The sequence below is a fragment of the Solibacillus sp. FSL W7-1436 genome, assembly GCF_038007305.1.
Taxonomy (GTDB): Bacteria; Bacillota; Bacilli; order Bacillales_A; family Planococcaceae; genus Solibacillus.
This window is the reverse complement of the sequence record NZ_JBBOWV010000001.1, coordinates 2,352,227-2,813,599: the sequence shown is the minus strand read 5'-3', so window position 1 is coordinate 2,813,599 and position 461,373 is coordinate 2,352,227. Positions and strand designations below refer to the sequence as shown.

The following is a 461,373-nucleotide window of genomic DNA, read 5'->3' as shown; positions in this document are numbered from 1 at the left end:
GATATCGCTCTTCCATGTGCAACTCAAAATGAAATTAACGGTGAACAGGCCCGCACTTTAATTGCAAATGGCGTAAAAGTTGTTGCAGAAGGTGCAAATATGCCATCGAATTTAGATGCCATCAACGAATTTTTAGCAAGTGATGTATTATTTGGTCCTGGTAAAGCAGCAAATGCAGGCGGTGTTGCCGTATCTGCACTTGAAATGGCTCAAAATTCCGGCCGTAACTACTGGTCTTTCCAGGAAGTTGATGAAAAACTTCATGGTATTATGAAATCGATTTACAAAGAAAGCTCAGATGCGGCAAAAAAATATGGCTACGAAGGCAATTTAGTTGTCGGCTCAAACATTGCCGGCTTCATCAAAGTAGCAAACGGTATGCTTGTAGAAGGCGTTTATTAATTAACAAAACCCGCAATTCCCTTCCAATAAGGAGAATTGCGGGTTTACTTTATTAACGTACTACGAGTACATCGCAATTGGCGCTGCGTACTACATTTTCCGAAACTGATCCTAATAAGAAACGTTCGGCACGGTTTAAGCCGGTAGCTCCGATAATAATCAAATCGGCATCTGTCAAACTTGTCAATACCGCTTTTGGCGAGCCTTCTTCAACCACTACTTGTACTTTTTTAACGCCGGCCTGTTCCGCAATTACTTTGTATTCCTTTAACTGATCAAGAGTTTTTTCCTTCAGAGCCTTTGCATACTTCAAATCATATGCTTCCACAGAGCCAAATGAATGTGTATCGATTACACTCACTAAATTCAATGTCGCATCCGTCAATCGAGCAACGTTCATACCGCGCTCAAATGCAATTTTTGCTTTTTCCGAAAAGTCTATTGCTACAACAATATTATTATATGTTTTTAGCATCTAAATCACTCCTTGTCTAAGATTAGTATAACAAATGTTACCATTATACTGGTAACAAAGGGTATACTCTATCAAAGGTTAGACGTCTTTCTTTAAAATACGAACGTTTTTATGTTATTCTTATAAAATCATTCGTGTTATAATAAATTTGAAATTACTTTTGGAGGTATCTCTCATGGAATTAGTGTATACAGGTAAAACAAAAGATGTATTTAAACTTGAAAACGAACTATATCTACTGAAATTCAAAGATGATGTAACGGGAGAAAACGGTGTTTTTGATCCCGGTGCAAATACAGTCGGTTTAACAATTGATGGTGCTGGCCTTGCCGGATTAAAACTAACTTCTTTCTTTTACTCTAAATTAAACGAATTAAATGTACCGACACATTATGTTGAGGCAAATTTTGATGAAGCGACAATGACGGTTAAACCGGCCACTGTTTTCGGTAAAGGTTTGGAAGTTATTTGCCGTTTTAAAGCAGTCGGTTCTTTTTTAAGACGCTACGGTGCATATGCAACAGAAGGTCAGAATTTGGATTCATTCGTAGAAGTGACGATTAAGGATGATGAACGCCTAGATCCTCCTATTTCAGAAGATGCTCTTGCAATGCTTGGTATTTTAACTCATGAAGAATATGCAATTTTAAAACAGCGCACAATCGAAATTTCAAAGTTTGTTGCAGCTGAATTAGAGAAAAAAGGATTAACGCTTTATGATATTAAACTGGAATTTGGCCGTGATGCAAAAACGGGCGAAATTTTACTGATTGATGAAATCTCAGGCGGTAATATGCGTGCATATCAAGGCGATACATATATCGAACCATTACAATTAGAAAAGATTATGCTTGCTGAATAATTTCATATTGCCTTTCAAGCACTAAAGGGATATTCCGGACATTCCGGTATGTCCCTTTTATTTTACCCCCTTCCCTTTTTCTCAATAAAATGCTACACTTACTTTTGTACTTCAACGCGTTGAAGCGCGAAACTATATAGCGAGGTCTAGTCATCATGAATGCAAAACAACATGTAAAACCACATTTTATTGAGGCTCTCATTTTAACTTTATTTATTATTGCACTCATTTCTTACAGCATTATGAAACTCGGCAGTGTACCGCATATTCCGATTTTTATAGCCATTATTGTTCTATTCATGTATGGTGTACTGCGAAAAGTACCTTACCGCATCATGGAACAGAGTATGATCGCTTCTGTTTCAGCAAGTATCGGTGCTGTTTATATTTTTCTGCTAATCGGTGTATTAATTAGCAGCTGGTTAATAAGCGGTACAATTCCTACATTACTGTATATAGGTCTTTCCATTATATCTGCAAGCTTTTTTTATGCGGTTGTCTTCATTATTACAAGCATTATCGGTACAGCGATCGGCAGTTCGCTCACTACCGTTGCAACAATCGGTGTAGCGATGCTGGGGGTTTCGAGTTCTATAGATGCTTCACTTGCGATTACAGCAGGTGCAATTGTTTCCGGAGCATTTTTCGGAGATAAAATGTCCCCATTGTCCGATACGACAAACTTGGCTGCGAGTGTTGCCGGCGTCGACTTGTTTACTCATATTAAAAATATGATGTACACGACAATACCCGCATTTATTATTTCGCTCATTGTCTATGCATGGATTTCTCCAAGCAGCCAGAATATGGACACGGAACTTCTTACAAGCTTTAAAGAAACATTGCTGACAACAAATTTAATTCATTGGTATGCGGTTGTTCCGCTTCTCGTTCTGATTGTCTGCACGATTTTTAAATTGCCGAGTCTTGCTACACTGGCAATCAGTGCGATTTCCGGCATCGTGCTATCATATTTCCACAGTTCGATTCCACTGAACGAACTGTTTGGAATTTTGTATAACGGTTATTCAATGGAGACAGGAGTCGAAGCAATCGATTCATTACTGTCACGTGGCGGAATGAACAGTATGCTGTTTACGATTATTTTAATTGTACTTTCCCTGTCTATGGGTGGATTGCTCTTTACACTTGGCATTATCCAAACATTATTACAGGCCCTCCAAAACCAGTTGAAATCGGTCGGTTCGGTTATTACAGGAACTGCGTTTACCGCAATCGGTATTAACGTAACAATCGGTGAACAGTATTTATCGCTGTTATTAACAGGTGAAGCGTTTAAAGAAAAATTCAAAGCACTGCAGCTACATCCGAAAAATTTGGCCCGTACGATCGAGGATGCTGGTACTGTCATTAACCCGCTCGTACCTTGGAGTGTGTGCGGTCTGTTCATTGCTTCGACATTGAATGTGCCTGTCATTGACTATTTACCATTCGCTTTCTTTTGTCTGTTAAGTCCGGTCATCACAATTTTATTTGGCTGGTTGAATATTACGATTACGAAAATCCACAATAATTAAAAATGTCCGCCTGCTCGGTTTTATAAAGAGCAGGCGGATTTTTTTTCGCGTAGTATAACCACGGTAAAATTATTCGATAATTCTGTTTACATATATATCATAAAGTGATATATTGTTTTTAGATATATATATTATTTTATGATACATAGGAGGTGACATAGTGAAAAACGCTGATCAATTGACCGATTCCATGTTCCATATTATGGCAGCATTAACAACACCTCAACACGGATACGCCATTATGAATTTAATTGAAGAAACATCAAACGGCATTATTTCAATTGGTCCGGCTTCCATGTATACGATTATAAAAAAGCTTTTACAAAACGAATGGATTTATTTATACGACGATTCGGATTCAAGGCGTAAAGTTTACTTACTGACACAAAAAGGCAGGAGTATTTTGGCAGAAGATTTAAAAATTCGAAAGCTGATGATTCAGTTAGCCGAAAAAGGACTGGAGGAAGAAGCATGAGGAAAACGAAGTATATGATTTCTGGCGGATTAGCCTTTTCAGAACAGAAAGATATGGAGAAACTGCGTAAATTATCTTCTGAAGGCTGGCACGTCACCAAATTTTCATTTTTAGGCTATACGCTCGAGCAAGGTGAAAGTGCCGATTATATATACAGTATTGATTATCGTACACTGGAAAATGATGCAGAAGAATACTTTGAGCTTTTTCAGGATGCCGGCTGGTCACTTGTGGATTCCTCAGTCGATATTCATCTGTTCCGTGCCGCACCACATACGAAGCCAATTTATACGGACCTTGATACAACAATTGAAAAATATAAAAACCAAACGAAGCCACTGAATATTACAATGATGACACTTGTTCCAGCTACAATCATTACTTGGGTGATTTCACTAAAATCAACTGGTAACATACACACACTTTTCTTTTGTTTAGCCCTTTTACTGACTGTACTTACAATTCCATTATTATGGACTGCACTGACTTCATATGGAAACCAATGGAAGGCCGAAAATAAAAAGGGGCTTGTTCTACTTACTAAGCTGCTGCCTGTTATTGCAGTTGTTGTCGCGTTTTTTGCTGTAATGGAATCCGGCATAAAATCTTTGCAAATCTTAGCCTCTGCTGTTATTGGTGCAACCGTCTTTGTAACTTTCATTACTGTGTTTACATCTCTATACCACCGGATTAAAGCAAAAAAAGCGTAAGAAAAGATAGGCTCATGAAAATGTGCCTATCTTTTCTAATCTAAATCATTATATTTAAACGACTATTCTCTTACCGAAAATTGCTTTTAACAGAGGCGGTGTCACGATTGTTGTTACGATAATTACGATAATGATCGATGTATAATAATTTCCCGGAAGAAGTCCTCCTTCAAGTCCCATTGCAGCTAATATCAGTGCAACCTCGCCTCGTGAAACCATCCCGGCACCGATGCCCATCGATGATTTCGTATTAAATCCGGCTAATTTCGCACCTAAGCCTGAACCAATAAACTTGGAGACAACCGCAATGATTGAAAATACGATAATAAACCCGATTTGATTTCCAATTCCATCGAATGAAACGGCTAATCCGATACTGACAAAGAAGAACGGAACAAAAATCCCGTAGGCAATCGGCTCAACCTTATGTTCGATTTCATCTTTATATTCGGTTTGTGCTATCGCAATGCCCGCAAAAAAAGCACCGATAATACCTGCGATACCTAAAAATTCCGCAAAATAGGACAAACCGAAACAAATAATTAAGCCAGCACTCAATATTGATTCAGTAACTCTGAATTTCTTGAATAACTTTATAAAGTGTGGGATAAACCATTTTGCAAGTACAATCAGTATAGCGAAGAATAATACTTTCTTACCGATTAATAAACCGATATTCGTATCGGAGCCGGCAAAGAAACTCATTGCAATAGCGATTAAAATTACAACTACAATATCATCCAATACTGCAGCTCCAAGTAATGTTGACCCCTCTTTACTATTCAGCCAGCCAAGCTCCCTTAATGCCTGTACGGAAATACTGACAGATGTAGCGGAAAGTAATAATCCAATAAAAACGGATTCTCCTACAGACAATCCGTAATATTGCGACCCTGCATAACCTAAAATAATCGGCAGGAGAATACCACCTAAGGCAACATAGATTGCCGCTTTTTTGTTTCTGTTCATTTCCTGCAGGTCAGTTTCAAGACCCGCTAAAAACATTAACAGTAAAACACCTATTTGACTGAATACAGTTAAAAGTTCAGTATCATGAATCCAGCCAAGCAGTGCAGGGCCAAGAATAATCCCTACAATTATTTTTCCCAACACAGATGGTTGCCCGATTCTTGCAGCAAAATTCCCTGCGAGTTTTGTAGCTAATAACACTATGACAATTTGTAAAATAAACATAGATGTCCCCTTTCAATGCAAAAAAAGACAAGGCAGGGCCATAGTTGACTATGGCTCCACCTTGTCTTGCACTTATTATTTAATTAGTTGCTTACGACTCTATTCTAATATATTCCCTATAGCACTTGCAAGTTTCCGTATCTAACATTTACGGTTTATCGTATTAATATTTCTCCGTTATTCTCTTTTTTTCTAGTCAATCGAGATTCCTAAAAACGCCTTCAACTCAGACATTTGTTTTTGTGCCTGTTCATAGCCGACCTCATAATTGGCTTTCATTTGATCGACTTTGCTTTCAAAACTTCTGATCGGACGGTCCGGTTTAAAAATAAACGCTTCCTGATCCGTCTCCTTTTGAGCAATATATTGCATTGTTTCATTATACATATCCGCACGATGTCTCATTGCTGCCGCAAGTCTTGGATAGCGTTTCTGAAAAAGCTTCGTTGCCCACTGATTCGTTTTTGAGGCACTTTTTATATACCCTGGTTCCCTCGTCAAAATGAGCAGATGTTTGTTATATCCTTTCTCGATTGCTCGTTTAATCGGAATCGAATCGGATAGCCCCCCGTCATAATATGGAACATTATCAATTTTAATTTCAGGGAACAGTATAGGAATGGCACATGTTGCCTGCAAAATATCACATGTTTTTGTCATAGTATGTGCACTTTTATATTCCACTTTTCCGGTATATGCATTCGTCAGCCCGAACTCCACCTCACCCGGGTAATTGTAATACGCATCCCAATCAAATAAATCCAGCTGATTTGGTACAATATTATAGGCAAAATCCAGTCCGAACAGGCTTTTTTCCTTTAAAAAATTCCGCATTCCCATATAGCGGGGATCATTGCGGTACGTCGTCAATACACGCATCGTACGTTCAGGCTGATTTGACATATAGGATACCGCGTTGATGGCACCTGCTGAAATCGCCGCAATATAGGGCATCTTTATTTGCTCTTCCATTAGGGCATCCAAAACCCCTGCCGTAAAAACTGTTCGAAATGTCCCGCCTTCAAGTATTAGACTACAATCCTTCACTTCTTGCATTTCATCACACTCTTTCCCAATTTCCATCGTTTCTCTATTTTACTATATGTCTTCTAAATAATATTAAAAATATTTATCAACCAAATTTTCACTACTTCCTAAATTTTCAGAAATATGGTATTATTTATTTCGAATATCGTAATATTAGGAGGCTATTTATGTCATTGTTGAATCGTAGTGATGTACCGGTTGAAGAAACTTGGAATTTGGAAGATTTATTTGCTACAGAACAAGCCTACACAGCGGCAATTGAAGAAGTAAGAATACTTGTAGAAGAAACTGCAGCTAAACTTGCAGGGACGATTACAGATGTACAAGGCGCGATTAACGCAATTGAAGCAACAGAAAAAATCCAAGAGAAAATGGTTGTGATCGGTACCTATGCGAGCCTTTCGCACAGTGTTGACCAAACGAGCACTGAAAATCAGATGCGTGCCGCAAGCTTTGGTTCATTTGCCGCAAAACTGGCAACAAAGCTGTCTTTTGTAAAAAGTGATTTACTTGCATTGGATGAAGCTGTTTTAAAAGAAGCACAAAATGCTAAACCGGAATACGCTAATTTTATTAACAAACTGCTTGTACAAAAACCGCATCAATTACATCCAGAAGCGGAAAAAGCGCTGGCAGCATTCGGTGCAACATTTAATGCGCCATACGAACTGTACAATACGACAAAATTGGTAGATATGCAGTTTCCCGACTTTGAAGTAGATGGTGAATCATTCCCGCTTAGCTACAACTTGTTTGAAGGCGATTGGGAGCTTGAAACGGACACGAATAAACGTCGCGCTGCATTTGAAGCCTTTTCAAAAAAACTACGTGACTATCAGCATACGACTGCCAAAACATATAATTCCCACTTGGCGATTGAAAAAACGGAGGCGGACCTTCGAGGCTACGACAATATCTTTGATTCCTTATTAGAATCACAGCAAGTTGACCGCTCAATGTATAACCGTCAAATCGATCTAATTATGAATGAGCTTGCACCACATATGCGTCGCTACGCAAAATTGCTGCAAAAAACACATCAACTGGACAAAATGACGTTTGCGGATCTTAAAATATCGCTTGATCCATCATATGAGCCAACTATTACGGTGGAAGAATCTCGTCAATATATGAAAGACGGATTATCAATTATGGGCGAGCATTATACGAATATGATCGATCGTTCTTTTGATGAGCGATGGATTGATTTTGCACAAAATACCGGAAAATCAACTGGCGCATTCTGTTCAAGCCCATATGGTGTACATCCGTATGTATTGATTTCATGGACGAGCCGAATGAACGAAGTATTTGTTTTAGCCCATGAACTTGGTCATGCAGGTCATTTCTATTTGGCAAATGATGCGCAAAACATCTTCAATGCCAGACCATCACTTTACTTCATTGAAGCGCCATCAACAATGAATGAAATGCTTATGGCAAACCACTTATTAAAAAATTCTACGGATGCGCGCTTTAAACGTTGGGTCATCTCAACGATCATTAGCCGTACGTACTACCATAATTTCGTAACTCATTTACTTGAGGCAGCTTACCAGCGTAAAGTGTACGAAATTATCGATGCAGGCGGAAGTGTCAACGCACCGAAACTGAATGAATTAAAACGTGAAGTGCTTGAGCAATTCTGGGGAGATGCAATTGAAGTAACTGAAGGTGCAGAATTGACTTGGATGCGTCAGCCGCATTATTATATGGGCCTATATCCATATACGTACTCTGCAGGTTTAACTATTTCAACACAAGTTTCACAACGTATTTTAAACGGTGACGAAGCAGCTGTTGAGCAATGGATCGAAGTACTAAAAGCAGGTGGAACGAAAACACCTGTTGAACTTGCGCAAATGGCAGGTGTCGATATTACGACTGAACAGCCATTACGTGATACAATCGCATTTATCGGTGATTTAATTACACAATTGGAACAACTGACTGCAGAGCTTCAAACAGTTTAAGTGACACTACAATCAGCGGGGAGTTTTGATTCCCGCTGATTGGTCGTATTCACTTTTTTAGAGGATGTGCTGAAGTTACCTTCAGGCACATCCTTTTTAAATAGCTAACGAAGTGTTAATTAGATCTACCTGCTGGAACAATTCAGATACCCCTGATTCGATGGCAGCGGATCCTACCGCTTTTGCAACTACACCTGCAACACGTTCATCCATCGAGCTTGGAATAATAAAGTCTTCACTCAGCTCTTCTTCTGATACTAGCGATGCAATAGCTTCAACCGCTGCCAGCTTCATCGATTCATTGATATCTGTCGCTCTTACATCAAGCGCACCACGGAAAATCCCCGGGAAAGCAAGCATATTATTCACTTGGTTTGCATGGTCAGAACGGCCGGTACCGATAATTTTAACGCCCCACTTTTTAGCATTTTCCGGTGTTACTTCAGGATCCGGATTTGCCAAAGCAAAGACTATCGGGTCTATAGCCATCGATTTAATATGCTTTTCAGTTAGAATGTTTGCTGCAGACACCCCGATAAAAACATCTGCTCCTACTAATGCGTCAGCCAAAGTGCCGCGCAATTGATCCGGATTCGATAAATGAGCAACCTGTTCTTTCACCGGATTCATCCCTTCAGGACGCCCTTCATAAATAATGCCTTTCGTGTCACACATGACAACATTCGTGTAGCCCATCTGAATTAGAATACGGAGAATTGCAATACCAGCTGCCCCTGCTCCGTTAATGACTACTTTCATCTTCGTGACATCTTTTTTTACAAGTTTGACCGCATTGATTAAACCTGCCCCAACGACAATCGCCGTTCCATGCTGGTCATCATGAAATACCGGAATTGAACATTCAGCACGCAGTCGGTCTTCAATTTCAAAACAGCGCGGTGCTGAAATATCTTCCAGATTAATGGCCCCATAGGTCGGAGAAATTGCTTTTACAATGTTGACAATTTCATCAACATCTTTAGTGTTCAGGCATACCGGCACTGCATCGACATTTGCAAAGCGCTTTAATAATAATGCCTTCCCTTCCATAACCGGCAATGCTGCTTCAGGACCGATATCCCCTAACCCTAAAACCGCAGTCCCATCTGTAATAACCGCTACTAAATTTCCTTTCATCGTATAGTCATACACTGTGGAAGGATTCTGTTCAATTGCAAGACAAGGGGCAGCAACACCCGGAGAATAAGCTAAACTCAAATCATATTTATCCTGTACCGGAACCTTTGCCCGTATTTCCATTTTCCCACCAAAGTGTTCATGCATTTCAAGCGATTTTTTCATTAGATCCATAATTCCCATCCCCTTCTATTTTTGTATCCCTTTGTAATTACGAATGTTAACCGTTTGTTTTTACTTTGTCAACAATAGCTTTTAAAAAACATCAAAACCACTAAATATACGCCTTAATCGTTGATATAACAATGTTTCCGACGATAAACAAGCACTTGCTTCTTTTGTGATTTTAAACACAATCTATTGTTTTAGAATAATAAATGTAAGGGCTATCATTTTTAAAACCCCGCTTTATCAAGCTAAAGTATGTGATGGAATGCACGAAGTATTTTTAAATTAGTAATATGAAATACTTCACAAACTTCCAAAAAAAAATTTGAACCAGCACTTTTTGTCTCAAATTTTATGTACTTTTGTTACACTTATACATATCGGAGGGAATGCAATGACAGAGAAAACGAATACTGAAGAACTGACAGAAGAAGAATTCTTGGAACTTGTTTTGGAAGAACAGGAAAAGGCGCTTGCAAAAGAGCGAGAGGAACGTTTAAACTCACAGCCGAAAAAAACAAAAAGGCAAAAACCATTTGTTCGAATTGTAGTATGGTTGATGGCATTAACATTAGCTTTTAGTACATTTGCTGTTATTTTCAATGTGTATTCCATTCCTGCCATCGAATTTTTAAAAGTATCGACACAACTATCAAATCAGGAAAATATTCAAACATATAAACAAGCTGTTGTCACGATCAATACCGACTCGGGAAAAGGGACTGGATTTGCAGTATCGGAAAATGGCTACATAATAACAAATGATCATGTAATTGAGGATGCGTTGACGATTACCGTTGTTTTTCCGGATGATACGCTTTATCAAGCTGAGGTTTTGGAATCCTATGAGGAATATGATTTAGCACTGTTGAAAGTGGATACGGAAAACTTGCCGTTTCTGCCACTTGCCCGGGCGAGCGAATTCCGTAAAAACGAGCCCGTCTATTTTATCGGAAATCCGCTTGCATTCAGCGGGATTGCCAATAAAGGTACGATTATCGGCTATACGACTGCCGCTGACATTCAGCCGGATATCATTATGATGGATGCACCTGTTTACCGGGGGAACAGCGGCAGCCCTGTCATTAATGAAAACGGACAGGTAATCGGTGTTGTGTTTGCAACAGGGACTCGTGCAGGGTACGGGAAAGTCGGATTATTTATCCCTGTAGAAAATGTGCATGAGCTGTTTCAGACTTATTTGAAGTAACCCGTGGAAGTATAGAACTCTCCCCTAGTTACTTTGGGCAAGCAGGCAGGGTCAAGTATATTAGAACATTTATGACTGAAATTAGAAGAGTTGAATGCTATTTTAGAACTTTCATATAGTTTATTTGAAGATTGAGCACGCTTATTAGAACAACTGTGCATTTTATTAGAAGATCCACGATATATTAGAACTTTTCACGTTTTATTAGAACTTCCCTGACTTTATTAGAACTTCTCAACTTTTATTAGAAAATCCCACCCCGCCCCATCTCAAACAACAAAAAACGGCTGCTCAATATTAATGATTGAGCGCCGTTTTAATATTAGAAAATAAGGCTAATTAAGAAGTAAAATAATCCGGCCATTAATGCGGAAATCGGCAATGTGATAAACCACGTAACTACAATTTTACGTGCCATTCCCCATTTAACACCTTTCACACGTTGTGCTGCACCAACACCCATAATTGCAGAAGAAATTACATGTGTTGTCGAAACCGGTAATGCGATGACTGTTGCACCAAAAATGATCGATGCAGAAGTTAAGTCAGCCGCTACCCCGTTGACCGGACGGATTTTCATGATTTTACCGCCGACTGTTTTAATGATTTTATATCCGCCTACCGATGTCCCAAGACCCATCGCCAGTGCACAGGCAAAACGTACCCAGTTTTGTACTTCATCAGTTGATTGCAAGTTTGCCGCGATTAGAGCCATTGTAATAATACCCATCGCTTTTTGCGCATCATTCGTACCATGTGTAAACGATTGTAATGCCGCTGTACCGATTTGCGTTAAACGGAATGCTTTCGTTGTTCCGTACAATGGTGAGCGGTGGAAAATAAATTTGAATAATTTCATTACGATAAAACCAAGAGTTAATGCTAAGATCGGCGAAATGATTAACGCCTGCAAAATTTTAAAGAAGCCTTCATAGTTTAAAATATTCATACCTGCAGATGCCACTGCTGCACCAGCAATTGAACCGATTAAAGTATGTGAAGAACTTGATGGAATACCGAAATACCAAGTTAATAAGTTCCATGTGATGGCAGAACATAATGCTGCCAAAATTACGACAGATCCTGTTGTATCCCCTTCAAATGCGTTTAAAGAGAATGGATCCACAATTCCAGATGCTACAGCTTTTGCTACACCTACAAACGTCATTGCACCTATAAAGTTCATAAATGCCGCTAACAGAACAGCTACTCGAGGTTTTAGTGCTCGCGTCGAAACAGATGTTGCGATCGCATTCGCTGTATCATGGAAACCGTTAATAAAATCGAATGCCAGCGCAAAGATGACAACGAGTACGGTAATGATTAATAACGTATCCATAATTTACTCCTTTTTCATTATGCATTTCGCATAATAATTGATTCGATTGTATTCGCTACATTTTGGCAGTAGTCCGCAATTTCTTCTAACTGCTCATATAAATCTTTAAAGATGATTAAGCGAATTGGATCTTTTTCAGTCTGGAATAGTTCAGTAATGGATTTACGGAAAATTTCATCACATTCACGCTCATAATCTTTGATCAGAATTGCATGTTGACGCATTCCGATTAAATCTTTTTTATTCAATAACTCCATTGCTTTTACTGCTTCATCTGATGATTTGGCAATATAATCTACAAAGTCACGCATGTACTGGTTCACTTCTGTAAAAGAGTACATTTCGAAGTGGGCAATTGTATTTTCAATGCCATCCAGAATATCGTCCAGTTTAATAGCCAATGATAAAATATCTTCTCGTTCAATTGGTGTCATAAACGAATCGTTTAATTTCACGATTAATTCATGGATCAGCTTGTCCCCTGCTGTTTCATAGGACTTCATTTTAATTTGAATTTGTTTTAGTTCTGATACAGTAGTAATTGTCGATTCTTTAGCATAGTTGGCACCTTGTTGTACATTTTTTGCAATATTTAATAATCCTTCAAAAAATGGATCCGGTTTTTTAGAGTTAAACATCGAATAAAATCCTCCTAAAATGAAGTTTGTAAATTAAAACCTAGGTAATCATACCACCGATTTTTCAATATCTTCAACATTAATTTATGTTATTTACAAAAGCTTTACAATTGCGAAACATACGTTTATGAACATATCCTATTAATTTTAGCCGATTTCTGATGAAATATTCTGAAAGCAATGGAAATCCGTTAATATTACGTCTTTTTTCAGCATATTCAACGGCATTATCTGCAAAATTCAGCATTTATTCTTACATACCCAATATTAAGCAATGTTAATTGTAAATGTAATGTAAAGTTTAAGTTTCGTAATAGTTATTTTTTCAGCTTCACTATTAACTAAAAAAAGCCTGGTAAGTTTCAACTTACTAGACTTTAAACAGATATTATTTATTTGTCAGGACAGAAGATACGATATGTGCCGCATCCCATTCGCCTAAAGACAGTTTTGTAATCGGATACTTTTTGCTGAAAAGCTGTGCTGTAATCTCATCAGTTGTCAAACCTTCTTCGTTCATCATTTCGATTTTATAGCTCAGTTCCTTCAGATAATTAAGTTTCCGTATTAAAGCGTCTCTGCCGTTTTCGATATATCCCGCATGATTACAATATATTTCAAGGAAATCATACGTTAAAACTTTCTCCAGCGACCGGATAATTTGAGGAATGCTTTCTTCGCGCAAGACGACTTTTGTTTTCGGTGTCACATACAGATCTCCTGTAAAGAGCTGACCGGTCGATTCATTCAAATAGGCTACATGGTCTGCTGTATGCCCTGGCGTTTCAATCACTTTCCATTCAGCTGTTCTTGATGAAAAGGCTTCTCCTGCAGGCTGTGCAAGAAACGGCTGCCTTGACCCCCAGAACAGTTTACGATATAAAGGATACCTTGCCTTTTTTGCACATTCTTCAATGTTGAGCGGATGCATAAATATCGGCAAGTTATATGTTTTCTGTAAAAAATGCGCGCCTCCGGAGTGGTCTTCATGATAATGGGTCAACATAATCCGATCAACGTCCATCTGTTCAAAAAAAGGCTTAAACTGCTTAAGAAGTGAGGCAGAACCGGTATCTATAAGTATACCGTCCACTTCAAAACAATGAACATTTAAATGAACAGCTTGAAATTGGACCGATCCATTGACCATTTTCACTCCATTTTTTTCGCTCAGCTCTGTTTTTTTCTTAAATAACACATTCCTCACTCCTTTTAACGTTATTTTTCAACACTACCACTTTATCATAAAATTTGGAAATCAAGGCTATCTGTCCGCTAATTTTTCCGTACAGCAAAAGACCGTTATGTAAAATCAGGTTACATAACGGCCTTTTCAAAAGTTCCAGCTTATTTATCGACAGAGTGATGATTTACCCAATCACTATACCCTGCCATATAGATTTTTATATTTTCATAGCCTGCTTCTTTTAATACTGTATAGACAGGAGTAGCAGTTACCCCTGAACCGCAATAGACAACTACTTCTTCATCTTTTGGAACCTGCTCGAGCAGTGAAGATGTAATGACGAGTTTTGAGCCATTACGCAGCTGTTCCCAATCATAGTTTTTCGCTGTCGGAATATGTCCTGCCACTTTATCGAACGGCTCCGTTTCACCGCGGTAACGTTCCGGTGCGCGGGCATCAATTAATGTCGCCTTTCGCTTCCCTTCAATAATATGCATAATATCCTGACGTTTTATTAAAATATCATCATTCCACTGTAAATCCAGCTTGCTTTCCTTAAATTCAGGTATTTCTGTCGTAACAGGAAATCCTGCTTCCTTCAGTGCTTCAAAACCGCCATTTACAACATAGGCGTGCTTGAAGCCTGCATAATGAAGTATCCACCAGGCACGAGTTGCGAAAGCGGCTGCACCCTGATCATAAATATAGATGGCATCATTGTAATTTAAACCATACTTTTCAAACAAAGCCTGAAGTTGTTTCTTTTCCGGGAGCGGATGTCTGCCTTCCTCTTTTGTCAAATCCGACAGATCGTTATTTAAATCCCAGTATACTGCCCCATCAATATGGCCCTCTTCATACATCTTTCTGCCTGACTCTAAATTGCTCATATCAAATCTTGTATCGATTAAACGACCTGTTCTTTCCATTCGATTTGCGGTCACAAAAATATTCGTCATTAAAAAGATCCTCCTTACGCTTGTAGTTGCGCGTAAATATCTTTCCAAACAGCTAAGCGACTTTCTTCTTGAAGCAATAGTCGTTCTGTTTCAATCTGCTCGACTGCCTGTTCAAGCATATGCTGGCGCAATCCTTCCGCCTCAATGGCGATATAGCTGCCCGCCCACTCCATGATTTTGGCTTTTTCCGCATCGAGATAGTTTTGTGCATCTGGTTTTGTTAATTGCTCCAATGCGTCACGCAATTGCTCTTTTTCATTCTTTTCGAAGAATGCCTTCACATTTTTAAAGTGGGATTTTACCCCTTCATATGGTGTTGAATCTGTAAACGGACCTGTAAAATCTAAAATTTCCGGCTCTTTTGATTCATAGCTTAAAAATGCAAAGCTTGGGTTCAGTTCTTTTAATTCTCGTGCCTCATCTTTAAACAGTTCCTTCATTTTCTTCTCAACAAATTGCGCTAAACGGAAATTCGTTACACGCAATTCCTGAGCGAAGTCAAAGCTTAACGCCTGCAGCACTTCTTTTAATGCTGTTTTCAATGCTTGCTGTGCAGGCATTTGCGCGAAAGTGGACGGATTATAGCTTTCACGGTAGAAGTCCGGATAGCGGTAGTACACACGTTGCAGTACATAGTATAACAGTTCATCCAGTTCCTGCTTTGCCTCACTTTCAAGCATGGCTGTCTGAGTCGTCTGGAACTTGGAGCGCACAAGCTTTTCCAAATGAGCCAATTCTTCAATTCGCTCATCTTTACGTTTCAGGTTTTCTTCGGTTTGTATAATCAAATCATTCAGACGTGCTTCTGTTTTATCCACTTCTTCCTGAAGTGCCTGTACCGCAATGCCCATCAGTTCATCATTCAGGAAGTGATGGAATGCATCTTCAAATGGTGCTATACCCGACTGATGTTCAAGCTGGTCCTGCTTCTCTTTTAAAGCCAGTAAACTCGACACGCCGTACAGTCTAGGGAAACGGATACCGAAACGTTGAAGCTCTGAACGAACATATCCTTTTACTTCTTCCTCTTCTTCCATTGTAGAAGCCAAGTCTATCGCATTTACGATAAAGAACATTTTATCCAGTTCGAACGCATCTTTTACACGTCCCAGCTGAATCAAGAACTCGCGGTCCGCTTTTGCAAAGGCGTGGTTGTAGTACGTAATGAATAGGATGGCATCAGCATTACGAATATAATCGAACGCTACACCGGTATGACGTGCATTGATCGAATCGGCACCCGGCGTGTCTACTAATGTTACACCCATACGCGTTAGTGGTGAATCGAAGTAGAAATCGATATTGTCCACGAAACATGAACGGTTTTCCTGTGCCACGTACTTCTCAAAATCATGACGGTTAACGCGTAATGTCGTTCCCAGTTTTGTAAGGAATGTTTCATAACCTTCCGAATACGCACGGATAAATGATTTATGAACATTCAGGCGCTCATCAGTTAACGGAACAGCCAGCCCTTCTTCTGCACGATCATACGCTTCTTTCAGTGATGATACTTGAAGGCCGATTGCTGCATATGAACCTTGGATATCTTCAAGCAGTTGCGCTTCAGTCTTCAGATGAACATCGGCTGTTTCATGCGGATGTTCCGGTGTGACAGGACGAATTTTATTGATCGCTGCTGTCGTCGGGTTTGGTGATACCGGTAACACGCGCTCACCCATCAATGCATTCGAAAAACTTGATTTCCCCGCACTGAATGCACCGAATAATGCTATCGTAAAGTCGCGTTTTTGCAGACGTTCCACTTTTTTCGTCAAGAAGCTGGATACTTCTTTGAAACCTTGAACATCTTTAATAATGTGCGCAGTCTTCAATGCTTTTTCAGTTACTTTATCAACATTCAAACCTGAACCCGCTTTTTCCTGCGTTTGTTCAGCAGCAATTTCTGTTTCCTGGTCTTTTAACTGCAGCATCGACTCATCAAAAGGACGAATATCTTTCAATGCCTGCTCATGTTCACGCTTCCAGTTTTCCAAATAGATTTTGGATTCCGCGCGAATTTCATTGGAAACCTGTTTCATCAATGTGCTGCTGAATGACTGGAATTTCTCAATTTGCATAATATGCTGAAGCGCATGCACTTTTTCGGACATTGCATTAATTTTAAGCTTAACCGGTGCCGCAGCTTCACGTGCAACCTGTTCCAATGTATCTTTTTGCTCTAGCTTCCATGCATCTGTCCTTTGAACAAAGTAACGTTTTGTCGCCTCTGATACACGATTTGCAAAGTTTAAAACCGCATCTCCCGTTATTACAGCGCTCTTTTGCACCTGATCTTCAATAATCGAGAACGGGAAATTAAATTCCTTCTTATCAATGCTTGCGGCACGTTCGTCATTCAATGCACCGACATCTTTTAATGCTTGCTTCATCAATGCTTTGATATGACCTGTAATTTGAGATTGGACAACATGGTTGAAGCTTGCATATGCTTCTTCCTGACGTCGCGCTTTCTCTTCTGCTGTTTTCTTTTTCGCAGTAAACAGTCCGCCCACTTTAAAGTCCTCTTGCTGACTTTCTAAATAAGCACGCAGTTTATCACGAACATCCGCCGGCATAATCGCGGCATTTGCAAGCAAGTCTTTACGTTTTTCATCGAACTGCTTATCAAATACATCAAACGAGAATAGTTCTGTCTGACGCGTCAGTTTTTCATATTGCTCTAAAATATCATCACGGTGCTGCCAGTCATCTTCAGAAACGAGTTCAGCATACGTAGTGAAACGATCCTGTTTTTCTTCTTCCAAGTACGCTTCATGCTCATGCTGTAGCTTCGTCAATGTATTTTCTGCAGTTGAAATTAATTGTTCCTGCCAGTCATTCATTGAATCCATTACGATTTTCTTCACTTGTTCAAAATCGTTGTTCGGAAGCTCTTTTTCACGCAGTGATGTGAAGAAAATATTTTTCGGGTAAACACCCCAAGCAGCAAATGAGTTATGAACTGACTGCTTGAAATCTTCAAATGACAGTTCAGCTTCACGGTGCTTGTCTATTTGATTGACGATCAAATACACGTTCGGATTGTATTTCATCAATTGCTTTGTAAATTGGAAATTCAACTCTGATTGCACATGGTTGTAATCCATTGTGTAAAACACCATATCGGCAATATGCAACGCAGATTCCGTACTCATCGCATGCGCATCGTCCGTTGAGTCAACACCTGGAGTATCCATCACAGTTACCCCTTCAGGTAAGCTTGATGTACTATGACCAATTTCAATTTGTGATACCAATTCGCCGTTTTTGCTTAATTCTTTTACTTGTTTAATATCATAGCCCGCTTCAAATTTTACCGGCTTTTCATTGTGTAAATATAGAATCGCAAAATCTTCATCCGATTTATGCACTTTAACAATGTTAGCACTTGTCGGGATTGGACTTGTCGCTAAAATGTTTTCCCCCGACAGTGCATTGATCATACTCGATTTACCTGCAGAAAAGTGACCGGCAAACCCGATAACAAATTCCTTTTGCAAAAGCTTGCGTGCAAATAAATGAAGCTTTTCAATTCGTTCTGTATCTTCATTTTCTTTATAAATTATGTATTGTAATGCCGATTGCTGTAACAATCCCTGAATTTTCTCGTCAAACATCGTCATATAACTTACCCCTTTATATCTTTTTGCCTTAAATTCGTCACATTTCTATAGTACCATGCCCAGTCAAGAAAATCGGCTAGTATTTTTTTAAAATTATTGTTTGCCGTATATTTCCATTAAAGATCAACTTTTTTCTTATGAAATTGCTATTTCGGAATAACCAGGTTATTATGCGCATTTAAAAGCAATTTCATGATTGTAGTTTAAAGTTTTATATAATCTCATCATTACACAACATAATATCAGTATAATGAGAAAATAAAAAGATTGGAGCAGCAAATGGACGATTTATTTAAAAGTTTGAGTAGAAAAAACATAAAATTTACAGAAAGTCTTCACTGGGGTAGATATTTTAAAAAGCGGTGGGAAAACGCATTTGCCCATCATTTATATCAGGAAGAAAAAGAAAGAATTTTTCTAATTGGAGACCGTTATTTTAGCGGGTACTTATGGCATCTGTTCAGTTACAAAATGATACCTCATCTGAGCCAAAATAAAGCCGAAGAAGCATTTAATTCAATTAAGAAAACAGAGTGCTATATTTTTTATGAACATTTGCCTGAAGTATTCTATGTTGAACACGCTGACTCATTAAAAGTAGAAGATTTATTAGAGGAAGAAGATCTTTATATAGTAGATAAAAATTTCACATGGACGTATGTTGTTACTCATGAAGAGAGCTGTGGTCCTTATTTTACAAGTAATGTACTGAAGGAGATGGTGAAGCAATGAGAGGATTATCCTTTGAAATACCGAACCAATATGGCCGTTATTTTTATGACATTTTAGAAGACATCAACATCAATAAGTACTTTTGGAAATCAGGTGACGGAGAGGCATATAATATTGAAAATAACGAGCTAGGAGCAGCAATGTTCCCGCATCCTTATACATATAACGGTGAAGACTTTTACAACCAAATCTCTGCAAAAGACTATTATGTTATATTTGCAGACTTAAAAGCATTTAAAGAAAAAACACAAGTGCAGGCTATTGCCACATATGAAGATTTCCTTATTAGCCAGTGTGAAATCGTCCTTTTAATTGTGGATAGTTCCTATGTAACGATCTATGTAAAAGACCAATATGTAACTGAACGTCTTTATAGAAAAGCGGTTCAGAATGGGTACGAAAATATAGCTTACATTACGGATCATAATGACCCTCGTACAGCATTGACCTTATTTTAAATAAATGCGTGAAGCAATAATTATTGCTTCACCTTTTTTTATTAAATTTAAATTCACTAATAAAAAACTTAACTATGCTCCCCCCTTTTTCCTCAATAATCTATTGAGCTTTTTCGGATGAAACTCGTCAGAGGAATAATTTTAGTAGAATTTCTTAAGTGGCTCATATAAATATCAACTGGATAAATAGTCCCGATCGGACCTATATCCACCACCCTTAATAAATCTGCTTCAATTTCCTCTGAAATCAAACTTTCAGGCAATAGCCCGATACCTAACCCTTCCTTAATCAATTTTATAGCAAAAATAACATCATTTATTTTGTTGAATTTCTTTATATCGTACTCATTATTTAACCATTCAACTAACGGGGTATGTTCATCTAAATAACCTATATAAAGCGGATGCTCATTAAAAAGCGCCTTAAGCTGTAAATCAAGCTCCTTTTCCGCAAGCTGAAATTTTGAAGAATATACTATTCTCAACGGGGAACGGTCAATTCGCTCCGAATGAAATTCTTTAGAAATGAATTTATGTAAACCTAGTGCTACATCTATTCGCTGTTCTTTTATTGCACTCTCTAACTGCATCTGATCTTCCATTTTAATTTCCACGTTGTATTGTTGATGTACTTCAATAAAATTATGTATTCGCTCTAATAGATTCGTATGAAGCAAAGCGGGTGAAACCGAAATTATTAATGGAACAGTCGGATGTAGAGATTCCAGGAGAATTTCTTTCGTACTTGCTTCTATTTCAGCCACAAGTTTTTTGGCCATAGGATAATATTTTTCACCAATTGCAGATACCTTTACCTTTGTATGTTCCCGGTGAAACAATTGAACTTGTAAATGTTCCTCCAATAACTTCATATGTACAGTAATACTGGGCTGGGAAATATACAGTTTTTCTGCCGCCGCTCGAAAGCTCCCTTCTTCAACAACCGCTATAAATGATTTCAACCATTTTATATCCATATTTATCACCTTCTTATTAATATTATTAATCAAATACATTAAAACTCATTAATTCTATTAATTGTAAGTCTATTATACACTGTAAGCAATACATGAAATGAGGTGTTTTAAATGGAACAACTAGTCGCAGTTTTTAGACGTTTTGCCAAACAGGAAGCGAAAAACAATAGCCCACTTTACGAATATTGGTGTGAAAGGATTATAACAAATGAGCAACTATTGCATCTCATTATGCATATTCCGGAGACACAGCCAAAGCCGAATTTATTTTTTGGGTCTGTCCAGTATTTATCAGCCCAAAAAGAAACCCCTCTAAAACGAATATTCGAAAATCCTTATGAAGTAAATCTGGAAGAAAGCTTTCAATTACTCATCGGTTTCTGTACACAACACTCGGATGAACTGTTGCATTTGTTTCAGACAAAATCCGTTCAAACAAATGAAGTCCAACGTGCCAGCTATCTTTACCCGATTTTCTCGGAAATTGCCGAAGAGGCGAAACTACCATTATCATTATTGGAAATCGGTACAAGTGCAGGACTTTTGCTTAATTTGGATGGGTATCGATATGAAATTGAACAAGAACCGCCGATTTCATTTGGCAATGAAAATAGCCCTCTCACTCTTTTTGCGAAAAACTACGGTACGCCTATAACTTCTGTGAAAAGCCTGAACATTGTACACCGATTTGGAATTGATTTAAATATTATTGATCTACAAGATTCTGATGAATATTTATGGCTGAAAAGTTTAATTTGGCCCGAACAAATTATACGGAAAGAAAATTTAGCGAAAGCAATGGTGATTCACCGGCAATATTCAAAGCTTTTACTAACCGGAGATTTTAGAAATCTTATTCCCCCACTATTTGAAAACCATGAACTTCAAAATAGCCAAATTATTATTTTCCACACACATGTAGCAAATCAGTTTTCCGCTACATTAAAGTCAGAATTATTGGTACTGCTTCAGCAACTAAGCTATATTCATAGCATTTATCACATCTACAACAATATGTATGATAAGGATTTACATGTGGATTTCATTGATGCTGGTATAACTAGAACCGTCAAAATACTAGAAAATACTGATGGTCATGGGAAGTATTTTAGGTGGAATTAACTTCTCAAATAGTAATAATTACGATTTGTATTGACAAGCAAGGCACAACTATATAATATTATAAATCGTAACAGTTACTATTTAGGAGGTAAGGTATGAAAAGGAAATTAAATTGTTTAAGTATTTTAGCGTTTAGCATCATGCTGGTTGGTTGTGCTGAAAATTCTAAAGAAGAGGTCAATGCAACTGCGGATGTTGTAACAGAAGAAAAGGCTCATGAGCATGATCATCAACATGAAATTAATGAAAAACAGGAAAAAATTTATAACGGTTATTTTGAAGACGAAGAAGTACAGGACCGGCCATTAAGCGATTGGAGCGGCGACTGGCAATCGGTCTACCCTTATTTGCAGGATGGTACTTTGGATGAAGTTTTTGAACATAAGGCTTCCCATGATGACAGCCAAACATTTGAGGATATTAAATCTTATTATGAAACTGGCTATAAGACTACTACGGACCGTATTGTCATTGAAGATCGTTTTATTACATTTTATGATCATGGTCACGCGCATAAAGGAGAATACACATATGATGGTTATGAAATATTAACCTATGAAAAAGGTAATCGTGGGGTCCGGTTTATTTTCAAACATGTCGGCGAAGAAACAGGCGTCCCGGCTTATATTCAGTTCAGTGACCATATAATCGCACCTCAAAAATCAGGGCATTACCACATCTACTGGGGGGATGATCGTGAAGCTTTATTAAAAGAAATAACGAATTGGCCAACCTATTACCCTTCAAATATGGAGGGCCATGAGATTGCACACGAGATGATAGCACATTAAAAATGTGTACACAAAAACAACCATTTGCTCATTGAGCAAATGGTTGTTTTTCAAAAAGTTTAATATTATTTTTCTAAATAAAGATGAATAGTGCCATCTAGTTCTAATACACTTTCCGGCTCAGGTAACTGCGCTTTTACTGTCTCGCCTTCTCCATGTACTTTAATTTGATAAGGATATTCCAACTCCATAATTTCATTAACAGATACACCTACTAAATCAGGTACGCGCTCCGTCAATTCATCACCCCAGCGATATTGCTTTTCCAATTGGCCTTCTCGATCTTTTTCGATCCCTAAAATAGGTGCAATATCTTCAATAATCTGTCCAACAATCGGCGCTACAATTGTACTGCCGAATACTAATTCGCCTTTAGGACTGTCAACCGCTACATATACGACAACTTCAGGATCATTTGCCGGTGCAAAACCTATAAATGATACGATATAGTCCCCATCTTTATAGCGTCCATTTTCTACTTTTTGAGCAGTACCCGTTTTCCCGCCTATGCGAAGTCCATCCCGGTAAGCAGCCCGCCCCGACCCATTTGCTACTACTGACTCCAGCGCGTCTCTTACTATTTTGGAAGTTTCCTCACTGACCACATTGCGTTTTAAGGTCGGCTTATTTTCTATAACCACTTCTCCACTTTCCGGGTTGTATACTTTTGAAACAACATATGGCGTAAAGAGTTTACCGCCATTTACAGCTGCAGAAACTGCCTGCACTTGTTGAATAGGTGTCACAGATATACCTTGCCCAAAAGAAGTGGTGGCATGTTCAACCGGTCCAAATGCCTCTTCGGAAAATAATATACCTGACGCTTCTCCGGCAATATTAGAACCAGTTGTTTTACCAAACCCAAAATCCTTAATGTACTTCATTAACTTGTCAGCACCTACTCGTTGACCAAGTTCGATAAATCCCGGGTTACAAGAATTTTCCACTACTTGTAAAAACGTTTCCTCTCCATGACCATCACGTTTCCAACAGCGAAGTCTTACACCTTCCACCATCGTATAACCTTTATCAAAAAAAGTATCTTTTTCGAGATCCACTACATTTTCTTCAACAGCAGCACTCAGTGTAATAATTTTAAAGGTTGATCCCGGCTCATATGTCATCCAGACCGGCAAGTTCCGGTTATAAATAGATGATTCTACTTCTTCAAACTTAGAAGGATCGTATGTAGGATATGAAGAAAGAGCTAAAATCTCACCTGTTTTAGGATTCATCGCAATGGCCAGTGCCTGTTCTGCGTTATATTTTGTCATAGCTTGAGACAGTTCTCGTTCAATTACTTTCTGAACTTCCACATCAATTGTTAAGCCTACCGTTGCCCCTTGCTTCCCTTCCCGCCATTCATCATTCACATGGGGTAATGCCTTCCCCTTTGCATCAGTAAACAACTTAATTGCTGCATCTTTAGAAGTCAAAAGTTTATCATATTGATATTCAATTCCTGCAAGACCCTGCGAATCATACCCTGTAAATCCGACTAGTCGTGATAACAAATTCCCGTACGGATAACTCCTGTCATAATCTACACCACTATATAGTCCGTCAATTTTCAATTCTTGAATTTTAACGGCTTGTTCGTATGAAATATTTTTCGCTTCCGGTGCAAGTTTGACTAGATAGCTTTTAGAATTCATTTTTTCGTATAAATTTTTGGCGTCCAACTTAAGCACCTCTGCAATCTGGTTTGCAGCTTCTTCAATATTCTCATTCTGTGTTGGCATGAAATAAAGCGTTGGCGCTAATTCATTCGTAACAATAAGTTTACCGTTTCGATCCGTAATTTCTCCTCGCTCTGAAGTAAACGGAATTTCCCGATCCCAATTCGTTTTTGCAAGTTCCGTCAGTTTATCATGCTGAATAATTTGCACATAAAACAGTCTTATAAAGACAATAACTCCGAAAAGAATAAAAGCAGAAAAGATTAACCTCAATCTTTTCTTGGAAATAGTAGAAATCCACTTCAAAAAATTCACCTCAATATTCACGTTATGAATAAAAGGAAATTTCTATTCAAGCAGCTTCGATTCGAATAGTGACATTACCCCTCTTTCTATTTATATAGTTCTACCTTACAATAGATATAAATTATACAAACAGTACATATAATAGTTTACAACTATAAAAGCGAGGCGTTTTCTATGGAATTACGACAGTTGGAATACTTTTTAATGTTATGTGAGGAGATGCAATTTACGAGAGCGGCGGAACGGCTTAATATTGCACAACCAACTTTAAGCCAGCAAATAAAAGTGCTTGAAAATGAAGTGAATACCCCTTTGTTTAACCGGATTGGTAAGAAAATCACCCTTACGGAAGCTGGTCAAATCCTTTATCGCCAAGCACAAACGATCTTTCAGACATTGCAAACTACAAAAATGCAGATGCAACAACTGACTACACTTGAAAAAGGGGTGCTTCGTGTCGGCGCGTTGCCTGGTGAACTGACCAATATTGTTTCCGATTTAGTATTAAAGTTCATGCACAAATATCCTCATATACAAGTAACGGTTACTTCCGGTGAAGATATTCATACATTACTAAAGAACAATACAATCGATTTCGGTTTTTCGTTTTCACCACTGATTGAAAACTACGATGAGCAGTTTTTGGAGATTCCTTTATATACTGAGAAGTTCTGTTACGTAGAAAGCAAAAACACTACAAGGCATCTTGATGAATCCGTAAATTTGCGCCATATTATAATGGAACCGCTTGTTCTGTTCCCAAATACGCATCTTTGCCGGCGGATATTAAATGCTGCAGCAAAATCGGACAAGTTAACGGTTGAGCCGAAGTTTGAGACTTCAAGCATTCCCGCTATTTTTCAGTTTGTCGAGCAAGGCCTTGGCGGAACGATTGTAGCAAAAACATTGTTTGATTTTCATGCATCGGACAAATTGCAGGCCTATATAATTCAGCATCCTTTACTGGAAAGAGAAACATTGCTGATTTATCAGAAGGAGCGCCAGCAATCACCTGTTTTTAAAGCATTTCTTGAGTTATTGAAGCCAGCGCTGACAAATTATCAGTTGGCTTTATCTGCAAACTCATTATAGGGGCTATCCATTAGTCCCTTTTGTCTATTATTAAGAGTTGATGAACGGTGCCGTCGGGGGATTTTCTAATATAATCGGAAATTATCTAATATAATTTTATTTGTTCTAATAAATTGCCGGTTTTCTAATAAATTCCCCTGTTCTTCTAATAAGTGTGCGGAATGTTCTAATATCACCGATGGATCTTCTAATAACCCTCTGACTTTTTCTAATAAACCGTTAAATTGTTCTAATAAAAATCCAAGCCAAGTACTTCCCCAATAAATCTTCAGTCAAAAGTAGTGTTCGGCACGCATTTTTCGAATATCGCTGTTCAATCTTCTAATACCGACCCGAGTTTTTCTAATAACTCCCTCAACTGTTCTAATAAAAAACCTGTCATGGACTATATTTCTTTTGATTTTCTATTTACCTTGATAACTTTATTAAATAAAATTAAATCACTACTTTAGTGTCGGGTAATATGCACACCCACCCCTATCCAGCCTATCACCCAAATAAAAAACAGCACCTCATGAATCAAGGTGCTGCCTGTAACTTGAAAGTTATTTTTTCTTAATTGTGATTGTCCAAGAAGCTTCGCCTAATTGCTCGTAGTTCGTTACTTCATGGCCGTCTTCTGCTGCCCAGCGTGGAATTGATTCCGTGCCTTGAGTACAATCGAATTGTACTTCCAGCTCATCGCCTGTGTTTAACTCTTTAATCGCTTCTTTTGCTTCGATTAATGGAAACGGACAAACCATACCTAATACTTCTAATGTTTTTTTCATGTCATTTCTCTCCTTAAGCACGCGCTGTTGCACGTTTTTTTGATGGACGCACAAATACAAAGTATGATGCTGTCCATGTACCCAAAATCATGAATAGTAAAGCAACCCATCCTGACCAAGTCATCATAGATGTCATTACAAGACCGTTCCCGATTGAACAGCCGCCTGCAATACTTGCGCCGAATCCCATTAAGATACCGCCGCCTGAGCTGCGTACAACTGTTTTTGTATCTGGTGTACGTAAACGGAATTCACCGCTCATTTTAGCAGCAAAGTAAGAACCGAATAAAATACCCATTACAAGGAATACACCCCAGTTAATGATGTCTAAGTCCCCGGTTACTAAAAACTGCAGAACGTTTGCTGAAGGTGTTGTAATCCCTAAACCGAAAATACGTCCTGATGCCGCACTTAACGGCCAAGCCAATGTTGCGATCAAACCGATTAAAATTGCTGTCACATACGGATTCCAGCGTTTTTCGAATAAAATATGCGCCAAGCCTGTTTTCTTAGGTTTCAAGCCTGGAATCTTCACACGTGGTTTGCGTAATTCACGATAAACGATGAATGCCACCAATGCAACAAACGGAATAACTAAAAACCAGACATTAATGCCGAATGTATCGGCAATTGAATCCGTACCGACTACCGGTGTACGTGCATCAACTGTAAATTGTGCTAATGGACCTGACTTCATAACAGCTGCCATTAACATATAAAATGCCAATGCGATCCAGCTTCCGATTAAGCCTTCACCCGCACGATACCAAGTACCTGTCGCACAGCCACCTGCTAAAATTATCCCGATACCGAAAATAAATGCGCCTGCAATCGTCGCCCATAATGGGAACTGACCTGCTGTATATTCAAACGCCCCTGCCTCAATCAGTAGGAATACACCTACAGCTTGAACTGCAATGGCTACTAGTAAAGCATAAAACATACGATTATCTTTTGCGATGTACATATCACGGAAACCGCCTGTTAAACAGAAACGTCCACGTTGCATCACAAAACCTAAAAGAGCACCACAAAGGATACCCGTAATTGCCATTTGCAACAAAATAATTCCTCCTATTATTAAAACCAAGTTTATCAATAGGGATATAATATAATATTTTGCTACTATAATACAAGTATTTTGATTAACATTAAGATAATCGTATAATTTTAGTTGGTTTTCTCGTTTAAAGGACAAAAATAAATGCTTTTTATTAAAAATCAAAAAAAGAGAATTTCATTTTCAGAAAATACATTTTCCTAATATTGTGAATTGCTATATCATTAACAGTTCATACTAGCCCGTACTTTTCCAGGAATCATAACGACTTCTGTTCTTAAATCGATAGAACCAAAACTTTCATCGATGCATTCCTCCCAGTATTCCAGATGCTTTTTATCAATCCAATGGGTTGAATCATCTACATCCACCCCACCGCTGCCTTGCACCGAATACCAGTATAAATATTCTTCGCCATTCAGATGTTCGTGAAAAATCGTTTCCACATACATCTTCTCTCCCTCAAGTGTTACGAGTACATCTTCCATATGATTATTTAAAAATTCCATCCACTCTGCTACTTTAGAAGTTTTCCCCGATTTCACACGATATCTTGTCAGCTCTACCTTCATTGAAAGACCTCCTACTTTTTCACCCAGTACTCGGAACCATCGTCACTCCGCTCCATAAAGCCGTACTCGATAAGATGACGGCGCAGAGATACAAAATCATCATGGACAGTCTTTAAAATTTCATTTACATCTTTTTCATGATGGTGCTTCCCAGCCTCAAAACGCTTTAATATATGCTGAAGGATAATGAGTTTTTTCTTTTCTTTACTTGGAATCGTTTCAATCCCCGCATCCAACCCATTTTTAAAATAGGTAGTCAGTACTTTTTCACGTTCCTTCTGGTCAATACTGTAACGTTCGTCCACTTGTCTCGCCCCTTTATGTATTTGATAATGTTCAGGGTTTTTCATTAGCTGCATGAGTGCAACAAAAATTTTTGCCTGTTTTTCCTTTTCGCGAAGTTTAAAGCGATGCTGGCGAACTGTGGATACACTCGACATATTGCTGTCATTTACAATTTCCTGATCGGTTTTGCCTTCGAAAAAATGCTGCATCATTTCAATTTGAACATCGGATAACCCGCTCACCTTTTTATCTAATGCAAGCAATGCATGAAATGGAGAAGTATGTGCCAGCTCCATATGCTTTTTAATCATCCCTTCCGCTGTCAGAAAACGATTGTCATATGGAAAGACTTCTTCTAAATGATAGGACTCATTACAATACAAACAGTGATAACAATCCTGTTTCATCTCATATCCTTTTACAAGTGCTTCCGTTGAAACATTTTGAATTTCCAAAAATATCACCTCTATAACATTTATAATATATGTTATATTATTTGTAAACAATTTTATTTTTCGTTTACTAATATAAGTCATGTCCATTTCATATCCTTCTTAACTCGGATTTCATTTTGGAAATGTTCCATGGATAAGAGGGTTGAATTCCCAAACAATCTATGGCATACTACTAGTAATTTACTGGAAAGGAAAATGAATGGCTGATGATTAAATAATTCTATTTTACACGTAAAAATGTATACGCATTTTCACATAAAATAGGATTAGTCTGCCCATTTATGCTCCTTTAGCGAACTTAAAGGCTTATTTACGTATGATTACTAATCCTTCTGACTTTTTCAGAAGGATTTTTTATATACAAATATTCTTTGTGAATGCGTATACTTTCAAATCAAAATTTGGAGGTATGCATATATGCCAATAGAAATGAAAAATATATCATTTAGCTATGACTTACTTGAAGAACCATTATTTAACAACATTAACATAACGATCGATAATACTTGGAAACTTGGTCTGATCGGCCGTAATGGTCGTGGAAAAACGACGCTGCTTCATTTGCTGCAAAACAAATTACCGTATAGCGGAACAGTATCAAGTGATGAAGAGTTTCATTATTTCCCCCTTGCCATTCAGGATCCGAAAGTTAGTACGTATTATGCGATTGATGCAGTAATGCCAGCTGAGTTATGGAAGCTTGAGCGGGAATGTCAGCTTTTGTCGCTCGATCCATCGTTGTTATGGATGCCCTTTGAGCAATTGTCAGGCGGCGAACAAACAAAAGTTATGCTTGCTGCTGTCTTCTGTGAGGAAAATCGTTTTCTTCTGCTCGATGAACCGACGAATCATCTCGATATGAAAGGCCGGTCTATCGTTGCAAACTATTTAAAAAAGAAAAAAGGCTTTATCGTCGTCAGTCATGACCGACAATTTATCGATGAAGTGGTCACGCATATTTTGGCGATTGAAAAAAGCCAGCTTAGCCTATACAAAGGGAACTTCTCAATCTATGAACAGCAGAAGAAGCTGCAGGACGAGTTTGAACTTGAGCAAAATCGCTCTTTAAACACGGAAATCAACCGGCTGCAAAAAACGGCTCGTGAAAAGTCCAACTGGGCGGCGCAACGTGAAAAGCCTTCAGGGAATGAACCGTTCGGGAATGCCATTGCAAAGCGAATGAATAAACGAGCAAAAGCAATTGAAAAACGCACACAGGAAAAAATCGAGGATAAAACGAAGCTGTTGAAAAATATTGAAACGATAAGCGATTTGACGATCAACTGTCAATTTAAGCATCGTAATCCTGTCCTTCGGGTGAAAAACCTTACGTTAAGCTACAATGATCAACCACTGTTCCAACCCATTTCTTTTGAAATTTTTCAAGGGGAACAAGTTGCCATTGTCGGACCGAACGGCAGTGGTAAAACATCACTTGTTCAATATTTACAAGGTACATTTTCCGGTTCGGCAGACGGCGAAATGATGATGCCGCAAGGATTGAGCACAAGTGTCATCCGCCAAAATTATGAGGTTAACCGGGGGATGTTAAAAGATTTTGCCTTTGAACAGCAAATCGACTACACATTATTTTTGAACAATTTACGTATTTTCGGTTTTAACCGTGATGTTTTTCAAGTACCAATCGAAAAAATGAGCATGGGTCAGCAAAAGAAAGTCGAATTTTCTAAGTCGCTCGGACTCGAAGCAGAATTTTATATTTGGGATGAACCGCTGAACTATTTGGATGTATTTAACCAGCAGCAGATTGAAAAAATGATTGCTCAATTTAAACCGACTTTATTATTTGTGGAGCATGACGCAACTTTCGTAAAAAACACGGCAACGAAAATTATTGAACTTCTTCCTTATTGTTAAACTAAAAGGAACATACCTTCACTCTTGCAGGTATGTTCCTTTTTTCTATTAGAGACAAAATAAATCGTATTCCTTTGACAGATGCATCAAAAAATCGATGCCTGCTACACTATTGCCGACCTGATCGATTGCTGGTCCATATATGCCGATTCCAATCGGACCTTTCAATTGTTCTATTTCACCATTTCGGACTACGGCAATGATAGCCCCGGATACACCGCTCTTTGCCGGCAACCCTACAAATGCTGCAAATTTTCCGGATGCATTGTACATTCCGCATGTGAGCATTAAAGCTTTTGCTATATTAATGACCTCTTTATTGCAGCAAGCTTCACTACCCTTTCCATTAGTCGCAAAATAATAGGCCATTTTCGCTAAATCCGACACATCTACTGAAATCGAGCAGAGCTGTAAATAGACTTGAAGCGCTTCCTCTACATCAGATTTCAGGAAACCATTCGCCTGTAAAATATAGGCGATTGCCCGGTTATAATCTGCCGACTGGTACTCGGAAAAATAGATTTCATTATTAATATGCACTTTCTTTCCGATCATCTTTTCTAAATATGCCGTGACAGATTTCACTTTTTCAAACATTGTCTCACCCGGAAGTAACGAAGCAATCGTTATCGCCCCCGCATTAATCATCGGATTGAATGGCTTATTATTATGACCTTCCAAGCGGACGATCGAATTGAAGGAGTCTCCTGTCGGCTCCACATCAACATAATGCATGATCTCCTCAATACCGTGATGATTTGCTGCGACCATAAAACTGATTACTTTCACGACACTTTGAAGCGTAAACGTTTCTGTACAATCACCTAATTCGATTTCCTGTTCTGCACTTAGTAAACTTACCGCAAATAAATCATTATTCGCAGCAGCAAGCGCTGGTATATACGAGGCGACCTGGCCACTTGCTGTCATTTGCTTTGCCTGTTCATAAATTTTTTGTAGTTTGTTCATTGGACACTAGTTGCCGTAACTAGCTGCTCACCTCCTCATTTTACTATCATTTACCCTCCTCTCCAGTTATTATTTCCTTTTTCCCGTGTAAATATATTGTATAATTCTAACATTTAGCATAACCAATGAAAGCGGATGATACGGCATTCTCATCTCCTGTACCGGCATCCGCTCCCGCACAAACATAAAAATCGCATTGCCTAAGGGGCAATGCGATGAATAATTTTCTATATTTCACTTCTAGTTCGCTGTATTTTTTAACACATAGTTTCCAATTGCCAAATAAACGATTACTGTTGCCCCGATAAAAGCATACAACATTTTAAACACCGCCCTATTTAATGATAATAATTATCATTTTCATTATATATGCTCCGAAATTTTCTGTCAATACAGTCTGATTTTAATTTCTTCTATACATACACTAAAGTAACATGTTAATATGAATTAAAAGTCTAGTAAGGAGAAAACATTATTGAGTAATTCGGCGCACATTCAAACTATTTTAAACGGGACAATTCATTCAATAAAAACAATACTGCCTATGATTATAGATGTAAAATCTCCTTCTATCATAAATGAACCGTATGAACAACTTGAGATGGGAGTGCTAATTGGATTAGTTGGTGATATTAAAGGAAGAATTATCATCGATGGCACACCGGAAAGTTTTAGTGCAATCGGCTCCGCGATGTTCGGAATGCCTTTAGAGGGTGCTATGCTCGAGTCCTTTACAGGCGAACTGGGGAATATGATTGCCGGTAATTTATGTACATATACGGTCCAACATGATTTGGAGCTTGATATTACGCCACCTACCGTGATGGTCGGACATACGAAATTATACGGTTTTAAGCAAGCATTTAAAATACCGGCCATATTGGAAGGTATCGGGGATTTAATTATTCTTTATACAATTGATACTGAAGAAGAGTAAATTATTACCTTTTATTGATTATGTCAATGAAAGGTTTTTTTAGTTGAATTATATTAGAACATCACTACGTCTGATCAGAATATCCGACTGCCCAAGCAAATTTAAAACAAAAAACCCGTTCGAAACACTCGAACGGGGTTGAAAACTATTGTGGGTCTACTGCTAAAATATCTGTGAAGTGTGATTTCACGCTTGCTTCTTCAGTATTCAATAAAATGTGAATGTCGCCATGGTCATTCGATGTACGAATTAAACGGCCCATCCCTTGTTGAAGACGAAGCTGCATGAATGGTAACTCCACCTCTTCGAACGGATTTTGGGCAAATGAACGTTTTGCATCAAACAACGGGTCATGCGGCGGGAATGGCAAGTCGAAAATAATGACGCGCGTTAACGCTTCTTCCGGTAAATCCAAGCCTTCCCATAAATGATATGAACATAATGTTTTCACTTCACCGTTTTGGAACTCACGTACAATTGCCGAAAGCTCTCTGTCGCCTTCGAATGCAATATTCAAGCGTTCCATTAAACCTACATCTGATTTAAATTGATTCATTGCCTGTTTTGATTTAAATAAAATTAACGTTTGTTTATCATCTTTCAAAAGCTGCTCTACTTTTGCAGTTTTTTCAGATTGCAAAAGTTCATGTAAATAAATTTTCATTACTTCTTCGTAATCAAACGGTGATGGTACACTGAAGCTTTGATAGCTTTCAATACCTAAGCTTGATGCGATATAGCTGAAGTCCTTATTTACCGAAAGTGTAGCCGATGAGAATACGATTGGCATTTTTTTCGAGAATAATGTTTCGGAAAGTACATCTGTAATAAGGCGTGGCATAATTACGAGCGTCTCTTCTCCATCCGTATCCTCCAGCCAATCAACCGCATCGCCCTGTGCAACAAAAATACGAATTGCCGCAACATAATGTTCTAAAAACTCTTCCGCCATATTCAGTTCATATTCCGGAATCATATAAAGTTCAGATTCGAAAACGAATTCTTCCAGCAGCTGGTCGACATATGCAATTACGCGCTCGCCTAAGTGGATCAGTCGCTCTGATTTCACAATGCGTTTACGGTCTTCTTCAGATTGAACGACATCTTCACGCAACTGGTCAAAAAACAGTTCATGGTGATCTTGTAAATGTTCCATCGCATATAATGTACGTTCACGGACACCATCGACCATTAATCGTTCCAATAACTCAACAATCGTATAAGCCTGAACTTTGTACGTTAATGCTTTTTGGGCTGCATATTCAAGTAAATGTCCTTCATCAAGCACCATCATTGAAACTTCCGGTAATAGCGGTAACTGCCCTTCACGTTCACGTGATTCTTTTGTCGCCAAATGTTCCATTAAAAAGTCTTGCGAACAAATGATCAGGTCCGTCGACTTACGGTAATGTGCACGGTGTAATGTCTGGCCGCAGCGATTACGTAAATCACATACCGCACATTGCATGATTGAATTGTAGTTTACTTTCTCCCAGTCTTCATCCGTCACTAATGGATAATCCGAACGCTCCCCGTAAGGCTGCAAGGCAATCATACTGCCCTGTGCATATACCCCATCCGGAATTGAAAAAGCAATATCATCAATCCACTCGTCTGTTTCTGTTTTTTCCGCTTCTTCAAAACGTTTTAAACATAAATATTGGTCACGTGATTTTGCAAGGCGGACATCAATATCCAGGCCTAATACATCACGAAGTTTATGAATATCGCCGCCCTCTTTTACGAGCTGGTCGATTAAAGTTTCATCTGCACAGGCAATAAGTGCCGGTTTTCCAGTATAACGTGCATAGGATACAGCCGGTAATAAGTAGGCAATCGTTTTTCCTGTTCCTACACCCGCTTCCGCGAATAACACGTTCTTTTCTTTTAAAGCTTGCTCTATTTGGTAAGCCATGAAAATTTGTTCGTCACGACATTCAAATCCTCGTTCAGGCAATTCGTCATACAGGACATCGCCTAACCAATCTCCTAAAGAGTCGAAGAAAGTTTTCTCTCTCGATAATTCAAAAGGTAAAGATTTTCTCAAATGGATGTTCCCCCTCAATATGAGGCGGAAGGGATGATTACAATTCCTTCCGCAAATACTAACAATTTACAATTTATATTAAAAAATTCCGTACTCATCATTATACAATGATTTACATAAAAAAGACTAATAATATGCAACAAAAAGAGCGTTCTCCGGAATGTCTTCTCGGACACGCTCTTCGTTATTAATCTTCGCGCTTAGATTTTTGACCCCAATACTGGTATAGATCTGTGCGGATGAATCCGTTGAATAATTTACGCTTTTTCGTCGCTTTTTTACCATAATGTACTTCAAAGTCTTCCATTGATGACAGCATGTACACTGACCATGTCGGATAATTTTGCATAACTTGACCAAACTGGCGCAGCATTTTCTCGATTTCTTCCACTTCACCGATACGCTCACCATATGGCGGGTTTGTAACAATAACCCCATCTGTCAGCTTCGTTGTGAAATCTGTCGCCTGCATTTGCTTGAATGTCAATAAATCGCCAAAGCCAGCTTCAAGTGCATTTTCTTGCGCGATCGCAACCATTTTATGATCGATATCCGTACCGATGATTGTTAATTCCTGATCATAGTTCGCTAATGAATCCGCCTCATCACGCGCTTTATCCCAAATATCCTGCTTCATCCATGGCCATGATTCCGAAATAAATTCACGGTTATAGCCCGGTGCGATATTCTGGCCAATCATAGCGGCTTCCAGTGCAATCGTTCCTGAACCACAGAAAGGATCTACGAATGGACGGCTTGGTGACCATTTTGAAATTTTCACCAATGCTGCTGCTAATGTTTCTTTTAATGGTGCTTCACCTTGTGTCGTGCGGTATCCGCGTTTATGCAGGCCGACACCCGATGTATCGATTGTTAATGTTGCCATATCTTTCAAAATCGAAATTTCGATTTTAAATGTCGGGCCTGACTCATCTAAAAACCCTAAACGTTTATAAGCAAGTTTCATGCGTTCAACAATTGCTTTTTTCGTGATTGCCTGACAATCAGGTACACTGAATAATGTCGATTTGACCGATTTACCTGATACCGGGAAATTCGCATCCACCGGTAAGTATTTTTCCCATTGAACTGCTTTAACCCCTTCAAATAGCTGGTCAAATGTTTTAGCCGGGAATTGGGCAACGACGATTTTCACACGGTCCGCTACACGCAGCCACAGATTCGTGCGGGCAATCGCCATCTCATCGCCTTCAAAATATACTTTGCCGTTATCGACACGTGTTTCGTATCCTAGATCACGTACTTCTTCTGCTACAATTGCCTCCAGGCCCATCGCAGCTGTTGCAACTAAATTAAATTTTGTCATGCTTTTAAATCCTTCCTTGATGCTCAACTTCCCAAAAATGGATGAAGTCGATTAATTCTTCCATAGGCAAAGGTTTACTGTAGTAATACCCTTGAATATAATCACAGCCCAGCGATTTAAGCAAATCGACTTGTTGGCCAGTTTCCACACCTTCAGCTACTACTTTCATCTGCAGGCGATGCGCCATTTGAATAATCGCATCGACAATTGCCTGCTTATCATCAAGCGAGCAAATATGCTGAATAAAGCTGCGGTCAATTTTCAGTACATCGAGCGGGAATCGCACTAAGTAACTTAATGAAGAATACCCTGTCCCGAAGTCATCGATTGAAAGTTTAAAACCTAATTGCTTCAGTTTTACTAATTTACTTACTGTCTCCTGCGCACTGTTCATCACTGTCCGCTCTGTCACTTCGATTTCAAAACTTTGTGCGGAAGCATTATTCCGCTCCAAAATTTTTTGAACCGAATCCAGGAAGCTTTGCTGCTGGAAATGAATACTCGACACATTTACGGCAATCGGTACATTCGGGTATCCGGCAGAAACAAGCTGATGATAGCCATCACATGCAAGCTCGAAAATCATCTCGCTTAGCGGGATGATTAAACCTGATTCTTCGGCATGCTCGATAAATTCAGCAGGTGATACAAAGCCGAGTTTCTCACTTTTCCAACGTACCAATGCTTCGATTCCGACAATTTCATTGTTTGCAGTACTAACTTTCGGCTGGTAGGCAAGCGTAAATTCCCTGTTTTCAATCGCTTTACGGAGTTCACTATCAAGTGTCAGCACCCGATTCGAATCGGTTTCCAATTCGTCAAAATAGAACGAGTAGCAATTACGCCCATTATCTTTTGAAAATGACATGGCCCGATCGGCACGATTCAATAGTTGTTCTGTAGTCGTGCCATCCTCCGGGTATATACTGATTCCCATACTTGTCGATATATAGACATCCTGATCATGAACTTTCATCGGTGCTTCAAAAACCCGGAGCACCTGTTCAGCAAAGTTTGCAGCTTCTCTTGGATGTTGGATATTTGCCAATGTAATGACAAATTCATCCCCGCCAAAGCGCGCTATAATATCCTTATTTCTCACTAATGTTTTTACACGCTTGGATACTTCCACCAATAACTGGTCACCAATGGCATGGCCGAGCAAATCGTTCACTTGCTTAAAACGGTCTAAATCCATAAAAAGAACGGCATGCTGTATCGGCAGATCCTTTTTCTCCGTCACTTCCAACAGTGCATTCATTCGTTCAATATAGGCAAAACGATTGCACACCTCTGTTAATGAGTCATGAAGAGCTCTTTTTTCAAGTTCATCTTCTACAATCTTACGTTCCGACAAATCTGTAAAAATGCCGCAGTAATTTGTAATCTTACCTGCTTCATCTTTAATAGCCAGTATTGTCAGCCATTCAGGGTATAATTCACCCGTCTTGCGTCTATTCCAAATTTCACCTTGCCACATGCCTGTCTTGCCGATCTGTTTCCACATATTAATATAAAAAGTTCTGTCATGTACACCAGACTGCAAAATAGTTGGTTTTTTTCCTTGTACCTCTTCTAATTTAAAGCCTGTTACAAATTCAAAAGCAACATTAATCGATAAAATTCTTCTATTTCGGTCGGTAATCATAATACCTTCCGCAATATTTTCAAAAACTCTTTCGATTAATTGTTTTGGAAATTGAGACAACGCGAGTTCTTGCATGATGGATTTATTAGACTTCAATTCGCTCAAGACATATCACCCTTATATAAAGAACAGTTTTTATCTATTCACTCCGATGGAAGCAGGTGCAGTTTTATTGATTTAGTTCCCTAATTCCCCATCATGAATCTTTATTTTTATATTTAAAATAATTTTTTCTACTAAGAAAGGCTCTCCACAAAAGAATGGAGAGCCCTTTTATATGTTCAAAAAAGCATCAATAATCAATAAGCCATGTTTTGTTCCTAAGTACTCAAGCAGCTTGCGCCTCGTACGACTAGGTAGTAATCATCTATCTACGGTCAATCTGACCGTCCCTCCATCCGTTCAATTCCTTCAGGAGAGTGCCCCTACCATAATTTGGGTTTCTCACTCATGGGGTTTACCTCGTTCCACCTCATAGTTTTCACTATAAGCTCCGTCACTGTGGCACTTTCAGGAAGTTTCGTCCATATCTAAAAGACTTAGGAGTTCCTTCCGCCGTCAAGAGAAATTCTCTTGCCTTACCTTATTTTTTCAGTAAGCACGAACACTACGGGCATCGCAGCACCGTGTGAGCATGGACTTTCCTCTACGACATTAAAGTCGCAGCGATTACTCGAATATTGATGTATGAATAAAGTATACTGCAATAATAGAAAAAAAACAATATTCCCATGAATAGTTTAACTATTCGTAAAGCTTGCTCCCGAAAACATGTTTTTCCAAGTTTGAAAGTCGCTTTAAAATATCGAAGTTTGTACTATTGGCTGTTGGAGCAGGAGCAACCGCCGATTTGCGGCTTGAATTTGCCAGCTCTTGCTTTAAGCGCTCATTCTCCTCTTCCAAGGAAGCAATCTTTGCAGTAAATGTGTCATAATCTTCACGAATCAGATCCAAAAATTGATCCACTTCATCAATGTTATAACCTTTCATGCTCTTTTTGAATTCTTTTTCCAGTATATGGTCAGCTGTTAATTTAATATCCATTATTCCTCGTCCTTCCATCACGCTACTTCTTTGATTTATTATAGCATAGGTCAGACAAATGGGACGACTACATATCTTCTAGATGTCGAAAAATTTTTGATTATTTGTCGAAAAAAATTTTATTTCTTTTATTGTTCAGACGGCTTAGTCTTTTCTTCCAGTTTTTCCGCTGATTTTGAAGCTGGGTTTCTTTTAGAAATGGTATTTCAGGAAGTAAATTATTCCCTATTTCCGTATAAATATATGCCTGCTCGTAATCCTTTACTTTATGTTCATACAGCATGGCCAGTTGTTCATATGCCTGTAGCTGTTTTCTGACAGGAATGGCAGGAAGCGCTGTTTGGAATGATTGGATCGCTAAATCCGTTTCTCCAATCCGCTTCAATTCATATGCTAAATAAAAATGTGCATAACCGGTATCCTTTGTATCGAAATGTGCTGTCACCGCCTGCAGTATTTCCGTACTTGTCTGACGCTTTTTCAAATCTCCAAACCATTTCCCGATATTCGTATACGTTGTTGCCGATTCCGTTGATATATCATCAAACAATAAATTCGTCGAATGTATATACAATGTAATTAGAGACAGTAAATCCCATTCATTATGCAACAGTACTTTCATCAGTGTTTCCGCATTTCCGCTCTTAACCGCATCAAAGTATATAATCGGAGCTAAATGCCCCGGTATATCCCCGACTCTGTAAAAGCCAAGCTTATCCTGTTCTACTTGTGTTAGCTTCATGCGTGATAAATCATCTTTCCAAAGTCGTTTCGTACTATGCAGCAAATCAATCTGCCGCTGTGATTTCAACGGCGGCAAAAATTGCTGGTTCAATGTCCAGCGCACTTGGAGCTGCGGCCAGTCGAAACTTTTTCCGTTATAGGAAACAATCGTTACATTTCGCTGCCACAGCTTTGATTCGAAAAGAAGGGCCGCTTCATTCGAAGGGTCCGCCAATACATATTGTGTAAGCGTAAATCCTTCATCATCCGCTTCCAAAAAACCGAGTAAAAAAATATGGGTACCCGCGCCTTTTAATCCGGTTGTTTCTGTATCAAAAAACACGATCGTTTCATCATCGCTAATGGCAAAAGGATGATCCTCGGCCTGGGACTTCCAGCGCTTTAAGGATGGAAACAATTCCCCAAGCTTATAGTCACCATGCTGATAATCATATGGATAATGTACTTCCCGTTTAAAAAGCATGCCAAATTCATTTTCTACAAGTTCAAGTCCTGCCTGCTGCCATTGTTCGCTGTATAAAGGCGGATCGGGTTTCATGAATTTTGGTTTTTCTTTTTTTTGCTCCGTTTTTTTGCCCAGCAGTTTTTTCATTTGCAATAGCTTATTTTCATACGACATGTTCTCACATCATTTCGTTAATTAAAATATTTAATACTTTCATAACTTGTTTTTTGTTTTCTCCTAAACTATCCTGCGCACCAATACATGAAGGACACCCTTGCTGACACGGACAATTTTCCACATGCTGTGCTGTTCTTTCAAGCAGCGACAGCAATACATCGTACACCCGTTCACTTAAACCGATACCACCAGGGTAACTGTCATATATAAACAACGTCGGTTTTTCATTATGAACCGCTTTTACTTGAGGGACAACCGACACATCAGACCGGTCACAGTGGATAAATAACGGGATGAAACTTCCCATTGCATAGGCAGCTCCTGTCAGCGCATCGGTCAGTTGTTCTTCCGTCCAGTTATTCGGCAGCTCAAAGCTCATCCATGTCGCGTTTGTATGCATTTCCATTGGTGGAATCGAAATCGGACCGGACCCGATATTATCATGTGTATTAAAACGGATTTTTTTAAAGATGGTCGGAATAGCTAAAATGCTTACATCTCCGTAACTCACTGTCGAGTTTTTAAATGGTGCCGATTTATCTTCACTCAGCACTTTCAGCTCGACAGCCAAATTTGCGTCTGTAAAGTAGTCGACATCCACTTCCCGAACGAATGCCTTTTTCTCTTCCCAATCGAGCTTTTCGACCTGGAACTGAATACCCTGGTGCAAATAGATGGCTTCTTCATGTAAAAGGGTCATTGCACTGTAAGTATCCATTTCGCCGATTACTTTCGTATTGGCTGGTGTAGAAATATCGATGATGACAACATTTTCCTGTGCGGCTGAGCGCAGGGAAATTTCATGAGCCGGGAATCTGTCGCTCATCCAATGCCATTTCGTGCTTGTACGTACAAGCACACCCTCTTCTTCTAAATAGGCTAATAGTTCCTGAACTTCATATTCCCCATACGTATCTTCCATCGAAAATGGCAGTTCGAACGCCGCACATTTTAAATGCTCCATTAAAATCAACAGGTTTTCAGGATTAATACGTGCTTCTTCCGGGGAACTCCCTAATAGATAACTAGGATTTTGGACAACATACTGATCCAATGCCGTCGATTGTGCAACATATACTATGAGCGCATCGTCCTGACGTCTTCCCGCCCTGCCAGCCTGCTGCCAAGCACTCGCGATATTCCCCGGGTAGCCTGTCATAATACATGCCTGCAATTGGCCGATATCGACACCCAATTCAAGTGCATTCGTACTGACGACCATCTGGATCGATCCTGTCCGTAAGCCTTTTTCGATTTCTCGACGTTCACTCGGCAAATAACCGCCACGATACCCTTGAATCGATTCATCCATAATTTTTTTCGATGTCAGCGACTTTAAATACGTCACGAGCATTTCCACACGAACTCTTGATTTCGCAAAAATAATCGTTTGAATGCCCGCTTCAAACAAGCGTTTTGAAATATCGCGGACTTCGAGCACTGCGCTCCGTCTTACACCAAATGTCGGGTGGACGATCGGCGGGTTGTAAAAAATGAATGTCTTTTTCCCAACAGGCGCGCCCGACTGTTCGATCAGCTCATGCTTACTGTTTGTCAGGCTTTCTGCCAGTTCTTTAGGGTTTTTGATTGTAGCACTTGTACAAATAAAAATCGGATTGCTTCCATAAAATTCGCAAATACGCTGAAGTCTTCTTATAACATGGGCGACATGTGAACCGAATACGCCTTTATACGTATGTAACTCATCAATGACGATGTACTTCAAGTTTTCAAATAGGGATACCCATTTCGTATGATGCGGTAAAATGCCTGAATGCAGCATATCCGGATTTGTCATGACGATATGACCGGCTTTCCGGATTTTTTGGCGAATGCCCGGTGCAGTATCTCCATCATATGTGTAACTCAAAATATCCTCATCCATCAGTTCAATCAATTCATTAAGATCAGATTTCTGGTCCTGTGCAAGCGCCTTTGTTGGAAACAGATAAATAGCGCGACTTGAACTGTCTTCTAGAATTTGCTGTAAAACCGGCAGATGGTAGCAATACGATTTTCCCGAAGCAGTCGGTGTAATCGCTGTAAAATTCTTTTGCTGTTGCGCATAGTCGAATGCCTGGCGCTGATGGATATAAAGCTGTTCAATGCCGCGCCCATGCAATGCTTTAATAATTGATGGGTGTAAATTTGAAGGGAAATCAGCATACTGGGCCTGCTTTTCATCAATCGTATGCATGGCGACAATATTCTGTTTCATTTCCTCATCATATTGCCACTCGTCGACCAGCTGCGAAATGGTTCTTTTTTTGCTAAGCATCGTCTTCACCTTCCTCAATCTTTGCTGCGAGTAGCTTCAATGTGTATTGCGCAGACTGGATCGATTGGATAAACCGTTTTTTGCTCGTTCCTTTAAAAAAAGACTGTACAACAAATTGCTCCATCGCATCAGCTGCGTGGTCAATTTGCTGTACGTATAAATTTTTTGGGTGCTGGCTTTTTATCCAATTTGCCGCATGCTGCTGCCATTCGTGAATACGTGTATGAACATTATCGACATATGGCTTGACTTCATTAAAGAAATCCGGCTCCTTGTCTAAACGTCGCATTTCCTGAAAACGGTGTAGACACGCATCACATTCTTCTATTAACTGGTATGTTTCATCTATTAATTGCATAAAGAGCACCTCGAGTAATTTCATCTGTTTAAACTTTGTAGCGTGAATTACCGTATTTCACTACAATAGTTAGTTTTTATTAGTCTTTGCCCATTCAGGCTAAAGTACATTTGTTCTTAAGTGTATCAAATTCTCTTCGTTTGTACTACTTATATGCGAACAGGCATTCTTTACTTGACTCTTTGTTTCTGCTAGGCTAACTTTTTGATAAACAGTGAGTAGATTGGTTAAATGCTCCACTTTCATTCTTAATTGCTCGCGTTCCATTTGCAGTGATAATAATGTTTGTGCCATTTCAACTTGTTCGATTAAGCGTGATAATTTCGACATATAATGCCCCCTTTGCACAATGATTCTTTCTTTTTTTACGGAATCCTTGTCATGTGGCAAAAATAGTGTCCATTCGCTAAAAGAAGTTATATTTTGCATAGCTTTTACAAAATTATTAACGGGTACATTGTTTGTGATACACTATTAAAGTATTATTTCTTCCAGGAAAGAAGGTGACTCCATGGTGATTCGTTATCCAAACGGTAAACTCTATGAAAGTGCGCCAAAGATTGAGAAAAAAAAGGATACCGCCAATTCTCAATCCTCAGCCAAAGAAAAAAATAAAAGAACCGTCAATTACAGTAACCGTGGAAAAAGCTTAGAAGATGACCTAAATGAAACAAATATGTTTTATTTACATAGGAATATGGCAAATATACACAAGAAACCTGTTCCTATACAAATCGTCAAAGTAGATTATCCGGCCAGAAGTGCTGCTGTTATTAAAGAGGCTTATTTCCGCACACCTTCAACGACGGATTATAATGGCGTATGGAATGGATATTACATTGATTTTGAAGCAAAAGAAACGGATAGCAAAACATCCTTTCCATTAAAGAACATTCACCCTCACCAAATGGATCATATGCATTCCGTAACAATTCAACGAGGAGTTGCGTTTTTCATTGTACGATTCAGCATGTTAAACCGAAATTTTGTCATTTCGTACCATGTTGTGGCAAAATGGTTTTCGGCAATGGATGAAGGGGGAAGAAAATCTATACCAATCGCTGTTTTTGAGCAGGATGCCATCGAAATTTCCGAAGGCTATTTACCAAGGCTCGACTATTTGCAGGCGGTAAAAAAGTTAATCGCAAACAATAACGTTTGTGAAAGTGAGGAGAAACATCGTGACGGAAAATAGAAAAACACGCGAACAAATTAAGCGCGAACGTCAACAAAAAAACAAAAAATCCAGAAAACCGAAAACTTCTGCAGGGAAATGGATTAAGCGCATTGTTTTAGCAATCGTTTTAATTGGGGTAATTGGTTTCTTAAGTGGTGCCGCATTATTTGGCTACTATGTAAGCAAAGCACCGGAGCTGGACGAGGATGCATTAAAGGACCCGATCTCATCGGAGTTTTATGATATAAATGGAGAACTTTTTGCAACAATTGGTGCAGAAAAACGGAATTACGTAAAATATGAAGATATTCCACAGCAAATGATTGACGCGATTATCGCAACAGAAGATGCTCGATTCTTCGATCACTTCGGTGTCGACCTGTGGCGTCTTGGCGGTGCCGTACTGGCCAACTTCCGTGACGGATTTGGTGCTCAAGGTGCGAGTACAATAACACAGCAGGTTGTAAAAAACTCATTCTTTACAAATGAGAAAAAGCTGGAGCGTAAAGCGCAGGAAGCTTGGCTCGCAATTAAGCTGGAACGTCAGTACAGTAAAGAAGAAATTTTCGAAATGTACTTTAACAAAATCCTGATGTCAGGCAGAATTCATGGCTTTGGTACAGCAGCTAAAGAATTTTACGGAAAAGAATTAAGTGAATTATCATTGGCTGAATATGCTCAATTGGCAGGGATGCCGCAAAGTCCGAACAATTATAATCCGTATAAAAAGCCGGACCGTGCAAAAAAACGCCGTAATATCGTTTTAGGCTTAATGGTTCAGCACGGGAAAATTACCGAAGCTGAAGCAGAAAAAGCGAAAAAGGAACCTATTACTGGCGGACTTGTTCCTGAAGAAGAGCGTGTAGCAAACAGTACAACGAAATATCCTGCCTTTTTGGATGTTGTTTTAGCAGAACTTGAAAAAAATGGTGATAGCGAACTGACTTCCGAGGGGATTAAGGTTTATACAACGCTAGATCCGAAAGCACAGACAATTGTAGAAGATTTAATGAACAATGACAGCAACTTCCCTACTGAAGAGATGCAGGCAGGTGTTGCGGTCATCGATACACCAACAGGTGAAATTCGTGCGATTGGCGGCGGTCGAAACTATACAGGTGAATTTAACTTTAACTTTGCCTACGATATGACAACTCGTCAGCCTGGTTCGACTTTAAAACCATTGATTGATTACGGGCCAGCATTTGAATATTTAAAATGGTCGACTGGTCAAACTACGGTCGATGAAAAAATGACATATTCCGGAACCGATCAGGTTATCGGTAACTGGGATGGCCGCTATTTAGGTCCAATGACAGTGCGTGAAGCGCTCTATACATCACGGAATATTCCGGCAGTGAAAACTTTCCGTGAAGTCGGTCCAGAACGCGCTAAAGAGTTTTTAGGCAATTTAGGTATTGAATCAAGCGGATTAACAGAATCGGAAGCACTTGGTGGAGGTAACGTCAATATTTCTCCAGTCCAAATGGCCGCTTCCTATGCAGCATTCGGCAATGACGGTACTTATAATAGTCCGCATGCCATTACTAAAATTGTTTTCCGTGACGGAAAGACATCAAAATCATTTAAACCGGAATCCAAAAAAGCGATGAGTGATTATACAGCTTATATGGTAACGGATATTTTACGTGATGTTGTCAGCAACAAACGCAATGCCTCTGCGCCGCGTGCTGCTGTAGCAGGCGTTGATATCGCAGGTAAAACGGGTACAACGAACTATGGATCAGATGAATTTGAAAAGTACAACTTAAAGAGCGGTTCAGTACCGGATACATGGTTTGCCGGCTATACAACAAACTACTCGATCGCTATTTGGGGCGGCTATTCAGAGCGTAAAAACCCTATTACAACATGGGAAGAGCGCTGGTTGCCGCAAAATTTATTCAAATCGATCATGACAGATCTAAACCAGCATAACCCGTCATCATCATTTAAACAGCCTAGCAGTGTCGTATCGGCTTCGATCGTAGTCGGGTCGAATCCATTAAAACTGGCGAATGAATATACGCCAGCTACACAAAAATCAACAGAGCTGTTCGTTAAAGGAACGGAGCCAACTGAGTATACTGAGGAATTTGTTCCACAAAATCTGGATTCACCTACTAGTTTACAAGCTTCATACAATGATGCAGCACAACTGGCGGATGTTTCATGGTCACATTCTTCACTTGACGGTTCCGGTGAAGATACTGAACCAGTTACATTTGAAGTATCGATGAAAGTTGATGGCGGTCCGGCAACGGTCATTTCAACGACAAGCGCAACCGCAATTCAAGTACCTGGCATCGAACGAGGGAAAGAATATACATTTACGGTTACAGCCATTTCGGGTGATTTACGAAGTGATCCGGCAAGCGTTGCATTATTCGTCGATGGAGATGCAACAACAGAGCCTGAAGATCCGAATGACTCCATTGAAGAACCGGATGAAGCAGAACAGCCGGAACAGCCGGCCAACGGAAACAACAATGGCAATAACGGCAATGGCAACAACGGGAACGGCAATAATGGAAACGGTAGTGACAATGGCAACAACGGGAATGGCAACGGTAATACTGTAGAGCCAGACGAGTCCGAACCTGACCCATCAGCACCGACCCAGCCTAGCCCACCGACTTCGGGCGGCGAAACAAGACCTGAAGATTCAGAAGAAGATTAAACTAAAAAACATCAATTTTTCTCACTAGGAGAAAAATTGATGTTTTTTGTTTTCCATTTAAGTCGAGAAACAACGATTGTTCGGTTGTTTTACTTTTTTATTCTCAGCCTTGCACAGCGCTTTTTCGTTTCTTTATAAAGTTCGTCCAATTGACGATAGCATGCATATTGCCCTGGACGTGCTTTTATGAACTGCAGACGTTCCATTCCGTTGATTGGCATAAGTTCATACTCGCTTTGCACTGAAAACGGTGCATCGGTAACAGAACTATCCACAATAAACTGTTCAAAATGTCCGATTCCTTCTATCATGAATTGCTGTGCTGATCCGTCACGTCGTTCATGGGCAGCATGAATCGTTTCACGCAATGTCTCCCATTTACCGTGCCAGGCGTCCACCGCTTCTTTTGAGATTGCTTCTTGTTGAACTGAAATCATCATAATTTTACCAAACCTTTTTTCAAACGTTTTTGCCCTTCCCGACAGTCATCCAATAACGGACATGACCCGCAGCCCGGATTTTGCGCTTTACAATGATAGCGGCCAAAGAAAATAATTTGATGGTGTGCACGGCTCCACCGTTCAATCGGTGTTTTTTTCATGATTGTTTCTTCTACTTCCAGCACACTGTCTTTCCACCGGCAAAGCCCTAATCGCTTCGAGACACGCTCTACATGCGTATCGACAGCCATTGCAGGAATATCGAATGCAACCGACAAGACAACATTTGCTGTTTTACGGCCGACACCTGGTAATGTGACAAGCTCTTCACGAGATGCCGGAACTTCCCCGCCATATTCATTTAGCAGACGTGCACATAATAACTGAATATTTTTCGCTTTGCTTCGGTAAAGGCCAATTGAACGAATATCATTTTGCAGTTCCTCAAGTGAAACATTTAAATAATCCTGAGGTGTTTTATATTTCTGAAATAATTGTTTCGTCACTTTATTGACGAGGACATCCGTACATTGCGCAGATAATAATGTCGCAATCGTCAACTCAAACGGATTGTCATGCACTAATTCACAATGTGCATCCGGATACATACGGTCCATCTCGTCTAAAAAGTGATTCCATTTTGCTTTTGTTAACATAAAAGTTTCAGTGTCCTCCTATTCTCGCTCCTCTAACCAATTATAGAAAGAAACTTTTTCCGTTTTCTGAACTGTTTCTTGCTGATGTACCGGTTGAACCGGTGCGGGCATCGTATTTTTCCGGTATTGCTCACTATGTTTTTCTATTTGAGCGAGTGTCTTTATGTTGCGCTTCTTCCACTCGATCAAAATACGGTCAATGTAGCGTAAGTTCACCTTATCAGCAAGGACCGCTTCTTTTAAGGCGGCTTTTATGATTTCGGGACTATGCTGATCCAAGTCCATCCACATGCCGATTGTCTCTATTTCCATTGGGGAAAGCAGACGTCCCAGCTCTTGTTCAAATAGCTGGAATATTTTCGCTTCATCCAATTTGTTGGCAGTTGAAACCTGTTGTTGCGCTTTTGATTGCAGTAGATCCAGCAGTCTTTCCCATAATGGATAAATCGAATATTTCTCGGCAAGGCGTCCGGACTCATCCGTGCTTTGAGAAATTTCGACAAAACCTTTTTGCATGAGTCGTTGTATTATTTGAGAAATAGCGGTCAATTGAAAATTTGTCCGCTGCACTAGATCATTTGGTGTCGGAAAGTCGATTCCTTCCTGTTCGAACGTTAATAAATGTAGAATGATTAATGCTTCATCATCTTGTATGTTCAGTTCACTATAATGTTTAAAAAATAATTGTGGAATAGTAATTTGTAATTGGTCCGTCCAAACGCGGATTCGATTAAAATTTTTAGACATAGTTGAATCCCCCTTTGTGCGCTCGTAACGACAAAACGCCCGGCAAAATTCCGGACGTTTTCTCGTTGTATAAATTAAAATAAATTATGGATATAAACGGTTTAATAAACGTGGGAATGGGATAGATTCACGGATATGTTCTGTTCCGGAAATCCATGCAACTGTACGCTCCAACCCTAAGCCGAAGCCTGAGTGAGGTACTGCACCTTGTTTACATAAATCTAAATACCATGCATATGCATCCATCGATAAGTTATGTTGTTCTAAACGGGATTTCATTAATTCATAATCATAAATACGTTCAGAACCACCGATAATCTCACCATAACCTTCAGGAGCGATTAAGTCTGCACATAAAACGACATCATCGCGCTCCGGGTGTGGCTGCATGTAGAACGGTTTAATACCGATCGGGTAGCATGTGATGAATACTGGTTTATCATAATGGTTGGCAATTGCTGTTTCGTGTGGTGCACCGAAATCATCACCCCACTGAATATCATCAAAGCCTTGCTCATGTAAAAACTCGATCGCTTCATCATAAGAAATACGCGGGAATGGTGCTTTCACGTTTTCTAGTTTTGATGTATCACGGCCTAGACGCTCTAAATCAAGCTTACAGTTTTTCAGAACAGATTGTACGATATGTGATACGTATTGTTCCTGTACTTCCAAGCTTTCATCATGCTCAACAAATGCCATTTCAGGCTCGATCATCCAGAACTCGATCAAGTGACGACGTGTTTTAGATTTTTCCGCTCGGAATGTAGGACCAAACGAGAATACTTTTCCTAATGCCATTGCAGCAGCTTCCATGTAAAGCTGACCAGATTGAGACAGAAATGCGTCTTCATCGAAATATTTTGTATGGAACAGCTCTGACGTACCTTCAGGTGAAGAACCTGTTAAGATTGGCGGATCCATTTTTGTAAAGCCATTTTCATTGAAAAATTCATATGTTGCACGAATAATTTCATTACGTACTTTCATGATTGCATGTTGTTTACGAGAACGTAACCATAAGTGACGGTTATCCATTAAAAATTCCGTACCATGCTCTTTTGGTGTAATCGGGTAGTCTTTAGCAGGACTGATTACTTCAATACCTGTAACATTTAACTCCGCACCGAAAGAAGAACGCTCGTCCGCTTTCACTTCACCAATAACATACATTGAAGTTTCCTGTGTCATGCCTTTAGCTACTGCGAAAAGTTCTTCGCCTACTTCTGCTTTTACAACTACGCCTTGTGCGAAGCCTGAGCCATCACGTAATTGAAGGAAAGCTAATTTACCGCTAGAACGTTTGTTAGCCAACCACGTACCAATTTTTACTGTTTCGCCAATATGATTTGGCATATCTTTAATCATAATTTTTTTCATAAAGTCCTCCAAAGCTTATGTTGCAAGGACGCTTAATCTTGCCATTTTGTTTTAACAAAGGCATCGATTCGGCGTACTGCTTCTTCTAATAATTCTAAAGATGTCGCATACGATAAACGTATTGTCGCTGGTGCACCAAATCCTGAACCTGGAATGACCGCAACATTTGCTTCTGTTAATAGTGCCGATACAAAATCATCCACTGAAGTATAGCCTGTTTTCTCGGCTGTTTCCGAAACATCCGGCAATAAGTAGAAAGCACCTTGTGGTTTTAATACTTTTACGCCGGGAATTGCTGCAAGTTTCGGGAAAATCGCTTCTAAACGTGATTCAAACGCTTGTCTCATCTTTTCAACTGCTTCCTGGGAACCGTTATATGCTTCAATCGTTGCATATTGTGCTGTCGTAGTTGCATTTGAAGTAGAGTGAGATGCTAAATCCGTCATCGCTTTAATGATTGTCGCGTCACCGGCTGCATAGCCAATGCGCCATCCTGTCATAGAGTGAGATTTTGCAACACCGTTCACAACAATTGTACGTGCTTTCACTGCGTCTGAAACTTCCGCAATTGAATAATGCTCTATTCCATTGTAAACAAGCTTTTCATAAATTTCATCTGAAACGATTAAAATATCCTTTTCTTCTGCCACTTGTGCAAGCTCAGCCAATTCTTCCATCGAATAAATCATACCAGAAGGATTGGACGGCGAGTTAATAATCACTGCTTTTGTTTTCTCTGTAATGGCATTACGTAGTTGCTGTGCTGTAATTTTAAAGTTCTGTTCCTGTGTTCCTTCCACATATACAGGAACACCGCCTGCAAGCTTCACTTGTTCAGGGTAAGATACCCAGTAAGGAATTGGGATAATTACTTCATCGCCCTCATTTAAAATAACTTGGAACAATGTATACAGAACGTGTTTTGCTCCGACACCAACGATTATCTCATTTGCTTTATATGTAAGATTATTGTCACGAGCCAATTTATCGATAATTGCTTTCTTTAAAGCAGGTAAACCTCCAGCCGGCGTATATTTTGTCAGTCCAGCATCCATCGATTGTTTTGCTGCATTTAAAATATTGTCCGGTGTATTAAAGTCCGGCTCCCCTGCCCCTAAACCAATTACATCAATACCTTGCTCCTTTAACTCTTTCGCTTTAGCTGTGATTGCCAAAGTTGAAGATGGTGTTAAAGTCTTTACACGATTTGCCAACAATTGTTTCATGTTGCTCTCTCCTCTACAAATTCAATATGCGTTTCCACCATTGCCCGTCTTCAAATAGAAGATAGACATAATTCAAGCTGCCGGATTCACTTTTATAGGTAATTTCCCATACTGGACCCGGCTCCTCGAATCCTAACTTCATATGAAGAATCTCTTTCGCATCAGTATCTTCCTGAAAAACAGTCAACGCCTGCTCTTCAGTAATGCCATCTGCTAAAAATACTTCCTGCATTGAATTCTCATCTAAACTCATCGGGACGAAGACTGCCTTTTCCTTCCCATACTCATCCACTCCGAAAACAGTGACATAGGGCTTGTTCCCATTGTAAACATAGGAATCATCAACAACAGCAAGTGCTTTCGTATCCAGCGCAAAACTTTCCGCTTTTTGTTCTATTTCACTAAACGGTGCATCGGCCTTCCAAAATACGAACACTGAAATAACAAGCGACAAAGATAAAATAAAGACAACCGAAAAGATAATCCAGTTTTTCATGACTGCACCTTACAATCCGATGTATTTGTATGTTGTTTAAAATTTTGTTTCATTTTTGTCAACCTGCTTTCCTTCCTCATCGTTTTTCATTATACCAATTTCCTAAGCTTTGCACCATACTGTGTAGAGGCAGTTTTTGTATAGAAATCGGCGGTAATGACTCGATAAACTGCTGTCCGTATGATTTCGTTTCAATCCGTCGATCCAAAACGATAAATACCCCTTTATCATGGCTCGAACGGATCAATCGGCCGAATCCTTGCTTGAATCGGATAATGGCGTCCGGCAGGGCGAGTTCTGTAAAGGAATTTCGCCCTTGCTGCGTTATATAATTGGCCCGCGCTTTAAACGCAGGCTCTTCCGGTGAAGAAAACGGCAGCCGCACAACAATGACCGCAGACAGGCCGTCTCCCGGTACATCGACCCCTTCCCAGAAACTGTTCGTTCCGAATAATACGGAATGATTGAACTTTTGGAAAGACTTTAATAATCGCATACGGCTTCCCGATGTCACGCCTTGTGCAAAAATCATATAGTCGCTTAACAATTCACTTTCCTGTATAAGATTGACTGTTTTACGCAGCATGTCCTGCGATGTGAATAAAACAAAACATCTACCATTCGTCATGCGCACCGTATTTGTAACAGCATGTGCGACCTCTTCGATATACTCGGATTGTGAAACGGCCTGAATGTCCGGCATGTCATTGACAATATACAGTTCCGCCCCATCATAATAACTCGGGTCCGCATGCAGCTTTTCAATCGGGATCGATGGATTGATGCCAAGCTGATTCGTAATAAAACGCTCATTGCTTGGTACTGTTAATGTTCCGGAAGTCCAGACAATGCCGCTTTTTTCACGGATCGGGTCAAAAAGCTTCCGGATCGACGAAGTCACTTCAATCGGCTTTTTATAGAGCTGGATACTGCCCGGTACACTGCGCTGGTCCAATTCCAGCCAGCATGAATAATCAGGATCCTGACTTAGAAATACATCATCCCACTCTGCCAGTTTAATCGTAAACTCATTGACGATATACTGCCATTGCTCAATCAAATATTCATGCTCCGGTGCCAGCTCTTCCACACTTGAAGTGAACTTCCGGATAAGCTCGGTCGCCTCATCCACCCATTGCTGCACAGTTAGCGAAACTTTCATTAAAACTTCACGTCCCAATGGTAATTCAGAAACAAAGACTTCGATTTTCTGTTGTTTAGGCTGATGATGCGCATCCTTCACCCCTCGAAGCAATGCCGCCATTGCCGTATCAAATGCATTGACCATTTGAATATAGCGCTTTTCCAGCTGATCCAGTGTTTGATAATTCAGCAGCTGTTTCTTAATCGCAACTCGACGGATCTTATAAAACAGCTGTTCATCTTCCTGTATACCAATTTGTCCAAATAAATATTTCCAATTCATATAAGTGAATATTTTTTCGTGCTGATTGATTGCAGCCTGAATAAACTGATGTGCCTCATCGATTACCCAGCCGCCTAATGAATTGAAAATCTGTTCATTGCGTACGAGATCGCTGAGCAGCATTGCATGGTTTGTCACAATAAGGTCTGCCTGGCGACTATTTTGAATTGCACGTGAATAAAAATCATAAAGCGGCATTGTCGTTTTCGGCAATGCCGTCTTACGGATTTTATCAATGAGCAGCTGCCCGCCGCCCGACACATTCAGTTCACTTAAATCACCCGTCTCTGTTTTCGCAAGCCAGATAAGTGTTTGCAGTACTGTAAATGTCTGATCATAGGAAACGTCCTGCGTCTTAAGCTCTTTCTCGAATTTTTCGATATCGATATAATGATTCATCCCTTTTAACAAAGCCATTTTAATCGGCTGGCCAAGCGCCTGTTCCAATATCGGAATGTCATTTTGCATAAGCTGATCCAGCAAATGGGATGTATACGTACTGATTCCGATTTTCTGATTTGTTTTCTTAGCATAATAAATCGATGGCACTAAATAACCCATCGTTTTTCCGATTCCCGTTGATGCTTCAATGACATGTTCCGCTTTTGCGTTGAATGCATGCCATATGCTGTCCATCATTCGAAACTGCTGCGGGCGCTCTTCAAAATCGGGAATCCCTTTTAATAATAAGGCCATTTTTTCTTCTGTCGTTTGCGGGTAAACAAATGGATTGCCATCACTTTTTGGTGTCGGTGCCATTTTACGAATAGCGATTTTACGGTAAAAGACATGCCCTTCATCCGTTAATGCTTTACTGCGTTTTATGACAAGCGCATCAAAAAACAGCTGGGACAAGTCTGTTCTTAAACGGAAAGAACGTTTATGCAATTGTTCCAAAGTAACGAGCGGCAATGTTAACAGCTCTTCCCAGCAATGTTTCAGCAAATACGCTGTCGCGAGTGCATCATCATCCGCACGGTGTGCACTTTGCAGCTCAATATGAAAATCATTCGCTAAATCCGCTAATTTGTAGCTTAACGACATCGGGAACAAAATTTTTGTCAGTTCAACCGTGTCAATTTTCTTTCCGTGCCATTTTGAAACACCGGCACGATTAAACTCCGCCTGCAAAAAATTCAAGTCAAAATCAGTATTATGGGCTACGAATACAGCCCCTTCCAGCAGCTCATAAATATAATCTGCATACGCTTCAAATGGCAGCGCATCTTTTACATCTTCGTCTGTAATATTAGTTAAATCCTGTATAAATAACGGAATCGGTTTTCCCGGATTAATAAATGTAGAATATTTTTTTACGATTTCCCAGCCTTGCATTATGACAATGGCGATTTGAATCATACGGTCGCCGCCAGCAGGAGAATGGCCTGTTGTTTCAATGTCGACAATCGCATATTTTTGACTTTCCTTCATTTTTCTTCAACTCACAGTTCAAGTAATATAACGGCATTTTATCATACTGAAGGTGATGAGGTCATGTAATTGGATAGTAGGAATAAACGTGGCCTTGGGATGCTGTGTTTACAAATACAGCATCATAGCCGATATATGTACGTTTTTAAAGTTCTAATATATTTTTATTTCATCTAATAAAATCTTATTCGTTCTAATAAAATCCCGATTTTCTAATATACCCGCTCATTGTTCCAATATAAGTCCAATTTGTTCTAATATCCATTTCGGTTTTTCGAATATCCATCGCAAGTTTTCTAATATACTTCCAATTGTTCTAATAAATCGCATCGCACCTTTACTCTATTTGGCGACAAAAAAAACCTAGTGCCGCCTCAAGGACAACACTAGGTTAATATACTATGTATAGGTGTGCAGGGGCTCATCTCCCTGCACAATTCAAAAGCTTCCCAGCAAATCCGTGCTGTTGGTGGAGGCTTTTGTTGTGAAAACTAAATCTTCACCGAGGTTTTGGCACCTAAATCATAGAATACACCAATTTAAGCAATCATTCAACTGGTTTAATCGATTAAATTAGAACGATTCCCGAAAATTCCTTTTAACATTGGTGGTGTAACCAACGTTGTAATAATTATAACGATTACCATTGGTGTATAATCTTCCGCCGGCAGCAATCCGCTAGATAATCCCATTGCCGCAAGAATCAGTGCAACTTCACCACGAGAAACCATCCCTGCACCGATACCTGTTGAAGATTTCCAGCTGAAGCCTGCCAATTTTGCACCAAGACCAGAACCGATAAGCTTCGATAAAATTGCCACAATCGAGAAGATAACTAAGAACCAGATATTTTCTGTAATTCCCGCAAAAGTAACGGACAATCCGATACTAACGAAGAAAAACGGCACGAAAATCCCGTTCGCAATCGGTTCAACTTTATGCTCGACTGTCTCTTTAAACGGAGTGCGTCCGATTGCAATACCAATAAAGAATGCACCGATAATTGTAGCGATACCAAAGTAATGTTCACCTATGTATGCTAACGCAAAACATGCAATAAGCGCACCGCTTAATACTGCTTCCGTAACTTTCAGGCGACTGAAGAGGCGCAAGAACGGTGGAATAACCCATTTCATTACTACAAATAATAGAATAAAGAATAATACTTTACCGCCAATTAACACCGGAATCGATACATTGTCCCCAACTAGGAAACTCATAGCTATTGCAAGTAATACAACAACCATAATGTCATCCAATACTGCAGCCCCTAACAATGTAGAGCCTTCCTTACTTTTCAGCCAGCCAATTTCGCTTAATGTCTGAACCGAAATACTTACTGATGTCGCGGCTAATGTCAGTCCGACAAAAATAGCCTGCCCTTGTGTTAAACCAAATGCCAATGCCAATGGATAACTTAACGCTATCGGTAAAACAACACCGCCGATTGCAACAAAAACGGCCCCTTTCATATTGGCATTCAAGTCTTCCAGATCTGTTTCCAAACCGGCTAAAAACATTAATAAAATTACCCCTATTTGACTGAATGTTTGCATAATATCGTTGTCAGTAATCCAGCCAAGCATTGCAGGACCGATAATGATACCGATCAGGATTTTTCCGAGTACTGAAGGTTGACCTAACCGTACCGTTAAATGCCCTGCTATTTTTGTTGCCAATAAAACGATAACAATTTGAAAAATAAACATAATATCCCCCTTTTACTATACAAAAAGGCATGGTTCCGCCAGTTTGACTGACTCCACCATGCCTGCTACGTATTGGACTATTTTTATTTTAAGTCTAAAAAAATAAAAATGCAATGATATTCTAATATTATCTGAATATTTTTCTTTTAATGCTAGAAAAAGCCCGGCAATACTTCCCGCTGGAAATACTGGTTCTTTCTAAGCCATACATTTAAAATATGGCGATGTGTCAGCAGTTTTCTCCGTGACGCATGCCTTCTTTGCGCTTCCTGCAGACTTTCGAGCAATATACGCGTTTCCGTCAGACATTGTTCAGGCTCGGTGATTACTTTCAAGGCCGGACTGATAAGCCCATGTTCCTGCAGTAATGCGAGCACTTTAGCAAACGCTTGTCCCATCGCAATATAGTTTTCTTCTATATTAAAATCAATACATTGATATAATGTGTTTTCCACTTCTTTTTCTACAAGCTCCATTGACTGATTTTTCATATGTCACCTCATGTTGGAATTGTATACAACAAGTATAGTAGAATTCCTCCCAATAAAAAAGAAATTGGATTGAAAAAAGCTACGGAGCATCTCAACTGCACCGTAGCAACAAGTTATTTTGCATGAATCGCTTTTCCGAAAACAGAACGTGCCGCATCACCAACATGTTCGCTGACTGTCGGATGCGGGAAAATGAGCCTTGCCAAGTCTTTTACTGATCCTCCCAATACTTTTGCCGCGAGCATGGAGTTGATCATTTCCGTCGCGCCGTCTCCAACGACACATGCCCCGTAAATATCGCCTTCAGGACTCGCTACAAACTTCATAAAGCCCTGTGTATTTCCTTCAAGCAGTGCTTTAGGATTCGTAGGTAAATACATCTTCGTTACAATGCTGTCTGCAGGTGCTTCGTGCTCCAGCATGCCGAATGTCGCAATTTCAGGATGTGTATATACACATCGCGGAATTTCCTGCTGATTGATCACTTTCGGATGCTTTCCTAAAATATAGTCGACTGCATGTACACCTTCTGCACTTGCAGAGTGGGCAAGCTGGAAACCGCCTACTAAATCGCCAATCGCAAATATACCGGGAATACTTGTTTCATAATGGTTATCTACTTTGATCAAACGGCCATCCATCTGCATTTCCAGCACTTCCGCTATTTCGGTGTTCGGACGGCGCCCTGTCGCAAACAGTAAATTTTCAAACGGGAAATTCCCGATTGATGTCTGTACATGGTCAGCATGGATTTCTTCGAACGTAAAGTCTGTCACAAGTTCGATTCCCAGCTGATTCATTTTCTCTTTAATAATTGGTCTTGCATCCGGTTCTTCTGTTTGCAGAATATCTTTGCTATGGTTTAATACGGTTACTTTTGTTCCCATTGGCGCTAAAGCAAATGCCATTTCTATTGCAATGACCCCGCCTCCGATGATCGTCAACTGTTTCGGCAGCTCCTGGATCGAAAAAAACGTATCCGTTGTATGATATGATGCGTTTTCAAGTCCTTTAAACGGTGGAACAAACGGACGGCTGCCTGTTGCCAAAATGACATGATCTGCTGTAAATGCTTCTTTCCCTATGATCACTTTTCGTTCTGCGGTTACTGTCGCCTTTCCGCGGAACATTGTAATCTGTGCGTTTTCGATAAATGTTTCAATATTTGATAACAATTCATCAACCACTTGATCTTTTCGCTGCATCAACTTCGGAAAATCAATATTGATCGTCGGGACCGTCACACCCCAATCAGTCCCGCGCCGAATTTCCTGTACAAGTTTACTATGCTCAAGCATAATTTTTGAAGGAATACAGCCGACATTATAGCAGGCACCTCCAACTTTATCTTTTTCGACAAGCGCTACTCTCAACCCGCTTTTTGCTGCATGAATGGCCGCCACGTACCCTCCAGGTCCTGCACCAATAACGGCTAAATCAAATTTATCCATATAGACCACCTCATTTTTCACATTAGCATTACAGATTGGGGAATGCAACAAATCCGGCGTCAATATTCTTTTAATTCCCAATATTCATTCAATAAAAAACGGCGATATGCCAATTGCATTCGCCGTCCGTCTATCTATTATTTTAATACTTTAATTTCTACATTTTTACGTCCCCAATTAAGCGCGGTTTTTTTCGTCTTCATGAAAACGTCAATCCGGTTCCCTCTGATCGAACCGCCTGTATCACCGGCAACCGCAATTCCATACCCTTCTACCCATACTTTCGTTCCAAGCGGAATCACCTTTGGGTCAACCGCAATCAGTTTTATATCCGGATTTTTCTTTAGATTAACTCCGGTAGCCGTCTTTCCGGAACATCCTTTACAGTACGCAGTAAAAGCGCTTGCTTCAACAGTGAGTGTTTTGACAACTTCATAGTCATCAATTGTTTCCTTTTTCTCTTTCTTTTCAACCGGCACTTTCTTGTTTTTAATATGAGCCGGTAATTTCAGTACGAAGCCTTCCGTAACTTCTTCTATGTCGTTAACTTCATTTAATTCAAGCAATGTATATACCGATGTGTCATAACGATCTGCAATTTCATCCAATTCTTCACCTTTCTTCACAGTATGCGTAGCTGCAGTTGCCGCGCTTGCGAAGAATAAGGCAGTGACCAAAAAGAAGGCAAAGCTAAATAATAGTTTGTTTTGAAACATATTAATTATTTCCCCCTGTATCTTTTGTCTTTTTTGTAAAAGCTAAATCCAAGTCTACACATTTTATATTTCAAAAAGATTACAAGGAGATGATATAAAAATTACAATATTATCCTTTATAAACGAAAAATGTAATATAAAAAAGCTGTCATATAGGAATAATCCTTCATGACAGCTTTTTATATTAAATTTACATGATTGTCGCTTCCGGTTCGTAAGCGATTATTTCTTTAATTGTATTGCTTTCCCCCATGATCGCAACAGTCGGAGTATGTTCGGCAACTTCTTTATTATCCACATACACGTATGAAATAATAATGACAATATCGCCTTTTTGAACAAGACGTGCCGCTGCTCCATTTACACAAATGACGCCCGATCCGCGCTCCCCGGCGATAATATACGTCTCAAAGCGTGCTCCGTTATTATTATTGACAATATGGACTTTTTCGTTCGGCAGCATGCCAACCGCATCCAAAATATCTTCATCAATTGTAATTGAACCTACATAATTCAAATCTGCCTGTGTCACTTGTGCACGGTGGATTTTACTGTTCATCATCATTCTAAACATGGACTGCTTCCCCTTTTAATGAAAAAATCAAATTATCGATTAAACGTGTTTTACCAAGATGAACGGCAGCTGCAATTACGATTTCCTCTGTCTGATCATCGACTTCCTGTAAATCCGGATAGGATAAAACCATCAAATAATCGACATGGCCATCCGTATTGTCATGAATTATTTTTTTAGCGAGTGCAATGGCCGATTCCACACTGCCGGATTCCAGCAGCTCTCTTTTCGCCAGTTGGAGCCCTTGCTGAATCGCTGGTGCCTGTGAACGTTCTTCAGCAGTTAAATAAACATTGCGGCTTGATTTTGCCAATCCGTCCTCTTCGCGTACAACCGGCACAACTCGTATTGTCACCGGGAAATTGTAATCGCGTACCATTGTTTGAATGATCGCCACTTGCTGCGCATCCTTTTGCCCGAAATAAGCACGGTCCGGCTGCACTAAATTAAAGAGCTTCGCTACGACTTGCAAAACCCCGTCGAAATGACCAGGTCGGCTAGCCCCGCATAAAATATGCGCCTGCCGTCCTGCACGAATGGAAATCCCTCCATTGTGCGGATACATTTCTTCTACAGACGGCGCAAATATATAATCTACACCTGCCGATTTTGCCAATTCTGTATCACGCGGTAAATCTCTTGGGTATGATTCAAAATCTTCATTCGGGCCAAATTGTGTTGGGTTGACGAATATACTCATGATAACAAGTTCATTTTCCCTGCGAGCGTTTGCAGCCAATGTTAGGTGCCCCTCATGTAAAAAGCCCATTGTCGGGACAAGACCGATTGACTGGCGGTTGTATTTTGCCATTTGAACTACTTCCCGCAACTCGGCTATCGTTGTTAATACGTTCATTATTTTACGCCTCCGTAAAGCTCGATCAGCTCTGTCTCTTTCATTGTGAAACTTTGTTGTAATGTCGGGAATGTACCTGCTTTAACAGCGTTTGTATAATTCGTAATCCCCTTTTCTACCTCGGCGCCGACTTGTGCGAATGCTTCAACAAATTTTGGTATATGATGGTTTCCGTATTGCAGTAAGTCATGGAATACTAGTACTTGCCCATCCGCATTTGCCCCTGCACCAATGCCGATTGTCGGAATCGTCAAGTTATGCGAGACAACTTCCGTCAACTGATGTGGAATACATTCCAGCACGACAGCACATGCGCCTGCCTGTTCAACAAGCAGCGCATCTTTTATCAACTTTTCCGCCTGTTCGGCTGTTTTCCCTTGCACTTTATAACCGCCAAGTACTCCTGCCGATTGTGGCAGCAGTCCTAAATGTGCCACTACCGGGATACCGGCATCGGTTAACTTCTTAATAACAGGTACGATATCATCTGCTCCTTCTACCTTTACAGCATTTGCATTCGTTTCCTGCATCATTTTCACAGCCGTTTTCAATGTTTCGTTCACATCCCCATGATAAGAACCGAATGGCATATCGACGACGATGAATGTATCCGGTGCACCTCGGCGAACCGCTTTGCTATGGTGAATCATATCTTCCACCGTTACACGCATTGTCGATTCATAACCCAGTACGACCATCCCGAGGGAATCCCCGACAAGTATCATATCGACCCCTGCAGCTTCAGAATATTTCGCTGCCGGATAATCATAAGCGGTAATCATGACAATTTTTTCGCCTTGCGCCTTCATTTTTAAAAACTGTGCAGTTGTTTTCATATTCTTCCTCCTTAAGTGGAAAGAAAACAAAAATACCCCTCTATCTAAAATTAGACAGAAGGGTAGTACCATACGTAAATTCAACACATTCCATACTTTATGCCGAATAGAATCGAACTGAAAGTATTAAATGAATTCATTTATGCGCGTTTTCTTCCGTCTCTGTCCTGTAAGATCAAAGCAGATTTTTTTTAATATCGACTAGCAGTTGCAGGTACAGTTCTATTAAGATACTGTCCTAGAGCTACTATAACAAGTTTGGAAGAAAACGTACAGACTAAATAATTAATGTAAAAACTTTTTTTCGAGGCCTTTATTATAAAATTTCAATATCAGCTGAGTATATGGATTTTATTTCTCCGTTCGCTTGACGAATTTCCAGGACTCCGTTCTCAGTGATGCTGACAGCTTCCCCTTCAACCACTTCACGGAGTGTTGTTGCTTTCACCTGTTTTCCGATCGTCCCCGAAGACTGTTCCCATAGCTGTTTGATCTGACCGAAGCCGTTTTTCACGTATTCGTCACTGTATCTCTCCAAAGATTCAAGCACATTGGCGACAAAGTGCACACGTTCAATCGGCTCCCCTTCTTCAATCGCAATCGATGTTGCAATCGATTGCAGCTCTTCAGGAAAATCGCTTTTCTTCTGATTGACATTGATGCCAATTCCAATCAGCAATGCCTGGATGAGGTCAGCCTCAGCTACCATTTCAGTTAAAATACCCGTTGTTTTTTTGCCGTTGATTAAAATATCATTCGGCCATTTTATTTCAGGTGTGAAATTTTTAAAACTCGACTTCATCGCTTCAATAATGGCCACAGCAGTAACTAAAGTAAATTGAGGGGCCTGGTGGGGGGCAACGTCAGGGCGTATGATGACAGTCATCCAAATCCCTTGCCCTTCTGTCGATTCCCATTCACGCATCATGCGTCCCCGCCCTGCAGATTGATGCTCAGCGATGACAACCGTGCCATCCGGTGCACCGGCCCGGACTAGTTCATGCGCAACAAGCTGTGTCGACTCCACCGTTTCATAATAATGGACTTGTCGGCCATAGCGTTCCGTCGTCAAAAATTGCTGCAATTGACCCATATCCACTTTATCCGGTACAGACACCAGTTTATACCCGCGTTTTTTTACTGTTTCAAACTCATAGCCTTCCTGCTTCAATGTTTGCATATGCTTCCATATTGCAGTTCGGGAGACATTGAGCTCATCCGCCAGCACTTGACCGGAAATCGGTTCTCCATCCGCGGTCAAAAACCGCTTCAAAATTTCATCCTTCATCGTGAAATGCATAAAACCATTCCTTTAATCGTTGTTTATCATTTTGTACTTTCCCGTTTAAGACTGCTTCTACTGCTGCATCAAGCGTCTGTTTAATCCAGCTGCCGCGTTTTTTCGGGGACCATTCCAACAGATCTTTTCCTGTAATCGCCAGCTCATGCACATGCTGTATCGGCAATGTGTTTTTTCGTGCCACCAATTCTTCATAGCTCACTTCAAGTTTACGATTCCGCCAAATAGAAAACTGGCAGGCCGTTTTAAGAATAATTGGATCAAAGCGCATCAAATCAACCTGACTCATCCCCCCAAGAAGACTTTCATAAGCATCCAACACCGTTTTCACGAATAGCTTATCTTTATTCGAACAGCGATACTTCGTAAGGAGCGTCAAATCGCTGCCGTTTACTAAGCAGAAATATGCCCAACCAACTTGTCGGTCTTCCGAATAAAATTGCGTCCACTCCGAAGAAGTAAAGTCGCCATACAGAAAATTACTCAATGTCGTTTTTTCCAAGTATTCAATTCCGAATGCTGCATGAGCAGAGATCAGAATCTTTGAAAGTTCTACTTGAATTCGCTCGATTGCAACATATTCAATCGATGCCGCTTTTTGTCTGATTGCTCCGAAAGTGTTTTCCTCGATTGAGAAGTGAAGCTGTGCAGCAAATCGGACAGCCCGCAGCATTCGGAGAGCATCTTCTTCAAAACGCTGATCCGGCTCCCCTACAGCACAGATAACTTTGCTGTCGATATGTTGGCGGCCATTGTAATAATCGATGTATTCTCCCGTTTGACTTAGAGCCATTGCATTCATTGTAAAATCGCGGCGTTTTAAATCCTCTTGTAGATTTCGAACGAACTCGACTGTATCCGGACGACGATGGTCACTGTAAGTAGACTCTGTCCGGTAGGTTGTTACTTCGATTGGTTCTCCACAGTCCAGTACAATGACCGTTCCGTGAGCGATTCCGACATCGATAGTGTGGGAAAAAATCGTTTGAATTTCTTCAGGCAATGCACTTGTTGCGATATCGACATCATTATTTTCTTTTTGCAAATAATAATCCCGCACCGCACCTCCTACAATAAAAGCTTCGAAACCGGCATGTTCAATCTTTTTAATGACTTCCTTTGCCGCTTGCCATTGTTGCGGAATCATTCTTTTTTTCAACCACTCTTTCATATATACGTTCATATTGTTCAACCATTTTTGTTTCATGGAACTGTTCGCGTACAGATTGTAGTGCGGCTTCTTTGAATGCCTGATGTTTTTCAACATCCTGCAGCAGTTCGACCGCATAATCCGCGACAGCCTGTGTATCTCCTAGCGGAACCAAATAGCCGTTCACGCCATGATTGATCACTTCGGGAATCCCGCCGATTGCTGTACCGATGCCGGGTACACCGCATGCCATCGCTTCCAATAATACGAGCCCGAACGATTCCTTTTCTGAAAGCAATAACTTAATATCACTGATTGCAAAAAGTTCTGTAATGTTTTCCTGCTTCCCTAAAAACAGTACATCATCCGTATAAGGTGAATCTTTTACAATATCTGTCACACGGTGCTTTTCCGGTCCATCCCCGACTAATAATAATTTGGCCGGCATACGCTCACGTATTTTCAGGAATGAATCAACCACGTCCGGCAGATTTTTTATTTTACGGAAATTCGAAACATGGATAATTACTTTTTCATGCGGTAAAATACCAAATTGCTCTTTTAAATTGCCGGGATCCACAGGCTTAAATACATCCTCATCAACGAAATTATAAATAGTTTCAATCGGTTTTTTCGTATCGATTAAAGCATATGTCTGCTGTTTTAACGATTCCGAAACAGTCGTTACTGCATCGGAATAGTCAATGCCATACTTGATCGCCTGCGCCAATGTGGAGTCTTCGCCCAAAACGGAAATATCCGTTCCGTGAAGTGTTGTGACAATACCGAACTTCTCGCCGCTCATATGACGGGCCAAAACTGCACAAACCGCATGAGGAATCGCATAATGAACATGCAGTAAATCCAGTTTTTCTTCTTTAATAACATCAGCCATTTTACTTGCTAATGCAATATCGTATGGTGGGTATTGAAATACCGAATAATTATTCACTTCCACCTCGTGGAAAAAAACGTTTGAATAAATTTTATTAAGTCGAAATGGCACACTTGATGTAATAAAGTGAATTTCATGTCCTCGTTCTGCCAACATTTTGCCTAACTCTGTTGCAATTACTCCCGAACCTCCCACTGTCGGGTAACAAGTAATACCAATTTTTAATTTTTTCATTCGGCTCCCCATCCTTTCAACAATACGATTTTAACTTTCTTTAAAAATTATGAAACAAATTTATAAAGTAAAATTGACCGGCATTTATTTTCTGCGTTCCTCTAAAATGCGCCAGTCAACAAAACCTTCCTGAAGCCCTTTTAATAAAATTTCCGCTGTTCCCATATTTGTCGCAAGCGGTATGTGATACAAGTCGCACAACCGTACCAATGCCATGACATCCGGCTCGTGCGGCTGTGCGGTCAATGGATCGCGGAAGAAAAACACCATATCCATATCATTATTAGCGATCATTGCACCGATTTGCTGGTCTCCACCTAACGGACCCGAGCGAAACTTTGTAATCGGAAGTCCCGTTTCGGCTTCAATCATTGTGCCGGTAGTGCCTGTCGCATAAAGATCATGCTCTTTCAAAATATCACGATATGCTATCGCAAACTGAATTAAATTATCTTTTTTCCGGTCATGTGCTATTAATGCGATTTTCATAATTATCAACCCATTTCTAAATGATGTTCTCTAATCCGTAGATTAATGTATTGGTTTTCATTACTTCTTCAATACTAAATGTAACACCGCTCATAAAGCTTCCTCGATTTAATGAATCATGACGGATCGTTAATAATTCACCTGTGCTGCCAAACAGTACTTGCTGATGTGCAACTAAACCTGGAAGTCTTACTGAATGGATATGCATGCCGTCAAAGTCTGCGCCTCTTGCACCAGTATGAGTTTCCTTTTCTTCCGGATGCCCTTGCTTTTTCGCCTTACGGACTTCACTGATCATTTGTGCTGTTTTAATTCCCGTACCAGATGGCGCATCAAGCTTTTGATCATGGTGCATTTCAATAATTTCCACATCCGGGAAATATTTTGCGGCATCTTTGGCAAACTTCATCATTAATATTGCACCAATCGCGAAGTTCGGCGCAATAATACAGCCTAATTGTCTTTCTGTTGCCATTTGCTGCAGTTCTTCAAGTTGTTCATCGGTAAAACCTGTCGTCCCTACAACTGGACGTATGTTATGTAATAATGCCTGTTTTGTTCGTTCATAAACACAAAGCGGATTTGTTAAATCTAAAAGTACGTCCGGTTTTGTCTCACGCACCAGCTCGACAAAATTTGTATAGATCGGAACTTTATAATGGTTTGGAAACTCTTCAAGCAATGCCAGTGATGTACCGACTTCTTTATAATCAAGTGCCGATACAAGCTCCATTCCATCATTATTCATGATAGTATGCACTGCTTCTGTTCCCATTTTGCCTCGTGCGCCGGCAATTGCTACTCTGATTGTCATACTGAAAAAACTCCTTTTTACTGTTAGTTGCTTTTATCCTTGTTAAATAAAATTCGAGTAATATAATGCGGCATTGTTTGGTTCATCCATATTGTTGTCAAATGCGCCAAAATCAAACATAATAAACAATGTAGCTTTTTTTCTGCTCCAGCACATATATTCTTACTCAACCGATTTTAGGAGGTTTACTATGCAAGGAATAAAAATACAGAATATCATCGGAATTCTTATCGGTTCCGCAATATTCAGTTTCGGTTTTGTCCACTTCAATATGCAAAACCAACTGGGTGAAGGTGGATTTAGTGGTATTACACTTATTTTATATTTTACACTAAATTGGGACCCAGCATTAATGAATTTGTTATTAAATATTCCAATGTTTATTCTAGGATGGCGTTTACTCGGTAAAAAAGCATTTATCTATACGATCATCGGTACACTAAGCGTATCGGTATTCTTAAAAATCTTCCAAATTTACGAAGTCAATATGAACTTGCAGGATGATCTATTCCTTGTATCGTTGTTTGCAGGGGTCTTTGTCGGAATCGGCCTAGGGATTGTGTTCCGATTCGGCGGGACAACCGGCGGGGTCGATATTCTGGCCCGACTTGCAAATAAGTATCTTGGTTGGAGTATGGGTAAAACGATGTTCGGCTTTGATTTCTTTGTCATTATCCTTTCCTGGATGACGTTTTTGGATGCCCGTTCGATGATGTATACATTAGTAGCCGTATATGTTGGCGGCCGTGTCATTGATTTGGTGCAGGAAGGCGCCTATTCGGCTAAAGGTGCATTTATTATTTCAATGAAATCCGATGAGATCGCAAACTTAATTACGAATAACATGGACCGTGGCGTAACCGTTTTTGACGGTCATGGTCACTTTACGAAAGAACACCGTGATGTTCTGTACTGTGTCATCGGACGAAACGAACTTGTCCGTCTAAAAAATATCGTCCACGGCGTCGACCCGCACGCATTTGTTTCCATCATGGACGTCCGTGATGTGACTGGAGAAGGTTTCACACTGGATGATAAAAAACAGCCGATAAATTAGTCTTTTGAAGTATATTTATTTGCATTTTTAAATATTGTCCGTTGATTTCCACTGCGGGCGGACGCTTTCCGCGGGCGCGGCTCGAGCCTGTAGTCTCTCCCTCGCGCTTTTCCCGCAGGAGTCTGCCGCCCTCCATTCCAATCAACTCCCGTTTAATCAAAGCGGACACAACTTAATAAGTTAGTAAATGGTTGAATAATATTCAAAAAAAGTCATTTTCCCTAATGGGGAAAATGACCTTTTTTAATTTCTATTAGATATTAATCTTCCGAAGTCATGCCTGTGTAAATCAGGATTAAACGTAATAGTTCCATTATTGCTACAGCTGCTGCTGCCACATATGTCATTGCCGCTGCATTTAAAACTTTGCGTGCTGAGCGTTCTTCTGTATTGTTGATAATACCTAAAGATACGACTTCATTCATCGCACGTTTGGATGCATCGAACTCTACCGGTAATGTTATCACTTGGAACACAACACCCGCTAATAATAAAGCAATACCTACCAACAGTAAACCTGAAGATGAAGCTAAAATACCGATCAATACAAAAATCCAAGACATATTTGATGAAATATTAGCTACCGGCACTAATTTCGAACGTAATGTCAGGAACGAATAAGCCTCCGCATGCTGTATCGCATGTCCTACTTCGTGCGCTGCTACAGATGTACCGGCGATTGAAGAATTGTAGTAGTTGTCCTCAGACAAGGCAACCGTTTTAGTTGCAGGATTATAGTGGTCGGCCAAAAAACCTTGAGTCGGTACTACACGAACATCCGTTAAACCATGTTGATCTAAAATATAACGTGCTACTTGAGCACCTGTCATTCCTTTTTCAGCTGGAACTTTAGCAAACTTTTTGTAAGTGCTCTTTACCTTCATCTGCGCATACAACGGTAAAAGCAAAATGATAATAAAATAAATAATATATAACACTATTATCGAACTCCCTTTCTATCTCTTTCTATGCTTTAATTTTAAAGGCTTTCTAGTCTTGTTGCAAATATTCACGCTTACGGCTTTCAAGAAAAGCAAAGATTATACATGCCATCGAAAGCCAGAAAGTGAAGTATCCGATCTCGCTTGGATACTGGTAAATGACTCTGTAAAATGGCATTTGGCCAAATAAATAGTCGATTATATCGTTATGCAGTGTCCAAACAGCCGCAACCATCACGTGCCACATTTTAAACCGGTAATTCGGTAAATACAGAACAGCCTGTACTGCCATCAAAAAATGTGAAGCAACGAGCATCCATCCGTCCGCTCCCAACTGTCCATTCTCTGCAAATGTCAGCAGATTCATCGCAACTGCCCATAATCCATATTTTATTAACGTGATAAAGGCAAGCACTTCCATTAATCTAAAGTTTCTGCCGATCAGCCACCCAATTATGGCAAAACAGAAAAATAAGCTTGCAGTGGGCGAATCCGGTACAAATATATAGTAAATCGGTTCTGTTACTGCCAACTGCCCCCGATACCAGTAATAACCGTAAACGGTACCAAGCAAGTTAATAATAAGCAGCAATGTTAAAAAGGCACGATGGTTTAATACGTACCATAATTGCATCATATATGCTTTCATTTATTCACCTTTTTCATCCTTATTGTTCATTATTCCGTATTATGTAGTGTGTGCAACTAAACCAAATATTGTACGTCTTTAATTATATATGTTCTTAATTGTTACGCAAGCTTTCGCTAAAAACCAGAAATAAAAGAAAATTAAAAAGAGAGTCAATATTCTGACTCTCCAGTGTAAAAAATTATTCAGCTTCTTTTAATCCTGCGATAAATTCAGCTAAAACTTGAAGTTCTTCCTCTGTACCTGTAAATGTATCAGCCGGCATACCGCCACGACCATTCACAATTACTTCCTGAACTTCTTCGGCTGTTAATTCATTGCCTAGAAGCATCGGGCCGGATACCCCTGCCAAATCTCCACCATGACATCCAATACAAGAAGTCTGAGCCTGGAAAATTTCATAGCCTTCGGAAGTTTCATCTACTTCCACATCCGGAAGTAAACCTAAATGTTTATCCGTAATTTCACCTTGTGCATCAACTGCTTCCCAGTCAGTTGCCTGAACAGATTCCCACGTTGTATAAATTAGTGCTGCTACAGCCAATAACATAAACGCTGTTGGTAAAGGACGTTTAAATGGACGTCGTTCAGGTGTTCTATCTAGAAATGGCACTAATGCTAATGCACCAAATGCAATACCTGGAATTACCATTGCGCCAATGACATTATATGGACCGGATGCATAAGAGTATTTTAATAGCTGGTACATTGATAGGAAGTACCAGTCCGGTAACGGTATATAGGATGCATTTGTTGGATCTGCCGGACCTTCAAGTGGTGAAGGATGTGCGACAGTTAATAATAAATAACCGATTAAGAAAACTGCACCAACCATCCATTCTTTTAATAAGAAGTCAGGCCAGAAAGCTTCTGTTTTCCCTGGATACTCGGAATAATCTTTTGGCACGTTCGGCATACGGTTATTCGCTTTAACACGTGAATCACCTACGAACTTCATACCTTTTCCGCGTTGCATAGTGTCCCCTCCTTAAAAAATAGTACAATTAGTTTCGGATCATAGAGGTCCTGAAATACCTTGGCGGCGGATCATGATAAAGTGAACTGCCAGTAAAGCAAATAATGCTGCCGGTAAGAAGAATACATGAATAGCAAAGAAACGAGTTAAAGTTTGCGCCCCGATAATTGTGGAATCCCCAGCTAATAATATTTTTATCGTTTCACCTAAAAACGGAACAGATGCAGCAATCTCGATACCTACTTTAGTCGCGAATAACGCTTTCATATCCCATGGTAATAAATAACCTGTGAAACCTAAACCTAACATAATGGCAAAGATACCTACACCAACTAACCAGTTTAATTCACGCGGTTTTTTATATGAACCTGTGAAGAATACACGAAGTGTATGTAAGAACATCATAACAATTACTAAAGATGCCCCCCAATGGTGCATACCACGAACGATTTCACCGAATGCTACTTCGTTTTGTAAATAGTAAACTGATTTCCAAGCATTCTCTACATCTGGTACGTAGTACATCGTTAAGAACATACCTGATAGAATTTGAATTACTGTAATAAAGAATGTTAATCCCCCGAAACAGTAAACGAATGCTGAAAAGTGATGGGCAGGGTTAACGTGCTCTGGCACTTCATGGTCGGCAATATCACGCCAAATAGGAGTAATATCTAAACGTTCATCGACCCAATCATAAATTTTATTTAGCACTGTGTCGTACCCCCTAACTTATTTAGTTACTGTGTGTGTTAGCGATTTTTTTTCCAAGCAATAAGAAACCATCATTTTCTGACACTTCATACATATCCAGTGGTCCAAGAGGCGGTGTACCTTTTACGTTTACACCTGTTTTTTCATAACGTCCCGCATGACATGCACAGAAGAATTGATTTGCGTGTTCTGGATTACCTTCCCAGTTTACAGTACACCCTAAATGCTTACATACAGGTGAGATTGCGATGATTTCGTCACCTTCTTTGTAAACCCAAGCAGCATCAGCTACTTCTGATTTGTACCAACCATCCGTCTGTTCATACGAGAAGTCCACTTTTACTGGAACTTCTGTAATTTCGGCAATTTTTTTGCTAGTTTGTACAAAATCACCATCTTCTTTTGACTGAAGAATTGGGTCAATAGCAAAACGTACCATTGGCATTAACATTCCTGCCGCCATAAATCCACCTACACCAGTAATTGTATAAGTTAAAAATTGACGTCTTGTAACTCGATTCCTACTCATCCTTTTCCCCCCTCTTACTAAAAGGTCAGTCCAACGGACATATACTTTTAAAAATAGTAAATAACTAGGACATATCTATGATATATCAACTGAATAAGTTGGTCAATATAGCATTCATTTCCAAAAGTGTAGTTTGTGAACATTTAATGAAACAAATGTCGCACATATATGCTCGTTAAACCCAAATTTTCGTAAAAGTTGGGATGACTTGTTTTAACTGGTCTTCCAAAATTCTCTGTTTTACACCCTGGTCCATAGACTCAAGCGGGATAGCCGGAAGCCAAATAATATTTAAATATTCTTTAAATTCAGTCCATGAATGGTCACAGGTAATAAAGACCACTGCTTTAAAACCTGCTTCCTTCAATTCTTTTTCCATTGTTGCTGGCATATTATCTGACTTGGTTCCCGTTGTATATGAAAAGGGAGGGAATAGTAAAAGGCGACCTTTAAACTGCTGCTCTATGAAATTCGTCAACGTCATTAAATATTCAGAAGCAGAACTGCTCTGCTTTATCCCCTGATCTGAAAAATCCAATTGCACTAGCGGGACAATCGCCGTATCTATAAATTGTTTTTGTGCCTGGAACTGTTCTACATCTTTTACAATAAAGTTCATATTCTTTCCTCCTAGTACCTTTAAACTTCTGAAAATAGGAAAGAAGTAATTTTTTTAATAAAGTCCAAAATTACTTCGTATGCTTCAATGCCTGCAATAAATTAGACAACTCGAAAAAACGCTCTTTATCTCCACTATCCAGCGCTTCATCTATTTCTTTTAACAGCTGCTGTTCCTGGAACTCTAGTACACTATTTTCCAGCAAACGCTCGGCTGCCAGACGGTCCTTTTCACTAATAAAGATATCAGCCGGTACGTAAGGGTTTTCCTCCAGTACCGCCAAATACAGAGGGTCAGGCGGTACACTTGGGAAGTTCAGCTGAAAGTAAATCGCCTCATGTGCATTGATACGTAAATCATGAAATGCTTTTTCAGCGTCGGATGTCATAATATTTTCTTTATAAAATCGGAATGGGATACTCGTTGTCTCAATTGTCGACATTACAATGGAACGCGGGCAATAATGTGCTTCATCAACGAAATGAACGTTTTGCAACAAGTCGTCATTACTTAATAAGTAATTTAAAATCCATACACCTTCACGTCTTTTTAACTGGAAATTTTTCAAAAACCACCTGATAAACAACTTTTTGTCATTCAGTGGTACGGAATATGTCAACATGCAATCCTCCCTTTACTCAAAGCGTTCTAACAAATCAGTCCATTGCTGTTCAGAAGGCTGTAATTGGACAAGGCGCTCGGCAATTTGCTTTGCTTCATCACGCTTGCCGTCCTCAACTAAAAACAGGAAGTATTTCTCTAAAAACTCAACATCATCGTTAAATTCATTATATGCCTCTTTGTAAATTTCGTATGCTTTTTCAAACAGTTCTTCTTCATTATAAGCATTGGCTACAAATGGATATAATGCGACCCATTCGAATTCATTTTGATGCAATTGTTCATATAGTGAAATAATTTCTTCATAGCGTTGTTCCGTATTGTAAACCGACATCAATATTAAAATTGCTTCCATATATTCCGGATCCAATGCAATGGCCTCACTCAAAAAGTCTACCGCTTCCTGTTGCTTGCCATTTTTTATCGCCATTTTCCCTGCAAATAAATAGAGAGATTTATCGTATTCGTCTCGTTTAAGACCTTCTTTAATAACTTTTAAGGCACGCTCATTATCCTCAAGCATTGCATAACTTTCAGCCAGCAGTAAATAGGCTGAGAAATAATCAGGGTCCAACTCTTTTAAATCTTCCAGCTGTTTTATAGCTAGTTCATATTTTTCCGTCTGGAAAGCTGCATAGGCCGAGCCAAACAGCAAGTCTGCTGTAACCTCTTCTTCAAGTGCTTCCATATAATAATCCAGGGCTGTTTCATAACCTGCACCTGCGCGATAAACTTCCGCAAGACGCTGAGCTAAAATTATACCAGCAAACTTTTTATCAATGGCATACAGCTCTTCATAAATTCGAACAGCCTCTGTAAAACGACCTGTTTCAAATAATAATTCTGCTTTGGCAAATTGCAGCAAAGGTTCATGTGGTAAAATTTGCAACGCATCATTAATCCGCTGTTCCGCCACCTCAAATAACCCCTGCATTTGATAATAGTCCGCCAATACTAACAGCGCTTGAGGATATTCCGGTGCATCATCGGCAATTCCCATTAGTAAATCGAGGGCATTATCCTCTTCACCAAGCTCAATCAATACGCTTGCACGATCGATTGAAATTTGCGCTTCCTCAGGAAATAAAAATTGCAGATGCTCAAAAACGCGGTCTGCTTCATTTAAAAATCCGTAATGCATAAGGGCTTCAGCTACTTCATATTGTGCTGCGGGTTCAGCATCCATTAAAAAAGATTCAAGAAGTCGGTTAATCTCCTCTAAATTGCCTTCTTGAATCGCTTGTAGTAATTGTTCCATGTGTATTTCACCTTTTTCTTTTGTTCTCAATATTATGCTACATGACGAAGCAATGCATCACAAGAAAAAGAATTCGGATGTTTTATAAAATTCTTTGGGCAAAGCAAAAAAGAGATGTAAAAAGTAATTTCTTTTTACATCTCCGTAAATCATTATTTTATAATACTATTCACATGTTCAAAAAAAGTCGGGTAGGAAACAGCGATGCAATCCGCATCATCCAATTCCACTTCCCCATCCGCAACAAGAGCAGCGATCGCAGCCATCATTCCAATACGGTGGTCACCATATGTTTTCAAGCTTCCACCATGTAAAGGTGTCGGGCCTTCGATCACCATGCCGTCATCTGTCGCCTCAATATTTGCGCCCAGCTTCTTTAACTCATTGACAACCGCATCGATACGGTTTGTTTCTTTCACTTTAAGTTCTTCCGCATCTTTAATGACTGTTTTACCAGCTGCCTGTGTCGCAAGCAGCGCAATAATCGGAATTTCATCGATTAGGCGAGGAATAATAGCGCCCTCCACTGTCGTTCCGTTTAGGTCGGAAGTTTCAATCGTAATTGCAGCAGTTGGTTCTGCCGCATTCTCGTCATTGACTGAAATGGACATTTTCGCCCCCATATTTTGAAGCACTTCCAGAATGCCGTCACGTGTCTCATTAATTCCCACGTTATTCAGAACAATTTTGCTGTTTTTCGCAATAGCACCAGCAACAAGGAAAAATGCTGCCGATGAAATATCACCTGGTACATTTACATGGGTTCCCGTCAGCGTTTGACCGCCTTGCAGTGATACAACACCATCTTCAACCGTTACTGTTGCCCCGAACTGGCGCAGCATACGTTCTGTATGATCACGCGAAATTTCTTCCTCACGTACAACCGTTGTACCTTCCGCACGAATACCGGCAAGTAGAATAGCTGATTTCACCTGGGCACTTGCAACAGGCATTTTGTAGTCAATCGCTTTTAACGGCCCGCCCTGAATCGCAAGTGGCGTATATTGTCCATTGTCTCGTCCGGCAATTTGCGCACCCATTAAACGTAATGGATCTGCAACACGACGCATCGGACGCTTACCAATTGATGCATCACCTGTCATGATTGTATGTAATTTCGTGCCGGATAGCAGTCCTAGCATTAAACGCGTAGTTGTGCCTGAATTTCCTGTGTAAAGCACTTCTTCCGGTTCTTTCCAACCGTCGATTCCCGGGCTGTTGATCGTTACGTCTGTCCCGTTGACTTCAATGTCTACCCCTAGCTTTTGGAAGCAGTCAATTGTACGCAGACAGTCTTCTCCCAACAAGAAGCCACTGACAGTCGTTTTTCCTTTTGCAATGGAACCGAACATCACCGAGCGATGCGATACCGATTTGTCACCCGGCACCGTAATATCTCCCTGTAATGATGGTTGACTGTATTGCAATGTTGTACTCATATATGAACCCCCTTTAAGAAAATCCCATTGCCCTTTATGAAATATAAGTATCGAACTTTGCCTTGTGTGCAATGCATTGTGCGGCACGTTCACGGTCTTCGTTTGTCTGGAAACTGATGACCAGGATACCGAATACATCGACACGTGTTTCAACGATACGTATATTTGTAATACTTATATTATTTTCTGCCAATAAGCCTGTTACTTCTGAAATGACCCCTGGATAATCCGGGATATCGACATAAAGATCATACGGCATGTACAAGGCACCGTTTGCAACCGGCAAACTGTCCCGGACATCACGCGCTTCACTGAAGTAGTTCTCGATGGCCTTCGCATCGCCTTCAGCCAATAGATCACGGACACGCTGCATTTCTGTAAGCCAATTATCAAGCTGTCCGACTAATTCCTGTTTGTTTTGCATTGTAATATCACGCCATAAAGCAGGGTTTGATGAAGCAATCCGTGTAATATCACGGAAACCGCCGGCAGCTAACGAAGAGGTCATTGGATATGTCTGTTTTTCACTATTTAGCTGATGTACTAAAGACGCCGCGATAATGTGAGGGAAATGGCTGACAACAGCTGTCATATGATCGTGTACCTTTGCATCGACAACGACCATTTTCCCTAGTGTAAATTTCAGCAGATCGTCCAGTGCGGCAAGCTTTTCAAGTTCCTCCCCTTCATGGGGTGTCAGCATATAGTAGGCATTTTCAAGTAAATACGGCTTTGCTGCGGTAATCCCGCTCTTATGGGAACCCGCCATTGGGTGCCCGCCTATAAATGTAATACCCAGTTGTCGCAGCTCCAATGCTTTTTCCATTATTTTCGCTTTTGTACTGCCTGTATCTGTAATAATGACATTGCGTTTTAATTCCCAAGACTTAAGCTGTTCCATAAAGTCGAGTGTGACATTTACCGGTGTACCAAAAATAATTACGTCCGCCTCTTTTGCAAACCCAGCAGGATTTTTTACTACTTCATGAACGACTTGCAGTGTGTCCGCTAATTGTCGCGTTTGTTCATGAGCATCATAGCCGAACACTTTTGTATGTGGTGCCTTCTGCAAAGCCATCGCTACAGATCCACCAATTAACCCTAGTCCGATTACGAAGACATTTCGTGTCATGCAAGAACTCCTTGTTCATTTAAGACCTCTTCAAGAAGTTGTAAAAATCTCGCATTTTGAGCTTCAGTACCGATCGTCACACGAATATAGCCTTCCAATCCTAGTGCTGCCCCGCTTCGGATAATAAATCCGCGCTTCATCATTTCTTCAAACACAACATTACTTGGCGCTTTCACTTCAAACATGACAAAGTTCGTTTGAGAAGGGAAATAATTTAAACCGTGCTGCTCGCAAAATTCTACAAACTGCTTTTTGCCGATTTCGTTCGCTTTACGGCAGCTGGCAATGTATTCCTGGTCCTGTAGTGCAACCTGCGCAACTTGTTGGCTTAAAATCGTATTGTTGAATGGTGCACGCACCGGATCAAGCTTTGCAATAACGTCTGCTTGGGCAATTCCGTAGCCGACACGGAAAGAAGCCAGTCCATACGCTTTTGAGAATGTACGCAATAAAATTAAGTTCGGGTAGTCACGGAAATAATGCAATGTATCTTTATAAGAGGCATCGTTAATGTATTCCACATATGCTTCGTCCAATACAACGAAAACATCCTTAGGCACTTTAGCCAAGAAAGCACTCAATGTCTCATCCGATACGATAGTACCTGTCGGATTGTTCGGATTGCACACCCAGACAACCGATGTATTTTCATCAATTGCATCCAGCATTGCTTCCAAATCATGGACACCATTTTTCAATGGCACTTTACGGACTTCTGCTCCTTCAATCTCTGCATTATGCCAGTATTGAGAAAATGACAAATCTGCCATGACTGTGTTCACACCTGGATATAATAATGCACGGGTAATGATTGCGATTAAATCATCCGATCCATTCCCTAAAATGATTTCATTTTCGGCAACGCCATAGAAATTTGCCAACGATGTACGTAAGCTTTGAGCATAACCGTCCGGATATATTGCATGATTGGATTCATCTTTTTGTAAAAATTGTTTCACTTTTGGTGAGCTGCCGAAGGGATTTTCATTCGATGCGAGCTTCACGACTTCATCTAATCCGAAAAGCTTCTTAACTTCTTCAATTGGTTTCCCCGGTTGGTAAGCTTTCATTCCAAATAACTGTTGTTTCCACTTCATCCTTAACGTCTCCTCTTACTCGCAATTATTTCACTAAGTCTGGTCTTAATTTTACCGCGTCTTCTAAATAAACATGTTGGATTTTGTGCTGTGGCGTATCCGTATTGACGTGTAATAATACGCGGATACATAATGGCAATGCACCAGGCACATCCATTTCATGCATGCACATAATCGGTACAAACTGCCACCCCGGCATCGTACGTACCGACTTTGCAGGAAAGGCGGAATGAATATCCGGAGTTGCAGAAATTGTCACAGAGGCAATATCTTCCGGTTCAATACTATTTTGTTTCGCAACTTCTTTCACTAGTCTTGCCGTTTCTCCCCATACATACTCCGCTTTATCTTCAACAATCGTAATTGCGCCGCGAATTCCACGAATCATTGTTACACCTCCGCTAATAATGCTCTTAGTTGACGATCAATTTCTCGGCATTGTTCAAGTTCAACTTTTTGGACAAATGGTTGTCCGATCGTTTCAAGCAGCACGAACTGCAATTGTCCATAGTCCGCTTTTTTATCTTTTAGTAAATATTCAGTCAGTTGATCGAATGTAAAGTCATGAACAGCTTCAAACGGATAGCCGTTTTCCATTGCAAAATGTAAAAAGCGCTTCGTAAATTGGTGATTGACTTTACCGTATGTTTCACTTAATAAAAGTGAATAAATAAGGCCAATCATCACAGCTTCACCATGTGCCACACGTCCATATCCTGCTGCTGCTTCAATCGCATGCCCGTATGTATGGCCTAAGTTAAGGTACTTTCTGACGGACTGTTCTGTTTCATCCTGTTCGACAATCGTTGCCTTCACTTGAATGCCATGCGCCAAATAATTCGCCAGCAGATCTTCCGGAAGTTCCGTTACATGATCTCCTTCGATCAGCTCTTCCACCCATTGCGCATCGGAAATCAACGCATGCTTAATCACTTCTGCCATTCCTGAGCGCACTTCTTTTTCGGAAAGACTATGTAAAAATTCTGTATCGAAAATGACAGCTTCAGGCTGATAAAAAGCACCGATCATATTTTTTCCTAGTTCATGATTGATGGCCGTCTTTCCGCCAACAGCTGAATCATGCGCCAAAATTGTTGTCGGTACCTGGATGAACGGAATGCCGCGCATATAAGTTGCCGCAACAAAACCGGCCAAATCACCGACTGCTCCACCGCCAAATGCGATAATGAGCGATTTTCTTGTACACTTTTGCTGAAGTAAATAAGTTTGCACGGCGTTATAGTTTTCAAAGCTTTTACACTTTTCCCCTGCAGGCATGACATGTACTTCGAATGTATACGGGAAGTTCGCTTCAAAATAGCTTTGCTGTGCTGTCCAAACATTTTCATCTGTCAATACGATGATTTTATCCGCTTTTGTAAACAAGTCATGCTGTGCTGTCAATGCATCACGTAATATACCTTTCCCAATCGTTACAGCGTACGAGTGTGAAGGAGTTCGAACCGGAATCTCCATATTAATACTCCTTCGTATACTGACGCATTTCATCTAACTGCGCCTTTAATTGTGGTAATTGATCACTATGGAACTGCTCAACAATTGCGTTTGCGATTTCCCAGGCGATTACATGTTCGGCAACGATGGATGCTGCAGGTACTGCACAGCTGTCAGAACGCTCCACACTTGCTTTAAACGGTTCTTTTGTTTCAATATCAACACTTTGCAGTGGCTTATATAATGTAGGGATCGGCTTCATCACACCGCGAACGACAATCGGCATTCCTGTTGTCATACCGCCTTCCAAACCGCCTAGACGATTAGTTGCGCGCGTATAGCCCTTTTCATCATCCCATAAAATTTCATCATGTACTTCCGAACCTTTTTTGCGTGCCATTTCAAAACCGATTCCGAACTCAACGCCTTTAAATGCATTGATGCTCAACATTGCCGATGCCAGTTTCGCATCCAGTTTACGGTCGTAATGCACATATGATCCGATCCCCGCAGGCAAACCTTCCACGATGACCTCTACGACACCGCCGATTGAGTCTCCGGCTTGCTTTGCTTCATCAATGGCTGTCACCATTTTTGCTGAAGCTTCTGGATCGATACAGTAACATGGATCGTTTTCAATGATAGTACGGATTTCATCTGCTGTTTTTCCTTCCAACAAACTGCTGTCTGCTTTAATCCCTACAATTTCAGTAACGTGAGATACAATGGATATCCCAAGCTCGTTCAGCAATGCTTTTGCAACAGATCCAACTGCCACTCGTACTGTCGTTTCACGTGCACTAGAACGCTCCAGTACGTTACGCAGATCACGGTGACCGTATTTCATCCCTCCGACTAAGTCCGCATGTCCTGGACGCGGACGTGAGATTTGTCGTTTAATTTCAGATGGATCGATATCTTCCGGCAACTCTGCCGCGCCCATAATTTTTGTCCAATGCTTCCAGTCATCATTTGTAACGACTAATGCTACTGGTGAGCCTAATGTTTTTCCGTGACGAACTCCTGATACAATTTCCACTGTATCTGTCTCAATCTGCATGCGACGTCCACGGCCGTGACCACCTTGACGACGTTTTAAATCGTAATTTATTTTTTCTGCTGTTACTGGAAGTAAAGAAGGCAACCCCTCTATAATTGTAGTTAATTGTGGTCCGTGTGACTCACCTGCTGTTAAATAACGCATTAAACACTTTCTCCCTTCAACTCGCTAAAGTATGTATTTTTCACTATAACATATTTCAAATTAAATAACAGTACTGTTTCCGCCTTCTGATAAGCTATTTTAGAATATTCTGAACGTTCCAACTAGAAAACGACACATTTATCAGCAAAAAGAAACAAAAATACGCTTTTCGCTCTATTATCCGAAAAGCGCATTCATATATAGCTTTTTAAAGTATATCTCAACTAAAGCTTCTACGTTCTACAGAGCATCTATTATTGTACTATTATTTTTTACGGTAAAAAAATGTATCTTCGACTTCAAAATCATATTTTGCAGGATTAAATATCTGCTCAGTTGATCCTACAAACAAAATGCCGCCTGGACGCAATGCTTTACTGAAGTTTGCATAAATCTGATCTTTCGCTTCTTCGGTAAAATAGATCATGACATTCCGGCAAACAATCAGATCAAAATTCGATTCATAAGGATCCCTAAGTAAATTATGTTTTTTAAAATTAACTGTGCGCTTAATCTCATCTTTTACTTTGTAAAATTGGCCTTCTTGAACGAAGTATTTCGACTGAACCGGTTTTGGTACTTCTGCAAGAGAACGTTCCGGGTAAAGGCCCAGCTTCGCCTTTTGGATAACATTTTCGTCCAAATCGGTTGCCAGTATATTTACTTGAGATAAAGGTAAGTGATGGGACAACACCATTGCTAAACTGTATGGCTCTTCTCCAGTTGAACAAGCCGCACTCCATATTTTCGGGCGTCTGTTAGATTGAAGCAGTAAAGGGAAAATTTTATTTTGCAGTACTTCCCAGCGTTTTCCGTTCCGGTAAAATTCCGACACATTTATCGTCATCCGATCCAGAAACTCATTCATCAGCTCGCGGTCTTTCTCCAATGCACTATAAAAATCCACAAAGTTCCGATATCCCTTTTTTTCATATAATGATGTTAACCGGCGTTTCATTTGCGCTTCTTTATATAGAGCTAGGTCAATGCCCGTTTTGCGCTTAATGCCATCAATAAATTGTACATAATCTGACATTACTCATCTTTCCCCTCATCTAACGTATGCCTATTATAGCTGAAAATTTCAGAACCCGAAACACCTTTTGTCCATAAATGTTAATCATTGTGTCTTTCCAGCAAAAGTTGTTTCGATTGCTCCAGTTCAAGCTTCATTTTTTCCGTTTCGGAATGGTAGCTTTGCAGACGTATCTGTTCAAGTTCGGCCTCTTTTTCCAACATTCTGATTTGCAGCTTCATACTCGATCGTTTATGCGCTGTCAATATAGCGGTTAACGCAATCGTAGCACCCGAGCCAAAAATAATACACAAAATAATAATATCTTCCATACGCTTCATTACGCTCCTCTAATTATTATTTTACTTTGTCAGATCGGTCTGTTAGTTGTGTTTCAAGCAGTAATTGCTTTGTCTGTTCCAATTCAAGCTGCATCTTCGCTGTTTCTTTATCATAAGTTTCAAGTCTTAGTTTTTCCAGCTTAATTTCTTTATCAAGACGCTTTAGTTCGATATTTTTATTTTTCGTGTACGTATCTGTTAAAATCCCTACTACAGCGATTATTGTAATCATTGCCCAGAACATGGATGTCACCCTTTCTACTAATTTAAATCGGTTACTTTTTATACGTATGTATTCCGGAAATAGTTTCATTATTCGGATTTATTATACCATTAATAGGCTCTGTTTTTCCTGTTCCATATAAAAAAAGCTACCACTTAAAAAGTGATAGCTTTCCTGTAAATTCAATTATTCAGCGATTCCTTCTGGGAACCATAAACCGATTTCACGCTCAGCAGAAGCTAAAGAGTCAGAACCGTGGATTACGTTGTGTGATAAAGTTACAGCGTAGTCACCGCGGATTGTACCAGGAGCTGATTCTTCTGGCTTTGTAGCACCCATCATGATACGAGATAATTGGATAACGTTTTCGCCTTCCCAAACCATACCGAATACTGGGCCTGAAGTGATGAAGTCTACTAATTCACCGAAGAAAGGACGCTCAGCGTGCTCTGCATAGTGTTTTTCAGCTAAATCACGAGTTGGTACCATTAATTTTGCTCCGCGCATTACGAAACCGCGACGTTCAAAACGATCAACGATATCTCCGATTACTTGACGTTCTACGCCGTCTGGTTTAACCATTAAAAATGTTTTTTCGATTGCCATTATAAACACTCCTTAAATTTGAGTAAAAGGTTTTACACCTACCGATAAATATTACCAAAATCCTACTCATACTGCAACAAATATTAGATTTGCCCATAAATTGGCTCGTCTCATAACATAGAGTTGATTTCCATTGCGGGTCGGACGCTTTCCGTGCGCACGAGGCCAACACGACGTTGGTCACAAAAGCGTTGCCACAGGACGTGGCGTTCTTAGCTTTTGTTCCTAGTCTCAGGCGTCGTGCTAATCCCGCTGGAAGCTTGCTTGTGACTGTCGCTTACGCTTTCGTCACAGAGAAAATCTTGTAGCGAAAGGCGCTAGCCGTCAGCTAGTGTTTTAACAGTGCGAAAGGTGAAACCGTCAGCACGAACACTCGCCTTTCCTCCATTCCAATCAACTTGCCTTGACATTAAAATATGCCATCCTCATTTTAAGATGGTTCGAATATTGTCAAATTTTTAAGATTTTCTCTTACCCATAAACAGCGCAATATCACGCAATTTTTTCTTCATTGGGTGTTTCGGCAATGCCTCGACCTCTTTTAACGCCTTTTTTAAATACAAATTACTAATATGGGTTGCTTCTTTTATAGCTTCCGAATTCCGGACTAGTGCCAGCATACTCTGGCGTTCTTCTTCCGTTAATCCTGATTCTGCCACTTTCTTCAAATAAGGGGCAAGCTGCGGATCATCTTTCATCAACAATATCGGCAATGTGACATTCCCGTTCATTAAATCACTGCCAGCCGGTTTCCCGAGCTGTTTGTCTGTCGCTGTAAAATCTAATATATCATCTACTATTTGAAAGCTCATTCCTACAAAATAACCGTAGCGCTTTAAATGCCTAGCTGTTTTTTCATCGGCACCACTAACGACTGCTCCAAGTTCGCAACTTGATTCAATCAGTAAAGCTGTTTTACGTTTAATACGTCGGAAGTAATCTTTCAAACTTTGATCTAAACGAAACTTATCCTCAATTTGAATGACTTCACCATTTACGAGCTCGACCATTGTTTTAGCTAATATTTGATGGGCTCTTGGATTTTCAATGCTTGTTACATATTGTAATGCACGTGCAAATATAAAATTACCTGTATACATCGCCACACGGTTGTTCCACTGTGCTTTCACCGTCTCCCGGCCACGGCGCATATCTGAATTGTCAATTACATCATCATGCACCAGTGAACCCATATGAATCAATTCCAAAGGGACGGCAATGTTTTTCATTCGGTCAATATTATAGTCACCAAACTTGGCACTTAGTAACGTAAATACTGGTCGAATACGTTTTCCACCAGCTTGCAGTAAATGGACTGAGGCATCATTCAATAAGTGTGAAGATGAATTCAACGCTTGTTCCAATTCGTTTTCGATGACTTCTATATCTGATTTAATATCGGCATATAGCATTTTGATTTTCATCTTTTCCACGCGTCAAAACCTACTCCCACTTTTATTTCTTCTTAAAACCCATGTGCATAGCTGCTGCCCCACCGCTATATGGTTTGTATGTCACATTCTCATATCCTGCTTCCCGGAACATCTGCGCTAATTTTTTCATACCCGGAAAATCATTCGCGGACTTTTGCAGCCAAGAATACTCTTTGTAGCTTTTCGCAAAAATCTTTCCGAACAGCGGCATAATATGATTAAAGTAAAAACGGAAAAGCTGGCGATATACCGGTATTTCTGATTGAGAAGTTTCCAGACATACAACCATTCCGCCAGGTTTAACGACCCGATTCATTTCACGCAATACTTGCATATAATCCGGTACATTCCGTAAGCCAAAACCGATTGTCACATAATCAAATGTATTATCTTCAAATGGTAGTTCCATTGCATTTCCGTGAATCAGTTCGATATTCGGGATATTCTCGGTTTTCTGCATGCCGACTTTCAGCATATTTTCACTGAAGTCAAGCCCTTTTACTTCACCTTCTTCACCGACCGCCTTCGATAAAGCGATTGTCCAATCCGCTGTACCGCAACATACATCAAGGCATTTCGAACCTTTTTTTACTGCCATACGTTTCATCGTATCTTCACGCCATCCAACATGCATTTGGAAACTAATGACCGAGTTCATTTTATCGTAGCTCTCTGAAATGTTTTCAAACACTTCATGAACATGTTCTTCTTTCGATTTCGCCATTTTATTCAAGACCTTTCTAAAATCACTAAAAAGTGATGTATTGCTCAATGGAATGTTTTAATTCATCTGTTAAATCGATATTCGTCAAGTTTTCTTTCAATTGTCGCTCCATGTCATGTAAATGATCCCGGAAGGCTTCAATAATAGAATCCATCATAGTCAAATCCGCTGAAAATGCCTTATATAAAAAACAAGGCTGCCCTTTTCTCAAGAAATCCAGCTCTTTTTTCAAACGAATATATGTTAGCGTTTGCTGCATCAGTTCTGTATAGGCTGTGAAACCGTATACATCATAATATTGGGCAATCAGTTCGCTTTCAATCGTCATTAAACTCTCAATCCACTGTTCAAGTGACCGTTTTTGTTCCTCGTAAACACGGATTTGATGCTCACAGCGCTTTACGATTCCTTCCGATAACTTTTGAATCAAAAAAATATTTCCCGTTTGTGCGAGTAACTGATAATACCGGCCACTATAGTAATCACCGGAAAGAACAAGCAACTGCTGTTCTTTACTCGTCGCTTCCACTTCCTTCACTTTTTCGTGCTCTGTCAGTGAAGCATGTACAATCCCGACCGTGACCGCACTTATTTGATGGTCATCGGTCATTAGAGCACCATTTAAAAATGGGAGCTGAATAAAAAACAGCTGTTCTTCCTGTAAAGACGGTTGTCCAACATTTTGAAGTAATGCTCTATGATGAACATGCTGAAGAATATTAGATTTTAGCGTCTGAACCGATTGTGTAATAGATGTTGCATTCATAGAAATTACTCCATTTCAATGTTATAAAGCATAATTACGATTTTATATTTATGTGAGAATTACAATATGTTACTTTTTACTTTGTACTATACCGTGTGCAGAGTGAATTTTAGCTTTTCCGCGGATTTTCATGGCAGATGTATGTTCAGTAAACTGGGCGATCATAACTTCACCGGCATCCAGTTTTTCTGAATGGTGAAACTTTGTATCTGTCCCGCGTGTCAAACCAATAACATGTACCCCATCTTCTTCTGCTTCGATAATAATATACTCTGATTGTCCCATTATACAATCTCCCCACGTGTTAATTTCTTTGTCTATAATACCATATTTGTTATTATTATTTCATTTGGATGAATGTATTCACTTCATTGCGCTTTACATCATCCTGTTCATAAATGCCGCGTGCAACAGCTGTAACTGTTTTAGAGCCCGGTTTTTTTAATCCGCGCATCGTCATACACATATGCTCCGCTTCCACGACAACATAAACCCCTTTTGGATTCAGCATTTCCATAATTGTATCCGCTACAGTTGATGTAATACGTTCCTGAAGTTGAGGGCGGCGTGCTACTGATTCGAGGCAGCGCCCAAGTTTGCTTAATCCGGCAACTTTTCCGTCTTTAGGTATGTAGGCGATATGGGCTGTTCCGTAAAAAGGAACCAGGTGATGTTCACACATTGAAAAGAATGGAATATCTTTCACTAATACTAATTCTTCGTGATCCTCATGGAATACCGTGCTGAAATAGTCACGCGGGTCTTCCTGCAGGCCGCTGAACATTTCCGCATACATTTTTGAAACACGTTTTGGTGTATCCAGTAATCCTTCACGCGTCACATCTTCCCCAACTGCTTCCAAAATCATCTTTACTGCTTCTTCTATCTTTTTTAAATCGACATTTGACATGAAACAAATTCCTCCTACAAACCAAAACGTTTATTATGTATAAATCTATATCTAATTAATTTTTTATTCTATATTAAATTTAACGCTAATTGATAATACCTTAGCGAAAAAGGTTAAATGCACTCTTGAATCGTAGCACATTAAGCTCATAAGTTCAAAACAGTTATACTATTTTCAGCATAGTTGGGTAAAAACAACCGAAATGAACAAAAGCGCTAATGCGCCCGTTCAGTTCCGAGCGGGCAAATCGCCACTTCCCTATGGTATAACCCCAATAATGTGAGGAGCCGGAGCTTGAGCCTAGACGTAAAAAAGAGCAGCTCTCAGTTAGACTGAGAGCTGCTCTATGTACCTCGAGAAACTGAATTATTTTACAGCGTCCTTAAGTGCTTTACCTGGCTTGAAAGCAGGTACTTTAGAAGCAGCAATTTCGATTTCCTTACCCGTTTGTGGGTTACGACCTTTACGTGCTGCACGCTCACGAACTTCAAAGTTACCAAAACCGATTAATTGTACTTTGTCACCCTTTGCAAGAGCATCTTGAATTGTATCAAATACAGCTTCAACTGCTTTAGAAGCGTCTTTTTTAGAAAGACCTGCAGCTTCAGCAACAGAGTTTACTAATTCTGTTTTATTCACACCATTCACCTCCTCTCAAAGGGTCATGAATCTAAATCCTGTAAAAAGATTAACATACAGAAAACCGCGACGCAACTGAATTCCCCCATGTTTTGTATATATTTCGTCATTTTTTGAAAAAAAACTAAAATTACAGGACAATTCACCTATAAAAGTGAACGGCCCTGTAATCATAGGTAACTCCTATTCTGTTAGTATGTCAGATAATAAATGTAATTAAACCTCTTTCGCCTTCGTTTATTAATCTTTCCAGCATGAGGCGCATTCTGTTTTTCGCATGTGTCGGAACGCTTTTCATTTTGAAACGGATACTTTCCGTAAGCACTTCATGAAGCGGTGTGCCAAACAATTGCGTTTGCCACAATGCCTGTCGGTCAAATTCATACGCATGCTGCAAGTCTTTCAGCAGGTGCTGACTGTGGAATTCAGATCCGATCAACGGCGAGAATTCCGCTTCCATATCAATTCGGATAATGTGGTAGGAAGGGGCTTTCGCCTTCATACGCACACCATAGAAATTGTTTTGCTCGATCAGCTCCGGCTCGCTCGGATCAAACTCATCCATCGCAGGCAATGTGACACCATAACCGTGTTCCTTTGCCTGTTCAATCGCATCGCGGAATCTTCGCTGTGCCGCTTTTGCCTCTGAAGCTTCCTTAATAAACAGGAGCCACTCTTTCTTTGTATCGACTGGTTTTTCAAGAAACTCGGTGCACGTTTCCTTATAGTAATCGTTGTGAATGTTGACACGTAATGTCGCAATCCCCTGTCCAGCATCAATATTTTCAACGGTGCAACTTTCTACAAAATCGATTTCGCGAAGCAGCTGGCTTGCCGCTTCCACATCACGGATTTTCATTGCATCATCCTGTAATTGCGCCGTCGCAAATGCCAATGTTTCATTTAAATGATGAGTATCATCCAAAACATCCAACCAATCCGGTTTTTCCACTTGAATTTCATTTACATTAAATTCAAATAACGCTTCTTGTAAAATGAGCATGACGTCATTCAACTGCATATGTTGAATGGCTGTCGGAATAACAGGAACATCATATTTCTGTGCAAGAGTATTTTGTAAATGCAGTGTTTCAGCTGAATGCGGTGTCGTACTATTGAGCACAATGACGAAAGGCTTTCCGATCTCTGTAAGCTGCTCGATAATTTGCTGCTCCGCCTTTTCAACTGCCGCTCGTGACATGCCATTTACCGTTCCGTCTGTTGTGACAACAATTCCGATATTGGCATGGTCCCGAATCACTTTGTCGGTACCAATTTTTGCAGCCTCCTGAAACGCTATTGCTTCATTGTGCCAAGGTGTCTGCACAAACTTCGGTCCCGACTCATCCTCATAGCCTTTTGCGCCATCAATCACATAGCCTACGCAATCTACCAATCTGACACGAAACGGTATTGCACTTTCCCCAAAGGCAACCGTAGTTCCCTGTGCTGGGACAAACTTTGGTTCAGCCGTCATAATTGCAGGTCCAGGTGAGCTTTGTGGAAGTTCATCCATCGCCCGCATGCGGTCCTCGGCATTTTCGATATTAGGTAAAATCACGCCTTCCATTACCTTCTTAACAAACGTGGATTTCCCTACCCTAACAGGTCCTACAACGCCGATATAAAGATCACCATTCGTACGTTCTGCCAATTGCTGAAAAATATGCTCGCTAATTGTATTGCCTCCTTTATATACCGTAATCTTCTCCAATTAGAAGTATTCATTATCAAAACACTATATGTGCCGACATTTTTAAATATGAAAAAGGTGTGCAGAAAGATTTAACTTTTTACACACCTTTTTACGTTTAATTTTCTTTTTTGGTCGGATCATACATAATGACAGGCTCATTGTTCTCATCTACTGTATACGGCAGGGAGTAAGCTGGAACAACCGGGAAGTTTTCCACTAGAATCTCTCGGATGTCTTCACCCGGTTCGGCTGTAATATTATTGTCTTTCATGTACGTATATAAATCGATTGAATAATCGACATACAAATCTCCTTCGGCTGATACGACAATCGGCAGCTGATTGTTCGAATAAGGGCTTTGTACGGTGATATCTTCCTTATAGCCGATATTTTCAAAATTCACCGTGTAAACGTGCTCCACCACTTTATCTTTGAATTGCGGATATGTTGTTCCTTTGAAACGGATGTTAATTTCGCGAATACGTTCCGGTGTTCGTAAATCGACAAGCTTTACAGTTGGATTTTCTTCCGGATCCCAAATGATATATTGGAAAATGCCGCCCTTTTCATAGGAATTTGCCGGCGGTGAGCCGATATATTTCGGGACAAGCTTGTCAAAATCGATTAAGTATTTAATGAAGATATCTGTATCCTGGTCACGTGTCTTAATCGGAAGGACCCCTGTATCTTCACGAAATTCATCGACTGCACGCTGTACACCGGCAAGCATATCGACATCCGGTCTTAAGCTGGACTGGTCAAAATTTGTCGGTGAGCCGCAGCCGGTCAGCACTAAAATGACCAGCGACAAAAGAACAAACCATTTAGATGATTTCATATTATGTATTTCCCCCTATATTAGTTCGGCCATGTAAGTACGACAAGAACCATTAATAAAGTGCCGATAAAAAACATGACATATGCTATAAATTTCAATAAAAATGACAAAACCATATTATGTATCCACTTGCGGACTGCTGTAATAATAAGAATTGATACTAACAGTAAACCAATCGAATAAAAAGAAACCCACATAACATCCAAAGCATGCATGCTCGCTAATGGGCCACGTGCAGAATTTAAGAGTAAATTTGATAGTGGATTCATGAGCTGCAAAGTAAGTTGCACTTTTAAAACCGCCTTTCCATTTATTGATGATACCGCTAATAATTATAGCCTTTTCAGGTAAAAAAAAACAGGAGGCATACAAGTATACCTCCTTATTTGTGACAAATTATTAAATTAATTGGAAATCATGCTAAATGTACTACTTCAGCTCATCTCATCAATTTCGCTCTTTTTCGTTCGCAGCATTAATGATTCGACCAATGCTCTCGGCTCCATATTATTAAACAGCACCTCATACAATGCAGAAGTAATCGGCATCGAAACATCATATTTTTTTGAGAGCTGGTATGTAGCCTTAGTTGTACGTACCCCTTCGACTACCATTCCCATCTCGTCCAATACTTGTTCAAGCTTCATTCCTTTGCCGAGCATATTTCCTGCGCGCCAGTTTCGGGAATGGACACTTGTACATGTCACGATCAGATCACCCATACCTGTCAGTCCTGCAAAAGTAAACGGATTGCCTCCCATTTTTACACCAAGACGCGTAATTTCAGCTAAACCGCGTGTAATTAAAGCAGCCTTTGCATTATCGCCAAAGTCAAGACCATCCGTCAGCCCTGCAGCCAGCGCGATGACATTTTTTAGTGCCCCGCCAATTTCAACGCCAATTACATCATCATTTGTATAGACACGAAAATACTGATTCATAAATAAATCCTGCACTTTTTCCGCAGCATCTAAATTTTCGCAAGCAGCTGTTACGGTTGTCGGATGTTTTAATACGACTTCCTCCGCGTGGGAAGGTCCAGATAAAACAACAATATCACTTACCGCATTGTCAGCAAGGCTTTCCTTCATCAGTTCGGAAATACGCATCAATGTATCCGGTTCAATCCCTTTGGAAACATGGACAAATAATGCTTTCTCAGTTAAATAATCCGAAATTTTGCCGCAAACTTCCCGAATCCCTTTTGTCGGTACTGCCATAACAATAGTAGAACCGTGTTTTGCAGCCTCTTCCAGATTTGAAGTCGCCTTTAAATTTGTTGGTAAAATCGTATTCGGCAAATATTTTTTATTTGTATGCTGTTCATTAATTTCAGTTGCCTGGTCTTCGCGATGTGACCAAATTAGCGTATTATGACCGTTTTCCGCTAAAACAATGGCCAGTGCCGTTCCCCAGGAACCTGCTCCTAAAACTACTACATTTTCCATTAAAAAACCCCCAATTCCACTTAAAGTCTGATGAGAATTTATCCTTCAAGTCAAACCCTATTATGAACAAAAACGCTAGTTCATTTGCATAAACTAGCGCCCTTTTATTGATTTAGTCACGAGCACGTGTGATCAGACGTATTGGAGTTCCTTCAAAGTCGAAAGTCTCCCGAATACGGTTTTCTAAAAAGCGCTCGTATGAGAAGTGCATCATTTCCGGTTCATTTACGAATACAACGAATGTCGGCGGTTTAATCGCCACTTGTGTTGCATAGTAAATACGTAAACGACGGCCTTTATCTGTTGGTGCCGGATTACGTGCGATCGAATCTTCAATCACTTCATTTAAAATTGATGATTGGATACGCATCGCATGGTTTTCACTAACACGCTTGATGATCGGTAAAATATTGTGGACACGCTGTTTCGTTTTTGCCGAAACGAAAACGATCGGTGCATAATCTAAAAACAGGAAGTGTTCACGAATTTGCTCAGTAAAGAGATTCATCGTTTTTTCGTCTTTTTCAATGGCATCCCATTTGTTTACAACGATAATAATCGCTTTACCGGCTTCATGTGCATAGCCGGCGATTTTTTTATCCTGCTCCTGAATACCTTCATCCGCATTCAGAACGACTAAAACAACGTCTGAGCGTTCAATCGCGCGCAGTGCACGGAGTACCGAATACTTTTCTGTTGATTCGTATACTTTCCCTTTTTTACGCATACCCGCTGTATCGATGATGACATAATCTTGTCCATCATATGAGTACGGAGAGTCGATTGCATCACGAGTTGTTCCTTGGATTTCACTTACAATAACTCGGTCCTGACCTAAAAAGGCATTCACAAGCGATGATTTCCCGACATTCGGGCGTCCGATTAATGAGAATTTAATCGTGTCATCATCATATTGTTCTTCATCCGGGTTCGGGAAGTGTTTGGCACACTCATCCAATAAATCCCCTAAACCTAAACCGTGTGAACCTGAAATCGGCCAAGGCTCACCAAAGCCCAATGAATAGAAGTCATAAATCATATGACGCATATCCGGGTTATCGATTTTATTAATTGCGAGAACTACCGGTTTTTTAGTTTTATATAAAATTCTTGCTACTTGCTCATCTGCAGCTGTAACACCTTCACGTCCATTAGTCATGAAAATAATAACGTCCGCCTCATCAATAGCGATTTCCGCTTGCTGACGGATCTGTTCTAAAAACGGCTCGTCCCCAATTTCAATACCACCAGTGTCGATAATATTAAATTCATGTGCTAGCCAATCAGCCGAACTATAAATACGGTCCCGTGTTACACCTGGAATATCTTCCACGATCGATACACGTTCTCCAACAATTCGGTTAAAAATTGTCGATTTACCTACGTTCGGACGTCCTACGATGGCGATTACTGGTTTTGTCATCTGTACTTCATCCTTCCAAACTCTTGTCTTTCCGTATTATACACGAATTTGACTATTATATCATTTTTTCACAACATTCAAAATCGATTTCGATTTATCGGTAAGGATTTCCGCTTTTGCTGGTGAATAGTCGCTGTTTGGCAAAATTCATGTCATGATTGGCTAAATTTAACTCGGCGCTGACTAAAAACCCCTGATTATTGACTAAATTCCAATTAACTTTGACTAAATCCCAAACATATTTGACTAAATCCGTCCGATTTACTCCCAAAAAAACCGCCCATATAAGCGATCCTTATATGGGCGGTTTTCATTCTATTATTTTTTGAATCCTTTTAGCTGATCGCCGATAACATCGCTGAATGAGAAGCCTTTATTTTCTTCAGGCAGCTCGTAATCGAAGTCCTCGTCGTTCGCTGAATCTTCCTGCAATGCTTTAATGCTTAATGCAAGGCGTTTTTCTCCTTCATTTACCTCAAGTACTTTTACTTCCACCTCTTGTCCGTCCTTTAAGACTTCATGCGGTGTCGTAATATGCTTGTGGGAAATTTGAGAAATATGGACAAGACCTTCAACGCCAGGGAATACTTCCACAAACGCACCGAATGTAACAAGACGTTTTACAGTACCTGTTAGAATTGCGCCTTTAGAAGCTTTCTCTTCAATGTCTGTCCACGGACCAGGCAGTGTATCTTTGATGGATAATGAAACACGCTCATTCGGAATATCGACTGAAAGCACTTTTACAGTAACGGATTGTCCTTCCTGTAATACCGTTGAAATATCTTCAACATGTTCATGCGCTACTTGTGAAATATGGACTAATCCATCGATGCCGCCCAAATCAATGAACGCACCGAATTTCGCCAAACGCTGAACTGTACCTTCCAGCATATCTCCCTGCTGGATGTTTTGAATCACTTGTTGCTTTTTCGACGCTTTCTCCTCATCGAGTACTGCACGATGAGATAAAATAAGTCGTCCTTTTTCTTTATCTAACTCTGTAATTTTTAAACGTAATGTTTTGCCTTTGTAATCCTCAAAATCTTCGACAAAATAATCTTCAACGAGTGAAGCCGGAACGAAACCGCGTACACCTAAATCGACGACAAGTCCGCCTTTCACAACATCTTTCACTTCTGCTTCGAATACTTCACCAGATTCGAATTTTGCTTTTAATTCATCCCACGCGTGCAGTGCATCTACTTTGCGTTTTGATAATACAAAATTCTCTTCTTCAACTTTCGTAATCATAAGCTCTAGTTGATCGCCAACTGAAACTATATCAGAAGCTTTTTCAATGTGTAAGCTTGAAAGTTCGCTAATAGGTATAATTCCATCGAAAGGTGCCCCCTCGATCGAAACCGTTACTGACTTTTCTTCAACCTGTTCAGCAACACCTTTCACAATATCTCCTTCTTGAAATTTTTGGTTTGACCCTAAATTCATTTCCTCAGACATATGTAGCCCTCCTTCGCGTATTCCACTTTTATTTTATTCGATAAGTTCTACAAAGACAAAAAATAACCCTTTATTTTCAGAAATTTCGTACGTTAGCTTCATTTTTTAATAGCGTCACTGCATTTTCTGCTGCGCTAATTTCAAAATTTCCTGCGCTGCTTCATCAATTGATAAATGCGTCGTATCCAAAAATAAAGCATCTTCTGCTTGGATGAGCGGTGAAGCTTCACGTTCACTATCAAGCTTGTCCCGCAACGCAATTTCCTTCTGTAATGTTTCGATTGTTGAAGGAATGCCGCGGCGTTCATTATCCAGGAAGCGTCGATGTGCACGTTCTTCTACTGTTGCAGACATATAGATTTTAAGCTCTGCATCTTTTAATACATGTGTTGCAATATCACGCCCGTCCATGACAACTCCGCCTTCCGCAGCCAGCTTTTGCTGCATCGCCACGAGGATTTCACGAATATTGGCATGTGCCGCAACTTCTGAAACATTTGCCGTAACTTCATTTGAACGAATCGCCTGTGACACATCTTGTCCATCTACAAAAACGAGTTGTCCCTGCTCCGACGGTTTTAATGTAATCGCCGTTTCCTGAAGCATTTTCTCAATCGCTTCTGCGTCATGTAATTGTATGTTTTCTTTCATCGCTTTATACGTCACTGCCCGATACATTGCACCTGTGTCGATATATGTAAATCGAAGTGCTTCGGCTACAATTTTTGCAATGGTACTTTTCCCTGCACCTGCAGGACCATCAATTGCAATTTGAATTTTTTTCATCATAATTAACACCCTACTTTCCGTTTGCTATTGTATCATAACCGAAAAAAATTTTACCTTCTTTACGCCATATTTTTTTTTAAAGCTGCCCTTTCATCACATTCGTTTCACTTATTTAAAACAGGCTGCTACTTCATGCAAAAATGCCATTTTTCCCGGAGAAAAAATGGCATTTTTTTGCTGTGCGTGAAAATCGATTTCCATTCCGGGACGCTTTCCGCGGGCGTGGCCTGAGCCTGTAGTCTCAGGCGTCACGCTTTTCCCGCTGGAGTCGCCCTGCATTCCAATCAATTTTACAAATTATCCGTTTTTTATTTAAGCGCTTATAATTCATTCATTTCTTTTTTGCGGATCATTACTTGTCGTTCGAAGCAGAATCGGACAATTTGCTGCTTATCATAATCATCCGTATCCGTGAAATTCAGTGATGCCATCTTCATTTCATTACGTTCGAACATGTTTACGACTCTTGCAACTGTTTCGACGTAGCGAATTTCACCGTTTACAAACGGCAGGACGACAAAAGCCTTAACTGTATCGCCTTCAGTAAAATTAACCGGTGACTTAATATGAATCAATGTTCCCCCGGCACTAATGTCTTCAGCCGCAAACTGAAATTTCTGTCCGTCATGTTCAACAGCAATATCTACAGGGGTTTCTACACGAACATATTCGCGGCGCTGAATTTTAATAAATTCTTCAGCAGCTGGACACGCAAGCAGTATCGTCTGAACATTGCCGCCTTTACGTCCTAAAACCTCTGTATTAAAGCAGTAGCTTTCTTTTTTTTCATTAATGAAGGTTGCACGGAATTGTGCACCATCTATTAAAAAAGCGATTTTTTTAGTTGCCGTATTAATTGGATAATCGATAAAAATCATATTGTCCTGTCGATCGACAACACGACATTTAAATTTTTCGATTTTTTCCGTATAGGTTGGCTCCAGCGTTAGTTGCGTTCCAATTTTTAGTTCCATTTGCCTCTCCCCATAAGAAATTATTGATACTTTATTATCTCATGGGAATGTAAATATGGCTATATTTTTACAGTTATTTTTATTGGACCTAGCCCCTTCTACATGGCTTCTACATGGCTCTAGAACACTTTTTCGTTTTTAATTACTTCATGTGTTTCCGCATCGATGACAACACGATAAGTATCCTGTGCCTTGTTGTCGAGCCTTGCTATAACTTCATAGCATTTTCGAAGTTCCAGATTGCCATTGCCCGTATAAATTTTTTGCACTTGTTCTACACCTACATGATCTGCAAAAAATTTATCCCAGTCTATCGGCACTTCGCTTTGCTCTTTAATTTTTTCTTCCTGAATATATTCCATTGCGTTGACACCCAAAATTTCAGCGTTATCCTTCGCAATTTTCACTTGAATACTATCCGGGTAAATTAAAGCCTCATCTTCGCCATACACTCTTGTAAATACAAGATGCCACGCTTCATGGTTTTCACGTGATTCGGATAGCTTCACATCCGTGTATCCGACATCATTCATAAAGGTTTTGGCCGTATTCAGAATTTCTTCATGTGAACGAGCATCCTTTTTAACCGGCCGTTCGAGCAGGAAGGAAAGAAGGTGGCCGCCATTTTCTGTTATGTCGGCGTAGCCGATTTTGGAGCCGTGGATAAATTGAATATGGTAAAACGGATATGGTGCATCATCACTGCTTTTTGTCACCGTCACAATTGAATCGTCAATATTCGGGAAAAATTTCTTGAATTTTTTAATGGCTTCGCTTTTCGTGATTTTTTTATCCTTTAAATGTTGTAATTCCCGCTTTTTTTCATAGTCCGATTCACTCGCCGTTAACGGAAAATCCGTTTCGTTATATGTTTTTAATTGTTTGGATACGTTCATAAATGGCGAGTCTTTAAGATTGGTCGTATGATTCGTTGACCATTTTCTTAAATCTCCATCGTTTTCATAAAATGCGACTGTCGCAACATTCCATTCCTCTGCAAATGCATGTAAATTGGAAGCAACCGTCTTCATTTTATTGCGCCAATTTTCGTAGTCTCCTGTAACGGCCGCTTGTTTGGCATTATCGCCGATTTTTCCTAAATAACGCATCCATTCATTTTGTACTTCAGCCTGAATCGGCAAATTCGCGACCGTTTTTCTTAAATCACTGCTCATCCGCCAGATGGAATCCAATTCATTATTTAAAGCTTTTTCGTCCTGAAATAGCAATGATTGTTCCACCGTTGTATGCAGCATCGACAATTTTTCAGTCGCTGCCGAAAGATCCCTTGATTGGGTAGCATAAACAGCTCGCTCCAAATCCTTATTTTGTGTAAATAGATCAAAGGAAACAAAGGCTAATATGACAACAAATAAACCTAATAAATATGCAAATTTTTTCATGTTTTACCCCCGCTTATAAGCAGAAAATATGCTCACCAATTTGTTTGATTTGAGGTCTAGACCAAATCCATTTACTTGTCGCTGTAACAGGATTAAAGTAATACAAAGCATTCTCGGATGGGTCCCAGCCGTTTATCGCATCCAGCACAGCCTGTTTGGCACGTTCATTTGGAGTAAGCCAAATCTGGCCGTCCGCGACAGCTGTGAAAGCTAACGGTTGGAAAATAATTTCCGAAATCGTATCCGGAAATTCCGGGGACTCCAGACGGTTCAAAATTACGGCAGCAACAGCAACCTGTCCTTCATACGGTTCTCCTCGTGCTTCCCCGTATACGGCATTCGCTAAAATTTGCAAGTCCTGCTCTGTGTAGCCTGGCGGAAGCTGCATGGAGGTTGTAGTATTTGCGCTTTTACCGCCATTCCCGCCTTTTTTCACCTGTTTTTCCAATGCGACTCCGCCATAATACGTGAAGCTGTTGCCTTCATTGATCTGTTTATGAACCCATGCTTTATCGAAATCCGTATTATTCACGAGCTTTTCCTTCGTCGCTCTTCCGGCAATCCCGTCTACAGGAAGCCCGTACTGCTCCTGGAAATTACGAAGCGCCCAATACGTTCCGTAACCAAATTTCCCGTCAATTTCTCCATTATAGAAGCTTAAATATTGTAGTCGTGCCTGTAACTCAATTACATCGTCACCAAATGCACCTCGTTGCACATCCTGACCTGAAAATGCAAATGTATGACTCACAAAACTACTTGATATAATGATTACGAACAAGACGATTTTTTTCACTGACATTTCCACTCCTTTTTCAGTAGGATGGAGATAATTGAAAAGTTTATACATTGTAAAATTGCTTTTTTCTGTACATAGAGAATATTTTCATCACTTATTTTGAGCTTGCTAATTCGTTTTTACATAGAAAAAAGGTTTGCTACAATAATATTTGTAGCAAACCTTTATAAATGATTACTGCGGGATAGATGTTCTATCAGGTGTTCGTGTGCCTGTTTGACTTTGCGTAATGCAAACGTCCATAAAAACAGCATAAACGGAAGCATCACATACAAAAAGTATTCTTCTAGCATTATAATTGAATTATACATAATATGAAGACCTACAGGGGCAAAGAGGGCAAGCGCAATGTATTTCTTCTGTATTTCATCACTTGAAAACTTCCCTTTTCCGTAATAGTAACCCATTACTACACCGAACAGCGCATGACTCGATACCGGTAATAACGCACGCATGAACGCGTGATCAATTCCGAAAGATAATAAATAGAGGACGTTTTCCACCGTTGCAAATCCTAAAGAAACAGCTGCACCATACAAAATACCGTCATAAGGATCGTCAAACTCGATATGACGTAAAATTACGGCCAAAATAATGAGCCATTTTACGAATTCTTCTAATGAACTGGTAAATACTGCATTGATAAAGAAAGGATTCGAAAATGTCTGTTCTTCTTTGATGACAAATTGTATAAATAAAACGGGGAATGTTATAACCCCACCATATATGAAAGAATGCATTAGTGTACGCCGTGGTTCGGTATCCATCTCATTGCGTAAATAAAAGTAGCTTAAAAGGGCTAAACCCGGCGCAATCGCTGCTGATAAAAGTATAAACATCATGCCGGCTCCTTTCGATTCTCGACTCTTAATTAGTATAGCACTATTTTTTTCACAACAGTGCAGCATACCCAATATTTGTCTAGAAAATATAAAAACTCGGCTAATTATCCGCCGAGTTTTTATATTTAATGCATAAATGTTTCAAAATCCGTATTGCCGTTCGCTATCATCAACAGGAGCTTCAGGCGTGCTTTCTTCGGATCAAAGTCCCCGCCCATAATGACACCGGTATCTTTCAAGTAATTCGCGCTGCTGTAATAATCGTATGTCGGGAAAACTCGTCCTTCTTCGGTCGATGTCGTTAATACGACTTTCGTTCCTTTTTGACAAAGCTTTTCAATCGCGCCCATCATTTTCGGGGCAACCTGACCTCGGCCTGCACCGACCAGCACCACACCTTCAACATTTGCTTCGTAGAGAGCATCCAGAATAACGGAACTTGCTCCTAAATAGGCAAACACAATTTCAACTGCAGGATAGCTTTCTTTTATTTCATATACTTCTCTATGTGTCGGCTTCTGGTAAATGATGACCTCATCATTATCGATGAAGCCAAGCATTCCGTAACCAATTGAACCAAAACCGTTAATGCTTGAAGAGTGCATTTTTTTCACGTATTTGGAATGGATGATTTTTTCATTAAAGACAACGCACACCCCGATATTTTTTGCCTCTTCATCGGAAGCGACCAACAAGGAGTTACGCAGATTGGAATATACATCCGTCCCAATATCACCAGGTGATTTTTGCGAACCGGTTACAATAACCGGACGTTCGTCATGTATTGTCAGTTCCAAAAAGTAGGCCGTCTCCTCCAAACTGTCTGTACCATGTGTAATGACAATCCCGCTCACCGTCGGATCTTCAAAGACATTTTTGACCGTTTGATTCAATAAATTTAAATTTTCAAATGTCATATGCATTGAAGGAATCTGATAGAGATCAATCAGTTCGATATCCATCTCATTTTCAAGCTGGCACATCGACAAAATGGCCTGTCCATCCAGCTTGCCGGACTCCAATTTGTTTTTCTTATTTCGTGTACTTGCAATCGTTCCACCCGTTGTAATCAGCACTACTTTTTTCTTCACCATATTCACCCCTTATGTAGTTTGACGAGCAATTTTTTGAGCGATCATATTCCCATGAAAGCGGCCGTTTTCTATAAAGATTTCATTTGCATTATTTCCTGCCGCAATGACACCGGCAATAAATAAGTTTTCTACATTTGTTTCCATTGTATCGGGATCGAATGTCGGTCTTCCTGTTTGTTCATCAATCTCAACACCCATTTCACGGATGAAGCGATGATCAGGGTGATAACCGGTCATTGCAAATACGACATCATTGGCGATTGTTTTTTGTTGACCTTCGATTTCGACAATAACTTCGCTTTCTTTGATTTCTTTTATTTCTGTATTGAAATGCATTGTAATTTCGCCTTCTCTGACAAGACCTAAAAATTCCGGCAATACCCACGGCTTGATGCTCGGAGAATAATCATTGCCCCGATAGATGACCGTCACATGGGCACCTGCTTTATTAAGCTCCAATGCTGCATCGATTGCAGAGTTTTTACCGCCGATTACAAGCACTTTCAAATCGAAGAACGGGTGTCCCTCTTTAAAATAATGATGCACTTTCGGCAGACTTTCCCCTGGTATATTCAAATAGTTCGGATGATCGTAATAGCCTGTTGCAATGACTACATATGGTGTTTCATAGCTGTCTTTATCAGTTTGCACATGAAACAAACCATCCGTTTTTTTAACACTTTTCACTGTTTCAAAACGATTGACTTGAAGGTTTTTTGCCTTCACTACTTCGCGATAATAGACAAGCGCCTGATTGCGTTTCGGTTTTCGTTGTTCAATAATGAATGGCACATCACCGATTGCCAGCTTTTCACTCGTACTAAAAAAAGTCTGATGTGTCGGATAATTGTAAATCGCATTGACAATATTACCTTTTTCGATAATGACCGGCGACAATCCGATATTTTGTAGTTCAATCGCTGCAGCTAATCCACAAGGACCTCCACCAACAATGATCGCTTCTACCTTTTGCATACTAACATCTCCTTATTCCAATTCCTGTAAACCTTATTTCCTCAATTCAATTCACCTTGTTCAAATTTAATTGTAATAAGATGACTTTCCGGCTTGGCGCAGAGTCGCAACGGGACAAGTGTCGTACCATATCCGTTACTGACAAGTTCATAGCGGTTTTTGATTTTTTTAAAATATCCGTGTGGCTGTAATCCAAATTTCCCGAGGCGGATTTGCCCGCCATGTAGATGTGCCCCAATACTGAGCAGCGGCTGAAACTGCCTATGTACTTTGCCGAATAACTCCGGATTATGCGCAATGAAAATTGTATTCTTTTCTTCACATTGCCCGAGTGCACGCTGGATATTCTGTTCTCCCGGACGATATGAAACCGCGCTCACAGACAAATTATTTTTGCTTTTGAGCCTGATCGACCTATTCTCTATAATATGAATTTGATGTTCTTCCAGCAGATTCCGCAGTTTTTGATCCCCAAATTCGATATCATTGTTCCCCCATATAAAATAGGTAGGGCCCAGTTTTTTGAGCATGCGTATATTATGCAGAACTGTTTCTTCGGAAGTCCGACGATCAACAAAATCTCCCCCTATGAGAACAGCCTCTATATTCTGATCAATCGAATCAATCATCGACTCATTAATTTTCCGCGCATGTGTATCCGATATAAAATACAGACGGATTGTTTCATTCTCGCCATTCGCTTTCACTTCATGTGACCGGATATTATTTTCATGTGCTTCTTTGTACATATAGAGAAGCACTGAAATACAGGCGATTCCGATAATACTTATTATGACCATACACGGTCCCCCAATTCAAAAAAGACTAATTATACAATAGCCCGATTAATGTTTTGATAACCATTAATCTAACCTAGTATTTACTAAGTTTCTAAAATAACAAATTTCTTTCATAAAGAAAAAGACGAGAGCCGGAACGGTTCGTCTTTTTACTAGTCGTTATACAAAATAGAAAAAATTATGGAACAATTACCAATACTTGCCCTGTTGCAATACTGTCGGATGATAAATTATTGGCAGCTTTTATTTTATTAACATATTCAGGACCACCATTACCGTAGTACTTTAATGCAATGCGGTATAAATTGTCAGTCGATTGTACAGTATGTGTTTTTTGCTGTGCTTTAGCCGCTTCCTGAGCAGCTTTTTTCTTCGCTTCCTGCTCTTTCGCTTTAGCCGCTGCTATCTTCTGGGCTTCTTCCGCCTTTTTTATTTCCGCAGCTTCTTTTTCCGCTTTTTCTTTGGCGATTCGCGCTTCCGCTTTTTTCGCTTCTTCAGCCGCTAATTTTTCTTTTTCTGCTTTAGCTTTAGCCTCATCCACTTCGGCCGTATTGTCAGCATTTGTTTCTTCTTTTTCTTCGTCTTCGTCAGTAGCAGCTGGTTGTGTTTTCGGATCCTGTTTTTGAATCTCCACTACTAAGTCATCCTTCTTATCCACATTTACGTTTTCACTGGCAGATGTGTTCGGCTCATAGATTAACCATACATAAGCTAGAATAACTAATGGAATAAAAATTAAGACAACTGTTAACACCGTCATAATTGGATTTGTTTGTTTTTTTCCGTTTTTCTTTCGATGTCGGCTAACACGTGACATTTTTGTACCTGACTCGTTATGTAGGTCAATCTCTTGACGATGCTCCTCTACCTTTTCCCGGTAATCTTCTTTTGTCATGGCCTGCACCCCTCCAACTACTAAAAATTATAACTTTATTATGACCAATTTCTACATAAAAGTAAACGGTTCGATAGTAGATTAAGAGTTTATTAACAATATTTTCTTGAGGCGATGTTGCCAATTTGTCATTTTAATCATAGTTTTTGAAGTATCTCTCTCTTCTATTAGTTCAGTCAGTTTGATTCCACAATTGGAACAGCAATTCTCCTTCTGCTTCGTTAACTGCTGACCAAAGTACTGAACGACTTGCTTCCTCATACATTCTGTACCTTCTATAAGCTTTAAAACAAGCTGCACTTCTTCAAATTTCTTAATCTGTAAATTCAGCATCCGGCTCTTTACTTCATCGGCCGATTCGCGTGCCAGCCAATAACTTAACACCCGGAAAACCACCTCCGACATTTCTCCGTTTGCAAGTAATGACTGTGGCTGTGCCCCGGCAGCCATCACTTCCGTGAAGCGGTCCACATGTATGTTTTTCGGCAAATCTTCTGACGAGATAAATTTTGCAAATTGCTCATCACCATCACAATATAGTAAAAAGGCAACTGCTTTTTTGCCATCGCGACCTGCCCGTCCAATTTCCTGCATATAATTCGACAACGTTGCAGGCATTGTTTCATGAATGACTTGTCGGACGTTCTCTTTATGGACACCCATACCAAATGCATTTGTCGCAACAATCCATTCAAGCTGACCTGCCAAAAATTGCTGCTGTATAAATTGGCGGTCCTGTGCTTCCTTCCCGGCATGATAAGCGGCCGCCGAAATATTTTGCTGTAGAAGCTGCAAACTGATTGACTCTGCTTTTGAGCGCGATTGTGTATAAATGATGCCCGGGCCTTCTGTATTTTTAACATGTTCAATTATCCATTCAAGCTTTTCATCACGTTCTGAGAACAGTTTTTTCACTAAATGAATATTTTCCCTGTTTACAGCGTGCATATAGCAAAAAGGTGAATTCATTTTTAAATAGGATTGAATATCCGCCAAAACCGTATCTGTTGCTGTCGCTGATAACGCAAGGATAGGCGGACGCTGCGATTCCGATAATATTTCGCCGATCCGTAAATAGTCCGGACGAAAATCGAATCCCCACTGTGAAATACAATGTGCTTCATCCGCAACAATTAAGGAAAGTTCCATCCCCTGAATTCTCGCCTTTACTTGCGGCTGCAACAGCATTTCCGGTGATACGAAAATAAACCGGTACTCTTCCAAATAGTGAAGGGCATATCTTTTCTGATCTGGGGTTAAAAAGGAATTCAATGCCACAACCCGTTTTTCCCCCATTTGCTTTAACTGATCGACCTGGTCTTGCATGAGCGATAGAAGCGGCGACACAATAAGAACCGGTTTTTGAAATAAATAGCCCGGCAGCTGGTAACAAAGGGATTTCCCCATGCCGGTCGGTAAAATGGCCACAACATCTTTGCCGGCCATAATATTATTAATGATTTCTTCTTGTCCCGGCCGGAATGCATCATAGCCGAAATATTGCTTTAAGGCACTTTGTAGATTCATGTCGGTGTCGCTCCTTTCGCCAATGTTAGCCGAAGTTGGAAATAGCTTAGCTGCGGCATTAGCTCCTTCAATGTTTTTAATCGTTTCGTATCATAGTCTACAACTGCATCCAAAATTTGTCGCTGTTCTTCACTTGTTACAAATGGATCGATGGAAAAGTTCGGTTCATTCATCGCAAGTTCGACAATATGATCTTCAATCGTACTCATTTTTAATCGACGGATATGACTGATTTCTTCCAATGTTCTTCCTGCCCTGTATAACTGTGCGGTTGCGTTTGCCGAAGCAGTCAGCACTACTTCCACACGTATGTTCTGCATAATTTCATTTAATATCGGGTATTTTAATTTTTCACGGTACAATTCGTTCAGCCAAGTATGCAATGCACTTATGTAATGCAGTTGAACATCCATTTCCTGCATATTATAGCCGAATGCCAGCTGCTGCCACGTAAATCCAGGTTCATTATAGCCGGTTAATCGATACATAAGTATATCTTTCATGTTTTCTTCAATTGAAAGTTCAGATAAACTTGCCGTGATTTCGGTGTAAATCGCCTGTTGCAGCAAACCGTTCTGATAATGGTGACGCACTAAAAATTGACGTACCCATTGCTGTGTCTGTTCGTTTTTTTCAATCGGAATAAATGCTTTTTTATGATGGAGGTGATGTGACAGACTTTGAATAATAAGTGAAAGCCTGCCGAAAAACATATGCTCATTGCCACGGTAATGCCAGCCGTCAAAAGATAGAGGCACAGGTTGTGAGGCAAGTTGTTTTCCTTGTTCGGTCATTGTATAAAAACCGTTTTCCTCTATTATAATAATATTCTTGGCAAACAAGAGATCTATTTGCTCATCAAATTTATGACGAGTCAGTTTTGGGAGCAGCCCAAAGTAGGAATATAAATTAAAGAGACCCACATCATGTATTGTCTGCCCTGACCGCTTCCCTTTCAATAAATGATAGGCGGCGGAAACAGTGCGTTCCTGTTGAAAAGTATGTAAAATTTTTAAAAGAATTTGTCGGATTAGCATATCAAATCCCTCATTTTCGTAGTATTAGGTTGAAAAGTGCCGAAAACACCATTAGAATAAGTAAGAGCTTTATGGAAACGAACGGATAAAGGAGAGGTAACAATGCCAAAATATACTATCGTAGATAAAGATACTTGTATCGCATGTGGCGCTTGTGGCGCTGCTGCACCGGATATTTATGATTATGATGATGAAGGAATCGCTTTCGTTATTTTAGATGATAACATGGGTACTGCTGAAGTTCCAGAAGATCTACTAGAAGATATGCAGGATGCATTTGAAGGCTGTCCAACAGACTCTATTAAAGTTGCAGATGAAACATTTGACGGCGACTCATTAAAATTCGAATAGTATACAAAAATACGAAACGATTCCTTTTAAAGGGTCGTTTTTTATTTTGCTCTTTTTTCATTGCGCATCTATAATCGAGATGTTATAGTTAATATTAGTAGTAGGTACTAATATTAACTAATCATTTTAGGGGTGTCGTTATGGATTTATTGCAATTAAAAGGGAAAAATATTGTCGTTATGGGTGTTGCCAATGAGCGCAGTATTGCTTGGGGCATCGCAAAACGACTATTTGATGTTGGAGCAAATGTAATTTTCACATATCGTAAAGAACGTTCAAAAGGAAAAATCGAAAAGCTTTTAACAAATTACGAAGAGCACAATGCAACGGTTATAGAATGTGATGTTAACAGCGATGAAAGCATCGAAAAAGCATTCAATCAAATCGGTGAGCAATTTAAAGTAATCCATGGCATTATCCACTCGGTTGCCTTCGCACATGCCGAAGACCTGCACAACCGATTCGTCGAAACAACACGCGACGGCTATGCCTTTGCACAAGATACAAGTGCCTATTCGCTGATCGCTGTAACAAAAGCGGCAAAACCTTATATGACAGAAGGCGGTTCTATTGTAACGATGTCTTATTTAGGTGCACAGCGCGTTCTTGACGGCTACAATGTAATGGGCGTTGCGAAAGCAGCACTCGAAGCTTCAATGCGTTATTTGGCAGCCGATGTCGGTGCGGATAATATTCGTGTAAATGCCATTTCTGCCGGTGCCATTCGTACATTGGCAGCAAAAGGTGTACCAAGCTTCAATCAGATTCTGCATAAAATTGAAGAAACATCTCCGTTAAAACGCAACACAAATCAGGAAGAAGTAGCTGACATGACAATTGTGATGTTAAGCCACCTATCCCGCGGTGTGACAGGCGAAACGATTTATATCGACAGCGGTTATAATATTATGGGTTAGTCCAAAGCGAATTCACTACCTCCCTTGTGAATTCGCTTTTTTATATGGTAAAATACTGGAAAATACTGTTTATGGAGGTTTTTAAATGAAAAAGTATATTTCAGGTTTATTAATGGGAGCTGTTTTAATAAGCGGTTTCTCGTTTACGGCAATAGAAGCAGAGGCGGCTACAAAAACAAAAGCAGTTGCCTATAAAAATTGTACGGATTTAAATAAAGTCTACAAAGGCGGCGTTGCGAAAGACGCGAAAACAACGAACAAAGGCGGCAAAACAAAATATAAACCTTTCGTTTCAGCCGAGCTTTACAAATTAAATGTGAAAAGCGACCGCGATAAAGACGGGATTGCTTGCGAAAAATAGGAGAAGTGAATGAAATGAAGATTCTCGCTCACCGTGGATACAGTGCCAACTATCCCGAAAATACGATGATCGCTTTTCAGGAAGCCGCAAAGATGGATATTTGGGGAGTTGAATTTGATGTCCATTTAACAAAGGACAACCAGTTAGTCGTTATTCATGATGAATCAATTGACCGTACATCAACAGGTAAAGGCTATGTGAAGGATATGACACTGGAAGAGCTGCGGGCATTCGATTATGGCTCATGGTTCGCACCGGAGTTTGCAGGTCAGAAAATACCGACATTAGCGGAAACTTTGGCTATTTTTAAATCCACCCCTTTCCACATCAATATCGAGATTAAGTCGGATATTTTTGAGTATCCCGGCATTGAAGCGCTCATTGCCAACGAGATTCATGTCTTTAACTTAGAGGACCGTGTCATTATTTCTTCATTCAATCATGAAAGCATTACGCGTTTCCAGCAGATTATGCCAAATGTGAAAACTGCACTGCTATTCTCATCGCTAATTGTAAACCTGGAGGAATATGTAAAGATGCTTGGTGCTGATGCGATCCATATCCCCTATTACTACGGGATGCGCTCCATTGTTCAGCAAGCGATTAGGAACGGAATGACCGTCAGAACTTATACAGTAAATAATACAAGAGTAGCCCGGCAACTCGAATCGCTTGGTATTGATGCCCTATTTTCCGATGTTGTTACCCTATAAGGATGCTAAAAAACTGTTTCAGAAGGACTCTTTTGAAACAGTTTTTTATGTAATATTTAGACAATTATTAGAAAAACGCTTTCAAAGAGCTAAAATCAGTTGAGTTCATTTTATCGTCAAACTTTAAAAATTATGTCCTTTTTCTAACCTATTCCCTTTGAAGTCAGACGTCTGTTTACTGTATATTAAAGGTAACAAAAAACAGATGCGGAGATGAAAATGATGAATACGGAAATTTTATCATATGTAGAAAAAATGGAAGCTGCAGTACTAAACGATTTAGTTACAACAGACTCTTCTGACTTATATGAAATCGCAGTTGAAATGATTGCAGAGCATAAAGATGCGTACAAAAATATTTGCCAAGCTTATGAAGTAGTTAAGCATAACTTAGTCGGCTAAGCCTTTAAAAATAAGCAAAATTAAGAGCAGTTCAAATTTACTCCCCATAAATTTGAACTGCTCTATTTTTTGTCTGAAAATACTCAAAAAAAGAGGGATCCTAATGAAAGGATCCCTCTTATATGGTTACATCATTAAAATTAAAGTTTTACGATGTTTGTAGCTTGTGGTCCACGTTGACCGTCTTCTACTGAAAACTCAACTTTTTGACCTTCTTCAAGAGTTTTGAAACCGTCACCTTGAATAGCTGAGAAGTGAGCGAATACGTCAGAACCGCCTTCAACTTCGATGAAACCGAAACCTTTTTCAGAGTTAAACCATTTTACTGTACCTTGTGTCATAATAAATGACCTCCAATTAATTAAATTTAATAAGATCGCAATTCTTCCAAAAGAAAAAAATTCACATATTACAAAAAGTACCAACTAAACCACGAAATACTTTTTGTAATAGGTGAATTTAATGTCTTGTAACTATCTCATTGACCTTAGTATATAGCAAAAAAATGGATTTGTCTACTATAAACTCAACTTTATCTGCTTTAACAATTATTTATGTGCAGACGTATACTTTCAGCACATTAGATAACTAAAAATCATTTACTTACTTTTTGTAAGCATTTTGTTTGCAATTATATTTTAGCGTTGGTTAATATAGGACATGTATTACATAGAACTAGGAGGATGTTTTCATGGTATTACAAGCAAAAAAATTTCGAACAGCAGAGCACGACATTTCCGAAGTATTTTTAAATCGTTGGTCACCACGTGCTTTTGCAGACACACCTGTTGCCGAAGATGTATTAAACCGTCTATTTGAAGCAGCGCGATGGGCACCTTCAGCAGGCAACAACCAGCCTTGGCGTTTTATTGTAGCAAAAACAGAATCGGATTTGGCAAAGTTCCATCCCGTTTTAATGGAAGGTAACTTAGTATGGGCAAAACGGGCACCTGTTTTAGTATTGGTTGTTTCCGACAATACAAAAGGCTCACATGAGTTTGATGCAGGAACAGCTTGGGGCTTCCTGTCACTTCAGGCAGCTAAAGAAGGTTTGATCACACATCCGATGAGCGGAATTTATAAAGATGTGGCAAAAGAGGCTTTTAACATTCCGGATACGTTTGATGTGCATTTAGCAATCGCAATCGGCTACAAAGGGGACAAAGAAATGCTGTCTCCCGAACTGCAGGCACGTGAAACCCCATCAGGTCGACGTCCGTTAAACGAAATTGTAATTGAAGGTTCATTTGAATAAGATTTAAAATATAATGAAGTAACCGCATGAAGGAGATGTACTTTCGTGCGGTTTTTCTGTGCCTTCATTTCGAAATTGTTTTATCGGATTTAAATTTTCAGAAGCGGCTTTTTGAGCATTTTAAACAGCAGTTCATATTCTTTATCCCCGATCGTGTTCCTTACCATCTTTTCTATTTCAAGCTCCATCTTTTTGCTTTCATTAAAAATAACGATTCCCTTTTCGGTTAAATGAGCCATCTTTTGAACTTTGGAGCCTTTTATTAATTCGGTTGTAATTAACTCTTTTTCTTGCAAGGAAGTCACAAATTTATGAACCCCTTGTTTCGAAATATCCAACTGTTTCACTAATTCAGGTACCGTTACATAGCCTTCATATATGTTTTTCAGAACATACCATTCCGAACTCGTTATATGAAGATCATTATTTTCGTTCCACATAATTTCTGCCTTTTGGCGTAACTGTTTATGTTGGCGATACAATAATTCTATAAAGTCAATCATTGCCTCTCCCCCTTTTTTCTAACATCTTATTCTTAAATAGTCTCAAGCATCATACTAAAGCTAATCTATTAATTCAAGTTCATGATACTAACCGGATATTTAAGTCAACTTAGTTGACTTAAATGATAAATTACCTTATTATTGAATGTATAACTTTTTCCGGAGGCGTATGTATGTATAAAATTGGTGACTTAACGTTCTATAAATCCCATGGTATTTGCCAGATTGAAAGTATTGTAGAACAGAACTTCACAGGTGAACCTATGCTTTACTATGTGATGCAATCAAAAATCAGACCGGGTGTAACGCTATATCATCCAGTAGAGAGCAAAAACTCACAACTCGAAAAAATATTAAGCTATGATGAAGCAGTAGAAATTATGGATTGTTTTTCGAATGAACCAAGTGAATGGAATGACCGCAGTACAAACCGTCAAAGAAATCACGCAGAAATTTTGAGTTCGAATAATCATCTGGAAGCTGCCCAGTTAATGAATACGCTCCTGCGAAAAGATCTGGAATTACAAAAAGATGAGAAAAAAATAACATCACAAGATTCACAAATTTTACAGCAACTCTCAACAATTATTTTTGATGTCTTGGAAATCGCGCTTAAAAAGCCAAAAGAAGCTATTGAAAAAGAAATTTACAAAAGAGTTCAGGGACCTGCTAACTGATTTTTAAAATTAGCTCCATTAACGAGTTGAAGTAAATCCGTTTGCTTCAACACTATTCGTTACTGATTGACTTACCTTTTTATACATAATAATGATATTTAAATTAGGCGCCTGCTATTTTAGCAAGTGTCTTTTTTTTGTTGTCAAAACCGAGCTTTTTACGTTCGCTTATTTCTCCACATCAAATGGTGAATCAAGTTTTTCAATTATGTATGAATTAAAACCATTTTAATGCTCATACTACCGTTGCATGAAATTCACCTAATTTAGAAAGGAAGTGTAATGATGGGAATTTTAACGGGTAACCCAAAAGATGAACCGTTACATTACGGAGAAGTTTTTAATATTTGGACAAGTTTGGCAACAGGTTACAGTATGATTGCCGGGTATCAGACATTTTATAATCATGCCGGTGACCAGGAACTGAAAAAAATTATTGAAGACTTTATACAATTTGCAAGAGATGAAGTTAAACAATTAGAAAAAATTCTTAAATTAAATGGAGTGGGACTTCCCCCTGCACCGCCGGAACGTCCTGAAGCACGGATCGAAAATATCCCGCCAGGGGCTAGATTCAATGACCCTGAAATTAGTGCCGCATTATCTGTAGATGTCGCTGCCGGTTTAGTGGCATGCAGCCAGGCTATGGGTATGACGATCAGAGAAGATATCGGTTTAATGTATGGTCAATTCCATACAGCAAAGGCACAACTTGGGGCAAAGTTATTGCGCCTAAATAAAGCAAAAGGCTGGCTAATCCCTCCACCATTGCATCTGCACCATCCATTGCATTGATGAAATAGTCAAATTCGATTTTACTATACTACATCATCCCCTTATTCATACGTTAAAAACGCCATTTCCTAAAAAAGAATGGCGTTTTTCGCTAGTTTTCTTTATACAACTTCATGATAATAAAGGGCATATAAATCATTCAATGTCACCTTACCGAATGCAAAATCCATTACATTGTTATCCACGAGAAATTCAGTCAGGTCGCTTAACAGTATTGGTTCCGAACTTGGGAGATGCAGCAGTGTCATATCTGTAACGAGTGTTTGCTGCTCAATTAGCGGATATTTTTCCTTCAGCAATGCTTTTACGGACTCCTCCATATTTTTCACCCGTACTGTTTTGATTTTTGCCTGGCTGAATCCTTCGATAATTTCATTCGTATCGACCAGTTTGCCCCCATTGAACAGGAAAATCCTGTCGGCATATTTTTCGAGATTATCGAGCAAGTGCGAAGCGATGATGATCATTTTCCCCTCGGCCTTTTTCTTCATTAAAATCCTCGAAATGACTTCAATATTATTCGGGTCGAGCCCGTTCATGACTTCGTCCATCATCATAATGTCTGTGTTCGCTACAATTTGCATCGCAAAACATAGACGCTGACGCATGCCGAGTGAATAAGTACCGGTTTTTTTATTTACATAATGGCCCATATTCAGCGCTTCAATTGTTTCGTCGATCAGTTTCGGATCGGACTTCCACATCGTTGCAAACATTTTCAAATGGGCACGTCCGCTTAAATGGTTATATAAATCGCTTTGATCCGGCATCATCGACACAAACTCGTGAATTTTCACCTCATTTGATTTACTAGAATAGCTTAGATTACCGTTAAACGATACTTTCCCGCTTGTCGGCTGCAAATAGTTCATTATGACATTCATCAAAGTAGATTTCCCGGTCCCGTTCGGCGCCACCAGCCCGATCATCTCGCCTTGTTCAAACTTGATTGAAATATCGTTCAGCACTTTTTTATCAGCAAACTGAACGGTAATATTTTCAATAGCAATCATTCATTGTCCCCCCCTTTATTTTATAAGTTTGAAACGTTTAATAAGTGAAATGAGCAGCGTAATCACCAATAGAACAACCGCACTTAGCGTCAATAACAGCAGGCCGTATTGATAATCTACATTCTCACTTCCTAAATAGTAGTTCTGATAACTGGACACCACTTTTCCGACATGGATATAAGTTGTCGGTACTTTTTCCACTTCCCAAAAATACCCGATACCGCGGCTCAGATAAAACTTTTCGCCAAAAATGACGAATAGTCCGGCCGCCAAGTTCACCATTTCTTGTCGGAACAGTACACTGCTTAAAACCACAACATTAATGATGACGATGAACCACAAAATCAAGAGTGATAAAGACCGGCCCAAAAACATGCCCAATGTCATCATATTAGCTAAATTCTCCTTCTCCAAAGGTATGAAAGCAAATACATACTCAGGAGATGGCAGTTTTAGATACCCGAAACCTGATTGAGTTCCGATGATTATAAAACCAATAAGTAAAGGAATAAATAAAGTGATACTGCCGATAAAAGCAACACCTGTTTTCACGAGCAGCTTCTTCCAATCGGCAATCGGAAAACCTTTCAGCACAGAAGGGTGACGACGATCCTTCGTCACAATATCGATCGCCAGTAATAAGGAACAAATAATTAATATTAAAGGAAGCGGGCCTTTCAGAAGTCGCTCAAACGTCTGCAATGCCGTACGCTGTTCAAACACACTAATCGACAACTCGTAATTCGCCTCATTAAAAGCACCGTACCGGTAATGCTGATCCATTGCATTTAGAGCACCTTCATTATTCGCAAATTCCCTGTCAGCCACATAATAACGGTCATTAAAGGAAAGGTGCTCATTATAAAAAGTCATATAGCTCATCTCAAAATACCAGAGGCTTGTTACTTCCGCATACTTTTTCAGGTCTTTTGCATCGAGCGCTTCCATTCTTGCCTTATCCATCGGGTTGATAGCAGAAAACTGATGATAGGCATCAACAGTAACCGGATGTACTTGCCACAAATCCCTCTTGTTTAAATCATCAATAAATTCCTGACGGGTTAAATAGCGGGCTTCTATTTCCTCCCGATCGACCTTTTCAATGGGCTCATAGGCAGGTGCGATCTTAAACGCATAAAATAACGCAGCAAATGCCAGCAGAAAATAGATCGCCAAGTTTTTCTTATTCGTAAAAAACTGTTTCAGTTCAAATTTAAAATATCCGTACATCTCTTTCCCCCCTAGGCCCTTTTAATTTTTCCTGTAGAGAAGAATGTTTTAATGACGAATAACATGATTAAAATACAAATACTCATAATCAGCAATCCGATATTCATCGTTACATTCACAGGACGCACTAAATCCAGCGGCATTCCATTTAAAATTTCATTGAAGTTCATAAAATGGAAAGGATTGTACGGGAACACACTTATAATCGAAGGGAAAATAACAGGTAAAAAGAATAAAATAAAATGCACAAACAATGTCAAATACATATTTTTCAGCAGTACATTTAAAATGATCGATAACAGCATGACAAATATCGAGATGACGAGCATGTAGACAATACATAACACAATATATTGCACGCTTGAAATCAATGCCGGCTCCCCTAAATAAACAGCCACTTTTTCGGAACTATCTCCCAACCCGTTGAATAACAACGGCGCCGCGCTGATAAAAATAAGCACAATAAACGCGATGACATACAAAAAGGCAATGATACATTTAGATATCACATAATGGTCAAATCTAACCGGGTAGCCTTTAATCATACTTGAATGCTCAAAATCATCCAGTAAAATCAAACTTGTATAGAAACTTATGAATATGTACCAGCCAACTCCTATTAAACTAAAGAAATACATCAGAAACGGTATGTAATGAGATATGTCACTAATCATATTTTTGCCCGACTCGTACATCGTTCTAAAATATAAGTAATTCATTGAATTTTGAAACTTGGTCGGCAGCAAGTCCTTCACTTTTTCGTACTCATCCATATCAAACGCTTGTTGCCGCAGCTCAGCGATTCTATAGGAAGCCTCATAATACATCGGATAGTTTTCTACAGTTAATGAAGCGATCTGTAAAGCGACGGCACTTTTCTGCTGGGTCAGATTTTTAAATAAATCACTGCCATCCCCGTCCCTTGAGGCATCTTGAACTTGGAACTTGGCTAATACAGCACGAGAACTATAGTAATCGCCCCTTTTTTCATTGAGCTGATCCCCTACTGACTGCGCCTTAATAAAAAACATACATCCGAACACAATGACGATTACTGCGAGTAACGCAACAATATTTTTTCGGTTGGAGCGTTCGATTAGTAATCCAACTTTTAATGCCTGCAACATGGTGAAATCCCCCTCCCCCTTCTATATATCGACATTGAAAACGGTTACAAACTTTAATTTCGATTTATCGGGTACTTTATTAGAATAATCTATCAATTAATAATTTTCAAACTAAAAGGTAAATTTTCAAATTACAGGAAAATAACTCCCTTTACATCAACACCTGTCTTTAACTATTCCTTTTCATAATTGAAGTCAAGTTGAGATAAAATTATTTTTGTATAATGTACCTATTTTTTACAAATTTATGAACTTTTTATTTCTACCACGATTCGACAGGTTATTGTTATTTAATAGGTTACGATGAATAGGCGCTGTTTTGTTAAACTCGAAAATAGTAAAACGGCGTAATACTTCAGAAAGGAATTCAAATTTAGCAATGAGATTTTTATTTTTCAAAAAAATATTTAGGCTAAGATTGAGAATAAGAATTGAATCTAAAAGAAAAGACATGTACAAAAAAGCAAATGACCTCGGATTCACACACCCTGAAGTAGTACATTGCAGCCAAGAATTGGATGATTTACTTAATAAGTATTCGGATACTGCTGCATAAAATAGAGAGAATACATAAATAATGCTGTCCGGGTTCGTAGCATGGACCTGCCATATTTATGTTTTATTTATGTAAAGCGTTGGAGCATACAGCCCCAACGCTTTCTTTTTATCCATTAATTTAATGACACGTCCCCGTAATATGAAAATAGCGCAGGTTTTGTTCCTATATAGTTTGCCACTTATTAAATCCCCTCTGTGTTCATCAATACGATACGCCAGCCGTCGGGGTCAGCAATCGTCACACCTCTATCTTCCCAATACGGGTTTTCCGGAGGCACCTCATGGTATCCCATACTGGCAAGTCGAGACTTTACTGCTTGAATTTGTTCGGCATCCGGCATATAAAACACGAGCAAATTATCTTCCGTTGGTGCCGGACATGGACTTCCGTTAATATGTTCAGTAAATTCCAGATGATACGATGCATCCGGCAAGCCAATCATAATACCAGTATATCCCCGATGCCCTTTAAAGCCGCCAAGCTTTTTAAGACCAACCCCTTCACAATAAAAGCGTTCAATCTGTTCTATTTGATCTGTCGGCCGTGCGATACGAAATTGCGCTATAAGTAATGTTTCTGTCCACTGTTTCAAATACATCCCCTCCTTCTTTCATTTTAGAAGGAAAGGAAGGAAAAAACTGTACAACATTCGGATGAAATAAAGATCACTATATATCGAAAAAAACGTTGGAGCCAACAGCCCCAACGCTTTTCTCTTAGTACATCTTCATATATTGGTCGCGTTCCCACTGGTGTACAGATGTGCGGAACATATCAAACTCCACTTCTTTTGCTTCTTTGAAGTTTGCATAAATATGTTCACCTAACGCATCGATGATTACTTCATCTTTCGCTAAAGTAGCTAATGCTGCATCCAATGAACCTGGTAAACTTGCAATACCGTAAGCTGCACGTTCTTCAGCATTCATCACATAAATGTTACGGTCAACCGGTGCTGGTGGCTCGATTTCATTTTTCACGCCATCCAGTCCTGCTGCCAAAATTACAGCCATTGCTAAGTACGGGTTTGCAGATGGGTCAACCGAACGTAATTCGATACGTGTTGATAGACCACGAGATTCCGGAATACGTACTAATGGTGAACGGTTTTTAGGTGACCACGCCACATAACAAGGTGCTTCATAGCCTGGCACTAAACGTTTGTATGAGTTGATCGTCGGATTTGTCACCGCTGTAAATCCTTGAACGTGTTTTAATACGCCTGCTAAGAAATGTTTTGCCGTTTTTGATAACTGCAAGTCTTCCCCTTCATCCCAGAATGCATTTTTGCTGCCTTGGAATAAAGATAAGTTGAAGTGCATTCCTGAACCGTTCACACCGAATAATGGTTTTGGCATAAATGTCGCATGTAAGCCATGTTTACGCGCAATTGTTTTTACAACTAACTTGAACGTTTGAATATTATCGCACGCTTCTACCGCGTTGGCATATTTGAAGTCAATTTCATGTTGACCCGGCGCTACTTCATGGTGTGACGCTTCAATTTCGAAGCCCATTTCCTCAAGCTCCAATACGATATCGCGACGGCAGTTTTCCCCTAAATCTGTCGGTGCCAAGTCGAAGTAGCCACCATCATCATTTAATTCTAACGTCGGATTGCCTTTTTCATCTAATTTAAATAAGAAGAATTCCGGCTCAGGTCCTAAGTTAAAGCTTGTGAAACCTAAGTCTTCCATTTCTTTCAGCATTCTTTTTAAGTTTGAACGGGGATCCCCTTCAAAAGGAGAGCCATCCGGACGTGCGATGTCACAGATCAATCGGGCAACTTTCCCTTTTTCTGCAGTCCATGGGAAAATCATGAATGTATCTAAATCCGGACGCAGATACATGTCAGATTCTTCAATACGCACGAAACCTTCAATTGAAGAACCGTCAAACATCATTTTGTTATCCAGCGCTTTATCTAACTGACTTACGGGAATTTCAACGTTTTTGATAGTTCCTAAAATATCAGTAAATTGCAGACGAATAAATTTTACATTTTTATCTGCCACAATTTTTTTAATGCTTTCTTTTGTCGCTTTGCTTGTTCCATTCACCATTACATTTGCCATACTTCAACACTCTCCTTTTTAGTTGGTCCTACTCAGTTTTATATTGAAAGAAACGCGATAAATCGCCTTGACGTAGTGACGTCTTTTGCATGCGCTGTGCCTGCAGCATTTCTTCACGCAATATCGTCCGCAATTCTGTATCTGTCACGCGTACTACGTCAGGTTTCTTTACATACTCTTTCGATCTCATTGCAAATACCTTTTTCACACCCGCCATATTAATGCCCTGGTCGAGTAACTCCCTTATTTCCAGCAATGCATCAATATCATCAAGAGAAAACATTCTTCGATTCCCTTCTGATCTGGCAGGGACGATTAATTCATGTTCTTCATAATAACGAATTTGTCTGGCCGTTAATTCAGTCAATTGCATTACCATGCTAATGGGTAGTAACGGCATCGCTCTTCGAAATTCTCGACTCATTATCTCGCCTCCCTCTTCTTACCATTTACTTTAAACCAATGTAACATCCACTGTCAATCTAATGTTATAAAAACTAACATATGATTTTTAGAACGATTTAATCGCATAATTCGAACATTTCCTTAAATGGTTTTTTTAACCGATGTTATCTTTCTGGACATATCTCATAATAAGATGACGTAAAATTTTACTACCAGAAATTACTACATGATTTAATTTCATTTTTTCTGCAAAAAAATTGGTTAATTTACTCGTTGAAAAGTCACCCGGCCCAAATTGATGTATAATTATTACCATGCAAGTTTAGGGGGAATTTTTTATGGCGAAGCAAAACATCGCAAAGTCAATCGGACAAAAAATCATCGTTATTATCGGAGGTTTAATCGCCGCTTACGGATTAGAAGCTGTATTAATACCTAATAACGTATCGGATGGCGGAATCACGGGGATCAGTATCGTTATTTCTCAAATAACGCCACTATCATTAGGCATGCTGATCGCCTTATTGAACATCCCGTTTATTTATTTAGGATATAAACAAATCGGAAAAACCTTCGCAATCAATTCAGTTATCGGAATTGCTTCATTAGCAATCGGTACTTCACTTATGCACCATGTACCAACTATTATTTCTGGCGATGCATTGCTTATTACAGTTGTTGGGGGGATCATCTTAGGTGTCGGTATGGGGTTAGCCCTTCGTAATGGTGGGGCTCTTGATGGAATAGACATGCTTGCCGTATTACTATCGAGAAAATTACCTTTTGGTACAAGTGATCTCATTCTATTTTTAAACTTTTTCGTTTTCATCATTGTATCGTTTGTATTCGGCTTCAAAGGGGCTCTTCTATCAGCGATCGCTTATTATATCGCATCAAAAGTTATTATAATTGTTGAAGAAGGACTTAGTGGTTCCAAAACTTATAAAATTATTACAAAAGATCCGCTTACAATGGTCGAAACCATCCGGGACCGTCTGGGACGTAGCGCAACTTTCAGTACTGTACACGGTGCTTATTCCCATCAGGAATTCCAGGAAATCACATGTGTAATTAACCGGATGGAAGAAAGCAAAATTAAAGGTATTATTCGGGAAATCGATCCGAATGCCTTTGTGACAGTATATGAAGTAGTTGAGGTTAAAGGTGGAAGCTTCAAAAAGCAGAATATCCACTAAAACAGAAAAATGGTTGTGTGAAAGGAAATTTTTCCTTTCACACAACCATTTTTTTAATTCGTATTTACCTCACTGCTGTGATGCGGTATACATAATCCGATAACCGCTCCTACTACCGCCGGAACAATCCAGCCTAGACCAATGGAGTATAGCGGTAAGTAATCGGCGTAAAACGTAGAAATAGAAGACAGCATACCCACTTCAAATGCCGGTACACTTCCGATCAACGCATTATACCCATCAATTATACTAATAAAGAATACGAGTAAAATTGCCCCCGCAAATACAGGCTTTTTGTAGTTAAATAGCGGTCCTGCAAGCGCCAGTATAATTAACACAATTGCCAGCGGGTAAAGGAACATCAATACTGGAATTGCATATGTAATAATATTCGTTAACCCAAAGTTCGCAATGATAAACGATACAACACATAGCGCCACTACAAATGTTTTATAACTGACTTTCGGAAACACTTCATGGAAAAATTCACTGCATGAAGTGATGAGCCCGATACTCGTTTTCAAACAGGCAAGGACAATAATAATCGCCAACAAAATTGCGCCGTATGAACCGAAGTAATGATCAGCTACTGCAGCAAAAATTTGTCCTCCATTATCAAATGTTCCTATTGCCGTTACACTTGATGCCCCCATATAAGCAATCAGCCCGTATATCAGCATCATCAGTGCCATTGCAAAAATACCTGATTTCCAAGTCGCTTTTGCAATTTCCTTCTTATCTGTAATCCCCGTCCGCTTTATCGCATTGATGACAACAATACCGAACGCAAGAGAAGCAAGCGCATCCATCGTATTATAGCCTTCTTTAAAACCTGTCATAAACGACTCGCTAATATAGGTTCCGGCAGGTTCAACGAATTTCCCCATCGGAGAAAACAGACTAATTCCGATTAATACAAATAAAAAGATTAAAAATGCCGGCGTTAGGTACTTGCCGATAATGTCCATTATTTTCGCCGGATTTAACGAAAAGTAAAAAACAACCGCGAAGAATATAAAACTGAACACCGCAAGCCACAATGTCGTCTGCGAAGGATCGATAAACGGTTCAAATCCAACAACAAACGGTACTGTTGCTGTACGCGGGATTGCAAAAAATGGTCCGATCGTCAAGTAAAGCGCCAATGCAAAAAACAAACCAAACATTGGATGTACTTTACTTGCCAAATCACGCAATCCATTACTACCCGACAATCCGATTGCCAGAATTCCTAAAAACGGCAAACCAATTGCCGTAACTAAAAAGCCAATTAGCGCAAACCAATAGTTCGTCCCTGCCAATTGCCCCATCTGAATCGGAAATATTAAATTTCCTGCTCCAAAAAACATCCCAAACAGCATCGTTCCGATCACTGCATAGGTTGAAAATGGTATTTTCTTGTCCATCATATTCTCTCCTAAGATGTCATTTCATGGTGTTATAATGAAACGTCCAAATTTTCTTAACAATGTACAATATCATATCAGCACTATAACAGAATGACAATAGTAATAGTAAATATAAAAGGAGCGATGTCATAAAGTTATCACTTTTATGACATCGCTCCATCATTTATTATTTAATTTAAGCGGAATATTGTCTGCGCTGATTTTCAATCCAAACACGCATTGTACGGTAAAGCATCGTCACAACAACAAACATCATAATCCCTTTAACAATATTAAACGGTAAAATACCCAACACGATCGTTTCGTACATATTATATTCGAAGCCTAGTAAATACGTGTACAGCGGTAAGAACGCCACGTAGTTTAATGCCGCCATTCCAAGTGACATTACAACTGTTGATACAACCAAGCCTGTCATTAACCCTTTTGCAGAAGGGAATTTTCTATAAATATAGTAAGCCGGTAAAATGAATAATACACCTGTAGCGAAGTTAGCCATATGTCCTACCGGAATTCCTTCAGGAGCCCCTGTGTAAATCCAGTCAAGCACATTTTTAACCAATTCAACCAGGATACCCGCAACAGGTCCCATCGTAATTGCCGCAATCAATGCTGGCACATCACTGAAATCAATTTGTAAAAATACCGGGAACCATGGTAGTGGGAAGTTTAACAACATCAGTACAAATGAAACCCCACTCAGCATTGCGATCGTTACGAATGTTCGTAACTTCAAACTTCTTTTTTGCATATAAATCTCTCCTCTTTGCTGATTCCATCTCGCAAGAAGAAAGGACGTATCAAATCATTTCATGAAAAAACCCCTATGCTAAAATAGAGCATAAGGGAGAAATAGGCACACTTAAATAAAGGGTCTATCTGTGCATTTGCAGCTATTCCTGATTTTTGTAACCGAAAGATATTCCGTTAACAAATAAGGAATTTCAAAATAAGTACTGCAAAGCACGGCATTTTCAAAAAATGACGACCGTACCTTCACCTTCTCCCATCCAGACTATACTGTCGGCTTTGGAATCGCACCAAATCCTGCACACAAAAAGTGGCTCGCGGGCTCGAAAAGTTCGACATAACATCCTCCAAGTAAATGGTCAGAAGTTATAACTTTAATTACCGCCGGTCGGGAGTTACACCCTGCCCCGAAGATGAATCAATATGAAATTATGTAGCAATTACCTTGCTATAACTATTATTATATATAAAAAAAAGGAATTGTAAAGCCCATTGCTTACAATTCCTAGTAAAATTATTTGAATTATTGAAATTCATAGTGGATCCGGTTTGCCGCAACCGGCTTCTCTACTGGTTTAGTGAAGTCAAAACCGCCCCATTGTTCCTGAACAATATTTTCAAATTGAACCTGTTTTTCGAAACTTGCCGCTGTCATTATCAGCCCTTCAATCATTCGCATTGCTTGGGCAGGTTCATAATCCTCCAAGTTTAAAGGTTCTTCAAATGTAATCGTAACGATCGACTCAGCGTCTTCAACTTTTAAATAGACACCCGGCAATATAACTGTTCTGTATATATCATTCGCTTCCACCGTCATATTTTTGACTGCTTCCTGCACATCTTTAAAGCTCATTCGGAAATTCGGACTTAAATAGACCGCCCCATCCCGCATCTGATACATAAAATAATTATATTGCGCGTTCTCATCGTTTAAGAGAAACGGTTCATCCACATCGCCGACATGGTCAAAGTAAATCGGCTTTCCGGCCTTGTTTTCAATTTGCACGTCCATATATGCATCGCTGAAAGTATCGACAAGGGAACCGAGGTAATTTGATAAGGAAGCTGTTCCCGCATCATACTGGTGATCCTCCGGCAGTGTATGAACAAGCCTGTTCCCTTCCTCATGCAATTCACCTTTGTAAGGATGATATTCATTAAATCCGAGAGACTGTTCGTCAAGCAGCGGACTGAATGTGTTATAAAGTTCCAGCTTCGTCGGATTTTCTGTACCCGTTTTTTCGGCAACAATTTCATTTGGAATCAATATGCTTACAGGTACACTTTCCGCATCATCCCCTGCAAGGCCAATCGCAAATAATGTGTTGTCCTCCAGCTCGCTTTCATAAACCAATGTTTGCTCCGGCTGTGCTTCCGTCGAGAAACTATTGATCATGGAGCGTTCATTTTGCGCTGAAGCATCTTCTTTCGCACTCATCGTCATATTCTCTTCCGATTCCGGAGTGGCAAGATCAAATGTTTCATTCTGCATTGTGACCGATTCATTATTCCCTATGAACTGCGCACTGATTAAAACAATAATAAATATTGATGCGATCGAAACGAATAATGGTGCCCAGCGTATGCCTTTTTGACTGTTTTGCTGTATTTGAGGCGGATCTTCATTAAAAGTTCCTTCATCCATTAATCGATTGAATACTTCATCTTTCGAACGATGATCGGTTACTTTCGGTGCTTTTTTCAGAAAAAGTTCAATCTCTTTTTCATCCCATTGCTCCTTTTTCATAATGGATTCGCCTCCCTTCCTTCTTGCGCTTCCAATAGCAGCCGCAGATTCTTTAAAGCACGGTGCTGTGTCGTTTTCACTTTTCCGGTCGTCCATCCTAATATCTCCGCTGTTTCCTGAATTGAAAGTTCCTGAATAAACCGCATAATAATGACCATTTTCTGATCACCCGAACACTCTTCCAACGCAACGAGCAATTGATGGAGCTGATCATTTAATTCGGTAAATTGTTCCGGTGAAGGGACTGGGCTTACGAGTTGCTCTGTCTCCCAGTCAAATGCTGTAAATGCATGTTTATCCCGAACCTGTTTTTTTCTGAAATAGTCGATCGCCACATTTTTCGCTATAGAGAACAGCCAAGTTTTTTCAGAACTTTTCCCTTCGAACCGGTCGTATGATTTTAATACACGAACGTACACTTCGTGGGCAAGATCCTCGGCTGCGGTACGATTTTTCACTAAGTAAAATAAGAAATTAAAAACATCCTGATGATACGTATCGTATAATCGATGGAAAATGGATTGCTGCACCCATCCCACCTCCATTCACGTAATTTGTCGTTTTCGAAACAAAAAAGTTACACTAATCATCCGTTACGAACGAACTGGTTCATTAAAAAGAAAAGTTTATCACTTTGAACGATTCAAAATGATAAACTTTTTTCAAACTTCATAATTCCATTACCCCAATATAATTAAGAGAATGGCAAGTAAAAAGTAAAGATTGTTCCTTGCTGTTCGACACTATCAACAGAGATTCTGCCGTTATGTGCTTCCACAATGTTTTTCGTAATGGCCAAACCTAAGCCTGTTCCGCCTTTCGATCGTGTACGGGCTTTATCTGCTTTGTAGAATCGTTCAAATACATACGGCAAATCATCTTGCGGAATGCCCTGCCCTGTATCCTTGATTTGAATTTTCGCATAGTTTTGCTCATTAACCATTGAAACCGTTACTGATCCATCCGCAGGTGTATGGCGAATCGCATTGTCGATCAAGTTCGTTAATACTTGTTCGATGCGGTCCTCATCAATCGAAATAAGCGTTTTATCCGAAAAGTCCGTTTCAATCCGCAGGTGCACATGCTTTTCTTTCGCTGTCTGGTCAAACTTATGGGTCATTCGTTCAATTACCGCAACCAATGGCACATCTTCCTTATACAGACTCATATGTCCCGATTCCATCCGCGCCAGGTCAAGCAGATCCGTTACGAGACGGCTCATACGCTGTGATTCATCGTATATTACCCGGATCATATCGATACGTTCTTCCTCTGTCGTTACTACCCCGTCAATAATCGCTTCAGAATAGCCTTGGAGCATCGCGATTGGTGTACGGAGCTCATGTGATACATTGGCGATGAAATCCGATTTCAGTTTTTCCAGTTTCGTTTCTTCGGTTTTATCGCGTATAACAGCGACTGCACCACGAATGGAATCCCTGCTGTAGAGAGGACTGATCGTTATACTGTAATAGGATTTGCCCATTTCAAACTCTTCGTCCAGCTGATCCTCGAAACTCAGTACATGATCAAGCATTTGATACAGTTCATCCGGTATCGGCTTTGAGCTGTCCAAGCCGTTTTCGACGAACCATTTTTGCAGTAGCCGTTCAGCAGGAGGATTGCTTACTAAAATCGTTTTATCGCGATTAAATGTAATAACGGAATCAGTCATCGATGTTAAAATACTTGATAATTGTTCTTTCTCCTGATTGATCACTTCTAAATGATGCTTCAATTGACGGCCCATCTGATTGAACGCAACGGCAAGCTGACCAATTTCATCATTTTGCTTTGTTTCAATTTTCGAATCAAAACGGCCCTTTGCCAATTCGAATGCATGCTCTCTCATTTTACGCAATGGAAGTGTTATTTTAGAAGAAAGGAAAAAAGCAAAAATTGTCGTCAGTATAAATGCAATAGCAGCTGCTAAAACAACAATTTTAGTTGTTTCATTACTAGTCTGGTGTAAAGCATCGGGATTTTTGTATATAAAGACGGCCCCATGTAAATCTTCAACACTTTTCAGCGGGAAACCTAATACAATATAGTCGGAGTTGCTCGCTTCTTCCCGGTTCGAAGGCAGCGTCAGTTCCTTTACGATCGGTTCCGATGATGCATATACTTCTTCAAACGCTTTACTGCTTACAATTTTTTTCTGAATTTCTTCTTTATTGATGCCTTCTTGTCTTGCATACAGTATTTCATCTGAACTTTTGGCGATTAGTACGTTTGTCGTTTCCGTCAACAATTCCGAAATGATCGCAAACTGCTTATCATCGATTTCTTCTTCATCGATGATGCTTGCAATCGCTGCAGCTGTTTGTCTTAATGAAGCCTCGGACTGTTCGTTATGATAGTTTTCAAGAAACTCCAACATGAAAATTGTGAAAATAAACAGGACAAATGAAACGAGAAGCAAAATGGTTACCCATAGCTTCCCGACAATACTTGTTGCTATTCTAATCATTTACAACCTCGAATTTATAGCCTACTCCCCAAACCGTTACGATCATTTTCGCTGCATCTTCGGAGACACGGTTCAGCTTTTCACGCAGGCGCTTAACATGTGTATCGACTGTGCGCAGATCACCAAAGAAATCATAATGCCAAACTTCTTTTAATAATTGTTCACGGTCGAATACTTTATCGGGTGACTTCGCCAAAAAGTATAATAATTCGTATTCTTTCGGTGTTAAATTTACTTCCGTTCCATCTGCTGTTACACGATGCGCATCATGGTCGATTGTTAAATGCGGGAATACAACTAAATCTTTAGATGATGAAGCATTTGAAACAGGTGAAAATACTGCTGAACGTCGTAATATTGCTTTTACACGTAATACGACTTCCCGCGGACTAAATGGTTTCACGATATAATCATCCGCACCAAGCTCAAAACCTTGTACACGGTTAGCTTCTTCACCTTTTGCCGTCAACAATATAATAGGCGTTGTTTTCTTTTCGCGCAGTTCAGCACAAACTTCCAAACCATCTTTTTCAGGCATCATAATATCCAACAAAATACAATGATAATCTTTTTCAAGTGCCATCGAAAGTGCTTGTTCTCCATTTTCCGCTTCTTCTACTAAATAGCCTTCACGCTCTAAATACATTTTTAACAAACGACGAATTCGATCCTCGTCATCCACAATTAACACAGAAATATTTTCAGACACTGATGTTGCCCCTTTCAAAAACTCTATTTCTCTTCTCTATTGTACCTTTTTAGTGAACGATTGAAAAGAAAAGCCCAATCATTCCGATTGAACTTTTCTAACTTTATGACAGTTTATTAATTATTTTGCATAGAATTGGAAACTAGCGAAATTGTTTTAATAATAGTATAAAAAGTAAATTCCTGTCACCTTATGCGTAAGAGTGTAATCCCGCAATAACTAGATTAACAACGACTAAATTGAACAAAATAATAAGGAAACCAATTACCGTAAGCCATGCACTCTTCCTTCCTTCCCAGCCTTTCGACAGGCGAAGGTGTAAAAAGGCCGCATAGAAAAGCCATGTAATAAGTGCCCATACTTCTTTCGGATCCCAGCCCCAAAATCGGCCCCATGCCTCCTGTGCCCAGATCATCGCAAAAATTAGCGCGCCTAATGTAAAGATCGGAAAAGCAATAAGGATCGAGCGGTAGGCAATTTCGTCCATCAGTGTCGAGTTGACCCTTTTCACTAATGGCTGGAACATTGTCGCTATCTTTCTTCTAAAGATCAGTCGTATCAGCAGATAAATGATTGTGCCGAATAAAACAGACCAGAAAACAGTTGTCAGTTTCCGTGCGTCAATCAGTGCCGGCAGCTCGAATAACGGTGTCATACGGTCTTCAGAAAGTTCCACATATTCATTCATCCCAAAAATAGCCGGCATCAAATAGGTAGAAGTACTGACCTGATCCAATGTATCAACATATTCATACTTCGCTTCATAATCCATCGCATTGAATGTCACCGTTGCCGCAACAAACCCTACAACCAGTACACAGCAGAACATAACTGTTTCCAGCCAAAAACTTTCTTTAGAGCGCTCGTTCATATTTACATTTCTCAGCAGGTAAATAAGTCCGGCTACTGCACTGATTCCAAAAATCGACTGGCCCAATGCTGCAGTTGTAACATGAATTGTCAGCCAATGACTTTGCAGCGAAGGGACTAAAGGACTTACCTCTGTCGGGAACATAGAGGCATAGGCAATGATCAATAATGCAATTGGTAAAGCAACAACACCTAATGCCGCAACTTTATACGTAATGTAAATGACGATAAACGATAGTACGATGAACATACCGAATGCCGTAGTAAATTCGAACATATTACTAACCGGTGCATGTCCTGTATACATCCAGCGCGTAATGAAATAACCCAACTGTGCAACAAAGCCGATAATTGTAACTACAAGGGCAATTTTACCGTATTTATCTGCCCGTGCTGCTGCTGTGTCATTTTTCACTTTAATTGCGCCTGCAAATAAAAATGTACCTACTAAGTAAGAAATGAATGCAGCGTACAGTAAATAACCGCTTAAATCGATTAAACTCATAAGGTTTTACCATCCTTTTCTGTTTCAACATGTTCATTGTTTTCTAGTTCCTGTTGATCTACGTATTGCGGTAAATGAGCATGCTTCGTTAATGCATCTAAATCTTTTTTCATACTAAACCAGTTTTTATTCGTATGTGCTGCCAAGCGAACCGTTCCATCCGACAGCTGTTCAACCCATATACGGCGATGATTCCAATAGGAACCGATTGCCACACCGATCATAAAGATAATTCCCCCTACGATTAATATAGGGATTGTCCGGTCATAACGGATCGTTAAACCCGACATATGGCGTGTTTCCACATTCGCGAACTTCATTTTATACATATTGTCACCTTCAGGCTCCAGTGTTTGCTGGATCGCGACAAAGCTTGTCTCTCCTTCCGGTGTTTCAGGGGTGATCATTTTGAAAATAAATGCCGGATTGTTCGGTGTTTGGGTCGCAGTTTGCGGTACCCCTTCCTTAAAACCTGAAAAGTCAGGATAAAAACCCATTAATTCGACTTGTGCACCATTTTCGAGCGTATACACTTCCTGCGGGTTCGTTAGATCAATGCTTATTTGGCCAAGCGATTGTTCCGTTTCCTTATTCGTTAAATCAAATACCATTGTTTTAATTTCATTTAAACGGAAATCCATCTGGTAAAATGCATACCCCTCATGTTTAAGCGGATGGTTTACCTGAATTCCGTACTGTTTCACTTCTTCCAGGTTATCTGCCTGTCCGGGTACGCTGTTTTCTTTCTGTTTATACAAGGTCACGTCCGTCTGGAAATTCTTTGCGACTACATTGACCCCTTGTTTGATCTGTTCGCCTTGCGGAACATTGTCGTATGTTTCCAGAATAAATTTATCGTTCTTCAGGAAGTACCCGTCCATTCCCGGTACGGCACGTGTTTCACCTTCACGAAGCCACATCGATTCATCCACGTACATGCCCGGTACTAAATGGAGCATGACTCCGATTATAAAGACGATCAATCCGACATGGTTTACGTAGGCACCATAGCGTGAAAACCGTCCGCGTTCCGCTAAAATGGAATTATCTTCGCGTCGGACGTTGTATTTTAATTTTTTTAAAGACTGTTCAACGAGCTGAAGCGTTTGTTCAGACGTTTCAGTTGGTTTTCCTTCACCAATAATTCGCTGACGCTTCATAAAGTTTATATGTCGTTTGACCCGCTGATTTTTTAAAGATTTATGTAATGGAATACCTCTATCAATACTTGCAATAATAATGGACACACCTAACATTAATACAAGTAATTGGAACCATAGGGATGAATAAAGATCCGATAAACCTAACGCGTAGTATATTTCACCGAACCATCCATAAACATCTGAATAGTACTTTTCCTTTTCCGCGTCTGTCGCTACGCTTATGTAGAACTCCTGAGGGAGGATTGTACCAATTGATGCTGCTATTAAATTGATAATAATGAGCGTAATTCCGACTTTAACACTTGAGAAAAAATTCCAAATCTTATCAATAATTGACTTATTATAAGTTTTTGAACGTATGGCCGACCCTTCGTACCGCATATCTGCAATTTTTTTGTTTTTTTCCTCTGCGGATAATGGAGAACCGCATTTTTGGCAGAGTGTTGTACCTTCAGGATTTTCATGCCCGCATTCACAAAGTAGTTTATTCATTGCGTAAAAACTCCTATTCCGGCTTTATTGACTCCATATATTGCACAATTTCTCCTTCGGTCATTTCTCCAGTAATAATACGGTCTATTGTACCGTCGGGTTTAATGAAAATTGATGTAGGCAGGGGTCCAATATTATAGGCTGTGAAAACACTCTTCGTTTTATCGATCGCAACCGGGAAGGTCATTCCCATATTAGCCACATATTTTTTTACTTCAAATTCTGACTGTGCGAAGTTAACTGCGATAATCTGAACATCATGGTGCTTAAACGCCGCATATTGACGAGTCATTGCAGGGAATTCACGTTCACACGGTTCACACCATGTACCCCAGAAGTTCAGTACGACACCCTTTCCCTCGTAGTCTTTCAATCTATGCTTATTCCCTTGCAAATCTACTACTTCAAAATCAGGCGCCTGTGCCCCGGCTTGTACAATATTAATCTTATCTTTCGTTACGGCAGCATAAACTGTATATCCGATTGCGATTGCTAAAATGGTTAAAATGATACCGCGAGTCACAGAACGTTGTTTCTTTTTTTCCAAATAAAAAACCCCCTTCCACTTCAGCAACTACTGTTGCCTATTATAGCAAATTATTACAAAAATTAAATTCTTTTCTTTCACAATGGTTTAGAATATCTTAACCAATTAACTGTTAAAATCGATTTTCCCTGTTTCAGCTAATACACGCAGTAGTTTTACTTCATGTTTTGTCAGCTGACGGTATTCGCCCGGGCTAAGTCCTGTTAGATCCAAAAATGCAAAGCGCTCGCGTTTTAGTTTCACGACAGGTGTACCGATTGCTTCGAACATACGGCGAACTTGACGATTTCGCCCTTCATGGATCGTAATCTCACAAATCGCTTTACCGGCATTCTCATCAAAGCTTGTCATGCTTACTTTTGCCGGGGCTGTTTTTCCGTCTTCCAGCTTAATTCCATTTTGCAGTTTCATTAAACCTTGTTTTGTTGGAATCCCTTTAACACGCGCAATATACGTTTTGTCGATTTTGAATTTCGGATGTGTCATCAAGTTTGAAAACTCGCCGTCATTCGTTAATAACAGTAATCCTGTCGTATCATAATCTAAACGACCTACCGGAAAAATTCGCTGATGGACATGCTTTTTAAAAATATCCGTTACTGTTTTTCGACCTTTATCATCAGTAACTGCCGAAATATAGGCACGTGGTTTATATAGCAGGAAATATACTTTATCTTCTTTTTCAAGTTTTACGCCTTCTACTTCAATCGTGTCCGAGTTGGATACTTTTGTACCAAGCTCTTTAACTACGACTCCATTTACTTTTACTTTACCTTCTACGATCAATTGCTCTGCTTTACGTCGTGATGCAACGCCTGCATAGGCAATCACTTTTTGTAATCTTTCCATAAGTTCACCTCATTGATTGATAAACTGCAAAGACGCATACTTCTTCAGCATTCGTATCTGCACTTTTCATTTACTGCTCTGTTAATTATTAAATATTATTGCTGTAATCCACAAATACGAGCGAAAATAAATCCTTAACGAATAAAAATTATGTCATACTTTCCAAACTTAATCAATTACGTCATCGCGTCATTGTGTCTCGATTTAGTTATAAGGCCTAAATGTGGGCCAGCCGTTGTCGCATGATGCGACGACAGCTGACTTCCTTTTTTGGAACTCCTTGGAACTTTTCTTCATACCTGAAGTTAAACCAATTCACTTTACAGATTATTTTACTGTAACGAGCTGTGAGGATACGAGCGCTTCATCTGCGTATAAAAGCCAGACTCCCCGATCCGAACCTTTCAGCCTTGACACTTTCACGATATGTTCAAAATCCGGCCGTTCTTTTTTATGCAGCAGCATTTGGAACGGTTCATTCAACTCGATTGCCAGTCCGTTCGCATTATATTTCCCTTTTTTCACAATCGTTTGCTTTTCAAAATTGTTGTCGATGAAATCCGCCAGGTTACGGTGGATATTCCAGTCATTTCCTTCATTGATCGTAACGACGACAAATGATTTTTCTTCCCGTTCAAAGTAAGTTGCCAATGTTCGACCGGCCACTTTCGTATAGCCTGTTTTCCCAGCGATGGCTCCTATCTTCTCATGCATCAGTCGGTGCTTATTTTTCCACTGTCTGCCATCCGAAAAATTTTGTGTAGAAGCAATTTTTCTGAACTGAGGATTCATCATTGCAATCTGCAGCATTTTAGCCGTGTCGTAGGCAGAGGAAAGATGGGCTTCATTGTGCAGCCCTGTAGGATTTGTAAAAGTTGTTTCATTCAACTGATAAAGCTCGGCCTTCTCGTTCATCAGCCTTACAAAGCCTTCTACAGATCCGCCAACATGTTCTGCCAGCGCCGTAGCAGCGTCATTTCCTGATTGCATCATTAAACCATGAAGCAAGTAGTCAATCGTATATGTCTCATTTTCCAGTAAATAAATGGATGAACCTTCCACTAGCGCGGCTTCCCTCGAAACCACCACTTCATCGGTAAGCTCACTGTTTTCCAGAACAACCAGGGCCGTCCAGATTTTTGTCAGGCTGGCTATCGGCAGGCGTGCATGTTCATTCACACCCATTAATGTCCGCCCATTTTCCGCATCGATAACAACATAGCTATTATACGCCGCCTGAATTTGTGAAGAACTACTCAAAAATACGAACAATACAACAATAGAAACAAACCACTTTTTCAACAGGCCACTCCTTTAATTTTGGTTAAATGTTTCCTGGAACTTCGTTAAAAATAAATCTGTCGGCTGATCATCTTCCTGATCGACTTCTTCAGGTAAAGGCGGCAATTCTTTAATGTTTTTTAAGCCAAAATAATTCAGGAACTCTTTTGTCGTCCCATATAGGATTGCCCGTCCTGTTCCTTCCGCCCTGCCGACTTCCTGTACAAGCGCCCTTGATACGAGTGTTGCAATCGGGCGTTCGCTTTTCACCCCTCTTAGGTCTTCCACCTCCGCGCGCGTGATCGGCTGCTTATACGCTATAATTGCCAGAACCTCTAATGAAGCTGCGGTTAATACTTGATTTGTCGGGTTTTCAATTAATTTTTTCAATGTGTCGGTCACTTCCGGTTTTGTTGTCAGCTGATATGTACCGGCAAGCTGTTTTAATGTGATTCCCCGCATTTCATCCTCATGGTAATGTGTCAGAAGTTCGCTTAATCCCGCTTCAATATCCATTGGTTCCACTTCTATATATTGTGCAAGTTGTTTAACGGTCATACCTTCATCACCAGCTACGAATAATAGTGCCTCAATTCGGCTCAGTAAGTTGTTCGATTTCATCGCCAATTTCCTCCTTTGTCAATAATACGGATAAATCATCGAAGTTATTTTGCTGTTCGACAAAAATCACTTGGCGCTTCATTAATTCCAGTAAGGTTAAAAACGTCAATACAAGCATCGGTTTATCCTCTGCTTCAAACAATTGCGAGAACATCACTCTTCCGCCTGCATTTTTTAAAATGTTTACAACGGAACGCATTTGTTCCTTCACTGAAATTTCCTGTCTTGCGATGCGCGTTGACAATGGTTTTTTCAATTGTTTACGACGCATCAGTTTTTGGAAGGCACTTAACATATCGTAAACATTTACATTTTGATCAAATAGCGCTAACTGTTCTTCCGGCATAAATTCCGACAAGTCTGCCGGCGCTTTTGTGAACACTTGGCCACGTTCTGTTTCCAATTCCTGAAGTTGGACAGCTGCTTCTTTATACTTTTTATATTCGATTAAGCGTGCAACAAGCTCTTCCCGTGGATCGACCTCATCTACTTCGAACTCTTCTGCATCGATTTCATTTTCATTAATCGGAATGAGCATACGGCTTTTAATCGCCAATAAGGTTGCGGCCATTACTAAATATTCGCTTGCTTCATTCAGTTCCAATGTTTGCATCGCATGGATGTGATCAATATACTGTTCCGTTAATTCCGCCATTGGAATATCATATATATCAATTTCCAAACGATGAATTAAATGCAATAATAAATCTAGCGGCCCGCTAAAGGCGTCTAGCTTCACTTCGTAAGACATAAAATACCACCTATCGTTATTCGGAAATTATCATTAGCATCTAATTCACGCTATGATTAATTTTACGTTTTGCTAGTTACTTTATTCGTCAAAATTCAACAAAATATAGCAGAACCTATCTAATTAGTATAGAGGAAAGGGGACAACAATGCATCCTTTGTTTCATCCACTATTTATCGATTATTGCGCTTATTTTAATGGCAATAATGACTATTTTGAATGCCATGAAGTTTTAGAAGAATATTGGAAGGAAATCGCACCAAAAGAAAAGCTTCATCCGTTAGTAGGCTATGTCCAGCTTGCGACAGGTATGTACCACTTTCGCCGGTCAAATGTTACTGGCGCTGCACGCATAATGGAGAAAGCCATTGCTAACTTTGAACTGAATCATAATAGTGAATTTTTCGAGTATATCGATGTTGGACAACTGCTTCTCCATATGGAAAACCAGCTTCGAAAAATGCATGAAAACAAACCATTCGCACACTTTCCGCTGCCTATTACAGATCGGCAGCTGCAAGAATTGGTACACGAAAGAATAAAGTCTGTTCCTCTTATGGATCCACACTTTATTTTCAATAAACATATGCTTCGGGACCGGACAGAAATACTGGAAGCGAGAGAATTAAAAAAAAGAAGTCGACAGTAAATTAGTCGACTTCTTTTAATATAGGTATACATTTTTGGACAAATGCACTTGTATCTTCATTCGCTTGAATATGTTCATACCCCATATTCTGCAGTTCATGCAACATTTTTAATGCGACACCTTCACCGCGATACGACGGGATGACTGTAATATGCTGTACGACTGCCGTATCATTTTCTTCTGCAATCCCTATAGCCCCAACATATTCTTCGCCATTTTTCCATAAGAAGAGTGTCCAGTTTTCTTTTTGTTCATATTGTTGAATGGTTTCCATTAAGCGTTTAATGTCTTTTTCTTGTGGCATTAACGAAATTAATCCCATTGCAATTTTTTCAAGTGCTTTTTTATATCGAACTAACATTTTACATTCCCTCAATTCTACCATTGCACATCCTATCAAAAGATCGACCGAAATGCAATAACACAATTTTCCAACGTTCAGTTTGAAAATTTGTAAATTAGCGGACTAATAATGTAAATGAACAAGAGCGACCAAATCATAATTCCAATTAATAGACCGATACCCCATTTAGCTTGCCTGGATAATTTCAATAGCTATTCACCCTTTGCAAATGTTAACGGCAAATCATTTACCACTAAATCTTCATAGCTTTCACGTTTAATCGCTAATTGGTGCTCTCCATTTTCAACGAACACAACGGCCGGTCTTGGAACCCGGTTATAGTTTGATGCCATCGAATATCCGTATGCGCCTGTACAGAACATCGCCAAAATATCACCGGTATGTGCATTTTGTAATGACGCATCAATGATCAGCTTATCTCCTGACTCACATAGCTTACCTGCAACAGTGTATGTACTTGTTTTTGGATCATTGGCTTTATTGGCAATAATCGCTTCATATTTTGCATCGTAAAGTGCCGGGCGGATATTATCGCTCATCCCGCCATCAACAGCAATATATTCACGCACATTTGGTACTGTTTTCTGGGAGCCGATCGTGTACAGTGATGTACCAGCATCTCCAACTAAAGAACGGCCTGGCTCAATCCAGATTTCCGGCATTGCCAAGTTAAGTTTTTTACTTTCATCCTGCACTGTTCGAATCATGTCCGCAACATATTCATGAGGCTCTAAAGGCTTGTCCTCTTCTGTATAACGGATTCCGAAGCCGCCGCCAAGATTCAGTACTTGTGCTGCAAAACCGTGCTGTTCTTTCCATGCACCCATTTTTTGCATAACTTTGCCCGCCGCCAGACTAAAGCCTTCTGTTTCAAAAATTTGAGAGCCGATGTGGCAATGTAAACCTAATAGTTCGATATGTTCATCGTTTACTACTTGCTTAAATGCCTCATCAGCTTGTCCATTATTTAAGTCAAAACCGAATTTGGAATCAGCCCGACCTGTTGTAATAAAATCATGTGTATGTGCTTCGACACCAGGTGTCACACGCAATAAAATTTTCATTTGCTGATTTTTCTGCTGTGCGATTTCTTTAATTAACGAAATCTCGTAAAAGTTATCGACGACGATACAGCCGATTCCTGTTTCAAACGCCAATTCAAGTTCGGCAACCGATTTATTATTGCCATGGAAATGAATGCGTTCTGCCGGGAATCCAGCTTTAATCGCTGTATAAAGTTCTCCGCCCGATACAACATCCAGCGAAAGGTTTTCCTGAGCAGCCAACTGATATGCCGCAACACAGGCGAATGCTTTGGATGCATAGGCAACTTGCGCTTTTACGCCTAATTGTTCAAATGTATCGATAAAGCCGCGTGAACGTTTACGGATTAACGCTGTATCATAAACGAATAACGGTGTCCCGTATTGTTTTGCCAATTCAATTGTATCTACCCCGCCAATTGTTAAATGGCCGAGTTCATTAATTTGCTGTGTTCCATATAAATGCATCGTATTCTCCCCTGACTTAAGCTAATCCTCGCTAATATTCTCAAAAATCACAAAATATTATATGAGAACTTTAACATAGGTGTCAAAGTGATGCAATTCATGTTTATACACGTTTTCGCTTTTTTGCGTTCACGATAAATGGCCTTGGTGCATCTTCCGACATCGGTGTTCGAATGACAACACGGGCGAAGGCCTTCGGGAAAAACGGCACAAGCGGCCATAAATACGGCACATTCATCGGTTTTAATGAACATAAATAAGTGAAAATCAAGAACGCCCCAACAAAGAAACCGTTTATTCCTAATAATGCTGTTGCACTTAATAATACCAAACGGAAAACTTTTACCGAAATACTCAGTTCGTAGTTCGGAATGGCAAATGTAAAAATTGCGGTAATCGCGGTATATAATACAATTTCACTTGAAAATAATCCAACGTCGATCGCAATCTGTCCGATGATAATACCGGCGATTAATCCCATTGCGGTCGATAATGGTGTTGGTGTATGGATCGCTGCAATTCGCAAATATTCAATTCCGATATCCGCAATTATTATTTGCAGGAATATAGGAATTTCTCCACTTTCATTTATCCCGATAAACGCTAACTTATCGGGGAGTAACTCAGGATGTGTAACGAGTAAATACCAGAAAGGAAGTAAAATAAAGCTTAAAATTACCGCTCCAAATCGAAGGAACCGCATCATCGTACCGACTAAAGGCGCCTGGCGATATTCCTCCGCATGCTGCAGCAAATGGAACATGGTGACAGGGATAAGCATTACAGAAGGCGATGTATCGACCATAATCGCAATATGCCCTTCCAAAATATGGGCAGCTACAATATCAGGCCGTTCCGTATAGCGCACAAACGGCAACGGATGGTATTTTTGCTTAAACAGCCACTCCTCCAACGATTTGTCGCTCATCGTTAAACCATCATGTTTAATTTGCCCAAGCCGCTCAATAATCCATTTTAAATGTTTCTCATTTACTAGATCATCCATATACGAAAGAACGATATCCGTCTGGCCATAGGTCGTTACGTGATGCATATGGAATCGCAGCTTTTCACTTCGAATCCGCCGACGAATCAATGCCGTATTTAAAATAATATTTTCGGCAAAACCGTCTCTTGAACCACGAATAACTTTTTCATTATCCGGTTCTTCCGGATTCCGTCCCGGATAATTCCGGAACTCCGCCAAATAGCAGTAACCGCTTTTCGTGACAAAACCTACTCGCCCACTTAACACCCCGAGCATAAAGTCATCAATCGACGACGCTAAATCTACCCCGAAGAAGTTGAAGTGGGCATGAAAATAGTCCTGTTCATCCAGTATTTCTTCATCATCATTGTCCCGCTGTAAATCGGACAGTATTTCCGTCAAGCTGTCTCCGTTGATGAGACCGCTCACATATACCGTTAAAGTCGGTAAATTTTTGATCGTGATTTCTTTAATACATAAATCAAAGTTCTTCTCCGGTTCAAATTTTGAATTGAAGAAGCCTTCTGCAATTTTCATTGATGTAAAAAGCTGATTTGTCATTTTTTCACCGCTTATTCATATTTAGTCTAAAGCACCATGGAGTAATTGCGGGTCACTTAACTTATCTGCTTAATGTAGACTGATCCATCCATGATTTCAACTGGGCTAGTATTTTCTTTTCCAATCGTGATACTTGTACTTGGGAGATACCGAGACGATCGGCAATTTCCGTTTGGGTCAAATCCAGATAATAGCGGAAATAAATGATCGATTGTTCCCGTTTTCCAAGTCTCTTCAACATGTCCTTTAATGGAACGTAGTCAAATGCAAGCTCTGACTTATCGTCACGCATCTGATCCATTAATGTAATGGAATCTCCGTCATTTTCAAAAAGCTGATCATGCAGGCTTGCCGGATCACGCATCGCATCCGTTGCCAATAGAATATCTTCTTGTGAAACTTGCAATATTTCAGCCAATTGTGCAACAGATGGGGGTTTTTCGTTTGTTTTTAAATAGTCATCGGTCGCATGACGAATTTTGTAGTTCAATTCACGGATAGAACGACTTACCTTTACCATACCGTCATCTCTTAAAAAACGTTGAATCTCCCCAATAATCATCGGCACTGCATATGTGGAAAATTTCACTTCATAGGACAAGTCGAATTTATCAACTGATTTCATTAAGCCAATACAGCCAATTTGAAACAAATCTTCCAGTTCAACGCCCCTTGAAGCAAAGCGTTGAACGATAGACCAAACAAGTCTAGTATTTCCTTCAATCATCGTTTTTCTCGCAACTTGATCGCCTTGTTGTGATTTTGCGATTAGTTCACGCATGTAAGCTTGCGTTAATAACGTTTCAGATGACTGCTCGATGTTCCCCATCCCCTTATTTCGTTATGTCACGAGTGTCCCTATTGGCAAAATTTGTTTTGTGAATGTTACGACTGTGCCTTTTCCAAGTACGGATTCCACTTGCAGGAAATCCGAAAAACTTTCCATGATTGTAAAGCCCATTCCGGAACGTTCAAGCTCCGGTTTCGTTGTAAATAATGGCTCACGTGCCTGTTCAATATCTTCAATTCCGCAACCTTCATCTTTAATTGTCACACTTACTTCCGAGCCGTAACGAACCGCATAAACTGTAATGATGCCATGCGGATTATCGGCATAACCATGAATGATGGCATTCGAAACAGCTTCCGATACGATTGTTTTACATTCCGATAGCTCTTCAATTGTCGGATCGAGTTGTGCCATAAAGCTTGTAACGGCAATACGTGCCAACCCTTCATTTTCACTGCGCGCCAAAAAAGTTAGCGTCATTTCGTTATCCATTGACAATCCCCCTCGCTGTGTGAAATAACTTGCTGTTCAGATGCAAACTGTACGAGATTTCCTAAACCGGAATACTGGAATATTTTCTGCATCGTTTTAGATGGATTTAACAAAATTGTTTGTCCATCGACAGCTCGGAGTTCTCGCATTCTGCCAAGCACTAACCCAATTCCGGAACTGTCCATAAAATGCAAATGCTCTAGATTCCAAACGAGTAATTTTACATTTCCTTGTAAAATAGCTTTCGATATATGTGTTCTCACTTTTTCTGTCTCATGATGATCCAGTTCGCCAAATAGTTGGACAATCAATACATCATTTGGATACATCGTTAAATTAAAGTTCACCTACATCGCCTCCTTCTTGCATGCAAATTCGGCAAGTTCAAAAATAATCCTATCTAGCTGACAAAACTAGTGTTCATTCGTTAAAAGTAGTGCTCCTGCGACAACTAAAATCAGTATAGGTAGTACGGTCTTTTTTTAATCACCCCTGACATGAAAAAAGAGACCGAACAGAAAGTTTTACCTTTCCATTCAGTCTCTTATTCTTTGTTCTTTTTCAGAATTTTATACATGTTATATTGTTGCTTCAGCCAATTTATTCTGTGCCTGCCCTTCATGCTCCGATAGCGGAATGCCGTTTGACAGCAATTGGCATTCTTTAAACGCATAGTGGGTGCATCCGATACATTTATTTAATTCGATATACCGGCATGCCGCTGAAATTGCGTCACTTGTCGTATGATAAAAATGCTCCGCTTCCATTAAATCATACAGACCGCTTCGTCTAAGCATTTGTTCCAGCCCAGGCTGAACATTCGTCAAGAAAACTTTACCGCCATATGAGTTTATATTTTGAAGGATATTGCGGAAATATTCTTCCCCTGTCGAATCGATATACGGTACCTTTCGCATACGAAGGATAAACACTTTCGGTCTTTCCTGTATTGTACTTTGCAGCGTCTGTTCAAACTTTTCTGCAGCTCCGAAAAATAGAGGACCTTCTATTGTATAAATACTGATTTGCGGACAATCATGCAGATCCGATACGATGTGAGGCTGCAACTTTCCGTTTGCCTTCTCCAAATTCGGCAATACTTTGGAAACAGTAAGACTATCACTCATACTTTTCGCAAAAAGGATTACCGCTAAAATGAGTCCTGCCGTTACCGCAACCGTTAAGCTCATAAATACTGTCAGTAAAAATGTAATGCATAGAACAAGCGAATCCCCGGATTTCAATTTTAGAATGTGTACGAAATGATGACGTTCGCTCATATTCCATGCGACCATCATAAGTACAGGTGCTAAACTTGCAAGTGGAATATGTACCGCGAATGGTGCGAGCAATAATAGTGTGATCAAAACGAAGATACCATGGATTACCCCTGACATTGGCGAAACAGCACCGGATTTAATGTTGGTAGCCGTTCGTGCAATTGCCCCTGTAGCAGGTATCCCGCCAAAAAACGGTGTCACAATGTTGGCGATACCTTGCCCGATCAGTTCCCGGTTACTGTTATGTTTGCTGTTCGTCATGCCGTCTGCAACAACCGCTGACAACAGTGATTCAATCCCGCCGAGCATTGCAATGACAAACGCCGGCCCAATGAGCATGAAAATACGTTCCATTGTAATTTCAGGAATGTGGAACTGTGGCAATGTGTTCGGTATTGCACCATATGTGGAACCAATTGTTGCAACATGGCCCTGTAAAAATAGAACTGTTACAACGGATGACACAATAATTCCAATAAGAGCACCCGGTACTTTCGGTAAAACTTTCGGTGCCATCAGTATCAATGCAAAACTGACAACTGCAACGAGTAAACTATATAAATTAATGGTTTCAATATTCGAAATGATTTCATAAACGTTCATATGAAACTTCTCGTGCTGCTCCATATTTGTTAATCCTAAAAAATTCCCGATTTGTCCAGTAAAAATGATGACGGCAATTCCTGCTGTAAAGCCGACAGTTACCGGTCTTGGAATGAATTTGATCAGTGTCCCCAGCCTGAAGATTCCCATCAGCAGCAGCATCACCCCCGCCATCAAGCCTGCGATAAGCAAGTTTTCATACCCGTAAACGAGCACAACCCCAAGCAAAATCGGAACAAAAGCACCAGTCGGACCGCCAATTTGGAACTTTGAACCTCCTAGTAAGGAAATTAAAATACCTGCAATAATTGCTGTGTAAATCCCGTACTCTGGTTTGACCCCGGAGGCAATGGCAAAACTCATCGCCAATGGTACAGCAATAATCCCGACAATCGTCCCGGATAATAAATCCTTCTTGAAATCGGCGAATGAATAGCCTTCAAATCTTCCAGACCACTTAACTTTCATAGTATCCCTTCTTCTTATAAATATTCATAAAACAGAATTTTTATTACTTTAAGCAGTAATATACTTCTTAGTTTATCATATTTGTAAAATATTTAAAGCACAAAAAAATCTTTCGCAATCCATTCCGGACTGCGAAAGATTCTTGCTTTTTATTATTGTGTAATAATTGCTTCGATTAATTTTGGTGCTTCGACTTTTTCTGCAGAAATGTATACATGTGCATAAATCTTTTCTAATACTGCATCGACATTTTCTGTATTGGCATGGATCGTCATAAGCGATTCGCCTGCTTCGACTTGATCGCCTACTTTTTTATGAAGGACAAGGCCTACTGCCAAGTCAATTTCAGATTCCTTCGTTGCACGGCCCGCACCAAGAAGCATTGCAGCTGTTCCGATATCATCGGCTTCAATTTTTGAGACATAGCCTGCCTGTTTAGCAGGTACATCAAATTTGAATTTCGCCTGAGGTAAACGGGATGGATCATCCACGACTGAAGCATCCCCGCCTTGTGCTGCGATGAATTTTTTCAGTACTTCCAATGCTGCCCCGTTCGCTACAACTTCCTCCAGCATTTTTCGAGCTTCTTCGATTGTTTTTGCTTTACCGCCAACAACAACCATTTGAGATCCCAATGTATAGCAAAGTTCATTTAGATCAGCCGGACCTTTTCCTTTTAATGTATCGATCGCTTCCTGAACTTCAAGAGCATTTCCGATTGCATAGCCTAAAGGCTGGCTCATATCCGAAATAATCGCCATTGTTTTACGGCCAACGTTATTTCCGATTTTCACCATAGCTTCAGCCAGTTTAACTGAATCTTCTACCGTTTTCATAAAGGCGCCGTCACCTGTTTTAACATCAAGAACAATTGCATCTGCACCTGCAGCAATTTTCTTCGACATGATTGAACCGGCAATCAGAGGAATGCTTGAAACCGTTCCCGTAACATCACGCAGCGCATACAGCTTTTTATCCGCTGGTGTTAAGTTGCCTGATTGACCGATAACTGCCATGCCGATTTCATTTACTTGTTTTGAAAACTCTTCACTTGTTAATTCGACATGGAAACCTTCAATCGCTTCAAGCTTGTCGATTGTACCGCCCGTGTGACCTAAACCACGGCCACTCATTTTTGCTACCGGAACACCGACAGCAGCTACCATTGCAGCCAATGGCAATGTCGTTGTATCGCCAACTCCGCCTGTTGAGTGTTTGTCTACTTTTACGCCTGCAATTGAAGAAAGGTCGATTTGGTCACCTGACTCCACCATCGCCATCGTTAAATCCGCGCGTTCGCGATCTGTCATATCCTGAAAGTAAATTGCCATACATAACGCACTTGCCTGATAATCAGGGATCGTGCCGTCTGTATACCCTTCTACAAAGAAACGAATTTCAGCTGTTGTCAATTCTTCGCCGTTACGTTTTTTTTCAATAATATCTACCATTCTCATGTGAAAAATCCCCCTTATTTCAGCTCTGATAAAAAGCTTTTTCCGAACTGCGGTGCTGCAATATTAAAATTATCTGCAATTGTTGCTGCAATATCCGCAAATGTCTCACGCAGCTGCAGTTCCGATCCTGCTGTAAAGCGCGGTGAGTAGACAATTAACGGTACATATTCACGTGTATGGTCTGTACCAGGGAATGTCGGGTCATTCCCGTGGTCTGCCGTAATAATCAGCAAATCATCCTCTGATAACGCTTCCATAACTTCCGGTAAACGACGATCAAATTCTTCCAATGCCTGACCATAGCCGATCGGGTCACGTCGGTGCCCAAAGTTTGCATCAAAGTCCACTAAGTTCAGGAAGCTGATACCATGGAAATCACGACGAACAACTTCCGCCATCTTGTCCATGCCGTCCGTGTTGTCTTTCGTACGAATCGCTTCCGTTACCCCGTCACCATTAAAGATGTCCGAAATTTTACCGATCGCAATGACATCAAGTTTTGCGTCCTTCATTTCAGCCATTGTCGTACGGCCAAATGGTGTCAATGCATAGTCATGACGGTTTGATGTACGCGTAAAGTTGCCTGGTTCGCCAACGAATGGACGGGCAATTACACGACCTACTAAAAATTCAGCATCCAGTGTCAATTCACGGGCAATTTCACAGATTTTATAAAGTTCTTCTACTGGAATCACTTCTTCATGTGCTGCAATCTGCATAACCGGGTCTGCGGATGTATACACAATAATTGCACCCGTTTCCATATGTTCCGGACCATAGTCGTCAATGACAGCGGTTCCACTGTAAGGTAAATTACAAAGTACTTTACGGCCAGTTGCTTCTTCCAGCTTGGAAATCAGTTCCGCGGGGAAGCCTTCCGGATATACTTTAAATGGAGTATCGATGTTCAGTCCCATAATCTCCCAGTGTCCTGTCATTGTATCTTTACCAACAGATGCTTCTTGCATCATGCCGTAAAATGCAGCGGGTTTTTCAGTTTTATTTATGCCTTTAAGTTCACGAATATTCGATAAACCCAATTTCTCCATATTCGGCATAGTTAAGCCATTCATTTTTTCTGCGATATGTCCTAATGTATTTGAGCCAGCATCGCCAAATTTATCGGCATCCGGTGCTTCACCGATACCAACAGAATCCATTACAATTACATGTACTTTCTTAAACGGTTGCATAATGCTTTCAACTCCTCTTCTTCCATTCTATTTTACATAAAACGTCTAAACAAAGTAAAGGTCAGACATCCGATTTCCAGAGATTTATTTTTAATTGAAAAGTGAAACTCTCCATAGTCTTACGCGATTATGCCGTTTTTAAGCACGCGGGTGGAATTGTTTATATACTTCCGATAAACGGGTTTTACTAACATGCGTATAAATTTGTGTCGTTGATATATCTGCATGGCCTAACAGTTCTTGTACTGCACGTAAATCAGCACCATTTTCAATCAGATGTGTCGCAAAGGAATGGCGTAGAACATGCGGTGTAATTTCTTTGGAAATGCCTGCTGCTGCCGCATGTTCCTTAATGATTTTCCAGCAGCCTTGTCTCGTGAATCTTTTCCCTCTCTGCGTAATGAAAAACGCATCATTTTTAGGTGCATCGCCTAAAAGCTGAGGTCTTGCCTGCTCCACATAATTTACACATGCAGAAATCGCACTTCGCCCAAGCGGTATAATACGTTCTTTGCCGCCTTTACCAAAAACGCGGACGAAGCCCATTGTCATATGAACATCTTCCAGGTTCAGTTCAATCAGTTCACTTATACGCATTCCGGAACCGTACATCATTTCCAGAATGGCGATATCCCGAGTTCCCTGAGGTTTTTCTACAGAAGGTGCAGTCAAAAGTGCATCAATTTCTTCTATTGATAATACTTTTGGTAATGACAGTTCTTTTTTAGGCATTTCCAAATGAACGGTAGGATCCTGATTCGTCACTTTTTCCCTCAACAAAAACTGATGAAAAGAACGGATCGATGAAATTTGTCTCGAGATCGTCTTCGATGATTTCCCAACAGACCGTAAGCTGTCCAAATAAATCAAAATATGTTCGCGCATAACTTTATCAAATTCCATGATCTGCTGCTCATGATGGATGTGACGGGCATATGCGACTAAATCACGCTTATAGGATTGTAATGTATTATCAGACAGCTGACGTTCGACTTTGATAAAATGTAGATAATCTTCTATTGAATCTTTTAAAGCTTGCATATTAATCGCCCCTCTTGCATTCTATACATTTATATTACCATTTTCGTACAATTGAAGTGACGTTTTATCCTTCGTTCATTTATTTTTTCAATGCAGCACAGCACTTCCATATAATAGCGTCCCATTTACAAAATGCACTATTTACGGTATTCTTGAAAGTAAAACGTGACAGATAGAGGTGATAATTTGGGATCGACAAACTAAAAATCGGAGAGCTTGCTGCAGCAACTGGCGTGACAAAACGAACTATTGATTATTATACAAATTTGGGCCTTCTAAAAGTAGAACGTTCGGCATCCAATTATCGCTACTATGATAAAGAGATGATTGAACGAATACACTGGATTGAGGAGCAGAAGAAGCTTGGCAAATGCCTCGAAGAAATTCACCGCTTACTTGGCCCTTCAAAAGAAGAACCCGAAGAGATCGATGTTCAGGATATTCGACTGCAAATGCGCAAGCTTGAACATGATGTAACGTTATTAATGGAGCATTTAGATGACAAAGAGCGGCAGAAACTCCGTAAAAAAGTTTCACCTGAAAGTGTTGCACTCATGCAATCACTATTATTAATTTTAAATAACTAGGAGGTGAACGTTCTACTTCGTGAGTAGAACGCTCGTTTGACCACAATCATTAACTTAATTATTTTCTCGGTTTTAATCGCTTTTACAGCATTTTTCGTTGCAACGGAATTTGCGATCGTAAAAGTCCGTCAATCCCGTATTGACCAACTTGTAGCTGAAGGTAAAGCCGGTTCCATTTCAGCTAAAAATGTAACAACCCACCTTGATGAATATTTATCGGCATGTCAATTAGGTATTACAGTAACAGCGCTGGGAATTGGTATGGTCGGTGAATCGACATTTGAGTTTATACTTCACCCATTCTTTGAATCGATTGGAATTGGCACAGAATATATTCATTGGTTTACATTAGGTGGCGCATTCTTTTTAGCGACTTTCTTCCACGTAGTAGTAGGTGAACTTGCACCGAAAACGATTGCTATTCAAAGAGCAGAAGCGATTACCCTGGCATTCGCAAAGCCTATTCAATTATTCTATAAACTTATGTTCCCGTTAATTTGGCTGTTAAATGGGTCAGCACGTTTATTATTGAAATTGTTCGGGATGCGACCTGCGAGCGAACATGAACTCTCCCATACGGAAGAGGAATTGCGCCTGCTTCTGTCGGAGAGCTATAAATCCGGCGAAATCAATGTAAACGAATTAAAATATGTAAACAATGTATTTGAATTCGATGATAAAATCGCACGTGAAATTATGGTTCCCCGTACCGATATTGTCGGCTTTGATGTTACTGCAACGTTCGAAGAAGTGTTAACACAAGTTTCAGAGGAACGCTATACACGCTACCCGGTTTACGATGGGGACCGCGATAATATATTAGGTTTTTTAAACATTAAAGATTTTTTAACACTCGGTATGAATAACCGGATCAATCCGGCGACGTTTAAATTGGAAGACTATATTAATCCGGTCGTCCGCACAATTGAAACAACACCGATTCAAAGTCTGCTTCAGATTATGCAGAAAAAGCGTATTCACATTGCGATTCTGCTTGATGAATACGGTGGAACGAGCGGTATGATTACCGTCGAAGATATTCTGGAAGAACTTGTCGGTGAAATCCGCGATGAGTTTGATGATGATGAAGTTTCGGATATTCGTAAAATCGGTGAAGACCATTATCTGGTCTATTCAAAAGTATTGCTTGAAGATGTTTCTAAACTGCTGTTTCTTGATATTGAAGACCCGAATGTTGATACAATCGGCGGCTGGTACTTCACAAACATGCCGGACCTGAATATTGAAGATACATTTATTTTTGAAAACTATGCATTTAAGATCCATGAAATCGATGGCCATCAGCTGCAATTTTTAGAAATTAAAAAAATGCACGATCTCATAGAACAGTAGCCGTTTAAACCGTATCATTTCCAACTGTATGCACGTTCTCCTGAAAGCTGAATGACGACTGTATGAATCTCTAAACGTTTTAATTGTAAGAGCTTAGGGAATAACATCAGTATTCATACAAAGGAGAGTGTATATATATGGCAGTTATTAAATCAGTAGAAAACGGTGTTCAGGCAAAATCAGTAATCGAATCATTTATTACAGAGGGTTATGACCGCGATCATATTCATGTATTCGCAAACAGCAACAAGCGTGCGGAAGATATTGCCGACTTTTTCAATGTAGATGCGAGCAAAACGCCTGGAACAACGGAAAATGACAAAGGCTTCTTTGCATCGATTAAAAACTTCTTCCAAAGTACTCCGGAAGATCTGCACCATCAGCTTACTGACATCGGTGTAGGCGAAAATGAACATGCAACTGCAAAAAATGATCTGGATGCAGGCAAGATCCTAATTGTTGCCCATCACCCTGCTAAATAAATAAAATAACAAAACTCTATTTCCCCCAGTTGAGGGAAATAGAGTTTTTTTTGTGAATATGCTTGCCCGTCTTTAATAATTTTCTGCTTAAACAAAATAGCATAAAAAAAGAACAGCAAATTTTGCTGTTCTTTTTTTGATTATAGATTATGCATTGCCGTCTCCAGAGTTGTCACTATTATCATGACAACGCCAGCAGATGCCATGGAATGTCAGACGGTGATCTTTGATTATAAAGTTCCAACGTTTCTCCACTATTTCTTCTACATCTTCCAGTAAATCTTCTTGAATTTCATCTACTGCGCCACATTCGATACAAACTAGATGATGATGGAAATGCTTCGCGCCCTCTTGACGTAAATCATAACGGGACACCCCATCACCAAAATTAATTTTATCGACAATTTTCAGCTCTGTTAAAAGCTCCAATGTACGGTATACAGTAGCCAGTCCAATCTCCGGTGCTTTTTCTTTTACTAATAAGTAAACGTCCTCAGCACTTAAATGATCTTCCTCATGCTCCAGTAAAACCGCTACTGTTGCTTCTCGCTGTGGCGTCAGCTTATAGCTCGCACTATGCAGTTGTTTTTTAATTCGATCAATACGGCTCTCCATATGTGACGCCCTCCTAAACTCTTTTCATTATACCAAATGAGTAAATCTCATTACAAGACAATGATTATTTAAATAAATAAGTAATTGCTAAATTCTCGACTGCAAAAACAATTATCATCACGACTATCAGGAAAATAATTTTTTTCCATGGCATTACCGTTTTCAAGGCTCGTCTACTCGTAGTTTTAGTAGTAATTTGATAGAGCATAATTAAAAGTACACAATATATTAGCTGAAATGGAAACCACCAAAATGCATAGAGTTTAATAGAGTCATGCTGTACAAGTAAATATACCGAGCTAAAGCCTAAAAACGTTACTTTTATAGCAATAAAAATAAGACCTATACGCGGCAAATATTTATGTGTCGAAAAGAATAATACAATACTTAAGGCAACTATGAAAGGAACTACACTCCAAAGCAATTCAGGTTTTTCCATTTGGAGCAGTCTACGATCACTATATTTAATAATTTGCTGCACTTGTCCAATATCGAATAGCTGATAACAAACTACACCACAAATGAAACATACGACAATCATCGAAGTATATTGAATATATAGATATTTACGCATTTGGACGCCTCCTTGTCCATACAACTTATGCACATAAATTGTCCTTATGCGTAAACAATTATTGATTTCATTTCATTTTTAATTTCAGCCATAATATCGCAAAAGCCGTTTTGGCATCGTAAATACGGCCGTCCGCTACCATCGCTTCTGCTTCTTCCAGTGATACTTCCATTAACTCCACAAATTCATCTTCATCTAAATCCACCGGAATGTCTAATTTTTTCAACTTTTCCGCTACGTAAATATGAATGATTTCATCCGCAAATCCCGGTGAAGTTGCAAAAGCCTGAATAAATTCGAAATGATCCGACGTATACCCTGTCTCTTCTTCCAACTCGCGGCGGGCCGTTACAATGGGCTCTTCCCCTTTTTCCAGCTTGCCGGCAGGGATCTCTATAATTGAACGTTCAAGAGCTTTACGGTACTGCTCAACAAGTAAAATTTTATTGTTTTCTGTGATGGCAATAACTGCGACAGCACCTGGATGATTGATAATTTCACGCTTCCCTGTTTCACCGTTCGGAAGCGATACATCGTCTACTTTTAATGAAATAACCTTCCCGGAATAAATCGGTTGGGATTGAATTGTTTTCTCTTCAAATTTTTTCATGACCATGCCTCCACTTGTTCTCTAGCTTCTATTCATTGTACCATTAGTAAGAGCTTTTCTAAAATATTGCACCTGGGAGGAATTAACATGAAAAAACGACAATTAGGTACAAGCAATCTTCAAATCTCTGAAATTAGTTTAGGCTGTATGTCATTACCTCCAAATCCGACACAAGCAGAAGAGGTCATCCATGCTGCAATTGATGCGGACATTAACTATTTTGATACCGCCGATCTATATAACCAGGGAGAAAACGAAAAAGTTGTTGGCGCGGCATTGAAGCAGCACCGACACAATGTATTCGTGGCATCTAAAGTCGGAAACCGCTGGGAAGAAGGAAAGGAAGGCTGGGGCTGGGATACATCCGCAGATTATATTAATAAAGCGGTCCGTGACAGCCTGAAGCGGCTACAGACAGATTACTTGGATCTTTACCAGTTACATGGCGGTACGACAGAAGATAATTGGGAAGAAATTACCGACACATTTGAAAGTTTGAAAAAGGAAGGACTTATCCGCGAATACGGCATTTCCTCCATCCGACCGAATGTTTTCATGCCATTTCTGCAAAACAGTGCTGCGGTCAGCAATATGATGCAGTTTAATATTTTTGATGAACGGGCAAGTGAATTTTTCGAACCGATCCAACAGACAGGTGCTTCTGTCGTAACACGCGGATCGATTGCAAAAGGCTTGCTGACGAACGAATGGCGCACACGTTTAAAATCTTATATGAGCTATGATGAAGCGGCGGCAAAAGACGTGCTGCAAAAAATTGAACTGCAGTTCGGGGATGTTCATGCAGCAGCCCTTGCTTTCAATTTACAATACCCGACGGTTGCTTCGACAGTTATTGGGGCACGTACAGTCACGCAACTGCAGCAAAATCTGGATGCTTACGAAAAAGCGCAATCAATGCAAAATATTTCGGAGATCGACAGCTGGACAAAAACCGACCGTTACACTGAACATAGATGAAAAAGCGGATTGTTCTCGTCATCACCGGGGTAATCGTTGTCATAATCATGTCCAATATGAGCTATGAGCAGCAAACGATTGTTCCGGCGTTAAAAGATCTGTTAAAAGACAAACCTTTTGAAGCATGGTTAAGTCAGTTTGAAATTCCTTATTGGGGAAAAATTATATCGGTTGAAACACGAGGCTATTTTCAATTTCTAGAGTTCCTGATTAGGAAAGCTACCCATTTCTTCGGATACGGTTTATTAGCGGTTATATTCTATACTTTATACCGTAAGCTGAAATTACACTTTCCGATCGTTCTTGCCTTTGTTACAGTCGTAGTAATCGCAAGCCTCGATGAATACCGCCAAAGTATGATTCCGGGTCGCAGCGGCCTCGTAGAAGATGTCGTGCTCGATGCATGTGGTGCGTTAACATTGCTGGTGCTCGCAAAACTTATTATTGTTGTATTTAAAAAAGATAGCACACGAAAATAGTGTGCTATCTTTTTATATTTAGTAAGCTTCTTTGTGATCCGTTTTGGATAACCGTTAAAATTTCGAACCTTTATCGCCGTATTGATTTAACAGTTCTTCAAAGCTCATATTTTTTTCGCGTTGTTTGCGTTCGAATGCCGCTTTTGCCAGACGCTCTTCTTCTTTCGCCTTTTCGTCGGCCACCATTTCCTGCTTCGCTGCCTTCAGCTTGGCCAATACATCGCCGCCTAACTGATCTGCCAATGTTGCCGCCTTATCCTTTGGAAGCTCGAATTCATTCGTCGTTCTTTGCTGTTTCTTTTTTGCCATTATTTTCACCTACATTTAATTTTAGCGTTGGACAATTGTTGCAACACCCTGTCCGCCACCAATACATAATGTTGCAAGACCTAATTTTGCATCACGTTTTTGCATTTCATGTAATAACGTAACCAAAATACGTGTTCCGCTTGCCCCGATTGGGTGACCAAGTGCAATTGCCCCGCCGTTTACATTTAGTTTATCATGATTGAACGCCAATTCGCGATCAACTGCAATCGCCTGAGCTGCGAATGCTTCGTTCGCTTCAATTAAATCCATTTTATCCAATGTTACATTCGCTTTCGACAAAACTTTTTTCACTGCAGTTACCGGTCCGATCCCCATTACGGAAGGGTCAACCCCTGCGCTCGCATTTGCGACGATCGTAGCAAGTGGTGTAAGGCCTAACTCAAAAGCGCGCTGCTTTGACATAACGATAACCGCTGCAGCTCCGTCATTAATGCCGGAAGCGTTCCCTGCAGTAACCGAACCGTCTTTCTTGAAAGCAGGTCGTAATCCGTTTAGTTTTTCTGCTGTTGTTCCATGTTTTACGTATTCATCTTGTGAAAAAATAACCGACTCCCCTTTACGTTGAGGAATTTCTACAGGAACAATTTCTTCAGCGAATTTATTTGCGGAAATTGCTTCCGATGCACGGGCTTGGGAACGGGCTGCAAATTCATCCTGTTCCTGACGAGTAATGTCATATTGATCACATAGGTTTTCGGCAGTCATCCCCATATGATAATCATTAAATGCACACCATAAGCCATCCTGAATTAAAGTATCGATAATTTTTTGATCGCCCATGCGGAAACCTTCTCTTGCATTTCGCATAATATAGGGTGCTTGACTCATATTTTCAAACCCTCCAGCGACAACAATTTCCGCATCCCCGGCAATGATTGCCTGTGCTGCCAGATGAACGGCCTTTAAACCTGATCCACATACTTTATTAATTGTCATCGCTGGAACTGTATATGGTAAACCGGCTTGGATACTTGCCTGTCTTGCCGGATTTTGACCTAAACCTGCTGCAAGAACGTTCCCCATAATAACTTCATCAACTGTTGATGGATCTAATCGGGCACGATTCAATGCTTCTTTTATTACAATACTCCCTAAAGTCGGAGCCGAAATATCTTTTAATGCCCCCTGAAAAGCACCAATTGGCGTACGTACTGCACTTACTATTACAACTTCTGTCATGAATATATCCCCCTTTATAGTGAATGGTCCCTTTGTGAGCAAATTTGAACTTGCTTAACTAAATTTTATCAAACATTTTACATTTTTCACACTAAACTTTCCGATAATAGATAGATACATATTAGTTGATTTATCCCAATAATTCATCGAATATTAAATTAATTAAGGAGTGATTTTCATGAAGAAACGCACACTGTTTTTATCCGGCAGTATTGTAACAACGCTGCTGGCAGCTGCTACAACGATCACTGGTGTCGTGATGACAAATCACATTATGTATATAAAGAAGAAGGACGATGCTTTTATCCGCGAGCGTGAAATCGCGGCAAAACGCTTTGATGAAGCATGGTATGAAGGCTGCCCGAAAGAAATTTTATCGATTGATTCTCCAAATGGCTATAAAATAAGCGGCATCTATTTAAAACCTTTGGAAACGAAAAATACAGTCATTATCTGCCATGGCGTCACTGAAAATAAAATTAACTCGATGCGCTATGCCCGTATGTTCGAACGGCTCGGTTTTAATGCATTTGTATACGATCACCGCCGTCACGGAGAATCTCAAGGGAAAACAACAAGTTACGGCCATTACGAAAAATACGATTTACAGGCAGTAGTCGAGACAATCCGGTCTATTACCGGTGAAGATGCCCTCTTAGGTATTCACGGGGAATCGATGGGCGCGGCAACGACACTGCTCTATGCAGGCTCGTTAGCAGATAATGCGGATTTCTATGTTTCCGACTGTGCTTTTTCGAACTTTCCCGCGCTTCTGAAACGGATTTTTGAAAGTGTTGTACCGATTGATTCGAAATATACACTCCCTTTCGCCGACTTTTTCATGCGGATCCGCGATGGCTATTCCGTAAAGGAAGTCATGCCGATTGATGCTGTAAAACACATTCAAAAGCCCGTCCTCTTTATTCACAGTACGCCGGATGATTTTATTCCTTCCTCAATGACCGAAGAACTGTACGAACAAAAACCCGAACCTAAAATGCTGAAACTGTTCGAAAAAGGCGAGCATGCGAAATCATTCAACGATAACCCGGGTGATTATGAACAAACGGTTGCCAAGTTCCTGCACGATTATGTGCCGGCATACCGCAATATAACGGATTCTTTATTATAAAGAAACTAAGCACTTTCTGTTCGTTTCATTAAACAGGGGGTGCTTTTTGGTTGTGGCGGGAACACAAAAAAGCCCCCAATTAAATGAGGGCACTACACATTTCCTGTTAACTATTAAAAACGATATGCCATTCATCGCGTTTGGCTAAAAATTCTTTCGCCAACTGCTGCGCACCTTCTAAACTATGGCTTGCCGCCCAACCGCACTGGACTTCATTGCAGGCAGGAACAGAAGTCGCCGCCAACACATCCTGAACAGTCTTTTCCAAAATCGCCAGTACGCCTTCATAGTCATCATAATTCATAAAGGAAACATAAAAGCCTGTTTGACATCCCATCGGCGAGATATCGACAACCGCATCACTGTGATTGCGGATACGGTCTGCCATTAAATGTTCCAGTGAATGAAGTGCCGGCATTTCCATATGTTCTTTATTCGGCTGTTTGAAGCGGATATCATATTTTGTCACGACATCCCCCTTCGCCCCTTCTTTTGTGCCCGCTAGACGTACATAAGGTGCGGCCACTATCGTATGGTCCAAATCAAAGCTCTCTACATTCGTTTTTTCTGTTGCCATTTTTGTCCCTCCAATACTTACAATCTATATAAGGATAGACTAGATTATTTTTCTTTTCAAACAAAATATTCTGAATTTTAATTCACAGTAAATAAAAACTACCTTCATCATTCAATAGAATGCGAAAGGTAGTCCAACTTATCATTATTTATCTTGGAATTTGTTCATTTGTGCCATCATTTGACGCACTTGTTTTTCAGACGGTTTACGTCCCATTTGTGCCATCATCACGCGAATCATTTGTTCATTAATTGGCGGGTTTTCTTTTAAATACTTCATCATATATTGACGAGCTGCGTAGAACCCAATTGCCACGCCCCCGATAAGAGCTACGACGATAAGTGTAATTCCTAACCATAAAGCCATTTTGTCCAACCTCCTCCACTACTTATGTACCGAGAAAAACTCTCCATCAAGCATTATACAATAAAAGCTATTCCGTTTCTATATATTTTCACTCTACTGTCAGAAGTTAAGTCATGCGAGTGACTGTCTGAGTCCGTCTCAGTCTCGAGACCTAGTCGAAAATACGGTAACAGGTCGTTATCGGATTTTTAAATTCACGGTAACATGAACATATCAACGACAAGGAGGAACACATAATGAAAAAGTTTTTCTTATATTCAGCGGCTTTCATCACAGCGATCATCGCACTTTGCATGCTTGCACCATTAGCCGGCTTATTAATCTCAGGAGCACTTCTGGCAGCAGGTCTTCACTATTACACAGAAAGTAAATCTACTTTCGGGAAAGTAATGAGCCTGGTTGTCGCTTTAGCCGGTTTAGTAAGCGCATTATCAAACATCCCTGGCTTTATCGGTTTAGCTGCAATCGGTGTATTGTTTTATCTGTACAAAGCACGTAAAAACGAAAAGATTGAATTTTTACCAGGTAAAAAAGAAGACGAAGATCCATTTACAAACTTTGAACGCGAATGGGCAAATTTAAACAAATAGGAGCGATGGACAATGAGAAATTTATTTACAAAATTCAAATATTCAATTCAGGCGGATCTGCACGATATGTTTGACAAAAAGGTCGACAAAAACCCGATTAAAATGCTGAACCACTATATTCGTGAAGCAGAAAAACAAACAGAAGAAACAGGAAAGTTGCTTGCACGTCAGGCCCAGCTGAAAAAAGAGCTGGAAATCCAACTTTCACAAACAATCGAAATGCTGGAAAAGCGTGAAAATCAGCTTTTACTGGCCCAGTCAACTGAAGAGGCGGAACTGATTACGTTTGCACAGGAAGAAGTAACGGCTTACACTGCCAGAAAACATGCCCTTCTTTCAAGCATTGATGCTGCAAATACAGAATACTTTGCACTGGAACGCAAATTCGAAACGATGAAACATAAAATCAAAGACATGAAAGTGCGCCAGCTACAGCTGATGGGCAAAGAAAATGTTGTGCGTGCCAACCATCAGATGGATAAAGTTCTTACTTCGGACAATGCCGGCAATTTCGATGAACTATCAACTTATATTGATGAATTATCTCAGAACATCGAGCGTAAATATGAAGTAACCTCTTTTGAAGCTCGCTTGGCTCAGCTTGAAAAAGAACAAAAGCTCATAGAACAACCAAAATAATGATATAATGCGTAAAAGGAGAAGGCATCGTGCTTTCTCCATTTTGCTCGTTTTAGGGGGGAGGCACTATGCCGAAAATTACATCTGATCAGCTTGCCATTATCGCGATTAGTATGGCGCTTGTCGTATTGATCGAATTGACTCTTTTCAATAATGGCACCGTGTTTTTACTGATTTTAGGTGCACTGTTTCTATTTTTCAGCTTTAAAAAGAAGAAGCGTTACTTATTATGGACGGGACTCGTTCTATTATTCTTTGCTATTATTAATATATGGACATTGCGCCTTTTAATCATTGGTGTGCTTATCTTTCTTTTATACCAATACTTAACGAAAAAAGAGCAAGTGATGGAAATCAAAAGCCACTTTGCCAATACATCAAATCAGAACCAATTGATCGGAACAACAAGTGCCCCGACAGAAAGCTATCATTGGAAAGATGTTCATATCCAACGCTTTATCGGCGATATTACGATCGATGCGACCGATACCATTTTACCGAACGGAAAATCGATTATTGTTATCCATCAGTCTTTAGGAAAAGTTCGGGTTATCGTGCCTTATGAAGTGACGATTCAGCTCCATTATTCCACTTTATACGGTGAAGCAGCCTATCTGCACTATGCGCCAAAGCAATGTATTAATGAACAGCTCCTTTTTGAAGACGGCGAAATGGATGCAAAACGTGTTCTTGTCGTTTATGTGACATCTTGGATTGGCGATGTGGAGGTGCAGCGCGGATGATAGCATTTATTTTACGGTTCTTTATACTAGTGATGGTTTTTGCGACATTTGCTATGAATATTTTCGTATTCCTGCTCGGTCAGCCGCAGGAAGAGACGTGGCGTTTTTTGTGGGAAAACGATGATTATTCCATTCCGATTGTTGCCGTAATCGCCATGATCGCAACAACGACGAGCTTCTTTATTTCCTTATGGATATCGATCGCATTGAAAATGAAAGAAAATCAGATGACACGCATCGTGAAAAAAGTTGCGGAGCCTGATTTTGCACAAAAGTTCAAGAAAGCGAATGGCTCATTAAAAAAAGCCTTGCGCGAAACGAACGAATTAATCGAAACACAGCGCACATCATTACAGCGCCTTTCCAATGAAAAAGTGGAAACAAATGACGCCATCGTCCAGGAGCGGCTTCTTGCAGAACGTCAGCGGCTTGCACGCGAACTGCATGATTCTGTTTCCCAGCAGCTGTTTGCGGCATCCATGCTTCTGTCCGCGCTTACAGAACAGCGGCAGGATGAATTTGCACAAAAGCAGCTGGGGCAGGTGGAAAAAATCGTCCAACAGGCACAGCTCGAAATGCGCGCACTTCTCCTTCATTTGCGGCCTGTTGCCCTGCACAATAAAAGCTTGGCGGAAGGTTTAGAAGATCTGATTGTAGAATTACAGGAAAAAGTTTATTTCAATATTGATTACCAAATCGAAGAAATCGCATTATCAAAAGCGGAAGAAGATCATCTATTCCGTATTGCCCAGGAAGCTTTATCGAATACACTGCGCCATGCAAAAGCAACGGAAGTCGAACTGTTATTGATTGCGCGCGACCAGCTTGCGATTTTGCGCATTCAGGATAATGGGCTCGGTTTCAATATGGATGGAGATAAAACGACTTCTTACGGGCTGCGCAATATTGCCGAACGCGCTGTCGAAATTGGCTGCACGTATAAAATTGTCTCTGTACCGGATGAAGGAACAATTGTCGAAGTGAAAGTTCCGCTCAAAAAGGAGGAACAAATGAATGATTAAAGTTGTCATAGTAGATGATCACGAAATGGTTCGAATCGGGGTCGCCGCCTATTTATCGGCACAACCCGATATCGAAGTCATCGGCGAAGCGACAAACGGCGAGGAAGCGATTGAAACAGTATTGGCGCTAAAGCCGGATATTGTGCTGATGGACAATGTGATGCCGATCAAAACCGGTGCTGAAGCGACTGCCGAAATACTGGCACAATGGCCGCAAGCAAAAGTAATGATTGTCACAAGCTTTATCGATGACGATAAATTATACCCGGCACTTGAAGCAGGTGCTGTCAGCTATATACTGAAAACGAGCAATGCCAAGCAGATTGCCGATGCGATCCGGAAAACGATGAACGGGGAAACCGTTCTTGAGCCGGAAGCAACGACACGGGTAATGGCCCGTATGCGCGGAACGGCCCCCGCCCTGCACAACCATTTAACAGACCGGGAAATGGAAGTACTGTTATGTATGGCGCGCGGCCTTGCCAATCAGGAAATAGCAGAAGAACTGTTTATCGCATTAAAAACAGTGAAAACCCATGTCAGCAACATTTTAAGTAAACTCGAAGTGCAGGACCGCACACAGGCTGTCGTCTATGCATTTCAAAATGGCTTAGTAAAGTAAGGAGAATTTTTCATGACATTTACGTACGAAAACTTTGCAAAAGACGGAACACTCACATTACTGGACCCCCTCTTCACCTTGCTGCTGATCTTCTCAGCGTTGTTCATCATTGTGCTGCTGCGCTTTGCGATCAATCCTAAAATCATGTTATTTATTGGTGCGCTGATCATTTTATTAAGTGCCCAGTTGCAGTCGATTGGCGGAATTTTGGCGGATGAGTTGAGTTTATCCAGCTCCCCGAAAAACTTTTACATGTTTATAGCGATCGCCGTGATCTGGGTTGCGATGATCGTATTTGCGTTTGTGAAGGATAAGAAGAAGAAAAAGTAATGGCTGCGGCTAAGGCTGTGGCTGAGGCACGGGCTGTCCTGAAGTTTGCTAGATAACTTTGGGACGGCTTTTTTTGGGGGATGATTTATTAGAAGTTTTTTAGATTTATTAGAAGATCTGTAGGGGTTATTAGAACTTTTGGCGGCAATATTAGAAGATTATGGGGTTCTTGGCTGTAGAACCGGTCCTTTTAGGTTTTCAAGGTGACTAGGGAGTGCACCCGGCTTGATTTATTAGAACATTTGGCTGCGATATTAGAATTACAGCGGTTCTTGGCTGTAGTAACCGTCTTTATATGGTTCCAAGGTGGCTCTGGAGTGCGCCGGCATTATTTTATTAGAACTTTTTTCGGTTTATTAGAAGATCTGTGGTACTTATTAGAACTTTTAGCATTGATATTAGAAGACTAAGCGCTTTTGACGAAAATAACGGTCCTTTTAGGATTTCAGGTTGGCTATAGAGTCGCAGTCTTTGATTTATTAGAACTTTTTTCGGTTTATTAGAAGATCTGAGGGACTTATTAGAACTTCTGACAGCGATATTCGAAAATCGGAGCCACTTATTAGAAGTTCCGCACCATATATTAGAAGATCAGTGATTTATTAGAACTTTTCTGGTTTTATTAGAACTTCCGGCACGGATATTAGAACATTAAGCGATTATTTAGGGCTTACATACAAATGGTGGCCCAATTTTAATTTATTAGAACTTTTTTCGGCTTATTAGAAGATCTGAGAGATTTATTAGAACTTTTGGTAGCGATATTAGAAGTTCAAGGATTTCTCATTGAAGAGCCGGGCTTTATAATGGTCCGCAGACGCTTTGGCATACACCGGCATTGATTTATTAGAACTTTTTCGAGTTTATTAGATAATCAAAGGGACTTATTAGAATATCTGTCACCGATATTAGAAAATCGGGCGCACTTATTAGAAGATCCGCGCCATATATTAGAAAATCAATGATATATTAGAACTTTTTCAAATTTATTAGAACTTCCTGCACGGATATTAGAACTTTTCCGCCGGCCCGCAGCCCCCACGCACACCCCACAAAAAAGCCCACGCCCCGCTTCCCTCAAAGCGTTCGTGAGCCCAATATTATTTCAAATCATTCAAAATAGTAAACAGCGATTGTTTCGCGTCTAGCAGCTGCTCATGTGCCTGCCCCTGCTGTTCCGCGCTTTCCGCTTCATAAAATGCTGTCAATGCCTCATCGATCTGTTTATAGGAATCGAATAGATTCGCATCACCGTCATCTGCTTTTTTATTGCCGAAAATATCAATGAACATGCTCAACTGGTATTGAAAGTTTTTTTCATACATCGTCAGCACATGCTTATTGTCATCGACCTGCACTTCGTCGTTCACAATATACGTTTGGAAATCAACCAGATCCGTATAAGCTTTTTCCAGCTCCACCGCATATTGCCCCTCTTTGTCTTTCCCTTTGTTCCAGTCCAGAATCTGAATAAAAATGAGTAAAAATAAAATAATCGTTAAGTATATTGAAATACCTTTCCAAGATAAAAACTTCATGCTTGTTCCTCCATCTACCGGTGCTTCGTTAATTGAAAAGATATTCCTTCAAATTTTCCAATGTTGAATCAATGCCTGAACGCAGCGATACTTGATCTTCGCGGCATGTCTCGATTGCTTTTTCAATAGCAATTAAAGCATTTTCCAAAAACGGCTCGGCATTCAAATCTTTGTACAGCTGCGTTAAAACAAGTGCCTTATTCCAGTACCATCTTGCATTTTCCGGATCCATGTCGATCGCCCGCTCAATATAGACCATCACATCAAACGGCGACCAGTTAAAGCGGTTCATCGTCTGGCCTGCAATTCCGTAATACAATGCCTTGTTTGGATGATGTTTCACCGCTTGCATAAAGCAGTGCACACTTTCATCATAATGGTGCGCCATTAAAAAAAGATGGCCCTGTACATAAAACGACTGTGCTTTCCGTTCAGCATCCGCTGTCCGGGCATCGTGTTCCAGCTGTTTCACTTTTTCCGAAAACTGCTGTTCATCTTTGATTGCCCGCAGTTGTTCAACCTCATCATTTTCCGGATAGCTTTCATTTGCACGTTCCACGCTTTGCGGAATCTGTGCAGTCGGCTTCGGGAATTTTTCATACTCGTATTTTTCGAAGATTTTTAAAAATTGCGTAGCCTGTACTTCATTTCCGCCGCTTTTTAACTGGCGTTTTGCTTCTTCATAGCATTTTAAAAACTGTCCGTCATAAAAATATTGCTCCATGTTCGACATTAATAACACCCTTCTGTTTTTCATTCACGATTTGTGAAAGTATCGGTAATATGTATTTTAATCAAACGTATGTATAGCATAAAGGTGCCCTAACGAAAACATTAGGACACCCATTAACATTATTTCGAGATAGTGCCAGCAACTTCGGCGATCACGATTTGTGAGCCTAGCATTGGCGATTCACCTTGGTGACCTGCGCCTTCACTTTCAGATGGACGTTTGTGTGATTGTTTGAATGCATCACTTTCACGCCATACAGCAAAGTTTTCTTTTGAATCCCAGTACATGACAACGCTCATTTCATCATACTCTTCAAATTGCGTCGAAACTAATACTTCTACTTTTTGGAACCCTTCGAATTCCTGTAATGGACCTGGTTGTACAAATTGTGGGGCCATTTTTTCGGCAAATCCTTTTTTTACTTGAATACGGTTTGTAACAGTAATCATAATTACCATCTCCTATAATTTAGCGTAAACTACTTATATATTTATTTAATCACTTTCAGAACTGTTGCGCAATAATTCACGCTATAATAAGGAAAATGAAATATTAAAGGAAGTTTTCCCAATGAAATTTACTATTATTGCGACGAGCGATATCCATGGACATACCGAACGCTTTTCACAGCTTGCGCAAATGATTTCCGCCAGACAGCCCGATTTGTTGATCGATAACGGCGATTTTTTGCACGGAAGTCATTTAAGCTATTATTACGATTATGTTGTCCAAAAACAGCACCCGCAAATCGAACTTGCAAACACACTCGGCTATGATGTTGCAGTTTTCGGCAATCATGAGTTCAACTATTCTCCCGAAAAAATCCAGGCGATCCGCACCGACACCAATTTCCCCTGGATTGCCGCCAATATTCACGGGTTTGCCGAACCATATTTTATTAAAGAAATAAACGGTCTGCGCATTGCTGTCATAGGGGTCGTGACGCACTTCACAAAAAACTGGGATGAATGTGAATCGACAAAGCATCTGGACTTCGAAAACGCATTTGAAAGCGCAAAAAAAACCGTTAAGCACGTCCGCGATGCTGAACAGGCACAGCTTGTCATTTTAAGCTATCACGGCGGATTTGAACGCGATCTTTCTAGCGGTCACCTAATAGATCTGGAACAAGGCGAAAATGAAGGCTACCGTATGCTTCATGAAATAGAAGGCATTGACATACTCATTACCGGTCATCAGCACCTGGAAATTGCCACAGTGCAAAACGGTGTTGCTGTCGTGCAACCTGGAGCAAATGCATATTGCTTTGCGCAGATTGATGTCACTGTGGAGCACGGAACATTTTCTTTTGAACCATCAATCGTCCATGCAGAATCCACATTAAAAATGCAGTCTTTTCCAGAGTTTAATACGTGGAAAAAACAGCAAATCGGAACAGCAAATGCAGTACTGACTTATCCGGACTTTTTTGCACCCCGTACAAAAATGACTGCCTATACACAACTGCTCCATGATATGCAGCTCCATTACACGGGTGCCCAAATTTCGGTCATTGAACTGCCCTATCATCCACAGGGCGGCTTTCCGGAAAAAATAACCCGTGAGCATGTTTTACATAATCTTCCCCGGGCTAACCGGTTACTCGTCATACAAATGACCGGATCTGAAATCCGCCGGGCGATCGAACAAAGTGCCGCTGTCTTTGCGCTAAACGATAAAGGCGAAATCGATTTTAGTATGGCCGTGCACTATCCGGAGCCGCAGCCGTATGTTTATGATTTGTGGGGTGGCATTGATTACACAATTGATCTGTCTCAACAAACAGGCCAGCGTGTCACGAAGCTGACATTTGAAGGAAGCACCATTAAGGAAAATGAGATTTTTGAAGTTGCCTTCAATAGTTACCGTGCAACAGGTGCGCACCAAATGCAGATGTTTAAAAAACAGCCTGTCCGTGAAGCCGGTAAATTCATCCCCGATTTAATGATGGAATACATAAAACAGCACAGTCCATTAGCCGTTAAGATCAAAAATGATTTCCAAATGAAATAGGCTCCCCGTTTATGCAAGATGTATGTCAATCACCCGGATTGGCATACATTTTATATTTTTCGGAAAATATGAATTTTTTTGAAACTTTTTACCATTTCATCCGTAAATTTATTAAATAGCATTAAGGAGGTGGCAACTTGTTTGGTTATTCCATTGAAACCATTTATCTAATCATCTTAATCGTTATTGGGTGTTGCACTGTTCTTTACTTATTTTTTGCAGATGTTGCGGATGTATCCATCGATGGAACACCATTTTTTGACCCGGCTGTAATCCTTTCGTTTATTACGTTTACTACGGCTGCGGGCTACTTGCTGGAACAGTTTACGGGCTTAACAAGTTTCATCATATTCATCATCGCCCTTATAATTGCGAGTTTATTGACAGCACTTCTCTATTTTTTCCTGCTCGTTCCTTTACGTTCAGCGGAGGTGTCCCTTGCCTATACGGACGAATCGCTTGAAGGCCAGGTCGGCAAAGTGATAGTCCCCGTCCCGCTTGACGGTTTTGGGGAAATTGTGATTGAAACGGCAAACGGCATTATTTCAAAGCGTGCAGCAAGTTTTCATCAAGTAGAGATTCCGTATGACACGCAAGTTTTAATTATTGAGATGCAGAATGGTACAGCAATGGTCGCGATTTATGAGAAAGAAGAGATTCAATTTTAGAAACAGGGAGGAATTTTTATGTCAGGTATATCAGGAATTTTAATAGCAGTCGGGGTGGTCGTATTTCTAATTGTCGCGCTTGTAGCGGTCTATATTATGAAATATCGTACAGCCGGTCCGGATGAAGCATTAATCGTAACAGGCAGTTATTTAGGAAGCAAAAATGTACATACCGATGATTCAGGAAACCGCATTAAAATTATTCGCGGTGGTGGTACATTTGTATTCCCGGTTTTCCAGCAGGCAAAACCGCTTAGTCTACTTTCAAGTAAACTGGAAGTAACAACTCCGGAAGTCTATACAGAACAAGGTGTTCCTGTTATGGCTGATGGAACAGCAATCATCAAAATCGGTGGTTCAATTTCGGAAATCGCAACGGCTGCCGAGCAATTTTTAGGAAAAGACAAACAGGAACGCGAAAGTGAAGCACGCGAAGTACTGGAAGGTCACTTACGTTCGATTTTAGGTTCGATGACGGTGGAAGAAATTTATAAAAACCGTGATAAGTTCTCTCAGGAAGTACAACGTGTCGCATCCCAGGATTTAGCGAAAATGGGCTTGGTCATTGTATCATTTACAATTAAAGATGTTCGTGATAAAAACGGCTATTTGGATTCTCTAGGTAAGCCACGAATCGCTCAAGTGAAGCGCGATGCCGATATCGCAACGGCTGAAGCTGACAAGGAAACACGTATTAAACGTGCACAGGCAGCTCAGGAAGCGCAACAGGCAGAATTAGAGCGTGCTACTGAAATCGCGGAAGCAGAGAAAAACAATCAGTTAAAAGTAGCTGAATACCGCCGCGAGCAGGACATTGCTAAAGCCCGTGCCGACCAGGCGTACGAACTGGAATCTGCACGTGCGAAACAGGAAGTAACAGAACAGGAAATGCAAGTACAGATCATTGAGCGTCAAAAGCAAATTGAACTGGAAGAAAAAGAAATTCTGCGTCGTGAAAAGCAGTATGATTCAGAAGTTAAGAAAAAGGCTGATGCGGATCGTTACGCGATCGAACAGAACGCGGAAGCACAAAAACGTAAAGAGCTTGCACAGGCTGATGCGGAGAAATACCGTATCGAAACACACGCACAAGCTGAAGCTGAACGAATTCGTCTGGATGGTCTTGCGAAAGCAGATGCTGAGCGTGCACAAGGTACAGCTGAAGCAGAAATTATCCGTCTACGCGGTCTTGCAGAAGCAGAAGCGAAAGAGAAAATTGCTGAAGCGTTCGAACAATACGGTCAGGCAGCTGTCCTTGATATGATTGTGAAAATGTTACCGGAATACGCAAAACAAGTTGCGAGCCCACTTTCTAACATTGATAAGATTACAGTTGTCGATACAGGTGGCGGTACAAATGGCGGTGCCGGTAAAGTAACGGGTTATGCGACTGATTTGATGGCCGGCTTACAGGAAACATTAAAAGCATCTTCCGGTATCGATGTGAAAGAACTTATCGAAACATATGTCGGAAAAAATGCATTTGAAAAATCGGCTATCGCCTCTCGCGAAGACTTTTCACGAGTTGAAGAAGTCCTTGAAAAATAAAATTAATTAATAAACTTTTACACACAAAACACCCTTTTTCTCCCAGAGAAAAAGGGTGTTTTTGGGTTATCTTACAACCTTAAATTTTAACCGTCCAGCCGAATGGATCTTCGACTTTACCGTATTGGATGCCTGTTAATGTATCGTAAAGCATTTGCGTTACTTCACCGATTTCGCCGTTGTTGACAGAAATGATATCATCCAGCCACTTAAGCTCCCCTACAGGTGAAATGACAGCTGCTGTACCTGTACCGAATGCCTCTTCCAATGTGCCGTTTTTAGCCGCTTCCACAACTTCTTCAAAAGCAATGGCACGCTCTTCAATCGGAATATTTTTCGATTTTAATACTTGAATCATTGAATCGCGAGTAATCCCTGGTAGAATACTGCCGTTTAATGCAGGAGTGATTACTTTTCCTGAAATTTTAAAGAAGATGTTCATGCTGCCCACTTCTTCTACGTATTTATTTTCCCTACCGTCCAGCCATAATGTTTGTGAATAGCCTTGCTCGGCAGCAATCTCTGAACCTTTTAAGCTTGACGCATAGTTGCCGGCTGTTTTTGCTTCACCAGTACCGCCAACTACGGCGCGTACATACTGCTGCTCAACTAAAATTTTGACCGGGTTGATGCCTTCTTTATAATAAGAGCCAACTGGTGACATGATGATCATAAATTTATAGCTTTTCGCAGGATTTACACCTAGATAGCTTTCTGTTGCAATAATAAATGGTCGGATATAAAGAGATGTACCTGGGGCTTCCGGAACCCATTCACGATCTACCCGTAGTAATTCTTTTAATGCTTCCAGTGCAAAATCCTCGTCAATCGGTGGAATGCAAAGGCGTGCATTGGAAGAATTTAATCGTTGGAAGTTACGGTCCGGACGGAATAACTGAACTTCACCATCTTCTGTCATATAGGCTTTCAGACCTTCAAATACTGCTTGTCCATAGTGGAATACCATCGCAGCAGGACTTAATGTAATCGGAGCATATGGTGTAATTGTCGCATTATGCCATCCTTTTCCATCTTCGTAATCCATAACAAACATATGGTCAGTAAAAATCTTACCAAAACCAAGCTGTTCTGCAGGTGTTTTTTGTTTTCTATTTGTTGATAACTCAGTTGTAATTTGGTATGTTGTCATAATTTCAGGCTCCTTAACTAATTTAAGTTGATACACTCTATCATACCACGTTATTTTTAGAAAATTTAGTATTTTTTAATTTCAGTCAAAAAATATTTTTTTCCAGCAGTTCCATTAGTTTTCGAGCAAATTTTTCAACAATCATTCTTGGATTTTTACTATTTTCCTAACAGGTGCTGTCATGTTCGTTTTGAATAATTCTACATGCTCTTTTTTCACGGCCGCTAATACCGCACATGATGGACCTGCCGAACCGGTTAAATCGACATCAGCCGTATAATTTTCTCCTGCAAAGCGTTTAATTTCCTCCCCAATTCCTTTAGAACCTGTCGGCCATATTGCCTGGATCATACCACTGACCAGTCCTTCATACAATTCATCCAGCTGTGCGATTTTCTGCGGGTTTTTTATTACATCATTTCCGACTAGCGGTTCGCCGACAACATAGAACTCGCAATGATTCGTATTTCGTTCAAATTGCTTTTTCCCCAGCATCGTGAGAGAAACAGCTGACTGTAACGACTGGAAATTCGTTTCACTCGACCCCATTAAAGGAGGCATCTCCAGCCCCATTTCGAAAAAGGCCTTTTTAAACCCTTGCTCATATTCCGTCCAGACGTCATCACCCGAAAAATTGGCCATTAATAACTGAACCGGTACGGCACCCGCGCAAAGCTGCTCTAAAATAGCGGTACGGGCTGTAAAATAAGCGGTAATTTCATTTGGCACCTGTACCAAATCATGCTCTTTTGTGCCGATACAACCCGAATTATCAATCGATACGACAAGCCCGTTTACTTCAATCGCATTTCTCATACATTAACCCCTGCCTGCTGGACGACCTTTTTCAATACCGGCATAACAATGATCGCTATGAGACAGTTTACAGCTGTCGCGATTGTTAGTGAGGCAATCGAGCCGATGTAAAATGCCGGAGAAATAATAAAATAAAACGGAATCGGTGCAATGACACCATTTGCGACAATTACAAAGATCCATTTTAAAATATGTTGGCCTTTTTGATGCATCATCGCAAAAACCGCAACGATGATAAACATTTCTACTGCAATTAAAAGATGTAAAATGCCGAGCGGAAAACCGGATGTCAAACCTGTCGCGATATGACCGAGTGCTCCTGCCGCGCCGGCAAACACGGGCGGTAAAAAGATTGCGCTTATGAGAGCGGGAGCAGAATCGAGTGCGGCTGTTCCGACAATCCCCACCGGCACTTTAATAAAACTCCCGATCACGCAAATTGACGCAATTAATGCTGTTAAAATAATTAAACGTAATTTAGTTTTGTCCATGAGACTCTCCTTTTAAAATTTGTGGGATGCCGTACCATACACGAATAACTGTCTGTGCCTCATTACAAAGCTTCTGGTATAACCGGCCGCATGTATCCCTTAATTGCCGTGCCTCTTTTTCAAGCGGTACAACGCCGCGGCTCGTATCCGTACAAATACAGAACAGTTCTGCCCGCTCTGCAATTTGCATCAACTGTTCGAAAATCTGCCGGGCAGCCTTTTCTTCCGGTTCATGAAGATATGGTAAAATGATCTGCTCAAAATTACTGATTATGTAGCGCCCGTTTTCATTTATATTTTCCGCTTTCGGCAAATGTCCTTCACATAAAATCCGTTCTTTTGCCGGTAACTGTTCCATTAGTTTTTCTGTATATTTTCGTTTACCGTTATGTGCGCCTCCGAGAATAACGTACATCTCGCACCTCCTATAAGTTCATCTAGCGTATTCCAGCCAAGTGTATAGATCGTGCGATGATTGGCCACTGTTTGCTGAAAGGATTGTTCCTTCATTCCATAAACGGCGAGTAATAACCGAATTACTCCCCCATGTACGATGAACGTATATTCTTTCTGTTCCTTTACAATGCCATGAAAGCCATCCAATACGCGCTGCTTGAATCGGGTAAAGGTTTCTCCGTTTGGTATCGGATTTTTAAGCGGGTCATCAATCCAAGCGCGGTATGTTGCATTATGCTGCAATTGTTCATATGTACACATTTCAAAATCACCAAAATGCAGTTCGCGTAAATCTGGAGAAGCGATAAATTCGGCTTTAGGGAAATAACATTTTGCAGTTTCACGGCATCTCCGCATATCGCTTCCATAAACTTTAGCAGGCTGTAGATCGATCTCCGATACTACTTGTTTCAAGATCGGCTCATCTGTCCAGCCAATATACTTGCGCTCCACATTTGCTTGCGTTTTTTCGTGCCTGATTAAATGAACAGTAATATCGTTAGCCATAGGACTACCTCCAACCCTTCACCGAGTGCACCGAGTAAATCACCTGTTACACCGCCAAAATGTTTCTTTGACCAATTGCGGTAAATTGCAATGGCAATCAGCATGACTACAACTGAAATAAATAAGCTGAAAACGCCAATGTAAAACCAGCACACCAGTGCAAGGACACATTGAACAACGATTAATACAGCAAGCTTATTTTGAATGACGATTCCTTTAAAATAAGCAGCTAGCCCCTTTTCCTTTGCCGGCTTCATCGTTACAAAATATAACAGCATCCCCATTCTCGCTATAAAGGGAATGAAGATTAAAAACGGCCAAATCGCCAATTGCCCATGCAACAGCATTTCGTAAATAACGCCGATTTTTAATACGAGTAAGCAAAAAACACTAATAACCCCAAAAGCGCCTGTACGTGGATCATCTAATATTTCCAGCCGTTTCTCTTTTTCTCCGTAGGAAAAGAACGCATCGCTCATATCAATCCACCCGTCTAAATGCAGCCCCCCGGTCAGGACGATCAACCCGATAACAATCAAAATCGCCAACAGCAGCTCCGAAATTTCACTATAGCGAGATAGTATGAATACACCACTACTAATTATGGATCCGATCAGCAATCCGACAATCGGCAAAAATCCATACATCCATGTAACAGACTTGGCATTCATATCCAGCTGTTTCTTAATCGGCACTGCCGAAAAAAACTGCCACGCTAATAAAAAACCGCTCCAACTATTTTTCAACTTGTTTCCTCCTTACTTCCACCGCTGTACAAGCTGAAATTGTACTTCATATGCTTCATCACTATTTTGGACAATCCATTGATGTAACTCACCCAACAATTTACGATATAAATTTACCTCATCATATTGTGAAGGCAATTCATCCAGCACTTCATTTGATACAACTATTATTGTAGCACCTTGCTTCCGCCAAGTTAGCAATTGCTTTTGCAGCGATTCGATACAATTATCGATAAATTCGCTATTTTCATTTTTTTGTTCATATGTATACAGTACATTCGAAAGCCATGTTGTCACACATTCAAAAAGCACAACTGCCTCGTTGGAAAGCTGTCCAATCGCTACCGGAACTTTGACTTGCATTTCCACTGTGTTCCAGTTGATGTTCTGAGTTTCACGGTCCTGCTGATGGCGGATTATCCGTTTTTTCATTTCATCATCAAAGGATACGCCTGTCGCGACATAGTAGAGCGTCTTTTTCTCACCTAATTGCCTTGCATATTTCTCTGCAAAAGCACTTTTACCGCTGCGTACACCACCGGTTATAAAAATCAATGGTATCCCTCCTTAAACATTGTAAAAAGAACATGCCTAAACTAAGGCATGCCCTTCTATTCTATACTTATTTAAACAGTTCCGGATATACTGATTGTGCCATAATTTCAACTGCTTCACCAATACGCGGTCCAGGACGGGACATAATATCTCCATCGACTAAATAAACTGCCTGTTCTGTGACTGCCTGTATTTTATCCCAGCCTGTCCGTCCTAGAATCTCATCAATTGCATTTTCCATATATGTTGCTGGCGTAATAATAATTTCTGGATTACGAGTGATGACATCTTCTTCCGTTACACTAATCCAGCTCGACTGATCAGCAAAAATATTTTCAACATTCGCATGGTTCATTATTTCCTGCTGGAACGTGCTGCTACCGGTAGTCCAAAGAGCCGGAGCTGGTGACACTTCATAATATGCTTTTTTCTTCGTATCAAGTGTCGCTGTTTTTTCCTGTACTGTATCAATTTGTTCCTTAATGTCGGCTACAACTTCTTCCCCTTTATGTTCGACACCCATTACTTCCGACAGCTGGATAATATCCGAATACACATCATCAAATGTCTCCGCAGAAGCAATTACAAACACTTTAAGACCTGCATCCTCCAATTGGGTAATTTGTGCTTCCTCCCCGATTGTATACGCTACAACTACATCCGGATCTAATTCCAGAATTCGCTCTGCATTGATGACTGTAGAAGTCGACACTCGTTCAATTTTTTGTGCTGCTTCCGGATATGTATCATATTCTGTTGCGCCGATAATTTGTTCTCCGACACCCAGCTCAAACAAAATCTCTGTATTGCTTGGTTGCAGAGAAATAATTGTTTCCGGTACTTCATCGAATGTCACTTCAACACCACGGTCATCTATAACCGTGTAGGGTACTCCATTATTTTTCGATTCAGCATGCTCTTCTTTTTCTGCTTTGCCACCTGTTTTTTCCTCATCTGATCCACATGCTGCCAGTAATAATGTTGCTGCTAAAGCAACGACCCATTTATTATTAAATTTCATTTGTTGTAACTCCTTTTTTCTTTTTCGATGGATAGGATTTTGAGATAAATGGAATTTCCTCTTGTTGATGCTGCTGATTCATATAGACCGCCATGACAAAAAATACATTAGCAAGCAGCCCGAGAAAATCAAACAGAATTTCATCCACTTCTCTTTCCTCGCTCACTTTATGTAATGCCCTGTAAGACTTTTTCGCCTCACTGCGGCAAATATGCAGTCTTGCTGCACTTTCGATTCCTTGTGGCAGTACAAACTGCTGAATCGCTTCTCCAACTTCACTTACATAAAAATCGTATCGGTCGCTTAGCCATTGCAAATCCTCAGATGTAATGGCCAATTTGCCGCGGACCGAACCATTTGCATGATAGGCTAGCGGTTGAATCCTCCTTAAATCTTTCAACACAAGCTGACCGGATTCATCATCGACTAACGTTGGAAAGACCGAACCGATACGGGTTGTTAAAGAATCGGTACGGATTTCGTAGTCGACACAGCTTGATTTTTCCCGCATGAACGGATAGCAGGAAAAACGGATATCCTTTTTCATAAAATTCTCCTCACTTCATGTAATGCCTCACCGAAATTACCGGGTGTACGAAAAAAAGCCACCCATAGAAAATGGATGGCTTCAAAAATCAAACAATAATGCATAATAATGCTTATTCAATCAGTGACTGCCGTACATTCTCTTTAATTCCGAAGAGGGATGTTACGATAAGAAAAAGATTGGTCTCCTGGCTCTGCGTTTCACTTTACTCATAAGTACCTTCCCGCTATTTTAGCAGTGGTATTACACTTATTTTCATCTACGCTTACAGTTACGGATATAGCTTCGGATTTGCACCGAATTCCCATTTATGCATCATGCATCTTTTTCCTGCAAATTTATTCAATTTGTCTTAATCACTTTAGCATAATAAAAAAATTATGCAAATATATATTTTCAGTTTACTATAAACATTCCGGACATTTGCCGTAAATCTCAAACTTATGGGCTTCAACAGCATAGCCCGGCAGTTTTTCACCGAGCATTTCCATCGGGCAAACAGACAGTTCCTTTACATTTCCGCAATCACGGCAAATAAAGTGGTGGTGATGGTGATCCGACTCACAATGCATACGGAAATTACGCTCACCGTTCAATTCTGTCTCTTCTAAAATATCAAGCTCCACAAAAGTAGCCAAGTTACGGTAAATTGTATCAAAACTCATTCCGGGGAAATCTTTTTTCAATACTGATAACAGATCACGGGCAGTCAAATATTTGTCTGTAGCTGCAAACATATCCAAAATCAACTCTCGTTTATCCGTCTTTTTATAGCCATTGTCCTTTAATATTTCCCACGCGCGCTCTGCATTCACAGTACTTCTTCCCCTTCCGTCTTAATTGAAAATTTCAATACAAGTTTTTTAATCAGAATTACAAGCAGCAAGATCAAAATCGATGTGACAACAATTGTTCCGCCCGGTGCCAAGTTCAGGTAAAAGGCAGAAATGAGTCCGATCACTACCGCAAGCTCTCCAAATACAATCGCTAAAATGATCGCTTCTTTAAATCCGCGAGCCAAACGCATCGCTGCAGCTACCGGTAATGTCATTAAGCTTGAAACAAGCAGAATGCCGACAATCCGCATACTTGCTGCGATTACGAGTGCAACAACAATCATAAATAATAGATGAATCCATTTCGCGGGCAGACCGCTCGCCTTCGCATATTCTTCGTCGAATGACAATACGAAAAGCTCCTTGAAAAACAGGATTAAAAATAATACGACTACGACCGCAATTGCCAGTACAACATATAGATCCTGGCGTGATACAGCAGATACCGAGCCGAATAAATAGCTCATCAGATCCGTACTAAATCCGCTTGCAAGTGAAATAAAAATCGCACTCACACCGATCCCGCCGGACATAATGATCGGAATCGCAAGCTCTTCATAATGTTTATACAGTCTGCGTAATCGTTCAATTAAAATCGAACCGCTCACTGATGCGATAATCCCTAAATAAATCGGGTTCAGCAATGCCAGCGCTGCAAATGATTGACTCAAGTACAGACTCCCGGCAATCCCCGCCAGTGTGACATGCGACAGTGCATCCGCAATGAGCGATAAACGTCTTACTACGATAAATACACCTAGTAGTGGTGCAATTATGCCAATAACAAGCCCTGAAAAAAAGGCGTTTTGTAAAAATTCATAGTTTAATATAGCTTCAATCATAACGGCCTGCTCCTCTTAATGTATCTTTCGAACAGAGTGGCCGTTCCAGCTAGCAATCTGTTCTTCCGAAATCGTATCAAAATCATTTTTGTATCCGTGGAAATGGATGGACTGATTTAAGCATGCGACATGACTGACACGATCCGAAACCGTATCCACATCATGTGTCACTAAAATCATTGTCATATTGTGATGCTTATTCAAATGTGCGAGCATATCATAGAATGCCTGCACATTTTCGCGGTCAATGCCGACTGTCGGTTCATCCAAAATAAGGAGCTTTGGATCGGCCACTAAAGCACGTGCGATGAACACACGCTGCTGCTGCCCGCCTGAAAGCTGTCCAATATTCCGTTTCAGAAATTTCTCCATGCCGACATCTTTTAGAGCACCTTTCACTAAAAAGTCCGCATCTTTTGGATAGCGTTTAAAGAGCCCGACCTTTTGCGATAAACCGCTTTTCACGACTTCTTCGACCGTGGCAGGAAACCCCGAGTTAAAGGCATTGGATTTTTGCGAAACATAGCCGATCCATTCGCGGTGTTTAAAATGGTTTGCCTGTTGGCCAAATAATTTGATTTCCCCAGACACGGGCTTCAACAGGCCTAAAATTAATTTCAAAAGTGTCGATTTACCGGAACCGTTTTGTCCGATCAATGCCAAAAAGTCGCCTTCATTGACACGCAGCGAAATATTTTTCAATGCTTGTGTGTATTCATATTGAAAGGAGACATCCTTCAATTCAATCAATGGTTTTTTCATTTCGTTCGCTTCTTTCTAATTCAAAATCATTACGATTTACATCATGTTAGTATAATGCAGTTTTTTGTTCATGTAAAGGGAATAAGCTTGAAAGGATGAAGACAATTCAGGTACTGCAATGGTTTGAGAACTTAAAAGGAATGAATGACAGCGAGTTAAAGGATTTTGCAAAACAGCAGGGGCTGGAACTGAGCCTCGAAGAAGTTCAGAAGCTGCAGAAAATTTTGAGGCATGCCAATATCAGCTGGGCTCTTACCGGCATTCCTAAAGAAGTGCAAAAAAAAGTGCATAAGCTGCTTGGGGATAAACGCTACAAAAAATTGATGAAACTCGTCGGAATGTAGTTCAAGATCGTTTCTGTAAAAAAAATCAGCCGTAACCCGGCTGATTTTTTGTTTTATTCTTATTGTTTATTTTCCATTACTTTCAATGTTTTATCCAGCATTCCTACAAACTGACCGCGTGTAACAGCGCCGTTCGGATTAAATTGACCGTTACTTCCCCCCACAATATTAAGGTCGGCAAGTGCAGCAATATAATCATGCGCCCAGTAGGTACGCGGAACGTCTGGGAAATTTTTTTGGCCGCCGGGAGTAAAGTTTGATGCCAGCACCAAAATTTTTGCCATTTGACCGCGCGTCAATGTTTCATTCGGTCGAAATAGACCATCTGAACCGTGAATTACCCCAGCTTGTTGCAACTTGGAAATAGCCTCCTGGTTTGGATGATTTGATGTTACATCCTTAAACTCAACAGGTGCCAGAGCCGGTTTCAAGTCATACACCTTCACTAAAATACTCGCCACATGTTTGCGCTGCATCGGAGCATTCGGACGGAATGTACCGTCGGGATAACCGGATATAATTCCTCTTGCCACAAAATCGGCAATTGTATCTTTGGCCCAGTGGTTTTCTGTATCCGAAAATGAGCGATTGGATGGAACAGGCTTTTCCGTTACAGGTTGTTCCCCATTTGGAATCTCTTGTTTCTCATCAACCGGTACATCAATATCCCCTTCATAAACGACAGGCTCTTTCCCCTTCCACGTTACATATAAAATTCCAGGCTCGGAATTGACCTTATCCCAATTTGACCAAATCTCCTTGAAATTTTTATCCACATACACATTATCCAACTTTTCCATCACATTATAGTATTTCATTTCATAAATTCTTCTCGTTGCCGTATAAGATAATACTTTCGTAGAAGATCCTTGTAATATAATCGCCTGCAGCGGATTCTCTGCGATCACATTAAATGGCAGGTTTTTCACTTCGCCCGGTACTTTTAAGACGGTCAGCTTATTTTCTATAAATGCCCCATCGCCAATTGACTGAAGACCGGCCGGCAGAGCGACATCCTCCAATACATTATAGGTGAATGCAAAATCCCCAATCGATTCGACCGATGACGGTAAAATTAATCTGCGTAATTTGTTATAAGCAAAAGCCTCTGCTCCAATTGAATCCAACTGTTTCGGTAATGTCAGGGATGAAATCTCGTTCCCGCGAAATGCGCCTGCCGCAATATCTTTTACATTGCTGCCGACTGTTACGTCCGTCAGACTATTGTTTTCAAATGCATACTTGCCGATTGATGCAACAGTAGATGGAATGGTTACAGCCTTTAATCTGTTCCCCTGAAAAGCAGCTTTCCCGATACTTTTCAGTTTTGCCGGCAATTTTAAATTCTTTCCTTTATTCGTAATGAAGTTATCCTTAAATGCATAATCTCCAATTACTTCTAAATCACGCGGTAATGTAAAATCCCGATTATTATTGTCGTAATATACTCCTGACAGGGCATGGTCCCCAATAACACGAATCGTTTCCGGCAGCACTACTTCTTTAAAAAATTGTGGTGAATAGCCTGTATCATGACCTAGTACGCTGCTCTCATGGGCAAATGCATAATCGCCGATCTCTGTCACAGGGAATCCGCCTATTTGACTTGGTACAGTTATTTTCGTTTGGGCTTTTTTAAATGCATGTCCCGTTATTCGAATTTCTGTTTTTCCATTACGCGAAAACTTTTCGTAAAGAAAGTTCCCTGATTTTTTACTTTCAGATTTTTCAAATGAAGGCGGTACTGAATAGGTTTTAATTGGATTGCCCTTCACGATATTGCCGCCTATTTTTTTCACAGACTTCGGAACAGCAATTGTTGTCAGATCATTGCTGGCGAATGCCATGTACCCGATCTCCTCCAGTCCTTCCGGCAGGGAAATTTTCTCAATCATATGGTTAGCAAGTGCTCGATCGCCTATCCGCTTAAGTGTTTTCGGTAATTTTATATCAGTAATGAAGAGATCTTTATAGCCCGGCAGATCCCATTCGGAATATGTCCCATCGGAAGCATAATCTGATCGATCCATATAAAGTGCTTGATCGACTAACTCAACAACGGGCAGCCCTTCAATTTTTTCAGGAATAACAATGCTGTTTTTATGTGTCGTCAATCCCGTAATATGTACCTCTTGTTTACCATTTTCAAGTGTAACAATTTTATATGTGACATCGCCAAAAGACTTTTGTTCTGATGCTTGAACCGAATTTGTCGTAATCATCAGAACGAACAGTGTGATCATTAATGTAAATAGTGCTTTTTTCAACGTGTATCGCTCCTTTTCTTTTGTTTAGCAACGTACAGACGGAAAAAGTAAGGAAAAGTTTCAAAAAAAAAAAGCAACAAATAAATTGTTGCTTCCTTCATACATGTGTATTCATTTAAAATATTATACTTTCCCTGCCAGCTCCACATTTTTAACACATACCTCGAGTGCGAGTTCAATGGCGGCTGTCAAATCGCGCATAGACCAGCCGGGAATTCGGCCGTGCTCGATCGCCAGCTCGAATGATGCAGGAATATGGATGAAACCTGCAGCACGGATTGCTTCATTCTTTGCAGCATAGTATAAGCCTTCATACATAATATTATTGCATAAATACGTACCTGCCGAATTCGATATTGCTGTCGGATAACCTGCTGAATTCAAGCGGTTGACAATTTTCCGGATCGGCAATGTCGACAAATATGCCACATCCCCGTCCTCTTTAATCGGTGCATCTTCAAATGCATTTCCCGCATTGTCCTTTTCCCCGTCTTTTACATTCAATGCAACGCGTTCCGGAGAAATTTTCGTGATTCCTGCCGCCAATCCTAATGAAACGATCATCGTCGGCTTTACTTCTTCAACCAGTGCCATAAACTGTTCCGGTGCTTTTGCAAAATCCACAGATAATACATGGCCGACAATTTCGAACTGACCGACTGATTTTCCGTTTAAGGCCTGCACGATTTCCATTGTAGGGTTGATCGGATTTGCTAAAAACGGTTCAAATCCTGTTAATAATAATTTCTCCATCTGTTTTGCCCCTCTATAAGTTTTTTACAAGTGCTGCCATTGCACGGTCGATATATACTGTCCCACTCGATTTATTTTCCAGTAAAATCGAGAAAATATATTGCTTACCGCTTTGGCCTTTCATATATCCTGATAACGTATATACATTTGGGATATAGCCCGTTTTTGCAAAAATTCTATTATGCAGCGCACTGTTTGTTAAACGGCTTTTTAATGTTCCGCCGACCATTCGCTCTTTATTGCCGGCGACTGGCAACGAATCAAAAAATGTATCGAAATACGGTTCTTTTTGTACTTTGAATAAAAGCTGTGAAAGACCGTTCGATGTGACACGGTTTGAATTGGACAGCCCCGATCCATCTGCAAAACGCCAGTTTGTAACAGGAATATTGAGTGATGCACTGTATTTCTTCAGTAATGTGACACCTTTATTTGTACTGCCTTCGCCAAGTTCCTCTTTACCCATCGCTTTTACAAGAATATCGGCAATACTGTTATTGCTCAGCTTCATGAATGCTGGGAAAATGGCTGCCAATGTACGTGATTCATTTGTATAGAGCAATGTTGCCTTATTCGGAACTTTGCCTAATTCCACTTTCGAACTCTTCACAAATTTAAGACCAGTCCCTTGCAGCGTCTGTTTAATCGCCTGCATTGTATTTTTCGACGGGTCCTGCAATGTTACCCATTCCTTCTTGCTGCTCCCTTGTGGAAGATTCCCGGAAATAACGATGCGGTTCGTGTTGTAGGCACGCTTGATCGCTATCGTATTACGACTTCCTTTTTTCACTGTTTTGGCCTGATTGGATATGACCATACCGCTTAAATTCGGCTCGATCGAATAGCTCGGTTTGGCCCCGACTTTACCTGGCTTGGCTGTAATAATGACCGTACTTGCATCAAAGTCATTGTTTTGTGACATTGTGATTGCAGAAGTACGTGCCCCGAAGTAATACGTCTCATCGGACTTTAGAACACCCGGTGGTAATGTACTGCCGGAAAATGCAGTATCGTCCCCGATCAAGTGACCGTTGATCGTGCGTATCCCATTACGCTTCAATACTTTGGCAAATTCCAAAAAGTCGTCTTTTTTCAACGTCGGATCGCCGCTGCCCTTTATGTACACATTTCCATTCAACGTATCGTTGACAATAATACCGTCGATATATAAATCCGTTTTAAAACGGTAGTCCTCACCTAAAATCGACAAAGCGGCAGCACCAGACACTAATTTCATATTCGAAGCCGGTCGCATCAGCTTGTCCCCGTTTTGCGAATAGACGATTTTTCCGCTTTCCGCGTCACGTATCGTCACCGCGGCATTACTTTTCCCTAAATGTGTTGTTATTGCACCATTGACCGATGCGAAACTTTGAATAGGCAACGTAAAGAATAGTGCAAATAAAATGACGAGCTGGAATATTTTCTTCACCAACAGATTCCTCCTTTTGAATATTGCTAATTTACAGTTAACTTTATTATAACAAATTATGTCATAAAAAACGCAAAAAAACATACTTTGCATCAAATTTATGCCAAGTATGTTTTCTTCTTATTATTATTCGCGTAATGCATCAATTAATGCTGGCTGGAATTCACTATTGCGAAGCATCGCAATTTCGTGTAAATACGGCGCTTTTTTGTTTTTTGCATCCGGGCCGACAAATGGTGTTTCCAATATTTTCGGTAAATGCATTAACTGTGGATGATGGACAATATAGTGCATCGCCTCAAAACCGATTTCGCCAAAACCGATATTTTCATGTCGGTCTTTACCAGCACCACACACATTTTTCGAATCATTGATATGCAGTACTTTTAAACGGTCCAACCCGATAATTTTGTCGAATTCATTTAACACACCGTCAAAGTCATTCACAACATCGTAGCCGGCATCATGAATATGGCAAGTGTCCATACAAATTGACAGGCGTTCATTGTTTGTCACGCCATCGATAATACGTGCCAATTCTTCAAATGTACGACCGATTTCAGTACCTTTGCCTGCCATTGTTTCAAGTGCAATCTGTACAGGGTAGTCCTGTGTCAGCACTTCATTTAGTCCTTCTACAATCCGTTCAATACCCGCATCAACGCCTGCACCGACATGGGCACCGGGGTGCAGCACGATCTGTGTAGCTTCCAATGCAGCGGTACGTTTAATCTCTTCCTGCAAAAAGTTTACGCCAAGCTCAAAAGTTTCCGGCTTTGTCGTATTCCCTAAATTAATAATGTAAGGTGCATGAACAACAATATTGGAAAGGCCGTTCTCTTTCATATGGAGCAGGCCCTTCATAATATTTAAATCTTCAATCGGTTTTCTGCGCGTATTTTGGGGTGCACCTGTATAGATCATAAAAGTATTGGCACCATAGCTTAATGCTTCTTCACTGGCACCTAGCAGCATTTTCTTTCCGCTCATTGAAACATGTGAACCTAATAACATTTTACTTTCCTCCATTTAACGAACAAACAGGCTGCGTAGAAATATCTTCTATGCAGCCCTTTGCAAAATTATCTATTATTGCGGCGCGCTTTAATTCGGCGTTCGCGTTTTTTCACTTTTTCCATTTCCCATTTCATATTACGTTTATAGCCTGGTTTAACTTTCTTCGGCTTACGTACTAGGGCTTTGGCTTTTGCGTCGATTTCATCTTCTTTACGCTCACCTTTACGGTTTGCACGCTGGTGACGGTCTTTTAAATCTGACCATTCGCCATTTTTAATATCTTTTTGTACAAATGGAATGCCCATTTTTTCGATGCGTACAACTGCATCTTCATCTTCCGGCTGGTACAGTGTAATCGCTGTTCCTTTTGAACCGGCACGTGCTGTACGGCCAACACGGTGAATGAAGAACTCCAGATCTTCCGGAATTTCGTAGTTGATGACATGCGAAATCCCTTGAATATCAATACCACGCGCAGCTAAATCTGTTGCTACAATATATTGGAACTCAAGATCACGTACTTGCTTCATCATTTTTTTACGGTCACGAGGACTTAAATCGCCGTGGATTTGTCCTGCACGGATACCTTGTTCTGCTAAAAAGCCTGCTACAGCTTCTGCATTTTTACGTGTGTTACAGAAAATAACGGCAAGGAATGGATTGATTCCTTTAATTACTTCAAGTAACCGTGTATTGCGCGCTTTCGAACGTACAGGTACTAATACAAAATCAATGCCTTCCGCTACCGGGCGCTTGTCATTCATATGAATATGGACTGGTGAATCCATGTATTTCTTTAAAAATGGTTTTAATTTTTCCGGAATTGTCGCTGAGAACACGAACATTTCAAGCTTTTCAGGCATATGCGATGCAAAGCCGTCAATATCTTCAATGAAGCCCATGTCGAATGCCAGATCTGCTTCATCGACAACTAAAATCGGTGCCGTGTGCACGAGCAATGCATTTTCTTTTACTAAATCTTTAATACGGCCAGGTGTACCTACAACGATTTGCGGCTGTGTTTTTAAACGGTCGATTGAACGCTGTTTGTCCGTACCACCGATAAATAGTTTAGCTGAAATTTCTGTTCCTTCAATCAACTGGTTTAATGCATCAAAAATCTGTTGTGCCAGCTCACGTGTCGGCGAAGTAATGACCGCCTGCACTTCTTGCTTTTCTTCTGCGATACGCTCCACGATTGGCAATAAAAAACTATGTGTTTTCCCTGTACCTGTATGAGCTTGTCCGATTGCACTCTTTCCTTTTAATACGAGTGGAATCATTTCTTTTTGAATGGGTGTCGGTTCTGTAAATCCAAGCTTTGCAATGGCGTCCTGCAAAAATGGCTTGAATTGATAATCAGTATATTTTGACATTCACGTACCTCCTTACATCTTTCCTATTGTACTATAATTCGTACATTTAAGTGACCATCTGCATATCATAACGGTAAATAGTTTCAACGTCAAACAGTTGGGACGAATTTATGAAAGAAAATTGTAATATCATGTCGATTTTTAGAAAGGAGTTTAATATGCGCCCACCTTATTACTTTCAGCCTCAAGCAATGATGAATCAGATGCCGGTTGCACCACGCTTTCCAATGTATGCACCATACATGATGCGAGGTCCGGCAACAGGGGCAGGCATGTTCCCTGGAGCTGGTGCGTTTTCTGGCGCTGGCCAGTTTATGAACCATATGCCAATTCCGCCTCAGGCACCTATGCCAGGAGCAGCGGCAGCGGCAGGGAATGTACCGAAACTTGAAGGTTTTTTATCAGGAGCAAACTCTTTATTTAATAATGCCCAAAAATTCACCCCTTATATTCAGCAGGCAGCCCCAATGTTTAAAAATCTTCCCGCTTTATGGCGTTTATACAAAGGATTTAAAGATACATCAGACCCGCTTGAGTCCTCTACCGTTTCGATGCCGCAACAGGAGGAACGGCCAAGAGAAAGAATGAGAGAAAGAGCAAATTTCCGAGGAAACAGAAGAGTACAAGAGCCGGTTGAGGAGAAAATTACAGCAAAACCGTCTCTGCCGAAAATATTTCAGCCGCCTTTTGAATAATTCATAAAAGCTACCCCAGGCAATCGAGTGCAGATTCGTCTTCATCATTACGAGTCCTCTCCTTTGTATAATGGAGTAGCTTTGTTTTTTTATCTGGATTGGCTTTTTAAAATTGAACAGAATTTTCTTCCAGCTCATTTTCAACATTTTGTAACAATTTATCGGCATTTTCGGCTTTAATAAGTTCACCGTTTACAATCGCAAATAAATGACATTCGCAAATTTCACAGTTTGACGTACATCCGGATTCCGTTATTTCGATATCTTCGCGCTCCAGCAGCACATCATATACATCCGCTGCACCGAGCGATAAATTCGTTATACAGAACTCCACCTGATTTTTTAACGCTACTGTTTTATTCCTCCTGAAAAAAGAAAACGCCATCCCATTTCCCCACTTTACGTTTTATTTATTTCTGCTATTATAGCAAACGTTCGCAAATTTCTGTACTTGCGCGATCATTTGATATATACTGCCTTTTTGGTTGAATTTAATAGAGATTTCAGTAAACGAACTTTGAATAAAGCATACACGTCCTATATAATGAAATTACAGGGCTTTGAAAGGAGTTACGTATAAATGAAAGTTGTTAAAATTAATCCGCGTGGATACTGCTATGGGGTAGTAGATGCGATGGTCATTGCACGCAATGCCGCACTTGATCCGACATTACCAAGACCAATCTACATTTTAGGTATGATTGTACACAATAAACATGTTACCGATGCATTTGAACAAGATGGCATCATTACGCTTGATGGCGAAAACCGTAAAGAAATAATCGAACAGGTAGAGCAAGGTACGGTTATTTTCACGGCACACGGTGTATCACCTGAAATCCGTGAAATCGCGAAACGTAAAGGACTTGTATCAATTGATGCGACTTGCCCGGACGTGACGGTGACACATGACCTGATCCGCGAAAAAACAGCAGAAGGCTACGACATTATTTATATCGGTAAAAAGGGGCATCCTGAACCAGAAGGCGCAATCGGTGTTGCACCGGACCATGTTCACTTAGTTCAATCAATGAAAGATATCGATAATCTGTCTTTTGAAAATGAAAAAATTCTAGTAACAAACCAAACGACGATGAGTCAATGGGATGTCGCTTTCCTGATGGATAGTTTAAAAGAAAAATTCCCGCATGTCGAAGTGCATAAAGAAATTTGCCTTGCGACACAAGTTCGTCAAGAAGCCGTTGCTGAACAAGCCGGTGCTACCGACTTATTAATCGTTGTCGGCGATCCAAAATCGAACAACTCGAACCGTTTAACACAAGTATCGGTAGAAATTGCCGGAACACCATCTTACCGCATCTCTGATATTTCGGAGCTGCAGATTGAATGGCTGGAAAACGTTGAAACCGTAGCAGTAACTGCAGGTGCTTCAACACCGACACCAATCGTTAAGGAAGTGATTTCATTCCTGGAGAAGTTTGATAAAAACGATCCGGCAACACATGAAATCGTACGCTCCGTAACATTGGATAAAATCTTGCCGAAAATTAAAGCACCAAAACCTGTCGAAAAAATTATGCCTTACTAATAATGGATCTGGAACAAAACCCAAATACGCCATTTTTCTCTGAGAGAAAAATGGCGTATTTTTGCTGCACGTTAAAAATATCCGGTGCTTTATTAGGTTTTTCTGCTTTTCTAATGATACTTCTACTTTTGCTGTTCCTGCTTAAATAAACTGGAAAGGTTCTGTATTGATTTTTGACTGGATAAATTCAACAGGCAATTTCTGATCCGCACATAATGAAGCCATTTTTTCTGCAACGCCTTTAATCATGACCTTTTCAACGTGGTGTCCCGGATCAATAATGCTTAAGCCGTCCACTTCTGCATCCTGTGCCATATGGAAGCCGATATCTCCTGTCACAAATACATCTGCCCCTGCAAATTTTGCAGTGCGAATATATTTGTTGCCGTCTCCTCCGACAACCGCAACTTTCCGTACGGTACGATCCAAAGGTCCAACTGCGCGCAGACAAGGCACGTCCAGCTGCACTTTCACAAACTCGGCAAACTCCCGTAATGTCATCGGTTCCTTTAACTTGCCGATTCGTCCAAGCCCTTGTGCATTCGTGTCCACATCCATCGTAAACAGATCATAGGCAGGTTCTTCGTATGGGTGGTTGTTTAGCATCGCCTTTAATATTTTATTTTTCATCGATTGCGGGAATACGACTTCCACCTTTTCCTCTTCCTCGATGTGAAGCTCGCCGATCTCCCCTACAGCCGGGTCCGCTCCCTCTGTGGCACGGAAACGGCCTTTGCCTTGCAACGTATAGCTGCACGCCTCATAGTGGCCTAAACGGCCTGCTCCGGCTTTAGCCAGCACATCACGCAAAGCATCTGCATCATCGACAGGAACGAATACGGCCAGCTTCATCATTTTTTCTTCGAAGGTAACCTCCAGAGTTTTGCGGTCTTCCAGTTGCAGTGCATCTGCCAGCAGATCATTGACGCCTCCCGGTGCTACATCAAGATTCGTGTGCGCTGCATACACGGCAATATCATTTTTCAGGCACTTTTCATACAGTGCCCCTTTCGGATTATCTGTGCGTAAATTCGAAAGCTTCATGAAGATCGGCGGATGGTGTGCAATAATAAGCTCACAGCCGTTGTCGATCGCCTCATCAACGACTTCGTTTGTCACATCCAGTGTGACAAGCACTTTCGTAACGGGCTTATTTAACGTACCAATGGCCAAACCGATCGGGTCATTCGGCATGCATGCATATTTTTTAGGTGACCATGATTCAAACAGTTGAATAATCTCGTTGCCATTTACGGATTTCACGCAATCGCCTCCTGTACCATTTTAATGTAATGAGTAAGTTGTTCATACTTTTCCTGATTTTCAGGTGTTTTTTCCGCTTCTGAAATCGCTTGCTGAACTCGCTGCCAATTTGCGATTTCACGTGACCATTTTTCAATGAAAACAGGTACTTTCGTTTCCATCAGCTTTGGTCCAAGCAGCGTTTGCGCTTCCGTTAATTCCATTTCACCGCGCTGTAATACAAGGACCTCATAAATTTTTCCGTCCTCTTCTAAAATGACCTCATCCTGGATTGCCCAGCCATTTGCCATTGCCCATTCACGGATTGCTTTTGCATGAATATTCGGCTGTAAAATTAATCGGGTTACCGTTTTTAAAGCTTCAGGGTGCTTTTCCAAAATGGACACGATCAATGGTCCGCCCATCCCTGCAATTGTAACAGCCGTAATTTCATCCGCTTCTTCAACAGCCGCCAGCCCATCCGCCATGCGTACGGTAATTTTATCCGTCAAGCCTTCCGTGCGAACTTGTTTTACAGCTGATTCATAAGGTCCTTTTACAACCTCACCCGCTACTGCACGGGCAGCAATTCCTTTATGCACTAAATAACATGGTAAATAGGCATGGTCACTTCCGATATCCGCAACAATTGCTCCTGTCGGGACAAATGAAGCGACCGTTTCAAGTCGTTTTGAAAGTTTTTGTGCGTTCATATTTATATATCCTCTTTTCTATATCACAAACTACCCCTATTATATAGAACTTTTACATAAACGTCTCTTTCCAGAATACAAAAAAGTGCAGAACAGGATTACTCCATTTCTGCACCTGGCTATTCATTATAAACCTGAAATATATTCGGCTACTGCATCTGCTTCCGCTTCATTTTTAAGAATTGGTGGCATTGCGCCGCTTTCCGAACCATTTAATGCGTAATCTTTAATATGCTCAGCATCTAATCCAACGATTGAAGGACCTCCACCACCAGTTAAATCACCACCGTGGCACGAAATACAGTTCTTTTGAGCAATATCTTCACCATTTAATTCAGCAGTTTCCCCTGAATGATCGCCGTCCGCACTATTTTTATCAGCTGCACCCTCAAATGACATGAAGAAAATTAGTCCGATACCGAATGCCATGATAAGTACGTAAGGAATAAGTGGATTGTTTCTCATTGCGTTCCCCTCCCTCATTAAATATTCTATTTCATGCTAGACATTTGCCTAGTAAACAATATTAATTGTACTTGATTCTATAGAAAACTGAAAGGCTTTATGAACAAGTTTTACTAGCTTTGTAACAATTTTACCAATTTGCAATTTCTATCATAATATATGTCTTGCAATTACCATTTTCTGTACTTCAGACGTTCCTTCACCGATTTCCAATAGTTTTGCATCACGTAAAAAGCGCTCCACTTCGTATTCTTTCATATAGCCGTAGCCGCCATGGATCTGAATGGCTTCATCGCAAACTTCCATTGCCATCTCGGAAGCATAGTATTTTGCGATCGCAGCCTCTTTTCCGAATGGACGCCCCTGATCTTTCAGCCATGCCGCTTTATAGACAAATGTACGTGCTAATTGTATTTTTACCTCCATATCAGCCAATTTAAACTGCGTTGCCTGAAACTCCGCCAGCGCCTTTCCGAATTGTTTGCGTTCTTTTGCATACTGTACGGCTTTATTTAATGCGCCCTGTGCGATTCCGACAGCCATTGCCGCAATACCGATCCGGCCGCCGTCCAGCGTCGTTAAAAACTGTTTAAAGCCATTTCCACGGACCCCAAGCAAGTTTTCTTCCGGTACGCGGACATTTTCTAGAATCAGTTCTGTTGTGTTCGAAGCATTCAGGCCCATTTTTTCGTATTCCGACTTGATCGTAAATCCTTCCGCATCGGTCGGAACAATAATGGCACTGATTTCTTTTTTGTTTCCATCCCGATTTGTGATTGCTGTCAACGCTAAATGTTTGGCATAACTAGCATTTGTAATAAAAACTTTCGACCCGTTGATGACAAATTCACCATTATCCAACACAGCGGTCGTTTCTGTACCCCCTGCATCAGAACCGGCATTGGGCTCTGTTAAACCGAATGCACCGAATGATTCACCCGTACAGATCGGCGTTAAGTATTTTTCCTTCTGCGCCTCCGTACCGAATAAATGCAGCGGCGCACCGCCTAATGAAATATGAGCCGAATATGTAATTCCCGTCGAAGCACATGTACGGCTCAACTCTTCTGTCACGATTGCAAAGCTGATTGTATCTGCACCCGCCCCGCCGTATTGTTCGGGAAACGGCAGCCCCATAATGCCCATCTCGGAAAGTTCTTTAAAAATTTCTACTGGGAAGGCTTTCGTTTTATCACGCTCTACTGCTCCTGGTGCCACTACTTCATCCGAAAACTCACGTATCATCTTTTGTAACATCGCCTGCTCTGTTGTTAAATCAAAATGCATACCATTCATCCTCTCAGCCAATTTCATTTCAACTCTATTGTAATCTAAAAATATGTATTTTTACAGAAAATATATGTATTTTGCAGAGTATTTTGTAAAATGAACATAAAAAAGCTATGCATGAAAGTTCCGGGACTTCCGCATAGCTTAATAGAATAGCATAAGGTTTATGTATGATTTTGTATTTCTACAGAAAATAGATCCATGCACCAATGATGGCAATTAAGCCCAGAATACCCGAAATCGTAAAATAAATAATCTTCAGCATGATCCCGCTTAACAGCCAAAATACACAGTTTACAATAAGGATGATATAAAGCATTTCATTGTTGCCGGCAAAATAGGTTGTACTTACTTTCAATGTCACACCTAAAATGGTTAAAGCTGTCGCCAGCTGCAGCATCACGGCCATTAGATGATTTCTTTTTGCAAAATAGATCGCCCCGATCAGACAGCCTGCTGCAAATACAGCGGCTACTGCCATGACAACCCATTCGAACTGCATCGTAAACAGCAGCAGCAACATTACAATTGCACTTATCGGGAAAAACATCGATACACTGCGATGTTTGCGTTTTTCGACATTGATGACAGCATTTTTTGATTTTCCTGTGATCTCTTCCTGACGGTTTCCTTCCGAATAAAGAGTCATCAGAAAATCGCAATAATGCTCCGGCAGCATTTTGTTTTGTTTCCAGAACATAATTTCATTCAAAATAATCTTTTTTTTAGGATTTGACATTGTTTCGCCCCAAATCTATATTGATATGCTCTATCATATAGTAAATAATTTCTGAATGAATGCCATCTGTAAAAGCGATACCATTATTCTCGAAAATTAGTAATTACCTGCTATATTTACACAAAAAAAGATGAAGAGTAATATACTCCTTCATCTTTTCCCTGTTAAGCTTATTCCAAGAAATCTTTCAAACGTTTTGAGCGAGATGGATGACGCAGTTTACGTAATGCTTTCGCCTCGATCTGACGAATACGTTCACGTGTAACGCCAAACACTTTACCTACTTCTTCCAAAGTGCGTGTACGGCCATCATCTAAACCGAAACGTAAGCGCAATACGTTTTCTTCACGGTCAGTTAATGTATCCAGCACGTCTTCCAGCTGTTCCTTCAATAACTCGTATGCTGCATGGTCAGAAGGAGATTGTGCTTCCGAGTCTTCAATGAAATCACCTAGATGAGAATCGTCTTCTTCACCGATCGGAGTTTCCAGTGATACCGGCTCTTGTGCAATCTTTAGAATTTCACGAACTTTTTCAGGTGTTAAATCCATTTCCTCCCCAATTTCCTCCGGAGATGGTTCACGGCCTAAATCCTGAAGAAGCTGACGCTGTACACGGATTAATTTGTTGATAGTTTCAACCATGTGTACCGGAATACGGATTGTACGGGCCTGATCGGCAATCGCACGTGTAATCGCCTGACGGATCCACCATGTTGCATAAGTCGAGAATTTGAAACCTTTACGGTGATCAAATTTTTCAACTGCTTTAATCAGACCCATGTTTCCTTCCTGAATAAGATCCAGGAACAGCATCCCGCGGCCAACGTAGCGTTTTGCAATCGATACTACAAGACGCAGGTTCGCTTCGGCCAGACGTTTACGTGCTTCTTCGTCACCTTGTTCGATACGTTCCGCTAAACGGATTTCCTGATCTGCAGAGAGTAAATCCACACGTCCGATTTCTTTTAAATACATACGTACCGGGTCATTAATTTTAACGCCAGGAGGAACACTTAAATCATTTAAGTCGAAAGCTTCTTCGCTTGATTCCTGCTTAGATAGCGCTTCTTCTTCAAATTCTTCTTTTCCTTCAACTGTTACATCATTTTTTTCGATTTCATCGGCAAAGTTGAAAATCTCTTCATTCTCAAGTTCAAAAAATGCTAATGTTTCAGAGATTTCCTTCATTGACATTTCGCCAACCTGTTTTGCTTTAGCTAAAAGTTGCTTTTTTACCTGCTCTAATGAAACCCCGTTTACTACCGTATCTTTTGAATGTTTTGACTTGTCCGCCATAAACCTTCCTCCTTCTAAAAACAAATCGCGTTAAACGCCCATTTTTATCTTTCTATTCAATGCAATTATCTGTTGGGCAATCTCAAGTGCTCGTCTATGTTCATGCATTTTTTCTGCCTCTTTTTGATCGTGCTTCAATTGTTCAATCTTTAGTTCTAATCGGCGTTTTTCGATTTGCTTTAAACAATCAATTATCTCCGCTTCACCATTATCAGGGTCACGTTCAAGTAATGCAGCATCCATCACGATTTTTCGTAAATCATGATCATCCAACACTTCGACGAATCGATGGAAATCAGCCATTTCATATTCTTCGTAAAAACCAATTAAACGAACAAATACGGATAAATATTCCTCATGGATGAAAGGTTCGTTGTTTCCCTCTCTGAGAACTTTATTCACAATATTTACATCATGCAACATATGCGCTAAAAGTATACTTTCCGCACGGTCTGTTGCGTCTTTTTTCCGCTCCCTTTGGAGAAGAGGTGTTGGTTCTACCACCATTTTCTGTTCGCGTTTCTGCTCTTTTACATTATCCGCGACCATTTTTCTTAATTGGGTGCTAATCGCCTCTTGGGAAATATTTGTTTCATTTGCCAATTGACGAATGTATAAATCACGTTCGGTTGGAGAAGTATTATTTTTTAATGTTTCCAGAACTTCCTGAATGTATTGAAGTGTGTCATTTTCAAATTGAAAATTTTTGCCGCGTTTCGCATGCATCATCATAAATGCAATATAGGCGTGCGGCTTTTCTATTATTTGATTTTTAAATGCCTCTTGTCCGTTTTTACGAATATATTCATCCGGATCAAGTTTATCTGGTAAAACAGCGACCTCAACTTTAATCTGTTCTTGATGAAGCATTTGTGCAGCACGCTTGGCGGCCTCAAAACCAGCATTATCACCATCATAGCAAATCGTAATTTGCTGAACTAAGCGTTTGAGCTTTGTAATATGCTGGGGCGTCAGAGACGTACCCATCGTTGCTACAGCATTGTATATACCTGCCTGGTTTGCTGCTAAAACATCAATAAAGCCTTCCATTAAAATTACTTGTCTTGATTTACGAATAGATGCCCGCGCCTTATCCAAATTATAAAGTACTTGACTTTTATGGAAGATCGGCGTTTCAGGACTATTTAAGTACTTAGCATCTTCGCCATCGGAATTTAAAATCCTGCCTGAGAATGCAATCGTTTTCCCGTTTTCATCCCGGATAGGAAACATTATCCTTCCCCGGAAACGGTCAAAGTAGCTGTCATCACTTTCTTTACGAATGATCAGACCGCTTTCTGCCATTTCTTCAAGATCGTATCCTTTGCGCTCCAGTAAGATCGACAGCGTGTCCCAATTCGGCAACGCCCATCCTATCTGATGTGTTTCGATTTGCTCACGTGTAAATCCTCTATCAAGCAAATAATTTAATGCAGGTTCGCCATCTTCTGTATTCATTAAAATATGATGATAAAACTCCACTGCAAACGTATGAGCCTCTCGCATTTGCTGCTCTTTTTTTGAAATGGGCGAATTCGACACCGATTGTTCTGTCGACAGTTCCATTTCAAGCGGGATTCCCGCACGCTGACTTAGTTTAATGAGTGCATCCGGAAACGACAGATGTTCCATATCCATTACAAAAGTAATGGCGTTTCCTCCTGCCCCACAGCCAAAACAGTGAAATATCTGTTTATCGCTGGATACGGAAAAAGAGGGTGTTTGCTCACCATGGAATGGACATAATCCAAAATAGTTGCGCCCTCTTTTCGTTAACTGCATATAGTCGCTAATGACATCGACTATATCGGACTGCGAGCGAATTTGTTCAATCACATGTTCGGGTATTTTTCCAGCCACATTATCACCATCTACAGTATTCGAGATAAATTACAAATATCCTCTAAAATCCGACAAAATTTCTTATACAAATTTGTAATTACCCTATAATAATTATTTTTACCACAATTTTATTATTATAAAACAAAAAGACTATAGTTGCTATATAATTTCGAAAAAATAATCAGAATATAACTATAAATGTCGAAATTCAGCAAAATATGCAAGATTTTTCTGGAACAAAAGTATAGTTCACTTAGTTTCTTAAAAATCTCGAATATTATTCCACCAAAAAAACCTCCTCTTCCTTTTTGAAGAGGCGGCTATGGGTGCTATCTACAATCAAGCTCTAGCATATCGATTATTTTGTGTGCCGTTTCTTCGACAGCACGATTTGTAACATCTATCGTTCGACAACCTATTTTATCAACAATACTATAAAAATAGCTAATTTCCTGCTCAATTCTAGTTTGCTGAGCATAAACTGCATTTTCCGTTAATCCTAGCGTTATAAGACGCTCTTTTCGGATATTGTTGAGCTTTTCCGGTGTGATGACTAATCCAAAACATTTTTTCGGATCGATCTGCATTAATTCCACCGGGGGTTCCACTTCCGGAACGAGCGGCACATTCGCCACTTTATACCGTTTATGGGCCAAGTATTGCGATAACGGCGTTTTCGATGTTCTTGAAACACCGACCAAAACAATGTCCGCCAGCAATATACCACGCGGATCCTGCCCGTCATCATATTTAACAGCAAATTCGATCGCTTCAATCTTTTTGAAATAATCATCATCCAATTGATGGACAAGTCCCGGCTTTTGCAACGGCATTTCGTCAAATGAAGTTTCGATCAGGTCAAGCATCGATCCCAATAAGTCGATTGCATGCACTTTATATTCACTTGCGATTTTCTGAAGTGCCTGTCGCATCTGCTTTTCAACAAGCGTAAAAACAATCGTTGCCTCATTTGCGATAGCAATCTGGACAATTTTCTCCAGCACATCCACATTTGCAATATGCGGAAACTTACGAATCCTTACTTTTTCAAAATTTGGCCGAAACTGGCTTACTACCGCTTTTACAGCAGCTTCCCCAGTTTCACCGACCGAATCTGATACAACAAATATCGTCAATTTTTTCATAAGATCACCTATAGATCATGCGTTTCAGCTAACGATATAAACGCACGTGTAATATTCGTCTTCGTTAACCGTCCCGTAATGACCAATCCCCGCTCCGTTTCTTCAACAACCGGCATCGAATCTATCTCTCGTTCTATTAACTTTTTGGCCGCCACGATCAATGAATCCGAATTGACACAATAGGCGATATTCGGCATTCTCGTCATAATTATATGCACAGGCATTTTATTTAAATCCTGTGTTCCTATACTCGACCGAAGTAAATCTTTTCGGGACAGCACACCTTGTAATATTTCATCTTTATCAATAACGAAAAGTGTTCCGACATCCTCGGAAAACATATGGATAATCGCATCATAGACTGTCATATCATCCGGAACGACTACCGGGATCGACTGAAAATCTTTTACTTTTAAATTCAGCATGGATTCCGTAAAGGCTGCCGTTGTTTTTTTACCTGCATAGAAGTAGCCGACACGTGGGCGCGCATCTAAAAATCCAGCCATCGTTAGTATAGCTAGATCAGGTCGAAGTGTAGCGCGCGTTAATCCAAGGCGCTCAGCGATATGTTCGCCCGTAATAGGGCCGTTTTCTTTTACAATTTGCAAGATTACATCTTGACGTTTATTGAGTTCGATTGGACTCACCCGCTTCAAATAATGTTATACTTTATCCTTAATTATTATATACTATTTCCTTCTATATTGCGAAGAAAACAAACCCATGCTACAATATTACCGAACAACTCACTTGTTGTTTATGAATATTAATATGTAAGCGATGAAGGGATTAATAAGTATCAATTCTAACATAAGCGAGTAGGGATAGTGCAAGCCTACATTGAATTGAGAAACGGCGCCCCTGAGCTATTTTTATAAAAGAGGTTTTTAATTATTTAAAAACAAGCGGGGTGGAACCGCGGGTACATCGTCTTGATGCACTCGTCCCCGGGCAGAGTTTTTGTGCCCGGAGACGGGTGCTTTTATTTTTTCATTAACGAGTAGGAGGGATTTTTCATGGCAGAAAAATCAATGGAGACAATTGTATCATTAGCAAAACACCGCGGATTCGTATTTCCGGGATCTGATATTTACGGTGGTTTAGCAAACACTTGGGATTACGGTCCGCTGGGTGTAGAACTTAAAAACAACGTAAAAAAAGCTTGGTGGCTGAAATTCGTTCAGGAATCTGAACATAACGTAGGTTTGGATGCTGCGATTTTAATGAATCCAAAAGCATGGGTAGCATCTGGTCACGTAGGTAACTTCAATGACCCGATGATCGACTGTAAAGCATGTAAAGCGCGTCACCGTGCAGATAAATTGATCGAGGATGCTTCTTTAACTAAAACAGGCAAAGAAATCATCGTTGACGGTATGTCTTTCGATCAGATGAAAGAAAAAATGGAAGAGCTTGAAGTAGCTTGTCCGGACTGCGGCAAAATCGATTTCACAGATATCCGCCAGTTCAACTTAATGTTCAAAACACACCAAGGTGTAACTGAATCATCATCAAACGAAATTTACCTGCGTCCGGAAACTGCACAAGGGATTTTCGTGAACTTTAAAAATGTTCAGCGTTCAATGCGTAAAAAGACACCATTCGGTATCGCACAGATTGGTAAATCTTTCCGTAACGAAATCACACCTGGTAACTTTACATTCCGCACACGTGAATTCGAACAAATGGAACTTGAATTCTTCTGTAAACCGGGTGAAGATCTTGAGTGGCACTCATATTGGAAAGAGTTCTGCAAAAACTGGCTTCTTGGATTAGGTATGAAAGAAGATTCAATGCGTCTACGCGACCATGAAGATGATGAGCTTTCACACTATTCAAACGCGACAACAGATATCGAATTCCGCTTCCCATTCGGCTGGGGCGAACTATGGGGTATCGCAGACCGTACAGATTACGACCTAAAGCAGCATATGGAACATTCGGGTGAAGATTTCACTTACATCGATCCTGTTTCAAATGAGCGCTATGTACCATACTGCATCGAGCCATCATTAGGCGCAGACCGTGTAACATTGGCATTCTTATGCGATGCTTATGAAGAAGAGCAATTAGAAGGCGACGATACACGTACAGTATTACGCTTCCACCCTGCACTTGCTCCATTCAAAGCAGCGGTATTGCCACTATCTAAAAAATTATCGGAAGAAGCTGGCGACGTTTGGGCTGATTTACGCAAAGCATTCCCGGTTGATTTCGATGAGTCACAATCGATCGGTAAACGTTACCGCCGTCAGGATGAAATCGGTACACCATTCTGTATCACATACGATTTCGATACAAAAGAAGATGGTCAAGTAACAGTACGTCACCGCGATTCAATGGAACAAATCCGTATGCCGATCGCTGAAGTAAAAGCTTATATCGAAAAACATTTACAATTCTAATTTCACAAGGCACTTTCTGTTCGATTTCGAGCAGAAAGTGTTTTTTCTTTTTACAGCATCTCCCCCCTCACAAACTTTAAATATTCCGGAATAAATTCGTTAAAGTTGAAGCCCCAGTCTTTTAATTGTAAAAATATACAAAAAACTCTTTAATTTTTAGATTATTTAGATAATTTAACTCGAAAATACGTTATAATCTAAGAAAGTAATAGATGGAGGGGATTTTATGTTTTTTCAGGTAAAGGATAAAACCGATACACCTATCGATTCGTATGATAAAATTTCGCATCTCGTAAACGCAATACTCCAATTTGAATGTCCTGAACACCGCGCACAGCATCACATCCTCTACACGGCGAATATGAAACTTGAAACTTATCGTGAAGCGCAGCAGTTTTACAGAAAGTTTGACAATCCGGCTAATGCACTCGGTCGTTTAAGCCGCGAAGCCTATGAGCAGGCAAACCGAAAATACAATCAACTGTTTACAATCATCCGGGGCTATATGCATTTAAGCGACGATAATAAGCGTGACCATTTTAATCACCACTTCCGCTTTTCCAAAGAAAAAATCGATGATATGTTCACTCTTTTTGAACAGATGCACCATCACCGACACTTAAAGCTTGAAGAAGAGTTTTATGAACGGCTAAAAGAAGATATTATCCCATTGCTGACTCAATTCGAGTGACTTGCTGAAACCTTTTTCGCTGTGGAACGTACAATAAGGAACATGTCCATTGGGAGGGTAATTCATGGAAACTCAACAACAGCTGGAAAATCACTTATTAACAATCCGACAATGGGAAAAAGATCAGAGCGGTTTATGGTTTTGGGAAAAAATCGGCCGCATCCCTTTTAAAATACTCGATAAATTAACACCGAAATTCATTCAAGAGAAAGTTTCCGTCCTGATCGACGAGCTGGTGAGCTATGTCCAAACGGGCGGGAAATATTTAGTAAGCGAAAAATCGATGATGCGTCATATTCAAAAACATACGCTGCATTCGGTTAGCACATTGGAAGATATCGGACAAATGCCAATTGAAGATATGGTGGAACTGAGTGAAAAACTGCAGAAAAACCGCGCAAAGGTTGCAACCGTACAAGGAGCATCTACCGGCTTTGGCGGTGTGTTTACATTGGCACTCGACATCCCCGTCATTCTCGGAATCGCGCTAAAAACATTGCAGGAAATCGCCATGATCCATGGCTATGATCCGAATGAAAAAGCCGAACGTATTTTCATCGTGAAATGTCTGCAGTTTGCGTCTTCTGATGTAGTCGGCAAAGAAGCGATACTAAACGAGCTGGCACAACATTACGAAAAACCGAACGCAGCAGGAAATATGGTTTCCCAGTTGCAGGGCTGGCAGGAGGTCTTCTTTACGTACCGCGATAACTTCGGTATGAAAAAGCTCTTTCAGATGATTCCTGTAGCAGGCATGATTTTCGGTGCCTTTATTAATAAATCGATGATTGAAGATATTGCCGAGGCAGGCATGATGCTCTACCGGAAGCGAAGAGTACTGGAACGGATGAATGAACTGGCAAACAGCTAAATACGCAAAAATAGCCATAGGATTCAGTCGCATCTAAATCCTATGGCTATTTTTGTTTACTGCTTTTTTATTAAGTTCGTGCATTTCCTGCAAACCTTTATAAAACGGATAAAGCTTCTGCAATTCTGTTTCATCAGTACTGCCGTCCGCTAAATTATTTAAATATATTAATGACACATCGATCCGCTTTTGAATTTCATCGAGATTATCCGTTGTTGTCCCATGTCCCGGCACGAGAACTTCAACATCTTTCTCCGATATAATCGTTTGCACCTTTTGGATTGTTGCTAAATATGCTTCATAATCCTCGATAAAAGGAAACTCGACATCCGATAAATAATCCCCCGCCAGTAAAATACCGAACGGCTCCACCACTGTAAATAAACCATCTGACGTATGCCCTGGCGACAAGTAAAATCTGCATGTTAGATCCTGCAGCTCAAGTGCCTGGCCATCTTCTTTTATAACGATGTCGATAGGAGGGTAAATAATCGGATATTCTCTTTCGATATAGTACTGAGCATCAAACTGACGGATTTGCTCCAATACCTCTTCTTTGTTTATTCGATTAACAAAAGCTTCACTGGCAATTGTTGTTGCATCCGGAAATGCACCCGCTGCAATAATATGGTCATAATCACTATGTGTGAAAATAATATATAATTTCCGATCTTCAATAATCGACTCGATATAGGCTTTTATTTCGGCAATTTCGTTCGGCAGCCAGTTAGGGTCGGTTACAATTACGGCCTCTTTTGTTTTAATTACCGCTGTTGTCGTTTGATATAACACACTTTGAAAAACGGTCAGTTGTCCCTGTTCAAATTGGCGCAATATTTCCCCTCCTCAATAGAAGAAAGCGAGTCTTCGCGATTCTACGCACTTTCGACTCGCTTTATTTCCTAGGCAATAATTTTATTCTTCTTCCTTCTTTTCACGCTGCAGCAGCGGCGTACGCTCCAGCTGTTCAATGAAGTTGCGCGATTTCAGACGAATTCCTGTCTGCTCTTCATAAATTGTCGTTACAATTTTTTTGATGAATTGCTTCGTTTGCGGCTTTAATTCCAGCTTGCCGACTTGTTCAATCGGCAACGTATAAAACATGCGGATCAGCTTGAGCTGTGTTGGTGATAACCGGATAATATACGGATCCATGTGGAAGCAACGATGACATATAAATCCGCCTTGTGTAAATGAAAATGCAAATTCCCCATCGACAGCTCCACACCCTGCACATGCATGCAAAATCGGCTGGATACCTGCAAATGGCAGCATTTTCCAATCTACAAACAATGTAATCGCTTCAGGATCATAGCCTTCTTCAATTGCATTCAATGCCTGAATTAATATATCAAAAGCATAAGGTTCCGGTCGTCCTTCTTCAACGAGACGATCCACAATTTCCACGATGTAGCTTGCATAGGCTGTCGCCACGATATCTGTTTGAATATGACGCATCGAATTGAAATGTTCCCCTTGCTGCAATGTTCCCATGCCTGATGTTCGCTGAACTAAATACGAGCCATGCATAAATGTTTGTGTTACACCTGCCAAACGGCTCGTCGGTTTTTTCGCTCCACGTGCCATACACGCGACTTTACCGGCTTCCCGTGTCATGAGGGTCACGATTTTATTGGATTCACCATAAGCACGCGCCTTTAAAACGATGCCTTCCCATTTATGTAGCATCTGTTGCACATCCTTCTATTTCTTTCGTAACTCTATTATACCGCACTATTGCTAGAAAAGTTTAATAAACGGTTACCGATTGTCCCATGATTTTCTTTACCCATTGCAGATTTTTAACAGAGCGCTGTTCCACATCTTTCAATGGATAGATCCGGTAAATTCCGTCTGTATCCTTCAATACAGAAGTCGCATAAAGCTCAGGTTCATCAATAGTAATCCGGTCGCCTTCCTTTGTAATTTCAAGGCTCGCGATTCCGCCAATCATCGTGTTCGGTATCGTTATAATTGTCGAAAAGAAATTACCAAGCGAATAAAAAATATGCGTCTCCTGACCATGATCATTGGTCAACTTGTCGTATGGCTGGAGTACATGCGGATGGGTCCCGAAAATAATATCCGCTCCCGCTTTATTTAGTATATCAGCATAATATTTTTGGTTGTCATTTGCTTCATAATCATATTCAGATCCCCAATGCATTGAAACGGCTACAACATCGGCGGATTGTTTTAATTCCTCGACGTCCGCTTTTATTTTCGCTTCATCGATATAATTGATGAGAAACGGTGATTCCTTCGGCAAATAAAGCCCATTCGTCCCGTACGTATAGGCAAGCAGTCCAATTTTTATCGAGCCGATTTCCATGATGCGTTGTGCAGACTTATCCTCTTCGTTTTTATAAGCTCCGACGTATGGCATGTGATAGTCTTCCAGATTATTAAAAACTGTACGCATCCCATTTTCCCCTTGATCGACAATATGATTATTGGCAATCGTCACCAAATCAACTCCGGCATGCTGAAGATCACGAATAATATGAGGCGGGCTTGAAAACAGCGGATAGCCGCTTAAAGGATATTCATTGCCGACAGGTGGAGATTCCTGGTTGGCAATCAGAAAGTCATAGCTTTGCATCTTCGGCATAATCGCAGCAAAAGAGGAAGTATAATCATTGTATTTCGCGAGTCTTAAATGCAGTAAAATATCTCCAGTCATGGCAAGACGAATTGATTCTTTAGTAATCTGTTGTGTTGCTTCACTAATGGGTTCGTTGTTTTCATTTATATCATTTTCTATCTCTATTTGTGTTGGGGTGTGCTGTTCGGTATTCATTTGGCCTTCTGCAACCAAAATTGTCTGGTCCTGATCGACGGTCGCAATAACAATGAATAATAAAGCGAGCGATACCGCCCAAAGTGCCAGTAAAAATTTATTTAAATTATTCAATGCAGTCACCTTCTAATTTTTGTTAAATATTCCCTTACTAAATGGTAGCAGAACATCCGCCATAATCAAGAATAATATTGTTTCCGGTTCGGGTTGGAGATTTTATTCGCTTTTTTGTCGGGGAAAGTGGAAGGTTTATTGGTGGAAGTAGAAGGTTCCGGGCAGGAAGTAGAATTTTTTCAACGTAATGTGGAACAATTCGCTCAAAATGTAGAACGTGCCCCCTTTATTCGCCACTTCACCGGGGAATGTAGAATATTTCGCGGGGAAAGTAGAACTTACTTGCTCAAAAGTAGAACCTTTTCACCTTAATGTGGAACAATTCGCTCAAAATGTAGAACGTGCCCCCTTTATTTGCCACTTCACCGGGGAATGTGGAATATTTCGCGGGGAAAGTAGAACTTCCCTGCCTGAAGGTAGAACTATTTCAACGTAATGTGGAACAATTCGCTCAAAATGTAGAACGCGCCCCCTTTATTCGCCACTTCACCGGGGAATGGAGAATATTTTCGTGACGAAAGCAGAATCCCCCTCCTGAAAGCAGAATCTTTTCACCGCGATGTGGAACAATTCGCTCAAAAAATAGAACCGCAACAATAAAAACACCCATTTTCCTTAAGAAAATGGGTGCTTCGCTACAGCTTAATATTCGTCTTCTCTGAATCCGAAATCGCGTAAATGTGTTTGCTTGTTACGCCAGTCTTTTTGAACTTTTACCCAAAGCTCTAAGTAGACTTTTGAACCTAACAGCATCTCGATATCCTGGCGGGCACGTGAGCCGACTTCTTTTAAAAGGGCGCCGCGTTTACCGATGACGATACCTTTTTGTGAATCGCGCTCTACCATGATTGTCGCCTGTACATGAATCATGTTCTCTTTTTCTTCATGTGGCTTGATGCGCTCAATGACAACCGCAATCGAATGCGGAATTTCTTCACGTGTTAAGTGCAATACTTTTTCACGGATCAGTTCAGAAATAATGAATCGTTCCGGGTGGTCCGTTACCTGGTCTGCCGGGTAATATTGTGGCCCTTCAGGTAAATATTTTTCGATTGTTGTTAATAAGTTTTCCACGTTGTTGCCCTGCAATGCTGAAATTGGAATAATTTCCGCAAAGTCGAACTTATCTTTATACGAATCAATGATTTTTACAAGTTCATCCGGATGCACTAGATCGATTTTATTGATGATCAGAAATACCGGTGTCTGATTGCCTTGCAGCAGCTCGATGATGAATTCGTCACCTTTACCGATCGCCTGTTCAGCGTTGACCATAAACATGATGACATCGACTTCGCGCAATGCGTTGCGTGAAGTTTTCAGCATAAATTCGCCTAATTTGTGTTTCGGTTTATGAATCCCCGGTGTATCGATGAAAATTGTTTGAGAGTTTTGTTGTGTTAAAACACCTTGTACTTTATTACGTGTCGTTTGTGGTTTGTCTGACATAATCGCAATTTTCTGGCCGATTACTCGGTTTAAAAATGTCGATTTGCCCACATTAGGACGACCTACAATCGAGACGAAGCCCGATTTGTATCCTTTATTTTCCTGCATTTTTCATATCCTCCGTATTAAATGCACCCGGGATCAGCTCAGCTACTGTTGTCTGTTGAACGTCACCATTCAAATTTGTTAAGTAGACAGGCATATCCGGAGCACAAAATTCACTCATTACTTGTCGACAAGCTCCGCATGGGGAACATGGACCCGGTGTGTCTGCTACGACCGCCAGCGCTTTAAACTTCATATTGCCTTCTGACACTGCTTTGAAAAACGCCGTACGTTCCGCGCAGTTCGTCATGCTGTAGCCTGCATTCTCGATATTGCAGCCATTGTACACTGTACCATCCTCAGCTAATAAAGCCGCACCTACTTTAAATTTCGAATAAGGTACATAAGCAAATTCACGTGCAATTTTAGATTGTTCCATTAATTGTTCCATGTTCATAATTTGGTTCCCCCAAAACATTATTTTTAAAACCATTTTGGTAAAAATATGAGTAGTCCGATTATAACACTTGCGAGCGCAAAAACAAGTACGGCACCTGCCGCAACATCCTTTGCCTGCTTGGCGAGCGGATGGATTTCCGGTGATGCCAAGTCCACTGCACGCTCGATTGCCGTATTGATCAGCTCGGCTCCTATGACAAAGGCGATAACTAAAATGATGATGCACCATTCAACGGTCGATAGCCCTGTCAAGAAGCCTGCCAGAACGACAACGAAGGCACTCAATAAGTGAAATCGGAAATTCTGTTCTTGTACTGCCGCAAGAAGTCCTTCCATTGCATAACGAAATGAACGGAAAAATTTACGGACGTTCATTCATATCACGACCTAGGCCGTATGACTGTAAAATCTCATCTTGCTTCCCGAACATCACTTTTTCATCTTCCGGTGTCATATGATCATAGCCCAGCAGGTGCAAAAAGCCATGGACAGCGAGGAAGCCAAGCTCACGTTCAAACGTATGGCCATATTCGGCTGCCTGTTCGCGTGTTCGGTCCGTCGAAATGATAATATCTCCTAAGACGCGCGGAATCCCTTCACCGATAATTTGCAGTTCCCCTTCACCCATTTCTTCCAGTGCAAAAGAAATGACATCAGTAGGCTGGTCCTTATCACGGTATTCACGGTTAATTTCATGGATCGCCTCATTTGTCACAAACGTAACCGACACTTCCGAGCCGTCCTCGATCCCTTCCTGCTCCGCTGCATGCTGAAGCAATTTTTCCACCAGTTCCAAGTGTGATTCCTGCACTTCATTTGTCTCATCTAAAAAATCGATTAATAACATGTTGTTCCCTCCTACTATTCCTTTGGATATTCAATACGCGAGTGGAACGTTCCATTCAATGTTTCACATAATACGTCTTCTATCTTTTTCAGTTCTTTCAGCGAAATATCACATTCATCAAACTGGTCATCCTGTACACGATCCTGAATAATCGATTGCACAAGCTTCTGTATTTTCTCTGCATTCGGCTGCTGCATCGAACGGACTGCCGCTTCCACACTGTCCGCAATACTGATGATCGCGGCCTCTTTCGTCTGCGGCTTTGGTCCCGGGTATCGGAATATACTTTCGTCCAATTCTTTCCCTTCTTCCTTAGCCTTAAACAAAAAGAATTTCAATGTGCTTGTCCCGTGATGCTGTAGACAAATATCTATGATTTCCTGCGGCATTTTATGCTTTTTCAAAAGCTCTGCCCCGTCCGTAGTATGCGCAATAATAATTTCCGCACTACTCTCGGGTGCCATCGTATCATGAGGGTTTGTCCCCATCTGGTTTTCAATGAAAAATAGAGGTCTCCGCGTTTTCCCTACATCATGATAATAGCAGCCGACTCTTGCCAGCAAGCCATCAGCCCCGATTGCTTCACATGCCGCTTCAGCCAGATTCGCAACCATTATACTATGGTGATACGTGCCTGGTGTTTCCGTCAGAATTTTCTTTAGTAGCGGGTGATTTGGATTCGATAATTCAATAAGACGCACGACCGACAGCAGTCCGAAAGCCGATTCGAAATACGGCAGCAGCCCCATCATTAAAGCCCCGGATAATAATCCCGAAATAATGGCTGCAGCTACGTAAAATGCGACTTCCTTCATTCCGTAACCTGACTGTCCCATTAAAATATAAAATGCGATAAATACAATGTTAACAAGCGTTACAATACCAACCGCCTGTAAAATATCTGTCCGCTTTTCAAGGCTGCGCATGAAAAGAATCGATGCAAATCCGCCAAATAAAATGTAAAGCGCTGTATCCATCTGTAAAATACCGGATAATCCTTCATGGAAGATGATTCCTGCAGATGCAGCAGTAATGATCGTCACAATACTTGCGGTACGGTCATTGGCCAGCACGCGGACAAGCATCGTCGCTAATGCTGACGGGAAAATGAAAGCAATCATCAGATCGAAATTCGTAGAAATGAGCGCAATCAGCTTCATCATAATTAACGCAATTGCATACACAATGATCGTAACAAGCAGTTCATTGCGTTTTGAAGCAATGTCTTTTTCCGACCGGTCAAACAGGACGAACAGGAAAGACATCTGCAGTAAAATCAAAATAATCAGCCCGGCAATCGGTTTAATCGATTCTTCACTGTCCAGCATTCCTAACAGTTCAAGCTGGCGGTAAATTTCGCGTGTGATGACTTCGCCTTCCTGGACAATGATCTGTCCTTGCAAAATACGTGTCGGCTCCACCGATTCCTTTGCCTGCTGTCTGGCAATCTCCGTCTTTTCTTCATCGAGCACTTCCGTTTCAACGATCGCTGCACGGCCAATGACAATCGCCATACTCATTAATCCTTCAGAAATCGAAGGCTGCTGACGGATCTTGCTTTCCAGTTCATTTCGGTAAGGAAGCAAGCTATCCTTGCGAAGCGGATAATTCAAGTTCACTTCAACCAATGTCGCTAACGCATCCCGCGTAGATTCAAGAGTTGCCTGGGGTGCATTTAAAACATTCGTTAACTGTGCATCCGATAAAATCAGATTTTGCTGGTTATCAAAAATATCTTTTAACGCTGAACGCAACATTTTTACCTGTTCAGCCTGTGGTATTTCTTCCTCTGCCTTTGCAATCTCTTCCTTCACATCTAATGCAATATCAAAGATGGTCGTCACAAAAGTTGAACGCTGACTCGGTACCTCATCTTTATATATGTATACGGGATCTACGGCTTTCTCCGCATTTTCCCTTTCTATTTCTGTCTTTACCGTATCTTCCACTGTTTTAGTAGAACGAATCGTTTCCGGTGATAATTCAGTTAGCTGGATATCATATGTAACGCCACGAACATTATCAATCATCAGGAAAAACTGCAGAAGTGCAGTAGCCGCAAGTACGATGATTAATAGTGCGCGAAAGCTGACTAGTTGGATGAGCTTGTGAAATCTTTCTATGATCATGCACCTCCCTTTGTTTCTATATTTATTTTATCAAAATTATATGTTTGGTGTTACGAAAAGTACGTATGTTTTTCAAATTAATGTCTTTCTACCGTTCAATAATGACACGAATTCCTCCTTTTAGTTTATATACGTAAATTTTTCCAATAAGTTTCATGTCATTTTTCCCAAATAAAAAACTTTCAACCTTATATTAAAAGTTGAAAGTTTCCTTTTTATAGTTCCTGCTCTGTGTAAGCCTGGATGACTTTCGCTACTAACGGATGACGGACAACATCACCCTGTTCAAGTATCTGGAAGTGAATGTCTTTTACATAGCGTAATGTACGCTCTGCAATAATCAGACCGGATTCCGTATTTTTAGGTAAATCTATTTGTGTTTTATCTCCTGTTATGACCATTTTCGAACCGAAACCTAACCGCGTCAGGAACATCTTCATTTGCTGATGTGTCGTGTTTTGTGCTTCGTCCAAAATGACGAACGCATCATCCAATGTACGGCCGCGCATATACGCTAACGGTGCAATTTCAATTGTCCCGCGCTCAATGAGGCGCTGCGTCTGTTCCTGTCCATAAATATCATGCAGGGCATCATAGAGAGGACGTAAATACGGATCGACTTTTTCCTTCAGATCCCCCGGTAAAAACCCTAATGACTCTCCCGCTTCAACAGCAGGGCGTGTCAAAATAATTCGCTTTACATGACCATTTTTCAATGCCTGTGTAGCCATTACAACCGCTAAATACGTTTTACCGGTGCCGGCTGGTCCAATCCCGAAAATCAGGTCTTTATGGCGGATCGCCCGGATGTATTCGCGCTGCCCGATCGTTTTTGCACGGATCGGCTTGCCTTTTGTATTACGCGCAATTTCTTCATCATATAACTCCGCATAATATTCAATTGTGCCTTTACTCGCCATTTCAATGGCTGTTGACACATCACGCTGATCGATATTAATATTTTTCCGAATAACTTTCAATAACGCTTCCAAAACTGCATAGGCCTGATTTTTCTTTTCCAGATCATCGCCTGCAATTTGTATGACTTCCCCACGCGTAATAATTTGTACGCTATAAGTTTCTTCAATCAATGTTATATTTGCATCTGACATTCCTAAAAGCATTACAGCTTCATTCGGATTGTCGATTTGGAGCTCAACATATTTTTCTGACATACTCATTCTCCTTGGTGAATTGGATGTGGTTGTGCGATATTTTCATTAATTAAATACAAGACTTTCCCTCTAACTGTATCATCATCACTGTAGACGTGCAAAAGTTTTTCTGATTTAATGGCGGTTTCCAGCGGTAATGAAGAGATCATCTTTTCATGCAATAATGGCAGGATAATTGTTTCAACATCCTTTTCACTTATCTTTTCCTTTTTCTTATGGAACATTCGGTAAGGTTTATACGTTACAACGGACTTCAGCGGTTCGATGGACATCTGTTCGATCGCTGTTCCGATTTTCTCCCAGTTCACATCATACTTCCAGCCATGGTCATCCAATACTTCCATTTCAATGGATTTAGGTACGGAAAACGATGTTTCAAGCCAGTAATCCACAAACACTTCGCCTTCAGCACCGATAATGATTTCTTTTTCACCATGCTGCAACACACCTGATACAAGAATATCTCCTTTGTATACCGTCATATTTTGCTCCACCTGACGGACACCGCGTTCAATTTGGAAATGAGTGACGACACCACTATTGTTCGCAACCAAATGCTGGTTCTTGTTCACTTTTGGAACCGGCTCGATCTTTGGCGCCAATTGCGGATTGATCGTAATTTTACTTCCGTTTTTCATAATATGTACCCATGAAAACTCCCGAAACTCCTTCATCATCGTCTGTCGGATTTCATTATCGGATAAAAACGTTTTTTTCGGTACAGGAAACTTCACACCCATTTCCTTTTGCAGATACAGTGCCACTTCATCTTCCAGTTCGATTGTGGCGGCATCGACTTCGACTTGCCATACAAACCTCGATAGTATAATCGGAAGGATGATTAACATGATGATTCCAATCGCCGTAACCATATCTTTTTGCAGAATTTTCTCCGGCTCACTGTAACGGATTGCTATTTTTACTTTCGCTTTTTTTCTTAGTCTGCGCAGTAAAGACAAATTACTATGCGCTATTTGGAAAGTTATTTCGCTTTGTTTAAAAGTTAAATGGTAAACCCGGATTTTATGCTCTTTCAAAAGCATAATAAAAGTGCTTGCTTCTTTAGATTGCTTCAGTTTGATTGTGATCAGCTTTTTATAGGATTTACTCATTTGGGATTCCGCTCAATCGTAAGCTTCTGCAGATTTTTGCATTGAATTAAAAAACCTTCTTCGAACAAATGCTGGACTTCCACTTCCCCCGCATGGACGTACATCGTAAAGTCTTTTGTCGTACAGTTGTACTCGGTCGGGGTTACATCACCTATCGTATAGGAACCATCATAGCGGATATCCATAAAAGAGGTGATTTGCAATTTATTGTTTTTAGGAAATAAATTTTTCAATAAAAGCCTCCTTTTTACGTCACTATATGCTTGGAAAAAAGGAGGCATGTATAGATTATTTGATTGGTATTTCCCAGTTGGCAAAGTCACCTAACGCATCACCGGAACTTTCGCTTTCCGGCTCCTTAAATGCGGCCGGAACTCGTATATTCAGCGATGTATTTTCATCATATATATGCTGAGGAATCAAATAAGTCACGTTAAAAGTTGTTTCCATTTGAGGATTCACCATAATTTGCTCGTTTTCAACAGAAGACGTCAGCTGCTCTATCTCTTCCTGCTCCGGTGTTTGAACTGTAAAATCGGGTGTATAGTAAACAACCTGGCTGAATTCATTTTCTAGAGTGCCGTTAATTTCAAGGATCAATTCACCCGGCTCCGCTGAAACTTTTTGAATTTTATAGTCGAGCTTTAAAGCGACACCTTCCATATTATGTGTCAATGGCTCCTCACTCTCGAATACCGTAGAAGTTTCATCCGCTTCTTCCGAAATCGTTTCCTCTACTTCCTTACCGCATGCAGCGAGTACGAAAATAAGTGCAATTAATACCATCCATCTTTTTTTCATATCTGTTTCCCCCTCTCATAATAGATATACCCGTTTCCGCAAAAATTTAGTTGCCTGTTTCAAAAAGTCCGTTGATTTCCATTGCGGGCAGCCACTTTCCGCTGCCTTATATACTATGTAAAAAAACTACCTATTTCCACAGTGCGTGGAAATAGGTAGTTTCATATTATTTTCTTCTTGCTTTAGGCGGGCCCAGAACTTCAGTCATAACAATGGCCTGCATTAAATCACGTTTGCTTGATGGTACGACCTGGAAAGCTTCTGCTTCTTTTTTGGCCATTGCCACAATTGGACGCTCCTTTAATGAACGATTATTAATCTTTTCAGTTACTGGTTCCACTGCAGAGCGAGCAGCTTCAACAGGCATTTCTGCTAGTTTAGGCAGCTCTCTTTCTACTCTTTGACTTACTGGTTTTACTTTTTCATTCAGCTGGCCGAATACTTCATTCGCAAAATCCTCCAATGTTTTTGGTCGGCTTTGCTCTGTTCGGCGCTGAACTTCCTGTTTTCGAGGAGCAGGTTGACTGCTAAATGGCGGCATCTGTTTTGTTTCTTTCTTTTGTTGTTGTTCTTTACCTTTACCAAATAAAGTACTGACAATAAAGACAATCACCATAATGATAAGTCCTTCCATTTAGTGCTCACTCCTTTCCTCGATTATTTGTTTTTCGGATCTTTGTTGTTGTCGTCATTCGAAACTTTTGAGATCGAATCACGCATTGATGTGTCCGCCTGAATATTTTTGTAGTTCATGTAATCCATAATACCGAAGTTGCCTGAACGAAGCGCTTCTGCAAGAGCCATTGGAACTTCTGCCTCTGCTTCTACTACTTTCGCTTTCATTTCCTGAACTTTTGCGATCATTTCCTGTTCGCTTGCTACGGCCATTGCACGACGCTCTTCGGCTTTTGCCTGAGCGATGTTTTTATCTGCCTGTGCCTGCTCGATTTGAAGCTCGGCACCGATGTTTTTACCGATATCAACGTCCGCGATATCGATCGATAGAATTTCGAATGCCGTACCAGAGTCTAAACCTTTAGATAAAACCGTTTGAGAAATTAAATCCGGGTTTTCCAGTACTTTAGAATGTGATTCACTAGAACCTAGTGTCGATACGATACCTTCACCAACACGGGCAACGATTGTTTCTTCACCAGCACCACCGACTAGACGGTCCAGGTTGGCACGTACTGTAATACGCGCTTTCGCTTTTACTTCAATCCCGTTCATCGCCACACCGGCAATAAATGGTGTTTCAATAACTTTCGGGTTAACCGACATTTGTACCGCTTCTAAAACGTCACGGCCAGCTAAATCGATTGCAGCTGCACGTTCAAATGTTAACTCAATATTTGCTCGGTGTGCCGCGATTAGTGCGTTGACAACGCGGTCTACGTTACCACCTGCTAAATAGTGTGATTCCAATTGGTTAATCGTTACTTCTAAACCGGCTTTATGGGCCTTAATTAATGGATTCACGATTCGTGACGGAATTACTCGACGTAAACGCATTCCGACTAATGTGAAAATACTTACTCTTACACCTGCTGCTAGTGCACTAATCCATAGTGCAACCGGAACAAATGTGAAAAATACTGCCAGGATAATAAATGCAATGACTAATCCGACAATTAATGTAATTGTTCCTGCATCTGCTAACATATTCATACTTATTCTCCACCTCTTCCAATAAATTCTCTTACGACAATACGAGAGCCTTCTACTTTTACTACTTCCACTGTTTTACCAGCATCAATATAGCCGCCCTGTGTTACAACATCCAGACGGTCCTGATCAACAACAACGGTCCCTGATGGTCGTAACGGCGTGATAGCCTGCCCTGTCTTGCCTATTAATTCAATTCGGTTTTTGTTTGAAACATAACCCTCTTCCGTCGTCGTTGCATCTCTCAGAACGAGACGGTTGAACATATGCAACTTTTTCCCGAAGAATTTCATAAGTATCACCATTCCTATACCTGCAATTATCATTGCGATTAAAATCGAATAAGCCATATGAACAAAGCTTTCCCCTGCAAAAAGCAAACTTCCAATCATTAGCGCTCCGCCGACAATACCTATGATGCCACCTGGTACAAACAGCTCGGCAATGAGTAAAATAAGTCCGATTACAAAAATGATGACGGTTTCATATCCGGCAAAACCTGCAATTGTATGTCCAAAGAAGAACATACCTAACGAAGCAAGCCCCATTGTCCCTGCAACACCAAAGCCCGGCGAATACAGTTCAACTACTAATCCGATACTTGCAATCGACAGTAAAATAGGAACGATAATCGGATTTGTAATAAAGCGTGCCAGTTTTTCGGCAAATGTCTGTTCAATTTTTACTAGATCGCTGCCGTCAAGGTTGGTTCTTTCAAGCAGTTCCGTTATTGAAGAAACAGTGCCTTCCGAATACTTAACTTTTTCCGCATCTTTCGCAGTTAGCGTCAGGAGCTTTCCTTTCGGGGCTCTTAGTTCAGGCAGATCTTCATCATTTCTGACCATCGCCTTCGCATATTTAGCATCCCTGCCGGAGTTTTCTGCAGCAGCTGACATTTTTGCCAGCCAGTCGCTCTCCGCCTTTTCTCCCGCTGTGTTGCCGGAAGAATCGATGACCGCCGCAGCACCCATTGTTGCGTTAGGTGTCATATAAATTTCATCTGCATGTAAAGCAATGTACGCGCCAGCAGACAGCGCATCCGAATTGATGAAAGCAATAATAGGTATCTCAATCTCATCCATCAGCCTGCCAATTTCCGAAGCCGCTGTAACAAATCCGCCCGGTGTATGCATATTCAGAATGATCGCTTCTGCATTGTTGCTTTTCGCCTCATCGAATCCACGCTTCAGATGTTCCACCAAACCTTTTTCGATTTCGTTATTGACGGATATTTCATATACTTTACCATCTGCAAATGCCGTTAAAGAAGGAAACATTAATACGAATGACATGACCATCAGAATAATCCAACTAATCCCTTTCGTTCGTCTCAATTTTATCACCCCTTTAGCTAAGTTATGTACAGTTAATTCTACGGATGAGATGAAGAAAAGTTTCAATTATTTTCAAAAACATAAAAAAAACTTCCTTCACTATTATTTGCTAACATATACCAATTATACGGTAATCGCTGCGGAATATTAAAAGTTTCTAGAAAACGCTTTCTTTTCTATTATTATCTATTATGATTGAATTCGAAAATAAATACAAATACCCCGCAGTTAAATTAATAACTGCGGGGTATATCATTTGTCTGCTCAGTTAAATCTGAAAATTGCGTGTTATGAACGTAGGGTTTTTACAGGGAAAATTACCACTTACGTTTACGTGCAGCTTCTGATTTCTTTTTACGTTTAACGCTAGGTTTTTCGTAGAACTCGCGCTTTCTAACTTCCTGAATTGTACCTGATTTTGATACAGTACGTTTGAAGCGACGAAGAGCATCTTCAAGCGATTCGTTTTTGCGAACGACAGTTTTTGACATCTCTCTTTCCCTCCCTCCGAACACACGTCATGCATACATTAACTGGTTAGTTAATGTGTACTAAAGTAGTATAGCGTATCTTAAAAAAAGAGTCAACAAAAACTATTGAATTAGTAATTAGAATCTGATTTTAGGCCATTCATGATCGCAACACCTGATGAAGCACCAATACGAGTAGCACCATTTTCAATCATAAGTTGCATATCTTCCAAGCTGCGAACACCGCCGGATGCTTTCACACCAAGGTCCGGACCGACTGTTTTACGCATTAATGCGATGTCTTCCGCTGTTGCTCCGCCTGTAGAGAATCCAGTTGAAGTTTTAACGAAATCTGCACCTGCTTCAACAGAAAGTTCACAAGCTTTCACTTTTTCTTCATCCGTTAATAGGCAAGTTTCGATAATTACTTTTACTAATGTACCATTTGCAGCATCTACTACCGCTTTGATGTCATCACGAACTAAATCATAATTGCCGTCTTTTAAAGCACCGATATTGATAACCATGTCAATTTCGCCTGCACCGTTTGCAATCGCGTCTTTTGTTTCGAATGCTTTTACTGCAGATGTTGTAGCACCTAACGGGAAGCCGATTACTGTACATACTTTTACGTCTGTACCAGCTAATTGCTCCGCACTGTATTTCACCCATGTAGGGTTTACACATACTGAAGCAAATCCGTATTGTTTCGCTTCTGCACAAATCTTTTCTACTTGATCTTTTGTAGATTCAGCTTTTAATAAAGTATGATCAATCATTACTGCATAATTTTGAGTCATTTCTCATTACTCCTTTTACTAAACATTAGTTGTCCGTACATCTATAGTTTAGCATGTATTTTAATTGACGCAAATTATCAGACAACTTAAATTATTCGTCCGAATAGGCAAATTTTGTACGAATAATTTTTCTGTCCAACGGTTCACCGGCATCTGTGAGATACTGAATATCCAACTCGGGGTTATGGCGATGGACTAACTGGTACGTTAAAATATTTTTTATTAAGTGCTCCTGTGCCAAATCAAAGGCTTCCTGGCGCAGAAGAGAATCGTCCGACAATACGATTTCCCAATTCGAATAGTTTTCATTTGCATCGATATGTGCAATTCCGTCTTCTTTACTTTGCTCACTCGTTTCTTTGTACTCTTCCAGAAACTGTTCCGTTTGCTGTGCGATTTCATTCAGCTGCTGGCTGTTCATTTCCAAAGAAACGACACCATTCGGCTGAATTGTTTTATAAATATCCGATGCTTTGTACTCAATATTAAGCGAGCCGTAATTCCTTGCTACTTCGGTAGGGATATCAACTTCCACCATTGCCGATTCACTTTCCACTGTCGGTTCTTCTTTTTTCTCCGTGCAACCATATAAAATAAATAGAATTGCAGCAACCATCCATATTTTCTTCATATTAATTGCTCACCTTCTTTACTTGTAATCGGGATCAACATTAGTTCCGAATAATAGTGTTGGCTTGTCTTCCTCATAATATACTTAAATTTCCATTCGTTTACGACTAACTTTTCGTAAATAAATATGCTGCATGAAAGTACATGATGTTTCGCCCGATTATAAAAACTTGCGCATACTGTTTTCTCTACCCGATTTTTATAGAAATAAAAAAAGCTGGCTAATTTAGTACCTGCTTCTTAGCCGTTGTTCTCCGGTACGGCGGACGCTTTCCAGGGGCACGAGGCCAACACGATGTTGGTCACAAAAGCGTTGCCACAGGACGTGGCGTTCTTAGCTTTTGTTCCCCGTCTCAGGCGTCGTGCTTGTCCCCAAGGAAGCTTTGAATTACTTTTCCGATTTCGCTTCGCTCTGCAACGAAAGGCGAAGCCGGCACTTGCACTCGCCGCCTTCACTACGAACAACTAATTAATCTTTTCACAGCAAGTAAAGTCTTCTAAAACAAAAAAGGGATTGCACAGTGCAATCCCTCTTTCTTTATAAAGCTTATTATTAAATTGCCTGGCCTTCCAGTACGCGGACGAATTGGCCTTCGTTGTACGGGTAGCCTGCTTTTGTAATTTTCACTTTTACAAGCTGGCCGACCATTTCTTCTGTGCCTTCGAAAATTACTTTTAAGTAGTTCGTTGTATAGCCGACATATAAGTTTTCATTGCCGCCATCTTTGAAACGCTCTTCTGGAATAACTTCCAGTACTTCCCCTTCAAAACGGGAAGAATATTCTTTTGCAAGCTGATCATTCAGTGCAATCAGACGGTGAACGCGTTCATTTTTAATTTCTTCGTCAACCTGATCGTCCATTCTCGCTGCAGGTGTACCTGTACGTTGAGAGTACGGGAATACATGAAGCTCGGAGAATTTGTGGTCGCGGATAAAGTTGTATGTTTCCATAAACTCTTCTTCCGTTTCACCAGGGAAACCTACGATTACGTCAGAAGTAACCGCCAAGTCAGGTAAAGCGATTTTCAGCTTTTCAAGACGCTCTGCGAAAAACTCCATCGTATATTTACGGCGCATACGTTTTAAAACCGTATCTGAACCCGATTGAATCGGAATGTGTAAGTGGTTTACAACAATTTCAGAGTTTTGCAGTACTTCAATCACTTCATCCGTTAATTGGGATGCTTCGATTGAAGAAATGCGTAGACGTTTCAAGCCTTTAACTTGTGCTTCCAAATCACGTAACAGCTGCGCCAGGTTATAATCTTTGAAGTCTTGTCCGTATCCGCCTGTGTGGATACCTGTCAGGACGATTTCCAAATAACCTGCATCGACAAGTTGCTGTGCCTGACGAATAACTTCTTCCGGATCACGTGAACGCATTAAACCGCGCGCCCAAGGAATGATACAGAACGTACAGAAATTATTGCAGCCTTCCTGGATTTTCAGTGATGCACGAGTACGGTCGGTAAATGCCGGTACATCCAGTTCCTCATACACACGGTTTTTCATAATATTGCGCACCGCATTGATCGGCTGACGCTCGTTACGGTACTGATCGATATATCCAAGCATCTTCTCGCGGTCCTGTGTACCAACAACGATATCAACACCAGGAATCGCCATAATTTCAGCCGGTGATGTTTGTGCATAACAGCCTGTTACACAAATAACCGCATCCGGATTTTGACGGATCGCACGGCGGATCACCTGACGTGATTTTTTATCCCCTGTATTCGTTACAGTACAGGTATTAATAACATAAACGTCCGCCTGATGGTCGAACTCAGTACGCTCGTATCCCTGCTCTTTAAATAGCTGCCAGATTGCCTCTGTTTCATAGTGGTTTACTTTACACCCTAATGTATGTAGAGATACGGTTTTCGTACGTTCGTAACTCATAATTTATATCATCCTTTCAAGGTTAGCACTTATCTATTTTACTCCGGTGATTTGCCTCTTTTATGTCGACCGGTAGCATGCTCTTCATTCACTAAATGAAGAAAAATATCAACGTGTTTTATAATAGCATAAAACGCTATACAAAGCCTATTTTTTTAACTACTTGTTAAATTACTGTTCCGTTTCTCCTGCTGTTGTGGCAGCAAGGTTTTCTCCCTCGCTCTCGGATACTTGCTGCAGTACGGCTTTTCCTTCCGGTAAATCCATCAACGATAAGGCAGCCTGCTTACGGACATTGCCGTTTGGATCGAGCAGTAAAGTTCCCAAATACGTATAGGACGCTTGCTCCGTAACAAAACGTAAAATTTCCGCAAGCAACAGACGTTCTTCCCAAAGTGAGGACCGGACAAAGTTTTCGTAATGCTTCAGATCTGAAATTTCGCCATACGAAGAAATAGCTCTTAATGCACGAATTCGAATTTCAGCACAGTCGGATTCCAATAACCGTTCAAATAAATAAAGGTATCCGATACTTAAGTTCCGGTTTAGACATAAAGATTCCAAATACGCGTATTTCAGATGAATCGGCAATTCTTCAAAATTGTCTTTAAAATATTCAGCATACATTTCGTCCAGGTTCAAAAGCAGCTTATTGTATTCATCGTTCAAAAAAGGCAATCGAGGCTTGTACATATGCGCCAAAAATAAATTTTCGTTATATTTCGATGCCACCTTCAGCATTAATAAATACTCTTCCATAGAACCTGTACGATTTTCTTTTAGCCGGCGTTCGATTAACGGCACTAAAAATTCCAGTTCCAAAATCAGTGTGCGCTGCAAAGCTTGAAGACGGACCGCTTCATCACGGCTCGTCAATTGGTTCATATAATAGTTTTTCATATTCAACGCAGCATAGGTTGAAGCCCTCTCCAGAATTTCTTCTTTATCCATCGATGTAACATACGAAACAAACATACTATCAATTGCCTCCAGCTCATTCTTTGTAGTCGAATGATTCTGAAGAGGCTTGTTTAAAACTAAATAATTATACCAGTCCCTCTCATTTTGCTGGATATAGTTGTTTATTTTATTAAAATTGCGTTTCTTGCTGTTCTTTCGGTAAATCGTAAAAAAGTAAATACATAATAGAATAAAAAGCATTACACTACAGATAATTAAGATCCCTGTTAAAATTTCTTCAATTTTCATATTATCGCGACCCTTTCAATCTGTTCTCCATGTTAGTAACTAATATATCACCTTTTTCCTTTCTGTTTACACACCCAATTTATTATCAAGCGACCAAAATGTCCCAGTTCCTTCTTTCACAGAGAAAAAACAGACAACCTAGGTCTCCAAGCAAAAAAATATTGTCTCCCTTATTATGTACAAAAATAAAGCATACGACAAATATCGCATGCTTCATTCATTAGTTATTAATATATTTCTCGAAAACATCGCCGAAATCTTTCTTCACAAATGCTTTCTTTTGCTCCAGCAGCCAGCTATGCGAAAACGCTGTGATTTCCTTGAATGCTTCGGCTGGTGAAACCCCTTCATTGCCGGCGCGGCCGATTGCAGAGGCAGCCAGATTCAGGCTTTGTTTTGCAGCATCCATACTGAATGTATTCGCTTTTTGTTCAAGTGAAATCGCATGAAGCGCTTTGTACAGATCTTTAATTTCCGTTAAATGTTTTTTATGAATATCGATGCTTAACGGCACATTTCCAATGACAAATTTGATTTCTACATCCAGATCGATTGTTCCGGCTGTTTCCAGCAGCACTTCTTCAATCGCAAAATGCTCGTAGTCATAGCGACGCAGCATACGTTTTTTACTCATCGCATTTGCGCCGTCTACATGGATTAATGCGTAGTTCGTGAAGCAATACTCATCCGCTTTTGTTTTGATCAGGAAATAGATTTTCTCATCGACTTCATTAAAAATAAAATCATCCGAATCTGTTTTGTCAAAGTCCTGTCTTGAAATGACTACCCCGATATCGGATAGACCTAATGCATCTGATGCTAATTTTTTGAACATTGTATTGCCTCCTTTAAATGAATAGTTATTATACGTTTCCATTCAAATAAAAGTTTCATACATTGAAATCATTCTTTACGCATTTGTTTGAATGGCTGCAGGCTGATGCTGTAATTGTGAATGCGCTTTTTTATACAGTTCCACTTTCGGCAATGGTTTAACAGGAAGCAATGTCTGTTTATCCTGCTGTAAAATGCCGTTTGCTGTAATACGGGCTGATTCCAGAATAATCGGCAAGCCACTGCCCGGGTGTGTACCGCCACCGACCAGCCAGCAACGATCAAGTTCTTCAAATTTGTTGCGCGGACGGAAAACTAGCATTTGCGATAATTGGTGACCTAAATTGAATGTCGCCCCTTTGTAAACATTAATATCTCGCTCCCAGTCAGCAGGTGTAATCATTTTCTCTTCTTCGATATATTCCCAAATATCCTTCACTCCAAGTTTATCCGCTACCATATTTAAGACCATATCACGGAAAGGACCCGCCTTTTCCGCCCAGTCAATGCCGCTTAAATTATTCGGTACCGGCACTAAAATGTATAATGTCGATTTCCCTTTTGGTGCCACTGTTTCATCCGTTACAACGGCGTTTTGGATGTAAATTGACGGATCTTCGGACATCAGTTTCGTTTTTGTGATTTCCTCTACATTTTTCCGGTAATCTTTCGCAAACCAGATTGTATGGTGCGGCAGATCAAATCGTTTATTGACACCTAAATACAGCATGAACGTTGAGCAGGAATACTGTTTTTTCTCCAGTTTTTCCGGTGTGTATTTTTTCAATAATCCCGGCTCGACAAGATGTGTCATCGCATGTGCAAAATCTCCGTTAATGATGACTTCATCCGCATCGATTTCCTGACCATCTTCCAGCAGTAAACCTGTCACTTTCCGGCCTTTTGTTTTCAATTTTTTCACGCCGTTATTGAGAAGGATTTTCCCGCCCGATTCAAGCACAACTTTTGCCATCGCTTCCGTCAGCTTATTGATGCCGCCTTTAATGTGATAGACGCCGTACGCATGTTCAATATACGAAAGAATCGAAAACGCTCCGGGACTTTCCCATGGAGACATCCCTAAATATTTTGCCTGGAATGTAAAAGCGAGCTGCAATTCCTCTTCTTTATAAAACTTCGAAAGTGTATCGACAAGGGAATTCCCAACCTCTAACTCTTTGAACGCTTTCATCACTTTCGGGTTGAACAGATCTGTCAGCTTATTCATCGGAGCCTGCAGTACAGGGGCAAGCACTTCGAGTTTCTTTTGCGTCTGCTCCATGTAGCGCTCATAGTTCCCCTCATTTCCAGGGAAAAGTTCATCGATTTGACGGATCATCTCATCTGCATCACGTGTCATATTTATTTTTTTATTATGGTAGATTAATTGATACATCGGATTCAAATCAATCAGATCCACATAGTCGTGAATATTGCGGCCTGTTAATTCAAAAATTTCCTCCGCAATGTACAACATATTTAAAAATGTCGGACCCATATCAAATTTAAAATCACCAAGCTTAATTTCACTTGTTCGCCCGCCTACATAAGCCTGCTTTTCATAAATCGTCACTTCATAACCTTTATGCGCCAATAACATGGCAACCGCTAATCCACCGGGTCCTGCCCCTACTACTGCAATTTTTTTCATTTTTTATTTCCTCCCTGTTTCGATTCGATATTGTACAATGCTTCATTCTTGAAGTTCGATTTGTATAATGTTTAATGATGTTCTATATTCTTTTCACCGTCATTATTAATAAAATTTCATATTTCAACTGTTTATAATAAAGATTTATCCAGAGACACTGTTATATGTTATACAAACATTATACATATTTGAATTTCCTTATACAAGTAGGGAATCCATTTAATTTGAGATATTTTCAAAACAAAAAGCCCCAATTTCTCTTTGTGTGAGAAATTGAGGCTTCTTTCGGTCTGATATTTCAGTCCGTTCATTATTCAAATTCATAAGAAATCGCAGCAAGCGCATACAATGGTGCCGTCTCTGCCCGTAAAATACGCGGTCCAAGTGACATTGTCTGTGCACCGGCTTCGAGCAAGACGGCTGATTCAGTGCGGGAAATGCCGCCTTCAGGACCGAAGATGCATAGGATACGTGGTGTTTCTTCCGTTTTTAACGATTGCAGCTTTTGTTTAAATGTCGTACGTGTAGCCAGCTTCGCATCTTCTTCATCGGCAATATAGACAGCATCATAGTTCGGGAATGTTTGTACAAGCTGTTTGAAACTGATTGGTTGTACAACATTCGGGACATATGTACGATGCGATTGCTCAGCCGCTTCCAGAGCGATTTTTTGCAGGCGTTCCTGGTTTTTCTTTGCTTTTTTATCATCCCATTTTACAATCGAACGTTCCGCAGCAAATGGAATGAGTGCGTGCATACCGAGCTCTGTCGCTTTTTGTGCTATCAGTTCCAGTTTATCGCCTTTTGGCAGGCCACATGCAATATCGACATTTACCGGCATTTCCGGCGATGGGATTGTCGTCCCTGTTTTTTTTGCATGTACATCCTGATCCAGTTCGGAAATTTCACAAACATGCGCCACATTGTCATGGACAACAATGATTTCTTCCCCAACCGTCATGCGCATTACTTTTGAAATATGGCGTGCGTTTTCTCCGGAAATGATAAATTGGTCCATATCCTTATCCACTGTATCTACAAAATATCTTTGCATTGTCTTCACTCCCTGTTGATAACGTAAAGAGATTAGTACATAACCCAAAAACACCATTTTTCTACGAGAGAAAAATGGTATTTTTTTGCTGAGCGTTAAAAAATTGATTTCCATTCCGGGACGCTTTCCGCGGGCACGGCCTGAGCCTGTAGTCTCAGGCGTCGTGCTGTTCCCGCTGGAGTCGCCCTCCATTCCAATCAATTTTATATAGTATACGTTCCTTAATAAGAATTTTCTTATTAAGTAATGAAATTTCTATTTTCTCCCAACCTCTTCATCTAAACAATTGATTTATGGACGACGTGAAATGATCGCGACCCAGTCTTCCATCATCAATACTTCTTCAATGACAAATCCGGCTTTTTCAAGAGCTGCTTTGACATCGTCTTTCTTCGCTCCGATAATACCTGATGTCACGTAGATGCCGTCTGGTTTTACAATTGAAAATGCATCATCTGTAAATGACATAATGATTTCCGCTAAAATATTCGCTACGACAATATCAGCCGGTTCTTTTACTGTATCCAAAAGATTGCCGTGGAATACTTCAACAATATCACTCATTTTATTCAATTCAACGTTTTCACGCGCTGCATTTACTGCCACTTCATCTAAGTCCAGTGCATGAACACTTTTCGCGCCAAGCATGGCAGCACCAATTGACAGTACACCAGATCCTGTACCAACATCGACAACTGTGTGGTCATGTTGTACAACTTTTTCAAGTGCCTGTAAACACATGACCGTTGTAGGGTGTGTACCCGTTCCGAACGCCATCCCCGGATCAAGTTCAATGATCAGCTCATCCGTTGATACCGGTTTGTAGTCTTCCCAAGTCGGCACAATCGTGAAGCGTTCCGAAATTTTTACCGGATGGTAGTACTGCTTCCACGCCGTTGACCAATCTTCTTCATCCACTTCACAAAGTGTTAGTACATTTTCACCAATATTAATATCAAAGTTTACAAGGTTTGCGATTGCAAGCTTAATTTCTTCGATTGTTTCCGCTAAAAAACTTGAAGCCGATAAATATGCTTTTACAATGACACCTGTTTTCGGAAAATCTTCAGGATTCAGTGCATAAATTTCACCAAATTTATCGATTCTCTCTTTATCTAATTCCTTTGAATCTTCAATTACTACACCGCTTGCACCAGCTTCGTGTAAAATGTTCGTCACTGCATCAACAGCTTCATGCGTTGTTAAAATCGAAAGTTCTGTCCATTTCACTTGCAATACACTCCTTAGTCGCCTTTAATTTTTTTCTTGATTTTGTCGAACAGGGAGCTTCCATGTTCTTCCGGAATATCTCCACTGATTTCTGCAAATTCACGTAACAGTTGTTTTTGTTTTTCTGTCAATTTCGTCGGTGTGACAACATTTACGATGACATACTGGTTCCCCATGCCATAACCGTGTACATTTTTTACACCTTTGTCTTTCAGGCGGAATTGTGCACCGGATTGTGTGCCTGCAGGAATTTTCAGCTTCACTTTCCCGTGAATTGTCGGTACTTCGATTTCATCACCTAACGCTGCTTGCGGGAATGTTAATTTTAGTTCATATAAAATATCGTCGCCGTCACGTTCGAAATACTCGTGCTTGCGAACATTGAAAATAATATATAAATCGCCGGCAGGACCATTGTTGTAACCTGCTTCACCTTGACCAGCTACGCGTAGTTGTTGACCATCGTCTACACCAGCCGGAATCGTGATTTTGATTTTTTTCTTTTTCGTAATTGTACCAGTACCGCGACATGGTGAACATTTTTCCACAATGATTTTACCTTGACCACGACATGATGGGCAAGAACGTTTGTTTACCATACGGCCAAACGGTGTGTCGACTGCCTGGTTGATTTGACCAGCGCCATTACATTGTGAACATGTTTGCGGGTGTGTACCCGGTTTTGCACCAGAGCCGTGACATGTATCACATGTTTCTTCTTTTGGAATCTCGATTTCTGTTTCTTTTCCGAATACTGCTTCTTCGAAAGAGATGTTCATACGGAACTGAAGATCGTCGCCTTTGCGTGGGGCGTTTGGATCTTGGCGTCGGCCGCCTCCGAAGAACGAACTGAAAATGTCCTCGAAACCGCCGAATCCAGCGCCGCCTCCGAAGCCTCCGCCACCAAAGCCTGCATTTGGATCTTCATGGCCGAACTGGTCATAGCGTGCACGTTTTTGGTCGTCCGACAGCACTTCATAGGCTTCTGCGACTTCTTTGAACTTTTCGTCTGCACCCTCATCTTTGTTTAAATCCGGGTGATACTGTTTTGATAATTTACGATACGCTTTTTTAATTTCGTCTTTGCTTGCACCTTTGCTCAGGCCAAGTACTTCATAGTAATCGCGCTTACTCATTGTTCACTCTCCGCTCTTTTTACATAACGTCTATTTTATCATGTTGAAAAATTGATGTATAGCTTTTGCTTTGGTTCATCTTATGTGAAATTAAATAATGTTTCGGTTTGTTCATAAAGTTCGTTATTCTACTTCGATTCGTAGGTAAATACTTCGTTTCTTTTATATGGCCCGTTGTACTGCGTTGCGGAGGCACACTTTCCTGGGGGCGTGGCTCCAACTAACTTGATATATGCCTCTACGGCGGCATACATCAAGTGGATTTTCCGCGCACGCTTAATCCCCTAGGAGTCGGCCTCTCCACTCCGCACAACTCAGGTTTGGTATGGGGTTTTGGCTTCTTATTTAATTGAAGTCAAGGTTTGTTGGATTTAATTAAGCGTCTTTTCGATAAGTTCTACTTTCTCACAGGAATCCGCTAATAAAATCCGCTCTTTCTACTTTTCGAGAGATCTATTCTACTTTTCCATGAAAAGCTTCTACATTAGCCGCCACACTTTCTACTTTCAATCCAGTAAGTTCTACTTCCCCCCGGGAATCCGCTAATAAAATTCGCTCTTTCTACTTCTCGAGAGATCTATTCTACTTTTCCGTGAAAAGCTTCCACATTAGCGGCCACACTTTCTACTTTTACCTCAATAAGTTCTACTTTCCCTCGGGAATCCGCTAATAAAATCCGCTCTTTCTACTTTTCGAGAGATCTATTCTACTTTTCCATGAAAAGCTTCCACATTAGTGGCCACACTTTCTACTTTCAACCCAATAAGTTCTACTTTCCCCCGGGAATCCGCTAATAAGATTCGCTCTTTCTACTTCTCGAGAGATCTATTCTACTTTTCCGTGAAAAGCTTCCACATTAGCGGCCACACTTTCTACTTTTACCTCAATAAGTTCTACTTTCCCTCGGGAATCCGCTAATAAGATTCGCTCTTTCTACTTCTCGAGAGATCTATTCTACTTTTCCATGAATAGCTTCCACATTAGACGCTGAACTTTCTACTTTTACCTCAATAAGTTCTACTTCCCCCCGGGAATCCGCTAATAAGATTCGCTCTTTCTACTTTTCGAGAGATCTATTCTACTTTTCCGTGAAAAACTTCCACATTAGCAGCCATAATTTCTACTTCCGATTCAACAAGTTCCACTTTCTCCCCGGAACCCACTCCAAAAAGCAAAATCACACCCTACCTTTAACAAGCTTAAAAGCCAAAGCCGCAAGCGGTCTTTGGCTTTTATGTGGAAATCAGAAAGAATTATTTATTGTCTTTGTCGTCTTTTACTTCTTCAAAGTCAGCGTCTACGATACCATCGTCTTTTTGACCAGCGTCAGCTGCGCCTTCGAAGCCTTCAGCGCCGCCTTGTGCTTGTGCTGCTGCTGCCGCTTGCTCGTATACCTTCATTACTAATGGTTGTAGTACGCCTTCTAATTTTTCTTTAGAAGCTTTAATACCTTCAAGCTCGCCTTTTTCTAAAGCTGCTTTTAACTCGTCGCGTGCATCTTCAACAGATTTCTTTTCGTCTTCTGTGATTTGCTCGCCTAAGTCTGTGATTGTTTTATCCACTTGGAATACTAATTGGTCTGCTTCGTTGCGAAGATCTGCTTCTTCTTTACGTTTCGCATCTGCTTCAGCGTTTGCTTCCGCGTCTTTCACCATACGCTCGATTTCTTCTTCTGATAAACCTGAATCAGATTGGATCACGATTGTTTGTTCTTTTTGTGTACCTAAGTCTTTCGCTTTAACTGATACGATACCGTTTGCATCAATATCGAATGTTACTTCGATTTGTGGAATACCACGTGGCGCTGGCGGAATATCAGATAATTGGAAGCGACCAAGTGTTTTGTTGTCTGCAGCCATTGAACGTTCACCTTGTAATACGTGAATGTCTACTGCTGGCTGGTTGTCTGCAGCTGTTGAGAACACTTGAGATTTAGATGTTGGGATTGTTGTGTTACGATCGATCAGTTTCGTCATAACGCCGCCCATTGTTTCGATACCTAATGATAATGGTGTTACGTCTAATAATAATACGCCTTGTACGTCACCAGCTAATACGCCGCCTTGCACAGCAGCACCCATTGCTACTACTTCGTCTGGGTTTACGCCTTTGTGTGGCTCATGACCAGTTGCTTTTTTGATTGCTTCTACTACTGCAGGAATACGAGTAGAACCACCAACTAAGATTACTTTATCTAATTCTGAAGCAGAAAGACCTGCATCTGATAATGCTTGACGAGTTGGAACGATTGTACGCTCTACTAAGTCTTTTGTTAAATCATCGAATTTCGCACGTGATAATGACATTTCTAAGTGAAGTGGGCCATCAGCACCCGCTGTGATGAATGGTAATGAAATTTGAGTAGAAGTTACACCTGATAAGTCTTTTTTCGCTTTTTCAGCTGCATCTTTTAAACGTTGCATTGCCATTTTGTCTTTTGATAAGTCTACTGAATTTTCTTTTTTGAATTCTTCTACTAAATAAGCGATGATTTTGTCGTCGAAGTCGTCACCACCAAGTTTGTTGTCACCTGCTGTTGCTAATACTTCGAATACACCGTCAGCTAATTCAAGGATCGATACGTCGAATGTACCGCCACCTAAGTCGAATACTAGGATTTTTTGGTCAACGTCTTGTTGATCCAAACCGTAAGCTAATGCAGCAGCTGTTGGTTCGTTGATGATACGCTCTACTTCTAAACCAGCGATTTTACCAGCGTCTTTAGTTGCTTGACGTTGTGCATCGTTGAAGTAAGCAGGAACTGTAATAACCGCTTTTGTTACTTTTTCGCCTAAGTAGTCTTCAGCATAGCCTTTTAAGTATTGTAAAATCATTGCAGATACTTCTTGTGGCGTGTACTCTGTATCTTCCACTTTCACTTTTTCGTTCGTACCCATTTTTGATTTGATTGAAATGATTGTGTTCGGGTTTGTTACCGCTTGGCGTTTTGCTACTTCACCAACTTGTTTTTCTCCATTTTTGAATGCTACTACTGATGGAGATGTACGGTTACCTTCCGGGTTTGGAATTACTTTTGGTTCTCCGCCTTCTAATACAGATACACAAGAGTTTGTTGTTCCTAAGTCAATACCGATAATTTTACTCATAATTTAATTTTCCTCCTAATAGTAAAAAACAAAATGTGTTTGATATGAATATCTAATTTAATAGATAAAATATATAGATAGCACCGAAAAGCACTAAATTACTCGTTTACAGATACCATCGACGGACGCAGTACACGGTCCTTTAACTGATACCCTTTCTGCAGTTCGCGTAAAATGACGCCTGTTTCCTTTTCACTGTCCTGCTCCTGCATTACAGCCTGGTGGAAGTTCGGATCAAAGTTTTCGCCCTCTGCCGGAATGATTGTAAGACCTTCTTTTTGCGTTGCAGCAAGTAACTGGTCATATACCATTTGTACACCTTTGTATAATGAAGCCGCTTCTTCTGTCGTCACTTCTACTTGCAGTGCGCGGTCCAAATTGTCCAGCACCGGTAAAAGTTCAGTTAATAAGCTTTGTGCACGGTATTTCTCAGCCGCTTCACGATCTAAACGGTTGCGACGAGTCAAGTTATCGTAGTCAGCACGTAAACGCAGGTAACGTGCATCCTCTTCTGCAAGTTTCGCTTCAAGCTCAGCGATTTTCTGATCTTTTTCATCTACTGCAGTTTCTTCTGTTTCAGTAGTTTCAGCTGTTTCCACTACTTCTTCCGTAGTTTCTTCCTGCTGCAATTCTTCATTGTTTTTTGTTTCTGACACTTCTTTTCCTCCTCGAGTATCAATCATTTATGAATTCAGCGGCTATGTATAACATTACGACCGCTGAATCAATGTTTTACTGCTTTTTATCGAAAAACGCTCTGGACAGACTGTTTGTCATAACATCCAATAATGTAACAACACGGCGGTAATCCATGCGCGTCGGACCGATAATGGCGATCGCCCCCTGCTGTTCTTCCCCTACAAGGAAGGAAGCGGTGATGACACTGCAGTTTTCCATTGCTAAATGATTGTTTTCTGAACCTATTCGGATTTGAATACCATTTTTCTGTTCATTGAATAAAGTTTGAACTTGGCTTTCCTTGTCGATCAGATCCATCAGCATTCGCATTTTTTCTAAGTCATGGAACTCCGGCTGATTCAACATATTGGATTTACCACCGTAATAAACTTTATTTTCGTGATTGTTTGAAGTAATGGATAACAATGACCGGATAATCGAATCGGATGCATGAATATGAGATTTCAATACCGATATCGCCTCAGTTTGAAGCTTTACCGGAAGTTCATATAAAGGCACACCGACTAGACGGTCATTCAAAATATTAACCATTTTTTCAATATCATGCGGGTTAAAACCCGGTGGTAACGTTAGTGTGCGGTTTTCTACATGACCGTTATCTGTGATGATAATAGCCACCGCTGTCTGTTCAGTTAACGGTACAATCTGGAATTTCTTGACACGATGTTTTTGAACATCCGGACCGAGTAAAATCGTCGTGTATGTCGTCAATTCCGATAATATATTTGCGGATTCTTTAATAATTTGTTCTGCTTCAACAATCTGCTTTTTAAAGAGCGACTGGATTTGCGCTACTTCGCCACTCGAAATGATTTGAGGCTGAAGTAAATGGTCGACATAAAAGCGATACCCTTTTTCAGAAGGGACCCTTCCTGAAGAAGTATGCGTTTTTTCTAAAAAACCCAATTCCTCCAAATCTGCCATTTCATTACGTATTGTAGCAGCACTATACGTAATACCTTCTTTTTTGGATAGTTGACGCGAACCAACAGGCTGTGCTGACATCACAAATTCGTCTACGATTACTTGCAATAGTTGTAACTGCCGATTTGTTAACATCTTTCTCACCTCTGTTAGCACTCGATTAAGAGGAGTGCTAATATATTTATAAATTAGCAAATCTCTAAATTGATGTCAATGAATTCGTCCGTTTTTTTTAACTTTTTTCAAGTACCGCCGCAAAATGATTATTCCCCTACTAAAAACCGCTGAAATACTTCATTGCCGATAAACCGGCCTTTTCTTGTTAAACGGATTCCTTCAGAGTCCATTTCAATCAATCGCTCTTCCTGTAACCGATCGATTATTTCCTTATATATAGAAAGCATCGGCTGACCGAATTTTGTTTCAAATTCTTCATGCATCACACCGGCAGATTTTCGTAATCCTAAAAACATCTGCTCTTCCAGCTTTTCTTCACCTGTCACTTCATGTTCATGCAATAAAGGACGCTCTCCTGCCATCACTGTCTCAATATACTTTTTGATCGGTGCGACATTGGAATAGCGTACTCCTTCCAAGTAACCGTGGGCACCAGCGCCAAAGCCTGCGTATTCGTCATTATCCCAATAGATTTTATTATGTGTTGACTCATAGCCTTCATTCGCAAAATTACTGATTTCGTACTGTCGCAGACCATGCGCCTCCATCGTGTCCATCAACACACCGTACATGTCCGCTTCCAGATCTTCTGTCGGCAAATGGAGCTTCCCTTTCGCATACTGGATATAAAAGATCGTTTTCGGCTCTACGATAAGCGAGTACGCCGAATAATGCGGCAGCTTGAGTGCCAATGCCTTCTCAAGCGTATCCTGCCATTGCTCCATCGTCTGGCCAGGCAGTCCATACATTAAATCAATACTGATATTTTTAAATCCAACATTTTTCGCATTTTGGATCGTTTCATATACATGTTCATTCGAATGGGTACGTCCGATTTTCGTTAACAGTGACTGGTCGAATGACTGGACACCCATACTTAAACGATTGACGCCTCCATTATACAGTGCCTGCAATTTATCGATTGTCAGTTCATCCGGATTTGCTTCACTGCTAAACTCTTTTACGGATGACATCGGAATATGTTTCGTAATTAGCGATAATAATTTTTCGATTTGCTGTGCGGACAGTGCAGTCGGGGTACCGCCGCCAAGGAAAATCGTTTCGATATTCTTGAACGCTTCCGGCATCTCGGCGACCGTCAATTCCATTTCACGTCCAAGCGCTTCAATATATTCATCTACCGGCTGATTTTTAAAAAATACTTTATTGAAATCACAATAGTTACAAATCTGATGACAAAAAGGAATGTGAATATATACACCTCTAGCCATTTAAATCACTTCCTTATTCTAGTTGTTCTCCTTTATTGTAGCCTTTCTCCACTAAAATACAAACACGGACCCTCGGAAAAAGAGCAACAAAAAAAGCTTTGCTAAATGAAGATTCATTCAACAAAGCTGGATTTATCTATTACATAAAAAATACAAGCTCTTCCTTATTCATTAACATTACCAAATCAATTGCCGTCATTTCAGGCAGCTTTGCACAGAATTCTTTTGCTTTTTCAGCTGTATCGAACTGGAAGGCATCCAATTCTTTTGTGATTTCATATTGATCATCCAAAAGCTCGATCATATAAAGGCGTACAGTTGGGTGGCATCGCTTTGTTGCATCAAAGTTTTCCCCTGCAATGATAATCCCTGTATCCGCTGATGTTTTGCTGACGATAGTTTCGACAATATGTAGCTCATCCTGCACAAACCACTCTGGTACAATAAGTTGAATTTGACTGTTCATAAAAAGCATCCCCTTTAATAATATATTTATCTCATGACAAATTGAATTGATCACAGCAATTTTAGTTATTTGCCATGGTGAATATAACTACTGCCTTTTGCAAATTTCTGAAAAATGAAGCTAAACAAGTATAATCTACTAACTTTTCTCTCTATCTAGTTTCGCATTAACTAAAAAATACGCAATTTTATACCCTATTCTACTACAGTCAATAATTTATTAAAAGCTACATTCTTAAAAATATTCTTAATATTAAATCAATGACTATAGGAGTATTGTATTATGGAATAAATTTACATATCGTTCATTAATATGACTTCTTGATTAAAGATAACAGTTTTCATGATAAATTTCATCAGTTTTCTGAAAATAATTACAATTTTTCATGTATTTTTATCTTTTGTTGTCAATTACTTATAGATGTTACAGTACTATAACAAAATTTAAAATGCTTTCGACAAAAATCGTCAAAAACATTTTTTATTAAATATAAAATCGTTTTACAGCATGTGTTAAGGAACGCATATTTTTTGCAATACTTTGAATCTCTTCATAAATTTCGGTTGTTGAATTTTTTTGAATGTCAATCTGCTCCTGAATAAGGTGCATCGACACGAGATTTTCCTCGGAGCGGTTGCTTAATTCAATCGAACTTTGTGCGACGTCATGAGTGTGGTTCGATATTTCATTCATAATAGTAGAAACATGCTCCATTTGCGGACCGATTTGTTGGACTTGCATCGTAATTTCCCTAAACTTTGCCGCGCTATGTTCCGTTGTAGAGACTCCCGTATCCACACTGCGCATTGCATTTTCCATATTGTTTGTCGCTTCCAGGGCATCTTGCTGAATACTCGTCACGATTGTTGCAATGGATTTTGTGAACTCCTGAGATTGTTCCGCCAATTTACGCACTTCCTGGGCTACCACAGCGAAACCCCGGCCATGTTCCCCGGCCCTTGCTGCTTCGATGGAGGCATTCAGCGCAAGTAAATTCGTCTGATCAGCAATCGAGTGAATCATCATGACCGCCCGCGAAACATGCTGTGTCTGTGCATTCAGCTGAGTAATGGTATTACTGGCTATTTGCATCGCCTGTTCCACATCTTGCATTTGCAGCAGATTTTGCCCGACAATCGCTTCTCCGTCCACAGCCTGTGCGATCGTTTCTTTTATATAGTGATCGACATGGTGCATGCGCTCGGTGATTTCATCAATCCCTGCTGCTACTTGCTGAACGGATGCCGCATTATCCGATAATCGGGCTGTTGCATATTGCAATGAATTGGTCATGTCATCCGAGCTTGCGGCAATACGCACTGCCCCCGTTGTAATTTGCTCCGCATTTGTTTGAAGCTCGTTATTCGCATCTGTCGCCGATTCAGTATTTTTCCGTACTGTTTTTAGAAGCTCCTTCATCTCCCCAATCATTAAATTGTAGTATTTCGTTGTTTCCCCGAGCTCGTCGCGTGCCGAGTATGTCGCGTACTTCGTTAAATCCCCCTGCTGAACGAGTTTAAACAGCTGCTTCAGTTCCCGCGTCGGCTTATTGATCGAGCGAATTGCCTGAATCCCGAAAAACAGTACAAGCAGCATTAATAGGATGGATATTGATAATAGAAGACTGTAGCCGAATTTTATATCGTTCTTATGATTGGCTAATTGTGCGGATGCCCGCTCGATTATGTATGCGTCGATTTCCTCGAATAATGCGGCGGATGGATTGCTCGCCAGCTGTTTCATATAAAACTCCATTTTGGAATCGAATATGGTTAATTTTTCCAGGTATTGCGCCGGGATTTCATTTGTCTGGAGATACTGTTGTTCAATGTCCTGTATCGTATGAAGTGTCATGAGTTTTTCTTCATATATTGCCTGTGCTTCCCTTTCCATTTTCCGTAAATAGTCCATACTGAATACGGTCAGAATAATATTCGAACAGATACAGATGATCATTAATACTGCCAGCCGGTCTTTAAATTTAATCGCATTACGAAAGCGCACGTTACATTACCTCATTTATCTATGTATTTTGGTTTAGTATAAAGGGACTATGTAAATGGATTTATGTAAATATGTTAAATTGTTGTAAAAGTAGGGGGTGATGGAAGTGGGCTGGCGGTCAATGTTTTTTTCTTAGAGGAATTATTTTTGTGGATAGAAATAGCGGCATTTTGTGTCGGATAATCTGTATTTTGGGATCATTAGGAAGGCTGGCGGCTGGAGATGTTCTAATATATTTTGAAATCTTCTAATATATTTTTATTTGTTCTAATAAAATGCGGATTTTCTAATATAACTCACTGTTGTTCTAATAAGTGTTCGGGATGTTCTAATATCCCCTCCTGATCTGCTAATATCACGGTGACTTTTTCTAATAAACCATTGAATTGTTCTAATAAAAACCCAAGCTAACTCATTCCCTATCGCATTTGCATTCAAAAATAGCTCTAAAGAAGCTTTATTCAAATTTTGTTGTTCGATTTTCTAATAAGACACCAACTTTTTCTAATAAACTCATCTTATTGTCTAATAAACCACTACAATGTTCTAATAAAAGCCAAAGCCTCCTGCTGCTTTACTCGTACATTTTCGCCGCATGCATTACCAACAAGCACAATGCCCAAATCTATAATTTCAGTAACAAAAAAACTATACAAGCCAGAAACCCCAGCCTGTATAGCTCCAAAATCATTATTTACATAAATTCCTTCGTCAACTGATCAAATTGTTCTTCTGATAAGCTGATATCGATATCTGTTAACGGCAGCTCTGAATAGCCTTTGATTTTTTCCTGATACGAAGTTGTTTCCGTATCCTGATAAATAATACCTGTTACAAGACCTTCGTTGCGCATTACTGTCTGCATTGCCAATTCGCGGTTAGAAGAATCGTAGCCTTCGATATCGGCAAGCTTCGTCAAGTTCTCTTTGAACCAGTCGTACGTGTTAACTTTGTTGTATGTTACACATGGTGAGAATACGTTGATGAACGAGAAGCCTTTATGGTTCAGACCGGCTTCGATCATCGCTGTCAGTTCTTTAATATCCGTTGAGAAGCCTTGTGCCACAAATGTCGCACCTGCTGTTAATGCTACTTCCAATGGTTTTAAAGATGGCTCGATTGCTCCGCCTGGTGTTGATTTCGTAATAAAACCAGCAGCAGAACGTGGAGACGTTTGCCCTTTTGTCAGTCCGTAAATTTGGTTATCCATGACTACATACGTAATGTCGATATTACGGCGGATCGCATGGATTGTGTGACCCATACCGATTGCGAAGCCGTCACCGTCACCGCCTGAAGCGATAACTTTCAGGTCTTTGTTCGCCATTTTCAGGCCTTGTGCAATAGGTAATGCACGACCGTGAATGCCGTGGAAACCGTATGAGTTAATATAGCCTGAAATACGGCCAGAACAGCCGATTCCTGAAATAACTGCTAATTCGCTTGGTTCATAGCCTACGTTTGCTGCTGCACGCTGAATTGCCGCTTGTACGGAGAAGTCACCACAGCCTGGACACCAGTTAGGTTTTACGGAATTTCGGAAATCTTTGAATGTTGCCATGATTAAATTTCCTCCTTCACTAAGTTTGTTAATTCACGTGGCAGGAATGGTGTACCATCGTATTTTAAAATCGATTTCGTCTTCGCGTGACCACCGATATTCATTTTCATAATATTTGCGAGCTGACCTGTCGCATTGTTTTCAACGACAATCACTTTTTTTGCTTTATCCATCAATGCGCTCATCTCTTCAGATGGGAACGGGTGGATCAGCTTAATATGTGCATGGTTCACTTTTACGCCTTCAGAGTTCAGCTTTTCCTGAACTTCTTCGATTGCTCCGCGCGTTGAGTTGAAACCTACAAGCAATACGTCCGCATCTTCATGTGGCGCGTTCACGTATACCGGATTTTCAAAGCGGACATGCTGTAATTTACGCATACGCTTGTCCATTTGCGTGCGACGGTTGCCCGTTGCTTCCGATGGCTTACCTGTTTCATCGTGCTCTACACCCGTTACGTGGTGAATACCGCCTTTTGTACCTGGCAGGACACGTGGTGAAACGCCGTCTTCAGTATTTTCATAACGCTTGAAGTAATCTTTCGTTTCTACATCTTCAACCGCTTCGACAATTTTACCGCGGCGGATTTCAATTTTGCTGTAATCGAACGGATCAACCGACTGCTTACCTAGTGATAACTGCAAGTCTGTCATCACAATAACCGGAATTTGCAGTTCTTCGGCAATGTTAAACGCCTGGATCGTATCATAAAACGCTTCTTCCATTGTAGAAGGCGCAATTACGACTTTCGGAATTTCACCGTGTGTACCGTAAAGCATCGCCATCAAGTCCGACTGCTCCTGCTTTGTCGGTAAACCTGTTGATGGACCACCGCGCTGTGTATCGAAAACAACAAGCGGCTGTTCCGTCATACCTGAAAGACCGATCGCTTCCATCATGAGTGAAAGACCAGGACCAGCTGATGCCGTAAATGCACGCACACCACCGTAGTTTGCACCGATTGCCATAGTTGCTGCAGCAATCTCGTCCTCCGTTTGAATAACCGCTCCGCCTACTAATGGCAGCTTTTTAATCATGTATTCCATAATTTCAGATGCCGGTGTGATCGGATATGCCGCCATGAAACGAGAGCCCGCTGCAAGCGCACCTAATGCCGCTGCATCGTTACCAATCATGAACATACGGCGTTTTCCGTCTGCAGGTGCAATTTCCCATGTACCTACACGGTCACCGATCTGCTCTGAAATCGCCTGACGACCGCGTTCGATCGCTTCGATGTTTTTCGCTACGACTTCTTCACCTTTACGTCCGAAAATTTCATTTACAACACTTTGGAAAACCGATTCATCCAAGTTTAAAAGCGCTGCCGTTGCACCAATCGCAACCATGTTTTTCATTAGAGATGTACCAAGCTCAGCCGCAATTTCCGTAAACGGTACCGCGTATAATGGCGCAACACTGTCTTCCGGATTTTTCGGATCGAATTTCGCATCCGCCAAAATGATACTGCCCGGTGTTAATTCTTTATAGTTCACGTCGATCGTTTCCTGGTCGAACGCCACCAATATATCCAAGTCGTCCGCAATTGCGCGTACTTCTGTCGGACGAACCGTAATTTTATTATTCGTATGGCCACCTTTAATACGAGAAGAGAAATGACGGTAACCGTATAGGAAATACCCTAGACGATTCATTGCCATTGAGAAGATTTCACCTGTACTCTCAATCCCTTCACCTTGCTGCCCACCGACTTTCCATGAAAGCTGATGTAACATATCAACATCTCCTTAAGTTCTGTATTATATAAATGAATAAAGCGTAGTTCAATTACGCCTCGGCGGAATTGCGTCCAGATTTTTTGAGTTTACTCAAAAGTTCCCTTAAAAAATCTGTGACATCTGCCAGAGGCTTCTATTTCCATTGAGGGGGGCGCCGCATACGCTCGCTCAATGGAAATAAGATGCTTTATTACTGAGAGCTGCCGGATAGCACAGCCATGTAGAAATCAATTACGCGAAGGCGTAATTGCATCCGAATTCGGTTTTTGTGCTTGCACAAAAAAATTCCTTTCCGAATTCGTGATATCCGCCGGTGCTTAACTTCTTTCAGTGAATGAGAACTCCACTCAAAAGAGAAACACTTGCTTTTATCCTGCATCTTATAAATATAAGAAGACTTCTACTGAAAGAAGTTATTTTTCCTACATTAGTTTAACATGAAGTTTTCGACTCTTCTATTGCAAATGTCATATCGAGTCAAAAAATCAGACCTTTGACGGAAAGTTCTGTACACAATTTGTTTTGAATTAAAACAAGATTTCTATTCCCTAAATTTTATATAGGAAATCTTTTATTGGAAGACGATTGGTTATGTATAAGGGTTGCGTCAAAATAAGTAAGGCGCGATTTCAGTTCAATCGTAAAAGTGGCGATTATATGCTGAAGTGGCGAATATCTGCTCCTGATTGACGATTATGTACGGCAAAGTGACGATTAAGCATCCGGAATTGGCGAATAAGTGCACACATTTGACGATTAACTTTGTAAAAGTGACGAATAATATATCACCCGTTAATAATTGACGAATATCTAAATCCAATTGACGATTAAAATTTCAAAGAGTTACTAATCAACCGATAAATTCCTTCTATTTAAATATACCCCGCAAACAAAAATACACCCGCTTAGCCCAGTTTGGGTGCTAAGCGAGTGTATGGGTCTTCATGGATTAACGAGTTCTTTTTTCAACGAGTAGTTTTAATGCCGTACGATCTTCTCCTGCAATGATAATGTCCGCGAAAGCCGGTGCACAAATTAAATCTGTGCCGCTTGGGGCTACAAACCCTCGAGCGATTGCTACTGCTTTAATTGCCTGGTTTAACGCACCTGCACCTACCGCCTGCATTTCAGCAAACCCTTGCTCTCGTATAACCGCAACGAGTGCTCCTGCAACAGAATTAGGATTAGAACGAGATGATACTTTTAATGAATCCACAGCTATTTCCTCCTCATCTAGTACTGCTTTATCTTTTTTTCAGGCTGTTTTTTATTGCCTGTACGTCATTGTATGCGCCTCAATGAGCAATTAGAATCCGATTTTAGCAACTACTGCAAGAAAATATTCAGATTATTCAGAGTAACGGTAACCATCATAATAATTATAATGATTCTTTGTTTTATAGTTGTTCAACACGACACCCAAAATCTTTGTGTGGGCAGCTGCCAGCAGTGTCTGCGCTTTTTTTGCGGCACGTTTATCAGTTTCACCCGTATTTAAAATCATCATGGCACCGTCGCATTTATTCGCCAGGATCTGCGCGTCAGTCACCGATAATAACGGCGGTGAATCGATAATGATGATGTCATACTGATTTTTAACTTCTTGAAGCAATGCATCCAACCCTTGGGATGAAAGCAGTTCAGCAGGATTCGGCGGAATAGGACCGCTTGTTATGACATCAAGCCCTACAATAAATGTCTCCTGAATCGCATCCTGGAGCGTGGATTTTCTCGCAAGCACATTAGAAAGCCCCACTTTGTTGAACGTTTTAAATGTATGGTGCTGTGTTGGCTTCCGCATATCGGCATCAATAATAAGAACTCTCTTGTCTTCCTGTGCAAAAACAACACCGAGATTCGCCGCATTCGTCGATTTCCCTTCACCCGGTGTAGAAGAAGTAACTAAAATCGTCTTTAACGGCTCATCCGGCATCGAAAATTTAATATTTGTACGAATCGTGCGAAACTGTTCGATAACATGGGATTTCGTTTCAGTAATCGTAATAAGTTTCCTTGCGATATTCGAACTTTGCAATGTTTTTTTTCTTTTTCTCAGACCCAGTTTCACCATTTAACTTCTCCCCGCTTTCTGCACACGTAAAGATAGCTTCTTCTCTTTTTCTTCTTTAATGAAATCCACCATTCCGATTACCGGTAATTGCAGATAATCTTCCACATCACGCTCGCCCTTGATCGACATATCCAAAAATTCGAGCAGGAATGTCAGTCCGAAACCTAGCATTAAGCCGATAACAGCACCGATTGCACTATTCAGCAAGATGTCAGGTTTTACCGGTGACGGGTTTTCGCTTAATTTAGCGGCCGATAAGATCGAAATATTGTCGATGCTCATCAGTTGCGGAATATTCTCTTTAAACACTTCCGCCAGCGTATTCGCGATGTCTACAGCTACTGCCGGATTCGGGTCCTCCACACGGATATTGACCACTTTGGAATCCGTTTTGGTGAACACCGATATTTGCTGTGCCAGCTGCCCTGTCGTTTTATCCAGGTCAAGGCTTTCCAGTACAGGATTCAAGATCACCGGACTTGTGATGATGACCTGATACGTATTAATTAAACTTAAATCGGTATTGGTAGTTTGCAATGAATACACTTGATCGGCATTGCCTTTTTGATTCACCAGAATTTGTGTCTGCGCATCATAAATCGGGGTTATTGCATAAATGCTGATACCAGCCGCGACTCCACAACCGATTACAGTAAGAGCGATTATGAGTACTAGGCGTTTTTTTATAATTTTTATAATTTCCTGTAGACTAATTGTTTCTTTCATCTCTATTTCCCCCTGAGCGTTAATCTCTGTTATAAACTCTTGTACATATTATTTTTTTCTTGTAATAAGAGTTATATATGAACACAACCAAGTTTCTATTACTAGTTTCCATTTGCATGAAAAGAGCCTTTTTCTCTATTAGGCAGTGATTTCTTGCAGATGGACGTGCTGATCCCATTTCGTATTGGAAATATGAATCAGTTTTTCTTTTAACTCCGAAGGCTGACACTCTTCTATATCTTTCAGTAATGCCTTCAGCAACTCTCCTTCGATCCGGCTTGCTTTCCCGACATGAATTTTCGGGTAAATATGCTCCTCCTGAATCTCTTCTGCATTCAGTAATTCCTCGTACATTTTTTCACCCGGGCGAATACCGCTGAATTCGATTTCAATCTCCTCGTCCGAAAAACCAGATAGACGAATGATATTTTTGGCCAAGTCGACTATTTTCATCGGTTCGCCCATATCAAGGACGAACACTTCCCCGCCACGTGCCAGTGCCCCCGCCTGCAGAACAAGTCTGGATGCTTCCGGGATCGTCATGAAATAGCGGGTCATATCTGGATGTGTCACGGTGACAGGTCCGCCTGCAGCGATTTGCGCTTTAAATCTCGGGATGACACTGCCGCGTGAACCAAGCACATTTCCGAATCGTACTGCGGCAAAATTTGTATCGCTGTATGTCGCGAGATTTTGAATGATGATTTCGGCGATACGCTTTGTCGCCCCCATCACGTTCGGCGGATTGACCGCTTTATCGGTCGAGATCATGACAAAATTCGGAACACCGAATGCATGGGCAGCTTCGGCTATATTTTTTGTACCGAACACATTGTTTTTTACCGCTTCTTTCGGGTTGCTTTCCATCATCGGCACATGCTTATGTGCTGCCGCATGATAAATGACATCCGGCTTATATTGCTGGACGACCTGAAAAATCCGTTCCCTGTCCTGCACATCCGCAATGACTGGAACAAATTCAATATCCTTGTATTCCGCTTTTTCCGATAGTTCTAGATGGATTTTATAGATGGAGTTTTCTCCATGACCGAGCAATATAATCTGCTGCGGATGGAACTGGGCAGTCTGGCGGCAAATTTCCGAACCGATCGATCCTCCTGCACCTGTGATAAGAATCTTTTTGTTCGTTAAGTTATTCGAAAGTGCCAGCATATCCAATTTGACTTCTTCACGCCCGAGCAGATCCTCGATTTTGATTTCCTGTATATCGTTCACCGAAACTTTTCCGGTCATCACATCTTCAATTTTCGGCATGATTTTAATTGTTGCTTTCGACTCTCCAAGACGTGTATAAATTTCCTGTATCTCTTTTTTGCTAAGTGAAGGGATCGCTAATATAATTTCGTGAATGGCCTTTGCCTGCACAATTTGCGGAATGTCGCTTGTCGTTCCGCACACATCCACATCGAGCAGTTTTAAATGCTGTTTATTGAGATCATCATCCACAAAAGCGACTACCTGATATTCGGACGGATTCCGTTTAAGACTACGCAGAAGCATTGTCCCCGCTTCACCGGCACCGACGATTAACACCCGCTTTACTTCCGCAGCCGGTTTGACAGGTGACCGTTCATGAACAACCCTCAGCACGAAACGCGATCCGCCAATCAGTAAAATCAGCAGCAACCATGTAATAGCCATTACGCGAAAATATATATGCTGTTGGATGACAAACTGCATCGCACCCGCCGCTAAAACAGAGGTTGTCACCGCATAGCCGATAATGAGCAGCTCTCTTACCGAAGCCAGGCTCCACAACCGGTTGTACAAATGAAACAGGTGGGCGGTGATATGATGACTGACAAGCAATGTAACGGCACTGATCACAAGGACTGTATCCGAATAGACCGTTAATGTTGGATGCAATAGTAAATAACTGATAAAAATAGCCGACACAACAAGCAGCGAGTCCAGAGCTGAAAATGTCGTGTATCTAGCAGTGTAACTCAAATCTTAATCCTCCCCCGACTTAACAATAAAAATGTGCAATAAAACGCCTAGAATACTTGGCATTTCAAGGTATTAGTCATTAAAACCTATCAAAACTTCAAACCTTACCATAAATTCTCTTATATGGTCACAAAATACTTAAATAGTCTCCTTTCTTATGTGATATAGATAAATTAGAACTATACAACTTTATTAATTTCTTATTTTTGACATCATTACCCAAATGTATAGTCTAATTATCATATCACAGATTACTCAAAACTATTCAGTTTTCCCCAAAAAAAGAGAGTAAAACCTTGCATTCGACAAGGTTCGACTCTCTTGGGTTATCAAAACGGCTCCTAAGACCCGTATATTTAGTTCTATTGCTGTGCTTATACATTAACTATTGAGCGAGATGATCAGCGATACGATGCAAAAACCAATCACGATGATAATCCCCCATTTCCATCGCTCTTTCATCATGTGCTCCCTTCGTTCTCTACTTCTAATATGTTTATACATATACATATTCTTAAAGATAGGGAGCTATTCCTGCATTTTATTGATTTCCTGGTAATAATTTATGAATGTTCGCTTACTTTATACCTGGAGCTGGTTTTTCTATTTTCCGAACGTGGCTTGCCCGTTTTTCCAATCAAACCAAGAAGCGTCGCCACTGTAATTCCTGTCGCAGCCCCGGCCCAATCGATAAAAATATCTTTCAGTTGAGCCCCTCTGCCTTCAACAAACAGCTGATGGTATTCGTCGGTAACCGCGTAAATCATACAGAGGACGAGTGCGATTATCGCACTAAGGGAATGCTTTAATCCTGTTAGTTTTAGTGCCAGCAGTGCAAAAATCCCCAGGAAAAAGTAGATTGTGAAATGCGCGTATTTCCGGACAAGGTGATGCACTTGTTTTTTCTCCACATTTTCCAGCGGTGTCACTTTTTCAACAATCTCTATTAATTGTGTTGTAATATTTGAACTTAAATCTCGTGAATCGAATACTGGTTGCTGTGAAAAGTAAAAAATGAGCATCATCCACAGTATCACAATCAGCCAAGCGAGTATTTTTCTCATTTTTGTTTTTCCACCTCTTTATTAAGAACGTCGGTTTCAATCCGAAGTTTCACTTCACTTTAATTATTTCCACGTATTTTCCATTTTATTCTAATTTCGTTGAGAATGCTATTATCTATCCCTAAATATTCAACCGATTTTACAGGTTTGTGGGAAGGGATGCAAATTTAATCTTCACTAGGAGTGATTCTATTCTTTATTTGCACTGGTTAATATTTAAATTCAAAAATGCTGCAAGACCCTATTTAGTGCAGAATATATTCCTCATTATTCAAAGGATAATCCTCAATCTGGTCTGAATATTCCTCACTTACTCTTGTATAATCCTCAATTTTTATTTATATTCCTCAATTTGATACTGCTAATCCTCAAATTCACTAGAAACTACATCTTTACTAAGTTTGAAATACTAAAAAACACCTATTACAGAATACAAAAGGCAACCTCCTCTCATTTTCAGTAATAGGTGTCTTATTTACTTATGCTTGAAACGGGTTATCTTCATTAATGAGTACGCGTTCCTGGCGAATTGCTTTACCAGTTTTGTCGTCAATTTCTATGAAGAAGGCACTTAATACAGCGCGGCCTTTTTTCGGTACTTCATAGCGTGCCGGCATATTTGTCAGGAATTTATAGATGACATTGTCTTTTCCCATACCTAAAATTTCATCGTATGGACCTGTCATACCTACGTCCGTAATATATGCGGTGCCGCCCGGGTAAATACGGTTGTCTGCTGTCTGTACATGCGTATGTGTTCCGACAACGACAGATGCTTTGCCGTCCAGATGCCAGCTTAATGCGATTTTTTCACTCGTTGCTTCCGCATGGAAATCAACAAAGACGATTGGCGATGTTTTTTTCGCTTCTTCGACCATTTCGACTGCCATCGCAAACGGATCTTCATGCGGCGGTAAAAATACGCGGCCGTGCAAATTAATAACCGAAATTGTTACACCGTTTTTCGATACTTGTGTCATGCCGCGACCTGGCGCATCTTTTGAAAAGTTTGCCGGACGCACTAAGTAATCGGCATCATCGATAAAATCAAAAATGTCTTTGTTGTCCCAAGTATGGTTGCCCATTGTAATGACATCGACGCCCATTTGCAGTAAATCGTTGTAGATCGCCCGTGTAATACCACGCCCTGCTGCAGCATTTTCACCGTTTGCAATAACTACATCCAAATTATATTTTTTCTTCAATCGAGGCAAATACTGTTCTACCGCATCGCGACCAATTGAACCGACGATATCGCCTATAAATAATACTTTCATTTTTAAAAACCACTCTTTCTGTGCTCAACATCTGTCCATTTTACCACTGTTTCCACATTGGACGCAAAAAAACTGCTACAAACTGAATTGTAACAGAGTACTGCGCTAACATTTTGAGTTTTCATGCCAAGTCCAGGCATCTTCAATCATTTCATGTACATTTCGATCAGCTTGCCAGCCATCATTCAACTTTGAATTTTTTAAACTATCCGCAGACAGATCGTACATTCTGAATGCCGGCTCCTCCCGCTCCAACGCTTCAAGTGCCATTACATGCGCATTCGCTACATCGCTCACATTTTTAAAACCACGGTTAACTGTCCCATCAATCGCAGCTTCCGGATTTCCAATGGCCGATGCCTGTACACTGTTGCTCTTACAATAACGGAGAACGCTACCATTCATATGATAAGCTTTCGTATAAGCTTCAAGCATCTGTTCAATCATACATTTCTGCCCTTGTAAAAGCTCATTGTTTTCTGAACTTGCCACCACGGCTGTAGAGAGCATAATATTCCGCACTCGGCATGCCCGCATAACTTTCAATAGCGCCAATGTACCACCGACATTATTTTCATAGTAATATTCAGGATTCCCCATTGCCTCGTTGACCGAGTCCGATGCGGCAAAATGGATCACCGTATGAACCGGAAACAACGTAAATATTTGCGTTAACCGCTGCTGGTCCGATAATTCGCCTTCGATAAAAATGGCCCGCTCATCGACTGCGCCCCGGTGTCCTGTGGATAGATTATCATACACAACGACCGGCCCTTTTTTCAGTAATAAATTTACGACATGGCTTCCAACAAAGCCCGCTCCACCAACGACTAATATCACAAATATTCCCCCTTATCGAGCTTCGAATTTTACTTGTATAGTAATGAGTTTTAAGCCTTTACTTTATGAACCAACCGGAAAAATGTCGGGTAGACCCTCATTTTCACTAACGGCTTCATCATACGCAAATTCCACGGGAGCTGAGAAAAGTTTTTGCTTTCCCGGATAATTTGACGCTCCAGCGATTTCACTTGCCGTGTGTTTGATGTCGTTAATAACACATGATGATAACGGTGAATATACAGTCGTAAATTTAACCCTTCCATCACATTGCGGTACTGCCTTTTATCAAAAAACTGTTTCAATTGGGCATACGTTTGCGCATGGGAATGGGCAATCGACGGACTGTAATTTTTCATCAGCATATCCTCATATTGCACAAAGTTATACTGTGGTTCATTGACAATGGCAATCTTTTTCGCAAATGATAAGTATTGTGCGATAAAACCGACATCCTCAAAAAATGGATGGTTATCAAAATATAAACGCTCCCCCATAATGATGGAACGTAAAAAAAGCTTATTCCATGGCACAATATAAGCCTCATTATGCTTTGTCAGATAATAATTGACAGGGTTCGGTTTGGTTAATAAGGCTTCATTGACCTTCACCTGTTTTTTGCGTTCCGTTTCCGGCCAGTATTTCGTATAGCCGCACAGTACGAGGTCCGCATGCTTCTGCTCAGCCCGCTGCACAAGCTTCTCATACATCGTACTTTCCACAAAATCATGCCCATCAACGAACGCAATATATTTCCCGGCAGCTTCCTGCATTCCGTAATTGCGCGCTTCACTTAACGTAAGGTTTTGCGCGTTAAATAAACTAAAACGCTCATCTTCACTGACAAACTCTTCACAAATAAGAGCCGTTCCTTTAGAAGAACCATTGTTCATAATCAGCACTTCGATTTCTTGCAATGTTTGCTGCTGCAGGCTTTTCAGACATTCTCTTATCGAATATTCAACATTATGTGTTGCCACAATAATAGACACAATCGGTATCATAGAAATCCTCCTAAACAGTAAAAGTGATTAATATTTGGAACGGGCTACAGTAACTGGATGCCTTGATTTTTCTATATCCAAATCAAGCCATTGTCCAAGCTTCAAACTATCATCGTCTTGAATTTGGTTATTTAAACAAGCGTCCGGAGTGAATGTAAAGTTGTTAAAGTAAACTTTCTCATCTACTACCTTTAAATCGATTCGTACATACATAAACGGCTTGCTCAGCTTCTTCGCAATGGCGAGCAGTTCTTCAAGCAGCGTTGGCTTTAATTTTCCTTCATCAAACGGGTACTTTTTCTTTATATAATTCGTATTAAACCAATCCGGTGTCATCATGAGCGTTTGCTCTTTCGGTGTATAACGGTGGAAAGTAGATTCGATAATCTTCGGCACCCCATGGAAACAATGAATGTTGTAGTCTTGTATCTCATTGCCAGTAGGTGATTCAATAAAACGTTCGATAATAATTCTAGGAAGAATTGACGCATAGTGAGGCTCAGCATATCTAAGCGAATAATCCGTTGCCACCATTTCCGCTAATTGCTGTCTTGTTTCCCGGTAATCCATTTCCCGTTTATTCTCGCAAACAATTGTCATGCCATCGCCATGCGAGCATTTCAGCACAAATTTTCTCGGCAGTTGCTCGAAAATAATATCCTCAACCTCATCAAAAATACCGATTAGTGGCGGCAGTAAATAGTTATAGCCGACTGTGATCATATATTCACGTGCCTTCACTTTGTCTGTAAATCTTCTTTTGAACTCAACATCTTCAAATAGTTTGAGCCACATTAATTTTTCATTAAAGGTTTTTGGATTTTCCAGGTTTAAACGGGTTTTGAACCTGTTCCAGTATAATAATTTACTTGCGGCAATCGGGGATAACTTTGCGACTTGTGTGAATGCATAGCGTTTTGCCTGTGCAGGAATTTGCATAGATGAATCACAGCTCCTTCTATTATTTTTTCACGTAATTAATTGATTGTGATTAAGGTAATTAATGAAGTTTTAGCTGTGAATAATAGAGTGGCATTGGCTGTATTTAAAGGTGAAATATGTTTGATAAAGTTGTATCAGATAGGCTGACTGACGTTTTTTTGATTCTCAACTATTTTGGTACAGTAAATAGATTCTATAAATATCTTTCTAATAGTATAGTCTCGAAACTTTAAATATATACCTAGGATTCAAGTTTTTCTTCTATTAAAATGCAAAAAGGCATTTAGAATATTTCATTCTAAAAGCCTTTTTATCTTCTATATAAAACTCAATTTCAATTGTTCCAATCGTTCTGAAGCTTGACTCTCACTTTCCCCCGTCACACCAAAATAGTATTTACATTTCGGTTCAGTTCCGGATGGGCGGATAGCGATCCACGATTCGTCTTCCAGTATAAATTTCAGTACATTTTCGTTTGGTAAATCGATCGGTAGCTTGTCACCTGTAATTGCAGTTGCCGTCGCTGTTAAATAATCTTCGTATAGAACAACTTTATTGCCTGCAATTTCAGCTGGCGGGTTTTGGCGAACCGTATCTAACAGCATGGCCATTTCCTCCTGACCCGATTTACCTTCAAAAACCTTAGATATGAGTGCTTCTTTGTAATAGCCAAACAGTTTGTACACATCTTCTAAGGCATCAAGCAATGTCTTACCTTGTGACTCATAGAAGCTTGCCATTTCCGCTACTTTTAACGCCACTTGCACCGCGTCTTTATCACGTACGAATGGTTCGATTAAATAGCCGTAGCTTTCTTCATAGCCGAATAAATATTTATACGCACCTGACTGTTCATATTCTGCGATTTTTTCGGCAATGTATTTAAAACCAGTTAACGTATTAACTGTCTCCACACCGTAATGAGCAGCAATCTTCGCACCTAATTCAGATGTGACAATCGTTTTAATCATAACTCCGTTTTCAGGTAGTGTTCCGTTACTTTGCTTTGTTTGTAAAATATAGTTTAACAGTAACGCCCCTAGCTGATTACCAGTCAGAAGTTCATACGATTGGCCGTCTTTAACTGCAACGCCAAGACGGTCTGCATCCGGATCAGTTGCGAGCAGTAAGTCTGCACCTACTTGATGACCTAACTCCATTGCCATTTCAAATGCCGCTGCCTCTTCCGGATTCGGATAAGGAACTGTCGGAAACGCTCCATCTTGAATAGCTTGTTCTTCAACGACATGTACTTCATCAAAACCAAATGCTTTTAACCCTTCACATACAGGCACTAATCCCGCCCCGTGAAGTGCTGTGTAAACAAGTTTCATATTGCTTTTCACAGGCTGTTCTTTTAATTGAAGCAGACTCAATTGATATGCCTGATCAATCTTTTCTAAAATATATTGACCATACTGTTCAAACTCCGCTGTTTCAATCGCAAAAATATCTTCAATTTTATCCATATAAGAAACTATCGCATCTGCTCCTACAGGTACAAGCTGTGCTCCGTCTGCACCGTACACTTTAAAACCGTTATACTGTTTCGGATTATGGCTTGCCGTAATGACAACACCCGCATAGGCGTATAAATAACGAACGGCAAAAGATAGTTCAGGTGTCGGACGTGATTCACTGAACACATAGCTATGCACACCGTAAGCACCTAAAACTTTTGCGGTTTCAACTGCGAATTCCTTAGAGAAATGACGTGTATCATAAGCGATGACAACCCCTCTTGTCTTCGCTTCTTCGCCGCCCTCACATACATACTGGGCAAGTCCTGCTGCTGCACGGCGTACTGTAAAAATGTTCATGCGATTCGTACCAACACCGAGTACCCCACGCATACCGCCCGTACCGAATTTCACATTTTGATAGAAATGATCTTCTACTAATCGTTCATCCGTACGAATTTCATCTAACTCTTGTTTTAAGTATTCTGGTAGCTGGGCTGCTGCCCATTGTTCAAACTGAGTTTTAACTGTAATCACTTCGACACCTTCTCTTGCTTTAAAAGTTCCATTATCTTTTTCTTATATGCTTCTACACCCGGCTGGTCAAATGGATTGACCTCCAGTAACAGCGCACTCATCGCACATGCTTTCATAAAGAAGAATATTAAATAACCTAAATGATATTCATCTAATCTATCAAGTTCCAACTGAATGACAGGCACCCCGCCTTCCGAGTGGGCCAACGCTGTCCCTTGTTTGGAAACTGCATTGATTTCGTTAAATGTACGACCGGCTAAATAGTTCAGTCCATCTTCATCACGTGCATCAAACGGCACTTTAAAATCGACAGCCAATTCTTTAAAGTGAAGCAATGTCTCGAATAAAATCGGACTGCCTTCTTGAATAAATTGACCAATCGAATGCAAGTCAGTAGAAAAATTGGCCGATGTCGGGAATAACCCTTTCGCCTCTTTTCCTTCGCTTTCGCCAAAAAGCTGCATCCACCATTCATGGAAACGTTTTAGGGCAGGTTCAAACGAAGCAAGCAGTTCTACTTTATACCCTTGTGTATGCAATGCATGACGTAATACGGCATAACGATACGCCTCATTGTCTTCCAAATGAGATGCTGAAAATTCCGTTGCGGCAGATTTGGCACCGCTCATTAATGCGTCAATATCAATACCAGCTACAGCAAGCGGCAATAATCCTACAGGTGTTAATACCGAGTAACGACCACCGACATTAGAAGGGATTTCAAATTGACGATAGCCGGAATTATGGCCAATCTCACGCAGTATACCAGTCTCGGCATCCGTAGTAACGATAATACGATTCTTTGCCTCTACACCGTACTTGTCTTCCATGTATTGACGGAAAACACGGAAGGCTAATGCAGGCTCCATCGTTCCACCTGATTTTGAAATCACATTGACATAGACACGCTTATCTTTTATATAGTCGATTAATCCTTGAACATAAGCACCACTTATATTTTGACCGACATATACGACTTCAATGCCGGATTTTCGTTCTATAAAATGGGGAGTTAATGCATTCTGTACTGCCCGCGCACCGAGATATGATCCGCCAATTCCCACAACTATAAGGATGTCCGCCTTTAATTTAATTTCTGTCGCAACTTCATGAATCTGCGCAAATAGTGCATTCTGGCCTTCAAGTGGTGAATGCATCCAGCCGGTAGTATTATGATCCGCACGATGTAAGTAATCATGGAGTACTTCTACTTTTTGTGTATAGTGCTGCCAGTCAATGTTTGTTAAATCATAGTTTAAAATATGTGTTTTTAATAACTGTAGCTGCAAAAAAATCCTCCATCCTTTAAAATTAATATTTGCATTTATAACGATAATTCTCAATATACTAATTTATTATATGTTAAAAAGCGCCCACATACTAGGAATGGGCGCTAAAAACAAGAGTAACTTTTTTTCTTTAAATATTATGCAATGAAACTAGTTAATTATATTCGACTTTAGGCTCTATAGAACCGGTGCTTTTCCACAAAAATCTGCAATGGTATAGAATAAAAATCATTAGCAATTTCATTTTCAACTAGAATGCAACACGAATTGGTAAAATATAAGTAAATTTTTGTTTAGTAATAAATTTTAAATCAGCATTAATCTTTTAGATTCTTCTCAAATCTCCAAGCATCACGACACATTGAAATAAGATCACGTTTGGCTTTCCAACCTAATTCTTGCTCAGCTTTTGAAGCATTAGCATAACACAAAGCAATATCTCCCGGTCTACGCTCCACGATTTCATAAGGTATAACATGATTGTTTGCTTGTTCAAATGCTTTTAGAAGTTCTAATACGCTAGTACCTTTACCTGTACCCAAATTGTATATATTAACTCCTTTAAACAAACCTTCAATTGCAGCAACATGCCCATCAGCTAAATCCAACACATGAATATAGTCTCGAACACCTGTACCATCAACTGTCGGATAATCCTTACCAAATATACGTAGAAGTTTCAGTTTTCCTTTGGCTACTTTTGTTATATATGGCATCAAATTATTGGGCATACCATCGGGTGCTTCACCAATTATACCACTTTCATGCGCACCCACTGGATTGAAATAACGTAAAAGTGTTACAGCAAAATCTGAATTTGCTTTAGAAATATCTAGTAACATACGTTCACTCATAGCCTTTGTTTCACCATAAGGATTCGTAGTAGGCAATAATTCCATAGACTCAACGAACGGCACCTGATTATCCCCATACACAGTAGCAGAGGAGCTAAATACAAAACGCCCCACATGGTACTTTAAACAAGCTTCAGCCAATACCAATGTTCCGACTAAGTTGTTCTTGTAATAAATTAAAGGGTTTTCAACTGATTCTCCTACCGCTTTTAAACCAGCAAAATGAATAACCCCATCCAATTCATGTCGTTGGAACACACGACTCACAGCCAAAGGATCTGTTACATCCATCTCATAAAAGGTTATTTCTTTCCCTGAAAGATGTTGAATCTTATTAATCACTTCATAATTACTATTACTTAGGTTGTCCAATACTATTACTGAATGTCCCGCCTCTAGAAGAGCGACGCAAGTATGAGATCCAATGTATCCAGCTCCGCCAGTTACTAGAATGTTCATGAATTTAACCCCTCTATCTTACATTTCATTTAAAGTATACGTTAATGCATTCATTGCAGATAATTTCTTTTTATAATTTGTATTGCTTTTTAAAATACGCACGGTATTCTCCATTAAGAATGTTTTGCCACCATTCTTTATTATCCAAATACCACTGAATTGTCTGCTCAATACCTGTTTCAAAAGAATACCTCGGTTGCCAACCTAATTCTTCTAATTTAGTAGGGTCAATCGCATAGCGTTTATCATGACCTAAACGATCTTCAACGTATTCAATTAAATTTTCATTCTTATTTAACGCTCGAATAATCGTTTGTATTACTGCCAAGTTCGTCTTTTCGTTATGTCCTCCAACGTTATATACTTCGCCATTGATACCTTTATGTAATACTAAATCAATCGCAGTACAATGATCATATACATGTAGCCAGTCTCGTATATTTTTTCCATCTCCATACACAGGCACCTTTTGGTCATTCAATACACGAGAAATTGTCAATGGAATCAACTTTTCTGGAAAATGATAAGGACCATAGTTATTTGAACAACGTGTAATGTTAACGGGTAATCCAAATGTCTCATGGTAAGCTCGTACAAAGAAGTCAGATGATGCTTTACTTGCACTATATGGACTGTTTGGAGCTAATGGTGTTTTTTCAGTAAAAAATGTCGATGGATCATAATCCAACTCTCCGTATACCTCATCAGTTGACACATGAACAAACTTTTTCACATTAATCGATTTAGCAGCATCTAATAATACTTGTGTTCCCACTACATTAGTACGCACAAAAATATCTGGTTCTTTAATCGAACGGTCTACATGACTTTCAGCAGCAAAGTGGACAACATAGTCAAATTTTTCATTTTTAAATAAAGAAAAAATCTTCTCCCGATCTACAATATCCGCATGCACAAAAGAATAGTTTTCTCTATTTTCTATTTCTTTATGCTTAGTTAAATCACCAGCATACGTTAATAAATCTAAATTTACAATGTGGTAATTTGGATATTTATTAACCATATATTGTACATAGTTTCCACCAATAAATCCAGCGCCTCCAGTTACTAATACTTTCATTTATCTCACCCCAACCTCTTGCGCAATATCGACTAAATATTTTCCATAGTCAGTTTTCAATAAAGGCTCAGCCAACTTTAATAAATGGTCTTTTGTTATATATTCTCTTCGGAAAGCAATTTCTTCTATACAGGCAATATAAAGACCTTGTCTCTTTTGCACAGCCTCGACAAAATTCGAAGCTTCTAATAAGGATTCATGTGTCCCTGTATCTAACCATGCAAGACCGCGACCTGTAAGTTTGACCCTCAATTCACCTTTTTGTAAATAATAGTCAATCACAGATGTAATCTCCAGCTCTCCACGTTCTGAAGGTTTGATATTTTTAGCTATGTTCACAACTCGATTATCAAAGAAATATAACCCTGGCACTGCATATGACGATTTCGGATGTTTTGGTTTTTCTTCAATCGACAACGCATTCATATTTTCGTCCACTTCTACTACACCATATGCACGGGGATCGTTCACATAACAACCAAAAATTACTGCTCCTGTTTCAAGTTTTGCAGCCTGTTGCAATCGATTACCAAAGTTTGACCCATAAAAGATATTATCTCCTAATACAAGTGCTACAGATGAATCACCAATAAACGCCTCACCTAAAATAAACGCCTCAGCTAAACCATTTGGATTTTCCTGGATCATATATTCCAAATATATCCCTAAATGAGAACCATCGCCCAATAATTCCTTGAATACCTCGATATCCCTGGGTGTTGAGATAATTAGTATTTCACGTATCCCTGCAAGCATTAATATAGAAAGCGGATAATAAATCATCGGCTTGTCATAAATCGGTAAAATCTGCTTTGATACAGACTTTGTTAAAGGATAAAGTCTAGTACCTGATCCACCTGCTAAAATAATTCCTTTCATTGATACACCTACTCTCATGATTTAATAATCGTACATATACGATTTACATCTTCTAAATTTAAATCTGCATATAAAGGTAATGTCAACACACGATTACCAATATAAGCTGCTACAGGAGTACTACCTAAGTCAAACTTACCTTCATAGCACGCGAATTCATTGGTTAACGGATAAAAGTACTTACGTGCGAAAATATCATGTTCCGCTAAACGTTTAATTATTTCGTCCCGTGAATACTTATAACCATTAAACATTACCGGGAAATACGCATAATTAGACTGCAAACCTTCTTGCTCTGGGGAAAGTTGAATACCCTCAATCCCACTCAACTCTTTCTTATATTGTTCTACAACATGTTTTCTCTTTGCAATTTCTTCATCAACATGACGTAAATTACATAATCCCATTGCTGCTTGAAACTCATTCATTTTTGCGTTCCCCGCTACATAAGAAACATCTTCCGGTCCTGTAATCCCAAAATTTTTAAAAGATTGAAATAAATTTACGTATAGTTCATTATTAAATGTTAGTGCACCACCTTCAATCGTATTAAAGACTTTAGTAGCATGAAAACTAAACATCGACACATCACCAAAACTCCCTACGTCTTTTCCATTCAACTTAGTCCCAAATGCATGTGCTGCATCATAGATCACTTTTAAATTATACTTCTGAGCAAGACTTTCTATTTCCTTCACGTTACACATATGTCCATAGACATGAACAGGCACTATTGCACTTGTCTTATCGGTAATTAATGATTCAATTAACGAAACGTCTATTGTATAATCAATGGGGTTCACATCACAAAAAACAGGCTTCAATCCCCTTCTAACAATAGCATGAGTTGTCGAAGCAAATGTAAACGGCGTCGTAATAACTTCTCCATCTAACTCAAGTGCTTCTAATGCAACTTCAAGGGCTAAATGCCCGTTAGAGAATAAAGATACAAAAGGAACTTGTAAATACGAGCATAATTGCTTTTCCAATTCATTATGCTTCATACCCATATTAGTCAACCAGCGACTATCCCATAACTCTTTAATCTCATGTACATATTCATCAAAATGAGGCATTGAAGAACGGGTTACTTGAATCACACTCATTAATGTCCCCCCCTATATCCATAATTAATAAAATATTTTTTTACTGATTTTTTGATAAAAAATTGTCTAATTCGATATCAAAGTCCCTTCTAAGGACAGACATCACAACCTGGTTTTTGAAAGTGCCATTTTTATACACAGACTCCCTTAGTAAGCCTTCTTTCTTATACCCACATTTTTCACACATTCTCTGTGAACCAATATTATCTTCCAATATATGTGCATAAATTCTATTAAATCCTCTTTCATAAAATGCAAAATATAATAATAAAATTCTCGCTTCTGTTGCTAAGCCAGCTGACCAATATTTCTTTTCACCTATCATTGATGGCGCATGAGCTGACCTATTAATCCAGTTAATATCTGTAATGTACGCATTTCCGATATACTCATCCGTATCTTTTAAACAAATCGCTAATGTTATATTAGATGTATTAAAAATCGCATCTTCTACCCATTTTTTTTCATAGGCATTAGATACAAAATGTTTTGGTCCCCCAACCATTCCCCAAATTTCATCATCATTGCGCCAAATTATAGACTTTTTATAATCTTCTGGTTCTAATGCTCTCAAGTACACTCTAAAATTCTCAAACATTAAATCACTCCCCTTTCATCTTAATTGCTCTAATAAGATACTCCATTTCTTTCGTACCATATCGGTGATCACATGGCAAAGGCATGATATTTGTTGCATATTGATATTCAATACTGTTATGATCAGCCTTTCTTAGTACATTAGGCCATAAAGTTGGTATATATATTTTTTTATTCGCTAAATATTTTTTTATTTCCATACCGTTCTCTATGTATAATGGATACATAAAGGGACCATTTGGCTTAGAAAGTTTTAAACAATTGAGTTCACTTAAACCTTGTGACAGTACACCATAGTTTTCATTTCGGATTCTCTCAGCTTGTTCATAATCAATTGCCCCTAATAAGTTTTTAGTTAATTTAGACATTTTCAATAATGATAACCCTTCAAAAGAATCATCATTTTCTTTAAAATCATTATAATATGTAGAAGCCTTTCCTTCATAACGACCTAATAGATGACGCATTCTTTCACTTGAACGATCAATCGTTAATGATTCTGATATAGTTTGATTTGTGTATAAATAAGCTCCATCCGGAACACCAAAATATTTTCTAATTGAATATAATGTATCTGTTTCAGCAACAGGTAATTGAAAGAATGCTTGAGTATTATCAATTACAATAGAGGAATATTTATCTTTGTATTCTTTTATCTGTTTATTACTAATTTGACCAAAATAATTAACTATATATAATAATTCTTGGTCTTTTAATTCAAACGAAATAATAGGTTTAAAATTCGTATCAATATGATAATATTCATACGTAATACCATATCTCTTTAACATATTCGATACAGAATCGCACAAATAATAAGGTATATATATTTTTTGAATTTGTTTAGCTTTTATTAGATATAACAGGGCATTTCGACCTGTATTCAATTCAATGGCTTCTTTATGATATGGATTTTCTGTAAATTTTTCTAATTGTAAATACCCACCAATTTCTCTCATTTTATCACCTATTCTAAAATGACATTTATCCATTTATATGGATTTTCCATAAATTCTAACTGTTCTTTTTGAGAATCAAATTTCAAAAATATAATTCCCAGAGCTTTATTTGCTCCATCAAAAATTCCAATTTCATCTCCATCATGCACATACCTAACTTCTTTAAAAATTTTCTTAATAACCTTATCGTCATAAACTAAACTCTTTAAAATTCCTTTTTTATTAGTATGGATAACGTATGTCGATAGGTAGCATTCATGATTATTAGGTAATTCAAAATTAAATGTATTCCCTAAAGCTGTTTCTATGGTAGCTGCAATCATGTTGATTCCAGTTGAATATTTTAATAACTCTGGAATCATATTCCCTCCATTACGGGGGCCTATTTCTATAAAATATAAAAAATCATTCTTGTCAATCATTATTTCCATATTGAATGCACCAAATTTAATATTTAGTAATTTAAAAAGACGTTGAATTTCTTCCTCAATCAATTTAAGTCTCTTTAAATTTAAAACTATAGGATAGCTAGTCCCAATAGGAACAAAAGGATTATTTTTTTTATTACGATGACTATTTAATAATCCTAAAAACTCCACTTTTCCATTAGTTACAAAGCAATCTCCTGCAATCATATAGGGATGGTCTTTTTCAATAAATTCTTCTAGAATAATTTTTTTTATTCTAGAATTATTTATTGCTAAATTAAAAGCTTTTTCAAACTCAGATTTATTTTGTATTTTTGAAACTCCCTTACTTCCAGAAGAATCAATAGGTTTCACCATTAAGGGAAATTTAAATTGGTCCAATTTCCCCAAAGCATCTTCAAAGGAATAAAAACTTTCCGACTTTGGTGAATTAAATCTATTGTCCCTTAAGTATTTTCGAAATTTATCTTTGAAAGCTAACACTTCCACGGATAAATAAGGATTTGTAGGGAGTTTTAATTTTTCTGCTACATAAGCAGCAACTGGTGCCGCTGGATCAGAAGCATATGCGACAATTCCATCAATTTTTTCCTTTATAGCAATTTCTAAAATAGCTTCCTTATCAGTCGTACTTATACAATAATACTTTTTAGCAAAATGTTGTCCTGGGTTATTTGGAAGATAATCACACACAATTGTATAATAATTCTGTCCATTAGCATACTCTATAGCTGGAATTTGCTGTATTGAACCACCTAACAATAATATCTTTTTCAAAAGAACACCCCCATTTATCATATTTTCTTTAATCTAGATTTAATAATTCCTAGTAAATAGCTGTAACTCTCTAATTTAAATAACTTTGCCAAAATAATGTATACAAATACGCCTATAATAATTTGTAATCCAAGTATAATATTTTCGGGCAAATCCAGCCATTTCAATGAGTAGATAATACTCCCCATAAACATTGCAACCGTAAAAGAGGGTAATATATCTTTCAATTGTTCTATATAACCATAATTTAACTGTTTAGTGTTTGGTGAAGCGTTAATAAAACTACTGATTACTGCCCCGATTAACATACCCCAAGCCATCGCATAAATACCAAATTGAATACTAATAACTAATATAATTACGCCTATAGACTTCTTAATAATTTCAAGCTTTAAGAATAAATCGCTTCGACCAATCGCATTTAATGCTTGAAGGTTTACAGTATGAATAGGGTATAACATGTAAGAAAAAGAAAAAATTTGAATAAAAGGTACCGCAAGTAACCACTTCTCGGTTAGTAGTAATCTTACTAACGGTTCTGCAATTACAGCTAACCCAACCATCATGGGAAAAATAAAAAATGAACTAGTCACAATTGCCCTACGCATCATTTCTTTCACACGTTTTCTATCATCTTGAAAAGCTGAAAATGCTGGCAACATTACAGATTGAATCGATCCATTAATATTACTAATTATCAATTGTGGAAATTGCTCTCCACGGTTATAAATACCCAATGATGCAGAGCTAAAAATTTTACCTATTATAAGATTTCTTGAATTTATATACATTACGTCAATTAAAGAAGCTATAAGTAACTTCCACCCAAAACTATATAATTTTTTCAATCTAGTCATTGAAAAATGTAACTTAGGTCTCCATTTTACAGTAACGAATAATATGAACATAACCATCAATTGATTCATAATTTGTTGTCCAACTAATGCCCAGACACCATAACCAGCTATAGCCATGCTAATCCCCACTATTGCCGACATTATAACTGCACCTAAACTACTTATAAATAATTTTTTAAATTGTAAATTACGGGAAATCATTACATTTTGCATAGAAACAAAAATATTAATAAATAAAGTAATTCCTAATACTCTTAATACAGAATCTAATATAGGTTCATTAAAAAAAATTGCAATCTTCGGAGCACTAACAAATAAGATACCATAGAGAATAACCGAAATCAGTACATTAAAGTAAAATACCGAAGAATAATCTATTTCATCTACTTCCTTTTTTTGTATCAATGCCGTATTAAACCCACTTTGAACTAAAACATTAGCAACCGCAATGAAGACTACAACCAACACGATTATTCCAAATTCTTCGGGCAGTAAAAGACGGGCCAATATAATTTGCACAACAAACTGGATTCCCTGAGTTCCGCCACGTTCAAGTAATTTCCAAATTAATGATGAAATGATTCTGGTTCTATTTATTTCATAGCTCAACTAAGTCAACTTCCTTTGAATTAGTTTTAAAATCTTGAATATAACTGGAAAATACTGATTTATATAAATGCTAATTTTATTTTTAACACTCAAATTTTCATAAAACTCTTTCATTTCTCCAAGCTTTATTTCCTTAAATAACCTTTGTTCGATTAATATTCCAAAATGATTTAAGTTTTTTGTATAACGAATTGCCTCACTATACTTATAGTTGGTATAACAATTGATTTCTTCTAGCATTTCGTTAATTTTATCAAAATGCTTTATTTTTTTAACTTTATTAGAAGCTTCTCTTGCTGTCCATGAATTATTATCCCCAGTGCGGTAAGCTGCCATTATGTCGGTTATATAGTATACTTTTCCTTGCAGAGCTAAATTAATTGTTAGTGGATAATCTCCTACTGGACTATTTAGTAAAAAATTTGGCCTTTGTTTATCAAGTTCGCTACGATAGAACATAGAATTTGTTAAAAATAACCCGCCACCACCTTTAATAATTTCTTCAACAGTGAAAAAACGATTGTTACTAGCTGCATTATTTTGATATAAGACTTTCTTCTCATTATAAGATACAACATTTCCACCATGGACGCATAAGCTACATTCTAAATGCTCTTCCATGAATTCAAATTGTTTTTGTAATTTATATGGATCAATCCAATAATCATCTCCCTCACAAACAGCAATATATTTACCTCTCACTTTATCTCGAACAAAAGAAGATACTTTAATTCCCATGGAATATTGATTCACCTTTTGATAGATTGGTTTTATAATATCTGGATATTTCATTTCATACTCTTTAATAATTTCTGCGGTGCGATCTGTTGAAGCATCATCATGAATAATTATTTCATATTTAAAACTTACTTTTTGCATCAAAAAACTTTCAATAGCATCAGCTATATACTTTTCATGGTTATATGTTAAACATCTGATTGTTACCATTATCTCGTTCAATTTAATACCTCATTCTCTAAATATAGTAATTGAATTTCAGTTCAATCAGTAAAGATACTCCTTTATTTGACATTATATCTCTTATAAATTAAATGATTGAATGTTTGAGAATTCAACTTGTAAATTCAATACTAATACACTAAAAAGTTTTGATTTATAATTTCATTGTAATTTTTAGTTTTCTAACACCTTTTAACATTAACTCCGACATATTTGGATTATTGAAATATAATTCACAAAAAAATTTATATAATAGTTTTTCATCACTTCTTCTTATTTTTCTTTTTAACCTTTGCATCTCTTTTTTAAAGAACCAAGTATAATCTAATTTTTCTCTTTTATTTGATTTATTATAGATTTCTCTGTATATCCAAAAAGACATACGATAAGTATAGCTACTTGCATTTTTTAAACCTATTTCTTCCATAAAAATAGCTCTATTAAATACGGCTTCAAAAGCATCAATTCTATTTCGAATGTTAAATTCTGATTTTGTAATACTCCCTTCACGTTGGAAGTAGTAATATAGTTCAGAATTAGTAACAACTATTTTATAAGCTGCATAAAATAATTTATACGTTGTATATTCATCTTCATGTATTTTATTTACTGGGAAATTAATATTATCGAATAGGGATTTTCGGTATAATTTCCCACATGCTACCACCATCTGACTATAGTTACTTCCTGTAAGTTGCTCAATCGCTTCCAAATTTGAATATACATTAACCTTTTCATTTTCAATCATTTTATCTTTATGGTAGTTTATAACTTCTATTAAATTACAAACGGAAATATCACCATTGTGATTAATTATTAAGCTATATAAAGTATTTAAATAACTTTCATGTATCCAATCATCACTATCAATAAATGTTACGTACTTACCTGTTGCAACTTCTATCCCACTATTCCTTGCCTCTGATAGACCACCATTTTTTTTATGTAAAACTTTTACTCTCTTATCCTCGTTAGCATATTGATCACAAATTTCACCGCATTTATCTGGTGAACCATCATTAACTAATATAATTTCTATATTTTTATAACTCTGCTTAATAATAGAATCCACACATCTTCTTATATATTTTTCTACCTTAAAAACAGGAATAATTATAGAAATAAGTTCCTCCATATTAAATCTCCTCTTTAAAACGATGATAATAAAACTTAATAATAAATTTAAATTTGTAATAATATAATTTTAAACTCCTTACACCGTTCACAAAACTAAAATTATTTAAATGTTTGAAATGTATCAAGTAATAGTGCTCCATTAAATTAATTTTAAGTAACTCATTGAAGTTCTTGTTAAATCTATAAATTATACTACCTGGAATCCTGTAATTATTAATAGTTAATATAGCTTTTTTTTTTAAGGAAAAATGTATATTTGGGTTTAAAATCACTTTTTCTTTAAGCAAATTTAACCACAACAAATCTAAAGTTATTTTTTCAATAGAATTTTCACTTAAGCTATTAGTAATATTTAAAAAATAATTAGTTAAATATTCATTTACACAAACAGTATTTTTGGAATTCAGCAATATCTCTGAAAAAAATAACATATCTTCCCCAAAATTTAAGTCTTCTTGAAATTTAATATTATGTTTAAAAATGAAAGCTTTTCTAATTAACCAGGAGTTAGTATTAGGTGTACATTTATTTTTCAAATAATCGACTAAAATACTTCCCGTTTTAAAATTAAATCTTGCTTTTGTTTTTCTTGAACTCACATAATTATGACCACAATAACAGACATCACTATCTGATATATTTATTTTTTTAATCATTTTCTCTAAAAAATCAGATTCGTAAGTATCATCAGCATCTAAAAAAGATATGAATTCAGAATTAGAAAGATTTATTGCTCTGTTTCTCGTATAAGAAACCCCTTTATTTGATTGATGATATACCTTAATTCTTGATTCTTTTTTAGCAAAAATGTCACAAATTTCACCGCTATGATCACTTGAACCATCGTTAATTAAAATTAACTCAAAGTCTTTAAAAGATTGATTTAATACACTATTTATACTTTCTTTTAATCTTGCACTTTTATTATATACACCCATTAATACTGAAATTTTAGCCATAAAAACACCACCTTAAATTTTAAAAATTAAATATAGTATCATAAGGCAGATAAGTAACTGCGCCTGTATAAATAATATAAATATAAAACAAAATAAATACTGGATATATAATCAGATTTAAAGTAAACTGTTCATCTTTTTTTATAAGTGACATAAATTTTGGGAGAATTAAAATGAAGAAGATTGTACCATAAAGTGAAAATCTATGACCAATAGTACCGTTTTCTAAGAATACTATATATATAAATAAGCTAAAGTAAAATATCTTCAACATAACTTCCATTGAAAAATCTTTATATACTAATTTATCCCAATATATAAATCCTAAAATTCCCATTAGAAGAAAAACTAATATTGCTTTTGTCCCTTCAATACTATCTGTTTCATTTAAATAAACTGAATATTCCGGGAAATATAGATTAACTATATTTTCTAATATAACTCCCATAAAGGGAGATATAAATACAAGGAATAAAACCCAAGATCTTTTGACTTTTATATATTTAATAAAATAAAATAAAATAGCTATTAGAGCTGTTTGATGAAATAAACTAGCTATATATACAAAAAAAATGTATTTCCAAAATTTATTTTCCATAATATATTTAAATGCATAAAATGTAATAGCGATTGCTGTAAATATTCTGATAACACTGAAAGAGTTTAAATAAAATAATGGAAATGTAACAAATACTATTAAACTCATCCATTTATTATTACTATATTTAACAATCACAAGATAAATGCATATCATTAAAATTAATGAGTTTATAAAAAAATAAATATTTGTTATTCCAATAAATTTAGATAAATCAACCAAAAAAATAGTTAAATATTCATTTCTAGAAATAATATTAGTAACATAATCATTTTTTATTGTATTATAATAAGCCCAATAATCCCAACCGACATCATAACGAAAGGCTGAAAAAATAAAAAGAATTGTACATGCAGCGAAAAAGAAACCATTTTTGTTAAACTTTTTTAAATTTTTTTTTCTATAATCAAAAGATACCTTTTCAAAAAACATTAACACAAATATAGCAAAGACAACTATTAAATAAACCCACATGCCTTATTGCTCCTTAGATTCTGAAAAATTCAAAATAGTATCTTTAAATAGATTATTATCATCCAAAGTTTTTGCTAGGAATATTTTTCTATTTTCATTATATTTTAGAATATCAAAGTTTCGAATATATTCTTCTATTTGTTTATCAATAGTAGTTAAATCATATAAAACCAGCCCTAACTTATAATTATGTATTATTTTACTCAAATAAGTTCCTTTATAAGCTAAGAGGGGTATGCCTTTTTCTACAGCTTGATATAACCTATTTGGTAATGCTGTATTATTATTAATATCTTTAGCAGATCTTAAAACATTAATAAAAGAACTTTCAATGTAGAATGCTTTCTCTTCTTTTTGTTCATATCTACCTGAAAGTATAACGTTATGATAATTATTAGATATTATTAGATCTGATAATTGGTTATTTATTGTACCTTCACCTCTAAAAATTAATTCATATTTTTTGTTATTGCCCAAACTATGAATTATTTTTTCATTTATTTCATAATCTCTTAAAGCACCAATACATAATATTTTTATTGGTTTTATTCCAAAATCCACATTTATATTTGTTGTTATTTCATCCATTTTAATTTTTGAATTATGATTTAATATTAAATTATCTTCTGGCAACCATTCTTTATATCCAGCCGATGAAATAACAATATTTTTAATTCTACTAAATATTTTTCTTGGAATAAAATTAATTAACCGATGATAATCCCTTATATCTAACATATATCTATCCTTATAAAATTTATCAAGAAGTCTGTGAAGAAAGAAAAATATTTGCAACCCAAATACAATAATTTTTTCTGCACCTATTTTTTTGATTTCTTTTTTCACAAATGTACTAAATGAGTAATAGTCTGAAAGGTTTCTCTTATGTCCTAATTTCTTATCTCTATATATAATCTTATTATGCTCATTATTTTCAATTCCAAATCTATCCCATATTATTATACTATATTCAATACTATTTTCTTTTAATATTCTTGTATAGTTATCCAAATAAGGCATATATAGGGTGTTAGAAGGGCCAATCAATAATACTTTCATATAGTCCTCCAAATTTATTTTTTATATGTGTTTCCTGTAATATAATTTGTATAGCTTATAATTATTCTTAATATTTTAGCCCCCACATTTGGCATCGAATAATCTTTAACCAACTTTAAGGTTTTAATTTCTTGTGTTTCTAGTACAGCTAGTCCTTGTAAAATCCGTTCTGAACCTACCCCTACCATCATAACAGAAGACTCTTCCATCGCTTCAGGACGCTCATGAGCTTCACGAATATTTAATGCAGGGAAACCTAAAATAGAAGATTCTTCACTAATCGTTCCACTATCACTTAATACCGCTTTTGATTTAATTTGAAGTTTATTATAATCATTGAATCCTAGTGGTTTTAGCGTATATATTAATGGATTAAATAAAATTTCCTTTTGCTCAATCATTTTTCGTGTACGTGGATGTGTACTCATGACTACTGGATATCCATATTTTTCTGCAATTGTATTAATAGATTCTACTAATTTCATGAAGTTACGCTCTGAATTAATATTTTCTTCACGATGCGCGGATACTAAGAAGTATTTGCCTTCTTCTAAATTTAAACGATCAAGTATATTTGAATTTTCAATATCCTCTTTTCGAGAATTCAATACTTCTAACATAGGACTGCCTGTTTTTATTATACGATCTGCTGGTAATCCCTCACGCAACAAATATTCACGTGCGATGTCACTATATGTTAAATTAATATCCGCAATATGGTCAACAATTTTACGGTTTGTTTCTTCAGGAACACGTTGATCGAAGCAACGGTTGCCTGCTTCCATATGGAAAATTGGAATTTGACGACGCTTTGCAGCAATTGCACATAAACAGCTATTCGTATCTCCAAGCACTAAAAATGCATCTGGTTTAACTTCTTCTAAAATAGGATCAATTTTAATTAAAATATTCCCCACTGTCTCAATTGCTGTACCTGTTGCTGCATTTAAAAAATAATCAGGTTTTTTTAAATTAAAATCATTAAAGAATACTTCATTTAATTCGTAATCATAATTTTGACCTGTATGAACTAAAATATGTTCGATTGCATCTGAATTTTCTAATGTATTAATTACTGCTGATAAACGAATTATTTCTGGACGTGTCCCTACTACTGTCATTACTTTTAACTTTTTCACAATTAAACCTCCAAGTACATCGTATCTGGTTGCTTTGGGTCAAACATTTCATTTACCCACATAACAGTAACCATATCATTGTCGCCTAAATTTTCTATATTATGAGTATATCCTACTGGAATATCTACTACTTCTAACTTTTCTCCACTCACATAATATTCAATGATGTCTGTGGAGTCAATTTTACGGAAGCGAATCACACCTTGCCCACTTACAACTAAAAACTTCTCATTTTTAGTATGGTGCCAGTGATTTCCTTTAATAATGCCTGGCTTAGAAATATTAATTGATACTTGCCCTCGATCAGCAGTACGGATAAATTCGGTAAATGACCCCCGGTTATCTATATTCATTTTTAAAGGGTAACTAAATTCATCTTCTGGTAAATAACTTAAATAAGTACTGTATAGAGCTTTAGTAAACGGATCTGTCATCGTAGGGATTGTACGTTCATCCCGACTACTTTTAAATGAATAAATTAACTCTACAATTTCTCCAAGTTGCTTTGAATATAAATGAGGAATTTCACAAAAATCATTTACCTTATTTGGCTTGCCAGTTATAGTATTTGTAAACTCTTCAATTACATCATCAATATATACTAAGTTTAAAACAACAGAGGGATCATTTACTTTAATTTTTAAACCTCTGCTAATATTGTGACAGAAAGTTGCTACAGCACTATTATAGTTCGGTTTACACCATTTTCCAAAAACATTTGGTAGTCGGTAAACATATACATCAGTACCTGTTTCATTTTTATAATCAAAAACTACCTCTTCACCTGCACGTTTACTTTCTCCATAAGAATTCTCACGCTCTGCTTGAGTAGAAGATGTTATTAATATAGGACAGTTTGAGTTGTATTGCTTTAAAGTATCAACAATTTTAGAAGTAAAATCACGATTTCCTTCCATAAATTCTGATTCATGTATTGGGCGGTTGATACCAGCTAAATGAAAAACAAATTCAGCTTCTTTCAATGCGGTTATTAACTGTTGCTCTGTTGTCTTTCTAGTTACTTCAACAATATTTTCAAAGTTATTTGCTTTTAAATGAGCTACTAAGTTCTTTCCTATAAAACCATTTGCACCTGTAATAACAATACTCATTTTGCTTTCCAAGCCTCCAACTCTTTACGTACATAGTCTAATTCAAGGAGCTTACCTTTTACTTCCTCTACTGATAAACGGTATGTATTATGTGAGTTATATTCTTCTGTAGAAGATAACTTACTATCCCCTTCTTCAAAAAACTTATCATAATTTAAATCCCTTGTATCTGCCGGTACTCTGTAGAATCCAACCATATCTTCTGCCACAACATATTCTTCACGCGTTAATAAAGTTTCGTATAATTTTTCTCCATGACGTGTTCCAATTATGCGAACTTTATTATCAACTTCAAATAGTTCTATTAGAGCCTTTGCTAGATCTCCAATTGTTGAAGCTGGTGATTTTTGAACCATAATATCTCCTGCTTTCGCATTTTGGAAAGCGAAAACTACTAATTCTACCGCTTCTTCCAAACTCATTAGATATCGAGTCATTGTAGGGTCTGTAATTGTCAAAGACTCTCCATTTTTAATTTGCTCGATAAATAATGGAATTACTGAACCTCGAGAAGCCATTACATTCCCATAACGTGTACCACAAATCAAGGTTTTTTCAGGATTCACTGTACGAGATTTTGCCACGAAGACTTTTTCCATCATCGCTTTTGAAATACCCATTGCATTAATTGGATATGCCGCTTTATCAGTAGATAAGCAAATCACCTTTTTTACTCCCGCTTCTATGGATGCATTCACTACATTTTCTGTCCCAATTACATTTGTTTTTACGGCTTCCATAGGGAAAAATTCACATGATGGAACTTGTTTAAGGGCTGCAGCATGGAACACATAATCAACATCAAAGATTGCATTTTTCACACTGTTAATATCCCGAACATCTCCTAAATAAAACTTTAATTTATCATTATTATATTTTTTTCGCATATCATCTTGTTTTTTTTCATCACGTGAGAAGATACGAATTTCTTTGATATCTGTATTTAAAAAACGTTTCATTACAGCATTACCAAATGACCCGGTACCACCTGTAATAAGTAAAATCTTATCTTTAAACATACTTTCCTTCTCTCCTCTAAGTGAAATGTTTCATTATTATTTCATATGAATGTTTTGCAGTATAATTATTTTCTAAGTATAGTCTAGCATTTGAGCCCATTCTATTTCTATCTGTCTCATCTGTAAATTTTAAAAGTTTCTTATTGAAATCCTTTACGTCCTTACTTTCACACCAATAACCAAATTCACCTTGTTCAATTATTTCTCCAATATCTGTATTAATATCTGTTGCAGCCAATACCGGCATGGATGCCTGCATATATGATAATAATCGTGATGGAAAGTTAGGAATAGTAAATCGGTTATCTAAAAATATTAAACCCACATCACAAGAATTAGCCAAAATTTCATACTCTTCTTTAGGTAATTGTTTAAATAATTGAGCATTATTTATATTATTCTTCACGAAGAATTCGTTTAATTTATTATATTCAGTACCCGACCCCGCAATAATAAAATAGACATCTTTATTATTACGATTAGTTTCTAAACATTCTATTAAATAATCTATTCCCTGAGGCTTGCCTAAATTTCCACCATAAATAAATATTGTTTTATCTAATGGTATATTAAATTTTTTGCGAATTTCCTTTTTCTTTTCGTAACTATATTTTATTTCTAAGGGTTCTATAGAATTAGGGCAAACTTCAATTTTCTCTGATTTTAAAAAAGTATTATTTTTAACTATAAATTTTACATTTGCCGGGGACATACAACCTATAAAATCTGAATTGAGATATAATTTCTTTTCTTTATATCTAAAGTATTTATTAATAATACTTGTTTCAGAAAATATTTTTAAATCAACAGCATTTTGAGGGAATATGTCTTTCAATAATAAATAAGATTTTGCATTATCCCGATTTTTAATATATCTAATAACTTTTTCAAATGTAATTGGTGGCGTAGAATAAAGAATCAAATCAAATTTAACATTGCTCATATTCTTTTTAATTGCCTTTAAAAAAAGAGTTTCTATTCGTAAAGTAGATACTCCTTTTTCAATTAGATTAGTTTTTGTGATATTCCCTATTTTAACCTTTAAATAGTGAACATCATCTTCTACAAAATAACTTGTTTCTTTGTTAGTTCTTTTTTCCAGAGGAGTTACAATATAAACTTCATGACCTTGATTCCTAAATTCTCTAAGAAGGTCAGAATAAATACCCTTATCTAAAATGCTATTCAATCTTCCAATTGATAGAAATAATATATTCATAGCTCACCTTGCCTAATTAATTCTTATTTATCTTTCTTATCTTTCTTGCTGGCACACCTGCATAAACACTATCTTGTTCTGCATTCTTCACTAATACTGCTCCAGCGCCAATTATAGTATTATCGCCTATATTTGAAATACCAGTCATAATAGTACTCCCCATCCCTACAAAAACATTATTCCCCAGTTCGATAGATGCACCTATACTCGATAATGTTGATATTAAACAGGCTTTCCCTACTTTTGTATGATGCGCAATTACGACGTTAGGGCTTAGAATTGAATAATCTCCAATGCTAGCTTTGGTCCAGACAGTAACGTTAGCATGAATATAAACACCTTTTCCAATTTCTGTACTTGGACTGATATTAGCACTTGGATGAATTAAAGTAGGGATGTTACCGTTATTTTCCATTATACTTTCCATAATACTTAATCTAGATTTATTATTTCCCACAGCGACTATAAAACTTTTATTTTTGATAGTAGAACTGTCAAGTGATGAAAAACTACCTAAAATTTCCCTACCCATTAAATATTTACCGTGTTTAGCCACATCTTCATCAAAGAAACCTATAACATTTAACTTCATACATACTGCTAGTTCATACATTACTTCTCCATATGTTCCTGCACCAATAATGTAAATATCATTATTATTCATATTAACTCCTTAATAATTCTGTTGCTTGGTACCAGTAAATCTTTCCATTGTAACCTGATCACTACTATTTATATCAGCTCTTTTTAATACTTTTAAAATAGTATTAAAAATTATTTTCATATCATTTATAAAAGTGATTTCTTCAATATATCTCACATCATAATCAAACTTTTGTTCCCATGTAATAGCGTTTCTACCATTTACTTGAGCAAGACCAGATAATCCTGGACGAACATTATGTCTTTTTTTCTGATGTTCGTTATAAAGAGGTAAATAATCAATTAATAATGGACGCGGGCCAATTATAGACATATCACCTTTAATAATGTTGATTAGTCCTGGTAATTCATCTAAAGAAGTGGAACGCAACATTTTACCGAATTTTGTTAATCTAATTTCATTCGGTAATAGTTTCCCTTTGTCATCTCTTGCATCTGACATTGTTCTAAATTTATACATTTTAAAAATTTTTGCATCTTTACCAGGTCTTTCTTGAATAAATAAAACGGGACTTCCCAACTTTATTCTTACTAGTATTGTAATAATTAATAGAATTGGGCTAAGAACAATTAAAGCTATTAATGCAAGAAGAAAATCCATTGGTCTTTTAATAAATCGGCTATAAAATCCACCTTTAGATTTTTGCATTATTTCTCCCAAACCCCTTTTATAATTTCTATAACTCGAGTTAAATCATAATTAGTCATTTTTGAATCTGAGGGCAAACAAATACCAGTATTAAAAAGCTCTTCACAAACACCATCACCAACAAAATCATAACATTCAAATACAGGTTGCATATGCATTGGTTTCCAAACTGGACGTGATTCAATATTTCCCGCTTCTAAAGCTAGCATAATATCTAGCGGCTTCACTTTACCTTTTACTGTCAACGCACTTAACCAATAATTAGGTGCATCCCATTCGTTATTCGGCATAAACTCTATACCTTCAAGACCACTCAATTCACGTTTGTAATATTCATAAATATAATTTTTCTTTGCTACTCGATCATCTAAGATTTTTAACTGCCCACGACCGATACCTGCTACGACATTACTCATACGATAGTTATATCCCACTTCGCTATGTTGATAATGTTTTGCATTATCACGTGATTGCGTTGCCCAGAAACGTGCTTTAGCAACCTTTTCTTCATCATTTGAAACGAGCATACCGCCACCCGAAGTTGTGATAATTTTGTTACCGTTAAATGAATATATGCCATAGTGTCCAAAAGTACCTGTTTGCTGCCCTTTATAATGAGTACCTAACGATTCCGCAGCATCTTCAATAACAATTACATTATGCTTACTGCAAATTTCCATAATACGATCCATGTCTGCTGATAAACCGTATAAATGTACAACTATAACTGCTTTTACTTTTGGATATTTTTTAAAAGCAACTTCTAATGCTTCAGGACACATATTCCAAGTTTGATAATCACTATCAATAAACACAGGTTTCGCTTTTTCATACATAATTGGATTTGCTGTCGCTGAAAATGTTAAAGACTGACAGAATACAATATCTCCTTCTCCAACACCTGCCGCTTTTAATGCTAAATGAATGGCTGCAGTTCCTGAAGTAAGAGCTGCTGCGGCCTTAGAACCCACTTTTGCTGCAAGCTCCTTTTCAAATTCATTGACATTTGTTCCTAATGGTGCAATCCAGTTCGTATCAAATGCTTCTTTTACATATTGTTGTTCATAGCCCTCATCACTCATATGTGGCGATGATAGAAATATTCTACCAGACATTGTCTAACAACTTCCTTCCAATAAAACTCATTTAATTTATAATTTTGTTTTAATTATAATTTTTAAAAAACAATCTTCTTACTAGGATATAATTTATTCTGTTGCTGCAACATCTGCGTGTAAACTAACAATAACATCCCATCGACCATTTGCTACAGCAATAACATTTTCTTTTAACCTTGGATTTTCGTGGTGTTCAAGCTCTTCTAAAAACATTTCCAGCTGTGTTGCAGTCATACAGTTCGCTTTCCCAACATGAATTTTTGGATACACATGCTCTTCTTGTATTTCATCCGGACTAAGCAGTTCTTCATACATTTTCTCACCTGGCCGTATACCTGAATATTCAATTCCAATTTCTTCTTCTTTAAAGCCTGATAATCGAATTAGATTTTTTGCCAAATCTGTAATGTATACCGGTTCACCCATATCAAGTACAAATACTTCTCCACCACGTGCAAGTGCACCAGCCTGTAGAACAAGACGGCTCGCTTCTGGGATTGTCATGAAATAGCGTGTCATTTCCGGATGAGTTACAGTAACCGGTCCACCTGCAGCAATTTGTGACTTAAAACGAGGCACTACTGACCCACGAGATCCTAATACATTTCCGAACCTTACTGCAGCGAATGTCGTCTTACTTTGTGTAGCCAAGTTTTGGACAACCATTTCTGCGATGCGTTTTGTTGAACCCATCACATTCGGTGGATTAACGGCTTTATCTGTTGACACAAGTACAAAGCGGTCGACATTGGCAGCATCTGCTGCATCTGCAACATTTTTAGTACCGAACACATTATTTTTTATTGCTTCTAATGGGTTAGCCTCCATGAGCGGAACATGCTTATGTGCTGCAGCATGATAAATGGCATTCGGTTTGTACGTTTGAATTACTTCAAAAATCCGTTCTCGGTCTTGTACATCTGCGATAACCGGAATAATTTCAATATCCAAATCTTTATATTGTTCCGTAAGCTCCATATGAATTAAATAAATCGAATTCTCACCGTGTCCGAGCAATAACAATTTTTTAGGTTGAAATTTCATAACCTGCCGGCAAATTTCCGAGCCAATCGAACCACCAGCACCGGTTACTAATATGACTTTATCGGTAATGCCTTCAGAAATTGCAAGCATATCAAGCTTAACTTCATCACGTCCGAGTAAGTCTTCGATATTTACTTCCTGCATATCATTTACTGTCACTTTTCCTGTCAGAACATCTTCAATTTTCGGCATAATTTTCACGCTTGCACTCGTTGTTGAACAGCGCTCGAATAATGCTTTCATTTCACTTTTAGGAAGCGATGGAACAGCTAAAATAATTTCCTGGACACCTTTGTTTTTAACGATTTCTTCAATTTCACTAGTTGTACCGAGGACACGGAAATCGACCAGTGTTAAATATTTTTTATTCGGATCATCATCTACATAACCGACAATCTGATATTCGGAATACTCATTGCGGCTAATATTGCGTGCGAGAATGGTGCCAGCCTGTCCGGCACCTACGATTAATACACGGATTGTTTCACCATTAAATTTTATTTTTCTTTTTTCATGTAAAAGCCTTAACAAAAAGCGAGAACCGCCGATCATAATAATATGGAGCAGCCACGTAATTGCGAGAACGCGTACATAAATGTCACCGTTAATGACTTGCTGCATAATCATCGCCATTACAACAGAGATGGTTACTGCACCACCGATAATGATCAGTTCTTTAATCGATGCCACAGCCCATATGCGGCTGTACAGTTTGTAAATGTTTGCGACAATATGATGTGCGATTAGTAGCGTAATCGCACTGATGAATAACGTTTTGTTCTCATATACACTAATTGTCGGGTGCAGCAGCCAATAACTGATATATATCGCAGTCAATACGATGATCGAGTCAAGTACAAAGAATACTGCATATCGTCTTCGATAGTTCATTTTTCCCATAACCTTTCTATATGCTATTTCTTCAGAAAATAGACCACCATTTTTTAGAACTTATTTCCTGTGGTTCATATAAGATAAAATTCTTATTTTTAATGATCCTTGCATTATTTTCTAAAAGCATATCCACTGCATCTAACTGTTTCTTTTTCTCTAAATATATAAGCCCCTCTTCAAATAGAAATGGGCGAGTTGTCAAGTTATGAACATCTGAACCATATGTATGGACCAAATTCGCTTTCACTAAATCTAGCGACAGCTTCTGAATGTTTTTTCCGAAATGCCCTGTAAGACTTCCGGCAGTAATTTGCGCCATTGCGCCTTCCCTTACGAGCTCTTCCAGCTTATATGGCCGTTCGGCAATTGTTTTATTTCGTTCGGGATGGGCAATGATCGGTATAATCCCCTTCGCTTGAAGGGCAATAATCATTTCTTTTGTATATTTCGGTATTGTGCTGGATGGTAATTCAAGCAGCAAATAGTTGGAGTTTGCTAGAGTCAAAGCTTCCTTTGCTTCTACTAAAGAGACAATGTTTTCGACTAAACGGACTTCCTGACCCGAATGAATCTTCAATGGAATCTCATGGTGATGCAGCTGTTCCTGTAAAATAGACAGCTGTTCGGTTACTTGTTTAGCTGTAACATTGTATTGTGGATGGTAACTATGTGAAGTTGTAATGATTTCTGTAATGCCTTCTTCTACCGCTTTTTGAAGCATGCTTACTGTTTCATGTAAATCTCCGGGTCCGTCATCGACACCAAACAATATATGGCTATGTATATCTATCAATGTAATGCCCCTCTTCTAGATATTAGTTTCGAGGGGCGTATGTTTTACTCTACTGCCCCGTAATATTGATAATAATAATGATTTTTATCAATTTCATAATTATTCAATACTGCTCCGATAATATTTGCCTTGGAAGCGAGCAGCATCTCTTTCGCTTTAATCACATTTTCCTTCTCTGCTTTTCCTGAATTGATTACTAATATCGTACCTTCGCATTTATTCGATAGAATTTGTGCATCTGTTACTGATAATACAGGCGGTGCATCGAAAATAACCATATCAAATTTCTCTTTTACTGCTTCTATAAACTGATCCATCGTTTTCGATGCGACCAGTTCCGCAGGGTTTGGTGGAATCGGACCACTTGTTATAACCGAAAGTCCTTCAATTTGCGTTTCATTTATAACTTCTTCAATTGTATGCTGGCGTATAAGAACTGTGGATAACCCGCCGATATTTCTAACGCCAAATGTATGGTGAGTTGTCGGTTTTCGCATATCCCCGTCTACCAGCAATACTTTTTTCCCAGCTTGTGCATACACAACAGCGATGTTCGATGCATTTGTCGATTTACCTTCACCCGGTGTCGATGAAGTAAGGACAAGCGTTTTTATATCTTTATCCGGCATCGAAAAGTTAATATTCGTACGTACGGTTTTAAATTGTTCAGATACAATTGATTTCGGATTCGAATCGGTAATGAGTTTTCTCGCTAATGTAGTTGGCTGTGATTTTTTGCGTTTAAACTTGTTGAACATTACTTCACACCCTCACTTTTCGGTCAATTATCGTTTTTTTTTGCTTTCGTGCTTTTGAAGCATTTCTGACATCCGCTTTATGCATTTCTTCTAGGTTTATTATACTTATAACCCCAATAATTGGCAATCCTATTATTTCTTCCACATCCTGCTCCGTTTTCACTGTCGTATCAAGGTATTCCAGTAAAAAGGCTAAACCTACCCCAATCATTAAGCCAATCACTAGTGCAATCGCAACGTTCAGCATTTTGTTTGGCTTGATCGGTGACGGGTTGTCCGAATACTGTGCCGGAGCCAAAATATTCACATTATCGATATTCATCAGCTTCGGAACTTCTTCTTTAAATACTTCAACAACCTGGTTGGCCATGTCGGCAGCCACATTATAGTTCTCATCCTGCACACTTACATTCAATACTTGCGAGTTATTCGCATTTGTTACGGATATTTTTGATGCCAGTTGTCCGGGAGTTAACGGCAAGTCCAAGTTTTCTACTACAATGGATAAAATCGCCGGACTTTTAATGATTTCATTGTATGTATTGATTAATTGCAGGTTGGACTGAATATCTTGTGATGTCATTTGCTGTGTTTTATCTTCGTGTTTTTGGTTGACCAGTACTTGTGTGTTCGCCTGATATATCGGTGTCAGTAAAAAGTAGCTGACAATCGCTGCTACGATTCCTGCAAAAACAGTAAGCGAAATAATAAGAGCAGCCCGCTTTTTTAATGTTTTAAATATATCTTGTAAGCTAATCGTTTCTTCCAAAAGTGTCCGCTCCTTTGATTTTAATAGTCCCATTATACAACAAAATACGCTTTAATTATACAATTTTAACAAGTGATGTAATGAAGAATAGTAGATTTCCCGCTTTCTCTTTCCTAAGGTTGAAATCCCCTCTATTTTGCAAAAAAGTTTGCAATACTGTTATCGTATTACAAACTTGTTTTTTACCTGAAATTCAGTGCTTTGTCCATCATGTCATCACGCAGCGCTTTTTTCGTAGCTTTATAGTCTTCCATAAACGTCTGTGCATATGATTTATCAAAGCCGTTCGCCTGAAGATCCTTTTCCACAAGACCGACTACCGTTTTTACTGTCGCATCTGTAGACTTCTCCATTGCTGTTGCAGCACCCATATATTTTCTGTAGAAATAACCGTATTGAATTGATTCGCCATTCTTCTTTTTCGTCTTGTATTCATCGTAAGCCTGGCTGACCAATCCGTTAATCCGGGCACGGGCCTGGTTTTCAATACTTGCAAATGTCGGTGTGTACTGCGCTTTAATCGATGATACCGTCACTTTTTCTTGTGGCTTAGTGCCGCCGTTCGGTTTCGTAGATGAAGCGGGATTACTGTTGTTTGAGTCAGTACTATTATTCGTATTAGTGCTCTTATTTGCGTTTGTATTTGTACCTGTACTTCCATTCTCTGCTACGGTTTCATCATCCGATTTCCCGTCTGCATTGGCGCTTGTAGAATCTGCCGGTGTTCCCTCTTCTGAATCATTATCGGTAGTTGTGCTTGAGGAATCTGTCGGCTTTACCCCATTCGTGTCGCTTTCTGCTGAATTATCTGCTTTATCATCGACAATATTACCCTCTTTGTCGACAAGTATGACACTGCCATCTGGAAGAGTTATCTCAAATGTTTCTTCTAATAAAGCATCTACCTCAGTATCTGCTGTGTCGTAGGATTTAAATTTCAATTCATATACAAGGTAGCCTGCAACGCCCAACACAATCACTAACAGAGCAATTAAAACATATTTAAGTTTTTTCATCTGCGATAGCCCCTCCACAGTTTTTATATCTAAGGTTTGAATTTTTTTACATAATCTCGTTATCAGTTAAATTCCCCAGAGCTATTCGCCCTAGGGAATCTTTTGGTGACTATTGTTGTTTTTTTAGATTTAAGTAAAGTTCTTTTGGTGAACCGTTGCTGAAGTTCAACGTAATTAAACCTGGATCCAAATCGATGCCTTGCAGGGCGTCCCAGATATTATCTGTTGAATAATCTAATGCCGCAATAGTACGGATTTGATTATTATTTAGACCCATTGCAACAAGGACACTTTTCGCTACTTCTTTGTGATTATCAGCTAAAGTAGTTTCGCTGAATGTATAAGTAGCACCACCGATTGTTACAGATTCAACTGCTGCAGTAGTACTTGAATTCCCTAAATTATCAATGAAGTCAAGTGCTGTTGCAATTAAATCATCAACCGTTACAGCCGGTGAAGTAGTTAATGTTACTTGCACTTCATCACCACTTGTTACAACTGCCACTTCTTGAATTGTATCGTTTGTAACATCGCCAGCTAATTCGTCTAAGATGTTTTCAACTTCTTCGACGAAGTCTTCTGGTGTTGGTTCTGGTGTTGGTGGTGGTGTAACCGGACCACTACCTGGTGGTGGTGTAATAATTGGCGGATTTGGTGTTGGTTCTGGCGTTGGTTCCGGTTCCGGTGTTGGTTCTGGTGTCGGTTCCACGTCTACCGCATTTTCAGCACGCACAACGAATGATGCTAATTGACCACGTGTTACAAACGACTTAGTGTCGAAGAATGTCGGTCTCACACCAATAGTGATACTGTTCTCGTATAATGCAATAATATGTTCTTTATACTGAGAGTTGTCTACATCTGTAAATGGAACAGTGTCAGTAGTTGCCTTTAAATTGAATGCCTTTGCAATAATTTTAGACATTTGACCACGAGTAAGCATATCGTTTGCACGGTATGTACCGTCTTCAAAACCATTGATAATGCCGGCATTTGCTAATGCTGCGATTGCCCCGTAGTTTGAGTTTTTAGTAGAAACGTCTGTGAAGAATGGATTTGTAACATTTGTTGTGTCCAAACCAAGGATTTTAGCGATGATTGATGCTGCGTTACCGCGTTTGATAGAAGCTCCCGGGCGGAAAGTTCCATCTTCATAGCCACCAACAATTCCGCGGTCAGCTAGATTCATAATGTTTTCATAATGCGTGTTAGTTGATTTAACATCAGAGAAGCTAACTGCTGCCTCTGCTTGTGGAGCAACCGCTACAACTGCACCAGCTGCAAGAGTTGTCGTTAAGGCTACATTGAACATTTTCTTGTACGTTTGTTTTTTCATGTAAAAACCTCCATTTTTTATCAAGATACGCTGATTATAGCACACCGTAGTAAAAGGTGGAAATAATTTCGCAATTATCTATCTAATGAGTAATATTATCCTATATATAATACTTCCTACTTACTTAAATTCCAATATAATATCGGATAAAAGTAATAGTAATTTATACCAATATTTCATAGTTTATAAACATTTTTTTAATACAGCGTAAAAAAATGATGTTTTCTGTTGCCAGAAGATAGAAACCCATAATAAAAAGACATCCATTCCTCTAAGAGCAAAATGGATGTCTTTCAATCTATCCTAAGCTTTCGGATTGTTCAATAAGATTACTTCGCATACTCCACTGAACGTGTTTCACGAATAACGGTTACTTTGATGTGACCCGGGTAATCGAGTTCTTCTTCAATACGTTTGCGGATATCTCGCGCTAAACGATGTGATGCCAGATCATCAATTTTTTCAGGTTGTACGATGATACGTACTTCACGACCAGCTTGGATCGCAAATGATTTTTCAACGCCGTCATAGCTTTCAGAGATTTCCTCCAGCTTTTCAAGGCGGCGAATATAGTTTTCCAGTGTTTCACTGCGGGCACCTGGACGGGCTGCTGATAATGCATCGGCTGCTGCTACAAGTACGGCAATGACTGAAGTTGCTTCCGTGTCACCGTGGTGGGATGCGATCGAGTTGATCACAACTGGGTGTTCTTTATACTTCGTTGCCAGTTCCACACCGATTTCAACATGGCTTCCTTCGACTTCATGGTCAATTGCTTTACCGATATCATGCAGTAAACCTGCACGACGAGCTAAAGTTACATCTTCGCCTAGTTCAGCAGCAAGCAATCCTGCTAAGTGAGCTACTTCGATTGAGTGTTTCAATACGTTTTGACCATAGCTTGTACGGTATTTCATACGACCAAGGATCTTCATTAAATCAGGATGCAGGTTATGAATACCTACTTCAAATGTTGTTTGCTCACCCGTTTCGCGGATTTGCTCGTCCACTTCACGGCGAGATTTTTCAACCATTTCTTCGATACGTGCCGGGTGAATACGACCATCTTGAACTAGTTTTTCCAATGCAAGACGAGCTGTTTCACGGCGGATCGGGTCAAAGCCGGATAAAATAACTGCTTCAGGTGTATCATCGATAATCAGATCGATACCTGTAAGTGTTTCTAATGTACGGATGTTACGGCCTTCACGACCAATAATGCGGCCTTTCATCTCATCATTCGGCAGATTTACAACGGACACTGTTGTTTCTGCAACATGGTCAGCTGCAAAGCGTTGTAATGCAAGTGATAAAATTTCTCGAGCCTTTTTGTCTGATTCTTCTTTTGCACGCAATTCCGATTCTTTCGTCATTACAGCGATATCCGTAGAAAGTTCGTTTTCAACTTCCTTCAAGATAACCTCTTTCGCTTCTTCGCGCGTCAGAGCTGCAATGCGCTCAAGCTCAGTTTTTTGACTTGCAACAAGTTGTTCTACTTTGCTTTCCATCTGTTCAATATGCTGTTGTCTGCTAGCTAGAGCTTCTTCCTTACGCTCTAAGCTTATCTCTCTTTTGTTCAGAGTATCATCTTTGCGGTCAAGGTTTTCTTCTCTTTGCAATAAACGGTTCTCTTGTTTCTGAAGCTCTCCACGACGGTCACGAATGTCATTTTCCGCTTCAGTTCGAAATTTGTGAGTTTCATCCTTTGCTTCAAGCAGTGCTTCTTTTTTAAGCGCATCTGCTTCACGTTTCGCGTCTTCCACGATTTGCTCGGCAACATGCTTTGCACCAGTCACTTTTGATTCATTCACGTTTTTCATGTAGAAATAGATAACAGCGACACCGACAGCGAATCCTAGCAAAGCAGGGAGTATCATTTCCATAATATCGTTTCCCTCCTATGCCTATATATGTCTGATGTTCTCTTATTCGGCTAAATATATCTGAATTGTTCAAACATACCGCCTATTCATTTCAAAATTTAGAAATTATACATTTTAATTGTATAGTTCAAAATAAGGTATGTCAAGAATAGCCATGGTTTAAGGGGTTTTTTATATTTTCTGGTTGAGTTGGTTCGGTCGTGGTGATAGGGTTTAGTGTAGCCTAAAATTTTCTGGATTGGGTTTGGTGTTAGTGTAGAGAACGCGTGTGCCCAGTGGTTTTAGTATAACCTTATTTTGGCAGAATATACTTGGGTGGGGGGTGCGGGTGGGGCGTGGCTGCTGGAAGTTCTAATATATTTTGAAATGTTCTAATATATTTTTATTTCTTCTAATAAACTTTCGATTTTCTAATATATCCGGTGCTTCTTCTAATAAGTGTTCGTGATCTTCTAATATCCATTTCAGATCTTCTAATACCGGGGCGAGTTCTTCTAATATCGCAGAATTTCTTCTAATAAAAGTTCCCGCGCATCCTTTCTCACCGGTTCTCTCCAGCAAAACTCCCCCAATTCCGGTCAAGTCCGCCCATCTTCTAATATCCGTCCCAAATCTTCTAATATCACTCACAGTTCTTCTAATAACCCCCTATATTTGTTCTAATAAAGTAGCCGGCTAATATATTATCCCCTTAGCGTAACGCGGACACCCAGAAGTTCTAATAAATCCTGAAATGTTCTAATATATTTTTATTTCTTCTAATAAACTTTCGATCTTCTAATATATCCTGTGCTTCTTCTAATAAGTGTTCGTGATCTTCTAATATCCATTTCAGATCTTCTAATACCGGGGCGAGTTCTTCTAATATCGCAGAATTTCTTCTAATAAAAGTTCCCGCGCATCCTTTCTCACCGGTTCTCTCCAGCAAAACTCCCCCAATTCCGGTCAAGTCCGCCCATCTTCTAATATCCGTCCCAAATCTTCTAATATCACTCACAGTTCTTCTAATAACCCCCTATATTTGTTCTAATAAAGTAGCCGGCTAATATATTATCCCCTTAGCGTAACGCGGACACCCAGAAGTTCTAATAAATCCTGAAATGTTCTAATATATTTTTATTTCTTCTAATAAACTTTCGATCTTCTAATATATCCTGCGCTTCTTCTAATAAGTGTTCGCGATCTTCTAATATCCCTTTCAGATTTTCTAATATTGGAGCGAGTTCTTCTAAAATCGCATAATTTCTTCTAATAAATGTCCCCGCGCATACTTCCTCACCGGTTCTCTCCAGCAAAACTTACCCAAATCCGTTCAAGTCCACCCGTTCTTCTAATATCCGTCCCGAATCTTCTAATATCACTCACAGTTCTTCTAATAACCCCCATATTTCTTCTAATAAAATCACAAGCACGCCCCCCACCCGAAACTACTTCAACCGTAACCCGCCCCATCCACGTTCCCCAAACAAACCAAAACAAAAAAACCCAAGCAAATTACTTCGCTTGGGTCTGTAACATTTATTATTCTTTTTCTTCTTCGAATAATTCTAGTTCGTCCAGTTCTTCTTCGTCTGTTGTATCGTTGGCGCCGATTGTGTAGCCTAGTTCACCGATACCGAAGTGTTGACGGATTTTTTCTGTTACTTCTTCTTTCATTGCAGGGTTTTCTTTGAAGAATTGTTTTACGTTTTCACGACCTTGGCCGATTCGTTCACTGTTGTAGGAATACCAAGAACCGCTCTTCTGGATGATGTCCAGTTCTGCACCGATGTCGACGATTTCGCCTTCTTTTGAAATCCCTTCACCGTACATAATATCAACTTCCGCTGTACGGAATGGTGGTGCTACTTTATTTTTTACGACTTTGATTTTCGTTTTGTTACCGATAATTTCTGTACCTTGCTTGATCGCTTCACCGCGACGCACTTCTAAACGGATAGAAGAGTAGAATTTAAGGGCACGTCCACCTGTTGTTGTTTCCGGGTTACCGAACATAACACCGATTTTTTCACGTACTTGGTTGATGAAAATAGCAAGCGTATTCGATTTATTGATAACACCTGATAATTTACGTAATGCCTGAGACATTAAACGCGCTTGAAGACCCATGTGCGAGTCACCCATTTCGCCTTCGATCTCTGCTTTTGGTACTAATGCTGCTACAGAGTCGATAACGATGATATCGATCGCGCCAGAACGCACTAATGCTTCCGCGATTTCAAGTGCTTGTTCACCTGTATCCGGCTGTGATAATAATAATTCGTCTATGTTAACGCCTAATTTTTGTGCGTATACCGGGTCAAGTGCGTGCTCAGCATCGATAAATGCTGCTGTACCGCCGTTTGCCTGAATTTCTGCGATGGCATGTAATGTAACAGTTGTTTTACCAGATGATTCTGGTCCGTAAACTTCTACAATACGTCCGCGCGGGTAGCCGCCTATACCTAATGCTGCATCAATTGCGATAGAGCCTGATGAAGTTGTATCGATTTTGTTGTTCGAGTTTTCACCCAACTTCATGACAGAACCTTTACCGAATTGTTTTTCTATTTGTTTTAACGCCATATCTAATGCTGCTTTACGATCGCTCAAACTATTTCCTCCTTAAGAAAAAGCTTTATTTAACTTATGTCTCTATTATACTTGCTAATGAGATAACATTCAAGAAAAAAGCGAACATATTTTCGCTTTTTCTTTGAATGTCCCCAAATGCCTTTAAACAGTGGACCAAATCGCCATTTTCAAAACAAACCATCAACTAAATCAGCTTTTTGTATCCCTGATTCGCCAGTTCCCTCATTAAATAGCTGAACGTAAACTTCACGGCGCGGATCCGGTTTGTATTTCTTGAGCCGGTCAATTGCAGGCGGTACGTTAATGGCTCTGTGTCCCCGATCTTAATACCGACCCAGATCGATCCTGCAGGCTGTCCGTCATGGTCGCCCGGTCCTGCTGCACCCGTCAGCCCGACACCGATATCGGTCCCGAACTTTTCTCGCACCTGTGTCGCCATTGCAGCAGCACACTCACTGCTGACGATTCCGTATTCATCAAGCAGTTCACCGGAAATACCGAGGTGTTTGATTTTCGCTTCCTTTGTATACGTCACAACTCCGCCGATCAATGCGGATCCGACACCCGGAACTTCTGCCAGCTCCGATTGGAACAGACCGGCCGTTAAACTTTCGGCAGCGGAAACCGTCAATTCATTTTCCAGCAGCATTTGCACAAGTTTGAATCCTAGTGACTCATCATTGACACCGTAATAGTATTCTCCGACAATATCGAGAATTTCACGTTTCTTCAATTCAATCAGACGGAATGCCTGTGGTTCGTTCTGCGCTTTTGCCGTTATGCGCAATGTTACTTCACCGTCTGAAGCAAGCGGGGCAACGGTTGGATTTGTCTGTTCATCCAAAATGTTCTGTATGCGCGTTTCCAGATCTGCTTCGCCAATGCCATAAAAACGCAGTACATGAGATAAAATAACGCCGCCGTCATGCAGAAGCGCCGCCAGTTTTGGTTTCGTTTCATATTGGAACATCGGCTCAAGCTCTTTCGGCGGACCCGGAAGTAAAATATAAATACGGTCATTTTCCTTCAAAAACATCCCCGGTGCCATCCCGTGCTGGTTCAGCAGTACATCACAGCCATCCAGTACAAGCGCCTGTTTGCGGTTGTTTTCCGTCATCGGTCTTCTTTGCTTCGAGAAAAACTCCTCAATGGCAAACAGCGCCGTTTCATCAAACACTAAAGTACGGTTCAAATGCTTCGCAATCGCTTCCTTCGTCAAATCATCCTTTGTCGGACCTAAACCGCCCGAGAAGATAATGACATCCGCGCGCTGCTCCGCAATTTTGATCGCTTCTAAAAGCCGCGCCTCATTATCACCCACAACTGTATGATAATAAACATTAATGCCAAGTTCCGAAAGCTGGCTCGAAATAAATTTCGCGTTCGTGTTGGCAATCTGTCCTAATAATAATTCCGATCCTACCGCTATAATCTCTGCATTCATTCCAAAAACCCCCTAAATATCAAATCAATTACGCCTCGGCGGAATTGCAGGCCCACAGGATGTGGATCAGTCAGCCGTTGTCGCACGATGCGACTTTTTTAGGCTGACTTCCTTTTCTTTATAAAATCTGTGACATCTGCCAGAGGCTTCTTTTGCAGCAGTTGCTTTGACAACTGCTGTAAAAGAAAAAACTAGATTAGAAAAACAGCGCCGTCCAAATGCACGAGCAACCGTTCAATCTTTTATGGATACTATTACTATTACCTATCCTAAAAGAAATTCTAACCTAGTTTTAGAAATTTTATTTATTTTGACTCCAATAATGCACGACGGTTGAGATAGAAATAATCCCATCCGGACCATACTGTAAAGAATAGTGCTACATAAAGCATAATCATATCAAAAGGTATGCCAACTAATGTAAAAATCGTATTGTGTAAAATTAATGCAGAAATCGCCACGATTTGGGCCCAAGTTTTAATTTTACCAAGCTGGTTTGCCGCTACGACTTCCCCTTGCCCTGCTAAAATCAGTCGAAGTCCCGTTACCGCGAACTCACGCGAAATAATGATAATGACAATCCATGCAGGCGCCAGTTCGATTTCCACCAATAAAATAAAGGCAGCCGAAACGAGCAGCTTGTCTGCAAGCGGGTCCAGAAACTTCCCTAAGTTCGTCACTAAATTATATTTGCGGGCATAGTAGCCATCTACCCAGTCCGTTGCCGAAGCGAAAATAAAAATCAGTGCCCCTACAAAATAGTTCACTTGCATTTCCGCGCCAAACAGCGTCATATTTCCCCAACCGAAATCAAACATCATTACAATCACAAATAGTGGGATTAATAAAATGCGCGAGACTGTAATCTTATTTGGAATGTTCATTTGTTAACACCTTTCGTCTAAAGAAAAGAGCCATCTTTTAAGATGACTACTCTCCTTGTCCTTCATTCACTAATTTTAAAATGATATTTTGCGTCATACGATCTTGTGCGTATGTCAATTCTACATCATTTACATATACTTTAGCCACTTTTGAATTCCCCAAACGGATTCTTGCATAGCCATCTGCAGTTGAATCATTTTCTACGATATCTCCAGCTTTATAAACTGTTGCATTCACTTGCTCCTGCTGTTGTTCATTTCGGATACCAACCCATGTTTCACCTGATACTTCAATACGGACATTTAAGCTGTCTGTTCCTGATACTTCAAATGTTGAATCTTCGCCTTGTACAACACCTTCACTGATTGTTTGAGCTACTTCAGGCTCGTCTGTGACAGGTTCTTCAGGCTCAACATTTTCTTCAGTGTCATCTTCTGTGTTTTCTTCGTTGTCTTCAACAGGTTTTGTTGGTGTTGAATTCGGATTTTGTTCGTATTCAATCGGTTCAATCTCCTCTTCTCCTCCATCCGGCGTACTGCCCGTTTTTTGGAAGTATAGAGTTGTAATAACGATAATAATGACAATCGCAAACAATGCAACGATCAATTTCGGCATTGCTTCCATCATCTTATTGCTCGATGTCGCTTTCATATTGCGGCGACTCGGACTTTGTGTGAATGATTGGGCGACTTCTTCTTTTTGCATTTCCGGAATATCTTTTCGATACTCAGTTAATACTTCATCCGCATCTAATCCAACTGCTTCGGCATACTGCTTAATGAAGGCACGTACATAGAAAGAACCGGGCATAATTGTATAGTTGCCTTCTTCGATTCCTATTAAATAACGTTTTTGGATTTTCGTGATATTTTGCAAATCATCTAGACTATAACCTCTAGCTAATCTCGCTTCTTTCAAGCGAGCTCCTAGTTCCGTCAAAAAAAACACCTACTTTTAATATATTCAAATAAAGATGGCAATAAGCCCTCTTATTTACTAAAAACCAAACCCGCCAAAATGGTCTGTACTCGATAACATATTATTCTTTTCGATAATTTCATATGTTATTTCCTCATTCGGTTCATGGCGCAATTCGATAATATAGTCAAAATCTTCTATTTTATATGATGAATGCTGTACGAACAGATCTGGATGCTCAATGACTTTAATCGTCGGCATACCCATGATTTCCCGAACTAACTGCTGGTGGCGTTCATCCGTCGAGCGACGTGTCACGGCACCGTCCAATATAAAAATATTATTCCCATTAAACTCATCGCCCATTAACGTATTGCGGACGGTTTGTTTAATCATAGTAGAAGAGATGAAAATCCATTTTTTATTCGCGCACACACTTGCAGCAACGATTGATTCTGTTTTTCCGACACGCGGCATTCCTCGGATCCCAATTAATTTATGCCCTTCCTTTTTAAATAATTCGGCCATAAAATCAACTAAAATTCCTAATTCGTCACGTACGAACCGGAATGTGTTTTTTTCATCCGCATCTTTCGGTATATAATGCCCATGCCGAACAGCCAATCGATCACGCACTTTTGGCTCGCGAAATCTTGTTACATTGATATTTTCCATTGTTGAGACGATTGAAATAAAACGCTGGATAGATTCTTCGTTATCTGTTGATAACAGCATTCCTCGATGCTCCTCATCCACACCGTTAATCGAGACAATATTAACGCGAAGCATTCCTAACAGCGATGCAATATCTCCTAATAAACCTGGTCGATTCACTTGAATTTCATATTCAAAATACCATTCGCCCATTTTGTATCTGTCCCCTCATAATAGAAACGTATTTATTTCTTACAAGTTCCATCATAGCGGATTTTCTACCTATTGAAAAGTTAGAAAGCCACGTTTTTGTTAGTTTTCTTGAAATAATTTTTGAAAAAACGCGTTCTGGAAGTATCCATGATGGACAATCGTGCATTTACAGGTTGGAGATTGGAACTAATAGAAAATGATGCAAGGAAATTTGTTTGCAAGTGTGTGGATTTATTAGACATTTCCGTTAAGTTAATCGCCAATATGTATGGAATAATCGTCAACTTCATTTTAATAATCGTTATTTTTTTAAGGAGAACTTATTCGCCACTTCTATAGAGATATTCGTCAGTTTTGACCATTTAATCGTCAACCTAAGGGGCTTATTCGCCACTTTATATTGATTAATCGTCAATCTTGAGTAATTAATCGTCAATTCCTAGAATTTATTCGCCGCTTTCATTTACAAAGAAAAAATGCCGCTCACCAATTCAGTGAGTGACATTTTTCCCGTAAAGCTGATTAATGAGTCGCTTTGTTTTGAACGAGTTTCATAATACAGCTTGCAATCGCTTGCTTTTCGTCCTTTTCGGCAACAGACCATAAGTCAGATAATACGCGCTCTTGCTCGTTTTGCGGGTCAACATTTTTCGCAAGATACTCGCCAATCTGAACTGCGGCTTTCTCAATCATTTTATTAGGCATGCCGCTTTCTTTTGCATCAGACACTTGTTTACCTAAGAAGCTTGTCCATTGTTCCCAGTTTTGTAATAATCCCATTTGCTTTCCCTCCTCTCGCACAGATAGTATGTGCGGATATCGGGAAATTATATGTACCAGCCGCCATTAACTCGAATTATTTGCCCTGTTACATAATCGGCGCGTCCGCTCAAATAAAAAGCCGCCATATTCGCGATATCAAGCGCTTCGCCAAATGATTGCAATGGAATTTGGCTTTGAATCATTTCGCGCTCCTCAGCATCGAACTTAGCGTTCATCTTCGTATTGATAATTCCGGGTGCAATCGCATTAACGCGAATGCCGCTATACGCCGCTTCCTGGGAATATGCTTTCACGAAACTGTGCTGGGCGCCTTTTACTGCTGAGTAGGCTACTTCGCCCGCTGCACCGACATCTCCCCAGATCGAACCAATGACAAGCACATAGCTGACTTTGTTCGCCCGTAATTTGCCTGCGAGCAGTGCCGTCGTCCGCATCGGATTTTGTACATGGACATGCCAAAGTTTCGTCATTTCCTCGGCTGGTGTGTTTTCCAGTAAATCATAGAATGCATGGCCGTTCGCATAAACGATCGCCTGCAATGAATAAATTTGGGCGGCAATTTGCTCCGCCCCTGTGTCACTGCTGAAATCTGCTTTTACCGGGATGAACTCCTGATCCGGAAAGTTCTCGGTAAACGCCTGAAGCATACTGTCAATGACAGTATGCCCAGTATGATAATGCAGATAGAGTGACCAGCCATCCTGTGCTAATTGCTGGCAAATTGCCTGTCCAATCGCACCGGAAGCACCGCAAACTAATGCAAACTTCTTCATTTTTGATCGCGCCCGCTTACCGGCATGATTGTAAACACCGTTTGTTGCTCTTCACCTTGAATGGTTGTAAATGCTTTTTCGATATCTTCCACTGTAATTGTCTCCAGAACCGGTACAACGTCGAATAGATTCATGTCGTTGAATTTATAACGTGTAAACTGGTTGGCGATAAATTCGATGGAATTCAGTGCACGCAGGAAGAAACCGATTTTTTTGCGTTTAATACGTTCTACATCTTCAGAAGTGAATAAGTTTTCTTGTTCTGATTGTGCCAGCTTGTCTTTAATCAGTTTCGCAAGCTGTTCCGGCTGTTCGGAATCCGAGCCGATCAGTGCAAACCCGTAGCCGTTTTCCAATGAGAAATCATAGCCGTATGATTCATCGATCAGACCATTTTCATATACATCTGTATAGAATGAAGAAGCGCGGCCGAATAAACATTCAACACCGATCTGGACAGCTAGCTCATGCTTCAGCATTTCTTCGCCGCTTAACCCAACTTGCTTCGCTTTTAAGCCGACATATACTTTTGGCTTTTGCACATCCATATGAAGCACGCGTTCTTTTTCCGCTACATTTGTTGGTTCTTCATCAAATAAGCGTTTTATGTCTGTCGGCTCCTGGAATGTCTTTTTGTTTTGGTTATCTTCAATAAATGCCATCATTTCAACAGGATCTACAGCACCGATGACGAACATCAGCATGTTCGATGGGTGGTAGAACGTGTTGTAGCACGTATATAAATGCTCGGCTGTAATTCCGTCAATCGACTCGATTGTGCCGGCGATATCAATTTTCACCGGGTGGTTGTGGTACATATTTTCAATTGCGCCAAAGTATAAACGCCAGTCCGGCTGATCATCGTACATCGTAATTTCCTGTCCGATAATGCCTTTTTCTTTATTTACCGTTTCTTCCGTGAAGTACGGCTCCTGTACGAAATTCAATAATGTTTCCGTACTTTTATAAATGTGGTCCGTTGCAGAGAACAGGTATGCTGTGCGGGTGAATGATGTGAATGCATTCGCCTGCGCCCCTACTTCACTGAACTTCTGGAATACATCCCCTTCTTCTTTTTCGAACATTTTATGCTCTAAAAAGTGGGCAATCCCGTCCGGAACAGTAACCGGCTCTGTTTCTCCGATCGGTACGAATGTACGGTCAATCGAACCATACTTCGTTGTAAACGTCACGAATGTTTTCGAAAAGCCTTTTTTCGGCAAAATATATACGTCTAAACCGTTGTTTAGCTGCTTGTAATATAATGTTTCATCTAGTTGCTGGAATTCAATTGTTTCCATGGATTACTCCCCCTTACCGCATAAGAAATACGTTGCTTCTAATTTAATATCCTGTGCCACTTTTTGCACATCTTCTTTTGACACAGATTGCCAGCGTGCTGTCCACGTATCCATAGTAAACGGTTCGTCTAATACTTTGTATTGGTCAAAAATTTCAATTTGGCCACGAGGTGAATCCAACGCTTCTTTTAGCTGGTTAATGAGCATCGCTTTCGTTTGCGCCAATTCCAAATCGGTAATTTCACCGTTTTGCATCACTTTTAACTGTTCATCAATTAATTGGCGTGCCTTTTCTTCATTTGCCGGCTCAATCCCTGACACGACAAACAGTAATCCGTATTGTGAAGAATAAGAGCTGGATGCATAATAAGCTAAACTTTCTTTTTCACGGACATTCATAAAAAGTTTTGAATGGGCATACCCGCCGAAAATACCGTTGAAAATTTGCATTTTAGGGAAGTCTTCATCACCGAATCGTACTGGTGTCGAGTAGCCGATATGCAGTTTCCCTTGTTTCATTTCCTGCGTTTCTTTCGTATATGGTTCAATGTTTGCAGGAGCTGAAACTTCTTCTGTTTTTAATAGCGCATTGCGGTCAGCGAATTGGAGCGCTGCTTTCAACTTTCGCGTTATTTCTTCAACATTAATATCACCGACAACGTAAATATCAATGACATCATTTGCTAGCATATCTTCGTATGTTTTTGTCAATGATTGTGGAGTAATCGCTTTTACAGCTTCGATATTTCCGTTTGCGGAAAATGATGCCGCGCTGTTTGGTCGGATAATTTCTGTTAAGCGTTTTTGTGCGTAGCGTGATTTGTCATCGAAAATCGATTGGATACGCTGAACGACCATTTCTTTTTCACGGTTGACGATTGATTCTTTAAATACGCCGTTTTCGTAGTTCGGTTTGAAAATCGCTTCCTGGATCAGGTCGATTACTTCATTTAATACATTGCCATGCGATAAGTATTGGTCGTTTACTGTTTCTACATTTAATAGTACGGTATGTTCCTGACCGCGCTTTGCTGTGTCAAAATACAATACTGTGCCGAACAGGTCATCTAAATAGCTGCGGTAACTTGCCGATGTTGGAAATTTTTCGTTGCTGTGCTGCAGGACATTCGATAATACTGTACGTTGTGCCGCTGTTTCTTCATTTAATGGTGCTCTCCATTTGATCGAAAAGTTCACCGTTTTGAATTGGGCGGTTTGTCGTATATGAAGCGAAACACCTTTCGCAATTTCTGTTGTTAAAAACAAAAAAACTCCTCCTGACTACCTCGTGAATATAAATATAAATGCTTCTTCTCTACTATACATGTGTTGCCTTGATTTGTGCAAAGTTATTATCCGTACTAAGTGTTCCCTAATTCGTGACATTTATGAATGGAAAGTTTGAATGGTGTGAAAAATAAAAAATTTCTTTTTAATAAAAGTTTTGTACGCATTCTGCGTTTCTTAATGGGGTCGTTGTGCTGCGTTGCGGGGCACGCTTTCCTGGGGGCGTGGCTCCAACTAACTTGATGTATGCCTCTACGGCGGCATACATCAAGTGGATTTTCCGCGCACGCTTAATCCCCAAGGAGTCGGCCCCTCCACTCCGCACAACTACCGGTTTGGTATAGGGTTTGAGCTTCTTATTTGATCTGGGTCAAGGTATGCTGAATTTTCTTCCCTTCTAATTCAAAGTTCTCGCATTAACGTAACTTGCTAATAAAATTGCGTTTTCTACTTTCTGGGTATGCCGTTCTACTTTTCAGGTGAATCGTTCTATTTTTTCATGAATACTTTCTACTTATAACTCAATTTGTTCTATGTACTTCCCAAACTTGGCTAATAAATTTTGCACTGCTTATCTTTCGAGTGAGCAGTACTAATTTTCTTGAATCATTTCCACTTTATCCTGAAAACTTTCTCCTTTACCTTCAAAATGTTCTCCTTCCCCACCAAATGCCGCTAATCAATTCCATGCCCCCAATTCGGCTAATCAATTCACCACTCCCTAATTTAGCCCGCAACGCAGCACAACGTGTTCAGAGCGTATACTTTATTCACCTTTAAAACAAAAAAACCGCCTGCACAAATCTGCTTTGTACAGGCGGTTCTATAATTAGCGTTTTCCTTTGATGTAAGGGACGCCTGATGCTTTTGGTGCTACTGCTTTTCCTACGAAGCCTGCTAATGCCAGGATTGTCAGGACGTATGGCAGGACTTGCAGGATTACCGGTGGGATATCCTGAATGAACGGGATGTTTCCACCACCGATACTTAATGTTTGTGCCAAGCCGAAGAATAGTGCGGCACCTAATGTTCCGATTGGATGCCATTTACCGAAGATCATTGCGGCGATGGCGATGAATCCTTGTCCGGCTACTGTTGATGCAGAGAAGTCGCTTGATGATGTCATCGCTAATGATGCACCGCCGACACCTGCTAACGCACCGGAAATCATTACACCGATGTAGCGCATTTTCGCTACGTTGATCCCCATTGTATCTGCTGCCATCGGATGTTCCCCAACTGCGCGGATACGCAGACCGAATGGCATTTTGTAAAGTATGAACCATGCACCGATTGCCACGATGAACGCGATAATCGTAGTTGAATACACGTTGTGGAACAGCAATGGTCCTAAAAACGGTATATCGGCTAAATACGGTATTTCAAAACGTTGTAATGGTGCTTGGACCATATCTGTTTGACCTTTACCGTAAATCAGTTTTACTAAGAAAACAGTAATTGCTGCAGCAAGCATGTTCAGAGCAACACCCGTTACCGTTTGGTCTGCACGGAATGTTACTGCTGCAATCGCAATGATTAATGAGAAAATGGCTCCTGCCAGTAATGAAGCAAGCAATGCCAGCCAAATTACGTTTCTGCCAAAGTCATCATAGTATTCCAAGTTGATATAAATACCTGTAAATGCACCGACAATCATTAACCCTTCAACACCAAGACCGATTACCCCTGCACGCTCCGAGAATAGAGCCCCGATACCTGTTAAAATAAGCGGTGTTGCGTATAAAAGGGCAGAAGGGACGATAAAGTATAACACTTCTAAAAAGCTCATGTTACTTGCCCTCCTTTTTCTTTCCGAATTTCTGTAAACCAACACGTAAAATATAGCCTGAAGCTACGAATAGAATAATTACTGCAATAATGATTGATACGATTTCTTCCGGAATACCTGCTTCATTCGGCATGTTTAATGATCCGTATTTCAGGGAACCAAATAACGAAGCCCCGAAGAATACACCGATCGGATTGTTCGCACCTAGTAATGCAACGGCAATCCCGTCGAATCCGATACCTGAAGCAGCTGCTTTAATCGAAGCGTTTTGGTATGTTCCCAGTGCTTCCATCGCACCGCCCAGGCCGGCGAATACACCTGAAATTGTCATCGCTAAAATGATGTTGCGGTTTACGTTCATACCTGCATATTCAGCAGCGTTTTTGTTGAACCCTACTGCTTTCAACTCATAACCGCGCGTTGTTTTTTCTAAAATAAACCACATGACAACTACCATGATCAGTGCCACGATAATCCCCAGGTGAAGACTTGAATTGTCCGTAATTTCACGTAACCACTGATTACGTAATGTCGCTGACTCCAATACCGTCGGCGTTTTGAATCCGCCGTCTGATAATGATTTAATCGCAGCATTTGTTAAATATAATGCTGTGTAGTTTAACATGATCGAAGCAATTACTTCGTGTACTTGAAGTTTTGCTTTCAGGAAACCTACGATAAATGCCCAGAATGCACCCGCTGCTGCTGCTGCAAGTAATGCTAATGGCAAGTGGATGATACGTGGCAATCCTTCAATGGCATAACCTACATATGCCGCTGCAAGCCAACCCATTAACAGCTGACCTTCAACACCGATGTTGAACAGTCCCGTACGGAAGGCGAATGCTACCGCCAGACCCGCTAAAATATACGGTGTAATTTGACGAATTGTATTACCGATAGAATAGGAATCTCCGAAAATACCATTCCATAGTGCTGTATACCCATCGATTGCATCATAGCCGCTGACAACCATGATGATACCGCCGACAAGTAATCCTAAAACTACCGAGATAAGTGGAACGAGCAGATTCACGACTCGATTTGACATTATTCGTTCCCCTCCTTAACTGCCTTTGCTTTACGTTTTTCACCGGCCATTAATAAGCCAAGCTCTTGTTCAGATGTTTCTTTCGGATAAACCGTATCGACGATTGTTCCATCATAAATAACGGCAATGCGGTCAGAAACGTTCATTACTTCATCCAATTCAAACGAAATCAATAATACGGCTTTTCCTTTATCACGTTGTTCGATTAAACGAGAGTGAATAAATTCAATTGCCCCTACATCCAATCCACGAGTAGGAAGTGCTGCGATCAATAGATCCGGATCACGGTCGACTTCACGTCCGATAATCGCCTTTTGCTGGTTACCGCCTGATAGCGCACGTGCAGGCGTCATTTCGCCATGGCCTGTACGAACATCATACTCTTCAATGATTTTGCGTGCTTTTTCATTAATTTTCTTATAGTCCATAATAACGCCTTTTGAAATTGGCGATTTGTAGTAAGTTTGTAGTGCGATATTGTGCCCAATAGGGAAATCCAGGACAAGCCCGTGTTTGTGACGGTCCTGAGGAATATGACCTACCCCTGTTTCCGTAATTTCACGCGGTTTTAAGCCTGTAATATCTTTGCCGCCTAACGTCACTTTACCGCTCTTAATTTTGCGCAGCCCTGTAATTGCTTCGATTAATTCCGATTGACCATTTCCGTCAATCCCTGCAATACCAACGATTTCACCACGGCGAATTGATAAATTCAGACCTTTTACTTTTTCGACATCGCGGTAATCCGTTACAACAAGGTTTTCGACTTTGAAGATTTCTTCAGCAGGGTTTGCTTCCCCTTTTTCTGTTTTGAATTCTACTTGTCGGCCAACCATTAGTTCAGCAAGCTGATCCGGGTTTGTTTCAGCTGTTACGACCGTTCCAACCCCTTCACCTTTACGGATAATTGTTACGCGGTCAGATACTTCCATAATTTCTTTCAGCTTATGTGTAATGATGATAATCGATTTGCCCTCTTTGATCAGAAGTTTTAAAATCGCTATCAATTCTGTAATTTCCTGAGGTGTTAATGATGCAGTCGGCTCGTCAAAAATAAGGATTTCCGCACCGCGGTACAACGTTTTTAAAATTTCTACACGCTGTTGCATTCCGACAGAAATATCTTCAATTTTCGCAAATGGATCCACATCCAAGTTGTATTTCTTCGATAATGCAGCAATGTCTTTTGCCGCATCTTTAATGTTGATCGCACCCAGTTTCGTAGGTTCGCTTCCTAAAATGATGTTTTCTGTAACCGTAAAGTTTTCCACAAGCATAAAGTGCTGGTGCACCATTCCGATTCCTAAATCATTTGCTTTATTCGGATCTGTAATTTTTACCGCTTCTCCGCGTACTTTAATTTCTCCGGCTTCTGGTTGATATAGACCGAAAAGTACATTCATTAAAGTCGATTTACCTGCACCGTTTTCCCCTAGTAGTGCATGAATTTCGCCTTTTTTTAACTGGAGGGTGATATTGTTGTTTGCTACGAAATTACCGAACTCTTTACGGATCCCGAGCATTTCAATCACGTATTCCACTAGACTCACTCCCTTAGGCTATTTATCTTTAAAATTATTTTTATAAAATTAACACATGAAAGATTTTTGGGAAAATCTTTCATCTATTAATTTTTTCAGGCGAATTCTACACTGAATACGTCCCTTTTCTTACAATTCTATGAAAATATAACGCTTACATTTCTCTTAATACTAAATTTACTGAATATTTAAAACGAGCGTTTACATTAGAAAATCATCATAGGGAATAATTCCCCTATGATGATTACCATTAAGAATTATTATTCAGGTTTTTCTTCTGAAACTTTAATTTCGCCAGAAGCAATTTTCTCTTTATATTCTTCTACTTTATCCATTACTTCTTGAGGAATTGCACCACGAGAATCTGCTAAGCCAACACCGTCTTCAGCTAAACCGTAAACAGTCGTTGTACCACCTGGGAACTCACCGTTTTTAGCTTTTGTAGCGATATCCACTACTGCGTTGTTAACACCTTTTAACATAGAAGTTAATGTGATGTTTGTAGAGTCATCCACTTGACCTTCTGCATATTGGTCAGCGTCAACACCGATTACCCATACGTTAGCATCAGGATCTTTTGCTTTACGCTCTTTAGCTTCTGAGAATACACCGTTACCAGTACCGCCAGCAGCGTGGAAGATAATATCTACGCCAGAAGAGTACATTGAGTTCGCAGCGATTTTACCTTTAGAAGCGTCGTCAAATACACCTGTGTAGTTTACTTGGATTTCGATATCCGGGTTAACAGCTTTTGCACCCTCGATGAAACCAGCGTGGAAGCGGTTAATTACTGGGATATCTGTACCACCTACGAAACCGATTTTGCCTGATTCAGACATTGAAGCTGCAACAACACCAGCTAAGAAAGCACCTTCTTGCTCTTTGAACAGGATGTTTGCTACGTTGTCAGCTGCTACTTCAGCATCGATTAATGCTAACTGTGCATCTGGATTGTCATTAGCGATTTCTTCAATTGCATCACCCATCATGAAACCAACACCGAATACTAAATCGAAGTCACGACGTAATAAGTTGTTTAAGTTTGTGTTGTAGTCAGCATCTGATTGAGATTGTAAGTAGTCGAAACCACCGTCACCTTTCGATAGGTTGTTGTCAGCACCGAATTGCTGAACACCTTCCCAAGCTGATTGGTTGAATGATTTGTCGTCTACACCACCAACGTCTGTAACCATTGCGATAGAGAAATCGCCAGAACCTGCGTCAGTTGTTTCAGAACCAGAATTAGAATCATTGTTTGAAGTGTCTTTTGAATCAGTTGACTCTTCGTCAGTTCCGCATGCCGCCAAAATTGCACCAGTTGCTACTACAGAAGAAATTAATAAACCAAATTTACGCTTTTTCATTAATGAGTCCCCCTCAAAGGTAATTGATATTAGCAGGAATTAAATAATAGAAATTATTGTTCTACACCCGTTTACGTACTACATGGAAGCTGAATTTGTCAGCTCTAAAATAATTTTTTGAATAAAGAACTACACGATCATTTTCATCATAGTGAAGTTGCTTTAATACAAGTAATGCTGTTTCCGGCCCACATTTCAATATCGGTGATACTTCATCGTGGAAGCCGACTGGATCAATATATGTCACTGCATATGCGACACGGATGGATCCGGTTTGCTCTAAAGCCGAAAAAATCGAGACGTTTTGATTACTTATAAATTCACTTGGCAGTAAATTTGCCGGTACTTTGTCTACACAGTAAACGACCGGTTCATTGTCTGCCGTTCTTACACGTTCAATCGTGATAACATTGTCATCAATGTCAGTTTGGAAACGCTCCACATCATCTTCCGTTGCTTTTTCTTCCTTCGCACTGATGAAGATTGTGCCTGGATTCATACCAGCGTTTTCGATCATGGAAGATACACTCGATAAATGTTCAATGCCTGATGTAAAAACAGGCTTTGGATTGACGAATGTACCGACACCATGACGTCGGACAATAATGTTTTCTTCTTCCAAAAGTCGCAGTGCTTCACGAAGCGTTGCACGACTTACACCTAATGTTTTTGAAAGTTCGAATTCTGAGGGTAATTTTTCGTTCTCACGATAGGTCCCTTTATCTATATCTGACTTCAAACGATCAATCACTTGTAAGTATAAATGACGATGATCTGCTTTAATTGTCAATTAGTATCACCACCATAACATAGAGATCAGACATCTGATGTACAACATTCCTACTAATTCGTGAATAATATAACACTTTAAACAAAAAAAGAAAACATATTTCTTTAAATGTGTCATGTTAATGTGAAAAATTAGCGAATTTATTTCAAAACTTATAGAAATGAATATATTCAGAAAAGCGCGACAATGTCAAGGTTTTCCTAGTTAAAATCGATTTCCCAGCACTTGGCGCGGTTTACTTCCTTCTGGTGGTCCGACAATCCCGCGCTGTTCCATCTGATCGACAATCCGGGCTGCACGTGAATACCCGATTCTGAATCTACGCTGCAGTAAAGATACGGAAGCTGTCTGCATTTCCAGAACGAGTTGTACGGCTTCGTCATACAAGTCGTCCGTTTCGTCCATCACATCAACGATTGGTTCATCGGTCGGAATCATCGCCTCCTCATATTGAGCTTTTTGCTGCTCAATGACACTGTTAATAATTCTTTCCACTTCATGATCACTTACAAATGCACCTTGCACACGGACCGGTTTGGATGCGCCTGCCGGTAAATACAGCATGTCACCGCGGCCAAGTAATCTCTCGGCACCGCCCATATCCAAAATTGTGCGGGAATCGACAGCCGACGATACGGCAAATGCAATACGGGAAGGAATATTCGCTTTGATGATGCCGGTAATAACATCAACGGACGGTCTTTGTGTTGCGATAATAAGGTGAATCCCTGCTGCACGCGCCATTTGGGCAAGTCGTGTAATCGCATCTTCCACTTCACTCGACGCAACCATCATTAAGTCCGCCAACTCATCGACAATGACAACAATATACGGAAGTTTCGGCTGTTTTTCCAATGCATCTTCATTGCCTATATCGATATATTCGTTATATCCTTCAATATTCCTTGTACCAGAGTGTGAAAAGAGATCATAGCGGCGTTCCATTTCCGACACAACTTTCTGCAATGCCTGCGCCGCTTTACGCGGATCTGTTACAACGGGTGCCAATAAATGCGGAATCCCGTTATATACACTTAGCTCGACCATTTTCGGGTCGATCATCATCATTTTCACTTCACTTGGTTTTGCGCGCATTAATAGTGACACAATAATGCCATTGATACATACACTTTTACCGCTGCCTGTTGAACCGGCAACCAATAAGTGCGGCATTTTGTTTAATTCCGCCGCTATTGCCTGGCCTGTTACATCGCGTCCCAAACTTACGAGCAATTTGGCCCCGACTTTCACCTGTTCGTTTGCTTCAAGCACTTCGCGTAATGTTACGACGGCCACTTCACTGTTCGGCACTTCGATTCCGACAGCCGATTTACCCGGAATCGGTGCTTCAATACGGATATCTTTTGCTGCAAGGGCAAGTGCCAAGTCATCTTGAAGGCTGACAATCTTACTTACTTTTACACCTGTGTCCGGCATGACCTCATATTTTGTCACCGCTGGACCTAAATGGACTTGTGTCACTTTCGCTTTTACACCGAAGCTTAAAAATGTTTGTTCCAGTTTCTTTGCATTTGTTTGGATGACTGAATATTCGCCGCTTTGATCGTGTTCGGGCGGCGGGTTCAGCTGCTGCATGGAAGGCAAAATATACGTTTGGTCCGTTTCGGATGTTACGGCCATGATTGGCTCACTTATTTTTTCCTCTACTTCGATTTCAATACCTTTTTGCTTTTCCTGTTTCACTTGCTCCACAAAATTTGAAATGATCGGCTCATGATGTTTCGGCGCTGCCGTCGTAATGATCAGGTCCTCCAGATCAGCCGCTTCCTCTTCGATGATCGGTTCGGTTTTAGAACGTCGCAGTTTCTCTTGAGGTTCAGGTTTCGGCTTACTTCTTGTGCTGCGTTTCGTTCTTTTGAACTTTCCCTTAATTGCAGGGGCTTTCTCCACTAAAATGGGCACGAGCGCTTTTCCGGTAATTAAAATTATCCCGATTGCCAATAATACAAATGCGGCAATTTTTGCTCCGGATGCATCGAATAATACATGGAACAGGCTGAATAATATTCCGCCGATCATACCGCCGCCAAGCGCATTGCTGCGATTTGCAATTCCATCCGTACTGATGAGTATTCTCCATGTTTCCTTCAATACGGAATTTGACAACAGTGTGTTCGTTGCATGCATCTGTTCGAATAACAGACTATGACTGAAAATCGTCAGGCTGGCCCCGACAAACAGCACACCGTATACGACGCGGGTATTGAATGCGACACCACGGCGTTTGACCATTAGCATCCCTGCTATTAAAAAGCACAGCAACGGGATGATGAAATGCAGATTGCCGAAGAAAAACATGGCGATTGAATGGAGCATTCTTCCAACAAGCCCAAACTCCAGAAATTCGATAATGGCTAATGCAATGAGCAGCAAGCCGATAATTTCATATGCGAGCGGATGGAGCTCCTCTTTCGTCTTTGGCTTTAGCGTCGGCTTTGTCTTTGCTTTTGTTTTAGTACTTTTCTTTTTTTCCAATCTTTGTTCACCTACTTAAAAATTGTTCCTTAATGTTAGACGCCAAAGTTGCTGTATAGGCTTCCGGGTAATGGAGATGCGTAATTTAATCAATTGGCTTAGTTTGTGCCGAATAGAATAGTTATTACTGCTATGTACCGAAAAATCAGTTTTTTTCAAATAAACTTCAGTTCCTTACCGCATTTATCCAGCATTCTCTAATCCTAGCAGCAAGAAGCTTCCCCACTCCGGAATTTTAGTTAGAAAAAGGGCTTTCTCACGCTTAATGTAAGAAAACCCTTTTTGATTATTAATTAAAGGGGCAACTATAGCTGCCTCTTGCTCAAATTAGTACTCCATAATGATCGGAATGATCATTGGACGACGTTTTGTTTTTTGGAATAGATACTGATTTAATGTGTCGCGAATTTCTTGCTTGATGTTTGTCCATTCGAACGTTTCTTTGCCGACATACTTCTCGATCACTTCGCGTGCGATTTCTGAAGCTTCTTCCATCAGCTGCTCAGATTCGCGTACGTAAACGAATCCGCGTGATAAAATTTCGGGACCTGAAGCAATTTTCTTCTGTGCACGGTTCAATGTTACAACAACGATGAAGATACCATCTTGTGAAAGCAGTTTACGGTCGCGTAAAACGATATTACCTACATCGCCTACACCGATCCCGTCGATTAGTACATTTCCTGCCTGTACACGTCCTGTCATACGCATTTTGCCGTTTTTGTACTCGACAATATCGCCTTTATCTGCGATGAAGATTTGTGATTTTTGCAGACCTACTTGCTGTGCAAGTTTCGAGTGCGCAATCAGCATGCGGTACTCCCCCTGAACCGGGATGAAGTATTTCGGCTTCATGAAGTTCAGCATCAGTTTCAGATCTTCCGCGCTGCCGTGGCCGGAAACATGGACTTTTTTATTTGAAGTCATGACATGTGCGCCCGCTTTAGCCAATTGGTTCATCGTGTTGTACATTTGCACTTCCATGCTTGGTGATGGTGTGAATGTAATTAACACTGTGTCTGTATTTCTGATTTTAATGTCACGGTGGTGTTTACGCACAATTTTATCAAGTGCATCAAGTGGTTCACCTTTGTTGCCCGTTGCCATAATAATAATTTCGTCATCATGATATTTATGAATTTCATTTACTGGTACAAGTGTTGACTCATCGATATCCAAATAGCCAAGGTTTACACCGATATCGACCATTTTCTCCAGCGATTTCCCGACTACCGCCACTTTACGGTGCGATGCGGCAGCTTGTCTGAACACTTGCTGAATACGAATAAAGTTTGATGCATATAATGCTACGATAATTCGACCTGGTGCCGAATGGAACGTTTTTTGCAATTCTTCCGCAATCACGGCTTCACTTGTTGTATAGCCTGGACGTTCTGCTTCCATTGACTCTGATAAAAGCATGAATACGCCTTCTTCACCGAGCATCGCCATTTTTGCCAAATCCGGCTTGAACTTGCCTGTTGCCGACTGGTCAAATTTGAATTCGCCCGTGTGAACGATAGCACCTTCAGAAGTATGGAAAACGATTCCTAATGAATCTGGAATACTATGTGTTGTATGGAAGAATGTCACATAAGTAGAATTGAAGTTCATGCGACTATTGCTCGATACTTCAAAGAATTTCACCTGGTAAGGTGCAGGCAGTTCTTTCAAATGCTCCTTCGCAAGTGCGATCGTTAACTTTGAACCGTATACCGGTGCTTTAATTTTCTTTAATACATATGCAATCGATCCAATTGCATCTTCATGTCCATGAGTAAGGAAAATACCTTTTACGCGCTCTTTATTTTCCTCTAAATACGTGATATCTGGAATGACGATATCAATTCCAAGCATTTCGGATTCTGGGAACATGAGCCCACTGTCTACTACGAAAAGCTCTTCATCGATTTCTATTACATACATTGATTTTCCGATTTCGCCAACTCCACCTAATGGAATGACACGGATTAGTTCATTTTTTGATTTTGTCACTTTATTTCCTCCTAAATTGTTCCGAACAGCAACCACTTAAAGTTCATTATACGGTGAGAATGACGTTAGTACAAATAAAAAAGTGATTTTCTTTTTTTACGGAATGACCGGCAAATTAAAATCGCAACTGTTTTACAGTTTGCCGAAATTTAATTCCTCACTTTTATCCGGATAATCCTCAGTTGGCAGCCGGTAATCCTCAAGCCTTGCCTCATAATCCTCAATTGCCGGCAGTTAATCCTCACTTCGGCCCCGAAAATCCTCAAACTGACTGAAAACAAAAAAACAGTCACCCGCTTCACATCGGAAGGAGTGACTGTTTATATGTTAGTTCACTTGTAATGCGCGGAAACTTTTTGCTTTTTCCTGATACGTATCCCAAATTTCATCGAATGCCGCCTTTTCTTCCGGTAGCATTTCCATCATCGGCATTCGTACATCAAGTGTATCAAAGCCTAATTTTGTCATCGCGTATTTAATTGGTGATGGATTCGGTTGTGCAAATAATGCCCGAACGAGCGGCAATAATGCACGGTGAATTTGTGCAGCTTCCTGGTGACGGCCTTCTTCAAATGCGCGAACCATCTGCTGCATATCTTTCCCTACTACATGGGAAGCGACTGAAATAATACCGCGTCCGCCGATTGCAAGCAGCGGCAATGTTAAACCGTCATCCCCTGAGTACACATGGAAATCCGGATCGACATTTTCAATGATGTCACCCATCTGATCCAAGTTGCCGCTTGCTTCTTTAATGCATGTAATATTCGGCACGTCTTTGCTGATCGCAATCGTTGTTTCCGCCAGAATATTGGCACCTGTACGGCCAGGGACATTATAAAGCATGACTGGAAGTTTCGTTTCTTTTGCGATCGTACTAAAGTGGGCATACATGCCGCGCTGGTTTGGCTTATTGTAATATGGCGTTACGAGCATGATTCCGTTCGCCCCATTTTCCTCTGCTTTATGAGTCATCATAATCGAGTAGGCTGTTTCGTTATCCCCTGTACCGGCGATAACAGGTATGCGTCCTGCCACTTTTTCAACTGTAAAGCGCACGACCTCGATTTTTTCCTCTGTTGACATTGTCGGGTTTTCCGAAGTTGTTCCACAAGCAATAATTGAATCTGTACCATTTTCGATTAAATGGTCAATAATGCGTTCTAACTCAGGATAATTAATCGTACCGTCCTTTTTAAACGGTGTAATCATCGCTGTACCAATACGTCCGAAATCCATAACTAATAATCCTCCCCTTATAGTAAGTGATCCTCTAGCATAGCTTCTGCAATTTGAATAGAGTTGAGTGCAGCCCCTTTTAATAAATTATCTGACACAATCCATAAGTGGAATCCTTTTTTGTTGTCTAGATCTTGGCGAATACGTCCAACATATGTCGGTTCTTCATTTTCCGCAAAAATCGGCATCGGGTAAAGCTGTTCGCGAATGTCATCTTGCAGAACGATGCCCGGCGCACCCGTTAATGCGTCAAAAATTTGCTGTACTGTTGCTTCTTGCTCCAGTTCGATATAAACCGATTCTGAGTGGCCTGAAACAACCGGAACACGTACACATGTCGCAGCGACTTTCAGCTCAGGTGCTTCCATAATTTTTTTCGTTTCGTTGATCATTTTCATTTCTTCATATGTAAAGCCATTGTCCGTAAATTTATCGATTTGCGGAATGACGTTACGTGCGATCGGATAATGTTTTTTATCTGATTTAACCGGTAAAACTTTCGCTTCAACATTTTTTCCTTCATCCCATTGTGCACTTTGCTCACGCAGCTCTTCAATTGCTGCCACACCAGAACCGGATACCGCTTGATATGTCGATACGACAACTTTTGTTAAGCCGAACTTTTCACGGATTGGCTGTAATGCTGCAACCATTTGAATTGTCGAACAGTTTGGATTTGCGATAATCCCTTTTGGAATTGTTTTTAATGCATGGCGATTTACTTCCGGTACAACAAGCGGTACTTCTGGATCCATACGGAAATGGCTTGTGTTATCAATAACAATCGCTCCACGCTTTGCTGCTTCAGGTGCAAGTGCTTCCGATACAGAGCCGCCTGCTGAAAATAATGCGATGTCGACCCCTTCAAAGCTTTCCGGTTTCGCTTCTTCTATCGTGTAGTTTTCACCATCGAATTCAATTTGTTTTCCCGCTGAACGAGCAGAAGCTAAAAACTTGATCGATGCAATCGGAAATTTGCGCTCAATCAGCTTCTCCATCATTTTTGAACCTACAGCTCCTGTTGCCCCAACCACGGCAACATTCAATTTCTTTGTCATGTCTCATCTCTCCTAAAAATATCGGTATGTATATAATGTTGGATATTGTATCATATATTATTTGAATTGTGTTAGATTATTTGATTATTTAAAATATTGTATAAATATCGGCTGAATCTGTTTTTTATGAGCGAGCGTATATGCTACAGTATCGAGCATTTTTGTGAAATCCGCTATGAGCGACGTCGGTTTTTTAATTGGATCGTCCTGACCGAACGGAATGAAGAAAATGTTTTTCGCATTCATTAGTTTCATTAAATTCATGCCGTTTAACCCAAGTGCATCATTTGTTGAAATACCAAGTACTACAGGTGAACCATTTCGAAGTGTCGCCTTTGCTGCCATCAGTACGGCACTGTCTGTTGCGGCATTCGCAAATTTACTGATGGAGTTTCCTGTCATCGGCGCGATTACCATGCAGTCGAGTGGATTACTCGGTCCAAACGGCTCCGCTTCCGCAATGGAGCTGACAACCTTTTCCCCCGCGAGTGCTTCGATTTTCTCAATCCATTCTTCACCAGTTCCAAATCGTGTAGCAGCATGTAATACAGAAGGCGTTATAATCGGTACAACGGTTGCACCGGCTTCACGAAATTGGGTAATTTTCGGTACGACATCTTCATACGTGCAATGTGATGCGGTAATTCCTAAACCAATGCGTTTTCCCTCAAGCATTTGCTTCCTCCTTTCGTAATTCTAGTATCGTTTCATATAATAAGTTTGCTGCAGCTTGCGGAAAGTATTTCCCAGGTAATGCAGGTAGCAGCTCATATTGGGATAATTTGAAATCGTTCAAACATCCCGGGCTTGATGCGACATCATAAATCGGACGGATTATCCATGATTCATAATCCTTTGTCAGCCATTTCGTCGGAATCGTATTGATCAGAAAATCCGCTTCCATAATATTCTTCTCATTTAATTCAATACCTTGATAGCCATATGCAAGAGCCTCGGCTTTTTGTGCTTCCGAACGCACGGCGATGATCACCTTTGCATTGAGACGTGTTAAAAACAGGGCAAGCATTTTTGCTACACGTCCAAACCCTGTAATCATAATCGTTTTATACTGCACATTTACTTTTTCCTTATACAAGTGCGCTAAAAAACCTTCTGCGGTAAGCGCGGCATTTTTCCAGATGAATGTTTCATCTTCCAAATAATAATGCAGACGCTTGTTTTCAAGAATCTGTTTCCATTGATCAGTCAATTTCCCCGCAAAAAATCGTGCCTGACGAATACCTAAAAGCTCCTCCACTTGAATCGATAAAGGGTGGATCGGCAACACAATTTCTGTCGGGTGCAGCTCCAATGCCACTTTATTCAGTGCTTCATCCCAAACGGTTGTGTTTTTGTAATACACCGTGCGATCATTCGTCGATAATTGCTTCGCCAAAAACTTCATCCGCTCATCTGTACCGATCACAAGCCAGCGTTCAGTCATCATTGGCATGCTTTAACGTCGATGTTGTTTTTTGAAATAATACCCGGTCTTCCCCGATTAAGATAATTTCATCCCAAGGAATATATTTTACCATCCCTGTCTTTTTCTTTTGGAACGGCATTTTCACCATTTGCGCCGGCATTTCAAATCCGGCAATCTTCCCTGTTTTGGCATCAAAAATGCATTCCGTCTCAGCTAAAAATCCATATCGAACACCGTTTTCCATTTCGATCAGTTCTTTTTCAGCGAGCTCTGATAAAAGCATTGCATCCCTCCTCTTGTAAGAGCCTACATTACTATATGCATCAACTTTGGCAGAAGTGAAATGGTTCATCATTTAAGTTTGAAGGAACTATTCAAAGGCAGCGAGTCACACAGCACTTATCCGGAAAAATAATCACCTGATTAATAAAATCCATCACCCCAAAATTGAGTTTCTCAAATCGCCGGTAGACATAATATGCCATATCTGTATATACTGTGTATACACAGTTTTAACGCGCGAGGTGAAATGATTGATAATCAAATTGAGCAATAACAGTGAAAAACCTATTTATGAGCAAATTACCGACCAGTTAAAACAGGCCATTTTGACAGGCACACTGCTGACAGGTGATTCCCTGCCTTCCATTAGGGCATTGGCGAAAGAACTGAAGATCAGTGTTATGACAACGAAGCGGGCGTATGCAGATTTGGAACGGGACGGCTTTATCGTGACGATTGCCGGTAAAGGGAGCTATGTATCGGAACGCAATCAGGATTTCCTGCGGGAAGAGCTGATCCGCCAAATTGAAATGCATTTCACAAAAGCGGTATCCATCGCGAAAACTGCCAATGTGCCGAAAGAGGAACTGCATGACTTACTCGATTTACTATTGGAGGAATGATGATGAACGCAATTGAAGTAAAAAATGTTTCGAAGCAATTGAAAAAATTCCGTTTAAATAATATTTCGTTCACGGTGGAGTGCGGGACGATCGCCGGGTTTATCGGACAAAACGGTGCCGGGAAATCGACGACGATGAAACTGCTTATCAATTTTTTGAAACCGCAGCAAGGCGAAATGTTCATATTAGGAAAAAGATCCGACCTAGATGATATTGAACTGAAATCCCAGATTGGCGTTGTCTTTGACGAATTGCATATTCCAAAACATCTGACTGGAAAAGACATCAATCATCTATACTCCATGATGTATCCGAACTGGAACACAGATTATTATTATGAACTGCTGAACCGCTTTGACGTTCCGCGCTTCGACGCAATCAGCAAAATGTCAAAAGGGATGAAAACAAAGCTTGGTATCATTATAGCGTTGGCCTACTCTCCAAAAGTTTTGCTGTTGGATGAGCCAACAAGTGGATTAGATCCTATAGTCCGCGACGAAATTCTGGAATTGCTGCAAACATTTATGGAAAACGAGGACCATGCCATTCTTATCTCCTCTCACATTACAAGCGATCTGGAAAAGATAGCCGATACTATCATTTTCATTCATGAAGGCGAAATTCTGTTCCACGAAAATAAAGACGATCTGCTATACGGATTCGGGATTTGGAAAGGGACTGCCGAAGATGCGAAAGTCATCCCTAACCATGCCATTTTCGGAAAACGTGATTATGTATTCGGCGTGGAATATTTGGTGAAGCGTGAATATGTCAATCCGGTAATCGAGCTGCAGAAGCCGACGATTGATGAAATTATGCTGTTTTTTGTGAGGGGGCGAAAACGGTGACGCTATTTATTACGCGTTATTTTTTAAAGGAGCTTTCCTCATGGGTCGTGTTGACGCCGATTTCTTTAATTGTTTTTCTATTGATCGGCTCCTTCAGCGGAATCCCTTTTTCATTCGCTCTAATAACGGCAATTCTTGCAAGTGTTATTGTTTTTTCCAAGTATCATGAAACACGCAAACTATACGGAAAAATGTTTGCACAGTTTCCTATTGACGGACGTACGATGCTGCGTGCGGACATTGTCTTTCATGGATGGATTTCCGTCTGCTATATTTTATACACGTTAGGTGTAAGTTCGGCATTAAAATCCCTTGTCCAAAAACAATGGATGTATCCAAGCGGAAATGATCTGTTGCTCATCATGTGTTTAAGCCTGTTGCTGATCACCATCAGTCTACTGTTAATCTGGTGGAATTTACCGCCGAACACACTGATGATCGTATTCCTTCTTATCCCTATAATTACTGCCTGGAATTTTATTCAATTTGAGTCTATGGAAATGAATCTTTACTATCTGCTAGGAACGGTCGGATTTTTCATTGTCGTCTACTTTCTTATAAAAAATAGCCGGAAGAGGAGGGATATTACATGATGAATTTATTGCGTTTTCATTTTCACTTTTCTAAAAAGATGTTGATTTTCTCTGCTATTATCGTTGCGGGATTTTTCATCCTACATACAGGATCGACACTGCATATTCCCATAACGCCAGTAACACTCATGCTTCTTTTGTACATCCCTTCAATGAGCAGTTTCTATATACTGAATGAACAGCTAAGCTATATGATTCGCCTGCTGCCTGTTACATCGAAACAATTTGTGCAAAGTACATACCTCTATGTGGCGATTTTATTCTCGATTATTTTCATTCCTTCATTTCTGTTTATTACATATCAGTACTTTACCGGAGATGCAGGTAATTTTAAATTTTCCTTTTTCCTTGGCGTGATTGCCTATTGTATTATTGCTACGGGCGGTATATTAAATAGTTATTTTAAACAGCCAACGAAAGCCGAGAAAAATATGTCATCAAGTGATGCCTTGTTTTATATGTTCTTTATCTCTATTCCGCATGTAATGCTTACTGTTGGTTTTTCATTTTATAATTTGACGATTTTAGGTGCCCTTCTTGTGCCATTATGCAGTCCATTTATTTTTTATAAATTTTACAAGTCTTCTGTCCTCCATTATGAAAAAGCCGAATTTTAAAAGGACAGCGTATGCTAACTGCTAGCACGCGCTGTCCTTTATGTTATTCGTTTTCCGGACCGATAATCGCAATGGCCGGTTCTGATAACAGAATTTGTGTAATTAGCTCATCGATCGTTTCCATCGAAATCGCATCGATTTTCGCCAGTACTTCATCGACTGAACGGTGATTCTGGTGGATCAGTTCATTGACCCCGTTACGGTTCATAAAGTCTTCCGTTCCTTCAAGCCCTAAAACGAATCCGCCCTTTAACTGTTCCTTCGCATTTTCAAGCTCGGTTTCCGTTACCCCGCCTGCCACAAGGTCAAATAACGTCTGGTCGATCTGCTGCTTTAATGCATCGAGATTCTGTTTCGATGCCGACGCATAGATCGTAAACGTTCCGATATCTTCATAGCTCGACTGGTAGCTGAATACAGAATACGCGAGCCCGCGCTCTTCACGCACTTCCTGGAACAGACGTGAACTCATATTGCCGCCGATAATATTATTCAGCGCAATGAAGCTGTACATCTTTGGATCCTTTACCGCAATGGCCGGGAATGAAATCGCGATATGCGCCTGTTCGGTATCGCGCATTTTTTCAACTTCCCCTGGTGTAAATGTCGGGTAAGACGGCTTGGAAACTACCGATTCTTCACTTGCTTCATAGTTTCCGAATAATGCTTCCACTTTTTCTAGTAAACTCTCTTCAATATTCCCTGCAATCGAAATGACAACATTTTGAGGGCCGTAATGTTTTGCCATATAGGCGCGGATCATCTGTTCATTAAATGTCGCCAGCGTTTCCGGTGTTCCTAAAATCGGACGGCCCAGCGCATCATTCGGGAACATAACCCCCCATAATTTTTCATGGACATCATCTGCGGGATCGTCTTCGCTCATGTAGATTTCTTCAAGCACAACTTGGCGTTCACGTTCAATTTCTTCTTTTGCAAATAAAGAGTTGAAGAACATATCGGCCAGAATATCGATTGCGAGTTCCCCATGATGATCGAGCACTTTTGCGTAATAGCATGTATGTTCCTTCGATGTGAAGGCATTAATCTCTCCGCCGATGCGATCGAATTCTTCCGCGATCTGACGGGCTGTACGGTTTTTCGTTCCTTTGAAAAGCATATGCTCGATGAAATGGGTAATCCCATTTTCTTCTTTTGTTTCGTAGCGTGAGCCTGCATTGACCCAAATGCCGACCGATAATGACCGGACATGCGGCATTTGCTCTGTAACGATGCGCACGCCATTTTTTGCTGTAATTACTTGTACCATAAATGTCTCCTTTATTTCGGCTAATAAACTATAAGTATGACTTAAAAATCCGTAGTATTCCAATTTTAGGCTTGTATAGAGTACGGTATGCTACATTCCGAAGGCCAACAGGATGTTGGTCACGAATGCGTTGTCACACGATGTGACGCTCTTAGCATTCGGTCCATTATTTCTGGGGGCGTGGCTCCAAAGCTTTGAATAAAGCTTTGCGACAAGTAACCGCAGGAGCAACCAGATTTTCCGCGCACGCTTAATCCCCTAGAAGTCGGCCTCTCCATTACGCATACCTCCCCCTTACCATACTTCATCAAATTATGGATATAACAAATCATTAACTTAACATTATTTAAAAAAGAGGCTGTACAATAGTGTACAACCTCCCTTTTTATCTTGTTTTGATACGCTTGGAATCAATTATTTGCCTTGTTCTGCGCGTTCTTTTTCTTCTTTGATCACTACTTTACGTGATAAGTTTACGCGACCTTGTTTATCGATCTCGATACATTTCACTAGTAATTCATCACCTAGTTTTAATACGTCTTCTACTTCTTTCGTACGTTCTTCCTGAATTTCAGAAATGTGCAGTAAGCCGTCTTTACCTGGGAAGATTTCACAGAATGCACCGAATTTTTCAATGCGTTTTACTGTTGATAAGTAGTACTCGCCTACTTTAGCTTCGCGTACGATTGATTCGATCATTTCTTTGGCACGGTTAATCATTGCTTCATCAGCTGAAGCGATGTAGATTGTACCATCTTGTTCTGTATCAATTTTAACGCCTGTTTCATCAATAATTTTATTGATGACTTTACCACCCGGTCCGATTACGTCGCGGATTTTGTCAGGATTAATTTTGATTGAAACGATTTTTGGTGCGTATTGTGATAATGAAGTGCGAGACTCTGAAATCGTTGACATCATATGCTCTAAAATGTGCATACGGCCAATTTTTGCCTGAGTTAATGCTTCTTCTAAAATATCACGAGACAGACCATCGATTTTAATGTCCATTTGAAGTGCTGTTACGCCTTTAGCTGTACCTGCCACTTTAAAGTCCATGTCGCCAAGGTGGTCTTCCATACCTTGGATATCCGATAATACTGTATAGTGCTCGCCTTTTTTAACAAGACCCATTGCAATACCTGCAACCGGTGCTTTAATCGGCACACCTGCAGCCATAAGTGCCATTGTTGAAGCACAGATAGATGCTTGAGAAGTAGAACCGTTTGATTCCAATACTTCCGATACGCAACGGATTGCATACGGGAATTCCTCTTCAGTTGGCATTACCGCTAAAATTGCACGCTCACCTAATGCACCGTGACCGATTTCACGGCGGCCCGGGCTACCGTAACGACCTGTTTCCCCAACAGAGAATTGAGGGAAGTTATAGTGGTGCATCCAGCGTTTTGACTCTTCAATACCTAGGCCGTCAATAATTTGAACGTCGCCTAAAGCACCTAAAGTACAAATTGATAATGCTTGCGTTTGTCCACGTGTGAATAATGCCGAACCGTGTGCACGCGGTAATAGATCTACTTCAGAAGAAAGCGGACGGATTTCATCTTGCTTACGACCATCCGGACGAACTTTGTCTTCTGTAATTAAACGACGCACTTCGTCTTTTACCATTTTATCTAAAATAGCATTCACTTGTTTCATCGTCGCTTCGTCAGCTTCCTGCGCTTCATAAGCTTCGATCACACGTGTTTTTACTGCTGTAATATTTTCTTGGCGTAACTGCTTGTCCACTGTTTGGATTGCTGTATTCATATCAGCTTCACATTCAGCTTTGATCGCTGCTGTTAAGTCTGCATCCAATTCATATAATGTTACTTCAAGTTTTTCTTTACCAACTTCAGCAACAATCTGCTCTTGGAATTCAATTAATTTTTTAATTTCTTCATGACCGAACATGATCGCTTCAAGCATAATATCTTCAGTTACTTCTAAAGCACCTGCTTCTACCATGTTAACCGCATCTTTGTTACCTGCTACTGTTAAGTGAACAGTCGATTTTGCAGATTGTTCTACAGTCGGGTTCACAACGAATTCACCGTCGATATATCCTACATGTACACCTGCAATCGGTCCATCGAATGGGATATCAGAAATTGCCAATGATAATGAAGAACCAAACATTGCCGCTACATCTGCAGGGCAGTTTGAATCATTTGACATAACCATTAAAATTGATTGTACTTCATTACGGAAACCATCCGGGAACATTGGACGGATTGGACGGTCGATTAGGCGGGAAGTTAATACTGCCGCTTCTGATGGACGTCCTTCACGTTTAATGAAACCACCAGGGATTTTACCTGCTGCATATAGACGTTCTTCAAAGTTAACTGTTAACGGGAAGAAATCCAATGCTTTTGGTTGTTTTGACATTGTTGCCGTAGCAAGGACTGCTGTTTCGCCGTAGCGGATCATTGCAGCACCATTTGCTTGTTTTGCCAGCTGTCCTACTTCTACTACAAGTGGACGGCCTGCCCATTCATACGAAAAGACCTTTTTTTCGTTCATTAAATGAACCCCTTTCTTATTGAAACACTCTACGTATCATATTATGTACCATAGTTAGTGTATCAAAAAAGCGTTTTCTATGCTAAATTTTTTGATCTAAATATCGATAAATTTATTAAAATATTTCTGACTTTCCTGCAATGGTTTAACTTCTTTCAACAGGCGTATTGACACCTGCTCAAAGAAGTTAAACATCGCACCATTGTTTCGGAAAGCAAAATCTTTTAAACATAATAAAAAGCGGGAAAAATCCCGCTTTTTATTGTCAGATTAACGACGTATTAGCGACGTAATCCAAGTTTAGTAATTAATTCACGGTAACGAGCTACGTCGTTTTCACGTAAATATTTTAATAAATGACGACGTTTACCTACCATTTTAAGAAGACCACGTTGAGAGTGGAAGTCTTTCTTGTGAGTAGCTAAGTGAGCGTTTAATGCGTTGATTTCTGCAGTTAAAACAGCTACTTGTACTTCTGGAGAACCAGTGTCTGTTTCGTGTACGCGGTACTCAGCGATAATTTCGTTTTTACGTTCTTGTGTAATTGCCATGTTAAATGACCTCCTGATAATTAAGATATCCCCAATAGCACAGCAGTCGCTGGAGTTGCGAAAAGCCGAGCTAAGGTTCATACGAGAATTTCGTACTTATGAATAGTACCATAATTGTTGATAGATACGCAACTATTTAGCGCAGTTGTTCAAAGTAGGCGATCGCTTGCTGCTTATCTAATTCAATTTGCTCAATCAATGCTTCGATGCCGTTAAATTTACGTTCACTGCGGATACGTTTATACCAGCCGACTACGACCTCTTCACCGTAAATATTTTTATTGAAATTTAAAATATGCACTTCAATCGACAGCTGCTTTTCATCCGGATTGTTGAATGTCGGTTTATAGCCTACATTACAAACTCCGTTATACCATTTATTCTGTACTAAAATTTTCACTGCATACACACCGGTTGCCGGTATATAGCAGCCTTCCATCGCCTGGACATTCGCTGTCGGGAAGCCCATTGTCCGTCCGCGCTTATCTCCGTGGACGACGATTCCCGGCACTTCGAATGCGCGGCCCAATAAATCACGAGCCTGCTCCATCTCTCCGTCCTGCAATGCTTTTCTGATGCGTGTGGAACTGATTTTTTCGACCGAATCCTGCTGCTTTTCGATTGCCGTCACACCATACCTGCCGTTTGACAGCTCTTCCATCAGCTCCATATTGCCTTTGCCGAATGCGCCAAATGAAAAATCAAAACCGGCCGTTACGTGCCGGACATTTAAATCGACGATAAAATACTTAATGAATTCTTCCGGTGTAAGCTTCGCAAAATCTGATGTGAAGTTTACAACAAATACTGTATCGATATTTAATTTTTTTAGTGTGTCTATTTTTTGTGGAAGTGGCGTAATGTAAAATACTTTTTCATTACGTCTTCCTAATACAATCGATGGATGCGGATCAAAAGTCATCACGGCACTTTTAATATTCAGCTGCTCGGCTTTTTGCTTTGCCGCTTCAATGACCGCCTGATGCCCTTTATGTACCCCATCAAAAAATCCGATTGCCAATGAGTACGCCTCTTTTTCAATTTCCTGTGCTAATTGATGGGGGTATTTCAAATGAATAACGTTCATCTCGAGCCTGCCACTAAAAACATAATCAAAAACATTTGATTATGCTAGATTATTTCTTGCTTCTATGTGTCCTGCCTCGCCAATTACTCGCTACTGCAGTTGTATAACACTCCACAAGCGTAAATTCCGATGTAGCCCACCGTACATATATGAAGTCTAGTTACGTTAGTACTTCATATGCTGTTGCGCATTTTAAATTTAAACAAGCATTAAAATCTCGATCTCTCTCAACTTGGCAATTGTCGCATACAAATACTCTTTCCGATAAACTAAGCTTTTTCTTTTTTGCACCACAGCACGAACATAGCTTAGAGGACGGATAAAAACGGCTAACTTGTCGTAGCTCTATCCCATGTTCTCTGCATTTTGCAAGTAACCATAATTTGAAAGTATAGATATTTTGCTGCGCAATCGCTTTTGATAGATGACGATTTTTCAACATGCTTTGCACATTTAAATCTTCAATCGTAATATACGCTGGCTTGGCTTTCACCAGTTTATTCACTACAAAACGGACATATTCTTGTCGAATATTTTTCAATCTAGCATGCAGTTTTTGCAGCCGTATTAGCTGCTTCTGCCTGTTTTTGTAGCAGGATTCACCTACCTTCCTCTTTTTATTTTGTTCATAACTGCGACTAAGTCTTCGCTGTTGTAGCTTCAATCGCTTTTCTAGTTTTTTTATTTTGGCTGTTTTATTAATATTCGGGAAAACTTCATGATGACTACACACCGCAAATTCTTTCAACCCTATATCTATACCAATACCATCCTGTTTAGCCATACATTCTATTGGTGCTGAATCTACCTCGCATAGTACTGAAATGTAATAACGATTAGCTTGTTGAGAAATGGTACAACTATTAACTGTGGCGTTTGTCGGAATGTAGCCATATTCCTTCAAGCGCACCCAGCCTATTGTTGGAACTTTGATCCGGTGGCGTTCTACCAATAAATCAGTTTTATTGTTTTTCGGAAAATATGCTTTCACGTGTTGATTTTTCTTTTTCTTATACTGTGGAAACTTCGCAATGCCTTTAAAGAAATTTTTAAATGCGCGGTCGCCATTCATGATTGCTTGTTTCACTGCTTTACTCGAAACCTCTTTAATCCAAGTATCTTGCTTAATACTATATATGTTATTAAGCCATTTTGAAAAATCATAGCCTGACAAATGCTTGCCTGTTTCCTTATAATATTTTTGCGCCGTAGAAACATATAAATTGTACACATAGCGACATGTGCCAATTGTTTGATTTATTTTTTGTCGTTGTGTTGTTGAGAGTATTATTTCGGTTTTAAATGCTTTTTTCATAACTCCTCATCATCCTTTATCTTCTTCTCATATTTTCTTAATCCAAAAATACGACTAGAAAAACATAAATACACAAAACAAAATTTAGGCATATTCTACTCAACAGTTTTATACTCTTAGTTAATTTCGGGAAACATCTTATCCGGCTTCATTTGCCCGGCCTTTGTCGGATGGGCGATGTAAACCGCAAATGCTCGTCCCTCTACACCATAAACAATTTTATCATGTTCCGTTAATAAAGTATGCATCGGGAGAACTTGCCCATTGAAAATTTGCTTTTCGATGTCTTCCGTAATCTCAATGTACGGATAGTCGGATAATGCATATTCAACCGGCAACAGAAACTTCTCCTGCTCCCCGGCTTCCATCATTTCCGCGATTTCGACCAATGTAAAGCAATTGTCTTTCGAGAATGTGCCTGATGCTGTTCGTACAAGTTCGTGCATATGTGCAGGATAGCCCAATGCTTCACCGATCTGAACGGCTAATGTACGAATATACGTCCCTTTCGAACATTTGATGCGGATCGAGAATTTTACTTCTTCCCCTTCGAATGTTTGGGCATCATCCAGTAATTCCAGCTCGTAAATTGTAATTTTACGTGTTGGACGCTCGACTGTCTGGCCGGCTCTTGCATACTCGTAAAGTCTTTTGCCGTTTACTTTTACCGCAGAAAACATCGGAGGCGTCTGTTCGATCTCGCCTGTCAGTGTCTGTAGTGCGTTTAAAATTTCTTCACGGGTAAACGATTTGAAATCTGTATTTTGCTCGACTGTTTCGCCTTCAGCATCTTCTGTTGTTGTCGTGCGTCCGATCGATACGACTGCTTCATACGTTTTGCCGGCATCCGTCAAATATTCGGCGATGCGTGTTGCCTGGCCGATACAGATCGGCAGGACGCCTTCTACACCCGGGTCAAGTGTCCCGGTATGGCCTACTTTTTTCGTCTTCAATATTTTTCGTAATTTAAATACACAGTCATGACTTGTCATGCCGCGCTCTTTCCATAATGGCAAAATACCGTTCATAGTTTTGCTCCTTTATTCGAAATGAAGATTTCATATATAATTGATTCTTTACTTTAAGTTCGTTCTATAGTCGGTACTTTTCACATCATCCGTTTTGCTTCGCTACGGGAGGCCAACAGGATGTTGGTCACGAATGCGTTGTTACACGACGTAACGGGTTTAGCATTCGTTCTAATATATCCTGGGGGCGTGGCTTCAACTAACTTTATCGCTGCCTCTTACGGCGGCAGCGATAAAGTGGATTTTCCGCGCACGCTTAATCCCCTGGGAGTCGCCCCCCTTCGCTACGCGTCACTCCAAACTAACATAGAGTTTACTCCTTTAACAAAACTTCTGTACTCAATTTCTTAAAAAAATTCAGTGAAGAACTTTAAAAAGTAAAAAAGTCTGCCCGCATAGTTATGCAGTGCAGACTTCTTTGTTTTATTTATCTTCGTGTAGACCACGTAGTAATGCATCGATTTTGTTCCCGTATTCGATTGCTGTATCGAATTCGAATGCCAGTTCAGGCGTACGGCGTAAGCGGATACGTGAACCGACTTCCGAACGGATGAAACCGGATGCTTTTTCCAGCGCCTGCAATGTTTCCGCACGTTCGCGGTCATTGCCCAACGATGTAATATAAACAGTTGCTTGCTGTAAGTCTCCTGTTACTGCTACATCAGTAACCGTAACGAAACCTACACGCGGATCTTTGATTTTGCGCGCAATGATTTCAGTAATTTCTTTTTTCATTTGCTCAGCAACTCGATTAGAACGTAGAGACATAAATGTCACCTCATTTAAATTGCGTAATTAATGGTACAGTTTGCCACGATAAGTGGACTTTATAAATATTCACGATAAAAATCCAGCTGTTCCCACTGCGGATTTGACTGCAGATAATGGACAGCCCGCATAAGCTCGCGTTCAGCCGCTTCTTTGGAAGAAGCAACTGCGACAAGCGCAAGCTTTGTACGCTGCCATACATTCTGATGGTCAATTTCAGCAACGGAAACATTGAATTTTTGTTTCGTGCGCGTCACCATCCGCTGAAGGACGGCGCGCTTTTCTTTTAATGAGTGGGCAGCCTGAATCATGAATTCAACTTCTGCGTAGACAATCATTATTTACGAACGATTTCTTCCATTACGAAGGCTTCGATAATGTCGCCTTCTTTAATGTCGTTGTAGTTTTTGATTGTAATACCACACTCATATCCTTTTGCAACTTCTTTTGCATCATCTTTGAAGCGTTTTAGTGAATCAAGTTCACCTTCGAATACAACAACGTTTTCGCGGATTACACGTACGCCGGCATCGCGGACGATTTTACCTTCGATAACGTATGAACCTGCGATTGTACCCACTTTAGATACTTTAATTGTTTGACGAACTTCCGCCTGACCAACGATTTTCTCTTCGAACTCCGGATCAAGCATCCCTTTCATCGCGTGTTCGATTTCTTCGATTACTTTGTAGATGATACGGTGTAGACGAATATCTACGCCTTCTTCATCAGCAGCACGTTTTGCATTTGTATCCGGACGAACGTTGAATCCGATAACGATTGCATTTGATGCAGCAGCAAGTGAGATATCCGATTCTGTGATCGCACCAGCACCAGTGTGGATGATTTTAACGTTAACGCCTTCAACATCAATTTTCATTAATGAAGAAGCCATTGCTTCCACTGTACCTTGTACGTCTGCTTTAACGATTAAGTTTAGCTCTTTCATTTCGCCTTGGCTCATTTGTTCGAATAAGTTATCAAGTGTTACACGTTGTTTTTCTGAACGTGATGCTTGGATAGCTGTCATTGAACGAGACTCACCAACTTGACGAGCTGTTTTTTCATCTTCGAATACTACGAAACGGTCACCCGCTTGTGGTACTTCGCTTAAACCTGTGATTTCAACCGGCATAGAAGGGCCAGCTGTTTTAATACGACGGCCAAGATCGTTGACCATTGCACGTACACGACCATATGCATGACCGACTACGATTGGATCACCAACACGTAATGTACCATCTTGAACTAATAGTGTTGCAACGGCACCACGGCCTTTATCAAGCTGTGCTTCAATTACTGTACCGATTGCTGAACGAGTCGGGTTCGCTTTTAATTCACCTACTTCAGAAACTAATAAAATCATTTCAAGAAGCTGGTCAATCCCTTCACCTTTTAGTGCTGAAATTGGTACGAAGATTGTATCTCCACCCCAAGCTTCAGGAACTAAACCGTGCTCAGTCAGTTCTTGTTGTACACGGTCCGGATTAGCAGATGGTTTATCCATTTTGTTGATTGCTACGATAATTGGTACTTCTGCAGCTTTTGCGTGGTTGATTGCTTCAACTGTTTGAGGCATTACACCGTCATCTGCTGCTACTACGATAATTGCGATATCTGTAATTGATGCACCACGCGCACGCATTGTTGTGAATGCCGCGTGACCAGGAGTATCAAGGAATGAAATTTTCTTTCCGTTAACTTCTACTTGGTATGCACCGATATGCTGCGTAATACCGCCTGCTTCACCCGCTGTAACTTTCGTTTTACGGATTGAGTCAAGCAATGATGTTTTACCGTGGTCAACGTGTCCCATAATTGTAACAACTGGTGGGCGCTCTTCTAGTGCGTTTTCGTCAACTTCCACGATAGTCTCATCGAAGTACGTATCTAAATCTGTCTTGTCGATACGGATTTCTTCTTCTACTTCTACCCCGTAGTCTGCACAGATTAACTCAATTGCATCCTTATCAAGCTCTTGGTTAATTGTTGCCATTACGCCAAGCATGAATAATTTTTTAATAATTTCCGATGGCTCACGGTGTAATTTTTTTGCAAGTTCTGCAACGGATAAACTTTCATAGAAAGTAATTTTTTCCGGTAATTCTTTTTGCACCATTGGTTGTGGTGCAGGACGGTGCGTACGACGTTTACCACCATTGATACCTGGTTTTCTACGTTGTTGATAGCCGCCTTTATTTTGAGTGTTACCACCCTTGTTTGGCGTATTTCCGCCTCTGTTCGGCGTGTTACCGCCTTTATTATTACTCGTGTTTGGTGTTGTGCCGCTTTTGCGGTTATTATTGTTATTTTGTGTCATATTTCGATTTTGGTTACCTTTTTCATTTCTTATTTTTTCGCCTTGTTGCGATTTTGGTTGCCCTTGGGCGTTTGAAGCTTTATTCGGTTGTTGGTTATTTGAAGCAGATTGTGGACGATCCTGCTTTTGACCTTGCTGCACTCTATTCTGCCCTTGTTCACCGCGTTTTGGTGTTATATTTAAAGCTTTGGCAGGTGTCTTTGCAGGAGAATCTTTCGTTGGTTCCACTGCTTGCTTAAAGACAGAATTTAGTTTTGAGACCGCCTGCTCATCAATGACCGCCATGTGATTTTTCACCGGCAGATTATGTTTTGCAAGCACCTCAATAACTTCCTTACTTGTTTTATTTACCTTTTTCGCATATTCATGAACTCTTACTTTGCTCATCTGCTCACCCCCGATTAATTTTCGTTGAGTAGACTAGACATTTTTTTAGCAAATCCGCTATCTGTAATAGCAATCGCTACACGGGCTTCCTTCCCGGTAGCATGTCCAAGATCATATCGATCTCCGAAAACATAATACTCAACATTATAAAACGTACATTTATCCTGAATCTTTTTGCTCGTATTTGCCGAAGCATCAGAAGCTAAAAAGACAAGTTTTGCATTGCCGTTGCGAATTTCCTTTACGACAAGCTCTTCCCCGGATATTGTTTTTCGTGCACGTGCCGCTAAACCTAATAGCTGTAGCAATGCCGGATTTGTCATAAAATCGACTCCCGGCGGATTAGCGTTAGCAACTCCTCATACACCTCATCCGGCACTTTTGCATCAAGCTGGCGATCTAAAATATTCTTTTTACGCGCCATTTCAACAGCATCTTCCGTTTTAGAAACATATGCTCCGCGACCGGATTTTTTTCCTGTAACATCAACAGTCACTTCGCCCTCTTTTGAACGGACGACGCGAATCATTGATTTTTTCGGAAGCATCTCGCCTGTTGCAACACATTTGCGTAAAGGAATTTTTTTATTAACGACCATATTGCTTACCCTCCTTGCAAAATCATTCCAAATGATGGCTTACTCTTCGTCATCACCATATAAATCAAATTGTACTTCTTCCGCATCTTCACGTGGAACGAATGTGCTCGTTTCAGAAGGATAAATTCCTAATTCGCGTGCATCTGTTTCACTCTTGATGTCGATTTTCCAGCCCGTTAATTTTGCTGCTAAACGAGCATTTTGTCCGCGCTTACCAATCGCTAGTGATAATTGGTAATCCGGTACGACAACTGTTGTTGACTTTTCTTCTTCATTCACTTGAACGTCCAGAACTTTTGAAGGGCTCAGTGCGTTGGCAACGAATACAACCGGATCTTCCGACCATTCTACGATATCAATTTTTTCACCGTTTAATTCGTTTACAATTGTCTGTACACGTGCACCTTTAGCTCCAACACATGAACCTACAGGATCTACTTCTTCATTATGTGCATATACAGAGATTTTTGAACGGTCTCCCGCTTCACGCGCGATTGATTTGATTTCAACAGTGCCATCATAAATTTCCGGAACTTCCATTTCAAACAGACGGCGCAATAATCCAGGATGTGTACGAGATACGATTACTTGTGGACCACGTGTTGTGCGCTCAACTTTTGTAATGTAAACACGGATACGTGATGTTGGCTTATAAACTTCACCTTGAATTTGTTCGTTAACAGGTAATGCCGCTTCCACTTTACCGATTGACACATAAATATTACGTGCATCTTGACGCTCGATTACACCTGTTACGATATCATCTTCACGGTCTACATACTCTTCATAGATTAAGCCGCGCTCTGCTTCGCGTACACGTTGCGTTACAACTTGCTTAGCAGTCTGTGCCGCGATACGTCCGAAGTTACGTGGTGTTACTTCTTCTTCTACGACGTCACCAATTTCATAAGCTGCATTAATGAATTTCGCATCTTCCAATGCGATTTCCAGACGATCGTCTTCTACTTCTTCCACTACGTCTTTACGAGAATAAACAACCATTGAACCTGTTTCAAGGTTAAGATCCACGCGAACATTTTGCGCTTGGTTGAAGTTACGTTTGTACGCCGTTACTAAAGCCGCCTCTATCGCCTCAATTAATACATCTCTTGAAATACCTTTCTGCTCTTCAAGGGCAGTTAGGGCATCTAGTAATTCACTACTCATTTTTGTTTTCACTCCTAAATTTGCTTATCTGAAAAATCGATAGCAAGACGTGCTTGCGCAATTTTTTCTTTTTCAATTTGTACTGTAACTTTACGTGTTTTAATACGGAATTCGATTTCTAGAAATTCATCTGTATATGCGCGTAAATAACCATAGAATTCTTTTAAATCCTTAACTGGTTCATAAGTTTTTACATAAATATATTTGCCGATTGCTTTTTCAAAGTCCTGTTGTTTCTTTAACGGACGTTCCGCTCCTGGTGAAGAAACCTCTAAGTAATAGTTTTGCTCGATTGGATCATTTTCATCCAACTTCTCGCTTAAACGTTCACTCACTTGTGCACATTGTAAAATATCAATGCCGCCTTCCGGTGTGTCAACATAAATACGAAGGAACCAGTCGCGTCCTTCTTTCACGAACTCGATATCAACTAATTCCAAATCAAGCTCTTCCACGATCGGTGTCACTAGCTCTTCAATGATCGACGTAACTTTGCTCATCGTATCCTCCCTAACGTCTTTGTTTGTTTTAAATCTTCTTAGTATTGGTTAAACAAAGGACGAGTTTTCATTGAAAAAAATGGAGACATTTACATCTACATGCAATTGCGTCCAGATTTTTTTGAGGCCCACAGGACGTGGGTCAGCCTGTCATTGCCATACATACGACTTTTAGACGGACTTCATTTTTTTCATTTTAAAATTTGTGATATTCGCCAAAGGTTCAACTCCATTGCACAAATGATCAGAACACTTGCTCATCGGAATTAAATAGTTGTGTAAACAACAGAAAAGAGCGGGAAACCCCACTCTTTTGCTGGTGAACTATCAACAAATTATTACATTTAGCATAGCACAAAGGCTATCCTAATGCAAATTTTGCCTATTAACACATAGAATTAACAACAATTAAGAGAATATGCATCCGGAAATACAAAATCCGCTCTTTCGGCCAATCCGAACATTAGAATAATGACAGCTGGTTGGCATCCGGCATTCCTTCCAGACATCCCAGCTCATCCATATACTCGATTAATGTCTTCGATACACGACCGCGCTGCTGCAGATCTTCCTTCGATAAAAACTCTCCGTTTTTACGTGCTTCAACAATTTGTTTCGCTACGTTTGTACCGAGACCAGGAATGGCATCAAACGGCGGAATCAATGAGTTTCCTTCGATGATGAATTCACTCGCCTGCGAACGGTATAAATCAACCTTTTTGAAGCTCATCCCGCGTTCACACATTTCAAGTGCCAGTTCCATAACCGTCAGTAAACTTTTCTCTTTCGGCGCTGCATCGAGCCCCTTCATGTTGATCTCATCGATTTTTTTGCGTATCATGACAGAACCTTGCGTCATCGCGATCAAATCAAAGTCCGATGCCCGCACAGTGAAGTACGCAGCATAGTAAAGGATCGGATGATGCACCTTGAACCAGGCAATACGCACGGCCATCAATACATAGGCCGCGGCATGGGCTTTCGGGAACATGTACTTAATCTTTTTACAAGAATCGATATACCATTCCGGCACTTTCTTCGCACGCATTTCCGCTTCCATTTCATCTGTCAGGCCTTTACCTTTACGAACGGACTCCATAATTTTAAAGGCAAACGACGGTTCCAGATCCTGATAAATTAAATAAACCATAATATCGTCACGGCAGCCGATAACTTCTTTTAATACACAAGTGCCGTCTTTAATCAGTTCCTGTGCATTTCCTAGCCATACGTCTGTACCGTGTGAAAGTCCCGAAATCTGAACAAGTTCACTGAAGGTCGACGGTTTTGTTTCTTCAAGCATTTGGCGTACGAATTTTGTCCCGAACTCAGGAATTCCGAGCGTTCCTGTTTTCGTGCCGATTTGCTTTTCCGTTACACCGAGCGATTCCGTCGAACTGAATATCTTCATAACAATCGGATCGTCGGTCGGGATTGTTTTCGGATCGATCCCGGACAGATCCTGAAGCATACGAATGACGGTTGGATCATCGTGTCCAAGTATATCGAGCTTTAAAATATTGTCGTGGATCGAGTGGAAGTCGAAATGGGTTGTTTTCCATTCCGAATCCTGGGCATCCGCCGGGAACTGTACCGGCGAGAAGTCGTAAATATCCATATAATCCGGTACTACGATAATGCCCCCCGGGTGTTGCCCGGTTGTACGTTTTACCCCTGTACATCCTTGCACAAGGCGGTCCACTTCCGCATTTCGGTAAGTGATGCCATTGTCGCTTCCGTAGCCTTTTACATAACCGTATGCCGTCTTTTCAGCGACCGTACCGATTGTTCCGGCACGGAATACATAATCCTCACCGAACAGCACTTTCGTATAGTTATGCGCCTGTGGCTGATATTCACCGGAGAAGTATGACGATAGGTAAGCTTTTGAAGTTATCGCCAGCTTTTCCCCCGTCCCACACCGTACGTGACCCTTTCAGTGTCATACGGCGTTCCATCGTTAGTTTTGTTGAATTTATAATTAAAATAAAATAAATGCAATTTGCTAATTCAACACTAACGACTTGTGCCCTTCCCTCAGAAATGTTTTTTCCTCCGACCTATTTGTTATTCAGTCATCACTGGCATTTCTTCATCGGTACTACGGCACTACTGCCACTCCAATAAAGTACGTTATAGCTTCTTTAGCCTTTCCGTACACCGTCGTCATCGACATGCAACTGTCTCTTACGTTCGGAGCTTCACACGTTCCACTATTTCTATCTGTACATCTTTCCTTAGGTTCCCCCTAAATTCCGCTAGGCTTGCATGTGCCTGTAACACAAGATGGATTTTCATAACCAAACGCTTACTCATCCACACCTAGAAGTCCTATTTTGGACCCCGCAGCATTTCTACTGCGTGACATTCACGAAAAGTCAGTCGAGGGTTCGTCCCAGTGATTCTAACCATAGAAAGTTTATAGACGCCAGGCCTATCATTCACAAGATTCCTCTCTTTCCACAGCCGAACTGTTTGGGTGAACTTCAGCCTACTTTAACGAGCTTCATACAAGTTTCAGTTTTGCAGTCATCCGCTTGCATGTCGTAGCTTCAGCGAGTATGTTTCAGGAAGTTACTCCTTCATTCCATACTTCGAAATAGCAGTTCTACCTATATTGGCGGCTAATCTTTTCAATTAGCAACGTGTCGCACTCAAATCGATATCGGGTACCTTGTCTCCTTTGAATCCCAGGAACGTTTCGAACGGGATATCCTGGCCGTCTTTTTTATACGGCGCACCACATTCCGGACATTGTTTGTTCGGCAAGTCATAGCCTGATGCAACCGAACCATCCGCGATAAACTCGGAATGCTTGCACTTCGGACAAACATAATGCGGCGGCAATGGATTTACTTCGGTAATTTCCATGAATGTCGCGACGAGGGATGACCCTACTGAACCACGCGATCCTACTAAGTAACCGTCAGCGAGCGATTTTTTAACGAGCTTGGCGGAAATCAGGTAAATTACCCCGAATCCGTGCCCTAAAATCGATTTCAGTTCCTTATCAATACGCGCCTGGACAATTTCCGGTAAATTTTCACCGTAAATGCTGTGTGCCATTTCATACGTCAGATTCGTTACTTCATCATCCGAGCCTTCAATCTTCGGTGTATATAAATCGTCTTTGATCGGTTTTACATCACCGATCATATCGGCAACAAGCTGCGTATTTGTCACAACGATTTCCTTCGCCAGATCAGGGCCTAAAAAATCGAATTCCTTCAGCATTTCATCGGTTGTGCGGAAATGGACTTTCGGTAAAGGATTCCGGTTTAACGGATTTGCCCCACCCATTGACCCAACTAGGATTTGACGGAACTTCGCATCGGTTTCATGGAGATAATGCACATTGCCCGTTGCTACAACCGGTAAGTTCAGCTTTTTGCCAAGCTTCACGATGCGGCGGATAATGTCCTCCAATGCCCATTCATCATGGACTGTACCGCCATCCACTAATGGAGAATACACCGGTTTTGGCATAACTTCCAAATAATCATAGAATTTTGCGATACGTTCTGCTTCTTCCTGCGTTTTGTTCATCATTGTTTCAAATAGCTCACCATTCGAGCAGCCTGAGCCAACGATTAAACCTTGTCGTAGTTTCTGCAAATCTGATCGACGAATACGTGGTACACGGTAAAATGTTTGCGTATGCGAAATCGAAATTAACTTGAACAGATTTTTCAGTCCGGCATCATCTACCGCCAAAATTGTACAGTGACTTGGACGTGACTGTTTGTACCCTTCTTCACCGCCGACATGGTCATTCATTTCAATCAGGTTTTTAATCCCTAAATCGGCAGCCTGTTTCAATAAATGCAGGAATAGCTCTCCCGTTGCTTCGGTATCATAAATGGCCCGGTGATGCTGGGTCAGTTCGATATTGTATTTTTTCGTTAATGTTTTTAAGTTATGCGATTTTTGCCCCGGGTTCACAAGACGGGAAAGTTCAACCGTATCGATCCCCGGGTGGCGGACTTCGATGCCGGCATTTTTATAGGCAACATATAAGAAGCCTAAGTCAAACGCCGCATTATGCGCGACAACAATGCCATCGCCGATAAAGTCATGGAATTCCCGAATGACATCACTCAGCTCCGGTGCATTGACAAGCATATCATCGGTAATATGTGTCAGCTCGATAATTTTTGCCGTTAATTTACGGTGCGGATTTGAGAAGCGTTCAAAAGTATCTATAACTTGGCCATTTTTTATTTTGACGGCCGCCAGCTCGATAATCGTGTCATACACGTTCGAAAAGCCGGTCGTCTCTACGTCAAATACGACATACGTTGCATCTTCAAGATCCGCATCAATCGGATCGTAAACAATCGGTTTTCCGTCATCGACCAAGTTTGCCTCCACGCCGTAAATGACTTTAATGCCGTTTTTCTTGCCGGCAGCATATGCTTCAGGGAATGCCTGAACAACAGCATGGTCGGTTACCGCAATCGCAGGATGTCCCCATTTGGCTGCTTGTGCCACGAGTTTATCGACAGATGTCATCGCATCCATTTGACTCATCGGTGTATGCAGGTGGAGCTCAACACGTTTTTCGCCTTCCGGAGCATGGTCTTTTTTAGGTTCGCGTTTGATTTCATTGATATCTTTTACCATCATTACTAAATCGCGGGCAAATGTATCAAGCTGAATCGAGCCGCGTACACGCACCCACATTCCTTTGCTCATCTGTTTCATCTTCACGACATCCTCATCGCCGTTCGAGAACATTTTGACCATTAGGGAATCGGTGTAGTCGGAAATTTTAAATTCAAGCAGAGAACGACCGCTTCGAAGTTCCTTAATATCACACGCGAAAATAAACCCTTCCAGTACAATCGAACGTTCTTCTTCCAGTACTGTGCGGATTTCGACCGGATCCGGATTTTTGATCAGTGAGCCGATCTGGAACGGTGTATCTCCCGTAACAGCACCAGGATTGGCCGCCTTCTCTTTTTCGCGCGATGCAAAATCGGCCATCGCCTGTTTGGACAGACGCTCTTCCTCTTCCTGACGCTGCTGGTAAAATGCTTCTTGCTGAGCGATAAATTCTTCGTTTTCCTCGACTAGCTGGAACTCAAGCGGAATATGAGGGAAACCGAATGTTTTGTACGACTCGGCAATTTTATCTGTATACTTCGCTTTCAATGATAAATACTCGACTTCGAGCATCGATGTCACGACAAGCTTATGCCCTGTCCATTTCGGTGTCTGTTTCGATAAATTAGCGCGCAGGAGTGGCGACATTTCATCCAATTGCTCCACTACTACTTGCCAATAATCCAGAATATGCTGCTCATTGACTACCGGATTATATGATTCAATCGTCAGCAGCACATTCGCTATAGGCGAAAACTTTTCGACCATCCGCATACGCAGCAGCTGATACACTTGGTATGGCAATATATTTTCTATTTTTATTTTAAAGTCCCAAATACGTTTCTTTTTATGAACCGTTACACGTTCGAGTGTTCCATTTTCAAAAAAGGACATATAGACATCATCAGTCAATTCAAGCTGCTGTAACAATAGTAGGAATTTTTGTCTTCCTTCCTGTTTTGACAATTGTTTCACCCTTTCATCTTGCTGTTTCCATTGTAAGGCGAAGTGATTCGGCAGGCATAGAAAAATGCTCCACTTTATATAAAATAAGCGGAAATAAAGTATTCATCCAAACCAGCGTCAAACGATAACAGCCGGTCTCTTCTCTTCCAATGAAAAAGAAAAGAAAGTACAGTAAAAATTGTACTTTCCCGTTCTCTCTATCTTAATCGTTACTAGTTTTGGCGGAAATATTCGTTTAAGCGATCGACTACTTCTTCTTTCGCCCATTCTGCAGATTCGCCTGTTGAACGGAATTTCACTTCCACAAGACCTTCTGAAGCTTTTTTACCTACTGTAATACGAACAGGTAATCCGATTAAATCTGCATCCGCAAATTTTACGCCGGCACGTTCTGCACGGTCATCATACAACACTTCATAGCGGTATGATTTCAATACACCGTAAAGCTCGTCCGCCAATTGAACCTGTGCTTCGTCTTTAGTATTGACCGGTACTAGCTGCAGGTCATATGGCGCTAATTGTGCTGGCCATACAAATCCGTTTTCATCCTGGAAGTGCTCTGCAACGGCAGCAAGTATACGGGAAACCCCAATACCATAGCATCCCATAATATACGGTTGCGCCTTACCTTGCTCATCAAGGAATGTTGCATTCAGTTTTTCTGAATAAGTTGTACCTAATTTGAAAATATGCCCAACTTCAATTCCTTCAGCAAACTTAATGATACCTTGACCGTCCGGAGATGGGTCACCTTGTTGGATGAAACGGATATCTTCATAAGAGCTGATCGCGAAGTCGCGTTCCGGATTAACATTCAATAAATGGAATCCATCTTCGTTTGCACCTGCAACACCGTTACGGATTGATTTGATTGCGTTGTCCGCAATAACTTTTACATTCACCGGCAATTTCACAGGACCGATTGAACCTGGTGCACAGCCTAGTAATTCTTTAATAGCTGCGTCTTCTGCCAATTCAACAGAAGTAGCACCTAGTGCATTTTTAAGTTTAATATCGTTGATTTCGTGGTCACCGCGCGCTAAAACAACTACCAGCTCACCATCAATATCAAAAACTAGTGATTTGATCACATTTGAAGGTTCCACATTTAAGAATGCCGATACTTCTTCAATTGTTTTTTGATCCGGTGTTTCAATCTTTTCGATGTCTTTCAACGGTGTCGTCGGTGCTGTATATTCTACAACAACCTCTGCCATTTCGATGTTTGCCGCATAATCCGAAGTATCCGAATAAGCGATTGTATCTTCACCGATTTCAGAAAGCACCATGAATTCATGTGTACCTTTACCGCCAATTGTACCTGCATCCGCAATTACGGCACGGAAGTTCAGGCCAAGACGTGTGAAGATATTTGAGTATGCACGGTACATATCATCGTATGTTGCATCAAGTGATTCACGTGAAGAGTGGAAAGAATAAGCATCTTTCATAATGAATTCACGGCCGCGCAGTAAGCCGAAGCGTGGGCGTTTTTCATCACGGAATTTACTTTGAATCTGGTAAAGTGTCAACGGTAACTTTTTGTATGATTTAATTTCATCGCGCACTAAAGTAGTAATTACTTCTTCATGTGTAGCACCTAGCGCGAAGTCACGGTCATGACGGTCTTTTAAACGCATAAGCTCAGGACCGTATGCTTCCCAGCGACCTGATTCCTGCCATAGCTCTGCTGGCTGCAATGCAGGCATTAATAGCTCGACTGAATTGATCGCTTCCATTTCTTCACGGATGATTTGTTCGATTTTTGCTAATACTTTGCGCGCTAATGGTAAGTATGAATATACTCCGGCTGCATTTTGACGGATAAATCCGGCACGCAATAGCATGCGATGCGATTTCACGTCTGCATCGGATGGATTTTCCCTTAAAGTAGGGATGAACGTTTTGGTCTGTTTCATAAATAGTGCCACCTTTTTTATTTAAATTGCTGCTCTTTATAATACTAATCAAATTTAGCTTTGAACGCCAGTATTATTCATACAAAACGCTCAAAGCTGCCATTTTAAAACGTATTTTATTTTAGAAGAAGAATCGCTGGATATCGTTCCATGTTACGACGACCATCAGGATCATCAGGAGAAGGATACCGACGAAGTGAACCATACCTTCTTTTTGACGGTCGATCGGTTTTCCTCTTACTGCTTCCACAGCGAAGAAAAGTAAACGGCCACCATCAAGTGCTGGTAATGGTAACAAGTTCATGATCCCCAAGTTGACGCTCAGCATTGCCGCAAAGTAAAGAATATTATATAAACCGAATGTTACAACCGTTTCAGTTGTTTTATAAATTCCTACCGGGCCTGATAATGCATCAATCGAGAATTGGCCGGTAATCAGTTTTCCGACAAGTGTTCCAATCGTAATAATCATGTTATACGTTTCTTCCACACCATACACTACCGCCTGTAACGGGTTTTTCTCAATGGAACGCATAACACCGATTTGTCCGTACGGCGATCCACCTTCCTGTTCCACAGCTTTTGGTGTAAGTTCGATTATTTCGTTGCCCGTTGCACGTTCAACTTCGAATGTAACGGCTTTGTTTGGGTTGTTGAAAATTTGCTCTGATAATTCTTCCCAAGTTGAAATCGGCTGCCCGTTCACCTTGACCACTTTATCGCCATCGACCAATCCGGCACTGCTCGCAACAGAGTTGTCCACAACTTCGGCAATGATCGGATCATCGGAAGGAATCCCTTGAATAAGCCCGATAATCAGGAAGATGAAAAACGCTAAAATAAAGTTGAATAATGGACCTGCGAAAATCGCCATCGCACGGGCACCAACAGATTTTGAATTGAATTGGCGATCCAGCGGTGCAATCATCTGTTCCGTACCATTTTCAACGACGCTTGCTGTACGTGATACATTGTAGCGAATGAACTGATCATCCTCATCATAACCTTCAATCCAAAGTTCACGTTCTAAATCCGCACGCTCCACCTCTAAAAAGATGACGTTCTGGTAATGTGTTTTTTGGTTGAGTATGATTTTTTCTACAATATTTTCTTCGTTCGTTATTAAAGCTACGCGGTAACCGGGCTGGAGTTCCACCGTATCGGTATCCTCGCCGGCCATTCTTACATAACCGCCAATCGGCAATAATCGTAGCGTATAGACTGTTTCACCTTTCGTCATCCCAAAAATCTTCGGTCCCATACCAATCGCAAATTCACGCACCATAATGCCTGCTTTCTTTGCAAATAAGAAGTGACCTAGCTCATGGAAAAAAACGAGTGAGCCAAAAATTAAAATAAAGGCTATAACTGTTTGCATAATCTCCCACCTTCATTGGAACTGAGCCGAGTATTATTTCGCTCAATCTTTTCTAGCAATAAGCTCTTGAAAAAGGCACAGCTTGTACAAAAAGGGGATGTCCGCCTTTTCGTTCTTCACGTCCGTTTTTCACACTTTACTATTTTACCATGCTTGCGACTGTTTTTCTCGTTTCACTGTCTACATGTAAAATAGTTGCTAAATCTGGCAAAGCGATATTGTTATGACTATTCATAATACGCTCAATACATTCTTCAATTTCTAAAAAAGTAATTTTTTCCTGTAAAAACAATGCAACGGCTGCTTCGTTTGCCGCGTTCATTGCCGTTAAAATCGTACCGCCCATACGCCCTGCATCATAAGCAAGCTTTAATGCGCGGAAACGGTCAAAATCCACTTCCTTAAAGTGAAGCTGTCCAATTTGGGCCAAATTTAAACGTTGGCCATTTGCAAGCGGTAAACGGTCCGGGTAGCTGAGCGCATATTGAATCGGTACACGCATATCCGGTGTTCCAAGCTGTGCGATGACACTTGTATCCTCATATTCAACCATCGAGTGAATAATGCTTTCACGGTGCAGCAATACGTCGATATTGTCATATGGCATATCAAACAGTACATGTGCCTCGATAACTTCAAGCCCTTTATTCATCATTGTTGCGGAGTCGATCGTAATTTTCGCTCCCATTGACCAGTTCGGATGATTCAGTGCATCTTTTACTGTTACGCCTACTAGCTCATCCCTTGTTTTATCGCGGAACGAACCACCTGATGCCGTTAAAACAATACGTTCAATACGCTTTTTGTTTTCACCGTTCATCGATTGGAAAATAGCTGAATGCTCACTGTCTACCGGTAAAATCGGGGCATTGTATTTTTTCGCTTCAGCCATTACAAGATGGCCTGCCGTTACAAGTGTTTCTTTGTTGGCAATGGCAATCGTTTTCCCCATACGGATTGCAGCAAGTGTCGATTCCAGTCCAACGCTGCCTAATACTGCATTGACAAGCACTGTCGAATCCGGATGTGTCGCTACTTCGACCAATCCTTTTTCGCCATATGTAAAGGAAACATGCGGGAATTCTTTTTGTAAAGTGCCTGCCGCTTCCTCAGTTTGCATTGAAACCAATTCCGGTTGAAGTTTTTTTATGATTTCGCGGGACTTTTCAATATTTTGTCCGGCTGAAAATGCAACAAGCTTAAATTCGTTTGGATTTGCAAGTAAAATATCAAAGGTCTGCCATCCGATCGAACCTGTTGCACCTAATAAACTAATTTTTTTCACAATGATACGTCCCTTCTATGTCCTAGGAAAAGAAATGTAAAAAATGCAGTAATGGTACGACAAATAATAAACTGTCAAAGCGGTCCAAAATACCACCATGCCCCGGGAGAATATTGCCCGAATCTTTCACGCCATAATGACGTTTAATAGCCGATTCCACTAAATCGCCCATTTGTCCAATGATCGATGCGATTACTGTTACAACGATTAATTGCAGCCAGCTTGAAGCAAAAGGATAGACAAGCTGCATGGCAATTGCAAAAATAACGGCAATCACAATCCCGCCAATAAAGCCTTCCACTGTTTTCTTCGGCGAAATTTCCGGCCATAATTTATTTTTCCCTAATTTACGCCCTACAAAATAGGCACCGGAATCTGTTGTCCATACGATCAACAATACAAAGACGACATATTCCAGGCCGATAAAACGTGTTTCGATAAAATAATGGAATCCAAGACCGACATATAACGCCCCTAGCACTATGAAACCAATTTCATCAAACGTCATTTTGTTTTTTACAAGAACAATATAAATCAACAGTAATATCGCGATACCGTACACGATCATCAAGATTGAATCATATTGGAAAAACTCAACGATTTTCAGTGACCATTCATTTGGTACAACCAATACTAATAATGCAAGTGTACCAATAATACCTGGAACAGATGCAATTGAAATTCCTTTCATTTTCAGCAATTCATAGAAACCAATGGCTGCGATGATACTCATTAAAATCGCAAATGGGGTTCCTCCATAAATTACGAATGGAATAAATAATGCTGCAGCAATTACTCCGGTAATGATGCGTTGTTTCAATTTGTTCCTTCTCCTTTCAGCCCTCCATAACGGCGGTTACGGTTTTGATACACAGAAATCGCCTCTTTTAAACAGGCTTCGTCAAAATCAGGCCAATGTGTATCAGTAAACCAAAATTCCGTATAGGCAAGCTGCCATAGCATAAAGTTACTTATGCGCACTTCACCACTCGTGCGAATTAATAAATCGGGTTCAGGTAAATGAGCCGTCATTACATATTGGGAAATGTGTTGTTCATTTAATTCGTCAATTGTAAGATTCCCTGCTTCTACCTCTTTCAGAAGCTGTTGCATCGCCATTACAATTTCAGCACGCCCACCGTAATTCATCGCAAAGTTTAAGACTAGACCTGTATTCCCTGAAGTTGCTTCCATCGCCTTTTTTAAAGCAGATTGTGTATATTCGGGCAATGAATCCATCACACCGATCATTTCTACTTTAATATTTCGCTCCATCAGCTCCGGTAAAAAGGAATTTAAAAATTGCTCTGGTAAACGCATTAAAAATTCCACTTCTGATTTAGGACGCTTCCAGTTTTCTGTTGAAAACGCATAGAGCGTCAATACTTCTACTCCTAAATCACAAGCGCAACGTGTTATTTTTCGAACGGTTTTCATTCCTTCATGATGCCCGGCAACTCGAGGCATTGAACGTTTTTTCGCCCAACGTCCATTTCCGTCCATAATAATTGCAATATGGGTAGGGATATCCTCTCCCTTAACTAAGTCCACATTTTCACTACTGAATGACTGTTCTTTATTTGTATTTTTCCCAAAAAGTTTTTTAAACATAGTTAATACCCCCAACTGCACAAATCGGACTGCTTCCTTTTTTATCATATCAAAAAAGGGATAGCCTGTCCTTTTTATATAATGAACTTCTTTAGTATCTTAAAGAATAATTGTGCTTCTTTTAATCTTTCATATGTATTTTTTCCACAATTTATACTTTCAATTAGGGGGAACGGGTTCATGTGCATGTTTTTTGCTACAGCTATATTTCCCTAACAAACTTAAAATTTATCTATTATTGTAAAAAAAACGTCCTTATTAGCAGGACGTTTTAATCCATGTAAAGTTCATACATCGCCAGAAAAAGATTTCGCGCTAATGTGATCCACCAGCGCGAAACAAAATTATTAAAAATCAAGTAGTATCATATTCACATTCGGATTGGATGATTGAGAAGGCATAATCAATTAGCCTCCCCACCATTCCAATCAACTGTTTTATAAAATCTCCTTAAAATTAAACTGTTAAGATTTCTTTTTCTTTTTCTTTCACTAATTCCTCGATTTTAACGATTGAGTTGTCTGTTAATTTTTGGATGTCGTCGTTGAAGCCGCGTAGTTCGTCTTCTGTGATTTCACCGTTCTTTTCCAGTTTTTTCAGGTCATCGTTTGCATCACGACGCACGTTACGTACAGCAACTTTTGCGTCTTCCGCTTCTTTTTTCACCTGTTTTACCAACTCTTTACGACGCTCTTCAGTTAATGCCGGTACAGCTAAACGAATTACATTTCCGTCATTTGTCGGTGTAATCCCGATATCTGAACGCATAATCGCTTTTTCGATCTCGCCCAAGATTGATTTATCATAAGGCTGGATTACTAAAAGGCGTGCTTCCGGTACAGAAATACCTGCCATTTGGTTGATCGGTGTTGGAGAACCATAGTAGTCCACCGTAATACGATCCAATAGTGAAGCATTTGCTACACCTGCACGAATTGAAGCTAATTCACGTGAGAAAGCATTAATTGATTTCGTCATTTTTTCTTTTGCCTGGTTTAATACTTGTTGTGTCATTACGCATCTCTCCTAACAACTGTTCCAATTTTTTCGCCTAATGCGGCACGTTTAATATTACCTGGTTCTGATAAGTTGAAAACGACAAGCTTAATATCATTATCCATACATAATGTCGAAGCTGTAGAATCCATTACTTGTAAACCTTGCTGAATAACGTCTAAATACGTAAGTGTGTCATACTTAACTGCTTCAGAATCTAATTTTGGATCTGCCGAATAAACGCCATCCACATTGTTTTTCGCCATTAAAATTGCATCTGCATTAATTTCTGCGGCACGTAAAGCTGCTGTCGTATCTGTCGAGAAGTATGGGTTACCTGTTCCCGCAGCAAAAATGACAACACGTGCTTTTTCCAGATGGCGAACTGCTTTACGTCGAATATATGGCTCTGCCACTTGTGTCATAACGATTGATGACTGAACACGTGTAGGAACACCGAGATTTTCCAGTGAGTCCTGTAATGCAAGTGCGTTCATCACTGTTCCCAACATCCCCATATAATCTGCATTGGCACGTTCCATTCCCATTTCAGCGCCGATTTTCCCGCGCCAAATGTTGCCTCCGCCGACAACCAATGCGACCTCTACACCTAAGTCGATAACATCTTTAATTTCTGCTGCGATCGATTTAATAACATCCGGTGAGAAACCGAAGCCTAATTCTCCAGCTAATGCTTCCCCGCTAAGTTTAATAACTACTCGTTTGTACTCTGACACACCCATAGTAGACCTCCGTTACTCATTTATTTAAAAGGAAATACGATTGTGTTTATTATGTATCGTACTTCGCTTCATTCAAAAATTGATTTCTTTAAAAATAGGGAACACGCAAATGGTGCTCCCTACTGTTTGCTTAAATTAATGCTAATTTAAGTTGTAATTTAATTAGTTACCTTTAACTTGGCTCATTACTTCTTCAGCGAAGTTATCTTCACGCTTCTCGATACCTTCACCAACTGCATAACGAGTAAAGCTTGTTACAGCAGCATTTAATGAGTTCACGAAGTCGCGTACTTTTTGATCTGAGTTTTTAACGAAAGCTTGGTCTAATAAGCATACGTCTTCGAAGTATTTACCAAGACGGCCTTCTACCATTTTCGCTACGATGTTTTCTGGTTTACCTTCGTTTAACGCTTGCTCAGTTAATACTTTGCGCTCACGTTCAACTTCGTCAGCAGAAACTTCGTCACGAGAAATGTAAGTTGGGTTGATTGCAGCGATATGCATAGCGATATCTTTTGCAGCAGCAGCGTCAGTAGAACCTTCAAGAACTACTAATACACCAATACGTCCGCCCATGTGCAGGTAAGAACCGAATGCATCTGCATCCGTTTTTGTTTTGATTTCGAAACGGCGTAATGAGATTTTTTCACCGATTGTAGCAGTAGCTGTAGAAATTTGGTCAGAGATTTTTACTCCGTCTTTTTCTAATTCTAAAGCAGCTTCCACTGATTCTGGTTTAGCAGCTAATAATTGCTCTGCTAAAGAAGAAACTAAGAATTGGAACTTGTCGTTTTTCGCAACGAAGTCTGTTTCAGCGTTTACTTCTAAAAGAATTGCTTCATTACCGTTTTCTAAAATGTAAGTTGTACCTTCAGCAGCGATACGGTCAGCTTTTTTGCCGGCAGCAGCTAAACCTTTTTCACGTAGGAAATCGATTGCAGCATCGATGTCGCCTTCTGTTGATACTAATGCTTTTTTACAGTCCATCATACCTGCGCCTGTTTTTTCGCGTAATTCTTTTACTAATTGTGCAGTAATGTTTGCCATAATGAGTTTCCTCCTAAATATAATGAAAAATTTATTTACACTATTTCATACTTTAAGCGATAAATCGCTATTTTTCAACGATTCATGCATCTTCAAATTCATTTCTCAAAAAAAGGTGATAAGGGGTTCATCCACTTATCACCTTTTCTAACAGTGAATTACTCAGCTGTAGCTTCTTCTACTGCAGGAGCTTCTTCTTCACCTTGTTTAGCTTCTAATAAAGCGTCAGCCATTTTAGCAGTTAATAATTTAACCGCGCGGATAGCATCGTCGTTTGCAGGGATTACGTAATCAATTTCATCTGGATCACAGTTAGTGTCTACGATACCAACTAGAGGGATGTTTAATTTGATTGCTTCTGCAACTGCGATACGCTCTTTACGAGGGTCAACAACGAACATTACGTCCGGAATAGCTTTCATATCACGGATACCGCCTAAGAATTTAACTAAGCGCTCGTGCTCTTTTTTAAGTTGGATTACTTCTTTTTTAGGAAGTACAGCGAAAGTGCCATCTTCTTCCATTTTCTCGATATCTTTCATACGTTTAACACGTTTTTGAATCGTACCGAAGTTTGTTAAAGTACCACCTAACCAACGTTGGTTGATGTAGTAGTTACCTGAACGTTCAGCTTCTTCTTTGATCGCTTCTTGTGCTTGTTTTTTCGTACCTACGAATAAAACTTTACCACCGTCTTGACCAACTTGACGCATGAAATCGTATGCTTCTTCTAATTTTTTAACCGTTTTTTGTAAATCGATAATGTAAATACCGTTACGCTCTACGAAGATATATTTCTTCATTTTTGGGTTCCAACGGCGAGTTTGGTGACCGAAATGTACACCAGCTTCTAGTAATTGTTTCATTGAAATTACTGACATGAGTGTTTCCTCCTAATATGTTTGGTTTTTTTCCTCCGTATTTTTCATCTGCAACAAGCTACCCGTAAACTTACGAGCACCACTTACTACATCAAAATACGTGTGTATTGTTAACACCGTTTGTAAATATATCATACTAGACTTTCAAGTGCAACTACTTTACGCATGAAACTTTACGAGGAGTTCAATTTCAGTTTTCCCGCGTTCCATCATTTTTGCAATTTCTTCAATTGTTTTTCCATTGCGGTAATGATGGATTACTTGCTGCTCAAACGTCATTTTTTGTTCTTGGGCTTCATCATACCCAGAAAGCAGTTCCGCTTTTACTGATGCTGCATCGTTTTTTTCCTCAATATGCTGCTGTGTTTTTTGCTTTTGATAGGCACTTGCTGCTTGCTTGACCGGAACGAATTTACGCGGTTCTATTTCCTGTTCCTTTACCGGCTGATCTTTTAAAGGCGGTGAAGGTTCCTCATTGCGGGATGCTGCCGTCTTTTGAGGAACATCCGTTTTTTTCAACTCGCTGATTAACCGGTCATTCTCTTCTTTCATTTCCATTAAATATACACTAATCGCATTGTCCATTTCATTCATCAGTTCATTTTGGCGCTTCTCTATATTCTGAAATTTCGAAAGCTTACTATATAAAAGAACAATGACAAAAATCGTAATCATCTGGATAAGAAATAAGGTAATTATAACTGCGATCATGGTGATTGCTCCTAGCCGCTAAAATCAAAAAGATTCCCTTTAAACGGGTGCTGCACTTTCTGATCTAGCTGTTCCTTATTTTTCTTGTTTTCCTGCACTGGCTCTTGCCCGTTTTGGGAAGCCTTTTCCTGGTCTTCATCATTGACTGCGTTCAGATGCTCTGTTTCGTTGACGGTTGACTGTTTGCGTTCCAGTTCCCTGTTCAGTGCTTCATTTGCATGCATTTGCTGCAGGATGGTATTTTGATGACGCTGGTCCGCCATTTTCCCTGCCTCAAATGTTTTAGGAATCGCAATCTGCAACTCCAGGCCCTTTAAGCTCATAACGCCGCCTCCTTACGTATTGATCATTTCGGAAGACAATAATTTACGTAATTTAAACAATGCTTTTGAGTGGATTTGCGAAATTCTTGATGTCGACAGGTCCAGTATTTCGCCGATTTCGGTTAATGTTAATTCTTCCGAGTAGAACAGACTGATAACAAGCTGCTCTTTTTCATTCAGCTTTTTAATATTTTCAGCCAGGTCGCCCAATAGTTCTACATGAACGGTTTGCTGCTCAGGAGTTTTCGTATTGTCATCACGGATAACAAAGGATTTGCCTTCCGACTCTTCCTGATCCAGCTGCTCATTGATGGACAGCACATTCGAGAAAAAATGTTCCTGGAAAGTCTGATACACTTCTTCGACCGGCAAATTCATATGTGCTGCAACTTCTTCCGGTGTCGCATGGCGCATCAGCTTCTGCTCTAGTGATTCGATTTGCGATTCCAGCTTTTTTGCTTTTTCACGCGCCGATCTCGGGAGCCAGTCCTCTTTACGTAAACCGTCGAGAATAGCGCCACGGACACGGAAAGAGGCATACGTATCAAATTTTAAATCTCGGTTTATATCAAATTTATTTAACGCATCAAACAGCCCCATCATTCCAAGACTCGTCAGGTCATCTCTGGAAATGTTTTTCGGAAGCCCGACAGCAATACGCTGCACATGATACGATACGAGTGGTTTAAACTTTTTTATTAATAAATCGCCTGCTTCGGGATCACGGTTCTTTGTCCAACGAACCCATAATGATTGTTCGTCTCTATGCCTTTGTTCTGTCAAACATACCCACCCCTTTATTTGAAAAGTAACATTATTTGTGTTCATTATATCAAAAAGCCTTTTAGTATACATTTAATCCAGTGTTTCGACACAGTATTTCCTTATATTTCGCTAAATAAAAAAGAGCCGGATCTACGACTCTTTTACCGTGAAAGGGATTCATCGCTTTGAAGCATCGAACGAACGACTTGTGCAATTTCTTCCGTATTTTCATCTTCAGCTTCCATTGCCGTATGACCGCTTTGCGGGACAGTTTCTGTTTTCCCCGTCTCTTGCCCTGATACTCCCGGCAGTTCCTCTTCTGCCGGCAACAAAACAGGCGCTTCCGGTGTATAAAATACATACCCGACTAAATAACGGACAGGAAACATTAAACCAAATCCAATGACTGCAATGATAAAAGCTGTACCGATCGTCGGCAGCGGCATCGCATACGGATTTTGAATTGTTGCGATAAAATATACAGCGAATGAAAGTAGTGCTGCCCAAAAATTATAAAATATTGAACCAAACATTAGATTTCACTCACTCCTTTGTTGACGGTACGAACTTGAAGCATGCTCGTTTCAGGGTTGAATTCGATTGTACGGCCACTGTTGCCGCCCGTATCTTCAGCGATAAGCGGTATGCCCAGCTTTTTCAACTGCGCTTTTACAGCTTCCACATTTCTCGGTCCGATCCTCATTGAATCTTTATCCGACGTAAATTGGAACATTTGTGCACCGCCTGCAATTTTCGCCTTCAGCTTAAAGGATTGCGCTCCTTCCAGTTTTAAAAGATCGACCAGAGCGGCAATTCCCGTATCGGCAAATTTTGCGGCATTCATTGTCGCTGTTCGATTTAAACTGGAATCCGGCAACATGACATGGACCATGCCGGCAACTTTTTTTATATCATCGTAAATGACTGCACCGACACAGGAACCCAGTCCCGACGTACGAATCGTTTTAGGAACTTTCACGATATCCATTTGTGCAATTCCTACCTTAATCACTTCGTTTGAATGGGTAACTATCATGTCGTCGGCACTCCCAATGCTTTAAAAATGGCTTCAAATGATTCAGGTTCAGGCAGCAGGAAAAACTGTCCTTTTACCGCTTCCTCATCAGACATGACTTCTTCATAGATGGACGTATTAATGACGATAACCGTATCACTTACCTGCGAGAGTTCAATAAGTCCGATACTAATGATGGCCCCGAACATATCAACACTTAATCCAGGTACCGTCGGATAGATTTTAAGACCCGTAAAATCGGATAGAGCCGATAAATAGGAACCGGATAAAATATTGCCCATTTCCTGCATTGCCGATAGGCCCATTTCCGAATAGGGCGGCATGTGGAAATCAAAAGATTCGTCATGGATGAGACTTCGGATAAATCGGTTCGCCTGCTCAATCGGCAAAATGAAAAACATGCTTCCTTGAACATCCCCTTCTATCCGAAGATAGATGCCGACAACAGCATTTTCCGAACCGCCTGCGAGTTCCATCATTTCATTGAACGAGGCCATTTTCACATCGGGTACACGCATATCGATTTTCTTTCCCAATAAATTCGATAAAGACGTAGCTGCATGTGCAGCACCAATATTTCCGATTTCCTTTAAAACATCTAAATGCAGCAACGTAATTTTTTCATTAAAGTTCATATTCTATCCCTACTTTAATAGATTCCAGGCAAGGATGGCTCACCCGGAAAATTATTCATTGAAATCAATCGTTCGGATTCAACACTTTATCTAAGTGAAGTAAAATTAATAAACGGTTATCCAATTTTGCGACACCTGCGATAAAATCTTCGTCCAATGAGCCGACCACTTCCGGCTGCTGTTCAATGGAAGATGCATCAATGTCCAACACATCATTTGCTGAATCGACAATAAAACCGACTTCCATCGTTTCCAGCGTAATAATAATTATTCGGGTTGTGTCTTCATCGCCAGAAACTGGCAAGTCAAAGCGTTCGCGTAAATCAATGACAGGCGTTACAACACCTCGAAGATTAATGACACCTTTTACATAGCGTTCTGTTTTTGGTACACGTGTAATATGCATTAATTTTTCGATTCCCTTTACGTGCGAAACAGGAATGGCATATTCTTTATCTGCTAATTGAAATACTATTACTTTCAAGTTCTTTTGCTCAGTTGCATTCGTCATTCTTCACACCTCTTATCCTTTACTTCATCAGTGCGTTACAGTCTACAATTAACGCCACTTTTCCGTTTCCTAGAATCGTTGCACCTGAAATCGCAAAAATATTCGTTAAGTAGTTACCTAATGATTTCAGTACAATTTCCTGCTGACCGATAAATGAATCGACTACTAAACCAGCTAATTTATCGCCTTTGCGGACGATTACAACTGAATGGAAGCCATCATCTTTTTGTTCGGCACGAGGTACTTCAAAAATTTCTTCCAGGAATATAAGCGGCACAACTTTACCACGGAAATCGATTACTTTTTGATTATGTGCGTTCAAAATATCTGACTGACGGATAATCGATGTTTCGATAATAGATGATAATGGAATCGCATAAATTTCATTTTCAATTTCTACGAGCATGACTGAAATAATCGACAGTGTCAGCGGTAATTGAATCGAGAAGACCGATCCGACATTTTGAGTCGATTCAATCGAAATGTTGCCTCCTAATGATTCAATCGTTGTTTTCACAACATCCAGCCCGACCCCACGGCCCGACACATCTGAAATGACATCTGCTGTCGAGAAACCGGATGCCATAATTAACTCGTTGATCTGCTTGTCTGTCATTGTCAATGACTGCTCATGTGTAACAATCCCTTTAGACAATGCTTTTGCCAACACTTTCTCGCGGTTGATCCCTGCTCCATCATCTTCAATCTCGATGAATACATAGTTCCCGCTATGATAAGCACGAAGTTCCACTGTTCCTTCTTCTGGTTTGCCTTTTGCACGGCGTACTTCCGGACTTTCGATTCCATGATCGACCGAGTTGCGGATCAGGTGAACTAAAGGATCGCCAATTTCATCAATAACTGTGCGGTCAAGCTCTGTTTCAGCACCGACAATATTAAGTTCGATTTTTTTGTTTAAATCCCGCGACAATTGACGGACCATTTTCGGGAAACGGTTGAATACTGTATCTACAGGAACCATGCGCATCGTTAAGACGATATTTTGCAGATCCCCCATTGTACGGCTCATCCGTTCAACCGTCTCATTCAATTCGCCATGATTCACATCACCGGCAATCGTTAAAAGACGACCGCGATCAATTGCAAGCTCTTCAAACAAGTTCATTAATATATCGAGACGTTCAATATTTACACGAATCGTCTTGCTGGATGCATGCCCTGATTTACTATTATTGTTTTTGGCAGATGCCGCTATTTTAGGCTGTTCTTCAGAAACGGCAGTTACCGGTTCCTGCACTACAGGCTGTAGCTGTGTTTCTACTGCTTCTGCAGGCACTTCGATTGCCGCAGTTTTTGTAACAAATGCATCACGGCTGATTTTATTGACAACTGCACGATCAACTTCCGATACTTTCATCAGCATCTTTTGCAAATCTTCAGCCGATTCTTTCGAAATAAATGCCACGTGGAATTCACTGTCAAACTGTTCTTCTTCCAATTTATCTACAGTAGGAGAAGATTTGATGACATCCCCGTTTTTCTCCAGAATTTCGAATACCATGAATACACGAGCAGCTTTTAATAAACAGTCTTCACGCAAAGCTACTGTAATTTCATAAGCATTGAATTCTTGTTCAGATGATTGCAGAATGACCGTTTTTTCAAAATCATCATAGGACAATTTCAGTTCGGCCGCTTCAGCTTGCTGGTTAAATTCATTTGCTACCATTGCAGCCGCAACTTCCTGACCAGGCATTTGTTTTTCTGAAGCTCCAGTTAACGGTTCCCCTGCTTCTATGCGCTTTAGCTTTTCCACTGTTGCCTGCACATCATGTTTACCGTCGCCGCCATCTGCAATGTCGAATACCATTTCTTCCAGATGATCGACAGATTCGAAAACGACATCCAAAATTTCTGCATTCACTTTTATTTTATTATTGCGGATCGCATCTAAAATATTTTCCATTTTATGTGTCAAGTCGGCCAAGTCTTCAAAGCCCATTGTTGCTGCCATACCTTTTAAAGTATGTGCCGAACGGAAAATCTCCCCGACAATTGTTAAGTCTTCCGGATTTTTTTCCAATTCCAATAAGTGTTCACTGCATGCTTGTAAATGCTCTTTGCTTTCTTCAATGAACATTTCCAAATATTGATTTAATTCCATTTAGAGGGCACCCCTTTTTAAGGCATATATTTCATAATTGTTTTGGCAATATCATCAACATCCGCCACTTCATCTACAAGCTGCGTTTCCACGGCAGCTTTTGGCATTCCATATACGATACATGTTTCTGCTGACTCGGCAATAGCCATGACATTACCTGTTTTTTTAAGCGATACCAGACCTTTTGATCCGTCATAGCCCATTCCGGTCATAATGACGGCAATTTTATCGAACTCCTGATACTGGCTCACATCTTCAAACATGACATCTACTGATGGGCGATGGCCTGCTCTTGGCGGTTCCTGATCGTCGAGTACGACTGCAAATGACGATCCGATTTTCCTTAATTTAAGATGATAGCCACCCGGCGCAATATAGGCAGTCCCTTTTTGCAGCAGGTCGCCTTGCTCTGCTTCTTTTACATGAATATCACTCAATTGATCAAGTCTTGTTGCCAGCGATTTTGTAAAACCGGCAGGCATATGCTGAACGATCAAAATCGGTGCACCAACATTTGCGGGAATTTTTGTGATAACTTCCTGTAATGCTCTTGGACCACCTGTTGAAGTCCCGATTAGAATGAATTTCTTAGAAGTTTTACTCCAATCCGTCTTTTTCATCGGCACATCGATTTTGACGGTTGGCTTTTTCATATTTTTCAGTTTTGATTCTTCATTATTTAAAGGTTGATGGGGCAGTTGACTTGCAGCAGTCGATTTATGGAAAGGTTTTCTCAATTTTGAAACCGTTACTTTAGATGCCTCTTCCACTTTATGTACGAGTTCATTCTTAATTTTATGTAAATCCAATGAAATGGAGCCGCTTGGTTTAGCAACAAAATCCACTGCACCGTATTCCATTGCCATTAATGTATTTTCTGCTCCGCGCTTTGTCGTACTTGAAAGCATAATGACAGGCAATGGATGCTTTTGCATTATCTCTTTTAACGCTTCCATCCCATTCATTTCCGGCATTTCCACATCCATAGTCACGACATCGGGCTTCAGCTGCTCGATTTTCTTAATGGCGTCCTTCCCATTACGGGCAGCCCCGATGACTTCAATATGGCGATGATCCGAAAAAAAATCGCTTATTAGCTTCCGCATAAAGGCGGAATCATCAACAACCAGCAGTTTGATCTTCTGTAAGTTGCTCATTTACTCACGCCCTCTCGAAAAGATGTTTTTTAATTTTGCTATAAACTTCATAGACTCGTTAGTTGCATGCACTTCTTTCATTACCGCCTGCGTTGTTAAAAATTGCTCTACAATTTTGCCCATCGTCTTACTGACTGGGGCATCAGGATACAGTAATGTGAATAGGGATTGCTGACGTACTGCCTGACGCACAACAGGGTCTTCCGGCAGCGAACCTAAAATCGTTGCTTCCTTCTCCAAAAAACGCTGCATAACTGTTTTTAGTCGCTGTGTCGTATCTTGGCCTTCCTCTACTGTATAGGCACGATTCCCCAGCAGATAAAATTTCTTCATCGGGTCTTTCAGATGGATAAATTTCATCATCGAATAAGCATCCATAATGGACGTCGGTTCTGCTGTAGAAATAACGATGATTTCTTCAATCGATGTTAATAGATCAAGCGACCAATCCACAACACCCGCTCCCATATCGAATAAAACAAAATCATACTCTTTCTGTAATGTTTCAAATGCCGAGATCAGTCGTGCAAAAACATTAGGAGACCACTCCATTAACGACGACATACCTGAACCACCGGAAATATAGCTTACCCCCTCGTTCGTTTCGCATAAAACATCTTCGAGCGGTACTTGGCCATCGAGGTAATCCTTTAAATTGTATTTCGCAGAGCTTCCTATGAGAATATGTACATTGCCCATACCAATGTCCATATCTAAAATAACTACTTTTTTACCTTTTTTTGATAACAGAGTAGCGAAGTTTGTCGTGAAATTACTTTTCCCTACTCCGCCTTTTCCACTAACAACTGCAATTGACCGCCCTGAACTATGTTCGCTTTCAAGCATTTTCTGACGCAGTTTTTCAGCTTGATCTTTCATCCGTGTTCTCCTTGAAGAAAAGTTCTAGTAAATTATCACTATCCGGTTGCTCAATATCTTCTGGTACTTCTTGACCATTTGTATAATAGGCTAGTCCTTTATTATATTTAATCATTAAATTAAACATAGTGCCAATAGAATTTGTTTCATCAAGCTTCGTAAAGATAAATTTTTCGATATGCATGTTCGCAAATTGTTCAATAATTGATTCTAAGTCTTTTTGCTTAGACGTTAAAGATAAAACTAAGTAGGATTCTACTTGTTCACTAAATTGTATTAATGACTTTAAATCATCTACATATTTCGCTTCTTTATAGTTTCTTCCGGCCGTATCAATAAAAATTAAATTCAAATGATCAAACTTTTTAATCGCCTCAGCATAATCTGCAGCATTGTATACAACTTCAACAGGAGCCTGCAGCAATGCAGCATACGTCTTCAATTGTTCAATTGCGGCGATACGGTATGTGTCCGTCGTAATAAAGCCGATTTTCTTTTTCTTTTCAAGGACAGCGCGTGCTGCCATTTTCGCAATCGTTGTCGTTTTCCCGACACCTGTCGGACCTAGCACATTAATATATTTTTTCTCATATGAAATTCCGCTTATCGGCAAGTCATACAATTCTTTTCTTAAATAGTCTTTAGCAACTTCCTGCATTTCGTTCCATGTGATTTGCTTGCCATGCCCGTTATAATACATAAAAAGCTCATCACCGATTTTTGTGATAAGCTCCTCTCCAAGTTCCTGCTCACGTAGAAAGTCGATAAATGGTAAGAGTTCATCAGGATATTGAGATTGTACCGACATACGCTGCATCGATTGCATCATTGATTTTAAATCAGCAATTTCTTTCACCAGGTTTTCCGGAAAGCCGCCAGCATCGCCTTGCGGAACTTTTTTATGCTGTTCCACAGACGAAGCTGTTTCGCGGATCCCTTCCTCCTTCAATTGCGGCGCAAATGTCGGAATGTCTTCTAAAGAAGGTATTGAAGGTTTCTTTTCCATCTGGTCATATCCTGCCACGACTTCATAGCTTTTATTTTTTACTAATCCGAAAAACTTTTTCGTTACGACGACTTTTGAATTCAGAATTACCGCATCTTCCCCTAAATCGGCGCGAATCTGTTTCATCGCCTCAGCAATGGAAGGTGCATTGTATTTTTTCATCTTCATTCAACATTCACCACCCCTACACTTTGAATTTCAACGGCTGCATCCAATTCGTTATATGAAAGAATCGGTACTTGCGGGAAATAACGTTCTGTTAATTGTCTTACATACAGTCGCACAGCTGGCGAACATAAAATGATCGGCGACTGTTCCGTATAGGAAACACGCTCCACTTCTTTTGCGATGGCTTCCAATACGAATTGCGACTGCTGCGGATCCATCGCCAAATAATTTCCGTGATCTGTTTGCTGAATGCTGTCAGCCACGAGTTTTTCCACTTTTGCCGACACGGTAATCACTTTTAACGCTTGTTGGCCGTTAATGAATTGTGATGTTATTTGTCTAGCCAATGCCTGTCTCACATATTCTGTTAAAATATCAGGATCGCTAGTAAGCTTTGCATAATCTGCTAATGTTTCGAATATGATCGGTAAATTCCGTATCGAAACATTTTCACGCAATAATTTTGCCAGTACTTTTTGGACTTCCCCTATCGATAATGGTGCCGGAATCAGATCGTCCACCAAAATCGCATGGGTTTCGCGTAAATGATCGATCAGTTGCTTCGTCTCCTGACGACCAAGCAGATCGTGGGCATTTGCACGGATCATTTCAGTTAAATGTGTCGAAACAACACTTGGCGGATCGACAACTGTATAACCGAACATTTCGGCATCCTCTTTTACTGCTTCCGTAATCCATTTTGCAGGCAATCCGAATGACGGCTCAATTGTATCAATACCATCAATTGAATTATCATCCCCCGGACTCATTGCCAAATAATGATCGAGCAGTAATTCACCTCGTGCCATTTCATTTCCCTTAATTTTAATCCGGTACTCATTTGGCTGCAGCTGAATATTGTCACGGATTCGGACAATCGGTATGACAATCCCAAGCTCCAGTGCAAGCTGACGGCGGATCATAACTACGCGGTCCAGTAAATCCCCGCCTTGTGCCGCATCCACCAACGGTATTAACCCGTAGCCAAATTCGAACTCGATCGGATCGACATTTAATAGATTAATAACATTTTCCGGACTTTTCATCGTATCGGAAGCAACTTCCTCTTCGATTTCCATGATCTCTTCCGGTGTTTCTTCCTTTTTACGATCCATCAGGAACGCGCCGGCCGCTAATGCAACCGCAATCGGAATTGTAATCCAGTCCGGAATCGGTGTAAATAATCCAAGCAGGAGAATTGTACCTGCTGCGACATATAAAAGCTTTGATTGTGCAAATAATTGTGCGGTAATATCTGAACCAAGATTTCCTTTTGAAGCGGCACGTGTTACAACAATCCCTGTTGCAGTGGAAATTAATAGTGCCGGGATTTGGGATACAAGTCCATCACCGACTGTCAGCATCGAATATTTCGATGCGGCTTCACTGAAGCTCAGCTCCATCTGAAGCATACCGATAATCATACCGAACAGTAAGTTAATGCCAACCATAATGATTGACGCGATCGCATCCCCTTTAACGAATTTCGTCGCACCATCCATCGCTCCGTAAAAGTCGGCTTCCCCGGATACTTTCTCACGGCGTTCGCGTGCTTCCTTTTCCGAAATCATTCCGGCGTTTAAATCTGCATCAATACTCATTTGCTTACCAGGCATCGCATCCAAAGTGAAACGCGCAGCAACTTCCGCAACACGCTCCGAACCTTTCGTAATAACGATGAACTGGATAATAACTAGTAATAAGAAAATAACTAAACCTACTAAAATATTACCGCCTGTTACGAAATTACCGAATGTCTCTACTACTTTACCTGCGTCACCTTCCGATAAAATAGCACGTGTCGTAGAAACGGACAATGCCAGACGGAACAATGTTAACAGCAGGATAACAGTAGGGAAAATCGAGAAGTCGAGCGCTTCCTTCATATTCATCGAAGTTAACAGCACGAGAAGTGCAAATGTAATGTTAATAATAATTAAAAAACTGAGCAGCCAATGTGGAAGAGGGATAATGAGCATCGCTACAACCATAATTACTGCAGCTAAAACCCCTATGTCGCGTATTTGCATTTTTGCCCCTCCTGAAATCTATGTCAAATTTTGCGTTTGATCCGGTATACATATGCAAGAACTTCGGCAACTGCTTTGAAAAACTCTTCCGGTACTGCCTGTCCGATTTCAACCTGGTCATACATCGCCCGGGCAAGCGGCCGATTTTCCACCATAATGACATCATGTTCTTTCGCAATAAGTTTAATTTTCTGTGCGACAAAATCGGTGCCTTTTGCAACAACTTTCGGCGCATCCATCCTATCTTCATCATATTTCAGCGCAATGGCATAATGGGTCGGGTTTGTAATGACAACATCTGCTGCAGGTACATCCTGCATCATTCTGCGCATTGCCATTTCACGTTGACGCTGTTTAATTTTCGACTTGATCAGCGGGTCACCTTCTGCATTTTTATGCTCATCTTTAACATCCTGTTTCGACATCTTCAATTGCTTTTCATATTCGTGCCGTTCATAAATATAATCAAACAATGCAATAAATACGAGCATAATTGAAGCGGCAATTCCCATGATTGCGGATAAATATGCTACTGTGGCCAGAATTTGTGCCGGACTATGTAAAGCAAGCGATAATACATCTTCCAAATAGACAATAATAACAACAGTTGTTACGGTCCCGATTAATGTTACTTTCAATAATGATTTAATTAAATTGACGATCGCTCGTACAGAAATAATCTTTTTGATCCCTTTGATCGGATCCATTTTTTTTAAATCTATTTTCAATGTCTCTGTTGTGAAAAGAAAGCCAAACTGAAAAAAGTTAGCTCCAATACCTGCAATGATGGCAATGACCATAATCGGCAGAACGATAATTGCCATCTCTTTAACGGATTCAACATACATATCCATTACGGTTTCAGCGTTCAGCGTTTCTATTAACATATTGCGGTTAAGTGCCTGCAGTAAAAAATCCTTCATTCCTTCGTACATGAATGGTGCAAAGAAAAGTAAAAAGAAAAATGACAATAGCAGTAATACGGCGGCTGTGACATCCTGACTTTTTAAAACTTGTCCTTTTTTTCGAGAATCCTGCCGCTTTTTCGGTGTTGCTTTTTCTGTTTTTTCACCTGCAAAAAACTGAAGGTCTACGTTGATCAATAGCTTTTCATCCATGTTAGCCACCACCTAAAATAACCATTAAGTCACGTAAAGAAATAATCATAAACTCGATTAGCTCCTGCATAACTCCTATTAATACAGCCATTGTCACCATCAATACTAGAAACCCTACTGCAATTTTAATCGGGAATCCGATTACAAATATATTCATTTGCGGTACCGTTTTCCCTGTAATCCCTAACGCTAACGTTACTAAAAATAATGTTGCAACTATTGGAGCTGACATTTGAAATGCTATGGCAAAAACAGAAACAAATATTTTGATAATAAACAGTGCGGTCCCTTCTTCACCGAAATTCGGGAAAAACTGGTCCATCGGCATAAACTGATAACTATAAAAAATTCCATCTAAAATAAGATGATGGCCATTTATTGAGAGCAATACTAAAAGCATTAAAAAATTTAAAAACTGACCCATTAACGGCGACTGGGCACCTGTTTGCGGATCGATAATATTTGCCATCGCAAAACCCATCTGGAAATCGATAAATCCGCCTGCTATTTGAACAGCGGAAACAATAATCATTGCGGCCAATCCTAGCATAAGCCCGATAATGGCCTCTTTTAAAACGAGCAGCAAATAGTAAGCATTAATTTCAAACGGCTCAATATTAAACGTATAATACATCATCCATGCTAAAGCGACAGCCAATATAATGCGCACTTGCGGTGGTATTGTACGATATGAAAATAAAGGGACGGAGACGAAAAATGCAGAGACACGCACTAAAATTAATAGCAGTATTGATAAATTCGGTAGTATTTCCGTCATTTTCTCACCCAATATACCGAACTAGGTTATTTAAAATGTCGTGAAAGTAATCCGTCATTTTGCTGATCATAAACGGACCAAAAAAAATAATCGCCACTAATACCGCTACGATTTTAGGTACGAACGCCAATGTTTGTTCCTGTATGGAAGTTGTTGCCTGAAATATACTGACTATTAAGCCGCTGATAAGCGCAATTAATAGTAAAGGTCCCGAAACTATCAATATCGTGAATACTGCATTTTCTGCAATTGCAATGACCATTTCCTGTGTCACTTTATATCATCCCCTAAAAACTTTGAAGTAAAGATTTCATCACTAAATACCAACCATCGACGAGTACAAATAACAAGATTTTAAATGGCAGTGAAATCATTACTGGAGGCAGCATCATCATCCCCATTGACATCAGTGTACTTGCGACGACCATATCAATAACTAAAAACGGAATGAAAATCATAAAGCCCATTTGAAAAGCTGTTTTAATTTCACTTAACGCAAATGCAGGTACAAGAAGCGTCATCGGAATTTCCTCGATGGAATCCGGATATTCTGCCTGATTATAATCGATAAAAAGCTCCAGATCCTTTTGCCTTGTATGCTGCGACATAAATTGTTTGAACGGAATTGTCGCACGTTCATATGCCTCTTCCAAATTAATTTCTTCATCAAAGAGCGGCTGCAATGCCTGTTCGTTTACTTGCTGGAATGTCGGAGCCATAATAAAGAATGTCAGAAACAGTGCCAACCCGATAATTACCTGGTTAGGCGGCATCTGGTTCGTGGCAAGGGCTGTCCTAGTAAACGACAGAACGATGACGATACGCGCAAATGACGTCATTAATATTAAAAGACTCGGTGCTAAAGATAGAACCGTTAACAGGAATAATAGTGTAACCGATGTGGATACATTTCCCGGATCACTTTCAGAAAACACGGAAAGAATGTCGTTCATCGATCATCACGCTCCTGTTCTTTCCAACGCTCAAGTTCGTCGCTTCGCTGCTGCTTGATTTTCCCGATTTTTTCATTGAATAAATCATTGAATCTAGGGCTTCCCGAATTTTCCTGAGGGCGTTTCTTTTGTGATAATTTATTAATTAACTGAGCTATATATGGTGAAGTATTCATCATGCTCTGCCTAGTTTCTAACTGATTTAGTAAATGGTCGATTTCCTCTTCGGATTCAATTTCCTTCAGAAGCTGTATGTTATCGCCGACACCAACTACATAAACTCGTTTACCAATTAGTAATAATTGTACAGACTTTTGCTGACCTACAGACAAGCCTCCGATATTTTTAATTACGGCATTTTGCTGATAGTTGAAGTTACGCTTGTTTAAATACTTTAAAATGAACAATAATAGCCCTATTACGAAGACAAGTGCTACTAAAACTTTCAGATATTCCAAAAATCCAATACTAACGGATGCCGAGTCAGTTTGTTCTGCGTCGGCATCCGGAGTACTTTCATCTGAATTTTTTTCTTCTGAACATACTTCAGGGTTTTCATTACAGTTTTCGTATACGTTACTTACCATCGCAAAAGTTCCATTTGAGATTGGTGTAAATAATGCCGTCATCAATACAATTCCAACAGCGATCCAAAATCGAAATGATTTTTTTGCTTTCATCAGATCAACCTAAAGCTTTTTGAATCGCTTCGATTACGCGATCTGCTTGGAAAGGCTTTACGATAAAGTCTTTTGCACCTGCTTGAATCGCATCGATAACCATAGCTTGTTGGCCCATTGCTGAACACATAATCACTACCGCGCTTGGATCCGTGCCTTTAATTTCTTTTAATGCTGCAATGCCGTCCATTTCAGGCATTGTAATATCCATTGTTACTAAATCCGGACGTAATTCATTGTACTTTTCAACCGCTTGAATACCATCAGCAGCTTCCCCTACTACTTCATAGCCGTTCTTCGTTAAAATATCCTTGATCATCATGCGCATGAATGCTGCATCGTCCACAATTAAAATCCTTTTAGACATACTCTGATTCCTCCAATTAAAACTATCTAATATTGTTCAAGCGATCTGCCTGACTTAAAATATCTGTGATGCGAACACCGAAGTTCTCATCAATTACTACAACTTCACCTTTTGCAATTAACCGGCTGTTTACTAAAATATCTACTGGTTCACCTGCCAGCTTATCTAATTCAATAATCGATCCGCTCGAAAGTTCGAGAATTTCTTTAACAGAACGTTTAGTCCGTCCCAGCTCGACTGTTACTTGCAATGGGATATCAAGCAGCATATTCAGATTGCGTGCTTCTGCCTGTGTAATGTTTGCCGGTTCGAAGCTTGCAAATTGAGCTTGCTGTACATTTGCCGGTGGTGCTGTATAAGCAGATTGCTGGTAAACCGGCTGTTCATATACAGGCTGCTGTTGCTGATATGCTTGCTGCTGAACCGGCTGCTCATACATTGGCTGCTGATTAACCTGCTGTTGTACTGGCTGCTGTATTGGCTGCTGTATTGGCTGCTGAACCGGTTGTTCAAACATCGGTTGCTGTGCAGTCGGTTGCTGCGGCTGCTGTTGTGTCGGCTGAACTGGCGTAGGCTCGACTGCTGTCGTTGCAGTAAGAGGCTCATCAGTTTCTCCCATTAATGACTTTACTATCTTTTTACTAAACTTTAAAGGTAGTAATTGCATTAAATTCGAATCGATCAATTCACCGATACGCAATCGGAATGAAATTTTCACTAACAATTCATCTGTAGGGATCGTGTCAGTGCCTTCATTTTGAGAGATGTTCAGTAAATCAATTGTCGGCGGTGAAATATCAACCTTTTGGTTAAACACCGTTGACATGGAAGTCGCAGCTGAACCCATCATTTGATTCATCGCTTCCTGCACAGCACTCAACTGGATTTCACTTAATTCAGGTCTTGGATTTACACCATCGCCGCCCAGCATCAGATCTGCAATAATTGCGGCATCCGACTGTTTGATTACGAGCAGATTCATTCCTGAAAGTCCTGTTGTATACTCTACTTGTACCGCTACATATGGATGCGGAAATTCCTGTTCCAGACGATTACGGTTAATCATTGTAATACTAGGTGTTGTAATATCTACTTTTTGACCCAGTAATGAAGATAATGCAGTTGCCGAACTGCCGAATGAGATATTTCCTACCTCACCTAATGCATCAATTTCTATTGGAGTTAAGTGATCCTCAACTTTAATTTCTTCCGGACTTGCTGTATTTGCAGAAAAATCCTCCAGCGTTTCGCCCCTTAACAGAGCCTCAATTTCTTCTTGGGAGAGCATTTCATCACTCATCTTCGTCTCCTCCTTTCAAAGGGTCGATAATTTGAACAGCCATTTTATTATTTAATTTTCCTGGCTGAACGGTAAATTTCGGTAAACTGCCAACTTTCAGTGTTAACGGATTTTCAATTTTTTGATTTAACGGAATGACATCACCGACAGCCATTGTCAGGAAATCTTCAATTGTAATGTCTGCCGTTCCTAATTCTGCAATAACCGGCAGTTTTGCCTGCTTCACACGAGTTTCCAGCATCTTCGTCTGTTCCGGTGAAATCTCCTTTGTATTCGTCTGCATCCAGTAGCGAACAGATAAATTCGGAACGATCGGCTCCAGTACGACATGCGGAATACAAATATTGATCATCCCTGTCGTTTCCCCGATAACTGTATTGAATGAAATGACCACAACCGTTTCATTTGGCGAAATCATTTGCAAAAACTGCGGATTCACTTCCAATTCCACAAGCATCGGATCGATTTCTGCAACGTTTTCCCAAGCTTCACGCAAATTATCAAAAGAGCGTTCAAATAAATTCGTCATGATTTTTGTTTCGATTTCAGTTAAATTGTCAACATTGCTGTGACTTCCGCCTGCCCCGCCCATCAGTCGATCGAGCATCGAATAGGCAATGTTCGGGTTGATCTCCATTAAAATATTGCCATCCAAAGGCGGCACCTCAAATACATTGATCAATGTCATGTTTGGGATTGAACGGACAAATTCTTCAAACGGAATTTGGTCCACGGATGCAACTGTTATTTGAACATAGCTTCTTAACTGTGCAGAAAAGAATGTTGTTAACAGTCGCGCAAAGTTTTCATGTATACGGGTCAAACTTCGGATTTGGTCTTTCGAGAAGCGCAGAGCCCGCTTAAAGTCATATACTTTAACTTTTCGTGTCTCATCTTCTTTTTTGATGTCTTCTGCAGACATTTCTCCGGTCGATATCGCCGAAAGAAGCGCATCAATCTCGGATTGCGACATTATATCTCCTGCCATTTGCCCACCTCCATTTCAAAAATTAAAATTGTGTAGTACTGATGATTACTGAAGTACGTATGAAGTAATATACACTTGCGTAACTTCCCCTTCTTGCATTAACTCATTTACTTGAGATTTAATTGCATCCTGGAATAAAATTTTACCTTGCTTGCCTTCCAGCGCTTTCTCTTCCATTTCAGAAAGTTCCTGAATAACGATGTTTTTCACTTGGAAATCTCGTTTAGACAACTCTTCACCGGCTTTTTTATCCGATGCCTGAATTTTCAATGTGATCCGGACAAAACTTCCGTCTGCCAAGTTCGTTGTAATCTCAGGAATGTCTACTGATGACTCGATAATTTCATCAATCGTTGGACCATCCGGCTTCTCTTTGTTGAGCTGTGTCAATAACACAACTAAAATAACACCGAACAAAGTAATCGTCACTAATATAATTAGCATAATTGTCGTTAATTTATTATTCTTCATCTTCTTCACCTCTAAGATGCGGATTCGATAAAACTTGAACATGCTGATAAAATGTCTTCACTTTTTGCCGCACCTGTTCTTCAGTCTCTAACACAATGAATTTACGTCCAGTCGTCAGCGTAATTTGGGTGTCCGGAAATGCTTCAACTGTTTCTATGTATAAAGCATTTAAAGTAAATGCTTTACCATTAAGGCGAGTCACCTCAATCATTTGAAATAGGGCCGGACCTGCATTTGAGAGCCGGCCCGGCCCCCCTTCTATAATAAATTTAAACTATCGTTTTAAGTTAACAAGCTCTTGTAAAATTTCATCCGAAGTTGTAATAATACGGGAGTTGGCCTGGAACCCGCGCTGTGCAACAATCATCTCCGTGAATTCATCCGAAAGGTCTACATTGGACATTTCAAGGAATCCTGAGTTAACTGAACCAACTCCATCCTGTGTTGCCAATTGAGCATAAACTACTCCCGAGTTCGGTGTTGTACGGAAATAGTTGCTTCCCGATTTTTCAAGACCGCTCGCATTTGCGAACTTCGCCAATACTACTGTACCAGCATATTGAAGATCTCCGGCCGAATCGACAAATGAAATTGTCCCGTCCTGTGAAATACTCATAGATTGAGCTGTTGTCGGAATACGAATCGGAGTAGCAGTTGTAGCTCCCTGTTCTTGTAATTCCCCAGTATCAGGATCAAGTAAGTTAGCTCCTGCAGCAACTTGCAGTCTGTTTTCATCAAAACCTGAACCAGGTGCAGCTGTAGGGTCTATCGCATCATACTCTGTAACATCTGCAGCAAAACCTACTAAGTATTTACCGTCTCCGTTAACTAAGAATCCATTTCGATCCATATAGAAATTCCCTGCACGAGTATAAAGGGTATTTGTGAATCCTTCTGCTGTAGCTGGAACACCGTTTGCTGCATCGCCTTGATCAAATTCAACTGCATCGGCAACCATAAAGAATCCGTCACCGGAAATAGCTAAATCCAATGTACGACCTGTCGTCTGCATAGAACCGGCATTGTGTATTGTATCAATTGCCGCCAGTTGTGAACCTAATCCTACTTGAATCATGTTTACCCCACCCCGAGTTGCTGAAGGTGCAGATGCTCCTGTTTGTGTTTGTGAAATTAAATCTTTAAATACCGTACGTTCTTTTTTATAGCCGTACGTATTAACATTTGAAATATTGTTCCCAATCACGTCTAATTTTGTCTGAAAGTTTTTTAAGCCTGAAATACCTGAATACATTGAACGTAACATGAAATGTCGTTCTCCCTTCGTTTCTCAAATCTGTTTTTTTGTTTTGGTTCAGCCGTATCTATCATTCAACGACTGTAGGCTTCCTTACTTCTGAAGGTCCGGCCTATAAAAGGATTGTTCCATCGATATTGGTAAATAGTTGCTGTTTCGCTTCATTCCGATCCAATGCCGTAATAACCGTCGCATTTTTTGCACTTACAATTAAGGCTGCCTGATCTAACAGTACTAATGGCTGCTTCACACCTTTATCTTTTGCCTCGAACACTTTCTCGGAAATTTGCTGCCATTCACGATCTGTTATGGAAATATTTCGTTCATTCAGCCGTTCTGCAGCATGCTTGCTTATTTTTAATTCATCACCGGTCGCCTGTTTTAAATGATCCATAAAGGACTGCTTTGAAATTTGCTCAGTATTTTGCTTTACTGCCGGCTTTATCGGCGGGTGGTAAGGGATATGTTGAATATTGACGCGGTTCATCAGCCACACCTCTTATTCTGCTGCATTTTCATTTTGGGTTGTTTGTGAACTCACGGTAAACTGGTCTTTCGTTAAACGGGAACCATCATTTAAAATATATTCGATATTCACATTATTTGTTTTGATCGCTTCTATAATTGCCTCAACGATCTGGTCACCATTCGTATATTGAACGGTCTGCCCGATCATCTGGCTTGCTTCCGCTAGCGGATTTCCTGCTGGTACTACCGGCTCTGCTGCACCCGTACTGCCAAGAATTGATGAAATATTGCCCGGGTTAATTTCCTTGCCGTCAGCCAGCACAAACACGGCCTCGCCCTCAACAAACTTTAATTCCTGAATTGCGCCTGTTCCTTCGTTGTAGATCGGCTTGTTGTCTGCATCCACTTTGTCTGTAATTTCATGCCACTTCACTTCTTTGCCGACAAATGTTGAATAATTCATTAATTGTGACTGTTGGTTTGATTCAAGCAGATTCTCCAACGCCTTTGTCATATTTTGCATTTGTTCAAGCGAAGAAAATTGGGCCATCTGTGCAATAAATTCCTTATCATCCATCGGGCTTGTCGGATCCTGGTTTTGCAATTGGGTAATTAATATTTGTAGAAACGCGTCTTTCCCTAGCGCTCCATTATCTTGTTTATTCGATACTTTGAAATTTGCATTATTCGCCGGTAAATAAAAATCATTTGAAATTGAGTTTGCCACTTATTCTACCTCCTCGCTTAATAGATCTTTAAATGAAATATTTTCTTCTTCTAGCGTATCTTCTTTATTCTCCTGTTCTTCTCCATCTTTTTGACGGAAGAAGTTATTGAAGAAGTTTTGATCACGCGCATTCCGATCGGCGTCCTGTAAAGACTGTGCAACATCGATTCGTTCCATTTGGATATTTTGAGAGACAAAACCGGCTTTTAACTGGTTAATATTATTTTCCAGCAGTTCTTTGCCCATCGCTGTCGTCGCCAATAATCGGGCAGTCATGATTCCGTCTTTCTGAACCAATTCAATTCGTATTTGACCAAGGTTTTCCGGAAACAGTTTCAGGAATAATTTCATATTACCTGGCTGTCCTGAAAGCTGGCTGCGATTGATCAAGTTTTGAATTTCTTTTATTAATGCATCCGATTGCGCAGGCTTTTCTGCAGGTAATGTAACGGTCACAGTTTTGGAATGTGTCACTTGCTGCTGTAAATGACCTGCTGTTTGCGTATCCGTCTCAACTTTTGCAGTAGTTTGCTGTGCTACTTGTTGGAAAGTCGTGGTTTTCGTCGTACTCTGCTCTGTACCTGCTAATTTCCGGGCTTCATTCGCCAATGCCAGCAATGCATCTTTTAAACTGTTTAACTGAATTTCCTGTTGATAGACCGTATCGACTTTACTTCCGGCCAGTTGAGCCAACTTCAACAGCTGGACAATCTGCAGCAATTCTTTCTGCTGTGTATTGTTTTGCTCAGGCTTCTGCACAGCTGCCATTACTTCATTTAAAATATGCGGTGCCTGTTCTATAAGAGACCATACATCCGTAATTTCCTGCTTCGTGTCCCCTAATAACTGTTCAAGAATTTGACTTAACTCCGCTTTTGTCATTCCTAACAGCTCCGTCAAGTTATCCAATGTCATGAGTTCGTCCAGCGCAACCGGTGTACTTTCTTCACCTACTAATGCGAAGAGCCCCGACTCATCCAGGTTCACACCTAATTGTTCGAGTAAACTTTCCAGCGAGTCCTCTTCAAAAATTCCGGACATTCTTTCAGCTAGCGGCGGATCTGACATTTCAGGTTTCTTGGTAGGAGCAGACGACTTTGAAATCATCGAATTAAATACACTTCCAAATGCTTTTGAATCCGGCTTTGCTGTTTTTACAGTGTTTGGCTGGAAATCTTGCTTCGGCATTTTTACTGTTTGAAACATTGCTATATTCATTTACTGCACCTCCTCCATTCAAGGTTTATTGCTGTGATAAAAGCTCTGTAAAGCGGGCAGCATCTGCCGGTTCCATTTTTGCGAAAATAGCTGATAAAGTATCGGGTTTCATTTCCGACATAATACGCACGCTTTCTGTGTCACTCATTTCAACTAATATAGGTGCCGCTTTTCTTGCAGACATTTTTTCGAAAGTTGAAAGAATTTCTTTAAACTCTTTTTTCGATTCTTCCTGATCTCGCTGCAGTTTTTCAATTTCAAACTGCAATCGTTCCTGCTCTATTAAAAGTTCTTCCTTTTCAGTCGCTGTAGCATCAATTTGTGATTGGAGCTGGGAAATCTTCGCTTCTTTTTCTTGAATTTCCGCTTGCAGCTCTACTACTTTTTGTTCACTTAATGAGCTGTTTTCAACTGCTCCCTCTTTTTCATCCGAGCTGATAAACGGGATCTTATCAATTGCCTCATCCGCCATTTTAAACACGTTATATTCCGTCATAGTTGTAATAACCAATAAAATTGCGATGAGAAACATGAACGGGATTAAGAATAGGTAGAAAAACTTTTTGAAAAAACCTGGAGATTGGCTTTCCAATTCCATTTCTTCCACTTGTTCCATCGTATTTTTTATTTTTTTTGCCACGGAATCACCTGATTTCCTTCTTGTAATACGCAATTGTCGAAAGCTCATCCAGCTGAATTGCTTCTATATGAAGTTGGTCTTCTATGAATCTTTCATGATCTCTTTCACGCATTTTTTCATATTTACGTACTTCCAGACTTTTTTCCAACAATTTTTGCTCATGCCAATTCATTTTGGCGCGTGCCTGCATGACCTTTTGCTGTGCATCCTCGATTGATTTTTCCATACTATCGATAAATTTCGAGTAATGGTTGATTTCATCGATGGAAGACCCGATTTTTAACCGTTCCTGCTGATACTCGATTAGATCTTCCTTTTTCTTTAACAGGTCATACAGTTTTGTAGCGATTTCCTCAAACACTTGTACCGATTCTTTAAAAGCCAGTTCCGATTCCGTTTTTTCCTGATCTTTAACGACAAGAATTTTTTCGAAACGATAATTATATTTCATAGTTAACGGGCACCACCATTCGATAAAGCGATAATTTCATTGACAGTTTGATCGATCGAAATTTTATCTTTATACCCTTGCTTTAAAAATTGCGTAATGAGCGGCTCATACATGATCGCCTCATCGATTTCCTTCGATGTCCCGCGCTTATATGCCCCGATATTGATCAGATCCTCTGATTTGGAATAGCTGTAGTATAATTCCCTCAAGCGGCTAGCTGCACGAACATGCTCAGGCTGTGCAATATGATTCATCAACCGACTAACGCTTTTTAATACATTAATCGCCGGATATTGTCCTTTGTTGGCAAGATTCCGGTCCAGTACAATATGACCGTCCAAAATCCCCCGGACCGCATCCGCAATTGGTTCGTTCATATCATCACCGTCGACAAGCACTGTATAAAATGCGGTAATTGTCCCATTTATATTTGTACCTGACCGTTCCAATAATGTTGGTAATATTGCAAAAACGGATGGTGTATAACCTCTAGTTGCAGGCGGTTCACCGATTGCCAGTCCAATTTCACGCTGTGCCATCGCAACACGTGTTACGGAATCCATCATTAACATGACATTCTTGCCGCGGTCCCTGAAATACTCTGCAATCGCTGTTGCGGTAAATGCGGCTTTAATCCGCATTAATGCAGGCTGGTCACTAGTAGCGGCTACGACCACCGACCGCTGTAAACCTTCCGGACCTAAATCCCGTTCGATAAACTCCCGTACTTCACGGCCACGTTCTCCTACTAGGGCAATAACATTAATATCCGCTTCCGTGTTCCGGGCGATCATTCCAAGTAATGTACTTTTTCCAACGCCCGATCCTGCAAATATACCTACACGCTGACCGCTGCCGACTGTAAGCATTCCGTCGATCGCCTTTACTCCGACCTCTAACTGTTCGTTAATCGGAGGACGATTCAAAGGATTTGGCGGCTCTTTCTCTGTCGGGACTGTTGTTAGTCCTTTTGGCAATGGTTGCCCATCAAACGGGTTGCCCATTGCGTCAAGTACTTTCCCGATCAGTTCCGGACCTACTTTCACTTCCAGCGGTGAACCTGTTCCCTCTACAAGACAGCCGATCGAAATTTCCTTCAATGAAGAGTACGGCATTAAAATCACGATCTCATCTTTGAATCCCACGACTTCTGCCAGCATTACCTGCGGACCATTTTTCGATGTTTGGATATGGATTTTACATACGTCCCCGATGGAACTTTCAGGACCTTGGGACTCAATCATCAAGCCGACAACCCTCGTCACTCTACCATACTTTTTAAATGTATTAAGATTAGGAATTTGTTCAACTAATTGAGCCATTTTCATCCTTATCATTCCTTACTTTCGATTAGTTCGTATAACTGTCTGCGGAGCTCCTGCAATTGTTCGTCAATTGAAACAACGATACGTCCATGATTTGTTTCAATATAACTTTCCGAATCCTCTAAATCTTCATTGACAAATATCATAAACGGAACATTTACCGGAAACATTTCCGCCAATTCCTTTTGCTGTTCTGTTACAATCGGATGATATTTCGGTGAAACATATAATTTAATTTCTTTCATTTCACGTGCTTCTTTTAGGCCGCGTCTTACAATGGACACGAATATTTCATCGTCACGGTCAAGTGCTGTATGGATGATGCGCTCTGCAGCTGTTAATGCAAGATCCAACAGGACGGACTCCTGGGACTCGATATAGGATGCAGCATTTTTTTGCGCATTTGCCATCGTCTCATTTGCCTCATGTATTGACTGCTGCATCGCTGCATTTGCCTTTTGTACGCCATCTTCATATCCTTGCGCAAAACCGCCGTCATAAGCTTCCTGTTGAAGAATAATCTTTTCTTCTTCCCACGTTTGCTTTAATGCTTCAATTGCAGCAAGCTGCTCTGATCGATATTGCTCGAATTGGGCTTTTTGCTGTTCAATTTCATCATTGGCCTGTGCCAGCATTTGCTGACGTTCTGCTTCAATGTCTATCGATTTTTGCTGGGACAATTCCTCTATACGTTCATCTTCCGTTTTCCCATAATGGATCGGCTCGAAGAAATTTTGAAGTTTAATTTCTACAATCCGGGACTCTTCAGGTTGCTGTGCATTTGTTGAACGGATGATTTTAGACAATCACATCATCTCCTCCGCCACGGGCAATAATAATTTCACCTGCATCTTCCAAACGTCGGATAACCGCTACAATCCGGGACTGCGCTTCTTCTACATCACGTAAACGCACAGGGCCCATAATATCCATTTCTTCACGGAATGTCTCCGCCATACGTTGTGACATATTGCGGAAAATAATTTCTTTTACTTCTTCTGAAGATACTTTCATTGATAACAGCAAATCTTCGTTTTCACAGTCACGAATAACACGCTGGATTGAACGATTATCGAGGGTAACGATATCTTCAAATACAAACATGCGCTTTTTAATTTCTTCGGCAAGTTCAGGATCCTGAATTTCGAGCGCATCCAGAATCGTTTTCTCTGTTTGACGGTCCACACCATTCAATACTTCCACGACTGCATCTACACCACCCGTTTCTGTATAGTCCTGAGTTACGGTAGATGATAGTTTTCGCTCTAAAACCGATTCGATTTCGCTAATGACTTCCGGAGACGTCGATTCCATAATGGCAATACGCTTCGCAATATCCGCCTGTACTTCCTGTGGTAACGAAGAAAGAATAACCCCCGCTTGCCCCGGGTCTAAATACGAAAGAATAAGAGCAATTGTTTGAGGGTGCTCATTTTGGATAAAATTGAAAATTTGTGCCGGATCTGCTTTTCTGGCAAAATCAAATGGTCTTACTTGTAATGAAGAAGTTAAACGATTCAATATCGCCTGTGCCTGTTCAGCACCTAAAGCTTTTTCCAGTACCGTCTTCGCATACCCTATACCGCCTTGCGTAATATAGTCCTGCGCGAGTGCAATCTGATGAAATTCTTCTATAATTTCTTCTTTGATAGTTGACTCCACTCTTTTAACACTTGAAATTTCCAGTGTCAGACGTTCAATTTCCTCTTCACTTAAATGCTTATATACAGAAGCCGAAACTTCCGGTCCTAGAGAAATTAACAGTAAAGCAGCCTTTTGCTTTCCTGATAGGTCTTTATCTTTCTTGGACACAGCGGAACCTCCTATTAGTCTTCAGCAATCCAACTACGCAATAATTTCGCAAAATCTTCCGGCTTATCTTTGGCCATTTTCTCTAATTGCTTGCGTCGTACAGTCGCTTCAGTTTCTTTTTCTTCGGAAATATCTTCTATTTCTATTAACTGCTGTTGTTGTTCTAAAATCTCCAGCTCTTCTTCATCTTGCTTACGTCGGCGTGCACGCATCACATTAACGGCGAGTAATATAATTGCAACAACCAATATACCGCCAATTACCCAGACCCACCAAGGAATAACCGATTGCGGCTGATCATCCGCTGTATCATTTCCTTGGAATTGCTGTACGGACACGACGATACGATTTGCAATATCTTCGTCTGTCAGATTCCCTGCAGCTTCTTGATCAATCGATGTACGGACAATTGTCGATAAAATTTGTTCAATATCTGTACGAACACCTTGATCGAATCCTTCTTCAGCATTCGGGGGATCTACCACTACCTGAATCCCTAAATTACGGATTTTGTAAGGACTTTCCTGTATTTCACGGCGTATCCGGTTCACATCATTGTTAATCGTCTCTTCCACTCGTTCATAATCGCCGTCACTGTTTGTTCCTTCTGCATAATCCACGAAGTTATCTGTTACACTTCCGGCTTCAGTAGGACCTTCTGCCACCGATCCTCCAGCACCGCCTGAATATGATTCCGTAATACGTTGGGCACTTATTTCAATACCTTCCATATTTTCCTCATCAACTGGTCGGATTAAATTTTCTTCGCGATTTTCTTTTTTAAAGTCAATATCAGCCGATACATTTACTACAACTTTATCCTGACCGATTAATGTACCGAGCATTTGCTGCACTTGACGCTGCAAATCACGCTCTATCGTTTTCTTCACTTCCATTTGTCCAGTAACTGAATTGATTCCGTCGCCACCGCTTTCTGCTGAAGCCAAATCGTAATATTCAGAGTACTGATTCATGATCGTGATATTTTCTTTTGGTAAATTCGGGATACTCATCGATACCAAATTAAATAATCCTTTAATTTGGTCAGACGTGAATTTGTGTCCGGGTGCGGTATTTAATACAATTGCCGCCTGTGCTTCACCTTTGGCATCTTTTAGAAATACACCTTCTTCAGGTAAAGTAATCATCACGTTTGCATCTTTTACACCTTCGAATTTTCGAACTAAATTCGCCAGATCCGTTTCGATCGTCGCTTGCTTAATTACGTTGAATTCATTATCTGTCATCCCAAAGCCTGCGTTGGAAGTAAAAAAAGACGTGTCAATTTCCCCAGAATCAGGATAACCCTGGGCTGCTAATGACACTTGTAAGTCCTGTACTTGATTTTCCGGTACTAATATTACTGTCCCGGCGTTTGTCACTTCGTACTTTACTCCTTGTGAAGTAAGCACTTCCGTAATTTTCCCTACTTCAGCCTGTGACATCTCCGGAAATAACGGGGCCATTGTCGTGCGTGTTGAGAAATACGTAATTACCGCTGCAATCGCAATGACCGCTGCAAAGGCACCGATTAGTGCACCTTTTTGGTTTTTGGTGCGACTTTTCCAGAAACCGGTTGAGTCGCTTTTAATTTTTGTAAGTCGTTCATTCATTATGAATCCTCCGCTTAAAGTGAATGCCCAACAATTTGTCCGTCGTTTTCCAAATCATTACACACTCATACGCATAATTTCTTGATAAGCTTCCACAGCTTTGTTACGAACTTCAATTGTTGTGTTTAAAGTAACACTTGCTTTTTGTGCAGCAACCATTACTTCAAAAAGATCAACATCTCCACCGTTAATTAATTTTTGAGTCATTATATCTGATGTTTTTTGATGTTCATTGACACTTGCAATCGCTTCTTTTAGTGTATCTGCAAATTGCTGCTGGGCATTTGCAGGAGTCAGTTGATTCTGAACATTCACTTCATTCACGGATTGCGCAGGAGACATGAATGTTATTGGATTAATCGCCATTTAAATATCACCCTTTCCCGATTTCTAAAGCTTTCGTTAACATGTTCTTGTTTGCATTAAAAGCAGTAATGTTCGCTTCATAAGAGCGGCTCGCCGAAATGAGATCAACCATTTCCTTCAATACGTCTACGTTCGACATCTGTACATACCCTTCTGCATTCGCATCAGGATGTGATGGATCAAAAACCAGTTTAAAAGGCGTTTCCGTATCATCTTTAATAGAACTTACTTTAACACCGTTCCCAACCTCGTTTTTTTCCGTTTTTCCGATCGCCGTATTTAAAAAGTCGGAAAATTGACCTTGCTGCTCTTTTAAAATGACAGATTTTTTTCGGTAGGGCTCCCATTCACCATTTACTTGCTTCGCTCTCGTTGTATCAACATTGGCAATATTGGAGGAAATGACATCCATTCGTAATCGCTGTGAAGTCAAAGCAGAAGCTGTCGTATTCATACTATGAAAAATCGACATTACTATCTTCCTCCTTTAACAACATTATTCAATGTTGAAAATTTACTGCTGATACGATCTATAAGCGCATTATAATAAATTGTATTTTCAGCCAGCTTCGCTTGTTCAGCATCCATATTTACCGCATTACCATTTGCTCTGCTGCGGAAGTTTTCATTTGAATACACGCTGCTGCCTCCCATATTCATTTTGATATCATAATGTTTCTTATCTGTACGATTGGCAGAAATCGTTGATTGCTTTGCATCATTAAATACATCTTTGAAGCTTACTTCTTTTGTTTTATAGTTCGGTGTGTCAACATTCGCTATATTTTGTGCAATTGCTTTGTTTTTTAAAGTTGCATAGGAAAGTCCTTTTTCAAGGCTGCTTATTGTCCCGCCAAATAAATCCAAATTTCTCACCTCATTCATATTTCGCTAAAATTTGCGTCCAAAACTCAATAATACAATTGTAATTATATTAAAACATAGTGTCTATCGACTTTAGACCCTTTCAAATAGTCCGAAGTAACTATTTTTACATGTAAAAAATAACAGTTAATTAAATATTAGGGCAAACATTTTTCGACATTTTATTTTTTAGGCCCAAAAAGACCTATAGGAGTAATTTATCCAACCGAAAATTATTATATTAATCTGAAATCAAGATTTTTAGTTTCCCGAAATACTATTTATTTCCTTAAACATCATACATTAAATCCTTTTATATTAGTATTCATATAATTACATTTCATAAAATTGTAACAAATCATTTGTCATACGAATTTTATCATCATTTAGGTATAAATGATATTTATTTTTTGAAAACATCAAAGACCATATACCTAATTCTACATTCGAAACCAAAATAATTCTCGTTTAGAGTGTTTTAATTCGACAATTTTCTTCATTTTCTTAAAAAAAAAAGCAAGGAGGGAAGACCTCCTTGCTTTATGTGAAAGTGTCTTATTTCATTTTGATTTCTGCTAATGCGTTCAGGAACTTATCGTTTAATACTTTGATATATGTTCCTTTCATACCTAATGAACGTGATTCAATAACACCAGCAGATTCCAGTTTACGTAATGCGTTTACAATAACTGAACGTGTAATACCTACGCGGTCAGCAATTTTCGAAGCAACTAGTAAACCTTCATTGCCATCCAATTCTTCAAAAATATGCTCGATTGCTTCAAGCTCAGAATAAGATAATGAATTGATCGCCATTTGAACTACCGCTTTAGAACGTGCTTCTTCTTCAATCTCTTCTGATTTTTCACGTAAGATTTCCATACCTACTACTGTTGCACCGTATTCAGCTAAAATAAGATCATCATCTTCAAACTGATCGCTGATACGCGCTAACATTAACGTACCTAAACGCTCACCGCCACCAATAATCGGTACGATAGTCGTTAAACCGGATGCAAATAGATCTTTATTTTCGATTGGGAATGCAGTGTGTTCATTGTTAATGTCCAAGTTTGAAGAAGTTTCTGTAATGTTGAATAAGTTTTGCGTATATTCTTCAGGGAATTGGCGTTCTTCAAACATTTTTTTAATACGCTCATTCTCGATTTGTTGGTGAATTGAAATACCTAGTAATTTCCCTTTACGGCTTACGATAAATACATTACTTTCGATAATATCGCCTAATGTATTGGCCATTTCTTTAAAGTTAACTGGTTTACCAGCAGATGCTTGTAATAGTGCATTGATTTTTCTTGTTTTTGTTAATAAATTCATTTCTATTTCCTCCTACGGAACGTTTTAATTCACTTAATATTCTAAAGGTTTTTACAATTTAAAGATACTAATTCAACTTATACTTAAAGAATAAATTGCGATAAATCTTTGTTTTTTACTATATTCGCCAATTTTTGATCGACATAGTTCGGTGTAATGTCGATATGTGCCGGTGCAATTTCCGAAGCTTCATAGGAAAGTTCCTCAAGCAAACGTTCTAAAATTGTATGCAGTCGGCGCGCACCGATGTTATCTGTCTCCTGGTTTACTTCTGTTGCAATTTCCGCGATGCGTTCAATCGCTTCATCCGTAAAGTTCAGTGTCACACCTTCTGTTTCAAGCAATGCTTTATATTGCAATATCAATGATTGATCCGGTTCTTTTAAAATACGAACAAAATCATCCTTCGTTAATTTTTCGAGTTCAACACGAATCGGGAATCGTCCCTGCAATTCAGGAATAAGATCACTCGGTTTTGATATATGGAAAGCACCTGCTGCAATAAAGAGCATATAGTCCGTTTTTACAGTGCCGTATTTTGTCGTAACTGTGGATCCTTCCACAATTGGTAATATGTCACGCTGAACGCCTTCACGGGATACTTCCGCCGATGATGAACCTTTGCTTGCAATTTTATCGATTTCATCAATAAAAATAATGCCGGCCTGTTCTGCACGCAATATTGCTTCACTGGACAGCGCATCCGTATCGATCAGCTTGTTCGCTTCTTCCTGCGTTAATAAACGACGCGCATCCTTTACTTGGACTTTGCGTTTTTTTGTCTTTTTCGGCATTAAATTAGATAGCATATCCTGCATGCCGTTTGCATTATCCATATTCATACCTGGCATTGCATCGAAAAGAGATGGGGTATTTTCCGTTACTTCTATTGTTACCCACTGTTCTTCCAATTTTCCGTCTTTTAAATCCTGGGCAATTTGCGCACGTCGTGTACGAATTTCCGGCTCATCCTGGTTTGATGTTTCTTCGTGGGTTGACTCTTTTTGCCCGAATAGCATTTCAAAAGGATTTTGCGAAAGCTTTTCTTTCACTTTTGAAGGTACTAGTAATTTAACAAGTACATCATTCGCATTGCGCTCCGCCTGTTCCTTTACCCTTTCGAACATTTCGTCCTTCACAAGACGACGGGAAGCTTCAACCAGATCGCGTACCATTGACTCGACATCACGCCCTACATAACCAACTTCCGTGAACTTTGTCGCTTCCACTTTAATAAATGGAGCGTTCGTCAGTTTTGCGATTCTGCGCGCAATTTCTGTTTTACCTACACCGGTAGGTCCAATCATTAAAATATTTTTCGGAATTACTTCCGTTTTTAAATCTTCGCTTAATAAAGAGCGGCGGTACCGGTTACGCAGCGCAACTGCCACTGCACGTTTTGCTGTTTCCTGACCAACAATATGACGGTTCAATTGTTCCGTAATTTGTCTTGGTGTTAAATTGATCGCAGTCATTACAATACCTCCAAGATAATATTATGGTTTGTAAACACACAAATATCCGCAGCGGTCGTAAGCGCAGCCTCTGCGATTTCTTTTGCCGATAAATGATCGCCCGCATGTTTTTTTAATGCTCTTCCAGCTGACAATGCATAATTTCCACCTGAACCAATTGATAAAATGCCATCGTCCGGCTCAATTACTTCACCAGTCCCTGAAACAAGGAGCAATGTTGATTTATCCATTACAAGCAGCATCGCTTCCAATTGACGGAGCATTTTATCTCCGCGCCATTGCTTTGCTACTTCTACTGCAGCTCTTTGCAGGTTACCATTATATTCATTCAGTTTTGCCTCAAACATTTCGAATAATGTAAAAGCGTCCGCAACAGAACCTGCGAAACCTGCCAGGACTTTTCCATTAAACAGACGTCTGACCTTACGTGCCGTATGCTTCATTACAACTGCATTTCCCAATGTTACCTGGCCATCCCCGGCCATTGCACATTCACCATTATGATGAATAGCGAAAATCGTTGTCGCATGAATTTGACCCATTCTTTATTTCCTCCTTAACTATGCTCTCGGATGACTATTCATATATGTCTTTCTTAAAGCTTCCTTCGTTACATGAGTATAAATTTGAGTTGAAGATAAATTGGCGTGCCCAAGAAGCTCCTGGACTGTACGCATATCTGCCCCATTATTCAATAAATGCGTAGCAAATGTGTGCCGCAACATATGTGGATAAATTTTCGTATGCATACTCGCATTGTCGATCATCTCACTTAATATATAACGCACACCACGGGCAGTAAGTTCGCCACCGCGCATATTGACAAAAACTTTCTGATGATTTTCCTTCTTCATCAATGCCGGACGTACTTGATCTATATAACGCATAAGTGCATCATGCGCATATTGGCCGAACGGAATAATCCGCTCTTTCCGGCCTTTCCCCATTACACGGACGATATTGTAATGAAAATCGATATCTGTCAGTTCAAGACCGACACACTCGCTTACACGAATTCCAGTTGCATAAAGAAGTTCCAACAGCGCCATATTACGAATTTGAATCGGCTCATCGCCTTCATTTTTATCGAATAGTTCCTTCAATTCTTCCTCATAAAAAAAGCTCGGTAATCGCTCTTCCTTTTTCGGATGATAAAGTGAACGAAACGGAGCATCATCAATATTCTGTTCTCGATTTAAAAACCGGAAAAAAGAACGTATCGATGAGATTTTCCTGGAGATTGAAGTTCTTGCTTTTTGTTCATCATAAAGCTTTGTTACATATAGACGTGCATGGATATACTCAACTTCTGTAATTTTTTGTATACCTTCAGCATGCAAAAATGCAAAAAATTCTTCCAGATCAGAAGTATATTCGCGAACAGTATGTAGGGAAAAGTTTTTTTCTAGATGCACGTAGCGAATAAATTGGTCAAGCTGGCTTTGCAAATTCTCATCCATCGTGTATACCCCCTGTGATTACAAAAGAGAAATGATGTTGTATGAATAAATATGTTTATTTTCCTACTAAAAAAACACACATATTGACACTATACCTATTGTGAATACTTTTCAAGTAAAATTTACTGGAGTTATTCAACTTCTTTGTATTATTCGACAAATTTCGCAATATCATGTCAAGTACTACCTGTTTTCCAGCCAGTTATATAAAATCACCGCAAAATTAAAAGCCCCTAAAGTATAACAGTCTTTAAGGGCTTTTCGCAATTAAATTGCCTGATTATTGATAAAATTCTGAATTGATTCCAATGCGCGGTTAGCATGGCGTTCAGCACGCTCCGGCTTTGATTTGACGCGTTCGCCAAGTTCCGGAAAAATCCCGAAATTCACGTTCATCGGCTGGAAGTTCTTCGCATCAGTATGTGTAATGTATCGAGCCATTGCACCTAATGCTGTTTCATGCGGGAAGTAAAGCAGCTCTTGACCTAAAGCCATACGTGCTGCATTGATCCCTGCAATCAGTCCACTGCCTGCTGATTCCACATACCCTTCAACACCTGTCATCTGACCTGCGAAGAAAAGGTTTGGACGTGCTTTCAACTGATATGTCTGTGTCAGCACTTTTGGTGAATTGATGAATGTATTACGGTGCATGACACCATAACGTACAATTTCCAAATTCTCTAAACCTGGAATCATTGAGAACACACGCTTCTGTTCAGGCCATTTTAAATGTGTTTGGAAACCTACTAAATTGTATAGTGTCCCCGCTGCATCATCTTGTCGTAACTGAACAACAGCATATGGACGTTTATCCGTTTTCGGATCTTCCAGACCAACCGGTTTCATCGGTCCGAATGTCATAGTCTTTTCACCGCGTGCTGCCATCACTTCAATCGGCATACACCCTTCAAAATACTTTTCTTTTTCGAATTCTTTTAACGGTGCACATTCCGCTGTAATAAGCGCTTCACGGAAAGCATTGAATTCTTCTTTTGTCATCGGACAGTTCAAGTATGCCGCTTCACCTTTATCATAGCGTGATTTCAAGTATACTTTGTCCATATTGATCGAATCTTTTTCGATGATCGGTGCTGCCGCATCATAGAAGTACAAATAGTCTTCCCCTGTAAGACCCTGAATTTGTTTTGCCAATGCTTCAGAAGTCAATGGGCCTGTTGCGATTACTGTAATGCCTTCCGGAATTTCAGTTACCTCTTCATTGATTACCTCGATTAACGGGTGGTTTTTAACTTTTTCCGTTACGATACCGGCAAATTCATGACGGTCTACTGCTAAAGCACCGCCGGCAGGAACAGAGCTATTGTCCGCTGCTGCAATAATAACAGAATCCAATTTACGCATTTCCTCTTTAATTACACCGACAGCATTTGTCAGTCCGTTTGCACGTAAAGAGTTTGAGCATACTAGCTCTGCGAATTTATCTGTATGATGTGCTGGTGTTTGCTTTACTGGGCGCATTTCATATAAACGTACGTTCACACCGCGCTTCGCAATTTGCCAAGCTGCTTCTGAACCGGCTAAACCTGCACCAATTACATTTACTACTTGTTGTGTCATTTTTGTTACCTCTTCATTTTATTGTGACGGTGTTTCTTCATAATCACATTCACTGTTTGTACACTGAATTTGAACACCCTTTTTCAATTTCTTCTCTACTAATAATGCACTACATTTCGGACAAGGTCTACTAATCGGCTTATCCCATGATACGAAGTCACATTCCGGATATTGATTGCATCCGTAAAAAATGCGCTTAGTTTTGGATTTACGCTCGACTATTTCACCTGACTCACATGAAGGACATTTAACATCGATCGGTTTTACAATCGCTTTAGTGTTTCGGCAATCCGGGAAGTTTGAACACGCCATAAATTTCCCGTAACGTCCAAGCTTGAATACCATTGGCGCACCGCATTTTTCACAGTCCTCACCAGCAGGCTCATCTTTAATTTCGATTTTTTCCATTACTTCATCCGCATATTTCACCCGTGGTTCAAAGTCTTTGTAAAATTCATCGATGACATTTACCCATTGTGTAATGCCTTCTTCAATTTCATCAAGATTATGCTCCATTTGTGCGGTAAATTCAATGTTGATGATTTCCGGGAAAAATTCCAGTGTTGCCTGATGAACGATTTCTCCAAGTTCTGTCGGCACAAAGCGCTTCGCATCAAGCTGCACATAACCGCGCTTTTGGATCGTATCCAGTGTTGGGGCATATGTCGATGGACGGCCTATACCTAGCTCTTCCAATGTCTTTACTAGACGCGCCTCTGAATAGCGTGGAGGTGGCTGAGTGAAGTGCTGCTTCGGTTCGATTTCAAGCGATTTTACTTTATCGCCGATTTCCATTTCAGGTAAAAGTTTATTCGTTTCTTCTTCCTGATCGTCTGTACCTTCAATATAAAGCTTCATAAACCCGGCAAATTTCACTTGAGATCCGTTCGCGCGGAATAATACGTCATTGTTTTGCAAATCAACTGTCACAGTATCCAGTACAGCGGGTGCCATCTGACTTGCGATAAAGCGTTCCCAAATCAAACGGTATAATCGCAGCTGGTCACGGCTTAAAATTGCTTTAAGCTCCTCTGGTGTACGCATCGCACTAGTTGGGCGGATCGCTTCATGGGCATCTTGTGCATTTGCCTTTGCTTTCGCCTGCTTTTGCTCTCCGGCAATGAAATCTTTACCGTATTTTGTTTCGATATATGATTTAGCTTCTGTTTTTGCTGTATCGGAAATACGCGTTGAGTCGGTACGCATATACGTAATTAATCCGACAGCGCCTTCTTTTTTGCTGAGCTCAATACCTTCATAAAGCTGCTGTGCAAGCATCATTGTCTTTTTGGCACGGAAATTTAATTTACGTGCGGCTTCCTGTTGAAGTGAAGAAGTCGTGAAGGCCGGTGACGCATTGCGCTTCCGTTCTCTTTTTACAACATTCATTACTTCAAATTCCGAGCCTTTTACACCTTTTAATATATCTTTTACTTGCTGTTCATTTGTTAATTTAATTTTTTCTTTGCCGTTTCCGTAATAAAAGGCATCGAATTGCTTTTTATTTTTTTCGAAGCTTGCATCGATTGACCAGTATTCTTCCGGCTCGAAGCTTTTAATTTCGTTTTCGCGGTCAATGATCAGACGCAATGAAACAGACTGTACACGTCCTGCCGATAAGCCCTTCTTCACCTTTTTCCAAAGGATCGGACTAATATTGTAGCCTACTAGACGGTCTAAAATACGACGTGCTTGCTGTGCATCGACTAAATCCATATTTATCGGACGCGGATGCTTGAAGCTCTCTAAAATTGCTTCTTTCGTAATCTCGTTAAATACGACGCGGCAATCCGAATTAATATCAATGTTCAAAGCAGTGGCTAAATGCCATGCAATTGCTTCACCTTCACGGTCTGGATCGGCTGCGAGATAAATCTTTTTCACTTTTTTTGCCGCTGTTTTCAGTTCCTGAAGTACCGGACCTTTACCGCGAATCGTAATATATTTTGGATCATAGTTATTTTCGGTATCGATTCCCATTTGACTACGTGGTAAATCACGTACATGTCCAATCGAAGCTTTTACTTTATATTTTTTTCCTAAATATCGTTCAATTGTTTTCGCCTTTGCAGGTGATTCAACAATTACTAAATAATCTGCCATCTGTTGTCCTCCTTATAGAGGTATAGTTATTTTTCTTATATTTACTCACATGAAGCTATCCATGTATGCCAAAGCTTTTCCTGTTGCAAAATGTATAACAGATTGGCTAATATTGCAACTTTTTTTCAACGTGATTTTGAAAACAACTGGATTTCCTCTAAAATTTGAAAGCCATCCCACACTGGAATTGCGCCTTCTTTTATTAATTTATTTGTCCCTCGTGACTGTTCGCTGAAAATATTTCCCGGCACCGCAAAAACATCTTTCCCTTGCTCAAGAGCAAGCTCTGTTGTTATAAGTGTCCCGCTTTTCAATGCGGCTTCTGTAACGACCAGCGCTTCACTTAATCCGCTAATAATACGGTTTCGTGCTGGAAAATGCCATTTTTGCACACTTACATAGGGTGGATACTCTGTTACGAGTAAATGCTCCCGAGCCATATATGCATTCAGCTCTTTATTTTGAGGCGGATAACTATGAAAAAGGCCATGGCCTAAAACACCTATTGTCTTTCCACCATATCGGATGGCAGCTTCATGTGCAAGTCGGTCCGCTCCTTTTGCAAGACCGCTCACTACAACATATTGCTCCCGAATTAACGGTGGAAGAATGGAATTCATTGCATGTTCACTATAGCTGGTCGCTGCCCTTGATCCGATGACCGCAATCATTTTCGTTCTGTTCAGTAACCGAATATCGCCTTGCGCATATATAACTGCAGGCGCATCGTACAGCTGTTTTAGGCGTTCCGGATATAAAGGATCCGTATAGGGGATGGCGTTAATAGAATGCTGGTTATAATAGGTTGCCATCGACCTTGGTATAAGCTCTTTATAATGCTTGATGAGCTGGACGGCTTTTTCTTCTTTTATATTTAGCTGAACCGCTAAAAATTTTGGCGAAATATGCACTATTTCGTCGAAATCATCTGTAATTTTCATTAAATTCCGGACTTTTTTCCAGGAGAGAGGAAGAATGTAATGCAGTTTCAATAATTGTTCGTTTGCTGGGCTGGTCATTTCTACACTCCTTTTTATATAGAAGAAATTCAGATGACCGCAGTTATTAAGTGTGAGGTAAGCATTGTGTAAAACATCGTATAACCGATGAATTCGGGCTCTTAATTCGTTCATGGAACCCAATGGATGGAGACATATGAAAAAGATGTAGCGAGGCGACCGCTACATCTTTCATTTTAATGTGTTTTACAAGCTTCGTACAAGCCTTTTTCTTTGATTACTTTAATCAGTGTTTCACCGATTACAGAAGGCGTCGGAGCTACTTCAATACCCGCTGCATTCATAGCTTTGATTTTCTCTGCAGCTGTTCCTTTACCGCCGGAAATAATGGCACCTGCGTGACCCATACGCTTTCCTGGAGGAGCTGTTTGACCACCGATGAAGCCTACTACCGGTTTGTTCATGTTTTCCTGAATCCATTCAGCAGCTTCTTCTTCCGCTGTACCACCGATTTCACCAATCATGACAACCGCATAAGTTTCTGGGTCTTCATTGAATGCTTTTAAGCAGTCGATGAAGTTTGTCCCGTTTACCGGGTCTCCCCCGATTCCTACCGCTGTTGTTTGGCCGATTCCCGCCTGAGACAGTTGGTGTACTGCTTCATAAGTTAATGTACCAGAACGTGAAACTACACCTACGTGTCCTTTTGTATGAATGTAGCCTGGCATGATACCGATTTTACACTCATCAGCAGTAATAACACCCGGACAGTTTGGACCGACTAAACGTGTTTTCTTGCCTTCCATATAGCGCTTTACTTTTACCATATCCAGTACCGGAATATGTTCTGTAATACAAATCGCCATATCGAGATCCGCATCGACTGCTTCGATAATAGCATCTGCCGCAAAAGGTGCCGGTACGTAAATAACGGATACGTTTGCACCTGTTACATCGACAGCTTCCTGTACAGTATTGAATACAGGAACACCTTCGATTTCAAGACCGCCTTTACCAGGTGTTACCCCTCCAACGATTTTCGTTCCGTATTCAAGCATTTGTTTTGTATGGAAAAGGGCTGTTTCCCCAGTAATCCCTTGTACGATTACTTTTGTCTCTTTATTAATGAACACACTCATGCCATTACCCCGCCTTCAGCTTCAACTAATTTCACGATTTTTTGTGCGCCGTCTGCCATTGAGTCGGCTGCTACAATGTTTAAACCGGATTCATTTAATAACTTTTTACCTAGCTCTACGTTTGTCCCTTCTAAACGTACTACTAACGGAACCGCTAAACCGACTTCTTTTGCAGCCGTAATAACACCTTTTGCAATGATGTCACACTTCATGATTCCACCAAAAATGTTAACGAAAATTCCTTTAACATTTTTGTCCGATAAAATGATTTTAAACGCTTCTGTTACTTTTTCAGCTGTAGCACCGCCCCCAACATCAAGGAAGTTTGCGGGTGAGCCGCCGTAGTAACTAATCGTATCCATCGTCGCCATCGCAAGACCCGCACCATTTACCATACAGCCGATATTGCCGTCCAGCGAAATATAACTTAAATCATATTTAGATGCTTCAATTTCTTTTGGATCTTCTTCATCGAAATCGCGTAATTCCACGATATCTTTGTGACGATATAAAGCGTTTGCATCAAAGTTGAATTTTGCATCAAGTGCTACTACCTGGTCATCACCTGTAACAACTAGCGGGTTGATTTCTACTGTCGATGCATCTTTATCGATGAATGCTTTGTAAATACCAAGCATTAAACCTACTGCTTTGTTTACTAGCTTAGCAGGAATATTCATATTAAATGCCATACGTCGCGCCTGGAAAGCATTTAATCCTGTAACCGGATCAATGACTTCCTTGAAGATTTTTTCCGGATTCGTTTCGGCTACCTCTTCAATATCCATACCGCCCTCTTCAGAACCCATCATTACAACTCTAGAAGTTGCACGATCTAATACTAAACTTAAGTAATACTCTTTTTTAATGTCCGAACCTTCTTCTATATAAAGACGTTTTACTTCTTTACCGTCTGGACCTGTTTGGTGAGTTACTAAAATTTTGCCTAATAATTCTTTAGAGAAAGAGCGAACTTCATCGAGGTTTTTGGCAATCTTAACGCCTCCCGCTTTACCGCGGCCCCCTGCATGAATTTGTGCTTTTACTACTGTTACGTTTGAACCTAGCTCTTTTGCTGCTTTTACTGCTTCGTCTGGTGAAAACGCGACGCTCCCTCTTGGAACCGCTACACCGTATTGTCTTAATATCTCTTTCCCTTGATACTCATGGATATTCATGATACATCCTCCCATCGGACATTTGGAAATTATTCTACTAACATAATCTATTTTATACAATTATTCAGACAATGTCTATATTTGTCACACAAGCATTTTTTAGTTTACTTTATGTCAAAATATTCTTTGTATAGATATTTTCCAATTTTCTAAAAGATATTCTCTGCATAAAATTAAAAAAACGGTTATTTATTTTTGTTAGTTAACTTCTGCTTTTCGTCCAAATGATAAATAAAAGCAAAAACCTCGGCAACCGCCTGGTAAAGTTCTTCCGGGATCGATGTGTTCAAATCAAGCTGCCCTAACAGTTCCACCAGGTTCGGATCTTCATAAACAGGTACTTCATGCATTGCTGCTTTTTCCAATATATTTTCCGCAATTTTCCCTTTGCCTTTTGCGACGATTGTCGGACCATTGTTTTTTTGCGGATCATAGGAAAGGGCGATCGCTTCTTTTCGTACATATTTTTTTTCGTTCATATGCGGATATCCACCCCTCCTTGCTCATCTTCTTGCTGATTCGACAATTTTGTGACAGTTTTTTCTGCCTGGTCTCCAAAAGGTTTTATAAACAGTCCGGATAAGGTATATTCTTTTTCCAGCAATCCCGCCTTTAATGTTGCTTTCAGCGACGTCGCCAATGAATCTAAGTTGGGCATATCATTAAATATATTAATTGTGACAACACGGTTTTGTACTTGCATATCGATTACTGTCTGCTGCAATGTTTCCATATTCAAATAGAATAGAATGCGCGCAAAGCTGGCATCGATTTTACCATCTTCTTTCATGCGACCATTCCATTGCAGAGTGACATCCATTTTCTTGCCGAAAAAATCCAGCGGCACTTGCATGACAAGCTGATGCTGATGCCCGTTTTCCCCTGATGTGAGCTGCATTCCATTTAGTCTGGCCATCACCATCTCAGCAGCATCTTTTATAGCAACAGGTGTCAGGGCATCCTGAAGAAGCGCTAATAATTGCGGTTTTATTTGCTGGGCAATTGCCTGTATATCCCCAGCCTTATTTGCCAGCGCGGCCTCGTAGCTGACGCCAAGCCCCTTTAAGACAGTCTTTATCGCCTGTTCCATCGCCCTGCTATCCACCGCCGCCTGTACTTGACCCTCTGCTTGGGTGAGGGCACTCTGCATCACCGGCTGTGGGCTATCAGCTGTCACCTTCACTAAATTTCGCAGCAGCTGATCGGCGACAGGTAAATTTGTATCCGGCTTCAGTAACGTAAGCAATTGATCCTTCGCTGACAAGCCCTGATCATTTTGCATAAAAAGCCGCGTACTCGCATTTTCACTGTATGCGTTTGTCAGTTGCTGCCGCAGTTGATTTACCAATGCTTCGACCGCTGTCTTTGAAGCCGGAATTTGTTCAAAACGCGATAGTAATTGCTGTAATTGCTGTTTTTGTGTTGCAGATAATAAGCTTTCATTACTAACCCATGCTTTTACTTGCTCTAACACCGGTTTTATTTGTTCAGGGCTTGTTTGTCCGAGCTGCTGCAGCATTTGTCCCGCTTCTTTTAATAACGGTGCTGCTGCATTTAGTATTGCGTTCCCGGACTGCCGGTTCCCTAGATGATTTACCGTTTGCCAATTTTGCAAAGTTGCATTTTGCGGTAAAATACCCGTTTCTTTTAATACCGTCAGCGATTGAAGTTTCGATATATTTGTTGAATTGTTATCAAGTAAATTTTGAGTCGCCCGCGCAAGCAGAATACCGCCTGTTTCATTGTTCAGCGGTTTTGCCAGCTGGTCAATTTGCTGAAGGAGCGATGATTTGATCGCTTCATTCCCTCCAGCCTGATTCGCCAAGAGCTGTGCCAAATTGGCTAAATTGGCCGACATGCCATCAGTTTTGGTTCCCTGCGTCAATGCCTGAAATACGGTATTTGTAAAAGGCATTTTCAGCTCCACCATACGCTGCAGTGCGTGAAGCGCATTGTTCTTGTCTACTCCTGCAGGCAAGCTTTTCATCCAGCTTTCCGCGGCTGTGAGCTGTTCTTTCGCCAGTGGTAACTGGGCTTTCATAAAATGCGAAAGAACTTGCTGCATTTCATTCGACTTCGGCAAATTCATTGTTTCAAGCAGCTGGGATATTTGCTGGCCAGCTGTCATTGATTGTGACATCGGTCCTGTTACGACTTTTAATTCTGTTTGCGGATTTGTTGCTGTCACCTGAAAAAAGTGTGCATCGCCCAGCTTTAAAGGTACTTCCAGCTTCGCCATAAGCTTTTGGTTGCCGACTTGGACTTCCGCCATCTGATTCGGGAAAAGCTGCTTGATCGTCCCGTGAAATACTTGGTCCTGCTTTAACGATAATGGCTGATTTGCTGTTATTTGCTGCGAAGTATTGGATTGAATTGCATTAAACGATGAGAAGTTCATGCCGTTACTCCCTTCTTTGAAGCATTGATTTGATCGGTTCGAATGTTTTTCGATGATGATCTGTCGGTCCATATTCGGCGATCGCTTCCAGGTGCTGCTTTGTTCCATACCCGGCATGCTGTGCAAAACCGTATTGCGGATATTCACGATCCAGCTTTTCCATATAGTCATCACGTGCCGTTTTCGCTAAAATGGATGCTGCTGCGATTGCCAGGCTGCGCGCATCCCCCTTTATGATGGATGCTTGCGGAATCGACGTCGAAAGTGTCATCGCATCGGCCAGTATGAAGTGCGGCGTAACTTCCAGTGTTTCAATACTTTTTAACATCGACTGGCGTGTTGCTTCATAAATATTGAGGCGGTCGATTTCCTCGGCACTTTGAAAATGAACAGAATAATATAGCGCATGTTTTTTTATCCGTTCAGCAAACTGGTTGCGCTTTTCTTTTGATAATTGTTTGGAATCGTTTACGCCAAGCAGTTCCTGACAATGATTCGGCAAGATGACGGCCGCGGTTACGACTGGTCCTGCGAGTGGTCCGCGGCCTGCTTCGTCTGTACCGGCGATATAGGCATTTTCATATGGTAAATAGCTTGCGTCAAATTGCAGCTTTTCATTATGTGCCTGTTGGAGTGCCTCGATCTTTTCCAGACGCTTCTGAAATTGCGTCCATGCTTTTTGGACGCCTGCCCGTTCATCCTTTGCTACAAAATCCATCCATGGCTCGATTTGTACTGCTGTTTTTAATGCTTCTGTAATCTCTTTAATTGTTTTCATATAAAGTCCCCAAATCTATTACTTCCGTTTTCTTAATATAGAGTTGATTTCCATTCCGGGGTGGACGCTTTCCGCGGGCACGGCTCGAGCCTGTAGTCTCTCCCTCGTGCTGTTCCCGCAGGAGTCGCCACCCCTCCATTCCAATCAACTTGGCTTTTTATCTAACTTTACTTTCTCTCAATCTTACTGTTATATCGTCTACTTTTCTTATTATAAAAGAAAAAACCTTTCTCAAATAAATGAAAAAGGTTTTGTCTGTCTATTATCCCACTTTATTCGTTGCTTTCCTGCTTTTTCTGGCGATTTAGCGCGGCCGTTTTTTTCCGGCGCTCTTCGTTTTCCAGTGCAATCGCTTCTTCCAATTGCTCTTTTTCAAGTTGCTCGGAAACAAAGTCAAATGTGAGTTTCCCAAGATTCTGTTCACGAATGTCGCGTACTACTAATACGGATACTTGATCGTAGTCAATTTCCCCGCCTTGTCCAAACACACGGCGCAGCTTTCCGATTGCATCAAATGTTTCGACAAGTTCTTCGGATACGGATGAAATTTTATAGCGCTCTTCCATGCGTGTTGGGTAGTGTGTTTCTAAAAAACGCAGGCCGTATACAGCCAGATCTTCCATATTCATGATTGTATCTTTAATCGCACCAGTTAAAGCAAGCTTATAGCCGACTTCCTGATCTTCAAACTTCGGCCATAAAATACCGGGAGTATCGAGAAGTTCAATTTCCTTACCGACTTTAATCCATTGCTGTGATTTGGTCACACCAGGCATATTTCCCGTTTTCGCCAAGTTTTTCTTCGCTAAACGGTTGATCAAAGTTGATTTCCCGACGTTCGGAATTCCTACAATCATCGCGCGGATAGCACGCGGTTTCATTCCTTTTGATTTCATGCGCTCCCATTTATCCGCCAAAATCTCCTGTGCTGCCTTTGTAACCGCCTGCAAGCCTTTCCCTTCCAACGAGTTGATGGCTACTGCTTTAAAGCCTCTGTCGGCGAAATATTGAATCCAGCGGCGTGTTTCCTGCTCATCGGCCATATCTTGTTTATTTAAAATGAGCAGGCGCGGTTTTTGATGGATGACTTCATCGATCATCGGATTACGTGAAGATAATGGTAAACGTGCATCGACAAGTTCAAAAATGATATCGACAAGCTTTAAACTTTCCGATACTTGGCGGCGCGCCTTTGCCATATGTCCTGGAAACCATTGAATTGTCATAATGTATAACCTCCTGTAAATTACGTACTTCTATTCTCAACAAAAAAATGAGGAGTTTAAACTGCCCCCTCATTTTAGACAATATTTAATATTTATTGCGAAAATGATCCATCATCAAATATGGGGTTGATTTCCATTACGGGTCGGACGTTTTCCGCGGGCAAGAATTAGAGTCAAACTTGTTTTGTCTCTAATTCTTTGCGCCGAGGATGGCTGCAATTTATTGCGGCCACCGCAGAAGCAACGACTTGATAAATGAGAAGACGAACTCAACTCGCCTCCCCTTCATTCCAATCAACTGCTATGACATTTAATTATGTCATCCTCATCTATTGATAAAAAACGATAAATATTACTTTACAATCTCAATTTCGTTTAACGGCCAGAAAATGATGCTTGTGTTGCCGATAATTTCTTTCTGGTCGACGATTCCGATATGGCGGCTGTCTTTACTGAAGCGACGGTTATCGCCCATTACGAATACATAGCCTTCCGGAATAACGTCCAGTGACGGATCGATATCTTTCAGCGAGAAGTCGCCTGTTAGGTTGCCTTCGCTAATTTCGGCTTTATATGCGTCCAAATACGGTTCGTCGATCGGTTCACCATTAATGTATAATTGATCATCCTTATATTCTACAAAGTCCCCTGGAACACCGATGACACGTTTAATATAGTCCTTTTGTTCAGGTGCGTGGAATACGACGATGTCAAAACGGTCGGGTTCGCCGATTTTATAGCTGAATTTGTTGACGATCATGCGATCACCATTTTCAAGGGTAGGCATCATTGAATCCCCGTCTACTACAATCGGTGTAAATAAAAAGTAACGAATAAATGCGGCAATCGCAAACGCAATCAGTAGAGCTTTCGTCCATTCCCAAAGCTCATTTTTTTCTTTTTCAGTTTTTTCCACGTAGCTATCCCCCTTGCTCATCACATTTATTGTATACGAAATATGTATATCAGGCAAAAATCTAATCTAAATTATTACATCATATTATCTATAGCTTATTGTCAACTGCACATGTTAATACACAGTTTTTAATTTAAAGAAAGAAAGGGACTTGTATATACAAGCCCCCTTCTAAAAAGTTCTTATCGAATTTCTTTAATACGAGCAGCTTTACCACGTAAGTTACGTAAGTAGTAAAGTTTAGCACGACGTACTTTACCTTTACGGATTACTTCTAACTTAGCGATTTTTGGAGTGTGTACTGGGAAAGTACGCTCTACACCAACACCGTAAGAAATTTTACGTACTGTGAAAGTTTCGCTAATTCCGCCACCGCGACGTTTAATAACTACACCTTCGAATAATTGGATACGCTCACGAGTACCCTCAACGATTTTAACGTGTACCTTAACTGTGTCACCTGGTTTGAATGTAGGTAAGTCTGAACGTAATTGATCTTTAGTGATCTCTGTAATAATGTTTGACATTGTTTTCTCTCCTTAGACAGATGCTCATGCACGCTAATTTAAGCCACAGCGGAACACCGTAATTCAGTGCTTACATTGAAGCACAAAATGAATCTTACCATAATTGTTTTAGGCTTGCAAGTAGTTTTGCTTTACATTTCATTCTTAATTTTTTCGATTATTTTCATTTGCTTGTCCGTTAATTTAAATGCTTCCAGTAAATCCGGTCTGCGTTCCAACGTGCGCTTGAATGACTGTTCCTCACGCCACGCATCGATTTTCGCGTGATTGCCCGATAATAGTATATCCGGTACTTTCATCCCTCTGAAATCAGCAGGACGCGTATAATGAGGATGCTCTAATAACCCGGTCGAAAATGAATCCTGAATATGGGAATCTTCCTGCCCAAGTACACCCGGCAATAAACGTACAACCGCATCGATTACCGTCATTGCAGGCAGCTCCCCGCCTGTCAAAACAAAGTCGCCGATCGAAATCTCGTCTGTTACGAGATACTCCCGAATCCGCTCATCATATCCTTCGTAATGCCCGCATAGAAATACTAGATCTTCTTCCTTTGCAAGCTCCTCTGCCTTCTTCTGCGTAAAGCGCTCGCCTTGTGGGCACATGAGAATAACACGTGGCTTGCGACCTTCTGTAATGGCTTCCACCGCATTGAACATCGGTTCCGGCTTTAATACCATTCCCGCTCCGCCGCCGTACGGGTAATCATCCACTTGCTTGTGCTTGTTTTCACTGTACTCACGGATATCGGTTACTGCCAGCTCGACAGCGCCCTTTTCCTGCGCTTTTTTTAAAATCGATGAGCCAAACACACCTGTGAACATATCAGGAAATAAACTTAATACGTGAATCTTCATTCCAACAAACCTTCCATTACGTGAATCACGATTTTCTTTTCATCGACATCAATATCTTTTACGATATCTTCAATGTAAGGAATGTAGTGCTTCTTACCATTTTGCGCTTTAACTTCCCATACATCGTTTGCGCCCGTTTCTAAAATATCTGTAACAACGCCGATCAGTTCGCCCTCTTCTGAAAATACTTCACAATCTTTAATTTCAAAGTGATAGTACTCATTATCTTCCAGCTCATCTTCCGCCAATTGATCCATCGATACTTTTAACAAACCTTCTTTAAATGGTTCCACTAAGTTAATGTTTTCCATTCCTTCAAATGTCACCAATATAAAGTTTTTATGGCGTCTTGATGAACTGATCGTCACCCAAGTCGGTTTCTTATCATCTTTTTTGAATGCCGCCAGTTTGGAACCTACCGCAAAACGTTCTTCTTCAAAATCCGTTGTCGATAAAATTCGCAGCTCTCCACGAATACCATGTGTATTCACAATACGACCTACATTAAACCATTCCATGTATATTCCACCTTTTTTAGAATCCGTTGATTTTGAATGATGATGGACGCCTTCAGCAGGAGTCGCCACCTCCATTTCAATCAACTAGTTGTAATTGTTTATAAAATACCGCTGATTGAATTATCATAACAAAAAAAGAAGGGTTAGCAAAATGCCACCCTTCTTTTACTAATCCAATATATCGACATACGTCTTTTTCTTCTGGTGGCCGCCCGCTGCTGAGTACACAATCGTACGAATTGCCTTCGCAACACGTCCTTGCTTGCCTATTACTTTCCCTCGATCCTCTGGATGAACAAAAAGCTTATAAACAACTCGATTTGAAGTTTCGTCCGTCTCAATACGAACGTCTTCAGGATAATCGACTAACGGTTTCACAATTGCTTCAATCAGCTGCTGCATAATGCCACCTCCGAATTAATCATTGAATTATTTGCTGTATTTAGCGTTATGGAATTTTTCCATGATACCTTGTTCTGAGAACAAGTTACGTACAGTATCAGATGGTTTTGCACCATCAGTTAACCATTTAAGAGCTTTCTCTTCATCGATTTGTACTGTAGCTGGAACTGTAAGTGGGTTGTAAGTACCTACTGTTTCGATTTGACGGCCGTCACGTGGTGAACGAGCGTCTGCAACTACGATACGATAGAAAGGAGATTTTTTAGCTCCCATACGTTTTAAGCGAATTTTAACTGCCATTTTAATAGCACCTCCGAATAAGTTTCACACAAGATATTATATTAGCAATGTCTTGATGGTTTGTAAAGTGTTTTTTCTTAACACCTTATTTTTTTATTTAAATAATGAATCAAAACCAGGCATTTTCATCTTCTTTTTACCTTTACCTTGAGCCATGCCTGTCATCTGTTTCATCATTTTTTTCATTTCTTCAAACTGCTTCAGCAAGCGGTTTACTTCCTGAATCGACGTCCCTGAACCTGTAGCGATACGCTTTTTGCGGCTCGCCGAAATGATTTCCGGGTTCGTCTTTTCATGCGGTGTCATCGAATAGATAATCGCTTCGATGCGCCCCATCTGCTTTTCATCGACTTTGACATTGTCAAGGCCCTTCATTTTGTTTGCACCTGGAATCATTTTCAATAATTCATCAAGTGGTCCCATTTTTTTCACGGCTTGAAGTTGTTCGATAAAGTCATCAAACGTAAAACTCTGTGTCATGAACTTTTCTTCCAGCTCTTTCGCCTTTTCCATATCAACGTTGGCCTGTGCTTTTTCGATCAGTGACAGTACATCACCCATCCCTAAAATACGTGAAGCCATACGCTCAGGATGGAATGGTTCAAGCGCATCCATCTTTTCGCCCATACCGACAAATTTAATCGGTTTCTCTGTAACAGAACGAATTGACAGTGCCGCACCACCACGAGTATCACCGTCTAATTTTGTTAAGACAACGCCCGTAATGCCGACTGTTTCATTGAAGCTTTGTGCCACATTTACAGCATCTTGACCAGTCATTGCATCAACAACCAAAAATACTTCGTCCGGCTCTTTTAAACCGCGAATGTCTTTTAGTTCCTGCATCAGCTCTTCATCAATATGAAGACGACCGGCTGTATCGATTAATACAACGTCCAGATGCTCTTCTTTTGCATGCTCGATTGCCTGACGTGCAATTTCAACAGGTGAAACATCTGTACCAAGTGAGAACACCGGCAGAGATAACTGCTTCCCTATTGTCTGCAATTGCTGAACAGCGGCTGGACGGTAAATATCTGCCGCTACTAGTAATGGTTTTTTATTATACTTTTTACGTAATACATTCGCCAACTTACCTGTAGTCGTCGTTTTACCTGCACCTTGTAAACCAACCATCATAATGACAGTCGGAGGACGGTTGCTGAATTTAATCGGACTTTGTTCGCCACCCATTAAATTCTTCAATTCATCCTGTACAATTTTAATGACTTGCTGACCAGGTGTTAATGATTTCATGACGTCGACGCCGACTGCACGCTCACTAACTTTTTTAACGAATTCTTTTACTACCTTTAAGTTTACGTCCGCTTCGATTAAGGCAAATCGGACTTCACGCATCATTTCTTTAACGTCTTGTTCCGTAACTTTCCCTTTACCTTTAATCTTTTGGATCGTACCTTGGAGTCGCTCTGCTAAACCTTCAAAAGCCAACTCGTTCGCCCCCTAATCCGATTCCTTCAGTTGTTCAACCAATGCAAGTTTCGCTTCTGTCGTAGAAGCCTCATCCTCAATTGCATCCGCCAATTGTTTTAACACAATTTGACGTTGTTGAAACTTTTCGAATAAATTTAGTTTTTCTTCATATTCTTCAAGCATCGCCTCAGTACGGCGGATGTTATCGTAAACAGCCTGGCGTGAAATATTATAACTTTCGGCAATTTCTCCTAACGAGTGATCGTCCAAGTAATACAGTTCCATATAGCTGCGCTGTTTATCAGTTAATAACGCTTGATAAAAGTCGAAGAGAAAGTTCATGCGTGTTGTTTTTTCAAGTAGCATTTTTATCTCTCCAATCATAATTTGTCTATCTTATCATAATCTTGTGAGCAGTTACTGTCAAGGCAATCCCCTTGTCCGTATGGATAACCTTTTTCTTTCCATTGATAAGCGATTTAAAAAAATGACGACACTCCCTCACGAAAAAGGGAGCATCGCCATTTCTTATATAATAGGAAGATACCTTTAGAGCGTTACACCCGTTTTGAAAATAGCCATTTCTTTAAAATTCATACGTTCATGATTTAATGGCTCACCACTTGCAACAGCAATAATGTATTGAATAAATTCTTCCAATACCGCCTCTTCGTCAACATCATCTTCTAGTATTTGCCCGGCATTAAAATCAATCCAATGCTTTTTTTGTTCATAAATAGCACTGTTTGTGGAAATTTTCATTGTAGGTACGAAGGAACCGAATGGCGTACCGCGACCGGTAGTAAACAGCACTAATTGACAGCCGGCAGATGCAAGTGCTGTACATGCTACAAGATCATTACCCGGCGCACTCAATAAATTCAACCCGCGTTTTTTCAGACGTTCTCCGTATTTCAAAACGTCGACAATCTCAGCACTGCCCGCTTTTTGCGTACAACCTAGCGACTTGTCCTCCAGCGTTGTAATCCCGCCTGCTTTATTGCCTGGTGAAGGGTTTTCATAAATTGGCTGATTATAGTCGATGAAGTACTGCTTAAAGTCATTAATAAGCGAAACAATTTTTTCAAATGTCTCCTCATCTTGAGCACGGTTCATTAAAATCGTTTCCGCTCCAAACATTTCCGGAACTTCCGTCAATACCGTTGTGCCTCCCTGCGATACTAAAAAGTCAGAGAAACGTCCTAGGAGCGGATTTGCCGTGATACCAGACAAGCCATCTGAACCACCACATTTCAGCCCGATACGCAATTCACTAATCGGAATATCTTCACGGCGGTCATTGCGTACTGCTTCATGAAGTTCCACGAGTGCTTCGACACTTGCTTCGACTTCATCATCAACTTGCTGCGACACGACAAATTTCACCCGGGAAGTATCGTAATCGCCAAGTTCCTGCTTCATCTCTTCAATCGTATTATTCTCGCAGCCAAGCCCTAATACAAGCACTGCTGCAGCATTCGGATGATTAATCGCATCAAGCAAAATAGTACGTGTATTTTCATGGTCATCGCCTAACTGCGAACAGCCAAAATTATGCTTTAATACGAGTGTCGATTCAAAAGGCGCAATATTTCCTACACGTTGTTCAAACTCCCGTATAATCATATCCGCAATACCATTTACACATCCGACTGAAGGAATAATCCACAGTTCATTCCGTATACCGACTTCACCATTGCTGCGTCGGTACCCTTTAAATGTTAAATTACGCTGCGGGTAGTTTAATGTAATATCTTTCTTGTCGTAATTATAGTTAATAATGTCCTGCAAATTCGTTTTCACATTATGCGTGTGGACAACCGTTCCTTTTGCAATATCTTCAGTAGCATGTCCAATCGGATAGCCGTATTTTAGAATATGTTCCCCTTTTTGAATGTTACGTGTGGCAATTTTATGGCCTCTAGCAACTTCCTGCGCCAGATTAATCTGCTCTTGGCCGATGGAAAATGGCTCTCCCGCTTCAAACGCACGTAAAGCGACCGCAACATTATCAGATGGATGAATTACAATGGTTTCTTTCATAATCCCAGTACCTCCTCTTCCAATTCCGCAATAAACTGTGCTGTTTTCTGTTCTTTAAATGCCTCAATTGCCTGCACGACGAATTGTTCAAGTTGCGGAATCGTCGTTAAATCTGTTCCCCAAAGATTTTCATTACGCAATACAGCCTCTATTGGCTTTTCACTAATTTGCTCAATCTCTTCCGGAGCATCTTGCGGCGAGAAAACTGCTGGTGTTTGATAGAGGTAAATCCAGGCAGCCAATGCTGTTGTTAAATGTTTTGGAAGTGTTTCATATTGCTTATAAAACGCAAGTAATGACGGGATATTTCTAGTTTTAAACTTGGCGATCGCATTGAGTGCGATACTTTTTACGTAATGTGCAATAAACGGATTTTCAAAGCGCTCTAAAACTGCCTGCTGGTATGTGATTAACTGTTCTTTGTCACCATTAATGGTAGGAATCACTTCTTCTGCAAGTAAACGCTGAACAAATGGTCTTAACGTTTGGTGTTCCATCACTTGCCCGACTGTATCTATATGCATCAAAATTGCAAGCGGTGTTAATGCGGAGTGCGCACCATTCAGCATTTTCACTTTACGCTCCCGGTAATAACTCAAGTCTTCAACAAGCTTCACTTCAAATTTATCATTAGCTAACGGGAAAGAATGAAGCGTTTCTTCATTTTCTATTACCCAAATATAATACGGTTCTGCCGAAACAAGTAACTTATCATGGTACCCAAGCTTCAACGTTAATTCTTCCTGCTGGGTTTTCGGAAATCCCGGTACGATCCGGTCAACAAGTGTATTGCAAAACGTATTGGCATTTGTTACCCAATCGATGAAGTTCTGCCCTAAGTTCCATGCATTTGCATAGCTTACAATTCCATTTTTTAAAGTAGTACCGTTCTGTTCAATTAATTCACACGGCAGAAAAATAAGCCCTTTTGACGGATCCCCGCCAAATGTTTCAAAGCGTTTCCATAAAAAATGAGTCACATTCGCCACAAAATTTGTTGATGGCTGTTTATCAAATGGGAGCTCTTCATAAACAATTCCCGCTTCCGTTGTGTTGGATACTACATATTGGAGGTCTTCCGAAACCGCAAGTTTCATATATTCTTCGTATTGCTTTTGCAGTGAAATACTGCGTGTTACACTTTCAATCACTTGTTCATAGTTGACTTGCTTACCATTTTGAATCCCTTGCGTAATTAGTGTGTATAAGCCGTCTTGCTCATTGATTACTTCAGACGTACTCCCTGATGTTGACTGGACAATAACAATCCCTAAATCCTGTTGTTGCTGTAAATTCGCTTCATGTATAAGCCAATCAACAAAAGCACGGAGAAAATTCCCCGTGCCGAATTGGACAATACGCTCTACGACAGCTGTTTTTCGAGTATACACTTCGTTTGATAACTGTTGCATGCTTCATCCACCCCACTTAAAAGTTAAAGTAATTTTTTGAATTGTAATAGCAAATATCCTGTACAACTGTTCCAAGAAGCTCATAATCTTCAGGGAATTCTCCATTTTCAACCCATTTACCAATAAGATCACATACTAAGCGTCTAAAATATTCGTGGCGAGTATAAGACAGGAAACTGCGCGAATCCGTCAGCATACCGATAAAGCGGCTGAATACCCCGATGCTTGCGAGTGCTTTCATCTGATCAAGCATTCCTTCTTTTTGGTCATTGAACCACCAAGCCGTACCGAATTGAATTTTCCCCGGTACTTTTTCCTGGAAGCTTCCAATTATACTTGCAATAACGTAATAGTCTTTCGGATTTAATGAATAAATAATCGTTTTCGGTAGCGCATCTTCAAGTGCAAGCGCATCCAGTAAACGTGTCAGCGGTACTGCGATTGGACCATCATTAATGCTGTCATAGCCTGTATCAGGTCCTAATTCATTAAACTGACGTGTATTGTTGTTGCGGTGTGCGGAAATATGATATTGCATCGCCCAATTATAGGAAGCGTATTGTTTTCCTAAAAAGATAAGCAATGCTGTTTTGTATTTCGCCTCATTTTCCAGCGATACTTGTTCCCCTGCAAGCCCCTTTTCAAAAATAGCACTCACTTCTTGTTCTGTCGCTTCAGCATAATAAATCGTATCCAATGCATGATCTGATACTTTGCCACCGACTTCATCAAAAAATTGAATACGTTTTGCAAGGGCCTCTTTCAATTGTTCATAAGACCCGATTGTTTCACCGACTACTTCCGATAATGATCCAATCCATGCCGTAAATGTCGGCTTATTGATTTCCAATGCTTTATCCGGTCTGAAACTTGGCAGTACTTTCACGTTAAACTGCTCATCTTTCTGAAGCGCGATATGATATTCAAGCGAGTCAATCGGATCATCAGTTGTGCAGATTACTTCTACTTTTGAGTCTATAATTAACTGACGTGCTGTTTTTTCGGGTAGTTGTTTATTTACATTGTCCCAAATAGCGCGCGCTGTTTTTTCATTTAATAAAGTTTCTTCATTAAAGAATCGGCGAAGCTCTAGATGTGTCCATTGATATAAAGGATTTCCAATCGTATACGGAACGGTTTTAGCCCATGCTTCGAAACGCTCATAATCATCTGCATCACCCGTTACAAGGTGCTCCGGAACTCCGTTTGCCCGCATCGCACGCCACTTATAATGGTCACCGTACAACCAAGCCTCTGTTATATTTTTGAATTGCTTATCCTCATAAATTTCCTGAGGACTTAAATGACAGTGGTAATCGATAATCGGTAAATCTTTTGCATAGTCGAAATACAGCTTCTCAGCCACTTTATTGTTCAATAAAAATGAATCACCCAAAAATGTTTTTGTCATATTCTAGTCCCCTTACTTCAATAATAGTTCCGGAAGTTTTAACGTAATATCTGGAACAAACGTTATTAATAGCAGTATAACAATCATCGCACCATAAAATGGAAGCATTCCCTTTGTCGCTTTTTCAATCGGTATTTTTCCTATCGCACATCCGACAAACAGACAAGTACCAACAGGCGGTGTTACAAGACCGATTGCTAAGTTAAGAATTAATACAACACCGAATTGAACCGGATCCATACCTGCTTCGATTGCTACCGGCAATAAAATTGGTGTCGCAATCAAAATCAATGGCGCCATATCCATGAACATACCTAATACTAGTAAAACAACATTAATGATCAGTAATGTCACAAAATCATTTGGTGAGATCGCCAATAATGTTTCTGTTACCTTTGAAGGTACCTTTAAGAATGCAAGGAGCCATCCGAATGCTGATGAAGCAGCAATTAAAAACAATACCATCGACAATGTTTTTACAGTACGTTTTAAAATGTTGCCCATCGCCGAAATCGGCACATCTTTATAAACGAAAAATGAAATGATAAATGCATATAATGCACCGATTGCCGCAGATTCTGTCGCTGTGAAAATACCGGATAAAATCCCGCCAATAATAATAACTGCTGTAAACAATCCTAATAAACCTTCGCGAACAATTTTTGGTACCTGTTCACGCTTAATCGGTTCACCTTTCGGATAATTTCGCTTTACCGCAATCGCATATGCAAAAATCATTAAGATTAAGCCTAATGCGATACCGGGAACGATTCCACCCATAAACAATGCACCGACCGATACACCACCGGCAGCAGTAGAATAAATAATCATATTATGACTTGGTGGAATTAAAACCCCTTGTGCAGCACTTGAAATTGTAACGGCTACAGAATATTCCGCATCATACTTTTGCTTTTTCATCATTGGGATCAAAACAGAACCAATTGATGAAACATCCGCTACAGCAGAACCCGAAATACCGCCAAAAAATGTTGAAGATAAAACGTTTACCATCGCTAAACCGCCTCGTACTTTACCGACAATAACATTTGCCAAATTAATTAGACGGCGTGAAATACCGCCTTCATTCATAATTTCACCAGCTAAAATGAAAAATGGAATCGCAATAAGCGAAAAACTGTTTAATCCACTTACCATTCGCTGTACAATAGCCGCTAAATCAATCCCTAAATAAATCGTAGTGACAAATGATGAAACAGCCAGACATAGTGCTACTGGTACACGTAAAAGTAATAACACTACAAATACTGCAAGTAAAATCGCAATCCCCATTATTTAGCCGCCTCCATCGCTTCTTTGGCATCATCATCAAAATCTTCATGAATCGCATCTTTAAAGAACATTTCAATCCCGTAAATCAACGTTAAAATACCACTGACAGGAATCGCACTGTACAGAATACTTTGCGGCAATCCTGTACCTGCCATTAATGAGCCATGCATTAAAAATGTGAAACGGAAACCGTAGTAGATAAAAATGATACTCATTGCAACTACCAATACTTTAGTGATGAGATCAATTTTCTTTTGAATGTTCTTTGGCATCAAACCAACAAATATCCCTACCCCAATATGTAAGTTATCTCTAAATCCGATGGCAATTCCAATAAAGGCAATCCAAATTAGTAAAAGCAATGCCAACTCTTCCGTCCATCTTGGTGTGAAGTCTAAAAAGTTACGTGTAAATATCTGATAGATGATGATTAATGTCATTGCAACAACCATCGTTCCCAAAATAAAATCCAGGCTGCGGTCTAAAATACTTTTTGCTTTTTTTATAGTAGCCACTCGATTGCCCTCCCCTTTGTTTTACTTAACCAATGATTGAATCTTCTCTAAATTCTCTTTAAACTGTTCCCCGTATTTTGTGTAGATTGGTTCAACTGCTTCTTGCCAAGGTGTCACATCATCGATGACTGTAACTGTATTACCTGCATTTCGCGCTTCAAGTAAAGATTTTTCTTCAAGAGCTGCCCATGCTTCTCGCTGCACGACCTGTGATTCCAAGGCCGCTTCCTTAAAAATTTCCTTATCTTCATCGGATAGCGTATCCCAGAAAGCTTTCGAAGCTGTCAAAACTTCCGGTACACTAGAGTGTCCGTCCATCGTTACGTATTTAGCCACTTCAAAATGATTCGTCGTGTAATAACTTGGAAAGTTGTTTTCGGCACCATCAATTACACCTGTTTGAATAGCCGAATAAACTTCACCATAAGACATTGCTGTGGCAGAAGCTCCTAATGCCTCAACCATGTCAATATTTAAACTTGATTGCTGTACTCGAATTTTTAACCCTTCTAAATCTTCCGGTGATTTTATCTCGCGAACCGAATTATAGAAATGACGGTTGCCTGAATCGTAAAAAGCCAACCCTTGTAAATTGGATTCTTTTAACCCATCTAATAATGTCTCGCCGATTTCACCATTCAATACTTCCCACTTATGATCATCATCTGAAAATAAGTACGGTAAAGATAAAACACCTAATGAGTCCGAGAATTCCATTAAAGGACTACCATTGATCCGTGCCAGTTCAATCGCTCCTACCTGCATTAATTCAATGGCACTCTTTTCGTCACCAAGCTGCCCCCCTGTGTAAACTTCCACTTTGTAACGTCCATCAGTTTTTTCTTCTATCAATCTCGCAAATTCATAATCGCCGACTGAAGTAGGATAATCATCTACCTGGTTCTCGGCTAAAATGATTGTTTGAGCTCCATCAGAGGAATTACAAGCAGTTAAAAATATTGTTAATGCAATTAATAGCATTAAAACCCCTTTTGTTTTCATCATTTTTCCCCCTTGTATGCGGTTACATTTAGCTAAAACGTTTTACTAAAACGTTTTATTAAAAAATAATAAATTATCTTTAATGCATTTGCAAGAACAATTCCTAATTTTTAGAATATTATTTTCAAAAAATATTTCAGATATTTAAGAGGACCTGTTCTCATTACAGTTCCTCAATCGTTATTAATCCTATACTAAAATCGGTTCAAACCGGTAGGCGGGTAATAATTCCTCTGTGTAGCCGCTTTTTTTGATTTGCATGAACAAATGAACCGCTTGTTTCGCCATTTCTTCTGTTGGTTGTTCAATCGTTGTCAATTTTGTAGATATAAATTTAGCTAATGGCATTTCGTCAATTACAGCAATACCGATTTTCTCCAAAATGTCTGGAGCATGTTCTTTCATATAGTGTAAAATTGCGAGCAGCATACGGTCATTTCCGGCAATAATTCCATCGAGGCTGACTTCAGTAAGCAACTGCTTTAACTTGTCGGGCAGGTTTTCCGTTGAAGTTGCAATTACTTGATGTTCTCCATATTCGACTCCCCTCTTTTTCATCGCCTGGCGGAAACCTTCCAGCCTTTCGAGACGAGGTGTAATATTTTGTTCAATCGAGCCTGCCACAATAGCTAAATTTTCATAGCCTTTATTCAACAGTTCCCCAACTGCCAATTCGATGGCTTTTTCATTATTCAATAGAACACTTGGTATTTTCACGTCGGCAATCATACGATCTAAAAAAACTACCGGTATATTACTGTTATATAAATAGTCATACAAGTCTTTGTTATTGCCTGTAGGGAAAAGAATAAATCCTTCTACCTGTTTTGCAAGCAGTAAATCAATATGTTCACGTTCCAATTTCGGATTATCATTTGCATTGCACACAATGACCTGAAAACCGTGCTGCTGAAAATGACGCTCTAAATGATGGACGATATGCGTAGTAAAGGTATACATAATATTGGCGACAATAATCCCAATTGTTTGTGTCCCTTTATTTTTCAGGCTTCGCGCTAGAATATTTGGCCTGTAGCGCAGTTTTTCAACAGCTAACTGGATTTTTGCCCGTGTTTCCACACTCATATACTCGTAACGCTGATTCATAAATTGTGAAACGGTACTGACCGAAACATTTGCTTCCTTAGCAACGTCGGCTATTGTTACTTTTTTCATTTTTATCTCCTTTTATTTAATAAATTGTTTACTAAAACGTTTTGGTAAATTTTATCATGTCAAAATATAATGTGAAAAGCAACCCCAGTCAATTCATAATTAAATGAAAATGATTCAATTGAATTACTTTTACATCAAAAAAGCAATTCGTAAAAGTTATACGAATTGCTCTTTGAATATAATGTTAAAGCGAAAATAATCGTTACTCTTCTGCTTTCTCCAGTTCTTTTTCCAGTCCTTCGGCGAATAAACCATAAACATAACGTTCTGCATCGAATGGCTGCAGGTCATCCATTTTTTCACCAAGTCCTACAAATTTCACAGGGATGTGCAATTTGTTGCGGATAGCCAGAACGATACCGCCTTTTGCCGTACCATCCAGTTTCGTTAAAACAATACCCGTTACATTTGTTACCTCTTTGAACATTTGAGCCTGAACAAGCGCATTTTGGCCTGTTGTCGCATCCAATGCAAGAAGTACTTCATGTGGTGCATTCGGAATTTCACGAGAAATTACACGGTGCACTTTTTCAAGTTCGTTCATTAAGTTGACTTTGTTTTGCAGACGACCGGCTGTATCGCAAATTAAAATATCGACACCGCGTTTTTTCGCTGCACGGATCGCATCATACATTACTGCCGCAGGGTCGGAACCTTCTGACTGTGCGATAACTTCTACACCGACACGGTCGCCCCATACTTGCAGCTGCTCAATGGCACCGGCACGGAATGTGTCTCCCGCTGCCAGCATCACGGATTTCCCTTCAGATTTTAAACGGTGGGCCAGTTTACCGATTGTCGTAGTTTTTCCGACACCGTTGACACCAACAAATAAAATAACCGTTAAATCTCCGCTCTGCTGAATATTTAATTCTGTTAAGTTTTCCTCACCAGATTCATAAATTTCAACAAGCTTTTCGGAAATGATCGCCTGAATCCCGTTCGTATCTTTAATGTTTTGACGCTGAACTTCAAAACGTAATTTATCCATTAATTCCATCACTGTTTCAAAGCCGACATCCGCTTGCAGCAGTACATCTTCCAACTCTTCAAAGAAGTCTTCATCCACTTTACGGTAACGTGCTACCAAATCGTTTACTTTAGATGTGAAGGAATTACGTGTTTTCTCCAATCCTGCTTTAAACTTCTGGGTGATCGACCACGCGGACTGTTTTTGAGGTTGGTCCTCTAATTCAGTATCCGACTGATTCGAAATCTCTTCTTCAACAGGCTGTACTTCTTCAGCTGCCGGCTGCTCAGCTGTTTCTTCCTGCTCATTTTCAACAGTTTGTTCAGTTTCGGATTTTTCTTCCTCTACCGTTTCGATTAATTGCTTTTCTTCGTGTACCTGTTCGTCAAGCGGTAACAAATCCACCTGTTGTTCTTGTTGTTCCTGGTGTTCTTTTTGTTCACTGCCACCTGCCAGTTTTTCTTTCAGTCGCTTAAAAAAACTCATTTTCCGCCACTCCCTTGCGCTACTAATTCAGCATGTTCTTCCAGTTTTACCGATACAAGTTTCGATACACCCGACTCCTGCATTGTAATACCATACAGAACATCTGCCCCTTCCATTGTCCCTTTACGGTGCGTAATGACGATGAATTGAGTATGTTCACTAAATTTACGTAAATATTCACTATAACGCACAACATTCGATTCATCCAATGCTGCTTCAACCTCATCCAAAATACAGAATGGTACAGGTCGTGTATTTAAAATCGCAAACAATAAAGCAATAGCCGTTAAAGCACGTTCTCCGCCAGAAAGCAGACTTAAGCTTTGCAGTTTTTTCCCTGGCGGCTGGGCAATAATTTCAATGCCCGTCTCCAGCATATTATTAGGATCCAATAGCACCAGGTCCGCCGTACCGCCGCCAAACAACTCTCTGAACGAAATGACGAATTGCTTGCGGATCTGCTTAAATGTTTCACTGAAGCGCTCGGTCATTTCTTCATCCATCTCGCCGATTGCTTTGTGCAGCGTGTCTTTTGCAGCGACCAAATCTTCACGTTGTTCACTTAAAAATGTATAACGCTCCTGAACACGTTCGTATTCTTCAATCGAAGCCAGATTGACCGGACCGAGTTCTTCGATCGATTGCTTCAGCAGCTTCACTTTCCGTCGAACTTGTTCTTCGTCTTCAATGCTGATTGCTTCTTCTTGAGCAGATAAAACATCAAGTTCATATTGCTCGAGTAATTGCTCTTGCAAACTATTCATTTCAAATTCAATTCGGCTGCATTTCAGCTCAAGTGCACGCAATGCATCAACATAGCTTTTGTGTACTCGCTGTATTTCCTGCAGGTGAATTTCATTTTCCGTAACCTGTTCATGCAGAGCAGAACGCATTGTACGGTTCTTTTGAATAATTTCTGTCAGCGCATCTTTTTTCTCCGTCCATTCGACAATTGTTTGGGCCAATTCTTCTGCTGATGGCCCATTTAAGCCATCTTCGGATTCTACCCAGTCGATTTCCCGGGAAATTTTTTCGACATTTGCCTGTGCTTTAGACAGGTTCAATTCAATTCCTGCAATCGAAGCCTGTACTTGCGTCAGTTGCTCCTGGGCGACAGCAAGCTCAGATCTTTTTTGGGCCAGCTGTTCACGCAACACATCTTTTTGCGTTTCACTCTGTGCCTTAGCGAGTGTCAGTTCATCAACCGTTTGCTGAATTTCCTGTAATTCATCGCTTAATTCAGTCAATCGTGATTGTGCAGCTGACTGCTGTTCGTTTAATGACTCTTTACGTGTCGATAATGAAGTTTGCTCCGACTGCGTAATCGTTACCGTCGTCTGTAAGTTCTTCACAATCATATCGAGTTCCATAAGCTTCGCACGGTGAATCTGCTCTTGCTCACGCAATGATTCACCTTGCAGTTTCATCTCTTCCAATGAGTGACGTAATGAGGCAATCTGTTCTTTCTTTGTCGCTACCGTTTGCTCGGCAGAATGGATTGTTGACTCCATTTCTCCCAATGTCACTACAAGTTTGTCGAGTTCCGCTTTACGCGAGAACAATGAACTTTGCTGCTTTACGGCACCACCAGTTAAGGAACCACCAGCATTCACGATGTCCCCTTCAAGAGTAACAACGCGGTACTTAAATCCGCATAAACGGGCAATTTGACTTGCACCTTCCAAAGAAGATGCAACTAATACATTACCTAAAAGGTTTTCAATAATTGTCGTATTTTCCTGTGCATAATTTACTAGTTCATATGCCAATGCAACATATGCAGGATGAGATTGAATATCGCTTAATTGCTGTGCATGAATTTTCCGTGAACGCATTACTGTTTTCGGTAAAAATGTTGCACGGCCTGCACGTTTTTGCTTCAACCAGCCAATTGCTTTTTGGGCATGTTGTTCATTTTCAGTCACAATATGCTGTGAAGCTGCGCCTAATGCAGTTTCAATTGCCTGTGAGTATTTTGCCTCGACTTGAATCAGCTCGGCTACCGCACCTTCGATTCCTTGCAGTTCTTTACGATCCCGCGCTAAAAGGACTTCCTTAACACCATGGAAGAAGCCTGAGAAATCAGCCTCAAGTTCAGCCAATGTCTCTTTACGCGCTTTTAATTGCTGATGATGCTGATAAGCTTTATACAATAATGCCTGCTTTTCATCTAAATCGGCAGTCGCTGATTTTAATTGATGTTGCATTATATCAAAATGATTAAGTTGCTCTTTTACAGACAGTTCCGCCTGTTCAAGTGCACGTTCTGTCACTTCTTTTGCAATGAGTGCTTCAGTCAGTTCTTTTTGAATTTCAGATGAACGACCTGTCATTCGCTCAACAGATGCCTGTTCCTGCGAAAGCTGCTGATCGATATGCTTTAATTCATTTTTTACTGTCGCTTCTTCGTTAAGCAAGTTGATGTAAGTATTTTTCGCATCTTCAATTTCTTGTTCGATTTCCGAAGCAGAGCGTGTTAAAGCTTGCTCGACCTGCTTTAGCGTCGAACGAATTTCAGTAACGATTTTTTGCTTTTCCGTAAACTGACCGCGTTTTTCACGTTCAGCCTCTTGCAGATCTTTTACCGTATTGGATGCTTCCGTTAAGCTTTCACGTAGTTGCTGAATTTGTTTTTCGGCATTAGAACGTTTTTCGTTAAATAGCGCTTTACGGCCTTCCCATCGCTCTACTTCCGCGCTCGCCTCGACAAGCTGTTCCTGGGAACCGTCCAGTACTTCGTCAATCGCTTTTAACTCCGTACGCATTTTGCGCAACTGTTGTTCAACTGTCGCAATTTCAGTTGCATGTTCTTTTTCGGTTGCTGTTAATTTTTGCTGCTCTTCAGTATAGCCTTGCAATACTTTGCCGTTTGCACGGATATCATGAACCATTAATGCTATATCAAAATCTTTCAGTTCTTCGGTCATTCTCACGTAATCTTTCGCGCTGGATGCCTGAATTTTCAATGGCTCAAGACGCTGATCAATTTCATGCAGAATATCGAGAACCCGATTTAGATTTTCATCTGTTTCAACAAGCTTATGCTCCGCTTTTTTCTTGCGCTGCTTATATTTTAAAACACCTGCAGCCTCTTCAAAAATACTGCGGCGGTCATCTGGACGGCTGTTTAAAATTTCATCAACCCGTCCTTGCGAAATAATGGAAAAAGCTTCTTTCCCAAGCCCAGAATCCATGAACAAGTCTGTAATATCTTTCAGACGACATTGCTGGTTATTCAGTAAATATTCACTTTCGCCTGAGCGATAAACACGTCTTGTCACACTTACCTCTGTATAAGGTATTGCTACTTGTTCATCTGTATTATCTAAAACGAGTGTAACTTCCGCAAAGTTCAGTGCTCTTCTTGATTCACTTCCTGCAAAAATAACGTCTTCCATTTTGGCTCCACGCAGACTTTTGGCAGACTGCTCTCCTAATACCCACCGGATTGCATCTGTTACATTACTTTTCCCACTACCATTAGGTCCTACAACTGCTGTAACACCAGGTACAAAATCAATCCCGATACGTTCGGCAAATGATTTAAAGCCTACTACTTCGAGTCTTTTAAGGAACATGTTATTCCTCCTCTTGCTTTGACTGCTTAAGCATCAGCATGGCACTTTGTGCTGCTTGCTGCTCAGCCTCTTTCTTTGATTTTCCACGGCCAATACCTAACTCCTGGCTGTTTAACAATACGCGTGAAACGAATGTTCGATTATGTGCTGGACCTTTTTCATCAACAATTTCATAATTTAAAAGGCCGTTATTTGTTTGTTGAATAATTTCTTGTAATTGACTTTTAAAATCCATCACATGCGAAAAAGCACCGACTTCAACTTTAGGGAATACGACACGTTCTAAAAATGCGACAACTACTTCTAGACCTTGATCTAAATAAAGGGCTCCTACAAATGATTCAAATACGTCAGCAAGTAATGCCGGACGTTCACGACCACCTGTTAATTCTTCACCTTTACCTAATAAAACGAATTGTCCGAAGTTTAGTTCATTCGCAAAAACAACTAGTGATGGCTCACAAACGATTGATGCACGTAATTTCGTAAGTTCCCCTTCGCTCATATTCGGAAATTTTTCAAATAAATATTTTGATACAGATAACTCTAATACAGCGTCCCCTAAAAATTCTAATCGCTCGTTGTCCGTAAATAATTTGCGGCGATGCTCATTCACATAAGATGAATGTGTAAATGCTTGATATAATAAATCTTTATTCTGGAAATGAATGTTCATTTCGTTTTCTAAAACTTGAAATTGTTCTTTTACTTTTTCAGGGAGTACACCGGGTTTCTGGTTGTTCCCTTTTTTTCTATAGGTCATGTACTTTCTGCCTTCCTTCTAGTTTCTATCGTTTAGTTTACCTTGTTCTATAGCATTGTGCAAAGGGTATCAGTCAAATTCCTATCAAATTTCGTTTTATTTGTTCAGCCAGCTAGAAACTGCTATTTAACGCAATTTTCAGACGCAAAAAAGGCTGTACAAAAGTCATTGTGACTTCGTACAGCCCTGTGTTTTATAAATGAATTAGCTAATTTTGCTTTCGATGTATGAAATTGCATTACCAACTGTTGCAATTTTTTCTGCATCTTCATCAGAAATTTCCATATCGAACTCATCTTCAAGTTCCATTACTAACTCAACAACATCTAATGAATCTGCACCTAAATCCTCACGGAATGATGCTTCTAATTTCACTTCGCTTTCGTCAACGCCTAAACGGTCAACGACTACTTTTGAAACACGCTCAAATACTGTAGACAAATCAGTCACCTCCCCTCAATGAATCTAATCTATTGATTTCCGTTCTGGGCACACTTTCCGCGGGCACTTCACTCCAATCAACTAGATTACTTATATTTCAATCATATTAAGCCATTACCATGCCGCCGTCTATTTGGAGGGTTTGGCCTGTAATGTAGTTGGCGCTGTCTGATGCGAAAAATACGACAGCTTTTGCGATATCTTCCGGTTGACCTAGTTTTGCCAATGGAATTTGTTTCAGCATACCTTCTTTTAAATCTTCAGGTAAACCTTCTGTCATTTCCGTTGTAATAAAGCCTGGTGCAATGGCATTAACTAAAATATTACGTGATGCAAGTTCCTGCGCAGTTGTTTTCGTAAGACCGATCACACCCGCTTTTGCTGCTACGTAGTTTGCCTGTCCGGCATTTCCTGCAACCCCAACGATTGAAGAAATATTAATAATGCGTCCTGCACGTTGTTTCATCATTTGACGCGTTACGGCTTTTGTACAAAGGAAAACACCTTTTAAATTCGTATTGATGACATCATCCCATTCGTCATCTTTCATACGCATTAATAGATTGTCACGCGTAATGCCCGCATTGTTCACTAAAATATCAATCGAACCGTACGTATCAAGCGCTGATTTCATTAAATTCTGTACAGAATCCGCATCTGCCACATTCGCCTGCACGGCAATTGCTTCGCCGCCGTTTGCTTTAATTTCTTCTACAACTTCCTGTGCCTTTTGTTCGCTTCCGCTATAATTGACAACGACTTTTGCACCTTCACTTGCCAATTGTAATGCGATTGCGCGACCAATGCCACGAGATGCCCCTGTTACGACAGCACATTTCCCTGTTAAACCCATTGTTTCCACTCCTTTGATGCCTCAACAACTTGTGTCAAACTCGCCTCATCATATACACAGTATGTTTGTACATTGCGGTCGATTTTTTTCACTAAGCCTGATAATACTTTTCCAGGTCCGCATTCGATAAAGACTGTTACCCCTTCAGCAATAAGCTTTTCAATGTTTTGCTGCCATTGTACAGAGCTTGTTACTTGGGCAACCATTTCTTCTTTAATTGCTTCAACCGTCGTTAAAAGCTCTGAAGTTACATTGCTCACTACCGGAATTTTTGGTTCCTGTAATGGTAAATTTGCTACCGTATCTTTTAAATTATGTGCTGCTTTCTGCATTAATGAACTATGGAAAGGACCGCTTACGACTAAAGGTAAAGCTCGTTTTGCTCCTGCTTCCTTCGCTCTTTTACATGCTTCGTCAACACCTTGTTTCGTACCTGAAATCACAATTTGGCCCGGACAGTTGAAGTTCGCTATTTGAACAACTTCTCCTTCAGCGGATACTTGCTGGCAAATGGCGTCTAGTTTTTCTCCGTCTAACGCCAATATTGCTGCCATTGCTCCTTGACCTGCAGGTACTGCCTCGTCCATAAATACACCCCGTCTATGAACTGTTTGAACTGCATCTTCAAAATCAATTACTCCTGAAATGACAAATGCACTGTATTCTCCTAACGAATGTCCCGCAGTATATTGCGGTGCAATACCGGCTTTAATCAGCTTATTTGCGATCATCACCCCTGATGTCAACAAAGCTGGCTGAGCATGGTATGTCAGTGTTAATGTTTCTTGTGGACCGTTTAACATATAGTCCGACAATGGAAGGTTCAACACTTCGTTTGCTCGTTCATAATACTGTCTGCTTACTTCATCATTCGCAACAAACTCCGCACCCATCCCTACAGTTTGTGAACCTTGTCCTGGAAAAATAAAAGCAATTTTTGTCATTTGATAATCCCCTTTGTGAAAAAGCTTATTCCGGCTTTGGCAATTGCTCAATTTTTTTGGTAATTGTTTCGCATACTTTATGCTCTACCATAATTGTCGCTTGGCGAATTGCACTGTAAATCGCACGTGCATTTGAAGAACCATGTGCTTTGATAACAGGTGCTTTCAGGCCGAATAAAGCCGCCCCACCGTATTCTGTATAATCCATTTTATCTTTTAACTGTTTTAGATCATTTTTAACTAATGCTGCAGCAATTTTCGTTTTTGTCGTGGCAAATAACGCATCCTTCAACATTTTGAAAACCGTGCCTGCCGTTCCTTCAATTGTTTTCAGCACCATATTGCCTGTAAACCCATCCGTTACGACAACATCAGCGACCCCATTCAGTAATTCGCGCGCTTCTACATTGCCTTCAAAGTTAAAATCCGCTTCTTTCAACAATGTGAATGCCGCTTTCGTTAATTCATTACCTTTTTTATCTTCTGTTCCGATATTTAATAATCCAATACGAGGTGCATTTTGACCGCGTACTTGCTTCACATAAATATCACCCATAATTGCGTACTGTAATAAGTTTTCAGGTTTTGCATCTGCATTCGCCCCTAAATCAAGCATAAGGAAGCCATCACCATTCATCGTCGGTAATGTTGTTGCTAATGCAGGACGGGCTACCCCATCAATACGCCCTACTTTGAAAAGTCCGCCTGCCATTAAAGCACCAGTATTCCCGGCCGATAAACAAGCGTCCGCCTTTCCTTCAGCAACCGCATCAAGCATACGGGCCATTGAAGAATCTTTTTTGCGGCGTACTGCTCGTGCCGGGTCGTCCTCCGCTTCTACAACTTCACTACAATGAACAACCGTTAGGCGATCGTGATTTTTTAAAAATGGTGCCATTTTTTGTTCATCGCCATATAAATCAATCGTTAATTTCGGAAAATCTTCTAGCGCCATGAAGACACCTTCCACGATTGCCTGTGGTGCGTTATCTCCGCCCATACCATCTACTGCTATTTTCATGTTGTTTCTTCACCTTTCATCCGATACATTTCAAACTCTCCCTTGAAAACTATTTCATTATCAACAGAAGAAGTCACTTCGATAAATGTACGGTTTTTATCAGGGTTTTTCCCTTTTACAACTGCCTTCGTTACGACACGATTACCTGCTCGAACCGGCTTCACGAAAGCTACATTTGATTTTACAGTAAGGGCAAGCTCATCATCAATTACTGCAACCGCCAAAGAATTGGCCTGTGCAAATAAATGGTGACCGCGCGCTATGCCGTTGCGCTGGAAAACATGTTCTTCTCCAACATCAAATATTGAAATTGCCCGGTTATCCAGCTCTATATCAATAATTTCACCGATGACTTCATCAAGTGGCAACGATTTTACTTCATCATATTTTTTAGCAGCAACATCTTTAATACGTTCACGCAATTCCGGAATAGCGAGTTCCATGCGATCCAATCGAATTGTTTGAACGCTCACATTAAATTCGGCTGCTAATTGTTCATCTGTCACGAAAGGATTGTCTGCGATCTGTTCAGTCAATAACGACTGTCGCTCTTTTTTGGAACGCTTCATCGTATTTGTTACCTACCTTTAATTTTCTAAAAGATTAGTATTAGCACTTGGTACTAATATCAATATACATGTATAAAAAAAAGAACGCAACAACTTTTTGTCGCGTCCCCAAATTCTTATGCTTCAAGGCTTAGCTGCCACAGTACACCAAACTTATCTTTTACTTGCCCATAGCACTTGCTCCAAAAGGTCTCCTGCAACTCCATTACGACCTTTCCGTCTTTTCTTAAACCATCGAAAATAAATCGGATTTCCTGCTCGTCTTTTGATGTATAGGCAATGCTGATATTGTCTCCTACCGTCGCTTGCGGAGAGCCCGGATACGTATCGGAAAACATCATTTGACCTTCCTGCAGTTCAATTTGCGCATTCATGACCAAATCTTTTGCTTCCGGCGGAATAGGGCGCTCAGGATTCGGCGGTAATTCTCCAAATGTTGAAATCGTTACACTTTTGGCATTAAACAGTTCTGCATATAACACCACTGCCTCTTTTGCTTGTCCATTTAGCACGAAATACGGATACATGTTTCCCATCTTATAACCTCTTTTCAGCATTTTTAAGTAGCATAACTAGTTTTCCACCAATTACAGGTTCTAATCGTTTAATCGATTCGTTCTCCCTGCAGAACACCAGAAGCCGTTAAATCTTCCCGTAAAAATTCATATTCCGGATTTTGCCAGAATGCCTCATCATAGAGCATTTTCTCGGCATCCTGTCTTGCTGTTTCAAGAGCCCGGTAATCATGGACAAGATCGGCCAGTTTAAATTCCGGCAACCCGCTTTGTCGTTTCCCGAAGAAATCACCTGAACCGCGCAGCTCCAAATCTTTTTCAGCCAGGCGGAAACCGTCATTCGTCTCAGTCATACTCATCATACGTTCTTTTCCTTCATCTGTTTTCGGATCGGCAATCAGCACACAATAGGATTGATGTTCCCCACGGCCGACACGACCGCGCAGCTGGTGAAGCTGTGCTAGACCAAAACGCTCGGCATCATATATTGTCATGAATGTCGCGTTTGGTACGTTTACCCCGACTTCGACAACAGTTGTCGATACAAGCACATGAATTTCCCCATCACTAAATGCACGCATGACCGCATCTTTTTCATCCGAATGCAATCGACCATGCATCAGGCCGACTTCAAAACGGTTGCCGAAATACGCCTTCAATTGCTCGTAGGCTTCCACTGCATTTTGCACATCCAGTTTATCGGACTCTTCGATTAACGGCGCGATGACATACGCTTGGCGGCCTGCTTCAAGTTCCTGGGTCATGCGCATCAGCACACTGTTCAGCTGTTCTTTTTTCAGCCAATGTGTTTCAATCTCTTTTCTTCCTGCAGGTAACTCATCAATAATCGAAACATCCATCTCCCCAAAAGCTGTAATGGCCAATGTACGCGGGATAGGTGTTGCGGTCATGAACAGTACATCCGGGTTTTCGCCTTTTTCACGCAGTACACGACGCTGTTCTACACCAAAACGATGCTGTTCATCCGTTATGACAAATCCTAGCTTACTGAATTCAACATCCGGCTGAATAAGTGCATGTGTCCCAATGAGAATATCGATTTCTCCTGCTGCGAGCTGTGCCAATAATTCACGGCGCGCCTTTGTTTTTGTGGAGCCCGATAATAAAGCGATTTTAACGCCGATCGGATCAAACCACATATGCAGGTTTTCCGCATGCTGTTCTGCTAAAATTTCGGTGGGTGCCATTAAAGCCCCTTGATACCCGGCCGTTACAGCTGCATATAGGCCGATTGCCGCAACAACCGTCTTCCCAGAACCAACATCCCCTTGAAGCAGTCGGTTCATACGTTGCGGCAACAGTAAATCCTTGCAAATTTCATTGACGACCCTCTTTTGGGCACCTGTTAACTCATACGGCAAAGTTGCTATAAATTCCTTTAATTTTTCGAGATCAAAGCGAACGGAAATCCCTTTTTCATTTTCTTTATTCGCTTTTCTCAATGCTTGAATACGCAGCTGGAACTGCAGTAATTCTTCGTATACGAAGCGGCGGCGCGCCTGTTTTGCATGGTCTGCACTTTGCGGAAAATGCACCCCTTCCAGCGCTTCTTGAATATTAACCAGCTGATAGCTTTCACGGAGATCGTTCGGCAATGTCTCAGGCAATTGTTCCTTGACGGTGTCCAACGCTTGGCGCATATATTTACGGAAGCGTTTTTGCTGAATATTCCCTTTCAAACTATAAACAGGCTCAAAATCGACTTGTTCTGTCTTCGGTCCGAATGTTACGGACGAACCGACAATTACTTGTCGTCCGCGATCCCATTTGCCGGTAACCGTAATGATGCCGCCGGTAGAAATTTTTTGCCGCAAATAATTTTGATTGAAAAATACGACTTTAATTAAATGTCTTCCTGCAAGAGCCGTAAATTGCAGTCGGGATTTATTTTTCCCTAAAAACATTACGGTCGGTTCACTTTCGACACGTGCTTCAATCGTCACACGTTCATTATGCGGTGTTTCAGTCAAATCTTTTAATCGAAAATCTTCATGGCGGTATGGAAATGTCCAAATCAGGTCATGGATTGTCTCGATGCCAATTTTCATTAAATTTTCGGCTGTTTCTTTTCCGATTCCCTTTAACTCTGAAACTGGCTCATGAATCATTGTCGACACTTCCTTCCTTTAGGAGTTTTATATAGTTTAACAATATCATAAATGGGTGCATATGTTCCCTCGTAAACTAAAAAAAGCCAGCGCAAATTCAAAAAATAACATTTTCCTCTATGAGAAAAATGTTATTTTTTCGCTGTGCGTAAAAATTGATTTCCATTCCGGGGTAATTAGTTACTGCCTACACGTGACTTCAGCAGGCTTTTCAGGTCTCCGCCTTCAAAGATTGCATGGGTAATAGCTTTGCCTGTTGGTGTTGCGGCTAAACCGCCTCGTGCTGTTTCTTTCAGGTTCGGGCTCATTGACTGACCAATTCGGTACATTGCGCCGATTACCTCATCACATGGAATTCGGCTTGTCACACCTGCCAATGCCATATCCGCTGCGACTAATGAGTTGGATGCACCCATTGCATTACGTTTAACACAAGGCACTTCCACTAAGCCAGCAACAGGATCACATACTAAACCGAGCATATTTTTCAGTGTGATTGCAAATGCTTCCGAACTTTGCTGCGCTGTGCCGCCAGCCATTTCCACAATTGCTGCCGCCGCCATTGCCGATGCACTGCCGACTTCCGCCTGACAGCCACCTTCCGCACCTGAAATTGATGCATTGTTTGCAACGATAAAACCGAACGCTCCAGATGTGAATAAATAGCGAATCATCTGTTCACGTGTCGGATTTAATTTATTTTTGACTGCAAATAACGTCCCCGGAACTACTCCCGCTGAACCTGCAGTTGGTGTTGCACAAATTGTACCCATTGCCGCATTCACTTCATTTGTAGCAACAGCTTTGCTGACAGCATCAAGTAAAAGGTCTCCGGCTAATGTATTGCCTTTTTTAATATAGTTCTGAATAAGTACAGCATCGCCACCCGTTAAACCTGTTACGGACTGTACACCTTTCAAGCCGCGCTCTACCGCTTCTTCCATAATCGTTAAGTTGCGGTCCATCTGCTTAAAGATATCTTCACGCGAGCGACCTGTAATTAACATTTCCTGCTCGATCATCAAATCGGAAATCAGCTTTCCATCTCTTTCGGCCAACTCCACCAGCTCACGAACACTGCGGAATAAAACATCCATATTTGCCACCCCTTAGTTATTAATTTTCGATACTTTCGTAATATGCGGAATGTATGAAATCTGCTCTAACAGACGCTGATCGATGTTCTGATCGACTTCAATCACCATTAAAGCGGTTAAACCACGTTCAATACGCGATACTTCCATATGTCCAATATTGACATCATGCATTGCTAAACAGTTCGCCACGTTCGCAATACAGCCTGCACGGTCATCATGCACAACTAAAATTGCCGGCATCCCGCCTGTCAGACGCAGCTTGAATCCATTCACTTCACTAATTTCAATTTTACCGCCTCCGATCGAAATGCCTTCAACGCTCATTTCCGATTCGTCATCGCCCATTAATATACGCGCGGTATTTGGATGCTCTTTATTAGCTGTTTCCGGAATAAATTCAAATTGCAGGCCTGCTTTTTCTGCTTCCGCAAAAGAAGTTTTAATACGTTCATCATCCGTATCGTAATCTAATAACCCACCGATAATCGCCACATCCGTTCCGTGGCCGCGGTACGTTTCGGCAAAAGAACCGTATAAATAAATTTTAGCCCATTTCGGCTGCCGTCCAAACAAATCGCGTGCAACACGCCCAATTCGCGCTGCCCCTGCTGTATGTGAAGAGGACGGACCAATCATAACAGGTCCAATAATATCAAACACCGATGTAAATTTCATAAAGCTATCCCCCCATATTCTTTCATACTTTCATTTATTCCTAGTGTACTCATTTTCTCTGCAATTAACAAACTTCTTGTTGTAAAAACGGAATAATAACCAAATTGAGGATTATCCTCCATAAGTTTACGCAGACGTGTAAGCTGCATAGCGAATAATTTTGTGAAAGCAGGATTTTCAATTCACAACAAGGGTCATAACCGAACTGGGGAAATCTATGTTAATTTCCTTTCGCATTCACCCGCGTCAATCCACTTAAACATAACGAAAGCAGTGCATACACGGATGTACACACTGCTTTCACTATTAATTTTATTCTACAGATAAAATGAACGGATACAGGGATTGCTTACCTTCTACAATTTCCACTTCAGCATCCGGATAGTTTTCTTCGATAAAGTTCTGTAATTCATCGGCTTGTTCTGCTGTTGCATCTTCACCATAAATGATTGTGATGATTTCAGAATCTTCATCCATTAATCCTTCAAGCACTTTTTTCGCTGCATCCATCATTTCAGGAGTCGATAAAATAATTTTACCTTCAGCCAATGCCATATAATCATCTTTGCGGATTTCAACACCGTCAATCGATGTATCACGTACTGCAAATGTTACCTGACCAGTCTTCACATGGGCAAAGCCTTGTGTCATGTTAGACTTGTTCGTATCAACCGACTCAGCAGGATTGAATGCTAAAATAGCTGCCATTCCTTGAGGGATCGTTTTTGTCGGCACAACCGCTGCTTCAATTTCCAGAAGTTCAGCTGCTTGCTCTGCCGCCATAATGATATTTTTGTTGTTCGGTAAAATCAGAACACGCTCTGCTCCAATTTCTTTTACCGCTTTTACGATGTCTTCAGTAGAAGGGTTCATCGTCTGTCCGCCTTCAATTACATATGAAGCACCGATCGAGCGCAGAAGATTGGATACACCTTCACCCATTGCAATTGTTACAATCGCATATGGTACTTTTGTTTTTTGCTGTTTCGCAGGTGCTTGTGGTGCATCGTTGACAATCGCAGAATGCTGCTCACGCATATTGTCTACTTTAATTTTAATTAGACTGCCATATTTTTGACCCGCTGCAAGTACGGCACCTGGAGTTTCCGAGTGTATATGTACTTTTGCAATTTCATCGTCCGAGATTACGAGTAATGAGTCGCCCATAGGATTCAATTCTTGGCGGAACTGTTCTTCATTAAATGGTGATTTATCTTCCTCTAAACGCACCATGATTTCTGTACAGTATCCAAATTCAATATCAGATGTGTCCATGAAGTCTTGTACACGGTGATGTTCTGCATTAATTAAATCATCCAGTGAAGATTCATTTTTTTCCGGTAGTGGCTCGCCTTTCATAGAAGCAAGGAATCCTTCGTAAACGAACAGTAATCCTTGGCCGCCGCTGTCGACAACGCCTACTTCTTTTAAGACTGGTAAAAGATCCGGTGTGCGGTTTAATGATTGTTTCGCTTCCTCGATGAATGCTTCCATCAGGATAATCATATCTTCTTCTGTTTCAGCAACTTCCACACCTTTTGCTGCCGCTTCACGGGCAACCGTCAGGATTGTCCCTTCGACTGGTTTCATAACGGCTTTATAGGCAGTATCTACACCTGCCTGGAATGCGTTCGCTAAGCCTTTCGCGTCGATTTCAGCTTCTTTTTCAATCGCTTTGCCGAACCCGCGGAATAACTGAGATAAAATTACGCCTGAATTTCCGCGTGCGCCCATTAGTAAGCCTTTTGATAAAGCCTGAGCTGTTTTACCGATATGTGCACTTACATTGGCTTCTGTTTCATCTGCACCAGATGTCATTGATAAATTCATATTTGTCCCTGTATCACCATCCGGCACAGGGAATACATTTAGCGAATCTACATAAGCTGCATTTTGGTATAGGTGATGTGCACCCATTTGTACCATTTCAGCAAATTTAATTCCGTCTAAAGACTTCATTCGATTCATTTCCTCCTCTTACACATTCGCAACACGAACGCCTTGAACAAAAATATTAACTGATTTAACGCTCATACCTAATGTTTTATTTACTGTATATTTTACTTTGGATTGTACTTGATAAGCGATTTCAGAAATTTTCGTACCATAGCTTACAATAATGTACATATCAATATGTAAGTCATCACCTTCTTGGCGGATGAGCACACCTTTTGCAAAATTCTCTTTTCGTAAAATATCTGTTAAACCATCACGAATTTGATGTTTTGATGCCATGCCTACAATGCCATAGCATTCAATCGCTGCTCCACCAGCAATCTGAGCAATAACATCATTGGAAATATCAATATGACCGAATTCGTTATTTAATTCTACTGACATAGTGAATGCCCCCTTGGCTCTATTTGACTAATTTATATTGTACTACACAAAAGTCGATTATAAAAGAAAACGTTCATCCACGTCTAGCCTGAAGTCGTTTTTTAAAATTTCTCTTTATTTACCTTCTCTATATTTTTTATCAGAACAACATCCTGCAATAATAATTTTTTAGCACAATCTAATTAGAGTATTCGACAATTTTTCGTTGTTATGCAAAAAAGCCATTGGGAAACGTATCATTGAACTTTATTTCGTAAAAAATTCAATATGATCATGCAATATGGAGATTTTCGCCGGAAGTTGGCTGATTAAATCACCGTCCACATTCAGCGGAAGTGCTTCATTCGCGTTAATATGCATTTCACGTGCATTGAATTTAATAATATTGTCATCGTCCTCATAATTGCCTGTCAGCAGGTTTTTAGCTGTGCCCACCACTTGAAGCGTATTCGTACTTTTAATAATAAATCCGTGCAAGAGGCCGTCTGATTTGTCGGCATCTCCATTCATTTGTCGGAAGCTTCCGACAGAATCGGTCAATACACAGATGAAGAGCATCATATTTTCTTTGTATACTTGTCCATCTGCTTTAACTTCCATTTCGTAAGATTCATTTTGAATAGCCGCTTTCACACCTTCAAATAAATATGCGAGCGACCCGAGGGACGTCTTTTGTTCCACTGATACATCGCCGACTGCTTCTGCCAATAATCCAATTGCGATGACATTCGTGAAGTAATGATCGTTCACCTTCCCGATATCTGCTTTTGTTGTTTTTCCGCCGAGTAATGCAATTGCCTCTTCCGGGTCAAGCGAGATATCCAATGCACGGGCAAAATCATTGACCGTACCTAATGGGACGATTCCTACAACAGGGCGGTGGGGCTGTTCTGCAATGCCATTGATCCCTTCGTTTACCGTACCGTCTCCCCCGACTAGAATGACTGCATCATATTTTTCATCGCATGCCATTTTAGCAAAGCGGGTCGCATCCTTTTCACCCGCAGTTTCCTTTACATCAATTTCATAATTATGTAATTGTGCAATAATTTTCTTTTCGTACTCACTTGCTTTTTCTTTTCCTGAAGTCGGATTGATGATGACCATACATTTTTTCATGATCGCTTCCCCCTAAATAAATAGTTTATAGAGTACTTTACCTTTTCCAGGAAGTTTTTAATCCCGATTAAGCAAAATGGGGTGTAAAGGTTTTTTTCTTGAAAGGTTATGTAAAATGTCTTGCACTCATTGACTCTGTATGTTAAATTATTATGGTATGTGAAATAACGAACTGAAATAAAGATTTCAGATTCAGCTGTAAGGAGGAATTTTACAATGCCAAAACAATGCGTAATTACTGGCCGTAAAGCTCGTACAGGCAACAACCGTTCACACGCTATGAACGCTAACAAACGTAGTTGGGGTGCTAACCTTCAAAAAGTTCGTATCTTAGTTGACGGTAAGCCAAAACGTGTATGGGTTTCTGCTCGTGCTTTAAAATCAGGTAAAATCGAGCGCGTATAATCGCGTACAGAGTATCAGCAATTGCTGGTACTCTATTTTTTTTTGCGGTTCACCACTTTTGCACGGAGGGACTTAATGGTGCGAGGAATTGGCGCTTTAGCCTAGACGGGGAGAAGAACTAATTTCCAGGTTATCCATAGTGCGATAGTATAGAATTTTGTTAGCAACAAAAAATACAGCCCATAATCTCTATGAGCTGTAGTCTGATCTTTATTTTTCTTTTTTATCTCTACGAAACAACTTCACGCAGCCTCTCGCCACACCGCTTAACCATTTCGGCATTTGGAATGTATATACTTTCAGCGTTGTTCCTCCTTAATCTTTACTCTTTATCATTAAACATATGCCTTCCTTAAATGAAATAGACCCTGTACCCATTATTTCATTGCTTGTGAAACGCGTTGTCCCCTGCTCAATCACTTCATCTGTCGTTTCATATTTAACCCCGCGCAATGTCACGTTCCGGAGAGTTTTCCCATAGGCAAAAAATGATACATAGGTATAATGATCTTCTGTCAGAATATGTGTACCCGGCAGTAAAAATTGAATGATATTATGAGAATTAATGATTTTAAAAGTAATAAGAGGATATTGTTGCTGCATAAGAAAAACTGATCGTAAAGTCGCTTCGTAATGATCCAAGCGCCCGCCTGTAACACCCGTCAAAAAGACTTCCTGCGGCTCATATGTAAGTGCCTTCAGCAAGGCCAGGTCTGTATCCGTCTCATCTTTTTCCGCCTGAAACTGTTCAACATGGTCCACAGCTTCGGAAATCCGCGCAAATTCCTCCGCTGTAATAGAATCAAAATCGCCGACAATGCTGTGGGGCAGTAAACCTTTGTCCACTAAATATAATGCACCCCGGTCGACTCCAATCCATATATCCGGTGTTAAAGAAAAGGCGACCTCATGAACGGGGCCGCCTGAGCAGATTGCTACAATCACTGAATTGCCGCTAATCCTGCTTGTTTAATTTCCTGTAAAGCTTGTGCGCGATCTTCTTTACTGTAAATAGCCGAACCCGCAACAAAAACCGTTGCACCCGCTTTTGCACAAGGTACAATTGTTTCAGCGTTAATTCCGCCATCGATTTCAATTTCGATATTCAGGCCACGTTCTTTAATGATTTTCGATAATGCTTCCACTTTAGGCACAACCGATTCAATGAACTTTTGCCCGCCAAAGCCAGGGTTAACTGTCATAAACAGCACCATATCAACATCTTCCAAAATATGCTGAATCGTTTCAATCGGCGTATGCGGATTTAAAACAACACCCGGTTTAACACCAAAAGAACGAATTAACTGGATCGTACGGTGCAAATGGCGGCATGCTTCAACATGTACTGTAATGTAATCCGCCCCTGCTTTCGCAAACTGTTCAATATACTGATCCGGATTTTCAATCATTAAATGTACGTCCATCGGTAATGTAGAAAGGGGACGAATTGCTTCTAATGCAATCGCACCAAATGAAATATTCGGTACGAAATGGCCGTCCATTACATCGATATGAATCAATTCAGCTCCGGCTGCTTCTACTTCTTTTACCTCTTGCCCCAGCTTTGCAAAGTCTGCCGCTAGAATTGATGGTGCAATTTTAATCATGTCTAATACCTCGGCTTTCGGTCAATAATTTCTTGTAAAATTTGTTCATAATGTTCATAGCGGTATGAACGGATTTCCCCGGTTTCCACCGCTTGTTTTACCGCACATTTCGGTTCCTTTATATGCAGGCAGCCACGGAATTTACAATTCTCGCTAATCCTCTCGAACTCTGGTAAACAAGATGTCAGCTCTTCTTTTTCTATCATTTCGAAATCGAAAGAACTGAAGCCCGGAGTATCCGCCAATAGTCCGCCACACACTTCAATAAGCTCTACATGGCGTGTTGTATGCTTTCCGCGCCCTAAACTTTTTGAAATAATACCTGTTTTCAGATCCAGTTCTGGAAGCAATGTATTTAATAATGTGGACTTTCCGACACCTGATTGTCCGGCAAGCACCGATGTTTTTTCCTGCAAGTATGGTTTGATCTTTTCCAGTAATGTTGGATCATCAATATAAGTTTCAATGATCTCATAGCCAATTTCTTTATAGTCGTCGATATATGTTTGTAAATGCGCACGCTCGGCATCATTCAATAAATCCATCTTTGTTAAAATAATGATCGGCTGCACATGGAACGACTCGAGCACGACTAAAAACCGGTCGAGCAGTACTGTATTAAAATCCGGTTCTTTTGCGGAAAACACTAATAATGCCTGATCCACATTCGCAATCGGCGGCCGAACGAGCTCATTATGACGTTCCAGAATTTTTTCGATTGAACCATCCGATTCCCCGTCATACGAATATTCCACAAAATCGCCGACCAGTGGAGATTCTCCGCGATTACGGAAAATCCCACGAGCGCGACATTGAATTAAATTACCGTCTTTTTCAACATAATAATAACCGCTTAATGCTTTTCGAATTTGGGCTTGCGCCATCCAATTCCTCCTTATTCCGCCAATTCTTCATAAGTAATTGTTTTATTTTCGATCACGTTGTTATCCCGTACAATCTGGTAGGCTGCTTTATCCCCTTCAACAATGACCAGCTTAATTGTATACAAAGTATCTTCAGTAATAGTAAGCGTTTCTACAGGCTCTGCCATTGTACGTGTTTTGTCCTGAATATGGATGGAGACTTCCTGTTCCATTCCTTCTTCAAAAGGCTCGTACGGAATTTCAATTGTATTTGTATAGAACTTTTCCTGCTTAGCTTTCGGTCCTTTAGAAATCACGACATTAATTGTGCTGCCTTTTTCAAGCTTTGTGCCTGCTTTTGGTGATTGACTGATTACTTCACCAGCCGGTTTATCCGAATATTCCTCACCCGTTACATTCACTTTGAAACCTGAGCTTTTTTCATATTCTGAACGGTTTGCTTCGTTAAATGCCATCAGGTCACGAACCGTTACTTGTTCCTGTCCTCTACTAACCGTTAAAACAACATCTGTCTCGTTGACATGAATTTCCTCACCGGCTTCAGGTGTTTGAGCGATAATCTCGCCTGCCGGATGCTGAGAAGAATATTCCTCTTTGAAATCATAGTCGTTAAATTCTTCTAGCGCATCCATTACTTCTTCACGCTGCTTGCCGATGAAATTTTCCATCTTTGTCATTTCCCTACCAATGCTGACGATTAAATCAACTGTAGTGCCTTTCTCACGTTCCCTGCCTGCCTGCGGATTCGTTTCAATGACATTTCCGGATTCAATCTCTTCGTTGTTGCGTTCTTCTTGTTCTCCAATAACGAAGCCTTGCTCTTCTAAAATTCGAATTGCCTCTTCTACGGTCATATCCGTCACATCTTCCACGACTACCCGATTTGGAGTGAGGAGAACAGCAGCTACTACTGCACCGATTGTTAAAAGAACTAATAGCCCAACGATTAACGGCCATTTTTTCTTTTTCTTTTTTTGTTTCGGCGTTTTTGACGGCTTTGCTGCTTCTTCAGCCGGCGGTTTCGAATCAATCCGGACTGTTTGTTCCGTTATTCCGGTAGATGGCTCCTGCACCGGAACGGGAACAGGCTTTGGATCTTTTATAATCGGAATCAGCTTTGTCGCCCCGTCATCCACGGGCGGCATAAATTTAGGTTCATTCACCCGTTGCAATGATAAACATGTATTTAAATCTTCTTCCATCTCTTCTGCATTGCTGTAGCGGTGGTTTTGATCTTTTGAAGTTGCTTTTAACACGATATTTTCCACACTTTGCGGAATGCTTGCATCGAATTCACGTACTGATGGTGTTTCCGATTGCAGATGCTTTAACGCAATGGATACAGCAGATTCCCCCGAAAAAGGCAATTCTCCTGTTAAAAGTTCATAAAAGACAATCCCAAGTGCATATATATCAGACTTCATCGTTGCTATACCGCCGCGCGCCTGTTCCGGCGACAAATAGTGGACAGTTCCGATGACCGAGTTCGTTTGAGTGAAGCTTGTTGCCCCAAGCGATGTCGCAATCCCGAAATCAGTAATTTTCACATTGCCTTCTTCATCCATCAATATATTTTGAGGCTTTATATCCCGATGGATTATGCCGTTTTCATGTGCATGGGCAATCGCCGATGTTAGCTGCTTCATAATATGGACGCTTCGAGCTGCAGATAAAGGCGAAAACTCTTGTATGTATTGTTTTAATGTTTTCCCTTTAATATATTCCATGACAATATAGTGCATTTCCCCATCTTCGCCAACATCATAGATGCTTACGATATTAGGATTAGTCAAACTTGTTGCAGACAATGCTTCACGCTGGAAACGACGGTGCAATTCTTCTTCATTTGATAAATCATAACGCAGTATTTTGATTGCGACGTCACGACTTAAAATAATATCGTGTGCCAAATAAACATTTGACATCCCGCCTCCGCCAATTAATTTTAAAATTTTATAACGGCCACTTATATGTTTTCCTACTAGCATTGTTACACCTCCTGCACCGTTGTCATTAAGATAAGGGAAATATTATCTTCTCCGCCGCGATCATTTGCAATTTGAACCAATTTTTTCCCTTTTTCCTGAATGGAAGCCGTCTTTGTAATAATTTCGCCCATTTCCTCTGTAGACAGTTTATTACTTAACCCGTCAGAACAAATGAGTAAATAGGCCTCATTTGATAAAGTGATTTCATAAAAATCAGGTTCAATCGAAACTTCTGTACCGAGTGCTTTTAGGATAAAGTTTCTTTGAGGATGATTTTGTGCCTCTTCTTCACTAATCTCTCCATTTTCCAATAAAATATTTACATAAGAATGATCTCTCGTCACTAACTTTACTGTTTCGTTTGTAATATGGTATACACGACTATCGCCGACATGGCTTATCGTGCAATCATCCTTGTCAAGCAACACAGCAATCATTGTCGTTCCCATACCTTGACAATTTTCATGTGTTAATGAGTAATGATATATTTTCTGATTAATATGTGACACCGCATTACGCAACCATTCCAGCTTTAACTGTTTTGTTGCAAAACTTTCTGCATTTTCCTGTTTAAATAGTGCATGCATTTCGGTAATAACCATTTCACTCGCTACATCACCAGCATTATGACCACCCATACCATCTGCTAAAATCGCAAGCTTAAAATGATCGGGACGCTCAAAAAACGCGGCCCGATCTTCATTTATTTTTCGCTTTAACCCAATATCACTTTCCACTGTAAAGTTCACTATAGTCCACCTACTTTGTTTCGTGTGATCGTTCCTGTGCACGTAACTGGCCACATGCAGCTGCAATATCTGCACCTTGCTCACGACGGATTGTTACGTTAATTCCCTGCTCTTTAAGCGTTCTTTCAAAAGCAAAAATCTTACTGCGTGATGTACGAATATAATCACGTTCCGGCACGTAGTTAATCGGAATTAAGTTAACATGACATTTTACATTTTTAATCAGATTCGCCAGTTCCAATGCTACTTCTTCTGTATCATTTTGACCTGACATTAAACCGTATTCAAATGTGACACGACGTCCTGTTTTCTTCGTATAGTATTTTACTGCATCCATCAGTTCTTCTAATTTATATGCTTTTGCAATTGGCATTAATTTCTGACGCGCCTCCTGGTTCGGTGCGTGCAGAGAAACAGCAAAGTTAATTTGCATACCCTCATCTGCGAATTCGTAAATTTTCGGCACAATTCCCGAAGTTGAAACCGTAATATGACGGGCACCGATATTTAATCCTTTGTCATCGTTCATGATTTTAAGGAAGTTCATCATCGCATCGTAGTTATCAAACGGCTCGCCGATTCCCATAATAACGATTGATGATACACGCTCTTCTGTTTCATCAAGCTGTTGTTGTACTTTTACGACCTGCTCGACAATTTCTCCCGCCATTAAATGACGCTTCAAGCCGCCTAACGTAGATGCACAGAATGTACAGCCGATACGGCAGCCAACCTGTGTCGTTACACAAATGGAATTCCCGTAATCATGACGCATCAATACTGTTTCAATTGAATAGCCATCCTGCAGCTGGAATAAAAACTTGATCGTACCGTCTTTTGATTCCTGCTTAATAATTGTTGAAAGTGTCGTTAATGCAAATTCTGCTTCCAGCTTTTCACGCAACGCTTTCGGTAAGTTGGACATTTCTTCAAATGTTTGGACACGTTTTTCATAAAGCCACTCATAAATCTGTGCTGCACGGAAAGCCTTTTCTCCATTAGCTGTCAGCCATTCCTTCATTTCATCAAGACGTAATGAATAGATTGAAGGTTTTAACTGAGGCTTTTCTTTTTTCGGGCGACGTACCGGCTTATCTGCTGTTTCTTCCACTAAATCCTGAATTCGTTCATCAAATTGTTTTAATTGTTCTTGCTCCATTAGTTAATTGGACGCTCCTTTTTTTACGAATGCAGCTACGAAAAATCCGTCACTGCCTATATCCTGCGGGAATACTTGCAGCATCCCGTCCTGTTGCTTCGCTTCTAGTTGTGTCGGTAAATTTTCAATTGGCACCAAGTTCATTTCAGGGTGCTCTTTTAGGAAGGCTTGTACCGTACCTTCATTTTCACTACGGTCTACTGTGCATGTTGAATACACTAATCGTCCGTCTTGTTTCAATAGCTGGACTGCATTATTTAAAATCGAAAGCTGGATTGTTTGCAGGCTCTCTAAATCTTCTTCCCGCTTCGTATATTTAATATCAGGCTTGCGTCGCATTACGCCCAGACCTGAGCATGGTGCATCGACTAAAATCGCATCATAGTCTTCTTTTTGTAAAAAGCTTGCTGCTTTTCTTCCGTCAAGGGGGGCAGTCTCGATAATATCCAATCCTAGACGTGCAACATTTTCCTCGATTAAATCCAATTTTTTCGGATGTAGATCGGTTGCTAAAATCGAGCCTTCATTTCTCATAACTTCTGCAAGATGCGTTGTTTTCCCGCCTGGTGCAGCACACATATCGAGTACTTTCATACCCGGCTGCGGATTCAGCACTTTGGCTGGCAGCATCGAGCTTTCATCCTGTATTGTAATAAGTCCGTTCCGGAACGCTCCTGTTCGTGCTGCCTGCCCGCTTTCAAGGTGGAGACATTCGGGTATATATTCACTGCGGCGCGCTTTTACACCTTCACGTTCAAGTGTTGTCAAAACTTGCTCGACAGTCGCTTTTGTCGTGTTGACACGTACGGTCTGCAGCGGTGCAATATTATTTTCAAGAAGCATTTCACGTGTCTTGTCATAGCCGTAGCTTTCCACCCAGCGATCGACAAGCCACTGCGGATGACTTGTTTCGACTGCCAGACGTTCATTTGCATCTTCTATTAAATCAGTCGAACGAACACCTTCACGTAAAATCGAACGTAAAATACCGTTCACCATTGAGGCTATTCCTTTATGACCGCGGCGCTTTGCGATTTCCACTGCTTCATTTACAGCAGCATGTGCAGGAATACGCGTTAAATACTGCATTTGATAGAGCGACATACGCAACAGCCAGCGCACCCAAATATCCACTTTCCCGCGGATGAATGGCTCCAGATAATAATCCAGTGTCAGTTTATGCTGAAGTGTTCCATATGTGAGCTCCGTTAACAGGCCACGGTCTTTTGCATCGATTTTATATTTCTCAATTGTTTGGTGTAACAATAAATTGCTGTATGCCTGGCTTTTGTCGACCGTCAATAAAATCGTTAAAGCGGCATCCCGAACATTACCGTCCCAAATCACTTGTTTCTTTTTACTCATTCAAAACGGTCCCCAATCTGTAATTTCGAGCCCGTACCACGTAAAAACTCTTCTGCTGTCATGCGTTTCTTCCCTGCTGGTTGTACATCATACAGCGCTAATGTACCGCCATTTCCTGTCGCTACTTCAAAGTGGTCCTTTTCGATTTTCACGACTTCTCCCGGTGCAGCATTTGTTGAAGTTTCCCCAACCTTTGCCACCCAGATTTTAAAGTTAGCCCCTTCAAATGTCGTATAGGCAACAGGCCAAGGGTGTAATCCGCGTACTTGATTATACAATGCACGGGCTTCATTATTCCAATCAATCAACTCCTGTTCGCGGCTAATATTGCGCGCAAATGTTACGAGTGATTCATCCTGTGGAACGCGGGCATTTGTCCCGTCGATAATCGATGGCATTGTTTCTTTTAATAGTTCGCGACCAACAGCACTTAATTTATCAAACATTGTGCCTGTATTGTCTGTATCTTCAATAGCAATTTCCCGTTGCGAAATAATATCCCCGGCATCCAGTTTTTCCGCCATATACATAATCGTTACACCTGTTGTTGCCTGTCCATCAATAATTGCCTGATGAATTGGTGCACCGCCTCGATATGCAGGCAATAATGACGCATGGACATTGATGCAACCTAATCGCGGTGCATCAAGCAGTTCTTTCGGCAAAATCTGTCCAAATGCCGCTGTTACGACAAGGTCCGCATTTAACGCCAAAATTTCTTCCAGCTCCTGTGAACCGCGCAGCTTTTCCGGCTGAATAACCGGTAAGCCTAGTTGTAATGCTTCCTCTTTCACAGGTGGCGGCGTTAATACTTTTTTACGACCAACTGGACGGTCAGGCTGTGTCACAACCGCTGCGATGTCATAGCCTTCTTCATGTAGCATACGCAAAATTGGCGCTGAAAAGGCAGGTGTTCCCATAAATACGATTTTTGTCATCGATTATTCCTCCTCAGCGTCCGCGTATAGCTCTTCTAATTCTTCCTCTGTTAATACACGCGTCATTTTCGAATCAAATAATACACCTTCTAAATGATCGATTTCATGCAAAATACAACGTGCTTCAAAGTCTTCTGCTTCAAGTTCATAAATACGTCCTTCACGGTCAGATGCTTCGATTTTTACGTATGTTGGACGCTTGACCATTCCAAACAGGTCCGGGAAACTTAAACAGCCTTCTACGTCTTCTTCTTCACCACGTGTTTCAATGACGATCGGGTTGATCATTTCTAAAATATCTTCGCCTAATTCTACGATTGCTACACGTAAATTAACATTAATTTGAGGTGCAGCAATGCCTACACCATCATTTTCTACCATTGTGTCATATAAATCATCTAAAAGCTGAATGATATTTTCATCGATTACTTCAACTTCTCTCGTTTTTTGTGATAATACATTCGCTGGGTTTTTCACAACTTCTTTAATTGCCATTTCAATACCTCTTTCTATATGCATTAGATCATTGTCGGATCTAAATCAACTGTTAGCACAATGCCTTTTTTAATCCATTCCGATCGATACAGTTTTATAAGCTGTAAAAGAACCGGAATCAAATTTGGCTCTACTTTATATTTTATCAAACATTGATAACGATATCTATTTTGGAGACGAGCGATACTGGCAGTTGTCGGTCCGATAACGGAAACATTAAATGATAAATTGGAACGCAAATACTCCGCTACACGTCCTGCATATTCTGCAGCAAACATGACATCTTCATGTGTTACTTGAATAAGCGCAATATAATAATAAGGCGGATATCCTGCAATATGCCTTGCATGCATTTCGCGTTCATAAAATGGAGTATAATGCTGATCTTTAGACAGTTGGATCGCATAATGCTCCGGTGTGTACGTCTGGATATATACTTCCCCAAGCTTATTATGTCGTCCTGCCCGTCCACTAACCTGCGTCATAAGCTGGAATGTTTTTTCCGCCGCCCGGTAGTCAGGCAAATGAAGCGAAGTATCGGCACTCAATACACCGACTAATGTAATATTCGGGAAATCCAGTCCTTTTGCGATCATTTGCGTACCGAGCAGAATATCCGCTTCCCCCCGACCGAACGCATCGAGCATTTTTTCATGTGCCCCTTTTTGTTTGGTCGTATCGACATCCATCCTCATGACCCGCGCTTCCGGAAACAGCTTATAAATTTCTTCTTCCACTTTTTGCGTACCTGTACCGAAATAACGGATGTTTTCACTTAGACATTCAGGACATGTTTCCGGAATATATTCGTCATGACCGCAATAATGGCATTTCAGCTTTTCCTGATAGCGGTGATAAGTTAATGAAATATCACAGTTCGGACATTGCACTGTTGTCCCGCAATCCCTGCATAATACAAACGATGAATAGCCGCGGCGATTTAAAAACAGCACGGTCTGCTCTTTTTTATCGAGACGGTCCCTTAATGCCTCCATAAGCGGTTCGGAAAACATCGAGCGGTTTCCGGCCTGGAGCTGTTCCCGCATATCGATAATCTGAACAGACGGCAATGCCTGATTTTTTGCCCGCTGCGACAATGTCAGCAATGTATATACACCTTTTTTTGCACGTGCAAACGATTCTAATGCAGGTGTCGCGCTCCCTAAAATAACAGGGCAATTATAATAATTACCGCGCCATATCGCCACATCCCGTGCATGATAGCGGGGAGAATCTTCCTGTTTGTATGTCGACTCATGTTCTTCATCCAATATAAGCAGACCGAGATTTTTAAACGGTGCAAATATTGCCGACCGTGCACCTACGACTACCTTAACTTTCCCTTGCTGCACTTTCCGCCATTCATCATATTTTTCACCGACCGACAATCCGCTATGCATAACCGCTACTTCATTACCGAAACGCGATTTGAACCGCTCCGTCATTTGCGGTGTCAGTGAGATTTCAGGTACGAGAACAATCGCTTCTTTGCCGTCTGCGATTGTACGCTGGATCGCCTGCAAATACACTTCCGTTTTCCCGCTGCCTGTAATGCCGTGAAGGAGAAATGTCTCCTGACGCTTATCATCTATCGCTTCTGTAATTTTCTTCAGCGCCACATCTTGCTCATCTGTTAATTGTAAAAAGTCTGTTTTCACGATTTCCTTTGTAAACGGATCGCGGTAAACCTCTTCTTGTATATACGCTGCTGCCCCTTTTTCAATGACACTGTTCAATACACTGCTCGTCACTTGAACGGCTTCATAAATTTGTTCAGGTAAAACGACGGCTCCCGCATGCTCCTGCATCCATTCCATTAATGCCCGCTGTTTCGGTGCCCGGTTCCCCATTTGTCCAATCACTTCTTCTATCTGTTCCCGTGAATAAATTTGCACTTTACGCACCTGTTTTACTTGGCCCTTTTGTTTCACTACATTTTCAATATAGAGCAGGCCGTCTTTGACTGCGCGTTTCAACGGTCTTAGTAAGTTTGCCTTTTCGAATTGGGTTAAATTCACTTTTTCATTTTTCCCGAAATACGATTGAAGAATTTGGGGTAATTGCGACACTTCGCCTTGCAGGACCGCATATTTTTCATACTTCGCCCGCAATGCGCCAGGCAGCATTACTTGCAATGCATCAATTTCGTAGCAGATTGTTTGGTGCTTCAGCCATTTTGCCAAGCTCAGCATTTCCTCAGTTAAAATAGATTCCAAATCGAGTATTTCCGAAATCGGTTTTATTTTTTCAGCCGGTACATCTGATTCAGCTGTAATGCCCACGACAAATCCAAGCACATTACGCGGTCCAAATGGCACTTTTACACGGCAGCCGATATCAATCAGTTCTTCCCAATCTTCCGGTATTAAATAATCGAAAGGACGGTCAACCGGATATGCGGAAACATCAACGATTACTTTTGCAAATCTCATTGTCCATCGCTTCCCGGATGTTCACGAAAATATTTTTCTACAATTGCCGTAATTTTTTCCGGCTCTTCAAGACGCCCTTTCCCTACATAGCCGCATGCCAAAAATCCTTCAGACGGTTCGATAAAGCGGATGCCATCTTCATGAAGTTGTGCAATATTCCTTAAAACGGCCGGATGTTCATACATATGTACATTCATGGCCGGTGCTACCCATACCGGTGCAGTAGTTGCAAGTAAAGTTGTTGTCACCATATCATCCGCCATACCGTGGGCCATTTTTGCAATTATATTGGCTGTTGCAGGAGCTACGATCACCAGATCCGCCCAATCTGCCAAATCAATATGGGCAATGACATTGGAATCTTTTTCATCGAAAGTATCAAAAAACACATCGTTTTTAGACATCACCTGGAAGCTTAAAGGGGTAACGAACTTTTGTGCAGAAGCTGTCATAATCACTTTTACATTAAAGCCTGCCTGAGACAGTTTGCTCACTAACGCAACCGCTTTATATACGGCGATCCCACCTGAAACACACAATAGTATATTGTTTTTTTTCATCATTTTACCGTCCTTTCAAAGGATAAGCTCCCAAAGAAAAATTCTTAGGGAGCTTCTACTCAGGGAGTATTCTTTTTACATTACCAACTAGATTTCGTCTTCGTAAACAGTTGAAGCGTCTTGTTGAACTTTGCGAAGCTTTCCGGCAGCTACTTCTTCCAATGCTTTTCCTACTGGTTTGTAAGAAATGTATGAGTTTAAGTGCTCTCCGCCCTCTTCTTGCATTTGGCGCGCGCGTTTTGATGCTAAGCTCACTAAAGAATACTTAGAATCGATTTGTTTTTTCAAATTATCTACTGATGGATATAACATGTTTTCATTCTCCTCTCAACATTGACAAATAGCGTTTTTCCACACGTTCACGACGGCAGTGTTCTGCTACTATGATAGCATTTATTTTATCACATGCATTTTGAACTTGGTCGTTTTCTACAACATAATCATATAAACTCATCATTTCGACTTCTTCACGAGCAGTAGCGATACGGCGAGCGATTACATCTTCTGTTTCCGTACCACGACCAACTAGACGTTGTTCCAGTTCGGTAATGCTTGGCGGTGCTAAAAAGATAAACAACGCATCTGGTGCTTTTTCACGAATTTGTGCTGCTCCTTGTACTTCAATTTCCAAAAATACATCGCGTCCTGCTTCCAGCGTTTCCTGTACATATGCAAGTGGAGTACCGTAATAATTGCCGACAAATTCAGCATGTTCCAGTAAGCCTCCTTGCTCGATTAACGCTTCGAATTCCTCACGTGTTCTAAAGAAATAGTCTACACCATCTTCTTCTCCTTCGCGAGGATTACGCGTTGTCATTGAAATCGAATATTCGTAATTCGTATCCGGCTGTGAAAAGAGCTCTTTTCGAACTGTCCCTTTACCCACACCTGATGGACCAGATAAAACAATTAATAATCCACGTTGTTTTTTCATAAGTAACTCCTTTATATCATTCAATATTTTGAACTTGTTCACGCATTTTTTCCAAAATCGTCTTCGCCTGCACAACAGCAGCTGAACATTGTGTTGACTGATTTTTTGAACCGATTGTATTAATTTCGCGGTTCATCTCCTGCATAATGAAATCAAGTTTGCGTCCAATCGCAATGTTTTCAGTTAAAGTTTCGGATAACTGATTAAAATGGCTCTCTAAACGGTCCAGCTCTTCTGTAATATCAATCCGCTCCGCAAAAATCGCAACTTCCGTGAGTAAACGATCGTCCAATGATTGACCGCTTGTCACTTCTTCTAAACGATTCATTAACCGTTCACGGTATTTTTCAACTGCGAGCGGTGCATATCGCCGAATTTGTGCAATTTGCGCTTCCAGGTCTGCTTTGTACTGCAGCATCACTTGCTGTAATCCCTGACCTTCACGATCACGCATCGCAATAAGGTTCTGGATTGCTTCTGCCAAAGCATTTTTTACAGCATCGATGATTTCTTCCTGCATAAACTCAATTTTTTCAACTTGCAACACTTGGTCCAAACTTACAATTTCCTGCATAGTCCACTTTTCCTCCATCGGAACCGTTTGGGATAATTCCTTTTTGGCCTGGAGAAAAGCATTGAGCAGTGACCAATTGATTTGAATCGTCTGTTCAGTGTCATGGAGCTCCTTCAGAAAAATGATAACATCTATTTTCCCACGAGAAACTGCATCCGACAACATTTTTTTTGCTACTACTTCAGATTCCATCCATTCTTTTGGAAACTTTGTATTAATTTCTAAAAAACGATGATTCACAGCACGAATTTCAACAGTGAGTTGAAAGTGTTTCGTTGTTGTGACCCCCCTGCCGAATCCGGTCATACTACGTACCAAGGTTCGTCACATCCTTCTTTACTTAATTGTTTCAATTATAGCATATGTGTTATCGATTTTGCGTCAACGTCTATTATCCAAATATATATTTTATCATAGTTAGGATTTAATAAAATACTTTTTAATTATCAATATTTGTTTAAGTGGAAGTCTCTATATTAAACACGTTGATTGAAATGGAGGGGAGGCGAGTGTAGCTGACGGCTAACGCCTTTCGCTACAAACTGCGTTTCCTGCGGGAAAAGCACGATGCCTGAGACTACAGGCTCAGGCCGTGCCCGCGGAAAGCGTCCGACCCAGAATGGAAATCAACTCCCCATAAAATGACGGTACTTTTTTACTTCATATATAGCAATTTGCGATAACTACAGGTTTGAACGAAAAAATGGTATGATTAAACAATCAAAAAGACTTATTTAATGAAAGAGGCATAAAGATGGCATTTGACGGACTATTTACTCGTTCGATGAGCAAGGAACTACAAAGCCTGACTTCCGGACGTATTACAAAAATTTATCAGCCGAATGCACTTGAAGTTGTATTGCAAATTCGTGCAGCAGGCCAAAACAGTAAACTATTATTTTCTATCCACCCTTCCTATTCCCGCGTTCACATAACAGATCAATCGATCGAAAATCCGGCTGACCCGCCAATGTTTTGTATGCTGTTACGCAAACATATTGAAGGGGGCTTTATTTCATCTGTTGTTCAGGACGGCTTTGAACGGGTGATCACTTTAGAAATCGACAGTAAAAATGAAATCGGCGATGCGGTAAAGCGTAAGCTCGTCATCGAAATTATGGGGCGTCACAGTAATTTACTGCTGATCGATGCCCAAAATGAAATCATCATTGACAGCATCAAACATTTGCCGCCATCGATGAACAGCTATCGGACTGTTTTACCGGGCCAGCAATATATCGCACCGCCACAGCAACAAAAAATTGCACTGACAAGTTTATCCGATGCAGAGTTGAAAGAAGTATTCTCAAAACAGCCTGCTGCTAAAGATATTGTCGATCAGTTTGCCGGTTTCTCTCCTTTGCATGCAAACGAATTGCTGCACCGCATCACAGTCAATGATGCTGTAACGGCCTGCAGACAACTGATGAATGAAATCGCAACGAGTGCAAACCCTACCTATGTTGAACAGGAAGGGAAAATCTATTTCTCGCCTACAGACCTGACACATTTATCAGGTACTGTTACGAATTATAAAACACTTGGCGAACTGCTTGACCGTGTATTTTTCGCCCGTGCAAAACGCGACCGGGTAAAACAGCAGGCCGGTGATCTCGAACGCTGGCTGCAAAATGAACTGAATAAATTAAAGCTGAAACAAAAAAAGCTGCAAAAAGATTATGAACGTGCTCAAAATCTGGAGCAGTTCCAACTTTACGGTGAGCTTTTAATGGCCAATCTTTATAATTTCGAAAAAGGCGCAGAGTACGTCGATGTTGAAAACTATTACAGCGAAAACGCCGAAACAATTAGAATACCGATTAGCCCGAGAAAAACACCGATTGAAAATGCGCAAAGCTATTACACAAAGTACAATAAAGCGAAAACAGCGTTAGTGATGATTGAGGAACAGAAGCAAAAAGCAGCGGATGATATCAACTATCTGGAAATGCTTACACAGCAAGTCCAGCAGGCATCGACTAAAGATATTGAAGAAATCCGCGAAGAGCTTGCAGAACAAGGTTTACTTCGAATCCGACAGGCAAAACGGAAAAAGAAACCGGTAAAACCTGAACCTGAAAAATTTGTATCCTCATCCGGTATTGCAATTTCGGTCGGGAAAAATAATAAGCAAAATGATTATTTGACATTCAAGATCGGAAAACGCAATGAAGTATGGCTACATACGAAAGATATTCCGGGCTCGCATGTTGTCATCCATTCGGAAGACCCTGATGAGCAGACATTAACAGAAGCCGCTGTATTAAGTGCTTATTTTTCTAAAGCACGTGACTCTTCGTCTGTGCCGGTAGACTATACGGAAATTCGCCATGTAAAAAAACCAAATGGCGCAAAACCAGGATTTGTTATTTATTTTGAACAAAAAACTCTTTATGTAACACCCGATGAAGCAATTGTTATGCAGCTGAAAAAGTAAAAGTTAAAAAAACCGCTTAGAAATTTTCTAAGCGGTTTTTTGTTGTTAATAATTATTTAATTGGTGAATCTGCTACTAACTCAATTTCGTGGTATTGTGTAGCATTTGAATAGTCAACATTGTAGTTTTTCACACGTTTGTTAACCGGTACGATTTCTGTACGGAAGTACGTTGGAATTGTTGTTGCTTGTTCGAACATGTACTCTTCCCACTTACGGAATGCATCTGCACGGTACTCTGCGTCAACTGCTTCTTTAGAGTCGATATCAGCTAATAATGTTTGTAATTCCGGTGTAACGAAACGGCTGTAGTTGAATGAAGAAGCTTCGCCGTATAAGCCAAGTGGTGATGGGTTTGTACCAGTACCCCATGCAGCCATGAACATATCGATTTCAGGATCATCTGCTTGTACTTTATCGTAGAAGCTGTTGAACTCGATTAAACGGCCAGTTGTTAACTGTACATCTAAACCGACTTCTTTCCAGTTTTGACGGTAGTATTCAACGATTGCTTCGTCAGTATCCGAACCTGACATACCTGCCATACGGATTTCAAATTTCTCACCGTTTTTATCTTCACGGATGCCGTCGCCGTCAACGTCTTTGTATCCAGCTTCATCTAATAATGCATTTGCTTTTTCCGGATCATAGTTGAATCCTTCTAAAGTGTTGTCATGGAATGAAGCGAACGCTGGCGGAATTAATGATGTTGCACGAGAACGTAAACCTTGGTAGAAGCGCTCAGTTACTTGCTCGATATCCATTGCGTAGGCAACTGCCTGACGTAATTTCACATCATTCATTTTTGCGTTTTCATCTGTAATATTTAATCCTGCTGAACCTGCTGCAGCATCCCATTTACCAAGCTTGAAGCCAAGGTAAGAGTATGCTAACTCAGGACGAGCTAAGATTGTTAAGTTTTCAAGATCTTTTACGCCGTCATACTGGTTTGTAGGGAAAGAAGACGCCATGTCATATTTACCTGTACGTAATGCTTCACCGATAGAAGCAGAAGGAACAACTTGTAATACGATTTTGTCTAATTTCGGTTTACCTTTCCAATAGTGTTCGTTCGCTACGTACTGAACAGATTCACCATCTACTAATTTATCTAATTTGAACGGTCCTAATGTTACAGGTGATTTACGTACCGCTTCAGAAGAGATTAAGTCCTTAACAGGAATATCTTTTAACTGATGCTTCGGTACTGCGTATGCCCATAAACCATCACCTAGAGAGTAGATTGCAGGCGATACTTTAGTCATAGAGATTTCAACTGTTTTATCATCGATCTTTTTAATACCTGAAATTGTATCTGCAGTACCTGCTTTATATTCAGCAGCACCGATGATATTTTGGAAATCGCCGTCATAACGGATACCTGTATAATCAGGGTGACCGATAATTTCGTAAGCATAAATAATATCTTCAACAGTCAGTGGCGTACCATCAGACCATTTCACATCATCTTGTTGGATAGTGATTGTAACTTTATTGTTGTCAGCATCTACATCTAACTTAGCGATACCTTCATCTGTAACTAGGAAGTCGCCATCAGTTTCGAAAATTTCGTTTGTCATGAAGCCTAAAATATCAGCGTCATAACCATCTTCATATAATTCCCAAGATAAAATACCTTGGAATGGAGAGTCTGTTACTAAGGCAAAGTTTAATGTACCGCCTTCAATTGCTTCTCCATCATTTGTAACTTCAGTTGGCAGTGTTGGAGATTCTGCAGTAGAACCGCCGTCATTTGTGTTTTCTTCTGTTTGGTTACCATCTTTTTCAGCCGGTTTTTCAGTTGACGTTTCGTCATCTCCTCCACAAGCTGCTAATACTAATGCCGTAGCAAATACTGATGACAGCATTAAACCTTTCTTTTTCTTCATCTGTTTTTCCTCCCTTATTATCCTAAACGTTGTTTTGCGTCAGCAGAGCGTCGTAACGCTTGACCAACATAATTTATACCAAGCATCATTACTAAAATAAATATTGATGCAGGCAACCATACCCACCATTTACTCGATAAAATTATCGGGTTCATAGCATAACTTACTAAAGTTCCTAAACTTGGTGTTGACGGTGGTAAACCGAAACCTAAGAATGAAAGACCTGTTTCAATCCCTACATTTCCCGCAAAACTTAACGTCACTTCGACAATTAAGATTGAGCTTAAGTTTGGCAATAATCCTTTAAACATGATTGCGAAATCACTTGTACCCATTGTTTTAGAGGCACTAATGTAATCGCGTCGTGCTTCAGAAAGTGCTTTGGATCGCACAAGTCTGGCCGTCGACATCCACTGAAATGCTGCAATAATTAAGATTAAATCTAATATTCCGTATGATGGAATGATTGTTACGACTACGATGATAATCATTGTAGTTGGTAGAGTGATAAAGAAATCTATAATACGCATGAAGAAATTATCGATGAAACCACCGTAATATCCCATAATAATACCAAGCATGATTCCGACAACATTGGCAATAACCGTAACCGCGATTGCGATTAAAATTGAATTCTTCGCTCCGATAATGAGCTGGCCAAGCATGTCCCGTCCGGCTTCATCGGCCCCAAGAATATACCCTCGAACACCTGGTTCAGTAAAACGCTCCAATAATTGAATTTTCATTATTTCTGTCTGATCAATAGTGAAGAATGCCATGAACATAATCGCGATCATTACAATAATACTTCCTATTAAAGAGAACATTGCTAATTTATCTTTTTTAAACTCTCGCCATACTACTTGAATACCTGTTGGTGGAGAGCTTTGAGATTCTAATTTTTCTACTGTCTGTTCATTTTTGTTTTCCATGATTAAAATCACCTCTCCTTAGTCATTATTAATTAATTAGTCTATGCGAATTCGCGGATCCACTATACTTAAGATAATATCGGATAATAGACTACCTAATAATGCTAAGAAGCCATATAACATTACTAATGCCGTAATGACACTGTAGTCACGACTTGAAATGGATTCGACAAATAATTTACCCATTCCCGGATAAGCGAATACAGTTTCAATGAAAATCGATCCACCAAGTAAACCGGTAATCGTGAATCCTAAGAATGCTGCAATCGGTAACAGAGAGTTACGGAAAATATGACGTGAATATACTTTCTTCATCGGAATCCCTTTACTGCGTGCTGTTTTAACATAATCCATTGTTTTTGCATCAATAATTTCCGAACGTAAATATTGAATGACACCCGTCGTACCCAGCAATGCATAGCTGGCTGCCGGTAATAGTAAATGGTAGAATTTACTCCAATAATAACTCCAGGTTCCGGGATCCAGTCCTATCTCCACCGTACCGCTTGTCGGGAACCACATAAGCCGGTAACCAAACACGAATACGAAAATTAAATACAGTACGAATGCAGGTATTGCATAAGAAATAAAGCTGTAAAGTACAATCGATTTATCCAAGAATGAATCGTGGTAACGTCCAGCAAGAACTCCAAGTGGTACTGCCAGCACATAAAGGAAAACTACACTGAGCAATGAAAGTAATAATGTGTTCATTGCACGGTCACCGATAATATCTGCAACCGGCTTTTTAAATGTGTAACTCTGACCGAAGTCACCCTGTGCTGCATTTGTGATCCAGTTGTAATATTGTACATACCATGGATCATAGAAACCTGATTTAACACGTAATTCTTCAATAACATTCGGATCTGTTTCCGGTGTAATTAATCCTGTAAATGGATCTCCAGGCATTTGTTTCGCTAATAGAAAAATTAGGAGACTTAAAATAAATAGCTGCGGAATCATTATCAACACACGGCGAACTATCGTTTTCCACATACTATACACGCTCCTTTTCATCTTCAGACATTGCTACTTGATGTGAGTCTGAAATCGATTTTAAAGGATATACTTTTCCATCCTTGTCATAATATTTATGTTGTTCCTGACGATATGCTGCTTCAACCTTCTGACGCTCAACCTTACGTTCAATCCGTGTTTCAGGCTCAATGTCAGGAATTGCAGATAGCAGACGATTTGTATAAATATGCTGCGGATTTGTATAAATATCTTCACGCTTTCCTGTTTCCACGAATCTTCCTTTATACATGATTGAGATATGGTCACACATATGGCGAACAACACCTAAATCGTGGGAGATGAATAAATAACTAATTCCATATTGTTCCTGAATATCCTTCATGAAGTTTAAAACTTGTGCCTGTACGGATAAATCAAGTGCCGAAACAGGTTCATCCGCGATAATCATTTTCGGGTTACATGCAACTGCTCGGGCAATCCCTAAACGCTGCTTCTGTCCACCAGAGAATTCGTGTGGATATTTAAGAAGTACGTCCTCTGACATCCCTACAATTGCGAGTAGCTCATTAATGCGTCTACGCTCTTCCTGCGGAGTCAGTTTCAGGAAATTACGAATTGGCTCTGCTAAAATATCCAATACACGTTTACGCGGGTTCATACTGGAATGTGAATCCTGGAAGATCATCTGGATATCCCGGTTATATGCTGAATCACGTTTACGGCGAGCATTTGTTACATCATTACCTTCATAAAGAATGCGTCCTGATGTAATTTTCTCCAACCCGATAATCGCTTTACCGGTTGTTGATTTGCCTGAGCCGGATTCCCCTACAAGACCGTAAGTTTTTCCGCGTTCAAACTCCATCGTTACACCATCTACCGCATATACATGATCAACTACTGTGTTAAAAAATCCGCCTCGGATCGGATAGTGAACTTTTAAATCTTCTACTTGCATGAAACTCATTGATTTACGCTCCCTTCCTCATCCTCAAAATGGAATTCTTTCCAGCAAGTACAGCGTACAAGATGGCCAGGAGCAACTTCATGAAGCTTTGGATCTGCTTCATGGGCTGATTGTGGAATCCAAGGAATACGTGATGAGAAACGACAGCCTTGGCGTGGTAACTTCATTAAAGAAGGAACCATTCCCTGAATTATTTCTAATTTTTCATTCTCACTGTTTGTTTGAGGAATTGATTTCAGTAATGACCTTGTGTACGGGTGCTTCGGATTTCTGAATAACTCTACAACAGGTGCTTCCTCTATTACTTCACCGGCATACATTACAGCTACGCGGTCTGCTACTTCAGCAACAACCCCTAAGTCATGTGTAATTAAAATAATGCCTGACTGAATTTCATCCTGCAGTGACTTTAACAAGTCCAGAATCTGTGCTTGGATTGTTACATCAAGTGCTGTTGTCGGTTCGTCCGCGATGATGATTGCCGGCTTTCCTGATAAAGCGATTGCGATCATAACACGCTGGCGCATACCACCCGATAACTGATGCGGGAATTGTCTTGCAACACGCTCCATATTGGCAATCCCTACTTGATCCAATAATTCAATAACACGTTTTTCACGTTGTTCTTTAGTTAATTTAGTATGATAAATTAACCCTTCCTCAATTTGTTCACCGATGCGCATTAATGGATTTAATGCAGAAAGTGGATCCTGGAAAATAAAACCGATGTCATTTCCTCTTAACTTATTAAACTGTTCATCTGTCAATTTAACTAAGTTTTGATTGTTGTAAAGGATTTCCCCTTCAACTTTTGTAGTAATAGAATTGTGCAACCCGACTACTGATGTTGCCAAAGTACTTTTCCCACAACCTGATTCACCAACAATTGCTAAAATCTCATTTTTGCGAAGCGTTAACGAAACATTGTCTACAGCTGGGTAGTATGTATCTTTAATACGGAAACTCGTACGTAAATTTCGGATTTCTAATAATTCATTCGTAGACATTAAATAACCGCTCCTTTCTCCTTAAACATACATTCGACTCTGCTAAACTCGCTCTATATTAAATTTTTCCAAATAGATTAAAATACCCTTATCGAAAAAATTTAAACCTTGCTAATACTCAGTCTTTTTAAAATATTAATAATTTGTTAATTTTTTGTACTACTTCGTAAATTATCCATAAAATATATTTACATGTCAATTATTAAACTTTCTAACTATTCTAATTTAACATTTTAAATTTATCAATAGCAAACTATTCTTTTAAATTTAAATTTTCCGATAATTACACTCAAAAATTAACGCTTTGTGATTATAATTATGTCTTTTCAACATAAAAACATCGAGAAATACTTTTTTATGTAGTTTAATAAAATTCAATTTCATTAAACTTCATTATTAAAAAAAACTGATAATTTGCATAATGGAATTATATAACTATAACAAAAACGTGTAAAGTATATTTTTGATAACTTCACACGTTTTAGAATATTTTTAATATTTTTTTATCTCGCATTAACGAGGAATTATACTATCGGTAGTAGTCTGACTCGTTCAACAAACAATCCGTGGGGGCTGGATACCCCCACGGATTAAATTTTAACTTTATTTTAAATTTCCTGCTTTTAAGTCCTGATGCCACTTTTTCAGGAAAGGAATGTCCTGTTCCTCAATAGCTGATGCTTCTTTTGCTGCATCGATCAAGTAATCGAAATTAGTCAACGAAACAAATTTTACGCCAGCTTCATTAAACACCTGATCCGCTTTAGGCAGATTATATGTATATACACATACGACCCCCAATACTTCACAGCCGGCATTGCGCAGTGCTTCAACAGCAGTAATGGATGAGCCGCCTGTTGAGATGATATCCTCAATTACAACGACCTTTTGACCTTTTGCATATTTTCCTTCAATCTGGTTTCCGCGCCCGTGCTCTTTTGCTTTTGAACGCACGTATACCATCGGCAATTGCATAATATCCGCAACCCAGGCAGCATGGGGAATTCCCGCAGTAGCAGTACCTGCCACTACTTCACAGTCCGAAAAATGTTCATTGATTAATGAGGACAGTCCATTGGCAAGCTGTTTGCGAATAACAGGATCTGAAATTGTTAAACGTGTATCGCAGTAAATCGGTGACTTAATTCCTGAAGCCCATGTAAATAAATCGGTTGGATTTAATTCCACCGCTCCTACTTTTAGCATTGCATGTGCAATTTCGTTTTGTAATGACATTTTAGTTAGCCTCCCATAAGTTACAAACTTCTTGATATGCTTTTACCGGATTGACGGCTCCGGTAATGGCACGCCCAACAACTATTAATGACGAACCGTCCTTTTTAGCTCCATCAGGGGTTGCAATACGCTGCTGATCATGTGCCTCCCCGCCCAGCATACGAATACCCGGTGTCACCCGTAAAAAGTCATCGCCGCATGCTTCACGGATTGCCTGTGCCTCATGAACAGAACAGACTACACCCTGGAGACCCGCTTGTTTTGTCAGCTGTGCATATTGTAAAACAGACTCTTTTAAAGATAGGGCAATTTTCTGCTCTTCCTGCATTTGCTGCTCTATCGTTGACGTCAGTTGTGTAACGGCAATCAATGCTGCTCTTTTTGCTCCGGCTCGTGTACCGGCTTCCAAACCTTCCAATGCACCTTCCATCATCTTAAGGCCGCCTGCTGCATGGACATTCACTAAATCCACACCAAGGCCTGCTAAGCCCTTCATCGCCGATTTTACAGTGTTCGGGATGTCATGAAGCTTTAAATCTAAAAATATATCATGTCCTTGCTCTTTTACTTTCCGTACAATATCCGGACCTTCCTGCATATACAGTTCCATTCCGATTTTAACAAAAAGTTTCTCTTCGAATTTTCCTAAAAAGCTTATAACTTCTTTTTCACCCGGAAAATCCAAAGCAATAATAGGTTTTGTATTCATATTAACGGTGGCTCCTTCCGATAACTTCCGAAATATGGTCTACATTCAACGTGTCCAGCAAGACCGGTAGTTCCTCAATGATTGTCGGGCATACGAAATGATCAACAAAGTTTGCTGTACCAACTGCCACGGCTGAAGCACCGGCAGACATAAAATCGATTACATCCTGCGCACAAGTTACTCCGCCCATACCGATAATCGGGATATTCACTGCTTTATAAACGTCATACACCATACGTATCGCTACCGGTTTAATAGCCGGACCTGATAAGCCACCTGTCCCGTTTGCAATGACAGGTTTACCTGTACGCTCGTCCAACCGCATTCCCACAAGTGTGTTAATCATCGTTATACCGTCCGCTCCGCCTGCTTCAACTGCTTTGGCAATGTCTACGATGCTTGTCACGTTCGGAGACAGCTTTACATAGACAGGTACACTTGAAACCGCCTTTACAGCAGCAGTTAACTGCCTAGCTGTTTCGGGATCGGTTCCGAATTGAATTCCTCCGCACTTTACATTCGGACAAGAAATATTCAATTCCAGCGCTTTTACGTTGGATGCCTTTGAAATACGTTCTGCTACTTCCACATAATCTGCAACTTCCGTTCCGGCAACATTGGCGATAACCGGGACATCATAGTCTTCCAAAAACTTCAGTTCTTCTCCCATTACCTTTTCAATCCCCGGATTTTGCAGGCCGATCGCATTTAGCATACCTGCTGATGTTTCGGCTACACGGGGTGTCGGATTCCCTTTACGCGTTTCCACAGTCGTTGCTTTAATCATGATGGCACCAAGCTTTGACAAATCATAAAGCTGTGCATACTCGCGCCCGAAGCCAAAACAGCCTGATGCGGGCATAATCGGGTTTTTCAAGTCCAAACCCGGCAATTGTAAGTTTAATCGGCTCATAATGCCACAACTCCTTTCGGGAATACTGGCCCGTCCGAACATACTTTTACGTAGTCTTTTCCGTAACCTTCAGTCGTATCGCATACACATGCAAAGCACGCCCCGATACCGCAGCCCATCCGTTCCTCAAACGATAAGTACCCTTCCTTCTCCGGGTAATAGCCTTCTAAAGCACGCAGCATCGGCAGTGGACCACATGAATAAAACAGATCGAACTCAGGCTTTACTTCATCAAATACCGTTGTTACAAATCCTTTAGTCCCCTTCGTGCCGTCTACTGTTGCATAGTACGTCTCGCCCAAACCATTGAACTGTTCCTCATAGAAGCATACATCCTCTGACTGGAATCCTAGAACATGGATCGTCTTCACGCCGCGTGCATTCAGTTGCTTCGCCAATTCGTGCAGAGGCGGGACACCGATGCCTCCACCTACTAAAAGCGCTGTCTGGCCCGGTTTTGCCGCTTCTACAGGAAACCCGTTCCCTAATGGACCTAAAACATCCACGATTTCATTTTCACGGTTTGTTGCAAGTAATTTTGTGCCACGACCTTCAGCACGGTAAATCATCGTGAATTCATTTTTTTCTTTATCTACATTGGCAATACTGATTGGTCGACGCAACAAGGGCTCGAATGTATTTGACACCTTTACATGAACAAACTGGCCAGGCGTCATGTCCTGAACCAGTTGTCCTTGTAGTGTCAATTCGAAAATGTTCGTCGCAATCTGCTTTTGTGCTACAACTGTCATTTTCTCTTGACGAATCATTTTAGTGTACAACCTCCGCTTTCGGCATTTCTTCTGCTGTAAATGTCATTGACTCTATTACGCGCAGCATTGCTTCTGCTGTATCCAGTGAAGTCAGGCATGGTACGCCGTTTTCAACCGATTCACGGCGGATACGGAAGCCATCGCGAGCCGGCTGTTTCCCTTTTGTCAATGTATTGACAACTAATTGGGCTTCACCGTTTTGAATCATATCGATCAATGTTTTGCCTTTACCGCCGATTTTTTCTACGACGTCTGTTTTAATACCATTTGCTTCAAATGTTTTTGCTGTACCTTCTGTTGCTACGATGCGGTAGCCGACTGTTGAGAAGCGTTTCGCCAGGCTGATTGCTTCCTGTTTATCTTTATCCGATACAGTGAACAGGATCGTACCATGTGTTTTAATTTCCATACCTGCTGCTACGAAGCCTTTGTATAATGCTTTTTCGTATGTTGCGTCTTTCCCCATTACTTCCCCTGTTGATTTCATCTCAGGCCCTAATGTAATGTCGACACGGCGTAATTTAGCAAATGAGAATACCGGTACTTTTACGAATACACCTTGCTGTTCTTTTGCCAGTCCTGTCGGGTAGCCTTGTTCAATAATTGATTGACCAAGAATCGCTTTTGTTGCGATATTTGCCATTGGGATATTTGTAATTTTACTTAAAAACGGTACAGTACGGCTTGAGCGCGGATTTACTTCGATTACGTAAATTTCGCCTTTGCTCATTACATATTGGATATTCATTAAACCGACAATACCAAGACCTTTTGCAAGGCGAGTCGTATAATCTACTAATGTTTCTTTCTGAGCAACCGTTAATTTTTGTGGTGGATATACACTGATTGAGTCACCTGAGTGCACACCCGCGCGTTCAACATGCTCCATGATTCCCGGGATTAACACATTTTCACCGTCACAGATGGCATCGACTTCAATTTCCTGTCCTGTTAAGTAACGGTCGACCAATACAGGGTGATCCGGTGATGCTTCAACTGCGTTTGTCATATAGTGAGCAAGCTCTTCCATGTTATAGACGATTTCCATTGCACGTCCGCCTAATACATATGAAGGGCGAACTAACACAGGGAAACCTAAACCTTCCGCAATTTTCATCGCACCTTCAGCTGATGTTGCTGTATCGCCAGGAGGTTGTGGAATTTTCAGTTCTTGTAATGCCGCTTCGAATTTATTACGGTTTTCAGCACGGTCAATATCTTCAAGTGTCGTTCCTAAAATTTTCACACCGTTCGCTTCCAGCTTATCCGCTAAATTGATCGCTGTTTGCCCGCCGAACTGAACAACTACACCGATTGGCTGCTCCAGATCGATAATGTGCATCACATCTTCAATTGTTAACGGCTCGAAGTATAATTTATCTGAAATTGAGAAGTCAGTCGAAACCGTTTCCGGGTTTGAGTTAATGATGATCGCTTCATAGCCCGCTTCCTGAATTGCCCATACAGAGTGAACTGTTGCATAGTCGAACTCTACCCCTTGACCGATACGGATCGGACCTGAACCAAGTACGACAACTGAAGGTTTGTCAGTACGGATGGATTCATTTTCTTCCTCATAAGTTCCGTAGAAGTATGGTGTGTTCGATTCGAACTCCGCCGCACATGTATCAACCATTTTGTATACTGGTATAATTCCATGCTCTTTACGGAAATCATAAACTGCCTGCTCTTCCATTTCCCAAAGCTGTGCAATTTTTTTATCCGCAAAACCTAGACGCTTCGCTGTTCTTAAAATTTCCTGATTGCCGATGTTTTCTGCCAATGTTGTTTCCATATCCACAATTTTTTTCAGCTTCGTTAGGAAGAACAGATCGATGGCAGACCATTCATGGATTTTTTCCACTGTTACACCGCGGCGCAACGCTTCACCGATAAAGAACAGACGTTCATCCCCAGCTTTTTTAATACGCTTTTCAATCCATGTATCAGTTAGTTCATCCGCATTCTTCATTTCAATATGCACATGACCAGTTTCCAGTGAACGGACAGCCTTTAAAATCGCTTCTTCAAATGTACGGCCCAGTGCCATTACTTCCCCAGTCGCTTTCATCTGTGTACCAAGGTTACGTTTTGCAGATTCGAACTTATCGAATGGCCAGCGCGGAATTTTTGCGACAATGTAGTCAAGTGCCGGCTCGAAGCAAGCAAATGTCGATCCTGTTACAGGGTTTTTAATTTCATCCAGCGTAAGTCCTACTGCGATTTTTGCTGCAAGCTTCGCGATCGGATAGCCTGTCGCTTTTGATGCTAATGCAGATGAACGCGATACACGCGGGTTTACTTCGATTACATAGTACTGGAATGAGTAAGGATCTAATGCCAGCTGTACGTTACAGCCGCCTTCGATTTTCAATGCGCGGATAATATCGAGTGAAATATTACGCAGCATTTGGTTTTCACGGTCCGATAATGTTTGTGTCGGTGCTACAACGATCGAGTCACCTGTATGGATACCTACCGGGTCAAAGTTTTCCATATTACATACAACGATTGCATTATCCGCCGCATCACGCATTACTTCGTATTCAATCTCTTTAAAGCCTGCGATTGATTTTTCCAGTAAACATTGTGTTACAGGAGAGTATTTTAAACCAGACGTTACAATTTCCTGCAAGTCCTGATCGTTATAGCAAATTCCGCCGCCTGTTCCTCCAAGTGTAAATGCCGGACGGACGATTACCGGATAACCGATTTTTGCAACGAACGCTTTCGCTTCTTCCATGTTATGAATAATATCTGATTCCGGAACCGGTGCACCAAGTTCATACATTAAGTTACGGAACAGGTCGCGGTCCTCCGCTTTATGAATCGCATCCAGTTTCGTACCAAGAATTTCAATCCCGAGTTCATCTAATATGCCGGACTCATCTAGCTCGATTGCCATATTTAATCCTGTTTGACCACCCAATGTAGAAAGAATGGCATCCGGACGCTCTTTACGTAAAATACGCGATACAAACTCAAGGCTGATCGGCTCGATATATACTTTGTCTGCGATTTCAGTATCCGTCATAATTGTTGCCGGATTCGAGTTGATTAAGATTACTTTATAGCCCTCTTCTTTTAATGAAAGACATGCTTGTGTTCCTGCATAGTCGAATTCCGCTGCTTGACCGATTACGATCGGGCCTGAGCCGATTACTAAAATTGTATTTATATCTGTACGTTTAGGCATATTGGTTCTCCTTTGCTGCTTCGATTTCCATCATTTCGATAAATTCGTCAAATAGGTAGTTTGAATCTTCTGGACCTGGTGATGCTTCCGGGTGATACTGTACCGTGAAAATCGGATATTTCTTATGGCGTACCCCTTCACAAGTTCCATCATTTAAAGCGACGTGCGTTAACTCCAGATCAGTATCTTTTAATGATTCGATATCAATGGCATAGCCATGGTTTTGGCTCGTTAAGTCCGTGCGGCCGGTACTCAGATTTTTTACCGGGTGATTGCCGCCTCGGTGACCGAATGGCAATTTGAACGATTTCGCGCCGCAAGCCAGTGAAAACAGCTGGTGTCCCAGGCAAATACCGAAGATTGGCACTTTTCCGATTAGTCCTTTAATTGTTTCGATTCCTTCTGTCACATCTTCCGGGTTCCCCGGACCATTTGAAAGCATGATGCCATCAGGATGCATTGCTAAAATTTGTTCGGCTGTCGTATTATATGGTACGACAATTACATCACAGTCACGCTTGTTCAGTTCGCGTAAAATTCCGTGCTTCATTCCAAAGTCGATCAGCACAACACGTTTTCCGCGTCCTGGTGACGGGTATGCCGCTTTTGGCGATACTTCACGGACATGGTGTGTAATATACGGTGTCTCCTGTAATTGAGCGACGATCTGTGCGATATCCACTTCGGCGTCAGCTTCAGTTAAAATCGCTCGTACAGCCCCTTTTGTACGAATAATGCGCGTTAATTTTCTTGTATCGATTCCTTCGATGCCCGGGATATCCTGTGCTGCCAAGTAATCCCCTAAAGACATATCCGAGCGCCAGTTTGATGGCTGTTCTGCCAATTCACGTACGACAAAACCGCGGATTGCAGGACTGATTGCTTCAAAGTCATCACGGTTGATACCGTAATTTCCGACTAACGGGTATGTTAATGTAACAATTTGCCCGTAAAATGACGGATCGGAAATTGTTTCCTGGTAGCCTGTCATCCCTGTTGTAAATACAACTTCTCCCTGACTTGCTTTGTCGCTTCCAAATGCAGTACCTGTAAATACAGTGCCATCTTCTAAAATTAATAAACGCTTTTTCATTATTCTGCCTCCTGATATACAATATTACCTTCAAACATCGTTACTACCGGCCAACCTTTTGCTGTCCATCCGTTAAATGGTGTATTGCGTCCTTTAGAAACAAACCCTTCTGCATCGATTGCCTGTTCCTTTTCCAAATCGATCAGTACAAGATCCGCTGAAGCGCCTACTTCCAATGTTCCGTATGGAAGATCGAAAATTTGGGCTGCTTTTACACTCATCCAGTCGACTAATTGCTTTAATGTCCATTTCCCTGTCTCTACAAAATTTGTATACAATAGTGGGAATGCTGTCTCAAAACCGACGATTCCAAATGGCGCCCCAACCATACCGCAGCATTTTTCCTCTTCTGTGTGTGGTGCATGGTCTGTCGCGATACAGTCGATCGTACCGTCCAGGAGTGCTGCGTGCAGTGAGTCTTTATCATCTGCAGCACGTAATGGCGGGTTCATCTTCCAGTTCGCATCATCTGACGGGATATCCATTTCTTCTAATAATAAGTGGTGCGGGCAAACTTCCGCAGTCACTTTAATTCCTGCCGCTTTTGCATCTCTTACAGCACGTACTGATTCTTTCGTCGATACGTGGCATACATGGTAACGTGCACCGGCCGCTTCAGCCAGAAGGACATCACGAGCGATTTGTACTGACTCGCAAATAGAAGGAATCCCTGGTAATCCAAGTTCTTTATTGCGTTTTCCTTCATGCATAACTCCATCATAAATCAGTGAATTATCTTCACAGTGTGCAACAACAACCGCATCGAGTTTTGCTGCCTGCTGCATTTGCTCATACATAGTCGACGCTAGCTGAATGCCAATTCCGTCATCCGAGAAAGCGACTGCACCCTGTTCTTTCAACTCTTGCATATTTGTGCGGACTTCACCTGAAATGTCTTTTGTTAATGAACCATATGGTAATACTCGGATCACTGCACTTTCTTTGATCAATCCGTTAATGAGCTGCATATTTTCTACCGAATCCGGTACCGGCTTCGTATTTGGCATCGCACAAATTGTTGTAAAACCGCCTTTTGCTGCAGATGCCGAGCCTGTTGCAATTGTTTCTTTATGTTCAAAGCCAGGCTCACGTAAATGTGTATGTACATCGACAAAACCTGGTGATGCGAAATGGCCTTTACCATCAATCAGCTTAGCGCCGGCTGGAATGTCTCCATTAATCGAAGCGATTTTGCCGTTTTCTATTACAATAGTAGATACTACTAATTCGCCTTCCTCATTGAGTAGCTTCACATTTTGTATAACTGTTGTCATATTGATCTCTTCCTTTCAAAATCGTTTCTAAAATGGCCATTCGTGTAAATACACCGTTTCGCACTTGTTCAAAAATGCGTGAACGTCTGCATTCAACAAGGGCATCCGCAATTTCCACATCGCGGTTTACCGGTGCCGGGTGCATAATGATAGCGCGCTCTTTCATCCGTTGTTCACGTTCAATCGTTAAGCCATATTCTGCATGGTAGCTTTCTTTCGAAAAATTCTTGCTTACGGAATGACGTTCATGCTGGATGCGCAGCAGCATGATGACATCGCTGTCTTCCAGTACTTCATCCCAGCTATGTGCCGCTTCGAAATTGCCTGCCCATGCCGGCGGACAAAGGAATCGAACATTTGCCCCTAAACGGGTAAGTGCAGTCGCATTTGATTTTGCAACACGGCTATGTGATATATCACCGACGATTGTTACATTCAGATCTTCGAATCGCCCGAATTCTTTTTGAATTGTATATAAATCCAGCAGTGACTGTGAAGGATGCTGGCCCGCGCCGTCTCCTGCATTGATGACCGCACATCCGATACCTTCCAAAAGTTCGTTGTAATATTCATCTTCCTTATCCCGAATTACGACTGCATCGATTCCGATCATTTCCAATGTTTTGACTGTATCGTACAGTGTTTCTCCCTTTGTTGTGCTCGAGAATTCCGCATCAAACGGAATAACTGTACATCCTAGTCGACGCTCCGCCATTTCAAAGCTCGTTTTTGTACGTGTACTTGGCTCAAAGAAAAGGTTTGCTACATGAAATTCACGTTGTAACACAGGTTTTTCTCCATTTTCGAAATGCTGTGCTCGATTTAAAATCATCATTATTTCTTCATTTGACAAATGTTCCATCGATAATAAGTTTTTCATGTGAGTACCTCCGCTTATATCAATTACGCCCCGGCGCAAATGCTAGCTTGATATTATTTTATTACATTATGAATATTTAATCTACTTTTTGTTTAAATATACAATATCTCGTCATAAATAAGCCCCGCTATTATCATTAGCGAGGCTTGGAGGGTGTGACAAGGTAAGGTATCATCCTATTAATGATCCTTTCATGCATGTCATACCCTTCCTTGCCTCTCTGGACAATCTTTAAAAGGTATATTTTTTATTCTTCTGTTTCGTAAATATCTTTATCTGTTACTTCACGACCAGGTAAGACAAGGTTCAAGATGACACCGATAATCGATGCTAATGCCATTCCCTCAATCGCAAATGTTTCTGTAAAGCGCATTGCTGCCCCGCCAATTCCGACAACAAGGATGACGGATGCAATGACCATGTTACGGTTATTTCCGAAATCCACTTTACTTTCCACTAACATACGTAAACCGCTTGCTGCAATGATCCCGAATAACAGGATTGAAATACCGCCAAGTACTGCTGTCGGGATTGTTTCAATCAGTGCCATCAGCTGACCTGAGAACGATACGACGACGGCAACAACTGCTGCCCCAAGAATGACATACACTGAATATACACGTGTGATTGCCAGTACTCCGATGTTTTCACCGTATGTTGTTTTTGGCGGACCACCGATCAGTGCTGAAGCAAATGTTCCAAGACCGTCACCCAACAGTGAACGATGCAGACCCGGGTCTTTAATATAGTTGCGGTTTACAACTTTCCCCAATACAAGCTGGTGACCGATATGTTCTGAAATTGTTACTATGACGATTGGAACCATTCCGATAAAGATTGCTCCTGTCAGCTGGAACTCATAGTGAACACCAGGGATTAAAAAGTCCGGCAATGCGAAGAACTTCGCATTTTTTACTGCCGTGAAGTCAACAATTCCAATGATGACCGAATAAATATAGCCGACTACAATTCCCATAAGAATCGGCATTGCGCTTAAAATATTTTTAAAGAATACGTTGAAAATAATCGCCGTTGCTAATGTTACCAATGCTGCCGAGAAGTGAAGACCACTATATTCTTCGTTCACATTCATCGCCATATCGACTGCCGTGCCTGATAACCCCAATCCGATGACGATGATTACCGGTGCAACGACGATTGGCGGTAAAATGTTCATCAGCCATTTGTAGCCTGTTTTCCAAATTAATAATGAAACAATTGCGTATACAACCCCGACCATCATTGCCCCGATCATCGCATTTCCGGGATTGATTGAAACTCCTGCTTCCGTCATTCCTGCTACCATGATAATCGGAGAGATGAAGGCGAACGATGAACCTAAATATGCCGGTACTTTAAACTGGGTAATGATTAAAAAGATAATTGTCGCGATTCCGCTTGTTAAAAGCGCAATGGCTGGGCTTAACCCGACTAATTTTGGTACTAAAATTGTTGATCCGAACATGGCAAACATGTGCTGGAAACTAAATGTAATCAGCTGCCCTGCTGTAGGTTTTTCATGAATATCCAATACTGCTTTCGTCATGATGTTCTCTCCCTGTATTCACTTATTCCTCAAATTTATGAATTGTTACAATATCTTCTTTGTCTGTTTCCACAAGATTGACGACAATGCGTTCAACGCTTGATGTCGGGATATTTTTCCCTACATAATCTGCACGTATCGGCAATTCGCGGTGGCCCCGGTCAACGAGAACCCCAAGCTGGATTTGCGCCGGTCTGCCTAAGTCCATAATGGCATCCAAAGCTGCACGAACGGTTCTTCCTGTATAAAGAACATCATCGATCAGCACCACTTTCTGATCCTTTACCTGGTGCTCAATATCGACTTGTTTGACCTGTGCCTGATCATGTTTAGGCGATAAATCATCACGGTACAATGTGATATCAAGCTCTCCTGTCCGAATCGCTTTCCCTTCAATCGTCTCGATTCTTTCTGCAAGGCGTCTTGCCAGATAGGCGCCGCGTGTTTTGATCCCGACTAAAATTACTTCGTCAATGCCTTTGTTACGTTCAATGATTTCATGTGCGATTCGCGTAATCGCACGGTTCATCGATGGTCCATCAAGTAATACTGTAAAACTTTCCATGATTTTTGCTCCTTTCGTTTTTTCCGTGTTCACAGGGTATGATCAATGTTGGTTTCAAACAAAAAACCCTCTAGAAAGTTCTCTAGAGGGTTTGAAAAGTCATGTTGAAAAACTGCACACGGGTATTTTTGCGCACAAAAATTCCGTTGCTTCACATTATCCCTTCTCAGCCTCTCTGGACTGCCATTAAAGGTGAACAATATTCAGATTGATTAGATTTGCTGTGACTACCTGCTTGCTCTCGTCAAGTTCTGTAGTTCACTGTTGTCAGTATAGGCTTGATTATTTTATAAGTCAATAAACTTTTTGAAGGTCAGACAACTGAATGGTAATGTTAGAATAGTTTGAATTCGTTTTCGGGCGGGAATTTTCTAATAAATGTGCTGAATGTTCTAATATATTTTGAAATCTTCTAATAAAAGTTGGATCTTCTAATATAATGGCTAATTGTTCTAATAAGTATTCAAGATTTTCTAATAAAGCTTCTCAATGTGCTAATATGTCGTGAGCTTTTTCTAATATCCGTGAAAAAGTTCTAATAAATCCAGTTTAGGTTACCTGAATACGCAGACAAGCAGAAAATAATGCCTCATATCGAACCGAGTGCTACCCCTTTTCTAATAAAAGCTCCGGATCTTCTAATATCACCGCAACTTCTTCTAATATCCGCTTCGAATGTTCTAATAAACCTGTCCAGGTTCCCCTGAATGCAATCTACACTTAAAAATAATACCACTTCCTGTTTCCAGTCCTTCCCGCTTCTAATAAAAGCCTTATATTTTCTAATAACCGCGCCCAAAGATCAAAGGAATTCCGATAAAACCTCAGAAAACAAAAAACCGCCCCCAAAAGGAGACGGCCATACGCGATTATCCGCGTAATTCTTCCAATAATTTCTTGAAGTCTTCCGGTAGCGGAGATTCAAACTCTAAATATTCTTTCGTTACAGGGTGGATAAATCCTAATACACCTGCATGTAATACTTGGCCACCGAAATCGATTGTTTTTCTTGGACCGTATTTCGGGTCGCCTGCTAACGGGAAACCGATATAGTTCATGTGCACACGGATTTGGTGCGTACGGCCTGTTTCAAGACGGCACTCTACTAAAGTAAACTCGCCGAAACGCTCGATTACCTGGAAATGTGTAACTGCATGCTTGCCTTTATCGACAATTGCCTGCTTTTGACGGTCTTTCTGGTCACGGCCGATCGGTGCATCAATTGTCCCTTTTTCATGCGCAATACGACCATGTACTAAAGCCGTGTACTTACGTGTTACCGACTTTTCAACGAGCTGATTGACAAGACTTTCATGAGCAACATCATTTTTTGCAACCATTAATAAACCGGAAGTATCCTTATCAATACGGTGTACAATACCTGGACGTGCTACACCGTTAATGCCTGATAAGTCTTTGCAATGATGCATTAAACCATTTACTAATGTGCCTGACGTATGGCCTGGTGCCGGGTGAACTACCATTCCACGCGGTTTATTCACAACTAATACGTCTGCATCTTCATAAACGATTTCTAAATTTAAATCTTCTGGAACGATTTCCAAATCTTCTACTTCCGGAATCGTTACTTCAATAACGTCCCCTTGCTTCACTTTATATTTTGGTTTTACGGTTGCACCGTTCACTAAAATACGTTCTGCCTCCAGCCAGTTACTAATTTGCGAACGTGACCAAGATTCTTCCATTTGTGAAAGTGCCTTATCGATACGTTCTCCTGCAAATTCTTCTATTGTTAATGTGACTACTGTCATTATTTCACCTTTTTCTTATCCTTTTTTTCTTCTAGTATGATCGTAATGAAAAGCATTACAACAGCAATTGTTAAAGCTGCGTCTGCGATATTGAAGATTGGGAAATGATAATTGATTACCGGTATAAAAACATCGACAAAATCAACTACTTCTCCTCGGAATAAACGGTCAATAAAGTTACCGACCGCACCACCTAATAATAGCATTAAGCTTACATGAAATAGTGGCTTACCCTTTGCTTCTGTATGATTAAAATAAATAATTGCGATAATGACAGCAACTGTTACGAGTGAGAACAACCACATTTGTCCTTCCAGCATGCCCCATGCCGCACCACGGTTACGATGCGATAAGATGCCAAACCAAGGATCCCATACACTGATGCGTTCCCCTAATTCCATATTTTTAACAATGAGCCACTTTGTCCATTGATCCAAAATGACTGCAATTATTGCGATTCCGTAATATTTATACACAGCAAATCCTCCGTTTACGATATATCTTACCTATTTTAACATAAATATCAGACCATCTGATATTTTTAATACGTGAAAAAGTGACAATAAAATCAGCAGCTTCTAATTTTGAGGTGAAAGTTTCTACTTTTCTTGATAAAGATTCTACTTACATCGTAAAGGTTTCTACATTTCATCCTAAAGATTCCACTTTCTGCACACAAGTTTCTACTTTCGAGCCCTTATTTTCTAATAAATTCAGCAGCTTCTACTTTTGATGCGAATTGTTCTACTTTCCACTCGAAACTTTCTACATTTCATCCTAAAGATTCCACTTTCGGCATAAAAGTTTCTACTTCCGAAGCCCCATCTTCTAATAAAAGCAGCGGCTTCCCCAATTCCCCCTTAAAAGAAAAAGCCTGTTTAGTCACATTTAACTAAACAAGCTCGAACCCTTCACCTTCACCCTAACAATAATCGCAGTCCCGCCATTGTCACGACACCGGCAATTACTGTTTTCGATAAACTTTTTGTAAGTAGAGCAACAAACAGTGTCGGAATAAACGCCATTATGTTCAGCCATTGAACCGTAACGATTGCTTCTTCTTTCTCGAAGAAACCTTCAATAACGAGGGCGGACAATATACAAACCGGTATGTAGGCAAGCCATCGCAGGACCATTTTTGGCATCTTCATATTTTTCACTAATATAAACGGCAATATTCTAGGAATCCACGTTACTAAAGCACAGCCGAGAATCAATAATACCATCGCTACCGAGGTTGTCATTTTTCCAATACCACCCCAATCGTTGCAACGACCATTGTTGATAACAGAACCGCTAAATGCCCCGGCATAAAGTAAAGCATCCCGTACATGCTGATAATCATAATGCCAATCAGTTTTATGTAATGCATTAATTTTTCTTTTGGAATGCTCGCAAGCGTCAGAACAAGCAGTGCGACAAACATTGCCACTAAAGCATAGTCCAGTCCCCATTTTTCCGGATCCGGCATCCATTGCCCGATAATGCCCCCAACTGTACACGCGGCAATCCAGCTTGTATAGGCCGTTATATTTAAACCATCCATCCATTTCCCGCCAAGACGTCCTTCTTTTCCGGCAGCAACAACGGAAACACCGAATGTCTCGTCTGTCAGCAATGTCCCGAATCCGATATTACGTAGCGTCGAATACTTTGTGAAGTACGGTGCAATTGTCAAAGACATGAGCAAGTGCCGTAAATTGACGATGAAGATTGTAACAATGACCGCTGTTACCGGAGCTCCGGCTAAGTACAGTCCGCAAAAGATAAACTGGGCGGAACCTGCATATACAAGCACCGACAGTAAAAATACTTCCAATACCGATATACCTGATGCAATTCCGACAACACCAAATGCAAGACCGATGCTAATATACCCGAGCAATGTCGGGACACAATCTTTTATCCCCTGCAAAAAAGTATCAGGAGTTAATGACTTTTGTTCGATTTGTTCCAAAATGTACAACTCCTAAATATTTTATTTTTCGGAAAAATAAAGTAGCTATAAAGGAACGCCATTGCCAAAATGGCAACAGCGTTCCAAATTTTTATACGTAATAGTTTTCTACAACATCCGCACAACGTTTACATAATGTTGGATGATTTTCGCTAGCGCCGACTGTTTCTGAAATTGTCCAGCAACGCTCACATTTTTCACCGTCTGCTTTTTCAACAACTAATGCTGTTTTATCAAGTACTAAGCTTTCGGCAGGTGCATTTTCCTTGCTGCCCGCGATGAAGAATTGAGATACGATTGAAAGCTGTGCAAAATCGATGTTTGCATCATTCAACAGCTCGACTGTTTCACTGTCTGCATAAACCGAGATTTTCGCTTCCAGTGATTTACCGATTGTTTTTGCATTACGCGCTTCTTCCAATGCTTTTAGCACTTCATTGCGCACTGCAATTACTTTTACCCATTTCGCACGTAGATCTGCAAAGTTTGCTTGTTCTACTACTTCAGGGAAATCTGTTAATTGTACAGATTGCGGCTTGCCGTCGAATTCGATGTAGCCCCATAACTCTTCTGTCGTATGCGGAATAATCGGCGTTAATAATTTCACTAATGCCATTAATGTATCGTACATAACCGTTTGCATTGCACGACGGTTTTTGTTGTCAGTTCCTTCGATGTAGACAACATCTTTTGCGATATCCAAGTAGAATGAAGAAAGCTCGATTGCTACAAAGTTATTCACCGTAGTGTATACAGTTGAGAAGTCATAACGGTCATAGGCTTCACGGATTGTTTTTACAACATCCTGTAAGCGCATGTACATATACTGATCCATTTCACGAAGCTCTTCATAAGCAACACGGTCAGTCGTTTCATTGAAGTCTGTCACATTTCCGTGCAGGAAGCGCAATGTATTACGCACTTTACGGTATGTTTCAGATACTTGCTTCAGCATATCCATTGAAATACGAACATCCCCTGTATAGTCAACAGATGCTACCCACATACGAATAATGTCGGCACCGTACTGGTTCATCACTTTAATCGGATCGATCGTGTTGCCAAGCGATTTAGACATTTTGCGACCTTCGCCGTCCAATACGAAGCCATGTGTTAATAAACCTTTATATGGTGCATGCCCATTAATCGCAACAGATGTGATTAATGATGAGTTGAACCATCCACGGTGTTGGTCAGAACCTTCAAGGTAAAGGTCGGCAGGGTATTTCAGTCCGCGCTCTGCCAATACACCTTGGTGAGAAGATCCTGAGTCGAACCATACGTCCATAATGTCATTTTCTTTCGTAAACTTGCCGTTCGGGCTGCCTTCATGTGTAAAGCCTTCTGGTAGCAAGTCTTTTGCTTCACGCTGGAACCAAATATTTGAACCGTGTTCGCGGAATAATTTTGAAATATGCGCGATTGTTTCAGATGTGATGATCGGTGTTTCATCTTCCGCATAGAAAATCGGAATTGGTACACCCCATGCACGTTGACGGGAAATTACCCAGTCACCGCGGTCACGGATCATATTGTAAAGACGAGTCTCGCCCCAGCTTGGTGTAAATTCTGTCGCTGTTACTGCATCCAACAATTCACTACGGAACATTTCAACAGATGCGAACCATTGCGGTGTTGCACGGTAAATTACCGGTTTTTTCGTACGCCAGTCATGCGGGTATGAATGGGTAAATTTAGAAACATTCAATAAAGCATTTTCTTCTTTTAATTTTTCAATGACAACCGGATTTGCTTTTTCATAGAATAATCCTTCAAAACCAGGTGCTTCATTTGTATAGCAGCCACCGTTGTCTACTGGTGATAAAATGTCCAGTCCATAGCGTTTACCGATCTGATAGTCGTCCTCACCGTGACCTGGTGCTGTGTGGACACAACCAGTACCGGCATCGGCAGTTACATGGTCACCAACCATTACTAATGAATCACGCTTGTAGATTGGGTGTTCTGCTACCACCATATCAAGCTGTTCGCCTTGTACTTCCTGAACGATCTGAACATCTTCCCAGCCGAATGTCGCTGAAAGTTTTTCCAGTAAATCTTTTGCAACAATATATTTGCTGCCGTTTGTTTCTACGACAACATATGTGAATTCAGGGTTAACCGAAATCCCTAAGTTTGCCGGAATCGTCCATGGAGTTGTTGTCCAGATGACAAATTTAGCATCTGCAGGTACTACACCTTTGCTGTCTTTAATACCGAATGCTACATAAATTGAATACGATTCAACATCTTTATATTCGATTTCCGCTTCTGCCAATGCTGACTCAGAAGACGGTGACCAATAAACCGGTTTTAGGCCTTTATAAATATAGCCCTTTTCCGCCATTTTCCCGAATACTTCAATTTGGCGTGCTTCGAATTCAGGTTTTAATGTAATATACGGATTTTCCCAGTCACCGCGTACACCTAGACGACGGAATTGGCCTTTTTGGTTTTCGATTTGTTCGTAAGCGTATTTCTCACATAGTTCACGGAATTCTGCAACCGACATTTCTTTACGCTTAACACCTTTATTTGTTAACGCCTGTTCGATTGGTAAACCATGTGTATCCCAGCCTGGAATATATGGCACATGGAAACCTGACATCGATTTTTGGCGGTTAATCATATCTTTGATAACTTTGTTCAATGCGTGTCCAATATGGATGTCTCCGTTTGCATATGGAGGTCCATCATGCAGTAAATAGTGAGGACGATCTTTTGTACGCTCCAGCACTAATTTGTTAATATCCATTTCATCCCATTGTGCCTGAACTTGCGGTTCTTTAGTTGGTAAACCGCCGCGCATAGGGAAGTCGGTTTTCGGCATTAATAATGTGTCTTTATACTCTACCATTGTAAATTCCTCCTAGTGATCTTATCGAGTGTTGATTGTTGATTGTTGATTTCCATTCCGGGGGCCAACACGATGCTGGTTACGAATGCGTTGTCACAGGACGTGACGATTTTAGCATTCGTTCCATCCTCCCCTCCATTCCAATCAACGTTACAGCAAAAATGAATGCGTTTCATCGATTGTCATACTTTTAATGCTCCAATAGGGGTTTTGGAACTTTTAAACAACAAAAAAGCCCCTCCATCCCTGTAAAAAAGGGACGAGGAGCATTAGTCTCGTGGTACCACCCTAAATTCGCTAATTAAAATTAGCCTCATTAGACACTGTAACGTCGTGTGCTACGAAATAACTTACTCGAATTTCAGTCATTTAGCTCAGGAGTGATTTTCGATTTAACTTGCTTCGTTCGAGCTCTCACCGTCCTCGAATCGCTAAACCACAATGTTAAATTTACTGTCTCCGTCAAAGCCTGATGCAAGTGCATCCTATTCATTATTTTTCAGTATATGAAAAGGCTGTATAAAATGTCAAGTACCGGTGACTAATACACGGCATTTTCGTCATTTTGGTTCTCTTCATTGATTTCTTTACGATTGTTTTTCTGGATTTCCGTCAAGTCTACGTCATATTCCAGTAATTGATCCCAATCGCCTGTATTCAGTAAATCAAGCTGTGCTTCCACTAACATTTTGAATCTGTTGCGGAATACTTTTGACTGTTTTTTTAATTCGTCAATCTCAATCGTTACTTTTCTCGCTTTTGCCAATGCGTCATTAACAATACGGTCCGCATTTTTTTCAGCTTCTTTAACGATGAGTTTTGCTTCTTTTTCGGAATTGCGACGAACTTCGCCAGCTGCCTCTTGAGCAACAACAATTGATTTCTGTAATGTGTCTTCCAATGAATTATAATGATTCATTTGTTCTGACATCATTTTGATCTTTTCTTCGAGCTCTTTTTTCTCGCGTAAAACAATCTCATAATCTTTTATAATCTGATCTAAAAATTCATTTACTTCGTCTTCTGCATATCCACGGAATCCACGTGTAAACTCCTTATTATGTATATCAAGAGGTGATAATGGCATATCGTTCTACTCTCCTTTTTTACGTACATTCTTACAAGTATTATAAACGTTTCTTTAGGGAATAACATCATGTTTTCCTAAAAAACAGTTGAAAATTATACTTTTTGCTCTAAACGTCCTACTTGTAATCGAATCTTATCTTTTTTTGTTCGTCCTTCTGTCAGGATGACTTTTAACCGTCCATACCCTCGTGCTGAAATAATGTCACCTTCCTGCAATTCGAAAGCTACCGCTTCCCTGACAGTCCAGTTAACTTTTACTTTGCCGGCATTGATCAGGCTTTGTGATTTTTGACGGGAGATATTAACGATTGTCGCCAAAACCACATCCAGACGCATTGAAGAAACCGTATGTGAGCTTTCGACCCATTGCTCCTCGTTTTGGATATACGGTGTAGTCGCATCCATTTTCTCAGCACTTACTTTCACTTTACCGATACTTGTCAAATGTGCCCGCACATAATCCGCTATTTCCGATGCGATTGCAAATTGGACTGTATTATCGGCAAGTCGAATATCCCCAAACTTGCTGCGATCAAGGCCGATCGATAATAAGGCCCCTAATACATCAGGATGACGCAGCTGGACAAACTTTGTCGGGTAATTCAGTGAGTACACAGCGATCTGAAAATCGGCTTCTGCCGGCTCGTAATAGGATGGGGCAATCAGCATTCGTTTACGTTCCGCTTCTTCAAATACCCCTTCTGTGAATACACGGAGATCATCTGACTGCTGAACGATCGACTCAACGATAAAACGCTGTCTCGGATCTAAAAAATCGGTCAATTTTGGAGCATAGCGATCTTCTACTTCACGCTGCCATCCAATAACTTGCTCAATGAAAGGTTGTTCATCTTTACGAAAATGCTGGATTAAATGCTCCATCATAATTCCTACTTTCTTTTAAACTGTGTTACTAATTTTTCCACTTTCCGATTAAATTAAACTTTTATTTTATGTATAAGCCCTTCAGCCAATCTAAAAACCTCTACCCCATTGTCTCTGAATGGCTTTCATCGTGATGACCGCGAAACTACCGGAAATAAAGAAAACTCCTACAATGGCAGGAGTTCAATTAGATTATAAGAAAAATGCTAGGACGCTATAGACGCCTCGCTCGATAAATACTAACGCGAATAAACCGACAATTGGTGAAATATCAATCATGCCAATCGGTGGAATAAATTTGCGGAAGAATCCTAAATACGGTTCACATACTGTTTCCAGGAAACGACCAACAGCCGATTCCTGCAGTGCCGGAACCCAAGACATTAATATGTATCCAATCAGCATAAAACGGTAAACAAGAAATGCTGTTGATACAATTGAAAATATAATCATGTTTTTACCTCACAAAATTTAATTACTCGAACGTTAAATTAGAAATTTCTCCTGATACTTCTACGTTTTCCGGTGTACATAGGAAAATATCATTTCCAATACGTTGAATATCTCCACCTAAAGCATACACTGTTCCGCTCAGAAAATCGATTATTCGCTTCCCTTGATCCCGGTCGATGCGCTGTAAATTGACAACGGTAGCACGTTTGTTTTTCAAATGTTCCGCGATATCCTGCGCTTCTGCATATACACGTGGTTCTAATAATACTAATTTGGAATTCTTCGATGAAGACGCAGCTTGAAGGCTCACAACATTGTTATGATTTTGCATCACGACTTCATTGCGCGGTGGTTGCTGTTGCATTTTACGCTCCTTCTTCATTCGGTTTTGAATGAGTTGTGGTTGCTGCTTTTGTCCATAATCCTGGTAAAATTGCTGTGGTTCACTTTGAACTGCTTTTGGTGCTTGTTTTTGCACTGTTTGCGTTTGGGCAGGAGCATAATCTTCTTCTATTTCTTCTAAATAAAAGAACTTGTCAAAAATATTTTTAATGCTCATATTAATCCTCCTTAGCCAACAAGAGCGGTTCCAATTCTAACAAATGTTGCCCCTTCTTCAACTGCAATTTCGTAGTCATTTGACATGCCCATCGATAATTCAGTACAAGGTACATTTGGTATGTTCAATTGTGACACTTCTTGTTGCAATTGTTTTAACTGTTTAAACACTTGTCTAATCGTTGTTTCATCTTCAGTAAAAGGAGCCATCGTCATTAAACCTACTACTTCAATTTTTGAAAACTGCTCAAGCTGCTTTACAAAATCCAGCGCTTGTTCTTTCGTTAAGCCATGTTTCGATTCTTCACCTGAAACATTTACTTGCAAGAAACATTTCACTTGTTTTGTTGCTCTTTTTTCAATCTCTTCAGCCAGGCTTAATCGATCAAGAGAATGTAAATAGTCAATCTGATCAATTACCTGCTTTACTTTTCTCGTCTGTAATGAACCTATATAATGCCAGGAAACAGCTGAGTTGATCGAATCCCGCTTATTTAATAGGCCTTCAGGACGGTTTTCACCTAAATGGACAAGACCCGCTTCAATCGCTTCTTCTGTCCGGTTGACATCTACTTCTTTCGTCACAGCAATAATCTGGACTGCCTGTTCGGCATTGACACGTTGTTTTGCAATTTCTATTTGATGTTGAATCTGTTTTAAGTTTTCTATGATTTTCGTCACTTTTTTCCCAACTTTACAACAATAGTTTCTCTCATTGTATCAAGTGCTAGTTTAATTTTCAATGAATAGCGCGAACTATTCATCCGGTGATTTCACTAATATGACATCTTTTCCTACTGTGAGTATATTACTGAAGAGAACTTTCTTAACTAACTCTTCCCCTTGAAATAAATGGTAAAACTTTTTTGGCGGGGAAATTATAAATGCCGTAATGGCACCTTCTTTTTCGTCCACTTCCGCATCTACAATATAACCGATAAATTTTCCGCTTGTTGCCTCAATGATTTCCTTCTCCTGAACGGATGAAAATCGCATTCCTCCATCCTCTCTGTATCATTAATTTACTTTTACCTCATTATAAGTATTCAAACATTGTAAATTTATGATGAAAGGGACAGCCCTACGTGTTGGACAGTCCCTCAGAATTTCTATCTATTTAACGGAAATCCCGCTTCATCATTTCTACCGCACTCTTTTCCAATCTCGATATTTGCGCTTGTGAAATACCTAATGACTGGGCGATTTCCGTTTGAGTTTCACCAAGGAAAAAGCGCTTTTCTATAATCATTTTTTGTCTGCTGTTTAGCTTTTTCATACTCTCTTGCAATGAAATCGAACCGACCCAATGCTCTTCTGTTACTTTATCTTTAATTTGGTCAATCATAAAGATTGCATCGCCACCATCGGAATAAATCGGCTCCTGCAGTGACATCGGGTCTTGAATTGCATCAAGAGCAAACAGTACATCTTCTTTTTTCATTTCAATTGCCTGTGCCAATTGCTCGATTGTGGGTTCTGTTAAATGTTCCGCAATAAATTGTTCTTTTGCTTTCATCGCTTTATACGCAATATCGCGCAATGAACGGGACACACGCAGTGCATGATGATCGCGCAGATGTCTGCGGATTTCTCCCATAATCATCGGTACAGCATATGTTGAAAATCGAACATTATGCTTTAAATCAAAATTATCAATCGCTTTTAATAAACCAATACATCCTACTTGAAATAAATCATCTGCCTGTTCGCCACGATAGGCATAACGGCCGACAATGCTGAGCACTAAACGTAAATTGCAGAAAACTAGCTGCTCACGAACAATCCATTCTCCTTGCTGTAATCGTATAAATAAATCTTTCATTTCATCTGGCTTCAGTACTGGTAATGTAGATGTATCCACACCACATAATTCCACTTTTGTACGCATCCAACTTCACCTTCCGAACTAGATTGTCTTTTGTCTTTGCAATCATTTTGTCCGAAATGGTCATCGCTATGCGCGCCAAATTTAACCATCTTATGCAATTGGTTCGTTCAGGAATTCACGTAAATCCATAATAATTTTTTTCTCCAATCTTGAAATATAAGATTGCGAAATCCCTAAATGATCCGCTACTTCCTTTTGCGTCATTTCTTCTTTTCCGTTTAGGCCAAAACGGCACTCCATAATATACTTTTCACGAGGTGTCAGCTGATTAATGGCATTAAACATATGCTGACGCTCAATTTTACGTTCTACATCAAGTGTGATTATATGTTCCTCTGTCCCTAATATGTCTGAAAGCAACAGTTCATTGCCGTCTGCATCCGCATTTAACGGTTCATCAAAGGAAACTTCGCCTTTCATGCGGCTCGTCTTTCGTAAATGCATCAATATTTCATTTTCGATACAGCGTGAGGCATACGTCGCCAATTTAATATTTTTATCCAAATTAAATGTTTCAATCGCTTTTATAAGGCCAATGGAACCGATGCTGATTAAATCCTCAATCGGCGTGCTCGTATTATCAAAACGTCTTGCAATATAAACAACCAAACGTAAATTTCTTTCAATTAACATATCTCTGGCATGCAAGTCACCATTCATAAATGCTTCGACTACGACAACTTCTTCTTCTCTAGTTAATGGAATAGGCAATGAATCATGTCCCCCTATATAGTATGTCCCTTTTTTTCTTCTAAAGTAGCTTAGTATGTTTAAAATTATCGATTGAATTTTCTTAAGCAATATCGATCCTCCCTTATGAATTCGTTAGGACAAACACATGTGCAATCATTTGTGCATTTTGCGGAAAGCGCGCATCATTTTTCGTAAATACAACATAGTGATTTGGATACGTCTTGTTCTGAATGACAATTGTGGCACGAAAGGCCGGTACGAGTAATGTGCCTTTTTGAACCGTTGTAATAGGAACAATACGTATTCTTTTCTGTATTTCCTTTGAAAACATTGTCAGTGAGTAAGGCTCCCGCTCATCCCATTTGAGCAGGCATTCACTAAATTCATCCGGTAACATCGATTGAACTGATTTAAATGAAATAAAATGGACCGGTGCCTGACTTAAAGGTTCAGTGCATTCATTTCCGGTATCGATATATGTTACGAGCTCCATCTGTTGTTCAAACAGTTCCACTTTGCTTGTCGTTACATACCGACTTTGTGCAACATTCTGCAGCTTTTGAAACCAGCCTTGTTTCATCACTGTCAAACTAATACATACTATGCCGAAACATAAAAAAATATAAACGAAAAACGGAGATGCAAGCAAAAATGGCTGTAATGCTGTTATTAATCCACCTGCGAGCAAAGTAGCGACAACAACCCACTTTCCCTGCTCGTAAAATATTTTCCATTTAAACGAAAAGGCAATGCCTAGTAGTATGATGAAACTTACAAGCAACATGAATATGTTTCCCATAAATAACACAGCGATCAGCGCACTACAAAAGGCTCCTAATAGTAATCTCCAAATTGGAATGATGGTATATGTTATAGTTGCGGTAAATTTTAGTAGTACGAGATTCATTAAAAAATTCATTAAAAGAATCCACTCTGCATACATGTATTGTCCTCCTGTAAATAAGATTATCAAACCCCCCCAGAGTTTTTTGTCTAACCGTTGCATAAATTTGGAAGAATCGTATGACATATTGTTACGCTATTCAAATCCTATCGACAAAAAGTTGGCTGCAGGAAAGTTATAGAATGATAGAGGCGTAGAGGCATAGTCGGAGGTTTTAGTCTGACGGGGAGAATCTGTTAATCTACTGTTTCTTTCGAATACATTAACTGCATGCTGTTTTCGATATCATCTCTGAAACTAAAAAAACGATTATTCACATGTATATGTGAATAATCGTTTTTCATATTATGAAAGGTTGTATTATTAGCGATTGCGACGATTGCGTAAAAATGTCGGAATATCCAATGCATCGTCCTGCTGATAGTTTGTTTGTTGTGTTTGACGCGGCGCTTCTTGCTGCACCTGTTCTTGCTGGCGTACAGGCTGCTGTTGCTGCTGTTGAGTTGTGCTTGTTGCAGCTTGTTGACGAGCACCGATTGAAGGACGTACAGGCTGTGGCTTTTGAATAATAAAGTCATCAGAGAAACCTGTTGCAATTACCGTTACGATAATTTCGTCGTTTAAGTTATCGTTAATTACAGAACCGAAGATCATATTTACTTCTTCGTCAGAAGCAAGCTGTACAATATCGGCAGCTTCCTGAACTTCAAATAAACTTAAGTTCGTTCCGCCTGTAATATTCATAATGACACCTTTTGCTCCATCGATTGATGTTTCAAGTAATGGAGAAGAAATTGCTTTTTTAGCGGCTTCTACTGCACGGTTTTCACCAGCAGCAATACCGATACCCATTAATGCAGAACCTTTATCGGACATGATTGTTTTTACATCGGCAAAGTCCAGGTTGATTAAACCAGGTGTTGCGATCAAGTCTGAAATACCTTGTACACCTTGACGTAATACATTGTCCGCTTCACGGAACGCTTCAAGCATTGGTGTTGATTTATCAACAATTTGCAGTAACTTATCGTTTGGAATGACGATTAATGTATCAACCGCTTCCTTCATTGAAGTAATACCACCGATTGCCTGTGTTTGGCGTTTACGGCCTTCAAATGTAAACGGACGTGTTACAACACCTACTGTCAATGCACCTAAATCACGTGCGATTGATGCGATTACCGGTGCTGCACCCGTACCAGTACCACCGCCCATACCGGCAGTTACGAATACCATGTCGGCACCACGCAGTACTTCTTCCAATTGTTCGCGGCTTTCCTCAGCAGCTTTTTTACCCACTTCAGGGTTTGCTCCTGCACCTAGTCCACGTGTTAATTTACCGCCAATTTGTAGTTTATATTCAGCTTTTGACAGATTTAAAGCTTGCGCATCTGTATTTACAGCGATAAAGTCCACACCTTGTACACCATGTTCGATCATGCGGTTTACGGCATTGTTACCGCCTCCGCCAACGCCGATTACTTTAATAACGGCTAATTGTTCAACATCCGTTTCAAATTCTAACATACTCTTCTCCTCCTAATTGTTCACGTCATTCATTTTCGTATTAATCGAAAAATTTGTTTAATAAGTTTTTCGCGCGATCAATCACACTTACTTTACTTGCGCTTTCTACTCTCTCCGGCACATTTGATTGTTTTTTAGAAGGAGTTGGTTGAGTAGGATAAGGTGCTGCATATGAAGAAGCTGGTACCGGCTCGCTTCTTCCGTAAAATTCGTCTTCTGCATTTGCATAACGAATTAAACCTACTGACGTCGTAAAGGCCGGTTCACGTACTCCGATGTAATCCGGTGTATAAATACGAACACGCGTCAACATTACTTGTCGCGCCAGCTGGGCAATTCCTTCCAGCTGTGCTACACCGCCGGAAATAACAACACCACCCGGTAAATCCTGTACCCCCATACGTGCTAATTCATCCAATACTAATTCAAATAACTCTTCTAAACGTACTCCGATAATTTCAGATATAAAGCGTTGACTGTATTGATCTGTTGTATCAGTACCAACAACAGGAACATCAAACGTCTGTTCATCCGAAGCATCATCGTAAAAGGCATGTCCATACTGCTTTTTGATTTTTTCGGCTTGTTCGGTCGGTGTTTTTAATACGATCGATAAATCCTTCGTAATATGATCTCCGCCTACCGGGATAACAGCAGTGTTTGTCAACAGTCCGTCCTGGAATACCGCAACAGTTGTTGAGCCGCCTCCTAAATCGATATAAGCAGTTCCTTGATTTTTCTCATCTTCCGTCAGCGCAAAATACCCTGCAGCCAATGGTTGTAGATAGATTTCGCGAATTTGCAAGCCTGCACGTTCTACACATCTTAAAACATTATGTACAAGCGTCTTGGATGTCGTAATCATTGTCGCATCCATCTCTAAACGAATGCCGATCATACCACGCGGGTCTTTGATCTCATCTAGGTTGTCTACGATAAATTGTTTAGGAATCAAATTTACTAACTCTCGCTCTGGTGGAATCGACATTACCTGTGCAGAGTCTATTACTCTAGCTAAATCATCGTCCGTGATTTCCCGGTCTTCACCGTTAACCGCTACAACCCCTTTAACAGGCTGTAGAACTGTCTGGTTTGCAGGAACTCCAAGCACCACTTCCTCTATGTTAATACCAGTCATTCGTTCTGCTTGGTCTACAGCTTTTTTAATGGACTGTACAGTTGCATCTATATCAACTATTGCACCTTTTCTTATTCCTGTTGATTTCACATGACCTACACCAATTACGTGCAATTGATCACCGTTCATCTCTCCGATTAGGACCTTTATAGAAGAAGATCCAATATCGAGTGAGACATAAATTTCTTGATGATTCAACTTTCTGCACCTCCTTCGATTACTCCTATAGTTCATTCTATTGTAAATTCCGTTGATTGTCTAAGTAAAACGATAAATTGTAATGATATTTTAACGTGATTGTTAAGAGTTTTCCTCCTTTTTCAGCCTTCTGTTCTCATATTTTGTCAATAACAAACGACGAATGACTGCGATATTCTGGAACAGTCGAACTCCGAATGCAAAAATAGCGGCTAAATATAGATCGACACCTATATGAACTCCGAGAAAAGCCAACCCTGCTGCTAAAATTATATTAAAGAAAAACCCGGAAATAAATACTTTGTCATCGTATACTTGCTGCAATAATGCACGGATACCGCCGACCATTGTATCGAGAGCCGCCAGTACAGCAATGGATAAATAGTTTTCATAAACAGATGGAATTTGAATATCTGTTAAAATCCCTAATACCACGCCTAATATAAGACCTAAAAGTGGTAACCACATATTCGCATCCCCTTCTAATTTTCTGATAAATACTTACTTTTTTGTACAGGCACAACAGAGTCGATTTGTATATTCTGCTCTGCTTCATGAATCGTCAATACTAGGTTATCAATATAAAATTCATCCTGAAACGTAGATGCCAGCAAATGGTTTTTCATTTTTTCGGCTTGCTCATACGTAAATGTAATGATATTTATTTCGAAATCAGTATTTTGAATCGGCTCACTATTGATCGTCGTTTTTCCGTTAATATCGCGAATGGCCGAGCCGTAGCTTAAACGTTTGTCATCCACTTCAACCGCCCGGGCATTATAGCGGTTTAAATCATTTATAAGCCGAATTAACAGTTCAGGGGATACAGGCTTTATTTCATAGCCTAAACCCGCTAATTCGGGTGAAGGGCCAACTGTTAATGTTAAGCCCGGTCCTTCAACCGGAAGGATCCCTGCACGTTCTTTAAGCTGATCAACCGTTTGCTGCAATAGCACTTCCGGATTATCAAACTCTGCATCCTCATATTTATTTACTGTTTCGGTTAATTCGCTTATTGCGGTCAGCAGTTCTGAATGCCGCTCCTGCTCCGCAAACAATTGCTGGCGAATTTCCCAAATATCGACTGTAGTTCTTTGTTCCGGATTTTGAACAGTGTTGTACTGCACTGCGAGCATAAAGCCGATGATGAACGAGATAATTGTAATATTACGGTACATTTTTTTCGTCATCATCTTCCCTCCGATCTTATGCCTTATTCATCGCCGACTGTTTTCATTTCAATTAGCTCGTCCTTTTCCAAAGTAACGACAATTTGTTCATTTAGTAATTGGTCAAATACTCCCCCCGCCAGTTCTAACGAAGAAATAAGTACATCTTGATTACCTACCGCCTCGATTACAAATGGTGCAGGGTACTGTTGTCCATCAATTGTAATGACAGGACCGTTACAGGCAATGTAGGAATTCGTTTTTAAACGTTGTCCGTTAATGGATATTGCCTCGGCTCCTGCAATTTTCAATTCATTTAATACTTTAAATATGTGACTTTCGTGCACAATATACTCATTTGGATTGGTAGTATTCGGATTATAGTCCCCATCTTGCAGGGTTATTCTGATCCCTTGTCCCATTCCATCTGTCAGGCCTAATAACAACCGCAATTGCTCAGCATCCTGGCGATTCTGTTCATATTGTGTTTCGTTTGAAGAAAACTGCTTTTCATACGTACGAATTTTCTCCTCTAATTGGGCCAACTCGTCTGCAAGCTCTTTGTTTCTTTCCTGTTTTTCAATCAAATCTTCCAAGTACTGATTTTCCTGCTCAAACTGGGGAGAGGCAGAACTTAATGTACGCTTGTCCTTTGATAAATTATAGGAAAAGCCGATAATAAATCCTGTAATTACGCATACAATTAGTATGGCGCCATACTTTCCTGAAAATAAAGTACGTTTTTTCTTCGGCTGCCCGCTGTTATCATTCCGGCTCTTCTTCATTTTGTTCTTCCAGTTGCCCCCCTTCTTCAGTTTCCACATTTTCTGTTTCATCTTCAAGTTCTTCGGTTTTTTCAGTGTCTTCTTTTATTAATGAATATTCACCTGAAAAAGGTCGGTAATATGAACCAACTTCAATATCTACAATCCCTTTTTCAGAAACGTCCTCGCTTTCAATTTGCGCGATGATCGATGGATAATAATTCAACTTTTCAGCCAAAGTATTCGCATCAGCGCGTACTTCATAGCCATCATTCATGAAAAGCGTAATTGAATACGGGTCCGCTTCTGTAGGATTTGCATTAATTTGTGAAATGAGCGACAGTACTTCCGGTTTTAAATTCGCAAGTTCCTTCAACAGCTTTTTTCGAAGTGTCTCATTTTCAAAATCCCGGAAAATCGGGGCATCGATAGGAACAATTTCATTGGATTCTTCAAAAACAACGCCATTATCAAGCATCGGATAAAATTCCCCGTCTTGTGAGATATAAGCTACTTTTTGCCATTCTTCTACTGTAATTTTCACTTCATTCAGGAATTTCCTTTCGACATTGACGGATTTTACCCAGTCATGCTGAGCAATTGCCTGCTCGACGTCCGAAATTTTAAAGCCCCATAACGAATCATCTATTTTTAAATTCGACTGTTCGATATAGTACGTATCTTCCTTAAGGGATGCCCCTTTAATATCAATCTTTTTTATATCACTATAGGGTAATTGAAAATAAAGAAGGATGATAATGATAAAAAGAAAAATCGTCACTAGCGCTAAAAATTTAAGATTTGTTCGGCGTCTTCTGCGTTTTTTCATAGCTGGTACTCGTTCTGTAATATCGATTACTTTTTCCATTATCGCTACTCCTTCCTTCTTTCATAAGAGAAATTTAAAATAAGTGCTACTGTTACCCAGACAACAACAAGCGATGTTCCGCCGTAGCTTATAAATGGCAGTGTTACACCGGTTACAGGCAGTAAATTAATAACTACCCCTATATTCAGCGCTGCCTGTACAGCAATCATCGTTGTAAGTCCGCATATCGCATAAAAGTGAAATACATGTTTGCACTGTAATGCCAAGCGATATCCAAGAATTAAAAAGCACGCAAAAATAAGCAGCAGTCCCATTCCACCGACAAGTCCGATTTCTTCTAAAATAATTGCAAATATAAAATCGTTCTGCGGTTCCGGTAAGTATAAATACTTTTGTCTACTTTTTAATAATCCATGTCCAAACAAGCCTGCCGGACCTATCGCAAATAAAGATTGCACAGCTTGGAAGCCGCTTCCTAACGGGTCTGCCCAAGGATTGATGAACGCTTCGATCCGTTTAAGCCGATACGGGGCCGCGATGATTAACCCGGCAAGGCCACCTATACCTAATGTGATGAGAACAACATATAAGCGCAGCGGATATTGTGCAATAAAAAATATAATTAAAACTACTACAACTAAAATAAATACAGCACCGAAATCAGGCTGAAGCATAATCAATGCTGCCGGAAGAATCAATATGAGAAAATGCTTCAGTTGAACAATGCGCTCATACGATTTCCGCTGTGTCAATAATGCACTGATATATATAATTGTCGTTACTTTCGCAATTTCAGCCGGTTGTATCGTTAAAGAACCGACTCCTATCCAACTTTGCGAACCATTCCGGACAATCCCGATACCCGGAATAAGAACAGCAACAAGTAAGCCAAGCGAAATAATATAAAAAATTCTCCAAACTTTCGGCTGCTGTAAAAACTCCCAGTTCATAATGGCTACACAAATGATAAGTGCAACGATGAAATAGATCGACTGCTTCAGGTAAAACGGGGTTTGTCCATTATAGTGAACATTCCCCCAATATGTACCTGCAGAAAAAATAAAGAGAATCCCGATAAGCGACAATACAATCGCACTGACCATAAAATACTGTTGATTTTTTTGCGACAGTGTAACTATCCTTTCTTATGAAAGTTTCATAACACGATCTATAAATAAGTCGCCCCGAATTTCAAAGCTCGCATGTTGATCCCAGCTTGCACATGCCGGTGACAGTAAAATGATGTCACCTTGTTCAGACATTTTTGCTCCGTAACCGACTGCATCTTCTACATCAATTGCACGCACAATATTCGTAATGCCACATGATTTTGCAAATTCGATAAAGCGAAGTGCAGTTTCGCCGAACGCGACAACTGCTTTTACACGTGTCATTTCTTTACGAAGCTCTTCAAATGAATGCCCGCGATCTAATCCGCCGGCCAATAATACAATCGGTTGCTCAAATGCAGCCAAGGCACTTTTCGTTGCCAGTACATTTGTTGCTTTTGAATCATTGTAAATTTTACGTCCTTGCCAATCACGGACAAACTGTGTCCGGTGA

At 40.2% G+C, this 461,373-nt stretch carries 451 protein-coding genes, 1 other RNA gene, 3 pseudogenes, 2 riboswitches and 1 other annotated feature (2 of these 458 only partly in view); of the genes and pseudogenes, 55 read left to right on the top strand and 400 right to left on the bottom strand.

The window, feature by feature from the left end; all coding sequences use genetic code 11:
* Nucleotides 1-402, top strand: partial view of an NADP-specific glutamate dehydrogenase gene (gene gdhA / locus MKX73_RS13805; RefSeq protein ID WP_340717931.1) — the 3' end only. 966 nt of this gene lie to the left of the window's left edge; only the last 402 of its 1,368 coding nucleotides appear in the window; the start codon falls outside the window, past its left edge; the stop codon is at nt 400-402.
* Between the two features lie 52 nt (nt 403-454).
* On the opposite strand, the gene MKX73_RS13800 is transcribed toward gdhA, so the two are convergent.
* Nucleotides 455-877: a universal stress protein gene (locus MKX73_RS13800; RefSeq protein WP_340717930.1), complete on the bottom strand. Its 423-nt coding sequence runs from the start codon at nt 875-877 to the stop codon at nt 455-457.
* A gap of 175 nt (nt 878-1,052) precedes the next feature.
* On the opposite strand from MKX73_RS13800, the gene MKX73_RS13795 reads away from it, so the two are divergent.
* The 4 genes from MKX73_RS13795 to MKX73_RS13780 all read left to right on the top strand — a co-directional run bounded on the left by MKX73_RS13795 (nt 1,053) and on the right by MKX73_RS13780 (nt 4,462).
* On the top strand, nt 1,053-1,739 hold the full coding sequence (locus MKX73_RS13795) for a phosphoribosylaminoimidazolesuccinocarboxamide synthase (RefSeq protein ID WP_340717929.1): 687 nt from the start codon (nt 1,053-1,055) through the stop codon (nt 1,737-1,739).
* 155 nt (nt 1,740-1,894) lie between these two features.
* A complete protein-coding gene (gene nhaC / locus MKX73_RS13790) occupies nt 1,895-3,277 on the top strand; it encodes a Na+/H+ antiporter NhaC (RefSeq protein WP_340717928.1) in 1,383 nt (460 codons plus the stop codon).
* A gap of 160 nt (nt 3,278-3,437) precedes the next feature.
* Nucleotides 3,438-3,752, top strand: a complete 315-nt coding sequence (locus tag MKX73_RS13785; RefSeq protein ID WP_340717927.1) for a PadR family transcriptional regulator — start codon at nt 3,438-3,440, stop codon at nt 3,750-3,752.
* Nucleotides 3,749-4,462 carry a DUF2812 domain-containing protein gene (locus MKX73_RS13780; RefSeq protein WP_340717926.1) on the top strand — a complete coding sequence of 238 codons (714 nt, stop codon included), beginning with the start codon at nt 3,749-3,751 and terminating at the stop codon, nt 4,460-4,462. Before MKX73_RS13785 ends, MKX73_RS13780 begins: the two co-directional genes overlap by 4 nt.
* Nucleotides 4,463-4,516: 54 nt before the next feature.
* Here the strand turns inward: MKX73_RS13780 and MKX73_RS13775 are convergent, their stop codons facing one another.
* Together MKX73_RS13775 and MKX73_RS13770 are read right to left on the bottom strand one after the other, a co-directional pair.
* Nucleotides 4,517-5,656 (bottom strand): cation:proton antiporter, encoded by a 1,140-nt coding sequence (locus MKX73_RS13775; RefSeq protein WP_340717925.1) that lies wholly within the window; start codon nt 5,654-5,656, stop codon nt 4,517-4,519.
* A gap of 192 nt (nt 5,657-5,848) precedes the next feature.
* Nucleotides 5,849-6,712 (bottom strand): patatin-like phospholipase family protein, encoded by an 864-nt coding sequence (locus MKX73_RS13770; protein ID WP_340717924.1) that lies wholly within the window; start codon nt 6,710-6,712, stop codon nt 5,849-5,851.
* A gap of 158 nt (nt 6,713-6,870) precedes the next feature.
* Here MKX73_RS13770 and pepF point away from each other — a divergent pair, with 158 nt between their 5' ends.
* Nucleotides 6,871-8,676, top strand: coding sequence for an oligoendopeptidase F (gene pepF, locus MKX73_RS13765; protein ID WP_340717923.1), 1,806 nt, complete (start codon nt 6,871-6,873; stop codon nt 8,674-8,676).
* Nucleotides 8,677-8,772: 96 nt separating this feature from the next.
* Here pepF and MKX73_RS13760 read toward each other — a convergent pair whose 3' ends face one another.
* Nucleotides 8,773-9,987: an NAD(P)-dependent malic enzyme gene (locus MKX73_RS13760; RefSeq protein WP_340717922.1), complete on the bottom strand. Its 1,215-nt coding sequence runs from the start codon at nt 9,985-9,987 to the stop codon at nt 8,773-8,775.
* 388 nt (nt 9,988-10,375) lie between these two features.
* Between MKX73_RS13760 and MKX73_RS13755 the strand changes: the two genes are divergently transcribed.
* Entirely contained in the window at nt 10,376-11,191 is an 816-nt protein-coding gene (locus MKX73_RS13755; RefSeq protein ID WP_340717921.1) for a S1C family serine protease, read from the top strand.
* Nucleotides 11,192-11,513: 322 nt separating this feature from the next.
* On the opposite strand, the gene MKX73_RS13750 is transcribed toward MKX73_RS13755, so the two are convergent.
* The 5 genes from MKX73_RS13750 to MKX73_RS13730 form a co-directional block, all read right to left on the bottom strand.
* Nucleotides 11,514-12,530, bottom strand: a complete 1,017-nt coding sequence (locus MKX73_RS13750; protein WP_339198702.1) for an inorganic phosphate transporter — start codon at nt 12,528-12,530, stop codon at nt 11,514-11,516.
* 17 nt (nt 12,531-12,547) lie between these two features.
* Nucleotides 12,548-13,168 (bottom strand): DUF47 domain-containing protein, encoded by a 621-nt coding sequence (locus tag MKX73_RS13745; RefSeq protein WP_079525974.1) that lies wholly within the window; start codon nt 13,166-13,168, stop codon nt 12,548-12,550.
* Between the two features lie 388 nt (nt 13,169-13,556).
* Nucleotides 13,557-14,366, bottom strand: a complete 810-nt coding sequence (locus MKX73_RS13740; RefSeq protein WP_340717920.1) for an MBL fold metallo-hydrolase — start codon at nt 14,364-14,366, stop codon at nt 13,557-13,559.
* A 149-nt stretch (nt 14,367-14,515) separates the two neighbouring features.
* Nucleotides 14,516-15,313, bottom strand: coding sequence for a sulfurtransferase (locus MKX73_RS13735; protein WP_340717919.1), 798 nt, complete (start codon nt 15,311-15,313; stop codon nt 14,516-14,518).
* A 14-nt stretch (nt 15,314-15,327) separates the two neighbouring features.
* Nucleotides 15,328-18,939: a dynamin family protein gene (locus MKX73_RS13730; protein ID WP_340717918.1), complete on the bottom strand. Its 3,612-nt coding sequence runs from the start codon at nt 18,937-18,939 to the stop codon at nt 15,328-15,330.
* A 279-nt stretch (nt 18,940-19,218) separates the two neighbouring features.
* On the opposite strand from MKX73_RS13730, the gene MKX73_RS13725 reads away from it, so the two are divergent.
* Entirely contained in the window at nt 19,219-19,671 is a 453-nt protein-coding gene (locus MKX73_RS13725) for a DUF4275 family protein (protein ID WP_340718906.1), read from the top strand.
* The gene (locus MKX73_RS13720) at nt 19,668-20,129 is read left to right on the top strand and encodes a DUF2691 family protein (protein WP_340717917.1); all 462 of its coding nucleotides are present in this window, start codon (nt 19,668-19,670) and stop codon (nt 20,127-20,129) included. The genes MKX73_RS13725 and MKX73_RS13720 overlap by 4 nt, the downstream gene beginning before the upstream one ends.
* Nucleotides 20,130-20,221: 92 nt before the next feature.
* Here the strand turns inward: MKX73_RS13720 and MKX73_RS13715 are convergent, their stop codons facing one another.
* Nucleotides 20,222-21,139 carry a LysR family transcriptional regulator gene (locus MKX73_RS13715; RefSeq protein ID WP_251688777.1) on the bottom strand — a complete coding sequence of 306 codons (918 nt, stop codon included), beginning with the start codon at nt 21,137-21,139 and terminating at the stop codon, nt 20,222-20,224.
* A gap of 78 nt (nt 21,140-21,217) precedes the next feature.
* Between MKX73_RS13715 and MKX73_RS13710 the strand changes: the two genes are divergently transcribed.
* Nucleotides 21,218-22,228, top strand: coding sequence for a DUF2332 domain-containing protein (locus tag MKX73_RS13710; protein ID WP_340717916.1), 1,011 nt, complete (start codon nt 21,218-21,220; stop codon nt 22,226-22,228).
* A 140-nt stretch (nt 22,229-22,368) separates the two neighbouring features.
* The gene (locus tag MKX73_RS13705) at nt 22,369-23,019 is read left to right on the top strand and encodes a ZinT family metal-binding protein (RefSeq protein WP_435368073.1); all 651 of its coding nucleotides are present in this window, start codon (nt 22,369-22,371) and stop codon (nt 23,017-23,019) included.
* A gap of 65 nt (nt 23,020-23,084) precedes the next feature.
* Here MKX73_RS13705 and MKX73_RS13700 read toward each other — a convergent pair whose 3' ends face one another.
* Entirely contained in the window at nt 23,085-25,004 is a 1,920-nt protein-coding gene (locus MKX73_RS13700; protein ID WP_340717915.1) for a penicillin-binding transpeptidase domain-containing protein, read from the bottom strand.
* 174 nt (nt 25,005-25,178) lie between these two features.
* On the opposite strand from MKX73_RS13700, the gene MKX73_RS13695 reads away from it, so the two are divergent.
* Entirely contained in the window at nt 25,179-26,096 is a 918-nt protein-coding gene (locus MKX73_RS13695; RefSeq protein WP_340717914.1) for a LysR family transcriptional regulator, read from the top strand.
* A 545-nt stretch (nt 26,097-26,641) separates the two neighbouring features.
* Here MKX73_RS13695 and MKX73_RS13690 read toward each other — a convergent pair.
* From MKX73_RS13690 to MKX73_RS13675, 4 genes are all read right to left on the bottom strand, one after another.
* Entirely contained in the window at nt 26,642-26,866 is a 225-nt protein-coding gene (locus MKX73_RS13690) for a sulfurtransferase TusA family protein (RefSeq protein ID WP_008404823.1), read from the bottom strand.
* 13 nt (nt 26,867-26,879) lie between these two features.
* A complete protein-coding gene (locus MKX73_RS13685) occupies nt 26,880-27,929 on the bottom strand; it encodes a YeeE/YedE thiosulfate transporter family protein (RefSeq protein ID WP_445783315.1) in 1,050 nt (349 codons plus the stop codon).
* Nucleotides 27,930-28,150: 221 nt separating this feature from the next.
* Nucleotides 28,151-28,498, bottom strand: a complete 348-nt coding sequence (locus MKX73_RS13680; protein ID WP_340717913.1) for a DUF6176 family protein — start codon at nt 28,496-28,498, stop codon at nt 28,151-28,153.
* Nucleotides 28,499-28,509: 11 nt separating this feature from the next.
* Nucleotides 28,510-29,247: a DUF2087 domain-containing protein gene (locus MKX73_RS13675; RefSeq protein ID WP_340718904.1), complete on the bottom strand. Its 738-nt coding sequence runs from the start codon at nt 29,245-29,247 to the stop codon at nt 28,510-28,512.
* 408 nt (nt 29,248-29,655) lie between these two features.
* On the opposite strand from MKX73_RS13675, the gene abc-f reads away from it, so the two are divergent.
* Nucleotides 29,656-31,116 (top strand): ribosomal protection-like ABC-F family protein, encoded by a 1,461-nt coding sequence (abc-f, locus tag MKX73_RS13670; RefSeq protein WP_340717912.1) that lies wholly within the window; start codon nt 29,656-29,658, stop codon nt 31,114-31,116.
* Nucleotides 31,117-31,164: 48 nt separating this feature from the next.
* Here abc-f and glsA read toward each other — a convergent pair whose 3' ends face one another.
* Nucleotides 31,165-32,085, bottom strand: coding sequence for a glutaminase A (glsA, locus tag MKX73_RS13665; protein ID WP_340717911.1), 921 nt, complete (start codon nt 32,083-32,085; stop codon nt 31,165-31,167).
* Between the two features lie 475 nt (nt 32,086-32,560).
* Here glsA and MKX73_RS13660 point away from each other — a divergent pair, with 475 nt between their 5' ends.
* The gene (locus tag MKX73_RS13660) at nt 32,561-33,022 is read left to right on the top strand and encodes a chemotaxis protein CheX (RefSeq protein WP_340717910.1); all 462 of its coding nucleotides are present in this window, start codon (nt 32,561-32,563) and stop codon (nt 33,020-33,022) included.
* 145 nt (nt 33,023-33,167) lie between these two features.
* On the opposite strand, the gene MKX73_RS13655 is transcribed toward MKX73_RS13660, so the two are convergent.
* The 9 genes from MKX73_RS13655 to MKX73_RS13615 all read right to left on the bottom strand — a co-directional run bounded on the left by MKX73_RS13655 (nt 33,168) and on the right by MKX73_RS13615 (nt 43,420).
* Complete coding sequence (locus MKX73_RS13655) at nt 33,168-35,069, bottom strand: ATP-dependent DNA helicase (RefSeq protein WP_340717909.1); 1,902 nt, start codon at nt 35,067-35,069, stop codon at nt 33,168-33,170.
* A gap of 187 nt (nt 35,070-35,256) precedes the next feature.
* Nucleotides 35,257-36,396 (bottom strand): THUMP domain-containing class I SAM-dependent RNA methyltransferase, encoded by a 1,140-nt coding sequence (locus tag MKX73_RS13650; protein WP_340717908.1) that lies wholly within the window; start codon nt 36,394-36,396, stop codon nt 35,257-35,259.
* A gap of 4 nt (nt 36,397-36,400) precedes the next feature.
* Nucleotides 36,401-38,149, bottom strand: a complete 1,749-nt coding sequence (locus MKX73_RS13645; RefSeq protein WP_340717907.1) for a putative bifunctional diguanylate cyclase/phosphodiesterase — start codon at nt 38,147-38,149, stop codon at nt 36,401-36,403.
* A 193-nt stretch (nt 38,150-38,342) separates the two neighbouring features.
* An RNA gene (rnpB, locus tag MKX73_RS13640) (RNase P RNA component class B) lies at nt 38,343-38,725 on the bottom strand.
* A gap of 63 nt (nt 38,726-38,788) precedes the next feature.
* Nucleotides 38,789-39,088: a cell division regulator GpsB gene (gene gpsB / locus MKX73_RS13635; RefSeq protein WP_079528712.1), complete on the bottom strand. Its 300-nt coding sequence runs from the start codon at nt 39,086-39,088 to the stop codon at nt 38,789-38,791.
* A gap of 100 nt (nt 39,089-39,188) precedes the next feature.
* Entirely contained in the window at nt 39,189-40,451 is a 1,263-nt protein-coding gene (locus tag MKX73_RS13630; protein WP_340717906.1) for a ribonuclease H-like domain-containing protein, read from the bottom strand.
* Between the two features lie 4 nt (nt 40,452-40,455).
* The gene (locus tag MKX73_RS13625; protein ID WP_340717905.1) at nt 40,456-42,732 is read right to left on the bottom strand and encodes a DEAD/DEAH box helicase; all 2,277 of its coding nucleotides are present in this window, start codon (nt 42,730-42,732) and stop codon (nt 40,456-40,458) included.
* Nucleotides 42,725-43,090 carry a YppE family protein gene (locus tag MKX73_RS13620; protein ID WP_340717904.1) on the bottom strand — a complete coding sequence of 122 codons (366 nt, stop codon included), beginning with the start codon at nt 43,088-43,090 and terminating at the stop codon, nt 42,725-42,727. The genes MKX73_RS13625 and MKX73_RS13620 overlap by 8 nt, the downstream gene beginning before the upstream one ends.
* Nucleotides 43,091-43,189: 99 nt before the next feature.
* Nucleotides 43,190-43,420, bottom strand: a complete 231-nt coding sequence (locus tag MKX73_RS13615; protein ID WP_340717903.1) for a molecular chaperone — start codon at nt 43,418-43,420, stop codon at nt 43,190-43,192.
* Nucleotides 43,421-43,601: 181 nt separating this feature from the next.
* On the opposite strand from MKX73_RS13615, the gene recU reads away from it, so the two are divergent.
* Nucleotides 43,602-44,285 (top strand): Holliday junction resolvase RecU, encoded by a 684-nt coding sequence (gene recU, locus MKX73_RS13610; protein ID WP_340717902.1) that lies wholly within the window; start codon nt 43,602-43,604, stop codon nt 44,283-44,285.
* Nucleotides 44,272-46,947 carry a PBP1A family penicillin-binding protein gene (locus tag MKX73_RS13605; RefSeq protein ID WP_340717901.1) on the top strand — a complete coding sequence of 892 codons (2,676 nt, stop codon included), beginning with the start codon at nt 44,272-44,274 and terminating at the stop codon, nt 46,945-46,947. Before recU ends, MKX73_RS13605 begins: the two co-directional genes overlap by 14 nt.
* An 89-nt stretch (nt 46,948-47,036) precedes the next feature.
* Here MKX73_RS13605 and MKX73_RS13600 read toward each other — a convergent pair whose 3' ends face one another.
* The 19 genes from MKX73_RS13600 to dapB all read right to left on the bottom strand — a co-directional run bounded on the left by MKX73_RS13600 (nt 47,037) and on the right by dapB (nt 66,264).
* Nucleotides 47,037-47,387 carry a YpoC family protein gene (locus tag MKX73_RS13600; protein ID WP_340717900.1) on the bottom strand — a complete coding sequence of 117 codons (351 nt, stop codon included), beginning with the start codon at nt 47,385-47,387 and terminating at the stop codon, nt 47,037-47,039.
* A complete protein-coding gene (gene nth, locus MKX73_RS13595; RefSeq protein ID WP_340717899.1) occupies nt 47,384-48,043 on the bottom strand; it encodes an endonuclease III in 660 nt (219 codons plus the stop codon). The genes MKX73_RS13600 and nth overlap by 4 nt, the downstream gene beginning before the upstream one ends.
* An 18-nt stretch (nt 48,044-48,061) precedes the next feature.
* Nucleotides 48,062-48,790 carry a DnaD domain-containing protein gene (locus MKX73_RS13590; protein ID WP_340717898.1) on the bottom strand — a complete coding sequence of 243 codons (729 nt, stop codon included), beginning with the start codon at nt 48,788-48,790 and terminating at the stop codon, nt 48,062-48,064.
* A gap of 84 nt (nt 48,791-48,874) precedes the next feature.
* Nucleotides 48,875-50,170 carry an asparagine--tRNA ligase gene (gene asnS, locus MKX73_RS13585; protein ID WP_251688827.1) on the bottom strand — a complete coding sequence of 432 codons (1,296 nt, stop codon included), beginning with the start codon at nt 50,168-50,170 and terminating at the stop codon, nt 48,875-48,877.
* 32 nt (nt 50,171-50,202) lie between these two features.
* Complete coding sequence (locus MKX73_RS13580) at nt 50,203-51,396, bottom strand: pyridoxal phosphate-dependent aminotransferase (RefSeq protein ID WP_340717897.1); 1,194 nt, start codon at nt 51,394-51,396, stop codon at nt 50,203-50,205.
* A 13-nt stretch (nt 51,397-51,409) separates the two neighbouring features.
* Nucleotides 51,410-51,892, bottom strand: coding sequence for a cell wall elongation regulator TseB-like domain-containing protein (locus MKX73_RS13575; RefSeq protein ID WP_340717896.1), 483 nt, complete (start codon nt 51,890-51,892; stop codon nt 51,410-51,412).
* A gap of 76 nt (nt 51,893-51,968) precedes the next feature.
* Nucleotides 51,969-54,749 (bottom strand): ATP-dependent DNA helicase DinG, encoded by a 2,781-nt coding sequence (dinG, locus tag MKX73_RS13570; protein ID WP_340717895.1) that lies wholly within the window; start codon nt 54,747-54,749, stop codon nt 51,969-51,971.
* Nucleotides 54,750-55,309: 560 nt separating this feature from the next.
* Nucleotides 55,310-56,458 (bottom strand): cation:proton antiporter, encoded by a 1,149-nt coding sequence (locus MKX73_RS13565; RefSeq protein ID WP_340717894.1) that lies wholly within the window; start codon nt 56,456-56,458, stop codon nt 55,310-55,312.
* Nucleotides 56,459-56,610: 152 nt separating this feature from the next.
* On the bottom strand, nt 56,611-56,949 hold the full coding sequence (locus MKX73_RS13560) for a transketolase (protein WP_340717893.1): 339 nt from the start codon (nt 56,947-56,949) through the stop codon (nt 56,611-56,613).
* Between the two features lie 113 nt (nt 56,950-57,062).
* On the bottom strand, nt 57,063-58,400 hold the full coding sequence (gene lpdA, locus MKX73_RS13555) for a dihydrolipoyl dehydrogenase (RefSeq protein WP_340717892.1): 1,338 nt from the start codon (nt 58,398-58,400) through the stop codon (nt 57,063-57,065).
* A gap of 137 nt (nt 58,401-58,537) precedes the next feature.
* On the bottom strand, nt 58,538-59,116 hold the full coding sequence (locus tag MKX73_RS13550; RefSeq protein ID WP_340717891.1) for a 3D domain-containing protein: 579 nt from the start codon (nt 59,114-59,116) through the stop codon (nt 58,538-58,540).
* A gap of 190 nt (nt 59,117-59,306) precedes the next feature.
* On the bottom strand, nt 59,307-59,690 hold the full coding sequence (gene panD, locus MKX73_RS13545) for an aspartate 1-decarboxylase (protein WP_339175897.1): 384 nt from the start codon (nt 59,688-59,690) through the stop codon (nt 59,307-59,309).
* Nucleotides 59,683-60,546 (bottom strand): pantoate--beta-alanine ligase, encoded by an 864-nt coding sequence (panC, locus tag MKX73_RS13540; RefSeq protein ID WP_340717890.1) that lies wholly within the window; start codon nt 60,544-60,546, stop codon nt 59,683-59,685. Before panC ends, panD begins: the two co-directional genes overlap by 8 nt.
* The gene (panB, locus tag MKX73_RS13535) at nt 60,546-61,382 is read right to left on the bottom strand and encodes a 3-methyl-2-oxobutanoate hydroxymethyltransferase (RefSeq protein ID WP_340717889.1); all 837 of its coding nucleotides are present in this window, start codon (nt 61,380-61,382) and stop codon (nt 60,546-60,548) included. The genes panC and panB overlap by 1 nt, the downstream gene beginning before the upstream one ends.
* A 316-nt stretch (nt 61,383-61,698) precedes the next feature.
* Entirely contained in the window at nt 61,699-62,682 is a 984-nt protein-coding gene (locus tag MKX73_RS13530; protein ID WP_340717888.1) for a biotin--[acetyl-CoA-carboxylase] ligase, read from the bottom strand.
* On the bottom strand, nt 62,660-63,865 hold the full coding sequence (locus MKX73_RS13525; RefSeq protein ID WP_340717887.1) for a CCA tRNA nucleotidyltransferase: 1,206 nt from the start codon (nt 63,863-63,865) through the stop codon (nt 62,660-62,662). The genes MKX73_RS13530 and MKX73_RS13525 overlap by 23 nt, the downstream gene beginning before the upstream one ends.
* On the bottom strand, nt 63,789-64,961 hold the full coding sequence (bshA, locus tag MKX73_RS13520) for an N-acetyl-alpha-D-glucosaminyl L-malate synthase BshA (RefSeq protein ID WP_340717886.1): 1,173 nt from the start codon (nt 64,959-64,961) through the stop codon (nt 63,789-63,791). Before bshA ends, MKX73_RS13525 begins: the two co-directional genes overlap by 77 nt.
* 84 nt (nt 64,962-65,045) lie before the next feature.
* Nucleotides 65,046-65,450 (bottom strand): methylglyoxal synthase, encoded by a 405-nt coding sequence (mgsA, locus tag MKX73_RS13515; RefSeq protein ID WP_079525887.1) that lies wholly within the window; start codon nt 65,448-65,450, stop codon nt 65,046-65,048.
* Nucleotides 65,451-65,466: 16 nt separating this feature from the next.
* Complete coding sequence (dapB, locus tag MKX73_RS13510) at nt 65,467-66,264, bottom strand: 4-hydroxy-tetrahydrodipicolinate reductase (RefSeq protein WP_340717885.1); 798 nt, start codon at nt 66,262-66,264, stop codon at nt 65,467-65,469.
* Nucleotides 66,265-66,454: 190 nt separating this feature from the next.
* Between dapB and MKX73_RS13505 the strand changes: the two genes are divergently transcribed.
* A complete protein-coding gene (locus MKX73_RS13505; protein ID WP_340717884.1) occupies nt 66,455-67,321 on the top strand; it encodes a YitT family protein in 867 nt (288 codons plus the stop codon).
* A 260-nt stretch (nt 67,322-67,581) separates the two neighbouring features.
* Here MKX73_RS13505 and MKX73_RS13500 read toward each other — a convergent pair whose 3' ends face one another.
* The 41 genes from MKX73_RS13500 to MKX73_RS13300 form a co-directional block, all read right to left on the bottom strand.
* Nucleotides 67,582-68,262, bottom strand: coding sequence for a zinc metallopeptidase (locus MKX73_RS13500; RefSeq protein ID WP_340718903.1), 681 nt, complete (start codon nt 68,260-68,262; stop codon nt 67,582-67,584).
* A 49-nt stretch (nt 68,263-68,311) separates the two neighbouring features.
* Nucleotides 68,312-68,911, bottom strand: coding sequence for a DUF1405 domain-containing protein (locus MKX73_RS13495; protein WP_340717883.1), 600 nt, complete (start codon nt 68,909-68,911; stop codon nt 68,312-68,314).
* A 181-nt stretch (nt 68,912-69,092) separates the two neighbouring features.
* Nucleotides 69,093-69,887, bottom strand: coding sequence for a menaquinol-cytochrome c reductase cytochrome b/c subunit (locus tag MKX73_RS13490; RefSeq protein ID WP_340717882.1), 795 nt, complete (start codon nt 69,885-69,887; stop codon nt 69,093-69,095).
* Nucleotides 69,888-69,926: 39 nt separating this feature from the next.
* Nucleotides 69,927-70,601: a menaquinol-cytochrome c reductase cytochrome b subunit gene (gene qcrB / locus MKX73_RS13485; RefSeq protein WP_008404891.1), complete on the bottom strand. Its 675-nt coding sequence runs from the start codon at nt 70,599-70,601 to the stop codon at nt 69,927-69,929.
* A gap of 22 nt (nt 70,602-70,623) precedes the next feature.
* Nucleotides 70,624-71,130 (bottom strand): QcrA and Rieske domain-containing protein, encoded by a 507-nt coding sequence (locus tag MKX73_RS13480; RefSeq protein WP_079525879.1) that lies wholly within the window; start codon nt 71,128-71,130, stop codon nt 70,624-70,626.
* Between the two features lie 175 nt (nt 71,131-71,305).
* The gene (locus MKX73_RS13475) at nt 71,306-71,749 is read right to left on the bottom strand and encodes a YpiF family protein (RefSeq protein WP_340717881.1); all 444 of its coding nucleotides are present in this window, start codon (nt 71,747-71,749) and stop codon (nt 71,306-71,308) included.
* Between the two features lie 70 nt (nt 71,750-71,819).
* Nucleotides 71,820-72,368: a ReoY family proteolytic degradation factor gene (locus MKX73_RS13470; RefSeq protein ID WP_340718902.1), complete on the bottom strand. Its 549-nt coding sequence runs from the start codon at nt 72,366-72,368 to the stop codon at nt 71,820-71,822.
* Between the two features lie 15 nt (nt 72,369-72,383).
* Nucleotides 72,384-73,628, bottom strand: coding sequence for a tetratricopeptide repeat protein (locus tag MKX73_RS13465; RefSeq protein WP_340717880.1), 1,245 nt, complete (start codon nt 73,626-73,628; stop codon nt 72,384-72,386).
* Between the two features lie 152 nt (nt 73,629-73,780).
* Entirely contained in the window at nt 73,781-75,067 is a 1,287-nt protein-coding gene (gene aroA, locus MKX73_RS13460) for a 3-phosphoshikimate 1-carboxyvinyltransferase (RefSeq protein WP_340717879.1), read from the bottom strand.
* Nucleotides 75,068-75,101: 34 nt separating this feature from the next.
* Nucleotides 75,102-76,199: a prephenate dehydrogenase gene (locus MKX73_RS13455; protein WP_340717878.1), complete on the bottom strand. Its 1,098-nt coding sequence runs from the start codon at nt 76,197-76,199 to the stop codon at nt 75,102-75,104.
* Complete coding sequence (gene hisC, locus MKX73_RS13450; protein WP_340717877.1) at nt 76,196-77,296, bottom strand: histidinol-phosphate transaminase; 1,101 nt, start codon at nt 77,294-77,296, stop codon at nt 76,196-76,198. The genes MKX73_RS13455 and hisC overlap by 4 nt, the downstream gene beginning before the upstream one ends.
* Nucleotides 77,297-77,321: 25 nt before the next feature.
* Complete coding sequence (aroH, locus tag MKX73_RS13445; protein WP_340717876.1) at nt 77,322-77,684, bottom strand: chorismate mutase; 363 nt, start codon at nt 77,682-77,684, stop codon at nt 77,322-77,324.
* 2 nt (nt 77,685-77,686) lie between these two features.
* The gene (aroB, locus tag MKX73_RS13440; RefSeq protein WP_340717875.1) at nt 77,687-78,772 is read right to left on the bottom strand and encodes a 3-dehydroquinate synthase; all 1,086 of its coding nucleotides are present in this window, start codon (nt 78,770-78,772) and stop codon (nt 77,687-77,689) included.
* 1 nt (nt 78,773) lies between these two features.
* Nucleotides 78,774-79,955 carry a chorismate synthase gene (gene aroC / locus MKX73_RS13435; protein WP_340717874.1) on the bottom strand — a complete coding sequence of 394 codons (1,182 nt, stop codon included), beginning with the start codon at nt 79,953-79,955 and terminating at the stop codon, nt 78,774-78,776.
* A gap of 265 nt (nt 79,956-80,220) precedes the next feature.
* A complete protein-coding gene (locus MKX73_RS13430) occupies nt 80,221-80,991 on the bottom strand; it encodes a CheR family methyltransferase (RefSeq protein WP_340717873.1) in 771 nt (256 codons plus the stop codon).
* An 80-nt stretch (nt 80,992-81,071) separates the two neighbouring features.
* The gene (locus MKX73_RS13425; protein WP_340717872.1) at nt 81,072-81,311 is read right to left on the bottom strand and encodes a hypothetical protein; all 240 of its coding nucleotides are present in this window, start codon (nt 81,309-81,311) and stop codon (nt 81,072-81,074) included.
* Nucleotides 81,312-81,327: 16 nt separating this feature from the next.
* On the bottom strand, nt 81,328-81,555 hold the full coding sequence (locus tag MKX73_RS13420; protein ID WP_340717871.1) for a hypothetical protein: 228 nt from the start codon (nt 81,553-81,555) through the stop codon (nt 81,328-81,330).
* A 165-nt stretch (nt 81,556-81,720) separates the two neighbouring features.
* Entirely contained in the window at nt 81,721-82,140 is a 420-nt protein-coding gene (ndk, locus tag MKX73_RS13415; protein WP_008404915.1) for a nucleoside-diphosphate kinase, read from the bottom strand.
* A 458-nt stretch (nt 82,141-82,598) separates the two neighbouring features.
* Nucleotides 82,599-83,573, bottom strand: coding sequence for a heptaprenyl diphosphate synthase component II (gene hepT, locus MKX73_RS13410; RefSeq protein WP_340717870.1), 975 nt, complete (start codon nt 83,571-83,573; stop codon nt 82,599-82,601).
* A gap of 22 nt (nt 83,574-83,595) precedes the next feature.
* Nucleotides 83,596-84,297, bottom strand: a complete 702-nt coding sequence (locus MKX73_RS13405; RefSeq protein WP_340717869.1) for a demethylmenaquinone methyltransferase — start codon at nt 84,295-84,297, stop codon at nt 83,596-83,598.
* A 25-nt stretch (nt 84,298-84,322) separates the two neighbouring features.
* A complete protein-coding gene (locus MKX73_RS13400; protein ID WP_340717868.1) occupies nt 84,323-85,063 on the bottom strand; it encodes a heptaprenyl diphosphate synthase component 1 in 741 nt (246 codons plus the stop codon).
* A 69-nt stretch (nt 85,064-85,132) separates the two neighbouring features.
* A complete protein-coding gene (gene mtrB, locus MKX73_RS13395) occupies nt 85,133-85,348 on the bottom strand; it encodes a trp RNA-binding attenuation protein MtrB (protein WP_340717867.1) in 216 nt (71 codons plus the stop codon).
* A 55-nt stretch (nt 85,349-85,403) separates the two neighbouring features.
* The gene (folE, locus tag MKX73_RS13390) at nt 85,404-85,973 is read right to left on the bottom strand and encodes a GTP cyclohydrolase I FolE (protein WP_340717866.1); all 570 of its coding nucleotides are present in this window, start codon (nt 85,971-85,973) and stop codon (nt 85,404-85,406) included.
* Between the two features lie 366 nt (nt 85,974-86,339).
* On the bottom strand, nt 86,340-86,612 hold the full coding sequence (locus MKX73_RS13385) for an HU family DNA-binding protein (RefSeq protein ID WP_004232618.1): 273 nt from the start codon (nt 86,610-86,612) through the stop codon (nt 86,340-86,342).
* 199 nt (nt 86,613-86,811) lie between these two features.
* Nucleotides 86,812-88,326 (bottom strand): stage IV sporulation protein A, encoded by a 1,515-nt coding sequence (gene spoIVA, locus MKX73_RS13380; RefSeq protein ID WP_340717865.1) that lies wholly within the window; start codon nt 88,324-88,326, stop codon nt 86,812-86,814.
* Between the two features lie 97 nt (nt 88,327-88,423).
* Nucleotides 88,424-89,146 (bottom strand): hypothetical protein, encoded by a 723-nt coding sequence (locus tag MKX73_RS13375; protein WP_340717864.1) that lies wholly within the window; start codon nt 89,144-89,146, stop codon nt 88,424-88,426.
* Between the two features lie 20 nt (nt 89,147-89,166).
* Entirely contained in the window at nt 89,167-89,436 is a 270-nt protein-coding gene (locus MKX73_RS13370; protein WP_340717863.1) for a DUF2768 domain-containing protein, read from the bottom strand.
* A gap of 144 nt (nt 89,437-89,580) precedes the next feature.
* On the bottom strand, nt 89,581-90,594 hold the full coding sequence (locus MKX73_RS13365; protein WP_340717862.1) for an NAD(P)H-dependent glycerol-3-phosphate dehydrogenase: 1,014 nt from the start codon (nt 90,592-90,594) through the stop codon (nt 89,581-89,583).
* Nucleotides 90,595-90,706: 112 nt separating this feature from the next.
* On the bottom strand, nt 90,707-92,017 hold the full coding sequence (gene der / locus MKX73_RS13360) for a ribosome biogenesis GTPase Der (protein WP_340717861.1): 1,311 nt from the start codon (nt 92,015-92,017) through the stop codon (nt 90,707-90,709).
* Nucleotides 92,018-92,335: 318 nt separating this feature from the next.
* Entirely contained in the window at nt 92,336-93,478 is a 1,143-nt protein-coding gene (gene rpsA / locus MKX73_RS13355) for a 30S ribosomal protein S1 (RefSeq protein ID WP_340717860.1), read from the bottom strand.
* 114 nt (nt 93,479-93,592) lie between these two features.
* Nucleotides 93,593-94,267, bottom strand: a complete 675-nt coding sequence (cmk, locus tag MKX73_RS13350; RefSeq protein ID WP_340717859.1) for a (d)CMP kinase — start codon at nt 94,265-94,267, stop codon at nt 93,593-93,595.
* A gap of 320 nt (nt 94,268-94,587) precedes the next feature.
* Entirely contained in the window at nt 94,588-95,241 is a 654-nt protein-coding gene (locus MKX73_RS13345; RefSeq protein ID WP_340717858.1) for a flagellar brake protein, read from the bottom strand.
* 119 nt (nt 95,242-95,360) lie between these two features.
* Nucleotides 95,361-96,644 carry a PepSY1/2 domain-containing protein gene (locus MKX73_RS13340; RefSeq protein WP_340717857.1) on the bottom strand — a complete coding sequence of 428 codons (1,284 nt, stop codon included), beginning with the start codon at nt 96,642-96,644 and terminating at the stop codon, nt 95,361-95,363.
* 13 nt (nt 96,645-96,657) lie between these two features.
* Nucleotides 96,658-97,446: a spore cortex-lytic enzyme gene (gene sleB, locus MKX73_RS13335; protein ID WP_340717856.1), complete on the bottom strand. Its 789-nt coding sequence runs from the start codon at nt 97,444-97,446 to the stop codon at nt 96,658-96,660.
* A 161-nt stretch (nt 97,447-97,607) separates the two neighbouring features.
* A complete protein-coding gene (gene prsW / locus MKX73_RS13330) occupies nt 97,608-98,282 on the bottom strand; it encodes a glutamic-type intramembrane protease PrsW (protein ID WP_340718901.1) in 675 nt (224 codons plus the stop codon).
* A gap of 128 nt (nt 98,283-98,410) precedes the next feature.
* Nucleotides 98,411-99,376 carry an asparaginase gene (locus MKX73_RS13325; RefSeq protein WP_340718900.1) on the bottom strand — a complete coding sequence of 322 codons (966 nt, stop codon included), beginning with the start codon at nt 99,374-99,376 and terminating at the stop codon, nt 98,411-98,413.
* A gap of 12 nt (nt 99,377-99,388) precedes the next feature.
* The gene (locus tag MKX73_RS13320) at nt 99,389-100,354 is read right to left on the bottom strand and encodes a YpdA family putative bacillithiol disulfide reductase (RefSeq protein ID WP_340717855.1); all 966 of its coding nucleotides are present in this window, start codon (nt 100,352-100,354) and stop codon (nt 99,389-99,391) included.
* A 41-nt stretch (nt 100,355-100,395) separates the two neighbouring features.
* Complete coding sequence (locus MKX73_RS13315) at nt 100,396-101,154, bottom strand: metallophosphoesterase (RefSeq protein ID WP_340717854.1); 759 nt, start codon at nt 101,152-101,154, stop codon at nt 100,396-100,398.
* Nucleotides 101,155-101,332: 178 nt separating this feature from the next.
* A complete protein-coding gene (locus MKX73_RS13310) occupies nt 101,333-102,049 on the bottom strand; it encodes a LysM peptidoglycan-binding domain-containing protein (RefSeq protein WP_340717853.1) in 717 nt (238 codons plus the stop codon).
* An 81-nt stretch (nt 102,050-102,130) separates the two neighbouring features.
* Complete coding sequence (locus MKX73_RS13305; RefSeq protein ID WP_340717852.1) at nt 102,131-103,576, bottom strand: RecQ family ATP-dependent DNA helicase; 1,446 nt, start codon at nt 103,574-103,576, stop codon at nt 102,131-102,133.
* Complete coding sequence (locus MKX73_RS13300; protein ID WP_340717851.1) at nt 103,573-104,613, bottom strand: helix-turn-helix domain-containing protein; 1,041 nt, start codon at nt 104,611-104,613, stop codon at nt 103,573-103,575. The genes MKX73_RS13305 and MKX73_RS13300 overlap by 4 nt, the downstream gene beginning before the upstream one ends.
* 102 nt (nt 104,614-104,715) lie before the next feature.
* Here MKX73_RS13300 and MKX73_RS13295 point away from each other — a divergent pair, with 102 nt between their 5' ends.
* The 5 genes from MKX73_RS13295 (at nt 104,716) to MKX73_RS13275 (ending at nt 107,357) form a co-directional block, all read left to right on the top strand.
* Complete coding sequence (locus tag MKX73_RS13295) at nt 104,716-104,964, top strand: ferredoxin (protein WP_008404945.1); 249 nt, start codon at nt 104,716-104,718, stop codon at nt 104,962-104,964.
* Between the two features lie 140 nt (nt 104,965-105,104).
* Nucleotides 105,105-105,881, top strand: a complete 777-nt coding sequence (locus tag MKX73_RS13290; RefSeq protein WP_079525816.1) for an enoyl-ACP reductase FabI — start codon at nt 105,105-105,107, stop codon at nt 105,879-105,881.
* A gap of 85 nt (nt 105,882-105,966) precedes the next feature.
* Nucleotides 105,967-106,242, top strand: coding sequence for an excalibur calcium-binding domain-containing protein (locus MKX73_RS13285; protein WP_340717850.1), 276 nt, complete (start codon nt 105,967-105,969; stop codon nt 106,240-106,242).
* Nucleotides 106,243-106,256: 14 nt separating this feature from the next.
* A complete protein-coding gene (locus MKX73_RS13280) occupies nt 106,257-106,955 on the top strand; it encodes a glycerophosphodiester phosphodiesterase (protein WP_340717849.1) in 699 nt (232 codons plus the stop codon).
* A gap of 219 nt (nt 106,956-107,174) precedes the next feature.
* On the top strand, nt 107,175-107,357 hold the full coding sequence (locus MKX73_RS13275) for a hypothetical protein (protein WP_254865311.1): 183 nt from the start codon (nt 107,175-107,177) through the stop codon (nt 107,355-107,357).
* Nucleotides 107,358-107,497: 140 nt separating this feature from the next.
* Here the strand turns inward: MKX73_RS13275 and MKX73_RS13270 are convergent, their stop codons facing one another.
* Nucleotides 107,498-107,698 (bottom strand): cold-shock protein, encoded by a 201-nt coding sequence (locus MKX73_RS13270; RefSeq protein WP_008404960.1) that lies wholly within the window; start codon nt 107,696-107,698, stop codon nt 107,498-107,500.
* Between the two features lie 350 nt (nt 107,699-108,048).
* On the opposite strand from MKX73_RS13270, the gene MKX73_RS13265 reads away from it, so the two are divergent.
* Nucleotides 108,049-108,612 (top strand): nitroreductase family protein, encoded by a 564-nt coding sequence (locus MKX73_RS13265; RefSeq protein ID WP_340717848.1) that lies wholly within the window; start codon nt 108,049-108,051, stop codon nt 108,610-108,612.
* An 89-nt stretch (nt 108,613-108,701) separates the two neighbouring features.
* Here the strand turns inward: MKX73_RS13265 and MKX73_RS13260 are convergent, their stop codons facing one another.
* Nucleotides 108,702-109,115, bottom strand: coding sequence for a MarR family winged helix-turn-helix transcriptional regulator (locus MKX73_RS13260; RefSeq protein ID WP_340717847.1), 414 nt, complete (start codon nt 109,113-109,115; stop codon nt 108,702-108,704).
* A gap of 173 nt (nt 109,116-109,288) precedes the next feature.
* Between MKX73_RS13260 and MKX73_RS13255 the strand changes: the two genes are divergently transcribed.
* Both MKX73_RS13255 and MKX73_RS13250 read left to right on the top strand, forming a co-directional pair.
* Entirely contained in the window at nt 109,289-109,792 is a 504-nt protein-coding gene (locus MKX73_RS13255; protein WP_340717846.1) for a CarD family transcriptional regulator, read from the top strand.
* A gap of 285 nt (nt 109,793-110,077) precedes the next feature.
* The gene (locus MKX73_RS13250; RefSeq protein WP_340718899.1) at nt 110,078-110,587 is read left to right on the top strand and encodes a DUF3231 family protein; all 510 of its coding nucleotides are present in this window, start codon (nt 110,078-110,080) and stop codon (nt 110,585-110,587) included.
* A 101-nt stretch (nt 110,588-110,688) separates the two neighbouring features.
* Here the strand turns inward: MKX73_RS13250 and MKX73_RS13245 are convergent, their stop codons facing one another.
* Genes MKX73_RS13245 through MKX73_RS13235 form a run of 3 tightly spaced genes read right to left on the bottom strand, consistent with a single transcriptional unit; the run spans nt 110,689 to nt 113,957 of the window.
* Nucleotides 110,689-111,600: an ABC transporter ATP-binding protein gene (locus tag MKX73_RS13245; RefSeq protein WP_340717845.1), complete on the bottom strand. Its 912-nt coding sequence runs from the start codon at nt 111,598-111,600 to the stop codon at nt 110,689-110,691.
* A 15-nt stretch (nt 111,601-111,615) separates the two neighbouring features.
* Nucleotides 111,616-112,830, bottom strand: a complete 1,215-nt coding sequence (locus MKX73_RS13240; protein ID WP_340717844.1) for an ABC transporter permease — start codon at nt 112,828-112,830, stop codon at nt 111,616-111,618.
* A gap of 11 nt (nt 112,831-112,841) precedes the next feature.
* Nucleotides 112,842-113,957: an ABC transporter gene (locus tag MKX73_RS13235; RefSeq protein WP_340717843.1), complete on the bottom strand. Its 1,116-nt coding sequence runs from the start codon at nt 113,955-113,957 to the stop codon at nt 112,842-112,844.
* A gap of 379 nt (nt 113,958-114,336) precedes the next feature.
* Between MKX73_RS13235 and MKX73_RS13230 the strand changes: the two genes are divergently transcribed.
* Nucleotides 114,337-114,513 (top strand): aspartyl-phosphate phosphatase Spo0E family protein, encoded by a 177-nt coding sequence (locus MKX73_RS13230; protein ID WP_340718898.1) that lies wholly within the window; start codon nt 114,337-114,339, stop codon nt 114,511-114,513.
* A 184-nt stretch (nt 114,514-114,697) separates the two neighbouring features.
* Here the strand turns inward: MKX73_RS13230 and MKX73_RS13225 are convergent, their stop codons facing one another.
* From MKX73_RS13225 to MKX73_RS13215, 3 genes are all read right to left on the bottom strand, one after another.
* Nucleotides 114,698-115,114 (bottom strand): VOC family protein, encoded by a 417-nt coding sequence (locus tag MKX73_RS13225; protein WP_445783314.1) that lies wholly within the window; start codon nt 115,112-115,114, stop codon nt 114,698-114,700.
* Nucleotides 115,115-115,232: 118 nt separating this feature from the next.
* Nucleotides 115,233-116,579 carry a type I glutamate--ammonia ligase gene (gene glnA / locus MKX73_RS13220; protein ID WP_340718897.1) on the bottom strand — a complete coding sequence of 449 codons (1,347 nt, stop codon included), beginning with the start codon at nt 116,577-116,579 and terminating at the stop codon, nt 115,233-115,235.
* Between the two features lie 40 nt (nt 116,580-116,619).
* On the bottom strand, nt 116,620-117,015 hold the full coding sequence (locus tag MKX73_RS13215) for a MerR family transcriptional regulator (RefSeq protein WP_008408113.1): 396 nt from the start codon (nt 117,013-117,015) through the stop codon (nt 116,620-116,622).
* A gap of 319 nt (nt 117,016-117,334) precedes the next feature.
* On the opposite strand from MKX73_RS13215, the gene MKX73_RS13210 reads away from it, so the two are divergent.
* Entirely contained in the window at nt 117,335-118,192 is an 858-nt protein-coding gene (locus MKX73_RS13210; RefSeq protein ID WP_340717841.1) for a YitT family protein, read from the top strand.
* A 53-nt stretch (nt 118,193-118,245) separates the two neighbouring features.
* Here the strand turns inward: MKX73_RS13210 and brnQ are convergent, their stop codons facing one another.
* From brnQ to MKX73_RS13145, 13 genes are all read right to left on the bottom strand, one after another.
* Nucleotides 118,246-119,598: a branched-chain amino acid transport system II carrier protein gene (gene brnQ, locus MKX73_RS13205; protein ID WP_340718896.1), complete on the bottom strand. Its 1,353-nt coding sequence runs from the start codon at nt 119,596-119,598 to the stop codon at nt 118,246-118,248.
* A gap of 178 nt (nt 119,599-119,776) precedes the next feature.
* Nucleotides 119,777-120,352, bottom strand: a complete 576-nt coding sequence (locus MKX73_RS13200) for an ECF transporter S component (RefSeq protein WP_340717840.1) — start codon at nt 120,350-120,352, stop codon at nt 119,777-119,779.
* Nucleotides 120,353-120,595: 243 nt separating this feature from the next.
* Nucleotides 120,596-120,770, bottom strand: a riboswitch (FMN riboswitch).
* Between the two features lie 104 nt (nt 120,771-120,874).
* A complete protein-coding gene (locus tag MKX73_RS13195; RefSeq protein ID WP_340717839.1) occupies nt 120,875-122,098 on the bottom strand; it encodes a hypothetical protein in 1,224 nt (407 codons plus the stop codon).
* Nucleotides 122,095-122,628, bottom strand: coding sequence for an RNA polymerase sigma factor SigX (locus MKX73_RS13190; RefSeq protein WP_079525770.1), 534 nt, complete (start codon nt 122,626-122,628; stop codon nt 122,095-122,097). Before MKX73_RS13190 ends, MKX73_RS13195 begins: the two co-directional genes overlap by 4 nt.
* Before the next feature lie 164 nt (nt 122,629-122,792).
* Nucleotides 122,793-124,568 (bottom strand): ATP-binding protein, encoded by a 1,776-nt coding sequence (locus tag MKX73_RS13185; protein WP_340717838.1) that lies wholly within the window; start codon nt 124,566-124,568, stop codon nt 122,793-122,795.
* Nucleotides 124,561-125,277: a response regulator transcription factor gene (locus tag MKX73_RS13180; protein WP_340717837.1), complete on the bottom strand. Its 717-nt coding sequence runs from the start codon at nt 125,275-125,277 to the stop codon at nt 124,561-124,563. Before MKX73_RS13180 ends, MKX73_RS13185 begins: the two co-directional genes overlap by 8 nt.
* Before the next feature lie 190 nt (nt 125,278-125,467).
* Nucleotides 125,468-126,652, bottom strand: coding sequence for a c-type cytochrome biogenesis protein CcsB (gene ccsB / locus MKX73_RS13175; protein WP_340717836.1), 1,185 nt, complete (start codon nt 126,650-126,652; stop codon nt 125,468-125,470).
* The gene (locus MKX73_RS13170; RefSeq protein WP_340717835.1) at nt 126,649-128,307 is read right to left on the bottom strand and encodes a cytochrome c biogenesis protein ResB; all 1,659 of its coding nucleotides are present in this window, start codon (nt 128,305-128,307) and stop codon (nt 126,649-126,651) included. The genes ccsB and MKX73_RS13170 overlap by 4 nt, the downstream gene beginning before the upstream one ends.
* A 13-nt stretch (nt 128,308-128,320) precedes the next feature.
* On the bottom strand, nt 128,321-128,854 hold the full coding sequence (gene resA / locus MKX73_RS13165) for a thiol-disulfide oxidoreductase ResA (protein ID WP_340717834.1): 534 nt from the start codon (nt 128,852-128,854) through the stop codon (nt 128,321-128,323).
* A gap of 105 nt (nt 128,855-128,959) precedes the next feature.
* The gene (locus MKX73_RS13160) at nt 128,960-129,703 is read right to left on the bottom strand and encodes a pseudouridine synthase (RefSeq protein WP_340717833.1); all 744 of its coding nucleotides are present in this window, start codon (nt 129,701-129,703) and stop codon (nt 128,960-128,962) included.
* Nucleotides 129,704-130,030: 327 nt separating this feature from the next.
* Nucleotides 130,031-131,005, bottom strand: a complete 975-nt coding sequence (locus MKX73_RS13155; RefSeq protein WP_340717832.1) for a D-alanyl-D-alanine carboxypeptidase family protein — start codon at nt 131,003-131,005, stop codon at nt 130,031-130,033.
* A gap of 12 nt (nt 131,006-131,017) precedes the next feature.
* Complete coding sequence (gene scpB / locus MKX73_RS13150; protein WP_340717831.1) at nt 131,018-131,605, bottom strand: SMC-Scp complex subunit ScpB; 588 nt, start codon at nt 131,603-131,605, stop codon at nt 131,018-131,020.
* Nucleotides 131,574-132,356, bottom strand: coding sequence for a segregation/condensation protein A (locus MKX73_RS13145; RefSeq protein ID WP_340717830.1), 783 nt, complete (start codon nt 132,354-132,356; stop codon nt 131,574-131,576). Before MKX73_RS13145 ends, scpB begins: the two co-directional genes overlap by 32 nt.
* Before the next feature lie 148 nt (nt 132,357-132,504).
* On the opposite strand from MKX73_RS13145, the gene MKX73_RS13140 reads away from it, so the two are divergent.
* Nucleotides 132,505-133,005 carry a DUF309 domain-containing protein gene (locus MKX73_RS13140; protein WP_340717829.1) on the top strand — a complete coding sequence of 167 codons (501 nt, stop codon included), beginning with the start codon at nt 132,505-132,507 and terminating at the stop codon, nt 133,003-133,005.
* Nucleotide 133,006: 1 nt separating this feature from the next.
* Here the strand turns inward: MKX73_RS13140 and MKX73_RS13135 are convergent, their stop codons facing one another.
* The 10 genes from MKX73_RS13135 to xerD all read right to left on the bottom strand — a co-directional run bounded on the left by MKX73_RS13135 (nt 133,007) and on the right by xerD (nt 143,753).
* Entirely contained in the window at nt 133,007-133,366 is a 360-nt protein-coding gene (locus tag MKX73_RS13135; RefSeq protein WP_340717828.1) for a GNAT family N-acetyltransferase, read from the bottom strand.
* Nucleotides 133,367-133,560: 194 nt separating this feature from the next.
* Nucleotides 133,561-134,880, bottom strand: a complete 1,320-nt coding sequence (lysA, locus tag MKX73_RS13130) for a diaminopimelate decarboxylase (RefSeq protein ID WP_340717827.1) — start codon at nt 134,878-134,880, stop codon at nt 133,561-133,563.
* Between the two features lie 103 nt (nt 134,881-134,983).
* Nucleotides 134,984-136,429, bottom strand: a complete 1,446-nt coding sequence (locus tag MKX73_RS13125; protein WP_340717826.1) for a spore germination protein — start codon at nt 136,427-136,429, stop codon at nt 134,984-134,986.
* A 61-nt stretch (nt 136,430-136,490) separates the two neighbouring features.
* Nucleotides 136,491-137,258, bottom strand: coding sequence for a SigF/SigG family RNA polymerase sporulation sigma factor (locus MKX73_RS13120; protein ID WP_008408085.1), 768 nt, complete (start codon nt 137,256-137,258; stop codon nt 136,491-136,493).
* A 12-nt stretch (nt 137,259-137,270) separates the two neighbouring features.
* Nucleotides 137,271-137,711, bottom strand: a complete 441-nt coding sequence (spoIIAB, locus tag MKX73_RS13115) for an anti-sigma F factor (protein WP_079525739.1) — start codon at nt 137,709-137,711, stop codon at nt 137,271-137,273.
* Entirely contained in the window at nt 137,696-138,058 is a 363-nt protein-coding gene (locus tag MKX73_RS13110; RefSeq protein ID WP_340717825.1) for an STAS domain-containing protein, read from the bottom strand. The genes spoIIAB and MKX73_RS13110 overlap by 16 nt, the downstream gene beginning before the upstream one ends.
* A gap of 231 nt (nt 138,059-138,289) precedes the next feature.
* The gene (locus MKX73_RS13105; protein ID WP_340717824.1) at nt 138,290-140,062 is read right to left on the bottom strand and encodes a SulP family inorganic anion transporter; all 1,773 of its coding nucleotides are present in this window, start codon (nt 140,060-140,062) and stop codon (nt 138,290-138,292) included.
* 152 nt (nt 140,063-140,214) lie between these two features.
* Nucleotides 140,215-141,519: a pyrimidine-nucleoside phosphorylase gene (locus MKX73_RS13100; protein WP_340717823.1), complete on the bottom strand. Its 1,305-nt coding sequence runs from the start codon at nt 141,517-141,519 to the stop codon at nt 140,215-140,217.
* A gap of 14 nt (nt 141,520-141,533) precedes the next feature.
* The gene (gene deoB, locus MKX73_RS13095; RefSeq protein ID WP_340717822.1) at nt 141,534-142,712 is read right to left on the bottom strand and encodes a phosphopentomutase; all 1,179 of its coding nucleotides are present in this window, start codon (nt 142,710-142,712) and stop codon (nt 141,534-141,536) included.
* A gap of 138 nt (nt 142,713-142,850) precedes the next feature.
* On the bottom strand, nt 142,851-143,753 hold the full coding sequence (gene xerD / locus MKX73_RS13090; RefSeq protein WP_340717821.1) for a site-specific tyrosine recombinase XerD: 903 nt from the start codon (nt 143,751-143,753) through the stop codon (nt 142,851-142,853).
* Nucleotides 143,754-143,986: 233 nt separating this feature from the next.
* On the opposite strand from xerD, the gene MKX73_RS13085 reads away from it, so the two are divergent.
* The 3 genes from MKX73_RS13085 to MKX73_RS13075 all read left to right on the top strand — a co-directional run bounded on the left by MKX73_RS13085 (nt 143,987) and on the right by MKX73_RS13075 (nt 146,175).
* A complete protein-coding gene (locus tag MKX73_RS13085; protein WP_445783313.1) occupies nt 143,987-144,340 on the top strand; it encodes a MerR family transcriptional regulator in 354 nt (117 codons plus the stop codon).
* Nucleotides 144,341-144,376: 36 nt separating this feature from the next.
* Nucleotides 144,377-145,693 (top strand): hemolysin family protein, encoded by a 1,317-nt coding sequence (locus MKX73_RS13080; protein ID WP_340717820.1) that lies wholly within the window; start codon nt 144,377-144,379, stop codon nt 145,691-145,693.
* A 137-nt stretch (nt 145,694-145,830) separates the two neighbouring features.
* Entirely contained in the window at nt 145,831-146,175 is a 345-nt protein-coding gene (locus tag MKX73_RS13075; RefSeq protein WP_340717819.1) for a general stress protein, read from the top strand.
* 147 nt (nt 146,176-146,322) lie between these two features.
* On the opposite strand, the gene fur is transcribed toward MKX73_RS13075, so the two are convergent.
* From fur to MKX73_RS13060, 3 genes are all read right to left on the bottom strand, one after another.
* Nucleotides 146,323-146,790, bottom strand: a complete 468-nt coding sequence (fur, locus tag MKX73_RS13070) for a ferric iron uptake transcriptional regulator (protein WP_340717818.1) — start codon at nt 146,788-146,790, stop codon at nt 146,323-146,325.
* Between the two features lie 64 nt (nt 146,791-146,854).
* Nucleotides 146,855-147,364: a hypothetical protein gene (locus tag MKX73_RS13065; RefSeq protein WP_340717817.1), complete on the bottom strand. Its 510-nt coding sequence runs from the start codon at nt 147,362-147,364 to the stop codon at nt 146,855-146,857.
* Nucleotides 147,365-147,431: 67 nt separating this feature from the next.
* Nucleotides 147,432-147,974 (bottom strand): NUDIX hydrolase, encoded by a 543-nt coding sequence (locus tag MKX73_RS13060; protein ID WP_339175772.1) that lies wholly within the window; start codon nt 147,972-147,974, stop codon nt 147,432-147,434.
* Nucleotides 147,975-148,061: 87 nt separating this feature from the next.
* On the opposite strand from MKX73_RS13060, the gene MKX73_RS13055 reads away from it, so the two are divergent.
* Nucleotides 148,062-148,952: an aldo/keto reductase gene (locus tag MKX73_RS13055; protein ID WP_340717816.1), complete on the top strand. Its 891-nt coding sequence runs from the start codon at nt 148,062-148,064 to the stop codon at nt 148,950-148,952.
* Nucleotides 148,949-149,431: a VanZ family protein gene (locus MKX73_RS13050; protein ID WP_340717815.1), complete on the top strand. Its 483-nt coding sequence runs from the start codon at nt 148,949-148,951 to the stop codon at nt 149,429-149,431. Before MKX73_RS13055 ends, MKX73_RS13050 begins: the two co-directional genes overlap by 4 nt.
* A gap of 54 nt (nt 149,432-149,485) precedes the next feature.
* On the opposite strand, the gene MKX73_RS13045 is transcribed toward MKX73_RS13050, so the two are convergent.
* Nucleotides 149,486-149,740 carry a YqkE family protein gene (locus MKX73_RS13045; protein ID WP_008408065.1) on the bottom strand — a complete coding sequence of 85 codons (255 nt, stop codon included), beginning with the start codon at nt 149,738-149,740 and terminating at the stop codon, nt 149,486-149,488.
* Nucleotides 149,741-149,761: 21 nt separating this feature from the next.
* On the bottom strand, nt 149,762-150,940 hold the full coding sequence (locus tag MKX73_RS13040) for an acetyl-CoA C-acetyltransferase (protein WP_340717814.1): 1,179 nt from the start codon (nt 150,938-150,940) through the stop codon (nt 149,762-149,764).
* A 178-nt stretch (nt 150,941-151,118) separates the two neighbouring features.
* Here MKX73_RS13040 and MKX73_RS13035 point away from each other — a divergent pair, with 178 nt between their 5' ends.
* Complete coding sequence (locus tag MKX73_RS13035) at nt 151,119-152,072, top strand: alpha/beta hydrolase (RefSeq protein ID WP_340717813.1); 954 nt, start codon at nt 151,119-151,121, stop codon at nt 152,070-152,072.
* Between the two features lie 106 nt (nt 152,073-152,178).
* Here MKX73_RS13035 and MKX73_RS13030 read toward each other — a convergent pair whose 3' ends face one another.
* Both MKX73_RS13030 and MKX73_RS13025 read right to left on the bottom strand, forming a co-directional pair.
* A complete protein-coding gene (locus tag MKX73_RS13030; protein WP_340717812.1) occupies nt 152,179-152,649 on the bottom strand; it encodes an S-ribosylhomocysteine lyase in 471 nt (156 codons plus the stop codon).
* A 144-nt stretch (nt 152,650-152,793) separates the two neighbouring features.
* Nucleotides 152,794-153,015, bottom strand: coding sequence for a YneF family protein (locus MKX73_RS13025; protein ID WP_008408061.1), 222 nt, complete (start codon nt 153,013-153,015; stop codon nt 152,794-152,796).
* A 236-nt stretch (nt 153,016-153,251) separates the two neighbouring features.
* On the opposite strand from MKX73_RS13025, the gene MKX73_RS13020 reads away from it, so the two are divergent.
* From MKX73_RS13020 to MKX73_RS12995, 6 genes are all read left to right on the top strand, one after another.
* Nucleotides 153,252-153,605, top strand: coding sequence for a lmo0954 family membrane protein (locus tag MKX73_RS13020; RefSeq protein ID WP_340717811.1), 354 nt, complete (start codon nt 153,252-153,254; stop codon nt 153,603-153,605).
* Between the two features lie 12 nt (nt 153,606-153,617).
* Nucleotides 153,618-154,244 (top strand): PspA/IM30 family protein, encoded by a 627-nt coding sequence (locus tag MKX73_RS13015; RefSeq protein WP_340717810.1) that lies wholly within the window; start codon nt 153,618-153,620, stop codon nt 154,242-154,244.
* Between the two features lie 68 nt (nt 154,245-154,312).
* Nucleotides 154,313-154,987 (top strand): cell wall-active antibiotics response protein LiaF, encoded by a 675-nt coding sequence (gene liaF / locus MKX73_RS13010; RefSeq protein ID WP_340717809.1) that lies wholly within the window; start codon nt 154,313-154,315, stop codon nt 154,985-154,987.
* Nucleotides 154,984-156,009: a sensor histidine kinase gene (locus tag MKX73_RS13005; protein WP_340717808.1), complete on the top strand. Its 1,026-nt coding sequence runs from the start codon at nt 154,984-154,986 to the stop codon at nt 156,007-156,009. The genes liaF and MKX73_RS13005 overlap by 4 nt, the downstream gene beginning before the upstream one ends.
* Nucleotides 156,002-156,631, top strand: a complete 630-nt coding sequence (locus MKX73_RS13000; RefSeq protein ID WP_340717807.1) for a response regulator transcription factor — start codon at nt 156,002-156,004, stop codon at nt 156,629-156,631. Before MKX73_RS13005 ends, MKX73_RS13000 begins: the two co-directional genes overlap by 8 nt.
* A gap of 12 nt (nt 156,632-156,643) precedes the next feature.
* On the top strand, nt 156,644-156,961 hold the full coding sequence (locus MKX73_RS12995) for an acyl-CoA dehydrogenase (protein ID WP_340717806.1): 318 nt from the start codon (nt 156,644-156,646) through the stop codon (nt 156,959-156,961).
* A 1,100-nt stretch (nt 156,962-158,061) separates the two neighbouring features.
* Here the strand turns inward: MKX73_RS12995 and MKX73_RS12990 are convergent.
* The 3 genes from MKX73_RS12990 to MKX73_RS12980 all read right to left on the bottom strand — a co-directional run bounded on the left by MKX73_RS12990 (nt 158,062) and on the right by MKX73_RS12980 (nt 159,681).
* The gene (locus tag MKX73_RS12990; RefSeq protein WP_340717805.1) at nt 158,062-158,499 is read right to left on the bottom strand and encodes an iron ABC transporter substrate-binding protein; all 438 of its coding nucleotides are present in this window, start codon (nt 158,497-158,499) and stop codon (nt 158,062-158,064) included.
* Between the two features lie 28 nt (nt 158,500-158,527).
* A complete protein-coding gene (locus tag MKX73_RS12985; protein ID WP_340717804.1) occupies nt 158,528-159,232 on the bottom strand; it encodes an O-linked GlcNAc transferase in 705 nt (234 codons plus the stop codon).
* Nucleotides 159,233-159,351: 119 nt separating this feature from the next.
* On the bottom strand, nt 159,352-159,681 hold the full coding sequence (locus tag MKX73_RS12980; protein WP_340717803.1) for a heme oxygenase: 330 nt from the start codon (nt 159,679-159,681) through the stop codon (nt 159,352-159,354).
* A gap of 121 nt (nt 159,682-159,802) precedes the next feature.
* Here MKX73_RS12980 and MKX73_RS12975 point away from each other — a divergent pair, with 121 nt between their 5' ends.
* The 3 genes from MKX73_RS12975 to MKX73_RS12965 all read left to right on the top strand — a co-directional run bounded on the left by MKX73_RS12975 (nt 159,803) and on the right by MKX73_RS12965 (nt 163,461).
* Entirely contained in the window at nt 159,803-161,245 is a 1,443-nt protein-coding gene (locus tag MKX73_RS12975) for a bifunctional metallophosphatase/5'-nucleotidase (RefSeq protein ID WP_340717802.1), read from the top strand.
* Nucleotides 161,246-161,382: 137 nt separating this feature from the next.
* Nucleotides 161,383-161,913 carry a hypothetical protein gene (locus tag MKX73_RS12970; RefSeq protein ID WP_340717801.1) on the top strand — a complete coding sequence of 177 codons (531 nt, stop codon included), beginning with the start codon at nt 161,383-161,385 and terminating at the stop codon, nt 161,911-161,913.
* A gap of 18 nt (nt 161,914-161,931) precedes the next feature.
* Nucleotides 161,932-163,461, top strand: a complete 1,530-nt coding sequence (locus tag MKX73_RS12965; RefSeq protein ID WP_340717800.1) for a flotillin family protein — start codon at nt 161,932-161,934, stop codon at nt 163,459-163,461.
* A gap of 79 nt (nt 163,462-163,540) precedes the next feature.
* Here the strand turns inward: MKX73_RS12965 and MKX73_RS12960 are convergent, their stop codons facing one another.
* The 12 genes from MKX73_RS12960 to MKX73_RS12905 all read right to left on the bottom strand — a co-directional run bounded on the left by MKX73_RS12960 (nt 163,541) and on the right by MKX73_RS12905 (nt 172,190).
* Nucleotides 163,541-164,611 carry a branched-chain amino acid aminotransferase gene (locus tag MKX73_RS12960; protein ID WP_340717799.1) on the bottom strand — a complete coding sequence of 357 codons (1,071 nt, stop codon included), beginning with the start codon at nt 164,609-164,611 and terminating at the stop codon, nt 163,541-163,543.
* Between the two features lie 141 nt (nt 164,612-164,752).
* Complete coding sequence (locus MKX73_RS12955) at nt 164,753-165,427, bottom strand: hypothetical protein (RefSeq protein ID WP_340717798.1); 675 nt, start codon at nt 165,425-165,427, stop codon at nt 164,753-164,755.
* A complete protein-coding gene (locus MKX73_RS12950) occupies nt 165,424-165,918 on the bottom strand; it encodes an ECF transporter S component (RefSeq protein ID WP_340717797.1) in 495 nt (164 codons plus the stop codon). Before MKX73_RS12950 ends, MKX73_RS12955 begins: the two co-directional genes overlap by 4 nt.
* Nucleotides 165,905-166,333, bottom strand: coding sequence for a bifunctional adenosylcobinamide kinase/adenosylcobinamide-phosphate guanylyltransferase (locus MKX73_RS12945; protein ID WP_340717796.1), 429 nt, complete (start codon nt 166,331-166,333; stop codon nt 165,905-165,907). The genes MKX73_RS12950 and MKX73_RS12945 overlap by 14 nt, the downstream gene beginning before the upstream one ends.
* A complete protein-coding gene (locus MKX73_RS12940; protein ID WP_340717795.1) occupies nt 166,276-166,881 on the bottom strand; it encodes a histidine phosphatase family protein in 606 nt (201 codons plus the stop codon). Before MKX73_RS12940 ends, MKX73_RS12945 begins: the two co-directional genes overlap by 58 nt.
* Nucleotides 166,854-167,627 (bottom strand): adenosylcobinamide-GDP ribazoletransferase, encoded by a 774-nt coding sequence (gene cobS / locus MKX73_RS12935; protein ID WP_340717794.1) that lies wholly within the window; start codon nt 167,625-167,627, stop codon nt 166,854-166,856. The genes MKX73_RS12940 and cobS overlap by 28 nt, the downstream gene beginning before the upstream one ends.
* 12 nt (nt 167,628-167,639) lie before the next feature.
* Nucleotides 167,640-168,182 carry a bifunctional adenosylcobinamide kinase/adenosylcobinamide-phosphate guanylyltransferase gene (locus MKX73_RS12930; RefSeq protein ID WP_340717793.1) on the bottom strand — a complete coding sequence of 181 codons (543 nt, stop codon included), beginning with the start codon at nt 168,180-168,182 and terminating at the stop codon, nt 167,640-167,642.
* 67 nt (nt 168,183-168,249) lie between these two features.
* Nucleotides 168,250-169,203, bottom strand: a complete 954-nt coding sequence (locus tag MKX73_RS12925) for an ABC transporter substrate-binding protein (RefSeq protein WP_340717792.1) — start codon at nt 169,201-169,203, stop codon at nt 168,250-168,252.
* A complete protein-coding gene (locus MKX73_RS12920) occupies nt 169,193-169,750 on the bottom strand; it encodes a hypothetical protein (RefSeq protein WP_340717791.1) in 558 nt (185 codons plus the stop codon). The genes MKX73_RS12925 and MKX73_RS12920 overlap by 11 nt, the downstream gene beginning before the upstream one ends.
* A 160-nt stretch (nt 169,751-169,910) precedes the next feature.
* Nucleotides 169,911-170,092: riboswitch (cobalamin riboswitch) on the bottom strand.
* A gap of 62 nt (nt 170,093-170,154) precedes the next feature.
* On the bottom strand, nt 170,155-170,565 hold the full coding sequence (locus tag MKX73_RS12915) for a Fur family transcriptional regulator (protein WP_340717790.1): 411 nt from the start codon (nt 170,563-170,565) through the stop codon (nt 170,155-170,157).
* The gene (locus MKX73_RS12910; RefSeq protein ID WP_340717789.1) at nt 170,562-171,428 is read right to left on the bottom strand and encodes a metal ABC transporter permease; all 867 of its coding nucleotides are present in this window, start codon (nt 171,426-171,428) and stop codon (nt 170,562-170,564) included. The genes MKX73_RS12915 and MKX73_RS12910 overlap by 4 nt, the downstream gene beginning before the upstream one ends.
* A 15-nt stretch (nt 171,429-171,443) precedes the next feature.
* Nucleotides 171,444-172,190 (bottom strand): metal ABC transporter ATP-binding protein, encoded by a 747-nt coding sequence (locus MKX73_RS12905; RefSeq protein WP_340717788.1) that lies wholly within the window; start codon nt 172,188-172,190, stop codon nt 171,444-171,446.
* A 95-nt stretch (nt 172,191-172,285) separates the two neighbouring features.
* Between MKX73_RS12905 and MKX73_RS12900 the strand changes: the two genes are divergently transcribed.
* The gene (locus MKX73_RS12900; protein WP_340717787.1) at nt 172,286-172,534 is read left to right on the top strand and encodes an isopropylmalate synthase; all 249 of its coding nucleotides are present in this window, start codon (nt 172,286-172,288) and stop codon (nt 172,532-172,534) included.
* A 59-nt stretch (nt 172,535-172,593) separates the two neighbouring features.
* Here the strand turns inward: MKX73_RS12900 and MKX73_RS12895 are convergent, their stop codons facing one another.
* The 5 genes from MKX73_RS12895 to MKX73_RS12875 all read right to left on the bottom strand — a co-directional run bounded on the left by MKX73_RS12895 (nt 172,594) and on the right by MKX73_RS12875 (nt 179,379).
* Complete coding sequence (locus MKX73_RS12895) at nt 172,594-174,801, bottom strand: leucine-rich repeat protein (RefSeq protein ID WP_340717786.1); 2,208 nt, start codon at nt 174,799-174,801, stop codon at nt 172,594-172,596.
* 123 nt (nt 174,802-174,924) lie between these two features.
* Nucleotides 174,925-175,554 (bottom strand): pyroglutamyl-peptidase I, encoded by a 630-nt coding sequence (locus tag MKX73_RS12890; protein WP_340717785.1) that lies wholly within the window; start codon nt 175,552-175,554, stop codon nt 174,925-174,927.
* Between the two features lie 13 nt (nt 175,555-175,567).
* Nucleotides 175,568-176,986 carry a D-alanyl-D-alanine carboxypeptidase/D-alanyl-D-alanine endopeptidase gene (gene dacB, locus MKX73_RS12885; RefSeq protein ID WP_340717784.1) on the bottom strand — a complete coding sequence of 473 codons (1,419 nt, stop codon included), beginning with the start codon at nt 176,984-176,986 and terminating at the stop codon, nt 175,568-175,570.
* Nucleotides 176,987-177,112: 126 nt separating this feature from the next.
* A complete protein-coding gene (locus MKX73_RS12880; protein ID WP_340717783.1) occupies nt 177,113-178,000 on the bottom strand; it encodes a deoxyribonuclease IV in 888 nt (295 codons plus the stop codon).
* A 68-nt stretch (nt 178,001-178,068) separates the two neighbouring features.
* On the bottom strand, nt 178,069-179,379 hold the full coding sequence (locus tag MKX73_RS12875) for a DEAD/DEAH box helicase (RefSeq protein WP_340717782.1): 1,311 nt from the start codon (nt 179,377-179,379) through the stop codon (nt 178,069-178,071).
* Between the two features lie 158 nt (nt 179,380-179,537).
* On the opposite strand from MKX73_RS12875, the gene vrrA reads away from it, so the two are divergent.
* Nucleotides 179,538-180,074 carry a VrrA/YqfQ family protein gene (gene vrrA, locus MKX73_RS12870; protein ID WP_340717781.1) on the top strand — a complete coding sequence of 179 codons (537 nt, stop codon included), beginning with the start codon at nt 179,538-179,540 and terminating at the stop codon, nt 180,072-180,074.
* 106 nt (nt 180,075-180,180) lie between these two features.
* Here the strand turns inward: vrrA and MKX73_RS12865 are convergent, their stop codons facing one another.
* Nucleotides 180,181-180,459: a DUF1450 domain-containing protein gene (locus MKX73_RS12865; protein ID WP_340717780.1), complete on the bottom strand. Its 279-nt coding sequence runs from the start codon at nt 180,457-180,459 to the stop codon at nt 180,181-180,183.
* A gap of 195 nt (nt 180,460-180,654) precedes the next feature.
* On the opposite strand from MKX73_RS12865, the gene MKX73_RS12860 reads away from it, so the two are divergent.
* Complete coding sequence (locus MKX73_RS12860; RefSeq protein ID WP_340717779.1) at nt 180,655-181,623, top strand: 4-hydroxy-3-methylbut-2-enyl diphosphate reductase; 969 nt, start codon at nt 180,655-180,657, stop codon at nt 181,621-181,623.
* A 141-nt stretch (nt 181,624-181,764) separates the two neighbouring features.
* Here MKX73_RS12860 and MKX73_RS12855 read toward each other — a convergent pair whose 3' ends face one another.
* The 9 genes from MKX73_RS12855 to MKX73_RS12815 all read right to left on the bottom strand — a co-directional run bounded on the left by MKX73_RS12855 (nt 181,765) and on the right by MKX73_RS12815 (nt 191,004).
* Entirely contained in the window at nt 181,765-182,886 is a 1,122-nt protein-coding gene (locus MKX73_RS12855) for a Nif3-like dinuclear metal center hexameric protein (protein WP_340717778.1), read from the bottom strand.
* Nucleotides 182,883-183,578, bottom strand: a complete 696-nt coding sequence (locus MKX73_RS12850) for a tRNA (adenine(22)-N(1))-methyltransferase (RefSeq protein WP_340717777.1) — start codon at nt 183,576-183,578, stop codon at nt 182,883-182,885. Before MKX73_RS12850 ends, MKX73_RS12855 begins: the two co-directional genes overlap by 4 nt.
* A gap of 126 nt (nt 183,579-183,704) precedes the next feature.
* Entirely contained in the window at nt 183,705-184,043 is a 339-nt protein-coding gene (locus tag MKX73_RS12845; RefSeq protein WP_340717776.1) for a c-type cytochrome, read from the bottom strand.
* Nucleotides 184,044-184,193: 150 nt separating this feature from the next.
* Nucleotides 184,194-185,330, bottom strand: coding sequence for an acyl-CoA dehydrogenase family protein (locus MKX73_RS12840; RefSeq protein WP_340717775.1), 1,137 nt, complete (start codon nt 185,328-185,330; stop codon nt 184,194-184,196).
* A 187-nt stretch (nt 185,331-185,517) separates the two neighbouring features.
* Nucleotides 185,518-186,072, bottom strand: coding sequence for a hypothetical protein (locus MKX73_RS12835; RefSeq protein WP_340717774.1), 555 nt, complete (start codon nt 186,070-186,072; stop codon nt 185,518-185,520).
* Between the two features lie 170 nt (nt 186,073-186,242).
* Nucleotides 186,243-187,370 (bottom strand): RNA polymerase sigma factor RpoD, encoded by a 1,128-nt coding sequence (rpoD, locus tag MKX73_RS12830; protein WP_339175709.1) that lies wholly within the window; start codon nt 187,368-187,370, stop codon nt 186,243-186,245.
* Nucleotides 187,371-187,400: 30 nt separating this feature from the next.
* Complete coding sequence (dnaG, locus tag MKX73_RS12825; protein ID WP_340717773.1) at nt 187,401-189,230, bottom strand: DNA primase; 1,830 nt, start codon at nt 189,228-189,230, stop codon at nt 187,401-187,403.
* Nucleotides 189,231-189,541: 311 nt separating this feature from the next.
* Nucleotides 189,542-190,357: a pyruvate, water dikinase regulatory protein gene (locus MKX73_RS12820; RefSeq protein WP_340717772.1), complete on the bottom strand. Its 816-nt coding sequence runs from the start codon at nt 190,355-190,357 to the stop codon at nt 189,542-189,544.
* 8 nt (nt 190,358-190,365) lie between these two features.
* On the bottom strand, nt 190,366-191,004 hold the full coding sequence (locus MKX73_RS12815; protein WP_008403112.1) for a helix-turn-helix transcriptional regulator: 639 nt from the start codon (nt 191,002-191,004) through the stop codon (nt 190,366-190,368).
* A gap of 369 nt (nt 191,005-191,373) precedes the next feature.
* Between MKX73_RS12815 and MKX73_RS12810 the strand changes: the two genes are divergently transcribed.
* From MKX73_RS12810 to MKX73_RS12800, 3 genes are all read left to right on the top strand, one after another.
* Nucleotides 191,374-192,762, top strand: a complete 1,389-nt coding sequence (locus tag MKX73_RS12810; RefSeq protein ID WP_340717771.1) for a glycine--tRNA ligase — start codon at nt 191,374-191,376, stop codon at nt 192,760-192,762.
* A 226-nt stretch (nt 192,763-192,988) separates the two neighbouring features.
* Complete coding sequence (locus MKX73_RS12805; protein WP_340717770.1) at nt 192,989-193,453, top strand: hypothetical protein; 465 nt, start codon at nt 192,989-192,991, stop codon at nt 193,451-193,453.
* A 64-nt stretch (nt 193,454-193,517) separates the two neighbouring features.
* Nucleotides 193,518-194,324: an EcsC family protein gene (locus MKX73_RS12800; RefSeq protein WP_340717769.1), complete on the top strand. Its 807-nt coding sequence runs from the start codon at nt 193,518-193,520 to the stop codon at nt 194,322-194,324.
* 33 nt (nt 194,325-194,357) lie between these two features.
* Here the strand turns inward: MKX73_RS12800 and MKX73_RS12795 are convergent, their stop codons facing one another.
* The 94 genes from MKX73_RS12795 to MKX73_RS12330 form a co-directional block, all read right to left on the bottom strand.
* Nucleotides 194,358-195,158, bottom strand: a complete 801-nt coding sequence (locus MKX73_RS12795; protein ID WP_340717768.1) for an MBL fold metallo-hydrolase — start codon at nt 195,156-195,158, stop codon at nt 194,358-194,360.
* An 81-nt stretch (nt 195,159-195,239) separates the two neighbouring features.
* Nucleotides 195,240-196,013, bottom strand: coding sequence for a DNA repair protein RecO (gene recO, locus MKX73_RS12790; protein ID WP_340717767.1), 774 nt, complete (start codon nt 196,011-196,013; stop codon nt 195,240-195,242).
* Nucleotides 196,014-196,074: 61 nt separating this feature from the next.
* Complete coding sequence (locus tag MKX73_RS12785) at nt 196,075-197,247, bottom strand: CapA family protein (RefSeq protein WP_340717766.1); 1,173 nt, start codon at nt 197,245-197,247, stop codon at nt 196,075-196,077.
* A gap of 633 nt (nt 197,248-197,880) precedes the next feature.
* Complete coding sequence (era, locus tag MKX73_RS12780; protein WP_087615321.1) at nt 197,881-198,795, bottom strand: GTPase Era; 915 nt, start codon at nt 198,793-198,795, stop codon at nt 197,881-197,883.
* Nucleotides 198,782-199,189, bottom strand: coding sequence for a cytidine deaminase (locus tag MKX73_RS12775; protein ID WP_340717765.1), 408 nt, complete (start codon nt 199,187-199,189; stop codon nt 198,782-198,784). The genes era and MKX73_RS12775 overlap by 14 nt, the downstream gene beginning before the upstream one ends.
* 26 nt (nt 199,190-199,215) lie before the next feature.
* Nucleotides 199,216-199,566, bottom strand: coding sequence for a diacylglycerol kinase family protein (locus MKX73_RS12770; protein WP_340717764.1), 351 nt, complete (start codon nt 199,564-199,566; stop codon nt 199,216-199,218).
* Nucleotides 199,553-200,038 (bottom strand): rRNA maturation RNase YbeY, encoded by a 486-nt coding sequence (gene ybeY / locus MKX73_RS12765; RefSeq protein ID WP_340717763.1) that lies wholly within the window; start codon nt 200,036-200,038, stop codon nt 199,553-199,555. The genes MKX73_RS12770 and ybeY overlap by 14 nt, the downstream gene beginning before the upstream one ends.
* A gap of 14 nt (nt 200,039-200,052) precedes the next feature.
* Entirely contained in the window at nt 200,053-202,167 is a 2,115-nt protein-coding gene (locus tag MKX73_RS12760) for an HD family phosphohydrolase (RefSeq protein ID WP_340717762.1), read from the bottom strand.
* A 215-nt stretch (nt 202,168-202,382) separates the two neighbouring features.
* Nucleotides 202,383-203,342: a PhoH family protein gene (locus MKX73_RS12755; protein WP_340717761.1), complete on the bottom strand. Its 960-nt coding sequence runs from the start codon at nt 203,340-203,342 to the stop codon at nt 202,383-202,385.
* Between the two features lie 2 nt (nt 203,343-203,344).
* Nucleotides 203,345-204,454: a sporulation protein YqfD gene (locus tag MKX73_RS12750; protein WP_340717760.1), complete on the bottom strand. Its 1,110-nt coding sequence runs from the start codon at nt 204,452-204,454 to the stop codon at nt 203,345-203,347.
* The gene (locus tag MKX73_RS12745) at nt 204,451-204,687 is read right to left on the bottom strand and encodes an RNA methyltransferase (protein WP_340717759.1); all 237 of its coding nucleotides are present in this window, start codon (nt 204,685-204,687) and stop codon (nt 204,451-204,453) included. The genes MKX73_RS12750 and MKX73_RS12745 overlap by 4 nt, the downstream gene beginning before the upstream one ends.
* Before the next feature lie 55 nt (nt 204,688-204,742).
* Complete coding sequence (locus tag MKX73_RS12740; RefSeq protein ID WP_340717758.1) at nt 204,743-205,255, bottom strand: hypothetical protein; 513 nt, start codon at nt 205,253-205,255, stop codon at nt 204,743-204,745.
* Nucleotides 205,256-205,421: 166 nt separating this feature from the next.
* Nucleotides 205,422-205,889: a hypothetical protein gene (locus tag MKX73_RS12735; protein WP_340717757.1), complete on the bottom strand. Its 468-nt coding sequence runs from the start codon at nt 205,887-205,889 to the stop codon at nt 205,422-205,424.
* 23 nt (nt 205,890-205,912) lie between these two features.
* Nucleotides 205,913-206,923, bottom strand: coding sequence for a flotillin-like protein FloA (gene floA, locus MKX73_RS12730; RefSeq protein WP_251689112.1), 1,011 nt, complete (start codon nt 206,921-206,923; stop codon nt 205,913-205,915).
* A gap of 2 nt (nt 206,924-206,925) precedes the next feature.
* Nucleotides 206,926-208,254, bottom strand: a complete 1,329-nt coding sequence (locus MKX73_RS12725; RefSeq protein WP_340717756.1) for an NfeD family protein — start codon at nt 208,252-208,254, stop codon at nt 206,926-206,928.
* Nucleotides 208,255-208,571: 317 nt separating this feature from the next.
* On the bottom strand, nt 208,572-208,745 hold the full coding sequence (rpsU, locus tag MKX73_RS12720) for a 30S ribosomal protein S21 (protein ID WP_004227078.1): 174 nt from the start codon (nt 208,743-208,745) through the stop codon (nt 208,572-208,574).
* A gap of 110 nt (nt 208,746-208,855) precedes the next feature.
* A complete protein-coding gene (gene deoC, locus MKX73_RS12715) occupies nt 208,856-209,524 on the bottom strand; it encodes a deoxyribose-phosphate aldolase (protein ID WP_340717755.1) in 669 nt (222 codons plus the stop codon).
* Between the two features lie 91 nt (nt 209,525-209,615).
* Nucleotides 209,616-210,155, bottom strand: a complete 540-nt coding sequence (locus MKX73_RS12710) for an adenylate cyclase (RefSeq protein WP_340717754.1) — start codon at nt 210,153-210,155, stop codon at nt 209,616-209,618.
* Nucleotides 210,156-210,707: 552 nt separating this feature from the next.
* Entirely contained in the window at nt 210,708-212,057 is a 1,350-nt protein-coding gene (gene mtaB / locus MKX73_RS12705; protein ID WP_340717753.1) for a tRNA (N(6)-L-threonylcarbamoyladenosine(37)-C(2))-methylthiotransferase MtaB, read from the bottom strand.
* 171 nt (nt 212,058-212,228) lie between these two features.
* The gene (locus MKX73_RS12700; protein WP_340717752.1) at nt 212,229-213,266 is read right to left on the bottom strand and encodes a HEAT repeat domain-containing protein; all 1,038 of its coding nucleotides are present in this window, start codon (nt 213,264-213,266) and stop codon (nt 212,229-212,231) included.
* 220 nt (nt 213,267-213,486) lie between these two features.
* Nucleotides 213,487-214,101 carry a PH domain-containing protein gene (locus tag MKX73_RS12695; protein WP_340717751.1) on the bottom strand — a complete coding sequence of 205 codons (615 nt, stop codon included), beginning with the start codon at nt 214,099-214,101 and terminating at the stop codon, nt 213,487-213,489.
* Between the two features lie 75 nt (nt 214,102-214,176).
* Nucleotides 214,177-215,751: a phytoene desaturase family protein gene (locus MKX73_RS12690; RefSeq protein WP_340717750.1), complete on the bottom strand. Its 1,575-nt coding sequence runs from the start codon at nt 215,749-215,751 to the stop codon at nt 214,177-214,179.
* 310 nt (nt 215,752-216,061) lie between these two features.
* Complete coding sequence (locus MKX73_RS12685; protein ID WP_340717749.1) at nt 216,062-216,805, bottom strand: 16S rRNA (uracil(1498)-N(3))-methyltransferase; 744 nt, start codon at nt 216,803-216,805, stop codon at nt 216,062-216,064.
* Nucleotides 216,806-217,096: 291 nt separating this feature from the next.
* On the bottom strand, nt 217,097-218,035 hold the full coding sequence (prmA, locus tag MKX73_RS12680) for a 50S ribosomal protein L11 methyltransferase (RefSeq protein ID WP_340717748.1): 939 nt from the start codon (nt 218,033-218,035) through the stop codon (nt 217,097-217,099).
* Between the two features lie 14 nt (nt 218,036-218,049).
* On the bottom strand, nt 218,050-219,171 hold the full coding sequence (gene dnaJ / locus MKX73_RS12675; protein WP_340717747.1) for a molecular chaperone DnaJ: 1,122 nt from the start codon (nt 219,169-219,171) through the stop codon (nt 218,050-218,052).
* A 1,253-nt stretch (nt 219,172-220,424) separates the two neighbouring features.
* A complete protein-coding gene (gene dnaK, locus MKX73_RS12670; RefSeq protein ID WP_251689137.1) occupies nt 220,425-222,278 on the bottom strand; it encodes a molecular chaperone DnaK in 1,854 nt (617 codons plus the stop codon).
* 98 nt (nt 222,279-222,376) lie between these two features.
* Nucleotides 222,377-222,934 carry a nucleotide exchange factor GrpE gene (gene grpE / locus MKX73_RS12665; RefSeq protein ID WP_340717746.1) on the bottom strand — a complete coding sequence of 186 codons (558 nt, stop codon included), beginning with the start codon at nt 222,932-222,934 and terminating at the stop codon, nt 222,377-222,379.
* A gap of 76 nt (nt 222,935-223,010) precedes the next feature.
* Nucleotides 223,011-224,036: a heat-inducible transcriptional repressor HrcA gene (gene hrcA / locus MKX73_RS12660; protein ID WP_340717745.1), complete on the bottom strand. Its 1,026-nt coding sequence runs from the start codon at nt 224,034-224,036 to the stop codon at nt 223,011-223,013.
* Nucleotides 224,037-224,164: 128 nt separating this feature from the next.
* Nucleotides 224,165-225,310, bottom strand: a complete 1,146-nt coding sequence (hemW, locus tag MKX73_RS12655) for a radical SAM family heme chaperone HemW (protein WP_340717744.1) — start codon at nt 225,308-225,310, stop codon at nt 224,165-224,167.
* A 139-nt stretch (nt 225,311-225,449) separates the two neighbouring features.
* The gene (locus MKX73_RS12650; RefSeq protein WP_340717743.1) at nt 225,450-225,776 is read right to left on the bottom strand and encodes a geranylgeranyl pyrophosphate synthase; all 327 of its coding nucleotides are present in this window, start codon (nt 225,774-225,776) and stop codon (nt 225,450-225,452) included.
* A gap of 483 nt (nt 225,777-226,259) precedes the next feature.
* On the bottom strand, nt 226,260-227,780 hold the full coding sequence (locus tag MKX73_RS12645) for a methyl-accepting chemotaxis protein (protein WP_340717742.1): 1,521 nt from the start codon (nt 227,778-227,780) through the stop codon (nt 226,260-226,262).
* Between the two features lie 694 nt (nt 227,781-228,474).
* On the bottom strand, nt 228,475-229,341 hold the full coding sequence (locus MKX73_RS12640) for a 2-oxoacid:ferredoxin oxidoreductase subunit beta (protein ID WP_340717741.1): 867 nt from the start codon (nt 229,339-229,341) through the stop codon (nt 228,475-228,477).
* A 2-nt stretch (nt 229,342-229,343) separates the two neighbouring features.
* Entirely contained in the window at nt 229,344-231,077 is a 1,734-nt protein-coding gene (locus tag MKX73_RS12635) for a 2-oxoacid:acceptor oxidoreductase subunit alpha (RefSeq protein ID WP_340717740.1), read from the bottom strand.
* 952 nt (nt 231,078-232,029) lie between these two features.
* Nucleotides 232,030-232,296 carry a stage V sporulation protein S gene (locus MKX73_RS12630; protein WP_251689152.1) on the bottom strand — a complete coding sequence of 89 codons (267 nt, stop codon included), beginning with the start codon at nt 232,294-232,296 and terminating at the stop codon, nt 232,030-232,032.
* Between the two features lie 132 nt (nt 232,297-232,428).
* Nucleotides 232,429-233,151, bottom strand: coding sequence for a CpsD/CapB family tyrosine-protein kinase (locus MKX73_RS12625; protein ID WP_340717739.1), 723 nt, complete (start codon nt 233,149-233,151; stop codon nt 232,429-232,431).
* Nucleotides 233,152-233,877, bottom strand: coding sequence for a YveK family protein (locus MKX73_RS12620; protein WP_340717738.1), 726 nt, complete (start codon nt 233,875-233,877; stop codon nt 233,152-233,154). It lies immediately after the preceding gene.
* A gap of 138 nt (nt 233,878-234,015) precedes the next feature.
* Nucleotides 234,016-235,848 carry a polysaccharide biosynthesis protein gene (locus MKX73_RS12615; protein ID WP_340717737.1) on the bottom strand — a complete coding sequence of 611 codons (1,833 nt, stop codon included), beginning with the start codon at nt 235,846-235,848 and terminating at the stop codon, nt 234,016-234,018.
* 563 nt (nt 235,849-236,411) lie between these two features.
* Nucleotides 236,412-236,912, bottom strand: coding sequence for a VanZ family protein (locus MKX73_RS12610; RefSeq protein WP_340717736.1), 501 nt, complete (start codon nt 236,910-236,912; stop codon nt 236,412-236,414).
* Nucleotides 236,913-237,391: 479 nt separating this feature from the next.
* Nucleotides 237,392-238,189, bottom strand: a complete 798-nt coding sequence (locus MKX73_RS12605; RefSeq protein WP_340717735.1) for a TIGR00282 family metallophosphoesterase — start codon at nt 238,187-238,189, stop codon at nt 237,392-237,394.
* A gap of 105 nt (nt 238,190-238,294) precedes the next feature.
* Nucleotides 238,295-239,029 (bottom strand): NAD-dependent epimerase/dehydratase family protein, encoded by a 735-nt coding sequence (locus MKX73_RS12600; protein ID WP_340717734.1) that lies wholly within the window; start codon nt 239,027-239,029, stop codon nt 238,295-238,297.
* Nucleotides 239,030-239,079: 50 nt separating this feature from the next.
* Nucleotides 239,080-240,033, bottom strand: a complete 954-nt coding sequence (locus MKX73_RS12595) for a glycosyltransferase family 2 protein (protein WP_340717733.1) — start codon at nt 240,031-240,033, stop codon at nt 239,080-239,082.
* A 27-nt stretch (nt 240,034-240,060) separates the two neighbouring features.
* The gene (locus tag MKX73_RS12590) at nt 240,061-240,972 is read right to left on the bottom strand and encodes an ATP-grasp fold amidoligase family protein (RefSeq protein ID WP_340717732.1); all 912 of its coding nucleotides are present in this window, start codon (nt 240,970-240,972) and stop codon (nt 240,061-240,063) included.
* 320 nt (nt 240,973-241,292) lie between these two features.
* Nucleotides 241,293-242,969: a phospho-sugar mutase gene (locus MKX73_RS12585; protein ID WP_340718894.1), complete on the bottom strand. Its 1,677-nt coding sequence runs from the start codon at nt 242,967-242,969 to the stop codon at nt 241,293-241,295.
* Nucleotides 242,969-244,261, bottom strand: coding sequence for a glucose-6-phosphate isomerase (locus tag MKX73_RS12580; RefSeq protein ID WP_340717731.1), 1,293 nt, complete (start codon nt 244,259-244,261; stop codon nt 242,969-242,971). The genes MKX73_RS12585 and MKX73_RS12580 overlap by 1 nt, the downstream gene beginning before the upstream one ends.
* A 317-nt stretch (nt 244,262-244,578) precedes the next feature.
* The gene (gene galE, locus MKX73_RS12575) at nt 244,579-245,574 is read right to left on the bottom strand and encodes a UDP-glucose 4-epimerase GalE (RefSeq protein WP_340717730.1); all 996 of its coding nucleotides are present in this window, start codon (nt 245,572-245,574) and stop codon (nt 244,579-244,581) included.
* A gap of 70 nt (nt 245,575-245,644) precedes the next feature.
* Nucleotides 245,645-246,655 (bottom strand): dTDP-glucose 4,6-dehydratase, encoded by a 1,011-nt coding sequence (gene rfbB / locus MKX73_RS12570; protein ID WP_340717729.1) that lies wholly within the window; start codon nt 246,653-246,655, stop codon nt 245,645-245,647.
* On the bottom strand, nt 246,656-247,534 hold the full coding sequence (gene rfbA / locus MKX73_RS12565; protein ID WP_340717728.1) for a glucose-1-phosphate thymidylyltransferase RfbA: 879 nt from the start codon (nt 247,532-247,534) through the stop codon (nt 246,656-246,658). It lies immediately after the preceding gene.
* Between the two features lie 14 nt (nt 247,535-247,548).
* Nucleotides 247,549-248,640, bottom strand: a complete 1,092-nt coding sequence (locus tag MKX73_RS12560; RefSeq protein ID WP_340717727.1) for a DegT/DnrJ/EryC1/StrS family aminotransferase — start codon at nt 248,638-248,640, stop codon at nt 247,549-247,551.
* A gap of 40 nt (nt 248,641-248,680) precedes the next feature.
* The gene (locus MKX73_RS12555) at nt 248,681-249,238 is read right to left on the bottom strand and encodes a GNAT family N-acetyltransferase (protein WP_340717726.1); all 558 of its coding nucleotides are present in this window, start codon (nt 249,236-249,238) and stop codon (nt 248,681-248,683) included.
* 4 nt (nt 249,239-249,242) lie between these two features.
* On the bottom strand, nt 249,243-250,196 hold the full coding sequence (locus MKX73_RS12550) for a hypothetical protein (protein WP_340717725.1): 954 nt from the start codon (nt 250,194-250,196) through the stop codon (nt 249,243-249,245).
* An 8-nt stretch (nt 250,197-250,204) separates the two neighbouring features.
* Nucleotides 250,205-251,401 (bottom strand): ATP-grasp domain-containing protein, encoded by a 1,197-nt coding sequence (locus MKX73_RS12545; protein ID WP_340717724.1) that lies wholly within the window; start codon nt 251,399-251,401, stop codon nt 250,205-250,207.
* A 17-nt stretch (nt 251,402-251,418) separates the two neighbouring features.
* Nucleotides 251,419-252,867: a lipopolysaccharide biosynthesis protein gene (locus MKX73_RS12540; protein ID WP_340717723.1), complete on the bottom strand. Its 1,449-nt coding sequence runs from the start codon at nt 252,865-252,867 to the stop codon at nt 251,419-251,421.
* The gene (locus MKX73_RS12535; RefSeq protein WP_340717722.1) at nt 252,868-253,827 is read right to left on the bottom strand and encodes a glycosyltransferase; all 960 of its coding nucleotides are present in this window, start codon (nt 253,825-253,827) and stop codon (nt 252,868-252,870) included. It abuts the gene before it with no gap.
* A gap of 154 nt (nt 253,828-253,981) precedes the next feature.
* Nucleotides 253,982-254,962 (bottom strand): glycosyltransferase family 2 protein, encoded by a 981-nt coding sequence (locus tag MKX73_RS12530; RefSeq protein ID WP_340717721.1) that lies wholly within the window; start codon nt 254,960-254,962, stop codon nt 253,982-253,984.
* Nucleotide 254,963: 1 nt separating this feature from the next.
* Nucleotides 254,964-255,923, bottom strand: coding sequence for a glycosyltransferase family 2 protein (locus MKX73_RS12525; protein WP_340717720.1), 960 nt, complete (start codon nt 255,921-255,923; stop codon nt 254,964-254,966).
* 19 nt (nt 255,924-255,942) lie between these two features.
* Nucleotides 255,943-256,995 carry an EpsG family protein gene (locus tag MKX73_RS12520; protein ID WP_340717719.1) on the bottom strand — a complete coding sequence of 351 codons (1,053 nt, stop codon included), beginning with the start codon at nt 256,993-256,995 and terminating at the stop codon, nt 255,943-255,945.
* 3 nt (nt 256,996-256,998) lie between these two features.
* Entirely contained in the window at nt 256,999-258,054 is a 1,056-nt protein-coding gene (locus MKX73_RS12515; RefSeq protein WP_340717718.1) for a hypothetical protein, read from the bottom strand.
* Nucleotides 258,055-258,068: 14 nt separating this feature from the next.
* Entirely contained in the window at nt 258,069-259,193 is a 1,125-nt protein-coding gene (gene wecB / locus MKX73_RS12510) for a non-hydrolyzing UDP-N-acetylglucosamine 2-epimerase (RefSeq protein WP_340717717.1), read from the bottom strand.
* A 2-nt stretch (nt 259,194-259,195) separates the two neighbouring features.
* A complete protein-coding gene (locus MKX73_RS12505) occupies nt 259,196-260,305 on the bottom strand; it encodes a capsular polysaccharide biosynthesis protein CapF (protein ID WP_340717716.1) in 1,110 nt (369 codons plus the stop codon).
* A complete protein-coding gene (locus MKX73_RS12500; protein ID WP_340717715.1) occupies nt 260,302-261,324 on the bottom strand; it encodes a polysaccharide biosynthesis protein in 1,023 nt (340 codons plus the stop codon). The genes MKX73_RS12505 and MKX73_RS12500 overlap by 4 nt, the downstream gene beginning before the upstream one ends.
* Before the next feature lie 16 nt (nt 261,325-261,340).
* Nucleotides 261,341-262,543: a glycosyltransferase family 4 protein gene (locus MKX73_RS12495; RefSeq protein ID WP_340717714.1), complete on the bottom strand. Its 1,203-nt coding sequence runs from the start codon at nt 262,541-262,543 to the stop codon at nt 261,341-261,343.
* Between the two features lie 16 nt (nt 262,544-262,559).
* A complete protein-coding gene (locus MKX73_RS12490; protein WP_340717713.1) occupies nt 262,560-263,207 on the bottom strand; it encodes a NeuD/PglB/VioB family sugar acetyltransferase in 648 nt (215 codons plus the stop codon).
* 9 nt (nt 263,208-263,216) lie between these two features.
* On the bottom strand, nt 263,217-263,855 hold the full coding sequence (locus tag MKX73_RS12485; protein ID WP_340717712.1) for a sugar transferase: 639 nt from the start codon (nt 263,853-263,855) through the stop codon (nt 263,217-263,219).
* The gene (locus MKX73_RS12480) at nt 263,855-264,970 is read right to left on the bottom strand and encodes a DegT/DnrJ/EryC1/StrS family aminotransferase (protein WP_340717711.1); all 1,116 of its coding nucleotides are present in this window, start codon (nt 264,968-264,970) and stop codon (nt 263,855-263,857) included. The genes MKX73_RS12485 and MKX73_RS12480 overlap by 1 nt, the downstream gene beginning before the upstream one ends.
* A gap of 93 nt (nt 264,971-265,063) precedes the next feature.
* Nucleotides 265,064-266,908 carry a polysaccharide biosynthesis protein gene (locus MKX73_RS12475; RefSeq protein ID WP_340717710.1) on the bottom strand — a complete coding sequence of 615 codons (1,845 nt, stop codon included), beginning with the start codon at nt 266,906-266,908 and terminating at the stop codon, nt 265,064-265,066.
* 31 nt (nt 266,909-266,939) lie between these two features.
* On the bottom strand, nt 266,940-267,704 hold the full coding sequence (locus MKX73_RS12470; protein WP_340717709.1) for a tyrosine-protein phosphatase: 765 nt from the start codon (nt 267,702-267,704) through the stop codon (nt 266,940-266,942).
* 44 nt (nt 267,705-267,748) lie between these two features.
* On the bottom strand, nt 267,749-268,462 hold the full coding sequence (locus MKX73_RS12465) for a CpsD/CapB family tyrosine-protein kinase (protein WP_340717708.1): 714 nt from the start codon (nt 268,460-268,462) through the stop codon (nt 267,749-267,751).
* A gap of 4 nt (nt 268,463-268,466) precedes the next feature.
* Nucleotides 268,467-269,231, bottom strand: coding sequence for a YveK family protein (locus tag MKX73_RS12460; protein ID WP_340717707.1), 765 nt, complete (start codon nt 269,229-269,231; stop codon nt 268,467-268,469).
* Nucleotides 269,232-269,413: 182 nt separating this feature from the next.
* Nucleotides 269,414-270,247 (bottom strand): hypothetical protein, encoded by an 834-nt coding sequence (locus MKX73_RS12455; protein WP_340717706.1) that lies wholly within the window; start codon nt 270,245-270,247, stop codon nt 269,414-269,416.
* Nucleotides 270,248-270,356: 109 nt separating this feature from the next.
* A complete protein-coding gene (locus tag MKX73_RS12450) occupies nt 270,357-271,583 on the bottom strand; it encodes an S-layer homology domain-containing protein (RefSeq protein WP_340717705.1) in 1,227 nt (408 codons plus the stop codon).
* A 329-nt stretch (nt 271,584-271,912) separates the two neighbouring features.
* Nucleotides 271,913-273,466: a ribonuclease Y gene (gene rny, locus MKX73_RS12445; protein WP_079525364.1), complete on the bottom strand. Its 1,554-nt coding sequence runs from the start codon at nt 273,464-273,466 to the stop codon at nt 271,913-271,915.
* A 351-nt stretch (nt 273,467-273,817) separates the two neighbouring features.
* A complete protein-coding gene (locus tag MKX73_RS12440; protein ID WP_340717704.1) occupies nt 273,818-274,096 on the bottom strand; it encodes a hypothetical protein in 279 nt (92 codons plus the stop codon).
* Nucleotides 274,097-274,184: 88 nt separating this feature from the next.
* Entirely contained in the window at nt 274,185-274,463 is a 279-nt protein-coding gene (locus MKX73_RS12435; RefSeq protein WP_340717703.1) for a hypothetical protein, read from the bottom strand.
* 524 nt (nt 274,464-274,987) lie between these two features.
* Complete coding sequence (gene recA / locus MKX73_RS12430; protein ID WP_340717702.1) at nt 274,988-276,058, bottom strand: recombinase RecA; 1,071 nt, start codon at nt 276,056-276,058, stop codon at nt 274,988-274,990.
* A 166-nt stretch (nt 276,059-276,224) separates the two neighbouring features.
* Nucleotides 276,225-277,484, bottom strand: coding sequence for a competence/damage-inducible protein A (locus MKX73_RS12425; protein WP_340717701.1), 1,260 nt, complete (start codon nt 277,482-277,484; stop codon nt 276,225-276,227).
* A gap of 305 nt (nt 277,485-277,789) precedes the next feature.
* Nucleotides 277,790-278,368, bottom strand: a complete 579-nt coding sequence (gene pgsA, locus MKX73_RS12420) for a CDP-diacylglycerol--glycerol-3-phosphate 3-phosphatidyltransferase (RefSeq protein WP_340717700.1) — start codon at nt 278,366-278,368, stop codon at nt 277,790-277,792.
* A gap of 46 nt (nt 278,369-278,414) precedes the next feature.
* The gene (locus MKX73_RS12415; RefSeq protein ID WP_340717699.1) at nt 278,415-279,317 is read right to left on the bottom strand and encodes a helix-turn-helix domain-containing protein; all 903 of its coding nucleotides are present in this window, start codon (nt 279,315-279,317) and stop codon (nt 278,415-278,417) included.
* A 48-nt stretch (nt 279,318-279,365) separates the two neighbouring features.
* On the bottom strand, nt 279,366-280,154 hold the full coding sequence (locus MKX73_RS12410; RefSeq protein ID WP_340717698.1) for a DUF3388 domain-containing protein: 789 nt from the start codon (nt 280,152-280,154) through the stop codon (nt 279,366-279,368).
* 522 nt (nt 280,155-280,676) lie between these two features.
* Entirely contained in the window at nt 280,677-280,934 is a 258-nt protein-coding gene (locus MKX73_RS12405; RefSeq protein WP_340717697.1) for a DUF3243 domain-containing protein, read from the bottom strand.
* Between the two features lie 47 nt (nt 280,935-280,981).
* A complete protein-coding gene (gene ymfI, locus MKX73_RS12400; protein ID WP_340717696.1) occupies nt 280,982-281,710 on the bottom strand; it encodes an elongation factor P 5-aminopentanone reductase in 729 nt (242 codons plus the stop codon).
* On the bottom strand, nt 281,707-283,011 hold the full coding sequence (yfmH, locus tag MKX73_RS12395) for an EF-P 5-aminopentanol modification-associated protein YfmH (protein WP_340717695.1): 1,305 nt from the start codon (nt 283,009-283,011) through the stop codon (nt 281,707-281,709). Before yfmH ends, ymfI begins: the two co-directional genes overlap by 4 nt.
* Nucleotides 283,012-283,014: 3 nt before the next feature.
* Nucleotides 283,015-284,277 (bottom strand): EF-P 5-aminopentanol modification-associated protein YfmF, encoded by a 1,263-nt coding sequence (gene yfmF / locus MKX73_RS12390; protein WP_340717694.1) that lies wholly within the window; start codon nt 284,275-284,277, stop codon nt 283,015-283,017.
* An 850-nt stretch (nt 284,278-285,127) separates the two neighbouring features.
* Nucleotides 285,128-286,087, bottom strand: a complete 960-nt coding sequence (locus tag MKX73_RS12385) for an ABC transporter permease (RefSeq protein ID WP_340717693.1) — start codon at nt 286,085-286,087, stop codon at nt 285,128-285,130.
* 1 nt (nt 286,088) lies between these two features.
* Nucleotides 286,089-287,138, bottom strand: coding sequence for an ABC transporter permease (locus MKX73_RS12380; protein WP_340717692.1), 1,050 nt, complete (start codon nt 287,136-287,138; stop codon nt 286,089-286,091).
* The gene (locus MKX73_RS12375) at nt 287,138-288,679 is read right to left on the bottom strand and encodes an ABC transporter ATP-binding protein (protein WP_340717691.1); all 1,542 of its coding nucleotides are present in this window, start codon (nt 288,677-288,679) and stop codon (nt 287,138-287,140) included. The genes MKX73_RS12380 and MKX73_RS12375 overlap by 1 nt, the downstream gene beginning before the upstream one ends.
* A gap of 260 nt (nt 288,680-288,939) precedes the next feature.
* Complete coding sequence (locus tag MKX73_RS12370; protein WP_340717690.1) at nt 288,940-290,043, bottom strand: BMP family lipoprotein; 1,104 nt, start codon at nt 290,041-290,043, stop codon at nt 288,940-288,942.
* Between the two features lie 61 nt (nt 290,044-290,104).
* The gene (locus tag MKX73_RS12365; RefSeq protein ID WP_340717689.1) at nt 290,105-290,833 is read right to left on the bottom strand and encodes a GntR family transcriptional regulator; all 729 of its coding nucleotides are present in this window, start codon (nt 290,831-290,833) and stop codon (nt 290,105-290,107) included.
* 204 nt (nt 290,834-291,037) lie between these two features.
* On the bottom strand, nt 291,038-293,329 hold the full coding sequence (locus MKX73_RS12360; protein WP_340717688.1) for an FtsK/SpoIIIE family DNA translocase: 2,292 nt from the start codon (nt 293,327-293,329) through the stop codon (nt 291,038-291,040).
* 327 nt (nt 293,330-293,656) lie between these two features.
* Nucleotides 293,657-295,324, bottom strand: a complete 1,668-nt coding sequence (locus MKX73_RS12355; protein WP_340717687.1) for a ribonuclease J — start codon at nt 295,322-295,324, stop codon at nt 293,657-293,659.
* A 327-nt stretch (nt 295,325-295,651) separates the two neighbouring features.
* Nucleotides 295,652-296,563: a 4-hydroxy-tetrahydrodipicolinate synthase gene (gene dapA, locus MKX73_RS12350; RefSeq protein WP_339175612.1), complete on the bottom strand. Its 912-nt coding sequence runs from the start codon at nt 296,561-296,563 to the stop codon at nt 295,652-295,654.
* Nucleotides 296,564-296,580: 17 nt separating this feature from the next.
* Nucleotides 296,581-297,621, bottom strand: a complete 1,041-nt coding sequence (locus MKX73_RS12345; protein WP_340717686.1) for an aspartate-semialdehyde dehydrogenase — start codon at nt 297,619-297,621, stop codon at nt 296,581-296,583.
* A gap of 84 nt (nt 297,622-297,705) precedes the next feature.
* Nucleotides 297,706-298,296 (bottom strand): dipicolinate synthase subunit B, encoded by a 591-nt coding sequence (locus tag MKX73_RS12340; RefSeq protein ID WP_340717685.1) that lies wholly within the window; start codon nt 298,294-298,296, stop codon nt 297,706-297,708.
* Nucleotides 298,289-299,074: an NAD(P)-dependent oxidoreductase gene (locus tag MKX73_RS12335; RefSeq protein ID WP_340717684.1), complete on the bottom strand. Its 786-nt coding sequence runs from the start codon at nt 299,072-299,074 to the stop codon at nt 298,289-298,291. The genes MKX73_RS12340 and MKX73_RS12335 overlap by 8 nt, the downstream gene beginning before the upstream one ends.
* Nucleotides 299,058-299,330, bottom strand: coding sequence for a YlmC/YmxH family sporulation protein (locus MKX73_RS12330; protein WP_340717683.1), 273 nt, complete (start codon nt 299,328-299,330; stop codon nt 299,058-299,060). Before MKX73_RS12330 ends, MKX73_RS12335 begins: the two co-directional genes overlap by 17 nt.
* Before the next feature lie 250 nt (nt 299,331-299,580).
* Between MKX73_RS12330 and MKX73_RS12325 the strand changes: the two genes are divergently transcribed.
* Genes MKX73_RS12325 through MKX73_RS12310 form a run of 4 tightly spaced genes read left to right on the top strand, consistent with a single transcriptional unit; the run spans nt 299,581 to nt 302,010 of the window.
* The gene (locus MKX73_RS12325) at nt 299,581-299,952 is read left to right on the top strand and encodes a GntR family transcriptional regulator (protein ID WP_340717682.1); all 372 of its coding nucleotides are present in this window, start codon (nt 299,581-299,583) and stop codon (nt 299,950-299,952) included.
* Nucleotides 299,953-299,954: 2 nt separating this feature from the next.
* A complete protein-coding gene (locus MKX73_RS12320) occupies nt 299,955-300,800 on the top strand; it encodes an ABC transporter ATP-binding protein (RefSeq protein WP_340717681.1) in 846 nt (281 codons plus the stop codon).
* Entirely contained in the window at nt 300,797-301,393 is a 597-nt protein-coding gene (locus MKX73_RS12315; RefSeq protein WP_340717680.1) for a hypothetical protein, read from the top strand. Before MKX73_RS12320 ends, MKX73_RS12315 begins: the two co-directional genes overlap by 4 nt.
* The gene (locus tag MKX73_RS12310; RefSeq protein ID WP_340717679.1) at nt 301,390-302,010 is read left to right on the top strand and encodes a hypothetical protein; all 621 of its coding nucleotides are present in this window, start codon (nt 301,390-301,392) and stop codon (nt 302,008-302,010) included. Before MKX73_RS12315 ends, MKX73_RS12310 begins: the two co-directional genes overlap by 4 nt.
* Before the next feature lie 43 nt (nt 302,011-302,053).
* On the opposite strand, the gene MKX73_RS12305 is transcribed toward MKX73_RS12310, so the two are convergent.
* The 102 genes and pseudogenes from MKX73_RS12305 to MKX73_RS11800 form a co-directional block, all read right to left on the bottom strand.
* Nucleotides 302,054-303,280, bottom strand: coding sequence for a M16 family metallopeptidase (locus MKX73_RS12305; RefSeq protein ID WP_340717678.1), 1,227 nt, complete (start codon nt 303,278-303,280; stop codon nt 302,054-302,056).
* 414 nt (nt 303,281-303,694) lie between these two features.
* Nucleotides 303,695-305,809 (bottom strand): polyribonucleotide nucleotidyltransferase, encoded by a 2,115-nt coding sequence (gene pnp, locus MKX73_RS12300; RefSeq protein ID WP_340717677.1) that lies wholly within the window; start codon nt 305,807-305,809, stop codon nt 303,695-303,697.
* A gap of 281 nt (nt 305,810-306,090) precedes the next feature.
* The gene (rpsO, locus tag MKX73_RS12295; protein ID WP_008403229.1) at nt 306,091-306,360 is read right to left on the bottom strand and encodes a 30S ribosomal protein S15; all 270 of its coding nucleotides are present in this window, start codon (nt 306,358-306,360) and stop codon (nt 306,091-306,093) included.
* 136 nt (nt 306,361-306,496) lie between these two features.
* Nucleotides 306,497-307,447, bottom strand: a complete 951-nt coding sequence (gene ribF, locus MKX73_RS12290; RefSeq protein ID WP_340717676.1) for a riboflavin biosynthesis protein RibF — start codon at nt 307,445-307,447, stop codon at nt 306,497-306,499.
* Nucleotides 307,448-307,607: 160 nt separating this feature from the next.
* Nucleotides 307,608-308,762: an RNA-guided endonuclease InsQ/TnpB family protein gene (locus MKX73_RS12285; RefSeq protein ID WP_340717675.1), complete on the bottom strand. Its 1,155-nt coding sequence runs from the start codon at nt 308,760-308,762 to the stop codon at nt 307,608-307,610.
* A gap of 116 nt (nt 308,763-308,878) precedes the next feature.
* Nucleotides 308,879-309,790 carry a tRNA pseudouridine(55) synthase TruB gene (gene truB, locus MKX73_RS12280; protein ID WP_340717674.1) on the bottom strand — a complete coding sequence of 304 codons (912 nt, stop codon included), beginning with the start codon at nt 309,788-309,790 and terminating at the stop codon, nt 308,879-308,881.
* Between the two features lie 423 nt (nt 309,791-310,213).
* Nucleotides 310,214-310,558 (bottom strand): 30S ribosome-binding factor RbfA, encoded by a 345-nt coding sequence (rbfA, locus tag MKX73_RS12275; RefSeq protein ID WP_079525296.1) that lies wholly within the window; start codon nt 310,556-310,558, stop codon nt 310,214-310,216.
* Nucleotides 310,559-310,617: 59 nt separating this feature from the next.
* On the bottom strand, nt 310,618-310,896 hold the full coding sequence (locus tag MKX73_RS12270) for a DUF503 domain-containing protein (RefSeq protein WP_340717673.1): 279 nt from the start codon (nt 310,894-310,896) through the stop codon (nt 310,618-310,620).
* On the bottom strand, nt 310,896-313,265 hold the full coding sequence (gene infB / locus MKX73_RS12265; RefSeq protein ID WP_340717671.1) for a translation initiation factor IF-2: 2,370 nt from the start codon (nt 313,263-313,265) through the stop codon (nt 310,896-310,898). Before infB ends, MKX73_RS12270 begins: the two co-directional genes overlap by 1 nt.
* 14 nt (nt 313,266-313,279) lie before the next feature.
* Nucleotides 313,280-313,588 (bottom strand): YlxQ family RNA-binding protein, encoded by a 309-nt coding sequence (locus MKX73_RS12260; protein WP_079525290.1) that lies wholly within the window; start codon nt 313,586-313,588, stop codon nt 313,280-313,282.
* On the bottom strand, nt 313,585-313,863 hold the full coding sequence (rnpM, locus tag MKX73_RS12255; protein ID WP_340717670.1) for an RNase P modulator RnpM: 279 nt from the start codon (nt 313,861-313,863) through the stop codon (nt 313,585-313,587). The genes MKX73_RS12260 and rnpM overlap by 4 nt, the downstream gene beginning before the upstream one ends.
* A 39-nt stretch (nt 313,864-313,902) precedes the next feature.
* Nucleotides 313,903-315,030, bottom strand: a complete 1,128-nt coding sequence (gene nusA / locus MKX73_RS12250; protein ID WP_079525286.1) for a transcription termination factor NusA — start codon at nt 315,028-315,030, stop codon at nt 313,903-313,905.
* 14 nt (nt 315,031-315,044) lie between these two features.
* Entirely contained in the window at nt 315,045-315,530 is a 486-nt protein-coding gene (rimP, locus tag MKX73_RS12245) for a ribosome maturation factor RimP (RefSeq protein WP_079525284.1), read from the bottom strand.
* Between the two features lie 463 nt (nt 315,531-315,993).
* A pseudogene (locus MKX73_RS12240) lies at nt 315,994-317,397 on the bottom strand (PolC-type DNA polymerase III); the annotation flags it as partial.
* Nucleotides 317,398-318,182: 785 nt separating this feature from the next.
* A pseudogene (locus MKX73_RS12235) lies at nt 318,183-321,101 on the bottom strand (PolC-type DNA polymerase III); the annotation flags it as partial.
* Nucleotides 321,102-321,313: 212 nt separating this feature from the next.
* A complete protein-coding gene (locus MKX73_RS12230) occupies nt 321,314-323,020 on the bottom strand; it encodes a proline--tRNA ligase (RefSeq protein WP_340717669.1) in 1,707 nt (568 codons plus the stop codon).
* A gap of 121 nt (nt 323,021-323,141) precedes the next feature.
* A complete protein-coding gene (rseP, locus tag MKX73_RS12225; protein ID WP_340717668.1) occupies nt 323,142-324,398 on the bottom strand; it encodes an RIP metalloprotease RseP in 1,257 nt (418 codons plus the stop codon).
* A gap of 139 nt (nt 324,399-324,537) precedes the next feature.
* Nucleotides 324,538-325,683 (bottom strand): 1-deoxy-D-xylulose-5-phosphate reductoisomerase, encoded by a 1,146-nt coding sequence (gene dxr / locus MKX73_RS12220; RefSeq protein ID WP_340717667.1) that lies wholly within the window; start codon nt 325,681-325,683, stop codon nt 324,538-324,540.
* Nucleotides 325,684-325,705: 22 nt separating this feature from the next.
* The gene (locus MKX73_RS12215) at nt 325,706-326,503 is read right to left on the bottom strand and encodes a phosphatidate cytidylyltransferase (protein ID WP_340717666.1); all 798 of its coding nucleotides are present in this window, start codon (nt 326,501-326,503) and stop codon (nt 325,706-325,708) included.
* Nucleotides 326,500-327,294, bottom strand: a complete 795-nt coding sequence (locus MKX73_RS12210) for an isoprenyl transferase (protein ID WP_340717665.1) — start codon at nt 327,292-327,294, stop codon at nt 326,500-326,502. Before MKX73_RS12210 ends, MKX73_RS12215 begins: the two co-directional genes overlap by 4 nt.
* Nucleotides 327,295-327,750: 456 nt before the next feature.
* The gene (frr, locus tag MKX73_RS12205) at nt 327,751-328,308 is read right to left on the bottom strand and encodes a ribosome recycling factor (RefSeq protein WP_340717664.1); all 558 of its coding nucleotides are present in this window, start codon (nt 328,306-328,308) and stop codon (nt 327,751-327,753) included.
* Nucleotides 328,308-329,033 carry a UMP kinase gene (gene pyrH, locus MKX73_RS12200; protein WP_340717663.1) on the bottom strand — a complete coding sequence of 242 codons (726 nt, stop codon included), beginning with the start codon at nt 329,031-329,033 and terminating at the stop codon, nt 328,308-328,310. Before pyrH ends, frr begins: the two co-directional genes overlap by 1 nt.
* Nucleotides 329,034-329,195: 162 nt before the next feature.
* The gene (tsf, locus tag MKX73_RS12195; protein ID WP_340717662.1) at nt 329,196-330,080 is read right to left on the bottom strand and encodes a translation elongation factor Ts; all 885 of its coding nucleotides are present in this window, start codon (nt 330,078-330,080) and stop codon (nt 329,196-329,198) included.
* 158 nt (nt 330,081-330,238) lie between these two features.
* Nucleotides 330,239-330,961: a 30S ribosomal protein S2 gene (rpsB, locus tag MKX73_RS12190; protein ID WP_008403254.1), complete on the bottom strand. Its 723-nt coding sequence runs from the start codon at nt 330,959-330,961 to the stop codon at nt 330,239-330,241.
* 159 nt (nt 330,962-331,120) lie between these two features.
* Nucleotides 331,121-331,672: a hypothetical protein gene (locus tag MKX73_RS12185; RefSeq protein WP_340717661.1), complete on the bottom strand. Its 552-nt coding sequence runs from the start codon at nt 331,670-331,672 to the stop codon at nt 331,121-331,123.
* An 11-nt stretch (nt 331,673-331,683) separates the two neighbouring features.
* A complete protein-coding gene (locus tag MKX73_RS12180; RefSeq protein ID WP_340717660.1) occupies nt 331,684-331,995 on the bottom strand; it encodes an RNA polymerase subunit sigma in 312 nt (103 codons plus the stop codon).
* Between the two features lie 12 nt (nt 331,996-332,007).
* Nucleotides 332,008-332,778 (bottom strand): FliA/WhiG family RNA polymerase sigma factor, encoded by a 771-nt coding sequence (locus MKX73_RS12175; protein ID WP_340717659.1) that lies wholly within the window; start codon nt 332,776-332,778, stop codon nt 332,008-332,010.
* Between the two features lie 143 nt (nt 332,779-332,921).
* Entirely contained in the window at nt 332,922-333,293 is a 372-nt protein-coding gene (locus MKX73_RS12170; RefSeq protein WP_340717658.1) for a multidrug transporter, read from the bottom strand.
* On the bottom strand, nt 333,293-333,796 hold the full coding sequence (locus tag MKX73_RS12165) for a chemotaxis protein CheD (RefSeq protein WP_340717657.1): 504 nt from the start codon (nt 333,794-333,796) through the stop codon (nt 333,293-333,295). The genes MKX73_RS12170 and MKX73_RS12165 overlap by 1 nt, the downstream gene beginning before the upstream one ends.
* Nucleotides 333,793-334,431: a chemotaxis protein CheC gene (locus MKX73_RS12160; protein WP_340717656.1), complete on the bottom strand. Its 639-nt coding sequence runs from the start codon at nt 334,429-334,431 to the stop codon at nt 333,793-333,795. The genes MKX73_RS12165 and MKX73_RS12160 overlap by 4 nt, the downstream gene beginning before the upstream one ends.
* A 64-nt stretch (nt 334,432-334,495) precedes the next feature.
* Complete coding sequence (locus tag MKX73_RS12155) at nt 334,496-334,942, bottom strand: chemotaxis protein CheW (protein WP_340717655.1); 447 nt, start codon at nt 334,940-334,942, stop codon at nt 334,496-334,498.
* A gap of 19 nt (nt 334,943-334,961) precedes the next feature.
* Nucleotides 334,962-337,067 carry a chemotaxis protein CheA gene (locus MKX73_RS12150; protein ID WP_340717654.1) on the bottom strand — a complete coding sequence of 702 codons (2,106 nt, stop codon included), beginning with the start codon at nt 337,065-337,067 and terminating at the stop codon, nt 334,962-334,964.
* A 17-nt stretch (nt 337,068-337,084) separates the two neighbouring features.
* Nucleotides 337,085-338,224 (bottom strand): protein-glutamate methylesterase/protein-glutamine glutaminase, encoded by a 1,140-nt coding sequence (locus tag MKX73_RS12145; protein ID WP_340717653.1) that lies wholly within the window; start codon nt 338,222-338,224, stop codon nt 337,085-337,087.
* Nucleotides 338,225-339,103 carry a MinD/ParA family protein gene (locus tag MKX73_RS12140; RefSeq protein WP_340717652.1) on the bottom strand — a complete coding sequence of 293 codons (879 nt, stop codon included), beginning with the start codon at nt 339,101-339,103 and terminating at the stop codon, nt 338,225-338,227.
* On the bottom strand, nt 339,087-340,277 hold the full coding sequence (gene flhF, locus MKX73_RS12135; RefSeq protein WP_340717651.1) for a flagellar biosynthesis protein FlhF: 1,191 nt from the start codon (nt 340,275-340,277) through the stop codon (nt 339,087-339,089). Before flhF ends, MKX73_RS12140 begins: the two co-directional genes overlap by 17 nt.
* Nucleotides 340,274-342,307, bottom strand: coding sequence for a flagellar biosynthesis protein FlhA (gene flhA, locus MKX73_RS12130; RefSeq protein ID WP_340717650.1), 2,034 nt, complete (start codon nt 342,305-342,307; stop codon nt 340,274-340,276). Before flhA ends, flhF begins: the two co-directional genes overlap by 4 nt.
* Nucleotides 342,308-342,330: 23 nt before the next feature.
* Entirely contained in the window at nt 342,331-343,425 is a 1,095-nt protein-coding gene (flhB, locus tag MKX73_RS12125) for a flagellar biosynthesis protein FlhB (RefSeq protein WP_340717649.1), read from the bottom strand.
* Between the two features lies 1 nt (nt 343,426).
* Complete coding sequence (gene fliR, locus MKX73_RS12120; protein ID WP_340717648.1) at nt 343,427-344,203, bottom strand: flagellar biosynthetic protein FliR; 777 nt, start codon at nt 344,201-344,203, stop codon at nt 343,427-343,429.
* Nucleotides 344,204-344,207: 4 nt separating this feature from the next.
* Nucleotides 344,208-344,477, bottom strand: coding sequence for a flagellar biosynthesis protein FliQ (fliQ, locus tag MKX73_RS12115; RefSeq protein WP_008403270.1), 270 nt, complete (start codon nt 344,475-344,477; stop codon nt 344,208-344,210).
* 13 nt (nt 344,478-344,490) lie between these two features.
* Nucleotides 344,491-345,156, bottom strand: a complete 666-nt coding sequence (gene fliP / locus MKX73_RS12110) for a flagellar type III secretion system pore protein FliP (RefSeq protein ID WP_340717647.1) — start codon at nt 345,154-345,156, stop codon at nt 344,491-344,493.
* Nucleotides 345,153-345,836: a flagellar biosynthetic protein FliO gene (locus MKX73_RS12105; protein WP_340717646.1), complete on the bottom strand. Its 684-nt coding sequence runs from the start codon at nt 345,834-345,836 to the stop codon at nt 345,153-345,155. The genes fliP and MKX73_RS12105 overlap by 4 nt, the downstream gene beginning before the upstream one ends.
* A 4-nt stretch (nt 345,837-345,840) precedes the next feature.
* On the bottom strand, nt 345,841-346,203 hold the full coding sequence (locus MKX73_RS12100; protein ID WP_014824480.1) for a response regulator: 363 nt from the start codon (nt 346,201-346,203) through the stop codon (nt 345,841-345,843).
* A gap of 22 nt (nt 346,204-346,225) precedes the next feature.
* The gene (gene fliY, locus MKX73_RS12095; RefSeq protein WP_340717645.1) at nt 346,226-347,503 is read right to left on the bottom strand and encodes a flagellar motor switch phosphatase FliY; all 1,278 of its coding nucleotides are present in this window, start codon (nt 347,501-347,503) and stop codon (nt 346,226-346,228) included.
* Nucleotides 347,496-348,491 carry a flagellar motor switch protein FliM gene (gene fliM, locus MKX73_RS12090; RefSeq protein WP_340717644.1) on the bottom strand — a complete coding sequence of 332 codons (996 nt, stop codon included), beginning with the start codon at nt 348,489-348,491 and terminating at the stop codon, nt 347,496-347,498. Before fliM ends, fliY begins: the two co-directional genes overlap by 8 nt.
* A gap of 45 nt (nt 348,492-348,536) precedes the next feature.
* Entirely contained in the window at nt 348,537-348,962 is a 426-nt protein-coding gene (gene fliL / locus MKX73_RS12085) for a flagellar basal body-associated protein FliL (protein ID WP_340717643.1), read from the bottom strand.
* The gene (locus MKX73_RS12080; RefSeq protein ID WP_008403278.1) at nt 348,952-349,173 is read right to left on the bottom strand and encodes a flagellar FlbD family protein; all 222 of its coding nucleotides are present in this window, start codon (nt 349,171-349,173) and stop codon (nt 348,952-348,954) included. Before MKX73_RS12080 ends, fliL begins: the two co-directional genes overlap by 11 nt.
* A gap of 63 nt (nt 349,174-349,236) precedes the next feature.
* Nucleotides 349,237-350,226 carry a flagellar basal body rod protein FlgG gene (gene flgG / locus MKX73_RS12075; protein WP_340717642.1) on the bottom strand — a complete coding sequence of 330 codons (990 nt, stop codon included), beginning with the start codon at nt 350,224-350,226 and terminating at the stop codon, nt 349,237-349,239.
* Nucleotides 350,227-350,329: 103 nt separating this feature from the next.
* On the bottom strand, nt 350,330-350,704 hold the full coding sequence (locus tag MKX73_RS12070) for a TIGR02530 family flagellar biosynthesis protein (RefSeq protein WP_340717641.1): 375 nt from the start codon (nt 350,702-350,704) through the stop codon (nt 350,330-350,332).
* Between the two features lie 12 nt (nt 350,705-350,716).
* A complete protein-coding gene (gene flgD, locus MKX73_RS12065; protein WP_340717640.1) occupies nt 350,717-351,412 on the bottom strand; it encodes a flagellar hook assembly protein FlgD in 696 nt (231 codons plus the stop codon).
* On the bottom strand, nt 351,413-352,630 hold the full coding sequence (locus MKX73_RS12060; RefSeq protein WP_340717639.1) for a flagellar hook-length control protein FliK: 1,218 nt from the start codon (nt 352,628-352,630) through the stop codon (nt 351,413-351,415).
* 25 nt (nt 352,631-352,655) lie between these two features.
* Nucleotides 352,656-353,270, bottom strand: coding sequence for a MotE family protein (locus MKX73_RS12055; protein WP_340717638.1), 615 nt, complete (start codon nt 353,268-353,270; stop codon nt 352,656-352,658).
* A gap of 4 nt (nt 353,271-353,274) precedes the next feature.
* Nucleotides 353,275-353,721 carry a flagellar export protein FliJ gene (gene fliJ / locus MKX73_RS12050; RefSeq protein ID WP_340717637.1) on the bottom strand — a complete coding sequence of 149 codons (447 nt, stop codon included), beginning with the start codon at nt 353,719-353,721 and terminating at the stop codon, nt 353,275-353,277.
* Between the two features lie 2 nt (nt 353,722-353,723).
* The gene (fliI, locus tag MKX73_RS12045; protein WP_340717636.1) at nt 353,724-355,049 is read right to left on the bottom strand and encodes a flagellar protein export ATPase FliI; all 1,326 of its coding nucleotides are present in this window, start codon (nt 355,047-355,049) and stop codon (nt 353,724-353,726) included.
* Between the two features lie 5 nt (nt 355,050-355,054).
* Complete coding sequence (gene fliH, locus MKX73_RS12040; protein WP_340717635.1) at nt 355,055-355,852, bottom strand: flagellar assembly protein FliH; 798 nt, start codon at nt 355,850-355,852, stop codon at nt 355,055-355,057.
* Nucleotides 355,845-356,858, bottom strand: a complete 1,014-nt coding sequence (gene fliG, locus MKX73_RS12035) for a flagellar motor switch protein FliG (RefSeq protein WP_340717634.1) — start codon at nt 356,856-356,858, stop codon at nt 355,845-355,847. Before fliG ends, fliH begins: the two co-directional genes overlap by 8 nt.
* A 14-nt stretch (nt 356,859-356,872) precedes the next feature.
* Nucleotides 356,873-358,471: a flagellar basal-body MS-ring/collar protein FliF gene (fliF, locus tag MKX73_RS12030; protein ID WP_340717633.1), complete on the bottom strand. Its 1,599-nt coding sequence runs from the start codon at nt 358,469-358,471 to the stop codon at nt 356,873-356,875.
* Between the two features lie 57 nt (nt 358,472-358,528).
* Nucleotides 358,529-358,837 (bottom strand): flagellar hook-basal body complex protein FliE, encoded by a 309-nt coding sequence (gene fliE / locus MKX73_RS12025; protein ID WP_340717632.1) that lies wholly within the window; start codon nt 358,835-358,837, stop codon nt 358,529-358,531.
* A 7-nt stretch (nt 358,838-358,844) separates the two neighbouring features.
* Nucleotides 358,845-359,309, bottom strand: coding sequence for a flagellar basal body rod protein FlgC (gene flgC, locus MKX73_RS12020; protein WP_340717631.1), 465 nt, complete (start codon nt 359,307-359,309; stop codon nt 358,845-358,847).
* Nucleotides 359,310-359,311: 2 nt separating this feature from the next.
* Nucleotides 359,312-359,704, bottom strand: a complete 393-nt coding sequence (flgB, locus tag MKX73_RS12015; RefSeq protein ID WP_340717630.1) for a flagellar basal body rod protein FlgB — start codon at nt 359,702-359,704, stop codon at nt 359,312-359,314.
* A gap of 552 nt (nt 359,705-360,256) precedes the next feature.
* Nucleotides 360,257-361,036 (bottom strand): GTP-sensing pleiotropic transcriptional regulator CodY, encoded by a 780-nt coding sequence (codY, locus tag MKX73_RS12010; protein WP_340717629.1) that lies wholly within the window; start codon nt 361,034-361,036, stop codon nt 360,257-360,259.
* Between the two features lie 83 nt (nt 361,037-361,119).
* Complete coding sequence (gene hslU, locus MKX73_RS12005) at nt 361,120-362,511, bottom strand: ATP-dependent protease ATPase subunit HslU (RefSeq protein WP_340717628.1); 1,392 nt, start codon at nt 362,509-362,511, stop codon at nt 361,120-361,122.
* On the bottom strand, nt 362,511-363,053 hold the full coding sequence (hslV, locus tag MKX73_RS12000; RefSeq protein ID WP_340717627.1) for an ATP-dependent protease subunit HslV: 543 nt from the start codon (nt 363,051-363,053) through the stop codon (nt 362,511-362,513). Before hslV ends, hslU begins: the two co-directional genes overlap by 1 nt.
* Nucleotides 363,054-363,071: 18 nt before the next feature.
* Complete coding sequence (xerC, locus tag MKX73_RS11995; protein WP_340717626.1) at nt 363,072-363,971, bottom strand: tyrosine recombinase XerC; 900 nt, start codon at nt 363,969-363,971, stop codon at nt 363,072-363,074.
* Between the two features lie 267 nt (nt 363,972-364,238).
* The gene (trmFO, locus tag MKX73_RS11990) at nt 364,239-365,552 is read right to left on the bottom strand and encodes an FADH(2)-oxidizing methylenetetrahydrofolate--tRNA-(uracil(54)-C(5))-methyltransferase TrmFO (RefSeq protein ID WP_340717625.1); all 1,314 of its coding nucleotides are present in this window, start codon (nt 365,550-365,552) and stop codon (nt 364,239-364,241) included.
* A gap of 18 nt (nt 365,553-365,570) precedes the next feature.
* A complete protein-coding gene (topA, locus tag MKX73_RS11985; protein ID WP_340717624.1) occupies nt 365,571-367,655 on the bottom strand; it encodes a type I DNA topoisomerase in 2,085 nt (694 codons plus the stop codon).
* Nucleotides 367,656-367,780: 125 nt separating this feature from the next.
* Complete coding sequence (dprA, locus tag MKX73_RS11980) at nt 367,781-368,674, bottom strand: DNA-processing protein DprA (RefSeq protein WP_340717623.1); 894 nt, start codon at nt 368,672-368,674, stop codon at nt 367,781-367,783.
* A 176-nt stretch (nt 368,675-368,850) separates the two neighbouring features.
* Nucleotides 368,851-369,753 (bottom strand): succinate--CoA ligase subunit alpha, encoded by a 903-nt coding sequence (gene sucD, locus MKX73_RS11975; RefSeq protein WP_340717622.1) that lies wholly within the window; start codon nt 369,751-369,753, stop codon nt 368,851-368,853.
* Nucleotides 369,750-370,931 (bottom strand): ADP-forming succinate--CoA ligase subunit beta, encoded by a 1,182-nt coding sequence (sucC, locus tag MKX73_RS11970; RefSeq protein ID WP_340717621.1) that lies wholly within the window; start codon nt 370,929-370,931, stop codon nt 369,750-369,752. Before sucC ends, sucD begins: the two co-directional genes overlap by 4 nt.
* Before the next feature lie 185 nt (nt 370,932-371,116).
* A complete protein-coding gene (locus MKX73_RS11965) occupies nt 371,117-371,410 on the bottom strand; it encodes an EscU/YscU/HrcU family type III secretion system export apparatus switch protein (protein ID WP_340717620.1) in 294 nt (97 codons plus the stop codon).
* Nucleotides 371,407-373,329, bottom strand: coding sequence for a hypothetical protein (locus tag MKX73_RS11960; RefSeq protein ID WP_340717619.1), 1,923 nt, complete (start codon nt 373,327-373,329; stop codon nt 371,407-371,409). The genes MKX73_RS11965 and MKX73_RS11960 overlap by 4 nt, the downstream gene beginning before the upstream one ends.
* 4 nt (nt 373,330-373,333) lie before the next feature.
* Nucleotides 373,334-374,107, bottom strand: a complete 774-nt coding sequence (locus tag MKX73_RS11955) for a ribonuclease HII (protein WP_340717618.1) — start codon at nt 374,105-374,107, stop codon at nt 373,334-373,336.
* Between the two features lie 272 nt (nt 374,108-374,379).
* A complete protein-coding gene (ylqF, locus tag MKX73_RS11950; protein ID WP_340717617.1) occupies nt 374,380-375,333 on the bottom strand; it encodes a ribosome biogenesis GTPase YlqF in 954 nt (317 codons plus the stop codon).
* Between the two features lie 352 nt (nt 375,334-375,685).
* Nucleotides 375,686-376,249, bottom strand: coding sequence for a signal peptidase I (gene lepB, locus MKX73_RS11945; RefSeq protein ID WP_340717616.1), 564 nt, complete (start codon nt 376,247-376,249; stop codon nt 375,686-375,688).
* Nucleotides 376,250-376,431: 182 nt separating this feature from the next.
* Nucleotides 376,432-376,776 carry a 50S ribosomal protein L19 gene (rplS, locus tag MKX73_RS11940; protein ID WP_340717615.1) on the bottom strand — a complete coding sequence of 115 codons (345 nt, stop codon included), beginning with the start codon at nt 376,774-376,776 and terminating at the stop codon, nt 376,432-376,434.
* A gap of 131 nt (nt 376,777-376,907) precedes the next feature.
* Nucleotides 376,908-377,636, bottom strand: a complete 729-nt coding sequence (gene trmD, locus MKX73_RS11935) for a tRNA (guanosine(37)-N1)-methyltransferase TrmD (RefSeq protein ID WP_340717614.1) — start codon at nt 377,634-377,636, stop codon at nt 376,908-376,910.
* Nucleotides 377,633-378,154 (bottom strand): ribosome maturation factor RimM, encoded by a 522-nt coding sequence (gene rimM, locus MKX73_RS11930; RefSeq protein ID WP_251689374.1) that lies wholly within the window; start codon nt 378,152-378,154, stop codon nt 377,633-377,635. Before rimM ends, trmD begins: the two co-directional genes overlap by 4 nt.
* 168 nt (nt 378,155-378,322) lie before the next feature.
* Entirely contained in the window at nt 378,323-378,556 is a 234-nt protein-coding gene (locus MKX73_RS11925) for a KH domain-containing protein (protein WP_008403311.1), read from the bottom strand.
* 27 nt (nt 378,557-378,583) lie between these two features.
* A complete protein-coding gene (gene rpsP / locus MKX73_RS11920; protein ID WP_008403312.1) occupies nt 378,584-378,856 on the bottom strand; it encodes a 30S ribosomal protein S16 in 273 nt (90 codons plus the stop codon).
* 93 nt (nt 378,857-378,949) lie between these two features.
* On the bottom strand, nt 378,950-380,308 hold the full coding sequence (gene ffh, locus MKX73_RS11915) for a signal recognition particle protein (RefSeq protein WP_340717613.1): 1,359 nt from the start codon (nt 380,306-380,308) through the stop codon (nt 378,950-378,952).
* A 12-nt stretch (nt 380,309-380,320) separates the two neighbouring features.
* A complete protein-coding gene (locus MKX73_RS11910; RefSeq protein WP_079525160.1) occupies nt 380,321-380,656 on the bottom strand; it encodes a putative DNA-binding protein in 336 nt (111 codons plus the stop codon).
* A 183-nt stretch (nt 380,657-380,839) separates the two neighbouring features.
* Nucleotides 380,840-382,333 (bottom strand): UxaA family hydrolase, encoded by a 1,494-nt coding sequence (locus MKX73_RS11905; protein ID WP_340717612.1) that lies wholly within the window; start codon nt 382,331-382,333, stop codon nt 380,840-380,842.
* The gene (locus MKX73_RS11900; protein WP_340717611.1) at nt 382,330-383,745 is read right to left on the bottom strand and encodes a tagaturonate reductase; all 1,416 of its coding nucleotides are present in this window, start codon (nt 383,743-383,745) and stop codon (nt 382,330-382,332) included. Before MKX73_RS11900 ends, MKX73_RS11905 begins: the two co-directional genes overlap by 4 nt.
* Before the next feature lie 16 nt (nt 383,746-383,761).
* On the bottom strand, nt 383,762-385,156 hold the full coding sequence (gene uxaC / locus MKX73_RS11895) for a glucuronate isomerase (protein ID WP_340717610.1): 1,395 nt from the start codon (nt 385,154-385,156) through the stop codon (nt 383,762-383,764).
* A 12-nt stretch (nt 385,157-385,168) separates the two neighbouring features.
* Nucleotides 385,169-386,449 carry a TRAP transporter large permease gene (locus tag MKX73_RS11890; protein WP_340717609.1) on the bottom strand — a complete coding sequence of 427 codons (1,281 nt, stop codon included), beginning with the start codon at nt 386,447-386,449 and terminating at the stop codon, nt 385,169-385,171.
* Nucleotides 386,449-386,964 carry a TRAP transporter small permease gene (locus tag MKX73_RS11885; RefSeq protein ID WP_340717608.1) on the bottom strand — a complete coding sequence of 172 codons (516 nt, stop codon included), beginning with the start codon at nt 386,962-386,964 and terminating at the stop codon, nt 386,449-386,451. Before MKX73_RS11885 ends, MKX73_RS11890 begins: the two co-directional genes overlap by 1 nt.
* Before the next feature lie 21 nt (nt 386,965-386,985).
* Nucleotides 386,986-387,969 carry a TRAP transporter substrate-binding protein gene (locus MKX73_RS11880; RefSeq protein ID WP_340717607.1) on the bottom strand — a complete coding sequence of 328 codons (984 nt, stop codon included), beginning with the start codon at nt 387,967-387,969 and terminating at the stop codon, nt 386,986-386,988.
* A gap of 186 nt (nt 387,970-388,155) precedes the next feature.
* Complete coding sequence (locus MKX73_RS11875; RefSeq protein WP_340717606.1) at nt 388,156-389,142, bottom strand: LacI family DNA-binding transcriptional regulator; 987 nt, start codon at nt 389,140-389,142, stop codon at nt 388,156-388,158.
* 202 nt (nt 389,143-389,344) lie between these two features.
* Nucleotides 389,345-390,598, bottom strand: a complete 1,254-nt coding sequence (gene ftsY / locus MKX73_RS11870) for a signal recognition particle-docking protein FtsY (protein WP_340717605.1) — start codon at nt 390,596-390,598, stop codon at nt 389,345-389,347.
* Nucleotides 390,595-394,176, bottom strand: coding sequence for a chromosome segregation protein SMC (smc, locus tag MKX73_RS11865; RefSeq protein WP_340717604.1), 3,582 nt, complete (start codon nt 394,174-394,176; stop codon nt 390,595-390,597). Before smc ends, ftsY begins: the two co-directional genes overlap by 4 nt.
* Before the next feature lies 1 nt (nt 394,177).
* Complete coding sequence (rnc, locus tag MKX73_RS11860; RefSeq protein WP_079525138.1) at nt 394,178-394,939, bottom strand: ribonuclease III; 762 nt, start codon at nt 394,937-394,939, stop codon at nt 394,178-394,180.
* A gap of 204 nt (nt 394,940-395,143) precedes the next feature.
* Complete coding sequence (gene acpP, locus MKX73_RS11855; RefSeq protein ID WP_008403327.1) at nt 395,144-395,380, bottom strand: acyl carrier protein; 237 nt, start codon at nt 395,378-395,380, stop codon at nt 395,144-395,146.
* 106 nt (nt 395,381-395,486) lie between these two features.
* Complete coding sequence (gene fabG / locus MKX73_RS11850) at nt 395,487-396,233, bottom strand: 3-oxoacyl-[acyl-carrier-protein] reductase (RefSeq protein ID WP_079525136.1); 747 nt, start codon at nt 396,231-396,233, stop codon at nt 395,487-395,489.
* Complete coding sequence (fabD, locus tag MKX73_RS11845) at nt 396,224-397,177, bottom strand: ACP S-malonyltransferase (RefSeq protein ID WP_340717603.1); 954 nt, start codon at nt 397,175-397,177, stop codon at nt 396,224-396,226. Before fabD ends, fabG begins: the two co-directional genes overlap by 10 nt.
* A 25-nt stretch (nt 397,178-397,202) precedes the next feature.
* Entirely contained in the window at nt 397,203-398,198 is a 996-nt protein-coding gene (gene plsX / locus MKX73_RS11840) for a phosphate acyltransferase PlsX (RefSeq protein WP_079525132.1), read from the bottom strand.
* Nucleotides 398,195-398,767 (bottom strand): transcription factor FapR, encoded by a 573-nt coding sequence (gene fapR / locus MKX73_RS11835; RefSeq protein WP_079525130.1) that lies wholly within the window; start codon nt 398,765-398,767, stop codon nt 398,195-398,197. Before fapR ends, plsX begins: the two co-directional genes overlap by 4 nt.
* A gap of 116 nt (nt 398,768-398,883) precedes the next feature.
* On the bottom strand, nt 398,884-399,303 hold the full coding sequence (locus MKX73_RS11830) for a VOC family protein (RefSeq protein ID WP_340717602.1): 420 nt from the start codon (nt 399,301-399,303) through the stop codon (nt 398,884-398,886).
* A gap of 68 nt (nt 399,304-399,371) precedes the next feature.
* Nucleotides 399,372-401,411 (bottom strand): ATP-dependent DNA helicase RecG, encoded by a 2,040-nt coding sequence (gene recG / locus MKX73_RS11825; protein WP_340717601.1) that lies wholly within the window; start codon nt 401,409-401,411, stop codon nt 399,372-399,374.
* A 176-nt stretch (nt 401,412-401,587) separates the two neighbouring features.
* Nucleotides 401,588-402,508, bottom strand: a complete 921-nt coding sequence (gene sdaAA / locus MKX73_RS11820) for an L-serine ammonia-lyase, iron-sulfur-dependent, subunit alpha (protein ID WP_340717600.1) — start codon at nt 402,506-402,508, stop codon at nt 401,588-401,590.
* A gap of 12 nt (nt 402,509-402,520) precedes the next feature.
* Nucleotides 402,521-403,183: an L-serine ammonia-lyase, iron-sulfur-dependent subunit beta gene (sdaAB, locus tag MKX73_RS11815; protein ID WP_339175514.1), complete on the bottom strand. Its 663-nt coding sequence runs from the start codon at nt 403,181-403,183 to the stop codon at nt 402,521-402,523.
* 312 nt (nt 403,184-403,495) lie between these two features.
* Nucleotides 403,496-405,142, bottom strand: coding sequence for a DAK2 domain-containing protein (locus tag MKX73_RS11810; RefSeq protein ID WP_340718893.1), 1,647 nt, complete (start codon nt 405,140-405,142; stop codon nt 403,496-403,498).
* An 18-nt stretch (nt 405,143-405,160) separates the two neighbouring features.
* Nucleotides 405,161-405,523: an Asp23/Gls24 family envelope stress response protein gene (locus tag MKX73_RS11805; protein WP_008403339.1), complete on the bottom strand. Its 363-nt coding sequence runs from the start codon at nt 405,521-405,523 to the stop codon at nt 405,161-405,163.
* A 246-nt stretch (nt 405,524-405,769) separates the two neighbouring features.
* Complete coding sequence (locus tag MKX73_RS11800) at nt 405,770-406,642, bottom strand: diacylglycerol/lipid kinase family protein (protein WP_340717599.1); 873 nt, start codon at nt 406,640-406,642, stop codon at nt 405,770-405,772.
* A gap of 216 nt (nt 406,643-406,858) precedes the next feature.
* Between MKX73_RS11800 and rpmB the strand changes: the two genes are divergently transcribed.
* Nucleotides 406,859-407,047, top strand: a complete 189-nt coding sequence (rpmB, locus tag MKX73_RS11795; protein WP_251689417.1) for a 50S ribosomal protein L28 — start codon at nt 406,859-406,861, stop codon at nt 407,045-407,047.
* Nucleotides 407,048-407,362: 315 nt separating this feature from the next.
* On the opposite strand, the gene MKX73_RS11790 is transcribed toward rpmB, so the two are convergent.
* From MKX73_RS11790 to MKX73_RS11725, 14 genes and pseudogenes are all read right to left on the bottom strand, one after another.
* Entirely contained in the window at nt 407,363-407,992 is a 630-nt protein-coding gene (locus MKX73_RS11790; protein WP_340717598.1) for a thiamine diphosphokinase, read from the bottom strand.
* A complete protein-coding gene (rpe, locus tag MKX73_RS11785; RefSeq protein ID WP_340717597.1) occupies nt 407,989-408,654 on the bottom strand; it encodes a ribulose-phosphate 3-epimerase in 666 nt (221 codons plus the stop codon). Before rpe ends, MKX73_RS11790 begins: the two co-directional genes overlap by 4 nt.
* A gap of 2 nt (nt 408,655-408,656) precedes the next feature.
* Complete coding sequence (rsgA, locus tag MKX73_RS11780; RefSeq protein ID WP_340717596.1) at nt 408,657-409,538, bottom strand: ribosome small subunit-dependent GTPase A; 882 nt, start codon at nt 409,536-409,538, stop codon at nt 408,657-408,659.
* 11 nt (nt 409,539-409,549) lie between these two features.
* Nucleotides 409,550-411,526 (bottom strand): Stk1 family PASTA domain-containing Ser/Thr kinase, encoded by a 1,977-nt coding sequence (pknB, locus tag MKX73_RS11775; protein ID WP_340717595.1) that lies wholly within the window; start codon nt 411,524-411,526, stop codon nt 409,550-409,552.
* A gap of 2 nt (nt 411,527-411,528) precedes the next feature.
* Nucleotides 411,529-412,275, bottom strand: coding sequence for a Stp1/IreP family PP2C-type Ser/Thr phosphatase (locus MKX73_RS11770; RefSeq protein WP_340717594.1), 747 nt, complete (start codon nt 412,273-412,275; stop codon nt 411,529-411,531).
* Nucleotides 412,276-412,285: 10 nt separating this feature from the next.
* A complete protein-coding gene (gene rlmN, locus MKX73_RS11765; RefSeq protein WP_340717593.1) occupies nt 412,286-413,434 on the bottom strand; it encodes a 23S rRNA (adenine(2503)-C(2))-methyltransferase RlmN in 1,149 nt (382 codons plus the stop codon).
* Nucleotides 413,435-413,437: 3 nt separating this feature from the next.
* Nucleotides 413,438-414,799 (bottom strand): 16S rRNA (cytosine(967)-C(5))-methyltransferase RsmB, encoded by a 1,362-nt coding sequence (gene rsmB / locus MKX73_RS11760; RefSeq protein ID WP_340717592.1) that lies wholly within the window; start codon nt 414,797-414,799, stop codon nt 413,438-413,440.
* Entirely contained in the window at nt 414,796-415,737 is a 942-nt protein-coding gene (gene fmt, locus MKX73_RS11755) for a methionyl-tRNA formyltransferase (protein ID WP_340717591.1), read from the bottom strand. The genes rsmB and fmt overlap by 4 nt, the downstream gene beginning before the upstream one ends.
* Before the next feature lie 3 nt (nt 415,738-415,740).
* Nucleotides 415,741-416,232, bottom strand: coding sequence for a peptide deformylase (def, locus tag MKX73_RS11750; RefSeq protein ID WP_340717590.1), 492 nt, complete (start codon nt 416,230-416,232; stop codon nt 415,741-415,743).
* 23 nt (nt 416,233-416,255) lie between these two features.
* Nucleotides 416,256-418,664 (bottom strand): primosomal protein N', encoded by a 2,409-nt coding sequence (gene priA / locus MKX73_RS11745; RefSeq protein ID WP_340717589.1) that lies wholly within the window; start codon nt 418,662-418,664, stop codon nt 416,256-416,258.
* 26 nt (nt 418,665-418,690) lie between these two features.
* Nucleotides 418,691-419,227 (bottom strand): annotated as a pseudogene (gene coaBC, locus MKX73_RS11740) (bifunctional phosphopantothenoylcysteine decarboxylase/phosphopantothenate--cysteine ligase CoaBC); the annotation flags it as partial.
* A gap of 84 nt (nt 419,228-419,311) precedes the next feature.
* Nucleotides 419,312-419,536 carry a DNA-directed RNA polymerase subunit omega gene (gene rpoZ, locus MKX73_RS11735; protein ID WP_079525096.1) on the bottom strand — a complete coding sequence of 75 codons (225 nt, stop codon included), beginning with the start codon at nt 419,534-419,536 and terminating at the stop codon, nt 419,312-419,314.
* A gap of 4 nt (nt 419,537-419,540) precedes the next feature.
* Nucleotides 419,541-420,158, bottom strand: a complete 618-nt coding sequence (gmk, locus tag MKX73_RS11730) for a guanylate kinase (protein ID WP_340717588.1) — start codon at nt 420,156-420,158, stop codon at nt 419,541-419,543.
* A gap of 16 nt (nt 420,159-420,174) precedes the next feature.
* On the bottom strand, nt 420,175-421,050 hold the full coding sequence (locus MKX73_RS11725; RefSeq protein WP_340717587.1) for a YicC/YloC family endoribonuclease: 876 nt from the start codon (nt 421,048-421,050) through the stop codon (nt 420,175-420,177).
* Between the two features lie 436 nt (nt 421,051-421,486).
* Here MKX73_RS11725 and MKX73_RS11720 point away from each other — a divergent pair, with 436 nt between their 5' ends.
* Complete coding sequence (locus MKX73_RS11720; RefSeq protein WP_340717586.1) at nt 421,487-423,169, top strand: Rqc2 family fibronectin-binding protein; 1,683 nt, start codon at nt 421,487-421,489, stop codon at nt 423,167-423,169.
* Nucleotides 423,170-423,221: 52 nt separating this feature from the next.
* On the opposite strand, the gene MKX73_RS11715 is transcribed toward MKX73_RS11720, so the two are convergent.
* From MKX73_RS11715 to murD, 37 genes are all read right to left on the bottom strand, one after another.
* Nucleotides 423,222-425,057 (bottom strand): oligopeptide ABC transporter substrate-binding protein, encoded by a 1,836-nt coding sequence (locus MKX73_RS11715; RefSeq protein WP_340717585.1) that lies wholly within the window; start codon nt 425,055-425,057, stop codon nt 423,222-423,224.
* Between the two features lie 17 nt (nt 425,058-425,074).
* Complete coding sequence (locus tag MKX73_RS11710) at nt 425,075-425,989, bottom strand: ABC transporter permease (RefSeq protein ID WP_340717584.1); 915 nt, start codon at nt 425,987-425,989, stop codon at nt 425,075-425,077.
* A gap of 36 nt (nt 425,990-426,025) precedes the next feature.
* Nucleotides 426,026-426,988, bottom strand: coding sequence for an oligopeptide ABC transporter permease (gene opp4B, locus MKX73_RS11705; protein WP_340717583.1), 963 nt, complete (start codon nt 426,986-426,988; stop codon nt 426,026-426,028).
* Nucleotide 426,989: 1 nt separating this feature from the next.
* Nucleotides 426,990-427,937 (bottom strand): ATP-binding cassette domain-containing protein, encoded by a 948-nt coding sequence (locus MKX73_RS11700; RefSeq protein ID WP_340717582.1) that lies wholly within the window; start codon nt 427,935-427,937, stop codon nt 426,990-426,992.
* Nucleotides 427,934-428,944, bottom strand: a complete 1,011-nt coding sequence (locus MKX73_RS11695; protein ID WP_340717581.1) for an ABC transporter ATP-binding protein — start codon at nt 428,942-428,944, stop codon at nt 427,934-427,936. Before MKX73_RS11695 ends, MKX73_RS11700 begins: the two co-directional genes overlap by 4 nt.
* 603 nt (nt 428,945-429,547) lie before the next feature.
* Nucleotides 429,548-430,180 carry an orotate phosphoribosyltransferase gene (gene pyrE / locus MKX73_RS11690; protein ID WP_340717580.1) on the bottom strand — a complete coding sequence of 211 codons (633 nt, stop codon included), beginning with the start codon at nt 430,178-430,180 and terminating at the stop codon, nt 429,548-429,550.
* Nucleotide 430,181: 1 nt separating this feature from the next.
* On the bottom strand, nt 430,182-430,889 hold the full coding sequence (gene pyrF / locus MKX73_RS11685; RefSeq protein WP_340717579.1) for an orotidine-5'-phosphate decarboxylase: 708 nt from the start codon (nt 430,887-430,889) through the stop codon (nt 430,182-430,184).
* 1 nt (nt 430,890) lies between these two features.
* Nucleotides 430,891-431,802, bottom strand: coding sequence for a dihydroorotate dehydrogenase (locus tag MKX73_RS11680; RefSeq protein ID WP_340717578.1), 912 nt, complete (start codon nt 431,800-431,802; stop codon nt 430,891-430,893).
* On the bottom strand, nt 431,799-432,572 hold the full coding sequence (locus tag MKX73_RS11675; RefSeq protein ID WP_340717577.1) for a dihydroorotate dehydrogenase electron transfer subunit: 774 nt from the start codon (nt 432,570-432,572) through the stop codon (nt 431,799-431,801). Before MKX73_RS11675 ends, MKX73_RS11680 begins: the two co-directional genes overlap by 4 nt.
* Before the next feature lies 1 nt (nt 432,573).
* The gene (carB, locus tag MKX73_RS11670; protein ID WP_340717576.1) at nt 432,574-435,771 is read right to left on the bottom strand and encodes a carbamoyl-phosphate synthase large subunit; all 3,198 of its coding nucleotides are present in this window, start codon (nt 435,769-435,771) and stop codon (nt 432,574-432,576) included.
* The gene (locus tag MKX73_RS11665; RefSeq protein ID WP_340717575.1) at nt 435,764-436,864 is read right to left on the bottom strand and encodes a carbamoyl phosphate synthase small subunit; all 1,101 of its coding nucleotides are present in this window, start codon (nt 436,862-436,864) and stop codon (nt 435,764-435,766) included. Before MKX73_RS11665 ends, carB begins: the two co-directional genes overlap by 8 nt.
* Nucleotides 436,864-438,138, bottom strand: coding sequence for a dihydroorotase (locus tag MKX73_RS11660; RefSeq protein ID WP_340717574.1), 1,275 nt, complete (start codon nt 438,136-438,138; stop codon nt 436,864-436,866). The genes MKX73_RS11665 and MKX73_RS11660 overlap by 1 nt, the downstream gene beginning before the upstream one ends.
* Nucleotides 438,101-439,018: an aspartate carbamoyltransferase catalytic subunit gene (locus MKX73_RS11655; protein WP_340717573.1), complete on the bottom strand. Its 918-nt coding sequence runs from the start codon at nt 439,016-439,018 to the stop codon at nt 438,101-438,103. The genes MKX73_RS11660 and MKX73_RS11655 overlap by 38 nt, the downstream gene beginning before the upstream one ends.
* A gap of 247 nt (nt 439,019-439,265) precedes the next feature.
* Entirely contained in the window at nt 439,266-440,564 is a 1,299-nt protein-coding gene (locus tag MKX73_RS11650; RefSeq protein ID WP_340717572.1) for a solute carrier family 23 protein, read from the bottom strand.
* Between the two features lie 22 nt (nt 440,565-440,586).
* Nucleotides 440,587-441,129, bottom strand: a complete 543-nt coding sequence (gene pyrR / locus MKX73_RS11645; protein ID WP_340717571.1) for a bifunctional pyr operon transcriptional regulator/uracil phosphoribosyltransferase PyrR — start codon at nt 441,127-441,129, stop codon at nt 440,587-440,589.
* An 869-nt stretch (nt 441,130-441,998) separates the two neighbouring features.
* On the bottom strand, nt 441,999-442,901 hold the full coding sequence (locus MKX73_RS11640; RefSeq protein WP_340717570.1) for an RluA family pseudouridine synthase: 903 nt from the start codon (nt 442,899-442,901) through the stop codon (nt 441,999-442,001).
* The gene (gene lspA, locus MKX73_RS11635) at nt 442,901-443,377 is read right to left on the bottom strand and encodes a signal peptidase II (protein WP_079525056.1); all 477 of its coding nucleotides are present in this window, start codon (nt 443,375-443,377) and stop codon (nt 442,901-442,903) included. Before lspA ends, MKX73_RS11640 begins: the two co-directional genes overlap by 1 nt.
* A gap of 441 nt (nt 443,378-443,818) precedes the next feature.
* Complete coding sequence (locus MKX73_RS11630; RefSeq protein WP_340717569.1) at nt 443,819-444,145, bottom strand: AzlD domain-containing protein; 327 nt, start codon at nt 444,143-444,145, stop codon at nt 443,819-443,821.
* Nucleotides 444,142-444,858 (bottom strand): AzlC family ABC transporter permease, encoded by a 717-nt coding sequence (locus tag MKX73_RS11625; RefSeq protein WP_340717568.1) that lies wholly within the window; start codon nt 444,856-444,858, stop codon nt 444,142-444,144. The genes MKX73_RS11630 and MKX73_RS11625 overlap by 4 nt, the downstream gene beginning before the upstream one ends.
* Nucleotides 444,859-444,949: 91 nt before the next feature.
* Complete coding sequence (ileS, locus tag MKX73_RS11620; RefSeq protein WP_340717567.1) at nt 444,950-447,715, bottom strand: isoleucine--tRNA ligase; 2,766 nt, start codon at nt 447,713-447,715, stop codon at nt 444,950-444,952.
* A gap of 252 nt (nt 447,716-447,967) precedes the next feature.
* Nucleotides 447,968-448,190, bottom strand: a binding site (T-box leader).
* Nucleotides 448,191-448,256: 66 nt separating this feature from the next.
* A complete protein-coding gene (locus MKX73_RS11615) occupies nt 448,257-448,802 on the bottom strand; it encodes a DivIVA domain-containing protein (RefSeq protein ID WP_340717566.1) in 546 nt (181 codons plus the stop codon).
* 95 nt (nt 448,803-448,897) lie between these two features.
* Nucleotides 448,898-449,686 carry a YlmH family RNA-binding protein gene (locus tag MKX73_RS11610; protein ID WP_340718892.1) on the bottom strand — a complete coding sequence of 263 codons (789 nt, stop codon included), beginning with the start codon at nt 449,684-449,686 and terminating at the stop codon, nt 448,898-448,900.
* Nucleotides 449,687-449,881: 195 nt separating this feature from the next.
* A complete protein-coding gene (locus MKX73_RS11605) occupies nt 449,882-450,142 on the bottom strand; it encodes a YggT family protein (protein ID WP_339175467.1) in 261 nt (86 codons plus the stop codon).
* A gap of 22 nt (nt 450,143-450,164) precedes the next feature.
* On the bottom strand, nt 450,165-450,701 hold the full coding sequence (locus MKX73_RS11600; protein WP_340717565.1) for a cell division protein SepF: 537 nt from the start codon (nt 450,699-450,701) through the stop codon (nt 450,165-450,167).
* An 11-nt stretch (nt 450,702-450,712) separates the two neighbouring features.
* On the bottom strand, nt 450,713-451,381 hold the full coding sequence (locus tag MKX73_RS11595; RefSeq protein WP_340717564.1) for a YggS family pyridoxal phosphate-dependent enzyme: 669 nt from the start codon (nt 451,379-451,381) through the stop codon (nt 450,713-450,715).
* Nucleotides 451,382-451,456: 75 nt separating this feature from the next.
* On the bottom strand, nt 451,457-451,696 hold the full coding sequence (locus MKX73_RS11590; protein ID WP_340717563.1) for a PRC-barrel domain-containing protein: 240 nt from the start codon (nt 451,694-451,696) through the stop codon (nt 451,457-451,459).
* 121 nt (nt 451,697-451,817) lie between these two features.
* On the bottom strand, nt 451,818-452,588 hold the full coding sequence (sigG, locus tag MKX73_RS11585) for an RNA polymerase sporulation sigma factor SigG (protein WP_340717562.1): 771 nt from the start codon (nt 452,586-452,588) through the stop codon (nt 451,818-451,820).
* Between the two features lie 90 nt (nt 452,589-452,678).
* Nucleotides 452,679-453,389, bottom strand: a complete 711-nt coding sequence (gene sigE, locus MKX73_RS11580; RefSeq protein ID WP_079525036.1) for an RNA polymerase sporulation sigma factor SigE — start codon at nt 453,387-453,389, stop codon at nt 452,679-452,681.
* Between the two features lie 13 nt (nt 453,390-453,402).
* Nucleotides 453,403-454,224 (bottom strand): sigma-E processing peptidase SpoIIGA, encoded by an 822-nt coding sequence (locus MKX73_RS11575; protein WP_340717561.1) that lies wholly within the window; start codon nt 454,222-454,224, stop codon nt 453,403-453,405.
* A 324-nt stretch (nt 454,225-454,548) separates the two neighbouring features.
* Nucleotides 454,549-455,712, bottom strand: coding sequence for a cell division protein FtsZ (ftsZ, locus tag MKX73_RS11570; RefSeq protein ID WP_340717560.1), 1,164 nt, complete (start codon nt 455,710-455,712; stop codon nt 454,549-454,551).
* A 40-nt stretch (nt 455,713-455,752) separates the two neighbouring features.
* Complete coding sequence (gene ftsA, locus MKX73_RS11565) at nt 455,753-457,048, bottom strand: cell division protein FtsA (protein ID WP_340717559.1); 1,296 nt, start codon at nt 457,046-457,048, stop codon at nt 455,753-455,755.
* 102 nt (nt 457,049-457,150) lie between these two features.
* A complete protein-coding gene (locus tag MKX73_RS11560; protein ID WP_008403393.1) occupies nt 457,151-457,516 on the bottom strand; it encodes a small basic family protein in 366 nt (121 codons plus the stop codon).
* A gap of 14 nt (nt 457,517-457,530) precedes the next feature.
* Nucleotides 457,531-458,241, bottom strand: coding sequence for a DUF881 domain-containing protein (locus MKX73_RS11555; RefSeq protein WP_340717558.1), 711 nt, complete (start codon nt 458,239-458,241; stop codon nt 457,531-457,533).
* A 20-nt stretch (nt 458,242-458,261) separates the two neighbouring features.
* Nucleotides 458,262-459,002, bottom strand: a complete 741-nt coding sequence (locus tag MKX73_RS11550) for a DUF881 domain-containing protein (protein ID WP_340717557.1) — start codon at nt 459,000-459,002, stop codon at nt 458,262-458,264.
* The gene (locus MKX73_RS11545) at nt 458,983-459,849 is read right to left on the bottom strand and encodes a cell division protein FtsQ/DivIB (protein WP_340717556.1); all 867 of its coding nucleotides are present in this window, start codon (nt 459,847-459,849) and stop codon (nt 458,983-458,985) included. The genes MKX73_RS11550 and MKX73_RS11545 overlap by 20 nt, the downstream gene beginning before the upstream one ends.
* Before the next feature lie 5 nt (nt 459,850-459,854).
* Nucleotides 459,855-460,913 carry an FtsW/RodA/SpoVE family cell cycle protein gene (locus MKX73_RS11540; protein ID WP_340717555.1) on the bottom strand — a complete coding sequence of 353 codons (1,059 nt, stop codon included), beginning with the start codon at nt 460,911-460,913 and terminating at the stop codon, nt 459,855-459,857.
* 42 nt (nt 460,914-460,955) lie between these two features.
* A protein-coding gene (murD, locus tag MKX73_RS11535) for a UDP-N-acetylmuramoyl-L-alanine--D-glutamate ligase (RefSeq protein WP_340717554.1) crosses the window boundary here: on the bottom strand, nt 460,956-461,373 show its final stretch. It continues 935 nt past the right edge of the window; only the last 418 of its 1,353 coding nucleotides appear in the window; the start codon falls outside the window, past its right edge; it ends in the stop codon at nt 460,956-460,958.

What these genes read in the sequence shown, in the direction of transcription:
- MKX73_RS13800 (WP_340717930.1), bottom strand. Translation starts at nt 877, where the DNA reads ATGCTAAAAACATATAATAATATTGTTGTAGCAATAGACTTTTCGGAA.
- MKX73_RS13795 (WP_340717929.1), top strand. Translation starts at nt 1,053, where the DNA reads ATGGAATTAGTGTATACAGGTAAAACAAAAGATGTATTTAAACTTGAA.
- nhaC (WP_340717928.1), top strand. Translation starts at nt 1,895, where the DNA reads ATGAATGCAAAACAACATGTAAAACCACATTTTATTGAGGCTCTCATT.
- MKX73_RS13780 (WP_340717926.1), top strand. Translation starts at nt 3,749, where the DNA reads ATGAGGAAAACGAAGTATATGATTTCTGGCGGATTAGCCTTTTCAGAA.
- MKX73_RS13775 (WP_340717925.1), bottom strand. Translation starts at nt 5,656, where the DNA reads ATGTTTATTTTACAAATTGTCATAGTGTTATTAGCTACAAAACTCGCA.
- MKX73_RS13770 (WP_340717924.1), bottom strand. Translation starts at nt 6,712, where the DNA reads ATGCAAGAAGTGAAGGATTGTAGTCTAATACTTGAAGGCGGGACATTT.
- pepF (WP_340717923.1), top strand. Translation starts at nt 6,871, where the DNA reads ATGTCATTGTTGAATCGTAGTGATGTACCGGTTGAAGAAACTTGGAAT.
- MKX73_RS13760 (WP_340717922.1), bottom strand. Translation starts at nt 9,987, where the DNA reads ATGGATCTAATGAAAAAATCGCTTGAAATGCATGAACACTTTGGTGGG.
- MKX73_RS13755 (WP_340717921.1), top strand. Translation starts at nt 10,376, where the DNA reads ATGACAGAGAAAACGAATACTGAAGAACTGACAGAAGAAGAATTCTTG.
- MKX73_RS13750 (WP_339198702.1), bottom strand. Translation starts at nt 12,530, where the DNA reads ATGGATACGTTATTAATCATTACCGTACTCGTTGTCATCTTTGCGCTG.
- MKX73_RS13745 (WP_079525974.1), bottom strand. Translation starts at nt 13,168, where the DNA reads ATGTTTAACTCTAAAAAACCGGATCCATTTTTTGAAGGATTATTAAAT.
- MKX73_RS13735 (WP_340717919.1), bottom strand. Translation starts at nt 15,313, where the DNA reads ATGACGAATATTTTTGTGACCGCAAATCGAATGGAAAGAACAGGTCGT.
- MKX73_RS13730 (WP_340717918.1), bottom strand. Translation starts at nt 18,939, where the DNA reads ATGACGATGTTTGACGAGAAAATTCAGGGATTGTTACAGCAATCGGCA.
- MKX73_RS13725 (WP_340718906.1), top strand. Translation starts at nt 19,219, where the DNA reads ATGGACGATTTATTTAAAAGTTTGAGTAGAAAAAACATAAAATTTACA.
- MKX73_RS13720 (WP_340717917.1), top strand. Translation starts at nt 19,668, where the DNA reads ATGAGAGGATTATCCTTTGAAATACCGAACCAATATGGCCGTTATTTT.
- MKX73_RS13710 (WP_340717916.1), top strand. Translation starts at nt 21,218, where the DNA reads ATGGAACAACTAGTCGCAGTTTTTAGACGTTTTGCCAAACAGGAAGCG.
- MKX73_RS13705 (WP_435368073.1), top strand. Translation starts at nt 22,369, where the DNA reads ATGCTGGTTGGTTGTGCTGAAAATTCTAAAGAAGAGGTCAATGCAACT.
- MKX73_RS13695 (WP_340717914.1), top strand. Translation starts at nt 25,179, where the DNA reads ATGGAATTACGACAGTTGGAATACTTTTTAATGTTATGTGAGGAGATG.
- MKX73_RS13690 (WP_008404823.1), bottom strand. Translation starts at nt 26,866, where the DNA reads ATGAAAAAAACATTAGAAGTATTAGGTATGGTTTGTCCGTTTCCATTA.
- MKX73_RS13680 (WP_340717913.1), bottom strand. Translation starts at nt 28,498, where the DNA reads ATGAAGGTAGAGCTGACAAGATATCGTGTGAAATCGGGGAAAACTTCT.
- abc-f (WP_340717912.1), top strand. Translation starts at nt 29,656, where the DNA reads ATGCCAATAGAAATGAAAAATATATCATTTAGCTATGACTTACTTGAA.
- glsA (WP_340717911.1), bottom strand. Translation starts at nt 32,085, where the DNA reads ATGAACAAACTACAAAAAATTTATGAACAGGCAAAGCAAATGACAGCA.
- MKX73_RS13650 (WP_340717908.1), bottom strand. Translation starts at nt 36,396, where the DNA reads ATGACAAAATTTAATTTAGTTGCAACAGCTGCGATGGGCCTGGAGGCA.
- gpsB (WP_079528712.1), bottom strand. Translation starts at nt 39,088, where the DNA reads ATGGATATTAAATTAACAGCTGACCATATACTGGAAAAAGAATTCAAA.
- MKX73_RS13630 (WP_340717906.1), bottom strand. Translation starts at nt 40,451, where the DNA reads ATGTCGTATGAAAATAAGCTATTGCAAATGAAAAAACTGCTGGGCAAA.
- MKX73_RS13625 (WP_340717905.1), bottom strand. Translation starts at nt 42,732, where the DNA reads ATGCTTAGCAAAAAAAGAACCATTTCGCAGCTGGTCGACGAGTGGCAA.
- MKX73_RS13620 (WP_340717904.1), bottom strand. Translation starts at nt 43,090, where the DNA reads ATGCAATTAATAGATGAAACATACCAGTTAATAGAAGAATGTGATGCG.
- MKX73_RS13615 (WP_340717903.1), bottom strand. Translation starts at nt 43,420, where the DNA reads ATGTCGAAATTATCACGCTTAATCGAACAAGTTGAAATGGCACAAACA.
- recU (WP_340717902.1), top strand. Translation starts at nt 43,602, where the DNA reads ATGGTGATTCGTTATCCAAACGGTAAACTCTATGAAAGTGCGCCAAAG.
- MKX73_RS13600 (WP_340717900.1), bottom strand. Translation starts at nt 47,387, where the DNA reads ATGATGATTTCAGTTCAACAAGAAGCAATCTCAAAAGAAGCGGTGGAC.
- nth (WP_340717899.1), bottom strand. Translation starts at nt 48,043, where the DNA reads ATGTTAACAAAAGCAAAATGGAATCACTTTTTAGACGAGATGGACCGT.
- MKX73_RS13590 (WP_340717898.1), bottom strand. Translation starts at nt 48,790, where the DNA reads ATGTCTAAAAATTTTAATCGAATCCGCGTTTGGACGGACCAATTACAA.
- asnS (WP_251688827.1), bottom strand. Translation starts at nt 50,170, where the DNA reads ATGAAAAAAATTATGATTAAAGATATGCCAAATCATATTGGCGAAACA.
- MKX73_RS13580 (WP_340717897.1), bottom strand. Translation starts at nt 51,396, where the DNA reads ATGAAACAATTGTTGGCAAATCGTGTAAAGACTTTAACACCATCTTCA.
- MKX73_RS13575 (WP_340717896.1), bottom strand. Translation starts at nt 51,892, where the DNA reads ATGAAAAACTGGATTATCTTTTCGGTTGTCTTTATTTTATCTTTGTCG.
- dinG (WP_340717895.1), bottom strand. Translation starts at nt 54,749, where the DNA reads ATGAAGGAAAGTCAAAAATATGCGATTGTCGACATTGAAACAACAGGC.
- MKX73_RS13565 (WP_340717894.1), bottom strand. Translation starts at nt 56,458, where the DNA reads ATGTTTATTTTTCAAATTGTTATCGTTTTATTGGCAACAAAAATAGCA.
- MKX73_RS13560 (WP_340717893.1), bottom strand. Translation starts at nt 56,949, where the DNA reads ATGAAAAATCAGTCAATGGAGCTTGTAGAAAAAGAAGTGGAAAACACA.
- lpdA (WP_340717892.1), bottom strand. Translation starts at nt 58,400, where the DNA reads ATGGATAAATTTGATTTAGCCGTTATTGGTGCAGGACCTGGAGGGTAC.
- MKX73_RS13550 (WP_340717891.1), bottom strand. Translation starts at nt 59,116, where the DNA reads ATGTTTCAAAACAAACTATTATTTAGCTTTGCCTTCTTTTTGGTCACT.
- panD (WP_339175897.1), bottom strand. Translation starts at nt 59,690, where the DNA reads ATGTTTAGAATGATGATGAACAGTAAAATCCACCGTGCACAAGTGACA.
- panC (WP_340717890.1), bottom strand. Translation starts at nt 60,546, where the DNA reads ATGAACGTATTAACAACGATAGCCGAGTTGCGGGAAGTAGTTCAAATG.
- panB (WP_340717889.1), bottom strand. Translation starts at nt 61,382, where the DNA reads ATGAAAACAACTGCACAGTTTTTAAAAATGAAGGCGCAAGGCGAAAAA.
- MKX73_RS13530 (WP_340717888.1), bottom strand. Translation starts at nt 62,682, where the DNA reads ATGCATTTCACGATGAAGGATGAAATTTTGAAGCGGTTTTTGACCGCG.
- MKX73_RS13525 (WP_340717887.1), bottom strand. Translation starts at nt 63,865, where the DNA reads ATGAACGTATATATGAAAGAGTGGTTGAAAAAAAGAATGATTCCGCAA.
- bshA (WP_340717886.1), bottom strand. Translation starts at nt 64,961, where the DNA reads ATGAAAAAATTAAAAATTGGTATTACTTGTTACCCGACAGTGGGAGGT.
- mgsA (WP_079525887.1), bottom strand. Translation starts at nt 65,450, where the DNA reads ATGAAAATCGCATTAATAGCACATGACCGGAAAAAAGATAATTTAATT.
- dapB (WP_340717885.1), bottom strand. Translation starts at nt 66,264, where the DNA reads ATGACAATCAGAGTAGCAATTGCCGGCGCACGAGGCAAAATGGGAACA.
- MKX73_RS13505 (WP_340717884.1), top strand. Translation starts at nt 66,455, where the DNA reads ATGCAAGGAATAAAAATACAGAATATCATCGGAATTCTTATCGGTTCC.
- MKX73_RS13495 (WP_340717883.1), bottom strand. Translation starts at nt 68,911, where the DNA reads ATGAAAGCATATATGATGCAATTATGGTACGTATTAAACCATCGTGCC.
- MKX73_RS13490 (WP_340717882.1), bottom strand. Translation starts at nt 69,887, where the DNA reads ATGCAACGCGGAAAAGGTATGAAGTTCGTAGGTGATTCACGTGTTAAA.
- MKX73_RS13480 (WP_079525879.1), bottom strand. Translation starts at nt 71,130, where the DNA reads ATGAGTAGGAATCGAGTTACAAGACGTCAATTTTTAACTTATACAATT.
- MKX73_RS13475 (WP_340717881.1), bottom strand. Translation starts at nt 71,749, where the DNA reads ATGAACTTTATTGTAAAAGATGTAGAACAGTTCCAGGCACAAAAACAA.
- MKX73_RS13465 (WP_340717880.1), bottom strand. Translation starts at nt 73,628, where the DNA reads ATGGAACAATTACTACAAGCGATTCAAGAAGGCAATTTAGAGGAGATT.
- aroA (WP_340717879.1), bottom strand. Translation starts at nt 75,067, where the DNA reads ATGAGTACAACATTGCAATACAGTCAACCATCATTACAGGGAGATATT.
- MKX73_RS13455 (WP_340717878.1), bottom strand. Translation starts at nt 76,199, where the DNA reads ATGACACGAAATGTCTTCGTAATCGGACTAGGGTTAATTGGTGGATCT.
- hisC (WP_340717877.1), bottom strand. Translation starts at nt 77,296, where the DNA reads ATGAAGTGGAAACAACAGTTATTTGGAATGAAAGCTTACCAACCGGGG.
- aroH (WP_340717876.1), bottom strand. Translation starts at nt 77,684, where the DNA reads ATGATTCGTGGAATTCGCGGCGCAATTACGATTGTTGAAGATAAAGCG.
- aroB (WP_340717875.1), bottom strand. Translation starts at nt 78,772, where the DNA reads ATGGAGATTCCGGTTCGAACTCCTTCACACTCGTACGCTGTAACGATT.
- aroC (WP_340717874.1), bottom strand. Translation starts at nt 79,955, where the DNA reads ATGCGTTATTTAACAGCAGGTGAGTCACACGGACCACAATTAACTACA.
- MKX73_RS13430 (WP_340717873.1), bottom strand. Translation starts at nt 80,991, where the DNA reads ATGTCAGATTATGTACAATTTATTGATGGCATTAAGCGCAAAACGGGC.
- MKX73_RS13425 (WP_340717872.1), bottom strand. Translation starts at nt 81,311, where the DNA reads ATGAAGCGTATGGAAGATATTATTATTTTGTGTATTATTTTTGGCTCG.
- MKX73_RS13420 (WP_340717871.1), bottom strand. Translation starts at nt 81,555, where the DNA reads ATGTTCTGGGCAATGATTACAATAATCGCTGTAGTAGGGATTTTAACA.
- ndk (WP_008404915.1), bottom strand. Translation starts at nt 82,140, where the DNA reads ATGGCAATCGAAAAAACATTTTTAATGGTTAAACCAGACGGCGTAGAA.
- MKX73_RS13405 (WP_340717869.1), bottom strand. Translation starts at nt 84,297, where the DNA reads ATGGCGAAATCGAAAGAAGAACATGTTCATGAAGTGTTTGAAAACATT.
- MKX73_RS13400 (WP_340717868.1), bottom strand. Translation starts at nt 85,063, where the DNA reads ATGAATGCAACATCTATTACACAATCGGTTCAGACGCTAAAATCTAAT.
- mtrB (WP_340717867.1), bottom strand. Translation starts at nt 85,348, where the DNA reads ATGGGACAATCAGAGTATATTATTATCGAAGCAGAAGAAGATGGGGTA.
- folE (WP_340717866.1), bottom strand. Translation starts at nt 85,973, where the DNA reads ATGTCAAATGTCGATTTAAAAAAGATAGAAGAAGCAGTAAAGATGATT.
- MKX73_RS13375 (WP_340717864.1), bottom strand. Translation starts at nt 89,146, where the DNA reads ATGAAATCATCTAAATGGTTTGTTCTTTTGTCGCTGGTCATTTTAGTG.
- MKX73_RS13365 (WP_340717862.1), bottom strand. Translation starts at nt 90,594, where the DNA reads ATGGAAAATGTAGTAGTTTTAGGAGCAGGTTCCTGGGGAACGGCACTG.
- der (WP_340717861.1), bottom strand. Translation starts at nt 92,017, where the DNA reads ATGACAAAACCAGTAATCGCCATCGTAGGACGTCCGAACGTAGGTAAA.
- rpsA (WP_340717860.1), bottom strand. Translation starts at nt 93,478, where the DNA reads ATGTCTGAGGAAATGAATTTAGGGTCAAACCAAAAATTTCAAGAAGGA.
- cmk (WP_340717859.1), bottom strand. Translation starts at nt 94,267, where the DNA reads ATGATGAAAAAAATTCAAATTGCAATTGATGGTCCTGCAGGTGCAGGG.
- MKX73_RS13345 (WP_340717858.1), bottom strand. Translation starts at nt 95,241, where the DNA reads ATGGAACTAAAAATTGGAACGCAACTAACGCTGGAGCCAACCTATACG.
- MKX73_RS13340 (WP_340717857.1), bottom strand. Translation starts at nt 96,644, where the DNA reads ATGAAAAAATTTGCATATTTATTAGGTTTATTTGTTGTCATATTAGCC.
- sleB (WP_340717856.1), bottom strand. Translation starts at nt 97,446, where the DNA reads ATGTCAGTGAAAAAAATCGTCTTGTTCGTAATCATTATATCAAGTAGT.
- prsW (WP_340718901.1), bottom strand. Translation starts at nt 98,282, where the DNA reads ATGTTTATACTTTTATCAGCAGCGATTGCGCCGGGTTTAGCCCTTTTA.
- MKX73_RS13320 (WP_340717855.1), bottom strand. Translation starts at nt 100,354, where the DNA reads ATGCAAAAGGTAGAAGCGATCATTGTTGGTGGAGGTCCTTGTGGATTA.
- MKX73_RS13315 (WP_340717854.1), bottom strand. Translation starts at nt 101,154, where the DNA reads ATGGTCATAATAAGTATTATCGGAATCGCCTGTATTTCAGTGCTTCTC.
- MKX73_RS13310 (WP_340717853.1), bottom strand. Translation starts at nt 102,049, where the DNA reads ATGACAAAAGAAGATTACCGGGAAAAGGTAGAGGAGCATCGTCAAGAG.
- MKX73_RS13305 (WP_340717852.1), bottom strand. Translation starts at nt 103,576, where the DNA reads ATGAATCTACAAAGTGCCTTAAAGCAATATTTCGGCTATGATGCATTC.
- MKX73_RS13300 (WP_340717851.1), bottom strand. Translation starts at nt 104,613, where the DNA reads ATGCTAATCCGACAAATTCTTTTAAAAATTTTACATACTTTTCAACAG.
- MKX73_RS13295 (WP_008404945.1), top strand. Translation starts at nt 104,716, where the DNA reads ATGCCAAAATATACTATCGTAGATAAAGATACTTGTATCGCATGTGGC.
- MKX73_RS13290 (WP_079525816.1), top strand. Translation starts at nt 105,105, where the DNA reads ATGGATTTATTGCAATTAAAAGGGAAAAATATTGTCGTTATGGGTGTT.
- MKX73_RS13285 (WP_340717850.1), top strand. Translation starts at nt 105,967, where the DNA reads ATGAAAAAGTATATTTCAGGTTTATTAATGGGAGCTGTTTTAATAAGC.
- MKX73_RS13280 (WP_340717849.1), top strand. Translation starts at nt 106,257, where the DNA reads ATGAAGATTCTCGCTCACCGTGGATACAGTGCCAACTATCCCGAAAAT.
- MKX73_RS13275 (WP_254865311.1), top strand. Translation starts at nt 107,175, where the DNA reads ATGATGAATACGGAAATTTTATCATATGTAGAAAAAATGGAAGCTGCA.
- MKX73_RS13270 (WP_008404960.1), bottom strand. Translation starts at nt 107,698, where the DNA reads ATGACACAAGGTACAGTAAAATGGTTTAACTCTGAAAAAGGTTTCGGT.
- MKX73_RS13265 (WP_340717848.1), top strand. Translation starts at nt 108,049, where the DNA reads ATGGTATTACAAGCAAAAAAATTTCGAACAGCAGAGCACGACATTTCC.
- MKX73_RS13260 (WP_340717847.1), bottom strand. Translation starts at nt 109,115, where the DNA reads ATGATTGACTTTATAGAATTATTGTATCGCCAACATAAACAGTTACGC.
- MKX73_RS13255 (WP_340717846.1), top strand. Translation starts at nt 109,289, where the DNA reads ATGTATAAAATTGGTGACTTAACGTTCTATAAATCCCATGGTATTTGC.
- MKX73_RS13250 (WP_340718899.1), top strand. Translation starts at nt 110,078, where the DNA reads ATGGGAATTTTAACGGGTAACCCAAAAGATGAACCGTTACATTACGGA.
- MKX73_RS13245 (WP_340717845.1), bottom strand. Translation starts at nt 111,600, where the DNA reads ATGATTGCTATTGAAAATATTACCGTTCAGTTTGCTGATAAAAAAGTG.
- MKX73_RS13240 (WP_340717844.1), bottom strand. Translation starts at nt 112,830, where the DNA reads ATGTACGGATATTTTAAATTTGAACTGAAACAGTTTTTTACGAATAAG.
- MKX73_RS13235 (WP_340717843.1), bottom strand. Translation starts at nt 113,957, where the DNA reads ATGTTGCAGGCATTAAAAGTTGGATTACTAATCGAACGCTCCAACCGA.
- MKX73_RS13230 (WP_340718898.1), top strand. Translation starts at nt 114,337, where the DNA reads ATGAGATTTTTATTTTTCAAAAAAATATTTAGGCTAAGATTGAGAATA.
- MKX73_RS13225 (WP_445783314.1), bottom strand. Translation starts at nt 115,114, where the DNA reads ATGTATTTGAAACAGTGGACAGAAACATTACTTATAGCGCAATTTCGT.
- glnA (WP_340718897.1), bottom strand. Translation starts at nt 116,579, where the DNA reads ATGGTGAATGGAACAAGCAAAGCGACAAAAGAAAGCATTAAAAAAATT.
- MKX73_RS13215 (WP_008408113.1), bottom strand. Translation starts at nt 117,015, where the DNA reads ATGAGTCGAGAATTTCGAAGAGCGATGCCGTTACTACCCATTAGCATG.
- MKX73_RS13210 (WP_340717841.1), top strand. Translation starts at nt 117,335, where the DNA reads ATGGCGAAGCAAAACATCGCAAAGTCAATCGGACAAAAAATCATCGTT.
- brnQ (WP_340718896.1), bottom strand. Translation starts at nt 119,598, where the DNA reads ATGGACAAGAAAATACCATTTTCAACCTATGCAGTGATCGGAACGATG.
- MKX73_RS13200 (WP_340717840.1), bottom strand. Translation starts at nt 120,352, where the DNA reads ATGCAAAAAAGAAGTTTGAAGTTACGAACATTCGTAACGATCGCAATG.
- MKX73_RS13195 (WP_340717839.1), bottom strand. Translation starts at nt 122,098, where the DNA reads ATGAAAAAGGAGCAATGGGATGAAAAAGAGATTGAACTTTTTCTGAAA.
- MKX73_RS13185 (WP_340717838.1), bottom strand. Translation starts at nt 124,568, where the DNA reads ATGATTAGAATAGCAACAAGTATTGTCGGGAAGCTATGGGTAACCATT.
- ccsB (WP_340717836.1), bottom strand. Translation starts at nt 126,652, where the DNA reads ATGAGTTTAATCGATTTAAGCGGTTATTTACTGTACGCTGCATTCATT.
- MKX73_RS13170 (WP_340717835.1), bottom strand. Translation starts at nt 128,307, where the DNA reads ATGAATAAACTACTTTGTGAATGCGGGCATGAAAATCCTGAAGGTACA.
- MKX73_RS13160 (WP_340717833.1), bottom strand. Translation starts at nt 129,703, where the DNA reads ATGGAAAGATTACAAAAAGTGATTGCCTATGCAGGCGTTGCATCACGA.
- scpB (WP_340717831.1), bottom strand. Translation starts at nt 131,605, where the DNA reads ATGAAATCGAACAACTTACTGAGCCGAATTGAGGCACTATTATTCGTA.
- MKX73_RS13145 (WP_340717830.1), bottom strand. Translation starts at nt 132,356, where the DNA reads ATGTCTTACGAAGTGAAGCTAGACGCCTTTAGCGGGCCGCTAGATTTA.
- MKX73_RS13140 (WP_340717829.1), top strand. Translation starts at nt 132,505, where the DNA reads ATGCATCCTTTGTTTCATCCACTATTTATCGATTATTGCGCTTATTTT.
- MKX73_RS13135 (WP_340717828.1), bottom strand. Translation starts at nt 133,366, where the DNA reads ATGTTAGTTCGATATAAAAAAGCACTTGAAAAAATTGCAATGGGATTA.
- lysA (WP_340717827.1), bottom strand. Translation starts at nt 134,880, where the DNA reads ATGCATTTATATGGAACACAGCAAATTAATGAACTCGGCCATTTAACA.
- MKX73_RS13125 (WP_340717826.1), bottom strand. Translation starts at nt 136,429, where the DNA reads ATGACAAATCAGCTTTTTACATCAATGAAAATTGCAGAAGGCTTCTTC.
- MKX73_RS13120 (WP_008408085.1), bottom strand. Translation starts at nt 137,258, where the DNA reads ATGGGGAACATCGAGCAGTCATCTGAAACGTTATTAACGCAAGCTTAC.
- spoIIAB (WP_079525739.1), bottom strand. Translation starts at nt 137,711, where the DNA reads ATGGATAACGAAATGACGCTAACTTTTTTGGCGCGCAGTGAAAATGAA.
- MKX73_RS13105 (WP_340717824.1), bottom strand. Translation starts at nt 140,062, where the DNA reads ATGAAAGTTAAGTGGTCTGGAAGATTTGAAGGCTATTCATTCGCCGAT.
- MKX73_RS13100 (WP_340717823.1), bottom strand. Translation starts at nt 141,519, where the DNA reads ATGAGAATGGTAGATATTATTGAAAAAAAACGTAACGGCGAAGAATTG.
- deoB (WP_340717822.1), bottom strand. Translation starts at nt 142,712, where the DNA reads ATGCAACCGTTTAAGAAAGTACATGTAATTGTAATGGATTCTGTTGGT.
- xerD (WP_340717821.1), bottom strand. Translation starts at nt 143,753, where the DNA reads ATGCAAGCTTTAAAAGATTCAATAGAAGATTATCTACATTTTATCAAA.
- MKX73_RS13075 (WP_340717819.1), top strand. Translation starts at nt 145,831, where the DNA reads ATGGCAGTTATTAAATCAGTAGAAAACGGTGTTCAGGCAAAATCAGTA.
- fur (WP_340717818.1), bottom strand. Translation starts at nt 146,790, where the DNA reads ATGGAGAGCCGTATTGATCGAATTAAAAAACAACTGCATAGTGCGAGC.
- MKX73_RS13065 (WP_340717817.1), bottom strand. Translation starts at nt 147,364, where the DNA reads ATGCGTAAATATCTATATATTCAATATACTTCGATGATTGTCGTATGT.
- MKX73_RS13060 (WP_339175772.1), bottom strand. Translation starts at nt 147,974, where the DNA reads ATGAAAAAATTTGAAGAGAAAACAATTCAATCCCAACCGATTTATTCC.
- MKX73_RS13055 (WP_340717816.1), top strand. Translation starts at nt 148,062, where the DNA reads ATGAAAAAACGACAATTAGGTACAAGCAATCTTCAAATCTCTGAAATT.
- MKX73_RS13050 (WP_340717815.1), top strand. Translation starts at nt 148,949, where the DNA reads ATGAAAAAGCGGATTGTTCTCGTCATCACCGGGGTAATCGTTGTCATA.
- MKX73_RS13045 (WP_008408065.1), bottom strand. Translation starts at nt 149,740, where the DNA reads ATGGCAAAAAAGAAACAGCAAAGAACGACGAATGAATTCGAGCTTCCA.
- MKX73_RS13040 (WP_340717814.1), bottom strand. Translation starts at nt 150,940, where the DNA reads ATGACAGAAGTTGTAATAGTAAGTGCAGTACGTACGCCAATTGGTGCT.
- MKX73_RS13035 (WP_340717813.1), top strand. Translation starts at nt 151,119, where the DNA reads ATGAAGAAACGCACACTGTTTTTATCCGGCAGTATTGTAACAACGCTG.
- MKX73_RS13030 (WP_340717812.1), bottom strand. Translation starts at nt 152,649, where the DNA reads ATGGCAACAGAAAAAACGAATGTAGAGAGCTTTGATTTGGACCATACG.
- MKX73_RS13025 (WP_008408061.1), bottom strand. Translation starts at nt 153,015, where the DNA reads ATGGCTTTATGGTTAGGAATTACACTTATCGTCGTAGCTCTTATCGGG.
- MKX73_RS13020 (WP_340717811.1), top strand. Translation starts at nt 153,252, where the DNA reads ATGAAAAAGTTTTTCTTATATTCAGCGGCTTTCATCACAGCGATCATC.
- MKX73_RS13015 (WP_340717810.1), top strand. Translation starts at nt 153,618, where the DNA reads ATGAGAAATTTATTTACAAAATTCAAATATTCAATTCAGGCGGATCTG.
- liaF (WP_340717809.1), top strand. Translation starts at nt 154,313, where the DNA reads ATGCCGAAAATTACATCTGATCAGCTTGCCATTATCGCGATTAGTATG.
- MKX73_RS13005 (WP_340717808.1), top strand. Translation starts at nt 154,984, where the DNA reads ATGATAGCATTTATTTTACGGTTCTTTATACTAGTGATGGTTTTTGCG.
- MKX73_RS13000 (WP_340717807.1), top strand. Translation starts at nt 156,002, where the DNA reads ATGATTAAAGTTGTCATAGTAGATGATCACGAAATGGTTCGAATCGGG.
- MKX73_RS12995 (WP_340717806.1), top strand. Translation starts at nt 156,644, where the DNA reads ATGACATTTACGTACGAAAACTTTGCAAAAGACGGAACACTCACATTA.
- MKX73_RS12990 (WP_340717805.1), bottom strand. Translation starts at nt 158,499, where the DNA reads ATGAAGTTTTTATCTTGGAAAGGTATTTCAATATACTTAACGATTATT.
- MKX73_RS12985 (WP_340717804.1), bottom strand. Translation starts at nt 159,232, where the DNA reads ATGTCGAACATGGAGCAATATTTTTATGACGGACAGTTTTTAAAATGC.
- MKX73_RS12980 (WP_340717803.1), bottom strand. Translation starts at nt 159,681, where the DNA reads ATGATTACTGTTACAAACCGTATTCAAGTAAAAAAAGGATTTGCCGAA.
- MKX73_RS12975 (WP_340717802.1), top strand. Translation starts at nt 159,803, where the DNA reads ATGAAATTTACTATTATTGCGACGAGCGATATCCATGGACATACCGAA.
- MKX73_RS12965 (WP_340717800.1), top strand. Translation starts at nt 161,932, where the DNA reads ATGTCAGGTATATCAGGAATTTTAATAGCAGTCGGGGTGGTCGTATTT.
- MKX73_RS12960 (WP_340717799.1), bottom strand. Translation starts at nt 164,611, where the DNA reads ATGACAACATACCAAATTACAACTGAGTTATCAACAAATAGAAAACAA.
- MKX73_RS12955 (WP_340717798.1), bottom strand. Translation starts at nt 165,427, where the DNA reads ATGAGAAATGCGATTGAAGTAAACGGGCTTGTCGTATCGATTGATAAT.
- MKX73_RS12950 (WP_340717797.1), bottom strand. Translation starts at nt 165,918, where the DNA reads ATGGACAAAACTAAATTACGTTTAATTATTTTAACAGCATTAATTGCG.
- MKX73_RS12945 (WP_340717796.1), bottom strand. Translation starts at nt 166,333, where the DNA reads ATGTACGTTATTCTCGGAGGCGCACATAACGGTAAACGAAAATATACA.
- MKX73_RS12940 (WP_340717795.1), bottom strand. Translation starts at nt 166,881, where the DNA reads ATGGCTAACGATATTACTGTTCATTTAATCAGGCACGAAAAAACGCAA.
- MKX73_RS12925 (WP_340717792.1), bottom strand. Translation starts at nt 169,203, where the DNA reads ATGAAATTTAATAATAAATGGGTCGTTGCTTTAGCAGCAACATTATTA.
- MKX73_RS12920 (WP_340717791.1), bottom strand. Translation starts at nt 169,750, where the DNA reads ATGAAAAAGGATATCCGTTTTTCCTGCTATCCGTTCATGCGGGAAAAA.
- MKX73_RS12910 (WP_340717789.1), bottom strand. Translation starts at nt 171,428, where the DNA reads ATGATTGAAGCTATATTAAACTATGAATTTTTACAAAACGCCTTTTTT.
- MKX73_RS12905 (WP_340717788.1), bottom strand. Translation starts at nt 172,190, where the DNA reads ATGAAAAAACCATTGATTGAATTGAAGGATGTCTCCTTTCAATATGAA.
- MKX73_RS12900 (WP_340717787.1), top strand. Translation starts at nt 172,286, where the DNA reads ATGAAGACAATTCAGGTACTGCAATGGTTTGAGAACTTAAAAGGAATG.
- MKX73_RS12890 (WP_340717785.1), bottom strand. Translation starts at nt 175,554, where the DNA reads ATGGAGAAATTATTATTAACAGGATTTGAACCGTTTTTAGCAAATCCG.
- MKX73_RS12880 (WP_340717783.1), bottom strand. Translation starts at nt 178,000, where the DNA reads ATGTTATTAGGTTCACATGTTTCAATGAGCGGAAAGAAAATGCTGCTA.
- MKX73_RS12875 (WP_340717782.1), bottom strand. Translation starts at nt 179,379, where the DNA reads ATGTCAAAATATACTGATTATCAATTCAAGCCATTTTTGCAGGACGCC.
- vrrA (WP_340717781.1), top strand. Translation starts at nt 179,538, where the DNA reads ATGCGCCCACCTTATTACTTTCAGCCTCAAGCAATGATGAATCAGATG.
- MKX73_RS12865 (WP_340717780.1), bottom strand. Translation starts at nt 180,459, where the DNA reads ATGGCGTTTTCTTTTTTCAGGAGGAATAAAACAGTAGCGTTAAAAAAT.
- MKX73_RS12860 (WP_340717779.1), top strand. Translation starts at nt 180,655, where the DNA reads ATGAAAGTTGTTAAAATTAATCCGCGTGGATACTGCTATGGGGTAGTA.
- MKX73_RS12850 (WP_340717777.1), bottom strand. Translation starts at nt 183,578, where the DNA reads ATGAACGCACAAAAACTTTCAAAACGACTTGAAACGGTCGCTTCATTT.
- MKX73_RS12845 (WP_340717776.1), bottom strand. Translation starts at nt 184,043, where the DNA reads ATGAGAAACAATCCACTTATTCCTTACGTACTTATCATGGCATTCGGT.
- MKX73_RS12840 (WP_340717775.1), bottom strand. Translation starts at nt 185,330, where the DNA reads ATGCATTTTGATTTAACAACAGAGCAGGCGATGTTACAAAAGATGATA.
- MKX73_RS12835 (WP_340717774.1), bottom strand. Translation starts at nt 186,072, where the DNA reads ATGTCAAATCCTAAAAAAAAGATTATTTTGAATGAAATTATGTTCTGG.
- rpoD (WP_339175709.1), bottom strand. Translation starts at nt 187,370, where the DNA reads ATGGCGGACAAGTCAAAACATTCAAAAGATACGGTAGTAAACGGGGTT.
- MKX73_RS12820 (WP_340717772.1), bottom strand. Translation starts at nt 190,357, where the DNA reads ATGAAAAAATTGACGATATTTGTTGTATCAGATTCGGTCGGTGAAACT.
- MKX73_RS12810 (WP_340717771.1), top strand. Translation starts at nt 191,374, where the DNA reads ATGGCAGAAAAATCAATGGAGACAATTGTATCATTAGCAAAACACCGC.
- MKX73_RS12805 (WP_340717770.1), top strand. Translation starts at nt 192,989, where the DNA reads ATGTTTTTTCAGGTAAAGGATAAAACCGATACACCTATCGATTCGTAT.
- MKX73_RS12800 (WP_340717769.1), top strand. Translation starts at nt 193,518, where the DNA reads ATGGAAACTCAACAACAGCTGGAAAATCACTTATTAACAATCCGACAA.
- recO (WP_340717767.1), bottom strand. Translation starts at nt 196,013, where the DNA reads ATGCTACATAAATGGGAAGGCATCGTTTTAAAGGCGCGTGCTTATGGT.
- era (WP_087615321.1), bottom strand. Translation starts at nt 198,795, where the DNA reads ATGCAGGAAAATAAAGGATACAAATCGGGCTTCGTCTCGATTGTAGGT.
- MKX73_RS12775 (WP_340717765.1), bottom strand. Translation starts at nt 199,189, where the DNA reads ATGAACATGGAACAATTAATGGAACAATCTAAAATTGCACGTGAATTT.
- MKX73_RS12770 (WP_340717764.1), bottom strand. Translation starts at nt 199,566, where the DNA reads ATGAACGTCCGTAAATTTTTCCGTTCATTTCGTTATGCAATGGAAGGA.
- ybeY (WP_340717763.1), bottom strand. Translation starts at nt 200,038, where the DNA reads ATGTTATTAATCGATTTTTTAGATGAGACAAATGAAGTGCAGGAATCA.
- MKX73_RS12760 (WP_340717762.1), bottom strand. Translation starts at nt 202,167, where the DNA reads ATGATCATAGAAAGATTTCACAAGCTCATCCAACTAGTCAGCTTTCGC.
- MKX73_RS12755 (WP_340717761.1), bottom strand. Translation starts at nt 203,342, where the DNA reads ATGTCAGAAAAATATGTTGAGCTCCAAATCGACAATCCGAATGAAGCT.
- MKX73_RS12750 (WP_340717760.1), bottom strand. Translation starts at nt 204,454, where the DNA reads ATGAGTAAATCCTATAAAAAGCTGATCACAATCAAACTGAAGCAATCT.
- MKX73_RS12740 (WP_340717758.1), bottom strand. Translation starts at nt 205,255, where the DNA reads ATGAAAAAAAGATGGATGGTATTAATTGCACTTATTTTCGTACTCGCT.
- MKX73_RS12735 (WP_340717757.1), bottom strand. Translation starts at nt 205,889, where the DNA reads ATGGAAGGACTTATCATTATGGTGATTGTCTTTATTGTCAGTACTTTA.
- floA (WP_251689112.1), bottom strand. Translation starts at nt 206,923, where the DNA reads ATGAATATGTTAGCAGATGCAGGAACAATTACATTAATTGTCGGATTA.
- rpsU (WP_004227078.1), bottom strand. Translation starts at nt 208,745, where the DNA reads ATGTCAAAAACTGTCGTTCGCAAAAACGAATCGCTTGAAGATGCTCTT.
- deoC (WP_340717755.1), bottom strand. Translation starts at nt 209,524, where the DNA reads ATGACTCAAAATTATGCAGTAATGATTGATCATACTTTATTAAAAGCT.
- MKX73_RS12710 (WP_340717754.1), bottom strand. Translation starts at nt 210,155, where the DNA reads ATGAAGAAAATATGGATGGTTGCTGCAATTCTATTTATTTTATATGGT.
- mtaB (WP_340717753.1), bottom strand. Translation starts at nt 212,057, where the DNA reads ATGAGTTACGAACGTACGAAAACCGTATCTCTACATACATTAGGGTGT.
- MKX73_RS12700 (WP_340717752.1), bottom strand. Translation starts at nt 213,266, where the DNA reads ATGAAAATTGAAGAAATTTTAACAGGGATCTTAATTATCTGTAGTGTA.
- MKX73_RS12695 (WP_340717751.1), bottom strand. Translation starts at nt 214,101, where the DNA reads ATGTTCAAAAAATTAGCATCAGATGCATTAGGTCTATCCGATATCGGG.
- MKX73_RS12690 (WP_340717750.1), bottom strand. Translation starts at nt 215,751, where the DNA reads ATGAAAAAAATTGCAGTAGTAGGGGCAGGACCCGGTGGATTAGCGGTT.
- MKX73_RS12685 (WP_340717749.1), bottom strand. Translation starts at nt 216,805, where the DNA reads ATGCAAAGATATTTTGTAGATACAGTGGATAAGGATATGGACCAATTT.
- dnaJ (WP_340717747.1), bottom strand. Translation starts at nt 219,171, where the DNA reads ATGAGTAAGCGCGATTACTATGAAGTACTTGGCCTGAGCAAAGGTGCA.
- dnaK (WP_251689137.1), bottom strand. Translation starts at nt 222,278, where the DNA reads ATGAGTAAAATTATCGGTATTGACTTAGGAACAACAAACTCTTGTGTA.
- hrcA (WP_340717745.1), bottom strand. Translation starts at nt 224,036, where the DNA reads ATGTTAACAAATCGGCAGTTACAACTATTGCAAGTAATCGTAGACGAA.
- hemW (WP_340717744.1), bottom strand. Translation starts at nt 225,310, where the DNA reads ATGGCTAGAGGTGTATATATTCACATTCCTTTTTGTCATCAGATTTGT.
- MKX73_RS12650 (WP_340717743.1), bottom strand. Translation starts at nt 225,776, where the DNA reads ATGAACAGTCAAATTCAACTTATTGTACCAGAGTGGTTTGTGCAGGAT.
- MKX73_RS12640 (WP_340717741.1), bottom strand. Translation starts at nt 229,341, where the DNA reads ATGGCAACATTCAAAGATTTCCGAAATTCCGTAAAACCTAACTGGTGT.
- MKX73_RS12635 (WP_340717740.1), bottom strand. Translation starts at nt 231,077, where the DNA reads ATGTTACATCAGCTTTCATGGAAAGTCGGTGGGCAGCAAGGTGAAGGG.
- MKX73_RS12625 (WP_340717739.1), bottom strand. Translation starts at nt 233,151, where the DNA reads ATGGTGAAACTGGGTCTGAGAAAAAGAAAAAAAACATTGCAAAGTTCG.
- MKX73_RS12620 (WP_340717738.1), bottom strand. Translation starts at nt 233,877, where the DNA reads ATGAAAGAAACAATTAGTCTACAGGAAATTATAAAAATTATAAAAAAA.
- MKX73_RS12610 (WP_340717736.1), bottom strand. Translation starts at nt 236,912, where the DNA reads ATGAGAAAAATACTCGCTTGGCTGATTGTGATACTGTGGATGATGCTC.
- MKX73_RS12605 (WP_340717735.1), bottom strand. Translation starts at nt 238,189, where the DNA reads ATGAAAGTATTATTTATAGGCGATATCGTCGGTTCAATTGGTCGCGAT.
- MKX73_RS12595 (WP_340717733.1), bottom strand. Translation starts at nt 240,033, where the DNA reads ATGATACCGATTGTGTCTATTATTGTGGCAACACATAATGTTGAATAT.
- MKX73_RS12590 (WP_340717732.1), bottom strand. Translation starts at nt 240,972, where the DNA reads ATGCAAATTCCTGCACAGGCAAAACGCTATGCATTCACACAAGTCGCA.
- galE (WP_340717730.1), bottom strand. Translation starts at nt 245,574, where the DNA reads ATGAACATTCTAGTAACTGGCGGAGCTGGATACATTGGATCTCATACT.
- rfbB (WP_340717729.1), bottom strand. Translation starts at nt 246,655, where the DNA reads ATGAAAGTATTAGTAACTGGAGGCGCTGGATTTATTGGTGGAAACTAT.
- rfbA (WP_340717728.1), bottom strand. Translation starts at nt 247,534, where the DNA reads ATGAAAGGAATTATTTTAGCAGGTGGATCAGGTACTAGACTTTATCCT.
- MKX73_RS12560 (WP_340717727.1), bottom strand. Translation starts at nt 248,640, where the DNA reads ATGAGTGTGATTCAAGTAACCCGTTCTTCAATGCCTCATTTTGATGAA.
- MKX73_RS12555 (WP_340717726.1), bottom strand. Translation starts at nt 249,238, where the DNA reads ATGTTTGAGAATTTTAGAGTGTACTTGAGAGCATTAGAACCAGAAGAT.
- MKX73_RS12550 (WP_340717725.1), bottom strand. Translation starts at nt 250,196, where the DNA reads ATGAGAGAAATTGGTGGGTATTTACAATTAGAAAAATTTACAGAAAAT.
- MKX73_RS12530 (WP_340717721.1), bottom strand. Translation starts at nt 254,962, where the DNA reads ATGGAGGAACTTATTTCTATAATTATTCCTGTTTTTAAGGTAGAAAAA.
- MKX73_RS12525 (WP_340717720.1), bottom strand. Translation starts at nt 255,923, where the DNA reads ATGGCTAAAATTTCAGTATTAATGGGTGTATATAATAAAAGTGCAAGA.
- MKX73_RS12520 (WP_340717719.1), bottom strand. Translation starts at nt 256,995, where the DNA reads ATGTGGGTTTATTTAATAGTTGTCTTTGCTATATTTGTGTTAATGTTT.
- MKX73_RS12515 (WP_340717718.1), bottom strand. Translation starts at nt 258,054, where the DNA reads ATGAAAGTATTATTGATTGGCCCTTCTAACACCCTATATATGCCTTAT.
- MKX73_RS12505 (WP_340717716.1), bottom strand. Translation starts at nt 260,305, where the DNA reads ATGAGTATTGTTATTACAGGTGCAAATGGTTTTATAGGAAAGAACTTA.
- MKX73_RS12500 (WP_340717715.1), bottom strand. Translation starts at nt 261,324, where the DNA reads ATGTTTAAAGATAAGATTTTACTTATTACAGGTGGTACCGGGTCATTT.
- MKX73_RS12495 (WP_340717714.1), bottom strand. Translation starts at nt 262,543, where the DNA reads ATGAATATATTATTTCTATCAATTGGAAGATTGAATAGCATTTTAGAT.
- MKX73_RS12490 (WP_340717713.1), bottom strand. Translation starts at nt 263,207, where the DNA reads ATGAATAATAATGATATTTACATTATTGGTGCAGGAACATATGGAGAA.
- MKX73_RS12485 (WP_340717712.1), bottom strand. Translation starts at nt 263,855, where the DNA reads ATGCAAAAATCTAAAGGTGGATTTTATAGCCGATTTATTAAAAGACCA.
- MKX73_RS12480 (WP_340717711.1), bottom strand. Translation starts at nt 264,970, where the DNA reads ATGTCTGGTAGAATATTTCTATCATCGCCACATATGAGTGATGAGGGC.
- MKX73_RS12475 (WP_340717710.1), bottom strand. Translation starts at nt 266,908, where the DNA reads ATGAACTATCGAAGACGATATGCAGTATTCTTTGTACTTGACTCGATC.
- MKX73_RS12465 (WP_340717708.1), bottom strand. Translation starts at nt 268,462, where the DNA reads ATGTTCAACAAGTTTAAACGCAAAAAATCACAGCCAACTACATTAGCG.
- MKX73_RS12455 (WP_340717706.1), bottom strand. Translation starts at nt 270,247, where the DNA reads ATGAAAAAACTTAAATATGTTTTAATTGCTCTGTTAGTGATTGTGTTG.
- MKX73_RS12450 (WP_340717705.1), bottom strand. Translation starts at nt 271,583, where the DNA reads ATGAAAAAACAAACGTACAAGAAAATGTTCAATGTAGCCTTAACGACA.
- rny (WP_079525364.1), bottom strand. Translation starts at nt 273,466, where the DNA reads ATGGAAATGATACTCCCTGCTTTGCTAGGATTCGCTGTCGGTGTCGCT.
- MKX73_RS12425 (WP_340717701.1), bottom strand. Translation starts at nt 277,484, where the DNA reads ATGAATGCAGAGATTATAGCGGTAGGATCGGAATTATTATTAGGACAG.
- pgsA (WP_340717700.1), bottom strand. Translation starts at nt 278,368, where the DNA reads ATGAACATTCCAAATAAGATTACAGTCTCGCGCATTTTATTAATCCCA.
- MKX73_RS12410 (WP_340717698.1), bottom strand. Translation starts at nt 280,154, where the DNA reads ATGGGCGAATGGTATTTTGAATATGAAATTCAAGTGAATCGACCAGGT.
- MKX73_RS12405 (WP_340717697.1), bottom strand. Translation starts at nt 280,934, where the DNA reads ATGGGATTATTACAAAACTGGGAACAATGGACAAGCTTCTTAGGTAAA.
- ymfI (WP_340717696.1), bottom strand. Translation starts at nt 281,710, where the DNA reads ATGAAGAAGTTTGCATTAGTTTGCGGTGCTTCCGGTGCGATTGGACAG.
- yfmH (WP_340717695.1), bottom strand. Translation starts at nt 283,011, where the DNA reads ATGGAAACAATTGAATTCCAGCAACTAGATGAAACATTATATTACAAG.
- MKX73_RS12385 (WP_340717693.1), bottom strand. Translation starts at nt 286,087, where the DNA reads ATGAGCTTTTTAGAAGTGTTATACTTTATCGTCCCTTCTGCCCTTTTA.
- MKX73_RS12380 (WP_340717692.1), bottom strand. Translation starts at nt 287,138, where the DNA reads ATGTCAAATCGAGTCGTGAATCTGCTCGTTCCACTTATCTCGGTAGTT.
- MKX73_RS12370 (WP_340717690.1), bottom strand. Translation starts at nt 290,043, where the DNA reads ATGAAAAAGCGTAAATTTGGTTTATTAATTTCTTCTGTAGTAGCAACT.
- dapA (WP_339175612.1), bottom strand. Translation starts at nt 296,563, where the DNA reads ATGGATTTCGGACGTATTGGTACAGCGATGATTACACCGTTTAAAAAG.
- MKX73_RS12345 (WP_340717686.1), bottom strand. Translation starts at nt 297,621, where the DNA reads ATGACAAAGAAATTGAATGTTGCCGTGGTTGGGGCAACAGGAGCTGTA.
- MKX73_RS12340 (WP_340717685.1), bottom strand. Translation starts at nt 298,296, where the DNA reads ATGCTTGAGGGAAAACGCATTGGTTTAGGAATTACCGCATCACATTGC.
- MKX73_RS12335 (WP_340717684.1), bottom strand. Translation starts at nt 299,074, where the DNA reads ATGCCAATGATGACTGAACGCTGGCTTGTGATCGGTACAGATGAGCGG.
- MKX73_RS12330 (WP_340717683.1), bottom strand. Translation starts at nt 299,330, where the DNA reads ATGCTTTTATCAGAGCTCGCTGAAAAAGAACTGATCGAAATGGAAAAC.
- MKX73_RS12320 (WP_340717681.1), top strand. Translation starts at nt 299,955, where the DNA reads ATGAACGCAATTGAAGTAAAAAATGTTTCGAAGCAATTGAAAAAATTC.
- MKX73_RS12310 (WP_340717679.1), top strand. Translation starts at nt 301,390, where the DNA reads ATGATGAATTTATTGCGTTTTCATTTTCACTTTTCTAAAAAGATGTTG.
- MKX73_RS12305 (WP_340717678.1), bottom strand. Translation starts at nt 303,280, where the DNA reads ATGGTACAAGTAATTACAGCAAAAAATGGCGTGCGCATCGTTACAGAG.
- pnp (WP_340717677.1), bottom strand. Translation starts at nt 305,809, where the DNA reads ATGAACGAAAAAAAGGTCTTTTCGTATGAATGGGCAGGCCGTCCACTT.
- rpsO (WP_008403229.1), bottom strand. Translation starts at nt 306,360, where the DNA reads ATGGCAATTACACAAGAACGTAAAAACGAAATTATCGCTGAGTACCGC.
- ribF (WP_340717676.1), bottom strand. Translation starts at nt 307,447, where the DNA reads ATGAACGTTATTCATTTGAAATACCCCCATCAATTAGCACAGGAAATT.
- MKX73_RS12285 (WP_340717675.1), bottom strand. Translation starts at nt 308,762, where the DNA reads ATGAAAAAAGCATTTAAAACCGAAATAATACTCTCAACAACACAACGA.
- truB (WP_340717674.1), bottom strand. Translation starts at nt 309,790, where the DNA reads ATGAACGGTATTTTGCCATTATGGAAAGAGCGCGGCATGACAAGTCAT.
- rbfA (WP_079525296.1), bottom strand. Translation starts at nt 310,558, where the DNA reads ATGTCTCTACGTTCTAATCGAGTTGCTGAGCAAATGAAAAAAGAAATT.
- MKX73_RS12270 (WP_340717673.1), bottom strand. Translation starts at nt 310,896, where the DNA reads ATGATTGTCTACGCAGAAGTTGAATTCATGATTCAGGCTGCCCACTCA.
- infB (WP_340717671.1), bottom strand. Translation starts at nt 313,265, where the DNA reads ATGAGCAAAGTAAGAGTTCATGAATATGCGAAAAAGGTAAATAAAACA.
- MKX73_RS12260 (WP_079525290.1), bottom strand. Translation starts at nt 313,588, where the DNA reads ATGACAAATCCGGCATTGCTACAGCTATTAGGTTTAGCGGCACGTGCA.
- rnpM (WP_340717670.1), bottom strand. Translation starts at nt 313,863, where the DNA reads ATGGTCGTTAATAAAAAAATTCCTTTACGCAAATGTGTTGCAACAGGC.
- nusA (WP_079525286.1), bottom strand. Translation starts at nt 315,030, where the DNA reads ATGAGTAGTGAATTACTAGATGCCCTAACTGCCCTTGAAGAGCAGAAA.
- rimP (WP_079525284.1), bottom strand. Translation starts at nt 315,530, where the DNA reads ATGAGCAAAGTTACGTCGATCATTGAAGAGCTAGTGACACCGATCGTG.
- MKX73_RS12230 (WP_340717669.1), bottom strand. Translation starts at nt 323,020, where the DNA reads ATGAAACAGACCAAAACGTTCATCCCTACTTTAAGGGAAAATCCATCC.
- rseP (WP_340717668.1), bottom strand. Translation starts at nt 324,398, where the DNA reads ATGCAAACAGTTATAGCCTTTATTTTAATTTTTGGCTCACTCGTTTTT.
- MKX73_RS12210 (WP_340717665.1), bottom strand. Translation starts at nt 327,294, where the DNA reads ATGTTTAAAAAACTTTTTGGGAAAAATACAAATAAAGAACAGTCATTC.
- frr (WP_340717664.1), bottom strand. Translation starts at nt 328,308, where the DNA reads ATGACACAACAAGTATTAAACCAGGCAAAAGAAAAAATGACGAAATCA.
- pyrH (WP_340717663.1), bottom strand. Translation starts at nt 329,033, where the DNA reads ATGGGTGTGTCAGAGTACAAACGAGTAGTTATTAAACTTAGCGGGGAA.
- tsf (WP_340717662.1), bottom strand. Translation starts at nt 330,080, where the DNA reads ATGGCAAACATTACTGCACAATTAGTAAAAGAATTACGCGAAAAAACA.
- rpsB (WP_008403254.1), bottom strand. Translation starts at nt 330,961, where the DNA reads ATGTCAGTAATTTCAATGAAACAATTACTAGAAGCTGGTGTACATTTC.
- MKX73_RS12185 (WP_340717661.1), bottom strand. Translation starts at nt 331,672, where the DNA reads ATGATCGCAGTTATAATTACCTTATTTCTTATCCAGATGATTACGATT.
- MKX73_RS12180 (WP_340717660.1), bottom strand. Translation starts at nt 331,995, where the DNA reads ATGAGCTTAAAGGGCCTGGAGTTGCAGATTGCGATTCCTAAAACATTT.
- MKX73_RS12170 (WP_340717658.1), bottom strand. Translation starts at nt 333,293, where the DNA reads ATGTTTGGTTCAATATTTTATAATTTTTGGGCAGCACTACTTTCATTC.
- MKX73_RS12165 (WP_340717657.1), bottom strand. Translation starts at nt 333,796, where the DNA reads ATGATAGTTACCCATTCAAACGAAGTGATTAAGGTAGGAATTGCACAA.
- MKX73_RS12160 (WP_340717656.1), bottom strand. Translation starts at nt 334,431, where the DNA reads ATGAACTTTAATGAAAAAATTACGTTGCTGCATTTAGATGTTTTAAAG.
- MKX73_RS12155 (WP_340717655.1), bottom strand. Translation starts at nt 334,942, where the DNA reads ATGACGAATGCAACTGAGCAAAAGAACTTGAAAGTAATAGTATTTCAA.
- MKX73_RS12150 (WP_340717654.1), bottom strand. Translation starts at nt 337,067, where the DNA reads ATGGAATTAAATCAATATTTGGAAATGTTCATTGAAGAAAGCAAAGAG.
- MKX73_RS12145 (WP_340717653.1), bottom strand. Translation starts at nt 338,224, where the DNA reads ATGAGCAACTTACAGAAGATCAAACTGCTGGTTGTTGATGATTCCGCC.
- MKX73_RS12140 (WP_340717652.1), bottom strand. Translation starts at nt 339,103, where the DNA reads ATGAAAGATCAAGCTGAAAAACTGCGTCAGAAAATGCTTGAAAGCGAA.
- flhF (WP_340717651.1), bottom strand. Translation starts at nt 340,277, where the DNA reads ATGAAGATGAAAAAATACAATGCACCTTCCATTGCTGAGGCGATGAAA.
- flhA (WP_340717650.1), bottom strand. Translation starts at nt 342,307, where the DNA reads ATGCAAATACGCGACATAGGGGTTTTAGCTGCAGTAATTATGGTTGTA.
- flhB (WP_340717649.1), bottom strand. Translation starts at nt 343,425, where the DNA reads ATGGATGAAAAGCTATTGATCAACGTAGACCTTCAGTTTTTTGCAGGT.
- fliR (WP_340717648.1), bottom strand. Translation starts at nt 344,203, where the DNA reads ATGACGGAAATACTACCGAATTTATCAATACTGCTATTAATTTTAGTG.
- fliP (WP_340717647.1), bottom strand. Translation starts at nt 345,156, where the DNA reads ATGAACGACATTCTTTCCGTGTTTTCTGAAAGTGATCCGGGAAATGTA.
- MKX73_RS12105 (WP_340717646.1), bottom strand. Translation starts at nt 345,836, where the DNA reads ATGAAAGCAAAAAAATCATTTCGATTTTGGATCGCTGTTGGAATTGTA.
- MKX73_RS12100 (WP_014824480.1), bottom strand. Translation starts at nt 346,203, where the DNA reads ATGTCTAAAAGGATTTTAATTGTGGACGATGCAGCATTCATGCGCATG.
- fliY (WP_340717645.1), bottom strand. Translation starts at nt 347,503, where the DNA reads ATGAGTGATGAAATGCTCTCCCAAGAAGAAATTGAGGCTCTGTTAAGG.
- fliM (WP_340717644.1), bottom strand. Translation starts at nt 348,491, where the DNA reads ATGGCAGGAGATATAATGTCGCAATCCGAGATTGATGCGCTTCTTTCG.
- fliL (WP_340717643.1), bottom strand. Translation starts at nt 348,962, where the DNA reads ATGAAGAATAATAAATTAACGACAATTATGCTAATTATATTAGTGACG.
- MKX73_RS12080 (WP_008403278.1), bottom strand. Translation starts at nt 349,173, where the DNA reads ATGATTGAGGTGACTCGCCTTAATGGTAAAGCATTTACTTTAAATGCT.
- flgG (WP_340717642.1), bottom strand. Translation starts at nt 350,226, where the DNA reads ATGTTACGTTCAATGTATTCAGGTATTTCAGGCTTAAAAAACTTTCAG.
- MKX73_RS12070 (WP_340717641.1), bottom strand. Translation starts at nt 350,704, where the DNA reads ATGAACCGCGTCAATATTCAACATATCCCTTACCACCCGCCGATAAAG.
- MKX73_RS12060 (WP_340717639.1), bottom strand. Translation starts at nt 352,630, where the DNA reads ATGAATATAGCAATGTTTCAAACAGTAAAAATGCCGAAGCAAGATTTC.
- fliJ (WP_340717637.1), bottom strand. Translation starts at nt 353,721, where the DNA reads ATGAAATATAATTATCGTTTCGAAAAAATTCTTGTCGTTAAAGATCAG.
- fliI (WP_340717636.1), bottom strand. Translation starts at nt 355,049, where the DNA reads ATGAAAATGGCTCAATTAGTTGAACAAATTCCTAATCTTAATACATTT.
- fliF (WP_340717633.1), bottom strand. Translation starts at nt 358,471, where the DNA reads ATGAATGAACGACTTACAAAAATTAAAAGCGACTCAACCGGTTTCTGG.
- fliE (WP_340717632.1), bottom strand. Translation starts at nt 358,837, where the DNA reads ATGGCGATTAATCCAATAACATTCATGTCTCCTGCGCAATCCGTGAAT.
- flgC (WP_340717631.1), bottom strand. Translation starts at nt 359,309, where the DNA reads ATGTCGATTTTTCATAGTATGAATACGACAGCTTCTGCTTTGACTTCA.
- codY (WP_340717629.1), bottom strand. Translation starts at nt 361,036, where the DNA reads ATGAATTTATTAACAAAAACAAGAAAAATCAATGCACTATTACAAGCA.
- hslU (WP_340717628.1), bottom strand. Translation starts at nt 362,511, where the DNA reads ATGACTGCGATCAATTTAACACCAAGACAAATTACGGAACAATTGAAC.
- hslV (WP_340717627.1), bottom strand. Translation starts at nt 363,053, where the DNA reads ATGGGTCAAATTCATGCGACAACGATTTTCGCTATTCATCATAATGGT.
- xerC (WP_340717626.1), bottom strand. Translation starts at nt 363,971, where the DNA reads ATGGATGAGAATTTGCAAAGCCAGCTTGACCAATTTATTCGCTACGTG.
- trmFO (WP_340717625.1), bottom strand. Translation starts at nt 365,552, where the DNA reads ATGACACAACAAGTAGTAAATGTAATTGGTGCAGGTTTAGCCGGTTCA.
- topA (WP_340717624.1), bottom strand. Translation starts at nt 367,655, where the DNA reads ATGGCAGATTATTTAGTAATTGTTGAATCACCTGCAAAGGCGAAAACA.
- dprA (WP_340717623.1), bottom strand. Translation starts at nt 368,674, where the DNA reads ATGACCAGCCCAGCAAACGAACAATTATTGAAACTGCATTACATTCTT.
- sucD (WP_340717622.1), bottom strand. Translation starts at nt 369,753, where the DNA reads ATGAGTGTGTTCATTAATAAAGAGACAAAAGTAATCGTACAAGGGATT.
- sucC (WP_340717621.1), bottom strand. Translation starts at nt 370,931, where the DNA reads ATGAATATCCATGAGTATCAAGGGAAAGAGATATTAAGACAATACGGT.
- MKX73_RS11965 (WP_340717620.1), bottom strand. Translation starts at nt 371,410, where the DNA reads ATGAACGAAAAAAAATATGTACGAAAAGAAGCGATCGCCCTTTCCTAT.
- MKX73_RS11960 (WP_340717619.1), bottom strand. Translation starts at nt 373,329, where the DNA reads ATGAACTTCTCATCGTTTAATGCAATTCAATCCAATACTTCGCAGCAA.
- MKX73_RS11955 (WP_340717618.1), bottom strand. Translation starts at nt 374,107, where the DNA reads ATGAAAACAATTAAAGAGATTACAGAAGCATTAAAAACAGCAGTACAA.
- ylqF (WP_340717617.1), bottom strand. Translation starts at nt 375,333, where the DNA reads ATGACAATTCAATGGTTTCCAGGACATATGGCAAAGGCGCGCCGCCAA.
- rplS (WP_340717615.1), bottom strand. Translation starts at nt 376,776, where the DNA reads ATGTCAAACATTATTACAGAGATCACTAAAGATCAATTACGTTCAGAC.
- trmD (WP_340717614.1), bottom strand. Translation starts at nt 377,636, where the DNA reads ATGAAGATTCACGTATTAAGTTTATTTCCTGATATGTTCACAGGTGTG.
- rimM (WP_251689374.1), bottom strand. Translation starts at nt 378,154, where the DNA reads ATGGAATGGTTTAATGTAGGTCGTATTGTGAATACACATGGTATTCGT.
- MKX73_RS11925 (WP_008403311.1), bottom strand. Translation starts at nt 378,556, where the DNA reads ATGCAGCAGCTGATTGAAGCAATTGTGAAACCGTTAGTCGATTATCCT.
- rpsP (WP_008403312.1), bottom strand. Translation starts at nt 378,856, where the DNA reads ATGGCAGTTAAAATTCGCTTAAAACGTATGGGAGCTAAAAAATCTCCT.
- MKX73_RS11910 (WP_079525160.1), bottom strand. Translation starts at nt 380,656, where the DNA reads ATGCTACTTGAAAAAACAACACGCATGAACTTTCTCTTCGACTTTTAT.
- MKX73_RS11905 (WP_340717612.1), bottom strand. Translation starts at nt 382,333, where the DNA reads ATGAAAGAAACCATTGTAATTCATCCATCTGATAATGTTGCGGTCGCT.
- MKX73_RS11900 (WP_340717611.1), bottom strand. Translation starts at nt 383,745, where the DNA reads ATGCAACAGTTATCAAACGAAGTGTATACTCGAAAAACAGCTGTCGTA.
- uxaC (WP_340717610.1), bottom strand. Translation starts at nt 385,156, where the DNA reads ATGACAAAAACATTTTTGGGTGATTCATTTTTATTGAACAATAAAGTG.
- MKX73_RS11890 (WP_340717609.1), bottom strand. Translation starts at nt 386,449, where the DNA reads ATGGGGATTGCGATTTTACTTGCAGTATTTGTAGTGTTATTACTTTTA.
- MKX73_RS11880 (WP_340717607.1), bottom strand. Translation starts at nt 387,969, where the DNA reads ATGATGAAAACAAAAGGGGTTTTAATGCTATTAATTGCATTAACAATA.
- MKX73_RS11875 (WP_340717606.1), bottom strand. Translation starts at nt 389,142, where the DNA reads ATGAAAAAAGTAACAATAGCCGACGTTGCTAAGGAAGCAAATGTTTCG.
- ftsY (WP_340717605.1), bottom strand. Translation starts at nt 390,598, where the DNA reads ATGAGTTTTTTTAAGCGACTGAAAGAAAAACTGGCAGGTGGCAGTGAA.
- smc (WP_340717604.1), bottom strand. Translation starts at nt 394,176, where the DNA reads ATGTTCCTTAAAAGACTCGAAGTAGTAGGCTTTAAATCATTTGCCGAA.
- rnc (WP_079525138.1), bottom strand. Translation starts at nt 394,939, where the DNA reads ATGACCTATAGAAAAAAAGGGAACAACCAGAAACCCGGTGTACTCCCT.
- fabG (WP_079525136.1), bottom strand. Translation starts at nt 396,233, where the DNA reads ATGGGTTTAACAGGGAAATGTGCTGTCGTAACAGGGGCATCTCGTGGC.
- fabD (WP_340717603.1), bottom strand. Translation starts at nt 397,177, where the DNA reads ATGACAAAAATTGCTTTTATTTTTCCAGGACAAGGTTCACAAACTGTA.
- plsX (WP_079525132.1), bottom strand. Translation starts at nt 398,198, where the DNA reads ATGAAAATAGCAGTAGATGGTATGGGCGGAGATAACGCACCACAGGCA.
- fapR (WP_079525130.1), bottom strand. Translation starts at nt 398,767, where the DNA reads ATGAAGCGTTCCAAAAAAGAGCGACAGTCGTTATTGACTGAACAGATC.
- MKX73_RS11830 (WP_340717602.1), bottom strand. Translation starts at nt 399,303, where the DNA reads ATGGGAAACATGTATCCGTATTTCGTGCTAAATGGACAAGCAAAAGAG.
- recG (WP_340717601.1), bottom strand. Translation starts at nt 401,411, where the DNA reads ATGATTCATGAGCCAGTTTCAGAGTTAAAGGGAATCGGAAAAGAAACA.
- sdaAA (WP_340717600.1), bottom strand. Translation starts at nt 402,508, where the DNA reads ATGGATGTTTTATTCCGCAGTGTTCGTGAGCTGGTGGAGTTGGCCGAA.
- sdaAB (WP_339175514.1), bottom strand. Translation starts at nt 403,183, where the DNA reads ATGAAATTTACATCGGTGTTTGATATTATTGGACCTGTTATGATTGGT.
- MKX73_RS11810 (WP_340718893.1), bottom strand. Translation starts at nt 405,142, where the DNA reads ATGAAGTCTTTAGACGGAATTAAATTTGCTGAAATGGTACAAATGGGT.
- MKX73_RS11805 (WP_008403339.1), bottom strand. Translation starts at nt 405,523, where the DNA reads ATGTCAGTAGAATTAAATAACGAATTCGGTCATATTGATATTTCCAAT.
- MKX73_RS11800 (WP_340717599.1), bottom strand. Translation starts at nt 406,642, where the DNA reads ATGAAAAAATGTATGGTCATCATCAATCCGACTTCAGGAAAAGAAAAA.
- rpmB (WP_251689417.1), top strand. Translation starts at nt 406,859, where the DNA reads ATGCCAAAACAATGCGTAATTACTGGCCGTAAAGCTCGTACAGGCAAC.
- rpe (WP_340717597.1), bottom strand. Translation starts at nt 408,654, where the DNA reads ATGATTAAAATTGCACCATCAATTCTAGCGGCAGACTTTGCAAAGCTG.
- rsgA (WP_340717596.1), bottom strand. Translation starts at nt 409,538, where the DNA reads ATGGCGCAAGCCCAAATTCGAAAAGCATTAAGCGGTTATTATTATGTT.
- pknB (WP_340717595.1), bottom strand. Translation starts at nt 411,526, where the DNA reads ATGCTAGTAGGAAAACATATAAGTGGCCGTTATAAAATTTTAAAATTA.
- rlmN (WP_340717593.1), bottom strand. Translation starts at nt 413,434, where the DNA reads ATGGAGCAAGAACAATTAAAACAATTTGATGAACGAATTCAGGATTTA.
- rsmB (WP_340717592.1), bottom strand. Translation starts at nt 414,799, where the DNA reads ATGAGTAAAAAGAAACAAGTGATTTGGGACGGTAATGTTCGGGATGCC.
- fmt (WP_340717591.1), bottom strand. Translation starts at nt 415,737, where the DNA reads ATGACAAAAATCGTATTTATGGGAACACCTGCCTTTTCAGCGCCAATT.
- def (WP_340717590.1), bottom strand. Translation starts at nt 416,232, where the DNA reads ATGGCAATTAAAGAAGTTGTGAAAAACCCAGCGAATGTATTATCACAA.
- priA (WP_340717589.1), bottom strand. Translation starts at nt 418,664, where the DNA reads ATGAGATTTGCAAAAGTAATCGTTGATGTTTCCGCATATCCGGTTGAC.
- rpoZ (WP_079525096.1), bottom strand. Translation starts at nt 419,536, where the DNA reads ATGTTATATCCATCAGTAGATAATTTGAAAAAACAAATCGATTCTAAG.
- gmk (WP_340717588.1), bottom strand. Translation starts at nt 420,158, where the DNA reads ATGAAAAAACAACGTGGATTATTAATTGTTTTATCTGGTCCATCAGGT.
- MKX73_RS11720 (WP_340717586.1), top strand. Translation starts at nt 421,487, where the DNA reads ATGGCATTTGACGGACTATTTACTCGTTCGATGAGCAAGGAACTACAA.
- MKX73_RS11715 (WP_340717585.1), bottom strand. Translation starts at nt 425,057, where the DNA reads ATGAAGAAAAAGAAAGGTTTAATGCTGTCATCAGTATTTGCTACGGCA.
- MKX73_RS11710 (WP_340717584.1), bottom strand. Translation starts at nt 425,989, where the DNA reads ATGGAAAACAAAAATGAACAGACAGTAGAAAAATTAGAATCTCAAAGC.
- opp4B (WP_340717583.1), bottom strand. Translation starts at nt 426,988, where the DNA reads ATGTGGAAAACGATAGTTCGCCGTGTGTTGATAATGATTCCGCAGCTA.
- MKX73_RS11700 (WP_340717582.1), bottom strand. Translation starts at nt 427,937, where the DNA reads ATGAGTTTCATGCAAGTAGAAGATTTAAAAGTTCACTATCCGATCCGA.
- MKX73_RS11695 (WP_340717581.1), bottom strand. Translation starts at nt 428,944, where the DNA reads ATGTCTACGAATGAATTATTAGAAATCCGAAATTTACGTACGAGTTTC.
- pyrE (WP_340717580.1), bottom strand. Translation starts at nt 430,180, where the DNA reads ATGTCATTACAAAACGAAATTGCACATGCAATGCTAAAAGTAGGAGCG.
- pyrF (WP_340717579.1), bottom strand. Translation starts at nt 430,889, where the DNA reads ATGAATACAAAACCTATTATTGCTTTGGATTTTCCGGGTGAAAAAGAA.
- MKX73_RS11680 (WP_340717578.1), bottom strand. Translation starts at nt 431,802, where the DNA reads ATGAGCCGATTAAACTTACAATTGCCGGGTTTGGACTTGAAAAACCCG.
- MKX73_RS11675 (WP_340717577.1), bottom strand. Translation starts at nt 432,572, where the DNA reads ATGATTCGTCAAGAGAAAATGACAGTTGTAGCACAAAAGCAGATTGCG.
- carB (WP_340717576.1), bottom strand. Translation starts at nt 435,771, where the DNA reads ATGCCTAAACGTACAGATATAAATACAATTTTAGTAATCGGCTCAGGC.
- MKX73_RS11665 (WP_340717575.1), bottom strand. Translation starts at nt 436,864, where the DNA reads ATGAAAAAGCGTTTATTAATTTTAGAAGATGGCACTGTATTTACAGGT.
- MKX73_RS11660 (WP_340717574.1), bottom strand. Translation starts at nt 438,138, where the DNA reads ATGACAACAGTTATACAAAATGTGAAGCTACTCAATGAGGAAGGCGAA.
- MKX73_RS11655 (WP_340717573.1), bottom strand. Translation starts at nt 439,018, where the DNA reads ATGAAAAACTTATTATCGATGGAACATTTGTCAAATGAAGAAATAATG.
- MKX73_RS11650 (WP_340717572.1), bottom strand. Translation starts at nt 440,564, where the DNA reads ATGACGAAAGCAGTATTGGATATTCATGAAAAACCTACAGCAGGGCAG.
- pyrR (WP_340717571.1), bottom strand. Translation starts at nt 441,129, where the DNA reads ATGGAAAGTTTTACAGTATTACTTGATGGACCATCGATGAACCGTGCG.
- MKX73_RS11640 (WP_340717570.1), bottom strand. Translation starts at nt 442,901, where the DNA reads ATGACAGTAGTCACATTAACAATAGAAGAATTTGCAGGAGAACGTATC.
- MKX73_RS11630 (WP_340717569.1), bottom strand. Translation starts at nt 444,145, where the DNA reads ATGACAACCTCGGTAGCGATGGTATTATTGATTCTCGGCTGTGCTTTA.
- ileS (WP_340717567.1), bottom strand. Translation starts at nt 447,715, where the DNA reads ATGGTAGAGTATAAAGACACATTATTAATGCCGAAAACCGACTTCCCT.
- MKX73_RS11615 (WP_340717566.1), bottom strand. Translation starts at nt 448,802, where the DNA reads ATGCCATTATCACCTCTTGATATACATAATAAGGAGTTTACACGTGGA.
- MKX73_RS11610 (WP_340718892.1), bottom strand. Translation starts at nt 449,686, where the DNA reads ATGGAGCATTTAATCCAGCATTTTCGTAAAGATGAACAACCTTTCATT.
- MKX73_RS11605 (WP_339175467.1), bottom strand. Translation starts at nt 450,142, where the DNA reads ATGATTATATTTTCAATTGTATCAACAGCATTTCTTGTTTACCGTTTT.
- MKX73_RS11600 (WP_340717565.1), bottom strand. Translation starts at nt 450,701, where the DNA reads ATGAGCATTAAAAATATTTTTGACAAGTTCTTTTATTTAGAAGAAATA.
- MKX73_RS11590 (WP_340717563.1), bottom strand. Translation starts at nt 451,696, where the DNA reads ATGCGATTTTCATCCGTTCAGGAGAAGGAAATCATTGAGGCAACAAGC.
- sigG (WP_340717562.1), bottom strand. Translation starts at nt 452,588, where the DNA reads ATGCGTACAAAAGTGGAATTATGTGGTGTGGATACATCTACATTACCA.
- MKX73_RS11575 (WP_340717561.1), bottom strand. Translation starts at nt 454,224, where the DNA reads ATGTATGCAGAGTGGATTCTTTTAATGAATTTTTTAATGAATCTCGTA.
- ftsZ (WP_340717560.1), bottom strand. Translation starts at nt 455,712, where the DNA reads ATGTTAGAATTTGAAACGGATGTTGAACAATTAGCCGTTATTAAAGTA.
- MKX73_RS11560 (WP_008403393.1), bottom strand. Translation starts at nt 457,516, where the DNA reads ATGTGGTTACCACTTTTAGGTCTTATATTAGGCGTGGTATTAGGGATT.
- MKX73_RS11555 (WP_340717558.1), bottom strand. Translation starts at nt 458,241, where the DNA reads ATGATGACGAAAAAAATGTACCGTAATATTACAATTATCTCGTTCATC.
- MKX73_RS11550 (WP_340717557.1), bottom strand. Translation starts at nt 459,002, where the DNA reads ATGAAGAAGAGCCGGAATGATAACAGCGGGCAGCCGAAGAAAAAACGT.
- MKX73_RS11545 (WP_340717556.1), bottom strand. Translation starts at nt 459,849, where the DNA reads ATGGAAAAAGTAATCGATATTACAGAACGAGTACCAGCTATGAAAAAA.
- MKX73_RS11540 (WP_340717555.1), bottom strand. Translation starts at nt 460,913, where the DNA reads ATGGTCAGTGCGATTGTATTGTCGCTTATCGGGATTCTCTTTATTTTT.